Origin of the sequence: Citrobacter meridianamericanus (assembly GCF_041320245.1) — a bacterium.
GTDB classification, from domain to species: Bacteria; Pseudomonadota; Gammaproteobacteria; order Enterobacterales; family Enterobacteriaceae; genus Citrobacter; species Citrobacter meridianamericanus.
Genome location: NZ_CP101036.1, coordinates 345,353 through 806,725, shown reverse-complemented (window position 1 = coordinate 806,725; position 461,373 = coordinate 345,353). Strand labels below are relative to the sequence as shown.

Annotated in this window: 426 protein-coding genes, 4 tRNA genes, 4 rRNA genes, 1 other RNA gene and 22 pseudogenes (2 of these 457 only partly in view); 186 read left to right on the top strand and 271 right to left on the bottom strand. The window is 51.5% G+C overall.

Translation table 11 applies throughout. From position 1 onward, the window contains the following. From NMD08_RS03885 to NMD08_RS03865, 5 genes are all read right to left on the bottom strand, one after another. Window positions 1-2,749, bottom strand: the 5' portion of a protein-coding gene (locus NMD08_RS03885; protein WP_049015608.1) for an AIDA repeat-containing protein. It extends 404 nt beyond the left edge of the window; only the first 2,749 of its 3,153 coding nucleotides appear in the window; it begins with the start codon at window positions 2,747-2,749; the stop codon falls past the left edge of the window. A gap of 70 nt (window positions 2,750-2,819) precedes the next feature. Further along, the gene (locus NMD08_RS03880; protein ID WP_045888219.1) at window positions 2,820-3,503 is read right to left on the bottom strand and encodes a YafY family protein; all 684 of its coding nucleotides are present in this window, start codon (window positions 3,501-3,503) and stop codon (window positions 2,820-2,822) included. A gap of 226 nt (window positions 3,504-3,729) precedes the next feature. Further along, complete coding sequence (locus NMD08_RS03875) at window positions 3,730-4,557, bottom strand: DUF932 domain-containing protein (protein WP_370619566.1); 828 nt, start codon at window positions 4,555-4,557, stop codon at window positions 3,730-3,732. A gap of 91 nt (window positions 4,558-4,648) precedes the next feature. Then, window positions 4,649-5,512, bottom strand: coding sequence for a GTPase family protein (locus NMD08_RS03870; RefSeq protein WP_115799763.1), 864 nt, complete (start codon window positions 5,510-5,512; stop codon window positions 4,649-4,651). 121 nt (window positions 5,513-5,633) lie between these two features. Continuing rightward, entirely contained in the window at window positions 5,634-6,395 is a 762-nt protein-coding gene (locus tag NMD08_RS03865) for a hypothetical protein (protein WP_127790460.1), read from the bottom strand. A gap of 287 nt (window positions 6,396-6,682) precedes the next feature. Here NMD08_RS03865 and NMD08_RS03860 point away from each other — a divergent pair, with 287 nt between their 5' ends. The 14 genes and pseudogenes from NMD08_RS03860 (at window position 6,683) to NMD08_RS03795 (ending at window position 19,299) form a co-directional block, all read left to right on the top strand. Next, the gene (locus tag NMD08_RS03860) at window positions 6,683-7,261 is read left to right on the top strand and encodes an inovirus-type Gp2 protein (RefSeq protein WP_115799762.1); all 579 of its coding nucleotides are present in this window, start codon (window positions 6,683-6,685) and stop codon (window positions 7,259-7,261) included. Window positions 7,262-7,382: 121 nt separating this feature from the next. Then, window positions 7,383-7,589 (top strand): AlpA family transcriptional regulator, encoded by a 207-nt coding sequence (locus NMD08_RS03855; protein WP_053266270.1) that lies wholly within the window; start codon window positions 7,383-7,385, stop codon window positions 7,587-7,589. A gap of 222 nt (window positions 7,590-7,811) precedes the next feature. Then, window positions 7,812-8,780 (top strand): IS5-like element IS903B family transposase, encoded by a 969-nt coding sequence (locus tag NMD08_RS03850; protein ID WP_232582347.1) that lies wholly within the window; start codon window positions 7,812-7,814, stop codon window positions 8,778-8,780. Window positions 8,781-8,917: 137 nt separating this feature from the next. Further along, window positions 8,918-9,084: pseudogene (locus NMD08_RS03845) on the top strand (transposase domain-containing protein); the annotation flags it as partial. Window positions 9,085-9,456: 372 nt separating this feature from the next. Continuing rightward, window positions 9,457-10,467 carry a substrate-binding domain-containing protein gene (locus tag NMD08_RS03840; RefSeq protein WP_000053329.1) on the top strand — a complete coding sequence of 337 codons (1,011 nt, stop codon included), beginning with the start codon at window positions 9,457-9,459 and terminating at the stop codon, window positions 10,465-10,467. A gap of 93 nt (window positions 10,468-10,560) precedes the next feature. Beyond that, window positions 10,561-12,686: pseudogene (locus NMD08_RS03835) on the top strand (alpha-galactosidase). Between the two features lie 54 nt (window positions 12,687-12,740). Further along, window positions 12,741-14,016, top strand: a pseudogene (locus NMD08_RS03830) (MFS transporter). Then, window positions 14,013-15,443: a glycoside hydrolase family 32 protein gene (locus NMD08_RS03825; RefSeq protein WP_000813683.1), complete on the top strand. Its 1,431-nt coding sequence runs from the start codon at window positions 14,013-14,015 to the stop codon at window positions 15,441-15,443. Before NMD08_RS03830 ends, NMD08_RS03825 begins: the two are co-directional and overlap by 4 nt. Before the next feature lie 63 nt (window positions 15,444-15,506). Then, window positions 15,507-16,022: a PTS glucose transporter subunit IIA gene (gene crr / locus NMD08_RS03820; RefSeq protein WP_115799780.1), complete on the top strand. Its 516-nt coding sequence runs from the start codon at window positions 15,507-15,509 to the stop codon at window positions 16,020-16,022. A gap of 54 nt (window positions 16,023-16,076) precedes the next feature. Then, window positions 16,077-16,487 (top strand): annotated as a pseudogene (locus NMD08_RS03815) (group II intron maturase-specific domain-containing protein); the annotation flags it as partial. An 80-nt stretch (window positions 16,488-16,567) separates the two neighbouring features. Then, a pseudogene (locus NMD08_RS03810) lies at window positions 16,568-16,755 on the top strand (DDE-type integrase/transposase/recombinase); the annotation flags it as partial. A 229-nt stretch (window positions 16,756-16,984) separates the two neighbouring features. Beyond that, complete coding sequence (locus NMD08_RS03805; protein WP_370620199.1) at window positions 16,985-17,317, top strand: IS66 family insertion sequence element accessory protein TnpB; 333 nt, start codon at window positions 16,985-16,987, stop codon at window positions 17,315-17,317. Beyond that, window positions 17,304-17,684 (top strand): IS66 family insertion sequence element accessory protein TnpB, encoded by a 381-nt coding sequence (gene tnpB / locus NMD08_RS03800; protein WP_370619524.1) that lies wholly within the window; start codon window positions 17,304-17,306, stop codon window positions 17,682-17,684. Before NMD08_RS03805 ends, tnpB (NMD08_RS03800) begins: the two co-directional genes overlap by 14 nt. Before the next feature lie 6 nt (window positions 17,685-17,690). Beyond that, window positions 17,691-19,299: pseudogene (locus NMD08_RS03795) on the top strand (IS66 family transposase). 247 nt (window positions 19,300-19,546) lie between these two features. On the opposite strand, the gene NMD08_RS03790 reads toward NMD08_RS03795, so the two are convergent. The 6 genes and pseudogenes from NMD08_RS03790 to NMD08_RS03765 all read right to left on the bottom strand — a co-directional run bounded on the left by NMD08_RS03790 (window position 19,547) and on the right by NMD08_RS03765 (window position 26,464). Continuing rightward, the gene (locus NMD08_RS03790; protein ID WP_003029591.1) at window positions 19,547-20,551 is read right to left on the bottom strand and encodes a LacI family DNA-binding transcriptional regulator; all 1,005 of its coding nucleotides are present in this window, start codon (window positions 20,549-20,551) and stop codon (window positions 19,547-19,549) included. A 29-nt stretch (window positions 20,552-20,580) separates the two neighbouring features. After that, a complete protein-coding gene (locus NMD08_RS03785; protein WP_032180917.1) occupies window positions 20,581-21,981 on the bottom strand; it encodes a sucrose-6-phosphate hydrolase in 1,401 nt (466 codons plus the stop codon). Further along, window positions 21,981-23,351, bottom strand: coding sequence for a sucrose-specific PTS transporter subunit IIBC (locus NMD08_RS03780; RefSeq protein ID WP_000345204.1), 1,371 nt, complete (start codon window positions 23,349-23,351; stop codon window positions 21,981-21,983). Before NMD08_RS03780 ends, NMD08_RS03785 begins: the two co-directional genes overlap by 1 nt. A 137-nt stretch (window positions 23,352-23,488) precedes the next feature. Then, window positions 23,489-25,004: pseudogene (locus NMD08_RS03775) on the bottom strand (carbohydrate porin). 165 nt (window positions 25,005-25,169) lie between these two features. After that, on the bottom strand, window positions 25,170-26,093 hold the full coding sequence (locus NMD08_RS03770; RefSeq protein WP_003029584.1) for an aminoimidazole riboside kinase: 924 nt from the start codon (window positions 26,091-26,093) through the stop codon (window positions 25,170-25,172). Window positions 26,094-26,320: 227 nt separating this feature from the next. Continuing rightward, complete coding sequence (locus NMD08_RS03765) at window positions 26,321-26,464, bottom strand: helix-turn-helix transcriptional regulator (RefSeq protein WP_223870241.1); 144 nt, start codon at window positions 26,462-26,464, stop codon at window positions 26,321-26,323. 413 nt (window positions 26,465-26,877) lie between these two features. Between NMD08_RS03765 and NMD08_RS03760 the strand changes: the two genes are divergently transcribed. The 4 genes and pseudogenes from NMD08_RS03760 to NMD08_RS03745 all read left to right on the top strand — a co-directional run. Next, a complete protein-coding gene (locus NMD08_RS03760; RefSeq protein WP_370619562.1) occupies window positions 26,878-27,291 on the top strand; it encodes a maltose acetyltransferase domain-containing protein in 414 nt (137 codons plus the stop codon). Window positions 27,292-27,336: 45 nt separating this feature from the next. Continuing rightward, on the top strand, window positions 27,337-27,993 hold the full coding sequence (locus NMD08_RS03755; protein WP_101701271.1) for an ATP-binding protein: 657 nt from the start codon (window positions 27,337-27,339) through the stop codon (window positions 27,991-27,993). Window positions 27,994-28,064: 71 nt separating this feature from the next. Next, window positions 28,065-28,762 (top strand): IS1-like element IS1A family transposase gene (locus NMD08_RS03750; protein ID WP_319161863.1). Its coding sequence is split into 2 segments (ribosomal slippage): window positions 28,065-28,314 and window positions 28,314-28,762, totalling 699 coding nucleotides; the frame shifts between segments, so codons are not numbered across the junction. 16 nt (window positions 28,763-28,778) lie between these two features. After that, a pseudogene (locus NMD08_RS03745) lies at window positions 28,779-28,967 on the top strand (IS630 family transposase); the annotation flags it as partial. Window positions 28,968-29,317: 350 nt separating this feature from the next. Here the strand turns inward: NMD08_RS03745 and NMD08_RS03740 are convergent. The 4 genes from NMD08_RS03740 to NMD08_RS03725 all read right to left on the bottom strand — a co-directional run bounded on the left by NMD08_RS03740 (window position 29,318) and on the right by NMD08_RS03725 (window position 32,947). Then, on the bottom strand, window positions 29,318-29,938 hold the full coding sequence (locus NMD08_RS03740) for an inovirus Gp2 family protein (RefSeq protein WP_025798974.1): 621 nt from the start codon (window positions 29,936-29,938) through the stop codon (window positions 29,318-29,320). A gap of 151 nt (window positions 29,939-30,089) precedes the next feature. Next, a complete protein-coding gene (locus tag NMD08_RS03735; RefSeq protein ID WP_370619519.1) occupies window positions 30,090-31,535 on the bottom strand; it encodes a YfjI family protein in 1,446 nt (481 codons plus the stop codon). Window positions 31,536-31,659: 124 nt separating this feature from the next. Then, window positions 31,660-31,896 carry an AlpA family transcriptional regulator gene (locus NMD08_RS03730; protein WP_106105423.1) on the bottom strand — a complete coding sequence of 79 codons (237 nt, stop codon included), beginning with the start codon at window positions 31,894-31,896 and terminating at the stop codon, window positions 31,660-31,662. A 106-nt stretch (window positions 31,897-32,002) separates the two neighbouring features. Continuing rightward, on the bottom strand, window positions 32,003-32,947 hold the full coding sequence (locus NMD08_RS03725) for a hypothetical protein (RefSeq protein ID WP_370619560.1): 945 nt from the start codon (window positions 32,945-32,947) through the stop codon (window positions 32,003-32,005). 315 nt (window positions 32,948-33,262) lie between these two features. Here NMD08_RS03725 and NMD08_RS03720 point away from each other — a divergent pair. Continuing rightward, window positions 33,263-33,447 (top strand): annotated as a pseudogene (locus NMD08_RS03720) (hypothetical protein). On the opposite strand, the gene NMD08_RS03715 reads toward NMD08_RS03720, so the two are convergent. Together NMD08_RS03715 and NMD08_RS03710 are read right to left on the bottom strand one after the other, a co-directional pair. Further along, the gene (locus tag NMD08_RS03715; RefSeq protein ID WP_181544015.1) at window positions 33,444-34,058 is read right to left on the bottom strand and encodes a Fic family protein; all 615 of its coding nucleotides are present in this window, start codon (window positions 34,056-34,058) and stop codon (window positions 33,444-33,446) included. The pseudogene NMD08_RS03720 and the gene NMD08_RS03715 sit on opposite strands and share 4 nt — an antisense overlap. A 4-nt stretch (window positions 34,059-34,062) precedes the next feature. After that, on the bottom strand, window positions 34,063-35,379 hold the full coding sequence (locus NMD08_RS03710) for a site-specific integrase (protein WP_106105420.1): 1,317 nt from the start codon (window positions 35,377-35,379) through the stop codon (window positions 34,063-34,065). 1,156 nt (window positions 35,380-36,535) lie between these two features. On the opposite strand from NMD08_RS03710, the gene NMD08_RS03705 reads away from it, so the two are divergent. The 5 genes from NMD08_RS03705 (at window position 36,536) to NMD08_RS03685 (ending at window position 40,432) form a co-directional block, all read left to right on the top strand. Continuing rightward, the gene (locus NMD08_RS03705) at window positions 36,536-37,189 is read left to right on the top strand and encodes a hypothetical protein (protein WP_370619540.1); all 654 of its coding nucleotides are present in this window, start codon (window positions 36,536-36,538) and stop codon (window positions 37,187-37,189) included. Window positions 37,190-37,429: 240 nt separating this feature from the next. Then, window positions 37,430-37,609: a PapB/FocB family fimbrial expression transcriptional regulator gene (locus NMD08_RS03700; RefSeq protein ID WP_370619558.1), complete on the top strand. Its 180-nt coding sequence runs from the start codon at window positions 37,430-37,432 to the stop codon at window positions 37,607-37,609. Window positions 37,610-38,252: 643 nt separating this feature from the next. Next, window positions 38,253-38,843: a hypothetical protein gene (locus tag NMD08_RS03695; protein ID WP_370619556.1), complete on the top strand. Its 591-nt coding sequence runs from the start codon at window positions 38,253-38,255 to the stop codon at window positions 38,841-38,843. Between the two features lie 419 nt (window positions 38,844-39,262). After that, a complete protein-coding gene (locus NMD08_RS03690; RefSeq protein WP_370619554.1) occupies window positions 39,263-39,706 on the top strand; it encodes a hypothetical protein in 444 nt (147 codons plus the stop codon). Between the two features lie 33 nt (window positions 39,707-39,739). Next, window positions 39,740-40,432, top strand: coding sequence for a CZB domain-containing protein (locus NMD08_RS03685; RefSeq protein WP_370619552.1), 693 nt, complete (start codon window positions 39,740-39,742; stop codon window positions 40,430-40,432). Window positions 40,433-40,866: 434 nt separating this feature from the next. On the opposite strand, the gene NMD08_RS03680 is transcribed toward NMD08_RS03685, so the two are convergent. Then, window positions 40,867-41,148, bottom strand: a complete 282-nt coding sequence (locus NMD08_RS03680; protein ID WP_370619550.1) for a PapB/FocB family fimbrial expression transcriptional regulator — start codon at window positions 41,146-41,148, stop codon at window positions 40,867-40,869. Between the two features lie 12 nt (window positions 41,149-41,160). Further along, window positions 41,161-42,012, bottom strand: a complete 852-nt coding sequence (locus NMD08_RS03675; protein WP_370619548.1) for a helix-turn-helix domain-containing protein — start codon at window positions 42,010-42,012, stop codon at window positions 41,161-41,163. A gap of 573 nt (window positions 42,013-42,585) precedes the next feature. On the opposite strand from NMD08_RS03675, the gene NMD08_RS03670 reads away from it, so the two are divergent. Continuing rightward, complete coding sequence (locus tag NMD08_RS03670; protein WP_370619546.1) at window positions 42,586-43,596, top strand: hypothetical protein; 1,011 nt, start codon at window positions 42,586-42,588, stop codon at window positions 43,594-43,596. Window positions 43,597-44,260: 664 nt separating this feature from the next. Here NMD08_RS03670 and NMD08_RS03665 read toward each other — a convergent pair. The 20 genes and pseudogenes from NMD08_RS03665 to NMD08_RS03570 form a co-directional block, all read right to left on the bottom strand. Further along, window positions 44,261-45,046, bottom strand: coding sequence for a thioredoxin domain-containing protein (locus NMD08_RS03665; RefSeq protein WP_370619544.1), 786 nt, complete (start codon window positions 45,044-45,046; stop codon window positions 44,261-44,263). 736 nt (window positions 45,047-45,782) lie between these two features. Then, window positions 45,783-50,138, bottom strand: coding sequence for an inverse autotransporter beta domain-containing protein (locus NMD08_RS03660; RefSeq protein ID WP_370619542.1), 4,356 nt, complete (start codon window positions 50,136-50,138; stop codon window positions 45,783-45,785). Window positions 50,139-50,496: 358 nt separating this feature from the next. After that, on the bottom strand, window positions 50,497-50,844 hold the full coding sequence (locus tag NMD08_RS03655) for a PapB/FocB family fimbrial expression transcriptional regulator (protein ID WP_370612030.1): 348 nt from the start codon (window positions 50,842-50,844) through the stop codon (window positions 50,497-50,499). Window positions 50,845-50,917: 73 nt separating this feature from the next. Next, window positions 50,918-51,571: a hypothetical protein gene (locus NMD08_RS03650; RefSeq protein WP_370619540.1), complete on the bottom strand. Its 654-nt coding sequence runs from the start codon at window positions 51,569-51,571 to the stop codon at window positions 50,918-50,920. 1,001 nt (window positions 51,572-52,572) lie between these two features. Next, the gene (locus NMD08_RS03645; RefSeq protein ID WP_370619538.1) at window positions 52,573-53,406 is read right to left on the bottom strand and encodes an A24 family peptidase; all 834 of its coding nucleotides are present in this window, start codon (window positions 53,404-53,406) and stop codon (window positions 52,573-52,575) included. 14 nt (window positions 53,407-53,420) lie between these two features. Next, window positions 53,421-54,167, bottom strand: coding sequence for a hypothetical protein (locus NMD08_RS03640; protein ID WP_370619536.1), 747 nt, complete (start codon window positions 54,165-54,167; stop codon window positions 53,421-53,423). Between the two features lie 12 nt (window positions 54,168-54,179). After that, window positions 54,180-55,208 carry a type II secretion system F family protein gene (locus tag NMD08_RS03635; protein WP_370612025.1) on the bottom strand — a complete coding sequence of 343 codons (1,029 nt, stop codon included), beginning with the start codon at window positions 55,206-55,208 and terminating at the stop codon, window positions 54,180-54,182. Continuing rightward, window positions 55,192-56,538: an ATPase, T2SS/T4P/T4SS family gene (locus NMD08_RS03630; protein WP_370612326.1), complete on the bottom strand. Its 1,347-nt coding sequence runs from the start codon at window positions 56,536-56,538 to the stop codon at window positions 55,192-55,194. The genes NMD08_RS03635 and NMD08_RS03630 overlap by 17 nt, the downstream gene beginning before the upstream one ends. A gap of 191 nt (window positions 56,539-56,729) precedes the next feature. After that, window positions 56,730-57,230, bottom strand: coding sequence for a hypothetical protein (locus tag NMD08_RS03625; protein WP_370612024.1), 501 nt, complete (start codon window positions 57,228-57,230; stop codon window positions 56,730-56,732). Next, on the bottom strand, window positions 57,218-57,940 hold the full coding sequence (locus NMD08_RS03620; protein ID WP_370612023.1) for a hypothetical protein: 723 nt from the start codon (window positions 57,938-57,940) through the stop codon (window positions 57,218-57,220). The genes NMD08_RS03625 and NMD08_RS03620 overlap by 13 nt, the downstream gene beginning before the upstream one ends. A 121-nt stretch (window positions 57,941-58,061) precedes the next feature. Then, on the bottom strand, window positions 58,062-58,625 hold the full coding sequence (locus NMD08_RS03615) for a hypothetical protein (RefSeq protein WP_370612022.1): 564 nt from the start codon (window positions 58,623-58,625) through the stop codon (window positions 58,062-58,064). Between the two features lie 3 nt (window positions 58,626-58,628). Further along, the gene (locus NMD08_RS03610; protein WP_370612021.1) at window positions 58,629-60,086 is read right to left on the bottom strand and encodes a type II and III secretion system protein; all 1,458 of its coding nucleotides are present in this window, start codon (window positions 60,084-60,086) and stop codon (window positions 58,629-58,631) included. A 12-nt stretch (window positions 60,087-60,098) separates the two neighbouring features. Next, window positions 60,099-60,542 (bottom strand): TcpQ domain-containing protein, encoded by a 444-nt coding sequence (locus NMD08_RS03605; RefSeq protein ID WP_370619534.1) that lies wholly within the window; start codon window positions 60,540-60,542, stop codon window positions 60,099-60,101. An 86-nt stretch (window positions 60,543-60,628) separates the two neighbouring features. Beyond that, complete coding sequence (locus NMD08_RS03600) at window positions 60,629-62,239, bottom strand: Tfp pilus assembly protein FimT/FimU (RefSeq protein WP_370619532.1); 1,611 nt, start codon at window positions 62,237-62,239, stop codon at window positions 60,629-60,631. A gap of 60 nt (window positions 62,240-62,299) precedes the next feature. Then, a complete protein-coding gene (locus NMD08_RS03595) occupies window positions 62,300-63,031 on the bottom strand; it encodes a type IV pilus major pilin (protein ID WP_370619530.1) in 732 nt (243 codons plus the stop codon). A gap of 121 nt (window positions 63,032-63,152) precedes the next feature. Next, complete coding sequence (locus NMD08_RS03590; RefSeq protein WP_370612017.1) at window positions 63,153-63,644, bottom strand: transglycosylase SLT domain-containing protein; 492 nt, start codon at window positions 63,642-63,644, stop codon at window positions 63,153-63,155. 215 nt (window positions 63,645-63,859) lie between these two features. Next, window positions 63,860-64,162, bottom strand: coding sequence for a PapB/FocB family fimbrial expression transcriptional regulator (locus tag NMD08_RS03585; RefSeq protein WP_370619528.1), 303 nt, complete (start codon window positions 64,160-64,162; stop codon window positions 63,860-63,862). Between the two features lie 258 nt (window positions 64,163-64,420). Continuing rightward, the gene (locus tag NMD08_RS03580) at window positions 64,421-64,618 is read right to left on the bottom strand and encodes a hypothetical protein (RefSeq protein ID WP_370619526.1); all 198 of its coding nucleotides are present in this window, start codon (window positions 64,616-64,618) and stop codon (window positions 64,421-64,423) included. Continuing rightward, window positions 64,600-65,580, bottom strand: coding sequence for an IS5-like element ISKpn26 family transposase (locus NMD08_RS03575; RefSeq protein ID WP_000019450.1), 981 nt, complete (start codon window positions 65,578-65,580; stop codon window positions 64,600-64,602). Before NMD08_RS03575 ends, NMD08_RS03580 begins: the two co-directional genes overlap by 19 nt. Before the next feature lie 503 nt (window positions 65,581-66,083). Continuing rightward, window positions 66,084-66,203, bottom strand: a pseudogene (locus NMD08_RS03570) (ISNCY family transposase); the annotation flags it as partial. Window positions 66,204-66,798: 595 nt separating this feature from the next. Here NMD08_RS03570 and NMD08_RS03565 point away from each other — a divergent pair. The 14 genes and pseudogenes from NMD08_RS03565 (at window position 66,799) to NMD08_RS03500 (ending at window position 78,969) form a co-directional block, all read left to right on the top strand. Further along, complete coding sequence (locus NMD08_RS03565; protein ID WP_370612016.1) at window positions 66,799-67,197, top strand: hypothetical protein; 399 nt, start codon at window positions 66,799-66,801, stop codon at window positions 67,195-67,197. Beyond that, a complete protein-coding gene (locus NMD08_RS03560; RefSeq protein WP_370612015.1) occupies window positions 67,194-67,460 on the top strand; it encodes a hypothetical protein in 267 nt (88 codons plus the stop codon). Before NMD08_RS03565 ends, NMD08_RS03560 begins: the two co-directional genes overlap by 4 nt. A gap of 21 nt (window positions 67,461-67,481) precedes the next feature. Beyond that, window positions 67,482-68,450 (top strand): IS5-like element IS903B family transposase, encoded by a 969-nt coding sequence (locus NMD08_RS03555; protein ID WP_201506682.1) that lies wholly within the window; start codon window positions 67,482-67,484, stop codon window positions 68,448-68,450. Between the two features lie 137 nt (window positions 68,451-68,587). Then, window positions 68,588-68,754, top strand: a pseudogene (locus NMD08_RS03550) (transposase domain-containing protein); the annotation flags it as partial. Between the two features lie 372 nt (window positions 68,755-69,126). Beyond that, complete coding sequence (locus NMD08_RS03545) at window positions 69,127-70,137, top strand: substrate-binding domain-containing protein (RefSeq protein WP_000053329.1); 1,011 nt, start codon at window positions 69,127-69,129, stop codon at window positions 70,135-70,137. 93 nt (window positions 70,138-70,230) lie between these two features. After that, a pseudogene (locus tag NMD08_RS03540) lies at window positions 70,231-72,356 on the top strand (alpha-galactosidase). A 54-nt stretch (window positions 72,357-72,410) separates the two neighbouring features. Then, a pseudogene (locus tag NMD08_RS03535) lies at window positions 72,411-73,686 on the top strand (MFS transporter). After that, complete coding sequence (locus NMD08_RS03530; RefSeq protein WP_000813683.1) at window positions 73,683-75,113, top strand: glycoside hydrolase family 32 protein; 1,431 nt, start codon at window positions 73,683-73,685, stop codon at window positions 75,111-75,113. The pseudogene NMD08_RS03535 and the gene NMD08_RS03530 overlap by 4 nt, the downstream one beginning before the upstream one ends. A 63-nt stretch (window positions 75,114-75,176) precedes the next feature. Further along, entirely contained in the window at window positions 75,177-75,692 is a 516-nt protein-coding gene (crr, locus tag NMD08_RS03525; RefSeq protein ID WP_115799780.1) for a PTS glucose transporter subunit IIA, read from the top strand. Between the two features lie 54 nt (window positions 75,693-75,746). Next, window positions 75,747-76,157 (top strand): annotated as a pseudogene (locus tag NMD08_RS03520) (group II intron maturase-specific domain-containing protein); the annotation flags it as partial. 80 nt (window positions 76,158-76,237) lie between these two features. Beyond that, window positions 76,238-76,425 (top strand): annotated as a pseudogene (locus NMD08_RS03515) (DDE-type integrase/transposase/recombinase); the annotation flags it as partial. Window positions 76,426-76,654: 229 nt separating this feature from the next. Next, window positions 76,655-76,987: an IS66 family insertion sequence element accessory protein TnpB gene (locus tag NMD08_RS03510; protein ID WP_370620199.1), complete on the top strand. Its 333-nt coding sequence runs from the start codon at window positions 76,655-76,657 to the stop codon at window positions 76,985-76,987. Next, the gene (gene tnpB / locus NMD08_RS03505) at window positions 76,974-77,354 is read left to right on the top strand and encodes an IS66 family insertion sequence element accessory protein TnpB (RefSeq protein WP_370619524.1); all 381 of its coding nucleotides are present in this window, start codon (window positions 76,974-76,976) and stop codon (window positions 77,352-77,354) included. The genes NMD08_RS03510 and tnpB (NMD08_RS03505) overlap by 14 nt, the downstream gene beginning before the upstream one ends. Before the next feature lie 6 nt (window positions 77,355-77,360). Further along, window positions 77,361-78,969 (top strand): annotated as a pseudogene (locus tag NMD08_RS03500) (IS66 family transposase). Between the two features lie 247 nt (window positions 78,970-79,216). On the opposite strand, the gene NMD08_RS03495 reads toward NMD08_RS03500, so the two are convergent. From NMD08_RS03495 to NMD08_RS03470, 6 genes and pseudogenes are all read right to left on the bottom strand, one after another. Then, window positions 79,217-80,221, bottom strand: a complete 1,005-nt coding sequence (locus NMD08_RS03495; protein ID WP_003029591.1) for a LacI family DNA-binding transcriptional regulator — start codon at window positions 80,219-80,221, stop codon at window positions 79,217-79,219. 29 nt (window positions 80,222-80,250) lie between these two features. Continuing rightward, complete coding sequence (locus NMD08_RS03490) at window positions 80,251-81,651, bottom strand: sucrose-6-phosphate hydrolase (RefSeq protein ID WP_032180917.1); 1,401 nt, start codon at window positions 81,649-81,651, stop codon at window positions 80,251-80,253. Next, a complete protein-coding gene (locus tag NMD08_RS03485) occupies window positions 81,651-83,021 on the bottom strand; it encodes a sucrose-specific PTS transporter subunit IIBC (RefSeq protein WP_000345204.1) in 1,371 nt (456 codons plus the stop codon). The genes NMD08_RS03490 and NMD08_RS03485 overlap by 1 nt, the downstream gene beginning before the upstream one ends. 137 nt (window positions 83,022-83,158) lie before the next feature. Next, window positions 83,159-84,674: pseudogene (locus NMD08_RS03480) on the bottom strand (carbohydrate porin). A 165-nt stretch (window positions 84,675-84,839) separates the two neighbouring features. Next, on the bottom strand, window positions 84,840-85,763 hold the full coding sequence (locus NMD08_RS03475) for an aminoimidazole riboside kinase (protein WP_003029584.1): 924 nt from the start codon (window positions 85,761-85,763) through the stop codon (window positions 84,840-84,842). Between the two features lie 228 nt (window positions 85,764-85,991). After that, window positions 85,992-86,135 (bottom strand): helix-turn-helix transcriptional regulator, encoded by a 144-nt coding sequence (locus NMD08_RS03470; RefSeq protein WP_223870241.1) that lies wholly within the window; start codon window positions 86,133-86,135, stop codon window positions 85,992-85,994. 536 nt (window positions 86,136-86,671) lie between these two features. On the opposite strand from NMD08_RS03470, the gene NMD08_RS03465 reads away from it, so the two are divergent. The 4 genes and pseudogenes from NMD08_RS03465 to NMD08_RS03450 form a co-directional block, all read left to right on the top strand. Next, window positions 86,672-86,980 (top strand): maltose acetyltransferase domain-containing protein, encoded by a 309-nt coding sequence (locus tag NMD08_RS03465; RefSeq protein WP_003029582.1) that lies wholly within the window; start codon window positions 86,672-86,674, stop codon window positions 86,978-86,980. A gap of 28 nt (window positions 86,981-87,008) precedes the next feature. Continuing rightward, entirely contained in the window at window positions 87,009-87,665 is a 657-nt protein-coding gene (locus tag NMD08_RS03460; protein ID WP_101701271.1) for an ATP-binding protein, read from the top strand. A 71-nt stretch (window positions 87,666-87,736) separates the two neighbouring features. Then, a protein-coding gene (locus NMD08_RS03455; RefSeq protein ID WP_370619521.1) for an IS1-like element IS1A family transposase occupies window positions 87,737-88,433 on the top strand; the annotation gives its coding sequence in 2 pieces (ribosomal slippage) (window positions 87,737-87,990 and window positions 87,989-88,433; 699 coding nt in all). A gap of 16 nt (window positions 88,434-88,449) precedes the next feature. Further along, a pseudogene (locus NMD08_RS03450) lies at window positions 88,450-88,638 on the top strand (IS630 family transposase); the annotation flags it as partial. 350 nt (window positions 88,639-88,988) lie between these two features. On the opposite strand, the gene NMD08_RS03445 reads toward NMD08_RS03450, so the two are convergent. From NMD08_RS03445 to NMD08_RS03425, 5 genes are all read right to left on the bottom strand, one after another. Beyond that, entirely contained in the window at window positions 88,989-89,609 is a 621-nt protein-coding gene (locus tag NMD08_RS03445; protein WP_025798974.1) for an inovirus Gp2 family protein, read from the bottom strand. Between the two features lie 151 nt (window positions 89,610-89,760). Then, complete coding sequence (locus NMD08_RS03440; RefSeq protein ID WP_370619519.1) at window positions 89,761-91,206, bottom strand: YfjI family protein; 1,446 nt, start codon at window positions 91,204-91,206, stop codon at window positions 89,761-89,763. A 124-nt stretch (window positions 91,207-91,330) separates the two neighbouring features. Continuing rightward, window positions 91,331-91,567 (bottom strand): AlpA family transcriptional regulator, encoded by a 237-nt coding sequence (locus NMD08_RS03435; protein ID WP_106105423.1) that lies wholly within the window; start codon window positions 91,565-91,567, stop codon window positions 91,331-91,333. Window positions 91,568-91,673: 106 nt separating this feature from the next. Further along, the gene (locus tag NMD08_RS03430) at window positions 91,674-92,234 is read right to left on the bottom strand and encodes a hypothetical protein (protein WP_370619517.1); all 561 of its coding nucleotides are present in this window, start codon (window positions 92,232-92,234) and stop codon (window positions 91,674-91,676) included. Then, entirely contained in the window at window positions 92,234-92,617 is a 384-nt protein-coding gene (locus NMD08_RS03425; protein WP_370619515.1) for a hypothetical protein, read from the bottom strand. Before NMD08_RS03425 ends, NMD08_RS03430 begins: the two co-directional genes overlap by 1 nt. Before the next feature lie 343 nt (window positions 92,618-92,960). Between NMD08_RS03425 and NMD08_RS03420 the strand changes: the two genes are divergently transcribed. Further along, window positions 92,961-93,119, top strand: a complete 159-nt coding sequence (locus NMD08_RS03420) for a hypothetical protein (protein ID WP_106105421.1) — start codon at window positions 92,961-92,963, stop codon at window positions 93,117-93,119. Here NMD08_RS03420 and NMD08_RS03415 read toward each other — a convergent pair. The 3 genes and pseudogenes from NMD08_RS03415 to NMD08_RS03405 all read right to left on the bottom strand — a co-directional run. Beyond that, window positions 93,116-93,730 carry a Fic family protein gene (locus tag NMD08_RS03415; RefSeq protein ID WP_181544015.1) on the bottom strand — a complete coding sequence of 205 codons (615 nt, stop codon included), beginning with the start codon at window positions 93,728-93,730 and terminating at the stop codon, window positions 93,116-93,118. The two genes, NMD08_RS03420 and NMD08_RS03415, sit on opposite strands and share 4 nt — an antisense overlap. A 4-nt stretch (window positions 93,731-93,734) precedes the next feature. Next, entirely contained in the window at window positions 93,735-95,051 is a 1,317-nt protein-coding gene (locus tag NMD08_RS03410; RefSeq protein WP_106105420.1) for a site-specific integrase, read from the bottom strand. A 359-nt stretch (window positions 95,052-95,410) separates the two neighbouring features. Further along, a pseudogene (locus NMD08_RS03405) lies at window positions 95,411-95,617 on the bottom strand (TA system toxin CbtA family protein); the annotation flags it as partial. A gap of 759 nt (window positions 95,618-96,376) precedes the next feature. On the opposite strand from NMD08_RS03405, the gene NMD08_RS03400 reads away from it, so the two are divergent. Then, on the top strand, window positions 96,377-97,828 hold the full coding sequence (locus NMD08_RS03400; RefSeq protein ID WP_151217782.1) for an amidohydrolase family protein: 1,452 nt from the start codon (window positions 96,377-96,379) through the stop codon (window positions 97,826-97,828). A 322-nt stretch (window positions 97,829-98,150) separates the two neighbouring features. Here NMD08_RS03400 and NMD08_RS03395 read toward each other — a convergent pair whose 3' ends face one another. The 8 genes from NMD08_RS03395 to evgA form a co-directional block, all read right to left on the bottom strand. Beyond that, entirely contained in the window at window positions 98,151-99,671 is a 1,521-nt protein-coding gene (locus tag NMD08_RS03395; RefSeq protein ID WP_370619512.1) for an EAL domain-containing protein, read from the bottom strand. A gap of 204 nt (window positions 99,672-99,875) precedes the next feature. Further along, window positions 99,876-100,889 carry a fimbrial protein gene (locus NMD08_RS03390; RefSeq protein ID WP_151217784.1) on the bottom strand — a complete coding sequence of 338 codons (1,014 nt, stop codon included), beginning with the start codon at window positions 100,887-100,889 and terminating at the stop codon, window positions 99,876-99,878. A gap of 17 nt (window positions 100,890-100,906) precedes the next feature. Then, entirely contained in the window at window positions 100,907-103,408 is a 2,502-nt protein-coding gene (locus tag NMD08_RS03385; RefSeq protein WP_187259043.1) for a fimbria/pilus outer membrane usher protein, read from the bottom strand. Between the two features lie 11 nt (window positions 103,409-103,419). Next, window positions 103,420-104,097 (bottom strand): molecular chaperone, encoded by a 678-nt coding sequence (locus tag NMD08_RS03380; RefSeq protein ID WP_151224376.1) that lies wholly within the window; start codon window positions 104,095-104,097, stop codon window positions 103,420-103,422. Window positions 104,098-104,142: 45 nt separating this feature from the next. Then, on the bottom strand, window positions 104,143-104,661 hold the full coding sequence (locus NMD08_RS03375; protein ID WP_151217786.1) for a fimbrial protein: 519 nt from the start codon (window positions 104,659-104,661) through the stop codon (window positions 104,143-104,145). A gap of 104 nt (window positions 104,662-104,765) precedes the next feature. Then, window positions 104,766-105,284: a helix-turn-helix transcriptional regulator gene (locus tag NMD08_RS03370; RefSeq protein WP_151217787.1), complete on the bottom strand. Its 519-nt coding sequence runs from the start codon at window positions 105,282-105,284 to the stop codon at window positions 104,766-104,768. A gap of 457 nt (window positions 105,285-105,741) precedes the next feature. Next, window positions 105,742-108,924, bottom strand: coding sequence for a response regulator (locus NMD08_RS03365; protein WP_370619510.1), 3,183 nt, complete (start codon window positions 108,922-108,924; stop codon window positions 105,742-105,744). A gap of 2 nt (window positions 108,925-108,926) precedes the next feature. Next, window positions 108,927-109,556 carry an acid-sensing system DNA-binding response regulator EvgA gene (evgA, locus tag NMD08_RS03360; protein ID WP_151217788.1) on the bottom strand — a complete coding sequence of 210 codons (630 nt, stop codon included), beginning with the start codon at window positions 109,554-109,556 and terminating at the stop codon, window positions 108,927-108,929. 389 nt (window positions 109,557-109,945) lie between these two features. On the opposite strand from evgA, the pseudogene NMD08_RS03355 reads away from it, so the two are divergent. Then, a pseudogene (locus tag NMD08_RS03355) lies at window positions 109,946-110,090 on the top strand (IS3 family transposase); the annotation flags it as partial. 2 nt (window positions 110,091-110,092) lie between these two features. Here NMD08_RS03355 and NMD08_RS03350 read toward each other — a convergent pair. From NMD08_RS03350 to NMD08_RS03325, 6 genes and pseudogenes are all read right to left on the bottom strand, one after another. Continuing rightward, window positions 110,093-110,423: pseudogene (locus tag NMD08_RS03350) on the bottom strand (phage tail sheath subtilisin-like domain-containing protein); the annotation flags it as partial. 109 nt (window positions 110,424-110,532) lie between these two features. Further along, window positions 110,533-110,856, bottom strand: coding sequence for a DUF1889 family protein (locus NMD08_RS03345; protein ID WP_001573898.1), 324 nt, complete (start codon window positions 110,854-110,856; stop codon window positions 110,533-110,535). A 112-nt stretch (window positions 110,857-110,968) separates the two neighbouring features. Then, window positions 110,969-112,780, bottom strand: coding sequence for a diol dehydratase reactivase subunit alpha (locus tag NMD08_RS03340; RefSeq protein WP_370619508.1), 1,812 nt, complete (start codon window positions 112,778-112,780; stop codon window positions 110,969-110,971). Between the two features lie 10 nt (window positions 112,781-112,790). Then, window positions 112,791-113,219: a diol dehydratase small subunit gene (locus NMD08_RS03335; protein ID WP_151217790.1), complete on the bottom strand. Its 429-nt coding sequence runs from the start codon at window positions 113,217-113,219 to the stop codon at window positions 112,791-112,793. Window positions 113,220-113,221: 2 nt separating this feature from the next. Then, window positions 113,222-113,806 (bottom strand): propanediol/glycerol family dehydratase medium subunit, encoded by a 585-nt coding sequence (locus tag NMD08_RS03330; protein WP_151217791.1) that lies wholly within the window; start codon window positions 113,804-113,806, stop codon window positions 113,222-113,224. Between the two features lie 11 nt (window positions 113,807-113,817). Beyond that, a complete protein-coding gene (locus tag NMD08_RS03325) occupies window positions 113,818-115,485 on the bottom strand; it encodes a propanediol/glycerol family dehydratase large subunit (RefSeq protein ID WP_151217792.1) in 1,668 nt (555 codons plus the stop codon). Between the two features lie 392 nt (window positions 115,486-115,877). Between NMD08_RS03325 and NMD08_RS03320 the strand changes: the two genes are divergently transcribed. Genes NMD08_RS03320 through NMD08_RS03305 form a run of 4 tightly spaced genes read left to right on the top strand, consistent with a single transcriptional unit; the run spans window position 115,878 to window position 118,393 of the window. Then, window positions 115,878-116,306 (top strand): heme-binding protein, encoded by a 429-nt coding sequence (locus NMD08_RS03320; protein WP_151217793.1) that lies wholly within the window; start codon window positions 115,878-115,880, stop codon window positions 116,304-116,306. A 22-nt stretch (window positions 116,307-116,328) separates the two neighbouring features. Further along, complete coding sequence (gene dhaT / locus NMD08_RS03315) at window positions 116,329-117,492, top strand: 1,3-propanediol dehydrogenase (protein WP_151217794.1); 1,164 nt, start codon at window positions 116,329-116,331, stop codon at window positions 117,490-117,492. Window positions 117,493-117,508: 16 nt separating this feature from the next. Then, window positions 117,509-117,862 carry a glycerol dehydratase reactivase beta/small subunit family protein gene (locus NMD08_RS03310; RefSeq protein ID WP_151217795.1) on the top strand — a complete coding sequence of 118 codons (354 nt, stop codon included), beginning with the start codon at window positions 117,509-117,511 and terminating at the stop codon, window positions 117,860-117,862. Continuing rightward, window positions 117,863-118,393: a cob(I)yrinic acid a,c-diamide adenosyltransferase gene (locus NMD08_RS03305; RefSeq protein ID WP_151217796.1), complete on the top strand. Its 531-nt coding sequence runs from the start codon at window positions 117,863-117,865 to the stop codon at window positions 118,391-118,393. Here the strand turns inward: NMD08_RS03305 and dhaR are convergent. Both dhaR and NMD08_RS03295 read right to left on the bottom strand, forming a co-directional pair. Next, window positions 118,371-120,296 carry a dihydroxyacetone kinase operon transcriptional regulator DhaR gene (dhaR, locus tag NMD08_RS03300; protein WP_210905412.1) on the bottom strand — a complete coding sequence of 642 codons (1,926 nt, stop codon included), beginning with the start codon at window positions 120,294-120,296 and terminating at the stop codon, window positions 118,371-118,373. The two genes, NMD08_RS03305 and dhaR, sit on opposite strands and share 23 nt — an antisense overlap. Window positions 120,297-120,387: 91 nt before the next feature. Further along, complete coding sequence (locus NMD08_RS03295) at window positions 120,388-121,485, bottom strand: glycerol dehydrogenase (RefSeq protein WP_032940746.1); 1,098 nt, start codon at window positions 121,483-121,485, stop codon at window positions 120,388-120,390. 562 nt (window positions 121,486-122,047) lie between these two features. On the opposite strand from NMD08_RS03295, the gene NMD08_RS03290 reads away from it, so the two are divergent. Further along, window positions 122,048-123,706 carry a glycerone kinase gene (locus tag NMD08_RS03290; RefSeq protein ID WP_151217799.1) on the top strand — a complete coding sequence of 553 codons (1,659 nt, stop codon included), beginning with the start codon at window positions 122,048-122,050 and terminating at the stop codon, window positions 123,704-123,706. Window positions 123,707-123,750: 44 nt separating this feature from the next. Here NMD08_RS03290 and cfa read toward each other — a convergent pair whose 3' ends face one another. Continuing rightward, the gene (gene cfa, locus NMD08_RS03285; protein WP_187259049.1) at window positions 123,751-124,905 is read right to left on the bottom strand and encodes a cyclopropane fatty acyl phospholipid synthase; all 1,155 of its coding nucleotides are present in this window, start codon (window positions 124,903-124,905) and stop codon (window positions 123,751-123,753) included. Between the two features lie 67 nt (window positions 124,906-124,972). Between cfa and NMD08_RS03280 the strand changes: the two genes are divergently transcribed. Beyond that, on the top strand, window positions 124,973-125,821 hold the full coding sequence (locus NMD08_RS03280) for an AraC family transcriptional regulator (protein WP_187253288.1): 849 nt from the start codon (window positions 124,973-124,975) through the stop codon (window positions 125,819-125,821). Here NMD08_RS03280 and NMD08_RS03275 read toward each other — a convergent pair. Then, a complete protein-coding gene (locus NMD08_RS03275) occupies window positions 125,818-126,600 on the bottom strand; it encodes a siderophore-interacting protein (protein WP_370619506.1) in 783 nt (260 codons plus the stop codon). The genes NMD08_RS03280 and NMD08_RS03275 overlap by 4 nt on opposite strands. 236 nt (window positions 126,601-126,836) lie before the next feature. Between NMD08_RS03275 and NMD08_RS03270 the strand changes: the two genes are divergently transcribed. Continuing rightward, entirely contained in the window at window positions 126,837-127,601 is a 765-nt protein-coding gene (locus tag NMD08_RS03270) for a PadR family transcriptional regulator (RefSeq protein WP_370619504.1), read from the top strand. 52 nt (window positions 127,602-127,653) lie between these two features. On the opposite strand, the gene NMD08_RS03265 is transcribed toward NMD08_RS03270, so the two are convergent. Then, window positions 127,654-129,174, bottom strand: coding sequence for a methyl-accepting chemotaxis protein (locus NMD08_RS03265; RefSeq protein WP_370619502.1), 1,521 nt, complete (start codon window positions 129,172-129,174; stop codon window positions 127,654-127,656). Between the two features lie 430 nt (window positions 129,175-129,604). Between NMD08_RS03265 and ygjG the strand changes: the two genes are divergently transcribed. Beyond that, complete coding sequence (gene ygjG, locus NMD08_RS03260) at window positions 129,605-130,984, top strand: putrescine aminotransferase (protein WP_187253292.1); 1,380 nt, start codon at window positions 129,605-129,607, stop codon at window positions 130,982-130,984. A 54-nt stretch (window positions 130,985-131,038) separates the two neighbouring features. Here ygjG and NMD08_RS03255 read toward each other — a convergent pair whose 3' ends face one another. Then, window positions 131,039-131,371: a tRNA-binding protein gene (locus tag NMD08_RS03255; protein WP_016157522.1), complete on the bottom strand. Its 333-nt coding sequence runs from the start codon at window positions 131,369-131,371 to the stop codon at window positions 131,039-131,041. 209 nt (window positions 131,372-131,580) lie between these two features. Here NMD08_RS03255 and ebgR point away from each other — a divergent pair, with 209 nt between their 5' ends. From ebgR to NMD08_RS03220, 7 genes are all read left to right on the top strand, one after another. Then, a complete protein-coding gene (gene ebgR, locus NMD08_RS03250; protein WP_151217803.1) occupies window positions 131,581-132,564 on the top strand; it encodes a transcriptional regulator EbgR in 984 nt (327 codons plus the stop codon). Window positions 132,565-132,771: 207 nt separating this feature from the next. Beyond that, entirely contained in the window at window positions 132,772-135,864 is a 3,093-nt protein-coding gene (gene ebgA, locus NMD08_RS03245) for a beta-galactosidase subunit alpha (RefSeq protein WP_370619500.1), read from the top strand. After that, window positions 135,861-136,310 carry a beta-galactosidase subunit beta gene (locus NMD08_RS03240; RefSeq protein ID WP_151217805.1) on the top strand — a complete coding sequence of 150 codons (450 nt, stop codon included), beginning with the start codon at window positions 135,861-135,863 and terminating at the stop codon, window positions 136,308-136,310. The genes ebgA and NMD08_RS03240 overlap by 4 nt, the downstream gene beginning before the upstream one ends. A gap of 66 nt (window positions 136,311-136,376) precedes the next feature. Further along, window positions 136,377-137,810, top strand: coding sequence for an amino acid permease (locus NMD08_RS03235; RefSeq protein WP_187253295.1), 1,434 nt, complete (start codon window positions 136,377-136,379; stop codon window positions 137,808-137,810). An 82-nt stretch (window positions 137,811-137,892) separates the two neighbouring features. Next, window positions 137,893-138,954, top strand: a complete 1,062-nt coding sequence (ygjJ, locus tag NMD08_RS03230) for a protein YgjJ (protein WP_210905421.1) — start codon at window positions 137,893-137,895, stop codon at window positions 138,952-138,954. A 15-nt stretch (window positions 138,955-138,969) separates the two neighbouring features. Further along, complete coding sequence (gene ygjK / locus NMD08_RS03225) at window positions 138,970-141,321, top strand: alpha-glucosidase (protein ID WP_286543355.1); 2,352 nt, start codon at window positions 138,970-138,972, stop codon at window positions 141,319-141,321. A 144-nt stretch (window positions 141,322-141,465) separates the two neighbouring features. Beyond that, the gene (locus NMD08_RS03220) at window positions 141,466-143,484 is read left to right on the top strand and encodes an FAD-dependent oxidoreductase (RefSeq protein WP_151217807.1); all 2,019 of its coding nucleotides are present in this window, start codon (window positions 141,466-141,468) and stop codon (window positions 143,482-143,484) included. A gap of 54 nt (window positions 143,485-143,538) precedes the next feature. On the opposite strand, the gene rlmG is transcribed toward NMD08_RS03220, so the two are convergent. Further along, window positions 143,539-144,675, bottom strand: a complete 1,137-nt coding sequence (gene rlmG, locus NMD08_RS03215; protein WP_151217808.1) for a 23S rRNA (guanine(1835)-N(2))-methyltransferase RlmG — start codon at window positions 144,673-144,675, stop codon at window positions 143,539-143,541. 201 nt (window positions 144,676-144,876) lie between these two features. Here rlmG and NMD08_RS03210 point away from each other — a divergent pair, with 201 nt between their 5' ends. The 4 genes from NMD08_RS03210 to sstT all read left to right on the top strand — a co-directional run bounded on the left by NMD08_RS03210 (window position 144,877) and on the right by sstT (window position 149,175). Further along, window positions 144,877-145,380 (top strand): M48 family metallopeptidase, encoded by a 504-nt coding sequence (locus NMD08_RS03210; protein WP_370619497.1) that lies wholly within the window; start codon window positions 144,877-144,879, stop codon window positions 145,378-145,380. Window positions 145,381-145,449: 69 nt separating this feature from the next. After that, window positions 145,450-146,448, top strand: a complete 999-nt coding sequence (locus NMD08_RS03205; protein WP_151217810.1) for a Gfo/Idh/MocA family protein — start codon at window positions 145,450-145,452, stop codon at window positions 146,446-146,448. Window positions 146,449-146,719: 271 nt separating this feature from the next. Next, on the top strand, window positions 146,720-147,688 hold the full coding sequence (locus NMD08_RS03200) for a TerC family protein (protein WP_151217811.1): 969 nt from the start codon (window positions 146,720-146,722) through the stop codon (window positions 147,686-147,688). 242 nt (window positions 147,689-147,930) lie between these two features. Beyond that, window positions 147,931-149,175, top strand: coding sequence for a serine/threonine transporter SstT (sstT, locus tag NMD08_RS03195; protein ID WP_151217812.1), 1,245 nt, complete (start codon window positions 147,931-147,933; stop codon window positions 149,173-149,175). Between the two features lie 16 nt (window positions 149,176-149,191). Here the strand turns inward: sstT and NMD08_RS03190 are convergent, their stop codons facing one another. The 3 genes from NMD08_RS03190 to uxaC all read right to left on the bottom strand — a co-directional run bounded on the left by NMD08_RS03190 (window position 149,192) and on the right by uxaC (window position 152,868). Then, entirely contained in the window at window positions 149,192-149,746 is a 555-nt protein-coding gene (locus tag NMD08_RS03190) for a YgjV family protein (RefSeq protein WP_210905423.1), read from the bottom strand. A gap of 206 nt (window positions 149,747-149,952) precedes the next feature. Beyond that, window positions 149,953-151,440, bottom strand: coding sequence for a UxaA family hydrolase (locus tag NMD08_RS03185; RefSeq protein WP_370619495.1), 1,488 nt, complete (start codon window positions 151,438-151,440; stop codon window positions 149,953-149,955). Between the two features lie 15 nt (window positions 151,441-151,455). Continuing rightward, window positions 151,456-152,868 carry a glucuronate isomerase gene (gene uxaC, locus NMD08_RS03180; protein ID WP_151224388.1) on the bottom strand — a complete coding sequence of 471 codons (1,413 nt, stop codon included), beginning with the start codon at window positions 152,866-152,868 and terminating at the stop codon, window positions 151,456-151,458. Between the two features lie 473 nt (window positions 152,869-153,341). On the opposite strand from uxaC, the gene NMD08_RS03175 reads away from it, so the two are divergent. From NMD08_RS03175 to NMD08_RS03125, 11 genes are all read left to right on the top strand, one after another. Next, complete coding sequence (locus NMD08_RS03175; protein ID WP_151217815.1) at window positions 153,342-154,643, top strand: MFS transporter; 1,302 nt, start codon at window positions 153,342-153,344, stop codon at window positions 154,641-154,643. A 134-nt stretch (window positions 154,644-154,777) separates the two neighbouring features. Further along, window positions 154,778-155,554: a transcriptional regulator ExuR gene (exuR, locus tag NMD08_RS03170; protein WP_003024817.1), complete on the top strand. Its 777-nt coding sequence runs from the start codon at window positions 154,778-154,780 to the stop codon at window positions 155,552-155,554. Window positions 155,555-155,902: 348 nt separating this feature from the next. Then, the gene (gene yqjA / locus NMD08_RS03165) at window positions 155,903-156,565 is read left to right on the top strand and encodes a DedA family general envelope maintenance protein YqjA (protein WP_151217816.1); all 663 of its coding nucleotides are present in this window, start codon (window positions 155,903-155,905) and stop codon (window positions 156,563-156,565) included. A gap of 18 nt (window positions 156,566-156,583) precedes the next feature. Beyond that, complete coding sequence (gene mzrA / locus NMD08_RS03160) at window positions 156,584-156,952, top strand: EnvZ/OmpR regulon moderator MzrA (RefSeq protein WP_370620198.1); 369 nt, start codon at window positions 156,584-156,586, stop codon at window positions 156,950-156,952. A 148-nt stretch (window positions 156,953-157,100) separates the two neighbouring features. Continuing rightward, entirely contained in the window at window positions 157,101-157,469 is a 369-nt protein-coding gene (locus NMD08_RS03155) for a DUF1090 domain-containing protein (RefSeq protein ID WP_370619492.1), read from the top strand. 33 nt (window positions 157,470-157,502) lie between these two features. Then, window positions 157,503-157,808 carry a YqjD family protein gene (locus tag NMD08_RS03150; protein WP_151217818.1) on the top strand — a complete coding sequence of 102 codons (306 nt, stop codon included), beginning with the start codon at window positions 157,503-157,505 and terminating at the stop codon, window positions 157,806-157,808. 2 nt (window positions 157,809-157,810) lie between these two features. Further along, window positions 157,811-158,206, top strand: coding sequence for a phage holin family protein (locus NMD08_RS03145; RefSeq protein ID WP_151217819.1), 396 nt, complete (start codon window positions 157,811-157,813; stop codon window positions 158,204-158,206). Then, a complete protein-coding gene (locus NMD08_RS03140) occupies window positions 158,206-158,505 on the top strand; it encodes a YqjK-like family protein (protein ID WP_151217820.1) in 300 nt (99 codons plus the stop codon). The genes NMD08_RS03145 and NMD08_RS03140 overlap by 1 nt, the downstream gene beginning before the upstream one ends. Window positions 158,506-158,680: 175 nt before the next feature. After that, window positions 158,681-159,073 carry a DoxX family protein gene (locus tag NMD08_RS03135; protein WP_005131473.1) on the top strand — a complete coding sequence of 131 codons (393 nt, stop codon included), beginning with the start codon at window positions 158,681-158,683 and terminating at the stop codon, window positions 159,071-159,073. A 72-nt stretch (window positions 159,074-159,145) separates the two neighbouring features. After that, window positions 159,146-160,132, top strand: coding sequence for a glutathione S-transferase family protein (gene yqjG / locus NMD08_RS03130; RefSeq protein ID WP_210905424.1), 987 nt, complete (start codon window positions 159,146-159,148; stop codon window positions 160,130-160,132). 124 nt (window positions 160,133-160,256) lie between these two features. Next, window positions 160,257-160,622, top strand: coding sequence for a DUF805 domain-containing protein (locus tag NMD08_RS03125; protein ID WP_003024853.1), 366 nt, complete (start codon window positions 160,257-160,259; stop codon window positions 160,620-160,622). A 37-nt stretch (window positions 160,623-160,659) separates the two neighbouring features. On the opposite strand, the gene yhaJ is transcribed toward NMD08_RS03125, so the two are convergent. Beyond that, on the bottom strand, window positions 160,660-161,556 hold the full coding sequence (gene yhaJ, locus NMD08_RS03120) for a DNA-binding transcriptional regulator YhaJ (RefSeq protein WP_003024855.1): 897 nt from the start codon (window positions 161,554-161,556) through the stop codon (window positions 160,660-160,662). A gap of 104 nt (window positions 161,557-161,660) precedes the next feature. Between yhaJ and NMD08_RS03115 the strand changes: the two genes are divergently transcribed. Together NMD08_RS03115 and NMD08_RS03110 are read left to right on the top strand one after the other, a co-directional pair. Next, window positions 161,661-162,362: a pirin family protein gene (locus tag NMD08_RS03115; protein ID WP_151224390.1), complete on the top strand. Its 702-nt coding sequence runs from the start codon at window positions 161,661-161,663 to the stop codon at window positions 162,360-162,362. Window positions 162,363-162,388: 26 nt separating this feature from the next. Next, window positions 162,389-162,538 (top strand): hypothetical protein, encoded by a 150-nt coding sequence (locus NMD08_RS03110; RefSeq protein WP_151217824.1) that lies wholly within the window; start codon window positions 162,389-162,391, stop codon window positions 162,536-162,538. A gap of 54 nt (window positions 162,539-162,592) precedes the next feature. On the opposite strand, the gene NMD08_RS03105 is transcribed toward NMD08_RS03110, so the two are convergent. The 14 genes from NMD08_RS03105 to garP form a co-directional block, all read right to left on the bottom strand. Next, the gene (locus tag NMD08_RS03105; RefSeq protein WP_151224391.1) at window positions 162,593-163,903 is read right to left on the bottom strand and encodes a serine dehydratase subunit alpha family protein; all 1,311 of its coding nucleotides are present in this window, start codon (window positions 163,901-163,903) and stop codon (window positions 162,593-162,595) included. A 24-nt stretch (window positions 163,904-163,927) separates the two neighbouring features. Next, window positions 163,928-165,259: a hypothetical protein gene (locus tag NMD08_RS03100; protein ID WP_370619489.1), complete on the bottom strand. Its 1,332-nt coding sequence runs from the start codon at window positions 165,257-165,259 to the stop codon at window positions 163,928-163,930. Window positions 165,260-165,542: 283 nt separating this feature from the next. Next, window positions 165,543-166,907 carry an L-serine ammonia-lyase gene (gene tdcG / locus NMD08_RS03095; protein ID WP_151217827.1) on the bottom strand — a complete coding sequence of 455 codons (1,365 nt, stop codon included), beginning with the start codon at window positions 166,905-166,907 and terminating at the stop codon, window positions 165,543-165,545. Between the two features lie 87 nt (window positions 166,908-166,994). Beyond that, the gene (locus NMD08_RS03090) at window positions 166,995-167,390 is read right to left on the bottom strand and encodes an enamine/imine deaminase (protein ID WP_003828585.1); all 396 of its coding nucleotides are present in this window, start codon (window positions 167,388-167,390) and stop codon (window positions 166,995-166,997) included. A 13-nt stretch (window positions 167,391-167,403) separates the two neighbouring features. Next, on the bottom strand, window positions 167,404-169,698 hold the full coding sequence (gene pflB / locus NMD08_RS03085; RefSeq protein ID WP_286538654.1) for a formate C-acetyltransferase: 2,295 nt from the start codon (window positions 169,696-169,698) through the stop codon (window positions 167,404-167,406). Between the two features lie 28 nt (window positions 169,699-169,726). Beyond that, a complete protein-coding gene (gene tdcD, locus NMD08_RS03080) occupies window positions 169,727-170,935 on the bottom strand; it encodes a propionate kinase (protein ID WP_187253308.1) in 1,209 nt (402 codons plus the stop codon). A 31-nt stretch (window positions 170,936-170,966) separates the two neighbouring features. Further along, entirely contained in the window at window positions 170,967-172,298 is a 1,332-nt protein-coding gene (gene tdcC, locus NMD08_RS03075; RefSeq protein ID WP_005131699.1) for a threonine/serine transporter TdcC, read from the bottom strand. A 22-nt stretch (window positions 172,299-172,320) separates the two neighbouring features. Then, window positions 172,321-173,310, bottom strand: coding sequence for a bifunctional threonine ammonia-lyase/L-serine ammonia-lyase TdcB (gene tdcB / locus NMD08_RS03070; RefSeq protein ID WP_187253309.1), 990 nt, complete (start codon window positions 173,308-173,310; stop codon window positions 172,321-172,323). Between the two features lie 98 nt (window positions 173,311-173,408). After that, window positions 173,409-174,347 (bottom strand): transcriptional regulator TdcA, encoded by a 939-nt coding sequence (tdcA, locus tag NMD08_RS03065; RefSeq protein WP_151224393.1) that lies wholly within the window; start codon window positions 174,345-174,347, stop codon window positions 173,409-173,411. Between the two features lie 847 nt (window positions 174,348-175,194). Continuing rightward, window positions 175,195-175,571, bottom strand: an RNA gene (gene rnpB / locus NMD08_RS03060) — RNase P RNA component class A. A gap of 32 nt (window positions 175,572-175,603) precedes the next feature. Continuing rightward, a complete protein-coding gene (garK, locus tag NMD08_RS03055; RefSeq protein ID WP_210905428.1) occupies window positions 175,604-176,749 on the bottom strand; it encodes a glycerate 2-kinase in 1,146 nt (381 codons plus the stop codon). A 65-nt stretch (window positions 176,750-176,814) separates the two neighbouring features. Next, complete coding sequence (gene garR / locus NMD08_RS03050; protein ID WP_003024889.1) at window positions 176,815-177,705, bottom strand: 2-hydroxy-3-oxopropionate reductase; 891 nt, start codon at window positions 177,703-177,705, stop codon at window positions 176,815-176,817. Window positions 177,706-177,735: 30 nt separating this feature from the next. Continuing rightward, window positions 177,736-178,506 (bottom strand): 2-dehydro-3-deoxyglucarate aldolase, encoded by a 771-nt coding sequence (gene garL / locus NMD08_RS03045; RefSeq protein ID WP_370619486.1) that lies wholly within the window; start codon window positions 178,504-178,506, stop codon window positions 177,736-177,738. 15 nt (window positions 178,507-178,521) lie between these two features. Further along, the gene (garP, locus tag NMD08_RS03040; protein ID WP_003024898.1) at window positions 178,522-179,856 is read right to left on the bottom strand and encodes a galactarate/glucarate/glycerate transporter GarP; all 1,335 of its coding nucleotides are present in this window, start codon (window positions 179,854-179,856) and stop codon (window positions 178,522-178,524) included. A 402-nt stretch (window positions 179,857-180,258) separates the two neighbouring features. On the opposite strand from garP, the gene garD reads away from it, so the two are divergent. Beyond that, window positions 180,259-181,830 carry a galactarate dehydratase gene (gene garD, locus NMD08_RS03035; protein ID WP_370619484.1) on the top strand — a complete coding sequence of 524 codons (1,572 nt, stop codon included), beginning with the start codon at window positions 180,259-180,261 and terminating at the stop codon, window positions 181,828-181,830. 48 nt (window positions 181,831-181,878) lie between these two features. On the opposite strand, the gene NMD08_RS03030 is transcribed toward garD, so the two are convergent. Both NMD08_RS03030 and NMD08_RS03025 read right to left on the bottom strand, forming a co-directional pair. Next, window positions 181,879-182,817 carry a sugar kinase gene (locus NMD08_RS03030; protein ID WP_048232847.1) on the bottom strand — a complete coding sequence of 313 codons (939 nt, stop codon included), beginning with the start codon at window positions 182,815-182,817 and terminating at the stop codon, window positions 181,879-181,881. Between the two features lie 10 nt (window positions 182,818-182,827). Next, a complete protein-coding gene (locus tag NMD08_RS03025) occupies window positions 182,828-183,661 on the bottom strand; it encodes a DeoR/GlpR family DNA-binding transcription regulator (RefSeq protein WP_044714486.1) in 834 nt (277 codons plus the stop codon). 339 nt (window positions 183,662-184,000) lie between these two features. Between NMD08_RS03025 and NMD08_RS03020 the strand changes: the two genes are divergently transcribed. The 11 genes from NMD08_RS03020 to NMD08_RS02970 all read left to right on the top strand — a co-directional run bounded on the left by NMD08_RS03020 (window position 184,001) and on the right by NMD08_RS02970 (window position 194,629). Beyond that, on the top strand, window positions 184,001-184,855 hold the full coding sequence (locus tag NMD08_RS03020; RefSeq protein ID WP_044714487.1) for a tagatose bisphosphate family class II aldolase: 855 nt from the start codon (window positions 184,001-184,003) through the stop codon (window positions 184,853-184,855). Between the two features lie 10 nt (window positions 184,856-184,865). Further along, window positions 184,866-185,780 (top strand): 1-phosphofructokinase, encoded by a 915-nt coding sequence (gene pfkB, locus NMD08_RS03015; protein ID WP_370619481.1) that lies wholly within the window; start codon window positions 184,866-184,868, stop codon window positions 185,778-185,780. 25 nt (window positions 185,781-185,805) lie between these two features. After that, window positions 185,806-187,236: a PTS fructose transporter subunit IIC gene (locus tag NMD08_RS03010; protein WP_151224400.1), complete on the top strand. Its 1,431-nt coding sequence runs from the start codon at window positions 185,806-185,808 to the stop codon at window positions 187,234-187,236. Continuing rightward, on the top strand, window positions 187,223-188,029 hold the full coding sequence (locus NMD08_RS03005; RefSeq protein WP_210905431.1) for an HPr family phosphocarrier protein: 807 nt from the start codon (window positions 187,223-187,225) through the stop codon (window positions 188,027-188,029). Before NMD08_RS03010 ends, NMD08_RS03005 begins: the two co-directional genes overlap by 14 nt. A gap of 197 nt (window positions 188,030-188,226) precedes the next feature. Next, entirely contained in the window at window positions 188,227-189,081 is an 855-nt protein-coding gene (locus tag NMD08_RS03000) for a tagatose bisphosphate family class II aldolase (protein ID WP_142712485.1), read from the top strand. 132 nt (window positions 189,082-189,213) lie between these two features. Further along, complete coding sequence (gene gatZ, locus NMD08_RS02995; protein ID WP_210905432.1) at window positions 189,214-190,485, top strand: tagatose-bisphosphate aldolase subunit GatZ; 1,272 nt, start codon at window positions 189,214-189,216, stop codon at window positions 190,483-190,485. Between the two features lie 14 nt (window positions 190,486-190,499). Next, a complete protein-coding gene (gatA, locus tag NMD08_RS02990) occupies window positions 190,500-190,964 on the top strand; it encodes a PTS galactitol transporter subunit IIA (protein ID WP_151224401.1) in 465 nt (154 codons plus the stop codon). Window positions 190,965-190,993: 29 nt separating this feature from the next. Then, the gene (gatB, locus tag NMD08_RS02985; RefSeq protein ID WP_003828616.1) at window positions 190,994-191,278 is read left to right on the top strand and encodes a PTS galactitol transporter subunit IIB; all 285 of its coding nucleotides are present in this window, start codon (window positions 190,994-190,996) and stop codon (window positions 191,276-191,278) included. A gap of 4 nt (window positions 191,279-191,282) precedes the next feature. After that, window positions 191,283-192,656: a galactitol-specific PTS transporter subunit IIC gene (locus NMD08_RS02980; RefSeq protein WP_210905433.1), complete on the top strand. Its 1,374-nt coding sequence runs from the start codon at window positions 191,283-191,285 to the stop codon at window positions 192,654-192,656. Between the two features lie 44 nt (window positions 192,657-192,700). Further along, complete coding sequence (gene gatD / locus NMD08_RS02975; RefSeq protein WP_210905434.1) at window positions 192,701-193,744, top strand: galactitol-1-phosphate 5-dehydrogenase; 1,044 nt, start codon at window positions 192,701-192,703, stop codon at window positions 193,742-193,744. A gap of 111 nt (window positions 193,745-193,855) precedes the next feature. Continuing rightward, on the top strand, window positions 193,856-194,629 hold the full coding sequence (locus NMD08_RS02970; protein WP_003828620.1) for a DeoR/GlpR family DNA-binding transcription regulator: 774 nt from the start codon (window positions 193,856-193,858) through the stop codon (window positions 194,627-194,629). A gap of 121 nt (window positions 194,630-194,750) precedes the next feature. On the opposite strand, the gene rsmI is transcribed toward NMD08_RS02970, so the two are convergent. Then, entirely contained in the window at window positions 194,751-195,614 is an 864-nt protein-coding gene (gene rsmI, locus NMD08_RS02965; RefSeq protein WP_151217843.1) for a 16S rRNA (cytidine(1402)-2'-O)-methyltransferase, read from the bottom strand. 63 nt (window positions 195,615-195,677) lie between these two features. Between rsmI and NMD08_RS02960 the strand changes: the two genes are divergently transcribed. The 4 genes from NMD08_RS02960 to dolP are packed head-to-tail and all read left to right on the top strand — an operon-like array spanning window position 195,678 to window position 199,292. Next, window positions 195,678-197,729: a penicillin-binding protein activator gene (locus NMD08_RS02960; protein ID WP_370619476.1), complete on the top strand. Its 2,052-nt coding sequence runs from the start codon at window positions 195,678-195,680 to the stop codon at window positions 197,727-197,729. Continuing rightward, on the top strand, window positions 197,687-198,082 hold the full coding sequence (locus tag NMD08_RS02955; RefSeq protein ID WP_016157561.1) for a YraN family protein: 396 nt from the start codon (window positions 197,687-197,689) through the stop codon (window positions 198,080-198,082). Before NMD08_RS02960 ends, NMD08_RS02955 begins: the two co-directional genes overlap by 43 nt. 34 nt (window positions 198,083-198,116) lie before the next feature. Then, window positions 198,117-198,707: a DnaA initiator-associating protein DiaA gene (gene diaA / locus NMD08_RS02950; protein ID WP_003024948.1), complete on the top strand. Its 591-nt coding sequence runs from the start codon at window positions 198,117-198,119 to the stop codon at window positions 198,705-198,707. Between the two features lie 9 nt (window positions 198,708-198,716). After that, entirely contained in the window at window positions 198,717-199,292 is a 576-nt protein-coding gene (dolP, locus tag NMD08_RS02945) for a division/outer membrane stress-associated lipid-binding lipoprotein (protein ID WP_151224405.1), read from the top strand. Window positions 199,293-199,341: 49 nt separating this feature from the next. On the opposite strand, the gene NMD08_RS02940 is transcribed toward dolP, so the two are convergent. Both NMD08_RS02940 and NMD08_RS02935 read right to left on the bottom strand, forming a co-directional pair. Further along, window positions 199,342-199,977, bottom strand: a complete 636-nt coding sequence (locus NMD08_RS02940) for an NAD(P)H-binding protein (RefSeq protein ID WP_370619474.1) — start codon at window positions 199,975-199,977, stop codon at window positions 199,342-199,344. Window positions 199,978-200,014: 37 nt separating this feature from the next. After that, entirely contained in the window at window positions 200,015-200,443 is a 429-nt protein-coding gene (locus tag NMD08_RS02935) for a YhbP family protein (RefSeq protein ID WP_151224406.1), read from the bottom strand. 43 nt (window positions 200,444-200,486) lie between these two features. Here NMD08_RS02935 and NMD08_RS02930 point away from each other — a divergent pair, with 43 nt between their 5' ends. Further along, window positions 200,487-200,795 (top strand): GIY-YIG nuclease family protein, encoded by a 309-nt coding sequence (locus NMD08_RS02930; protein ID WP_276577183.1) that lies wholly within the window; start codon window positions 200,487-200,489, stop codon window positions 200,793-200,795. Here NMD08_RS02930 and NMD08_RS02925 read toward each other — a convergent pair. Both NMD08_RS02925 and NMD08_RS02920 read right to left on the bottom strand, forming a co-directional pair. Further along, entirely contained in the window at window positions 200,782-201,285 is a 504-nt protein-coding gene (locus tag NMD08_RS02925; protein ID WP_151224407.1) for a GNAT family N-acetyltransferase, read from the bottom strand. The two genes, NMD08_RS02930 and NMD08_RS02925, sit on opposite strands and share 14 nt — an antisense overlap. Further along, a complete protein-coding gene (locus NMD08_RS02920; RefSeq protein ID WP_151224408.1) occupies window positions 201,279-201,803 on the bottom strand; it encodes an SCP2 domain-containing protein in 525 nt (174 codons plus the stop codon). Before NMD08_RS02920 ends, NMD08_RS02925 begins: the two co-directional genes overlap by 7 nt. A gap of 220 nt (window positions 201,804-202,023) precedes the next feature. On the opposite strand from NMD08_RS02920, the gene NMD08_RS02915 reads away from it, so the two are divergent. From NMD08_RS02915 to NMD08_RS02905, 3 genes are all read left to right on the top strand, one after another. Next, window positions 202,024-203,019 (top strand): peptidase U32 family protein, encoded by a 996-nt coding sequence (locus NMD08_RS02915; protein WP_370619472.1) that lies wholly within the window; start codon window positions 202,024-202,026, stop codon window positions 203,017-203,019. Beyond that, the gene (locus tag NMD08_RS02910; protein WP_252838717.1) at window positions 203,010-203,906 is read left to right on the top strand and encodes a U32 family peptidase; all 897 of its coding nucleotides are present in this window, start codon (window positions 203,010-203,012) and stop codon (window positions 203,904-203,906) included. Before NMD08_RS02915 ends, NMD08_RS02910 begins: the two co-directional genes overlap by 10 nt. Before the next feature lie 78 nt (window positions 203,907-203,984). After that, window positions 203,985-204,992: a luciferase-like monooxygenase gene (locus tag NMD08_RS02905; protein ID WP_210905438.1), complete on the top strand. Its 1,008-nt coding sequence runs from the start codon at window positions 203,985-203,987 to the stop codon at window positions 204,990-204,992. 42 nt (window positions 204,993-205,034) lie between these two features. Here the strand turns inward: NMD08_RS02905 and mtr are convergent, their stop codons facing one another. The 12 genes from mtr to NMD08_RS02845 all read right to left on the bottom strand — a co-directional run bounded on the left by mtr (window position 205,035) and on the right by NMD08_RS02845 (window position 218,900). After that, the gene (gene mtr, locus NMD08_RS02900; RefSeq protein ID WP_151217852.1) at window positions 205,035-206,279 is read right to left on the bottom strand and encodes a tryptophan permease; all 1,245 of its coding nucleotides are present in this window, start codon (window positions 206,277-206,279) and stop codon (window positions 205,035-205,037) included. 137 nt (window positions 206,280-206,416) lie between these two features. Then, entirely contained in the window at window positions 206,417-208,339 is a 1,923-nt protein-coding gene (gene deaD, locus NMD08_RS02895; protein ID WP_061068683.1) for an ATP-dependent RNA helicase DeaD, read from the bottom strand. After that, window positions 208,332-208,412 carry a protein YrbN gene (gene yrbN, locus NMD08_RS02890; RefSeq protein WP_010723222.1) on the bottom strand — a complete coding sequence of 27 codons (81 nt, stop codon included), beginning with the start codon at window positions 208,410-208,412 and terminating at the stop codon, window positions 208,332-208,334. Before yrbN ends, deaD begins: the two co-directional genes overlap by 8 nt. Window positions 208,413-208,518: 106 nt before the next feature. Then, entirely contained in the window at window positions 208,519-209,403 is an 885-nt protein-coding gene (gene nlpI, locus NMD08_RS02885; RefSeq protein ID WP_003024982.1) for a lipoprotein NlpI, read from the bottom strand. Between the two features lie 109 nt (window positions 209,404-209,512). Then, the gene (gene pnp, locus NMD08_RS02880; RefSeq protein WP_005131812.1) at window positions 209,513-211,648 is read right to left on the bottom strand and encodes a polyribonucleotide nucleotidyltransferase; all 2,136 of its coding nucleotides are present in this window, start codon (window positions 211,646-211,648) and stop codon (window positions 209,513-209,515) included. 246 nt (window positions 211,649-211,894) lie between these two features. After that, on the bottom strand, window positions 211,895-212,164 hold the full coding sequence (gene rpsO, locus NMD08_RS02875) for a 30S ribosomal protein S15 (protein ID WP_000059465.1): 270 nt from the start codon (window positions 212,162-212,164) through the stop codon (window positions 211,895-211,897). Window positions 212,165-212,437: 273 nt separating this feature from the next. Continuing rightward, window positions 212,438-213,382 carry a tRNA pseudouridine(55) synthase TruB gene (gene truB, locus NMD08_RS02870; protein ID WP_151217853.1) on the bottom strand — a complete coding sequence of 315 codons (945 nt, stop codon included), beginning with the start codon at window positions 213,380-213,382 and terminating at the stop codon, window positions 212,438-212,440. Continuing rightward, a complete protein-coding gene (gene rbfA / locus NMD08_RS02865; protein ID WP_003024988.1) occupies window positions 213,382-213,786 on the bottom strand; it encodes a 30S ribosome-binding factor RbfA in 405 nt (134 codons plus the stop codon). The genes truB and rbfA overlap by 1 nt, the downstream gene beginning before the upstream one ends. Window positions 213,787-213,932: 146 nt before the next feature. Further along, complete coding sequence (gene infB, locus NMD08_RS02860; protein ID WP_151217854.1) at window positions 213,933-216,623, bottom strand: translation initiation factor IF-2; 2,691 nt, start codon at window positions 216,621-216,623, stop codon at window positions 213,933-213,935. Window positions 216,624-216,647: 24 nt separating this feature from the next. Further along, window positions 216,648-218,135, bottom strand: coding sequence for a transcription termination factor NusA (gene nusA / locus NMD08_RS02855; RefSeq protein ID WP_043017784.1), 1,488 nt, complete (start codon window positions 218,133-218,135; stop codon window positions 216,648-216,650). 28 nt (window positions 218,136-218,163) lie between these two features. Next, window positions 218,164-218,616, bottom strand: coding sequence for a ribosome maturation factor RimP (rimP, locus tag NMD08_RS02850; RefSeq protein ID WP_061068860.1), 453 nt, complete (start codon window positions 218,614-218,616; stop codon window positions 218,164-218,166). 207 nt (window positions 218,617-218,823) lie between these two features. Then, window positions 218,824-218,900 (bottom strand) — tRNA-Met (locus tag NMD08_RS02845). A 334-nt stretch (window positions 218,901-219,234) separates the two neighbouring features. Between NMD08_RS02845 and argG the strand changes: the two genes are divergently transcribed. After that, entirely contained in the window at window positions 219,235-220,578 is a 1,344-nt protein-coding gene (argG, locus tag NMD08_RS02840) for an argininosuccinate synthase (RefSeq protein ID WP_005131837.1), read from the top strand. A 169-nt stretch (window positions 220,579-220,747) separates the two neighbouring features. On the opposite strand, the gene NMD08_RS02835 is transcribed toward argG, so the two are convergent. The 3 genes from NMD08_RS02835 to NMD08_RS02825 all read right to left on the bottom strand — a co-directional run bounded on the left by NMD08_RS02835 (window position 220,748) and on the right by NMD08_RS02825 (window position 222,237). Beyond that, a tRNA-Leu gene (locus NMD08_RS02835) sits at window positions 220,748-220,834 on the bottom strand. A gap of 9 nt (window positions 220,835-220,843) precedes the next feature. Further along, window positions 220,844-221,176 carry a preprotein translocase subunit SecG gene (gene secG, locus NMD08_RS02830; protein WP_151217855.1) on the bottom strand — a complete coding sequence of 111 codons (333 nt, stop codon included), beginning with the start codon at window positions 221,174-221,176 and terminating at the stop codon, window positions 220,844-220,846. Between the two features lie 167 nt (window positions 221,177-221,343). Continuing rightward, a complete protein-coding gene (locus NMD08_RS02825; RefSeq protein ID WP_151217856.1) occupies window positions 221,344-222,237 on the bottom strand; it encodes a LysR family transcriptional regulator in 894 nt (297 codons plus the stop codon). A 148-nt stretch (window positions 222,238-222,385) separates the two neighbouring features. Between NMD08_RS02825 and iadA the strand changes: the two genes are divergently transcribed. Both iadA and dcuC (NMD08_RS02815) read left to right on the top strand, forming a co-directional pair. Beyond that, complete coding sequence (gene iadA / locus NMD08_RS02820; protein ID WP_151217857.1) at window positions 222,386-223,519, top strand: beta-aspartyl-peptidase; 1,134 nt, start codon at window positions 222,386-222,388, stop codon at window positions 223,517-223,519. A 10-nt stretch (window positions 223,520-223,529) separates the two neighbouring features. Then, window positions 223,530-224,996: a C4-dicarboxylate transporter DcuC gene (gene dcuC / locus NMD08_RS02815; RefSeq protein WP_151217858.1), complete on the top strand. Its 1,467-nt coding sequence runs from the start codon at window positions 223,530-223,532 to the stop codon at window positions 224,994-224,996. 45 nt (window positions 224,997-225,041) lie between these two features. Here dcuC (NMD08_RS02815) and glmM read toward each other — a convergent pair whose 3' ends face one another. The 4 genes from glmM to rlmE all read right to left on the bottom strand — a co-directional run bounded on the left by glmM (window position 225,042) and on the right by rlmE (window position 229,982). Continuing rightward, the gene (gene glmM, locus NMD08_RS02810) at window positions 225,042-226,379 is read right to left on the bottom strand and encodes a phosphoglucosamine mutase (protein WP_370619469.1); all 1,338 of its coding nucleotides are present in this window, start codon (window positions 226,377-226,379) and stop codon (window positions 225,042-225,044) included. Next, window positions 226,372-227,220 (bottom strand): dihydropteroate synthase, encoded by an 849-nt coding sequence (gene folP, locus NMD08_RS02805; protein ID WP_187260107.1) that lies wholly within the window; start codon window positions 227,218-227,220, stop codon window positions 226,372-226,374. The genes glmM and folP overlap by 8 nt, the downstream gene beginning before the upstream one ends. 98 nt (window positions 227,221-227,318) lie before the next feature. Then, window positions 227,319-229,253 carry an ATP-dependent zinc metalloprotease FtsH gene (gene ftsH / locus NMD08_RS02800; RefSeq protein WP_043017790.1) on the bottom strand — a complete coding sequence of 645 codons (1,935 nt, stop codon included), beginning with the start codon at window positions 229,251-229,253 and terminating at the stop codon, window positions 227,319-227,321. A 99-nt stretch (window positions 229,254-229,352) separates the two neighbouring features. Then, on the bottom strand, window positions 229,353-229,982 hold the full coding sequence (gene rlmE / locus NMD08_RS02795; RefSeq protein WP_003025015.1) for a 23S rRNA (uridine(2552)-2'-O)-methyltransferase RlmE: 630 nt from the start codon (window positions 229,980-229,982) through the stop codon (window positions 229,353-229,355). A gap of 125 nt (window positions 229,983-230,107) precedes the next feature. On the opposite strand from rlmE, the gene yhbY reads away from it, so the two are divergent. Continuing rightward, on the top strand, window positions 230,108-230,401 hold the full coding sequence (gene yhbY / locus NMD08_RS02790; protein WP_003025016.1) for a ribosome assembly RNA-binding protein YhbY: 294 nt from the start codon (window positions 230,108-230,110) through the stop codon (window positions 230,399-230,401). Between the two features lie 155 nt (window positions 230,402-230,556). Here the strand turns inward: yhbY and greA are convergent, their stop codons facing one another. Further along, a complete protein-coding gene (gene greA, locus NMD08_RS02785; protein WP_016154674.1) occupies window positions 230,557-231,033 on the bottom strand; it encodes a transcription elongation factor GreA in 477 nt (158 codons plus the stop codon). Window positions 231,034-231,279: 246 nt separating this feature from the next. Between greA and dacB the strand changes: the two genes are divergently transcribed. Further along, window positions 231,280-232,713 carry a serine-type D-Ala-D-Ala carboxypeptidase gene (gene dacB / locus NMD08_RS02780; RefSeq protein ID WP_370619467.1) on the top strand — a complete coding sequence of 478 codons (1,434 nt, stop codon included), beginning with the start codon at window positions 231,280-231,282 and terminating at the stop codon, window positions 232,711-232,713. Window positions 232,714-232,805: 92 nt separating this feature from the next. On the opposite strand, the gene cgtA is transcribed toward dacB, so the two are convergent. The 4 genes from cgtA to rplU form a co-directional block, all read right to left on the bottom strand. Next, window positions 232,806-233,978 carry an Obg family GTPase CgtA gene (cgtA, locus tag NMD08_RS02775; RefSeq protein WP_151217862.1) on the bottom strand — a complete coding sequence of 391 codons (1,173 nt, stop codon included), beginning with the start codon at window positions 233,976-233,978 and terminating at the stop codon, window positions 232,806-232,808. Between the two features lie 15 nt (window positions 233,979-233,993). Beyond that, window positions 233,994-234,959 (bottom strand): DMT family transporter, encoded by a 966-nt coding sequence (locus NMD08_RS02770; protein ID WP_003025028.1) that lies wholly within the window; start codon window positions 234,957-234,959, stop codon window positions 233,994-233,996. Window positions 234,960-235,086: 127 nt separating this feature from the next. Beyond that, window positions 235,087-235,344 carry a 50S ribosomal protein L27 gene (gene rpmA / locus NMD08_RS02765; RefSeq protein WP_003025030.1) on the bottom strand — a complete coding sequence of 86 codons (258 nt, stop codon included), beginning with the start codon at window positions 235,342-235,344 and terminating at the stop codon, window positions 235,087-235,089. Between the two features lie 19 nt (window positions 235,345-235,363). Continuing rightward, complete coding sequence (gene rplU / locus NMD08_RS02760) at window positions 235,364-235,675, bottom strand: 50S ribosomal protein L21 (RefSeq protein ID WP_003025032.1); 312 nt, start codon at window positions 235,673-235,675, stop codon at window positions 235,364-235,366. A 258-nt stretch (window positions 235,676-235,933) separates the two neighbouring features. Between rplU and ispB the strand changes: the two genes are divergently transcribed. Both ispB and sfsB read left to right on the top strand, forming a co-directional pair. Beyond that, window positions 235,934-236,905 carry an octaprenyl diphosphate synthase gene (ispB, locus tag NMD08_RS02755; RefSeq protein WP_003025033.1) on the top strand — a complete coding sequence of 324 codons (972 nt, stop codon included), beginning with the start codon at window positions 235,934-235,936 and terminating at the stop codon, window positions 236,903-236,905. Window positions 236,906-237,128: 223 nt separating this feature from the next. Continuing rightward, window positions 237,129-237,413, top strand: a complete 285-nt coding sequence (gene sfsB / locus NMD08_RS02750; protein WP_151217863.1) for a DNA-binding transcriptional regulator SfsB — start codon at window positions 237,129-237,131, stop codon at window positions 237,411-237,413. Window positions 237,414-237,469: 56 nt separating this feature from the next. On the opposite strand, the gene murA is transcribed toward sfsB, so the two are convergent. From murA to mlaF, 7 genes are all read right to left on the bottom strand, one after another. Further along, complete coding sequence (gene murA / locus NMD08_RS02745; RefSeq protein WP_003839949.1) at window positions 237,470-238,729, bottom strand: UDP-N-acetylglucosamine 1-carboxyvinyltransferase; 1,260 nt, start codon at window positions 238,727-238,729, stop codon at window positions 237,470-237,472. Window positions 238,730-238,782: 53 nt separating this feature from the next. Next, window positions 238,783-239,037: a BolA family iron metabolism protein IbaG gene (gene ibaG, locus NMD08_RS02740; protein WP_151217864.1), complete on the bottom strand. Its 255-nt coding sequence runs from the start codon at window positions 239,035-239,037 to the stop codon at window positions 238,783-238,785. A gap of 169 nt (window positions 239,038-239,206) precedes the next feature. Then, window positions 239,207-239,500, bottom strand: a complete 294-nt coding sequence (gene mlaB / locus NMD08_RS02735; protein ID WP_005121315.1) for a lipid asymmetry maintenance protein MlaB — start codon at window positions 239,498-239,500, stop codon at window positions 239,207-239,209. Beyond that, on the bottom strand, window positions 239,500-240,135 hold the full coding sequence (mlaC, locus tag NMD08_RS02730) for a phospholipid-binding protein MlaC (RefSeq protein WP_043017796.1): 636 nt from the start codon (window positions 240,133-240,135) through the stop codon (window positions 239,500-239,502). Before mlaC ends, mlaB begins: the two co-directional genes overlap by 1 nt. 18 nt (window positions 240,136-240,153) lie before the next feature. After that, the gene (mlaD, locus tag NMD08_RS02725; RefSeq protein ID WP_151217865.1) at window positions 240,154-240,711 is read right to left on the bottom strand and encodes an outer membrane lipid asymmetry maintenance protein MlaD; all 558 of its coding nucleotides are present in this window, start codon (window positions 240,709-240,711) and stop codon (window positions 240,154-240,156) included. 4 nt (window positions 240,712-240,715) lie between these two features. Then, complete coding sequence (gene mlaE / locus NMD08_RS02720) at window positions 240,716-241,498, bottom strand: lipid asymmetry maintenance ABC transporter permease subunit MlaE (RefSeq protein ID WP_003025053.1); 783 nt, start codon at window positions 241,496-241,498, stop codon at window positions 240,716-240,718. Between the two features lie 19 nt (window positions 241,499-241,517). Then, on the bottom strand, window positions 241,518-242,318 hold the full coding sequence (gene mlaF, locus NMD08_RS02715) for a phospholipid ABC transporter ATP-binding protein MlaF (RefSeq protein ID WP_187253327.1): 801 nt from the start codon (window positions 242,316-242,318) through the stop codon (window positions 241,518-241,520). A 214-nt stretch (window positions 242,319-242,532) separates the two neighbouring features. Here mlaF and NMD08_RS02710 point away from each other — a divergent pair, with 214 nt between their 5' ends. From NMD08_RS02710 to npr, 11 genes are all read left to right on the top strand, one after another. After that, complete coding sequence (locus NMD08_RS02710; protein ID WP_370619465.1) at window positions 242,533-243,510, top strand: calcium/sodium antiporter; 978 nt, start codon at window positions 242,533-242,535, stop codon at window positions 243,508-243,510. Between the two features lie 13 nt (window positions 243,511-243,523). Then, window positions 243,524-244,510 (top strand): arabinose-5-phosphate isomerase KdsD, encoded by a 987-nt coding sequence (gene kdsD / locus NMD08_RS02705; RefSeq protein ID WP_151217866.1) that lies wholly within the window; start codon window positions 243,524-243,526, stop codon window positions 244,508-244,510. A 20-nt stretch (window positions 244,511-244,530) separates the two neighbouring features. Continuing rightward, complete coding sequence (gene kdsC / locus NMD08_RS02700) at window positions 244,531-245,097, top strand: 3-deoxy-manno-octulosonate-8-phosphatase KdsC (RefSeq protein WP_151217867.1); 567 nt, start codon at window positions 244,531-244,533, stop codon at window positions 245,095-245,097. Continuing rightward, window positions 245,094-245,669, top strand: coding sequence for an LPS export ABC transporter periplasmic protein LptC (lptC, locus tag NMD08_RS02695; protein WP_151217868.1), 576 nt, complete (start codon window positions 245,094-245,096; stop codon window positions 245,667-245,669). The genes kdsC and lptC overlap by 4 nt, the downstream gene beginning before the upstream one ends. Next, window positions 245,638-246,192, top strand: coding sequence for a lipopolysaccharide ABC transporter substrate-binding protein LptA (lptA, locus tag NMD08_RS02690; protein ID WP_151217869.1), 555 nt, complete (start codon window positions 245,638-245,640; stop codon window positions 246,190-246,192). Before lptC ends, lptA begins: the two co-directional genes overlap by 32 nt. Before the next feature lie 6 nt (window positions 246,193-246,198). Further along, the gene (lptB, locus tag NMD08_RS02685) at window positions 246,199-246,924 is read left to right on the top strand and encodes an LPS export ABC transporter ATP-binding protein (RefSeq protein ID WP_003025073.1); all 726 of its coding nucleotides are present in this window, start codon (window positions 246,199-246,201) and stop codon (window positions 246,922-246,924) included. A gap of 46 nt (window positions 246,925-246,970) precedes the next feature. Then, entirely contained in the window at window positions 246,971-248,404 is a 1,434-nt protein-coding gene (gene rpoN, locus NMD08_RS02680; protein WP_151217870.1) for an RNA polymerase factor sigma-54, read from the top strand. A 22-nt stretch (window positions 248,405-248,426) separates the two neighbouring features. Then, window positions 248,427-248,714, top strand: coding sequence for a ribosome hibernation promoting factor (hpf, locus tag NMD08_RS02675; protein ID WP_003025078.1), 288 nt, complete (start codon window positions 248,427-248,429; stop codon window positions 248,712-248,714). Between the two features lie 83 nt (window positions 248,715-248,797). Beyond that, entirely contained in the window at window positions 248,798-249,289 is a 492-nt protein-coding gene (gene ptsN, locus NMD08_RS02670) for a PTS IIA-like nitrogen regulatory protein PtsN (RefSeq protein WP_151217871.1), read from the top strand. A gap of 45 nt (window positions 249,290-249,334) precedes the next feature. Then, a complete protein-coding gene (gene rapZ / locus NMD08_RS02665; protein ID WP_003025085.1) occupies window positions 249,335-250,189 on the top strand; it encodes an RNase adapter RapZ in 855 nt (284 codons plus the stop codon). Then, on the top strand, window positions 250,186-250,458 hold the full coding sequence (gene npr, locus NMD08_RS02660) for a PTS phosphocarrier protein NPr (RefSeq protein WP_003828770.1): 273 nt from the start codon (window positions 250,186-250,188) through the stop codon (window positions 250,456-250,458). Before rapZ ends, npr begins: the two co-directional genes overlap by 4 nt. Before the next feature lie 129 nt (window positions 250,459-250,587). On the opposite strand, the gene NMD08_RS02655 is transcribed toward npr, so the two are convergent. The 6 genes from NMD08_RS02655 to NMD08_RS02630 all read right to left on the bottom strand — a co-directional run bounded on the left by NMD08_RS02655 (window position 250,588) and on the right by NMD08_RS02630 (window position 259,010). Beyond that, window positions 250,588-251,355: a hypothetical protein gene (locus tag NMD08_RS02655; protein ID WP_016151056.1), complete on the bottom strand. Its 768-nt coding sequence runs from the start codon at window positions 251,353-251,355 to the stop codon at window positions 250,588-250,590. 15 nt (window positions 251,356-251,370) lie between these two features. Next, the gene (locus tag NMD08_RS02650) at window positions 251,371-253,788 is read right to left on the bottom strand and encodes a PAAR-like domain-containing protein (protein WP_151224429.1); all 2,418 of its coding nucleotides are present in this window, start codon (window positions 253,786-253,788) and stop codon (window positions 251,371-251,373) included. A gap of 262 nt (window positions 253,789-254,050) precedes the next feature. Continuing rightward, the gene (mtgA, locus tag NMD08_RS02645) at window positions 254,051-254,770 is read right to left on the bottom strand and encodes a monofunctional biosynthetic peptidoglycan transglycosylase (protein ID WP_151217872.1); all 720 of its coding nucleotides are present in this window, start codon (window positions 254,768-254,770) and stop codon (window positions 254,051-254,053) included. Next, window positions 254,767-255,420 carry an isoprenoid biosynthesis glyoxalase ElbB gene (gene elbB, locus NMD08_RS02640; RefSeq protein ID WP_151217873.1) on the bottom strand — a complete coding sequence of 218 codons (654 nt, stop codon included), beginning with the start codon at window positions 255,418-255,420 and terminating at the stop codon, window positions 254,767-254,769. Before elbB ends, mtgA begins: the two co-directional genes overlap by 4 nt. A 229-nt stretch (window positions 255,421-255,649) precedes the next feature. After that, the gene (gene arcB, locus NMD08_RS02635) at window positions 255,650-257,986 is read right to left on the bottom strand and encodes an aerobic respiration two-component sensor histidine kinase ArcB (RefSeq protein WP_187253330.1); all 2,337 of its coding nucleotides are present in this window, start codon (window positions 257,984-257,986) and stop codon (window positions 255,650-255,652) included. Between the two features lie 94 nt (window positions 257,987-258,080). After that, the gene (locus NMD08_RS02630) at window positions 258,081-259,010 is read right to left on the bottom strand and encodes a TIGR01212 family radical SAM protein (RefSeq protein WP_370620197.1); all 930 of its coding nucleotides are present in this window, start codon (window positions 259,008-259,010) and stop codon (window positions 258,081-258,083) included. A 684-nt stretch (window positions 259,011-259,694) separates the two neighbouring features. Here NMD08_RS02630 and gltB point away from each other — a divergent pair. From gltB to NMD08_RS02610, 4 genes are all read left to right on the top strand, one after another. Continuing rightward, window positions 259,695-264,155 (top strand): glutamate synthase large subunit, encoded by a 4,461-nt coding sequence (gene gltB / locus NMD08_RS02625; protein ID WP_252838710.1) that lies wholly within the window; start codon window positions 259,695-259,697, stop codon window positions 264,153-264,155. Between the two features lie 12 nt (window positions 264,156-264,167). After that, window positions 264,168-265,586 carry a glutamate synthase small subunit gene (locus tag NMD08_RS02620; protein ID WP_003025096.1) on the top strand — a complete coding sequence of 473 codons (1,419 nt, stop codon included), beginning with the start codon at window positions 264,168-264,170 and terminating at the stop codon, window positions 265,584-265,586. Between the two features lie 352 nt (window positions 265,587-265,938). Next, window positions 265,939-267,189, top strand: a complete 1,251-nt coding sequence (codB, locus tag NMD08_RS02615) for a cytosine permease (protein WP_187253332.1) — start codon at window positions 265,939-265,941, stop codon at window positions 267,187-267,189. Beyond that, a complete protein-coding gene (locus NMD08_RS02610; RefSeq protein ID WP_151217876.1) occupies window positions 267,179-268,459 on the top strand; it encodes a cytosine deaminase in 1,281 nt (426 codons plus the stop codon). Before codB ends, NMD08_RS02610 begins: the two co-directional genes overlap by 11 nt. A 52-nt stretch (window positions 268,460-268,511) precedes the next feature. On the opposite strand, the gene nanQ is transcribed toward NMD08_RS02610, so the two are convergent. The 5 genes from nanQ to nanR all read right to left on the bottom strand — a co-directional run bounded on the left by nanQ (window position 268,512) and on the right by nanR (window position 273,501). Next, the gene (nanQ, locus tag NMD08_RS02605) at window positions 268,512-268,979 is read right to left on the bottom strand and encodes an N-acetylneuraminate anomerase (RefSeq protein WP_151217877.1); all 468 of its coding nucleotides are present in this window, start codon (window positions 268,977-268,979) and stop codon (window positions 268,512-268,514) included. A gap of 2 nt (window positions 268,980-268,981) precedes the next feature. Next, window positions 268,982-269,851 (bottom strand): N-acetylmannosamine kinase, encoded by an 870-nt coding sequence (gene nanK, locus NMD08_RS02600; protein ID WP_252838709.1) that lies wholly within the window; start codon window positions 269,849-269,851, stop codon window positions 268,982-268,984. A gap of 106 nt (window positions 269,852-269,957) precedes the next feature. Continuing rightward, entirely contained in the window at window positions 269,958-271,448 is a 1,491-nt protein-coding gene (gene nanT / locus NMD08_RS02595; protein ID WP_187253333.1) for a sialic acid transporter NanT, read from the bottom strand. 108 nt (window positions 271,449-271,556) lie between these two features. After that, a complete protein-coding gene (gene nanA, locus NMD08_RS02590; RefSeq protein ID WP_121585117.1) occupies window positions 271,557-272,450 on the bottom strand; it encodes an N-acetylneuraminate lyase in 894 nt (297 codons plus the stop codon). Window positions 272,451-272,709: 259 nt separating this feature from the next. After that, a complete protein-coding gene (nanR, locus tag NMD08_RS02585) occupies window positions 272,710-273,501 on the bottom strand; it encodes a transcriptional regulator NanR (protein WP_151217881.1) in 792 nt (263 codons plus the stop codon). 359 nt (window positions 273,502-273,860) lie between these two features. On the opposite strand from nanR, the gene dcuC (NMD08_RS02580) reads away from it, so the two are divergent. Then, a complete protein-coding gene (gene dcuC, locus NMD08_RS02580) occupies window positions 273,861-275,228 on the top strand; it encodes an anaerobic C4-dicarboxylate transporter DcuC (RefSeq protein WP_370619461.1) in 1,368 nt (455 codons plus the stop codon). A 55-nt stretch (window positions 275,229-275,283) separates the two neighbouring features. On the opposite strand, the gene sspB is transcribed toward dcuC (NMD08_RS02580), so the two are convergent. The 5 genes from sspB to zapE all read right to left on the bottom strand — a co-directional run bounded on the left by sspB (window position 275,284) and on the right by zapE (window position 278,929). Continuing rightward, window positions 275,284-275,787 (bottom strand): ClpXP protease specificity-enhancing factor, encoded by a 504-nt coding sequence (gene sspB, locus NMD08_RS02575; RefSeq protein WP_151217882.1) that lies wholly within the window; start codon window positions 275,785-275,787, stop codon window positions 275,284-275,286. A gap of 5 nt (window positions 275,788-275,792) precedes the next feature. Beyond that, the gene (sspA, locus tag NMD08_RS02570) at window positions 275,793-276,431 is read right to left on the bottom strand and encodes a stringent starvation protein SspA (RefSeq protein ID WP_003025132.1); all 639 of its coding nucleotides are present in this window, start codon (window positions 276,429-276,431) and stop codon (window positions 275,793-275,795) included. A 315-nt stretch (window positions 276,432-276,746) separates the two neighbouring features. Next, window positions 276,747-277,139: a 30S ribosomal protein S9 gene (rpsI, locus tag NMD08_RS02565; RefSeq protein ID WP_003025138.1), complete on the bottom strand. Its 393-nt coding sequence runs from the start codon at window positions 277,137-277,139 to the stop codon at window positions 276,747-276,749. Window positions 277,140-277,154: 15 nt separating this feature from the next. Beyond that, on the bottom strand, window positions 277,155-277,583 hold the full coding sequence (rplM, locus tag NMD08_RS02560; RefSeq protein WP_003025141.1) for a 50S ribosomal protein L13: 429 nt from the start codon (window positions 277,581-277,583) through the stop codon (window positions 277,155-277,157). Between the two features lie 218 nt (window positions 277,584-277,801). Continuing rightward, complete coding sequence (gene zapE / locus NMD08_RS02555) at window positions 277,802-278,929, bottom strand: cell division protein ZapE (RefSeq protein WP_151217883.1); 1,128 nt, start codon at window positions 278,927-278,929, stop codon at window positions 277,802-277,804. 192 nt (window positions 278,930-279,121) lie between these two features. Here zapE and zapG point away from each other — a divergent pair, with 192 nt between their 5' ends. The 3 genes from zapG to degS all read left to right on the top strand — a co-directional run bounded on the left by zapG (window position 279,122) and on the right by degS (window position 282,213). After that, the gene (zapG, locus tag NMD08_RS02550) at window positions 279,122-279,520 is read left to right on the top strand and encodes a Z-ring associated protein ZapG (protein WP_151217884.1); all 399 of its coding nucleotides are present in this window, start codon (window positions 279,122-279,124) and stop codon (window positions 279,518-279,520) included. Window positions 279,521-279,688: 168 nt separating this feature from the next. After that, the gene (gene degQ, locus NMD08_RS02545; protein ID WP_278238587.1) at window positions 279,689-281,056 is read left to right on the top strand and encodes a serine endoprotease DegQ; all 1,368 of its coding nucleotides are present in this window, start codon (window positions 279,689-279,691) and stop codon (window positions 281,054-281,056) included. Window positions 281,057-281,145: 89 nt separating this feature from the next. Beyond that, a complete protein-coding gene (degS, locus tag NMD08_RS02540; protein ID WP_151217885.1) occupies window positions 281,146-282,213 on the top strand; it encodes an outer membrane-stress sensor serine endopeptidase DegS in 1,068 nt (355 codons plus the stop codon). A gap of 56 nt (window positions 282,214-282,269) precedes the next feature. On the opposite strand, the gene mdh is transcribed toward degS, so the two are convergent. Next, window positions 282,270-283,205: a malate dehydrogenase gene (mdh, locus tag NMD08_RS02535; protein ID WP_003025158.1), complete on the bottom strand. Its 936-nt coding sequence runs from the start codon at window positions 283,203-283,205 to the stop codon at window positions 282,270-282,272. Window positions 283,206-283,641: 436 nt separating this feature from the next. On the opposite strand from mdh, the gene argR reads away from it, so the two are divergent. Then, a complete protein-coding gene (argR, locus tag NMD08_RS02530) occupies window positions 283,642-284,112 on the top strand; it encodes a transcriptional regulator ArgR (RefSeq protein WP_003025162.1) in 471 nt (156 codons plus the stop codon). 375 nt (window positions 284,113-284,487) lie between these two features. Further along, on the top strand, window positions 284,488-284,754 hold the full coding sequence (gene yhcN / locus NMD08_RS02525; RefSeq protein WP_003025165.1) for a peroxide/acid stress response protein YhcN: 267 nt from the start codon (window positions 284,488-284,490) through the stop codon (window positions 284,752-284,754). A 57-nt stretch (window positions 284,755-284,811) separates the two neighbouring features. On the opposite strand, the gene NMD08_RS02520 is transcribed toward yhcN, so the two are convergent. From NMD08_RS02520 to aaeX, 4 genes are all read right to left on the bottom strand, one after another. Beyond that, window positions 284,812-285,090 (bottom strand): hypothetical protein, encoded by a 279-nt coding sequence (locus NMD08_RS02520; RefSeq protein ID WP_151217886.1) that lies wholly within the window; start codon window positions 285,088-285,090, stop codon window positions 284,812-284,814. A gap of 125 nt (window positions 285,091-285,215) precedes the next feature. After that, window positions 285,216-287,183, bottom strand: coding sequence for a p-hydroxybenzoic acid efflux pump subunit AaeB (aaeB, locus tag NMD08_RS02515; RefSeq protein WP_151217887.1), 1,968 nt, complete (start codon window positions 287,181-287,183; stop codon window positions 285,216-285,218). A 5-nt stretch (window positions 287,184-287,188) separates the two neighbouring features. After that, window positions 287,189-288,121, bottom strand: coding sequence for a p-hydroxybenzoic acid efflux pump subunit AaeA (gene aaeA, locus NMD08_RS02510; protein WP_003025174.1), 933 nt, complete (start codon window positions 288,119-288,121; stop codon window positions 287,189-287,191). Between the two features lie 7 nt (window positions 288,122-288,128). Next, the gene (gene aaeX, locus NMD08_RS02505) at window positions 288,129-288,332 is read right to left on the bottom strand and encodes a p-hydroxybenzoic acid efflux pump operon protein AaeX (protein ID WP_151217888.1); all 204 of its coding nucleotides are present in this window, start codon (window positions 288,330-288,332) and stop codon (window positions 288,129-288,131) included. A gap of 184 nt (window positions 288,333-288,516) precedes the next feature. Between aaeX and aaeR the strand changes: the two genes are divergently transcribed. After that, entirely contained in the window at window positions 288,517-289,446 is a 930-nt protein-coding gene (gene aaeR, locus NMD08_RS02500; protein ID WP_151217889.1) for an HTH-type transcriptional activator AaeR, read from the top strand. Between the two features lie 86 nt (window positions 289,447-289,532). On the opposite strand, the gene tldD is transcribed toward aaeR, so the two are convergent. The 7 genes from tldD to mreB form a co-directional block, all read right to left on the bottom strand. Then, window positions 289,533-290,978, bottom strand: coding sequence for a metalloprotease TldD (tldD, locus tag NMD08_RS02495; protein WP_151217912.1), 1,446 nt, complete (start codon window positions 290,976-290,978; stop codon window positions 289,533-289,535). Window positions 290,979-291,053: 75 nt separating this feature from the next. Further along, window positions 291,054-294,854, bottom strand: a complete 3,801-nt coding sequence (yhdP, locus tag NMD08_RS02490) for an AsmA2 domain-containing protein YhdP (RefSeq protein ID WP_151217890.1) — start codon at window positions 294,852-294,854, stop codon at window positions 291,054-291,056. 114 nt (window positions 294,855-294,968) lie between these two features. Beyond that, complete coding sequence (gene rng / locus NMD08_RS02485) at window positions 294,969-296,438, bottom strand: ribonuclease G (RefSeq protein WP_187253338.1); 1,470 nt, start codon at window positions 296,436-296,438, stop codon at window positions 294,969-294,971. Further along, window positions 296,428-297,021 carry a nucleoside triphosphate pyrophosphatase gene (locus NMD08_RS02480; RefSeq protein WP_151217891.1) on the bottom strand — a complete coding sequence of 198 codons (594 nt, stop codon included), beginning with the start codon at window positions 297,019-297,021 and terminating at the stop codon, window positions 296,428-296,430. The genes rng and NMD08_RS02480 overlap by 11 nt, the downstream gene beginning before the upstream one ends. Window positions 297,022-297,029: 8 nt before the next feature. Then, on the bottom strand, window positions 297,030-297,518 hold the full coding sequence (gene mreD / locus NMD08_RS02475) for a rod shape-determining protein MreD (protein WP_151217892.1): 489 nt from the start codon (window positions 297,516-297,518) through the stop codon (window positions 297,030-297,032). Beyond that, entirely contained in the window at window positions 297,519-298,541 is a 1,023-nt protein-coding gene (gene mreC, locus NMD08_RS02470) for a rod shape-determining protein MreC (RefSeq protein ID WP_151217893.1), read from the bottom strand. It lies immediately after the preceding gene. Between the two features lie 64 nt (window positions 298,542-298,605). Beyond that, the gene (mreB, locus tag NMD08_RS02465) at window positions 298,606-299,649 is read right to left on the bottom strand and encodes a rod shape-determining protein MreB (protein WP_000913396.1); all 1,044 of its coding nucleotides are present in this window, start codon (window positions 299,647-299,649) and stop codon (window positions 298,606-298,608) included. Here mreB and NMD08_RS02460 point away from each other — a divergent pair. Further along, a complete protein-coding gene (locus NMD08_RS02460) occupies window positions 299,618-299,947 on the top strand; it encodes a hypothetical protein (RefSeq protein ID WP_162906143.1) in 330 nt (109 codons plus the stop codon). The genes mreB and NMD08_RS02460 overlap by 32 nt on opposite strands. Window positions 299,948-299,955: 8 nt before the next feature. On the opposite strand, the gene csrD is transcribed toward NMD08_RS02460, so the two are convergent. Continuing rightward, window positions 299,956-301,896, bottom strand: coding sequence for an RNase E specificity factor CsrD (gene csrD / locus NMD08_RS02455; protein ID WP_252838706.1), 1,941 nt, complete (start codon window positions 301,894-301,896; stop codon window positions 299,956-299,958). A 225-nt stretch (window positions 301,897-302,121) separates the two neighbouring features. Here csrD and NMD08_RS02450 point away from each other — a divergent pair, with 225 nt between their 5' ends. From NMD08_RS02450 to NMD08_RS02390, 13 genes are all read left to right on the top strand, one after another. Next, window positions 302,122-303,096, top strand: coding sequence for an MDR family oxidoreductase (locus NMD08_RS02450; protein WP_151217894.1), 975 nt, complete (start codon window positions 302,122-302,124; stop codon window positions 303,094-303,096). Between the two features lie 119 nt (window positions 303,097-303,215). Further along, the gene (msrP, locus tag NMD08_RS02445) at window positions 303,216-304,220 is read left to right on the top strand and encodes a protein-methionine-sulfoxide reductase catalytic subunit MsrP (protein ID WP_210905446.1); all 1,005 of its coding nucleotides are present in this window, start codon (window positions 303,216-303,218) and stop codon (window positions 304,218-304,220) included. After that, complete coding sequence (gene msrQ, locus NMD08_RS02440) at window positions 304,221-304,820, top strand: protein-methionine-sulfoxide reductase heme-binding subunit MsrQ (protein ID WP_151224439.1); 600 nt, start codon at window positions 304,221-304,223, stop codon at window positions 304,818-304,820. A 392-nt stretch (window positions 304,821-305,212) separates the two neighbouring features. Continuing rightward, a complete protein-coding gene (gene accB / locus NMD08_RS02435) occupies window positions 305,213-305,683 on the top strand; it encodes an acetyl-CoA carboxylase biotin carboxyl carrier protein (protein ID WP_003025210.1) in 471 nt (156 codons plus the stop codon). A 10-nt stretch (window positions 305,684-305,693) separates the two neighbouring features. Beyond that, entirely contained in the window at window positions 305,694-307,043 is a 1,350-nt protein-coding gene (gene accC / locus NMD08_RS02430; RefSeq protein ID WP_003025213.1) for an acetyl-CoA carboxylase biotin carboxylase subunit, read from the top strand. Window positions 307,044-307,150: 107 nt separating this feature from the next. Then, window positions 307,151-307,393 (top strand): YhdT family protein, encoded by a 243-nt coding sequence (locus tag NMD08_RS02425; protein ID WP_192466094.1) that lies wholly within the window; start codon window positions 307,151-307,153, stop codon window positions 307,391-307,393. After that, a complete protein-coding gene (gene panF, locus NMD08_RS02420) occupies window positions 307,383-308,834 on the top strand; it encodes a sodium/pantothenate symporter (protein WP_151217897.1) in 1,452 nt (483 codons plus the stop codon). The genes NMD08_RS02425 and panF overlap by 11 nt, the downstream gene beginning before the upstream one ends. A gap of 11 nt (window positions 308,835-308,845) precedes the next feature. After that, complete coding sequence (gene prmA, locus NMD08_RS02415; protein ID WP_151217898.1) at window positions 308,846-309,727, top strand: 50S ribosomal protein L11 methyltransferase; 882 nt, start codon at window positions 308,846-308,848, stop codon at window positions 309,725-309,727. Between the two features lie 127 nt (window positions 309,728-309,854). Next, window positions 309,855-310,631 (top strand): carbonic anhydrase, encoded by a 777-nt coding sequence (locus tag NMD08_RS02410; RefSeq protein WP_252838704.1) that lies wholly within the window; start codon window positions 309,855-309,857, stop codon window positions 310,629-310,631. A 298-nt stretch (window positions 310,632-310,929) separates the two neighbouring features. Continuing rightward, the gene (gene dusB, locus NMD08_RS02405) at window positions 310,930-311,895 is read left to right on the top strand and encodes a tRNA dihydrouridine synthase DusB (protein ID WP_003025224.1); all 966 of its coding nucleotides are present in this window, start codon (window positions 310,930-310,932) and stop codon (window positions 311,893-311,895) included. A 25-nt stretch (window positions 311,896-311,920) separates the two neighbouring features. Further along, on the top strand, window positions 311,921-312,217 hold the full coding sequence (gene fis / locus NMD08_RS02400; RefSeq protein ID WP_000462905.1) for a DNA-binding transcriptional regulator Fis: 297 nt from the start codon (window positions 311,921-311,923) through the stop codon (window positions 312,215-312,217). 88 nt (window positions 312,218-312,305) lie between these two features. Beyond that, the gene (yhdJ, locus tag NMD08_RS02395) at window positions 312,306-313,190 is read left to right on the top strand and encodes an adenine-specific DNA-methyltransferase (protein ID WP_151217900.1); all 885 of its coding nucleotides are present in this window, start codon (window positions 312,306-312,308) and stop codon (window positions 313,188-313,190) included. An 82-nt stretch (window positions 313,191-313,272) separates the two neighbouring features. Next, window positions 313,273-313,437 carry a DUF2556 family protein gene (locus tag NMD08_RS02390; RefSeq protein WP_151217901.1) on the top strand — a complete coding sequence of 55 codons (165 nt, stop codon included), beginning with the start codon at window positions 313,273-313,275 and terminating at the stop codon, window positions 313,435-313,437. Between the two features lie 45 nt (window positions 313,438-313,482). Here NMD08_RS02390 and envR read toward each other — a convergent pair whose 3' ends face one another. Further along, a complete protein-coding gene (gene envR, locus NMD08_RS02385; protein WP_151217902.1) occupies window positions 313,483-314,139 on the bottom strand; it encodes an acrEF/envCD operon transcriptional regulator in 657 nt (218 codons plus the stop codon). 412 nt (window positions 314,140-314,551) lie between these two features. Between envR and NMD08_RS02380 the strand changes: the two genes are divergently transcribed. From NMD08_RS02380 to NMD08_RS02350, 7 genes are all read left to right on the top strand, one after another. Beyond that, the gene (locus NMD08_RS02380; protein ID WP_210905448.1) at window positions 314,552-315,712 is read left to right on the top strand and encodes an efflux RND transporter periplasmic adaptor subunit; all 1,161 of its coding nucleotides are present in this window, start codon (window positions 314,552-314,554) and stop codon (window positions 315,710-315,712) included. A gap of 10 nt (window positions 315,713-315,722) precedes the next feature. Beyond that, on the top strand, window positions 315,723-318,836 hold the full coding sequence (locus tag NMD08_RS02375) for an efflux RND transporter permease subunit (protein WP_151217904.1): 3,114 nt from the start codon (window positions 315,723-315,725) through the stop codon (window positions 318,834-318,836). A gap of 270 nt (window positions 318,837-319,106) precedes the next feature. After that, entirely contained in the window at window positions 319,107-319,328 is a 222-nt protein-coding gene (locus NMD08_RS02370) for a lipoprotein (RefSeq protein WP_003025292.1), read from the top strand. A 458-nt stretch (window positions 319,329-319,786) separates the two neighbouring features. Continuing rightward, on the top strand, window positions 319,787-320,812 hold the full coding sequence (locus NMD08_RS02365; RefSeq protein ID WP_003025295.1) for an amino acid ABC transporter substrate-binding protein: 1,026 nt from the start codon (window positions 319,787-319,789) through the stop codon (window positions 320,810-320,812). A gap of 69 nt (window positions 320,813-320,881) precedes the next feature. Next, window positions 320,882-322,063 (top strand): amino acid ABC transporter permease, encoded by a 1,182-nt coding sequence (locus NMD08_RS02360; RefSeq protein ID WP_151217905.1) that lies wholly within the window; start codon window positions 320,882-320,884, stop codon window positions 322,061-322,063. 9 nt (window positions 322,064-322,072) lie between these two features. Then, entirely contained in the window at window positions 322,073-323,176 is a 1,104-nt protein-coding gene (locus NMD08_RS02355) for an amino acid ABC transporter permease (protein ID WP_286538774.1), read from the top strand. A gap of 7 nt (window positions 323,177-323,183) precedes the next feature. Next, window positions 323,184-323,942: an amino acid ABC transporter ATP-binding protein gene (locus NMD08_RS02350; protein WP_151217906.1), complete on the top strand. Its 759-nt coding sequence runs from the start codon at window positions 323,184-323,186 to the stop codon at window positions 323,940-323,942. A gap of 86 nt (window positions 323,943-324,028) precedes the next feature. Here NMD08_RS02350 and rrf (NMD08_RS02345) read toward each other — a convergent pair. The 6 genes from rrf (NMD08_RS02345) to NMD08_RS02320 all read right to left on the bottom strand — a co-directional run bounded on the left by rrf (NMD08_RS02345) (window position 324,029) and on the right by NMD08_RS02320 (window position 329,303). Then, a 5S ribosomal RNA gene (rrf, locus tag NMD08_RS02345) occupies window positions 324,029-324,144 on the bottom strand. Between the two features lie 38 nt (window positions 324,145-324,182). Then, a tRNA-Thr gene (locus NMD08_RS02340) sits at window positions 324,183-324,258 on the bottom strand. Window positions 324,259-324,272: 14 nt separating this feature from the next. Next, window positions 324,273-324,388: ribosomal RNA gene (gene rrf, locus NMD08_RS02335) — 5S ribosomal RNA — on the bottom strand. 92 nt (window positions 324,389-324,480) lie between these two features. Continuing rightward, a 23S ribosomal RNA gene (locus NMD08_RS02330) occupies window positions 324,481-327,383 on the bottom strand. Between the two features lie 219 nt (window positions 327,384-327,602). Next, a tRNA-Glu gene (locus NMD08_RS02325) sits at window positions 327,603-327,678 on the bottom strand. Between the two features lie 85 nt (window positions 327,679-327,763). Next, window positions 327,764-329,303 (bottom strand): 16S ribosomal RNA (locus NMD08_RS02320). The 16S, 23S and 5S rRNA genes sit together here with 2 tRNA genes alongside, the layout of an rRNA operon. 471 nt (window positions 329,304-329,774) lie before the next feature. Between NMD08_RS02320 and NMD08_RS02315 the strand changes: the two genes are divergently transcribed. Continuing rightward, the gene (locus NMD08_RS02315) at window positions 329,775-330,329 is read left to right on the top strand and encodes a gamma carbonic anhydrase family protein (protein WP_370619456.1); all 555 of its coding nucleotides are present in this window, start codon (window positions 329,775-329,777) and stop codon (window positions 330,327-330,329) included. On the opposite strand, the gene NMD08_RS02310 is transcribed toward NMD08_RS02315, so the two are convergent. Genes NMD08_RS02310 through dprA form a run of 6 tightly spaced genes read right to left on the bottom strand, consistent with a single transcriptional unit; the run spans window position 330,305 to window position 334,097 of the window. Continuing rightward, entirely contained in the window at window positions 330,305-330,562 is a 258-nt protein-coding gene (locus NMD08_RS02310) for a DUF1488 domain-containing protein (RefSeq protein ID WP_151224108.1), read from the bottom strand. The genes NMD08_RS02315 and NMD08_RS02310 overlap by 25 nt on opposite strands. Next, a complete protein-coding gene (aroE, locus tag NMD08_RS02305) occupies window positions 330,559-331,380 on the bottom strand; it encodes a shikimate dehydrogenase (protein WP_370619454.1) in 822 nt (273 codons plus the stop codon). The genes NMD08_RS02310 and aroE overlap by 4 nt, the downstream gene beginning before the upstream one ends. A 1-nt stretch (window position 331,381) precedes the next feature. Next, window positions 331,382-331,954, bottom strand: a complete 573-nt coding sequence (gene tsaC / locus NMD08_RS02300; protein WP_151219976.1) for an L-threonylcarbamoyladenylate synthase type 1 TsaC — start codon at window positions 331,952-331,954, stop codon at window positions 331,382-331,384. Between the two features lie 4 nt (window positions 331,955-331,958). Beyond that, entirely contained in the window at window positions 331,959-332,501 is a 543-nt protein-coding gene (locus NMD08_RS02295; RefSeq protein ID WP_151219977.1) for a type I DNA topoisomerase, read from the bottom strand. Between the two features lie 26 nt (window positions 332,502-332,527). Then, window positions 332,528-333,001 (bottom strand): DUF494 family protein Smg, encoded by a 474-nt coding sequence (gene smg, locus NMD08_RS02290; protein ID WP_005134083.1) that lies wholly within the window; start codon window positions 332,999-333,001, stop codon window positions 332,528-332,530. Beyond that, on the bottom strand, window positions 332,973-334,097 hold the full coding sequence (gene dprA / locus NMD08_RS02285) for a DNA-protecting protein DprA (protein WP_370619452.1): 1,125 nt from the start codon (window positions 334,095-334,097) through the stop codon (window positions 332,973-332,975). Before dprA ends, smg begins: the two co-directional genes overlap by 29 nt. 131 nt (window positions 334,098-334,228) lie before the next feature. Here dprA and def point away from each other — a divergent pair, with 131 nt between their 5' ends. The 5 genes from def to mscL all read left to right on the top strand — a co-directional run bounded on the left by def (window position 334,229) and on the right by mscL (window position 338,994). Further along, window positions 334,229-334,738, top strand: coding sequence for a peptide deformylase (gene def, locus NMD08_RS02280; protein WP_003031159.1), 510 nt, complete (start codon window positions 334,229-334,231; stop codon window positions 334,736-334,738). 14 nt (window positions 334,739-334,752) lie between these two features. After that, the gene (gene fmt, locus NMD08_RS02275; RefSeq protein ID WP_151219979.1) at window positions 334,753-335,700 is read left to right on the top strand and encodes a methionyl-tRNA formyltransferase; all 948 of its coding nucleotides are present in this window, start codon (window positions 334,753-334,755) and stop codon (window positions 335,698-335,700) included. Between the two features lie 51 nt (window positions 335,701-335,751). Next, window positions 335,752-337,041 (top strand): 16S rRNA (cytosine(967)-C(5))-methyltransferase RsmB, encoded by a 1,290-nt coding sequence (rsmB, locus tag NMD08_RS02270; RefSeq protein WP_286537842.1) that lies wholly within the window; start codon window positions 335,752-335,754, stop codon window positions 337,039-337,041. A 21-nt stretch (window positions 337,042-337,062) separates the two neighbouring features. Further along, window positions 337,063-338,439 (top strand): Trk system potassium transporter TrkA, encoded by a 1,377-nt coding sequence (gene trkA / locus NMD08_RS02265; protein WP_096890501.1) that lies wholly within the window; start codon window positions 337,063-337,065, stop codon window positions 338,437-338,439. A 141-nt stretch (window positions 338,440-338,580) separates the two neighbouring features. After that, window positions 338,581-338,994: a large-conductance mechanosensitive channel protein MscL gene (gene mscL / locus NMD08_RS02260; RefSeq protein ID WP_003031152.1), complete on the top strand. Its 414-nt coding sequence runs from the start codon at window positions 338,581-338,583 to the stop codon at window positions 338,992-338,994. Here mscL and arfA read toward each other — a convergent pair. From arfA to rpsJ, 31 genes are all read right to left on the bottom strand, one after another. Beyond that, on the bottom strand, window positions 338,991-339,209 hold the full coding sequence (gene arfA / locus NMD08_RS02255) for an alternative ribosome-rescue factor ArfA (protein ID WP_151219980.1): 219 nt from the start codon (window positions 339,207-339,209) through the stop codon (window positions 338,991-338,993). The two genes, mscL and arfA, sit on opposite strands and share 4 nt — an antisense overlap. Window positions 339,210-339,266: 57 nt before the next feature. Further along, window positions 339,267-339,692: a Zn(2+)-responsive transcriptional regulator gene (zntR, locus tag NMD08_RS02250; protein WP_151219981.1), complete on the bottom strand. Its 426-nt coding sequence runs from the start codon at window positions 339,690-339,692 to the stop codon at window positions 339,267-339,269. Between the two features lie 10 nt (window positions 339,693-339,702). Then, window positions 339,703-340,071 carry a DUF1992 domain-containing protein gene (locus tag NMD08_RS02245; protein WP_151219982.1) on the bottom strand — a complete coding sequence of 123 codons (369 nt, stop codon included), beginning with the start codon at window positions 340,069-340,071 and terminating at the stop codon, window positions 339,703-339,705. Between the two features lie 107 nt (window positions 340,072-340,178). Further along, window positions 340,179-340,562 carry a 50S ribosomal protein L17 gene (gene rplQ, locus NMD08_RS02240; RefSeq protein WP_001216370.1) on the bottom strand — a complete coding sequence of 128 codons (384 nt, stop codon included), beginning with the start codon at window positions 340,560-340,562 and terminating at the stop codon, window positions 340,179-340,181. Between the two features lie 40 nt (window positions 340,563-340,602). Next, window positions 340,603-341,592 (bottom strand): DNA-directed RNA polymerase subunit alpha, encoded by a 990-nt coding sequence (gene rpoA, locus NMD08_RS02235; RefSeq protein WP_003031139.1) that lies wholly within the window; start codon window positions 341,590-341,592, stop codon window positions 340,603-340,605. 25 nt (window positions 341,593-341,617) lie between these two features. Continuing rightward, window positions 341,618-342,238, bottom strand: a complete 621-nt coding sequence (gene rpsD / locus NMD08_RS02230) for a 30S ribosomal protein S4 (protein ID WP_003031138.1) — start codon at window positions 342,236-342,238, stop codon at window positions 341,618-341,620. A 33-nt stretch (window positions 342,239-342,271) separates the two neighbouring features. Beyond that, entirely contained in the window at window positions 342,272-342,661 is a 390-nt protein-coding gene (rpsK, locus tag NMD08_RS02225) for a 30S ribosomal protein S11 (protein WP_003031137.1), read from the bottom strand. A 16-nt stretch (window positions 342,662-342,677) separates the two neighbouring features. After that, a complete protein-coding gene (gene rpsM, locus NMD08_RS02220) occupies window positions 342,678-343,034 on the bottom strand; it encodes a 30S ribosomal protein S13 (RefSeq protein ID WP_003031135.1) in 357 nt (118 codons plus the stop codon). Window positions 343,035-343,180: 146 nt separating this feature from the next. Beyond that, complete coding sequence (rpmJ, locus tag NMD08_RS02215; RefSeq protein WP_000868187.1) at window positions 343,181-343,297, bottom strand: 50S ribosomal protein L36; 117 nt, start codon at window positions 343,295-343,297, stop codon at window positions 343,181-343,183. A gap of 30 nt (window positions 343,298-343,327) precedes the next feature. Then, a complete protein-coding gene (gene secY / locus NMD08_RS02210) occupies window positions 343,328-344,659 on the bottom strand; it encodes a preprotein translocase subunit SecY (RefSeq protein ID WP_001118864.1) in 1,332 nt (443 codons plus the stop codon). A gap of 7 nt (window positions 344,660-344,666) precedes the next feature. Continuing rightward, window positions 344,667-345,101: a 50S ribosomal protein L15 gene (rplO, locus tag NMD08_RS02205; RefSeq protein WP_003031132.1), complete on the bottom strand. Its 435-nt coding sequence runs from the start codon at window positions 345,099-345,101 to the stop codon at window positions 344,667-344,669. 3 nt (window positions 345,102-345,104) lie between these two features. After that, window positions 345,105-345,284 (bottom strand): 50S ribosomal protein L30, encoded by a 180-nt coding sequence (gene rpmD / locus NMD08_RS02200; RefSeq protein ID WP_001140434.1) that lies wholly within the window; start codon window positions 345,282-345,284, stop codon window positions 345,105-345,107. Window positions 345,285-345,287: 3 nt separating this feature from the next. Next, window positions 345,288-345,791, bottom strand: a complete 504-nt coding sequence (gene rpsE / locus NMD08_RS02195) for a 30S ribosomal protein S5 (protein ID WP_003031131.1) — start codon at window positions 345,789-345,791, stop codon at window positions 345,288-345,290. A 14-nt stretch (window positions 345,792-345,805) separates the two neighbouring features. Beyond that, window positions 345,806-346,159, bottom strand: coding sequence for a 50S ribosomal protein L18 (rplR, locus tag NMD08_RS02190; RefSeq protein ID WP_000358960.1), 354 nt, complete (start codon window positions 346,157-346,159; stop codon window positions 345,806-345,808). 9 nt (window positions 346,160-346,168) lie between these two features. Beyond that, window positions 346,169-346,702, bottom strand: coding sequence for a 50S ribosomal protein L6 (gene rplF, locus NMD08_RS02185; RefSeq protein ID WP_003031129.1), 534 nt, complete (start codon window positions 346,700-346,702; stop codon window positions 346,169-346,171). A 12-nt stretch (window positions 346,703-346,714) separates the two neighbouring features. Continuing rightward, window positions 346,715-347,107, bottom strand: coding sequence for a 30S ribosomal protein S8 (gene rpsH, locus NMD08_RS02180; protein ID WP_003031127.1), 393 nt, complete (start codon window positions 347,105-347,107; stop codon window positions 346,715-346,717). 30 nt (window positions 347,108-347,137) lie between these two features. Continuing rightward, window positions 347,138-347,443 (bottom strand): 30S ribosomal protein S14, encoded by a 306-nt coding sequence (gene rpsN, locus NMD08_RS02175; protein ID WP_003031125.1) that lies wholly within the window; start codon window positions 347,441-347,443, stop codon window positions 347,138-347,140. A 14-nt stretch (window positions 347,444-347,457) separates the two neighbouring features. Then, window positions 347,458-347,997, bottom strand: a complete 540-nt coding sequence (rplE, locus tag NMD08_RS02170; RefSeq protein ID WP_003031123.1) for a 50S ribosomal protein L5 — start codon at window positions 347,995-347,997, stop codon at window positions 347,458-347,460. A gap of 14 nt (window positions 347,998-348,011) precedes the next feature. Continuing rightward, window positions 348,012-348,326 (bottom strand): 50S ribosomal protein L24, encoded by a 315-nt coding sequence (gene rplX / locus NMD08_RS02165; RefSeq protein ID WP_003031122.1) that lies wholly within the window; start codon window positions 348,324-348,326, stop codon window positions 348,012-348,014. Between the two features lie 10 nt (window positions 348,327-348,336). Further along, window positions 348,337-348,708, bottom strand: coding sequence for a 50S ribosomal protein L14 (gene rplN, locus NMD08_RS02160; protein WP_000613954.1), 372 nt, complete (start codon window positions 348,706-348,708; stop codon window positions 348,337-348,339). 163 nt (window positions 348,709-348,871) lie between these two features. Beyond that, complete coding sequence (gene rpsQ / locus NMD08_RS02155) at window positions 348,872-349,126, bottom strand: 30S ribosomal protein S17 (RefSeq protein ID WP_003031120.1); 255 nt, start codon at window positions 349,124-349,126, stop codon at window positions 348,872-348,874. Further along, entirely contained in the window at window positions 349,126-349,317 is a 192-nt protein-coding gene (rpmC, locus tag NMD08_RS02150; RefSeq protein WP_000644742.1) for a 50S ribosomal protein L29, read from the bottom strand. The genes rpsQ and rpmC overlap by 1 nt, the downstream gene beginning before the upstream one ends. Further along, complete coding sequence (gene rplP / locus NMD08_RS02145) at window positions 349,317-349,727, bottom strand: 50S ribosomal protein L16 (RefSeq protein WP_000941208.1); 411 nt, start codon at window positions 349,725-349,727, stop codon at window positions 349,317-349,319. The genes rpmC and rplP overlap by 1 nt, the downstream gene beginning before the upstream one ends. Before the next feature lie 12 nt (window positions 349,728-349,739). After that, the gene (gene rpsC, locus NMD08_RS02140; protein ID WP_000529945.1) at window positions 349,740-350,441 is read right to left on the bottom strand and encodes a 30S ribosomal protein S3; all 702 of its coding nucleotides are present in this window, start codon (window positions 350,439-350,441) and stop codon (window positions 349,740-349,742) included. Between the two features lie 17 nt (window positions 350,442-350,458). Then, window positions 350,459-350,791: a 50S ribosomal protein L22 gene (gene rplV / locus NMD08_RS02135; protein WP_000448832.1), complete on the bottom strand. Its 333-nt coding sequence runs from the start codon at window positions 350,789-350,791 to the stop codon at window positions 350,459-350,461. Between the two features lie 14 nt (window positions 350,792-350,805). Further along, window positions 350,806-351,084, bottom strand: coding sequence for a 30S ribosomal protein S19 (gene rpsS, locus NMD08_RS02130; protein ID WP_001138115.1), 279 nt, complete (start codon window positions 351,082-351,084; stop codon window positions 350,806-350,808). A 16-nt stretch (window positions 351,085-351,100) separates the two neighbouring features. Continuing rightward, complete coding sequence (gene rplB, locus NMD08_RS02125) at window positions 351,101-351,922, bottom strand: 50S ribosomal protein L2 (RefSeq protein WP_000301869.1); 822 nt, start codon at window positions 351,920-351,922, stop codon at window positions 351,101-351,103. A gap of 17 nt (window positions 351,923-351,939) precedes the next feature. Then, entirely contained in the window at window positions 351,940-352,242 is a 303-nt protein-coding gene (gene rplW / locus NMD08_RS02120; protein ID WP_000617546.1) for a 50S ribosomal protein L23, read from the bottom strand. Further along, window positions 352,239-352,844 (bottom strand): 50S ribosomal protein L4, encoded by a 606-nt coding sequence (rplD, locus tag NMD08_RS02115; protein WP_003031119.1) that lies wholly within the window; start codon window positions 352,842-352,844, stop codon window positions 352,239-352,241. Before rplD ends, rplW begins: the two co-directional genes overlap by 4 nt. A 10-nt stretch (window positions 352,845-352,854) precedes the next feature. Further along, the gene (gene rplC, locus NMD08_RS02110; protein WP_003031117.1) at window positions 352,855-353,484 is read right to left on the bottom strand and encodes a 50S ribosomal protein L3; all 630 of its coding nucleotides are present in this window, start codon (window positions 353,482-353,484) and stop codon (window positions 352,855-352,857) included. Window positions 353,485-353,516: 32 nt separating this feature from the next. Further along, window positions 353,517-353,828 carry a 30S ribosomal protein S10 gene (rpsJ, locus tag NMD08_RS02105; protein WP_001181005.1) on the bottom strand — a complete coding sequence of 104 codons (312 nt, stop codon included), beginning with the start codon at window positions 353,826-353,828 and terminating at the stop codon, window positions 353,517-353,519. A 375-nt stretch (window positions 353,829-354,203) separates the two neighbouring features. Between rpsJ and NMD08_RS02100 the strand changes: the two genes are divergently transcribed. After that, complete coding sequence (locus NMD08_RS02100) at window positions 354,204-354,671, top strand: A24 family peptidase (RefSeq protein WP_151224112.1); 468 nt, start codon at window positions 354,204-354,206, stop codon at window positions 354,669-354,671. Here NMD08_RS02100 and bfr read toward each other — a convergent pair. The 11 genes from bfr to fkpA form a co-directional block, all read right to left on the bottom strand. Next, a complete protein-coding gene (gene bfr, locus NMD08_RS02095; RefSeq protein WP_003031113.1) occupies window positions 354,668-355,144 on the bottom strand; it encodes a bacterioferritin in 477 nt (158 codons plus the stop codon). The two genes, NMD08_RS02100 and bfr, sit on opposite strands and share 4 nt — an antisense overlap. Window positions 355,145-355,215: 71 nt before the next feature. Next, on the bottom strand, window positions 355,216-355,410 hold the full coding sequence (bfd, locus tag NMD08_RS02090) for a bacterioferritin-associated ferredoxin (RefSeq protein WP_003031111.1): 195 nt from the start codon (window positions 355,408-355,410) through the stop codon (window positions 355,216-355,218). 185 nt (window positions 355,411-355,595) lie between these two features. Further along, window positions 355,596-356,780, bottom strand: a complete 1,185-nt coding sequence (gene tuf, locus NMD08_RS02085; RefSeq protein WP_003031109.1) for an elongation factor Tu — start codon at window positions 356,778-356,780, stop codon at window positions 355,596-355,598. Between the two features lie 69 nt (window positions 356,781-356,849). Continuing rightward, a complete protein-coding gene (gene fusA / locus NMD08_RS02080) occupies window positions 356,850-358,964 on the bottom strand; it encodes an elongation factor G (RefSeq protein WP_151224114.1) in 2,115 nt (704 codons plus the stop codon). A 96-nt stretch (window positions 358,965-359,060) separates the two neighbouring features. Further along, complete coding sequence (gene rpsG, locus NMD08_RS02075) at window positions 359,061-359,531, bottom strand: 30S ribosomal protein S7 (RefSeq protein ID WP_016154763.1); 471 nt, start codon at window positions 359,529-359,531, stop codon at window positions 359,061-359,063. A gap of 95 nt (window positions 359,532-359,626) precedes the next feature. Further along, window positions 359,627-360,001 (bottom strand): 30S ribosomal protein S12, encoded by a 375-nt coding sequence (rpsL, locus tag NMD08_RS02070; protein ID WP_003023654.1) that lies wholly within the window; start codon window positions 359,999-360,001, stop codon window positions 359,627-359,629. Between the two features lie 125 nt (window positions 360,002-360,126). After that, a complete protein-coding gene (gene tusB / locus NMD08_RS02065; RefSeq protein ID WP_151216816.1) occupies window positions 360,127-360,414 on the bottom strand; it encodes a sulfurtransferase complex subunit TusB in 288 nt (95 codons plus the stop codon). A gap of 7 nt (window positions 360,415-360,421) precedes the next feature. Further along, window positions 360,422-360,781 carry a sulfurtransferase complex subunit TusC gene (gene tusC, locus NMD08_RS02060; protein WP_043018545.1) on the bottom strand — a complete coding sequence of 120 codons (360 nt, stop codon included), beginning with the start codon at window positions 360,779-360,781 and terminating at the stop codon, window positions 360,422-360,424. Continuing rightward, entirely contained in the window at window positions 360,781-361,167 is a 387-nt protein-coding gene (tusD, locus tag NMD08_RS02055; RefSeq protein ID WP_151216818.1) for a sulfurtransferase complex subunit TusD, read from the bottom strand. Before tusD ends, tusC begins: the two co-directional genes overlap by 1 nt. Beyond that, window positions 361,167-361,889: a transcriptional regulator gene (locus NMD08_RS02050; protein ID WP_000091462.1), complete on the bottom strand. Its 723-nt coding sequence runs from the start codon at window positions 361,887-361,889 to the stop codon at window positions 361,167-361,169. The genes tusD and NMD08_RS02050 overlap by 1 nt, the downstream gene beginning before the upstream one ends. Before the next feature lie 167 nt (window positions 361,890-362,056). Then, on the bottom strand, window positions 362,057-362,899 hold the full coding sequence (gene fkpA / locus NMD08_RS02045) for an FKBP-type peptidyl-prolyl cis-trans isomerase (RefSeq protein WP_151216819.1): 843 nt from the start codon (window positions 362,897-362,899) through the stop codon (window positions 362,057-362,059). Window positions 362,900-363,130: 231 nt separating this feature from the next. Between fkpA and NMD08_RS02040 the strand changes: the two genes are divergently transcribed. Then, window positions 363,131-363,349: a protein SlyX gene (locus NMD08_RS02040; protein WP_038634770.1), complete on the top strand. Its 219-nt coding sequence runs from the start codon at window positions 363,131-363,133 to the stop codon at window positions 363,347-363,349. 128 nt (window positions 363,350-363,477) lie between these two features. On the opposite strand, the gene slyD is transcribed toward NMD08_RS02040, so the two are convergent. The 4 genes from slyD to kefG form a co-directional block, all read right to left on the bottom strand. Beyond that, window positions 363,478-364,083, bottom strand: a complete 606-nt coding sequence (slyD, locus tag NMD08_RS02035; protein WP_003023634.1) for a peptidylprolyl isomerase — start codon at window positions 364,081-364,083, stop codon at window positions 363,478-363,480. Window positions 364,084-364,177: 94 nt separating this feature from the next. Continuing rightward, the gene (locus tag NMD08_RS02030) at window positions 364,178-364,378 is read right to left on the bottom strand and encodes a YheV family putative zinc ribbon protein (RefSeq protein ID WP_005121675.1); all 201 of its coding nucleotides are present in this window, start codon (window positions 364,376-364,378) and stop codon (window positions 364,178-364,180) included. An 8-nt stretch (window positions 364,379-364,386) separates the two neighbouring features. Beyond that, window positions 364,387-366,192, bottom strand: a complete 1,806-nt coding sequence (gene kefB / locus NMD08_RS02025; RefSeq protein WP_151216820.1) for a glutathione-regulated potassium-efflux system protein KefB — start codon at window positions 366,190-366,192, stop codon at window positions 364,387-364,389. After that, window positions 366,192-366,743, bottom strand: coding sequence for a glutathione-regulated potassium-efflux system ancillary protein KefG (gene kefG / locus NMD08_RS02020; RefSeq protein ID WP_003023629.1), 552 nt, complete (start codon window positions 366,741-366,743; stop codon window positions 366,192-366,194). Before kefG ends, kefB begins: the two co-directional genes overlap by 1 nt. 132 nt (window positions 366,744-366,875) lie before the next feature. On the opposite strand from kefG, the gene NMD08_RS02015 reads away from it, so the two are divergent. Together NMD08_RS02015 and NMD08_RS02010 are read left to right on the top strand one after the other, a co-directional pair. Then, complete coding sequence (locus NMD08_RS02015) at window positions 366,876-368,777, top strand: ABC transporter ATP-binding protein (RefSeq protein WP_252838519.1); 1,902 nt, start codon at window positions 366,876-366,878, stop codon at window positions 368,775-368,777. 16 nt (window positions 368,778-368,793) lie between these two features. Further along, a complete protein-coding gene (locus tag NMD08_RS02010) occupies window positions 368,794-369,726 on the top strand; it encodes a LysR family transcriptional regulator (RefSeq protein WP_151217205.1) in 933 nt (310 codons plus the stop codon). 89 nt (window positions 369,727-369,815) lie between these two features. Here NMD08_RS02010 and mdcH read toward each other — a convergent pair whose 3' ends face one another. From mdcH to prs, 10 genes are all read right to left on the bottom strand, one after another. Further along, on the bottom strand, window positions 369,816-370,712 hold the full coding sequence (mdcH, locus tag NMD08_RS02005) for a malonate decarboxylase subunit epsilon (protein WP_210904215.1): 897 nt from the start codon (window positions 370,710-370,712) through the stop codon (window positions 369,816-369,818). Next, window positions 370,712-371,329, bottom strand: a complete 618-nt coding sequence (locus NMD08_RS02000) for a malonate decarboxylase holo-ACP synthase (RefSeq protein ID WP_210904214.1) — start codon at window positions 371,327-371,329, stop codon at window positions 370,712-370,714. Before NMD08_RS02000 ends, mdcH begins: the two co-directional genes overlap by 1 nt. A gap of 3 nt (window positions 371,330-371,332) precedes the next feature. After that, window positions 371,333-372,292, bottom strand: coding sequence for an AEC family transporter (locus tag NMD08_RS01995; RefSeq protein ID WP_079225899.1), 960 nt, complete (start codon window positions 372,290-372,292; stop codon window positions 371,333-371,335). 124 nt (window positions 372,293-372,416) lie between these two features. After that, window positions 372,417-373,217, bottom strand: a complete 801-nt coding sequence (gene mdcE, locus NMD08_RS01990) for a biotin-independent malonate decarboxylase subunit gamma (protein WP_151217207.1) — start codon at window positions 373,215-373,217, stop codon at window positions 372,417-372,419. Then, window positions 373,217-374,050, bottom strand: coding sequence for a biotin-independent malonate decarboxylase subunit beta (locus NMD08_RS01985; protein ID WP_123650847.1), 834 nt, complete (start codon window positions 374,048-374,050; stop codon window positions 373,217-373,219). Before NMD08_RS01985 ends, mdcE begins: the two co-directional genes overlap by 1 nt. Continuing rightward, window positions 374,043-374,342 (bottom strand): malonate decarboxylase acyl carrier protein, encoded by a 300-nt coding sequence (mdcC, locus tag NMD08_RS01980; RefSeq protein WP_035894381.1) that lies wholly within the window; start codon window positions 374,340-374,342, stop codon window positions 374,043-374,045. The genes NMD08_RS01985 and mdcC overlap by 8 nt, the downstream gene beginning before the upstream one ends. A 9-nt stretch (window positions 374,343-374,351) precedes the next feature. Next, window positions 374,352-375,209, bottom strand: a complete 858-nt coding sequence (locus NMD08_RS01975) for a triphosphoribosyl-dephospho-CoA synthase (protein ID WP_210904213.1) — start codon at window positions 375,207-375,209, stop codon at window positions 374,352-374,354. Next, the gene (mdcA, locus tag NMD08_RS01970) at window positions 375,209-376,864 is read right to left on the bottom strand and encodes a malonate decarboxylase subunit alpha (RefSeq protein WP_035894383.1); all 1,656 of its coding nucleotides are present in this window, start codon (window positions 376,862-376,864) and stop codon (window positions 375,209-375,211) included. The genes NMD08_RS01975 and mdcA overlap by 1 nt, the downstream gene beginning before the upstream one ends. Window positions 376,865-377,061: 197 nt before the next feature. Then, a complete protein-coding gene (locus NMD08_RS01965; RefSeq protein ID WP_370619448.1) occupies window positions 377,062-378,552 on the bottom strand; it encodes a nicotinate phosphoribosyltransferase in 1,491 nt (496 codons plus the stop codon). Between the two features lie 14 nt (window positions 378,553-378,566). Next, entirely contained in the window at window positions 378,567-379,427 is an 861-nt protein-coding gene (gene prs, locus NMD08_RS01960; RefSeq protein WP_151216825.1) for a ribose-phosphate diphosphokinase, read from the bottom strand. A gap of 191 nt (window positions 379,428-379,618) precedes the next feature. Between prs and NMD08_RS01955 the strand changes: the two genes are divergently transcribed. The 4 genes and pseudogenes from NMD08_RS01955 (at window position 379,619) to NMD08_RS01940 (ending at window position 382,579) form a co-directional block, all read left to right on the top strand. Continuing rightward, window positions 379,619-380,338, top strand: coding sequence for an NUDIX domain-containing protein (locus tag NMD08_RS01955; protein WP_151216826.1), 720 nt, complete (start codon window positions 379,619-379,621; stop codon window positions 380,336-380,338). 44 nt (window positions 380,339-380,382) lie between these two features. Further along, window positions 380,383-381,442: pseudogene (locus tag NMD08_RS01950) on the top strand (hydrolase). After that, complete coding sequence (locus NMD08_RS01945; RefSeq protein WP_187253777.1) at window positions 381,439-381,657, top strand: YheU family protein; 219 nt, start codon at window positions 381,439-381,441, stop codon at window positions 381,655-381,657. The pseudogene NMD08_RS01950 and the gene NMD08_RS01945 overlap by 4 nt, the downstream one beginning before the upstream one ends. A gap of 52 nt (window positions 381,658-381,709) precedes the next feature. Next, window positions 381,710-382,579, top strand: a complete 870-nt coding sequence (locus NMD08_RS01940) for a phosphoribulokinase (RefSeq protein ID WP_003827751.1) — start codon at window positions 381,710-381,712, stop codon at window positions 382,577-382,579. A 93-nt stretch (window positions 382,580-382,672) separates the two neighbouring features. Here the strand turns inward: NMD08_RS01940 and NMD08_RS01935 are convergent, their stop codons facing one another. Then, on the bottom strand, window positions 382,673-383,080 hold the full coding sequence (locus tag NMD08_RS01935) for an OsmC family protein (RefSeq protein WP_151216828.1): 408 nt from the start codon (window positions 383,078-383,080) through the stop codon (window positions 382,673-382,675). A 306-nt stretch (window positions 383,081-383,386) separates the two neighbouring features. Here NMD08_RS01935 and crp point away from each other — a divergent pair, with 306 nt between their 5' ends. Together crp and NMD08_RS01925 are read left to right on the top strand one after the other, a co-directional pair. Further along, window positions 383,387-384,019, top strand: a complete 633-nt coding sequence (gene crp / locus NMD08_RS01930; RefSeq protein WP_000242758.1) for a cAMP-activated global transcriptional regulator CRP — start codon at window positions 383,387-383,389, stop codon at window positions 384,017-384,019. 51 nt (window positions 384,020-384,070) lie between these two features. Next, the gene (locus NMD08_RS01925) at window positions 384,071-386,158 is read left to right on the top strand and encodes a YccS/YhfK family putative transporter (RefSeq protein WP_151217209.1); all 2,088 of its coding nucleotides are present in this window, start codon (window positions 384,071-384,073) and stop codon (window positions 386,156-386,158) included. A 42-nt stretch (window positions 386,159-386,200) separates the two neighbouring features. Here NMD08_RS01925 and NMD08_RS01920 read toward each other — a convergent pair whose 3' ends face one another. From NMD08_RS01920 to ppiA, 5 genes are all read right to left on the bottom strand, one after another. Continuing rightward, window positions 386,201-387,418 carry an aspartate aminotransferase family protein gene (locus NMD08_RS01920; RefSeq protein WP_187253778.1) on the bottom strand — a complete coding sequence of 406 codons (1,218 nt, stop codon included), beginning with the start codon at window positions 387,416-387,418 and terminating at the stop codon, window positions 386,201-386,203. A gap of 85 nt (window positions 387,419-387,503) precedes the next feature. Further along, window positions 387,504-388,067: an aminodeoxychorismate synthase component 2 gene (gene pabA, locus NMD08_RS01915; protein ID WP_151216830.1), complete on the bottom strand. Its 564-nt coding sequence runs from the start codon at window positions 388,065-388,067 to the stop codon at window positions 387,504-387,506. Window positions 388,068-388,098: 31 nt separating this feature from the next. Further along, a complete protein-coding gene (locus tag NMD08_RS01910) occupies window positions 388,099-388,701 on the bottom strand; it encodes a putative adenosine monophosphate-protein transferase Fic (protein ID WP_286542775.1) in 603 nt (200 codons plus the stop codon). Further along, complete coding sequence (locus tag NMD08_RS01905) at window positions 388,691-388,858, bottom strand: YhfG family protein (protein WP_151216832.1); 168 nt, start codon at window positions 388,856-388,858, stop codon at window positions 388,691-388,693. Before NMD08_RS01905 ends, NMD08_RS01910 begins: the two co-directional genes overlap by 11 nt. A 106-nt stretch (window positions 388,859-388,964) precedes the next feature. Then, window positions 388,965-389,537 carry a peptidylprolyl isomerase A gene (gene ppiA, locus NMD08_RS01900; RefSeq protein WP_003023595.1) on the bottom strand — a complete coding sequence of 191 codons (573 nt, stop codon included), beginning with the start codon at window positions 389,535-389,537 and terminating at the stop codon, window positions 388,965-388,967. A gap of 263 nt (window positions 389,538-389,800) precedes the next feature. Between ppiA and tsgA the strand changes: the two genes are divergently transcribed. From tsgA to NMD08_RS01870, 6 genes are all read left to right on the top strand, one after another. Continuing rightward, window positions 389,801-390,982 (top strand): MFS transporter TsgA, encoded by a 1,182-nt coding sequence (gene tsgA / locus NMD08_RS01895; RefSeq protein WP_151216833.1) that lies wholly within the window; start codon window positions 389,801-389,803, stop codon window positions 390,980-390,982. A gap of 271 nt (window positions 390,983-391,253) precedes the next feature. Beyond that, complete coding sequence (nirB, locus tag NMD08_RS01890; protein ID WP_252838524.1) at window positions 391,254-393,797, top strand: NADPH-nitrite reductase large subunit; 2,544 nt, start codon at window positions 391,254-391,256, stop codon at window positions 393,795-393,797. Beyond that, window positions 393,794-394,120: a nitrite reductase small subunit NirD gene (gene nirD / locus NMD08_RS01885; protein WP_151216835.1), complete on the top strand. Its 327-nt coding sequence runs from the start codon at window positions 393,794-393,796 to the stop codon at window positions 394,118-394,120. The genes nirB and nirD overlap by 4 nt, the downstream gene beginning before the upstream one ends. Window positions 394,121-394,315: 195 nt before the next feature. Then, complete coding sequence (gene nirC, locus NMD08_RS01880; protein WP_187253782.1) at window positions 394,316-395,125, top strand: nitrite transporter NirC; 810 nt, start codon at window positions 394,316-394,318, stop codon at window positions 395,123-395,125. Window positions 395,126-395,140: 15 nt separating this feature from the next. Continuing rightward, window positions 395,141-396,514: a siroheme synthase CysG gene (gene cysG, locus NMD08_RS01875; protein WP_151216837.1), complete on the top strand. Its 1,374-nt coding sequence runs from the start codon at window positions 395,141-395,143 to the stop codon at window positions 396,512-396,514. A 272-nt stretch (window positions 396,515-396,786) separates the two neighbouring features. Next, a complete protein-coding gene (locus NMD08_RS01870; RefSeq protein WP_187253783.1) occupies window positions 396,787-396,957 on the top strand; it encodes a YhfL family protein in 171 nt (56 codons plus the stop codon). Between the two features lie 67 nt (window positions 396,958-397,024). Here NMD08_RS01870 and NMD08_RS01865 read toward each other — a convergent pair whose 3' ends face one another. The 20 genes from NMD08_RS01865 to NMD08_RS01770 all read right to left on the bottom strand — a co-directional run bounded on the left by NMD08_RS01865 (window position 397,025) and on the right by NMD08_RS01770 (window position 414,775). After that, window positions 397,025-398,119: an aminotransferase class I/II-fold pyridoxal phosphate-dependent enzyme gene (locus tag NMD08_RS01865; RefSeq protein ID WP_151224121.1), complete on the bottom strand. Its 1,095-nt coding sequence runs from the start codon at window positions 398,117-398,119 to the stop codon at window positions 397,025-397,027. 13 nt (window positions 398,120-398,132) lie between these two features. Beyond that, on the bottom strand, window positions 398,133-399,437 hold the full coding sequence (locus NMD08_RS01860) for a YhfT family protein (RefSeq protein WP_151216839.1): 1,305 nt from the start codon (window positions 399,435-399,437) through the stop codon (window positions 398,133-398,135). An 11-nt stretch (window positions 399,438-399,448) separates the two neighbouring features. Then, on the bottom strand, window positions 399,449-399,802 hold the full coding sequence (locus tag NMD08_RS01855) for a DUF2620 domain-containing protein (RefSeq protein ID WP_187253785.1): 354 nt from the start codon (window positions 399,800-399,802) through the stop codon (window positions 399,449-399,451). 10 nt (window positions 399,803-399,812) lie between these two features. After that, window positions 399,813-400,691: a phosphotriesterase-related protein gene (locus NMD08_RS01850; protein ID WP_151224122.1), complete on the bottom strand. Its 879-nt coding sequence runs from the start codon at window positions 400,689-400,691 to the stop codon at window positions 399,813-399,815. Further along, window positions 400,688-401,914, bottom strand: a complete 1,227-nt coding sequence (locus tag NMD08_RS01845; protein ID WP_370619445.1) for a phosphopentomutase — start codon at window positions 401,912-401,914, stop codon at window positions 400,688-400,690. Before NMD08_RS01845 ends, NMD08_RS01850 begins: the two co-directional genes overlap by 4 nt. Beyond that, window positions 401,914-403,077: a YhfX family PLP-dependent enzyme gene (locus NMD08_RS01840; RefSeq protein WP_151216842.1), complete on the bottom strand. Its 1,164-nt coding sequence runs from the start codon at window positions 403,075-403,077 to the stop codon at window positions 401,914-401,916. Before NMD08_RS01840 ends, NMD08_RS01845 begins: the two co-directional genes overlap by 1 nt. Before the next feature lie 83 nt (window positions 403,078-403,160). Then, the gene (locus NMD08_RS01835; protein ID WP_151216843.1) at window positions 403,161-403,523 is read right to left on the bottom strand and encodes a PRD domain-containing protein; all 363 of its coding nucleotides are present in this window, start codon (window positions 403,521-403,523) and stop codon (window positions 403,161-403,163) included. A 15-nt stretch (window positions 403,524-403,538) separates the two neighbouring features. Further along, window positions 403,539-404,444 (bottom strand): GntR family transcriptional regulator YhfZ, encoded by a 906-nt coding sequence (gene yhfZ, locus NMD08_RS01830; protein ID WP_151216844.1) that lies wholly within the window; start codon window positions 404,442-404,444, stop codon window positions 403,539-403,541. Between the two features lie 165 nt (window positions 404,445-404,609). Further along, on the bottom strand, window positions 404,610-405,614 hold the full coding sequence (gene trpS / locus NMD08_RS01825; RefSeq protein WP_151216845.1) for a tryptophan--tRNA ligase: 1,005 nt from the start codon (window positions 405,612-405,614) through the stop codon (window positions 404,610-404,612). Continuing rightward, complete coding sequence (gene gph, locus NMD08_RS01820; RefSeq protein WP_003837920.1) at window positions 405,607-406,365, bottom strand: phosphoglycolate phosphatase; 759 nt, start codon at window positions 406,363-406,365, stop codon at window positions 405,607-405,609. The genes trpS and gph overlap by 8 nt, the downstream gene beginning before the upstream one ends. After that, window positions 406,358-407,035 (bottom strand): ribulose-phosphate 3-epimerase, encoded by a 678-nt coding sequence (rpe, locus tag NMD08_RS01815; protein ID WP_003023561.1) that lies wholly within the window; start codon window positions 407,033-407,035, stop codon window positions 406,358-406,360. The genes gph and rpe overlap by 8 nt, the downstream gene beginning before the upstream one ends. Window positions 407,036-407,052: 17 nt before the next feature. After that, a complete protein-coding gene (gene dam / locus NMD08_RS01810; RefSeq protein ID WP_151216847.1) occupies window positions 407,053-407,889 on the bottom strand; it encodes an adenine-specific DNA-methyltransferase in 837 nt (278 codons plus the stop codon). A gap of 117 nt (window positions 407,890-408,006) precedes the next feature. Then, window positions 408,007-409,296, bottom strand: a complete 1,290-nt coding sequence (damX, locus tag NMD08_RS01805; RefSeq protein ID WP_370619443.1) for a cell division protein DamX — start codon at window positions 409,294-409,296, stop codon at window positions 408,007-408,009. A 96-nt stretch (window positions 409,297-409,392) separates the two neighbouring features. After that, window positions 409,393-410,481, bottom strand: coding sequence for a 3-dehydroquinate synthase (gene aroB / locus NMD08_RS01800; protein WP_370619441.1), 1,089 nt, complete (start codon window positions 410,479-410,481; stop codon window positions 409,393-409,395). A 57-nt stretch (window positions 410,482-410,538) separates the two neighbouring features. After that, the gene (gene aroK / locus NMD08_RS01795; RefSeq protein WP_003023552.1) at window positions 410,539-411,060 is read right to left on the bottom strand and encodes a shikimate kinase AroK; all 522 of its coding nucleotides are present in this window, start codon (window positions 411,058-411,060) and stop codon (window positions 410,539-410,541) included. A 404-nt stretch (window positions 411,061-411,464) separates the two neighbouring features. Then, the gene (hofQ, locus tag NMD08_RS01790) at window positions 411,465-412,712 is read right to left on the bottom strand and encodes a DNA uptake porin HofQ (RefSeq protein ID WP_151216850.1); all 1,248 of its coding nucleotides are present in this window, start codon (window positions 412,710-412,712) and stop codon (window positions 411,465-411,467) included. Further along, on the bottom strand, window positions 412,615-413,028 hold the full coding sequence (locus NMD08_RS01785) for a HofP DNA utilization family protein (RefSeq protein ID WP_187253790.1): 414 nt from the start codon (window positions 413,026-413,028) through the stop codon (window positions 412,615-412,617). Before NMD08_RS01785 ends, hofQ begins: the two co-directional genes overlap by 98 nt. After that, window positions 413,018-413,473 (bottom strand): hypothetical protein, encoded by a 456-nt coding sequence (locus tag NMD08_RS01780; protein WP_370619439.1) that lies wholly within the window; start codon window positions 413,471-413,473, stop codon window positions 413,018-413,020. The genes NMD08_RS01785 and NMD08_RS01780 overlap by 11 nt, the downstream gene beginning before the upstream one ends. After that, window positions 413,457-413,996 (bottom strand): PilN domain-containing protein, encoded by a 540-nt coding sequence (locus NMD08_RS01775; protein WP_151216853.1) that lies wholly within the window; start codon window positions 413,994-413,996, stop codon window positions 413,457-413,459. Before NMD08_RS01775 ends, NMD08_RS01780 begins: the two co-directional genes overlap by 17 nt. Next, window positions 413,996-414,775 (bottom strand): DNA utilization protein HofM, encoded by a 780-nt coding sequence (locus NMD08_RS01770; protein WP_151216854.1) that lies wholly within the window; start codon window positions 414,773-414,775, stop codon window positions 413,996-413,998. The genes NMD08_RS01775 and NMD08_RS01770 overlap by 1 nt, the downstream gene beginning before the upstream one ends. 120 nt (window positions 414,776-414,895) lie before the next feature. Between NMD08_RS01770 and mrcA the strand changes: the two genes are divergently transcribed. Continuing rightward, entirely contained in the window at window positions 414,896-417,448 is a 2,553-nt protein-coding gene (gene mrcA, locus NMD08_RS01765; RefSeq protein ID WP_187253794.1) for a peptidoglycan glycosyltransferase/peptidoglycan DD-transpeptidase MrcA, read from the top strand. 87 nt (window positions 417,449-417,535) lie between these two features. On the opposite strand, the gene nudE is transcribed toward mrcA, so the two are convergent. After that, complete coding sequence (gene nudE, locus NMD08_RS01760) at window positions 417,536-418,096, bottom strand: ADP compounds hydrolase NudE (RefSeq protein ID WP_016154795.1); 561 nt, start codon at window positions 418,094-418,096, stop codon at window positions 417,536-417,538. Between the two features lie 322 nt (window positions 418,097-418,418). Here nudE and igaA point away from each other — a divergent pair, with 322 nt between their 5' ends. The 4 genes from igaA to hslO all read left to right on the top strand — a co-directional run bounded on the left by igaA (window position 418,419) and on the right by hslO (window position 422,600). Continuing rightward, window positions 418,419-420,554: an intracellular growth attenuator protein IgaA gene (gene igaA, locus NMD08_RS01755; RefSeq protein ID WP_370619437.1), complete on the top strand. Its 2,136-nt coding sequence runs from the start codon at window positions 418,419-418,421 to the stop codon at window positions 420,552-420,554. A 62-nt stretch (window positions 420,555-420,616) separates the two neighbouring features. Next, window positions 420,617-421,285, top strand: a complete 669-nt coding sequence (yrfG, locus tag NMD08_RS01750; RefSeq protein WP_151216856.1) for a GMP/IMP nucleotidase — start codon at window positions 420,617-420,619, stop codon at window positions 421,283-421,285. A gap of 10 nt (window positions 421,286-421,295) precedes the next feature. Next, window positions 421,296-421,697 (top strand): ribosome-associated heat shock protein Hsp15, encoded by a 402-nt coding sequence (gene hslR, locus NMD08_RS01745; protein WP_151216857.1) that lies wholly within the window; start codon window positions 421,296-421,298, stop codon window positions 421,695-421,697. 24 nt (window positions 421,698-421,721) lie between these two features. Beyond that, window positions 421,722-422,600 carry an Hsp33 family molecular chaperone HslO gene (gene hslO, locus NMD08_RS01740; protein WP_151216858.1) on the top strand — a complete coding sequence of 293 codons (879 nt, stop codon included), beginning with the start codon at window positions 421,722-421,724 and terminating at the stop codon, window positions 422,598-422,600. 87 nt (window positions 422,601-422,687) lie between these two features. Here hslO and NMD08_RS01735 read toward each other — a convergent pair whose 3' ends face one another. Then, window positions 422,688-424,406, bottom strand: coding sequence for a DUF4153 domain-containing protein (locus NMD08_RS01735; protein WP_370619435.1), 1,719 nt, complete (start codon window positions 424,404-424,406; stop codon window positions 422,688-422,690). A 378-nt stretch (window positions 424,407-424,784) separates the two neighbouring features. On the opposite strand from NMD08_RS01735, the gene pckA reads away from it, so the two are divergent. Next, window positions 424,785-426,407, top strand: a complete 1,623-nt coding sequence (gene pckA / locus NMD08_RS01730; protein WP_151216860.1) for a phosphoenolpyruvate carboxykinase (ATP) — start codon at window positions 424,785-424,787, stop codon at window positions 426,405-426,407. Between the two features lie 87 nt (window positions 426,408-426,494). On the opposite strand, the gene envZ is transcribed toward pckA, so the two are convergent. Together envZ and ompR are read right to left on the bottom strand one after the other, a co-directional pair. Then, entirely contained in the window at window positions 426,495-427,847 is a 1,353-nt protein-coding gene (envZ, locus tag NMD08_RS01725) for a two-component system sensor histidine kinase EnvZ (RefSeq protein ID WP_151216861.1), read from the bottom strand. Then, entirely contained in the window at window positions 427,844-428,563 is a 720-nt protein-coding gene (ompR, locus tag NMD08_RS01720) for a two-component system response regulator OmpR (protein WP_001157751.1), read from the bottom strand. Before ompR ends, envZ begins: the two co-directional genes overlap by 4 nt. A gap of 225 nt (window positions 428,564-428,788) precedes the next feature. Between ompR and greB the strand changes: the two genes are divergently transcribed. The 5 genes from greB (at window position 428,789) to feoC (ending at window position 434,880) form a co-directional block, all read left to right on the top strand. Beyond that, the gene (greB, locus tag NMD08_RS01715; protein ID WP_003023524.1) at window positions 428,789-429,262 is read left to right on the top strand and encodes a transcription elongation factor GreB; all 474 of its coding nucleotides are present in this window, start codon (window positions 428,789-428,791) and stop codon (window positions 429,260-429,262) included. 98 nt (window positions 429,263-429,360) lie between these two features. After that, a complete protein-coding gene (locus tag NMD08_RS01710) occupies window positions 429,361-431,694 on the top strand; it encodes a Tex family protein (protein ID WP_151224128.1) in 2,334 nt (777 codons plus the stop codon). 373 nt (window positions 431,695-432,067) lie between these two features. Continuing rightward, window positions 432,068-432,295 (top strand): ferrous iron transporter A, encoded by a 228-nt coding sequence (gene feoA / locus NMD08_RS01705; protein ID WP_003023519.1) that lies wholly within the window; start codon window positions 432,068-432,070, stop codon window positions 432,293-432,295. Between the two features lie 18 nt (window positions 432,296-432,313). Continuing rightward, a complete protein-coding gene (gene feoB / locus NMD08_RS01700; RefSeq protein ID WP_151216862.1) occupies window positions 432,314-434,632 on the top strand; it encodes a Fe(2+) transporter permease subunit FeoB in 2,319 nt (772 codons plus the stop codon). A gap of 11 nt (window positions 434,633-434,643) precedes the next feature. Then, window positions 434,644-434,880: a [Fe-S]-dependent transcriptional repressor FeoC gene (gene feoC / locus NMD08_RS01695; protein ID WP_003023516.1), complete on the top strand. Its 237-nt coding sequence runs from the start codon at window positions 434,644-434,646 to the stop codon at window positions 434,878-434,880. 96 nt (window positions 434,881-434,976) lie between these two features. Here feoC and bioH read toward each other — a convergent pair whose 3' ends face one another. After that, a complete protein-coding gene (bioH, locus tag NMD08_RS01690; RefSeq protein WP_151216863.1) occupies window positions 434,977-435,756 on the bottom strand; it encodes a pimeloyl-ACP methyl ester esterase BioH in 780 nt (259 codons plus the stop codon). 37 nt (window positions 435,757-435,793) lie between these two features. Here bioH and gntX point away from each other — a divergent pair, with 37 nt between their 5' ends. The 3 genes from gntX to gntT all read left to right on the top strand — a co-directional run bounded on the left by gntX (window position 435,794) and on the right by gntT (window position 438,743). Continuing rightward, window positions 435,794-436,477 carry a DNA utilization protein GntX gene (gene gntX, locus NMD08_RS01685; RefSeq protein ID WP_151216864.1) on the top strand — a complete coding sequence of 228 codons (684 nt, stop codon included), beginning with the start codon at window positions 435,794-435,796 and terminating at the stop codon, window positions 436,475-436,477. Window positions 436,478-436,535: 58 nt separating this feature from the next. Next, complete coding sequence (nfuA, locus tag NMD08_RS01680) at window positions 436,536-437,111, top strand: Fe-S biogenesis protein NfuA (RefSeq protein ID WP_003023509.1); 576 nt, start codon at window positions 436,536-436,538, stop codon at window positions 437,109-437,111. Window positions 437,112-437,426: 315 nt separating this feature from the next. Continuing rightward, the gene (gntT, locus tag NMD08_RS01675; protein WP_003023507.1) at window positions 437,427-438,743 is read left to right on the top strand and encodes a gluconate transporter; all 1,317 of its coding nucleotides are present in this window, start codon (window positions 437,427-437,429) and stop codon (window positions 438,741-438,743) included. Window positions 438,744-438,788: 45 nt separating this feature from the next. Here gntT and malQ read toward each other — a convergent pair whose 3' ends face one another. After that, window positions 438,789-440,876 (bottom strand): 4-alpha-glucanotransferase, encoded by a 2,088-nt coding sequence (gene malQ, locus NMD08_RS01670; RefSeq protein WP_278238695.1) that lies wholly within the window; start codon window positions 440,874-440,876, stop codon window positions 438,789-438,791. A 9-nt stretch (window positions 440,877-440,885) separates the two neighbouring features. Then, window positions 440,886-443,279, bottom strand: coding sequence for a maltodextrin phosphorylase (malP, locus tag NMD08_RS01665; protein WP_187259968.1), 2,394 nt, complete (start codon window positions 443,277-443,279; stop codon window positions 440,886-440,888). 595 nt (window positions 443,280-443,874) lie between these two features. Here malP and malT point away from each other — a divergent pair. Beyond that, entirely contained in the window at window positions 443,875-446,580 is a 2,706-nt protein-coding gene (gene malT, locus NMD08_RS01660) for an HTH-type transcriptional regulator MalT (RefSeq protein ID WP_151216867.1), read from the top strand. Between the two features lie 41 nt (window positions 446,581-446,621). Here malT and NMD08_RS01655 read toward each other — a convergent pair whose 3' ends face one another. The 3 genes from NMD08_RS01655 to glpE form a co-directional block, all read right to left on the bottom strand. After that, entirely contained in the window at window positions 446,622-447,380 is a 759-nt protein-coding gene (locus NMD08_RS01655) for a DeoR/GlpR family transcriptional regulator (protein WP_151216868.1), read from the bottom strand. Between the two features lie 161 nt (window positions 447,381-447,541). After that, entirely contained in the window at window positions 447,542-448,372 is an 831-nt protein-coding gene (gene glpG, locus NMD08_RS01650) for a rhomboid family intramembrane serine protease GlpG (protein ID WP_278238696.1), read from the bottom strand. Between the two features lie 75 nt (window positions 448,373-448,447). Then, entirely contained in the window at window positions 448,448-448,774 is a 327-nt protein-coding gene (gene glpE, locus NMD08_RS01645; RefSeq protein ID WP_151216870.1) for a thiosulfate sulfurtransferase GlpE, read from the bottom strand. Between the two features lie 198 nt (window positions 448,775-448,972). On the opposite strand from glpE, the gene glpD reads away from it, so the two are divergent. After that, complete coding sequence (gene glpD / locus NMD08_RS01640; protein ID WP_151216871.1) at window positions 448,973-450,481, top strand: glycerol-3-phosphate dehydrogenase; 1,509 nt, start codon at window positions 448,973-448,975, stop codon at window positions 450,479-450,481. Between the two features lie 180 nt (window positions 450,482-450,661). Here glpD and NMD08_RS01635 read toward each other — a convergent pair whose 3' ends face one another. From NMD08_RS01635 to asd, 7 genes are all read right to left on the bottom strand, one after another. Next, entirely contained in the window at window positions 450,662-451,432 is a 771-nt protein-coding gene (locus NMD08_RS01635; RefSeq protein ID WP_151216872.1) for a hypothetical protein, read from the bottom strand. A 42-nt stretch (window positions 451,433-451,474) separates the two neighbouring features. Beyond that, window positions 451,475-453,922 (bottom strand): glycogen phosphorylase, encoded by a 2,448-nt coding sequence (glgP, locus tag NMD08_RS01630; protein WP_151216873.1) that lies wholly within the window; start codon window positions 453,920-453,922, stop codon window positions 451,475-451,477. A gap of 19 nt (window positions 453,923-453,941) precedes the next feature. Continuing rightward, window positions 453,942-455,375 carry a glycogen synthase GlgA gene (gene glgA / locus NMD08_RS01625; RefSeq protein WP_370619432.1) on the bottom strand — a complete coding sequence of 478 codons (1,434 nt, stop codon included), beginning with the start codon at window positions 455,373-455,375 and terminating at the stop codon, window positions 453,942-453,944. Next, complete coding sequence (gene glgC, locus NMD08_RS01620; RefSeq protein ID WP_151216875.1) at window positions 455,375-456,670, bottom strand: glucose-1-phosphate adenylyltransferase; 1,296 nt, start codon at window positions 456,668-456,670, stop codon at window positions 455,375-455,377. The genes glgA and glgC overlap by 1 nt, the downstream gene beginning before the upstream one ends. Window positions 456,671-456,683: 13 nt before the next feature. Further along, window positions 456,684-458,660: a glycogen debranching protein GlgX gene (gene glgX, locus NMD08_RS01615; RefSeq protein ID WP_187253806.1), complete on the bottom strand. Its 1,977-nt coding sequence runs from the start codon at window positions 458,658-458,660 to the stop codon at window positions 456,684-456,686. Then, window positions 458,660-460,843 (bottom strand): 1,4-alpha-glucan branching enzyme, encoded by a 2,184-nt coding sequence (glgB, locus tag NMD08_RS01610; protein WP_370619430.1) that lies wholly within the window; start codon window positions 460,841-460,843, stop codon window positions 458,660-458,662. The genes glgX and glgB overlap by 1 nt, the downstream gene beginning before the upstream one ends. 273 nt (window positions 460,844-461,116) lie before the next feature. After that, window positions 461,117-461,373 carry the 3' portion of an aspartate-semialdehyde dehydrogenase gene (asd, locus tag NMD08_RS01605; RefSeq protein ID WP_286539406.1) on the bottom strand. Its footprint extends 850 nt past the window's final position, so 257 of the gene's 1,107 nt are visible here — the last part of the coding sequence; its start codon lies beyond the right edge, outside the window — the gene reads right to left on this strand; it ends in the stop codon at window positions 461,117-461,119.

The window sequence follows — 461,373 nt, the reverse complement described above, 5'->3', positions numbered from 1 at the left end:
CGCCGTTGTCATGCCCGTTATCCAGAGACAGGCCCTGCCAGACGTACTGCAGCTGTGGCTCCAGCACCAGTCCCTGACTGATGTTAAACGGCAGACCGGTTTCCACAGAGGCCAGCCAGCCGGTGCCGTCAGTTTCAAAACGGTTATCCGCTGAGCTTGCCTTCAGGCTGTGACGGGAGCCCTGTGCCACCACATCGGCCCACAGCCCGCTGGCATCCTGAACGGCTGTCAGATACCCGCCGAGGCTGTACACCGTGTCACGCACGGAGCCTGCCGCAGAGCGGTCATCGTTTTTCACATCCACCGACGACTGGCCTGCCGCGCCATAGAGTCCACTGGTCAGCGAAAGCGTACCGGTGTCGTGTTTGAACAGGTCTCCGCCGAGCTGAATAAAGCCATAGCTGCCACTGCTTTCCGGGGTGTCGCCCTGGGCAATGCCGCCGTTACCGTCATGCCCGGTATGCCCGCCCTGAATACGCCCCCAGAATCCCTGGTCATTCACCGCACTGCTGCGCTGGCTGTATGTCCCGGCCAGCGCACGGTCATAATCCATGCTCTGGGCAAACAAAGATGAGTACAGTGCCACTTCGGCACGGTAGCCGGCTTCGCTGGAGAGATACCAGTTTTCATCGGCACTACCGTGGCTCAGGGTGTAGTTGTACGCCCCGGCCTGCAGTTTGCGGCCCAGCGCAAAGGCTCCGGCTTCGGTGGTGGCCCCGTTAATCGCATCCACCACTTTGATACCGTTGCCAGTTGTCGCCAGGCCCAGCCCTGCATCACCGGTATTGGTGAAGTTCAGCCAGGTTTTACCGGTTGCCTGCCCGCCGTCAATGACCAGCATATCGGTCGGGAAGGTCGGGTCATCAAGACGAATGGACAGATTCATGGTGCCGCTACGGCCCGTGAGATTCGTCACCGTCAGGGTTTCAGGGACAAACGGACTGTTTGCCTGTGCGGGTGCAAAACTGATGGTTCCGGCATTGTCCAGGTTGTCGAGCACCGATTTCACCGCTGCACCACGCTGAATATTCCAGCTGGCACCGCTGTCGAGGGTGACGTCAGTCGGGTCAATCGCCCCGTTCAGCACCGAGTTGCCGGTCAGGCGGACCTGCGTACCGGACTGCGCAATGATGTCGCTGTTGATGATGGCATTGTTCAGCGCCAGCGTACCCTGATTCAGGTTTACCTGTGACTGGGACAGCGTGCCGTTGCTGACCGTCAGGGTGCCGTCACCGTCCTTGAGTAGCTGCCCCTCACCGCTTACCGAACCGCTGATGGCCGCACCCTGTCCGTTACCCGTGCTGAAATGCAGTTGTCCGCTGTTGGTGGCGCTCCCCGTCAGCGATGCACCGTCGCCAAATGAGGTGGTGCCGGTGAGCGTTCCACCCTGTGCCACGTTCAGCGTACTGCCAGCCCCGACGGTGGTGTTATCCGCACTGCCATTACCCAGTACAGTGAACTGACTGCCGTTATCAAGACGCAGGTTACTGGCCTTACCGGTTGCACCGTCAATGCCGAATGCGCCGGAGGTGTTCGTTCCACTGACCGTTGCGCCGGTATCGGCAATTAGCACACCGCCGTCATGCATCACGATGTTCTGCGCCTTACCACCGGTCGCTACAGCCAGAATACCGCCCTGATTGACCGTAGTGGTATCGGCGCTGCCGTTGCCCAGTACATCAAGACGCCCGCCATTTTCCAGTAGCACATTAGTGGCACTGGCATTCGCGGCATCAACACTGAAGTTACCCAGACTGTTGGTCCCGGAGACGGTGGCACTGGTGTTCGTCACCAGCGCGCCCCCGGCATTCTGGGTAACGTTCGTGGCGTTGCCTCCGGCACCCACCTGCAGTTTACCGTCCGCATTAACTGTGGTGTTGTCGGCTGTCGCACCGCTTTTCACCACCTGCCAGCCGCCCGCATTGATTACCGTGTCACTTGCAGATGCACCGGCATGCACGTACTGATAACCGCCATCCAGGCGGGTCGTATTTGCCGAACCGTGCACACTCTGGTCGCCGCCCGCTTTAATCACTGTGCCGGTGGCAAGGCCTCCTGTCGCAATAGTCTGCCGACCATCGTTATTAATGGTGGTATCAGTTGCGGTACCGGCAACCCACTGCCCGTCGTTGTTCTCTGCATCGGGACCACCCTGTGCTCCGGTATTCACCACACTACCGGTAGCCTGCGCTCCAGCTTTTACCAGCTGAGCCCCGTCTTTATTAATGATCGTGCCGGAGGTAATACCGCCGCTGTGTACCCACTGTGTACCACCGTCAAGCGTGGTATCTGAAGCTTGACCATGCACGCTCTGACCACCACCGCTGTTGACTGTGGTGTCTGTGGCGCTGCCGCCAGCCAGTACACCCTGCAGCCCGCTATTATTAATGGTGGTCTGGTTTGCCACGCCCCCCGTCTGTACCCACTGACCACCGCTGTTGTCATCATTATCAGCACCGAACTCCAGGCCTGTGTTGATGACTGTGTTGTTTGTCTTACCGAAAACGATCTGTGAGTCGTGATTGCCGATCACCGCACCATTGACTACCTCACCGGCCGCTACCGTACGGGTGTTTCCCGGCGCATCGTCAGCCAGTGCGGCAGGACTTGCCACCAGTCCGGCAACCGCCAGCGCCAGAACGGCAGTACTGCGCTTTCCTTTGGCTTTTGCCAGCTCTGAGACAACAACAAATGCTCCCAGAACCTCGTTCCATACCAGCCGGTAGCTGGTGTTCAGGTTTCGCTTCATCATTAGTACCTTGTTGTGTGTAAATAATAAAAAGGCCCGCACCCGCCAGACGGATGCAGACCAGTAAAACTCAGGGTGAAGACAGGCTGTTAAGCGACTGCAGGACAACACCAAAATGCGGCAGTGCCCGGATAAAACTTAAATCTTCCGTCAGACGGTAAAGGCGCTCGTTACGTCTGAAACTCTCGGTAAGGGGCTGCACAAGGTGAATATCACCGAGCGCAAATACCGCCGGATGGTCGTTGTGCTCCGCAATCAGGTACCAGTGGCCCTGCTGCGCAATCAGCCGATAAGGGGACAATCTTTCGCATCGTTTTCCGTCAGCCAGCAGCGTGACACGCTGGCAAGTGGTAATGGCCTGTACCAGCCGGTAAAAGGACAGCGGGGTCGCGGGCGAGCCCGCAGAAACAGCATCTCCGGTCAGGCAGGGAGCACCCTCGCAGTTTAACAGCAAGTTCACCAGCCGACGGTCCAGCCCCGGAAAGAGACCGGCGATGCCGGTACGGTGGGCAAAAGTCAGGACATCCAGCTCGCCCTGCGGCCCGGCCCCTGACCGCAGGCGATAGCAGCCCTGATGACATTCGAGGTCCAGATAAATCAGCCGCTCACGAAAATCCCTGTAAAGGGTGCGGACTGACACATCAAACTCGGTCGCGAGCTTTTGCATGTTCAGCGTTTCACCCGCCACGAGGCGGCTGATAATCAGCGACAGCCTGACCGCCAGTCTGTCGTAGCGGCGCTCTGCCAGTGGCATGATGTATTCTCCGTGAAGGTTAACCGGTTGAAAGGCATGCGATTTTAAAGGATGGGGTTGACAGGATATGTCTGCGGGAGCGGCTATTTTGAGGAAGGCCTGAAGCCTGTATCTGTCAGGCCTGCGCCATTTTCCGGTGAATTAACCAGCAAAAATCCCCGCCAGAAATGACAGGAAGTGTCATTTATTAACATTGCTGTAATGTTATTTGATGCAAAGTGTGAACTCACGCAGGCTGAAAACCACTGAGCAGGGCTTCCGCCATCACCCATAGTGCCCGGTTAAGTTTCACGTCCCCGTCAATACCACGAACGGCACGGGTATGTGACCGTCCTCCTTTGGCGTTACGCCCACTGAGACCGCCCTTAATCAGGTTCTCCTGAATACGCTGGTACGTGGTCCACAGGTCATTGCTCTCATCCTGCCAGCGACGTGGGGAGAGGATCTGCGATTCAGTCACCGGCTGGTGGTCTTCACCGAACCGGTACGTGAGGGCGGCTTTTGCCAGTGCCTGCTGTGCCGGGGGTGGCAACAGCAACGACTGCATGGCATCCAGCTTCTCCTCCACCCGGTCAAAAATGCCCAGCACTTCATAGGCCCCCTCAATCACCTGACTCACTACATCGCCTTTGTGCGGCACACGCACCTCGCCAAATGACTCACCGCAGACGAGCCCGTTCTGACAAACCGCACGAAATAAACCCGGCAACATCTGGTACGAACTGGTGCCATCATGGGAGTTGAGCAGGATAATTTCTGGTACCTGTTTACCGGTAATCTGCCCCTCCCGACGAAGGCGTAGCATGTGTTTTGTGTGCTCGCGTCGACCCGGGTCGCGTACCCGGGTCTGACAGGCAAAGAACGGCTGGAAGCCTTCTCGCTGTAGGCTGTCGAGCAGGGAGATGGTGGGTATATAGGTGTAGCGTTCACTACGGGATTCATGTTTGTCCTCACTGAATACACTGGGCACCACGCGAAACAGCTCTTCGCGGGTTAACGGGCGGTCGCGACGGATAAGATTTGCTGCGCCAAAGCGCGAAGCCAGACGGGTCATAAGCAGACTCCTCATAACGGGAAAACAAATAAAAGGGATCCCCGTCGCATCTGCGACAGGGGCAGGGAAGTAACAGGGATGGGTTAAATACTCAGAAGAAGAAATCCCAGACGGCGCGGGCCACTGACACCACCGTGGTGCGCACGGCCTGAATGACAGCCCGTACCGGGGCGGGTATCAGGGGAAAGGCACTGATGCTATCGAGTACGGCCCCGATGGTTTCACCAAAATCGCTACGAGCCTGTTCCCGGACTACCGTCGTGCGAAAGGAAGACTGGAGTTGCGACACCACCGGGCTGGTGGCCTCACGTGGCAGGCACTTAATCATTCGCTCGGCCATCACCCGCAGTCCCCACTGAAGACGGACCGACACGGCACACACCGGATGTACGGGCTGGAACAGCTCATGCAGCAGACAGATTTTACGGCTGATATTCTGCTTCTGCGCCGTGGACAACGGTCCCCCACCGCTGGTGGGTTCGGCCTTATCCGACTGGCTGATAACAAACAGCACCTTATGCCGGTATACCTCTCCAATCACCTGATGATAAAAATGTTCATCCACCGCCAGCGCCCGGTCATCGGCCTTAATCAGCCACAGAACCAGGTCGAGCCGGGGAAGCTGTTCACGGTACAGCCCCGCATACTCAGTATCGCGTGCACCACTCTCCCCCACGCCGGGCAGATCCACCAACGTCATATAGCGCTCGCCAACCTGCAGGCGAAATCGCAAAGGTTCACGGGTACAGGCCGCCACATCGCTGACCGGCGACACCTCACCGGCAAACAGAGCATTGCAAAGGCTACTCTTTCCCGCCCCAGTTTTACCCATAATGCCAATCACTGGTTCGTAGTGGGTTAACTGATTTATCTGCTGCAATATACGTTCAGACACCCACTGCGGCAGGCCGGAAAGCGAATGGTTTAATGGCTGCAAACCTTGCTGATTAATCATGACAACTCCTGCAATAAATAAAACTAAAAACGGCAGTACCGCGAAGTTCTGCCGTTATGCTGGTATGTTCATGAAAATGATATATATCTGAATATAGTTTGAATGATGATTTTCTATTGAATCATCCTAAATACTTCCAGTACTCGTAAGGAAGGTTAATGGTGGCTTTAGGAGGGTATAGCTGATTAGGTAAGGCTTTATCGATGTGCAAAGCAGCGATAAAAATAAACCCTTCCTGAAAGGGAAGCACTGGAATCCATGAAAGATAAGCGGAATTAAGATGTCTTTTTTTTCTGCGCATATATTCATCAATTCCTGCATTGCAAAAATCAACAGTTCGAACATGGCAAAGTGACTGAATGTCAAATAAGTAAGACTCAACAACAAATAATGGAATTTCTATTTGAATCAGGTCATAGCCAAACTTCTCACCAGATTTTTTATTTACGCACAAATAAACATAGCGTGATATACAATCACCCTCGGGCATATAGGATTTAATTTTATTCTCAATTCTCTCCATAAACCCACTATTGCAAGAGTCCCATTCAGATATTGCCGGAAGGAAAAAGCTTTCAACAGGATTTGGGTGAACATTGAATATAAGCTTTTCAGACAGAGAGTGAAGATATTTAAAAGTAGAGTCATCTTTATGCTGCTGCGTTTCGAAGTGACGAACCTCATGATAAAACATGCTAAAAAGCCTGCTTTCAACCTCCTGAGTAATTCTATTTTGATATGTCACAAAATCAAGAATAGGTGCAGTGGACCGTAATAACTCACATATTACCTTAGAACGTGACATGCCATTGGATTCGGCATACCTGTCGATTGAATTAATCGTTAAATCATCATCGGTGTTAAATGTAATTCTCTTTACCATAACTGTTATGCACTTTGTTGATTGTGCATAACAACCTATCACAGAGGCCAGTAAAGCGCCAGATCGCACTGCAATACTTCAGATTTCGCGTACACATTTCTTCCTGTGTAAGGCCACCATGTGAACCTACGATAGAATCCTTGAAACCATCAGTTCTTACTGAATTAAGGTTAATTAGTATTATCACCCGGAGTTAACCGTTCCCCTCCTGTAATCAATACTCATCCCTGTATAAAAAATACATCACACATCTATCTATTGAACCCCGTTTAGTTTGAGGATAGATCATGAAAGAACCCTACAATGCCAACCCTAATTACCCTATGCATCGTTTTCTTCTCGAAGATATAAACCACCACCTGGATGAAATGTTTGAGCGTTATTCCCGCTTACTGGCTTTTCGTATGGATTTTGGCTGGAAACAAGGGAGTGAACGCTCGCAGCGTAATCTCATGGATGAGATGGAGGGCGAGATACAGCACCTGATGGACGTGGCAATTGGCCGAAAGATGGTTATTGGGTACTACTGGGTAATTGAATACAGACAGCGTAAGGGGTTGCATGTGCATGCCATGCTTTATCTTGATGGGCAGAAGCATCGGAAATTCTATCCAACTTCGCGTGCGATAGGGGAAGAATGGCGCAGATTGACTGACGATGAAGGTCTCTTTCATCTGTGTTCCAAGAAAAAGCATTTCGTTGCGAGTTCCGGAACGATAGTGGATCACCGCAATAGGCAAGCAGTTGATGAACTACGTTACGTAATTAGTTATTTAGCCAAATCTGAGCAGAAGTCACGAGGGGTTATTGCAGGTATGAATGCTATACCACCACGAAGCCGTAGAGGCAGGCCCAGGAAGGAGTAGCGACAGGTAAACGTTAAGCTGAAGTTTTTTTACAACAGAAGCCATTGATGTGGAGGAGCTGACGGTAATGATTGGTTTACTAGCAGCTCCGGTTATTCATCTTTAACCGGAACACATCAACATGTATACAAAACCTGCACTACTTGAAGATCAATTCATTGATATGAAATTCATTACCCAGCTTACTGGCCTGAGCGATAAATGGTTCTATAAGCTGATACAGGATGGGGCATTCCCTAAACCGATTAAATTGGGCAGAGCTTCCCGTTGGTTAAAAAGCGATCTGGAAGAATGGTTATATTACCGTATCTACGAATCCCGTAATTAATTACTTTGGAACGATATTTGTCTTGGCCAAGATAATGCCCCCTTCAACGTATTTACAACAGATGCTTCGTGTATTTTAAAACGTAGCGACAAGCGTTGCAGCATAGTAGCAATATCAGCGGGAGGGAGCATGCAGTAAAGCACGCTCTGTAATTACCTCTAACGGATTTCACCTGATTTATGCATTGTTCGGCTTTGTTGAATAAATCGAACTTTTGCTGAGTTGAAGGATCAGATCACGTATCTTCCCGACAACGCAGACCGTTCCGTGGCAAAGCAAAAGTTCAAAATCACCAACTGGCCCACCTACAATAAAGCCCTCATCAACCGTGGCTCCATAACTTTCTGGCTGGATGATGAAGCTATTCAGGCCTGGTATGAGTCAGCAACACCTTCTTCACGAGGCAGACCTCAGCGCTATTCTGACCTTGCCATCACGACTGTGCTGGTCATTAAACGCGTATTCAGGCTGACCCTGCGCGCTGCGCAGGGCTTTATTGATTCCATTTTTTCTCTGATGAACGTTCCGCTACGCTGCCCGGATTACAGCTGTGTCAGCAGGCGGGCAAAGTCGGTTAATGTCAGTTTCAAAACGCCCACCCGGGGTGAAATCGCACACCTGGTAATTGATTCCACCGGGCTGAAGGTCTTCGGTGAAGGCGAGTGGAAAGTCAAAAAGCATGGCCAGGAACGCCGCCGTATCTGGCGTAAGCTGCATCTCGCCGTTGACAGTAAAACATATGAAATCATCTGCGCTGACCTGTCGCTGAACAACGTTACGGACTCAGAGGCCTTCCCCGGGTTAATCCGGCAAACCCACCGGAAAATCAGGTCAGCCGCCGCCGATGGCGCTTACGATACCCGGCTCTGTCACGATGAACTGCGGCGTAAGAAAATCAGCGCGCTTATCCCGCCCCGAAAAGGTGCGGGTTACTGGCCCGGTGAATATGCAGACCGTAACCGTGCAGTGGCTAATCAGCGAATGACCGGGAGTAATGCGCGGTGGAAATGGACAACAGATTACAACCGTCGCTCGATAGCGGAAACGGCGATGTACCGGGTAAAAGAGCTGTTCGGGGGTTCACTGACGCTGCGTGACTACGATGGTCAGGTTGCGGAGGCTATGGCCCTGGTACGAGCGCTGAACAAAATGACGAAAGCAGGTATGCCTGAAAGCGTGCGTATTGCCTGAAAACACAACCCGCTACGGGGAGACTTACCAGAAATCTGATTTATTCAACAAAGCCAGGCCCTGTTTACACAATTAAATAAATCGAGCCCGACCAACAATTTTGATGTTAACAGCAGGATTATTGAGGGGCAATCAATGTGTTCTTCGGTAGCGATTACGGTAGTGAACGGCGCTCTACTGTACGGGCTGAGCGGGACCTGCTGTCTGAATGGTATCTGCGCCATATACTGAGAGTTTTGCCGGAATGGCCTTCCAACCTGTTGATGAACTCTTGCCATGGAACGTAGCACTTACCAATAAATAACCGTAAATACGGCGTTCGGGTAATGCTAACGATAATAGTATATCAATTAATCATTAGTTTAAAAGCTTGTTCAACTGCATACATCATTAGCGTTTAAGCCAGTGAACAGGAAGTTTACTGGCTTAATTACAGTAATATAGTGTATCGCTATGCTCACTGAGTCTTAGATCTCCACCGTCGGTCTAATATTCGCACTCCTGCTAACAACCGGTAATCAAATCGTCCTCCGGTATTGAAAGTTAATACACAAATCAGGATGATGGAGGCTCATACTGGTACAGCGCGACCACTTATGCAGGCGTCTCTGTCAGGTTTGTTGCCCGGATCACCCGCATCAGGGACAGGGCTGTTCAGTTATCCGCAGGAGAAAATATGTCACTCAAGGCTATCGCCGCCGAACTCGGGATCTCTGTCACCACAGTCAGCCGGGCGCTTGGCGGATTTTCGGACGTTTCCGCTTCGACCCGTGCACGTGTAGAAGCGGAAGCTCGGCGTCGTGGTTATCGCCCGAATACCCTGGCAAGACGTCTCAAAACCGGTAAAACCGATGCGGTCGGCCTGGTCTTCCCTGAACATGCTGTACTGTTCAGCAGTAGTGTGTTTGTGGATATGGTCAGTTGTATCAGCCGGGAACTGGCCCGCCATGATATTGACTTACTGCTGATAGCCGATGATGAACGGGCTGACAGCCACAGCTATATGCGTCTGGTCGAAAGCCGCCGGGTTGATGCCCTTATCGTGGCGCACACGATGGATAATGACCCGCGTCTTACACACCTGCAGGAGGCCGGTATTCCGTTTCTGGCACTCGGTCAGGTGCCGTCCGGTCTTCCCTGTGCCTGGTTTGACTTTGATAACCATGCAGGAACCTGGCAGGCCACACAGCACCTGATTGCCCTGGGCCATCAGCGAATTGCCCTGCTGAGTGAGGACAACTCCCGTGCCTATGTCACTGCACGACGTCAGGGATGGCGCGATGCCCTGAGTGAACATGGTCTGCCTGAGACCTGGCTACGCCGGGTCTCTCCCACCCGACGCTCAGGTTTCCAGGCAGTGACTGAGTTAATGTCACTTCCGCTTCCCCCGACGGCCATTATTACCGACAGTGACCTGATCGGTGATGGCGCGGCCATGTCGCTGCAGTTATCCGGTCATCTGTCCGGAGAGGATGCCGTCTCTCTTGTGGTTTATGATGGTCTGCCGCAGGACAGTATTATTGAACAGGATGTGGCTGCAGTTCTTCAGTCAACACGACATCGCGTCGGTCGTCAGATTGCCGACATGATACGCCAGCTGGTCACGAATGTTTCACCTGAAATGCTACAAGTACTCTGGCAGCCGGAATTTCATCCTGGCAAGACAACGCTTGCTCCCTCCGCCTGATTTTTAATCCCGCTCACAAATCCGAATCGTTTCGGTTGCTATCCGAAACGATTCGGATCAACAGTAAGGCATACACGAAAACGGAGATGTCTTATGGAACCGATGTACCGCAGGCTGACCAGTCCCCACTCAGACCTGATTATTAAAACCCACCCGTATGCAGAGATTGTCTGGTGGGGATCCACCCTGAAACACTTTTCACCGGATGATTGTATCAGCCTGGAAAGGCCGGTTGCGAATGGTCGTCTGGATACCGACACCCCACTGACGCTGATGGCCGAAAACGGCGCGGGACTTTTTGGCTCGCCGGGGCTGGAGGGACACCGCAACGGGCTGGATGCGTCCCCTGTGTTCCGTACCATCAGCGTGGTACAGGCCGGAGAATCACTCACCCTGACCAGTGAGGATGCAGTGGCGGGTCTGCGCATGGTCAGTGAACTGGTGCTGACATCGTCCGGTGTGCTGAAGATGCGTCATGCCCTGACGAACCTCCGTGAAGGGGACTGGCAGGTGAACCGCTTCGCCATCACGCTCCCTGTGGCTGAAAGGGCAGAGGAAGTCATGGCCTTCCACGGACGCTGGACTCGTGAGTTTCAGCCGCACAGGGTCCGTCTCACACATGACGGTTTTGTGCTGGAGAACCGCCGGGGCCGCACGTCCCATGAGCATTTTCCGGCACTGATTGCCGGTGCCCCCGGTTTCTCAGAACAGCAGGGCGAGGTGTGGGCCGTACATCTGGGCTGGAGTGGCAACCATCGCATGAAATGTGAGGTCAAAACTGACGGACGGCGTTACCTCCAGGCGGAAGCACTGTGGATGCCCGGAGAAAAAGCCCTGAAGAAGGATGAGACCGTGTACACGCCGTGGCTGTACGCCAGCTATTCCCCGGAGGGGCTCAATGGTATGAGTCAGCAGTACCACCGTTTTCTGCGCGATGAAATCATCCGTTTTCCTGAGCAGAAACCCCGTCCGGTGCACCTCAATACCTGGGAAGGTATTTATTTTGACCACGACCCGAACTACATCATGCAGATGGCCGGACGTGCGGCAGCGCTTGGCGTTGAACGTTTCATTATCGACGACGGCTGGTTTAAGGGGCGCAATGATGACCATGCGGCTCTGGGCGACTGGTATCTGGATGAACAGAAGTATCCGGACGGACTGATGCCGGTGATTAACCATGTGAAATCACTCGGCATGGAGTTCGGTATCTGGGTGGAACCGGAAATGATTAACCCGGACTCTGACCTCTTTCGCCGCCATCCTGACTGGATACTGTCAATGCCGGGGTACACACAACCAACCGGGAGACATCAGTATGTTCTCAACCTGAACATTCCTGAGGCCTTTGCTTACATTTATGAACGCTGTTTATGGCTGCTGGGCGAACACCCAGTTGACTATGTGAAATGGGACATGAACCGCGAGCTGGTCCAGGCCGGGCATGAAGGTCGGGCGGCGGCGGACGCGCAGACCCGTCAGTTTTACCGGCTGCTGGATCTCCTGCGCGAACGTTTTCCCCGTGTTGAGTTTGAGTCCTGCGCTTCCGGCGGTGGACGTATCGACTTTGAGGTTCTGACCCGCACGCACCGCTTCTGGGCTTCTGACAACAATGACGCCCTGGAGCGCTGCACCATACAGCGTGGCATGAGTTACTTTTTCCCGCCGGAGGTTATGGGGGCACACATCGGTCATCATCGCTGCCATGCCACCTTCCGGCAGCACAGCATTGCCTTTCGCGGTCTGACGGCCCTGTTCGGTCATATGGGACTGGAGCTGGATCCGGTAACGGCCGGAGAAGAGGAATCCGCCGGTTACCGCCGCTATGCCTCGCTCTACAAAGAATGGCGGCAGCTTATCCACACGGGCACCCTATGGCGGGTGGATATGCCGGATGCGGCGACACAGGTGCAGGGGTGGTCAGCCCGGATCAGTCGCAGGCGCTCTTCCTGGTGAGCCAGCTTGCCATGCCGGATCACACCCTGCCGGGTGCTCTACGTTTTCCGGGGCTGGCACCACAGGCCCGTTACCGGCTTCGTGTTGTTGACCATCCGGATATTCAGCTGGTCGGTGAAGGCGGGCATACCATGCGCAGGCTGCCCGGCTGGATGAACCAGACCTCCGACATCAGTGGGGAATGGCTGGCGCAGGCCGGTATTCAGCTTCCCGTACTGGATCCGGAAAGCGCCATGCTGATTGCCCTTGAACGTTTGGCATAAAAGGACCGGAGCCGGTCACGGCTCCCTGCACTCAGTCCCGTGAGGATAACAATAATGAATACTGTCAGTACTCATAAAAACCCCGATTTCTGGATATTTGGTCTGTTCTTTTTCTCTACTTTTTCATCATGGCAACCTGTTTCCCGTTTCTGCCCGTCTGGCTGTCAGACATTGTGGGGCTGAGTAAAACGGATACCGGGATTGTTTTTTCATGCCTCTCCCTGTTTGCCATCAGCTTCCAGCCGCTGCTGGGGGTCATCTCAGACCGTCTTGGCCTGAAAAAACACCTGATGTGGATCATCAGCCTGCTGCTGGTCCTGTTTGCACCGTTCTTTCTGTACGTTTTTGCGCCGCTGCTGCGGTTCAACATCTGGGCCGGAGCACTGAGCGGCGGGATTTTTATCGGCTTCGTTTTTTCTGCGGGAGCCGGTGCCATCGAAGCCTATATTGAACGTGTCAGCCGCAGCAGCGGATTTGAATACGGTAAGGCCCGGATGTTCGGCTGTCTGGGCTGGGCGCTGTGTGCCACCACGGCAGGGCTGCTTTTCAACGTGGATCCGTCCCTGGTATTCTGGATGGGGTCCGGCTGCGCATTGCTGCTGGTCCTTCTGGTGGCGCTGGCGCGTCCCGGAACCAGTCAGACAGCGATGGTCATGAATGCGCTGGGTGCCAACTCGCCCGTGATTTCCGCCGGAATGGTGTTCAGTCTGTTTCGTATGCGTCAGATGTGGATGTTCGTGCTTTACATGATTGGGGTGGCCTGCGTCTATGACGTGTTTGACCAGCAGTTTGCCACGTTCTTCCGTGCATTTTTTGACACGCCGCAGGCGGGGATCCGGGCATTTGGTTTTGCCACCACGGCTGGCGAGATTTGCAATGCCATCATCATGTTCTGCTCCCCTGGATAATCAACCGCATTGGTGCCAAAAACACACTGCTTGTCGCGGGTCTGATTATGACCATCCGCATCACAGGGTCGGCCTTTGCCACCACGGCTACTGAAGTGGTGAGCCTGAAAATGCTGCATGCCCTTGAAGTCCCATTCCTGCTGGTTGGTGCGTTCAAGTATATCACCGGCGTGTTTGATACCCGGCTGTCGGCCACCATTTATCTGATTGGCTTTCAGTTCTCCAAACAACTGGCGGCGATATTCCTCTCAACCTTTGCAGGTCACCTGTATGACCGCATGGGGTTCCAGAACACCTATCTGGTTCTGGGCGGTATTGTCCTTGCGGTCACCGTGTTATCGGCTTTCACCCTGAGCAGTACCCGTAAAACGGCTGCCCCGTCAGCAGAAACCGCTACAGCACAGACGGAGGTTCGCTTATGAAACAGCGTCTTGCCTCTGCACAGGTTGCACTTGATACACTCCGCGCCCGTCGTGGTGATACCTGGTACCCGGTTTTTCATCTGGCTCCACCTGCCGGATGGATGAATGATCCGAACGGGCTTATTTATTTCAGCGGTCGCTATCACGCATTCTTTCAGCACCATCCGGCAAGTGAACATCAGGGGCCGATGCACTGGGGACATGCCACCAGTCCGGACATGCTGCACTGGCAGCATGAGCCGGTTGCGCTGGCACCCGGTGATGAATATGACCGGGATGGCTGTTTTTCCGGCAGCGCAGTGGACGACAACGGCGTGCTGTCGCTTATCTACACCGGTCATCTCTGTCTGGAGGATCGGGGGGATGACAGCATCATCCGCGAAGTCCAGTGTCTGGCAACCAGCCGTGACGGCATTCACTTTGAGAAGCAGGGCTGCGTGCTGACGCCACCGGAAGGCATCATGCATTTCCGTGACCCGAAGGTCTGGCGGGAAGGGGGATACTGGTGGATGGTTATCGGCGCGCGGGATACCTCTGACACCGGTCAGGTGCTGCTGTATCGCGGCACATCCCTGCGGGACTGGCGCCAGGAACGGGTTCTAGCGCAGTCGGCAGCCGGAGAAAGCTATATGTGGGAATGTCCGGACTTTTTCCGCTGTGGCGACCATCACTGGCTGATGTTCTCCCCGCAGGGGATGACGCCCGGCGGATACCGGTTCCGCAACCGCTTTCAGAGCGGAGTTTTACCGGGTCACTGGCAGCCGGGGGCCGCCTTTGCCCTGAGCGGGGCATTTGAAGAACTGGATCACGGTCATGATTTTTATGCCCCGCAGTCCCTGGTCGCGGAGGACGGACGGCGCATCATCATGGCCTGGATGAATATGTGGGACTCCCCGATGCCTACAAAGCGTGAGGCCTGGGCCGGATGTCTGACCCTGCCGAGGGAACTTTTTGAACGCCATGGTCGTCTGTGTCAGCGTCCGGTTCGCGAAGCCGAATCCCTTCGCGGGACGTGCCAGCCGTTACACCCTGTAAGGCTCAGTGGCACGCAGTTGCTGGCTGAGGACGCACAGGCCGTGGAACTGGTGCTGACGTGGCATACCCTCGACAGTCAGGCAGAGCATTACGGCATCCACCTGGGAGACGGGCTCCGGCTGTATGTGGATAACCAGGCAGGACGGCTGGTGCTTTGGCGTCACTACCCGGATGAGGGGCTGGACGGTTACCGCAGTATCGCGCTGCCTGGCGCAGAATATCTGACGCTACGGGTTTTCCTGGACCGTTCATCGGTGGAAGTGTTCGTTAACGATGGCGATGCCACCCTGTCCAGCCGTATTTACCCGCAGCCCGGAACCCGCCGGTTGTCGCTATATGCAGCTCACGGCGAGGCTGTGCTGACGGACGGCTCACTGTGGACGCTGGCCTGAAATAATTCCACTGCCGTCGGTGACGGCAGTACTTTCGGTTCACCCGTAATGAAGGAAAGCACAATGGGATTACTGGGCAGGATTAAACAACTGATAAGTGAAAATGAGAAACCGGCGGAAGTCACCAGCGTGATGGCACCGCTGTCCGGTGAAATTGTCCCTCTGGACACGGTTCCGGATGCTGTGTTTGCCGGGAAAATAGTGGGGGATGGTATTGCTATCCGTCCTTCCGGCGGCGATACCTTGATGGCTCCTGTCAGCGGCACTATCGGTAAAATACTGGAGACAAACCACGCGTTTTCCATCCGCACCGACAGTGGCACTGAACTGTTCGTGCACTTCGGTATTAACACAGTTGACCTCAGGGGAGAGGGTTTCCGGCGTATTGCCCAGGAAGGCCAGCTGATCAGCACCGGTGACCCCGTCATCGGGTTTGACCTTGCGTTACTTCAGCAGAAAGCACAGTCCACGCTGACACCGGTGATTGTGGCGGACTCTGACCGTGTCCAGGAGATAACCCTGTTCTCCGGCCCGGTCATCGCCGGAGAAACACCGGTTTTTGATATCAGCAGCCAGTAAGCGCCATGAGTGACAATATCGCCAGCGGGCAGCTGGTATCAGGGAAAGCCGCACAACTACAGTGAAAGCAAAGTCGATATGGCTGAACAACTCAACCGAAAACTGAAAGGCTGGGCCATGTTCTATCAGTTCGTTGATTTTAAGGCCAAAGTCTTCAGTTATATCGACCGTGTCGTGTTCTGGAAGCTGGCTCACTGGCTGGCCCGCAAATACCGTACAGGTATCGCTTCCCTGATGAGGTGGTGGTGTAAATCACCGAAACCGGGTCAGAGCAAAACGTGGGTTTTATTTGGTAAAACCAATCACGGCAAGCTCAGCGGCGAAATACTGTACCGGTTGGTGGGGCAAGGCAAGAAGCTGTTCCGCTGGCGGCTACCCGAAGGTAATCCCTATCTGAGGACGGAGACCAGAAACACGTATACATCGCGCTTTACAGAAGTGGCAATGGCGTTCGCCAGCATTTAAATGGAGAGCCGGATGCGCTGAAAGGTGCACGTCCGGTTCGGGGAGGAGAGGCAGGGAAATAGTCCGACTACGCCCTGCCTCTTACTCTACTCTGGACAGGCAAGCGTTGGGCTTACCTTGCTGTTGTTCTCGATCTGTTCGCAAGGAAACCTGAGGGTTGGGCAATGTCATTCTCACCGGACAGCAAGCTGACATCAAAGCGCTGGAAATTGCGTGGGAAGCTTGCGGTAAACCCGCCGGAGTGATGTTCCACAGTGACAGTAATAATGCCGGTGTCAGTCTTTACCACCACTCAGTTTGCCGTTTAACCCGATTGGTGTGATTACTGATGCAGTGAAGACCTTTCCGCATCACATCACTACAAATATTGATTTTTAATTGTTGGATTCGCACCAGATTTCACCTCTGTAGGGTAGTAAGCATCCGGTGAACTCATATTTTCTTAATTATTTCAGCAGGTAATATCAGCGTCATCTTCCACTGATGAAGGATATTTGCTGATGAGACAGCGATGGTTCATTGAACAGAAAAAGCAACATGTCGCCAGTTGGCGGGCCAGTGGGCTTACCCGCCAGCAGTACTGCGAACTTAACGACATTCCCTTTACTTCCTTTCGTGAATGGCCGCAGGATGTCGCAAAGGCCGAACGACGCGCCAGCGAACCCGCTGTGCTGCCCGTACATATCACTGAAGCTACCCCGCCTGCTGAACCCTCTTTACCTGAGGTAAATGAGCCCGTAACCCTCTTTCTCCCCGGAGGAATACGCATGTGCTGCCATCCTTCACAACTGACTGATGTCTTCAGGGCCCTCAAATATGCTGACACCTGAAAACGTCTTCCTCGCCGTTCAACCCGTTGATATGCGGCGTGGCATCGACACGCTGACGCAGTACGTCCAGGATGAACTCAAATCGTCCTGGCATGAGGGGGCTGCCTTTGTCTTCACCAATAAAGCCCGTTCGCGCATCAAAGTGCTACGCTGGGATAAACATGGTGTCTGGCTGTGTGTTCGTCGCCTGCACAAAGGCCACTTCCGCTGGCCCCGGGCAAATGATGCCGCCTGGCGCCTGACACCCGATGAGTTCAGCTGGCTTATCAGCGGCGTTGACTGGCAACAGGTAAAAGGCCACGACCTCGCAAAGTGGGTCTTCCGGAACTCATCTGAATCTGTATCAAAACCCGCCATAACCTTATGAACAATAATGATTATCCATGCCGGGTACGGTATAATAGCCCGCATGGATATCTCCGTTCTCTCTACCACAAACGACATCGAACAGCTTCGCACTCTGGCACTTGCCATGGTGCAAAATGCCGTGTCTGAGAACGCTGAAAAACAAGAAAAACTCCAGCAGCAGAATATCTCTCTTCAGCAACGCATCCTTCTGCTGGAAGAAGCGCTGAAACTGGCACGCCAGCAACGGTTCGGTAAAAAGGGCGAAACACTGGCCGGCATGCAACGCTCCCTGTTCGAAGAGGATATGGATGCGGATATCGCTGCTGTTGAAGCGCAACTGGACACACTGCTCCCGGCCGAAGAAAAAGAAGCCCTGGAGCGCCCGGCGCGAAAACCTCTCCCGGCTCATCTTCCGCGTGTCACAAAGACCATCGAACCGGCCTCAACCGAAAGCTGCCCTGACTGTCAGGGCGCACTGCGCCACATCCGTGATGAAGTGAGCGAAAAGCTGGAATATATCCCGGCCCGCGTCGTGGTTAACCGGTACGTTCGTCCGCAGTATGGCTGCACCTGTTGCCAGCGGGTGGTCAGCGGTGATATGCCTGCACACATTATCCCAAAAGGTGTCGCAGAGCCGTCACTCATCGCCCAGGTAGTGATCAGCAAGCACTGCGACCATATGCCTCTGTACCGCCAGCAGCCGGTTCTGGCACGTTCAGATATCCATCTTCCCGTCAGCACGATGGCCGATATGGTCGGCCGTGCGGGGGTAGCGCTGATGCCACTGGCAGAATCACTGCACCGGATACTGCTGACACGCGATGTGCTGCATGCTGATGAAACGCCTCTGCAAATCCTGGACACAAGAAAGGGCGGCAAAGCCCGCGCCGGCTATCTGTGGGCTTATGTCAGCGGTGAAAAAGTGGCCCAGCTATCGTCTGCTTCGACAGTCAGCCTGGCCGGAGCAGCAGATACGTGGCGGAATACCTGAAAGACTGGGCCGGAAACCTGGTGGTTGACGGATATCCGGCGTATGAAACGCTGGCCGGGCAGAACAAAGGGGTCGTGCTGACGGGGTGCTGGGCACATGCCCGCAGAAACTTCGCCGACCTTTATAAAGCGAGTAAAGATCCCCGGGCCGAAATGGCCGTCAGGCAGATCGCCGGGCTGTACCGGCTGGAAAGAAGATCCGCCACAGGCCAGTGGAAAAGATCCGGCAGTGGCGGCAGCGCTATGCACGCCCGGTGCTGGAAAAGTTGTGGCAATGGCTGGAGCAGCAGAAAAATGCATGCCCGGAGAACTCAGCGCTGGGAAAAGCGATCGCGTATGCGCTGAAACGACGGGTTGCCCTCAGCTGCTTCCTGGAGGATGGCGCGTTGCCACTGGACAACAATCGCTGCGAGAGAACCATCAGGCCGGTGGTGATGGGGCGTTCAAACTGGCTCTTCGCTGGTTCGGCTGTGGCGGGCGAGCGCGCAGCCAGAATAATGAGTCTGCTGGAAACGGCGAAAATGAATGGCCTTGATCCACATGCCTGGCTGACGGATGTTCTGCAACGGTTACCGGGCTGGCCGGAAGAAGAGCTGGACGCGTTACTGCCTCTGCCAGGGTTCAGCTTCGGGGACAACGTCTGACAGAAAGCTCCCGATGTCCGCACTAAGGACATGCGTACCTGACAACGTAAATAGCGACACCCCGCATAGCACATGGCTTCAGAGCGACCACACACCTGACTCAGTTCCTGCGCTACAGGCGCGAAAAACCTTACTCAGTACTTCACCACCTGACGAACGCCTCCCCGAAAACCTGATACAGGTCTCAGCGACCTGTCAATGTGAGTTCACCGGAAGCACACGTAGGGTATTCAAAAATGCTCAGTTATTACTGATGCCTAAACTGCAGCGTTGCGGGCAGGTAGCGTTGTAGCGTTTCGGGCGTATCGCCCTCGATCAATTGGCTTATCAGATCATAGCAGTGCCAGGCCAACTGGCGGTTATCCTGCTGTACGGTATCGATACGCAGCGACAGCGAATCATAAAGATAGTGATCGTCAAAGCTCGTCAGATGGATATCTGAGTCGAGTAAATGGTGCTGGCTCATATAGCGCAGTACCCCTTCGAGCAGTCCACAGGCGGCAGTGAACAGCGCCTTAGGCGGCCGCCCAAGTCGCGCGCAGAGTGCGGCGAACATCTCATAGCCTGAGCTCGGGTGGTAGTTACCGTTAATCACCCATTCCGGGCGCAGTGCAATACCCGCCTGAGCCAAACCCTGCGTGAAGCCGGTCAGACGATCGCGTGAAGGCGACAGACGCGACTGACCGCCTAAAAACCAGAACTCATCGCTATGCTTAGGTGCAATGCGGGAAATCAGTTCCGCCGTTGGGGTAATCGAATCAGTCATCACCAGCGGCAGCAGGCTTTCATTAGGACAACGGTCAAACAGCACTACTGGCAGTTGTTGGCTGAGCTTAAGATAGTCGGCATCGTTGTGCATACATGAAGCGACGATCAGACCGTCAACCTGGCGGGAAATCATGTTATTGACCACCACGCTCTCCTGACCGGGGTTTTCATCAGTACAAGAGATCAATAGCTGGACGCCTGCTTCGCGGCACAGCATTTCCAGCTCATGTGAAAAGACCGCAAAGCCGTGGTTGGTGATCTCCGGCACCACCAGTCCGATGGTGTGGCTGCGGTTGTCGCGCAGCGAGCGGGCGTGAATGCTTGGCTGATAGTGCTGCTCACGGGCAATCGCCAGTACTCGCTCACGCGTTTCCTGCGCCACACGCAGCTCCTTACCACGACCGTTCAGTACTAGGCTGGCGGTCGCTTTTGAGACGCCAGCCTGTTCGGCGATATCTTTAATGGTTACGCGTTTAGTTTTCATTACGACGCCATGAGCTTGAGGCAAAACGCTTATTCTACCATGCAAGTTCGCAGCGGCCAGTAGCAGAATGCGTCCGGTGTGATGCCAGAGAACATTAGCTGCCCTGAACAGGCCGGGAAGTAGCGGCAGCTCATCACTCCTTCGCCGCCGTTGATGAAAATCTCCACGCTAGACTGGTCGATGAAAATATGCAGCGAGCGGACGTCTCCGCGCCAGTAACGATAATGCTTCTCGTCGCTGGCCAGACTGGGTCGGGCCAGGCGGATCCCGCTGGCATCGCGTTCAAGGATTAATGCGCCGTCAAAATCGAGGCTCAAAATATCGTCCCCAGTGGTTTGTAGAACGATTTCCATCGGTGCCAGCGGCAGGGAGTTCCCTGCCCAGCCGTGCGCTTCGCCGCGCAGGGCGCTCAGCTCTCGTAGAGGACGTTGGTATAGCTGACCATCGATAAACTCCAGCTCACGCAGGCAGGTCATCTGATGGATCCAGCCGTTGGTGAGGGTCGGTTGAAGCATCTCTTCGCCCTCCGGCACGCCCATCCAGCCGACCAGCAGACGGCGGCCATCACTGGTAAGCATGGTTTGCGGGGCGTAGAACTCAAACCCTGCGTCCAATTCGTGCAGTTCGCCATGCCCGAAGGCCGCGCGGTGGTAGTCGAAATCGCCGCTCATCCACACTGCCGGGTAGGTGTTGAGATAGCGCTCTTTCTCACGAGGCACGCCCTGCGGGCAGCAAATCAGGACATGCTGGTCGCCGAGGGCAAACAGGTCCGGGCATTCCCACATATAGCCCGCGTCGTCCAGGCCATTGATGCCATAACCGGCGATTTCGCCCTGACTCGTCCACTCATGAAGGTCCGCTGAGCTGAATAACAACACCTTGCCACGCTTTTGCAAATCCTGTGCGCCCAGCACCATGTACCAGCGACCTTCGTGCTGCCAGACTTTCGGGTCACGCACGTGGCCGGTATAGCCCTCCGGCAGCGGTAATACCGGGCCGAGTTTGGTAAACGTGCCGTCGGCATTTTCCGTCGCCAGGCACTGCCACGCGGTTCGGCTGCCGTCGTCAAATTTTACGTTGCCGGTATAGCACAGGGTGAGCGTGCCCTGACTATCCACGGCGCTTCCGGAGTAGCAGCCGTTGCGGTCATACTCTTCATCCGGCATGAGCGCGATCGGCTCATGTTGCCAGTGCAGCAGGTCGGCAGAGCTCCAGTGCCCCCAGCACTTGAACTTATGATCGCAGGCGAGCGGGTTCCACTGATAAAACAGGTGATAACGTCCGGCAAATTCAATAAAGCCGTTGGGATCGTTCATCAGCCCGGTCACCGGCGCATGGTGCCAGCGGGGATAGTGGCTGTCGGCCAGCGCGCGCGGCTGGCCCTGCATAACAGCCTGCAAAATCGCAGGCAGGCGTGATGGATGTGACATTATTCAGCGTCCGTTTTGTATTTCAGTACCAGGGAGACGACAAAGGCGACGCCAAAGGCGATAACCATCCCGATAATGTAGTTCAGCAGCGAGCTGGCCTGCACGATAGCCATGCCAGGGATAGCCGTCAGGCCCACCGCGGTCATGTAAACATGCATGGATACCACCCACGCGCCGCCCACCGCGCCGCCAATCAGGGCTGCGATAAACGGTTTTACAAAGCGTAAGTTAATACCAAAAATCGCCGCTTCGGTGATGCCGAGCATGGCAGAAAACGCCGAGGGCAGGGTAATGGCTTTGATTTTGGCATCTTTCGTTTTGAACCACACCGCCAGACAAGCACCGCCCTGAGCGACGTTGGCCATCGCCCAAATCGGCAGCAGGAAGTTGACGCCGATGGATGGGTTGCCCAGCAGTCCCGCTTCGATGGCGTGGAAGCTGTGGTGAATACCGGTAATGACGATAACCGAATAGAGACCGCCAAACAGCAGTCCGGCCAGCCAACCGGCGTGGGTAATCAGGGTGCTAAGGACAAACGAAATACCGTCGCCAAGCGCGCGACCAGCCGGGCCGATAATCAGCAGGGCGATAAAACCGGAAATGATCACCGTCAGGAACGGCGTCAGGATCAGATCCAGTGCATCGGGGATCACGCGACGCAGCTGTTTCTCAACGATGCTCATAAACCACACCGCCAGCAGCACCGGGAACACCGTGCCCTGATAGCCGATCATGGCAATCTCAAGGCCGAAGAAGTTCATGGTGTGGAAACCGGCGGCCACACCCCAGGCGTTGGTGAGCGCCGGGTGAGTCAGGATGCCGCCAAGCGTCGCGCCAAGATAAGGATTACCACCGAACTCGCGGGCGGCGGTGAAGCCAATCAGGATCGGCAGAATAATAAACGCCGCTGAGCTGCACATATCCAGCATGATGTAGATGGCGTTACCCGGGTCGACCCAGCCGTACGTTTTAACCATCCCCAGAAGGCCCATCAACAGGCCGGAGGCGACGATAGCCGGGATGATCGGCACAAAGATGTTCGACAACAGGCGGGCAATGCGCTGGAAAGGATTCAGTTTTTTCGCCGCAATGTCGGCAGCTTCCGATTTGCTGGATTCGCCAATCCCTGCCGCCTGGATAAAGGCGGCGTAGACTTTGTTCACCACCCCGGTGCCGAAGATAATCTGCATCTGTCCGGCGTTACGGAAACAGCCCTTCACCCCATCAATTTTGCCGATGGCCTGCTGATCGGCCAGTGAGTCATCGACCAGCACCAGGCGCAGGCGTGTGGCACAGTGCGCGGCGCTGGCGATATTTTCCTTGCCTCCCAGAAGCGGAAGTAGCGAGCGGGAAATCTGTTCAAAATCCATAGTACCCTCTGAATGCGTATTGATTTTCGAGTTGTCGTCCCGTGGTAGCCGGAGCGCATTCTCTTCGTTGTTATTGTGTCCGGGGCGACGAAACGTATTTTGTCGCCCCGGCGGTTACTGTCGCCAGGTGTTAACCATCAAAACCAGGTTTCCATCTGCATCCCGAACGACCATTCGCCGCCCGATTTAAAACCACTGCTGCCCAGCGCGTCATCGCTGGCGTAATTATTGAGTTTTTGCTCCAGTCCATCCACGAGGTGTAAAGACGGATTTCAGGACGGCTGAAGAAATCGCCGATGTCGCCAACCTTAAAGGTCGGGGCGAAGGTGAGCTTGTAGAAGCTGCCGTTTACCGCATGGCGATCGTTATAACCTTCAGGTTTGAGATCCATATACTGGTAACTGCCTTCATAAGCGAGGGCGAAGTTTTGATTGATCTCCTGGATCAGACGCATGTTGAGGGTTGCCCACTGGTAGCTGTCGCCATCGACATAACGGTCTTTACTGGTTTGTGCCAGTATCGCTGGGGCGATAAACCAGTTCTTGCTCAGTGGCGTGGTGCCGTAGCTGGCGAAGCGCCAGGTGTTAGCCCCCGAGCGTAACGCGCCGTCAGAGCCGACACCTTTAACTTCGGCACCCAGTCCGTGACCGTAGAGCAGGGCGGTTTTGCTGGCACCTTCACGCAGGCCGTAAAAACTGTCGTTGTGCAACCCGAGCAGCGCATGTACACCGGTATTTGCCGCATCGCCTTTGACCGGATTACCGTTGGTATCCTGGCGTTCGTCGTTGTCTTTTGCCCGCATCCCGCTGACCATCATCTGCACCGGCCCGATGAAATTGTTCATGCTGACGATGTAGTTCTGCACACTGTTGCTGGTATCAGCAATATCGCCGAAGTTACGCCCGTAAAGAGAGAAGTTGCTGCGAACGCTGTCGTTCCACCTGACATCGTAAATACCGCCGCCGGTACCGGCGAGGAACACGACATCCGAGTCGATCCAGTGAATGTCAAAGTTATCCCGGTCAAAGCGTTTCCCGGCCCACAGGGTGGAGCCTTTAAACGGCCCGTCGAAGGTGGGCAAGTTGCCCAGTTCAACAAAGGCCTGACGCACGTTCAAATCACTGGTGCTCGCCGTCCAGTCGTTATAAGTGGTTTGACCGTCGGCGACCATGACTTTGAAGCGGGTCGTTGCCCCGTTATCCAGGGTCTGCTTATGTTCAAGATTCATTTCAACATAGGTATCGGCCTGGTTTCCCAGGCGGCCAATAGCCCCACCGGTTTCCCCTGCTGGCGTCATGTAGGCTCCGGATTTGGTGCTGGCGCCGGAGTCATTCATTATCACGCCGGAGCGGGCGTAGCCGTGGAACTCAAACCCGCTTTTCTCATCGGCTTTTTCTCCAGTTTGGCGGTACGCTGAGCCACTTCCTGAGTGCTGTCCTGGGTTTTTTGTTGCTGTGTCGTGAGCTGCTGTACTTTCTTCTCTGCCGACTCTGCGCGGGTTTCTGCCGTTTGCGCTCTGTTTTCGGCATCCTGTAAGCGTTTTTCCAGCGCAATTAAACGGGCTTCGATACTGCTGAGATCCGTTTGTGCATGGGCTGAGGCGGCGCCGGTTAGCAAAGCGATAAGAACCGCGAGTGTGCTTTTTCTGAACATATTGATTGCATCCCAAAAGGAAAATAAAAAATTGTGTGTTTTTGCTAAACCGGTTTAGTTGCAATGTTAAGCACGACATTTAACATTTTGAAATTGATTTTGCTAAACCGGTTTAATAAGTGTGATGGATGCAACAAAGTGGACCGCGTACGACGGTATTTAGGATCAAATCTGGCGGTGTAGATCGCGCTGGTATGGCAGGGCAGTCATCGCGCCTTTCGCCAGGGTTGCCAGGGCACCGCAGGTTTGCGCCAGAGCGAGCGTTGGCTCCAGGGCATTGATATCCGCCGGCATCCCGTTGGCAGCAAGGCTGGCAAGCAGTCCGGCGACAAACGCATCGCCCGCACCGGTGGTATCCACGCTGACAACCGGTTTAGCGCTGAAATGGATAAACTGCTGCTGGAATGCGGCGATGACGCCCGCTTTACCCTGAGTCACCAGCAGTAATTCAGGCTGATAACGCTCAGTGATGCTGGCGATCCCCTGCGCGATATCATTACTCCCGCTGATGAGTATCAGCTCTTCTTCGGACAGTTTCACCACGTTCGCCAGACGCAGGGCGCGGTCGAGACAGGCGTGCAACAGGTTCTGATCTTGCCAGAGATCCAGGCGGATATTAGGGTCAAAGCTCACCCGGCCACCGGCACGTTTGATGTTCTCCATAGCCGCGAAGGTAGCACTGCGGCTGGGCTCGGCGCTGAGCGCGATGGAGCAGATGTGCAACCACTGTCCGGCGGCAAACTGTGGCAGGTCTTCTTCAGCCAGGAACAGGTCAGCGCTGGGGCGTACCATAAAGGTAAAGGTGCGTTCACCTTGGTCATCAAGGTCGACCACCACAGTGGACGTGCGGTGATGATCGTCAAGATACATATGGCTGACGTCGACCTGCTCCTGTTGCAGGGTATGACGCATGTAGCGGCCAAACGGGTCACCGCCGACGCGGCCGATAAATCCGCTGTTGCCGCCAAGGCGGGCAACCCCTACCGCCACGTTAGCCGGCGCGCCTCCAGGGCACTGTAGCAAGCGCCCTTCACTCTCCGGTAGCAGGTCCACCACTGCGTCGCCCAGAACCCAAACTTTTGCTTTCATGCTAAAACCCTCCAAGGCTAAACTTAACTAAACCGGTTTAGCATATTAAATCACAGTGAATGAGTGGGGGAAAGTTCCAGCCGGAAAAGCACTGCTCAGGGCATAAAAACGTGAGCCGCCTTACGAAATAGAATTGATCGACAGCTGTGAAGACTTACGTCCTGGACACAAATGGATCCTGGATAAATTACCATGCAACTTGATGAAATTATCATGTTTTATCTTATTTACAGATAAATCAAAGGGCTTTTAACACCACACTTCTTGGCATAATGGTTAAGTGTAGTAATGCTCGCTCTGGATGGGTTTGCTTCTATGCTGCGCAGGTATTTGTAAGAAATACCCATTCTACTGGCGAGTTGTTGTCGCATCAGGCCAGCGAAACTGCGCAATTTCATCAGCGTTTCTGGAGGGTTTCCTTTAAAACTTCATCGACAAAACCGCTTTTTACCGTAGATACAGTAAGTGCCTCTTCTCTGCCATTATCCCAGCATCCAAGGTTACCGGGTTCTGATGTAGTCTGCCGATATGCAAGAAATGCAACGGCATCATGCTGGTTATGATGCTGTTTAATCTTCATTGTCACATGGACTATTCAGGGAGCGACAAGCGCTCCCACATGAAAACAGAACCACTCGTTTCATTTACGTGCTTCCTCAAAAGTAATCTCATACCCAATACTTCTGATTTAGTAGGGTTCTGATCATATCATGCAGCTCGATTGCGCTCAATTTGACGGTTTTCATCTTTACACAATGCTCGGTTATGATACTTTGTGATAGGCATGACAAGATCTGGCCGTAATTTTTTAGAAGTGAGTTTGCCCGCCACTTCACGGGACAGCATACATCCGGATAAAACCGGTAACAGGAAAGGCTCCACGCTGCATACGGAGGAAACAGAATTAATGAATGATAAATTGCCGCCCTGCGCTGATACCAGGGTGGAACGTGTCCGTCTTAAAGATGGGGATTACTTTTTCCCTGCTGAACCCGCCATAAAAGCGGATTCTTTGCGGACAAAATCGCTCCTTCATCGTTTTAACCACACCGATCCTGCTCATATTGATTCCCGCCTGCTACTGATGAAAGAGTTGCTGCCTGAATGTGGGGAAGGGGTATCTGTCACCACGTCTTTCCACTGCAGCAGGGGTATAACATTCGTAAGCGTCGTCTCAGCACCGTCTGGCAGATCCTGAAATTCCTGAGAGGATAGTGGACACCAAATATGGTGGACACTATCCATGAAATCATTAACCACAGTGCGTAAAAAAAGCCCTAATTATCCCGTTGAGTTCAAAATCAAAATGGTTGAACTCTCGCATCGACCAGATATCCGAGTCTTTGCGTTTGCCAGCGAGGATAAGGAGTACCAACCGTTACTCGATGATATTCTGGATGGTCCAATGGTTGGGCGTTTTGATACTGAGGAAGCCGGAAAGGCTTTGATCGATGGTGGATTGATTGAGCGTTTGATGTCAACTATCATGCCCTTTATCACTTCAGAGGCCCCTCTACCCGATACGCATCTACGTCGGGAAACAACCTGGTATTATCCACTGGAAGCTATTCGCGAAACTGTTGTAAATGCACTGGCTCATCGTGACTGGACACGCTTTGTTGAGATAGAGATTGGCTTGTATAGCAATCGATTTGAAGTTATTAGCCCAGGGGCGCTGAATAATTCGATGTCGATTGAAAAGATGGTTACAGGTCAGCGATCACCACGCAATACGATTATTATGGAAGTCTTACGTGATTATGGTTACGTTGATTTCAGGGGGATGGGAGTCAGGACAAAGATTATTCCACTAATACAGGCCATGAGTGGCCAACTCCCTGAGTTTACTGCAACAGATGATTACTTGAAAACAATACTTTATCGCTCACCATCTTCTTGATATATAAGGTCTGGCCGGTGATGCTGCCAACTTACTGATTTAGTGTATGATGGTGTTTTTGAGGTGCTCCAGTGGCTTCTGTTTCTATCAGCTGTCACTCCTGTTCAGCTACTGACGGGGTGGTGCGTAACGGCAAAAGCACTGCCGGACATCAGCGCTATCTCTGCTCTCACTGCCGTAAAACATGGCAACTGCAGTTCACTTACACCGCTTCTCAACCCGGTACGCACCAGAAAATCATTGATATGGCCATGAATGGCGTTGGATGCCGGGCAACCGCCCGCATTATGGGCGTTGGCCTCAACACGATTTTACGTCACTTAAAAAACTCAGGCCGCAGTCGGTAACCTCGCGCATACAGCCGGGCAGTGACGTCATCGTCTGCGCGGAAATGGACGAACAGTGGGGATACGTCGGGGCTAAATCGCGCCAGCGCTGGCTGTTTTACGCGTATGACAGGCTCCGGAAGACGGTTGTTGCGCACGTATTCGGTGAACGCACTATGGCGACGCTGGGGCGTCTTATGAGCCTGCTGTCACCCTTTGACGTGGTGATATGGATGACGGATGGCTGGCCGCTGTATGAATCCCGCCTGAAGGGAAAGCTGCACGTAATCAGCAAGCGATATACGCAGCGAATTGAGCGGCATAACCTGAATCTGAGGCAGCACCTGGCACGGCTGGGACGGAAGTCGCTGTCGTTCTCAAAATCGGTGGAGCTGCATGACAAAGTCATCGGGCATTATCTGAACATAAAACACTATCAATAAGTTGGAGTCATTACCCAGGGTAATTTACCAGCCGGTTTACTCGCCGTGGGTGAATCATGTGGAACGGCTATGGCAGGCACTTCATGACACGATAACCCGTAATCATCAGTGCCGCTCAATGTGGCAGTTACTGAAAAAGGTCCGCCATTTTATGGAAACCGCCAGCCCATTCCCCGGAGGAAAACATGGTCAGGCAAAAGTGTAGCGGTATTAGGCGCAGCTATTTAGTTATGCGAGTAATGTTCAACAATCCTACCGTGAGCAACTGCAGACACTAGGGCTATTGGAACAAGGGAAAGGTAACTATTTCCTACCTGTCACGATTAAACCTAATTTACTCACTGAGTGCTGGAAAGAGCATGGTGAGTTTCCAGTGGAACATGAAGTATTTTTTCCATTGCAAACAGCTCTTGACAAGCTACTACAATCTACAAAAATTTTGGATGCTATATTTTTGTCCGAAGCGCAGATTGCAGTAAGTGAATAAGTTAAATAATTAACGTTATCTGGTTTGATTTGGCCTTTCTCGCATAAGAAAGGCCATTGCAGTAAAAATTATCCCCGACTACACCCGAAACTTCTATCTCCCTCACCAAATACCTTCGTATCAAGCTTGGTCAAGTAATCCAGTCGTTCAAGCAACTCATTGTATATGATGTCAAAATCAGGATCGTTTACGTTGAGCACATACCTGCAATTGTCCGGAAAATGTACAATTTCACGACAATCTTCAAGTTCCAAGCCGAGAGCGCTATACCACGCCCTGACTATCAGATTGCTAAGTGTACCACTATGTTTGAGATGCCCCAGATGGTAGTAAGCATCTTTGTTAAAGAACAAGCAAATGTGGAAATGGCATTTGCCATTCTTTGAGTATTCTCTTGCCCAGACATTACGTACAACGTTCTTATTGACTCTGATCCCAGCAAACTTTCTGCGATGTTCATGTGCTTCCAAAATCGCTTTCATCGAATCCAGAAATCGTGATATTGCACCGGGTTCAAGGTTAGGAAAACAGCATACCGTATCACCATTATCTAAAATAGGTGGGTAATGAAGATCCGCTCTTAATGCCATAGTACGTGGAAACTGATTGATAGCATTACTGACTGTCAGAGCAATTTTATCTCTGTAAGCGAGAATATGATCGCCATGAGTACCTTGGTAAAGTTTCATCATACATCTCTGATTTTAATATCCCTGCTATTCACAGGGATATGTTGTGAGTGATTTATCAAATAAATATATATTACCTTTCCAACATTTAAATTTAGGCAAAAGCTATCACCTGCCTGCGGTGGCAGTTCCAAAATAACTCTGCAATTAGTTAGAACAAGCAAGTATATCGATGGTATTTTTTTACTTCATTAAACCCCCAGGTATCCATCGCCTGTATAAAGATAGTTTTTCCTTTTTTAGCAGCCTTTATCTTCCCTTGAGAATAAAGAGTGCTTAATAATTCATTTACTTTACCGCGGTCCCTGAACCGGTTAGGCCCATATTGCAGTATGGTATTCTTCCTCATATATGGTAAAAGATTTTGATTGCAATATTCTTTTATCCACCAATAAAGCTCATCTGCATCTGTATTGACCATATCTAGCTCCTGTTGTTTGGAAAATAATTTTATATACTCATCTACGTACCATGCACTTATTTCTATAGCAGCTTCAACAGCGGTAAGTGATACATCCCCTTCATCACCATTAAAATAGTGTAATAATGCAGCAATCCTTGCCATATTTTCAGCGATTTTAGATGCATAATCTTTAAAGTCTGAAAGAAACCCGAGTAACCGCATTTCTGTTTCAACTTGATTATAAAATGCAATCCATCTCTGTCTTGCTTCTGGCGAGAAATGAAGGCAAATACGTTCATCTTTGTTTTCGATACTCTCATTGACGATCTCCATTAATCGCTCATGGAACACAGGCAAATGTTCACTTGAGACAACAGGATTAGTTATTTGTCTATATCCTTGTGTTGAAAAGGGACGACAAATAAGTGTACGAGCAAAAAATCCTATCCCTTTTGCTATATCCCCTTTTCTTTCAATATATCTATTGATAACTACAGACTGAACCTGTAGGGATAATGTCAATCTGGCATTTTTTATTAACCTCTCAGGTGCGTTTTTCCTTTCGACTGAATAGGTTGCGCCATCCCACATTTTGTTTACAAACGGCAATTCATTTAATGCATAACCATTAAATATGGTCCCAGCCTCATCTGATAAAATGCCAACTGATCGCCAGTCACCACAGAGATACTCTTTTATCGCCGCTGGTGTGGTATCATTAAACGTCAACTTATATCTGACAGGCTCTACAGGATAACTATCTTGCAGCATACTCAGACTTTCACGTGTTATGGTTGGATCTTTGCCACCACGGATCTCTGACTTCAGTTTTGACATCAAAGCTTTCTCTTCCGCCTTGAAAATCTTTACGTTATACCGCCACTTAATTATTTCTTGTTTATATAGGTCAAATAGCCGTTCCTCTAGTTGGTAAATGGGCTTCATTAACAACTTACTTACCGTGCTCTTCCGTTCCCCAGATTCCGCGATTGTCACAATAAACAGCGATGTAGGGCTACGCAGATTATTCAATCTACAAACATCAATTCTGTTCTGACAAGCAAGAGATATAACGCCAAGCATCTCTGCTGCAACCATGGGAAGCGGTGCATGAGTATGTTGTACTATCTCATAAATTGCATTTCCCACCCTCGCGGGGAACACATGTATGGGGAACTCTTGATCTCCCGACATAAATCCTCATCATCATTTAATGTAAAAAGTACCTCCGGTTGAGTTGCTATTCCGCTATTAATAGTGGAAATAGCAAGATGCATTCCCAACCATTAGATGAAAAATACTAAAAAAACCATGGTTCTTAGCGTTCATTAATCCAGTAGAGTAGATCGCTAAGCAACCACCCGCACGACTTAGCTCCAAGTGATTTGCGTTGAGGAAACCTCCCAGCCTTTTCGAGCTTCCAGGCTGTCGAGCGAGAAATCGAAGTGATATACTGTCGCTCTTTTTCACGCACCAGACGGTCACCTTTCTCACCGTAGACATGCAGAATTTGCAGTCGTTGTTCAGGGGTTGGAATGATAGATTTTGTATTCATATTGCCTCCTTTGTTTTGGTGGAAGCAGTTTGTACGATTCAGATAAAAATATAAAGAAGATAGGTGCTCACTTCATTATCACGCAATGAACACCTTATTGAGCACCTTATTGAGCAGAAAGTAACTTGATATCTTTTAGATAGTGTTTTAATTGTGACCCAGTAATTTCCCCAGGGAAATTTAATTTTTCAACTTCATCTAACAATGAGCTGACTAGCAATTCCAGAATCACATCAGGATTTTCATCCCAACAGTGCTCCTTAGCAACCAGATATATAACTTCGTCTTTTTCAGAAGACCACCGTCCATTTTTCATTTTAACAGATAAAGTACCATCATCATTTGTAAACTCATTAAACCATCGAGAGATGCTTGAGCGGCTTATTTTTTTAATTTCTTTGCAATGTTTTTCCCTGTAAAAATTCAATATATCCGCTGCGGTTAAAAACAAAAGCTTGTCATTATTTGATTTACAATATTTATTAATTAGAAGAATGACAATAACATTTTGAATGTAACTTCTCTCCATTGCAACAAACTCATTGCTTTGAGGTGCAGTTAATTTAAGAAGTTTTTTATAGCTGGCGCTATCAATCTGCAAGTCAGAGTGAGAAATTAAATCATCCTTATTAAAAATTAGATGATCATTGTCATCACGTCCATACACTATAACCTCACTAGGAATACTCCCCCAAACATCATTCGCATTCCTAAGGTTATAATTATCTCTTACCAAGTGGGTCATTTTGGTAGGTTTGATTTTCCAAAAGCCGCAGGCATACCCATCATAGGCATATTTAAAAAATGAACTACCGCTAAAAACTGGATACTCATTTATTTCAGACTGGTCACAAGGTATAAATGTTCTTACTGTAAACTGAGAGCTGCTCTCATGTTGATAAAAGTCCCCTCCAGCTCTGATATCAAATGTATCATAACGATGTTCTTTTTTATTCGCATAACGAATTATTCGGCAGTATTCTGAACGAAGATTAACATAAAGACTTATTTTATCATCCAGCCATATAGATATAATATCTTCCAGGCTCACATTAAATTTTTCGAGAACTCGCCAGCACGACAAAAAATATCAGGGATATCGAATTGTTCAGATATATTAAACAGATCAGAAGCATCAAAAAAATCAGAGTTACTTGTCATTTATCGCCACCAATGAATTGACCCTATCAATTACAACGGATTGTATCAAGGTAACGCAATGAGTTTAAAAGCTATTTAATGACAAGTCAGTTTTTTCATCATCTCAAATCGAGTTATGTACAGCGCTACTCTGTGAACGATGCAGGCATTTACCGTGCTATCTCACTTGATACCAGCCTTGCGGGCAGTCCCTATCCACACTAGAATCAGAGCAACAAAACGAGGCTTTCACCATGACAAAAAAACAGCATATAGTCAGATCACCAAGACTCAAATCTACCGCGCCGTTGCCAGCTCAACCGCGATCGAAACGGGTGCTTCTGTGCAAAAAATTGAGCAGCAACTCAAAAAAACCAGGCACAGGCGAAAGCCGTTGGCCTCGCCCGTTAATCTGGCAAGATGTCGCTCACAAGTTGCTTCATAGGGCTGTAGTTCCCTGATACACCTGCCTGTATTGCCTTGAAGTAAAACGCCTTGTGCTCATCCCACAGGCTGTAATCCAGTAAGCCCTTCCCCGCCATAACCGACAGTGCATCGCAAAGTAGCCGCGACAGACGCCCGTTACCTTCTCTGAATGGGTGGATCAAAATAAACTCCACGTGGCATTCAGCCAGATAACTAACCAGCTCCGGGCGAGCTAGGGATTTCAGTTCACCAGACCGAGAAAGAAATTGCTTCTCGAAACCATCAAGAAGAAGCGGAATCCTGTCGGCAGCAGCAAACTGGAAACCGTCCTTAGTTAAATTGGCATTACGCAATCTCCCCGCCCAGTCGTACACGTTCCCCAGCCATTGACGATGCCAGCCACTGATATGGTCAAAAGCCAGCGCCGTTGGCGGCTGACCTTCGATAAATAGCAGTTCATAAAGCATCAGCAACAGGCCAGATTCCAGAGCCTCCATTTCCTCTTCATCAGTGATCCCTAACTTATTAGCCAGCACCAGGTCTCCAGAGCCCGGCTGATACCGCTCTTCTGCTGAATTAAGCTCATATTTTGCCAAGCTCTTACCTCCGTCCAAACAAGTTCACAACGTTGTTTTCCTGCTGTCGCTGATAGTTGTTGACCCTATCTTCCCAAATCTCAAGCGCCCTGCGCTTTTCAGGCAAGTAATCATAACGGTCATAGTGTTTCGAGCTGACGTCATTCAGAGCGTGATTCTGGATACGATCGCGGATCTCTTTGCTGATCCCCGCCTCCCCCATCAGCGTTTTACAAGTGCGGCGTAAATCTCGTGCTGTAAAAACTTTAAACTCGGGATTAAAGGCCCGAAAATACATAATGGAACGCGCCAGACTATCGGTACGCACCGGTCGTTCGCCGTTGGTCGAGAGCGGGAAGATATAGGGGCTGTTACTTTCCTTAGTCAGTTCTTTCACTGAGGCTAATTCACTTAATGCCGATTCAGTCAGCGGGATCAGGTGCTCCCGTTTGTTTTTCGATACATCGGCAATTACCAGGAGCGTCTTTTGCTGCCAGTCAATCGCGCTCCACTGGCTGGCAATCATTTCAAACGGACGCTGCCCGCCAGCATAAACACAGAAGCGGATTAGGTGCTGCATCAGTGGCCCAACGTTAGTTGCCTGAGCGAACTGCTCCATGACAAAACGTAGCTCTTCCAGCGTTAACCATGTATCACCCACTTTTTCCGCCGAAGACTGTTTCGGTATGGCCGATACCGGATTTACTTCAAGACCGAACGTAATACCCACACTGGTATTCATCGGATCGTTATCGGCTTTTAAGCCGTAGTTAAATGCTGCCATCAGATACGAGCGAATCCGGTTAGCATGCACCACCGCATCACGCTGGATAATGCCTGAGAGGATGGTTTTGATCTGCAGAGGTGTTACATCTTTCGCTTTGGTTTCTCGAGGGATAACCGTGTAGCACTCTTTTTCAAGACGCTTCAGGACATCAGCCCAGGTCCGCTTATTGTCGAGCTTCATCTTGTTAACGTAGCCATGCACCAGCTCATCAAACGATCCTTGAGAGCGATGGATCTGCATAAGGTGCTCTTCGGCCAGGCGTTGTTGCTCAAGCTCTTGTTGGGGCTCTTTTCCTTCAACAAGCCAGGCTCCATACTTTTTCGCCAACTCATTGGCCGTCACCAGCTTCATCTCAGGCCAGATGCCCAACTGGATGAACTTCTCTTTCTTCCCTTTCTCAACGTAATAACGGAAATAAAAAACTTTGCTGCCTGAAGGCTGAACCTTAACGCCAAGCCTGCCGGTGCCACGTTGAGCACTGTTGCTCCACACGTAGTACGACGTACTTTTTGTCTTCAATCCACGTATAGCAGTCTCGGTAAGATTAGCGGCCATGAGGTTACCTTTCTGAGGATAAGCGTTACCTGACCCAATGCCCATTTTGGGTCAGGTAATGGGTCAGGTAAGGATAGTACAATGGGGAAATGAGAGAACCAATCAGAAACAAAAATAACTTCATAACTGATTGATTATAGATAATTAAAAATACAAATAGAGACAATGACGAACAATTAAAAACATACCAATTTTATGACTCATAATCGCTTGGTCGCTGGTTCAAGTCCAGCAGGGGCCACCAAATATCAAGGACTTGCGAGGAATCGCAAGTCCTTTTTGCTTTTTCTGGGGATATGCCGGGGATATTCCAGAAAGATAGGCATAGTGTTTCACAGTGAACAAAGCACCATGTTAATCAAACCGTTTTAAGTGCCCTTATGTGACAATGAAGAGACTTTCCGCATAACATAAGTGGTGAAAAAATTGAAAAACGTGAACAATGCTTTGATGAGGCCGTCAACTTTTCTGTCAACACAACCTGGGCATATTAGAGCAGATTGAAAACCAATCTGCATCCCATGCTGAAGCGCTGGGCTATCAGAAGCTGAGTTTATCAAGGAGGAAATAAACAAAGCTTTTAGTCACTTTATTAACAGTCCAGGCGAAAACCCCACTGCAAAATGAGATTCAGGCATCATCGCCGGTCACCAGCAGAGCTTCAGCAATGTCACTATAACTTATCTGCACCCGATGATTTTATGATGCTGTTTCTGTCTTTTTTCCTGGACATCGTCTGAATTTTTAACCATCTCTGAACGTAAACAGTAATAGCTTTCCTCATCGGGGATAAATATTTTTTATCATTGCGCCCTCTTTATCGATTTTTTATCTGTTGTTTATGCGATATCCAGCCCCTATATAAGTGGATGTTATCAAATGAAATTGAGATTAAATCACAATTTCTTTTTAAGTCACTCCGCATAACTAACCTTATGCCTGCATGGCATATTGTGTTTTAATCACAAATTAATCCACTTCGTTTGTTATTTCTTGTGAAATTACGTTGTATATCTAATCTGTTTTTCATCGATGAAAAAAACATATCCTTTCGAACGACATAGTTAATTTTACTGCAAATTCTGATAAAACTAAGATTATCTCCATACCCACAGGGTGTGGTTTGTGCAGAGAATTATTTTCAGGGATAAATACCATGGCTGGTAAAATCGTGTCGTCAGTACTTGTTTATTCTCCTTCCTGGCCTGTGTCTCAGGCATTATATAGTTTTTGTCAGCATGAAGACGATAACAAAAATACTGCTGCAAATGCAGATGTTAATGTGGTTATTCATGCGGAGGACATACTGCATAAAATAAATGAGATGAAACCGGATGTTCTGGTTCTGGATATCTCATTACGGGTGAATTGCGGTCTGATGAGTACTCTGCGGCAAAATTATCCGTCGCTTCCTGTCGTGATTGTACAGCGCCGTTTTCTGTTCTCAGACCGCGTGGCGGCAGAGTATTTTGGCCACATCTGGCTGAAGGAATATGATGCGCTGCTGGCGGGGTACCCGGCAGTGCTGCTACAGGAGCATTTGTCTCACCCGGGTCTTGCAGGGACGGAGTGTGGCGGAAACAGTGGCTACCTTCAGTTTGTCCGGCGTGAGCAGGATTCAGACGATGTACAGCGGGAGATGGTTTTCCGGTTGCGTCTGCGATTATTTGACCTGCTGAAATCCCCCGGTTATGTGAAGTGGTCATTAACTGGCTGGGCACCGAGGCTTCCCCTGCTGAAGTGGGGGCATCGCTCTCCCGCAGCGCAAAACTGGTTTATCACTACCGCAGAGAGGCCATGCGGGCGCTGAAGATTAGTCGTTATGCCCGGGATTTTATCCCTTCGATAACCGTGAAGATAAAACAGGAAGAGAGGCGCTGGTGATGACGGTTTATTTCAGACCTTACAGTGACAGGACGTCATCAGGGGCGATCCCCGGTCAACTGACTCCGGGAAGGGTGGACCCGGTGTACTTCAGATTGCTGATGAGCATAACGTCCCAGCGCAGTGTGCCCCTGGTTCAGGCGCTGGAGGGGTGCTGGTCAGGGGAATGTCCCGCAAGGAAGTCTGCGCGCAGTACGGCGTTAATGCCGGAAATCTGTCCGTCAAACTTTCCCGTCTGCAGGTGATAAGCCAGACGATAGCCCGGATGTATCCGTGCCAGTATGACCGCATGGACTGTCCGGTAAGCAAGCATTCTCTGGCCAGTGATTTGGACAGGTTACCGTGATGGCACGCCTGGTCAGGAGTATTTCTGTTTAAAGAGTTTTTTAGGGCCGTCGGGAGCGGGACATTATTAAAATGAATCCCCATGACATTCATATTCTGAATGGGGTGGTAAGTATTGTTTAAATAACAGTTCAGATTTTGCAGGATGCAAAATTTGTGCGGTAACTATGGCCTGTTAATAAACAGAAAAACCAGTTCTAAATTTATTCAGTAGCATTTAACTGCGTAAATTTACTATACAAGTGTACTTTACTGAGATCTGGTATTGCAGATCGTCCATGTTTTTTAAATGTTTGCTTTGGCTTGTTGAGTAAAGCAGAAGGTTTTAATTTTTGGTGAGAAATTATCTGCGGGATTGATTAAGTTCTGGAACTGACCCGGCAGATGGTTTTTTGCATCCAAAGGGAACTGAATGGATGAGATGTATTCAGGGAGCGTAAAGGAATACAGAAAGATGTAAAAGCCATCACAAATAAATAATGCTGTTACAGCGATCTCAACCCTGCCCGGTATCAAATATGCTGCGGGGACAATTAAGGATTATAATACCTCCCCCCACAACGAACATTGCTTCTTATTTTAATTTTGCCAGTTGTGGCTTTGGCAATTGCATGACAATAACAACGAAAGGGAATACTGATTACATGCACTACACTCAGTCAAGAAAATTAGTATTCAACTCAGATTACAATTCACCGGAATACTCAAAGAGGCTACACTTTTCGCCCAAAAATGAGTATCAAAAACATATCATAAAATTTCGAGACAATGTTAAGCAAGTTCCAATAATAATGAAACAAAAAGGATTTTCAAATTGGATTTTAGCACCAGAATCGTATCGTCCTCCTGGTGGTCTGAACTCAAATACAATTACATGTGAGAGTGTGCCAACTCCTCTGACGCTGACCTTAGGAGAAAGCCTTATTGATTTTAATACACTGTTACCAGGAGGTCCTTCAGTTATTCGTGCACTGAACTGGAGTGCATCAGGAAGCGGAAAAGCCAGTGTCTGGACAATGACTTTTGACACTACTGCAGATAAAAAAACAGGGGATAATATCCTGTTGGGAACCGCAAAGGTAAAGGTTCTGGATGCTTCCGGTACACAGATCCCTCTCGGGACGCCAGTAAATATCAGCGGGTTGACGGGGGTATACACCTTTGAACTTGATCCCACAGGGGCAACCCTGGGTACTTCCAGTGCTGATGTTAATGTTACTCTGACCGCAAATTGAGAGCTAATAAACAGCCCCTCGTACCTCCAGCTATTTTTATGAGATTCAACAAGGGCAAAACATTAATGATTTTGTGGTTATATATTTCATCACGAAGCCGATGATAAGTATTGCTCTGGTGCTGAGTGGATAATCACTTTCCAGACAGTAGTTTATATGCCAGTGACAACTGAAAGTTTGTTATCACATATAACCAGACAAACCTGCTTTAATCTTCAAACCCGATAAAAATATTAAAGATGACCTCAATTTGAAACTGATATCAAAGAGGAAATACTGATGAAACCGTCAGGCACTATGTTGTTTTATATCGTACTCTGGCTCCTTCTTACTGTGATGACCGGCGGAATTATGCTTATTATGAGTGAGACTGACAACCAATGGAATTAACAGATTCTCTCCCAGAAAAAATAGCGTGCATGCTTCCATCAGGAGTGGAGGATCTGAGCGGTTATCCTCTTCATCTGATAGTGGCAGCCTGGGGACTGCGTCATGGTTATGTGCTGACCACGGTTATAGTGAGCAGAGCCTTTTTAATCAGTCAGGCTCAGGCCCGGGTTGTACTGCGTTATATTCGGCATGAGGAACAGAAACACATCAGCAGTGAACAGGTTCCCCTGAAGAGTGGCGGACATGCCTGCAGTAAGGGGCTACGTGTGCTATCGGTCAACCTTGCAGATATTACTCTGCAAAAAAGGGAGGAGGGTTTGCAAAAAGTGACGGTCAGAAAGCCTCCTCAGACCCGACTATCCCCAGGTGGGGATGGTCGGGAATCAGAGCGTCAGTTGCGTCAATGGATGGTCTCCCGTCGGCCTGGAGAGGTTGTACCTGATGCGTTATTCAGCACTGATGCCCCATACTGATAGATCGTTGGTTTTATATCCTGAGGAGCTATTATGATACCGCCTGAACTTCATAAGGTTTTTCTGACGCATCTTCGTTCCAGTACCGTGAATAAAGCATCGCATGTTCAGTATACAGCGCAGAAATGTTTTCGTTTGCGTGAGCGGATGTTGGTGTCATCCTTCGAATGCCGGGAGGAGGCACAGTCACTATCCCTGGTTCTTAACCGCCAGTATCGTCTGGTGAAAAAACTGTCCAAAAGTAACGGGGAAACGGATAGTAGTACGGAACATCAACAACTACTGAAACTTACCCGGGAGCAGTATGAACGGACCGGGTATATACAGACGCAATTGTCTGATATCGCCTCCGGACTGGCACTGTCCGCCGACAATCTTCTTTTTACTCTTCTCAAGGCCCAACACTATCAATGGCGTGACCGTTTATATATTGCCATTCTGACAGAGAAGATAGATTCCCTACTGGAGAATGAGAGGGAATGTCTGCTGGGCAGGTGGATACATGGGGAAGGAATGAGACGCTTTCGGGCATTTCCTGGATTCCAGGAACTGGATTTCGCGCATCACCGAATGCATGTTGTGAGTCAAGTATTATTCGAAAGAGACCTGAGCCACTTCAAACCGGAAGACCTAAGAAAAGCGTTGCAGACTATAGAAGATGCAAGCCAGCACCTGCTCTCTTCGTTAGATGCTTTGGATGAGCGCGTGGGGTTGTTATATCCATGAGGAGATAAGACTTAACCTTTTGTCGGGACAGCCCGTCAGCTTATGGATGAAAAAATACAAAGTGCTGCCGACAATTGTCTTAGCGTGGTTTTTTATCTGGCAATTAAATATTCTTAGGGAAATGGAGTATGCTGGTCTGGCACTAATTACCGACAATGCGTTCTTCTTATTATCTAATTCAGTGGCCGTCAGAGCGGCCACATTTCGCAGGTATATTATCACATAGAATTACTTACAATTTTATTTCATGTTTAATAAAACCTTTTCAGTTATCAAAGTTGAATTTTTGCAAAAGTAACTTTTAAACAATGCAAGTAAAATTTAATTCAATAATTTTTCATAAGGCATATTATTGAGCTTTCGCTGGTTGTATTTTTGAATATGAGTAATGATTTGTTATTCATAAGGTGACATCACAACCAGATTCTCATTTATTATTCTGATACATCAGACAGCTTAATATAAATATCATATAAATCATTTACTTTTTCATGTAACGACTTTATTTCTCTTATCTTTATTGAGAGATAACCCGGGCAAACGGAGTGCTCATTGCTGACATGAGTTCTTGATAGCCCCTCAACAAAATGTTCGTACAGCGCTTTAATAACTTTTTGACTTCTTATTGAGGAGATGTCTGCCAACCCTCTGAAATATTGTTCCGGCACTCTTCCAGGGTATAACTTAATTAGCGGGGTTGCGGGTATTTTGTCCACGTATATAATCCTTTATCTTTCCTGCTCTGATAATGTGCTAACCGGGATGTATAAACTGCAATGCAAATGATTATCGAATGAGTATATCTCCATAAAATTAAAGCCCCCAATACAAAGAAAATATTTTTCTGCCAAAGACTTCAGATAAACAGTTCGTGAAAATATAGAGAATTCATCCCAGGCACCATTGAACTCGTACTGAATATATCTGCCAGAAGGAATAATGCCGTCTGCTTTTTCATCTGGCAGAGATAGTCTACCGACGATAGTCTCGACCATAACAACACCTTTCCTGTGGGCATATGTATTTCCAATGTCTGTACTTCGACAAAGCACCAGCAGTTGCTGTGAACCATTCGTTGTCTGACTTCTCATCTGATTACGTAACATGGTGAGATAGTTGTTATCGTTCATCGAATCATAGCGAGACTCCATACATTTTCGGCTGCCCCAAATTCCCAGTGGAAATTCGAGATTAACTATTTTTGAGTGAGAAATTATTTCTTCACAGAGTAATGGATGCTGTAATATCCGTGTATCCCACACTTCTTTCTTCCTATAGGTTGTTGGTGTACTACCGGAAAAGCGTCGGAATGCACGAGAAAAATTCTGCCCACTGTGATAATGAAAAAAGGATGCAATATCACTAATTTGTAGAGATGTCACTCTTAGCATCACAGCGGCTCTGGTCATTCTGCGTCGAAACAGGTACTCCCCAGGAGAAATACCATAATTTGCCTGAAATTCCTGTTCAATAGTCCGGCGACTATACCCTATAGAACGTACAAGTGAATTAACGGTTTCTCCAGTGCACAGATTTTCTTCGACCCATTTCAAAACACAGTTAAATTCATCTTTATTCATAATCACTGTTTCACGGCAATGTAATTATTTTATTGCTTCAATATGGTTCATTTTACGCAAGTTTGTAAGTATTTTTAATGTATCCCCACAACGCATTTGGGCATTCCTGTCATTGGGCGCCCACAGATGCCTTCTGCTGGCTTCAGCAGCGTGCTGCTGTTAGATGCCTGTGAGGGGTTCAACGAATGGTATCGAGAAGGCCATATCAAATAAGTGGTCTGTTGGGCTCATGTATGTCACACGCCATCAGACATCCGATACCATAATGAATCTGAAGTGGTAACCGTTGATAATAGCGGCGCCAGTCACATTCAATGCCGGTAAACCCAGTGGGGAAGCCGCAGAATCAACACCTGAACAATCGGAGTTAGCAGGATCACTAGAATATCAAACACTGAATAAATCTGTTGATGGGATTCAAATCGTGCCACCGGCGCATCGCTCTCCTGTAGCGCAAAACTGGTTTATCACTACCGCAGAGAGGCCATACGGCGCTGAACATTAACCGGTATGTCCTGGATTTTATCCCTTCGATAACCGTGAAGATAAAGCAGGAATTAAGGAACATAAATTATGGCGACTGATATCAAAAAGTATTTGAAGGATTTACCTTCTGAATTTCAACAGAGAAGTAATGAACTGTTACCGCGGGTTTTTAGCGTTGTTTCAGCATGGCGAAGCAGGATGGAGGGCCAAACGGACGAGGAACTGGCAGGTATTGATGAACTGGTTTTTACGTCATCAGGACAACATCCCGAATACTGCGATATGGATGCAATTTTCTCAATTGCATTTGATCAGTTAGTGCTCCACCAACGCCCCCAAACATGCGAGATTCCGCTTATTTTCATTGGCTACCACTCAATGAATCGTTTTACCGGAAAACGTCAGAGTTTAGGGTTTCTGCTCACTAACCAGATGCTTTATATACAGGATCAGAGCAGCATGTTTTTTGAATACCCCCAACCCCGTATTGAGATATTACCTTTAGACAAGCTCGTAGCACGACATGTATTGGCAAGACATTTCTCTTATTTTGAATGGGAGGAGAGCATGATCAGACCAAAACAACGCGAGGAACTCTTGCAACTGCTCACTGAAGTCTTTAATTCACTTATTGACTATAATTGCTTACATGGCATTCAGATAGAGGCCGTAAAGGAAAAACCATCGATTGATCACTTAGTGCAATCTCTGGCACTGCAGGATCAGATAAAGAACAGGCATCAGCTTGAAAAAACAAAGCTTCTGGCCAGGGTTTCGAACAACTTCCAGATCCCAGCCGAAGAAAATATTCTCTTCGCGGTGATCGACAAGCCATTATTTGGTGGGCCATATGGTTTCACCATCACTTGTAATAATCTTTATTCTCGAGACTTTCTGGAAGCGCCTCAGGCGATCCCATTTTCCGAAATATGTGCTGATGGCGGGCTACGACTGACAGATGACAAGAAGAATCTTATTACATCTGAAAAACAGGTTATTTTTCTTCCTTCACATCTGAAGACTTCCGATGTGAGGCAAGTCAGATCACTGATCTATGGAGCAATCGAATTGATTCAGGCCGGAACAATAACTGATTAGCGGTTCGCAAAAAGTGCCGCTACTGTATCCCGTTTAACCATCAGCAGGAATTTGCAGTAAAATTAGCTATACCGTTAGAAAAGATATAATTTTTCCATCGGTAATAAACAGATTAGATATACAACGTAATTTCAGAAGAGATAACAAACGGAGTGGATTAATTTGTGATTAAAGCACAATATATCATGCGGGCATAGAGTCAGTTATGCGGAGTAACTTAAATGGAATTGTGATTTAACCTCAATTCCATTTGATAACATCCACTTATATCATGGCTGGATATCGTATAAAAATCGATAAGGATAGCGAAATGATAAAAATATTTACCCTCGATGAGAAAATCTATTACACTTTACATTCAGATACGTTTAAAAATTCAGACGATATCCAGGTAAAAAGACAGAAACAGCATCATAAAATTATCAAGTGCAGATAAATTATAGGGACTTATCGCATTACAATGAAAACCATCCGCACAGTACGCTGGTATTTAACCTTTCAGGAGAATACTGGCGACAGGGCATCGTTAAATTATAGTATGGCTCAATGAGATGGCAGTAATAAAGTCCGGCATTGACATTTAATCGACAAATTCCTGACGAACCCTGTTTCGTGCGGCATCGTCGATTGAATTCAGTAGTAGCTCATAGCAGATTCAATAGTTTCATTGTTTTACTTCCACCTGGGGTGCGGAAGACCCACTATTTTTCGTTGTGGAGGCTTTATCAATTGCTTTCTGCAAGTCTGTCGCCTGTGTGAATCCCAGAATGACCGAGATATTTTCAGCACTGGCATCAATTGACGGGAATACCACCAGAACAGGCGGGCCACTGAATCCCAATTGCTGGCTCAGTTCATGAATATTGTCCAGTGTACGTTGTACATCAGTAGCTGTCTTTGTATTGAATTTCACTGCTTTCGCTGCCGTAATGACATCTTCCTTAGTCAGTTTGTCCCCGGTGTGTCCGGTGGCATAAATCGCGTTGTGATATTCCAGATACGCATCAGCCCCTTTCTGCTGCCAGATCTGAAGTCCGGTTTTCGCCGCCAGTTTGCTATCATCCCAGTGCCGACCATCTTCCCAGTATCGGCCAAAGGTGGGCCACTCCTTGAATACAAACCGTACCTGCGGATTGGCCGTCATAACATTTTTTATTTCAGGAGCCAAAAGCGCGCAGTCAATGCATCTGTAATCAAAAAACTCTACCACAATAACTTTCGCGTCGTCCGGTCCGTACGACGGCGTCCCCTCTCCGTACATTAACTCTGCCAGATTTTGTAGTACAACCCCACTCAGGCCCTGCCATTGCTGTTCCTGCTGCTGATTCAGCAGTTTCTGACTGACCTCTGCCAGAACTTCCGGATGTGCCAAAAGATATTCCTTCACCACCTCACCAATCCGGGTTTCCTGTTCCGGTGTGAACGCCGTAGTTGCTTTGTTTGTAGCCATCGTCACGCCAGACACCAACAAGCCTGTCATCATCAGAACGTTCAGAAGGGGGAACAAGTTCATAGTGTTGTGAATCTCCGCTTAATCTAATTTCATTCCATTCTCAGAACTGATATCAGCTACACTTTTTTCTGGTTCAGTCGGCAGGTTCCGGTCAGCCAGGCCAGGATATCATCCTTATTTTGGGGCGCAGTTTTCTTCTTTCACCAGTCCGGACTCTGAAATTTGACACTGATATGTTATCAAAGATACGTATTCCGCTCTGATCGAGCATATTTTTGCGTGGAACACTTATTTAACTAATACCAACTGTCTGGAGTTTCAGAGACCATCCTACAACCTCTATTTGAGATAGTCTGATTTAGCTCTGATATACAATTTAACAGTAACACCGTATATTAATTATTTTTAGGGACGCCTAAGCAAGAGAAGCTAAAGATGAAGAGGTAACTAAAATGATAGTTCATGAAAAAGATTAACCATTTGTCTTCGGTGGAAGTCATGGTTCACTCTTTGAATTATTTTCATATCAAAATATTTTTTCATACATTCAATACTTAGCTTATCGAAAACGGAAACGATCTATATTTCTGAATATGATGATTAGAATTTAACAGCTCGTTAATTCGCATACCTGTGAGCAACCAGACATCTATGGCCCCTCATACTCTGCAAGATTCTACGGAGTGTGAGGGGATAATTTTAGTTTACCTTAGAGAATTAATCGAATGCAGCTTTACTTGTAATGTACCACTGACATCCGCCAGCCATTCAGATTTAATACTCCTTCAATGTATGTAAATCCAAGTGTCGGTCGGATATATACTTCATAGGATATCTCACCATTGTTAGATGAATATACGTTAACACTCTCCACCTGTCCGTTGGTAACCGATAATGAATTTGTTAACCACGAATAATCATCATATTTGAATACTGGAAACCCTTGCGCATTTTTTAATTTAATGGCGACTCTTATCCGATCGTCAGGGTATACAACATCAACTACCATCGATGATTTTTCTTTTACTGCGCTGTCTGGAGAGGCAGCCATGCTATAGAAGAAACCTCTTGCCTGAGGCCACCCATCCAGTTGCACTTTACCTGCCAGTAATTTTGCAGGCGTTGTTGATACTTGATACCTGGCCGAATAAGTCCCGTCGCTTCCTTCTGTCCAGTCAGACTCTCGTGTGGCATTCTGCACATTCACCGAATTACCCTGCAACAGAGCAGTCGCTCCCGTTACGCTCTGACCTGAATCGTCAATTAATTTCACTGTTAATGTCATGATATTCCGCTCTGGCGTGAAAATAGTTGCCCATCCCGACCACGTATTTAAAGCCCCATCCGGATTAGATAGGTGTATTTGCGATTTCATATAACTTGGTACTCGCAGAGTGATGTCATAGTTCACAGAAACCCCGGAATCCCAGTTCGCCATCTTCAGAACCGCCTGTAATCCGGTACCAGCAGCCCCGGCCACATAGGTCCGGGTGTAGACGCCGGTATTGCCGGTTTCGGTCCAGACACTGCCAGTTTTTGCCGTGGCATTCGGCACCGTCACCACGTCATCCGTCAGTTGGCCTGCCTCACCCGTCAGCGGATTATTGCTTGCGTCCCGGAGAGTGACGCTCACCGTCATATCACTGCCGGACGCATAGGTGGTGGCATCCATGCCTATCGCAGAGGTGGCCGGTGCCACCGTACCTGCGGTGATGGCATAAGCCAATGAAGAGACCGTGCCGCCGTTCAGGGTCAGGGTTGACATCAGACCTGCGCCCGTGGTCCCGGCCACATAGGTCCGGGTGTAGACGCCGGGATTGCCGGTTTCGGTCCAGACACTGCCGGTTTTTGCCGTGGCGTTCGGCACCGTCACCACGTCATCCGTCAGCTGGCCTGCCTCACCCGTCAGCGGATTATTGCTTGCGTCCCGGAGAGTGACGCTCACCGTCATATCACTGCCGGACGCATAGGTGGTGGCATCCATGCCTATCGCAGAGGTGGCCGGTGCCACCGTACCTGCGGTGATGGCATAAGCCAATGAAGAGACCGTGCCGCCGTTCAGGGTCAGGGTTGACATCAGACCTGCGCCCGTGGTCCCGGCCACATAGGTCCGGGTGTAGACGCCGGGATTGCCGGTTTCGGTCCAGACACTGCCGGTTTTTGCCGTGGCGTTCGGCACCGTCACCACGTCATCCGTCAGCTGGCCTGCCTCACCCGTCAGCGGATTATTGCTTGCGTCCCGGAGAGTGACGCTCACCGTCATATCACTGCCGGACGCATAGGTGGTGGCATCCATGCCTATCGCGGAGGTGGCCGGTGACACCGTGCCTGCGGTGATGGCATAAGCCGATGAAGAGACCGTGCCGCCGTTCAGGGTCAGGGTTGACATCAGACCTGCGCCCGTGGTCCCGGCCACATAGGTCCGGGTGTAGACGCCGGGATTGCCGGTTTCGGTCCAGACACTGCCGGTTTTTGCCGTGGCATTCGGCACCGTCACCACGTCATCCGTCAGCTGGCCTGCCTCACCCGTCAGCGGATTATTGCTTGCGTCCCGGAGAGTGACGCTCACCGTCATATCACTGCCGGACGCATAGGTGGTGGCATCCATGCCTATCGCAGAGGTGGCCGGTGCCACCGTACCTGCGGTGATGGCATAAGCCAATGAAGAGACCGTGCCGCCGTTCAGGGTCAGGGTTGACATCAGACCTGCGCCCGTGGTCCCGGCCACATAGGTCCGGGTGTAGACGCCGGGATTGCCGGTTTCGGTCCAGACACTGCCGGTTTTTGCCGTGGCGTTCGGCACCGTCACCACGTCATCCGTCAGCTGGCCTGCCTCACCCGTCAGCGGATTATTGCTTGCGTCCCGGAGAGTGACGCTCACCGTCATATCACTGCCGGACGCATAGGTGGTGGCATCCATGCCTATCGCGGAGGTGGCCGGTGCCACCGTACCTGCGGTGATATCATAGGTTACAGAAACCCCGGAATTCCAGTTCGCCATCTTCAGAACCGCCTGTAATCCGGTACCAGCAGCCCCGGCCACATAGGTCCGGGTGTAGACGCCGGTATTGCCGGTTTCGGTCCAGACACTGCCAGTTTTTGCCGTGGCATTCGGCACCGTCACCACGTCATCCGTCAGTTGACTCGCGGCATTCCTCACTGGGTTATTATTCGCATCTTTTAAACCAACAGTGATATTTATGTCTGCGCCAGACCTGTAAATACGCTGATCGGCTTCCACAACAGATCCACTCTGCACCGGAACATTTGCACCAATAGCAACGCTGGCCTCCGAAAATTTCAGGCCATTGACTTCTGGGGTGACCGTCACTGTCTCAACGTCTGTCCCCGCTTTCACCGTAATTTCATATACCCCAGTGTCCCTTTTCACCACAGGCGAAACCGTGGCACTCCTCAGCGTCCCTGTGGCATATCTGATATCTGATACCATCACATCCTGTGGAACACCCTTATTGTTTTTAAGACTCAGTGTGAGCACCTGTTCGCTCACTCCGTCTGCCGGTAAAATACTCTCTGTCGGCGTGAATGCGCTCTGCTGTATACTCAACTCTGGCGTACTGACTGTTACCAGCGTTTCACTTTGCAGTGAACGGTTTCCCTTAATATCAACCGCCACACCGTGAACGCTGTACGTGTTAACGCCATTTTCTCCTGATTGCCATGTGGGCAGGACAACGCTATATCCACCATGGGGTTCCTGAACTAATCTGCCTCCCCCCGAAATCAGCGCCGGTGCGGACCATTCAATGTGAGATAAGCCGTGTTTACTATTGACAGTAACCCCTAACGATTTTGTTTCTCCAGGGTTGCCTGTTACCCGCTTTGTTGCAAACAGCTGGATTACGTCTTTTTTACGGTATTCCAGTACGATGTTATTATTACGTTCCACCAGATCATAGCGGCTACCAGCGAGACTACGCATCACGGCGACAGAGCCCGGATCAATCTGATGCTGCCAGGGAACACCCAACTGATAATTTAATTCAATCCCAAATCGGGTATCATTTTCACCGGATTTCCCCTGACGCTGCTCGGCACTAAATGTCAGCAACGGAACAGGCGTGTAATTCAAACCTGCAGATATTGCATGTGGGTTACGCTGGCGGTTATCCCTCCCAAATAGGGCTACCTCGTCACCATAATACTGCTCATATGTCAGATTACCGCCGATTTGTGGAAACGAGGGCAACCAGGCCTGGGCGCGAATATCCCAGCCATTAGCCGGACGTTCTTCATAATCGGCCAAATCCTGCGCTCCCTTCCAGTTTGTCAGGCGCAGATAACTGTTAGCACTAAACTTCATATAATCTCGCCAGTACTCAACACCAGTACCGGCTCGCGCATGATCTCTCGACAGATCATAATCAAGAAATGTATTCGCCCCCAGCATGTAATCATCACCGAAGTATCGATACCCTATACCCAGATTAGTCTGATTCCTGTTATCAGTGCGGTGTAATCCCCCCTGAGTAAAGAAAAGACTGTTTTGGCTGTCGAACAGAGGAAGCAGAAGCTCGAATTGTGAGTTTTTTAGTGAAAAATTTTCATCAGTATCCAGTTTTACTCGTGCAGTACCAAACTGATTAAGCCACTGCTGAATTTCCCTGCTTGCCTCGCCGGTGGCGATTCCACGCGCCAAAGAAGTGACATCATTGCTGTCCGGATTATTAGCCAGAATACGACCAGATTGTGAGGTAAATTCAGCTACCTGACGCGTTCGAACTTCGCTATCGGCGTTGTTACCTGCTATTTCCGGCGATTTATCATCGTGCCACTTAAGTGTTGCCAGAGGTGCCAGTGGGACATCCAGCTCATCTCCGGGTCCAATATTTTCAAATCCCCGGGAAAACGTTCGTAACTGATTTAACTTTTGTAATGAATCTGGCGTCATGTTGAATTTACTGGCAACAGAATGCATCGTTTCACCCGAAGAGAGTGTGTAAACCTGTATACCATGTACAGAGGGATCTCTGCTCTGCTGTGTAAGATGGTCATTGCTACGCGTTCCGGCAATAGCTGGCGTAAAGGTTACCGCCACTGGAAATATTAACTGAACACTAATATTCATCCAAATAAAAGCTTTCTTTTTTAACGAAATTATTCGTATGTCTTTTTTACTCACAGATAAACTCCTAATTAAGATATTCACATACATGTGATAAGAAAAAAACGAAGATAACGTTACAGGTTTTCTTCGCGTGAGGTTACCGCCATTTAACCGGACAGTGAAACGAGTAAAATAACCAATAAGATGAAAGCGTTAATTGTATTTTTAATTCCCAGGTATAACGTTACTCAGAAATAAAATGCCGAAAAAGAGTATTCAGATTCGAATGAAACGAATATTAAAAGATATGTCACCCATCAATTAACTACATGTCAAAAATCAAATAATCTAATTGGTTCAAAACAAAACAGGCGTACCATCACGGTAACCTGTCCAAATCACTGGCCAGAGAATGCTTGCTTACCGGACAGTCCATGCGGTCATACTGGCACGGATACATCCGGGCTATCGTCTGGCTTATCACCTGCAGACGGGAAAGTTTGACGGACAGATTTCCGGCATTAACGCCGTACTGCGCGCAGACTTCCTTGCGGGACATTCCCCTGACCAGCACCCCCTCCAGCGCCTGAACCAGGGGCACACTGCGCTGGGACGTTATGCTCATCAGCAATCTGAAGTACACCGGGTCCACCCTTCCCGGAGTCAGTTGACCGGGGATCGCCCCTGATGACGTCCTGTCACTGTAAGGTCTGAAATAAACCGTCATCACCAGCGCCTCTCTTCCTGTTTTATCTTCACGGTTATCGAAGGGATAAAATCCCGGGCATAACGACTAATCTTCAGCGCCCGCATGGCCTCTCTGCGGTAGTGATAAACCAGTTTTGCGCTGCGGGAGAGCGATGCCCCCACTTCAGCAGGGGAAGCCTCGGTGCCCAGCCAGTTAATGACCACTTCACATAACCGGGGGATTTCAGCAGGTCAAATAATCGCAGACGCAACCGGAAAACCATCTCCCGCTGTACATCGTCTGAATCCTGCTCACGCCGGACAAACTGAAGGTAGCCACTGTTTCCGCCACACTCCGTCCCTGCAAGACCCGGGTGAGACAAATGCTCCTGTAGCAGCACTGCCGGGTACCCCGCCAGCAGCGCATCATATTCCTTCAGCCAGATGTGGCCAAAATACTCTGCCGCCACGCGGTCTGAGAACAGAAAACGGCGCTGTACAATCACGACAGGAAGCGACGGATAATTTTGCCGCAGAGTACTCATCAGACCGCAATTCACCCGTAATGAGATATCCAGAACCAGAACATCCGGTTTCATCTCATTTATTTTATGCAGTATGTCCTCCGCATGAATAACCACATTAACATCTGCATTTGCAGCAGTATTTTTGTTATCGTCTTCATGCTGACAAAAACTATATAATGCCTGAGACACAGGCCAGGAAGGAGAATAAACAAGTACTGACGACACGATTTTACCAGCCATGGTATTTATCCCTGAAAATAATTCTCTGCACAAACCACACCCTGTGGGTATGGAGATAATCTTAGTTTTATCAGAATTTGCAGTAAAATTAACTATGTCGTTCGAAAGGATATGTTTTTTTCATCGATGAAAAACAGATTAGATATACAACGTAATTTCACAAGAAATAACAAACGAAGTGGATTAATTTGTGATTAAAACACAATATGCCATGCAGGCATAAGGTTAGTTATGCGGAGTGACTTAAAAAGAAATTGTGATTTAATCTCAATTTCATTTGATAACATCCACTTATATAGGGGCTGGATATCGCATAAACAACAGATAAAAAATCGATAAAGAGGGCGCAATGATAAAAAATATTTATCCCCGATGAGGAAAGCTATTACTGTTTACGTTCAGAGATGGTTAAAAATTCAGACGATGTCCAGGAAAAAGACAGAAACATCATCATAAAATCATCGGGTGCAGATAAGTCATAGTGACATTGCTGAAGCTCTGCTGGTGACCGGCGATGATGTCCTGCTACCCAATAAAACCTCACTATCAATGAATATTGAACAGCACAGGAAGGTCTGAGGCCGGAGGAGCCCTCAATTGCATCACCGTTGGCAAAAAAGCTGAGTGCCGCCCAGTTTCACCATCGCCAGAGATAGTTGCTCACAATTTTGTCGTAACGTGTGGCAAAGCGGCATCGCCATGTCACTGCAAAAGATAGATGAGATCAATGATATACAGCACCACTTCATCAAAGATAACTCTTTTAAATATATATAAATATATCGGGAATGATATACCCAATAAAAACCCCAAACCAAAATAACCCGGTAGAAAAAATTGAAGCATTTTATTATACATCAGGTCTTTCACTTATATTATAATTTCATTACATAAACACCGCTAAAAATTGATGGCAATTGGCAAAATCCCCCTCAGCCAGGGTTATATCGTGATCCTGGTTTCCCTCCTTTAATTCAAAATTACAAACTGATTATAAATGGTCAACCCAAGCAATGTCTTAAAAATATATAAAGCACAGAGAAAGAGATTGCTGGCCCGAAGGGGATATATTCGCAATTTGTATTTTCAATATTTTTTTGATGATTAAAATCAATCTTGATTAAATATTTATATAACACTATGATGGCAAGACCAGTGCAGGACGATAAGAGTAAAAGAACATGAATGTTCTCAATACCCACCCATGGCATGACGGCGGCAAAGAGTTTCACATCTCCCCCGCCCAGTCCATCCACTTTCCGTATCCGCTCGTAGGCAAACATTAGCGCATGCGTCACTAGCCAGATAACACAAACGCCCATTACTGCCGACAAGGGAGATACCGCCGTGATACCCGTCACTGAAAAGACCATGCCAGACCAGAGCAGAAAGTAGTTCAGTGGGTCGGGAATAATATAGTGCCGGATATCAATTATAGTTATTGCGTATAAAGTACAAAAAAGTACCAGAACGGGAAGCAGGCTGAGCAGATTATTCCCGGTAAAGAGAAAGATGAACCCCAAAAAAAACCACAGTCCGTGGATAAGCTCTGTCATCGGGTATATCAGCGGAATGGGTGCCTGACAAAACCGGCAACGCCCTTTCAGCATAATCCAGCTGAACAGCGGGACATTGTCCCGATTTAATATCATCGCATTGCATTGCGGACAATGCGATGGCGGCCAGGAGAGACTTATTATACCGACGTCATCATCCGCCTGCTGATGCAGTGTCTTCAGTGGCAGTCGATAAATAACCACGTTGATAAAACTTCCGACAGATAATCCGACCAGTAAAAAACAGGTCAGATAAAAATAATACAAGAAATTATCCATTCACAGCACTCTTATCACTGGCAGGCCGCTTTATACTGGGCCGCATTATAAGGCCCTCTGTCCTGGAAATTCACGGGTACAGCCTCGAAACCCCAGCGAGGAGTAATACCAACACCTCCCATTGTCTGAACAAAAGCTACACTCAGGTGGTCGACACTTAAAAGATTGAAAGTAACAGGCCCAATTTGAGTGGCAGTTCCAGTAATTGCACCACCACTCATAAAGTTACCGCCTTGTCTACGAAAATTATAAATACCCCCCTGCTTATTTGAGTAACTCCAGGCGTACAGTTGTATAAATTCTATATTTCTTGTCGGAAGTGTAGCTTGAATCCACTGCCCGCCTTGTTGGTTACTGGCATTTAACCTAAAACCATAAATACCATTTGATTCAGTAAGAGGTTTGACAAAACCACTCCCGGTTCCATTTTGATTTGTAACAGGAAAATAACTTGCAAACTGATTGGTTAACTTATCATTATCAGCTGAAAATATATCTGTCTTATATTTTTTATCTTCTTTAATTTGGTATCTTATTTCGAAACGCCATCCCTGATCACCTGCAACAAAGTCCGTGTTGGTATGAAGTTTAATAACTAAGGGTTCTTCCAGGCGGTGGCAGGAGCCATAGATATTACGGATCGCATCCTCCTGAGAAAGTGAAAAACCTTTTACCTCCATGGCAGAAAATGCACTGAAGGAACATACTATTAAAGATGCTGGCAATATGCCTTTTGAAAAAATTGAATTTAATGTCCTCATTTTTTGCTCCTGTTAATAAGATGTCATTTTTGACAACGCATCTGATAGAGAAAATAATGCGATAAAGACCCAAATGACGCTACCTCCCAAAACTAATGTTGAAAGCGATTTCAACAACCCCGCTAATTTTTGTATATTATTATTTATATCAATCTTAGCCTTTTCCGATACGGACTGGAGAACATCGAAAAATGATGGCAGGCTCGAATACAAGCTGATATTCAACAATTCATCACGTCCAAGTAACCCCGTATTAAGCGCAGATCCATAAGGCATACCTATCGTCATATTTGACTGCATTTTCTTAATGTGCGATTTTAACCAACGATTAGAGTTAAGACTGATAATATCCAGCGATTCATTAATCGGAATATTATTACGTAGCATCGAAGATAAGTTACTCAATACTAAAGAACTGTTTAATTTTTTATAAACTGAAAAAGGTATAACTCTGTCAAGAAACCGATCACGAAATGCACCACTAAAATTAGCCATTAAAAATCTGAAGGCAATCACCACAATAATCACGCCAATAAGAATGGTAATCCACAAGCCATTATAAAGAGCAGATCCAAAACCATACAGCATTTGGGTTACCATAGGCCAGCGAGAAACGGCAATAACACGTTCGAAAGCTGGGAATACTTTCACGGCATAACCAGCAATTACGATCAGTGAAAGCACAAGCATTATAATGGGGAATGTCACTGCATTAATTAATCTAGACGTCAACATACTTTGATATTTAATGTTATCAACCAAACTGGTAAATCCATCTGCCAGACTACCACTTTTTTCTGATGAATAAATAATACTCAGTTCTGACTGAGGAATTAATCCTTCAAATACAATGGATATTGATTCACTGGAAGTCATTTTTTTAAGCAGTTGCTGTAATTTTTTACAAAATCCGGTGCCTAAAAGTTTCCCACCTTCAGCCTCAAGTTTGACTATAGAGTTATAAAGAGGCAGATCGGCCTTAATCATATCCGCACAGAAACCATAAAGATATAACCGCTGATTTTTAGTGAATTTTCTCAATTAAAACCTCCATATCTTCTGACTCCAGGCCACCGAACTCCATCATAAACCAGGAAAAACATGACTGACCTTTAAGCACATGCATCATCGTTTTTTCTTTTAACGAAAAACCTTCAGATAATCCCTCATTGGTTAATCTTTTTTGCCGCCAATGGGTATAAACGTTAAGCCAGTCCTGACGTGAAATAGCCTCTAACTCTTTAAGCGTTGGACGCATGTATTCAATAACAAGCTGTCTTGACTTGATCCCTGTATTACCACAATAGGGACAACCATCCTTACTCTTAACAAACAGGTCAAATTCTCGATTCTGAATCACAACATGATGAGGTATTCGGCAATGAAGACAAAGCAAGGGAATGAGTTTTTGACACTGCAACCCGGCAATGAAACCCGGTGTTGAGAGCTTATCACTGGCAATTCCTAGTGCCGTGAGTCGCTGGAGCAAGGTGACAATATTGCCGGCATGTACTGTCGTAAAACAGTAGTGACCACTTTCTACCGCCCCTGCAAGTGCATTTGATGATACCGGATCGCGAATCTCGCCTACCATTAATACATCAGGATCACGACGCAAAGCAGATTTAATAGCACTGTGAAATCCACCGCCATCAACATCAAGTACGGAACTTTGCTTGGCTCCATAAATTTGATATTCAACGGGATCCTCAATTGTCAAAAAGCACCCCCGATCATCGAAGCGGTTTATTTGCAACCACTCCATCATATTTTTTAACGTTGTTGATTTACCTGATCCCGTCGTACCTGCAATAATATAAGCACCATAAGGATTACTTAATATTTTCTTAATATCATCAACTTCTGGTTTAGAAACACCAATTTTTTCCAAATCTGGAATAACACTTTTATTCAAACCGGAAGAAATAATACGTAACACGCTATGATAACACTCGTCCGTTTCTCCAAATAATGGGAAATGTGCATAACGGAAGCGATAATTTTTCCCGTTAAGGGTGTACAGAATATTGGCACTCTGCGGGATACTCCGGTTCCAGGTGGTCTCCTTGGTCGATGCCTGGACGTTGTAAAGCACAAAAATTAACTCATCACAGCGTTTGGCAATAATCTGTTGCATCGGGCACAGAATCCCGTTAATCCTGAACTCCACTTTCGCCAGAAAATCGCCCCGCGTAATGTGCAGGTCACTGGCTCCGGCATTTACAGCAGAAATAAGCAGTTTTTCCAGCTCATGTTGCACATCACTGTCACGCTTAAGGTTTTTGTTGAATTCAAATTCATGAATAGCCTTTTCAATGTGACTGTAGTAATTATCCTGTGTAAGCAGCACTACACCGCAAATATTCAACATATGTTCAGCACGGATATATGCAATGTCGGCATGATATAAACCCAAATTGCTGAGGCTGAAATCACAGATACAGAGATACTTTTTGTCGCTGTTTTCCGCGATAAGAAAATCTTTCTCCGGTGATGTGAACTGCCACCGGGACAGGGCTATTTTATCTTCCTCTCCCGGGAGGTGAATAAATTCGAGCGGACTCACGGTGCAACAACCCCAACAACCAGCTGTTTCTTACTGTTGTTCAGCAGGTGGTATTTTTTACCGCCAATGTCAAACACTTCATGCCGGTCAACCAGGATAACCCTGCTGCCCGTTCCGACTGCGATTTTGGAAATTCCCCCCACCTGAGAGGTCGCCAGCACCTGCGGCACAGCATCCCTGACGGACTGCGCTGGCGCAGATGCAGCCTCCGGCGCGGCAGACATCACGATGGCGGGCCCACCTTCGCTACGCACTTTCTTGAGCTCAGCACGCAGTTTCTCAAGCGCAACCTCATTGCTCAGCTGACGTTTTTCACGCTCAAAGGTCATATCGGATTCCATAAGCTGAACTATCTGCTTCTGATTCGCTGACTTTTCTTCTGTATTCTGTGCCTGAGGTGCAGCAGGCTCACCGGCCTCTGTCGGTGTCGACATTTCAGCGAATGCATATGAGACAGAGAACACCATCGCGAATAGCAGTAATGTTATTTTTTGCATATGAAAACTCCTTTTACATTAATAGAATGGGTGGCAGATTTATTATTTTTTTCAACAGACTTGATAATGACCGAGTCGAGAAAAGCCTGGCGCTTCCAGAATACGATGATATCAATGTAATTATCCGGTATGGCTACGCTCCAGGACGTAAATAACAGCTGATAGCTTTCAGGTAAATTAGGCAATGCCGCCTCATCTGCTGTCACCGTCGAAGCTGGAAGGGTATCGATAAAAAACTTCCTGTCCTTCGGTACCAGAGAATTATAACTGTACACATAGTTCAGTATTTCATTGCAGTCAGCCGCCTTTATTGGCTCCAGCTTATTAAACTTATCCAACGCCGGATTCACATTCAAGTGCGATGGGATATCAGGGTAGTCCAGTTTGTTTTCTGAAAACGATGGTTGATATTCTTCCTCCCAGAACACTTTATTCTGCGTGTTAAAGGTCGTATCAGCATTCAACTCGTATGAAAAGTTGCATTTTTCACTATCGCAGAGATAGCTGGTTTCCGTAAAACCGAGCAATTCGACAGGCTGGCGACTGGCATAAACCTCCCGCATAAATGTAATAAACTGTTCAGGACTGGCACCTGCCAGCGACGTTCCGTAAAAGGTTCTGATATTCTGCGTCTGCCGCTGGATCATCGCCAGTTTCTGCGCTTTCTCCTCTTCCAGTTTCTTGTTCTCCTGATGCTGAAAATAAAACACGCCTCCGGCGGTACCCACCCCGGCAAGCACCAGAAGGCTGACAAAGATCAGAAGTTTGTTTTTTGTTTTATCTGTGCCAATGTATTTATTACGCCAGTCATAGAGAATGCCACGCATAGGTTCACCTTGAAATTATCGCACTGGTAAGGAAGTAAAGAATGACGGCAAAAATAAACAGGCCGGTACCAAAAAAGAGATGTTGCATATTTCTTCTGCGCTGCAATATCTGAATATTCTTTTTATAACGGGCAGAAATCTCGTTAAAGTGCTCGATACCGAGTTTCGTGCGTACCAGGTCAGAATACTCAGACTTCTCTCTCTCTTCATCCAGCTTTTGAAAAAATGCAATGTCATAAACTGAATCCGTTCCGGAGATTATTATATCGTCCTTAATAATCAGAACATAAACCCCGTTAGTGACACCGTCTTCCTCCAGCGGGCAATAGTAAAATCCGTCGCCATAAATCTCTTTCACATATACCGCAAAGGATTCATTGGACTGTAGATTATTCTGGATAAATCCTTTATGTCTTATCCCGTTACTATCGATATACTCAATACTCCGGTAACGACGCTGCACACCTGCTAACCATTTTGTATAGTGAGGCGTACTGAAGGCACCAACATCAGAAGTCCACATCACATTTATCTGCATTTTATTTTTTTTAAATTCAGGAATAAGCATTTTTTATTGCCCGATAAAAGGGGCCCGGTAATAATCAATCCCCACAATCATGACAATGGTGGAATCCTTATCATCGCGGTTCAGACTCCCCCCCAGCAGCATCGCTGACTGGTTGTCAGATTCATCATTAGAGTTGTACTTGCCGACCAGCAGCAGCCCACCCGGCGTCACGATCGACGTGTTGAACATTTCTGTGGTGGTGACATTCGGCAATTGCACTTTCTCAAACGTATCAATGGAGTTCAGGAATCGCTTCGTAAAACCGCTGGCCACCTCAATTCTTCCGTCAGAGAGCACCCGCGGCGTTACGATGAAGCTGGTACCGGTAATAATCTGTGAGGTTTCAATTTCGGTATCCACCACCGAGGTCAGCGAATTCGTCGTCTGCGTGCGTCCGGAGACAAAATACTGGGAACGCGTCAGGTTCAGCGGGACGGGTACGTTATTGCGGGTAACAAAGGTTCCACTCTGCAGGACCTTGCTACCGGTCAGGTTATACACGGCATCCAGTTGTGCGCTGATATTCAGTTTGGGATCCGTCCCTGAGTAGAAATCACGCCCGACCGATAGGCCACCGGTCAGCGTGTCCATCAGGCTGGTATTAATGCCAAAAGAAGTACCGCCATTCTTATAGGACGCATTTACCCCTGCCCCCAGATTCTTTATCTTGCTCTTATCCAGAGTAAAGATTTTATACGTCACCACAAACTGGCGACTGTTTGAACTCTGGTATTCTTTTAAGACGCGGGACAACACCTCATTTTCTGAAGGGCGGCCACTGTAAGTAAGAATAGAGGCATCCTTGAAGATGTTATACACCTTGCTCGAGACATATTTCTCGGCCATGTCCTTCACATCATCCCAGAAGGTGGATTTAAACTTGATCTCCGATTTCCCCTTGACGCCGCCTGAAGCGGTGGCTTCGTTCCCGGAAAGATCCATACTGGCTTCGAAGGTATTATCGCTGCCATAGAAATCCAGCTTTATGGCATAGGTATTGTAGGCTTTAACATCAATAATATGGTCATCGACAACCTGGATACTCACATCATAGAGGGCAGATATATACCTCAGGAACTCATCAAACCGCCCGGTAAAGCTAACGGTATGCGGCTCGATAATCGCCATTTCGGTATTACTGCCAGGAATGCTGCGATCAATACGATAGCTCGTTCCCGACTGTGCGTTGATAATATCAAACACGGTCTCCAGTTCGGTTGGTGCAAAGGTATTGATTGATATTGATTTAGCCAGCAGTGCCTGTTTCTTCTCACTGTAGTCAACGGCCTTGCCCAGAAAAGCCGTTTTATACTTCATAAACGGGCTCTGTTTAAGCTCATCGCCACTCTGTACCCCGGAGTCAGAATTGACCAAGGTCTGAGGGTTATATTTTTCATTAAATTCTTGCGTACAGCCCTGTAAAAGCAATACCAGTGTTAAAAGAGTCAGTTTAGTATTCATTTTATATTCTCTTTATTGCGCATCGATAACAAGGACATTATTTTTTTCATACAGTTTTATTACCAACCCATAGTGTTCAGATGAAAATATCTGTCCTAACTGGGTCAGTGTGTCATCGATGGTTTTCCCTGAAATACTGATGGTGTTGTAAATCATATAATCACGATTACTGTTCCACAGCGGCTTCAGTCCATTACTGACTGCCCATTTCTGGATTTCCTGGCTGAGCAGCATATTCTGATTTAATGTCAGATAAACTGGCGATGGTGTGTAGGTCCCAGGCGTGGTTTTCATTACCAGTGAAGAAACGGCTCCCGTATTCACAGGCGCAGCTTTCATTGCCGGAGGGGCAATCGTGCCAGTATTCCCGGGTTTCGCGATATTGTCGACCTGAAAAGGACTACGTCCCTGTTTTATTCCGTTTGTCGGCTCAGCTGCCTGAGCGTGAAATGACAACAGAGCGCTCCCAAAAATAAGCGCAAGAACTGAAAACTTATGATTCATAATATTAAGAACCTCACCCGACATCCATGAAAAGTTGTTTATAGCTGTTCTACTGAACTGCACCACATAAAGGCGACAATCGACAGCGATTTAGGACTGATATAAACTTTTGCACGACCATTGTTACCGTCGTAATTCCCCGTTGTGGCCGTCACAACCCAGCCGGCCTGACCCGCCTGTATGACACCCGCCGCAACCTGGTCTACCTGTAACGCAACTCCGCCGAATTTCCCGACATTGTCTATTCCCCGTGCCCGGTTAGTTGATTCCCTGGTTAAATCCGTTTGCAAATTATTATTGTTATCCATCGTTTCAGGTACCACCGATGAGATGGCCACTGAGAGACGGGGAAACAATCGACTTCTGTTTTGCGTATCTTCCGGGTTCAATGGACAGGTTTGCAAAGGGACGAAGATAAGCCCGTTTCTTTCAATGGCGCTGGTAATATTGCCACTGTAGCCAGCCCCCTGGACAATATCGGGGCCATTTCCTTTGAAACTCAGATAGCTCACTTTCGGAATGGTCGTCAGTTCGCCATTTTGATCTTTAACTACCACGTTAGCCATCAGCGTGGCGGTCTCGCCTGGCGCGCCCGGCGTTGTGGTTTCATCCCGGATTTGTAGCCCGGTGTTGTTTGCATTAGGTGAAATACATATCCGACTGGTGCCAGTTTTCTGATCCCAACATAAGGACGCTGCGGTATTTGTATTTGCTGTCGCTGTAGACAGCAATAATTGATTGTCATTATCAGGGGTGCTGTGCAGACAAGGCCCTGACATTTTTGTCTGCGCGTTCCAGCACAACTTGTCAGCACCTACGCTACCGTCTGATTTTAGATATTGTCCATCCCCCACGATAAAGCTGAAACGGATGCCATAATCCGTGGCGTTGTTATTTCTGAACTTATCCAGGCTGTTGGCCATCTGCCCTAAACTGATCCTCTCCACAGGCGTCGTGGTATTTGATCTCATCAGGCTCCATTTCGTCTTGTCCGGCTCCGATTTTCTTCGCTCTATCAGCAATGCTTTGGAATAAGTCAGCTTTTTATTTTTGAATGAAGTCTCAATTTCATTAATGTATGTTTCCAGAAACAAATTATCCGTTGACACACCCGGATAATAAGCAACAAAAAAATCAATACGTTCTATACTACGCGTCGTGGCATTACCCACCAGATCCACACGCTCCAGACGAAATTCCTGCGAGTGTAATACGCTGTCAACCTTGCACGGGATATACTCACTGACGAAGCGAAAGGCTGATGCCGTTGCGCCGTCACCGGCACAGCGGGCATCACGAAAATATCCTCGCTCTGAATTCGTTACATCCCACTTATAAAAACCTGATGTCGCCACGTCATCGGTGATTTGGGTATTCCCGGTTCTTGCTGAATAGGTTGCAATACTGGCGATATCGTACAACGGGTTTTTAATCGGTGCAGTTTGTGCATCGAGATAAATTTCATCTTCATGCACAAATTTAACCATGCCAGCAATTTCAGTCGCTAACGCATCCGTTGTACTCTGCCGGGCGACAGTTTCCACCTGTTTTTTCATATAGCCGGCAATCCCCATCATAATGCCGCCGATAATGGCTAAAACGATGATGACTTCAAGAAGACTGTATCCCTGAATATTGTTGTTATTCACAATAAACCCCGACAGAAAACAGGCTCCATGCCTTTACAGGTAAAAGCATGGAGCATTTTATTAACGGCTACCTAAAATAACAGCGTTGGACGTATTATCGGTACATACCTGAGTAATAGCATTAGGGGAAATACTCACGTTACCATTAGCATTCAGACTACGTAATATATTAGTTGTGGGAGCCGTAGACATATCAACAGGTTTTGCCGTGACGGCATAAGTACCTGCCGGTGCTGAAGTCGCGGACACTTCAACATAATCCCACTGGTTACCCACCTGTGAAACGATACTACGGCACTGATCGCGGCTTAAGCCGTTAAGTTCGATAAAGAAGCCTTTACTGATCGTCTGGCTGGCATCAGTTAACGCACCACCAATGTTCAGATAATCATTGGAAATACCGTTGCGGGCTTCATCAAGTGACAACTTACCGAGCTGTACCAGGCTGGCAACGATCGGCTGATCCGCTGCATGAGTACGAATGGTGGTCGGGTTCAGTGCAAGCGTTGCTGCACCATTCGGAACCGGATAACCAGTAGCAGAACGCTGATAAGCATCTTTCACCGCAATACGCACGGTGTTGGTGTTACTGACGATTTCTGAAACAGTACGGCTGTCAAATGCACGTTGTGCCAGAATAACCACACCCGCTGCGATGGTGCCGATAATACCCAGAACAATGATGATTTCGAGTAATGTCATACCTCGCTGTTTTTTCAGTTCATCAATCTGCTTCATTTTCTTGATAGCTTTCGCTTTCATTTTTTGTGTCGTTTTATAAACAATAAGCATTTTACACTCCGTGTTTCGGTTATATGCACGCAGGCATGAAAAGTTAACTGTTCCAGTAACGAAACAGATAAACTGGTTTACGCTGCGTAATTTACTCATAGCGGTATTAATAGTCAGCAAACTACCTGCCACGATGAATTGCTGTTAACTTTATTTCTTTATATGATAATTTTATTCTCCTGATATAATCTCTCCTTCTTTTTTCCTGCGCTGGACTTTTCGAAAACCCTGCATTATAGGCTCCCACCGCTTCCCAGGAGTCGCCCAGTCGGTTAAACGCTATCGCAAGAAAATAGGCTCCCGCATAGATGTTAAGACAGATATCAGCACTTAAATTTTTACTGTCGAGACCATACTGAGACAGAAATCCCAGATGCTGAGAGTCAATTTGCATTAGTCCGATACCAAAACCCGGTGAAAACCCTGCAAGAGCATTATCACCAATCGCTTTGGTATTGAGTCTCGATTCGTGCCAGGCAATAGCTCTGAGTAAATCGGGTTCTATTCTGGCATCCTGTCCTGCCAGTTCAAAACAGTCTGACTCGGCAGCATTTACCTCAGAGGTAACACTCACCACAGAGCAAAAAAGTAAAAGAAATAACATATTCTTCATACCAACAATCCCTGCTTTAAATTGAGGAAATGGTTCCTCATAGTGTGAGGCATTAACGTATCGCACTCTGATTAAAACCATAGCTACCGCACGAAAGATAAAAAACCATCTTTCGTAAAATAAAGATTCAAAATATGGACACCTACCAGGCCCACTTACTGCCTAATAATTGAAAAAAATATAGCAATTGCATCAGCGTCTATTTTCAAGACGTGCTATATATTTTCCCGCTGTACTTCCAGGGCTATATATGGATACATTCTCACTATATTCTGGCTTACCATCTGCAGATGTCTGAATTTCAAAGAGAACTGACTCTGTGACACACAGTATCGTTCGCAAGCCTCTTTGCGACTGACGCCCCTGACCAGTACCTCCTCCAGCGCATGCAGCATGTTTTCTTTCCTGATCATGCTCACTGAGATAAGAAGGCGGAAGTGCGAAGCATCTGTATAACCCGGTTTTAGTGTCCCGGGTATGTAATGGCTTTCTATCCCATCAGCATATTTCGACGCCATAGCGTAATCTCCAGGTTGACCCGATGTATCCGACTCTGCTCTGCTGGTTTTTTTTGTCCATACTTACAGTAGGAAGAGCAAAACCAACGAATCGAATCGAGGACAAGCCCTCTGAATTTCAATCCTTATTAAATGTACGCGCTTAATTTTCTTCTGGATTTAATCCTAATATTTAAAGAGCAATGACCATAATTAAAATTTTTTATCATCACAACAAATGATTTTTATATATAAAATTCACTAATATTAAGTAAATATTTAAATTGAAAGCTCTCCAAACAAAACACTAAGGAAGGTGCGAATAAGCAGGTCATTTCTTCCCAAGCTGACTCGCTGATTAAAATTTCGCGGATCTGGGCCGATTTTTTTCCCGCAAACACATCGAATCAGCCTATTTAGGCTATTTTTTCCACCATTTCTGGCGTTATTTCCGGTTTTTACTGAGATCTCTCCCACTGACGTATCATTTGGTCCACCCGAAACAGGTTGGCCAGGGTGAATAACATCGCCAGTTGGTTATCGTTTTTCAGCAGCCCCTTGTATCTGGCTTTCACGAAGCCGAACTGCCGCTTGATGATGCGAAACGGGTGCTCCACCCTGGCACGGATGCTGGCTTTCATGTATTCGATGTTGATGGCCGTTTTGTTCTTGCGCGGATGCTGCTTCAAGGTTTTTACCCTGCCGGGACGCTCGGCGATCAGCCAGTCCACATCCACCTCGGCCAGCTCCTCGCGCTGTGGCGCTCCTTGGTAGCCGGCATCGGCTGAGACAAATTGCTCCTCTCCATGAAGCAGATTACCCAGCTGATTGAGGTCATGCTCGTTGGCCGCGGTGGTGACCAGGCTGTGGGTCAGGCCACTCTTGGCATCGACACCAATGTGGGCCTTCATGCCAAAGTGCCACTGATTGCCTTTCTTGGTCTGATGCATCTCCGGATCGCGTTGCTGCTCTTTGTTCTTGGTAGAGCTGGGTGCCTCAATGATGGTGGCATCCACCAAAGTGCCTTGGGTCATCATGACGCCTGCTTCGGCCAGCCAGCGATTGATGGTCTTGAACAATTGACGGGCCAGTTGATGCTGCTCGAGCAGGTGGCGGAAATTCATGATGGTGGTGCGATCCGGCAGGGCGCTATCCAGGGATAATCGGGCAAACAGGCGCATGGAGGCGATTTCGTACAGGGCATCTTCCATGGCACCGTCGCTCAGGTTGTACCAATGCTGCATGCAGTGAATACGCAGCATGGTCTCCAGCGGATAGGGCCGTCGGCCATTGCCCGCCTTGGGATAAAACGGCTCGATGACAGCGGTCATATTCTGCCATGGCAGAATCTGCTCCATGCGGGAGAGGAAAATCTCTTTTCGGGTCTGACGGCGCTTAGTGCTGAATTCACTATCGGCGAAGGTGAGTTGATGGCTCATGATGTCCCTCTGGGATGCGCTCCGGATGAATATGATGATCTCATATCAGGAACTTGTTCGCACCTTCCCTAAGTAAATCAGTTGCATAAATCTCAAAATTTAATAAATCTTAAAATTGTGAAATTAATTTTTAATGTCTTTTATTACATGAGATTAAAATTTTTTTTGTATAATAAGCAAAACTCAACCATGAAAGTTTGTAGAAGCTATTCGTTAAGAGTTTCTAATGATTATTAATGGTTATGGATATTTATTCTATACAAATTAGGAATAAGTAAATATGGCAATGTACCTGCTTTGACTTTTAATCGAAGGGTATAACCAGTGGTCGAATCATGTCTCTGTGTCAGATCCAACCGTCGGTGTCGGTAAACTGTATATGTCTGCTGAAAAGCGTGCTGGATATTGGTGAGTGGTGAGTGGTGACTATCTGCGCTGATTGACCTGACTGGCAAGATATTAAAAATATGGGGAACGAGGTGCACGAAGACAACCCGACAATGTCAGTGGGTGATGCGTTGCAGATCTTCTTCAGTCAGACCGCTCATAGTCATCACCGTGTTGCGGTCGATGCCGTTTTGCAGCATTGTGCGGGTAATTTTCAGAGTCGCTTTGCGCTTACCTTTCCCGATGCCTCTCTGTTCGCCCCGTTATTCACCACGCTGGATACCTTCCTCGCCCCTTCTTCACGGATATTCTGTTCCAGTCGTTGTGCAAATCTCTTCATGTTGTGGTGACCAACGAGCCAGTTCCAGCAGAAATGCTTCAAAGACAGAGAAAAGATATGTGATGTGGGCTGATGTCCGGGGAGCAACACCCGGCCATTGCCTGCAGACAATATGTCAGGGGGAGCGCTCTGCTGCGCCTCTATTTCAGAAAATCTGATTTTAGTGCGGCTGTCTATGAAGTTTAGTGCCGACGCGGTAATTTGAATACCTACAGAAATCGTATCTCAGAATAATTGAAAAGCATGGTTTACGGGAGGGATTATGCTGATCAATTTTTTATCCGTCAGCCGGATTTTAGCCGAAGTCTGTTTTGTTAACATCATAATCAGTCCGTTGTCAGTAGCAGGAATGGTTGCCACAGGCCAACACAAAAAAGCATACCAGTATGTAAAAAATTATATAAACATATAAACAGAGAATGAAGTCATCCATTTGACGGTTAACGTTAATGAAGGGACTTCCAAGAACATAAAAAATGCGGAGTCATGGTATGGAAAATAATGAAGACGAATCCATCGAAGAATTACAACGCAAAGTGAATTATTACAATCAAAAATTATACCGCCTTATAATAATTGGTTGCTTATCACAATTAATAGGATTTTATTTATATTCATATTATAATAGTTATCCATTTATTTTAATTGCAATCCCTTCATTTATGATTGCTATGATTTCACTGGTTCGCTTTTACTTTTTAAGTAATGAAGCCCTACCAGTAAAAATAAAACACAACAATATTATTAGTAAATATAATCACATCAGCGAAAACGATCAAAAAATAATAAAGATACAAAATTGGGAATGTATTGCCATCGTCGGGGTGATTATTTTATATAATTCAACTGCAATATTTAATATTATTTCTTCAAGAGGGGAGCTGCAATGAGTAACCCATTGAAAAGAGAGCCTAATAACGAGAATAATTTCACTGAGGAATGGAATTCCTTGATAAATAAAGTTCAAACTTTCAACTCTCTTGTATTGAAGAAAGTTTTCCCGCTTTACAGTGATTTTTCAAATATTGTAAGTGGTAAATTTGGTGCGCCTGCCTCTTTTGCCAATCTGATGACAAAATATAAGACTGGTGAGGATACAGTCAATGACTGGCTGGGTGCAAGTGCTGATATTGCGCTGTTAAGGCTTTGTTGAATAAATCGAACTTTTGCTGAGTTGAAGGATCAGATCACGTATCTTCCCGACAACGCAGACCGTTCCGTGGCAAAGCAAAAGTTCAAAATCACCAACTGGCCCACCTACAATAAAGCCCTCATCAACCGTGGCTCCATAACTTTCTGGCTGGATGATGAAGCTATTCAGGCCTGGTATGAGTCAGCAACACCTTCTTCACGAGGCAGACCTCAGCGCTATTCTGACCTTGCCATCACTACTGTGCTGGTCATTAAACGCGTATTCAGGCTGACCCTGCGGGCTGCGCAGGGCTTTATTGATTCCATTTTTTCTCTGATGAACGTTCCGCTACGCTGCCCGGATTACAGCTGTGTCAGCAGGCGGGCAAAGTCGGTTAATGTCAGTTTCAAAACGCCCACCCGGGGTGAAATCGCACACCTGGTAATTGATTCCACCGGGCTGAAGGTCTTCGGTGAAGGCGAGTGGAAAGTCAAAAAGCATGGCCAGGAACGCCGCCGTATCTGGCGTAAGCTGCATCTCGCCGTTGACAGTAAAACACATGAAATCATCTGCGCTGACCTGTCGCTGAACAACGTTACGGACTCAGAGGCCTTCCCCGGGTTAATCCGGCAAACCCACCGGAAAATCAGGTCAGCCGCCGCCGATGGCGCTTACGATACCCGGCTATGTCACGATGAACTGCGGCGTAAGAAAATCAGCGCGCTTATCCCGCCCCGAAAAGGTGCGGGTTACTGGCCCGGTGAATATGCAGACCGTAACCGTGCAGTGGCTAATCAGCGAATGACCGGGAGTAATGCGCGGTGGAAATGGACAACAGATTACAACCGTCGCTCGATAGCGGAAACGGCGATGTACCGGGTAAAAGAGCTGTTCGGGGGTTCACTGACGCTGCGTGACTACGATGGTCAGGTTGCGGAGGCTATGGCCCTGGTACGAGCGCTGAACAAAATGACGAAAGCAGGTATGCCTGAAAGCGTGCGTATTGCCTGAAAACACAACCCGCTACGGGGAGACTTACCAGAAATCTGATTTATTCAACAAAGCCAGGCCCTGTTTACACAATTAAATAAATCGAGCCCGACCAACAATTTTGATGTTAACAGCAGGATTATTGAGGGGCAATCAATGTGTTCTTCGGTAGCGATTACGGTAGTGAACGGCGCTCTACTGTACGGGCTGAGCGGGACCTGCTGTCTGAATGGTATCTGCGCCATATACTGAGAGTTTTGCCGGAATGGCCTTCCAACCTGTTGATGAACTCTTGCCATGGAACGTAGCACTTACCAATAAATAACCGTAAATACGGCGTTCGGGTAATGCTAACGATAATAGTATATCAATTAATCATTAGTTTAAAAGCTTGTTCAACTGCATACATCATTAGCGTTTAAGCCAGTGAACAGGAAGTTTACTGGCTTAATTACAGTAATATAGTGTATCGCTATGCTCACTGAGTCTTAGATCTCCACCGTCGGTCTAATATTCGCACTCCTGCTAACAACCGGTAATCAAATCGTCCTCCGGTATTGAAAGTTAATACACAAATCAGGATGATGGAGGCTCATACTGGTACAGCGCGACCACTTATGCAGGCGTCTCTGTCAGGTTTGTTGCCCGGATCACCCGCATCAGGGACAGGGCTGTTCAGTTATCCGCAGGAGAAAATATGTCACTCAAGGCTATCGCCGCCGAACTCGGGATCTCTGTCACCACAGTCAGCCGGGCGCTTGGCGGATTTTCGGACGTTTCCGCTTCGACCCGTGCACGTGTAGAAGCGGAAGCTCGGCGTCGTGGTTATCGCCCGAATACCCTGGCAAGACGTCTCAAAACCGGTAAAACCGATGCGGTCGGCCTGGTCTTCCCTGAACATGCTGTACTGTTCAGCAGTAGTGTGTTTGTGGATATGGTCAGTTGTATCAGCCGGGAACTGGCCCGCCATGATATTGACTTACTGCTGATAGCCGATGATGAACGGGCTGACAGCCACAGCTATATGCGTCTGGTCGAAAGCCGCCGGGTTGATGCCCTTATCGTGGCGCACACGATGGATAATGACCCGCGTCTTACACACCTGCAGGAGGCCGGTATTCCGTTTCTGGCACTCGGTCAGGTGCCGTCCGGTCTTCCCTGTGCCTGGTTTGACTTTGATAACCATGCAGGAACCTGGCAGGCCACACAGCACCTGATTGCCCTGGGCCATCAGCGAATTGCCCTGCTGAGTGAGGACAACTCCCGTGCCTATGTCACTGCACGACGTCAGGGATGGCGCGATGCCCTGAGTGAACATGGTCTGCCTGAGACCTGGCTACGCCGGGTCTCTCCCACCCGACGCTCAGGTTTCCAGGCAGTGACTGAGTTAATGTCACTTCCGCTTCCCCCGACGGCCATTATTACCGACAGTGACCTGATCGGTGATGGCGCGGCCATGTCGCTGCAGTTATCCGGTCATCTGTCCGGAGAGGATGCCGTCTCTCTTGTGGTTTATGATGGTCTGCCGCAGGACAGTATTATTGAACAGGATGTGGCTGCAGTTCTTCAGTCAACACGACATCGCGTCGGTCGTCAGATTGCCGACATGATACGCCAGCTGGTCACGAATGTTTCACCTGAAATGCTACAAGTACTCTGGCAGCCGGAATTTCATCCTGGCAAGACAACGCTTGCTCCCTCCGCCTGATTTTTAATCCCGCTCACAAATCCGAATCGTTTCGGTTGCTATCCGAAACGATTCGGATCAACAGTAAGGCATACACGAAAACGGAGATGTCTTATGGAACCGATGTACCGCAGGCTGACCAGTCCCCACTCAGACCTGATTATTAAAACCCACCCGTATGCAGAGATTGTCTGGTGGGGATCCACCCTGAAACACTTTTCACCGGATGATTGTATCAGCCTGGAAAGGCCGGTTGCGAATGGTCGTCTGGATACCGACACCCCACTGACGCTGATGGCCGAAAACGGCGCGGGACTTTTTGGCTCGCCGGGGCTGGAGGGACACCGCAACGGGCTGGATGCGTCCCCTGTGTTCCGTACCATCAGCGTGGTACAGGCCGGAGAATCACTCACCCTGACCAGTGAGGATGCAGTGGCGGGTCTGCGCATGGTCAGTGAACTGGTGCTGACATCGTCCGGTGTGCTGAAGATGCGTCATGCCCTGACGAACCTCCGTGAAGGGGACTGGCAGGTGAACCGCTTCGCCATCACGCTCCCTGTGGCTGAAAGGGCAGAGGAAGTCATGGCCTTCCACGGACGCTGGACTCGTGAGTTTCAGCCGCACAGGGTCCGTCTCACACATGACGGTTTTGTGCTGGAGAACCGCCGGGGCCGCACGTCCCATGAGCATTTTCCGGCACTGATTGCCGGTGCCCCCGGTTTCTCAGAACAGCAGGGCGAGGTGTGGGCCGTACATCTGGGCTGGAGTGGCAACCATCGCATGAAATGTGAGGTCAAAACTGACGGACGGCGTTACCTCCAGGCGGAAGCACTGTGGATGCCCGGAGAAAAAGCCCTGAAGAAGGATGAGACCGTGTACACGCCGTGGCTGTACGCCAGCTATTCCCCGGAGGGGCTCAATGGTATGAGTCAGCAGTACCACCGTTTTCTGCGCGATGAAATCATCCGTTTTCCTGAGCAGAAACCCCGTCCGGTGCACCTCAATACCTGGGAAGGTATTTATTTTGACCACGACCCGAACTACATCATGCAGATGGCCGGACGTGCGGCAGCGCTTGGCGTTGAACGTTTCATTATCGACGACGGCTGGTTTAAGGGGCGCAATGATGACCATGCGGCTCTGGGCGACTGGTATCTGGATGAACAGAAGTATCCGGACGGACTGATGCCGGTGATTAACCATGTGAAATCACTCGGCATGGAGTTCGGTATCTGGGTGGAACCGGAAATGATTAACCCGGACTCTGACCTCTTTCGCCGCCATCCTGACTGGATACTGTCAATGCCGGGGTACACACAACCAACCGGGAGACATCAGTATGTTCTCAACCTGAACATTCCTGAGGCCTTTGCTTACATTTATGAACGCTGTTTATGGCTGCTGGGCGAACACCCAGTTGACTATGTGAAATGGGACATGAACCGCGAGCTGGTCCAGGCCGGGCATGAAGGTCGGGCGGCGGCGGACGCGCAGACCCGTCAGTTTTACCGGCTGCTGGATCTCCTGCGCGAACGTTTTCCCCGTGTTGAGTTTGAGTCCTGCGCTTCCGGCGGTGGACGTATCGACTTTGAGGTTCTGACCCGCACGCACCGCTTCTGGGCTTCTGACAACAATGACGCCCTGGAGCGCTGCACCATACAGCGTGGCATGAGTTACTTTTTCCCGCCGGAGGTTATGGGGGCACACATCGGTCATCATCGCTGCCATGCCACCTTCCGGCAGCACAGCATTGCCTTTCGCGGTCTGACGGCCCTGTTCGGTCATATGGGACTGGAGCTGGATCCGGTAACGGCCGGAGAAGAGGAATCCGCCGGTTACCGCCGCTATGCCTCGCTCTACAAAGAATGGCGGCAGCTTATCCACACGGGCACCCTATGGCGGGTGGATATGCCGGATGCGGCGACACAGGTGCAGGGGTGGTCAGCCCGGATCAGTCGCAGGCGCTCTTCCTGGTGAGCCAGCTTGCCATGCCGGATCACACCCTGCCGGGTGCTCTACGTTTTCCGGGGCTGGCACCACAGGCCCGTTACCGGCTTCGTGTTGTTGACCATCCGGATATTCAGCTGGTCGGTGAAGGCGGGCATACCATGCGCAGGCTGCCCGGCTGGATGAACCAGACCTCCGACATCAGTGGGGAATGGCTGGCGCAGGCCGGTATTCAGCTTCCCGTACTGGATCCGGAAAGCGCCATGCTGATTGCCCTTGAACGTTTGGCATAAAAGGACCGGAGCCGGTCACGGCTCCCTGCACTCAGTCCCGTGAGGATAACAATAATGAATACTGTCAGTACTCATAAAAACCCCGATTTCTGGATATTTGGTCTGTTCTTTTTCTCTACTTTTTCATCATGGCAACCTGTTTCCCGTTTCTGCCCGTCTGGCTGTCAGACATTGTGGGGCTGAGTAAAACGGATACCGGGATTGTTTTTTCATGCCTCTCCCTGTTTGCCATCAGCTTCCAGCCGCTGCTGGGGGTCATCTCAGACCGTCTTGGCCTGAAAAAACACCTGATGTGGATCATCAGCCTGCTGCTGGTCCTGTTTGCACCGTTCTTTCTGTACGTTTTTGCGCCGCTGCTGCGGTTCAACATCTGGGCCGGAGCACTGAGCGGCGGGATTTTTATCGGCTTCGTTTTTTCTGCGGGAGCCGGTGCCATCGAAGCCTATATTGAACGTGTCAGCCGCAGCAGCGGATTTGAATACGGTAAGGCCCGGATGTTCGGCTGTCTGGGCTGGGCGCTGTGTGCCACCACGGCAGGGCTGCTTTTCAACGTGGATCCGTCCCTGGTATTCTGGATGGGGTCCGGCTGCGCATTGCTGCTGGTCCTTCTGGTGGCGCTGGCGCGTCCCGGAACCAGTCAGACAGCGATGGTCATGAATGCGCTGGGTGCCAACTCGCCCGTGATTTCCGCCGGAATGGTGTTCAGTCTGTTTCGTATGCGTCAGATGTGGATGTTCGTGCTTTACATGATTGGGGTGGCCTGCGTCTATGACGTGTTTGACCAGCAGTTTGCCACGTTCTTCCGTGCATTTTTTGACACGCCGCAGGCGGGGATCCGGGCATTTGGTTTTGCCACCACGGCTGGCGAGATTTGCAATGCCATCATCATGTTCTGCTCCCCTGGATAATCAACCGCATTGGTGCCAAAAACACACTGCTTGTCGCGGGTCTGATTATGACCATCCGCATCACAGGGTCGGCCTTTGCCACCACGGCTACTGAAGTGGTGAGCCTGAAAATGCTGCATGCCCTTGAAGTCCCATTCCTGCTGGTTGGTGCGTTCAAGTATATCACCGGCGTGTTTGATACCCGGCTGTCGGCCACCATTTATCTGATTGGCTTTCAGTTCTCCAAACAACTGGCGGCGATATTCCTCTCAACCTTTGCAGGTCACCTGTATGACCGCATGGGGTTCCAGAACACCTATCTGGTTCTGGGCGGTATTGTCCTTGCGGTCACCGTGTTATCGGCTTTCACCCTGAGCAGTACCCGTAAAACGGCTGCCCCGTCAGCAGAAACCGCTACAGCACAGACGGAGGTTCGCTTATGAAACAGCGTCTTGCCTCTGCACAGGTTGCACTTGATACACTCCGCGCCCGTCGTGGTGATACCTGGTACCCGGTTTTTCATCTGGCTCCACCTGCCGGATGGATGAATGATCCGAACGGGCTTATTTATTTCAGCGGTCGCTATCACGCATTCTTTCAGCACCATCCGGCAAGTGAACATCAGGGGCCGATGCACTGGGGACATGCCACCAGTCCGGACATGCTGCACTGGCAGCATGAGCCGGTTGCGCTGGCACCCGGTGATGAATATGACCGGGATGGCTGTTTTTCCGGCAGCGCAGTGGACGACAACGGCGTGCTGTCGCTTATCTACACCGGTCATCTCTGTCTGGAGGATCGGGGGGATGACAGCATCATCCGCGAAGTCCAGTGTCTGGCAACCAGCCGTGACGGCATTCACTTTGAGAAGCAGGGCTGCGTGCTGACGCCACCGGAAGGCATCATGCATTTCCGTGACCCGAAGGTCTGGCGGGAAGGGGGATACTGGTGGATGGTTATCGGCGCGCGGGATACCTCTGACACCGGTCAGGTGCTGCTGTATCGCGGCACATCCCTGCGGGACTGGCGCCAGGAACGGGTTCTAGCGCAGTCGGCAGCCGGAGAAAGCTATATGTGGGAATGTCCGGACTTTTTCCGCTGTGGCGACCATCACTGGCTGATGTTCTCCCCGCAGGGGATGACGCCCGGCGGATACCGGTTCCGCAACCGCTTTCAGAGCGGAGTTTTACCGGGTCACTGGCAGCCGGGGGCCGCCTTTGCCCTGAGCGGGGCATTTGAAGAACTGGATCACGGTCATGATTTTTATGCCCCGCAGTCCCTGGTCGCGGAGGACGGACGGCGCATCATCATGGCCTGGATGAATATGTGGGACTCCCCGATGCCTACAAAGCGTGAGGCCTGGGCCGGATGTCTGACCCTGCCGAGGGAACTTTTTGAACGCCATGGTCGTCTGTGTCAGCGTCCGGTTCGCGAAGCCGAATCCCTTCGCGGGACGTGCCAGCCGTTACACCCTGTAAGGCTCAGTGGCACGCAGTTGCTGGCTGAGGACGCACAGGCCGTGGAACTGGTGCTGACGTGGCATACCCTCGACAGTCAGGCAGAGCATTACGGCATCCACCTGGGAGACGGGCTCCGGCTGTATGTGGATAACCAGGCAGGACGGCTGGTGCTTTGGCGTCACTACCCGGATGAGGGGCTGGACGGTTACCGCAGTATCGCGCTGCCTGGCGCAGAATATCTGACGCTACGGGTTTTCCTGGACCGTTCATCGGTGGAAGTGTTCGTTAACGATGGCGATGCCACCCTGTCCAGCCGTATTTACCCGCAGCCCGGAACCCGCCGGTTGTCGCTATATGCAGCTCACGGCGAGGCTGTGCTGACGGACGGCTCACTGTGGACGCTGGCCTGAAATAATTCCACTGCCGTCGGTGACGGCAGTACTTTCGGTTCACCCGTAATGAAGGAAAGCACAATGGGATTACTGGGCAGGATTAAACAACTGATAAGTGAAAATGAGAAACCGGCGGAAGTCACCAGCGTGATGGCACCGCTGTCCGGTGAAATTGTCCCTCTGGACACGGTTCCGGATGCTGTGTTTGCCGGGAAAATAGTGGGGGATGGTATTGCTATCCGTCCTTCCGGCGGCGATACCTTGATGGCTCCTGTCAGCGGCACTATCGGTAAAATACTGGAGACAAACCACGCGTTTTCCATCCGCACCGACAGTGGCACTGAACTGTTCGTGCACTTCGGTATTAACACAGTTGACCTCAGGGGAGAGGGTTTCCGGCGTATTGCCCAGGAAGGCCAGCTGATCAGCACCGGTGACCCCGTCATCGGGTTTGACCTTGCGTTACTTCAGCAGAAAGCACAGTCCACGCTGACACCGGTGATTGTGGCGGACTCTGACCGTGTCCAGGAGATAACCCTGTTCTCCGGCCCGGTCATCGCCGGAGAAACACCGGTTTTTGATATCAGCAGCCAGTAAGCGCCATGAGTGACAATATCGCCAGCGGGCAGCTGGTATCAGGGAAAGCCGCACAACTACAGTGAAAGCAAAGTCGATATGGCTGAACAACTCAACCGAAAACTGAAAGGCTGGGCCATGTTCTATCAGTTCGTTGATTTTAAGGCCAAAGTCTTCAGTTATATCGACCGTGTCGTGTTCTGGAAGCTGGCTCACTGGCTGGCCCGCAAATACCGTACAGGTATCGCTTCCCTGATGAGGTGGTGGTGTAAATCACCGAAACCGGGTCAGAGCAAAACGTGGGTTTTATTTGGTAAAACCAATCACGGCAAGCTCAGCGGCGAAATACTGTACCGGTTGGTGGGGCAAGGCAAGAAGCTGTTCCGCTGGCGGCTACCCGAAGGTAATCCCTATCTGAGGACGGAGACCAGAAACACGTATACATCGCGCTTTACAGAAGTGGCAATGGCGTTCGCCAGCATTTAAATGGAGAGCCGGATGCGCTGAAAGGTGCACGTCCGGTTCGGGGAGGAGAGGCAGGGAAATAGTCCGACTACGCCCTGCCTCTTACTCTACTCTGGACAGGCAAGCGTTGGGCTTACCTTGCTGTTGTTCTCGATCTGTTCGCAAGGAAACCTGAGGGTTGGGCAATGTCATTCTCACCGGACAGCAAGCTGACATCAAAGCGCTGGAAATTGCGTGGGAAGCTTGCGGTAAACCCGCCGGAGTGATGTTCCACAGTGACAGTAATAATGCCGGTGTCAGTCTTTACCACCACTCAGTTTGCCGTTTAACCCGATTGGTGTGATTACTGATGCAGTGAAGACCTTTCCGCATCACATCACTACAAATATTGATTTTTAATTGTTGGATTCGCACCAGATTTCACCTCTGTAGGGTAGTAAGCATCCGGTGAACTCATATTTTCTTAATTATTTCAGCAGGTAATATCAGCGTCATCTTCCACTGATGAAGGATATTTGCTGATGAGACAGCGATGGTTCATTGAACAGAAAAAGCAACATGTCGCCAGTTGGCGGGCCAGTGGGCTTACCCGCCAGCAGTACTGCGAACTTAACGACATTCCCTTTACTTCCTTTCGTGAATGGCCGCAGGATGTCGCAAAGGCCGAACGACGCGCCAGCGAACCCGCTGTGCTGCCCGTACATATCACTGAAGCTACCCCGCCTGCTGAACCCTCTTTACCTGAGGTAAATGAGCCCGTAACCCTCTTTCTCCCCGGAGGAATACGCATGTGCTGCCATCCTTCACAACTGACTGATGTCTTCAGGGCCCTCAAATATGCTGACACCTGAAAACGTCTTCCTCGCCGTTCAACCCGTTGATATGCGGCGTGGCATCGACACGCTGACGCAGTACGTCCAGGATGAACTCAAATCGTCCTGGCATGAGGGGGCTGCCTTTGTCTTCACCAATAAAGCCCGTTCGCGCATCAAAGTGCTACGCTGGGATAAACATGGTGTCTGGCTGTGTGTTCGTCGCCTGCACAAAGGCCACTTCCGCTGGCCCCGGGCAAATGATGCCGCCTGGCGCCTGACACCCGATGAGTTCAGCTGGCTTATCAGCGGCGTTGACTGGCAACAGGTAAAAGGCCACGACCTCGCAAAGTGGGTCTTCCGGAACTCATCTGAATCTGTATCAAAACCCGCCATAACCTTATGAACAATAATGATTATCCATGCCGGGTACGGTATAATAGCCCGCATGGATATCTCCGTTCTCTCTACCACAAACGACATCGAACAGCTTCGCACTCTGGCACTTGCCATGGTGCAAAATGCCGTGTCTGAGAACGCTGAAAAACAAGAAAAACTCCAGCAGCAGAATATCTCTCTTCAGCAACGCATCCTTCTGCTGGAAGAAGCGCTGAAACTGGCACGCCAGCAACGGTTCGGTAAAAAGGGCGAAACACTGGCCGGCATGCAACGCTCCCTGTTCGAAGAGGATATGGATGCGGATATCGCTGCTGTTGAAGCGCAACTGGACACACTGCTCCCGGCCGAAGAAAAAGAAGCCCTGGAGCGCCCGGCGCGAAAACCTCTCCCGGCTCATCTTCCGCGTGTCACAAAGACCATCGAACCGGCCTCAACCGAAAGCTGCCCTGACTGTCAGGGCGCACTGCGCCACATCCGTGATGAAGTGAGCGAAAAGCTGGAATATATCCCGGCCCGCGTCGTGGTTAACCGGTACGTTCGTCCGCAGTATGGCTGCACCTGTTGCCAGCGGGTGGTCAGCGGTGATATGCCTGCACACATTATCCCAAAAGGTGTCGCAGAGCCGTCACTCATCGCCCAGGTAGTGATCAGCAAGCACTGCGACCATATGCCTCTGTACCGCCAGCAGCCGGTTCTGGCACGTTCAGATATCCATCTTCCCGTCAGCACGATGGCCGATATGGTCGGCCGTGCGGGGGTAGCGCTGATGCCACTGGCAGAATCACTGCACCGGATACTGCTGACACGCGATGTGCTGCATGCTGATGAAACGCCTCTGCAAATCCTGGACACAAGAAAGGGCGGCAAAGCCCGCGCCGGCTATCTGTGGGCTTATGTCAGCGGTGAAAAAGTGGCCCAGCTATCGTCTGCTTCGACAGTCAGCCTGGCCGGAGCAGCAGATACGTGGCGGAATACCTGAAAGACTGGGCCGGAAACCTGGTGGTTGACGGATATCCGGCGTATGAAACGCTGGCCGGGCAGAACAAAGGGGTCGTGCTGACGGGGTGCTGGGCACATGCCCGCAGAAACTTCGCCGACCTTTATAAAGCGAGTAAAGATCCCCGGGCCGAAATGGCCGTCAGGCAGATCGCCGGGCTGTACCGGCTGGAAAGAAGATCCGCCACAGGCCAGTGGAAAAGATCCGGCAGTGGCGGCAGCGCTATGCACGCCCGGTGCTGGAAAAGTTGTGGCAATGGCTGGAGCAGCAGAAAAATGCATGCCCGGAGAACTCAGCGCTGGGAAAAGCGATCGCGTATGCGCTGAAACGACGGGTTGCCCTCAGCTGCTTCCTGGAGGATGGCGCGTTGCCACTGGACAACAATCGCTGCGAGAGAACCATCAGGCCGGTGGTGATGGGGCGTTCAAACTGGCTCTTCGCTGGTTCGGCTGTGGCGGGCGAGCGCGCAGCCAGAATAATGAGTCTGCTGGAAACGGCGAAAATGAATGGCCTTGATCCACATGCCTGGCTGACGGATGTTCTGCAACGGTTACCGGGCTGGCCGGAAGAAGAGCTGGACGCGTTACTGCCTCTGCCAGGGTTCAGCTTCGGGGACAACGTCTGACAGAAAGCTCCCGATGTCCGCACTAAGGACATGCGTACCTGACAACGTAAATAGCGACACCCCGCATAGCACATGGCTTCAGAGCGACCACACACCTGACTCAGTTCCTGCGCTACAGGCGCGAAAAACCTTACTCAGTACTTCACCACCTGACGAACGCCTCCCCGAAAACCTGATACAGGTCTCAGCGACCTGTCAATGTGAGTTCACCGGAAGCACACGTAGGGTATTCAAAAATGCTCAGTTATTACTGATGCCTAAACTGCAGCGTTGCGGGCAGGTAGCGTTGTAGCGTTTCGGGCGTATCGCCCTCGATCAATTGGCTTATCAGATCATAGCAGTGCCAGGCCAACTGGCGGTTATCCTGCTGTACGGTATCGATACGCAGCGACAGCGAATCATAAAGATAGTGATCGTCAAAGCTCGTCAGATGGATATCTGAGTCGAGTAAATGGTGCTGGCTCATATAGCGCAGTACCCCTTCGAGCAGTCCACAGGCGGCAGTGAACAGCGCCTTAGGCGGCCGCCCAAGTCGCGCGCAGAGTGCGGCGAACATCTCATAGCCTGAGCTCGGGTGGTAGTTACCGTTAATCACCCATTCCGGGCGCAGTGCAATACCCGCCTGAGCCAAACCCTGCGTGAAGCCGGTCAGACGATCGCGTGAAGGCGACAGACGCGACTGACCGCCTAAAAACCAGAACTCATCGCTATGCTTAGGTGCAATGCGGGAAATCAGTTCCGCCGTTGGGGTAATCGAATCAGTCATCACCAGCGGCAGCAGGCTTTCATTAGGACAACGGTCAAACAGCACTACTGGCAGTTGTTGGCTGAGCTTAAGATAGTCGGCATCGTTGTGCATACATGAAGCGACGATCAGACCGTCAACCTGGCGGGAAATCATGTTATTGACCACCACGCTCTCCTGACCGGGGTTTTCATCAGTACAAGAGATCAATAGCTGGACGCCTGCTTCGCGGCACAGCATTTCCAGCTCATGTGAAAAGACCGCAAAGCCGTGGTTGGTGATCTCCGGCACCACCAGTCCGATGGTGTGGCTGCGGTTGTCGCGCAGCGAGCGGGCGTGAATGCTTGGCTGATAGTGCTGCTCACGGGCAATCGCCAGTACTCGCTCACGCGTTTCCTGCGCCACACGCAGCTCCTTACCACGACCGTTCAGTACTAGGCTGGCGGTCGCTTTTGAGACGCCAGCCTGTTCGGCGATATCTTTAATGGTTACGCGTTTAGTTTTCATTACGACGCCATGAGCTTGAGGCAAAACGCTTATTCTACCATGCAAGTTCGCAGCGGCCAGTAGCAGAATGCGTCCGGTGTGATGCCAGAGAACATTAGCTGCCCTGAACAGGCCGGGAAGTAGCGGCAGCTCATCACTCCTTCGCCGCCGTTGATGAAAATCTCCACGCTAGACTGGTCGATGAAAATATGCAGCGAGCGGACGTCTCCGCGCCAGTAACGATAATGCTTCTCGTCGCTGGCCAGACTGGGTCGGGCCAGGCGGATCCCGCTGGCATCGCGTTCAAGGATTAATGCGCCGTCAAAATCGAGGCTCAAAATATCGTCCCCAGTGGTTTGTAGAACGATTTCCATCGGTGCCAGCGGCAGGGAGTTCCCTGCCCAGCCGTGCGCTTCGCCGCGCAGGGCGCTCAGCTCTCGTAGAGGACGTTGGTATAGCTGACCATCGATAAACTCCAGCTCACGCAGGCAGGTCATCTGATGGATCCAGCCGTTGGTGAGGGTCGGTTGAAGCATCTCTTCGCCCTCCGGCACGCCCATCCAGCCGACCAGCAGACGGCGGCCATCACTGGTAAGCATGGTTTGCGGGGCGTAGAACTCAAACCCTGCGTCCAATTCGTGCAGTTCGCCATGCCCGAAGGCCGCGCGGTGGTAGTCGAAATCGCCGCTCATCCACACTGCCGGGTAGGTGTTGAGATAGCGCTCTTTCTCACGAGGCACGCCCTGCGGGCAGCAAATCAGGACATGCTGGTCGCCGAGGGCAAACAGGTCCGGGCATTCCCACATATAGCCCGCGTCGTCCAGGCCATTGATGCCATAACCGGCGATTTCGCCCTGACTCGTCCACTCATGAAGGTCCGCTGAGCTGAATAACAACACCTTGCCACGCTTTTGCAAATCCTGTGCGCCCAGCACCATGTACCAGCGACCTTCGTGCTGCCAGACTTTCGGGTCACGCACGTGGCCGGTATAGCCCTCCGGCAGCGGTAATACCGGGCCGAGTTTGGTAAACGTGCCGTCGGCATTTTCCGTCGCCAGGCACTGCCACGCGGTTCGGCTGCCGTCGTCAAATTTTACGTTGCCGGTATAGCACAGGGTGAGCGTGCCCTGACTATCCACGGCGCTTCCGGAGTAGCAGCCGTTGCGGTCATACTCTTCATCCGGCATGAGCGCGATCGGCTCATGTTGCCAGTGCAGCAGGTCGGCAGAGCTCCAGTGCCCCCAGCACTTGAACTTATGATCGCAGGCGAGCGGGTTCCACTGATAAAACAGGTGATAACGTCCGGCAAATTCAATAAAGCCGTTGGGATCGTTCATCAGCCCGGTCACCGGCGCATGGTGCCAGCGGGGATAGTGGCTGTCGGCCAGCGCGCGCGGCTGGCCCTGCATAACAGCCTGCAAAATCGCAGGCAGGCGTGATGGATGTGACATTATTCAGCGTCCGTTTTGTATTTCAGTACCAGGGAGACGACAAAGGCGACGCCAAAGGCGATAACCATCCCGATAATGTAGTTCAGCAGCGAGCTGGCCTGCACGATAGCCATGCCAGGGATAGCCGTCAGGCCCACCGCGGTCATGTAAACATGCATGGATACCACCCACGCGCCGCCCACCGCGCCGCCAATCAGGGCTGCGATAAACGGTTTTACAAAGCGTAAGTTAATACCAAAAATCGCCGCTTCGGTGATGCCGAGCATGGCAGAAAACGCCGAGGGCAGGGTAATGGCTTTGATTTTGGCATCTTTCGTTTTGAACCACACCGCCAGACAAGCACCGCCCTGAGCGACGTTGGCCATCGCCCAAATCGGCAGCAGGAAGTTGACGCCGATGGATGGGTTGCCCAGCAGTCCCGCTTCGATGGCGTGGAAGCTGTGGTGAATACCGGTAATGACGATAACCGAATAGAGACCGCCAAACAGCAGTCCGGCCAGCCAACCGGCGTGGGTAATCAGGGTGCTAAGGACAAACGAAATACCGTCGCCAAGCGCGCGACCAGCCGGGCCGATAATCAGCAGGGCGATAAAACCGGAAATGATCACCGTCAGGAACGGCGTCAGGATCAGATCCAGTGCATCGGGGATCACGCGACGCAGCTGTTTCTCAACGATGCTCATAAACCACACCGCCAGCAGCACCGGGAACACCGTGCCCTGATAGCCGATCATGGCAATCTCAAGGCCGAAGAAGTTCATGGTGTGGAAACCGGCGGCCACACCCCAGGCGTTGGTGAGCGCCGGGTGAGTCAGGATGCCGCCAAGCGTCGCGCCAAGATAAGGATTACCACCGAACTCGCGGGCGGCGGTGAAGCCAATCAGGATCGGCAGAATAATAAACGCCGCTGAGCTGCACATATCCAGCATGATGTAGATGGCGTTACCCGGGTCGACCCAGCCGTACGTTTTAACCATCCCCAGAAGGCCCATCAACAGGCCGGAGGCGACGATAGCCGGGATGATCGGCACAAAGATGTTCGACAACAGGCGGGCAATGCGCTGGAAAGGATTCAGTTTTTTCGCCGCAATGTCGGCAGCTTCCGATTTGCTGGATTCGCCAATCCCTGCCGCCTGGATAAAGGCGGCGTAGACTTTGTTCACCACCCCGGTGCCGAAGATAATCTGCATCTGTCCGGCGTTACGGAAACAGCCCTTCACCCCATCAATTTTGCCGATGGCCTGCTGATCGGCCAGTGAGTCATCGACCAGCACCAGGCGCAGGCGTGTGGCACAGTGCGCGGCGCTGGCGATATTTTCCTTGCCTCCCAGAAGCGGAAGTAGCGAGCGGGAAATCTGTTCAAAATCCATAGTACCCTCTGAATGCGTATTGATTTTCGAGTTGTCGTCCCGTGGTAGCCGGAGCGCATTCTCTTCGTTGTTATTGTGTCCGGGGCGACGAAACGTATTTTGTCGCCCCGGCGGTTACTGTCGCCAGGTGTTAACCATCAAAACCAGGTTTCCATCTGCATCCCGAACGACCATTCGCCGCCCGATTTAAAACCACTGCTGCCCAGCGCGTCATCGCTGGCGTAATTATTGAGTTTTTGCTCCAGTCCATCCACGAGGTGTAAAGACGGATTTCAGGACGGCTGAAGAAATCGCCGATGTCGCCAACCTTAAAGGTCGGGGCGAAGGTGAGCTTGTAGAAGCTGCCGTTTACCGCATGGCGATCGTTATAACCTTCAGGTTTGAGATCCATATACTGGTAACTGCCTTCATAAGCGAGGGCGAAGTTTTGATTGATCTCCTGGATCAGACGCATGTTGAGGGTTGCCCACTGGTAGCTGTCGCCATCGACATAACGGTCTTTACTGGTTTGTGCCAGTATCGCTGGGGCGATAAACCAGTTCTTGCTCAGTGGCGTGGTGCCGTAGCTGGCGAAGCGCCAGGTGTTAGCCCCCGAGCGTAACGCGCCGTCAGAGCCGACACCTTTAACTTCGGCACCCAGTCCGTGACCGTAGAGCAGGGCGGTTTTGCTGGCACCTTCACGCAGGCCGTAAAAACTGTCGTTGTGCAACCCGAGCAGCGCATGTACACCGGTATTTGCCGCATCGCCTTTGACCGGATTACCGTTGGTATCCTGGCGTTCGTCGTTGTCTTTTGCCCGCATCCCGCTGACCATCATCTGCACCGGCCCGATGAAATTGTTCATGCTGACGATGTAGTTCTGCACACTGTTGCTGGTATCAGCAATATCGCCGAAGTTACGCCCGTAAAGAGAGAAGTTGCTGCGAACGCTGTCGTTCCACCTGACATCGTAAATACCGCCGCCGGTACCGGCGAGGAACACGACATCCGAGTCGATCCAGTGAATGTCAAAGTTATCCCGGTCAAAGCGTTTCCCGGCCCACAGGGTGGAGCCTTTAAACGGCCCGTCGAAGGTGGGCAAGTTGCCCAGTTCAACAAAGGCCTGACGCACGTTCAAATCACTGGTGCTCGCCGTCCAGTCGTTATAAGTGGTTTGACCGTCGGCGACCATGACTTTGAAGCGGGTCGTTGCCCCGTTATCCAGGGTCTGCTTATGTTCAAGATTCATTTCAACATAGGTATCGGCCTGGTTTCCCAGGCGGCCAATAGCCCCACCGGTTTCCCCTGCTGGCGTCATGTAGGCTCCGGATTTGGTGCTGGCGCCGGAGTCATTCATTATCACGCCGGAGCGGGCGTAGCCGTGGAACTCAAACCCGCTTTTCTCATCGGCTTTTTCTCCAGTTTGGCGGTACGCTGAGCCACTTCCTGAGTGCTGTCCTGGGTTTTTTGTTGCTGTGTCGTGAGCTGCTGTACTTTCTTCTCTGCCGACTCTGCGCGGGTTTCTGCCGTTTGCGCTCTGTTTTCGGCATCCTGTAAGCGTTTTTCCAGCGCAATTAAACGGGCTTCGATACTGCTGAGATCCGTTTGTGCATGGGCTGAGGCGGCGCCGGTTAGCAAAGCGATAAGAACCGCGAGTGTGCTTTTTCTGAACATATTGATTGCATCCCAAAAGGAAAATAAAAAATTGTGTGTTTTTGCTAAACCGGTTTAGTTGCAATGTTAAGCACGACATTTAACATTTTGAAATTGATTTTGCTAAACCGGTTTAATAAGTGTGATGGATGCAACAAAGTGGACCGCGTACGACGGTATTTAGGATCAAATCTGGCGGTGTAGATCGCGCTGGTATGGCAGGGCAGTCATCGCGCCTTTCGCCAGGGTTGCCAGGGCACCGCAGGTTTGCGCCAGAGCGAGCGTTGGCTCCAGGGCATTGATATCCGCCGGCATCCCGTTGGCAGCAAGGCTGGCAAGCAGTCCGGCGACAAACGCATCGCCCGCACCGGTGGTATCCACGCTGACAACCGGTTTAGCGCTGAAATGGATAAACTGCTGCTGGAATGCGGCGATGACGCCCGCTTTACCCTGAGTCACCAGCAGTAATTCAGGCTGATAACGCTCAGTGATGCTGGCGATCCCCTGCGCGATATCATTACTCCCGCTGATGAGTATCAGCTCTTCTTCGGACAGTTTCACCACGTTCGCCAGACGCAGGGCGCGGTCGAGACAGGCGTGCAACAGGTTCTGATCTTGCCAGAGATCCAGGCGGATATTAGGGTCAAAGCTCACCCGGCCACCGGCACGTTTGATGTTCTCCATAGCCGCGAAGGTAGCACTGCGGCTGGGCTCGGCGCTGAGCGCGATGGAGCAGATGTGCAACCACTGTCCGGCGGCAAACTGTGGCAGGTCTTCTTCAGCCAGGAACAGGTCAGCGCTGGGGCGTACCATAAAGGTAAAGGTGCGTTCACCTTGGTCATCAAGGTCGACCACCACAGTGGACGTGCGGTGATGATCGTCAAGATACATATGGCTGACGTCGACCTGCTCCTGTTGCAGGGTATGACGCATGTAGCGGCCAAACGGGTCACCGCCGACGCGGCCGATAAATCCGCTGTTGCCGCCAAGGCGGGCAACCCCTACCGCCACGTTAGCCGGCGCGCCTCCAGGGCACTGTAGCAAGCGCCCTTCACTCTCCGGTAGCAGGTCCACCACTGCGTCGCCCAGAACCCAAACTTTTGCTTTCATGCTAAAACCCTCCAAGGCTAAACTTAACTAAACCGGTTTAGCATATTAAATCACAGTGAATGAGTGGGGGAAAGTTCCAGCCGGAAAAGCACTGCTCAGGGCATAAAAACGTGAGCCGCCTTACGAAATAGAATTGATTCGACAGCTGTGAAGACTTACGTCCTGGACACAAATGGATCCTGGATAAATTACCATGCAACTTGATGAAATTATCATGTTTTATCTTATTTACAGATAAATCAAAGGGCTTTTAACACCACACTTCTTGGCATAATGGTTAAGTGTAGTAATGCTCGCTCTGGATGGGTTTGCTTCTATGCTGCGCAGGTATTTGTAAGAAATACCCATTCTACTGGCGAGTTGTTGTCGCATCAGGCCAGCGAAACTGCGCAATTTCATCAGCGTTTCTGGAGGGTTTCCTTTAAAACTTCATCGACAAAACCGCTTTTTACCGTAGATACAGTAAGTGCCTCTTCTCTGCCATTATCCCAGCATCCAAGGTTACCGGGTTCTGATGTAGTCTGCCGATATGCAAGAAATGCAACGGCATCATGCTGGTTATGATGCTGTTTAATCTTCATTGTCACATGGACTATTCAGGGAGCGACAAGCGCTCCCACATGAAAACAGAACCACTCGTTTCATTTACGTGCTTCCTCAAAAGTAATCTCATACCCAATACTTCTGATTTAGTAGGGTTCTGATCATATCATGCAGCTCGATTGCGCTCAATTTGACGGTTTTCATCTTTACACAATGCTCGGTTATGATACTTTGTGATAGGCATGACAAGATCTGGCCGTAATTTTTTAGAAGTGAGTTTGCCCGCCACTTCACGGGACAGCATACATCCGGATAAAACCGGTAACAGGAAAGGCTCCACGCTGCATACGGAGGAAACAGAATTAATGAATGATAAATTGCCGCCCTGCGCTGATACCAGGGTGGAACGTGTCCGTCTTAAAGATGGGGATTACTTTTTCCCTGCTGAACCCGCCATAAAAGCGGATTCTTTGCGGACAAAATCGCTCCTTCATCGTTTTAACCACACCGATCCTGCTCATATTGATTCCCGCCTGCTACTGATGAAAGAGTTGCTGCCTGAATGTGGGGAAGGGGTATCTGTCACCACGTCTTTCCACTGCAGCAGGGGGTATAACATTCGTAAGCGTCGTCTCAGCACCGTCTGGCAGATCCTGAAATTCCTGAGAGGATAGTGGACACCAAATATGGTGGACACTATCCATGAAATCATTAACCACAGTGCGTAAAAAAAGCCCTAATTATCCCGTTGAGTTCAAAATCAAAATGGTTGAACTCTCGCATCGACCAGATATCCGAGTCTTTGCGTTTGCCAGCGAGGATAAGGAGTACCAACCGTTACTCGATGATATTCTGGATGGTCCAATGGTTGGGCGTTTTGATACTGAGGAAGCCGGAAAGGCTTTGATCGATGGTGGATTGATTGAGCGTTTGATGTCAACTATCATGCCCTTTATCACTTCAGAGGCCCCTCTACCCGATACGCATCTACGTCGGGAAACAACCTGGTATTATCCACTGGAAGCTATTCGCGAAACTGTTGTAAATGCACTGGCTCATCGTGACTGGACACGCTTTGTTGAGATAGAGATTGGCTTGTATAGCAATCGATTTGAAGTTATTAGCCCAGGGGCGCTGAATAATTCGATGTCGATTGAAAAGATGGTTACAGGTCAGCGATCACCACGCAATACGATTATTATGGAAGTCTTACGTGATTATGGTTACGTTGATTTCAGGGGGATGGGAGTCAGGACAAAGATTATTCCACTAATACAGGCCATGAGTGGCCAACTCCCTGAGTTTACTGCAACAGATGATTACTTGAAAACAATACTTTATCGCTCACCATCTTCTTGATATATAAGGTCTGGCCGGTGATGCTGCCAACTTACTGATTTAGTGTATGATGGTGTTTTTGAGGTGCTCCAGTGGCTTCTGTTTCTATCAGCTGTCACTCCTGTTCAGCTACTGACGGGGTGGTGCGTAACGGCAAAAGCACTGCCGGACATCAGCGCTATCTCTGCTCTCACTGCCGTAAAACATGGCAACTGCAGTTCACTTACACCGCTTCTCAACCCGGTACGCACCAGAAAATCATTGATATGGCCATGAATGGCGTTGGATGCCGGGCAACCGCCCGCATTATGGGCGTTGGCCTCAACACGATTTTACGTCACTTAAAAACTCAGGCCGCAGTCGGTAACCTCGCGCATACAGCCGGGCAGTGACGTCATCGTCTGCGCGGAAATGGACGAACAGTGGGGATACGTCGGGGCTAAATCGCGCCAGCGCTGGCTGTTTTACGCGTATGACAGGCTCCGGAAGACGGTTGTTGCGCACGTATTCGGTGAACGCACTATGGCGACGCTGGGGCGTCTTATGAGCCTGCTGTCACCCTTTGACGTGGTGATATGGATGACGGATGGCTGGCCGCTGTATGAATCCCGCCTGAAGGGAAAGCTGCACGTAATCAGCAAGCGATATACGCAGCGAATTGAGCGGCATAACCTGAATCTGAGGCAGCACCTGGCACGGCTGGGACGGAAGTCGCTGTCGTTCTCAAAATCGGTGGAGCTGCATGACAAAGTCATCGGGCATTATCTGAACATAAAACACTATCAATAAGTTGGAGTCATTACCCAGGGTAATTTACCAGCCGGTTTACTCGCCGTGGGTGAATCATGTGGAACGGCTATGGCAGGCACTTCATGACACGATAACCCGTAATCATCAGTGCCGCTCAATGTGGCAGTTACTGAAAAAGGTCCGCCATTTTATGGAAACCGCCAGCCCATTCCCCGGAGGAAAACATGGTCAGGCAAAAGTGTAGCGGTATTAGGCGCAGCTATTTAGTTATGCGAGTAATGTTCAACAATCCTACCGTGAGCAACTGCAGACACTAGGGCTATTGGAACAAGGGAAAGGTAACTATTTCCTACCTGTCACGATTAAACCTAATTTACTCACTGAGTGCTGGAAAGAGCATGGTGAGTTTCCAGTGGAACATGAAGTATTTTTTCCATTGCAAACAGCTCTTGACAAGCTACTACAATCTACAAAAATTTTGGATGCTATATTTTTGTCCGAAGCGCAGATTGCAGTAAGTGAATAAGTTAAATAATTAACGTTATCTGGTTTGATTTGGCCTTTCTCGCATAAGAAAGGCCATTGCAGTAAAAATTATCCCCGACTACACCCGAAACTTCTATCTCCCTCACCAAATACCTTCGTATCAAGCTTGGTCAAGTAATCCAGTCGTTCAAGCAACTCATTGTATATGATGTCAAAATCAGGATCGTTTACGTTGAGCACATACCTGCAATTGTCCGGAAAATGTACAATTTCACGACAATCTTCAAGTTCCAAGCCGAGAGCGCTATACCACGCCCTGACTATCAGATTGCTAAGTGTACCACTATGTTTGAGATGCCCCAGATGGTAGTAAGCATCTTTGTTAAAGAACAAGCAAATGTGGAAATGGCATTTGCCATTCTTTGAGTATTCTCTTGCCCAGACATTACGTACAACGTTCTTATTGACTCTGATCCCAGCAAACTTTCTGCGATGTTCATGTGCTTCCAAAATCGCTTTCATCGAATCCAGAAATCGTGATATTGCACCGGGTTCAAGGTTAGGAAAACAGCATACCGTATCACCATTATCTAAAATAGGTGGGTAATGAAGATCCGCTCTTAATGCCATAGTACGTGGAAACTGATTGATAGCATTACTGACTGTCAGAGCAATTTTATCTCTGTAAGCGAGAATATGATCGCCATGAGTACCTTGGTAAAGTTTCATCATACATCTCTGATTTTAATATCCCTGCTATTCACAGGGATATGTTGTGAGTGATTTATCAAATAAATATATATTACCTTTCCAACATTTAAATTTAGGCAAAAGCTATCACCTGCCTGCGGTGGCAGTTCCAAAATAACTCTGCAATTAGTTAGAACAAGCAAGTATATCGATGGTATTTTTTTACTTCATTAAACCCCCAGGTATCCATCGCCTGTATAAAGATAGTTTTTCCTTTTTTAGCAGCCTTTATCTTCCCTTGAGAATAAAGAGTGCTTAATAATTCATTTACTTTACCGCGGTCCCTGAACCGGTTAGGCCCATATTGCAGTATGGTATTCTTCCTCATATATGGTAAAAGATTTTGATTGCAATATTCTTTTATCCACCAATAAAGCTCATCTGCATCTGTATTGACCATATCTAGCTCCTGTTGTTTGGAAAATAATTTTATATACTCATCTACGTACCATGCACTTATTTCTATAGCAGCTTCAACAGCGGTAAGTGATACATCCCCTTCATCACCATTAAAATAGTGTAATAATGCAGCAATCCTTGCCATATTTTCAGCGATTTTAGATGCATAATCTTTAAAGTCTGAAAGAAACCCGAGTAACCGCATTTCTGTTTCAACTTGATTATAAAATGCAATCCATCTCTGTCTTGCTTCTGGCGAGAAATGAAGGCAAATACGTTCATCTTTGTTTTCGATACTCTCATTGACGATCTCCATTAATCGCTCATGGAACACAGGCAAATGTTCACTTGAGACAACAGGATTAGTTATTTGTCTATATCCTTGTGTTGAAAAGGGACGACAAATAAGTGTACGAGCAAAAAATCCTATCCCTTTTGCTATATCCCCTTTTCTTTCAATATATCTATTGATAACTACAGACTGAACCTGTAGGGATAATGTCAATCTGGCATTTTTTATTAACCTCTCAGGTGCGTTTTTCCTTTCGACTGAATAGGTTGCGCCATCCCACATTTTGTTTACAAACGGCAATTCATTTAATGCATAACCATTAAATATGGTCCCAGCCTCATCTGATAAAATGCCAACTGATCGCCAGTCACCACAGAGATACTCTTTTATCGCCGCTGGTGTGGTATCATTAAACGTCAACTTATATCTGACAGGCTCTACAGGATAACTATCTTGCAGCATACTCAGACTTTCACGTGTTATGGTTGGATCTTTGCCACCACGGATCTCTGACTTCAGTTTTGACATCAAAGCTTTCTCTTCCGCCTTGAAAATCTTTACGTTATACCGCCACTTAATTATTTCTTGTTTATATAGGTCAAATAGCCGTTCCTCTAGTTGGTAAATGGGCTTCATTAACAACTTACTTACCGTGCTCTTCCGTTCCCCAGATTCCGCGATTGTCACAATAAACAGCGATGTAGGGCTACGCAGATTATTCAATCTACAAACATCAATTCTGTTCTGACAAGCAAGAGATATAACGCCAAGCATCTCTGCTGCAACCATGGGAAGCGGTGCATGAGTATGTTGTACTATCTCATAAATTGCATTTCCCACCCTCGCGGGGAACACATGTATGGGGAACTCTTGATCTCCCGACATAAATCCTCATCATCATTTAATGTAAAAAGTACCTCCGGTTGAGTTGCTATTCCGCTATTAATAGTGGAAATAGCAAGATGCATTCCCAACCATTAGATGAAAAATACTAAAAAAACCATGGTTCTTAGCGTTCATTAATCCAGTAGAGTAGATCGCTAAGCAACCACCCGCACGACTTAGCTCCAAGTGATTTGCGTTGAGGAAACCTCCCAGCCTTTTCGAGCTTCCAGGCTGTCGAGCGAGAAATCGAAGTGATATACTGTCGCTCTTTTTCACGCACCAGACGGTCACCTTTCTCACCGTAGACATGCAGAATTTGCAGTCGTTGTTCAGGGGTTGGAATGATAGATTTTGTATTCATATTGCCTCCTTTGTTTTGGTGGAAGCAGTTTGTACGATTCAGATAAAAATATAAAGAAGATAGGTGCTCACTTCATTATCACGCAATGAACACCTTATTGAGCACCTTATTGAGCAGAAAGTAACTTGATATCTTTTAGATAGTGTTTTAATTGTGACCCAGTAATTTCCCCAGGGAAATTTAATTTTTCAACTTCATCTAACAATGAGCTGACTAGCAATTCCAGAATCACATCAGGATTTTCATCCCAACAGTGCTCCTTAGCAACCAGATATATAACTTCGTCTTTTTCAGAAGACCACCGTCCATTTTTCATTTTAACAGATAAAGTACCATCATCATTTGTAAACTCATTAAACCATCGAGAGATGCTTGAGCGGCTTATTTTTTTAATTTCTTTGCAATGTTTTTCCCTGTAAAAATTCAATATATCCGCTGCGGTTAAAAACAAAAGCTTGTCATTATTTGATTTACAATATTTATTAATTAGAAGAATGACAATAACATTTTGAATGTAACTTCTCTCCATTGCAACAAACTCATTGCTTTGAGGTGCAGTTAATTTAAGAAGTTTTTTATAGCTGGCGCTATCAATCTGCAAGTCAGAGTGAGAAATTAAATCATCCTTATTAAAAATTAGATGATCATTGTCATCACGTCCATACACTATAACCTCACTAGGAATACTCCCCAAACATCATTCGCATTCCTAAGGTTATAATTATCTCTTACCAAGTGGGTCATTTTGGTAGGTTTGATTTTCCAAAAGCCGCAGGCATACCCATCATAGGCATATTTAAAAAATGAACTACCGCTAAAAACTGGATACTCATTTATTTCAGACTGGTCACAAGGTATAAATGTTCTTACTGTAAACTGAGAGCTGCTCTCATGTTGATAAAAGTCCCCTCCAGCTCTGATATCAAATGTATCATAACGATGTTCTTTTTTATTCGCATAACGAATTATTCGGCAGTATTCTGAACGAAGATTAACATAAAGACTTATTTTATCATCCAGCCATATAGATATAATATCTTCCAGGCTCACATTAAATTTTTCGAGAACTCGCCAGCACGACAAAAAATATCAGGGATATCGAATTGTTCAGATATATTAAACAGATCAGAAGCATCAAAAAAATCAGAGTTACTTGTCATTTATCGCCACCAATGAATTGACCCTATCAATTACAACGGATTGTATCAAGGTAACGCAATGAGTTTAAAAGCTATTTAATGACAAGTCAGTTTTTTCATCATCTCAAATCGAGTTATGTACAGCGCTACTCTGTGAACGATGCAGGCATTTACCGTGCTATCTCACTTGATACCAGCCTTGCGGGCAGTCCCTATCCACACTAGAATCAGAGCAACAAAACGAGGCTTTCACCATGACAAAAAAAACAGCATATAGTCAGATCACCAAGACTCAAATCTACCGCGCCGTTGCCAGCTCAACCGCGATCGAAACGGGTGCTTCTGTGCAAAAAATTGAGCAGCAACTCAAAAAAAACCAGGCACAGGCGAAAGCCGTTGGCCTCGCCCGTTAATCTGGCAAGATGTCGCTCACAAGTTGCTTCATAGGGCTGTAGTTCCCTGATACACCTGCCTGTATTGCCTTGAAGTAAAACGCCTTGTGCTCATCCCACAGGCTGTAATCCAGTAAGCCCTTCCCCGCCATAACCGACAGTGCATCGCAAAGTAGCCGCGACAGACGCCCGTTACCTTCTCTGAATGGGTGGATCAAAATAAACTCCACGTGGCATTCAGCCAGATAACTAACCAGCTCCGGGCGAGCTAGGGATTTCAGTTCACCAGACCGAGAAAGAAATTGCTTCTCGAAACCATCAAGAAGAAGCGGAATCCTGTCGGCAGCAGCAAACTGGAAACCGTCCTTAGTTAAATTGGCATTACGCAATCTCCCCGCCCAGTCGTACACGTTCCCCAGCCATTGACGATGCCAGCCACTGATATGGTCAAAAGCCAGCGCCGTTGGCGGCTGACCTTCGATAAATAGCAGTTCATAAAGCATCAGCAACAGGCCAGATTCCAGAGCCTCCATTTCCTCTTCATCAGTGATCCCTAACTTATTAGCCAGCACCAGGTCTCCAGAGCCCGGCTGATACCGCTCTTCTGCTGAATTAAGCTCATATTTTGCCAAGCTCTTACCTCCGTCCAAACAAGTTCACAACGTTGTTTTCCTGCTGTCGCTGATAGTTGTTGACCCTATCTTCCCAAATCTCAAGCGCCCTGCGCTTTTCAGGCAAGTAATCATAACGGTCATAGTGTTTCGAGCTGACGTCATTCAGAGCGTGATTCTGGATACGATCGCGGATCTCTTTGCTGATCCCCGCCTCCCCCATCAGCGTTTTACAAGTGCGGCGTAAATCTCGTGCTGTAAAAACTTTAAACTCGGGATTAAAGGCCCGAAAATACATAATGGAACGCGCCAGACTATCGGTACGCACCGGTCGTTCGCCGTTGGTCGAGAGCGGGAAGATATAGGGGCTGTTACTTTCCTTAGTCAGTTCTTTCACTGAGGCTAATTCACTTAATGCCGATTCAGTCAGCGGGATCAGGTGCTCCCGTTTGTTTTTCGATACATCGGCAATTACCAGGAGCGTCTTTTGCTGCCAGTCAATCGCGCTCCACTGGCTGGCAATCATTTCAAACGGACGCTGCCCGCCAGCATAAACACAGAAGCGGATTAGGTGCTGCATCAGTGGCCCAACGTTAGTTGCCTGAGCGAACTGCTCCATGACAAAACGTAGCTCTTCCAGCGTTAACCATGTATCACCCACTTTTTCCGCCGAAGACTGTTTCGGTATGGCCGATACCGGATTTACTTCAAGACCGAACGTAATACCCACACTGGTATTCATCGGATCGTTATCGGCTTTTAAGCCGTAGTTAAATGCTGCCATCAGATACGAGCGAATCCGGTTAGCATGCACCACCGCATCACGCTGGATAATGCCTGAGAGGATGGTTTTGATCTGCAGAGGTGTTACATCTTTCGCTTTGGTTTCTCGAGGGATAACCGTGTAGCACTCTTTTTCAAGACGCTTCAGGACATCAGCCCAGGTCCGCTTATTGTCGAGCTTCATCTTGTTAACGTAGCCATGCACCAGCTCATCAAACGATCCTTGAGAGCGATGGATCTGCATAAGGTGCTCTTCGGCCAGGCGTTGTTGCTCAAGCTCTTGTTGGGGCTCTTTTCCTTCAACAAGCCAGGCTCCATACTTTTTCGCCAACTCATTGGCCGTCACCAGCTTCATCTCAGGCCAGATGCCCAACTGGATGAACTTCTCTTTCTTCCCTTTCTCAACGTAATAACGGAAATAAAAAACTTTGCTGCCTGAAGGCTGAACCTTAACGCCAAGCCTGCCGGTGCCACGTTGAGCACTGTTGCTCCACACGTAGTACGACGTACTTTTTGTCTTCAATCCACGTATAGCAGTCTCGGTAAGATTAGCGGCCATGAGGTTACCTTTCTGAGGATAAGCGTTACCTGACCCAATGCCCATTTTGGGTCAGGTAATGGGTCAGGTAAGGATAGTACAATGGGGAAATGAGAGAACCAATCAGAAACAAAAATAACTTCATAACTGATTGATTATAGATAATTAAAAATACAAATAGAGACAATGACGAACAATTAAAAACATACCAATTTTATGACTCATAATCGCTTGGTCGCTGGTTCAAGTCCAGCAGGGGCCACCAAATATCAAGGACTTAGATAAGTGATTATCTAAGTCCTTTTTCTTTGGGTCGAATTTTGGTCAGGTAATGAATTAGCGTCCCTGCCGTCTTCATCTCTCTGCAACATCCCCAGATATTAATGTAAACCATTAATTCCGGTCGCAATATTACAATACAGCGTATCGCGACTTCGTCGCAGCAAGCCCGTTGCTTGTCGTGCCCACAGGATATCGACCGTGCGAAGATAAGGTGATTGCTCCTGCCAACCAGACCCTCTGTGAGCGAAACGAACCAGTTAGTACTTATCGGCCAGGGTAATCCCGGCATCAATATGTGAACTAACTCCGTCCCGCCAGGCGATTCTGGCCATTCGCCACGTCAACAAATGCATGCAGATTAGCATTAACCTCTGTCACAACAGTATGATATACAAAAACGATGATCTCGTTTATTGCTCTCACCTGCGACAGGTGTACAGAAATACCCAACAACAGGGAACGTATTCTTTTCAACGATGCAGCAAAAAAGACCGACGCATAAATATCATCATTTTCACTACTCCCATCAGACGGAACTTTACTGGATATAACCCCTGTCATAAATGGTAATATATTTCCCCCATAGCGAAAAAAACATAATTATCAACAATAATATCTAATCTCAAAAAATAACAATACAGATATCACAATCATCCACTGAAAAATGTATGGGCATACAAGAAATGTGTCTCCACTTTTAACAATCACCACAAAACCAGGAATAAAGATGCAATTAAAACGCCAGTAATAAAGCACTCATCGACATCTCGCTTTCTTAATACAACAATCATTCTCCCTCATAAGAATTGTCAATGTCATCTTTTAATAACATAGACGCAGCTCAAATAAATCGCATAAAAATTCCATTCAGAATATCCAGCCTGCCGATTAATTAGCAATTAAACCATTTTAATTGTAAAAGCATTAATTTTTTAAATTTTAAAAGCAAATAAAACACCTTCGTTAGATTTTTATATTGTATTCAATTACACCTACTTGACTGTTTTTTTTAACACGAAGATTATAAAACCATATTCCCCTACCTTTACCGAGAGATTCAGTTCATGGCACTCAAACGCTTGCTTAAGACAGAGCCTATGCATGATGAAGCCTGTCTGTGTCACAGCCCGGCATTCATCCGAATAAATACCATCCTGACACGTGAGGCTCGCCAGGCCCCACCGGTTTCAGCGCAGACAGTTAAAGAAGCACTTTCTATAAACGATGGTTACCTTCATGATGCGGAACCCACCTCACCCGGAGTTGTCGCGTTTACGAACATACGCCTGTTTGATGGTATTTCTGATTCACTGCGTACCGGGCTTAATATCATCGTTGAAGGAAATAAAATCAAAGCGGTCGTCCCGGCAAGATTACCTCTCCCTCCAGGCATAGAAACCATCAACGGAAATAATGGCGTGTTAATGCCAGGCCTTATTGATGCACACTGGCACGCTATTATGGCTCGCCCTTCAATGATGACTGCCATGACGGCAGATTTTAACTATATCCAGGCCCTGGCTATCGCTGAAGCAAAAGCCACGCTGCTACGCGGGTTTACCACAGTGCGCGACATGGGCGGCCCGGTATTTGGACTCAAACGAGCAATTGACGAACAGATTGCAATTGGGCCCCGTATTTATCCTTCTGGGGCATTTATTAGCCAGAGTGGTGGGCATGGTGATTTTCGAATGTTGAGCGATATTCCTCGAGCACCAAATGAAGCATTAAGTTACAGCGAGCGCGTCGGGATTACTGCTATTGCTGATGGTCAGGATCAGGTCCTGCTACGTGCCAGAGAGCAGCTTATGCGCGGCGCCTCGCAGGTAAAATTAATGGCGGGTGGTGGGGTTGCATCACAGTACGATGGTATTGATGTGACTGAAGGGTCTGTCCCGGAAATAGCGGCTGCCGTTACCGCTGCAGAAAACTGGGGTACCTACGTAACCGTTCATGCTTATACGTCCCGGGCAGTCACAATGGCGATAAGTGGTGGAGTGAAATGTATTGAACACGGGCAAATGGTTGATGAAGATACGGTAAAACTGATGGCAGAGAAGCACATCTGGTGGTGTCTGCAACCCTTTCTTGATGATGAAGATGCGGTCACTATGGCGACGCCCTCGTCGCGAGCTAAACAACTGGTTATGTGTGCAGGTACCGACACAGCCTATCAACTGGCAAAGCAATATAAGATAAAAACCGCATGGGGAACTGATACTCTCTTTGATGCTCATCTGGCTACACGTCAGGGGGCGCAACTCGCCAAACTTACACGCTGGTATAAACCCGTTGAAATCCTGAAGATGGCCACCAGTACCAATGCCGAACTGTGCGCAATGTCGGGACCAAGAAATCCATACCCACACAAACTAGGTGTAATTGAAGAAGATGCGCTGGCGGACCTGATCCTTGTTGATGGTGACCCGCTGACCGATATTCAGCTAATTGCCAACCCAGGGGAGGCTTTCAGACTTATTATGAAGGATGGCGTTATTTACAAGAACACCTTGTAAAAAGGTACAAACTACAAAAGATGGCTCTTTTAGTGTTGTCGGCGTTCCCTTCAGGTTGTGTTTCTGCTTGTACGCCGACATTCTTTAATATTGCAACGCGAAATTTTTACGAATCATCTGAATGTGGTTGAGCATTAACTCAAAAAGCAAAGTGGTTTACTATTATCAATATAACTACCATGGTGAAGTGGCATTTCGACTCCAATATCATTTATTGTATCGTTAAGTTCACTTTCATCTATATTTTGATGAATACAGGACATATCATGAAAATGTACAGATAACAATTATTGCGAGCACGTATATTCACACGGAATCTTATTTATTCAACAAAAGCGCTGGAATGCTGCAACATCTCAAAGAAAACTGCAGCTTCAATAGGCCTCGAAAAGAAGTAACCTTGTAAAAAGCTGACCCCCATCGCGACCAATTTCTCACGCTGCGAGGCGCTTTCCACACCTTCCGCAATGGTCAGGCACCCCCTGTCTTTAGCAATAGCGATAATATTACGGACGATGGCTTCTTTGCCCTCGTCAGTTTCAATTTCTTGGGTAAAATGTTTATCGATTTTGATGTAGCGCGGACGAAGTTGCATTAACAGCTTATAATTGCAGTGGCCAGTACCAAAATCATCTGCTGAGAGTGTCACCCCCAGCATATCAAGTTGCTGACAAACCTCTCTGACAAACGCGGAATCCTCAACGGCGACTCTTTCGGTAATCTCCAAACCAATATGTAATGCCGTGTTCGCCGTTTTATCCCTGAACGACTGACAGGCATTTAACAAGCTATTGTCCCCAAAATCCGCAGCCGAGACGTTGAAAAATAGCGTCGTTAATGGAAGCGATTTCAAATCCAACAATTCAAAGCTTCGGATTACCGATTGGATGCCCAATTCGGTGATGCGGCTTACCAAACCATTTTTCTCAGCCAGAGGAATAAACCGATCCGGCGAAATATTGCCCCATTTCGGGTGCTGCCACCTCATCAAAATCTCACCTGCAACAATATTGCCGCTACGAGCCTCTACAATCGGTTGGATGAAAGGCTCTAGCTGGTTATTATCGATCGCTTCTCGTAACATAAAGAACATCGATTGACGATGAATAAGGTATTTTAAAAATAATATCGAGAGCCCCCCGGAAATTATAAAAATAAGTAAAATCCTGTCATGTTCACTCTGCCAGAAAGTTAGTAAACTAAGCGGTGCCAAAGGTAACGCACTGACACTATATTTAAATTGCGTCGAGGAATACGTGTCCTGTCCATCAGACAACTGATTTTTGAAAATATTTCCAGTGGCATCAAGCGAAATACCATCCACCGTCATGATGTAAGAATAACTCCCGTGAAATTTTTTTAATTCATTTTGAATGTAATAATTATCTACGCCTACCATAACACTATTTTCTCCACGAGACACATGATAGACCAGCAGTGATTTAGAAGGATTGACGGAGCTATCGCTCATTAAAAATAATGATTTAGCGGGGAAGAAATGTGCATCTGATGTAAAACTCACACTGCCAAAAACTGAAGAACAATAAAGGTTTTTCCCCTGTAGTAAATTGATGGTTGTTACATCTGGCAGTGTAGCCACCAGCTTACGTATTTCAGTCTGTACTTTATTGCCACATTGACCATTAAGCAGATCTGTCGCACGATGACCCGCAATGCTTGCATTGCTTATAATACTGTCCAGTTTACTAATAATAGCCTGGAGATAGTTCTGGGTCAGTTTTTTTTGATTTGTTATTAATTGGTGAAAAAGAAAACTTGTGCCTCCGGCACAGAGGAGAAAAAAAAGAGTTATACTAATAATAATGCTATTGCGGTAACGCATATGGCTCCAGATGATTTCATTCAAAATGGAAGTCGTAAATAAATTTATTTAATAAGTAATGAACAACATCCAGCTATCTGTAATTGTCATAGGACAATTAAATCTGTAGGCAAAGACGTAAGTAATAATAAGCCACTGCTTATCTTATGCGAATTTTCGACAGGGTTAGCTTGAGGTACCAACTTTCCTCTGGCGTTAATATCGCTATTGATACGTCATGGTAAATGACAGCACGCCGTTAGCGGTGCCTGTAGTGATCGTATCCCCGGTCTGATAATAGCGCGCCTTGAGCGGCACGCTGAAACTACCGCCAGTTGAGGAAGTTCCAACGGAGATATCGGAACCCAACGCCATCGGCAAATTGTTATAAAGCAGCTGAATCCCCACGCCAGTCGCTGCGTTATTGCCACCGGCAGTATTGATTACTCCTCTGCTAGCATCAAAAATACTCCCTTCCATTTTCACGCTAACTTTTGTTCCGGCATTGCAGGTCATCGGCAGGATGAACGATTGTGTGTAGGTATCGCCGGGCGTGGATCCTTTGCCGCTAAATGCCTTTTTATCTACCTCTTTCATATCAACAGGTATTGATGTCGTGGTTAAATTACAGGCAGGGGTAGTCACCGTGAACGCATTGATACTGACATTCGCTTGAGGTGATTGCCACAGCAACGCGTTATTCAGCAAAACCAGTGCACCTACCGTTCTTGCGGTTATCGTTCCGGACCCCGTTTCCGTTGCCGTTTTATAAAACGTTACTGTCACGGTGCCACTCAATGTCGGGTTGACCATTCCACTGGTGTTCTCACAGAGCTTAGCGGTATTGACATCGCCCCGAATAGTATTACTTCCGGTGACTGAAGCGCTGCCGCCAGCACATATTGTCGTGGAACCCGAGATGGAATAACCAATACCGTCGACATTGGTTTTATACACTCGCCGGCCGTTCACCATCGAATCAAATGTGCCGTTCGCCATGACGCCGAAAACCTGACTAGAGATCAAACCCTGATCCGAATTGAAACAACTAAACGAGTTGATCGTCGGTGTCACAAGCTGTGTCCCGATAACCGCACCTACGGGAAGATTGCGCGAAATCGTAATATTCTGTGGTGAGACAGTAGTTGACGGTGTTGTTGTTGTGCAATCCCAAGCAAGGACCGTACGAGAAAACATCCCCAGCGCAGCGCAAATCAGGATATTTAATATAAGTTTCATTTTTCTTTCACTCCGGTTCAATGACATAGCGCAGTAACGTTGTGCGTTTTGTCAGAGAGCTGTGTTATCTGATAAGTCGCACGGCAGCTTTCGCCAGCCCAGCGAACCTCAACGGTACCTTTTTCTGGTGCGCCGTTTAGCCAGACCCGTTTATGATCGTCCACAATGCCGTTCGCCACGTTATTGCGATTTTTAATAATGGCCGTCGCCCCGAACGGGATTTCACTTCCAGTCAATTGCAGCAAAACTTTGTAACCCGTTACAGTAGGATAATCTGCCAGGGCCAAAGCACCTTTTGTTGGTACTACCGTTCGCGTATCATTGAGCACATCGGTATTGTTATTCAGCGTGGCGGTATCAAGCGACAGGCTGTTCTGTCGATATGGTGTAACGTACGGCACCACCGCAAAACCTTTACTGTCGGTGTAAATACCACTATTGTTTGCCACTTTCACTCCGGCAGCGTTATCTGCTTTCACCAGTGCCAGGGTCTCGCCAAGAGGCTGAGTCGCGGCGATGCCGTATGGATGAGCCACTAGCCCGCCCATCGCGCCAACGGAAAACTGGCGGTTATCACGGGAATAGCTGTAGCCCAGCTGATATTCCCCGTGGTTGCCTTTATAATTGGCGGAAGCGCTACCCATCGTGTCGGAACCTTTACTGTTATAGCCTTGCTGCACGTTCCAGCTCAGTTTGTTATCTTCCAGCGCAGTACCGGATAATCCCATCTGTGAAACGCTATCGCCTTTTTTATTGCCGTTAGCAGTAACGGTCATCCAGCTGTTTGGCAAAAAACGTGATAGTGGGATCTGCATCGTAAAAGCGATGATATGATCATTGTCGTTGCGCCATGGCCCCTTTGAGTAGCTGTAGTTCAGGCCGTAATTAATATTGTTAACGCTGGTGTTGTATCCCACGTTAACGCTACGCTCGCTATCGCCTCCCCAGTAATCCTGCTGCCAGGCTGAGAGATTCAGGTTGCCCCAGTCGCTAAGCCGTTGATTCAGTGTTATCTGGGCCTTACTGCGTTTATTTCGCTGATAGCGCCAATTGTCATCAAGCTGCATCTCATCGCTTGTAATACGAAACGGATTCACATCGCCGTTTGCTTCCTGAAAATCGCGAAAGCCCGATGAAGAATAACGATATCCGGTCAAATTCAAAGACGTTCCCGTCGTGGCGAAATCTTTGGCATACTGCGCGCGTAACGACACACCATTTTGTGTCTTTTCAGGTAGCTGCGAACGAGAAAATGTGGTGTCAAAAGAGAACGAACCAATATCCCCAAACCCCTTACCTATACCTAATGCGCCGGACCAGTAATCTTCAGAAACGATCATCCCGCCATACACCGTTGTATCCCAAGGCAAGCCATAGCCTAAGGTGCTTTGCAGGAATATCGGTTCCTTATCCTGGTAGCTTGCCGCGCGATATTTCCCCGCTGCCAGCGCATACTTGAATTGACCTTCGCGCTGCATCACCGGTACCGCAGAAAATGGCTGGATAAACTGATGCACTGAGCCGTCCGCTTCACGAATCGAGACGTCGAGGTCGCCGCTGGCGGCGGTGGGATAAAGATCGTCGATCATAAAAGGTCCCGGGGGAACATATGACTGCCAGATAATATTCCCGCCCTGACGTATGGTCACCTGAGCGTTGCTCTGCGCGATACCGCGAACCACAGGTGCAAAACCGCGGACGCTTTCCGGCAGCATAGAGTCATCTGAATAAAGCTGCACACCACGGAAATTCACGCTGTCGAAGACCCCTGCCTGGGTATAACCATCGCCAGCGCTAAATTGGCTTTTCAGCACCTTAATATCCCGCTCAAGCGAGGTGCTAATTGTGTTCCAGCGGCTTATTCCATTGCTGTTGTTATAAGTTGAATAATTTCGCAGCCGCCAGGGACCTGCATTGATACCGCTACGCAGATTTAAATAACTGTCGTTGTGCGATTCGGCATCGCCACGGTTATTCGCAGCTGAAAAGTTGTAATTTACAAACAGCATATTCAACCCGTCATCCCATTGCTCCGGCGATACGGAACCCTGAGGATCTCGCCGCAGATATTCCTGCGGAACCGAGATTTCAAGCCGCATGCCATCGAACTGAAAATGGATTAGACTCCCCGGCAGGAGCTCGCTGATATTGTTGATCGTCGCCAGTTCATCCATATCCATCCAGCCGGGCTGTGCGTTGGGTTTAACCCCCCAGCGCGAAAAATCCTCCCGTTTCAGAGTCGGTGATAAGGCACTTTCATTCCAGATGAATGAGATATCGCGTGTTTCCACATAGCTACCATTAAGATAAATTTCTACATGGTAGACTCCGGGAACCTGCCCGTTGGTTTTGCTAAAACGGGAGATATCAATGTCTCGTGGGATATTCCCGTGAGTTTCAATAAAGTCTGGTGAAAAATAATCCTCAGCCAACCCTGTTTGAACGCGTAAACATAAAAAAACAAGTAAAGATAACTTGGTTAATTTCGCAAAACCTGACACCACATTGACCTGAGACATGGATGATAAACCTAAAAATTAAATGTATGCTCAGCCGTGATGCCTCCGAAATCATTGATCGCACGCCATGATATTTCACCACCAGTTAACGCCGACTGAGATAGCGATAAGGTTTGAAATGGTAAAACCATTGGAGGTTTAGATAATTCTTTTCCATTCACTTTTACATCATAAAGCGACACACTATAAGGTGACGGATTATGCACATTCAGTTTCCCATCAGCGACTGAAAAAATTAGCTGTTGATATGCCAGTGAAGGATCTCCTTTTAGGCCCGCAGGGCGATAAAAAACCTTCATTTTGCTTTTTACTGCTATCAGCAACTCGTTTTTAGCATCCGCCGATGATGACGGTATTGATTTAATATTTAGCCAATATATGCTTTCCCGATCCTGAGGCACAGAATTACCAATTAACATGACGCGAACCGAATTCTGGGTATTGGGATTTAGTTTAAATAAAGGCGGCGTGGTAATAAATGGACTGTCACCATCGTCACTATTTTCATTGTTACTTACCCATGACTGAATTAGATATGGTGTATTGTCCGGGTTTCTCACGCTGATTGCTGATTGACTATCGCCACTATTATAAACAAGTCGCGTGCCACCTATTTCCACACCACTAATTGCCGCCGTAGAGATAAGTAATAAACTCACGGCGATTTTTTTAAAAATTTCCTGTAACATGAAGAAATCCTGAGAGAATAACAAGGGCCACAAATGGCCCTACTTTTACTGGTAAGTCACGGTAAATGATGTCGAAGAGTTTGCGGTTCCAGCACCAACAACTCCCGTTGCCATATATTTAGCAAAGTAAGTCAGTGTGTTATTAACATCTTCCAACAGATTCACCCTTGCTGAGGGAGAACCAACCGGAATCAGCGTCGTACTGTCCTGTTCATAGATGGCTACCCCAACGTTAGTTGCAGTTTGCCCGTTGGTCAGCGCCAGAATGGAAGGATTAGCGGTGTTGGTCGTGCCATCAAAGCGAATGCTGGCGCTCGAAATACTGGCCGGGCAGGATTTCAGCACAATGTTAAAACGTTTCGCCGCTGCCGTAGTGCTATTACCTCCGGCAAAGGCTGCGGTTGAAATTGTGCCGAGCTCAACTGGTTGAGCGATAGATGTTGCATCAACCACGCATGCCGTACCCGTGATATTACCGGTAAAGTTAATTACCCCATCAGCAGCATTTGCAACCTGAGAAATGGATAGAGACACAAGAGCAGAAATCAGTGCAATCTTTTTCATATATAAATTCCATATGGTTAGTTAAATTGAAAAAATAAATGTGAAGCTTTAAAAATTAATGTGAACCTTACATTCATAAAACAACAGTTAATAAAATATACTAGTCACTCATATTCATGAGTATTCTGCGTATAGAGCTCAGTGCGCGCGATATTCTGATACAGCACAACACGATTACCTTGCTGTAGTTTAAAAATCAGACTGCGGCGATGTGCATAAAATGTTTTTCTTGTCATTCCTAGTCGCTGGCTAATCTCTTTAACATCCAGCCCTTTTTGCATACAATAGAGCACTTCTTCCTCACGCTGAGAAAGTGAGTATTTCATTCTGTAATTATATTGTGAACTCTTTACTAACAAACAGGAGAGAATTTCATTCAGCCGGCACTTTTTATCAATAAAAACAAAGTCTGACATATGCTTTAAAGCATAGTAGTCAAGAACGTTACTGATAAAAATAATAACTTTTTTCCCCGGAGTTATGTTCTTACGCACCTCTGATATGCATATTGTTTCAATGTCTATGATACAATAATTTTCATCAATTAACTCTGGAGTTAACAATTCACTCATGCCGACAATAAAAAAATAATCATCAGAAAAAATGGAACCTGACAAATCCATAAATTTACCTTCCAGGCATAATCCTCTTTATTATTTAGCGTCAGTAATCCCTCTCATGTTTCATTGTGAGATTTACAGAAATTATATGTTTATAGCAGCACAAAAGTAATGGATTTCGAGCTGGGAATAAAAAACGATCGTTTCTACTATTTTTTCACCTTTCAAAGATAATTAATCCATTAGAAACCATAGATTACAAATAAAAACACCAGTTAAAAATTAAGTTATAGCATTTAAAACTACCATGAAACATAGGCGCAACTTAATGATCTATAGTTGTTTGATAGCCAGAACTTGTAATAACCATCGAATTGGATTTTTCTTAGGGAATATTCTATTGTCACTTAACAAAAGATACTTCACCGGAACAGGGCTAATTTTACCTGGTTAACAGTGGAGCAACATTGGCGAGAGCTTATTATTCTGTCAGCAAGCGCCTACATACGTAGGAAAAGGGCTATTGTTGAAATTTTTCTATGGATTGGTCCAGATTATTGAGCGAGCTTTCGATTCGGTTCAAAGAGTCGAACAGTTCCGCCGCAGTAATAGCATCAGGCAATCGTTCTTCCAGCATTTGAGCAACAGTGATGACTTCATTAATGCCCAGCAATTGGGCAGTACCATTAAGGCGATGAATATGATATTTCACCGATGGATAGTCCTCGTCAAATGCGGCTGTTCTGGCTGCTTCTAAATCGTGTCGATTTTCCCGTTGCGCATCATGCAGCGCAGCGAGCATAAGCACCCGATTGTTTTGTGCTAGTACCGCCAACCGCTTCTCATCGAACATTAACTCGTTCGTCTGGCTTACTCCGGCTAACAGACGAGTGAGCTGCGCGAGGGTAATTGGCTTAAATAGACAATCGGTCATTCCTGCCGCAAGACAGCGTTCACGCTCATGCTGCTGCGCTGTAGCGGTCAGACCCCAGATAGGAAGATCACTATCAAATCGTCTCACCTCGCGAGTAAGTGCAATACCATCCATCACGGGCATGTTAAGGTCGGTAATCAATAAATCGTAACGATCCTGCTGAAGATAACGTAATGCCTCTTCGCCGTTTTCCGCTTCATCCGCAGCAATTTCCAGGGAGGCTAGCTGACGTTTTAACAGTAGACGACTGGAAGGGTGATCGTCGGCAATTAATACCCGCAGTGTCTTGCCAATAACAGGAGGTGGTGGTGACTCGGTTTCAACGACGTCAGTGAGTGCATCATACGAAATTTGTACTGGCAAATTCAGCGTCACTCTGGTCCCCTGATTAACTTCACTTTGCAAATCTATCGTGCCCCCCATCTGGTTCATCAATGCCTTTGCAATAGCCAATCCTAGCCCTGACCCGTGATGAAGCTCCCCCATTTTCCCCTGACTGAACGGCATAAAAAGCGACTTTTGTTCTTCGCTACTGATACCGGGCCCCGTGTCATTCACGGAAATTACCAGCGCGTGATTCAGTCTCTTCGCTGAGACCTGAACTTCTCCATGACGTGTAAATTTCACCGCATTGCCGATAAGATTCATCAGCACCTGTTCCAACATCTGTGGATCTAGCTGCATGGCTTCTTTTGGCTCCAGATGCGAGTCATAGCCCAGCGCTATCCCTTTCTGCGCGGCAAGCGCGGTAAAAAGTAATACTTTTTCTTTGATCATCGCATCAACATGCACCCACTTCGGCATCACCTCCTGCAAACCGGATTCTATCTTCTCCAGATCGAGGATCTCACCAATCAGTTTCAACAGCGATCGCGAAGCTGTAACTGCATGATCGATAGAAGTTTTATCTTCATGACTGAAGTTTGTCGTTGAGTTTTGTAACAGTTCCAGAAATCCCACAATGGCACTTACTGGGGTGCGAATCTCATGGCTCATATGAGAGAGGAAGGCTCGTTTCTCTTCATTAGCTTTCTGTGCTTTGGTCTTTTCCTTCTCCAGTAAACGCTGCGACTCTTTTCTTCTACGCACCTGCCGTGCCAGGTAGAGCACCCAGAGGAAGGTACTCACGACAAGAAGGGTCGCGAGAGTTGCTACCAGATAGAAGGGTCGGTTATACAACTCCCAGGTATCTATTTGGACGTCCGGCAGACGTACCCATTTACCGACAATCTGTAAAATTTCCTTCTGGGGGATATCATCCAAGGCCTTATCAAGGATCTGCCTTAATTCAGGTTCTGAGCGCGGTACAGCAAAACTGATTGCTGCCGGTTGCACCTCTGGCAACGGGAGCCATGTCAGCCGATCGGGATAATAATGTTCAGTGAGATAACGAGCGGTCAGCTGATTAGAAATCGCCGCGTCAACTTTTCCCGTTGCAACAAGATTTAATGCCACACTGGAGTTTTCTACTTCTTGCCAATAGATATCCGGATGACGGGCTTTCATCTGCATCAGTAACGGATGATCGATGCTTATCGCCACGTGCGCTCCTGCCTTTAGCGCTATCGCCTGGGCATCCTCTTTTCTGACAACGGTAACAAACTGGGTGGTAATAAAGGGATGAGTGAAAGAGAGGGTATTTTGGAGGCTCAAATCAAAGGTGGCTGCCTGTACAATATGCCAGTTGCCCTTTTTCATCTCTGAAAGCATATCTTCACGCGAGTTTACGACAACCGTTTCGTACTGCAGGCCAGTTTGCAGACTAATCAGATTAAGAATATCCCCTACAATCCCCCGAACTTCCTGATTATTGTCGGCCATGGTGTAAGGCGCAAACCACGGATTAATAATTACCCGTAGCGTTTTGTTTGTTTTTAGCCACTGTTTTTCACGAGGCGTCAGATTGAGTGGTTGAAGTAAAAAAGAGAGGTTACCTTTGTCGATCATCGACTGCGCTATTTGTCCATGCTGATTTTCATCGATTGCATTGATGGTGCTATTAATGATGCTCAGTAAACGCTCTTGTCCCGGTAAGAATAAAAAATGGCTCATTTTTTGTGGTGAAGGCCAATATTTAACCGCGCTCAAAGCCAGGCTGAACTCTTGGGAAAGCCAAGTGCTAGTAGTTAGCGAATCCCCCATAAACCATCGATTCTGCCCGGTAATAATGGAGTTCAGCGCCTCCTGATAGCTGGCGTAATTGGCTATTTCGGCATTCGGAAATACCTCATGAATGAAATCAGCGCCAGGATAGCCCTCAACAACCGCAATACGAGCACTCTGCGGACTATGCAAGGGACCCATAACGTTAGAGAGCGAAGTCACCAGCACGGGCCAGGAATGTACTAGTGTCTCCGAGAGCTGAATGCCCTCCTCAGCGAAAGGAAACGTATCAAGACCAGTCAATACCGTATCAATCTCGCCCGCACGTAGCGCGCGAATTGCATCAGCGCGATTTTTATAGCTCAGTACAGCGATACGGACATTTAGCGAATTATGGATTAGCGTCAGATAGTCAGCGTTCATTCCCCTGTAGCGCCCACTGAGCGTGGTTTGCACCAACGGAGCCTGCTCAGGTTGATAAACTCCAATGCGTAGCGCTCTTTTTTGCAACAGCCAGCGCTTGTTATCCTCACTCAAGTACACAGGCACCGGAGTAATGTAACTATATCCCGACAGCTCTAGCTCAGTGGGGGAGACATCCTGAGCATAAGCAGCACATCCGCTGAAAACCCAGAGGAGCAGGAGAAGTACAAGACGCAGTTCCATCTTCAGGTCAGCTTATTCTGATGAGCAAAAGAGAGTAGTTCGACTAGTGATTTACAGCCTAATTTTTCCATTAATCTAGTTTTATAGGTACTTACCGTTTTGCTGCTTATATACATCGCTTCGCCAATCTGCGTATTATCAAGGCCGCTTAGCATATAGCTCATTACTTTCATCTCCTGCGCGGAGAGAGATTCAAGACGCTGATTATCCGTTAGTTCTACCGACGGTTCCTCCATGAAAAAGGGAAAGTAGATATAACCATTTTTCGCCGCATTAATCGCTGCGAGAATATTTTCCATATCTTGCTTTTTACTAATAAAAGCATTCGCGCCAGCCTGCGCGCAGCGTTTACTGTAATAGCGATCATTTTTTGCTGATACTACGATTAACACACCAGTAAAACATTGTGCCCTGAGTTTCTCCACCAGCTCAACGCCATTTATGCCAGGAATTTCGACATCCACAACGACGATATCGACAGCTGTTTTCGTCAACTCCTTTAGGGCTTCCGCTCCGTTCTCAAATTCTTTGATAATGGTAATGTGCTGTTTTTCCAACATGCCGCGTATGGCCATGCGAGCCAAGGGATGGTCATCCACAATAACGGCGGTAGGGGACCGAGACTCATTCATAGGCTACCTGAAAGCTGTAATTCGTGGAAGGAAACATACTCAGGATGATAACCTAACAATACTTCAGACTGATTTAAAAATTAAAAGTTTTTTTGTACCAGCTCACATTATAGCGATCAACTAAAACACGTTATTGTTCGAGCATTTTTCCCGTTTTGATTTCTGATTTATTTAGTTGTATCCGACCATTATCATCGTGCGACCTGAGTTTTACGATTTGCCAGAAGATAGTTCTTTATGGCAACCTTTAATCAGGTTTCTGTACCAGTTTAGAGGTATGAATAGCTTCGGATTTAACAAAGATCTTAGCGTCATTTCTGAGGACTTAAAGAGGGTTACCCAGCGGTAAGGGGTATCCCGAAGAGTGTAAAGTTGAAACAGCCAAACAGATTGTTTAGCGTGGCGATTCCGTTTTTAGCGTGAGCAAAACGTCTCAATATTGCCACACAGTCTGTACGCGAGGATAAAGGAGTACGGCCGGACTCATCCACCAATAAAGAACTGTCAGATGCTCAGGCCGAGATCCGCCGACTCTAGAAGAAGTTGAAGCCATCCTTGCTCACCAGTGTCGTGACCCCGACCAGGTAGATCAGGTCGGCATCAGTGCCGGATGCCTGCAAGTCCCGAAAGACTGAGACATTGATGCCGGTGACGCCCTGTACACCGACGTTAGATTGGTTTTGTGCCAACTGGCAGTCTGGTCGATGTAAGCACGCAGCCCTGGTGCAAACGCGGTAGCGTGGCCGTCGAAATAGCGTTCACAGTGGTATCCAATGAAAGTAAATCAGGTCAGATGACCATCTGCTCACACTGACTGAAATTCTCGCGATAAGCCATCGCTTCGGAAATGATCTTACAGCCCCATGCGGGGAATAAGGTTATATCATACGCTGCGCCAGCCTATATCGCTGGCACGCCATTAGGACGCTGCCATCAGAGATGGAAACGTCCGTTAGAGTTTGATCCTATAGTCAGCTCACACCAGTTCTTTGAGCTGCTCCTGCATATAGGTTGAAAAATACTCTGGGTTCTTGATAAGGATGCGGTTACCGGAGGCGACTTTTTCTGCCCATCCGGCTACTTTTTTCGTGAACTCGGGATTCCATCCCTCCTGCTCACCCCGTGCCATCACTACTTCCGGACTCGCTGGCACACCTAAGTCATGCAAATACTTTAAGATTCCCTTAGCGGTACTTTCATCCATTGAATGGGGTACTGACGCCGAAGTGTTCATACCACCAATAAAATCCAATGCTTTCTCAATTGCTGTTGGCATGCTCTTATCCTTAAAATTAACCACGTGAGAGACACATTCATACTATGTACCCAACTCCGCCGGGATATCAAAGAGAACATCACCTTTATTTGATTTACCCCGCAGCTAAACGCTTGCGCGACTGTTTTCTGCGCGATTAATTCGCCATTCCAGCCAAAACCAGCCCGGTCGCCACCGCATTACGCGGCCCTTCAGTACCACGGATGTTGCCCTGTCCGGCGACAACCCCGTAATGCGCCAGCGCGTCGGTTATCATCTGTGGGATTTCGAAATCCAACGAGGAACCGCCTACCAGCACCACGAAAGAGATATCGCGAATGGTTCCACCGGGAGATACCTGGCGTAACGCACGCAGGCAGTTGGTCACAAAAACCTTCTCTTTAGCCTGTCGGCGCACCAGCCGAATTTTTTCCAGCGAGATTTGGTTATCTACCGGGATCAGCTCCCCGTCTTTCAGATACACCACTTTGGCAAACACCGACGGGCTGAGCGGTTCACGAAAAAACTCCACCGCGCCGTTCTCATGGCGAATGCTGAACAGACTCTCCACTTTTGCCAGCGGGTATTTTTTAATTTCCTCTGCCAAAAACGGATCGCTTAAGCCCAACTCTGTTTGAATCAACAGGCTAACCATATTTCCCGCACCGGCCAGATGAACCGCTTTCACTGCACCGTCGCTATTGATAATGGCGGCATCGGTAGATCCTGCGCCCAGATCGAGGATCGCCAGCGGTGCAGCACAACCGGGCGTGGTTAACGCTCCGGCTATGGCCATGTTGGCCTCTACGCCACCGACTTCAACCGGGGTATTTAGCCGGGCGCTGAGCTCACTGGCGATGGCCTGCATCTGTAAGCGATCGGATTTCACCATCGCCGCAATGCCAACGGCGTTCTCCATTGAACACTCCCCGGCAATACCGCCCTGAACCTTGCGCGGAATGAATGTATCTACCGCCAACAGATCCTGAATGTGCACCGTGTTCATGTCATGACCGGTCAGTGAGGCCATCACCTTACGCACCCGCTCCAGCATGCCACCTGCGTGCGTACCAGCTTCACCGCGAATATCACACACGGGCGCACAGGCGCTTACCACCTGCATAATGGCCCGCGCGCCATGCGCAACGTCGGCTTCACCGCCGCGCTTTTCGCCACGGATAACGATCTTGCCCGCCGGGATCACTCTTGAACACACATCGCCCTGCGGCGTTTTCAGCACCACGGCAGAACGGTTGCCAATCAGCGCTCTGGCGATGGGGACGATAGCTTGCGTTTCCTCGGGCGTCAGGGCAAAGAAGGTCGCAATGCCGTAAGGGTTCGACAGCACCCGCACCACCTGCCCCGGGGCCGCCACTTCCACCGCCGCCAACACGCCTTCCGGCACCTTCTCAATCAGGGTAACTTCATCTACCACTGGCATGGTCCGGCGCAGACGATTGTTCACCAGTACACCATCATCTTTTTTCAGGATTGCCGCCACCACATTGACACCGCGATCCAGTGCCTCATTGATAAGCCAAACCGCCTCGAGAAAATCCATCTCCTCGCCTACCAGCGGGATCCAGCCTTGAGCAAAATGATCTTCACTAACCGCCGCCAGCTTCTCCACTGTGATGGTGGTTCCTATTCCCACACCAATACCGCCGGGCGTTTGCGGGTTATGCCCAATCATCGTTGATTCGGTAATAATGGTTTCAGTGATGGTTTCCATCGCCACATCGCCGATTACCGGTGCCGCCTCGTTGATACAGATTTTCGCCACGTCCTGAAGCGACCACGGCGTGTTATTCAGCGTCTGCTGCAGGGAGGCCACCACCCCTGCAATATTATCCCGCGTCCCTTTCATGCCGGTAGTCGCGACAATCCCGCTGGCGATAAACCGGCCATGCTGCGCCAGCGCCACTTCAGTGGTGGCGTTGCCGATATCAATCCCTGCAATTAGTGGCATACACCCTCCGTCATTGGCTGCCTTTACGCAGCTTATTTCTCTGCTGATACACCTCTGCCGACTCGCGAACAAACCCGGCGTTCACCGTGGCATGCCAGGTATATTCCAGTTCATCGGCAATGGCCTGCAGCTCAGCAAACGAAGAACGAAACGGGCGCAGCGCGTTGTAGATCTCCAGAATGCGGGCATCTGGGATGGTAATCAGCTCTGCCGCACGACGGAAATTACGCGCCACGGCGTGACGCTGCATCTGTTCGGCAATCTGTGCCTGGTACTCCAGCGTTTGCTGAGAAATACGCACATCCTGCGGTCCTACGCGGCCCGCCAGCACATTCTCAAGGGTAATCTCGGTTAGCGGTTTCCCGGTGGGGGTCTGAATTTTCTCCGGGCAGCGGGTCGCTAATGGGTAATCCTGCGCGGTCATGATGTTGTCGTTCATGGTCATTCCCTTACCAGTGCAATATGCAGCGTGACGGGCGCAGCATCCTGCACCACGTGTTTGGTTTCTTTGATATGAAACAGTGCGGCCTTAGCCATAAATTTAGGGCGCACCATCTGGTCATTCACCACCGGCACCGGCGAGGGCGACTCTTTACGTGCATAGCGCGCGGCGTTTTTACCAATCTGGCGATACGTTTCCAGCGTCAGTAGCGGAGCCTGAGAGAACAGCTCCAGGTTGCTCAACGGCAGCAGATCGCGCTGATGAATCACCGTGGTTCCTTTCGACTGGATACCAATCCCGATACCAGAACCACTAAGATTTGCCGCATCCCACGCCATAAAAGAAACATCCGAGGTGCGCAGGATCCTCACTACCCGCGCATGTAACCCCTCTTCTTCGATGCCAGCAACCAGCTCTTTCAAAATCGCTTTGTGCGGCATCTCAATAAGGGTTTTATGCTGATACTTATCAAAGGCCGGGCCGACGCCAATCACTACTTCATCCACGCGTTCGTCCGCTTTAGCCGCCTCGCCTTCGCTCACCTGCAAGGTAAAAACCGGCTTACGCTCAGTTGTGCATTCCACTGTCTACCGCCTTATTCGATCGCGCTGGGCTGAACCACACCCGCTATATTTTTAATTTCCGCCCAGCGTTCGGCAGAAATACGATAGCCGGTGCCGGGTCCCTGATAATCATTGATGTCATTGACGGCACTGACGACGTCGAACTGGCGATCCAGAATGGCCGACGTTTGCAGGTAATCACCGGTGACGCGCTGCCTCAGCATGTTGAGGATATTGCTGGCGATGTCTTCGAAACCGCTACAACTTAACGCGCTGACGATATCCAGTCCGGTGATATTGCGCTTCATCATCTGTTCCACAGCAGCCAGATCCTCCACCACATTGCGTGCGGGCATATCTTTGCTGCCGTGAGCGTAAGTGGCTGCCTCCACCTCTTCATCACTAATTAGCGGCAGGCCCAGTTCGCGGAACACCGCCTGAATGGCACGGGCGGCCTTATTGCGAATAGCGATGGTTTCCTCTTCCGTGACCGGTCGCAGGCCCCCGTCAACCATCAGATCGCGTTGCAGAATGTTGTAATCATCGAAGTCTTCAGCGTCGAAGTTCGATCCGGCAAACATGTTGTCGTAGTTGGGTACCGCGCTATAACCGGAGAAGATAAAGTCGGTGCCCGGCAGCATCTGCATCAGGGTACGGGCAGTACGGCGAATATCGGAATGGGAAAAGGTCTGGTCATTGGCGGAGGCCACTTCAAGGTCGAGCATTGAGGCTATCAGGTTTTCCGCCAGCACCGCGCGGATCCCTGACGGTACTGCACCAGTCATGCCGATACAGCTGACCGCGCCGTTTTGCAGCCCCTGTACGCCTGCGCCTTTGGTGATAAAAATGCAGCGCGACTCCAGGTACAGCATCGATTTACTTTCGGAATAGCCCATCAGCGCTTCCGAACCGGTGCCGGAGGTGTAGCGCATCTTCAGGCCACGCGATGCATACGCTGAGGCGAGAAACGCTTTTGACCACGGCGTGTCATCACCATCGGTAAATACCGACTCCGTACCATAGACCGACACCGTTTCGGCGTAGCTGGTCAGCCCGCGCATTCCCAGCTCCAGCTCCGTGGCCTCTTCAACGGAACATTGCGTCAGCACGCCGGGGCGACCGCACTGAGACCCCACCAGCAGCGCCAGGGCGTTAAACGGCGCATAACGGGCGATCCCGACCGTCGTTTCCTGCTCGGAAAAACCACGGATCCCCGCTTCGGCGGCGTCGGCGGCAATCTGTACCGGGTTATCTTTCAGGTTGGTCACGTGACACTGATTGGAGGGGGTGCGTCTGGCGCGCATTTTTTGCAGCGCCATCATCATCTCCACCACGTTCATTTGCGCCATCACTTCCACCGCTTTCGCCGGGGTGATGGCGGTGGTAATGGCAATAATCTCTTCCCGACTGACGTGGATATCCACCAGCATTCTGGCGATCTCCAGCGCGTCGAGCTGCATGGCGCGCTCGGCCTCAGCCACGTTAATGGCGTAGTCGGCAATGAAACGGTCGATCATGTCGAACTCGGCGCGGCTCTTACCGTCCAGCTCAACAATACGACCACATTCTACCTTCACCGATGAAGCGGGATCGTAGGGGCTTTCCATGGCGATCAGCCCCTCTTCAGGCCATTCGCCAATCAGCCCATCCTGATTTACAGGCCGCTTCGCAAGTACTTCGAATCGTTTTGATCTTCTCATGATTTATTGACTCAAAAGATAAAAAATAGGGACGCCGGGCCGCATTGCCGGGGACACAACACCCGTCATTCGCCTTTCATCAGCAATGGTCGAACTCTAAATGAGCAGAACAATAAAAAAATAAAATTAATTTCGTTCCAATTTGGCACCTAATAAAAACGCATCGTTTCATATTGAAACGCAATTCAGGAATATCCATCGTGAATTGTGACGAGGTTAAATGATCATTATCAATAAACGCAAAACCGGGAAGGTGAATTTAATATCTCTGAAATTTTCGCCCTATTGACTTAATAACGCACGGCGAGAAAATAAGGTAAAGCCAATGATAAAAATAGCTGCTACGCGATATTTTTCGTGACCTCAGCCCTACAACATTTTCAGGAGAGACTGTGAATAAGAGCCAACAAATCGCCACCATTACGCTGGCGGCGGCAAAAAAAATGGCGCAGGCCGTCGAGGCTAAAGCGCTTGAAATTAACGTTCCGGTGGTTTTTTCCGTGGTTGATCGTGGCGGAAACACACTGCTGATGCAACGCATGGACGATGCGTTTGTCACCAGCTGTGATATCTCTCTTAATAAAGCGTATACCGCCTGCTGCCTGCGACAGGGTACCCATGAAATTACCGACGCAGTACAACCGGGGGCTTCTCTGTATGGTTTGCAGCTTACTAATCAACAGCGCATTGTTATTTTCGGCGGCGGCTTACCCGTCATATTAAACGGTAAATTAATCGGTGCCGTAGGCGTAAGCGGTGGTACCGTCGAACAAGACAGATTATTAGCAGAAACCGCACTGAATTGTTTCTCTGAATTATAATTTAAATCTAAGAAGGTATATTATGAGCTATCGTATGTTTGATTACCTGGTGCCAAATGTGAACTTCTTTGGCCCGAATGCTATTTCCGTTGTCGGCGAGCGCTGCAAATTGTTGGGTGGTAAAAAAGCGCTGCTGGTTACTGATAAAGGTCTGCGAGCGATTAAAGACGGCGCGGTAGATAAAACTCTCGCCCATCTGCGTGAAGCCGGTATTGAGGTGGTGGTTTTTGACGGCGTTGAACCTAACCCCAAAGATACCAACGTGCGCGACGGTCTGGAAGTCTTTCGCAAAGAGCATTGCGATATCATCGTTACCGTCGGCGGCGGTAGCCCACATGACTGCGGTAAAGGTATCGGTATCGCGGCGACCCACGAAGGCGATCTCTACAGCTATGCCGGGATTGAAACCCTGACCAATCCACTGCCGCCGATTGTCGCGGTGAATACCACTGCCGGTACCGCCAGCGAAGTTACCCGCCACTGCGTGCTGACCAATACCAAAACCAAAGTGAAGTTTGTGATTGTCAGCTGGCGCAACCTGCCGTCAGTCTCCATTAACGATCCGTTGCTGATGCTCGGCAAACCCGCACCACTGACCGCGGCGACCGGGATGGACGCCCTGACCCACGCCGTGGAAGCCTATATTTCCAAAGATGCCAACCCGGTCACCGACGCCGCCGCTATCCAGGCGATCCGCCTGATCGCCCGTAATTTACGGCAGGCCGTGGCGCTGGGCAGCAATCTGAAAGCACGTGAGAATATGGCCTACGCTTCGCTGCTGGCGGGCATGGCCTTCAACAACGCCAACCTCGGCTACGTTCATGCGATGGCGCATCAACTTGGCGGTCTGTACGACATGCCGCACGGCGTAGCGAATGCCGTACTGCTGCCGCACGTGGCACGCTATAACCTGATCGCTAACCCGGAAAAATTTGCCGACATCGCAGAGTTTATGGGCGAAAACACTAACGGACTCTCAACCATGGATGCGGCCGAACTGGCGATTCACGCCATCGCTCGCCTCTCTGCTGACATCGGCATTCCGCAGCATCTGCGCGATCTGGGCGTCAAAGAAGCCGATTTCCCCTATATGGCGGAAATGGCGCTGAAGGACGGCAATGCCTTCTCCAACCCACGCAAAGGGAACGAGAAAGAAATTGCCGGGATCTTCCGTCAGGCATTCTGATAACGCAGGGGACGCCATGTCACTTTCATCACCGGCCGTACATCTGTTTTATCACTCACGCTGGCAGGATACTCACGTGCTTGATGAGCTGTGTTGGGGACTGGAAGAGCAAGGCGTTCCTTACCGGGCAATCTGTTGCGACGATCATGACTGCGCGCTGGCGCTGGGCCAACTGGCGGCCAAAAGTTCGACGCTACGCGTGGGGCTCGGCCTCAATAACGCGGGTGATATTGCCTTAACCCATGCCCAGTTGCCCGAGGATCGGGCGCTGGTCTGCGGGCATATCTGCGCCGGGGCTGTCCGGATCCGCGTGCTCGGCGCCAATGCCGGTCAACTGGTTAAAGTGCTTCCTTTCAGCGAGATAACATAAATGTACCGCATCTACACCCGAACCGGCGATAAAGGCACCACTGCGCTATATGGCGGCAGCCGCATCGACAAAGACGACATCCGCGTTGACGCCTACGGCACCGTGGATGAACTGATTTCCCAGCTTGGCGTCTGCTATGCCAGCACGCGCCAGGCCGAGCTACGCCAGGAACTGCACGCCATACAGAAGATGCTGTTTGTACTTGGAGCAGAGCTCGCCAGTGATGAGCAAGGACTTACCCGCTTAAAGCAGCGTATTGGTGAAGAGGATACTCAGGCGCTGGAGCAGCTTATTGACCGTAATATGGCGCAAAGCGGCCCGCTCAAAGCGTTTGTTATTCCGGGGAAAAACCTGGCCTCGGCACAGCTACACGTTGCGCGAACCCTGGTGCGTCGGCTGGAGCGGATCCTGATCGCGATGGACAGAACCCTGACGTTACGCGATGAGGCCAAACGTTACATCAACCGACTGTCGGATGTGTTGTTTTCGATGGCCAGAATCGAAGAAACTACTCCAGATGTTTGCGCTTAAACTGACTGGCATCGATGTCGTACTGCTTCATCTTGCGCCACAGGGTGGTGCGACCAATATTCAGCAGCTGCGACATCTCCTGCACGCGCCCGCTAGTGACGCGGGCGGCGTGGATAATCGCCTCTTTTTCGATGGCGGTAAATGTCAGGCTGGCTGGCAGCAGTGAAGATGCCGTCTCCAGACCAGGGCGTTCGGCAAACAGATAATCCGGTAGATTGCTCAGCCGAATATGACCGTTTTCACTGCTGATGGCGATATTTTCGATAATACTGTTCAGCTCAAAGTCATTGCCCGGCCACGAATAGGCCACCAGTTGCGCCAGCGCGTCGTCGTCAATCTTCAGGCTGGTTGAAAAGCGTTTTTTCAGGCTATTCAGCCGCGTAAAAATCAGCGAGGGAATACTACTGCGCCGCGCCCGCAGCGGTGGGATGACTATCTCAAAAGAGTGCAGCGCATAATACAGCTGACGGCTAAAGCGGTTTTGTTCCACCAGATTAGCGAGATCGACCGTGGTGGTGGCAATCACTTTCACATCCACCGGAATCAGCCGCCGGGCATCCAGGCGGGTTAAAACCCCCTGCTTAATCACCTGTAGCAGCGCGGATTGCAGCTCCGGCGCTAAATACTCAATTTTTTCCAGAAACAGGGTGCCGCCATTGGCCAGTTCAAGACGACTCAACCGACCGTTCTCATCATCGGTAGGCGCGCTGCCCATAAAATCCTGACCCAGCACGCTGTTGGCATACAGCTGGCAGTTCACGGCGATATACGGCCCGCTGGCGCGTTCGCTTTCATTGTGAATAGCCTGGCTCAACAACTCTTTACCGACCCCCTCTTCCCCACACAGCAGAATCGGGAAGCTCCCCCGCGCTGCCTGACGACCGAAATGGATCAAGCGCCGGGTTTCCGGATCGTCTGTCGACATCTGCTCAAAGGTATGGCTCACCTTGCCGAGCTGGCTGGTCATCAGTTGACGCATTTGTTCAACCGGATGCAGCAACAGAATAAAGCTGTTGCCCTGCTCTTCAACAATCGGCTTCAGGGTAATGACGGCATCAACAAACTGATGCTGACTTTCAAAGGTGACTTCGACGTGATTCAGGCCGCGGGCATGTTTGATCGCCCGACGCAGCAGCATGGGCAGATTGAGCAGGTCGTTAATATTTTTCCCCTGACTGGCCTGCGCGTCGAGATGCAAAAGCAGCGCCGCTCGCGCATTGAGGAACTGCAATACGCCCTGTTCGTTCCAGGCCATCACGCCATCATCCATGCTTTCCAGCAGTCCGTACATTTGGTTCAGATGACGATTGGATTCAGCCAGCAGACTGTCGGTCAGTAAAGAGTTACCGACTTCTCTGGCAATCGCCAGCGTCAGGGATAAATCAGAAACGCACTCATGCTCTACCAGACAGCACAGCGAGATAGAGCCAAACAGTCGACCATGGTTATCGAATACCGGCGTCGAGCAGAACGACCACGGATGCAACGCCTGCTTAAAGTGCTGATCGCCAGAGGTTTTTGTCGGCTGCCCCGGCATCGTCGCCAGCGACAGCGCACAGCTGCCAATAATGCTTTCCGCACAGTAACTGCCGTCGCGAAACCCGAGCTCCGCCAGTTGTTCCACCGTCTGCGGATCGCCGCAACGGCTGAGAATACAGGCCGACTCATCCAGAATCAGCAGCGCGCACGGACGGCCGTCCATAAATTCCCAGGCATCTTCCAGCGCGGCCTGGGCAATCGTCAGCAGCGCCGTCTTGCGACGACAAATCGACTCAAAGGTCAGCCCCTGCGCCTGATGCGGTGCCTGCCAGGTTTCCCGCTGCATAAACTTGCTGCAACGATGCCATGACTGGGCAAGAACCGAAGAGACTTCCTTCCCGATGCTATGCGTGTGCGCCGTCATATCCCTTTCCGCTGTTTTACCATAGACAACCCCTCCGGCAGAGACTGTCAGAGGGGGAGAAGATGTCGGATAAAAACTTACCGACGACTGATTAACGCGCCAGCCACTGCTGTCCCAGCAGGTCTGCCGTCAGAATAGCGGCATGAACGCTTTCAGGCGTCACCGGGAACGGCATATTGTGTATGGTTTCACCTTCTGCGCAGGTCGCTTTGGCCACGGCCATAATCTTGCCGTCGATGTCATCTTTCACGCCCATTTCCGCTAACGTTACCGGCAGACCGACTTTCTGACAGAAATTCAGTACGGTTTCGATCTCTTCCATCGGGCTGTTTTGCAGCACCAACTGCGCCAGCGTACCAAAGGCGACTTTCTCACCGTGATACAAATGGTGGCACTCTTCCAGAATTGTAAATCCGTTATGAATAGCATGCGCTCCCGCAAGACCGCTGCTTTCAAAGCCGATGCCGCTGAGGTAAGTGTTCGCTTCGACAATACGTTCCAGCGCGTCGGTCACCACGCCAGCCTGCGCGGCAAAGCGTGCCTTTTCGCCTTCCGCCAGCAGGGTATCATAGCACAGGCGCGCCAGGCTCAGCGCCGCCACAGTGGACTGTCCGCCCGCCATGCTGGTCGCTCTGGCGTCATAACAGGCTTTCGCTTCAAACCAGGTCGACAGCGCATCACCCATCCCGGCCACCAGCAGACGGACCGGCGCTTTGGCAATGATTGCGGTATCCATCACCACCATATCCGGATTTTTCGGGTAGATCAGATACTCTTCAAACTCACCAGCTTCGGTGTAGATAACGGACAGCGCGCTGGTTGGCGCATCGGTAGACGCAATAGTCGGGATCACCACCACCGGCAGCTTCTGGTAGTAACCAATCGCTTTAGCGGTATCCAGCGTTTTTCCACCGCCAATCCCAACCACGCCACGGCAACCGTGCTGTTTCAGAATGGCAATCAGGCGATTAATTTCGACATGGCTGCATTCCCCGTTGAAGCGTTCCGCATGACAGCTAATATCGTGGCTGTGCAGACCGTTGAGTACTTTCTCTCCCGCCAGCTTCATCACGAAGTCATCCGCAATCACGAAAAAGCTGTCCGCCAGATTTTTAGCATATTGACCAAATAAGGTGGAAGCGTCAGGACCCTGGAGATATTTGGCTGGAGATTGAATAACTTTTAGCATTCCTTTCATCCTCAAATAAGTACATGTTTTTACATGGTGAGCCCTGGCGTTAACCTGTTAGGCCGAATGCTGACGGCGAAAACGGGAGGTACCGGAGCGATGCAATAACTGTATGGCGAGGCGTACACAAAAAAATCTTTCGTCTTTTTGTTCTGATATGAAACAGATAAAAACCACGAACGTTCCAGATTGGAACGCTTATCCACAAAAATGATAAGGTTTGCGATCCCGATCCGTTCATTTCCCGCCAAATCTCCGGCAATCACCAATCCCACTTTCCCTTTTACTCACTTCGCTGCATTTAAAACCGACAAAAAAAGGCCGACTACACCGTATGACCTGTACTTTTGGCAGGAAAAAAAAGTCGAGCAAGCTCGCATTGCGATGATTCCCTAACTTTTTAAGTTTCATTTCGAAACAAAAAATAACGATGACGTTCCGTAATGAAACTCATTTTAGCGTTGTTTTTTTCCACGCTGAGTTCGCCAGAATCTCTCCATCGCCTCCGCACCATGGTTACACATTCGGGGGTTTGTCTTTCACTCAACCTCGAGGAGTCGTTATGTCTCAATTCTTTTTTAACCACCGTACCCATCTCGTAAGCGACGTCATCGACGGCACGATTATCGCCAGCCCGTGGAATAACCTTGCGCGTCTGGAAAGCGATCCAGCCATCCGCATCGTGATCCGTCGTGACCTCAACAAAAATAATGTGGCGGTCATTTCTGGCGGCGGTTCAGGACACGAACCCGCGCACGTTGGTTTTATCGGTAAAGGGATGCTCACCGCTGCGGTCTGCGGAGATGTGTTCGCCTCTCCGAGCGTAGATGCGGTACTGACCGCTATTCAGGCGGTGACCGGTGAGGCTGGCTGTCTGTTGATCGTGAAAAACTACACCGGTGACCGCCTTAATTTCGGTCTCGCCGCCGAGAAAGCACGTCGCCTTGGCTATAACGTTGAAATGCTGATTGTCGGCGACGACATCTCTCTGCCGGATAACAAACACCCGCGTGGCATTGCGGGAACCATCCTGGTGCATAAAATCGCAGGCTATTTCGCCGAACGCGGCTACAACCTCGCCACCGTCCTGCGTGAAGCGCAGTACGCAGCCAACAACACTTTCAGCCTGGGCGTCGCCCTTTCCAGCTGCCATCTGCCGCAAGAAACAGACGCCGCACCGCGTCATCATCCTGGTCATGCGGAGCTGGGGATGGGCATTCACGGCGAACCGGGTGCTTCGGTTATCGACACGCAAAACAGTGCGCAAGTGGTGAATTTGATGGTGGATAAACTGCTGGCGGTCCTGCCTGAAACCGGTCGTCTGGCAGTGATGATTAACAATCTTGGCGGCGTGTCCGTGGCCGAAATGGCCATCATTACCCGCGAACTGATCAGCAGCCCACTGCATCCGCGTATCGACTGGTTGATTGGCCCAGCTTCGCTGGTCACCGCGCTGGATATGAAAGGTTTTTCACTTACGGCCATCGTGCTCGAAGAAAGCATCGAAAAAGCGCTACTCACAGAGGTGGAAACCAGTAACTGGCCAACCCCGATCCCACCACGAGAAATCAGTTGCGTACCGTCATCTCAGCGCAGTGCGCGCGTGGAGTTTCAGCCTTCGGAAAACACCCTGGTAGCCGGGATTGTGGAACTTGTCACCGCAACTCTTTCCGGTCTGGAGACACATCTGAATGCGCTGGATGCCAAAGTTGGCGATGGCGATACCGGTTCGACCTTTGCCGCCGGCGCGCGTGAGATTGCCAGCCTGTTGCATCGCCAGCAGCTACCGCTGGATAACCTTGCCACGTTGTTCGCGCTGATTGGCGAACGCCTGACCGTGGTGATGGGCGGTTCCAGCGGTGTGCTGATGTCGATCTTCTTTACCGCCGCCGGACAGAAACTCGAACAGGGCGCTAACGTTGCCGAGGCGCTGAATACGGGTCTGGCGCAGATGAAGTTCTACGGCGGCGCTGATGAAGGCGATCGCACCATGATTGATGCACTGCAGCCGGCCCTGACGTCGCTGCTCGCACAGCCACAAAATATGCAGGCCGCATTCGACGCTGCGCAAGCGGGTGCCGAACGAACCTGTCTGTCGAGTAAAGCCAATGCGGGGCGCGCATCTTATCTGAACAGCGAAAGCCTGCTCGGCAATATGGACCCCGGCGCGCACGCCGTAGCGATGGTGTTTAAAGCCCTGGCGGAGGAGATGGTGAGCTAAGTTTTAATCAATGCCTGATGACACAAGCGTCATCAGGCAAAACGTTAACGGTAAACGCGAATCCCACCTTCCACGCCGCGGCTAAACAGCACCTGCCAAAGTTCGATATCTCTGGCGCGAAAAGCACCGGCGCAGGCGCATAAATAGTAATTAAACATTCTTCTGAAGGTGGCGGAATAACGTGCTGACAGCTCCGGCCATGCCTGATTAAAACGCTCGTGCCATGCCATCAGCGTTTTATCATAATCGCTGCCAAAATTATGCCAGTCTTCCATCACAAACCGTGATTCGCTGGCCTCAGCAATATGGGAGATCGCCGGTAAGCAGCCGTTCGGGAAAATGTATTTATTGATCCACGGATCGACGCTCATCCCCTTTTTATTGCTACCAATGGTATGTAACAGGAACAGCCCATCCGGTTTTAAACAACGGTCGGCGATGCTGAAATAGGTGTCGTAGTTTTTCGGCCCTACATGTTCAAACATCCCCACGGAAACAATGCGATCGTAGTGTTTATCGAGGTCGCGATAGTCCTGCAGCAGAATATTAACGTCCAGCCCTTCACAGCGCTGCTGGGCCATTTTCTGCTGCTCTTTGGAGATAGTAACGCCTTCTACCACCACACCGTAATGACGCGCCGCATATTCCGCCAGCCCGCCCCAGCCACAACCGATGTCGAGTAAACGCATACCCGGTTTAAGTTGCAACTTCTCACAGATCATTTTTAATTTGGCATTTTGCGCATCGTCTAATGTGGTCGCGTCTTTCCAGTAACCGCAGGAATATTGCATATGCGGATCAAGCATCAACGCAAAGAGATCGTTACCAATATCGTAGTGCTCTTTGCCGACAATCCACGCGCGGCTGCGCGACTGCAAATTAAACAGGCGCGCACTGGCAATACGTAAAATATCTTTCAGATTACCCGGCATCTGCTGGTCAAGTTTTGCTTTGAGGATTTTGCAGAACAGAATATCGAGCCGCTCGCAGTCCCACCAGCCTTCCATATAGCTTTCACCAAGCCCTAACGAGCCTTGCTGCAATACTCGTTTAAAAAAACCAGCATGATGAAGTTGAATGTCCCAGGGACGGGAGCCATTAATCCTGATATCTGCTTGCGAAAGCAGCTCTTTTCCCATTCGGGTCCAGTTATCATTTGTTTCATTGACGATGACAGCATCTGAACAAAGCGAGTTCATGGTATTTACCAAAAGTGGGCTAAAAATTCTTACGCAAGATTATTATGGAAAACAGGGTGTATGTATTATGATCTGCGGACAAGATCTATCGAGCAGCGGCCACACCACCGGGAGCATTGACGATTTATTTATGGAAACTCTCGCGCAAAAACAGTGGAACTTCTTCCCGGATAACTCCATGGCGGAACTGCCGCAGGACGTGTATTTTCGCTCCTATGTATTAGAAGCCAACCACCATGTTCCGCCGCATTCACACTCTTTTATGCAGTTCCATTTCGCCCGCAAAGGCAGTATGCGTATTGATGTTGCCGGCAAGTGCTGGATAATCCCGGCGCACTATGGCATCTGGATCCCCAATAATACGGAGCATGCAGTTTGGGCTCTGGATGATGTGTATTTAGAGAACCTGGATATTAAACCGGGCTTTCTTGAAGCGCGCATTAATGAATGTAAAGTGGTCGCTATCAGTGATTTCGCCAGAGAGTTTATTCATTACGCCACGAATTTAGTTTCGGGGCATTATGATAGCCACTCCAAAGAGGGCAGACTGGTGAGCGTGCTGGTCGACATTATTCTGCAACTCCCGGAAGTCGCTTTTGTATTACCCTGGCCGCAGGATCGCGAATTAACCAAAATATGCCGAACCATACAAGAATCCCCCGCTCTGGAGCATTCGGTTGAATACTGGGCACATCATCTGGGTATGTCTGCCCGAACCTTTTCACGCCATTTCAAAAAAGAAACTGGATTGCCTTTCAGCGTCTGGAAACAAAAAATGCGTATTCTGGAATCCGTATTAATGCTGAAAAAAAATAAAAGCGTGACCGCCGTGGCGCTCGACGTAGGGTATTCAAGCACCGCGGCATTTAGTTATGCCTTCCGCCAGGCATTTGGCGTCCCGCCGTCTAGTTATTAATCTGCCGCTTTACGCTGATGCCAGTAGGCTGCCGCACGCACCCGTTGAGGGTCAAACGCCTCGGTTTCAAAGCGAGCACTCAGGTTTTTTACCACCTTGCCTTCACCAGTGATCCAGATGTAATAATCATCTGTGGACACGGCTAGTCGCGATAAGCGTTCATTCACTACCTGCGCGTCATGGCCGATAAACCACTCAATAGTAAATCCGTCGAGATGGGCAAGATAATCCTGGTACGCTGCATCCTGCACGCTGACCAGCGCCGTGACGTTTGGACGTACCGCTAAGCGGCTGAGTGACTCCAGCCGTCGGCGCAGCGCGGGCATTCCTGATTCATCACACACGTAAACCTGATACGCATAATCCTCTGGCACCACCAACGAACCGCGCGGTCCGCCGATCGTCAGCTTGTCACCCACGCGGGCATTCATCGCCCATGTGCTCGCCACTCCACCGTCATGCATATAAAAATCCAGTGCCAGCTCATGGCGCGCTTCGTCATACAACGGCGTGTAGTCACGGGAGAGCGGACGCACCCCGTCGGCCCAGACGATGCCCTCATCAGTGACTACTGGCGGCACGAAATGGCAGCCCGGTTCCGGGAAAAAGACCTTGGTGTGGTCATCAAAGCCGTGCGAGCTAAAACCGTCCAGAGCGTCACCGCCCAGTACGATGCGCTGAAAGCCCGCGCTAACACGTTCAACGCGCAGGACGGTAAGTTCACGGAAGCGCAATTCATTGCGAACGCGCTGCGGGTAGCGTGAGGTGTTTTTTGTCATTTTCTCGCCTTTAAAAAGATAATACGATATATCTAAATTTATTTTTAAATGATAATGATTGCTAATCACAAGGATTGCAAGCACTTTTTTGATATAGCCACACTCTGATTAATCACCTTCAAAGACCAAATAAAAATACCTGAAAATCAATAAATTAAAAAAAACCAAACTAATGATATTGCAAGAGCATTATTTTTAGATATAAATTAGATATATCTAAATAACATCAGGAGACGATGATGAAAAACCATCATGAAGGTTGCTGCAAACATACAGAGCACCAACACGAAGGCTGCTGCAAACATACAGAGCACCAACACGAAGGCTGCTGCAAAGGTGAAGGACATCACCATGAAGGCCGCCACAACGAGCACCACGCAGGCTGCTGCAAAGGTGAAGAACATCGCCATGAAGGCCGCCACAACGAGCACCACGCAGGCTGCTGCAAAGGTGAAGAACATCGCCATGAAGGTTGTAATAAAGCACACCACCCTGAACAGGGTTGCGGACACCGCCACGGTCGCGGCGGCGGTCGTCGCCAGCGCTTCTTCGGTCACGGAGAATTACGCCTGGTGATTCTGGATATCCTGACCCGCGACGCCAGCCACGGCTATGAGCTGATAAAAGCGATTGAAACCCTGACTCAGGGTAACTACACCCCGAGCCCGGGCGTTATTTATCCGACGCTGGACTTCTTGCAGGATCAGGAGCTGATCACTATCAGCGATGAGGAAGGTGGGCGTAAACAGATTGCGATCACCGCCCTGGGCCAGCAGTGGCTGGATGAAAACCGTGAGCATCTGGACCATATCCACGAACGGATCAAAGCCCGCTGCGTGGGTTTTGAATTGCGCAAGAACCCGCAGATGAAACGCGCGCTGGAGAACTTCAAAGCCGTGCTGGACCTACGGGTCAATCATGGTGATACCAGCGATGCGCAAATCAAAAAAATCATCGGTATTATCGATCGCGCTGCGCTGGATATTACCCAACTGGATTAATCTGCTCAGCAGGCGAAACCCATTCCCCTGGATTTCGCCTGCATTGTGATTCTTAGTGCAGAACCGTGACTGCGTCTTCCAGACGCCCCGCGCGATGTTTCACCATCGCAGAAATTTGGGCGCTCTCTTCAACCAGTTCGGCGTTTTTCTGCGTAATGTTGCTCAGTTCATTCACCGCGCGGGTCAGGCTGGAAAGACCATCCGACTGTTCCAGCGTTGAGTGGCTGATTTGGGCGATCAGTTGAGTCACGTTTTGCACCTGCGCCACAATATCGTCCATCGTGCGCCCTGCGGCGTGAACCTGGTCGGATCCGGACTGCACCTTATCGGCGCTGGCATCAATCAGCTTGCGGATATCATTGGCTGCACTGGCGCTGCGGCTGGCAAGATGACGAACTTCTCCCGCCACCACGGCGAATCCTTTCCCCTGCTCACCCGCCCGTGCGGCTTCAACGGCGGCGTTCAAAGCCAGAATGTTGGTCTGGAAGGCAATATCGTTAATCAGCGTGGTAATGGTACCAATCCGCTGGGTGCTGTTGGCGATGTCGTCCATGGTTTTGATGACGGTATCCATCGCCTCACCACCGTGTGTCGCCGCGCTGCTGGCGGCGATGGAGAGCTTATCTGCCGCGGCGGCGGTCTGTGAGTTTTGTTTCACCGATGCCGCCATCTGGTTCATGGTCGCCACCGTTTCCTGCACGTTCTCAACGGTCTGCTGCGTATGTTTGTTTAAATCATCGCTACCTTTCGCCAGCGTTTCGCTGTCGCTGCGCACACAACTCACCTGGCTGGAGACATCATGGATGAGCCAGCGGCACATTAGCCCCAGTTGCCCGACCGCTCTAAGCATCAGACCCAGTTCATCACTGCGGTTAAGATGCGACACGCTGTTTCGCTCACCGGTCGCCACTTTCAACGCCTGACGAGCGACATTCTCAATAGGGCACACAATCTGCCATTCGAAAATCGCCGTTCCCAGCATCATTACCAGCGCACTCATCAGCAGTAACGACCATTCCGCGCCCATTTGTTGCAACGCAGCCGCCAGTACAATAAACATGAACGCCATTACACTGCGCACCCGCCAGCGAATCGGCAGTGCCGGGAGCTTCCCCAGCCAGCCTTTACGTACCACCAGTCCTTTATGGATACGTCGGTTGCAACGCCCTTCATTCAGCGCCTTATATAAAGGCTCTACCGTCGCAATTTCCTCGTCAGTTGCCCGGGTACGAATCGACATATACCCGGTTACATGTCCTTCCCTCACCATCGGCACCGCATTGGCTCTCACCCAGTAGTGATCGCCATTCTTACGCCGGTTTTTCACAATCCCGCTCCATGGCTCGCCCTGTTTCAGGGTGTACCACATATCCGCAAACGCCGCTTTTGGCATGTCCGGATGACGAACCAGATTGTGCGGCTTATTGAGCAACTCATTCAGTTGATAGCCGCTGACCTGAACGAAAGTGTCGTTCGCATGGGTAATATAGCTTTGTAAATCGGTGGTCGACATGAGGGTGATATCATCATCCAGCGGTGTATTTTGCTGACTAACGTAGGGATGAGAAGACATGATTGCGTCCTGTGCAGGTTATCTGGTTGTTAACTCTTTCGGCTTATGTTATTTCGGCGATAATTTTTTTATCTTTAGTTGTTAAATTTGATTTAGATCGCAATTTGCGATTAAACCTCAAAATCTATACGCATTCTAATCCATTGATTTAAAATACTTTCAATCAGAAACTATTCCATTGCACTTCTACCAATGCACCGTCACAGTGCGAAACTTGCTCATTTTTAGCGCAGAAAAGGGAGTTTCCGATCTGTTTTCGCAGTCTGAACTTGGGCAAAATGCCAGCAAATGTTAAAATATGGCATTAAATGTTGCACAAATAAGATGTTTCCTGGTGTTTATCCCGATTTTTGCTAAGCGCGCCGGAATGGCGCAATCCCTGCAATACTTAATTCAGTATCATGTGATACGCCAGCTCCGGGAGCATATTTTGAACAGGTTACCTTCCAGCGCATCGGCCCTGGCCTGCAGCGCACACGCACTGAATCTCATCGAAAAGCGCACGCTTGATCATGAGGAAATGAAATCATTAAACCGAGAGGTGATTGAATACTTCAAGGAGCATGTCAATCCGGGGTTCTTAGAGTATCGAAAATCTGTAACTGCAGGCGGGGATTACGGAGCCGTAGAGTGGCAAGCGGGAAGCCTGAATACGCTTGTCGACACCCAGGGACAGGAGTTCGTTGATTGCCTGGGTGGTTTTGGAATTTTCAACGTGGGGCACCGTAATCCAGTCGTGGTTTCCGCCGTACAGAATCAACTCGCGAAACAACCTCTGCATAGCCAGGAGTTACTTGACCCTCTGCGGGCCATGCTGGCAAAGACCCTTGCCGCACTGGCACCCGGTAAACTGAAATACAGTTTTTTCTGTAACAGCGGGACCGAGTCGGTTGAAGCCGCTCTGAAGCTGGCGAAAGCGTATCAATCGCCGCGCGGTAAATTTACGTTTATTGCCACCAGCGGCGCATTTCACGGCAAATCTCTGGGCGCGCTCTCTGCCACAGCGAAATCAACTTTCCGCAAACCCTTTATGCCGCTGCTGCCAGGTTTCCGTCATGTGCCGTTTGGCGATGTTAACGCGCTGCGCACTATGCTCAGTGAGTGTAAAAAAACCGGTGATGACGTTGCAGCTGTGATCCTTGAACCTATCCAGGGTGAAGGAGGCGTGATCCTGCCGCCGCAAGGGTATTTGACCACCGTTCGTAAACTTTGCGATGAGTATGGCGCGCTAATGATCCTTGACGAAGTACAAACCGGCATGGGTCGTACTGGCAAAATGTTCGCCTGCGAGCACGAAAACGTGCAGCCCGACATTATGTGCCTGGCTAAAGCGCTGGGCGGGGGCGTGATGCCGATTGGCGCAACCATTGCCACCGAAGAGGTGTTCTCGGTTCTGTTCGACAATCCTTTCTTGCATACCACCACCTTTGGCGGCAATCCGCTCGCGTGTGCGGCTGCGCTGGCCACCATTAACGTCCTGCTGGAGCAAAATTTACCGGCCCAGGCGGAGCAGAAAGGCGATATGTTGCTGGATGGTTTCCGCCAGCTTGCGCGGGAATATCCGGACCTGGTGCATGATGTACGCGGCAAGGGCATGCTGATGGCAATCGAGTTTGTCGATAATGAAATCGGCTACAACTTTGCCAGTGAGATGTTCCGCCAGCGGGTGCTGGTTGCCGGCACGCTGAATAATGCCAAGACGATCCGCATCGAACCGCCGTTAACGTTAACGATCGAACAATGCGATCTGGTATTACGATCGACGCGCAAAGCCCTGGCAGCATTACGGGTGAGCGTGGAGCAGGTGTAAAAGATGTCTGTCCGGCCTGCGTTTACAAACGTAGGCCGGATAAGGCAGCACAATTTAAACAATCCGTACGCCTGCAGGCATGAGGCGTTCTGGCGTTAACAGCACGCTTTCGCTGCCATCGTCCGTCTCAGCGCACAGCAGCATACACTCTGATGTCTCACCGCGCATTTTGGCCTTTTGCAGATTACACAGTACCACCACCGTTTTCCCCATCAGCTCCTCTTCGCTGTAATAAGGTACCAGGCTGGTCACGGTTTGCAGCGTACGTTCTCCCACATCAACCTGCACGATATACAGCTTATCGGCATTGTCATGGCGCTTTACCTGTGCGATTTTTCCAACACGTATTTCCATGCGGGCAAAATCAGCAAATGCGACGGTATCCATTGTTTTCTCCTTTGGTAAAATTTTACTAAATACTAGCAAACTATTTTCCGGGCATTGTTCTTAAAAGCGGGAAAATGACGCACTCATCACACTCTGCAAGCCCAGTTTTACCCCGAGCATGTCAATTAAACGTGCTTTTTTTACTGAAAACAGATGAATAGATAAGCGCTTCATTTACAATGCGCAGGTAACTCAGGGAAAAGGCAAACATGGCAACACTTAAAGACATCGCAATCGAAGCTGGCGTGTCCCTGGCGACAGTGTCCCGGGTTTTAAACGATGACCCCACGCTGAATGTAAAAGAAGAGACCAAGCATCGCATTCTGGAGATCGCGGAAAAGCTGGAGTACAAAACCAGCAGCGCCCGTAAGAACCAGACCAGCGCGCTCGGCCTCCAGCATATTCTGGCGCTCTACAGCTATCAGCAGGATTTGGAAATCAACGATCCTTACTATCTCGCGATCCGCCATGGGATTGAAACCCAGTGCGAGAAGCTGGGGATTGAACTGACCAACTGCTATGAGCACAGTGGGCTGCCGGAGAACAAAAACATTACCGGCATTCTTATTGTTGGCAAGCCTTCTCCTGCGCTGCGCGAGGCGGCAACAGCGCTTACCGACAACATCTGCTTTATCGATTTTCATGAACCCGGCAGCGAATATGACGCTGTCGATATCGATCTGGCCCGCATCAGTAAAGAGAGCATCGACTACTTCATCGCCCAGGGCGTCACCCGCATTGGCTTCATCGGTGGCGAAGATCAGCCTGGCAAGGCTGATATCCGCGAAGCCGCGTTTGTCGAATACGGTCGCCTGCAGCAGGTCGTTTCTGAACAGGATATCTATCGCGGCGGCTTCTCCAGTTCATCAGGCTATGAGCTGGCCAAAAAAATGCTAGCGAAAGCCGACTATCCCAGCGCCCTGTTTGTGGCTTCTGACTCGATTGCTATTGGCGTTCTCCGCGCCATTCACGAGCGTGGTCTGAACATTCCGCAGGACATTTCGCTGATTAGCGTTAATGATATCCCGACGGCGCGCTTCACCTTTCCTCCGCTTTCCACCGTGCGCATCCATTCAGAAATGATGGGCAGTCAGGGCGTCAACCTGCTGTTTGAGAAAGCCCGCGATGGACGTGCGCTTCCTCTGCTGGTTTTTGTTCCCAGCAAGCTGAAACTGCGCGGTACTACCCGCTAAAATCCCCCATTTATCCGCCCGGTTTCAACTGAAGCCGGGCGCGCATTGTCATGCATTCTTTTCTGCGCCCGAATTATTTTCGTGATCCAGTTAAAGTAAATCATCTCACCCGCTATATTTTAGTAAAACTTTTACTAAAATCATCATCAATTATCCTTACTCACCATTACAATGAATGGTTTCGATTTTTCTCCACCGGGAGGCCTTATGAATCGCTGGGAAAACATTCAGCTCACCCACGAAAATCGATTGGCGCCACGCGCATATTTTTTCTCTTACGACTCCGTTGCGCAGGCCCGCTCGTTTGCCCGCGAAACCAGCAGCCTCTTTCAGTTGCTGAGCGGTCAGTGGAATTTCCAGTTCTTTGAGCATCCGCTGCAGGTGCCGGAAGCCTTTACGTCGCAGTTTATGAGCGACTGGGGCAGCATCACCGTCCCCGGCATGTGGCAGATGGAAGGACACGGCAAGCTGCAGTATACCGACGAAGGTTTTCCTTTCCCGATTGATGTCCCCTACGTGCCGACCAATAACCCTACCGGCGCCTACCAGCGTATTTTCTCCCTCAGTGAAGGCTGGCAGGGCAAACAAACGCTGATTAAATTTGATGGCGTAGAAACCTACTTCGAAGTTTACGTGAATGGTCAGTACGTTGGCTTCAGCAAAGGCAGTCGCCTGACGGCCGAGTTTGATATCAGCGCAGTGGTGAAGACCGGTGACAACCTGCTGTGCGTTCGCGTTATGCAATGGGCTGATTCCACTTACATTGAAGACCAGGATATGTGGTGGTCGGCGGGAATTTTCCGCGACGTCTATCTGGTCGGTAAACAGGCGACCCATATCCAGGATTTTACCGTTCGTACCGATTTCGATGATGACTATCGCGATGCCACCCTCTCCTGCGACATCGTGCTGGAAAATATCGCCTCCACGCCAACGATGGCATCGCTCGAATACACTTTGTTTGACGGTGAGCAGACGCTGCATAACGGCGTGATTAACGCTCTGACGGTGGATAAGCTCACCCGCACCGCGTTCAATTTCAAGGTCAGCAAGCCGCACCAGTGGTCTGCGGAATCACCGTATCTCTATCATCTGGTAATGACCCTGAAAGATGCCAGCGGCAACATCCTTGAGGTTGTGCCGCAGCGCATCGGATTCCGTGATATCAACGTTCGCGACGGTCTGTTTTACATCAATAACCGCTATGTCATGCTGCATGGTGTCAACCGTCATGACAACGATCATCTTAAGGGCCGCGCGGTTGGTATGGATCGCGTGGAAAAAGATCTGTTGTTAATGAAGCAGCACAACATCAACTCCGTACGCACCGCCCATTACCCGAACGATCCACGTTTCTATGAATTGTGCGATATCTACGGTTTGTTCGTCATGGCCGAAACCGACGTTGAATCTCACGGCTTCGCTAATATCGGCGATATCAGCCGGATCACCGACGATCCGCTGTGGGAAAATGTCTATGTTGAGCGCATCGTACGCCACGTCCACGCGCAGAAAAACCACCCGTCGATCGTCATCTGGTCGCTCGGCAATGAATCCGGCTACGGCTGTAATATTCGCGCCATGTACCACGCGGCAAAAGCGCTGGATGACACGCGTCTGATCCATTACGAAGAAGATCGTGACGCCGAAGTGGTGGATATCATTTCCACCATGTACACCCGCGTACCGCTGATGAATGAGTTTGGTGAATACCCACATCCTAAACCGCGCATCATCTGCGAATATGCTCACGCAATGGGCAACGGCCCCGGCGGGCTAACGGAATATCAGAACGTCTTCTATCAGCATGATTGCATTCAGGGACACTATGTCTGGGAGTGGTGTGATCACGGGATTCAGGCCAAAGATGACGACGGTAACCTCTGGTACAACTATGGCGGTGACTACGGCGACTACCCGAACAACTACAACTTCTGCCTTGATGGCCTGATTTATTCCGATCAAACCCCAGGCCCGGGTCTGCAAGAGTACAAGCAGGTCATTGCGCCAGTAAAAGTGCGCGCGCAGGATCTGGCTCGCGGCGAGCTGCGGGTAGAAAACAAACTGTGGTTTACCACGCTTGACGACTACACCCTGCATATTGAGGTCCGCGCTGAAGGCGACACGCTTTCCAGCCAACAAATGAAACTGCGCGAGGTCGCACCCAACAGCGATACGCTGCTGCAATGCACACTGCCTGAGCTGGATGCGCGCGAGACGTTCCTCAACGTCACCGTGACGAAAGATTCCCGCACGTTATACAGCGAAGCCGGGCATCACATCGCGACTTATCAGTTCCCGCTGAAGGCCAGAACGGCGACTGCCGTACCGTTCAGTCTGCAAAACGCCACCCCTTTGACGCTGGAAGAGAACCGCCAGAGCTGCACCGTTCGCGGTTATAACTTCCATCTGATCTTCTCAAAGCTGACCGGTAAACCCATTAGCTGGAACGTCAATGGTGAAGAGCTGATTACCCGCGAGCCGAGGATTAATTTCTTCAAACCAACCATAGATAACCACAAGCAAGAGTTCGAAGGCCTCTGGCAGCCAAATCATATACAGATAATGCAGGAGCATTTGCGCGACTTTACTTTTGAGCAAACCGAAGATGCGCTGCTGATAACCAGCCAGACGATTATCGCCCCGCCGGTATTTGATTTCGGTATGCGCTGCACCTACCGCTGGCGGATTGCCGCAGACGGTCAGCTGAACGTGGAGCTTTCCGGCCAGCCTTACGGCGAATACCGGGACATTATTCCGTGCATTGGCTTCACGATGGGCATCAGCGGTGATTTGGGACAGGTGGCCTGGTACGGACGTGGTCCTGGTGAAAACTATGGCGACAGTCAACAAGCCAACATCATCGATATCTGGCGCAGCAGTGTGGATGAGATGTTCGAGAATTATCCGTTCCCGCAAAACAACGGCAATCGTCAGGACGTGCGTTGGGCAACGCTAACCGATCGTCACGGCAACGGTCTGTTGGTGATTCCGCAGTGCCCTGTCAACCTGAGCGCCTGGCGCTATACGCCAGAAAATATCTTTGCTGCACAGCACTGCAATGAGCTGCAGCGCAGCGATGACATCACCCTCAATCTGGACCATCAGCTACTGGGCTTAGGGTCTAACTCGTGGGGAAGTGAGGTACTTGATTCCTGGCGAGTCTGGTTTACGTCATTCAGCTACGGCTTCACGTTGTTGCCGGTTTCCGGCAGTGAGTCTGGCGCTCAAGCCACCGCCAACTGCGCCTTTGGCACCGGGTTCTTTTCCACGAATTTGCACAGCGAGAATACAAAATGAGGATCATCGACAACTTAGAGCAGTTCCAGCAACGCTTTGCTTCGGGTCGGAAATGGCAACGTTGCGTTGAGGCCATTGAAAATATTGACAATATTCAACCTGGTGTCGCTCACTCTATCGGTGATTCTCTGAGCTACCGCGTAGAGACAGACTCTGCAACTGATGCGCTGTTTACCGGTCATCGTCGTTATTTTGAGATCCATTACTACCTGCAAGGACAGCAAAAAATAGAGTATGCCGCCAAAGAAGATCTCCAGGTGGTTGAATATTATCGCGATGAAACCGATCGCGAATATCTGAAAGGCTGCGGAAAAACCGTAGAAGTGCACGAAGGACAAATGGTTATTTGTGACAACCATGAAGCCTATCGTTTTATCTGTAATAGCGTAGTGAAGAAAGTCGTACTCAAAGTCACCATCGAAGATGGTTATTTTCATAATAAATAAAAAACACAGGCGGCGCCGACGTTGCGCCGCCAGTACCCTATAATAATCAGGAATCGGAGATGTGCTATGTCTGATACCAAACGTAATACCATCGGCAAGTTCGGCTTACTTTCACTCACCTTTGCCGCGGTTTATAGTTTTAATAACGTTATCAACAATAATATTGAGCTTGGTCTGGCATCCGCACCGATGTTTTTCCTCGCGACAATTTTCTACTTTATTCCATTCTGCTTAATCATCGCCGAATTTGTTTCGCTGAATAAAAACTCCGAAGCCGGTGTCTACGCATGGGTGAAAAGCTCGCTGGGCGGGCGCTGGGCCTTTATTACCGCCTACACCTACTGGTTCGTTAACCTGTTCTTTTTCACCTCGCTTTTGCCCCGCGTTATCGCCTATGCCTCCTACGCATTTTTAGGCTACGAATACATTCTGACACCGTTCGCCACCACCGTGTTAAGTATGGTGCTGTTTGCCTTCTCGACCTGGGTTTCGACCAACGGCGCAAAAATGCTGGGGCCGATTACCTCCGTCACCTCCACGCTGATGCTGCTGCTGACGCTGTCCTACATTTTACTGGCGGGTACTGCGTTGGTGGGCGGCGTGCAGCCTGCTGACCCCATCACCGTTGATGCAATGATCCCGAATTTTAACTGGGCGTTCCTCGGTATTACCACCTGGATATTCATGGCGGCAGGCGGCGCGGAGTCCGTGGCGGTGTATGTCAACGACGTTAAGGGCGGGTCAAAATCGTTCGTGAAGGTCATTATCATTGCCGGGATTTTTATCGGCGTGCTTTATTCCATCTCCTCGGTGCTGATCAACGTCTTCGTCAGCAGCAAAGAACTGAAGTTCACTGGTGGATCGGTGCAGGTATTCCACGGTCTGGCGGCATACTTTGGCCTGCCGGAACTCATCGTTAACCGCTTTGTCGGCCTGGTCTCCTTTACCGCGATGTTCGGCTCTCTGCTGATGTGGACCGCTACGCCGGTGAAGATCTTCTTCTCTGAAATTCCGGCGGGTATTTTCGGTAAAAAAACCGTCGAACTGAATGAAAACGGCGTACCGGCCCGCGCAGCGTGGATCCAGTTTCTGATCGTTATCCCACTGATGATTATACCAACGCTCGGCTCTAATACCGTGCAGGACCTGATGAACACCATCATCAACATGACCGCCGCCGCATCGATGCTGCCGCCGCTGTTTATTATGCTGGCCTACCTGAATCTACGCGCAAAACTGGACCACTTGCCGCGCGACTTCCGTATGGGTTCGCAAAAAACCGGCATTATTGTGGTATCAATGCTGATCGTCCTGTTCACCATCGGCTTTATTGCCTCTACCTTCCCGACCGGCGGGAATATCATAACCATTATTTTTTATAACGTCGGTGGAATTGTTATTTTCCTCGGTTTTGCCTGGTGGAAATACAGTAAATACATTAAAGGGTTAACCAAAGAAGAAAAAGCTATTGAGGCTGCTCCCGCTTCAAATATCAATTAATGATTAAAGCATAATAACAATAAACAATATTCGCTAAGGCTATAACAATAAAAATTATATTTTATTTGCTTAGGATCGGAGCATGAATAACATTAGCCAATATTGCAGGGCAATTATTGCCCTGCCCTTTTTCTGCGTCTCCTCTCTGGGTGCAGAAGAAGTTCGCCCTGCTGAACACGATGATACGAAAACACCTGCCATAACCTCCCCCTCATTTCGTTTTTATGGTGAATTGGGCATGGGGGGATATATGGATTTAGAAGGAAAAGATAAGCATAAATACAGCGACGGTACCTACATTGAAGGTGGTCTGGAGATAAAACACGGTTCATGGTTTGGTCTGATCTACGGCGAGGGCTGGACCGTGCAGGCCGACCATCAAGGCAATGCCTGGGTTCCTGACCATAGCTGGGGCGGATTCGAAGGCGGGATCAACCGCTTTTACGGTGGTTACCGTACCGATGCTGGAACAGAGATGATGCTCAGTCTGCGCCAGGACTCCTCGCTGGATGACCTGCAATGGTGGGGAGATTTCACGCCAGACCTGGGCTACGTTATTCCGAATACCCGAGACATTATGACCGCCATTAAGGTGCAAAACCTGACCGGCCCTTTGCGCTATAGCGTGACCGCCACCCCCGCCGGACACCACGATGAAAGCAAAGCCTGGCTGCACTTTGGTAAATACGATCGCTACGACGATAAATATACCTATCCGGCCATGATGAACGGTTACATCCAGTACGACCTGACTGAAGGCGTAACCTGGATGAACGGTCTGGAGATAACGGACGGTACCGGACAGCTGTTCCTGACCGGTATCCTCACCCCCAACTTCGCCGCCCGCGCGTGGCACCACACGGGTCGCGCCGACGGGCTGGATGTATCCGGCACCGAGACCGGCTATATGATCAGCGCGATGTATGAAGCGCTAAAAGGCGTTTATCTCTCCACCGCATATAGCTACGCCAAACACCGACCGGATCGCGCCGAGGAAGAAACTACGTCCTTTATGCAGTTCGGTATCTGGTATGAATACGGCGGCGGACGTTTCGCTACCGCCTTCGACAGCCGGTTCTATATGCAGAATGCCTCTGGTGACCCGAGCGACCAAATCTTCCTGATGCAATATTTCTATTGGTAACAAGGATCGGAACCCATGAACATCAAACTTCTTCTTACGCCGCTGGCCTGTCTCCTGCTGATGAGCGTCTCTGAGCATGCCGCCAGCGCTAACGAGTTTAAAAACATCATTAATCGCACCGGTGCACCGGACTACATGCATGACTACGATCACGACGACCACCAGCGCTTTAATCCCTTTTTCGACCTCGGCTCATGGCACGGGCATCTGTTGCCAGATGGCCCGGATACCATGGGCGGCTTTCCTGGCGTCGCACTGCTGACCGAAGAGTACATCAACTTCATGGCCAATAATTTTGACCGGCTGACAGTGTACCAGCAGGGTAAAAAGGTCAATTTCACCCTCGAGGCTTACAGCATTCCAGGGGCGCTGGTACAGAAATTGTCATCAAAAGATGTACAGATAGAGATGACGCTACGCTTCGCCAGTCCGCGCACCTCGCTGCTGGAAACCAAAATCATCAGCAACTCGCCGCTGGATCTGGTGTGGGATGGCGAGCTTCTGGAAAAAGTGGAGGCAAAAGACGGGCAGCCGACATCAACCAAAACCGTCGATGAAGAGTATCCTGATTATCAGCGCAAAATCACCGCCACCCACGACGGTCTGAAAGTCACGTTCGGCAAAGTGCGTTCAACCTGGGATTTGCTCACCTCCGGCGAATCAGAATATCAGGTGCATAAGTCGCTGCCGATGAAAACAGCCGTCGACGGTCTTCGCTTCACCAGCAAAGCGCATATCAACAGCTCTACCACGTTCTACACCACCTATTCACACTTATTGACCGCGCGGGAAGTCAGCAAAGAGCAGCCGCAGATCCGCGATATTCTGGCGCGTCCCTCTTCCTACATGCTCGCTTCGCAGCAGCGCTGGGACGACTATCTCAAGAAAGGCTTAAATAACCCGGATGCCACGCCAGAACAAACCCGAGTGGCGGTGAAGGCGATCGAGACGCTGAATGGTAACTGGCGCTCGCCGGGCGGCGCGGTAAAACACAATACTGTGACGCCGTCCGTTACCGCTCGCTGGTTCTCCGGCAACCAGACCTGGCCGTGGGACACCTGGAAACAAGCCTTCGCCATGGCGCACTTTAACCCGGAGATCGCTAAAGAGAACATTCGTGCCGTCTTTTCATGGCAGATAAAACCCGGCGATCCCGTTCGCGCGCAGGACGCCGGATTCATTCCCGACCTGATTGCCTGGAACCTCAGCCCCGAGCGCGGCGGCGACGGCGGCAACTGGAACGAACGCAACACCAAGCCAAGCCTGGCGGCCTGGTCGGTGATGGAGGTCTACAACGTCACCAAGGACAAGGCCTGGCTCGAAGAGATGTATCCGAAGCTGGTTGCATATCACGACTGGTGGCTACGAAACCGCGATCATAACGGCAACGGCGTACCTGAATATGGCGCAACGCGCGATAAAGCTCACAATACCGACAGCGGTGAAATGCTGTTCACGGTGAAAAAAGGCGACAAAGAAGAGACCCTTTCCGGGCTGAAAAACTACGCCAATATCATCAGTAAAGGCCAGTATGACAGCCTCGAGATCCCAGCACAGGTTGCCGCCTCCTGGGAATCCGGGCGTGACGATGCGGCAGTCTTCGGTTTTATCGACAAAGAGCAACTGGATAAATACGTCGCTAAGGGTGGGAAACGCAGCGACTGGGTGGTGAAATTTGCCGATAATCGCAGTAACGACGGGAGGTTACTGGGTTACTCGCTGCTGCAGGAATCGGTCGATCAGGCCAGCTACATGTATAGCGATAATCACTATCTGGCAGAAATGGCGACAATTCTCGGCAAAGCCGACGATGCCAAACGCTACCAGGCGCTGGCGAAAAAACTCGCCGATTACATCAATACCTGTATGTTCGACCCGGTAACACACTTCTATTACGACATTCGTATTGAAGATAAACCGCTGGCTAATGGCTGTGCGGGCAAACCAATCGTCGAACGCGGCAAAGGGCCGGAAGGCTGGTCGCCGCTGTTTAACGGGGCGGCAACGCAGCCCCATGCGGACGCGGTGGTTAAGGTGATGCTCGATCCCAAAGAGTTCAACACCTTTGTCCCGCTTGGTACGGCAGCGCTGACCAACCCGGCCTTCGGTGCAGACATTTACTGGCGTGGGCGTGTGTGGGTGGATCAGTTCTGGTTCGGGCTAAAAGGGATGGAGCGTTATGGCTATCGCGATGAAGCGTTAAAACTGGCAGATACCTTCTTCAGCCACGCCAAAGGCCTTACCGCAGACGGTCCGATTCAGGAGAACTATAACCCGCTAACCGGTGCGCAACAGGGCGCGCCGAACTTCTCCTGGAGCGCAGCGCATCTTTATATGCTGTATAACGATTTTCTAAAACAGCAGTAACGTCAATTGGCTCTCCTGTAAAGGAGAGCCTCTTTTTTGAATCCCATCACAATCACGGCATTCCCCTTTTCCCTTTTACGCCACGACGGCTAAATTAGAACTCATCCGACCACATAACAATAATTTTACATACTGGACACCTTTATGAGCTATCCGTCGCTGTTCGCCCCGCTCGATTTAGGCTTCACTACGCTTAAAAACCGCGTGCTGATGGGGTCAATGCATACCGGGTTGGAAGAGTACCCTGATGGCGCTGAACGGCTGGCCGCGTTCTACGCCGAACGTGCCCGTCACGGAGTCGCGTTAATTGTGAGCGGAGGTATTGCGCCTGCGCTTTCCGGCGTGGGGATGGAAGGCGGCGCGATGTTGAACGACAGCAGCCAGCTCGCACACCATCGCGTCATTACCGATGCCGTGCATGACGAAGGCGGCAAAATCGCCCTGCAAATCCTGCATACCGGGCGTTACAGCTATCAGCCGCATCTGGTGGCGCCTTCCGCTATTCAGGCGCCAATCAACCGTTTTACGCCACATGAACTGACGCATGATGAAGTGCTGCAACTGATTGAAGATTTTGCCCATTGCGCCCAACTGGCGCGGGAAGCAGGCTACGATGGCGTTGAAGTGATGGGATCCGAAGGGTATCTCATCAATGAATTCCTGACTCTGCGCACCAATCAGCGCAATGATCAATGGGGCGGCGAGTATGCCAACCGCATGCGTTTTGCCGTTGAGGTGGTACGGGCAGTACGCCAGCGTGCGGGCCATGACTTCATAATCATCTTCCGTCTGTCGATGCTCGATCTGGTGGAAAACGGTGGAACCTTCGACGAAACCGTCCAGCTGGCACAAGCGATAGAAGCCGCAGGCGCCACCATTATTAACACCGGTATTGGCTGGCATGAGGCACGTATTCCCACTATTGCGACCCCGGTACCGCGCGGCGCGTTTAGTTGGGTGACGCGTAAGCTGAAAGGCCATGTGACAATCCCACTGGTCACCACCAACCGTATTAACGATCCCCAGGTCGCCGATGACATTCTGGCCCGTGGCGATGCCGATATGGTGTCGATGGCCCGTCCGTTCCTCGCCGATGCCGAACTGCTGTCAAAAGCGCAAACCGGACGAGCGGATGAGATCAACACCTGTATCGGCTGTAACCAGGCCTGCCTGGATCAGATCTTCGTCGGCAAAGTTACCTCTTGCCTGGTGAATCCTCGCGCCTGCCATGAAACCAAAATGCCGATCGTTGCGGCCACTCAGCCGAAAAATCTGGCGGTGGTTGGCGCGGGCCCTGCGGGCCTCGCCTTCGCCATTAATGCCGCTGCGCGCGGGCATCACGTGACGCTGTTTGACGCGCATGGTGAGATTGGCGGGCAGTTTAATATCGCCAAACAGATCCCCGGCAAAGAAGAATTCTATGAAACCCTGCGCTACTACCGCCGGATGATCGACGTGACTGGCGTGACGCTGAAGCTGAATCATTTTGTCAGCGCACGCGATCTGCACATCTTCGACGAAGTGATCCTTGCCAGCGGGATCGAGCCTCGCATGCCACCGATCGAGGGGATCGACCACCCTAAAGTACTGAGCTATCTTGACGTCCTGCGCGATAAAACGCCGGTGGGCAAACGCGTGGCGATCGTTGGCTGCGGCGGGATAGGATTCGATACTGCCATGTACCTGAGCCAATCAGGCGATCCCACCAGCCAGAACATTGCGGAGTTCTGCGTGGAATGGGGAATCGACACCAGCCTGCAACAGCCTGGCGGCTTACGCCCGGAAGGTCCGCATTTATCCCGCAGCCCACGCCAGATAGTGATGCTGCAACGCAAAGCCAGCAAACCGGGGCAAGGTTTAGGTAAAACGACAGGCTGGATCCATCGCGCCACCTTACTCTCACGCGGTGTGAAAATGATCCCGGCGGTCAGTTATCAGAAAATTGATGATGATGGCTTACACGTTGTGCTGAACGGCGAACCGGTGATCTTTAACGTGGATCACGTGGTGATTTGCGCCGGACAAGAGCCGCGCCGTGAGCTGGTCGATCCGCTCCACGCAGCGGGTAAAACGGTGCATCTGATCGGCGGCTGCGACGTGGCGATGGAACTGGATGCCCGACGCGCTATTGCGCAAGGGACGAGGCTGGCGCTGGAGATTTAACAAATTGTATCCCGGTGGCCGGATAAGGCGTTAGCCGCTATCCGGCACAAGGGCTTAACGACGACGACCGGTTTTGACCGCTTTCAGCACCACGAATTTATTATTGGTGGCGATGGTCACGCAGTTGCCAAAAATCTTCTTCAGCTTGTGGAAGTAGTCGAGATGACGGTTAGCCACAATGTACAGCTCGCCGTTGATTTTCAGACAGCGGCGGGCGTGGTGGAACATCTCCCAGGCGATATTATCGGTCAGCGCGTGCTTCTGGTGGAACGGCGGATTACACAATACGGCGTTAAAGCGGAACGGTTCGACACCAGACAGCGCGTTGTTGATCATAAACTCACAGCGATCCATCGCTTCCGGCATGTTACTTTCCACGTTCAAACGGCTAGAAGCCACCGCCATGGGCGATTCATCAACAAATACCACGCTGGCTTCTGGGTTCTTCGCCAGCAGTGTCATACCGATGACGCCGTTACCACAGCCGAGGTCAACAATCTCCCCTTCGAGGTTTTCCGGCAAATGCTCGATAAAAAAGCGCGCGCCGATATCCAGTCCGGTACGGGAGAAAACATTGGCGTGGTTATGGATAGTCCAGTCAGTGCCTTCCAGCTTCCAGCTCAGCGTTTGCGAGGCAGTGGCCAGCTCAGGTTTGCTGAATGTGCAGTTGATCAGACGGGCTTTTTTCCACGCCAGCGTCGTGGTGGTTGGCCCCAACACTTTTTCGAACAGCTCCAGCGTCGAGGTATGCACATCGCGCGCCTTCGCGCCCGCGATGATGCGCGTTTGCGGCGTCACCACTTCACGCAGCGCGCGCAGCTGCTGTTCGAGCAGCGCCATGGTTTTTGGCAGCTTAATCAGCACCACGCCCGGTGCCTGCGGATATTCAGCGGTACTGTCGAGGAATTTGACGCTCGACTCGGCAATATCGTTGTGACGCAGGTTCTCGCGGGTGGCAAGCTCACTTAAGTAGGAATCGCCGATGCTGTACGGCGTATGTTCCGCCAGCGCACAGCCCAGCGCACCAAAGGTATCATTCAGGATCAGCACCGGGCCGCTAATCTCGGTATCGTCCAGCTGTTGCAGCAGATATTCATCTGCTGCTTCCCACGCCAGCAGCGGGTTAACGTCATCCGTTTCCGGGAAACGTTTAAGTGACAGCGAACGGAAACCGTTGTCTATGTGGCTCATCGGCCCTCCTGAATGGTAAAATTTCGGCGTATCCCTGAAAAGGGTGCGTGAGTATACAACATTTTGAATACACAAAATCATTCAAGTTGCGTCAAGGCGGCAAGTGAGTGAATCCCCAGTCACGTACATAAGTACGTGACTGGAGTGCGCGAACGCAGCCAACACAGAGGCAGCTTGAAGGATGAAGTGGATGGGACATGAATGAACCAACTAACTTACCTCCAGGGCTACCCGGAACATTTGCTTTCTCAGGTGAGAACGCTGATTGCTGAACAGCGTCTGGGCGCAGTGCTGGAGAAGCGCTATCCGGGTACGCATGATTTCGCGACCGACAAAGCGCTCTGGCAATATACTCAGGATCTGAAAAATCAGTTTCTGCGTAACGCCCCACCACTGAATAAAGTCATGTATGACAGTCAGATCCACGTTCTGAAAAATGCGCTGGGCCTGCATACCGCCGTCTCTCGTGTGCAGGGTGGTAAGCTAAAGGCTAAAGCAGAAATCCGCGTCGCCACCGTGTTTCGCAATGCCCCTGAACCCTTTTTACGCATGATCGTCGTGCATGAGCTGGCGCATCTGAAAGAAAAAGAGCACGACAAAGCGTTTTACCAGCTGTGCTGCCATATGGAGCCTCAGTATCATCAACTGGAGTTCGATACCCGCCTGTGGTTAACGCAACATTCGTTAAAGCAAACTGCGCCGTAGCGCACTGGCTTTGTCTTCAGGGCATGCTAAATTGACGAAAGAATCCCTTTCCACAGCCTGAAGGCCTTTATGATACGTTTCGCAGTAATTGGCACAAACTGGATCACCCGCCAGTTTGTCGATGCCGCCCATGAAACCGGCAAATATAAGTTAACCGCAGTCTATTCCCGTAGCCTTGAGCAGGCGCAGACCTTCGCCAACGATTACCCCGTTGAGCATCTGTTTACCTCACTGGAAGCGATGGCGCAAAGCGAGGCGATTGACGCCGTCTACATCGCCAGTCCAAACTCTCTGCATTTCCCGCAGACAGAGCTGTTTTTGCGGCACAAAAAGCATGTTATTTGCGAAAAACCGCTGGCCTCAAACCTGGCGCAAGCCGAAGCCGCTATCGCCTGCGCGCGCGAAAACCAGGTGGTACTGTTTGAAGCATTTAAGACCGCCAGCCTGCCTAACTTCCTGTTGTTGCAGCAATCGCTACCCAAAGTTGGAAGAATCAGAAAAGCATTTATCAATTACTGCCAGTACTCCTCACGTTACCAGCGCTATCTGGACGGTGAAAATCCAAATACGTTTAATCCAGCGTTCTCAAATGGCTCGATTATGGATATTGGTTTTTACTGCCTGGCCTCAGCGGTTGCGCTATGGGGTGAGCCGCAGAGCGTTCAGGCCAGCGCCAGCCTGCTGGAGAGCGGCGTGGACGCCCACGGCGTGGTGGTGCTGAATTACGGTGACTTTAGCGTCACGCTTCAGCACTCAAAAGTCAGCGACTCGGTATTAGCCAGTGAAATTCAGGGCGAGTCAGGATCGCTGGTGATCGAGCACATCTCCGAATGTCAAAAAGTGTGCTTCGTTCCGCGCGGGGGGAAAACACAGGATCTGACGACGCCTCAGCACATCAATACTATGCTGTATGAGGCAGAGGCGTTTGCTCATTTGGTTGAATCCGGCGAAGTGGATCACCCGGCACTGGCCGTCAGCCGTATCACCGCTAAACTGCAAACGGAGATTCGCCGCCAGACCGGCGTGGTTTTCCCGGCAGACGAAACGGTAACCTCGCTGACTGCGTAAAAGTGTGTAAATGGAATGTTGCAGGCCATTGACTGAAAGCATGGCCTGTAATATTTTGTAACCCGCAAAGGGGAGTAACTTCGTTGTCGGTTGATCGTCATTACGATGTGTGAAAAACCACATCCGGTCACCGGGCGATAACAAAGGAATACGCCATCGTATTCCTTTGTTGTTGTAAGTGAGACCTTGCCGAATGGCAAGGTCTATGCATAAAAAGCAGCGGCTAACGTCATTCGGCGTTGGCCGTTTTTTTTATGCATGGGGAAATACAATGAATACTGTTGGCACACCGTTGTTATGGGGTGGCTTCGCTGTCGTGGTGGTAATTATGCTGGCCATCGACCTGCTGTTGCAGGGGCGTCGTGGTGCGCATACGATGTCGATGAAGCAGGCTGCGGCCTGGTCCATCGTCTGGGTAACGTTGTCGTTACTGTTTAACGCCGCCTTCTGGTGGTATCTGGCGCAAACCCAGGGCCGAGCCGTTGCTGACCCGCAGGCACTGGCGTTCCTTACCGGCTATTTAATTGAAAAATCGCTGGCTGTAGATAACGTCTTCGTCTGGTTGATGCTGTTCAGTTACTTCTCCGTACCACCTGCATTGCAGCGTCGGGTGCTGGTGTATGGTGTGCTGGGAGCCATTGTTCTGCGTACGATCATGATCTTCGCTGGCACCTGGCTTATCACCCAGTTTGAATGGCTGCTGTACGTGTTCGGCGCGTTCCTGCTGTTTACCGGGGTGAAAATGGCGCTGGCAAAAGAGGATGAATCAGGCATTGGCGACAAACCGCTGGTACGCTGGCTACGTAGCCATTTGCGCATGACCGATACCATCGAAAACGAGCACTTCTTCGTGCGTAAGAACGGGCTGCTGTTTGTCACGCCGCTGATGCTGGTATTGATTCTGGTTGAGTTGAGCGACGTGATTTTTGCCGTCGACAGTATTCCGGCAATCTTCGCCGTCACTACCGACCCGTTCATCGTGTTGACCTCGAACCTGTTTGCTATTTTGGGTCTGCGCGCGATGTACTTCCTGCTGGCGGGCGTGGCGGAGCGTTTCTCCATGCTGAAGTACGGTCTGGCGGTCATTCTGGTGTTTATCGGTATTAAGATGCTGATCGTCGATTTCTACCATATCCCGATCGCTATCTCGCTAGGCGTGGTATTTGGCATCCTGTTTGTGACATTGATTGTCAACGCGTGGGTCAACCACCAGCACGATAAAAAGCAGCAAATACAGTAACTTTATCTGCTAGCTGAAAAGCCCGACGGCACACTGCGTGCGTTGGGCTTTTTGTTTATCATGTCAAAATAATGTTAACTCAAAGTTATAAAATATGATCTCAACGTGGAATCCAGCATATTTCTCTTCCCGAAGCTTTATCTTTCCTTATACTCAACCAGGCAAACACTTTGTTACATCCAGAAAGATGCGTCCTGAGAACGCACGATGGATGAGCAACAACACAATGAAAGGATCACGACATGACTACGCAACGTTCATCGGGGCTACTCTCGCGTTTGGCGCAAGGGAGCCTGGTTAAACAAATTTTGATCGGCTTGGTACTGGGGATTTTACTTGCACTGGTGTCAAAACCTGCGGCAGAAGCCGTTGGTCTGCTGGGTACGCTATTCGTCGGCGCATTAAAAGCCGTCGCGCCAATTCTGGTTCTGATGCTGGTAATGGCCTCTATCGCCAACCACCAGCACGGGCAAAAAACCAACATCCGCCCGATTCTGTTCCTCTACCTGCTCGGAACGTTTTCAGCCGCGTTAGCGGCCGTCGTCTTCAGCTTCGCCTTCCCGTCTACACTGCATCTTTCCAGCAGCGCCAGCGATATCGTGCCGCCATCCGGTATTGTTGAAGTGATGCGTGGACTGCTGATGAGCATGGTTTCCAACCCAATTGATGCCCTGCTTAACGCCAACTATATCGGTATTCTGGTATGGGCCGTTGGTCTGGGCTTTGCGCTGCGCCATGGTAATGAAACGACCAAAAACCTGGTCAATGATATGTCCAACGCCGTCACATTTATGGTGAAGCTGGTGATCCGTTTTGCCCCGATCGGTATCTTCGGCCTGGTCTCTTCTACCCTGGCAACCACCGGTTTTGCCACGCTGTGGGGCTATGCTCATCTGCTGACCGTGCTGGTAGGCTGTATGCTGCTAGTGGCGCTGGTGGTCAACCCGCTGCTGGTATTCTGGAAAATTCGTCGTAACCCATATCCGCTGGTGCTGGCCTGTCTGCGCGAAAGCGGCGTATACGCTTTCTTTACCCGCAGCTCTGCCGCCAACATTCCGGTGAATATGGCACTGTGTGAGAAGCTGAATCTGGACCGTGATACCTACTCGGTGTCTATCCCGCTTGGCGCCACCATCAATATGGCGGGCGCGGCGATCACCATTACCGTACTGACGCTGGCGGCGGTGAATACACTGGGAATTCCGGTCGATTTACCGACGGCGCTGTTACTGAGCGTGGTGGCGTCGCTGTGCGCCTGTGGCGCATCGGGCGTGGCAGGTGGCTCCCTGCTGCTGATCCCGCTGGCATGCAATATGTTTGGTATCCCAAATGACATCGCCATGCAGGTGGTAGCCGTTGGCTTCATCATCGGCGTACTGCAGGATTCCTGTGAAACGGCGCTGAACTCTTCTACTGACGTTCTGTTTACCGCGGCAGCCTGCCAGGCTGAAGACGAACGTCTGGCAAATAACGCTCTGCGCGGCTAATCCCTGCGCCCCTCCGTTATCGGGCGGAGGGGCTCTTTTCTTGTACGCTTTTTTCAATTTTGAACGGATCAATTCCGCGTTTTTGCATCCGCCGGAAGCGAATAATGTTCAGGCCATTCATCACCAGAAAGCTGCCTTCGATCATCGTCCCGCCAATCGATCCCAACCAGAAATTATGAATAACCCAGCAGGCGGTTGCGCACCACATCACGCAGCGCACGGTTAACCCCTGGCAGCGAAACAGCGCCCAGGTGCTGGCCAGCGTGCCGATTATCGGCAACAGCTCCATCGCATGCTGTAACTTTGCCAGCCCGAGAACCAGGGTGAGAAGAATAAAAACGGCCATTACCCACAGTTTGCGGGTATGCATTGAGACGAGCGTGCGGATGGTGTTGAGCTCGGCGCTCATTCCCGCAGGCCAGGCGCCCATCAAAAAAAAATGCACGCCAATGGTGGCGCTGTAAACGGCCAGTTGCAGCCGGAACCGGCGCTCATCACGATTGAAAAAGGTGGTAATGCCGATCAGAAAGGCGATGACACCTACGCCCTGGGCCAGCCAATACGCGGTCATGAATGATCCTTATCAGGTAATGCAAAAACAAACGGCGTTCCAAATGATGAAACGCCGTTTTTTAAATCCACTCCATTTCGATTACCCAATCGATTTCGTGCCACAGCAAGGCGGCAAGTTCGCTCATCCCCGGGAGCTTACTGAAGTAAGTGACCGGGGTGAATGAACGCAGTCAACGCAGCTGCCGCGCGAAAGATGAAGGGTAATTACAACGTTACGCCGCTTTTAAATATTGCCAGTTCCCGGAAATCGTTGCGCTCATTGCAGGTCTGCTTGCCGTTGGCGAACTCAACGATGGTATCAACAAACTCACTCAGAAGTTGCGGCATCGCTTTACCGTGGATCAGCTGTCCGGCGTCAAAATCGATCCAGTGTTTTTTCTTCGCCGCCAGCTCGCTATTGGTGGCGATTTTCACTGTCGGCACAAAACCACCGTACGGTGTTCCACGTCCGGTACTAAATAGCACCATGTGGCAGCCCGCGCCCGCCAGCGCGCTGGTGGCGACCGCGTCGTTACCCGGCGCGCTCAGCAGGTTCAGGCCGTGCGTCTTCAGGCGTTCGCCGTAGCGCAGAACGTCAACCACTTTGCTGGACCCCGCTTTCTGGGTGCAGCCGAGCGATTTATCTTCCAGGGTGGTAATACCGCCCGCTTTGTTACCCGGCGATGGGTTCTCGTAGATCGGCTGGTCATGGGCAATGAAGTACTGCTTGAAGTCATTGACCATCGTAACCAGCTTGCCAAAAGTTTCTTCGTCACGACAGTGGTCCATCAACAACTGCTCGGCGCCGAACATTTCCGGCACTTCGGTCAGCACCGTGGTGCCGCCGTTCGCAATCACGTAGTCAGAGAAACGCCCCAGCATCGGGTTGGCGGTAATACCGGACAAGCCGTCAGAGCCGCCGCATTCCAGACCAAACTTCAGCTCGCCCAGTTTACCCGGCTCACGCTTATCATTACGCATCGCGTTGTATAACTGATGGAGATGTTCAATCCCCGCTTCCACTTCGTCTTCCTGATGCTGGCAGACCATAAAGTGAACGCGCTCAGGATCGAACTCACCTAAAGTTTCGCGGAAGGCATCCACCTGGTTGTTTTCACAGCCCAGACCAACGACCAACACCGCCCCCGCATTCGGATGGCGCACCATGTTTTGCAGCATGGTGCGGGTGTTAATGTGGTCGTCACCCAGCTGTGAACAGCCGTAGGTGTGGCTGAAGAGATGCACGCCGTCGATACCTTCGGCGTCGTTGGTCTCTTTCAAAAAGCGGTTCTGCATCTGACGCGCCATCGCGTTAACGCAGCCTACCGTTGGCAGGATCCACAGTTCGTTACGCACCCCAACGTCACCGTTCGCGCGGCGATAAATCTGCACATCGCGATCGGCAGGCTGCGTGACTTCGGCCTGGAAATCCGGTTGGTAGCGATACGTGTCCAGGTCGCTCAGATTGGTGCGGGTGTTATGGGCATGTATATGCTCACCCACCGCAACGTCCACCAGCGTGTGGCCGATTGGCAAACCGTATTTGATGACGTTTTCGCCCTTCGCAATATCGCGTAAAGCGAATTTATGACCACGAGAGACTGCCTGACGCAGGATTACCACCTGATCGTCGACGATGACTTCGGTTCCTTCAGCCAAATCAGCAAGCGCAACTGCGACGTTATCCAGCGCATGGATCTTGATGTATTGCATACCGTCACCCAGACCTTAGTTCAGTTCAATGGCGAAGTAATCACGCGCATTGTTGAAGCAAATATTTCTCACCATTTCACCCAGCAGCTGGATGTCGGCAGGCGCTTCACCTGCGGCAACCCAACGACCAATCATCTGACACAGGATGCGACGGAAGTATTCATGGCGGGTGTAAGACAGGAAGCTACGGCTATCAGTCAGCATGCCGACGAAACGGCTCAGCAGGCCGAGCTGCGCCAGCTGCGTCATCTGACGTTCCATCCCGTCTTTCTGGTCGTTGAACCACCAGCCGGAACCGAACTGCATTTTCCCCGGCATGCCTTCGCCCTGGAAGTTACCGATCATCGTCCCCAGCACTTCGTTATCACGCGGGTTCAGGCAGTACAGAATGGTTTTCGGCAGCAGGTTTTGTTCATTCTGCTTGCTCAGCAGTTTGGACAGTTCTTCCGCCATCGGACGGTCATTGATGGAGTCAAAGCCAACATCCGCGCCCAGCAGCTTGAACTGGCGCAGGTTGTTATTACGCAGCGCACCGATGTGGTACTGCTGCACCCATTCGCGACGCGCGTATTCTGCGCCGAGGAACACCAGAACGGCGGTTTTGAACTGCGCCACTTCATGCTCGCTCAGGGTTTCACCAGCCAGGCGACGGGCCAGAATGCTGTCCAGCTCCGATTCGTTAGATTCGGCAAACAGCACCACGTCCAGCGCATGGTCAGAGACTTTGCAGCCGTGCGCCGCGAAGTGATCCAGACGTTTGGTCAGTGCAACCTGCAGGTCGCTGAAGCGACGGATATCGGTATCTGACACTTCACCGAGTTTCGCCATATAGTCATTAAAGGTCGCCAGCTCAATGTTAAAGGCTTTATCCGGACGCCAGCTCGGCAACACTTTCACATCAAAGCTTCCGTCTTTAGCAACGGCCGCATGGTGCTCCAGAGAGTCAATCGGGTCATCGGTGGTACCGACCATTTTCACATTCATCTGCTGCATGATGCCGCGCGCGGAGAATTTATCCTGCGCCAGCAGTTCGTTGCACTGGTTCCAGATTTCGTCAGCCGTTGCCGGAGACAGCAACTTACCTGTAATACCAAACGGGCGACGTAATTCGAGATGGGTCCAGTGGTACAGCGGGTTACCGATAGTGTGCGGAACTGTGGCGGCCCACGCGTCAAACTTTTCACGATCGGACGCATCGCCAGTACAAAGGCGTTCAGCAACGCCGTTGGTACGCATCGCACGCCACTTATAGTGGTCGCCCTTCAGCCAGATGTCATACAGGTTATTGAAACGGTAGTTTTCCGCAATTTGTTGCGGTGGTAAATGGCAGTGGTAATCGAAGATCGGCTGGTCTTTAGCGTAATCATGATACAGACGGCGGGCAAATTCGGTATCCAGCAGGAAATCTTCAGTCATAAACGGGGTCATTATCGTCTTCCTCTCAGCGAGTGCGTCAGATTGCTTATGTTGCGATGCTGACAAAGTTATCACACCAATTTCCATGCACTGAAGATATTTTCGTGAGCTAGATCAACAAACGATGACAAAAAAATTACTCTCAAAGAGGTAAATCACACGTTAAACCGCGCCAGTACTGGCTTTGCTGAATCGAAATAATGACCACACGAAGATTCACACTTTTGTGATGGCACTCACCTTTTAAAGCTGTATGACAAGTTATCTTTTGGCCGTCGCGATACATAAGCCGACGGAATGCAAATTACCGATGTATCACCATCGGATTGACCGGTACGGAAACCGAATTAGCACAAATATTGACATGGCAATGTTCGGGGAGTACCGGCTTTTTTTTTCGGTTACCCCCTCGTAAAAAACATCCTCCGCTCTGGACTGGAAGATGACCGCTCGTTCGCGGACATAACAAAACGATGAGGTTTTACATGCGTAAAATTAAAGGGTTACGTTGGTATATGATTGCACTGGTGACGCTTGGCACCGTGCTGGGTTACCTGACGCGTAACACTGTGGCGGCAGCTGCGCCAACTCTGATGGAAGAGTTACACATCTCCACTCAACAGTATTCCTATATCATCGCAGCCTATTCTGCTGCATACACCGTAATGCAACCCGTTGCCGGTTACGTACTCGATGTGCTCGGCACAAAAGTAGGTTACGCGATGTTCGCCGTTCTTTGGGCTGTTTTCTGTGGTGCGACCGCGCTGGCTGGAAGTTGGGGCGGGTTGGCACTGGCGCGAGGTGCTGTAGGTGCTGCCGAAGCCGCGATGATCCCTGCGGGCCTGAAAGCCAGTTCTGAATGGTTCCCGGCAAAAGAACGTTCAATTGCCGTAGGTTACTTTAACGTTGGTTCTTCTATCGGCGCGATGATCGCTCCACCGCTGGTCGTCTGGGCTATCGTCATGCACAGCTGGCAGATGGCATTTATTATTTCAGGTGCCCTGAGCTTCATCTGGGCCATGTGCTGGTTGGTATTTTACAAACACCCACGCGACCAGAAAAAACTGTCTGATGAAGAACGTGATTACATTCTGAATGGTCAGGAATCTCAGCATAAAAACAGCACCGCGAAGAAAATGTCGCTCGGTCAGATCCTGCGTAACCGCCAGTTCTGGGGAATTGCGCTGCCGCGTTTCCTGGCAGAACCGGCGTGGGGAACGTTCAACGCCTGGATTCCGCTGTTCATGTTCAAAGTTTACGGCTTTAACCTGAAAGAGATTGCGATGTTTGCCTGGATGCCTATGCTGTTTGCTGACCTGGGCTGTATCGTTGGGGGTTACTTACCGCCGCTGTTCCAGCGCTGGTTCGGTGTTAACCTGATCGTTTCGCGTAAAATGGTCGTGACGATGGGCGCATTACTGATGATTGGCCCGGGGATGATTGGTCTGTTCACCAGCCCATACATTGCTATTGCCCTGCTGTGCGTCGGTGGTTTTGCTCACCAGGCGCTGTCCGGTGCGCTGATTACACTCTCTTCTGACGTGTTTGGCCGTAATGAAGTGGCAACTGCGAACGGCCTGACCGGTATGTCCGCCTGGCTCGCAAGTACGCTGTTTGCGCTGGTCGTCGGTGCACTGGCTGACACCATCGGCTTTAGCCCGCTGTTTGCCGTACTGGCGGTATTCGACCTGCTCGGCGCGTTAGTCATCTGGACGGTATTGCAGAACAAATCGGCCAGCGAGGTAGAGTCAGCGTCGCAAACTGGCGATCCCGCCGCGCAAAGTTAACCAGACAAGATTTAATAAGGTTATGTAATGCTAAGCCGCCAGTTATCTGGCGGCTTTTTTAACAGCGCGAGTGGAGCCGTAATCGCAAAAGTGGTATAACAAATAGAGTCTGCCGTATCATGCCTGGAGCGCATATGGAAATCACTGAACCACGACGTTTGTACCAACAACTTGCCGCTGATCTGAAAGAACGCATTGAGCAGGGCGTCTATCTGGTGGGTGAAAAGCTCCCCGCCGAGCGCTTTATCGCCGATGAAAAAAATGTCAGCCGTACCGTGGTTCGTGAAGCGATTATCATGCTCGAAGTTGAGGGCTATGTAGAAGTGCGCAAAGGTTCCGGCATTCATGTCATTTCAAATCAGGCGCGTCACCAGCAGGCCACCGACGAATCACTTGAATTCGCCAATTATGGTCCTTTCGAGCTGCTTCAGGCTCGTCAGTTGATTGAAAGCAATATCGCTGAATTTGCTGCTACACAGGTTACCAAGCAAGACATCATGAAACTGATGGACATTCAGGAACATGCGCGGAATGAAAAATGCTTTCGCGATTCCGAGTGGGATCTGCAGTTTCATATTCAGGTCGCGCTAGCCACGCAGAACTCTGCGCTGGCCGCCATCGTAGAAAAAATGTGGACCCAGCGTAGCCACAACCCGTACTGGAAAAAACTGCACGAGCATATCGACGCACGTACCGTCGATAACTGGTGCGATGATCATGACCAAATTCTCAAAGCGCTGATCCGTAAAGATCCGAACGCGGCAAAACTGGCCATGTGGCAACACCTGGAGAATACCAAAATCATGTTGTTCAACGAGACCAGCGATGACTTTGAGTTCAACGCTGACCGTTATCTTTTTGCGGAAAATCCTGTCGTTCACCTTGATACTGCAGTTAACAGCGCTAAATAAGCAATCTTTTCGATCCAGGCGCAACAAAGCGCCTGTTTCTCATGCTTGGTAAGCATTAGGTATAAAGTGTCAGCCTGTGTAAATCCTCTCGCCTCCCTCCATTGCGATAAGCAAAATCACAGTTCAACAACCGTAATTTCTATAACGGACAACGTTGACCTTTGTTACAATTAGTTGTTATTTGAATTTTTGTGTTTGAGAGCTTGCTTACTTCACAACTTTACAGGGAATAGTTCAGGCCGTGAATTTGTGTCAGACCGCGATCCATGTAAAAAACACCAATAAAATTGCGGCGTTACAAACTCCAGAAAACCGGCATGACGACAACCGATTCTCCAGGAATATTGAATGGAACTACTGACTCAATTACTGAATGCTTTATGGGCTCAGGATTTTGAAACGCTGGCCAATCCTTCCATGATTGGCTTGCTCTATTTCGTACTATTTACCATTTTGTTTCTGGAAAACGGACTGCTGCCAGCGGCCTTTTTACCTGGCGACAGTCTACTGGTGCTGGTCGGCGTACTTATCGCCAAAGGCGCGATGGGTTTCCCGCAAACGATATTGCTACTTACCACCGCGGCCAGCCTGGGTTGTTGGCTCAGCTATATCCAGGGGCGATGGCTGGGGAATACCCGCACCGTACAAAACTGGCTATCTCATCTGCCTGCGCATTACCATCAGCGCGCGCATCATCTGTTCCATAAGCATGGCTTGTCTGCGCTGCTGGTCGGTCGCTTCATTGCGTTTGTCAGAACATTACTACCGACCATCGCAGGATTGTCCGGCCTGAACAATGCGCGCTTTCAGTTCTTTAACTGGATGAGCGGACTGCTTTGGGTTCTGATTCTTACAACGCTTGGCTATTTGCTGGGCAAAACACCGGTATTTCTCAAGTATGAAGATCAGCTGATGTCTTGCCTGATGCTGCTTCCCGTTGTGCTACTGGTGTTTGGTCTGGCAGGTTCACTGGTTGTTCTTTGGAAGAAGAAATACGGGAACCGAGGGTAAATTATGCTGAAATCACGCATAACGCTCCGACGACTTGCCTGGTCCACCACCTTTATGCTGTTTATCGGCGCGCTGCTCCTGACCTTGTCGGTCATCCGCCAGCAGGAGTCAACGCTTGCCATTCGTGCTGTAAACCAGGGAGCCACCATGCCTGATGGCTTCTCTATCTGGCATCACCTGGACGCCAACGGCATTCGCTTTAAAAGTATAACTCCGCAAAATGACGCGCTGCTGATCACCTTTGATTCCAGCGCGCAGAGCGCAGCAGCAAAAGTCGTGCTGGACCGAACGTTACCGCACGGTTTCGTTATTGCTCAGCAGGATGATGATAATCAGGCGGTGCAGTGGTTATCTCGCTTACGTGATACCCCACACCGCTTTGGTTAATCTCCAGGAATCTGAATTAGATCACTCACTTTGGTGATTTCATCGTTTAGCGCCTATGATTAATAAACTGGGTTAATGACTCAACGCTTTATTATTCTGGAGCACCGACCATAAGCCACAAGGTCGAATCACAATGGAAGGTTCAAGAATGAAATACCGCATCGCTTTAGCAATTAGCCTTTTCGCTCTCAGTGCCGGCAGTTACGCATCCACCCTCTGTCAGGAAAAAGAACAGGATATCCAGCGGGAGATTAGCTATGCCGAAAAGCACAATAATCAGAGCCGCATCAATGGGCTGAACAAAGCGCTGAGCGAAGTTAGGGCCAACTGTACTGACAGTAAACTGCGCGCCGACCATCAGAAAAAAATCGCAGAACAGAAAAATGAGATAACCGAGCGTCAACGTGATTTGGCCGAGGCGAAGCAAAAAGGCGATGCGGATAAAATCGTAAAGCGCGAGCATAAGCTTGCTGAAGCTCAGAAAGAGCTGAAAGAACTCGAGACCCGCGATTACTAAGTACGGTAACTAGCCACTCAACTGGAGAAAACTATGTCGAAAGATAATGCTACGGAAAACCTGCGCGCTGAGCTGAAATCTCTTGCGGATACGCTTGAAGAAGTACTTAGCTCCTCTGGCGATAAGTCGAAGGAAGAGATAAGTAAAATTCGCAGCAAAGCCGAACACGCGCTGCGCGAGAGTCGCCATCGCCTGAGCGAAACCAGCGATGTGATTGCCAAACAGACCCGTGAGGCTGCGGCAAAAGCCGATAACTATGTGCGCGAAAACCCATGGACAGGCGTCGGCATTGGCGCTGCAGTCGGTGTGGTCCTTGGTGTACTGCTGTCGCGCCGCTAACAATGGCAGACTCTCAACACGCACAAGGTCCAGGCAAAGGCGTACTGGGTATTGGACAGCGGATCCTGACGATTCTCGTTGAGATCGTAGAGACGCGGCTGCGGCTGGCCGTCGTTGAGCTGGAAGAGGAAAAAGCCAATCTCATCCAGATCCTGCTGATGCTTGGGCTGACCATGCTGTTCGCGGCGTTTGGCCTGATGAGTCTGATGGTGCTTATCATCTGGGCCATCGATCCTCAATATCGCCTGAACGCCATGATTGCCACTACCGTTGTGCTGTTGCTTTTAGCGTTTATCGGCGGGCTATGGACGTTGCGAAAAGCGCGTAAAACAACGCTGCTACGCCATACGCGTAATGAACTCGCTAACGACAGGAAGGCCCTGGAGGATGAGGCATAATGAGCAGTAAAGTCGAACGTCTACAACGTAAGGCGCAACTGCTTGGACAGATCCAGCAGCAACGGCTGGATCTGTCTGCCGCTCGTCGCGACTGGCTGGAGGCAACCGAAGTCTACGATCGCGGCTGGAAAACGCTGTTGAACCTGCGCGGATGGGTGATAGTCGGGAGCAGTATTATGGCGGTTCGCACCATCCGTAATCCTAACCTGCTGGTACGCTGGGCTAAACGCGGCTTTAGCGTCTGGAGCATCTGGCGTCTGGTGAAATCGACCATCAGACAGCAGCAGTTGCGCGGCTGACCCTCTCTTCTCCCACCTAACCTCAAATTTTTTGAAGATTTCTGACAGTTTTCCTTGCTAACAATTGTCATTAGCCGCGTTTATGATTCTCTCCATCGACAGCAACGACGCACTCTGCGGCGTCGTTGCACAAAAAAACACAATAAGCCGCTTGAGTGGTTTCCTGGAGAGTATGATGAAGAAATTAGAAGATGTTGGTGTACTGGTAGCGCGCATTCTGATGCCTATCCTGTTTATTACCGCAGGTTGGGGAAAAATCACCGGATATGCGGGTACCCAACAGTACATGGAAGCCATGGGCGTCCCAGGATTTATGCTGCCGCTGGTTATTCTGCTTGAGTTTGGCGGCGGTCTGGCAATTCTGTTCGGTTTCCTGACTCGTACTACCGCGCTGTTCACCGCAGGCTTCACGCTGCTAACGGCGTTCCTTTTCCACAGCAACTTTGCTGAAGGTATGAACTCTCTGATGTTTATGAAAAACCTGACCATCGCAGGCGGCTTCCTGCTGCTGGCTATCACCGGTCCGGGCGCATTCAGTATTGACCGTGTACTGAATAAAAAGTGGTAAGCGAGCTATACTGAACACATCAAAAAGCGAGGAGATATCTCCTCGCTTTTGCTATCTGAGGAGACGAAAATCATGGGACAACTGATTGACGGCGTCTGGCACGACACCTGGTATGACACCAAATCAACTGGGGGGAAATTTCAACGCTCTGCATCGGCTTTCCGTAACTGGCTCACCGCGGATGGCGCTCCGGGTCCAACCGGTGAAGGTGGCTTCGCCGCCGAAAAAGACCGCTATCATCTGTACGTTTCTTTGGCCTGCCCGTGGGCGCATCGCACGCTGATTTTGCGTAAACTTAAAGGGCTGGAACCGTTTATTTCCGTTTCCGTTGTGCATCCGTTAATGCTGGAAAACGGCTGGACCTTTGACGACAACTTCCCGGCGGCAACTGGCGATACCCTGTATCAGCACGAATTTCTTTATCAGCTGTATTTACACGCCGATCCACACTACAGCGGTCGGGTGACCGTTCCGGTATTGTGGGACAAAAAGAACCACACCATTGTCAGTAACGAATCCGCAGAAATCATCCGCATGTTTAACACTGCGTTTGATGCGCAGGGTGCGAAAGCCGGGGATTACTATCCACCAACTCTGCAAAGTAAAATCGACGAGCTGAACGGCTGGATCTATGACAACGTCAATAACGGTGTATATAAAGCCGGATTTGCCACCAGCCAGGAAGCCTACGACGATGCCGTGGAAAAAGTCTTTCAATCGCTTGCACGACTGGAGCAGATCCTGGGTCAGCATCGCTACCTGACCGGCGACCAGTTAACTGAGGCCGATATTCGCCTGTGGACCACGCTGGTACGCTTTGATCCGGTCTATGTGACCCACTTCAAGTGCGACAAACACCGTATCAGTGACTACCTGAATCTGTACGGTTTTCTGCGCGATATCTACCAGATGCCGGGTATTGCAGATACCGTCAACTTTGACCACATCCGTCATCACTACTTCCGTAGCCACAAAACAATCAACCCGACCGGTATTATTTCAATCGGCCCGTGGCAGGACCTCGACGAACCTCATGGGCGTGACGAGCGTTTCGCCTGATTTACACTGGCCTCCGTTTGGGGCCAAATAATTAATACTACAAACATTTACCAGCATTCCATTCGCAGCTATTCTTAATTTGATTGCTTTAAAAACAAGTAATTGAACGCAGAACGAGGCAAAAATGGATTGGTATTTAAACGTATTAAAGAACTACTTTGGGTTTGGTGGCCGCGCGCGTCGTAAAGAATACTGGATGTTTGTGCTGGTCAACATCATCTTCACGTTCGTGCTGGGCATTCTGGACAGAATGCTTGGCTGGGAACGCGCCGGAGGAGAAGGCATATTAACAACGATTTATGGGGTTCTGGTCTTTATTCCGTGGTGGGCGGTACAGTTCCGGCGTTTACATGACACCGATCGTTCAGCCTGGTGGCTACTGGTGCTATTGATCCCGATCGTCGGCTGGTTGGTCATCATTATTTTCAACTGTCAAAACGGCACTCCGGGGAGCAACCGCTTCGGCGCTGACCCCAAACAGCTGTCCTGAATTCAAATACGCCCCTTCCGTTGAAGGGGTGTATTTCTTATTTACCCGCGAATAGTTTCGGGATTTCCCGCAGACACCAGGATTTCGCCTCGCCCATGCTGTCCCGGCGCCAGGCCATAATAATATCAATTTCACTTGTCGATTCCGGGCTTACTACCCGCAGCCGACCTGCCGCAATGTCCTCTTCTACCAGCGGATACGGCATTGTCGCCACGCCAAGGCCGGCCAATAACGCCTGGCGTTTATCTTCTATCGTACTCACCGTCAGACGCGGCTGTTTATCCAGCAATTGGACCGTGAGTACCGGACGTTCACGGGCGGTGTCCGCCACCGCGATCCCGCGGTACTTCACACGGGTGACTTCCGATAACGGTTCTGGCTCCTGATGGATGGGATGATCCGGAGCCGCCACATAGACGTTCATCAGCGAGTATAGCTTGCGCGAATTGATTTCTGAGGATGAGCGAAAATGCATATCCGGCGCAATCACGATATCCGCCCGTCCCTGCTCCAAACGCTCCCATGCTCCGGCCAAGACTTCGGTAATAACGGAAAGCTGGGTATTGGCCTTCCCGGCAAGTCGGTCAATCAGCGGGAAAAACGCCGCTGTCGGCACCAGCGCTTCGGTAACGATGGTCAGATGCGTTTCCCAACCGCGAGCCAGTGCTTCGGCATCGGTGGTCAGTTTATCCGCGGCTTCCAGCAGTACGCGTCCACGCTCCAGCAGCATACGCCCGACGTTAGTGAACTTTGTGCGATGGCCTGAACGGTCAAACAGCACCACGTCCAGCTCTTCCTCCAGTTTCTGCATGGTATAGCTGAGCGCGGAAGGCACGCGCCCTAGTTCGTCTGCCGCTGCGGCAAAGCTGCCGCGCCTGTCTATTGCGTCCATGACGCGTAACGCTTCAAGCGTTAAAGCCCTTTCTTTGGCCATCTCGTTCTCATTCAGGAAATTTGAACATACCGGGCAGAATATCTGGCTAACAATGCAGCGTCTAGCCATTTAACATAAAAGGAAGTAAAGAGAGGTCAATAACTATGATTACTACCCGTACAGCCAAACAATGCGGGCAAGCAGACTACGGCTGGCTGCAGGCTCGTTATACCTTCTCCTTTGGACACTATTTTGATCCTAAACTGCTGGGTTATGCCTCGCTGCGTGTTCTGAACCAGGAAGTTCTGGCACCGGGGGCCTCTTTCCAGCCACGTACCTATCCGAAGGTGGATATCGTCAATCTGATTCTCGAAGGGGAAGCGGAGTATCGCGATAGCGAAGGCAACCATATCCAGGCCAAAGCGGGAGAGGTTTTACTTCTCGCTACACAGCCGGGGATCAGCTACAGCGAACACAATATCAGCAAGGATAAATCGTTAACCCGAATGCAGCTGTGGCTGGACGCCTGCCCGCAGCGCGAAAATGCCTGCGTACAGAAAGCCACGCTGAGTGCCGGTAAGCATCAATTGCTGGCCTCGCCGGACGGTGAACAAGGCAGCCTGCACCTGCGCCAACAGGTATGGGTACACCACGTTGAACTGCAACAAGGTGAATCGCTGAGTTTTCAGTTACATGGGCCACGGGCTTACTTACAGTCGATCCACGGCAGATTCCATGCGGTGACCGCTGGCGCAGAAAAGGAAGCACTTACCTGCGGCGATGGCGCATTTATTCGTGACGAAACTAACATAACGTTAGTCGCCGATACCTCGCTGCGCGCTTTGCTGATAGATTTGCCCGTATAGTCAGAGAAAACAACGGAGTACGACTGTTGAGTAAGAAAACATCAAAAAAACGCCAGCCGCAGGTTGCGCCGGAAAAACGAGAAACAGTTCCCTTCGGCTATGAAGAAATGCTGACAGAGCTGGAAGCAATTGTGGCCGATGCTGAGCTACGGCTGGAAGACGAAGAAGCCGCCTGAAAAGGCGGCTTTGACTTATGCCGGATGACGACTCCACGTTACCCGGCCTGGAGATTAATGTGCCTTACTGGCCATGATCTCAATGATCTGTTTGTCGGTTTCCTGCATCGAACGACATGCCAGCGCACACAAGTTAGTGATAGATTGCTCGACGTTATGCGCCACAATCCCCTCGTTGCCGGTTACTGCAGTATCATCCAACGCCATCAGCACCGCTTTCCACGCCGCAGATGCGCTGGTTGAAACTTTCATCGCGCAGCTGTTTGAAGCGCCATCGCAAATCATGCCGCTCACGTCACCAATCATGCTGCTGATCGCCATCGCGATGGTGTTGTAGCGGCCATCCACGATCCATGCCATCCCTGCCGCAGCGCCCATCGCCGCCGTGGTTGCCGCGCACAGCGCAGACAAACGCGGAAGCTGATGATGGATGTAAATAGCGCTCAGGTGAGACAGCATCAGCGCACGCGCCAGTTTCTCCTCATCCGCGCCAAAGTGTTCAGCTACCACCATCACCGGGACGGTGGCGGTAATCCCCTGATTACCGGAACCGGAGTTGCTCATGGCTGGCAGCGTCGCCCCGCCCATTCGCGCATCCGATGCCGCACTGGTGCGGATCAGAATAGAGGTAGAAAGATCGTTCGCCAACAGGCCACGCGCGCACTGCTTCTCAAGCGTGGTTCCGATGTGCAAGCCCCAGTTACCGCGCAGCCCTTCCTGAGACAGCGCACCATTCAGTTTTGCCGCATCAAGAATAAAGCGGATTGACTCAAACGGTACCGCATTTACGAACGCCAGAATCTCTTCCAGCGAGGTGTGAGAAAGTACCGCCAGCGGTGACTCCTGCTCTTCTTCCTGCGCGTTCTGTTCTGTGGTGAACACCACGCCTTTATTGGTCTCGATATGCACAATGTTGGTATGCCCACCAACAATCGTCACGCACGCCCATCCTTCAGCGCTGTAAACCTTCGCGCGGGAAAAGAGGATATCCTCGCAAGGCTCCTGCAGCATCACCGCAACCTTGCCATCGCTCAACATCGCTTTCGCATCAGCGATCGCTTGTGGCGACGCATCTTTCAGTACCTCTAAACCGGCACGGGCATTTCCCCCCAGCGCACCCAGCGCCGCCGCGACAGGTAACCCGACCATTCCGGTACCCGGCACGGTAACGCCCATGCCATTTTTCATCAGGTTCGGTGAGACCCACGCATCAATACGTTCAACCGCACCGTCCAGCTCAGAAGATGCGACCGCTGCCGCCAGCGCCAGAGAGATAGGTTCCGTACAACCCAGCGCAGGCTTAACCTCCTCCTGTACCGCGCGGATAAAACTATCCCATAATGGATTCAATGTAGTCTCAAACATAACAACAACCTTTGCTCAGATAACTCAGGAAAATGCCAGGAACGGAGAAACGCACAGCAGCAGGCCCGTGATAATAATCAGATACAGGGAAGCGCCTTTGTATTTGTGCAGTGAAGGAACTTTGTAGACCAGCCAGGCCGGGATCAGACAACCCACCATGCCGAAGATAGGACTACAAATAGAGGTGAAGCTCAGCACCGGCGCATTGAGCACAATTGCGCTCCAGGCCAGCAGGATGGCGAAAACCATAATGCCGCGCTGAACCAGGGTTTCGTTGATTTTCTCGGCTGGCATTTTGCGGCGCAGCACGTTCATTACGATCCCCTGAGTCGCTTCACGGAAACCTAAGTAGACGCCGAAGAAAGCGGTCATAACGGCAAAGATGTTCAGAACAACGCTGACGATTTTCACCCAACCAGCACCCGCACCGCTGATAAACTGCGCGGCAATCGCCAGAGCGGAAATATTCTGCTCATAAGCTTTAACCGCTTCGTCATGGCCCATCGCCAACGTGAAGGAAACGGCGTAGAAAAAGACGGTCACGAACAGAATGCCGAACGCGATATTCATGGCACGCAGGGCTTTATGGCGCGCCACTTCAATGGATTTATTGCGCGAACGATACGAGATAACCATCGGGCTTAAGGTCTGAATAAACAGAATCGAGGTCAGCGTAAACGGCAGCGTGATGATCGCGTTTTTGATCAGTAGCGCCATCGGCGGCAGTGAACCTGCGTTATGCAGATGCCACATCCCTACCATTGACACGCCAAGCGCTGCCACTACCAGCAGCTTGGTCAGCACCATGCCGGTAGAGATTTTAAACAGCATTTGTTCACCACGTGACGAGAGAGCCACCAGGATGCAAATCAGCACCAGGCCATAGAACGGGCTGTCGGACAGTAAACCTTCAGTAACGCCAAAAGTATGCAGGTAAGAGGCGCTATCGTTGGTGATGGCGGTGGAGTAGACGAACATCCAGATTACCAGCATCACAAAGTACAACGCACCTAACAGGATGCCCCAGTTTTTACCCAAGTAACCGCTGATCACGCTTGGGTAATCTTTACATTCCGGGGACTCAGCCAGCGTATTGATAAACAACCGCTGGAACAGATACATGGCTGGATAGCCAATAACAGAGGAGAGCAAAAACACCCACAGCCCCATCAGCCCGACCTGGACAGGAAGAAAAACAATCCCCGCACCAATCGCCATACCGATACTCATAATGACCCAGCCGGTGTCCATGCTGTCGAATTTAATGGCTTCACGCCATTCGCTTTCGGTCATTCCCGCCCGACGCGCCGGGGCAGATGCGTCGAGTATTACGCTGTTATTCGTTGCCGTTTCCATAAAAATCTCGCTCAAAATGTAGGGTAAGGTTTTATTATTTTTCCGTTCTGCATCAATGCGATACGCGGAACGAGTCGTGCAGGCGAGTTCGTTAGAATGGAGAAATCATACGCCGAGGGTCAGAGAAAAACTTCACAAACATACCCCTTTATTTCACAATGTTTAATAAAATTTTTCTTATTTATATTTATAAAATGGAACTATTTTCTCTTTTTGAGGCGGATCACAACAAAAAAAAGGGCGCACTCAAGTGCGCCCAAAGGAGAAATAAACACAAATTCAGTTAACTGCAAACCACCTTGATCGCCAGCCCACCGCGTGAAGTTTCACGGTATTTGTCATTCATATCTTTGCCCGTTTCATACATCGTCTCGATCACTTTATCGAGCGAAACGCGTGGTTCTGATGTCCGACGTAGCGCCATACGCGCGGCGTTGACGGCTTTAACCGCATTGATCGCATTACGTTCAATGCATGGGATCTGCACCTGCCCAGCCACCGGATCGCAGGTCAGCCCCAGGTTATGCTCCATAGCAATTTCCGCCGCAATACACACCTGGGACGGGCTACCGCCAAGCAACTCTGTCAGCCCGGCAGCCGCCATTGAACAAGCGACACCAATCTCACCCTGGCAACCGACTTCTGCACCCGAAATCGAGGCGTTCATCTTATACAGCGCACCTATCGCCCCCGCGGCCAGCAAGTAGCGGGCAATGGAATTTGCATTTACCGGACGGCGGAATTTGTCGTAATAGGCCAATACGGCGGGAATAATTCCACATGCACCGTTGGTCGGCGCCGTCACAACCCGGCACCCGGCGGCGTTTTCTTCGCTCACGGCCAGCGCGAACATGTTGATCCAGTCAATGACGTTCATCGGGTCGCTGGACAGGTTGTCGCTGGAAACCAGCAACCGACGTAATGCCACGGCGCGGCGCGGTACATTAAGCGGGCCCGGCAGAACGCCTTCGGTATTCATGCCGCGCTCAATCCCCGCATGCATGACGTCCCAAATGGCAGCAAAGCCAGCATCGATTTCTTCTTTGCTGCGCATCGCCAGTTCGTTTTGCATCATCAGGCCGGAAACAGACAGCCCGTTGCGCTCACACAGTTTCAGCAGTTCGCTGGCGGAATGAAAATTGTAGGGCACGTGTGCTTCAACATCATGCGCCTGACCAAATTGCTCCTCTTCAACGATAAAACCACCGCCGACGGAGTAATAGGTTTTCCTTAACAACGTCTCGGTGCCGTTCCACGCGGTGAGACGCATACCATTTTCATGGCGCGGCAGCGTTTCGGCATGAAAGAGAATATTTTCATCTGGAGAGAAATCGACAACATGCGCGCCCTCTGCCACCGGTAACCGTCCGGTACGGGCCACTTCCTGAGTAAAACCAGCGATTGAATCTATATTCACATTTTGCGGACTGTTACCGGCCAGCCCCATCATGATGGCGATATCTGTCGCATGACCTTTTCCGGTCAGAGAGAGTGATCCGTAAAGATCGACCACAATATGCGTAGCCTTAGGGAGTTCCCCGCTGCTGACCAACAGATCGATAAAACTTTTACCTGCATTCATTGGCCCCACGGTATGGGAGCTGGAAGGTCCAATGCCAATCTTGAAAATATCGAATGCGCTAATCATATCCACACCCTCGGATTGCCGTTCAGTGAAGACCAGGTTTCACACTCATTAAGGATCGGGGCGATCCTGAGATCGCCCCGCAAGGGATTACAGCGTGTCGCCACGTACAGCGATAGCTTCAATCTCCAGCTTCACATCCTTCGGTAAGCGAGCGACCTGCACGCAGCTGCGCGTGGGATAGATAGCCTTGTGCTCATCAAAGAACTGCTGGTACACCTGGTTAATGGTGGCGAAGTCATTCAGGTCGGAAACGAAAACGGTCGTCTTCACGATATCGCTCACTTTCAACCCTGCAGACTCGACGATCGCTTTCACGTTTTCCAGGCTTTGACGGGCCTGATCGGCCACGTTTTCTGCCACTTCACCGGTCTGGGGACACACCGGAATTTGACCTGACGTCAACACCATGCTGCCCAGATCCACACCCTGTACGTAAGGCCCGATGGCCCCTGGCGCACATTCGGTTGCAATAACTTTTCTCATAGTCCCTCCGGCGTCAAAGCGCCTGGGTGAAAGTACGTGAAATAACATCCTGCTGCTGTTCACGGGTCAGCGCGTTGAAGCGTACCGCATAGCCAGACACGCGGATCGTCAGGTTTGGATAGTTTTCCGGGTGCTCGATGGCATCCATCAACATTTCACGGTTCATGACGTTCACGTTCAGATGCTGTCCGCCTTCCACATGCGCTTCATGGTGGAAGTAACCGTCCAGCAGACCGACCAGGTTGGTTTTACGCACCCCGTCCTCTTTGCCCAGCGCGGCCGGCACAATCGAGAAGGTGTACGAGATACCGTCTTTGGCATAGGTAAACGGCAGTTTGGCAACAGACGTTAACGACGCAACCGCTCCTTTACGATCGCGGCCATGCATCGGGTTCGCCCCTGGCGCAAACGGCGTACCTGCGCGACGTCCGTCCGGCGTGTTACCGGTTTTCTGGCCGTACACCACGTTGGAGGTGATGGTCAGAATGGACTGCGTCGGCACCGCGTTACGGTAGGTTGGCAACACCTTAATTTTCTTCATAAAGCGCTCAACCAGGTCGCAGGCAATGCTGTCCACGCGCTCGTCGTTGTTACCGTATTGCGGATAGTCGCCTTCGATTTCAAAATCGATCGCCAGACCGTTTTCATCACGAATCGGTTTCACGCGGGCGTATTTGATAGCCGACAGCGAATCCGCCGCCACGGAAAGCCCCGCCATACCGCAGGCCATCGTGCGATAGACATCACGATCGTGCAGCGCCATCAGCGATGCTTCGTAGCTGTACTTGTCGTGCATGTAGTGGATGATGTTCAGCGCACTGATGTACTGCACGGCCAGCCAGTCCATAAAGTGGTCCAGACTCTCCATCACCGTGTCGTAGTCCAGCACGTCATCCATCAGCGGTGCCGTTTTCGGCCCGACCTGGATTTTCAGTTTCTCATCCACACCGCCGTTGATTGCGTACAGCAACGTTTTGGCGAGGTTGGCACGCGCCCCGAAGAACTGCATTTGCTTGCCGATAACCATCGGGCTGACGCAGCAGGCAATGGCATAGTCATCGCTGTCAAAGTCGGCACGCATCAAATCGTCGTTTTCGTACTGTAAAGACGAGGTGATGATAGACACCTGGGCGGCGTATTTTTTGAAGGCGATCGGCAGCGCTTCGGACCACAACACCGTCAGGTTCGGCTCAGGTGCCGGGCCCATGGTGTGCAGCGTATGCAGATAGCGGAACGAGTTTTTCGTCACCAGCGTGCGGCCATCCAGCCCCATACCGCCGATAACTTCGGTCGCCCAGATAGGGTCGCCTGAGAACAGGGTGTCGAATTCCGGCGTACGCAGGAAGCGCACCATACGGATCTTCATAATGAAGTGGTCGATCAGCTCCTGCGCCTGCTGCTCGTTTAAAATTCCCGCTTTGAAATCGCGCTCAATGTAGATGTCGAGGAACGATGCGGTACGACCCAGCGACATCGCGCCGCCGTTCTGAGATTTCACCGCAGCCAGATAAGCGAAGTACACCCACTGCACCGCTTCCTGCGCATTCCGCGCCGGGCGGGAGATATCGCAGCCATACTTCGCCGCCATTTCCTGCATTTGCAGCAGGGCGCGACGGTGTTCAGACAGCTCTTCACGCAGGCGAATCGTGGCTTCAAGATTCTGGCCCCACTCCAGGTTCGACTGAAGATCGGCAAACTGCAGTTCACGCTCGCGCACCAGGTAGCGGATACCGTACAGCGCCACGCGGCGATAGTCACCGATGATACGACCACGGCCATAGCCGTCCGGCAGACCTGTCAGCACGCCGGATTTACGACAACGCAGCATATCCGGAGAGTAGGCGTCGAATACGCCCTGATTATGGGTTTTACGCAGTTCAGTAAACTGGTATTCAAAATCAGCATCCATCTCACGGCCATAAGCATCAAAAGAGCTTTTGATCATGTTGATGCCGCCAAACGGATGCAGAGCACGCTTGAGCGGCTTATCCGTTTGCAAACCGACGATTTTTTCCAGTTCCTGTTCAATATAACCCGCATCATGTGCGGTAATCGTGGTGGCAATATTGGTATCGAAATCTACCGGCGCATGCGTCGAGTTTTCAATACGGATGCCCGCCATAACTTTTTCCCACAATGCCGTGGTTGCAGGCGTGGCTTCGGCGAGGAAAGATTCATCCCCTTCATAAGGTGTGTAGTTGTGCTGAATAAAATCACGGACATTAATTTCTTCTTTCCAGTCCGTACCTTTAAAGCCATTCCAGGCTTCGGCATACAGCATATCGCTGGTATCGATATTTACCTTCATGAAAAATAATCTCTCTGCTGAAAATTAATTATGCAAATGCTACTGAGGTATTAATTTTGCCTAACGCAATGGCATCACGTGCAATCATTTTCTCTTCATTTGTGGGAATAACCGCACAAATAACACGAGCATCTTTATTTGAGATAATTCTTTCGCCATGTGAATTTGGCAAACTATTCATTTCGCTGTCGATATTCACACCTAAAACAGCAAGGTGTTCAATAACCAAGCGACGAATTAATACCGAGTTTTCACCTATTCCACCGGTAAAAATAATCCCATCAAGACGATGCAGCGATGCGGCATGTCCGGCGATATGACGTGCGATACGATGCACAAACGTTTTAATTGCCAATTGCGCACGCTCATGTCCCTCGTGCCAGGCTTTTTCTAACGTACGTAAGTCAGAAGACAAACCAGAAATACCCAGTAAACCGGACTCTTTATTCACTACGCGCTCAAGGTCGCTCAGCGTCTGGTTGGTTTCGCTTGCAATCCACGCCATCGCGCCGAAATCGACGTCGCCGCTGCGTGTCCCCATCATCAGCCCTTCCAGCGGCGTCATGCCCATTGAGGTATCAACGCTCTGCCCATTACGCACCGCACAGATTGACGCACCGTTCCCCAGGTGAGCCACAACCAGCCCCGAGTCATCACTCTGCAGGTCGAGAAGGTCATGCGCTTGCTGAGAAACATAGCGATGCGACGTGCCGTGGAAGCCGTAACGACGAACGCCCAACTCTTCGAAATATTTCCACGGTAAACCGTACAAATAGGCCTCAGGAGCCATCGTCTGGTGGAAGCTGGTATCAAATACCGCAACCTGCTGCCGGCCAGGGAAAAGATGCTGAGCAGATTCAATCCCGCTCAGGTTCGCATAATTATGTAAAGGAGCTAAAGGCGATACCCGGCGGATATTTTCGATAACTTCATCAGTAATAATGGCTGATTCGGTAAAGATATTTCCGCCGTGGGCAATGCGGTGGCCAATTAAGGCCACGCTGTCCATTAAATTACGTTTCTCAAGTTCAACAGCAATGGCTTTTAATGCGTCTTCGTAGCTGTGGTGAGCCAGCTTAGCTGGCTCTCCTCCATTAATTGCTATGAACGCATTTTCAGAGTTAATACCGTCTGCAATTCCCGCCAGTAAAACTTCACAGTTTGCTGCATCCAGCACTGAGAATTTAATGGAGGATGAACCACAGTTAATAACCAGTACTACCGGAAACTCATTCATTTCACTACTCCGCTCATCCTGAGCTTATGGATTAAAACAGTTTGTAGACAATGTTCAGGATGGTCAGCAGACCAATCGCGGTAACAAACACGTTATCCAGACGGCCACGGTATTTCGCCAGTGACGGCGCTTTACGGATGGCATACATCGGCAGCAGGCAGAGCAGTGAGGCGATAATCGGCGCGCCCATTGCTTCAATCAGGTCCAGGATGTTCGGGTTGGCGTAAGCCACAACCCAGGTGGAGCCCATGATGAAGATCATGCTGATGGTGTTCAGTTTGCCGACGGAAACTTTCGTTTTATCGCCTTTATAACCAAACTTCAGTACCAGACCATTCAGACCTTCCAGCGTACCCAGGTAGTGCCCGAAGAACGATTTGAAGATAGCAACCAGGGCGATGATAGAAGCACCGTACTCCAGAACGGTCGCGAAGGTGGACTTCGTACCGGACAGTGACGCGAAGTGGTTCGCCAGGTAAGACAGTACCGGAATGTTCTGTGCTTTCGCATCCGCCATATTCGCCGGAGACAGCGTAAACAGGCAGCTAAAGGCGAAGAACATAACTACGGCAACCATCAGCATACTGGCGCGGGAGATGATTTTGGAACATTTCTGCTCGGTGAATTCACGACCGAAATCTTTCTCATACTCTTCACGTTTAGACACCACGAAGGAAGAAACGATAGGTGAGAAGTTGAAAGAGAACACCATGATGGAAATACCCAGCCACACGGTAACCAGAATGCCGTCGTGCCCGGTCAGTGCGATATTGCTGAGGTCAACCTGATCGATAACCGCAGAGTTCCAGTAAGGAATCAGTGACAGAGAGATAAGCACCAGGCTGGCGATAAACGGCCATACCAGGTAGCTCATCACTTTAACCATCAGATCCTTACCAAACCAGATGACGAATGCCATCAACAACAGCAGGAACAGAGCTACAAAGCCACGGTTTAACGCTGGCATCTGCAACTGGTTTTCCCAGAAGGTCATAAAGGTGTTGGTAATGGTGACGCCATAAATCCACAGCAGCGGACAAATCGCAAAGAAGTAGAGGAACGTGATAACCACCCCGCCCGTTTTACCAAAGTGCTCTTCAACCGTTTCTGTGATGTTGCCGGAAGGGTTAGAACCGGAAAGACACAGGCGCGCCAGCGCACGGTGGCAATAGAAGGCGATGGGGTATGCCAGCACCAGCATGATCAAAATGGGGATCAGTCCGCCAAAACCTGCGCGGATAGGGAAGAACAGCACCCCGGCGCCGATGGCTGTACCAAATAAACCCAGTGTCCAGGTGGTGTCCGATTTGCGCCAGGACGACTGTTTTGTCTGGCTGGATACAATGCTATCAGTAGTACTCATATCCTATCCTCAACGAAGTATATTAAGCGTCAACTAAACCAGTAATTTGAGATACACGAGAAAGGTCGATATTACCGCCAGAAATAATGCTGACTGTTTTTCTGTTCTGGATATAGCTATCTAATTTCCCGCTTAATAATGCTGCGCATGCCAGCGCGCCGGCACCTTCAGTCACAACTTTATTTCGCTGAATTAATGCCACCATGCTGTTGCGAATTTCATCTTCGCTGACCAGGACAATGTCATCCACCAACTCACGAACTATTTCATACGTTAAAGTACCCGGGCGGGAAACATCACAACCATCCGCCAGGGTGCCGGTCGTTCGGTGCGTGGTTATTTCTCCAGCGTGGAAGGAAGCCGCCATGCCGTGAACGTTTTCAGCCTGTACACCTATAATTTTAATGGTCGGGTTAATTGACTTAATTGCCACTGCAATACCCGCAATCAGTCCGCCGCCGCCAATTGGCACAATTACGTTATCGACATCGTACAAATCTTCCAGAATTTCCAGACCAATAGTGCCCTGACCGGCAATCACTTTCGGGTCATCATAGGGTGGAATAAAAATACGGCCTTCCGTTTCCACAATCTCGCTAACCTTCGCGATGGTGTCGTTGAAGTTGTCGCCATGCAGTACCACTTCTGCGGAATAATCGCAGGTTGCCGCCACTTTAGACTTCGGCGCGCCTTTTGGCATCACCACTTTGCCATCGATACCGAGCATAGCGCAGGAGAGAGAAACCCCTTGCGCATGGTTACCTGCAGAGCAAGCCACCACGCCCTTCATTCTTTCTGCTTCTGTTAATGAACTGAGCTTGTTAAAAGCGCCACGGATTTTAAATGAACCGGTACGCTGCATGTTTTCAAACTTGAGGAATATTTCCCCTTTGCAACGTTCACTAAAATAGTTAGAGCGAGGCATTCCCGTTTTATATATTTTCCCCGCCAGTCTTTTTTTCGCTTCGAGGATATCTTCAATTGCAACTGGGAGATCGTATGTAATGTGCATTAGAACCTCTTACTAGGGTATTAAAGTAAATAGATAGCCGTGACCATTGTCAGATATAGACAGATGGCGATTATTTCGTGTTAAAACAAATTCAATCTTTAATCAACTTCAATTAATTGCCTTCGTCTTCGACAATTATATGATGAATATTCTTTGGCTAATTCCACCAAAATAGATGCTGCTTTTTTAATTCGATAATTTTTCGACCACACGGCGGCATAACGCGCGACGGGTAACGTCTCTTCTACCGGGATAGTAATAAACTGGTTTGAGCCAAATGGTGTGGTCATATCACAGGGAATTACTGTTAAGAAATCAGCATTGAGAACAAGATTATAAATGGTGACGACGGAGTCGGTATTAACGATGTTTTCACTGCTGATGCCATTATTTTGTAACGTAGTTAGAAGTTCGCTGTAGTACCCCATATTCGTTTGTGGCAACACCCACTGTTCGTTTTTCAACGCGCTCAGCGAGGTGATGCCGGTGCATGTTCGGGACTTGCTGGCGACCAGGATGAAGTCTGACTCAAAGAGCGGCTCAACATGTAGATCGTGCAGTTTCATCTCATCACTTAGCGTACCGATGGCGAAGTCCAGACGCCCGTCACGAATCGCAGGTAAAAACGAGGAGAGCTGAGCTTCATACATGGAAACCTGCGCTTTCGGGAACACCTCTTTGAATTTTTTAATCATGCCGGACATGATGGTGAACGCAATCAGTGACGGAAAGCCAAACGACACATCAACGACTGCATTGCTCGTCATGCTGTTCATCTCATCAACCATGTTTTTCATTTCACGGGTAATGGATTCAGACCACGAGAGCATTACCTGACCAGCCTGAGTTAATGTCACGCCTGTATTTTTACGTACGACCAGCTCAATACCGAAATAAGCCTCTACATCATTTATGATTTTGCTGACAGCCGGTTGAGTTAAACCTAATTCTTTTGCAGCCGAGCCGATAGAACCGCTTCTGATGACTTCCTGAAAGACCACTAAGTGCTGTGTTTTAGGGAGCGTAATAGTATTCATATCGACCTGTGCTAATTACTTTGTTGACGGCAGGGAGTGTAGCAAATTAAGCATTCGAGGATATGTGCGACCACTCACAAATCCCCTTGACTTACATTTTGTAAGACTATTATAAAAAATGAAACCACTTATAAATCATATGGATATGAAATATCGATCTCACTTTATTCTGACTTTAATCAAAAAAAGATGGGGGGATAACGATTTTTTATGGCTATAACATCGCCATTTTATCCGTTATTTATACAAACCAGGAAAGGCTATATTTCAATCAATTACAGAGTATTTATCGGGCAAAATGGCGCTTAAATTTAATAAGTAATTTATCAAATATAATTATATTTTATCGTTTGTGGTGATAAAATAACGCCATGCATCACATTTTCCAGCCTTATTTGTTTGCAAAGAAACATTGTGTTTATTAATTAGCAATCAAAAACACACAATAAAACATCATATGCAACATTGTGTTAACAGTGGTTTTGTGCAATTTATTAGCAAGTAATTTTGTGATGGCGATCGATTGCGTTCGATTATTCTCGATAAAAACGTATCGCACAGCGTTTTGTGCTAATCATCACAAAAAATGAATTATCCCACGAAGCATTCCATAAAATAAAAGAAGCCCGCCGAATAAATAAAGGTCAAATAAAAGATTAGATGAAGGAGAAATAAACGCCTGAACCATGGTGAACCAATCGCAACGCAAAAACCCCGCCGAAGCGGGGTTTTATAAAGAGTGAAGCTGACCGATAAGCCGCGTTCTTTTGAGCATTGCGTCGTGGACAGTCATTCATCTATTCTACCCCCAGAAAGCAAAAACCCCGCCGAAGCGGGGTTTTATAAAGAGTGAAGCTGACCGATAAGCCGGGTTCTGTCGTGGACAGTCATTCATCTAGGCCAGCAATCGCTCACTGGCTCAAGCAGCCTACCCGGGTTCAGTACGGGCCGTACCTTGTGAACCCCTATTTGGCCTTGCTCCGGGTGGAGTTTACCGTGCCACGGACTGTTACCAGCCGCGCGGTGCGCTCTTACCGCACCCTTTCACCCTTACCTGATCCCACTTACGTGGGCCATCGGCGGTTTGCTCTCTGTTGCACTGGTCGTGGGTTTCCCCCCCAGGCGTTACCTGGCACCCTGCCCTATGGAGCCCGGACTTTCCTCCCCTCCGCCCGTCTCCCCCGAAGAGGACGACGACGAAGCGGCGACTGTCTGGTCAGCTTCGGCGCGCAGTATAGAGGGTTTGCGGGTCAATGTCACCCCGCACTGCGCATTCCTATCGCCAACGTGGCGGCGATGTTCCTTGAAGCGCGATAAATATTATCAAATGCCCCGCGGAAGGCCTCTTCCAGCGTGCTGATGCTGGTCAAGACGCTAAATACCGCATCGATACCATATTGATGCACTACCTCTACATCACGCGTCAGGCTGCCGCCAATACCAATTACCGGTTTGTGGTACTTCTTCGCGACGTTCGCCACACCTACCGGCACTTTGCCGTGAATACTCTGGCTGTCGATACGCCCCTCTCCGGTCACCACCAACGTACAGTCGTGAATATGCTCTTCCAGGTTGAGCGCCTGGGTCACAATCTCAATACCACTGCGCAGGTCCGCGCCTAAAAAAGCCATTAACGCGGCACCCATTCCACCAGCTGCACCGGCTCCGGGAACATCCTTCACATCGACCCGCAGCGATCTTTTAATGATGTCAGCATAGTGGGATAAATTACGGTCCAGTTCGAGAATGCGTTCTTCCGTCGCCCCTTTCTGCGGGCCGAAGATTCGCGAAGCGCCAGTATCACCGATGAGTGGATTGGTCACATCGCAGGCCACGCGAATGGAGCAGGTTTTTAATCGCGGATCCAGACCGGAAATGTCGATGCGGTTGAGGCTCATCAGACTGCCGCCCCCGTAGCCAATCTCTGTCCCATTGGCGTCGCAGAGCTTCGCGCCCAGCGCCTGCACCATACCCGCGCCGCCGTCGTTGGTCGCACTACCGCCAATGCCGATAATAATGCTCTGCGCCCCGCTATCCAGCGCCTGCAAAATCAGTTCCCCGGTACCGCGTGACGTGGTGACTAACGGATTGCGCTTCTCAGGAGGAACCAACGCCAGACCGCTGGCAGCCGCCATTTCGATAAACGCAGTTTTCCCATCTCCGGAGATACCCCAGCAGGCATTCACTTTTTCACCCAGCGGCCCCGTCACCCACGCGGAATATTCACTCCCTTGCGTGGCGGCGATCATGGCTTCGACCGTTCCTTCGCCGCCGTCGGCCACCGGAACTGAAACATATTGCGCATCGGGGAAAATTTCCCGAAATCCTTTTTCTATTGCCTGAGCTACCTCGGTGGCAGAAAGGCTTTCTTTATAAGAGTCTGGGGCAATTACGATTTTCATAGTTATGTAGCCTGACTGTGCCGCGCAAGGCAAGAAATACAGGGCGCGCATCCGCGCCCTTCTTGTTAGCGAGTGACTTCCACTTTCGCCAGTTTTTCGTAGTAGCATGCGAGCGCACTGTGATCGGCAGTGCCCAGCCCATCTGCGCGGAGCGCCTGCATCATCTCCATGACGGCAGCAGTCAGTGGCAACTGCGCACCGACCCCATGCGAGGTATCCAGCGCATTCGCCAGATCCTTAATATGCAGGTCAATACGGAAACCCGGCTTAAAGTTACGATCCATAACCATTGGTGCTTTCGCATCCAGTACGGTGCTTCCAGCCAGTCCGCCTCGAATCGCCTGATACACCAGATCCGGGTTCACACCCGCTTTGGTCGCCAGCGTCAGCGCTTCAGACATCGCCGCAATGTTCAGCGCCACAATCACCTGGTTCGCCAGCTTAGTAACGTTACCCGCGCCAATGTCACCGGTATGTACCACCGAACCAGCCATCGCTTTTAGCAGATCGTAATACTTGTCAAAAATCGCTTTATCACCGCCAACCATCACCGACAACGTGCCATCAATCGCTTTTGGTTCACCACCGCTGACCGGCGCATCCAGCATATCCACGCCTTTCGCTTTCAGCGCTTCGCTGATTTCGCGGCTGGCTAACGGCGCGATGGAACTCATGTCGATCAACACAGTGCCCGGCTTCGCCCCTTCAATAATACCGCCTTCCCCCAGCGCCACCTCTTTCACGTGCGGAGAGTTCGGCAGCATAGTGATGATCACATCGCACTGCTCGGCAATATCTTTCGCCGTGGCGGCGGTTTCTGCACCTGCGGCAATCACTTCCGCAATGGATTCCGGGTTACGGTCAGCAACCACCAGCGAGTAACCTGCCTTGAGGAGGTTTTTACTCATTGGTTTACCCATGATACCGAGGCCAATAAAACCAACTTTCATTGTCATGTTTTTATCTCTCTCTACTGTCGATGGTGGTTATTTCTTAAAAGAATCAGCCAGTTTCTGCGTGGCTGAACGGAACACGCCAAGGTCGCTGCCAACGGCAACAAACGTCGCGCCCCACTCCAGATAACGACGCGCATCTGCCTCTACCGGGGCCAGAATGCCGCTTGGTTTGCCATGTGCTTTCGCGCGGGCAAAAATGTGCTGAATAGCTTTCTGCACATCAGGATGTGATGCATTGCCGAGATGGCCTAACGCCGCAGCCAGATCGCTTGGACCGACGAAGACACCGTCAACGCCTTCGGTCGCCGCGATGGCGTCAACGTTATCGACGCCCTGTTGACTTTCAATCTGCACGATGATGGTGATGTTCTTATTCGACTGCGCAAAGTAGTCAGGTACGGTGCCAAACATATTGGCGCGATGGGAGACGGACACGCCGCGAATACCTTCCGGCGGATAGCGGGTCGACGCCACGGCTTTCACTGCCTCTTCTTCCGTCTCAACGAACGGGATCAGGAAGTTGTAAAACCCAATATCCAGCAAGCGCTTGATAATCACCGGCTCGTTGGTCGGTACGCGCACGACCGGCGCGCTGACGCTGCCTTTCAGCGCCATCAATTGCGGGATAAACGTCGAGATATCGTTCGGCGCGTGTTCGCCGTCCAGCACCAGCCAGTCAAAACCCGCCAGGCCTAAAACTTCGGTACTAATTGGGCTGGCTAATGCAGACCAGCAGCCAATCTGAATCTGTTGCGCCGCGAGGGCCGCTTTAAACTTATTCGGGAAAATCGTGTTATTCATCGCCTATACCTTTGTTTATTTCTGCAATTCCATACGTTTAATGTCACCGACAATAAACAGGTAGCAAACCATTGCCATCAGCGCCGAACACCCTACAAACATCAGCGCAGCATTAAATGAGTGCAGCTCGCTCACCAGATAACCAATCACCAGCGGGGTGACGATAGAGGCTACGTTGCCAAATACGTTAAATACCCCACCGCACAGACCGACGATTTCTTTCGGCGCGGTATCGGAAATCACCGGCCAACCCAGCGCGCCGAAGCCTTTGCCGAAGAACGCAAGCGCCATCAGCGCAACCACCAGAGTGGTGTTATCGGTGTAGTTACACAGAATAATGGTCGACGCGAGCAACATTCCGAGCACAATCGGCAGCTTACGTGCCAGAGTGATGCTGAAGCCACGTTTAATCAGATAATCAGAGAACACACCGCCGAGCACGCCCCCGGCAAATCCGCACAGCGCAGGAATCGACGCCACCAGCCCCACTTTCAGGATCGACATGCCTTTTTCCTGTACCAGGTAAATCGGGAACCAGGTGAGGAAAAACCAGGTAATGGTGTTAATAAAATACTGACCAAAGAACACGCCAAGCATCATACGATTTGTCAGCAACTGCTTGATATAATGCAGTTTAGGGCCACCTGATTTCACATCACCGGGCTTTTTATGGTCCATATCCACTACCGCACCGTTTTCAGAGATAAACTTCAGCTCTTCTTGCGACATACGCGGGTGATCGGTTGGGTTATGGATAAACTTTACCCACAGGCCAGTGAGCACAAAACCGATAACGCCCATCACGGTAAAGACGTGCTCCCAGCCCCAGGCAAAGGTCAGCCAGCCCAGCAGCGGCGAAAACAGCGCCAGGGAGAAATATTGTGCGGAGTTAAAAATCGCGGATGCCGTACCGCGCTCTTTCGTCGGGAACCAGGCCGCCACAATACGGGCGTTCGCCGGGAAGGACGGCGCTTCCGAGAAGCCCAGCATAAAGCGCATGATGAACATTGAAATACCCGCCCAGGCCAGCGGGAACATGTCTACAAAACCCTGCAGAAAGGTAAACAGCGACCAGAAGAACAGACTGTAGGTGTAGACTTTCTTCGAACCGAACTTATCCAGCAGCCAACCGCCAGGGATTTGCATCAACAGGTAAGCCCAACCGAAGGCGGAGAAAATGTAACCCATTGAGATGGCACTGAGCTGCAACTCTTTCGCCACTTCCGTGCCGGCAATAGACAGCGTCGCACGGTCCGCATAGTTAACGGCGGTAACAATAAATATGATTAGTAATATTAAGTAACGGGTGTGCGTACCTTTCTTTTTCTCGACAACTGTATCCAGTATCATTCTAATTACCTCGGGTACATAAAGTTTTTATTATTATTTGGCAAATATCCCTGATGATAAATTACCGATAATAAAAACGTATAATTATTTATCAGACGCTATAAAACCGTGATTTAGTATAATCAGCAGCCCAACGTTAATCATTGTGCAAGCGCTCATTAAACACGAGTTATTAAAATAATGTTTTGGGCATATGCACACATGCATGGGCGCTAATCCACACATTTACGTATTGCTACCCCTGGTGGGACGGCCTTGCTGAGTTTAAGTGATCATTGTCACATTCTTCGCGATAAACTCCTGGCATTCTTATTTCACGATACCGAATCTTTATTACTGATAATGAGATTCAAAATATAAATATCTACACTATTATCACCACTTGTTGGAGAATACTGGACAATGGCCGACATCGAAATTAGACAAGAATCGCCAACGGCGTTTTATATTAAAGTTCACGACACAGATAATGTGGCGATTATTGTCAATGACAATGGTCTGAAAGCCGGGACACGTTTTCCGGACGGACTGGAGCTAATTGAACATATTCCCCAGGGTCATAAAGTGGCGCTCGTGGATATTCCAGTTCACGGCGAAATCGTGCGTTATGGCGAAGTGATAGGCTATGCCGTTCGCGATATCCCCCGTGGCAGCTGGATTGATGAATCAATGGTTGAGCTGCCCAAGGCCCCGCCGCTGAAGACGCTGCCGCTGGCAACCAAAGTGCCTGAGCCTCTGCCGCCTCTCGAGGGTTATACCTTCGAAGGCTACCGCAATGCTGACGGTAACGTTGGCACCAAGAATCTGCTCGGCATCTCCACCAGCGTGCACTGCGTAGCGGGCGTGGTGGACTATGTAGTGAAAATCATTGAGCGCGACCTGCTGCCCAAATATCCGAATGTCGACGGCGTAGTCGGGCTCAATCATCTGTACGGCTGCGGCGTGGCGATTAACGCTCCAGCCGCCATCGTGCCCATTCGAACTATTCACAATATTGCGCTAAACCCGAACTTTGGCGGTGAGGTAATGGTCATTGGCCTCGGCTGTGAAAAACTGCAGCCAGAGCGCCTGCTGGAAGGCACGCACGATGTAAAAAGCATTCCGGTCGACAGCGCCAGCATCGTCAGCCTGCAGGATGAAAAACACGTCGGCTTTCAATCGATGGTTGCCGATATTTTGCAGGTGGCCGAACGCCATCTGGCAAAGCTCAATCAGCGCCAGCGTGAAACCTGCCCGGCATCAGAACTGGTGGTCGGCATGCAGTGCGGCGGCAGCGATGCGTTTTCCGGCGTAACGGCCAACCCGGCTGTAGGCTATGCCTCCGACCTGTTAGTACGCTGTGGCGCCACCGTGATGTTCTCTGAAGTTACCGAAGTACGCGATGCCATCCACCTTCTGACTCCACGTGCGATTAACGAAGATGTGGGTAAACGCCTGCTCGAGGAGATGGCCTGGTACGACAACTACCTGGACATGGGCAAAACGGACCGCAGCGCTAACCCTTCCCCAGGTAACAAGAAAGGTGGTCTGGCAAACGTGGTGGAAAAAGCGCTGGGTTCTATTGCGAAGTCGGGCAAGAGCGCGATTGTCGAAGTCTTGTCGCCGGGCCAGCGTCCAACCAAACGTGGCCTGATTTACGCTGCCACCCCCGCCAGCGATTTTGTCTGCGGTACGCAACAGGTTGCTTCCGGGATCACAGTACAAGTCTTTACCACCGGTCGCGGTACACCGTATGGCCTGATGGCCGTGCCGGTGATAAAAATGGCGACGCGTACCGAGTTGGCCAATCGTTGGTTTGACCTGATGGATATCAACGCAGGCACCATCGCCACCGGAGAAGAAACGATTGAAGATGTGGGTCTGAAACTGTTCGAGTTTATTCTCGACGTCGCCAGCGGACGTAAGAAAACATTCTCAGATCAGTGGGGACTGCATAACCAGCTGGCGGTGTTTAACCCGGCGCCAGTGACCTGATTATTCCAATCAGTGAAATACCAGACGATGTCAGCGTCATCTGGTATTTCACCCCATCAGCGCCTTGATCTGCGCTAACGTTGACGTACCTTCCATTGGCCCACGCGTCGATATCGCCAATGAGCCTGCCGCATTGGCATGAGCCAGCGCATCCGGAATCGAGTATCCTGCAAGAAACAGGCTGACAAATGTTGCGCCAAAGCAATCACCAGCACCAGTGGGATCGACAACGTCAACCGGATAGCCGGTGACGTGATGCTGCTCCTGCGTAGAATAATAGCTGGCACCGCGAGGACCGCGTTTAATCACAATATGTTTAATTCCCCGAGCAAGCAGGTTTTCGACAATCTGCAGCTCATCGCGTGATTTGCTCAAACCAAAGTAGTCCAGTTCACCATCACTTGGCAGGAAGAAATCGGCGTAATCCAGGATGTATTCAAAAGCCTGTGACATCTCGCGAATATTCAGCATCTCTTTGCGAATGTTCGGATCGAACGAAATGGTTCCTCCGTTCTCTTTAACAATGCTGATGGCTTTACGCACGGCATCAATCAGTCGAAAAGAAAATAATGAAGATCCCATTATGTGGAAGTGGTTACATTGCCCAAGCAATTTTCCATCAAGATGTTCAGCGCTCAGCAACCCACAGGCGCTGTTAGGTAAATTGAAGATAAAATCACGCTGTGCCTGTGAACGATAGCTAACGAACGCACTGCCTGTGGTGGCATGAGGAAGAACGGAAATGCCCTTAACGTTCACACCGTCTCGTCTCAGGCGGGCGATATTCATCTCCCCAAAGGCATCATTGCCAACGCAACTAAATAGCAAAGACTGAAAGCCCAGCTTAGCGACCTGATCGGCAAAGATAGCTGGCGCCCCGCTGGGATACGGTCCCCAAAATTCGCCAGGAGACGAAAAACCCTGATTCTCTTTTTTCGCCAAAAATTCGACGAGTAATTCACCAAGTGTCGCAATAGTCATTTTCATGCGTTGTCCTTCACCTTGCCGGATGCAGGGCGGGATTTATCCAGGTCAGACATTCATTGTTGGTATAGCTGTTGGTCAACCCAACGGCGATAAATCGCGAGTGGTACTCGGCAGCAACAATCTGCGGGGTCACCACCGCACTAAGTGCGCTCAACTTACCTACAGAATATCTTGCTTCACCATAATCTGGACGCTGCGCAATGACCGCCACGCATCGCAGGCTGAGCCTGAGTGATTCCGCCAGTATTACCGCAGCGCTTTCGCTGGCTACACTCAGAGTGCCATCTTCGCTGACGTGCTCAATCATCACTACGCTACAGGTTGGCTGAAAACGCTGGATCGATTGAATAGCAATTTCGCCTTCCAGTCTCTGTCCGCTACGGTCCAGAGTCCCCCCCAGCAACACAATCTCGCCGTCAATATAATCACGCGCAGTAGACACATGGCCGAGATCGTTGAACGCCAGACGCAGCTCACGAGATTCGCCAAGAAAAGGGAGCGCTTTACGTGGAACGACTCCGGCCCCGAGAAAAAGCGAATCTTCATCAGCAACCAGGCGAGCCACCTGCTTCGCCAACTCAAGCTCTGCGCTACGGTCCCACTCCTGCACCAGACTCATATCCTGAGTGACAGATGCTCTAACCGGCTGTGCAGTATAAATCGCCCCGCCAAAAGATCTTTTCAGGTAACCCTGCTGCTCCAGGTAATTGAGATCATTACGGATTGTCACTCCTGAAACAGCTAACATTTCTGCCAGGTCGTCCACTTTGATTTCACCGTTCTTACGAACGATTTCGGCAATGTCCAGACGCCTCTTCAGCAGGCTGGTAGATGGTTTTGCCACAACGTACCCTTTTTATATGACATGTCGGAAGTCTCTTCCGCGCTTTAACTTTCATTTTTAAATTTCCTCTGAGTGATGTCAATTACGCGTCGTTCACGAAGATGCAAAAAACTCAAAACATTTCAGTAATATCAATAAATTAGCAGCATCCTGTTTTTTCTCATTAACTTACAAAAGAAAACCAATAGTCAATAAATAACTTTCACTTTATAAATTTTAATACGATTTTGTGTAGATGATCACAATAAGATACATGAATGATCGTTAGATTACTTTCAAAATGAAGGCGCAACATCAGCATCTACTTTAACTTTGAAAGCAAACTATAGAGAGAAAATCATGTTCATCATTTCCAGCAAAAATATGCTTCAGAAAGCGCAACGCGATGGCTACGCGGTACCAGCTTTTAATATCCATAACCTGGAAACCCTGCAGGTCGTTGTCGAAACCGCAGCAGAAATGCGCTCGCCATTGATCGTGGCAGGTACGCCAGGAACGTTTAGCTATGCCGGGACAGGAAATATCGTTGCGATCGCAGGCGATCTGGCTCGCGAGCACAATCTCCCTCTGGCAATTCACCTCGATCATCATGAATCAACGGTTGATATTGAAAGCAAAGTGCTGGCTGGCATCCGTTCAGTGATGATCGACGGCTCTCACTTCCCATTCGAAGAAAACGTGACGCTGGTGAAAAAAGTGGTCGATTTTTGCCATCGCTACGATACGAGTGTAGAAGCAGAGCTGGGACGTCTGGGCGGCGTGGAAGACGATCTGATCGTCGACAGCAAAGATGCGCTGTACACCAACCCACAACAGGCGCGTGAATTCGTTGCGCGGACCGGTATTGACTCTCTGGCCGTCGCTATTGGCACCGCACATGGACTGTACGCCGCAGAACCCAAGCTCGACTTTAACCGCCTGGCAGAGATCCGCGCACAGGTCGATATCCCGCTTGTTCTGCACGGTGCCTCCGGCCTGCCAGAAAACGATATCCGCAAAGCTATTAGCCTGGGCGTGTGCAAAGTTAATGTCGCGACAGAGTTAAAAATCGCGTTTTCTGATGCGCTAAAACAGTACTTTGCACAAAACCCGAAAGCCAACGATCCGCGCCACTACATGCGGCCAGCAAAACAGGCGATGAAAGCAGTCGTACGCAAAGTGATCCATGTCTGCGGTTGTGAAGGACAGTTGTGAGGGAATGCCAGTGATCTACACGTTAACGCTCAACACCGCGATTGATATGAATATCTTTAGCGATCCTTTACAGCCTGACATTGTAAACCGTACGCGCCATACAGAATATTGCCCAAATGGAAAAGGCGTCAACGTCGCTCTGGTATTAAAACATTTTCAACGACCTGCACATATACTTGGCATTTTTGGGGGGTTTACTGGTCGTTATATTGTAGAAGAGTTACGCAAGAAAAAAATTAGCGTATCTCCTGCGTGGGTCAATGAACCAACAAGAATTAATATTTTTATTAATGATGGTCAACAGGAGTACAAACTGGTCAATCCTGGTTCATATATTCCTGATGACTGTAAGCAGCAAGTATTGAATGAAATATCACGACTATCTGATGCAGAGTATTTAGTTATCAGTGGCAGTTTGCCCCAGGGAATCGAAAGTAACTTTTATGCTGAAATTATGCAGATTTGTCGGCATAAAGAAATTGCGATTGTACTGGATATTAGTCATCCATCGTTGCGTCAATTACTGGAGTTTAATCCATTATTAATCAAGCCAAACGACGAAGAGGTAAACGCCATTTTTGGGTTAACCGTAACCAATGATGTTCAGGCAAGAAATGCCTTTGCAGAATTGCACTCTCTCGGCGCGCAGAATGTTTTACTGACGCTCGGAGCCAAAGGAATGTACTTCTCGAATGGCATTGATCGCTGGTTCTGCTCCGCACCGACTATTGAACTGGTGAGTTCAGCCTGCGCAGGCGATGCTGCGCTTGCTGCATTCTTAAGCCATTGGTTAACCACAGGTGAAGTCGAATATGCTCTGGCGCTTGCCAGCGCAACGGGTGCTGATGTAGCAAGTTCGGCCGGGCTGGGCCAACTTGCAGCGATTGATACATTACTTCCTCAAACCCATGTCCGAAAGCTGTAAACAAAAACAAATTAAAGGTCTGCTTATGAAAAAGATCATTGCAGTTACCGGCTGCCCTACCGGTATCGCGCATACTTTTATGGCTGAAGAAGCTTTAAAACATGCAGCGAAGAAAATGTCTGTCGAAATAAAAGTGGAAACGAATGGTGCTAGCGGCGTTGAGAATGTTATTACGCCCACTGACCTTATTGATATCGTGGGGGTGATTATTGCGGCTGATAAAGATGTTTCTCCCGATCGTTTTAATGGCTTACCCGTTATTGAAGTCCCGGTAAAAGAAGCCATTCACCATCCTGTCGAACTGATTAACAAGATTCTCAATGGCGAAGCCTCCATTCGTAAAGGAGCCCAAACTATTTCGCAGAATAACAAAGAAAAAGAGTCTTTAGGTCGTCAGATTTATAAACACCTGATGAGTGGTGTTTCGAACATGCTGCCATTCGTGGTCGCCGGCGGTATATTGATTGCTATTTCTTTTTTATGGGGAATTTATTCCGCCGACCCTAAGTCACCGGAATATAATGCCATTGCAGCCATGTTAATGAAGATTGGGCAGCAGGCTTTTTCAATCATGGTTCCCGTCTTTACTGCGTATATCGCTTACTCTATATCCGGAAGGCCTGGAATGGTGGCTGGCTTCGTTGGCGGCTTACTGGCTAACGCAACGGGTGCAGGGTTTCTCGGCGGCATCATTGCCGGGTTTGCAGCTGGTTATCTGATGCTGTGGGTAAAAAATCGGCTCGACGGTTTGCCTCGTCAGTACGAAGGGCTGAAGTCCATTTTCATCATGCCGCTGATTGGCGTGCTGGCTATTGGTGTGCTGATGTCGCTACTCGGACAACCCGTTGCCGCCATCAACAACGGTATGATGAACTGGCTTGCATCATTACAGGAAGCCAATCCTATTCTGCTTGGAATTGTCGTCGGTGCCATGTGCTCGTTCGACTTTGGTGGCCCGGTCAACAAAGCAGCCTACGTTACCGGCACGCTGCTGCTCGGCCAGGGAAACTATTTCTTTATGGCGGGGGTTTCCGCTGCCTGTATTACTCCTCCGCTGGTGATCGCTCTGGCAACCACCTTCTTCCCAAGAGGTTTTAGCGAAGAAGAACGCGCTGCCGGGATGGTGAACTACATTCTTGGCTGTACGCACATCACTGAAGGCGCGATCCCGTTTGCTGCAAAAGATCCTCTACGTGTAATCCCAATGATGATGATCGCGTCAAGTATCTCCGCCGTTCTCAGCTACAGCCTGCATATCCAGGTACCCGCCCCGCATGGCGGTTTCCTGATCCTGCCATTAGTCAGCAAACCCATTGCCTGGGTGCTGTGTATTCTTGCAGGCTCCGCATGCGGCGCCATTATGCTGGGATCGTGGAGATTGTGGCTAAATCGCAAACTGCCTGTCGGTTCTGACAACACCACTATTCAGACAGGAGGTCAGAATGCAACTTTGTGAGCAGGACATTTTCATCAGTGACGAGCAAATCGATAAAGCCACTGCACTCCAACGGGTCTCAGAGAAGTTGGTTGCAGCCGGGAATACGACACCTGAATATCTGCAAGGTATGCTGGATCGTGAAGCTCAAATCTCCACTTACCTCGGTAACGGTATTGCCATCCCTCACGGCACGCCTGAGACTCGCCACGCCGTACTGAATACTGGCGTGAAGGTCATCATTTTCCGTCAGGGTGTGGCATGGGGGGATGATAACATTGCACATATGGTCACTGGTATTGCAGCGCGTTCAAATGAACATCTTGAGATTCTGCGTCAATTGACCCGCGTATTAAGTGATGACAACGTCCCTCAAGCGTTACAAAAGGCGAAAACACCCTGCGAAGTTTTAACCATTTTAACTGGCACTGATACGGACAATAACCCACCAGAAGAAAGAATTGCAGGTGAACAGGCCACCTTCGTTATTCATAACCCGCATGGCCTGCATGCCAGACCGAGTGCTGTACTGGTCAAATTTATTAAGCAATTTGATTGCGCCGTCACGATTGAAAACCTTGATAACAACACAGGTCCTGTAGATGGTAAAAAGCTGATGAAAGTTGTCTCGTTAGGCGCAAAAAATGGTCATCGTATGCGATTCACTGCGCAAGGTGCGGATGCCCAACGGGCTCTACATGAGATTGGGCAACGTATTGGACAGGGATTAGGAGAGATGGTCTCAGTGCCCGTCACCCCACCCCCTGAAGCAGCACGCCAGAAACGAAGTTGGCTATCTCGTTTATTTAATTAATGTCTGACTAACCTTATCCGCGCCTGGTTTCTTCAGGCGCGGATTGATGCCTAATGCTAAATCGCCTTTCAAACCACCTTTCATAACCCTCCCATTCCTTTCGATATTTTCATTTTTCAGATCGAAATCACATAAAAACATTACGAAACCCTATATTTTATTTCGAAGAAAGAAAATCGAAAGATTTCGGAGGAAGTATGTTTATCATTTCAAGCAAAATGATGCTGAATAAGGCACAACAAGAAGGCTACGCCGTACCGGCGTTTAACATCCACAACCTGGAGACCCTACAGGTTGTCGTGGAAACAGCAGCCGAACTGCGTTCTCCGTTGATCGTCGCCGGCACACCTGGCACTTTTAGTTATGCCGGAGTCGGAAACATCGTTGCAATCGCCAGTGAACTGGCAAAATGCTGGAACCATCCCCTCGCCATCCACCTCGATCACCATGAAAGCGCCACTGATATTGAAGCGAAAGTCGCTACGGGTATTCGCTCCGTCATGATCGATGGTTCCCATCTGCCGTTTGCCGAGAACATTACGTTAGTTAAACGCGTGACGGACCACTGCCACCGCTATGACGTTAGCGTTGAAGCGGAGCTGGGACGGCTGGGTGGACAAGAAGATGACCTGATTGTGGATGGAAAAGATGCGCTTTATACCCACCCAGAACAGGCTCGGGAGTTCGTGGAAAAAACCGGTATCGACTCACTGGCGGTCGCGATTGGCACGGCGCATGGCCTGTACAACGCTGAACCAAAACTGGATTTCGAACGACTGGCAGAAATTCGCCAGTGCGTTGAAATCCCTTTGGTTTTACATGGCGCATCCGGCCTTCCTACACACGATATTAAGCGCGCTATCTCTTTAGGGATCTGCAAAGTGAACGTCGCGACCGAACTCAAAATCGCCTTTGCTGGCGCACTCAAAACTTATCTGAGTACACATGCCAATGCGAATGACCCACGGCATTACATGATGCCTGCCAAAGCCGCCATGAAAGAGGTGGTGCGTAAAGTCATTGCCGATTGCGGCTGTGAAGGGAAATTGTAACTTATTGATTTAATTTACTTGTCCGGATTCTGACAAAGGTCTGTTTTAAAGCTGGATCACGAAAGTCGCTTTTACCCTTTGCCTTCAATCCAAAAATATTATGAAGATAAACAAAAGATATCGGAGATAGAAGTGAAAGAAATAATATCTCGTCATAAAGCAGGTGAACATTTAGGTATTTGTTCTGTTTGTTCAGCACATCCGCTGGTCATTGAATCCGCATTACGTTTTGATCTCAATACAGACAGTAAAGTTCTGATCGAAGCGACATCTAATCAGGTTAATCAGTTTGGTGGTTATACAGGGATGAAACCCGCTGATTTCCGTGACTTTGTCTATGGCATCGCACAAGAGATTGGTTTTCCTCGCGAAAGACTGATCCTCGGGGGCGATCACCTCGGCCCTAACTGCTGGCAAAATGAAACTGCGGCAGAAGCGATGGAGAAATCGGTTGAGTTAATTAAAGCCTACGTCGCTGCAGGATTCAGCAAAATTCACCTGGATGCTTCAATGTCCTGCGCTGACGACCCTACACCGCTGGACCCAATGGTTGTTGCCCAGCGAGCTGCCGTGCTTTGCCAGGCTGCGGAAGCAATAGCCACGGAAGAACAAAAACGCCAACTGACTTACGTGATTGGTACAGAAGTCCCGGTACCAGGTGGAGAAGCCAGCACCATTGGTACTGTACACGTTACGCGCGAAGAAGATGCCGCCAGGACACTGGAAACCCACCAGGTTGCCTTCCGTGCGTTAGGACTTGAAGAGGCGTTAACTCGCGTTATAGCCATTGTGGTTCAGCCTGGCGTCGAGTTCGACCACACTCAAATCATTCACTATCAACCACAAGCTGCAAAAGCGCTTTCTGCCTGGATCAAAGAAACCCCAATGGTCTACGAAGCGCATTCAACAGATTATCAAACCCGTCAGGCATACCGTGCGCTGGTACGCGATCACTATGCAATTTTGAAAGTGGGTCCGGCACTCACCTTTGCCCTGCGTGAAGCCATTTTTGCCCTGGCGCAAATGGAAAATGAGCTGGTATCTCCGGAGCAGCGAAGCCGGGTTCTGGACGTGATTGACGAAGTGATGCTGAATGAACCGGATTACTGGAAAAAATACTATCGCCCAACCTGGAGTCAGGCGATGGTTGATATTCACTTCAGTCTCTCCGACCGTATTCGTTACTACTGGCCGCATCCCCGCATTCGCCAAAGCGTAGAGAAATTAATAACCAACCTTAATGACGTCGCGTTACCTCTGGGACTCATTAGCCAATTTATGCCGGTGCAATTTGAGCGTCTGTCTGAAGGCACATTAACCGCGACACCACACAATTTGATTATCGACAAAATCCAGGATGTTCTGCGCGCCTATCGCTTTGGTTGCGCACCAGTAATCGCCTGAAATCTGGAGAATATATGAGTCAACTCTTTGTCCGAACAGGAATTAACTTTAGCTCGTGTCAGCATGCGCTGACCCATATTGGGGAGGAGATGCTAGCTAAAGGGGTCGTGCATGAAAGCTACCCGCAGGCCCTGATTGAGCGTGAAGTAACTTTTCCAACTGGAATCGCGCTGGAACGTCATGCCGTTGCGATTCCGCATTGTGAAGCTGTTCACGCGAAATCTCCGGCTATCTATCTGATTCGCCCAGATACACCGGTTAACTTTCAACAAGCGGATGATGATGAAGAGATAGCCGTCTCTTTAATTATCGCCTTAATTGTTGAAAACCCGACGGCGCAACTGAAGCTCTTGCGTCGTCTGTTTAGTGAGCTACAAAACCCGAGCACCATTGAAGCATTGCTGAATGCACCCGATGCAGAACTGGCAATGCTCTTTCGGGAAAAAATCCTTGAGTCTGAGCCCTGCGCCCAGGATTGATAAGAAACTGATAATAAAAGGAATACCCTATGAAACGTAAAGTAATTGTGGCCTGCGGCGGTGCTGTAGCAACTTCAACAATGGCTGCGGAAGAAATCAAAGAGCTCTGCGAAGCCAACAATATCCAACTCGACCTGGTTCAGTGCCGGGTAACGGAAATCGAAACTTATATGGATGGCGCGGACCTTATTTGTACTACTGCTCGCGTTGACCGTACATTTGGCGATATCCCGGTTGTTCACGGCATGCCTTTTGTCTCAGGCGTGGGTATCGAAGCATTACAGCAAAAAATACTGACTATCCTCGTGGGGTAACGCCATGTTTAGCGAAATAATGCGTTATATCCTCGATTTAGGTCCAACGGTTATGCTGCCGTTAGTGATCATCATCTTCTCAAAATTACTGGGAATGAAGCTCGGGGATTGTTTTAAATCTGGTCTGCATATCGGGATCGGCTTCGTCGGCATTGGTCTGGTGATCGGCCTGATGCTGGACTCTATTGGACCAGCCGCAAAAGCGATGGCGGAACAGTTTCAAATCAACCTGCACGTTATTGACGTCGGCTGGCCGGGTTCATCACCAATGACCTGGGCTTCGCAAATTGCGTTAATTGCGATTCCTGTCGCCATTGGTGTGAATATCCTGATGCTGGTTACCCGCATGACCCGCGTGGTGAACGTCGACATCTGGAATATCTGGCATATGACGTTTACCGGCGCCATGTTGCATCTGGCGACCGGTTCATACTGGCTGGGCATTCTCGGCGTGGTTGTTCATGCCGCCTTCGTCTACAAACTGGGTGACTGGTTTGCTAAAGACACGCGCGACTTTTTTGGCCTGGAAGGGATTGCTATCCCCCACGGTTCCTCGGCCTACCTGGGCCCAATAGCGGTCCTGGTTGATACGATCATTGAAAAAATCCCGGGCCTTAATCGTATTCACTTCAGTGCAGACGATGTACAGAAACGCTTCGGTCCTTTTGGCGAGCCTGTTACCGTCGGCTTCGTTATGGGTCTGGTCATCGGTATGCTGGCAGGATATGACGTGAAAAGCGTCCTACAATTGGCTGTGAAAACGGCTGCCGTGATGCTGCTGATGCCACGCGTAATTAAACCGATTATGGATGGCTTAACACCTATCGCGAAGCATGCCCGCAAACGCCTGCAGGCAAAATTTGGCGGTCAGGAGTTCTTAATTGGTCTGGACCCTGCGTTGCTTCTCGGTCATACGTCGGTGGTTTCTGCCAGTCTAATCTTTATCCCGCTGACCATCCTGATTGCCGTGCTGGTACCAGGGAACCAGGTTCTGCCCTTCGGCGATCTCGCGACAATTGGTTTCTTTGTTGCCATGGCGGTAGCCGTGCATCAAGGGAACCTGTTCCGCACACTGATCTCCGGCGTCATCATCATGGGTATCACCCTATGGATAGCAACTCAGACTATTGGTTTACATACCCAACTTGCCGCCAATGCAGGCGCATTAAAAGCCGGTGGCATGGTGGCCTCAATGGACCAGGGCGGCTCCCCAGTCACCTGGCTGCTGATCCAGCTTTTTACTTGGCAGAACGTGGTAGGTTTCATCGTTATCGCGGCTATTTACCTGTTGGGTGTACTGCTGACCTGGCGTCGGGCACGTAATTTCGTGGCAGCTGAAAAAGCAGCAGCTATAACGGAAAGCCAGACCGCATCATAATTTCTGGGGAGCATTTGCTCCCCTTCACATTTCTGGAGACTTTTATGAAATCAGTGGTTATTCACGCTGAGGGTGACGTACGCGTTGAAGAACGTCTCATACCACATCTGCAAACGGATGAGGATGTACTGGTTAAAGTAGTCAGTTCAGGGCTTTGCGGCTCGGACATTCCCCGAATCTTCAATCGTGGCGCTCACTATTATCCAATCACGCTTGGGCACGAGTTCAGTGGCTATGTTGAATCCTACGGCGCAGGCGTTACCAACCTACAACCCGGCGATGCCGTTGCCTGCGTACCGCTACTTCCCTGCTTCCACTGCCCTCAGTGCGTGCGTGGCTACTTCTCGTTGTGTAAGCAGTATCAGTTTGTCGGTTCACGTAGCGAAGGCGGCAACGCAGAATATGTTGTGGTGAAACGCGCGAATCTGTTCCGCCTACCTTCAGATATGCCGATTGAAGATGGCGCATTCATTGAACCCATCACCGTCGGCCTGCATGCGTTTCATTTGGCTCAGGGTTGTGAAGGCAAAAATGTGATTATTGTGGGAGCTGGTACTATCGGTTTACTGGCGCTGCAATGCGCCCGTGAACTCGGCGCTAAAAGCATCACGGCGATTGATATCAACCAGCAAAAGCTGGCGTTAGCAAAAGAATTGGGGGCAACCTATGTATTTAACAGTCGGGAGATGAGTGCGACTGAGATTCACTCTGGTCTGGAGAATGTTCTGTTTGACCAACTCATACTGGAAACCGCGGGAACCCCACAAACTGTGACGCTGTCGATCGAAATTGCTGGCCCTCGCGCTCAACTGGCGTTAGTGGGTACGCTGCATAATGATCTAGCGCTGTCTTCAGGTGTCTTTGGACAAATATTACGTAAAGAGTTAACCATTCTTGGTAGTTGGATGAACTATTCCAGTCCATGGCCTGGAGAAGAGTGGGAAACCGCAGCGCGTTTACTGACGGAAAAACGCTTACAGCTTGAGCCATTAATCGCCCACAGTGGTGATGCCGAGAGCTTTGCCTGCGCCGTCAAGTCACTCAAGGGCGCGCCGATGCAGGGTAAAATTCTGCTCAAACTCTCCTGACCCCACGAGCCAGCAACCTGCGCTGGCTCACATTTACTTTCGAAATTTAGCGTTCACCTTTCGCAATCCTTCGATTAAACTAGTGACAGTCAAATTATCAGGCAAATCAATATGAACTCATTTGAGAGAAGGAATAAAATTGTCGACCTGATTAATACGCAAGGTAGCGTACTGGTAATGGACCTTTCGAATACCTTTGGTATTTCTGAAGTCACCATTCGCGCCGACCTGCGGTTATTAGAAGAGAAGGGTCTGGTCACCCGTTTTCATGGCGGTGCGGCAAAACCTGGAAGCCATCTGGCTGAAGGTGACAATCAGGAAGTATTGTTAGAAGATCGGTATCAGCTTGCCAGCGATCCTAAAAAGCGGATCGCTCAGGCGGCAACGGCAATGGTCGAAGAAGGAATGACCGTAATCTTGGATAGCGGAAGCACGACCTTACTGATCGCTGAGGCGCTAAACCGAAAAAGTAATATCACTGTTATTACCAATAGCCTGCCTGCTGCGTTTACGTTATCGGAAAACAAAGATATTACGCTGGTCGTCTGCGGTGGCACGGTGCGTCACAAAACGCATTCAATGCATGGCACTATCGCTGAACGTTCCCTACAAGGGATAAGCGCTGACCTGATGTTTGTGGGTGCTGACGGGATCGATGCAACTAATGGTATTACGACATTCAACGAAGGCTATTCGATTAGTAGCGTAATGGCGGCGGCGGCACATAAAGTCATTGCCGTACTGGATGCGACAAAATTTAACCGACGTGGATTTAATCAAGTACTTCCCATGGAGAAGATTAACTGCGTAATAACCGACGACAGCATCAGCAAACAGGATAAATCAGCACTGGCTAAAACAGGCGTTGAACTGCTGGTCGTTTAAATTACCCGCCACATCCCTGTTTCGTCGCGCCAACGCGTTGCAGTTTGCCTTTTAGCTGCAACGCTTTCAGCGCGTTCTTCCGACATTTCTTCCAACAAACTGGCGATCAATCCAGACGCTCTTACTCTACCTGCTGTTCCAGCGCGTGCTTATACAGCGCATTCTTTTTCACGCCGTGGATTTCAGCGGCCAGCGCGGCGGCCTTTTTCAGCGGCAGTTCGGCCTGCAGCAACGCCAGAGTTCGCAGCGCATCAGCAGGTAGATCGTCTTCTTGCGCTTTATGCCCTTCAACAATTAGCACCATTTCACCTTTGCGACGGTTTTCATCTTCCTTGACCCACGCCAGCAGCTCGCCGACCGGCGCACCGTGAATGGTTTCCCAGGTTTTCGTCAGTTCGCGCGCCAGCACCACGTAGCGGGATTCGCCCCAGACGGCGACCATATCTTCCAGGCTATCCAGTAAACGGTGAGTGGATTCATAAAAAATAAGCGTACGTGGTTCAGCCTCAATGGCTTTCATCGCATCACGACGCCCTTTCGATTTGGCAGGCAGAAAACCTTCATAGCAAAAGCGGTCTGAAGGCAGACCGGCAGCGCTCAGTGCCGCAATCGCTGCGCAAGGGCCCGGCAGAGGTACTACGCGGATCCCCGCTTCGCGACAGGTGCGCACCAGATGGTAACCAGGATCGTTAATCAGCGGCGTTCCGGCATCGGAAACCAGCGCAATGTTTTGCCCTTCTTTGAGTTTCGCCACCAGCGTTTCCGCTTTTTGTTGCTCATTGTGATCGTGTAATGCAAACAAACGAGCGTTAATCGCGAAGTGTTGTAACAATAACCCTGTATGACGGGTATCTTCAGCGGCAATCAAATCAACGGCTTGTAAAACTTCGAGCGCTCGTTGGGTAATATCAGCCAAATTTCCTATAGGAGTAGGTACAATAAAGAGTTGGCCTTGAGAATTATCCGCCGATTCGTGTTGTTTCATTGTGTCGTCCGTATTGCCGATTTAATATTGAGCATTGAGTAAAAAAATATCACTGGATACAGTATGGTACCCTCAACATTTTCTCGTTTGAAAGCCGCACGCGCGCTACCAGTCATTCTGGCAGCACTGATTTTCGCAGGCTGTGGCACCCAGGCGCCAGACCAGAGTGCAGCCCATATGCAGGGCACTGCGCAGGCTGATTCCGGCTTTTATCTGCAACAAATGCAGCAAAGCTCAGATGATAGCAAGACCAACTGGCAATTACTCGCCATTCGTGCACTGCTGAAAGAAGGCAAGAGCCAGCAGGCTATCGAGCTGTTCAACCAGCTACCGCAGAAACTCAGCGATACTCAGCGTCGTGAGCAGTCTCTGCTGGCCGTCGAAATCAAGCTCGCACAGAAAGATATCGCTGGCGCTCAGGCCCTGCTGGATAAACTTACTCCTGCCGATTTCGATCAAAACCAGCAGGCCAGATACTGGCAGGCGCAAATCGACGTCAACCAGGGTCGCCCATCGTTGACGCTATTGCGCGCCCTCATCGCCCAGGAACCGCTGCTGGCCGCGAATGCTAAGCAGAAAAACATCGACGCCACCTGGCAGGCGCTGTCATCCATGACCCAGGAGCAAGCGCAGGCGCTGGTTATCAATGCGGATGAAAACGTGCTGCAAGGCTGGCTGGATCTCCAGCGCGTCTGGTTCGATAACCGTAACGATCCGGACATGATGAAAGCCGGTATTGCTGACTGGCAGAAACGCTATCCGCAAAACCCTGGCGCAAAAATGCTGCCAACGCAGTTGGTTAACGTGCAGAGCTTTAAGCCCGCCTCCACCAGCAAAATTGCACTGCTGCTGCCGCTGAACGGTCAGGCCGCTGTATTTGGCCGGACTATTCAGCAAGGCTTTGAAGCGGCGAAAAATATGGGTACTCAACCCGTAGCGAGCCCTGCTGTAGCTGCGCCTGCTGAGGATACAACAGCTGCGACAACTGTGGAGCAGCCGCAAACGACTGACGGTGTTGCCAGCCCTTCTCAGGCGTCTGTCAGCGACCTGACTAATGAGACGCCAGCACAGCCAGAAACACCTGCTGCGCAGCCCACAGCGCCTGCACAGCCAACGACCGCCAGCGCGCCGGCGAATCCATCTGCAGAGCTGAAAATCTACGACACCTCATCACAGCCTCTGAACCAGATCCTGACTCAGGTTCAACAGGATGGCGCCAGCATCGTGGTTGGTCCGCTGTTGAAAAACAATGTTGAAGAGCTGATGAAAAGCAACACGCCATTAAACGTGCTGGCGCTTAATCAGCCGGAGTCGGTGAAAAACCTGCCGAACGTCTGCTACTTCGCTTTGTCGCCAGAAGATGAAGCGCGCGACGCCGCGCGTCACATCCACGACCAGGGCAAACAAACGCCGCTGCTGTTGATCCCACGCAGTTCGTTAGGCGATCGCGTTGCCAATGCCTTTGCTCAGGAATGGCAAAAACTGGGCGGCGGCGTGGTATTGCAACAGAAGTTCGGCTCCACCGCCGAGCTGAAAATGGGCGTCAACGGCGGCTCGGGGATTTCCCTGACGGGCAGCCCGGTGGCTTCCTCTGTGCCTGCGCAACCTGGCGTGACGATTGGCGGCCTGACGATTCCGGCTGCGCCAACCGATGCACAGATCACCGGCGGCAGCGGTCGTGTTGATGCCGTGTATATTCTGGCGACGCCAGAAGAAATTGCCTTTATTAAGCCGATGATCGCTATGCGCAACGGCAGCCAGAGCGGAGCAACGCTGTACGCCAGCTCCCGTAGCGCGCAGGGAACTGCCGGCCCGGATTTCCGCCTGGAGATGGAAGGCTTGCAGTACAGCGAAATACCGATGCTGGCAGGGGCTAACGCGCCTCTCATGCAGCAAGCGCTTGGCGCAGTGCGTAATGACTACTCATTGGCGCGTATGTACGCGATGGGCGTCGATGCCTGGTCACTTGCCAACCACTTCTCGCAAATGCGTCAGGTACAGGGTTTCGAAATTAACGGCAACACCGGGGCCTTAACCGCAACGCAGGATTGTGTGATTAACAGGAAGTTATCATGGCTCAAATACCAGCAAGGACAAGTCGTCCCCGCCAGTTAACGAGTAAACAGACCGGTGACGCGTGGGAATCCACCGCGCGTGACTGGCTGCAGAGCAAGGGACTGCATTTTATCGCCGCTAACGTGCGTGAACGTGGCGGCGAAATCGACCTGATAATGCGTGAAGGCAATACCACCGTCTTTGTTGAAGTCCGCTATCGGCGCTCGGCCCAGTTTGGCGGCGCAGCGGCGAGTGTGACCCGGAGCAAACAACACAAATTATTACAGACCGCCCGCTTGTGGCTTGCACGCCACAATGGGAGTTTTGATACTGTGGATTGCCGGTTCGATGTGTTAGCCTTCACCGGAAATGATGTTGAGTGGTTTAAGGACGCGTTCAACGACCGCTCATAGTTGAAGATTCAGAGCCTGGTTCTTAAGGATTAGCGTGTTAGATAGAATTAAAGTCTGCTTTACTGAAAGCATTCAAACTCAGATAGCTGCGGCTGAAGCACTTCCGGATGCGATCTCCCGTGCAGCCATGACGCTGGTTCAGTCCCTGCTCAATGGCAACAAAATTCTCTGTTGTGGTAATGGGACGTCCGCTGCCAACGCACAGCATTTTGCTGCCAGCATGATCAATCGTTTTGAAACAGAGCGCCCAAGTTTACCTGCGATTGCACTAAATACTGATAATGTGGTCTTAACTGCGATTGCCAACGATCGCCTGCACGATGAAGTTTATGCAAAACAAGTCCGTGCGCTGGGACATGCAGGTGATGTTCTGCTGGCAATCTCTACGCGTGGTAATAGCCGCGATATCGTAAAAGCCGTTGAAGCCGCCGTGACACGCGACATGACAATTGTCGCGCTGACCGGGTATGACGGAGGGGAGCTGGCCGGGTTACTGGGGCCGCAGGATGTTGAAATCCGTATCCCCTCACACCATAGCGCCCGCGTTCAGGAAATGCACATGCTGACGGTCAACTGCCTTTGCGATCTCATCGACAACACGCTTTTCCCTCACCAGGATGATTAAGGAGTACACATGAAGGCATTTTCGCCGCTTGCTGTGATTATCGCTGCACTGCTGCTGCAAGGCTGTGTCGCTGCTGCCGTTGTCGGAACTGCTGCTGTCGGCACCAAAGCCGCGACGGACCCTCGTAGTGTCGGCACCCAGGTAGATGATGGAACCCTGGAGTTACGCGTCAATACGGCGTTGTCGAAAGATGCCCAGATCAAGAAAGAAACGCGAATTAACGTGAGCGCGTATCAGGGTAAAGTGCTACTGGTCGGTCAGTCGCCAAATAGCGAACTGTCTGCGCGGGCAAAACAGATTGCGATGGGCGTAGAGGGTACGACAGAGGTCTTTAATGAGATCCGTCAAGGCCAGCCAATCGGCCTGGGCGATGCGTCCAACGATACCTGGATCACTACCAAAGTACGTTCACAATTGCTGACCAGCGATCAGGTGAAATCCACTAACGTGAAAGTCACGACCGAAAATGGGGAAGTCTTCCTGCTGGGTCTGGTGACCGAGCGCGAAGCGAAGGCGGCGGCGGACATCGCCAGCCGGGTAAGCGGCGTGAAACGCGTCACGACGGCCTTCACCTTTATTAAGTAAGATGATGACAGATGCCGGATGACGACGTCAGAGCACGTTATCCGGCATTTTATTTAGCCCGTTCGCGCAGCCCGGAAGAGGTCAGTATAGTAACACCTTCCGGTCCTGGTGCCAGCGCCTCTGCCAGCATAGCCCGCGCCACATCACGCGCTTCAATCGACTTCCAGTTACCCGGCAGCAACCGAAATAATGGCGCTAAAAACATTTCATTCGCCCGCTGTTTATCCCGATCCCCCAGAAGCATAGAAGGCCGGGCAATCGTCAGTCGCGGCCAATTCTGCGCAATCAGCGCCTGCTCCATTTCACCTTTCACCCGGTTATAAAAAAAGGGCGAATTGGCATTAGCGCCCATCGAACTCACCACCAACATGTGCTGGGCCCCCAGCCGACGCCCCGTCAGGGCCGTATCCACTACCAGCGTATAGTCAGCGTGGATAAATGCCTCTTTGCTGCCCGCTTCACGTCGGGTCGTTCCCAGACAACAAAAGACGATATCGACCGGATCGGTAACCTGCGCCAGAGCATCGGTTAGCTGCGGATCGTGGGGATTATAGATGCCAGCCGTATCAGCCAGCGGTCGACGCGTCGGCGCCGTAATGGCATTGACCCGAGGTTCATTCAGCAACATACGCAATAAATGTCCACCCACCAGACCCGTTGCACCGGTTATTAACACCTGGCTCATCGTTTATTTTCCCCTGACGCTTCAATCACTCTTTTAACTATAGATCACGTAGCCAGTGCATCTTTTTACCGAAGCCCAGTGTGTTGTCCGTGAATTTGACTTCATCCAGTCGAATCTCCCACACGGGCGCTGGCAACATTCTGGCGACGGGGAAACGGCGGTTGTAGGCGTTACGCGCGGTGTCACTCTCCTGCCCTTCAAGACGGCGAATCTCCCCCTTAAACTGCACGCCACGAATCAGGGCGACCGTTTTGGGCTGACCATTTACCGTGCCGGCAATCGGCGCGCGCGGCCCGGACATTTGCGCATGGCGCGTTTTATCTTCGGTCAGCACATAGAATGCCATCTTCTGCGCATCAAACAGGTAAAACGCATTGGCGCACCACAATTCACCTTCATGATGAACGCACCAGGTCACGACATGCTGCTTTGCCAGCCAGCGGGTCACCGCAGTCAGTGTTTCCATTTCTGTTCTCTTTTATACTGTAGGCCTGAAAATTATCACGTCGATGGTGACAATGACACCCTGGTATCTGTACCTGATCCGTACTGCAGACAACGCCTTATACACCGGTATAACCACCGATGTGCAGCGCCGCTATAAGCAGCATCAAAGTGGGAAAGGTGCTAAGGCACTACGCGGAAAGGGGGAACTCACGTTGGCATTTGCGGCGCAGATCGGCGACCGTTCGCTGGCTCTGCGCATAGAGTATCGCGTCAAACAGCTCACCAAGCGGCAGAAAGAGCGCCTTGTAGACGGCGAAGGGCTTGAGGCGCTACTGAGCAGCCTGCAAACCCCGGAGCTTAAAAACGATTGAAGTGGTCGTGGTATTCCACAAGGCCCGTCACGCCTTCCAGCGCGTCATCCGCCAGGCGATGAACCTGGAATGCGCTTTCAGTGCCCGGCCAACGGCAATGCAGATCGTGATGCGCAGCCAGCTCAAAGCCAAAGCGGCTGTACAGCGCCGGATCGCCCAGCGTAACCACCGCGGCGTAGCCAAACTCGTTCAGGGAATCAAGCCCTTCATAGACCAGCTGACGCGCCAGACCCTGCCCACGGTAGTTTTCATCCACGGCCAGCGGCGCCATGCCGACCCATTGCAGATCTTCGCCCTGGACATCGACAGGGCTGAACGCGACGTAACCCACGACCTGACCTTCTTCATCGGTAGCAACCAGACCCAGCGTTAAGAACCCGTCTTCACGCAGGTCGTGTACTAGTTTCGCTTCCGCATCGCTCTCAAACGAACGGCGCAGCAACGCATCAATACCAGGGGCATCAATGGGAATTTCAACTCGAATCAGCATGGCTCACCTACCGAAGTCTGTTTGGTTTCTGGCGTTGTTTTCATTCCCGCCTCAACAAAATCCGCCAACTGCATCAGCATGATGCGCAGCGCCTTAGGCATCTGCTCCAGTTCGATGGCGTCCATCAGATTTTTTACATACAGCCCTAATTCTGTATCACCTTCAATCACCAGGCGACGCTGGAAGAACAGCGTATCCGGATCCTGCTTACGTGCCGCGATCATCAGAAGATCGCTGGCATCCGCGCTAAAACTGACATCCGCATCTGCATTCTGGCTGACGATCAGTTTATCGTTTTGAACAGAGGTATACCATTTAAGGCCGATGTCACGCACATGAATGCTCAGCCAGCGACCGTCGAGAAACTCCAGCTCCCCATCGGCAAGCGCCTGACTAAACTGCCAGCTCAGGACCTGTTCCAGAACCTGGCGCTTCAGCGCAAAGGGCGTCAGTTTAACCGGTACACTCATCAAAGAAGGACCAAAATGTACTAAGCGTGAACGCAGTTTATCCAACACGAGCTTTACTCCCTGTTTCAATAGTCCTGCTATTTTGCCATATCAAATAAACGACATAGCGGCATAAATCAACAATTCGCTACGAAATTGTTACCTCTTTATTGGTGTCACCAATACGACTTTAACTGCCTTAAATCAAAAATTGTCTCATCAAGGTTAACTAAAATCCCTCTTCGTTAACATTTCTGCGCCCTACATGGCGCAACGTTCAGGATAAATTATGGAGCTGCTCTGCCCTGCCGGAAACCTCCCGGCGCTTAAGGCGGCCATCGAGAACGGCGCTGATGCTGTCTATATCGGGCTGAAAGATGATACCAATGCCCGTCATTTCGCCGGCCTTAATTTTACCGAGAAAAAATTGCAGGAAGCGGTGAATTTTGTCCATCAGCACCGCCGTAAGCTGCACATCGCGATTAACACCTTTGCGCATCCGGATGGTTACGCGCGCTGGCAACGTGCCGTGGATATGGCGGCGCAACTGGGTGCAGATGCGCTGATCCTCGCCGACCTCGCTATGCTTGAGTATGCCGCAGAGCGCTACCCGCATATTGAGCGCCATGTCTCTGTTCAGGCATCTGCAACCAATGAAGAGGCGATTAATTTCTACCATCGCAACTTTGACGTTGCCCGCGTGGTGCTGCCGCGCGTGCTGTCTATTCATCAGGTGAAGCAGCTCGCTCGCGTCACACCAGTTCCCCTGGAAGTGTTCGCCTTTGGCAGCCTGTGCATTATGGCGGAAGGCCGTTGCTATCTTTCCTCCTATCTGACAGGCGAATCTCCAAACACGGTTGGTGCCTGCTCTCCTGCTCGTTTTGTTCGCTGGCAGCAGACCCAACAAGGGCTGGAATCCCGCCTCAATGAAGTGCTGATCGATCGCTATCAGGACGGAGAAAACGCCGGTTATCCGACGCTGTGTAAAGGCCGCTATCTGGTTGATGGCGAGCGCTACCATGCGCTGGAAGAGCCCACCAGCCTGAATACGCTGGAACTGCTGCCGGAACTGCTGGCGGCCAATATTGCTTCGGTAAAAATCGAAGGGCGTCAGCGTAGCCCAGCCTATGTCAGCCAGGTAGCGAAAGTGTGGCGTCAGGCAATCGACCGCTGTATGGCCGACCCGCAAAACTACGCCCCGCAGAACGCGTGGATGGAAACGCTCGGTTCAATGTCCGAAGGCACGCAAACCACGCTTGGCGCCTATCACCGTAAATGGCAGTGAGAGAAGCAATGAAATATTCCTTAGGGCCAGTGCTATGGTACTGGCCGAAAGAAACGCTGGAAGACTTTTATCAGCAGGCCGCCGTAAGCCAGGCCGACATTATCTACCTTGGCGAAGCGGTATGCAGTAAACGCCGCGCCACCAAAGTGGGCGACTGGCTGGATATGGCGAAATCACTCGCTGGCAGCGGTAAACAGGTGGTGCTGTCGACGCTGGCGCTGGTGCAAGCCTCCTCTGAGCTGGGAGAGCTGAAGCGCTATGTTGAAAACGGCGACTTCCTGCTGGAAGCCAGCGATCTCGGCGTAGTAAACATGTGCGCCGAGCGTAAGCTGCCGTTTGTCGCTGGGCATGCGCTCAACTGTTATAACGCGGTAACCCTGCGTTTGCTGCTCAATCAGGGCATGGTGCGCTGGTGTATGCCGGTAGAGTTATCCCGTGACTGGCTGGTGAACCTGCTCAGCCAGTGTGATGAGCTGGGCATTCGCAATCAATTTGAAGTCGAGGTACTGAGCTACGGGCATCTGCCACTGGCGTACTCCGCCCGCTGCTTTACCGCACGCTCTGAAGATCGTCCAAAAGACGAATGTGAAACCTGCTGCATCAAATACCCGAACGGACGCGATGTGCTGTCGCAGGAGAATCAGCAGGTCTTTGTGCTCAACGGGATCCAGACCATGAGCGGTTATGTTTACAACCTCGGCAACGAGCTGACATCAATGCAGGGTCTGGTTGATATTGTGCGTCTGTCGCCCTCAGGCAGCGAAACGTTCGCCATGCTTGATGCGTTCCGCGCCAATGAAAATGGCGCTGCCCCATTACCGCTTGCCGCCCACAGTGACTGCAACGGCTACTGGAAGCGACTGGCGGGTCTGGAGCTGCAGGCGTAAAAAAGCTCACTTTGTTAACAACGGTAATCAAATTTTAATGCAGTATTAAAAGATTAACCGGTAACAAAGTGAGCCGTTATGACTGACAAAACTATTCCGTTCTCGGTGTTGGATCTGGCGCCGATCCCTGAAGGTTCTTCGGCGAAAGAGGCCTTCACGCACTCGCTTGATCTCGCCCGATTGGCCGAAAAGCGCGGCTACCACCGCTACTGGCTGGCAGAGCATCACAACATGACCGGCATCGCCAGCGCCGCAACTTCAGTGCTGATTGGCTATCTGGCAGCCAATACCACCACGCTGCATCTTGGTTCCGGCGGTGTTATGCTGCCTAATCATTCGCCGCTGGTGATCGCCGAGCAGTTCGGTACCTTGAATACGCTGTATCCGGGACGCATCGATCTTGGGCTTGGCCGCGCGCCGGGGAGCGATCAGCCAACGATGCGCGCACTGCGCCGCCATATGAGTGGTGATATCGATAACTTCCCACGCGACGTAGCTGAACTGTTGGACTGGTTCGACGCCCGCGCTCCTAACCCTCATGTGCGTCCGGTTCCCGGCTACGGCGAGCAGATCCCGGTCTGGTTATTAGGCTCCAGCCTGTACAGCGCACAGTTGGCAGCCCAGCTCGGCCTGCCGTTTGCCTTCGCCTCGCACTTTGCTCCGGATATGCTGCATCAGGCGCTGCATCTGTACCGCACCCAATTCAAACCCTCAGCGCGGCTGGCAAAACCGTACGCGATGGTGTGCATCAACATCATTGCCGCCGACAGCAATCGCGATGCCGAATTTCTTTTCACCTCAATGCAGCAAGCGTTTGTGAAACTACGTCGTGGCGAAACTGGCCAGCTACCGCCGCCGGTAGAGAATATGCATCAGCTGTGGTCCGCTTCTGAGCAATATGGCGTACAACAGGCGCTGAGCATGTCGCTCGTCGGCGATAAGGCGAAAGTCCGTCACGGCCTCGATGCCATTTTACGCGAAACCCAGGCTGATGAAATTATGGTTAACGGCCAGATTTTCGATCATCAGGCACGGCTACATTCGTTTGATTTGGCGATGCAGGTGAAAGAAGAATTGGCTGGGTAAGTTGTTGCCCTCTCCCGGTAGGGAGAGGGTGAAAAAAAGAGATTACTGATAGACCGGTAACAGATCCACGCTCGACAGAATATGGATAATCGCGTTGCCGATACCAAATACCAGGATTAGCGCAATCATCGGCTTGCCGCCCCAGACGCGGAATTTCGGGCTACCGAAACGCTCACGGGATTTACGTGCCAGCAGCGCCGGTACAATGGCGGCCCAGATGGTTGCCGCGAGTCCTGCATACCCAATGGCGTACAGGAAACCGTTCGGCCACAGCAAGCCACCCACAATTGGCGGGACAAACGTCAGCAATGCCGTTTTAAAACGCCCCATCGCCGAGTCATCAAAGCCAAACAGATCCGCCAGGTAGTCAAACAGACCGAGCGTAACGCCAAGGAATGAACTCGCCACTGCAAAGTTAGAGAACACCACTAACAGTAGATCAAGGCTGCGGCTGTTCAGTACGCCGCTCAGCGCCTGTACCAACACATCAATGTTACCGCCCTGCTGCGCAATACCGATAAACTCCGGACGTGGAATATTACCCATCGTTCCCAGCAACCATACAGTATACAGCACCAGCGCCAGCAGCGTGCCATACACCAGACATTTCACAATGGTCTTCGGATCTTTGCCGTAGTACTTCATCAGGCTAGGGACGTTACCGTGATAACCAAATGAGGCCAGGCAAAACGGCAGCGTCATCAGCAGGTACGGTGTATACGAAGCATTGCTTTGTGCCACATTAAACAGCGTAGTGGGCGTAACATGCCCCAGCAGACTACCAAAGGTCAGGAAAAAGGTAATCACCTTCGCGCCCAGCACAATCGCCGTCATGCGGCTAACCGCTTTGGTGCTTAACCACACCACAAATGCCACCAGCAGTGCAAAGCCAAGACCCGCCGCGCGCGCCGGAACATTCAGCGACATCTCGGAGAAAGTGTGATGCAGAATCGAGCCGCTCGCCGAAATATAGGCGTAGGTCAGGATATAGAGAACGAAGGCGATCGAGATGCCGTTCACCACGTTCCAACCTTTGCCCAGCAGATCTTTCGTGATGGTGTCAAAGCTGGAACCAATGCGGTAATTAAGGTTCGCTTCGAGGATCATCAGTCCGGAATGCAGCATACAGAACCAGGTGAAGATCAGCGCTGCCATTGACCAGAAAAACCACGCCCCGGACATGACCACTGGCAGAGAAAACATCCCCGCGCCAATAATGGTGCCGCCGATAATCACCACGCCGCCGAGCAGCGAAGGTGACGTTTGGGTGGTGGTTAGTGTTGCCATTTAGCCATCTCTCCAGTCATTTATATTGTGACTACATCTCAATGTGCTGCACTGTACCAGTACACGAGTACAAATGAAATAAAAAAAGCCCCGATTGTTGAGATCGGGGCTGTATATATTACTTTACGCAGTGAAACTTATGCGTCACCGCCGAAACGACGACGACCAGCGGAGTCATCACGACGCGGAGCAGAAGAATCGTCACGACGCGGACCACGGTTGCCTTCACGGCGTTCGCCGCTGAAACGACGACCATCGCCACGACCGCCTTCACGACGCTCACCGCTGAAATTACGACCTTCGCCACGACCACCTTCACGACGCTCGCCGCTGAATCGGCCACCGCCACGACGCTCACCACCGGTGTGCGGAACTGCATCGCCAACCAGCTGCATGTTCATCGGTTTGTTCAGGATGCGAGTACGGGTAAAGTGCTGCAGCACGTCGCCCGGCATACCTTTCGGCAGCTCGATGGTGGAGTGGGAAGCAAACAGCTTGATGTTACCGATGTAACGGCTGCTGATATCGCCTTCGTTAGCAATCGCGCCAACGATATGACGAACTTCAACACCGTCATCACGGCCCACTTCAATGCGGTACAGCTGCATATCGCCAACGTCACGACGTTCACGACGCGGACGATCTTCACCACCACGGTCATTACGCGGGCCACGATCGTTGCGGTCACGCGGACCACGATCGTCACGGTCGCGGAATTCGCGTTTCGGACGCATCGGTGCATCTGGCGGCAGGATCAGCGGACGTTCGCCCTGAGCCATTTTCAGCAGTGCGGCTGCCAGCGTTTCGATATCCAGCTCTTCTTCCGGCTGCATTTTCGCCAGCAGAGCACGGTACTGATCCAGATCGCTGCTTTCCAGCTGCTGCTGTACTTTAGCGGCGAATTTTTCCAGACGGCGTTTACCCAGCAGTTCTGCATTCGGCAGTTCTACTTCCGGAATCGTCAGCTTCATGGTGCGTTCGATGTTACGCAGCAGACGACGCTCACGGTTCTCAACGAACAGCAGCGCACGGCCAGCACGACCCGCACGACCAGTACGGCCGATACGGTGAACGTAAGACTCGGAATCCATCGGGATGTCGTAGTTAACAACCAGGCTGATACGCTCAACGTCCAGGCCACGGGCCGCAACGTCGGTTGCAATCAGAATGTCCAGACGGCCATCTTTCAGACGTTCCAGAGTCTGCTCACGCAGGGACTGGTTCATGTCGCCGTTCAGTGCAGCGCTGCTATAACCGCTACGCTCCAGCGCTTCTGCCACTTCCAGGGTCGCATTTTTGGTACGAACGAAGATAATCGCCGCATCAAAATCTTCTGCTTCCAGGAAACGCACCAGCGCTTCATTTTTACGCATGCCCCAGACAGTCCAGTAGCTCTGGCTGATGTCAGGACGTGTGGTAACGCTGGACTGAATGCGTACTTCCTGCGGCTCTTTCATAAAGCGGCGGGTAATACGACGAATCGCTTCCGGCATAGTCGCGGAGAACAGAGCGGTCTGATGACCTTCCGGGATCTGCGCCATGATGGTTTCAACGTCTTCGATGAAGCCCATACGCAGCATTTCGTCTGCTTCGTCCAGTACCAGACCGCTCAGTTTAGAGAGGTCCAGAGTCCCGCGCTTCAGGTGATCCAGCAGACGGCCCGGCGTACCGACGACGATCTGTGGTCCCTGACGCAGGGCACGTAATTGCACGTCATAACGCTGGCCGCCGTACAGGGCAACCACGTTCACGCCGCGCATGTGTTTAGAGAAATCCGTCATGGCTTCTGCAACCTGAACCGCCAGTTCGCGGGTCGGTGCCAGCACCAGAATCTGAGGTGCCTTCAGCTCAGGATCAAGATTGTTGAGCAGCGGTAAAGAGAACGCTGCAGTTTTGCCGCTACCCGTCTGGGCCATACCCAGAACATCGCGACCGCCCAGCAGATGCGGAATGCACTCTGCCTGGATTGGAGATGGTTTTTCGTAACCCAGATCGTTAAGGGCTTCAAGGATAGGAGCCTTCAGGCCCAGATCTGCAAAAGTGGTTTCGAATTCAGCCATGTAGTACGTGTGCCTCAAAATTAATGGCGGCCAGTCTACATAACTCATCATGAAATTGATCTGCAATTTTCATTGAAAAGTGTGAACCGGCTCAAAGTAGGTGTATTAACGAACAACAACGCCCTCACCCGTGAAGGTGATGGCAATCAAAAAAGATTACGGGCTGATGTGTACGTCAGCTATTGCTGGTCCGATTCTGCCAGGTCATCTTGGTCCTGGCCCAGGAGCGATAATTCCAACAATGCGTATCGGTGCTCAACAAAGTTATGCACGTTGTTAGCCACCGCCAGTTTGAACAATGCCGTAGCGTTGTCCAAATCCCCCAGACTTAGGTAGTACTTACCTAAATAGAAGTTGGTTTCACTGAGATGCTCAGCGAGCGAGGTGTTATCCGTTGCGTCCGCCTTCAGGCGTTCCATCAGCGTTGCTTCGCTAATGTTGCCCAGGTAGAACTCGACAATGTTCCATCCCCATTGCTCTTTATCCGATTTTTCAAAGCGTTGCTTTAACGCTTCTTTAGCCTGCTTCTCATCGAGCTTCTGCTCGGCGAGATAAAGCCACAGACTACGGAAAGGATCATTGGGATCGTCTTGATAAAACGCTAGCAGATCATCTTGCGCTAACTTGTCGCGACCGCCGTAATACAATGCGATACCGCGATTTAAGTGCGCGTAGTTGTAAGTTGGATCAAGCTCAAGTACAGAATCAAACGCTTCATAGGCAGCATCAAAATTGCCTGCCTGCGTTAAATATATACCTAAGTAATTGAATACTTCAGGCATATCTGGTCGGATTGCCAGCGCTTGTGAAAAATCATTCCGCGCTAGTGCCCTCAGACCGAGACTATCATACAACACTCCGCGCTCATATAAAAGCTGTGCGCGTTCGTCATCGGTTAAAGCCCGACTGGCAAGAATTTGTTCCATACGTGCCAGAATCACTTCCTGCTGCAAAGTCGGTTGCAATGGTACTGCGAGGACTTCACTCTTACGCCAGGCGGAATTACTGCATCCAGCCAGCGTGAGTGCTGTCGCAACGAAACACCAGCGCAAAAAAGGCTTCATTTCCCACTCCCGAAGACAACGATTGAATGAACGTCCAGGTTCCCCGGTTGCTAACAAGGCGTCCTGCCGGGTTAAAGGCCCTCCGCTTTCACGGAGGGCAATGGCAACCTTACTCGCCCTGTTGGCTTACCGGAGCTTCCGGTTCGCCTGCAGGTTGAGACTGCTCAGTTGCTTCTTTAATGCTCAGACGTACGCGGCCCTGGCGATCAACTTCCAGAACTTTGACCGGTACTTCCTGGCCCATCTGCAGGTAATCGGTCACTTTCTCAACGCGCTTATCAGCGATCTGAGAGATGTGCACCAGACCTTCTTTACCGCCACCGATGGCAACGAACGCGCCAAAGTCAACGATACGGGTCACTTTACCATTGTAGATACGGCCTACTTCGATCTCTGCGGTGATCTCTTCGATACGACGGATAGCATATTTCGCTTTTTCGCCGTCAGTCGCAGCAATCTTCACGGTACCATCATCTTCGATTTCAATGGTGGTGCCGGTTTCTTCGGTCAGGGCACGGATAACAGAACCGCCTTTACCGATAACGTCTTTGATCTTGTCCGGGCTGATCTTGATGGTGTGGATACGCGGAGCAAATTCAGAGATATCGCCACGCGGTGCGTTGATCGCTTGTTCCATCACACCCAGGATGTGCAGACGCGCACCTTTAGCCTGGTTCAGAGCAACCTGCATGATCTCTTTGGTGATACCTTCAATTTTGATATCCATCTGCAGTGCAGAGATACCGTCGCGGGAACCCGCCACTTTGAAGTCCATATCGCCCAGGTGGTCTTCGTCGCCCAGGATGTCAGACAGCACAACATAGTTGTCGCCTTCTTTCACCAGCCCCATCGCGATACCCGCAACGGCCGCTTTGATTGGCACGCCTGCGTCCATCAGCGCCAGGGAAGCGCCACATACGGAAGCCATGGAAGAAGAACCGTTAGATTCGGTGATTTCAGAAACCACACGCACGGTGTACGGGAATTTATCCAGTTCCGGCATTACTGCCAGCACGCCACGCTTCGCCAGACGACCGTGACCAATCTCACGACGCTTCGGAGAACCGACCATGCCGGTTTCACCTACGCAGTACGGAGGGAAGTTGTAGTGGAACAGGAAGTTGTCAGTACGCTCGCCCATCAGTTCGTCGAGGTTCTGCGCATCACGGGTGGTGCCCAGGGTCGCAGTAACCAGCGCCTGAGTTTCACCACGGGTGAACAGTGCGGAACCGTGGGTACGCGGCAGAACGCCAGTACGCACGTCCAGACCACGGATCATGTCTTTTTCACGGCCGTCGATACGCGGCTCGCCTGCCAGTACGCGGCTACGAACAACGTTTTTCTCGATAGCGTGCAGGATTTCACCCAGTTCGTTAGCGTCCAGGGTTTCGTCTTCAGCCACCAGAGTCGCGATGGTTTCAGATTTGATCACGTCAACCTGAGCGTAACGCTCTTGTTTGTCGGTGATGCGGTAAGCATCGCTCAGGCGAGCTTCTGCCAGTGCGGCAACGCGCGCGTTCAGCGCTTCGTTTACGGCTTCTGGCTGCCAGTCCCAACGCGGTTTGCCAGCTTCTTTCGCCAGCTCGTTGATCGCCTGAATAACAACCTGCTGCTGTTCGTGACCGAATACCACAGCGCCCAGCATCTGGTCTTCGCTCAGCAGTTCAGCTTCAGATTCAACCATCAGTACGGCAGCTTCTGTACCAGCAACCACCAGGTCCAGCTTGCTTTCTTTCAGTTCGTCCTGGGTCGGGTTCAGTACGTACTGGTCATTGATGTAACCAACACGTGCAGCACCGATCGGGCCGTTGAATGGGATGCCAGACAGAGTCAGTGCAGCAGATGCACCAATCATCGCCACGATGTCCGGGTTAACCTGCGGGTTAACAGAAACAACAGTCGCGATAACCTGAACTTCGTTAACGAAGCCTTCCGGGAACAGTGGACGAACCGGGCGGTCAATCAGACGCGCGATCAGGGTTTCGCCTTCACTCGGACGGCCCTCACGACGGAAGAAGCTACCCGGGATACGGCCAGCAGCGTAGGTACGCTCCTGATAGTTAACGGTCAGCGGGAAGAAATCCTGGCCTGGTTTCGCTTTTTTCTGGCCAACAACGGTAACGAATACCGCAGTGTCATCCATGCTAACCATAACAGCGGCAGTCGCCTGACGCGCCATCATGCCGGTTTCCAGCGTAACGGTATGCTGACCGTACTGGAATTTACGAACGATCGGATTAAGCAAAATAATATCCTTTCTCTATTTTTTGACGGCACATTTTTGCGCCATCGTTAATACCCGATCTTCTGCGCATCCTCGCGACTAATGACAACCCTAACCCATAAGCATGAGTAAAGCCTCTCATTAGCCGCGCGAACCTCTGCAACGGAAGATCATTCATAGCAACAATACATTAGTTTCCAGCGAATTGCTGCCATCTGCTGGAAAAAAGGGGCCATGAAGGCCCCCTCTTTCTGAAACTCGAAAGAATTAGCGACGCAGACCCAGACGCTCGATCAGCGCGGTGTAACGTGCAACATCTTTACGTTTCAGGTAGTCGAGCAGTTTACGACGCTGAGAAACCATGCGCAGCAGACCACGACGGCTGTGGTGATCTTTTTTGTGCTCTGCAAAGTGGCCCTGCAGGTGGTTAATCTGTGCAGTCAACAGAGCAACCTGAACATCGGTAGAACCGGTGTCGTTTGCATCACGACCAAACTCAGAAACGATTTTAGCGGTAGCTTCAGTACTTAGAGACATTTTAAAACTCCAAAGTGTTAAGAATGAAAGGATGCCGATCTCTAATTCAGCTATCCCAGTGTATACACTTTATCCTTCAAACTGACTCTGCGTTGGCTGCGTCCGCTCACCTCAGTCACTTACCTAAGTAAGCTCCTAAGGATTCTCAGACTTGCCGCCTTGATGCAGCTCAAATGATTTTGTGTATACGCCACGCACATTGTTAAACAATTTACGCGACGTTAAGCGGCAGTATTCTACTCGCAGCGCCCTTTTATCGCAAGACAGAGAGCGTTATGCCGGATATTCAACCACCAGGCGACGGGGGGCGACGCGACCTTCATCGTCGATCTCCCCCATGCCAATAAATTTACCGTCATCGCCTTCCGTCACACGCACCAGGCCTTCCAGCGGGGCACCTGTCGTACGTACCGGGTTACCATTTTTAAAGTAAACCGACGATGTTAAAGGCAAATTAACCACCGGATAGTCCGATGCCGGACTGTCCATTGGCATCAGCAAAGGATCAAGCAACTGCGCCGCCGGAATATTTTGCTGTTCGGCCTGTTCAGCCAGTTCACGCAAATGCTCCAGCGTGACCATACGATCCACCGGATACTTGCTGACCGTCAGACGACGCAGATACGTTACGTGTGCGCCGCAGCCCAGCTTCTCACCGAGATCGTCAACGATGGTGCGAATATAGGTGCCTTTGGAGCAGTGAACTTCCAGTTCCAGCTCGTTACCTTCGTGGCGAATAAACAACAGCTCATAGACGGTAATCGGTCGCGCTTCACGCGGAACTTCAATACCCTGACGCGCATATTCGTACAGCTTCTTACCCTGATACTTCAGCGCCGAATACATTGAGGGAATCTGCTCGATATCGCCGCGGAAAGTCTCCAGCGCACTTGCAAGCTGCTCAGCGGTGAAAGTTACCGGACGTTCCTGCACGATTTGCCCATCGGCATCAGAGGTATCAGTACGCTGACCCAGACGGGCAACCACACGATAGCGTTTATCAGAATCCAGCAAATACTGTGAAAATTTCGTCGCTTCACCGAGGCAGATAGGCAGCATGCCTGTCGCCAGCGGATCCAGCGCGCCGGTATGTCCCGCGCGGTTGGCATTATAGATGCGCTTTACTTTTTGCAGTACGTCATTGCTGGACATGCCTTGCGGTTTGTCCAGCAGCAGAACACCGTGAATGTCGCGACCACGACGACGAGGACGACTCATCAGTCCTCCTTGCTGTCGTCCGCTGGGTTCACACGACGCTCATCGTCATGTTTCACCACGCTGGTCACCAGGTTGGACATGCGCATCCCTTCTACCAGCGAGTTGTCGTAGAAGAAGGTCAACTCAGGCACGATTCGCAGACGCATGGCTTTACCCAGCAGAGAGCGGATAAAACCAGAGGCTTCCTGCAGTGCCTTAATGCCGTTTTTCACGGCCGCTTCGTCCTGGTCGTTAAGGAAGGTCACGAACACTTTGGCATAGGCCAGATCACGGGACATCTCAACACCAGACACGGTAGTCATCATGCCCACGCGTGGGTCTTTGATTTCGCGTTGCAGGATGAGTGCGATTTCTTTCTGCATCTCCTGCGCGACACGCTGTGGGCGACCAAATTCTTTCGCCATAATAAATTCTCCAGAATAAAGACAAAAAAGGGGCAATAAGCCCCTTTTTAAATTTCTTGCCGGGTGGCGCTTCGCTTACCCGGCCTACGCTTATTCATCTTCTCAGGATTTTGGGCTGCAAGTTGCGGCCCAAAAGACGACGAAGATTATGCGATGGTACGTTTGATCTCGATGATCTCGAACACTTCGATCATATCGCCAACGCGAACATCGTTGTAGTTCTTAACGCCGATACCACATTCCATGCCGTTACGGACTTCGTTGACGTCATCTTTGAAGCGGCGCAGGGATTCCAGCTCGCCTTCATAGATAACCACGTTATCGCGCAGTACGCGGATTGGGTTGTGACGTTTAATCGTACCTTCGGTAACCATACAGCCTGCGATAGCGCCGAATTTCGGTGATTTGAACACATCACGAACTTCAGCCAGACCGATGATCTGCTGTTTCAGCTCCGGAGACAGCATGCCGCTCATCGCCGCTTTCACTTCGTCGATCAGATGATAGATGACGGAGTAGTAACGCAGATCCAGGCTTTCAGATTCGATAACTTTGCGTGCAGAGGCATCAGCACGGACGTTGAAGCCAACCAGAATCGCGTTGGATGCCGCAGCCAGGGTCGCGTCGGTTTCGGTGATACCACCCACGCCGGAACCGATGATCTTCACTTTTACTTCGTCGGTAGACAGTTTCAGTAAAGAGTCGGAAATCGCTTCGACAGAACCCTGCACGTCGGCTTTCAGGACGATGTTCACTTCGTGAACTTCACCATCAGTCATGTTAGCGAACATGTTTTCAAGTTTAGATTTCTGCTGACGAGCCAGTTTAACTTCACGGAATTTGCCCTGACGATACAGTGCAACTTCACGGGCTTTCTTCTCGTCACGAACCACGGTGACTTCGTCACCAGCCGCCGGAACACCGGACAGACCGAGGATTTCCACCGGAATGGACGGACCCGCTTCCAGGACTTCCTGACCCAATTCGTTACGCATCGCACGAACGCGACCGTATTCAAAACCACAGAGTACGATGTCGCCTTTGTGCAGCGTACCTTCACGCACCAGTACGGTAGCAACCGGACCACGACCTTTATCCAGGAAGGATTCGATAACCGCACCGCTCGCCATACCCTTACGGACAGCCTTCAGTTCCAGAACTTCAGCCTGCAGCAGAATAGCATCCAGCAGCTCATCGATACCGGTACCCGCTTTCGCAGAAACGTGGACGAACTGGCTCTCGCCGCCCCACTCTTCCGGCATGATGCCGTACTGGGACAGTTCGTTTTTAACGCGATCAGGATCCGCTTCTGGTTTATCGATCTTGTTGACTGCAACCACTACCGGCACACCTGCCGCTTTCGCGTGCTGGATTGCTTCGATAGTCTGCGGCATCACGCCGTCGTCTGCTGCAACAACCAGAACAACGATATCCGTTGCCTGAGCACCACGAGCACGCATGGAGGTAAACGCGGCGTGACCCGGAGTATCCAGGAAGGTGATCATACCGTTGTCAGTTTCAACGTGGTACGCACCGATGTGCTGAGTGATGCCGCCTGCTTCGCCAGAGGCCACTTTCGTAGAACGAATGTAGTCCAGCAGAGACGTTTTACCGTGGTCAACGTGACCCATGATGGTGACTACCGGTGCGCGCGGTTCAGCCGCTGCGCCGGTGTCACGGTCGCTCATTACTGCTTCTTCCAGCTCGTTTTCACGACGCAGGATAACTTTATGGCCCATCTCTTCGGCAACCAGCTGTGCGGTTTCCTGGTCGATGACCTGGTTGATGGTCGCCATTGCACCCAGTTTCATCATCGCTTTGATGACCTGAGAGCCTTTAACTGCCATCTTGTTCGCCAGATCGCCAACGGTGATGGTTTCGCCGATCACAACGTCACGGTTAACGGCCTGAGCCGGCTTCTGGAAGCCCTGCTGCAGAGCGGAACCTTTACGCTGCTTACCGCCTTTACCACCGCGAACCGCTGCACGCGCTTCTTCACGGTCAGCTTTAGATTCAGCGTGTTTGTTGCCTTTTTTCGCCGGACGCGCGGCTTTCGCGCTGCGAGTACGACCACGACCGCCTTCAACTTCACGATCGTTCTCGTCTTCAGCCTGGCGAGCATGCTGGGAAGTGGTGACGTGATAATCGCTGGTATCTTCAACAGGTTCAGCGTTATTCACACCATTTTTCTCGTTTTCTTCCGCCATACGGCGAGCTTCTTCCGCTACGCGGCGCGCTTCTTCTTCAAGCTTGCGACGTGCTTCTTCTTCCGCTTTACGCTTCAGTTCAGCGGCTTCATTTTCACGGCGGGCTTTTTCGGCCTGGGCGGTTTTAGTCATATCGTCGGTCTGTTGATTGCTCACTTTGTCTTTTTCCGCAGCTTCACGTTTCGCTTTATCAGCGGCTTCACGCTTAGCTTGTTCTGCGGCCTCACGTTCGGCTTTTTGTTGCGCCTCGCGTTTGGCAGCTTCTTCTGCCTCACGACGGGCTTGCTCTTCCGCTTCACGCTGCGCCTGCTCTTCCGCGGCCAGGCGTTCAGCCTCTTGCGGATCGCGTTTCACAAAGGTGCGTGTCTTGCGGACTTCTATTTGTACCGATTTGCTTTTCCCACCGGTACCTGGAATATTGAGAGTACTGCGCGTTTTACGCTGCAATGTCAACTTATCCGGCGCTGAGCCGTTTTCACGGTTCAGGTGCGCCAGTAAGGTTTGTTTCTCTTGTGCGGATACAGAGTCGTCAGCAGACTTCGGGATACCTGCATCAGCAAATTGCTGTACCAGGCGATCCACGGAGGTCTGTATCTCTGCAGCCAGCGTTTTTACGGTTACATCTGTCATACTGTTCCTTCCTGCTACAGTTTATTACGCTTCGTCGCCGAACCAGCAAATATTACGGGCAGCCATAATCAGCTCACCGGCTTTTTCGTCGGTCAACCCTTCGATATCAGCCAGATCATCAATGCCCTGTTCAGCGAGATCTTCCAGCGTACAAACACCACGGGCAGCCAGTTTGAAGGCCATCTCACGATCCAATCCTTCCAGATTCAGCAGATCGTCAGCCGGTTTGTTATCACCGAGGCTTTCTTCCTGGGCCAGTGCCAGAGTGGTCAGTGCGTTTTTAGCACGCTCGCGCAGCGCTTCAACGGTCTGTTCATCCAGGCCGTCAATTTCCAGCAGCTCTTTCATTGGCACGTAGGCCAGTTCTTCCAGCGTCGCAAAACCTTCTTCCACCAGAACTGTCGCGAAATCTTCATCGATATCGAGATATTTGGTGAAGGTGTCAATGGCTGCATGTGCTTCAGCCTGATGCTTCGCCTGCAGGTCATCAACGGTCATCACGTTGAGTTCCCAACCGCTCAGTTGTGAAGCCAGGCGGACGTTCTGACCATTACGTCCAATCGCCTGCGCCAGGTTACCGGCTTCAACCGCGATATCCATGGTGTGTTTGTCTTCATCCACCACGATAGAAGCGACGTCTGCTGGTGCCATTGCGTTAATCACGAACTGCGCCGGGTTATCATCCCACAGGACGATATCAATACGCTCGCCACCCAGTTCGGTAGAAACCGCCTGAACGCGCGCACCGCGCATACCCACACACGCACCGACCGGATCAATACGCTTGTCGTTGGTCTTAACGGCGATTTTCGCACGCGATCCAGGATCGCGGGCTGCCGCTTTAATTTCGATCACTTCTTCGCCAATTTCCGGCACTTCGATGCGGAACAGTTCAACCAGCATTTCCGGTTTGGAACGGGTTACGAACAGTTGCGCACCGCGCGCTTCCGGGCGTACAGAGTACAGAACGCCACGAATACGGTCACCTGGACGGAAGTTTTCACGCGGCAGCATGTCTTCACGCAGGATCACGGCTTCAGCATTGCTGCCCAGATCCAGAGAAATGTTGTCGCGGTTTACTTTCTTCACCACGCCAGTAACAATTTCGCCTTCGTGCTCGCGGAATTGATCAACAACCATTGCACGTTCAGCTTCACGTACTTTCTGTACGATAACCTGTTTCGCGGTCTGGGTGGTGATACGGTCAAAGGTGACAGACTCAATCTGATCTTCAACATATTCGCCCACGTTCAGACTTTCGTCTTCGAAACGTGCTGCTTCCAGCGTAATTTCTTTGGTCGGCTGAGTAACTTCTTCTACGATTACCCAACGACGGAAGGTATCGAAATCACCGCTTTTACGATCGATTTCTACGCGAACGTCGATCTCTTGCTCATATTTTTTCTTTGTTGCTGTAGCCAGCGCACTTTCCAGCGCTTCAAAAATTTTCTCGCGTGGCAGCGCTTTTTCGTTGGATACGGCTTCAACAACAGCCAAAATTTCTTTGTTCATCGCGGGCTTTTCACCTCAATCCAGACTGTTAAAAGTGGGGAACCAGGTTCGCCTTCTGGATATTACTCAGCGCGAACACTTCATCTTTACCGTCGACTGTGACCGTGATCATCTCACCGTCCACCGCTTTGATAACGCCCTGCCATTTACGGCGGTTTTGTACAGCCATACGAAGAACCAGCGTGACTTCTTCACCCAGGAAACGCACGTAGTGTTCAGCGGTGAACAAAGGACGGTCGAGACCCGGAGAGGAGACTTCCAGGTTATAGGCAACGGTGATCGGGTCTTCGACATCCATCACGGCGCTTACCTGATGGCTCACATCAGCACAATCATCAACATTGATGCCATCTTCACTATCAATATAGATGCGCAGTGTGGATGTGCGACCGCGAATAAATTCGATGCCGACTAGTTCGTAGCCCAGAGCTTCAACTGGCGCTGTAATCATCTCTGTTAATTTTTGCTCTAATGTGGACAAGCCCACCCCCAAGACATAAAAAAAGGGCCTAAAGCCCAGTTATTCTGTAGTCAGATAACAAAAAACCCCGATAAATCGGGGCTTTAGATAACTGAACCCTATAACCGCACCTGCGGTTCGGAGAACCTTCCGAAAGAATTTTTTTCAAATCCAGCTACGAAGGCCTAAGTCTTCACAGTATATTTGAAAAAGAACTCTAAGGGAAAGTGGTTGCGGGGGCCGGATTTGAACCGACGACCTTCGGGTTATGAGCCCGACGAGCTACCAGGCTGCTCCACCCCGCGCCTGAAACGTGGCAAATTTTACGCGTTTTGGGTAAAAAATGCAAATACTGCTGGGATTTGGTACCGAGGACGGGACGTAAAATCTGCGCACAGTATATTGATTCACTATGCGGTATGTCAACCTTGTTACGACTATGCAAATCAATGAATGCTGGCCCGCGGATGTTCAGCAAGATAAATATGCTATCCACGCCGTTATTTAACGAAATTATCACTAAACTCTTCCTGTCACCCAGAAAAGATGATTAAATGAAAACTCATTTATTTTGCATAAAAATGCAATCAGTATAATAAGCCGACCTCTTCACCAGTCTATCAAGCAGGGTTTTATTTTATGACGACGATTCTCAAGCATCTCCCGGTAGGTCAACGTATTGGTATCGCTTTTTCCGGCGGCCTGGACACCAGTGCAGCACTGCTGTGGATGCGACAAAAAGGGGCTGTCCCATATGCATATACTGCGAATTTGGGCCAGCCAGATGAGGATGACTATGACGCCATCCCTCGCCGTGCAATGGAATATGGTGCTGAGAATGCTCGCCTGGTAGATTGCCGTAAGCAGCTGGTTGCCGAAGGGATCGCAGCCATTCAGTGCGGTGCATTCCACAATACCACCGGCGGACTAACCTATTTCAATACCACTCCGCTGGGCCGTGCAGTCACTGGCACCATGCTGGTTGCTGCCATGAAAGAAGATGGCGTAAATATCTGGGGTGACGGCAGCACCTATAAAGGGAACGATATTGAACGTTTCTATCGTTACGGTCTGCTGACCAACGCCGAACTGCAGATTTACAAACCATGGCTGGATACCGACTTCATCGACGAACTCGGTGGTCGCCATGAGATGTCTGAATTTATGATTGCCTGTGGTTTCGACTACAAAATGTCCGTTGAGAAAGCGTATTCCACAGACTCCAATATGCTCGGCGCGACCCACGAAGCTAAAGATCTCGAGTTCCTGAACTCCAGCGTCAAAATCGTCAATCCGATTATGGGCGTGAAATTCTGGGATGAGAGCGTGAAGATCCCAGCAGAAGAAGTTACCGTACGTTTTGAGCAGGGTCATCCGGTTGCACTGAACGGTAAAACCTTCAGCGACGACGTTGAGATGATGCTGGAAGCCAACCGTATCGGTGGCCGTCACGGTCTGGGTATGAGCGATCAGATTGAAAACCGTATTATTGAAGCGAAGAGCCGCGGCATTTACGAAGCCCCGGGGATGGCGTTGCTGCATATCGCCTACGAGCGTCTGCTGACCGGTATTCACAACGAAGACACCATCGAGCAGTATCACGCGCACGGTCGCCAGTTGGGTCGTCTGTTGTATCAGGGCCGCTGGTTCGACTCTCAGGCGCTGATGCTACGTGATGGTCTACAGCGTTGGGTTGCCAGCCAGATTACGGGTGAAGTTACGCTGGAACTGCGTCGCGGTAATGACTACTCAATCCTCAACACCGTGTCAGACAATCTGACTTACAAACCAGAACGTCTGACCATGGAAAAAGGCGATTCGGTATTCTCTCCGGACGATCGTATCGGTCAGTTGACCATGCGTAATCTGGATATCACCGATACCCGCGAGAAGCTGTTTGGCTACGCGCAGTCTGGCCTGCTCACCGCCTCTTCCGCAACCGGCCTGCCGCAGGTTGAGAATCTGGAAAACAAAGCGAAATAAACATTCATCATCTTAAGGCCGCGAAAGCGGCCTTTTTTATGCGCGGAATATGAGAGATATGGCTTGTAATAATGTCGGATGGCGGCGTAAACGCCTTATCAGGCCTACAGCACAGCTACAAATGACAGACGAAAAAAAAGACGCTTTTCAGCGTCTTTTTTCCGGAATTTGGTACCGAGGATGGGACTCGAACCCACAAGCCCGTTAGGGCACTACCACCTCAAGGTAGCGTGTCTACCAATTCCACCACCTCGGTACAGAATACTTAGCGTGGGATGTCGCTGGTCGGCTGAGCCGGAGCAGCTGGCTGAGTTTGCTCGGTTTTCACCGGTGCGCTCAGATTTTCCCACTCACTTCCTTTATTGGTCTTGTTGCTGTTCATGTTACCCAGCACCAGACTGATAATGAAGAACAAGGTTCCTAATACAGCTGTCATACGGGTCATGAAGTTACCAGAACCACTTGAACCAAACAGAGTACCAGAAGCGCCTGCGCCAAAAGAGGCTCCCATATCAGCGCCTTTGCCTTGCTGCAGCATGATCAAGCCTACCAGGCCAATTGCCACAATAAGGAAAACTACTAAAAGAGCTTCGTGCATAATCAACCTGTTCCTTGCGGAGTTGCCGCGTACAATGCTTCGACCATTAAAGCGGGAATATTTACTGTTTCCCACTGAAGCGGGTGTGAATACTAACCAAAGCGAATAACCTTCGCAAGGGCAATTTGTTAGCATTGTATCAACTGCGGAAAAAATCGCCACATCAATCAAAAACGCAGCAACTTCTCCCAGCATCTCTGCATGACGGCACGTTGATCGTCAAGATTCGCCCATACCACAACGGGGATTTCACAAATCAGATCTGCGTTTTCCGGCCAGCAATGAATAATTTGCTGATTCACCAGCTCCTCCGCCACCATCGACTCGGGTAACCATGCCATCCCCATATGGCGTAGAACCATTTCTCGTATTGTTTCGCTTAAACCACTCTCAAACACTTTTTTCAGACGTGGGCGAACACGCTGTTCAGCTGGCTCAATAATGCGTCTGACAAAGGTGTAATCGCTGTAGCAAAGCCACGGGATCGGTGCATGCAGATCGTTAAGCACATTAGCAAGTTGCGCAGAAATAACCGGTATAAATCGCTCATATCGCCATAGCGAACGCTTTAATCCTCCGGCGATCTCCAGCCCCGGCTGCGCAGACGGCAAATCATATGTCACCAGCAGATCGATTTGCCGGTCTATCAGGGCGTTAAAGTGGTTGTCTATCCCCTGAATGCTGGCATTTACCGTGAAATTTAACTGCGGTTCACTTTGTCGCAGATAGTTGATCATATCCGGCAAGATATTCACCGACAGCGTATGCAGGCTAACCATTACCAGCGTATTGTCCGTTGCTGGCATCATCGCCGCCAGCTCGTGGCGCGCCTCTGTTAACGTGCTGAGGACGTGCCGGGCATACGGTTCAAAGCGCTCACCATAATGCGTCAGCGTAACGGGAGTCGTGGTCCGGTCAAACAATGGCACCCCCAACACCTCTTCCAGCGCCTTTATACGGCGACTGAGCGCTGGTTGAGTAATATGCCGCTGCGCTGCGGCCTGAGAGTAGTTTCCATGCTGACTCAATGCCAGAAAATCTTCCAGCCACTTACAATCCACGTTGAACTCTCCACCATGCCATAACCGCATCCTCCAATAACAAATCGGTAATAGTCATAGTTATAGTAATGGCTTTATGGTGGGCATCATAACAACAATATTCCGTTTCACCTGCCGACTCTCACCCTCGACGTTTGACAGGACCGATATGTTTACTTTATTGACCAATGCCCGTATTTTTTCTCCGGAGGATTTAGGCCTCTGCTCCCTGCTCATTCATGCCGACCGCATTGTTGCGGTGGAAAAAGATATTTCTCTGTTTGATAGTGTCGACGAGGTCATTGATTGTCGGGGGAAATGGGTTATCCCTGGCATCATCGATCAGCATGTCCATCTTACCGGTGGCGGTGGCGAAGCCGGATTTGCCAGTCGCACACCAGCCGTTAAGCTGCGAGACCTGATTCAGGCAGGTATTACCACGGTTGTCGGCGTGTTGGGTACCGATGCCATTTCTCGTTCCCCCAAAGATCTCTACGCTAAAATGCAATCGCTCAACCTTGAGGGATTACGCGCGTTTATGCATACGGGAGCCTACGCGGTACCCAGCCCAACCATTACGCGATCCATCCGCGATGATATGACGTTCATTCCGGCGATTCTTGGCGTAAAAATCGCCCTCGCCGATCACCGTGGTTCTTACCCCTCTTTCCAGGAATTACTGAGGATAGTCAGTGATATCCGCGTAGCTTCCCTGCTGGCAGGGAAAAAAGGGTTGCTGCATGTTCACCTGGGGAATCTGCCAGAAGGGATGTCACAGCTTATTGAACTGTGTGATGCAGGCATTCCGATTCACCACATTTCACCAACCCATGTTGCGAGAACAGAGCCCTTGTTTGAACAGGCAATTGCTTTCGCCCATCGCGGCGGCCATATTGACGTGACATCCGGTGGTAGTCGCTTCATGCCTCAGGAACAGGCGATCCTCCATGCTCTGGAAGCCCAGGTCCCGGCCGATCGCATCACGATCAGCTCTGATGGTAATGGTAGCGTTCCGCGGTTTAACGCTCAGGGGATCGTGGAAGGTTTAAGCGCAGCACCGGTCGCAGGTAACCTTAATCTACTTCCTCGCCTGATTGATGTGGGGATTCCGGTGCCACAGGCGATTGCGATGTTGACGGCAAACGTGGCGCGCTCGCTGGGTATTTCCGGTGGTGTACTCTGCGCCGGGGAACGTGCCGATATTTGTGTACTCAACGATGACCTCTCGCTGGCCCATCTGTTTGCTGCGGGTAAGCCGTTGCTACGGAATGGCGAGTGCCAGGTTACCGGCAACTTCGAGTAAGGGGGCGAGAATGTCATTATTATTGGCGCTACTCGCCATCATTTTTGCCGGACGTCTGATCCTCAAAAAATATCACCCCCAGTCGGTGCTGCTCCTGACCGGGATTGTGCTGCTGCTCATCGCGCATTTTAGCGGGATGACCACGCTCAGCAGCCTGGTGAAAAAGAGCACCGGATTTGGTCCCTTTGACGCCTTTGAGTTTATCCGCGATACCCTGAGCGTGCGTCTCGGCGGCCTCGGGCTGCAAATTATGCTGATCGGTGGGTTCGCCACCTATATGTCAGCCATTGGCGCAAGCCAGGTGCTGGTTCGGGTAACGTCTCGTCCTTTGCAGCGTCTGAACTCACCGTACCTGCTGTTGGGCCTGGCGTTACTACTGGGCCAATTCCTGTCGCTGTTTATCAGCAGCGCCACCGGACTTGGCCTGCTGTTGATGGCGACGCTTTACCCGTTACTGACCCGTCTTGGCTGTAGTCGCGCCGCCGTTGCCGCCGTTATCGCCAGCACCTGTGCGGTTGAATTTGGTCCGGGTTCCGGCAACTCAGTTCTCGCCGCTAAAACCGCCGGCATTGAGGTGGTGAATTATTTCGTGCAGGATCAGTTGCCAATCGTTGTCCCCGTTATTCTGTTCATCGCCCTGCTGCATATTGTTGTACAACGCTTTTTCGACCGTCGTGAAATTGGTGACAATGTGGCTCAGCAAATGCAAACACTAACGTCTTCCGATGAAGCCGATGCACCGATCGCCTGGCTGTTTCTGCCCATGCTCCCACTGGTGTTGATGCTGGTGTGCAGCGATTTAGTATTCAGCTCGCTCAAAATTACGCTCGATACCGCCGTACTGATAAGTCTTGCCATTACCCTGATCTTTGAGTACTGCCGCCACCGTAAGGCACGCGACGTGATGGCCGGCGTACAAAAAGTTTTCGACAGCATGGGCAGCGTATTTGCCACCGTGGTGACGCTGATTATCGCCGGTGAAGTTTTTTCTGCCGGACTGAAAGCCATTGGCGCCGTCGACGCACTACTGTCGCTTTCTGGTGAATTTGGCCTCAGCGCCGCCTCGATTATCCTGCTAATGACGCTGATCACCTTTGCGATTTCCGCCCTGATGGGCTCCGGGAATGCGGCATTTTTCTCATTCGCCCCAATGGTACCGGACATCAGCCGTCATATCGGTAGCGACATCGCAGTCATGATGTTGCCTATCCAGATCTCGGCGGGCATTGGTCGTACGTTATCCCCCATTGCCGGCGTCATCATTGCTATCGCGGGAATCGCTGGCGTTTCGCCAGTCGATATTGTTAAGCGCACCGCAATTCCGATGCTGGGCGGTTGGTTACTGATGATTGCGTTGACTTTTGCCCGGTCAGGGCATTTGCTGGCAATACTGCCGTGGCTGGCAGTCCTTGTACTGCTGATGGTCGCCGGTTACTTCTGGCAGCGCAGACGTAAACAGCCGCTTGCCGTACAGTAAAAAAAAAGCCGGAGTCTCTGACTCCGGCTTTCGCTGTTTAAGTGATTACACTGCTTTCACGGCATCTGCAATACGGTGTGCTAATTCAGTCACCTGCGCTTCGTCTTCACCTTCAACCATCACGCGAATCAACGGTTCAGTACCTGATTTACGCAGCAGGACACGTCCACGATTGCCCAGCGCCGTTTCAACTTCGGTCATCACCGCTTTTACGTTTTCATGCTCCAGCGGATCGCCGCCACCTGCGGTGTAACGTACGTTAACCAGCAGTTGTGGGAACATTTTCATGCCGCTGCACAGGTCGTGCAAACTCATATGGTTGCGCACCATCGCCGCCAGGACCTGCAAACCCGCCACGATGCCGTCACCAGTGGTGGTTTTGTCCAGCAGGATCACATGGCCTGAGTTTTCGGCACCGATACGCCAGCCTTTTTCCTGCATTTTTTCCAGTACGTAGCGGTCGCCGACTTTCGCGCGGGCAAACGGAATACCCAGCTGTTTCAACGCCAGCTCGAGGCCCATGTTGCTCATCAGTGTGCCTACCGCGCCACCGCGCAACTGCCCCTGACGCAGGGCTTCACGAGCGATGATGTACATGATCTGATCGCCATCGACCTTATTACCTTCGTGGTCAACCATAATGACACGGTCGCCATCGCCGTCCATCGCTATCCCCAGATCGGCTTTTTCCGCAATCACGCGCGCCTGCAGGGCACGGACGTCGGTGGCGCCAACTTCTTCATTGATGTTCACGCCGTTTGGCTCACAGCCAATAGCAATCACGTTCGCACCCAGCTCGCGCAGTACATTTGGCGCAATGTGGTACGTCGCACCGTTGGCGCAATCCACCACGATTTTAAGCTCACTCAGGCTTAGCTCATTCGGGAAGGTGCCTTTGCAAAACTCGATATAGCGACCAGCAGCATCAACGATACGGGTAGCTTTACCCAGCTCAGCCGAATCTACACAGGTGATCGCTTTTTCCATTTCGGCTTCGATAGCTTCTTCAACGGCATCCGGCAGTTTAGTCCCGTCGATGGAGAAGAATTTAATCCCGTTGTCATAGTACGGGTTGTGCGAAGCAGAGATAACAATCCCGGCCTCAGCACGGAAAGCGCGAGTCAGATAAGCAACAGCAGGAGTTGGCATTGGGCCCGTGAAAGAGGCAGAAAGACCGGCAGCAGCCAGACCCGCTTCCAGCGCAGACTCCAGCATATAGCCAGAGATACGCGTATCTTTACCGATAATAATTTTACGTGACCCATGACGTGCCAGCACTTTACCTGCAGCCCACCCCAGTTTAAGGACAAAGTCAGGAGTAATAGGGGCGTCGCCTACGCGTCCGCGAATTCCATCAGTGCCAAAATATTTACGATTACTCATAGCGTTTTTTTTCCTTTGCAGACAATGTGGCTTCCACCACACGCATCGCTTCTACGGTTTCTTTGACGTCATGGACACGAACAATCTGCGCCCCCTGCATTGCGGCAATGACCGCGCACGCCAGACTGCCGCTCAGGCGTTCGGATGGCCCCACATTCAGCAGTTGGCCAATCATTGATTTTCGTGACATTCCAACCAGCAGCGGCAGATTAAAATGATGAAACTCCGCCAGACGTGCCAGTAATGTGTAGTTGTGGGTGAGATTTTTACCGAATCCGAACCCGGGGTCGAGCAACAATTTATCTTTTGTGATTCCAGCCCGTTCACAACGCGCTATTTGCTCAACAAAATAACGATTTACATCAGCAAAAACATCCTCGTATTTTGGTGCTTCCTGCATGGTTTTCGGCTGCCCCTGCATATGCATCAGGCAAACTGGCAATCCGGATTCCGCTGCAGCTTCCAGCGCTCCGGGTTCCGAGAGTGAGCGAATGTCATTAATGATATGTGCGCCGGCTCTGGCGCTTTCGCGAATCACTTCCGGTTTTGAGGTATCGACAGAAATCCACACTTCAAAACGCTGAGCAATCGCCTCCACTACCGGGATCACTCGCTGCAACTCTTCTTCGACGCTCACATCGGCAGCACCTGGACGCGTGGATTCACCACCCACATCAATGATAGTCGCCCCGGCGTTAATCATCAGGTTGGCGTGTTTCACCGCCTCAACCAGAGAATTGTGCGCCCCGCCATCGGAAAAAGAATCTGGGGTGACATTCAAAATCCCCATGACATGTGGATGGCTGAGATCCAGTGAAGAACCCTGAGCAAAGAGTTTCATAGCTTTATCCCTGAAAAAATCTTGAATATGCAGATAAGAAAAACCCCGGAGCAAGCCCCAGGGTTTTCAATTAAAACACGGTCATCATCAACGATAACTTATTTGTCGCCCAGTTGCTCTGACATGGTGCCAGAGTCCGGCGCACGCGGTTCATCAACCGGACGCGGTGCGCTAGGCTTACCGGTGCTGCCAGAGTTGTTGTTAGAAGAACCCGGTTCTTCCCAACCCGCTGGCGGACGCACGTCGCGGCGAGCCATCAAATCGTCAATCTGCGGTGCATCGATGGTCTCATATTTCATGAGCGCATCTTTCATCGAGTGCAGAATATCCATGTTTTCATTCAACAGACGACGCGCACGGTCATAGTTACGTTCAATCAGCAGTTTAACTTCCTGATCGATAATGCGAGCCGTTTCATCGGACATATGTTTAGCTTTCGCCACAGAACGTCCCAGGAACACTTCGCCTTCTTCTTCAGCATACAGCAACGGTCCGAGTTTCTCGGAGAAGCCCCACTGAGTAACCATGTTACGCGCCAGATTGGTCGCGACCTTAATGTCGTTCGACGCACCGGTAGAAACGTGCTCAACACCGTAGATGATCTCTTCCGCCAGACGACCGCCGTACAGCGTGGAGATCTGGCTTTCCAGTTTCTGACGGCTGGCGCTAATTGCGTCGCCTTCAGGCAGGAAGAAGGTCACACCCAGTGCACGACCGCGCGGGATAATCGTCACTTTGTGCACCGGATCGTGTTCCGGTACCAGGCGACCGATAATCGCGTGGCCTGCTTCGTGGTACGCGGTAGATTCTTTCTGCGCTTCCGTCATCACCATGGAGCGACGTTCCGCACCCATCATGATTTTGTCTTTCGCTTTCTCGAACTCAACCATCGACACGACGCGCTTGTTGCCGCGAGCAGCAAACAGCGCCGCTTCGTTCACCAGGTTCGCGAGGTCCGCACCAGAGAAGCCTGGCGTACCACGTGCAATGATTGCCGCATCGATATCCGGAGACAGCGGTACGCGACGCATATGCACTTTCAGGATCTGTTCACGACCGCGAACGTCCGGCAGACCAACCACAACCTGACGGTCGAAACGGCCTGGACGCAACAGCGCAGGGTCAAGTACGTCCGGACGGTTAGTTGCCGCGATAACGATAATACCTTCGTTACCTTCGAAGCCGTCCATCTCAACCAGCATCTGGTTCAGCGTCTGCTCACGTTCATCGTGACCACCGCCCAGACCTGCGCCACGCTGGCGACCTACGGCGTCGATTTCATCGATAAAGATGATGCACGGTGCCGCTTTCTTGGCTTGTTCGAACATGTCACGCACACGAGATGCACCAACACCGACGAACATTTCCACGAAATCAGAACCGGAAATTGTGAAGAAAGGAACCTTCGCCTCACCTGCGATAGCTTTTGCCAGCAGAGTTTTACCTGTACCCGGAGGACCGACCATCAGGACGCCTTTCGGGATTTTACCGCCCAGCTTCTGGAAACGGCTCGGTTCGCGCAGATACTCAACCAGTTCAGCAACTTCTTCTTTTGCTTCGTCACAACCAGCAACGTCAGCAAAAGTAGTTTTGATCTGATCTTCCGTTAGCATGCGCGCTTTGCTCTTACCGAACGACATGGCACCTTTGCCACCACCGCCCTGCATTTGACGCATGAAGAAGATCCAGACACCAATCAGCAGCAGCATTGGGAACCAGGAAATGAAGATAGAAGCCAGCAGGCTCGGCTCTTCAGGCGGTTCGCCAACAACTTTGACGTTTTTGGTCAGCAGGTTATCAAGCAGCTTCGGATCGTTAACCGGAATGTAGGTCGTGTAACGGTTACTATCTTTCTTGGTAACGTTAATCTCACGTCCGTTGATCTTCGCTTCACGAACCTGGTCCTGATTGACCTCTTGCAGGAAGGTAGAGTAATCAACCTTACGGCCATTAGACTCGCTGGGCCCAAAGCTCTGGAATACTGACATCAGCACAACGGCAATGACCAGCCAGAGAATTAGGTTTTTCGCCATGTCACTCAAGGGATTAACCTCATATTACAACTGTGTTAAAAACAGCGTCAGGATACTCTATATCCAGTTTCTTTCAAACTTTCGTTTGAAATCTACCGGTTATGGTTTACGCCCGGTCGCTACAATATACACTTCACGCGAACGGGCGCGAGAAGAGTCCGGCTTACGAACTTTGACCTTCGTAAACAGGGAGCGAATCTCTCTTAGATACTCATCGAAGCCTTCGCCCTGGAACACCTTCACTACAAAACTACCACCTGGCGCTAATACATCACGAGCCATTCCAAGCGCCAGCTCTACCAGATACATGGCCCGGGGAATGTCCACCGCCGGTGTTCCACACATATTTGGCGCCATATCAGACATGACAACTTGTACTTTACTGTCACCTACGCGCTCAAGTAACGCTTTCAGGACTAATTCATCACGAAAGTCGCCCTGAAGGAAGTCCACACCAACGATTGGATCCATAGGTAAAAGATCGCAAGCGATAATGCGGCCAGTGTTGCCGATCTGCGTAACCGCATATTGCGACCAACCACCGGGTGCAGCACCGAGATCAACAATCGTCATCCCCGGTTTAAAAATTTTGTCACTTTGCTGTATTTCATCAAGTTTAAACCAGGCACGGGAACGTAACCCCTTTTTCTGCGCCTGTTGAACATATTTATCGCTAAAGTGTTCCTGAAGCCAGCGACTCGAGCTGGCAGAACGCTTTTTACCTGTCATTTCACATTCCCAAAGGGCAGTTCATCGTAACCAATGGTGTAAATTTCTACACAGCTATTTGGCGATATATGGGAGATGGCGGTAGAATGACCCGTTTTCAATCCCAACGTAAGCAAAAATATACGATGAATCTGAGTACTAAACAAAAACAGCACCTGAAAGGTCTGGCACATCCGCTCAAGCCTGTAGTTATGCTTGGCAACAATGGTTTGACCGAAGGGGTACTGGCCGAGATTGAACAAGCGTTAGAGCACCATGAACTTATCAAGGTGAAAATCGCCTCGGAAGATCGCGATACCAAAACCTTGATCGTGGAAGCTATCGTACGCGAAACCGGCGCCTGTAACGTACAGGTCATCGGCAAAACGCTGGTACTGTATCGCCCGACTAAAGAACGTAAAATCTCGCTGCCACGCTAAGAATATCCCAAAGTTGCACACGAAGTTTGTGTAAAACGCGGGATTTTCCGCTAGCAGGAGAGCAAAATGCCACGCTCTCTTCGTTGATAAAAGGCCGCTATGCGGCCTTTTTCCTTTCTTTACAATACATCAACATCTTGAGTATTGGGAAATTCTTACAGGTATTCGACCTTCGTCACTTCATATTCAACTTCACCGCCCGGCGTTTTGATAACCACCACGTCATCCTGCTCTTTGCCAATCAGGCCACGAGCGATAGGCGAGTTCACCGAAATCAGGTTCTGTTTAAAATCGGCTTCATCATCGCCGACAATACGCCAGGTCTGCTCTTCATCGTTATCGAGATTCAGCACGGTAACCGTCGCACCGAAAACGACGCGGCCATTGTTCGGCATTTTAGTGACGTCGATAACCTGCGCGTTGGACAGTTTAGCTTCGATATCTTTGATGCGCCCTTCGCAGAACCCCTGTTGTTCACGCGCCGCGTGGTACTCCGCATTTTCTTTCAGGTCGCCATGCTCACGCGCATCTGCAATAGCGGCAATGATTTCAGGACGGCGCACAGATTTCAGAAAATCCAGCTCTTCGCGCAGTTTTTCAGCACCACGTAAGGTCATCGGGATAGCTTGCATTTGTTATACCTCTTGAACATTCCTGTAGGGGGCGGTTGCTCTCACCCCGGCTGCTAAGCACACTCTGGCATACGCCATGCCAGAGTCAGAAGCAAAAATACCGACCCGGGGCTCAGGGTCCCAGGTCAGCTACAATTCTCTATTTGATGATCATTTTACCCTGGAGTTCCCGATGGGTCATCGTTTACTTTTTGGGGCGTTGCGCCGTAGTATGACGGCCTGTTTCCAGGTTGTTAGCGCGAGATTATGCGATTTTCCAGATTTACCATTGGATTGACTGCCAGTATAGCGTTCAGCGTTCAGGCCGCGAACGTCGACGAGTATATCAATCAGCTCCCTGCCGGAGCCAACCTCGCCCTCATGGTACAGAAGGTTGGCGCACCTGCTCCTGCTATTGATTTTCATAGCCAGCAGATGGCACTCCCCGCCAGTACCCAGAAAGTGATCACCGCGCTGGCGGCATTGATTCAGCTCGGGCCTGACTTTCGTTTTACCACCACGCTTGAGATAAAAGGCAACGTGGAAGGCGGGGTATTAAAAGGTGACTTAGTGGCGCGATTTGGTGCCGATCCGACGCTAAAACGTCAGGATATCCGCAATATGGTGGCAACCCTGAAAAAATCAGGCGTGACGCAAATTGCCGGAAATGTCCTGATCGATACCTCTATTTTCGCCAGTCATGATAAAGCTCCTGGCTGGCCCTGGAACGACATGACGCAGTGTTTTAGCGCACCGCCCGCAGCAGCCATTGTCGATCGTAACTGTTTCTCTGTTTCACTCTACAGCGCGCAAAAACCTAACGATCTCGCGTTTATCCGCGTGGCATCTTATTACCCGGTCACCATGTTCAGCCAGGTGCGAACTCTCGCTCGAGGCTCTGCCGAAGCGCAATATTGTGAACTGGACGTGGTGCCTGGCGATCTCAACCGCTTTACGTTGACCGGATGTCTGCCACAACGTGCCGATCCGCTGCCGCTGGCGTTCGCCATTCAGGACGGCGCCAGTTATGCCGGGGCGATTCTCAAAGATGAGCTAAAACAAGCAGGGATCACTTACAGCGGTACTCTGCTGCGCCAGACGCAGGTCAACACACCGGGAACCGTGGTCGCCAGTAAGCAGTCAGCGCCGCTGCATGACCTGCTTAAGATTATGCTGAAAAAATCGGACAACATGATTGCCGATACCGTTTTCCGCATGATTGGTCATGCGCGATTTAACGTGCCGGGCACCTGGCGAGCAGGTTCTGATGCCGTACGCCAGATTTTGCGTCAGCAAGCGGGCGTTGATATCGGCAACACGATTATTGCCGATGGTTCTGGACTCTCCCGCCATAACCTGATTGCTCCTGCGACCATGATGCAGGTACTGCAATATATTGCTCAGCACGATAACGAGTTGAACTTTATCACCATGTTGCCGCTGGCGGGCCATGATGGCTCTTTGCAATATCGTGCGGGTCTGCATCAGGCTGGTGTGGATGGCAAAGTATCGGCGAAGACAGGCTCTTTGCAGGGGGTCTATAACCTTGCGGGCTTTATCACTACGGCAAGCGGTCAACGTATGGCATTTGTGCAGTATTTGTCTGGTTATGCGGTAGAGCCGGCTGACCAACGTAATCGCCGAATTCCGCTAGTACGCTTCGAGAGCCGGTTGTACAAGGACATTTATCAGAATAACTAGATTTTGAAGATGGCGGATGGCGCTTGCGCTTATCCGGCCTACGCAAACTGGAAACAAAAACCCCGGCAGCATGGCCGGGGTTTTTAATGCGATTAACGCTTGTAGATGAACTCAACGCCTTCTTCGTCGTCTTCGTCCCAATCGTCATCCCAGTCATCTTCCGCTTCGTCTTCGACTTCAGCGAGCTGCTGGCGATGGTAATCATCCCACATGAACTCAACTTTCTCTGGCTGTTTCGCTTCTTCAGCCTGAACAATCGGGTTCTCGATGATAAAGGTCATCACATCCCAGCAAAGATCCTTCACGCCCAGCTGGCTGGCGGCAGAGATCAGATAATATTTACCTTCCCAGCCCAACGCTTCGGCGATCGCTTTCGCTTTCTCTTCCGCTGCAGACTTGTCCATCAAATCAATTTTGTTGAACACTAACCAGCGCGGTTTAGACGCCAGATCCTGACTGTATTTTTCCAGTTCGCCAATAATGATACGGGCGTTTTCTACCGGATCGGAACCGTCAATCGGATCGATATCGATGAGGTGCAGCAACACGCGGCAACGCTCCAGATGTTTCAGGAAGCGGATACCCAGACCAGCGCCTTCAGCCGCACCTTCAATCAGCCCCGGGATATCGGCAACCACGAAGCTCTTTTCATTGTCCATACGCACTACACCCAGGCTTGGTACCAGGGTGGTAAACGGATAATCAGCGACTTTCGGCTTCGCCGCAGATACTGCACGGATAAACGTCGATTTACCGGCGTTTGGCATACCCAGCATACCCACGTCTGCCAGCAGCATCAGCTCGAGCATCAGATCGCGCTTATCGCCCGGCGTCCCCATTGTTTTCTGACGCGGAGTACGGTTGACCGAGGATTTGAAACGGGTGTTACCCAGACCGTGCCAGCCGCCTTTAGCGACCATCAGACGCTGACCATGTTTAGTCATGTCGCCCATGGTTTCGCCCGTGCCCTGGTCGATAACACGTGTACCGACAGGCACTTTAATCGTGACATCTTTACCACGCTTACCGGTGCAATCACGACTCGCGCCATTCTGACCACGTTCCGCACGGAATGATTTTTCAAAACGGTAATCAATCAGCGTGTTCAGGTTCTCGTCGGCTTCCAGCCAAACGTCACCGCCATCACCGCCGTCACCACCGTCCGGACCGCCTTTTGGGATGTATTTTTCGCGGCGGAAGCTGACGCAACCATTACCGCCATCACCTGCAACGACCAGAATCGATGCTTCATCAACAAACTTCATTTTACTCTCCGTAAATCATTCGCCTGAGCGGGGTTGCGAAACCACCGTTTCATGCTTACGTAAACCGCCCCAAATTCGATGACCAATGGCGGAATACATCGCGCCCGCAACCACGATAAACGCACCGAGATAACCTAATAGGTTTAGCATCGGTCTGGCGAAGAAATCGGGCCAGGCCAGTGATAATAAATCTGAAAATAACAACGTAAACAGCGGTGTGAGCGTAATAATGGCACTCACCTGCGCCGCCTGCCAACGCGCCATCGCTTCCGCGAGAGCACCGTATCCTACCAGCGTATTCAGGCCGCAGAATACAAGGCATGCCAGCTGCCAGTCGCTGAGCTGCGTGATGACACCGGGTTTAGCCAGCGGCAATAACGCAATCGTACATAAAGTGTACAGCAAAAACAGGATCTGCGGTGATGCCAGCCGACGCAATAACACCTTTTGCGCGACCCCATAGCTCACCCAAACCATTGCCGCACCGACACCAAAGATAACGCCCCAGGTGTAATCGGTGAGCCGGGTAAAAATTTCGATCAGACTAGTATTAAAAAACAGGACCAGTCCGCTCAGAAGCATAATGGCGCCAATCACCTGCGTGCCGCGCATCTTTTCTTTCAGGATAAAGACGCTGGCGATCATCATACCAACCGGTGACAGTTGACCGATAACCTGCGAAGCCGTTGGGCTCAAATATTGCAAGGATGAACTAAACAGAATGAAGTTACCGAACAGCCCACCGGTAGCGATAGCCAGCAGTACCAGCCAACGCGCTTTGCGAAAAATACGCAATGGAGGGAGCTTTTTTTTAACCGCAAGAATAGCGCCAAGGCCAATACTTGCCATTAAAAAACGGTAAAACACCACGGTAGGAGGCTCCATCACCTCCAGCACTTGCTTCATTGCTATTGGCAAAGCCCCCCAACATACTGCCGTTGTGAGTGCTAACAGAATACCAATGCCTGCCTGCTGCTTCATACCGTATTCCCTGCAAGGGCTCGTTTCCGGGTTGTCACGGCGCGACGAGCGTATTTACCGGCCGTCGAATGTAAAAAGCCCCGCAACGTGTTGCGGGGCTTTTATCCGTTACCGGGACGCGAAAAACTTATTCAGCAACGATGCTGATGAATTTACGGTTTTTCGGGCCTTTCACTTCAAATTTCACTTTACCGTCTGCTTTAGCAAACAGAGTGTGGTCTTTGCCGCAACCAACGTTGGAGCCAGCGTGGAATTTAGTACCACGTTGACGAACGATGATGCTACCAGCCAGAACTGTTTCACCGCCGAAGCGTTTTACGCCCAGACGTTTAGCTTCTGAATCGCGACCGTTACGAGTCGAGCCGCCAGCCTTTTTATGTGCCATTTAATCTGCTCCCCTTAACTTAAGCGCTGATGCCAGTGATTTTCACATCAGTGAACCACTGACGATGGCCCTGCTGCTTACGGTAGTGTTTACGACGACGAAACTTAACAATTTTAACTTTCTCGCCACGACCGTGAGCAACAACTTCAGCTTTGATAACGCCGCCATCAACGAAAGGAACGCCGATTTTGACTTCTTCACCGTTTGCGATCATCAGAACTTCAGCGAATTCAACAGATTCGCCAGTTGCGATGTCCAGCTTTTCCAGGCGAACGGTCTGACCTTCGCTTACTCGGTGTTGTTTACCACCACTTTGGAAAACCGCGTACATAAAAAACTCCGCTTCCGCGCACACCTTTTTGATGATTCAGAGTGCGCTATAAATATTCACAATAGGGCGCGAATATTACGCAAAACGCGAGCCTTTGACAAGTGCTACCGTCAATACATGAAGAAAAAAAACACAACACGTACGGTAACGTTTATCTACGGCGTTTTTTCAGTACAATCAGCATATATTTATAACCCTAAACCCGACGTTACCTTTTCATACAGTAAGGTAATCGGGGCGAGAAGCCCGGCTTTTGCGATGAATTTAGAAAAAATCAATGAGTTAACCGCGCAAGATATGGCGGGGGTCAATGCGACAATCCTTGAACAGCTCAATTCCGACGTCCAGTTGATCAATCAACTGGGGTACTACATCGTTAGCGGCGGCGGAAAACGCATTCGCCCAATGATCGCCGTACTCGCCGCGCGTGCCGTTGGCTACCAGGAAAATGCACACGTTACGATTGCGGCCCTGATCGAGTTTATCCACACCGCGACCCTGTTACACGACGATGTTGTGGATGAATCTGACATGCGTCGCGGGAAAGCCACGGCGAATGCGGCCTTTGGTAATGCGGCCAGCGTGCTGGTCGGCGATTTTATCTATACCCGTGCTTTTCAGATGATGACCAGCCTCGGTTCGCTGAAAGTGCTGGAAGTCATGTCGAAAGCGGTCAACGTCATCGCCGAAGGTGAAGTCTTACAGTTGATGAACGTCAACGACCCGGACATCACTGAAGAAAACTATATGCGCGTCATCTACAGTAAGACCGCGCGTTTGTTTGAGGCGGCGGCCCAATGCTCTGGCATTCTGGCTGGTTGCAGCGAAGAACAAGAGAAAGGATTGCAGGATTACGGCCGTTATCTCGGTACAGCTTTCCAGTTAATTGACGATTTGCTGGATTACAGCGCAGATGGCGAGCAACTGGGTAAAAACGTTGGTGATGACCTCAACGAAGGCAAACCTACGCTGCCGCTGCTGCATGCCATGCGCCACGGTACGCCAGAACAAGCGCAAATGATCCGCCAGGCCATTGAGCAAGGTAATGGCCGTCACCTTCTGGAGCCGGTTCTGGAAGCGATGAACGCCTGTGGTTCTCTGGAGTGGACTCGCCAACGTGCAGAAGAAGAGGCTGATAAAGCCATCGCTGCGTTACAGGTGCTACCAGATACGCCGTGGAGAGAAGCGCTGATTGGTCTGGCGCATATCGCCGTACAGCGCGACCGTTAATTCCTTCCAGCCCCCTCCTTTATCATCCCGTGCCTTGCACGGGATGTTCTTATAAACTCCAATAACAAATATAACCTTCCTAAAAACAACAAATAACCTTGATATATTCTGAATGTACACGCTCTTTAAGTGAACATTTTAGAACATTCATTCTCCGGGAGTTATAGTGTTGCCACAACCGATCGTGGAACCGTAAGTCGTTAACCAAAGGAGAGATGAATTTATGGAAAGCAAGCTGATTGACTGGCATCCGGCCGACATCATCGCCGGACTGCGCAAGAAAGGAACCTCAATGGCCGCTGAATCACGTAAGAATGGGTTGAGCTCATCAACGCTGGCCAATGCGTTAACCAGGCCATGGCCAAAAGGTGAGTTGATTATCGCCCGGGCACTGGGAACTGATCCCTGGGTGATTTGGCCGTCACGCTATCACGATGCCAAAACGCATGAGTTCATTGACAGAACGCGGATGATGAGGAGTCGCAGAGAGAAACAGAATCCGGAATGAACATTGAGCAGTAACCCCCGGCCAACTGAACTGGGGGTTACAAGAGACGTAGACGATTACTCGCCTTTCACGCGCTCAATGTTTGCGCCCAGCGCGCGCAGCTTATCTTCGATACGCTCATAGCCGCGATCGATATGATAAATACGGTCGACTACCGTCGTCCCTTCAGCAATACATCCTGCGAGGACCAGGCTTGCGGATGCACGCAGATCGGTCGCCATAACCTGTGCGCCAGAGAGCGTTTCCACGCCGTGGCAAATCACAGTATTGCTTTCGATTTCTGCATGAGCGCCCATACGGCTCAGCTCAGGCACATGCATAAAGCGATTCTCAAACACGGTTTCCGTGATGAAGCCCGTCCCTTCTGCCACCAGGTTCAGCAGCGTGAACTGAGCCTGCATATCGGTTGGGAACGCCGGATGCGGCGCAGTGCGCACATTGACCGCTTTCGGACGTTTACCGTGCATATCGAGGCTTATCCAGTCGTCGCCGACTTCGATATCCGCCCCCGCATCACGCAGCTTCGCCAGAACGGCATCCAGCGTGTCTGGCTGTGCATTACGGCAGATGATTTTGCCACGAGAAATTGCCGCTGCGACCAGGAAGGTACCGGTTTCGATACGGTCTGGCAGAACGCGGTAAACGCCGCCACCAAGACGTTCTACGCCTTCGATAGTAATGCGATCGGTACCCTGACCGGTGATCTTCGCACCCAGCGCAATCAGGAAATTCGCGGTATCGACAATTTCCGGCTCACGTGCGGCGTTTTCGATGATGGTCGTGCCTTCGGCAAGCGTTGCTGCGCACATGATAGTAACAGTCGCACCGACGCTTACTTTGTCCATGACGATGTGCGCGCCTTTCAGGCGGCCATCAACGGACGCTTTCACATAGCCTTCTTCGAGCTTGATTGTCGCGCCTAACTGCTCCAGACCGGTAATGTGCAGGTCAACCGGACGCGCACCGATGGTGCAGCCGCCCGGCAGTGAAACCTGGCCCTGGCCAAAGCGAGCAACCAGCGGCCCGAGCGCCCAGATGGACGCACGCATGGTTTTCACCAGATCGTACGGCGCACAGAAAACGTTCACGTCGCGCGCATCAATGTGCACCGAACCATTACGTTCAACTTTCGCACCCAGCTGGCTCAGCAGCTTCATTGAGGTGTCAACGTCCTTAAGTTTCGGGACGTTTTGGATCTCTACAGGTTCTTCAGCCAGCAGCGCCGCAAACAGGATCGGCAGTGCAGCATTTTTTGCGCCTGAAATTGTGACTTCGCCCTGGAGCTTGGTTGGCCCCTGAACACGAAATTTATCCATTATTCTGTTCTCTGTTAAGAATTTATCTTCGCTACCGGCACATCACCCGTAGCTCAAAAACCGTTAAGTTTGCGATCGCGCGCCCATTCTGCTGGGGTAAAGGCCTTAATCGACACGGCATGAATGCGGTTGTCCGCAATGTACTCCATCAACGGGCCATAGACTGTTTGCTGCTTCTTGACCCGGCTCATGCCTTCAAACATCTCACCCACGGCAATAACCTGAAAGTGACTGCCGTCGCCAGAAACGTGGACTTCCTGGAGGGAGAGTGCATTCATCAGCACGCTCTGAATTTCATTATTTTCCATGGGCTCTTCATTCGTCAGATAGTGAAAACAGCCCAACATCTTAGAGCAAAGTGGCGCTGTCATAAATAAGCAAAAAGCCTCGCTGATAAATCAGACAAGGCTTTAGAGGCAGATCCCTCGCAGAGGGGTTACCGGATGACGGCACAAGCCCTTATCCGGCCTGAAAAAATTAACGCGGAAGAACGTCGTCAGGCAAATTGTAAAGCTGCGCCAGCGTGTACACTTTATCGTTAACGCCAGCGAGCGAAACACTGTTCCCCTGCTGCTTGCCCTGATTAATCAAGTGCAGCAGTAATGCCAGACCACCGGTATCGACCCGGGAAACCTGGTTCAGGTCGATGCAGGATACTCCCTTCATCGCCTCAACTCGTGCATCCCATAATGGATTTAATACGTCCTGATCCAGCTCGCCCACCAGCACCAGCTTGTCGCCTTCACGCGTCCAGGTGAGTGATTGCGTCATTATTTTTTCTCTTCCAGAGTAATTTTCTGCTGAGAAATTGATTTCAACTGAGCAGTCAGGCCATCAATACCTTTCGTACGCAGCAGGTCGCTCCACTCATTTTGTTTGGTGGTGATCATACTTACGCCTTCAGCAATCATGTCATACGCCTGCCAGTTACCGGTCTGAGAATTTTTACGCCACTGGAAATCCAGACGCACCGGAGGACGACCGTTTGGATCGATGATAGTTACGCGGATAGGAACGATAGTCGCATCGCCCAGCGGCTGCTCTGGGGCAATCTGATAGGTCTGGCCATGGTACATCGCCAGCGCCTGACCGTAAGCCTGCTTCAGATATTCACGGAATGCGGCGAAATAGGCGTCACGCTGAGCGGGAGTGGCATCTTTGTAGTAACGGCCCAGTACCAGCGCGCCAGCATATTTAACCTGCACATAAGGCAACAGTTCCTGATCGACAACCTGACGCAGGTAATCCGGGTTGGAACGAATTTTAGGTTGTTCGTTCTTCAGACGGTCAAACGTCTTCTGCGCGGCCTCATTCATCAGTTTATACGGATTCGTCTGGTCCGCTGCGGTTGCCGCGCTAAGTGGGGCAATGACAAGCATAGCCACCATCATCAATCGTTTAAACATACGTCGATTCTCCTGAGATTATTTCGTTGCGCCCGCAGGCGTAGTGGCTTCATTATTGCCTTCAGTTGCGGCTGGCGCATCGCCAGAATTCTTATTGTCGTCACCTTTACTGTTGCTGTTGTAAAGGAACTGACCAATCATATCCTCCAGTACCATCGCAGATTTCGTGTCCTGAATCGTACTGCCATCTTTGAGGATAGACGTTCCCAACTCAGGATCTTCAAAACCCACGTTCAGTGCCAGATACTGCTCGCCCAGCAGACCGGAAGTACGGATGCTCAGAGAACTGGTGTCAGGAATATGGTTAAAACGCGATTCGATTTCCAGCGTCACGCGCGGCAGGTACGTTTTCGGATCTAACGAGATGTCCGCTACGCGTCCAACGACGACCCCGCCAATCCGCACCGGAGAACGCTCTCTCAGGCCGCCGATGTTATCAAAAGTCGCATAAATCGTATAAGTCGGTTCAGTACGCATGGAGGTAACGTTCGCCGCCTTCAGGCAGACAAACAGCGCAGCCAACAGCGCCACCAGCAGGAATAACCCGACCCAAATTTCATTTTTTTTCGTTTGCATGAACTCAATTCCCAAACATCAGTGCGGTCAGCACAAAATCCAGCCCCAAAACGGCAAGAGAGGCGTGCACAACGGTGCGTGTCGTTGCCCGGCTAATCCCGGCAGAGGTCGGGATCGCATCATAACCATTGAACAATGCAATCCATGTGACCGTAATGGCGAACACCACGCTCTTAATCAGACAGTTGACCAGGTCCAGACGCCAGTCGACGGCATTTTGCATAGCCGACCAGAAAAAGCCGGCATCAATACCTTTCCAGCTTACGCCAACCAGTGAACCACCCCAGATCCCCACGGCGACAAATATAATCGTCAGCAGCGGCAATGAAATGACACCGGCCCAAAAACGTGGAGAGATCACCCGGCGCAGTGGATCGACGGCCATCATTTCCAGACTGGAAAGCTGCTCGGTCGCTCGCATCAGACCAATCTCTGCAGTTAAGGCCGAACCGGCCCGCCCAGCGAACAACAGTGCCGCAACCACCGGCCCCAGCTCACGTAGCAATGACAGCGCCACCAGCATACCGAGGCTGGTTTCCGCGCTGTAGGTCGTCAGCACCAGGTATCCCTGCAATCCCAGCACCATACCGATGAACACGCCTGAAACAATAATGATCAGCATCGATAAGACGCCGACATTATAGAGCTGGCGTATCAGCAGCGGCGCATGTTTGCGAAACTCCGGTTTGCCGACAACCGCATTGAACAACATTAATCCGGCTCGCCCGAACGTCCTGAGGGTTTTTATTCCCCGATGTCCGAGTGATGCCAGCGCATTTAACAACATGGGTGGCTTAACTCCCTGTTTAGAGTAAATCGATATGGTAGTCACCCGCCGGGTAACGGAACGGAACCGGTCCATCGGCAATGCCGTCGAGGAACTGACGCACTCGCGGATCGGCATTTTCTTGCAGCGCCTGAGCACTACCGTAGGCCACAATTTTTTTGTCCGCCATTATATAGGCGTAATCCGCAATACTCAGCACCTCTGGCACATCATGAGAAACCACCACACAGGTGACGCCCAGTGCGCTGTTCAGTTCTGAAATCAGCTTCACCAGCACGCCCATGGTAATGGGATCCTGGCCAACGAACGGCTCATCAAACATAATGAGGTCAGGCTCCAGCGCGATAGCACGCGCTAACGCAGCGCGACGCGCCATCCCACCGGATAATTCAGAAGGCATTAATTTTGCCGCGCCCCGCAGCCCGACGGCCTCGAGTTTCATCATTACCGTGCTTTTCAACAGCGGCGCAGGTAGCGTTGTATGTTCGCGCAACGGATATGCGACGTTGTCAAACACGTTCATGTCGGTAAACAGCGCACCAGACTGAAACAGCATGCTCATACGCTTACGCACGGTAAATAAACGCGAACGGGACATGGCTGGGACGTTTTCGCCGTCAAACAGGATCTCGCCCTTATTCGGGGAGATTTGTCCGCCAATCAGACGCAGCAGCGTCGTTTTGCCGATGCCTGATGGCCCCATGATCGCCGTCACCTTACCGCGCGGCACCGTCAGGGAAATATTATCAAAGATGCAGCGGTCACCTCGGGAAAAGCTGACATCGCGCATATCGACTAGATTCGCCACAGACTGACCCATTGATTCATCCTTTACTATTGCCTCGTTGATCGAAGAGTTTGGCGCTCAATTTAGCCCTGAACCCAACATATTTACAGATTATTGCCTGTCCTGGTTAGCGAAAGCTGGCATTTGTTTTACTTTTTAGCCGCATAAAGTCAAAATTAAGACTTCGTTACGGCTTCCAGAAACCCTTCAAGTGGACCGGCGAGTATACCTGAAGAAAGGACTTTAGATGCTTTTAGCGACGGCGCTGTTAATAATTGGTTTACTTCTGGTGGTCTACGGCGCCGACCGTCTGGTGTTTGCCGCATCCATTTTATGTCGAAACTTCGGTATTCCCCCCATCATTATCGGGATGACCGTGGTCAGCATTGGTACATCGTTACCCGAGATCATCGTCTCCGTTGCCGCGTCAATGAACGGGCAACTCGATTTAGCCGTCGGTACCGCCATTGGCTCTAACATCACCAACATCTTGCTTATTCTTGGCTTGTCGGCGCTGATTCATCCTTTTACCGTGCATTCTGATGTTCTGCGTCGCGAATTACCGCTAATGTTGCTGGTAAGTATTTTAGCCGCATCAGTTCTGTATGACGGGCAGTTGAGCCGCAGTGACGGTTTCTTTCTTCTGCTTCTGGCCGTGCTATGGCTGCTATTCATTGTTAAAATCGCCCGTCTGGCCGAACGACAAGGCAATGACAGCCTGACCCGCGAGCAGGTAGCTGAGCTTCCCCGCGAAGGCGGGCTACCCGTCGCATTTTTGTGGTTGGGTATTGCGCTGATTATTATGCCAATGGCCACGCGTATGGTAGTGGATAACGCTACTGTACTGGCGAACTACTTCGCCATGAGCGAACTCACCATTGGGCTGACGGTAGTCGCCATTGGTACCAGCCTGCCGGAACTGGCAACGGCGATTGCGGGTCTGCGTAAAGGTGAAAACGATATTGCCGTCGGCAACATTATCGGCGCGAACATTTTTAATATTGTTATCGTGCTCGGGCTGCCCGCCTTGATTACACCGGGCGAGGTCAATCCGATGGCCTTCGTCCGTGACTACAGCGTTATGCTGCTGGTGAGCGTTATATTTGCATTACTCTGCTGGCGACGTTCGCGCAAGATTGGTCGCGGTGCGGGTGCGCTGCTGACCGGCGGTTTTATCATATGGCTGGCGATGCTGTATTGGTTATCGCCAATTCTCGTTGGATAACTGGAAACGCATTATGTCGCACTTAGAGTTGCAACCGGGTTTTGACTTTCAGCAAGCAGGCAAGGAAGTCCTGGCAATTGAACGTGAAGGCCTGGCGGAGCTTGATCAGTACATCAACCAAAATTTTACCCTCGCCTGTGAGAAAATATTCAGTTGCTCGGGTAAGGTTGTGGTGATGGGGATGGGGAAATCCGGTCATATCGGGCGGAAAATGGCGGCCACGTTTGCCAGCACCGGCACGCCCTCTTTTTTCGTACACCCCGGCGAAGCCGCACATGGCGATCTGGGCATGGTCTCGCCGCAGGATGTGGTCATCGCCATCTCTAATTCCGGTGAATCCAATGAGATAGCGGCGTTGATCCCTGTGTTAAAACGTCTTCACGTACCGCTTATCTGCATGACCGGTCGTCCGGAAAGCAGCATGGCGCGTGCGGCAGATGTGCATCTGTGTGTTAAAGTGCCTAAAGAAGCCTGCCCGTTAGGTCTGGCACCGACCAGCAGCACGACCGCAACGCTGGTGATGGGCGATGCGCTTGCCGTGGCATTATTAAAAGCGCGTGGCTTTACTGCAGAAGATTTTGCGTTATCTCATCCCGGCGGCGCTCTGGGCCGTAAGCTTTTGCTGCGCGTTAACGATATTATGCATACGGGTGATGAGATCCCGCATGTAAATAAAAGCGCTAGCCTGCGTGACGCTCTGGTTGAGATCACGCGTAAAAATCTCGGCATGACCGTCATTTGCGATGATGCCATGAAGATTGACGGTATTTTTACCGATGGCGATTTACGTCGCGTCTTCGATATGGGCGTTGATGTCCGCCAGTTAGGCATTGCCGATGTGATGACCCCAGGAGGCATTCGCGTGCGTCCGGGCATTCTTGCCGTCGATGCCCTGAACTTAATGCAGTCCCGCCATATCACCTCGGTAATGGTTGCTGATGGCGACCAGTTACTCGGTGTGTTACATATGCATGATCTGCTGCGTGCAGGTGTAGTGTAAGAAACTCAAGGATAAACAAAATGAGTAAAGCAGGTGCGTCGCTTGCGACCTGTTATGGACCCGTCAGCGCAGACGTTATCACCCGGGCAGAAAACATCCGTTTGCTGATCCTGGATGTGGATGGCGTGCTGTCTGATGGTCTGATTTATATGGGTAATAACGGTGAAGAGCTGAAGGCATTTAACGTCCGCGATGGTTACGGCATTCGCTGTGCGCTCACTTCCGGTATTGAGGTTGCCATTATTACCGGACGAAAGGCTAAACTTGTAGAAGATCGCTGTACCACATTGGGGATCACGCACCTGTATCAGGGACAGTCAGATAAACTGGTCGCCTTTAGCGATCTACTGAACAAACTGGCGGTCGCGCCCGAAAATGTCGCCTACGTTGGCGACGATCTGATCGACTGGCCGGTGATGGCACAAGTGGGATTAAGCGTGGCGGTGGCGGATGCTCACCCTTTGCTGATCCCGCGGGCAGATTATGTCACCCGTATTGACGGGGGACGCGGCGCTGTGCGTGAAGTCTGCGATTTATTACTGCTGGCACAGGGCAAACTGGACGAGGCCAAAGGGCAATCGATATGAGCAAAACCAGACGTTGGGTTATCATTCTACTGTCGCTGGCTGTCCTTGTGATGATTGGTATTAATCTGGCAGACAAAGACGACACCACTCAGGCTGTCGTCAATAACAATGAGCCAACCTATAAGAGCGAACATACTGATACCCTCGTGTATAGCCCGGAAGGCGCGCTGAGCTATAACTTGATCGCGCAACACGTTGAATATTATTCAGAACAAGCGGTTTCCTGGTTTACTCAACCGGTATTAACCACGTTTGATAAGGATAAAGTACCGACCTGGTCGATCAAGGCAGATAAAGCCAAATTGACCAACGATCGCATGCTGTATCTGTACGGCCATGTTGAAGTCAACGCTCTGGTGCCTGACTCTCAACTACGCAGAATTACCACCGATAACGCGCAGATTAACCTGGTGACACAAGACGTCACTTCCGATGATCTTGTCACGTTATATGGCACAACATTTAACTCCAGCGGACTGAAGATGCGCGGTAACTTACGCAGCAAGAACGCCGAGCTGATTGAAAAGGTTAGAACCTCATATGAAATTCAAAACAAACAAACTCAGCCTTAACCTTATGCTTGCCAGCACACTTCTGGCCGCCAGCATTCCGGCATTTGCCGTCACCGGCGATACCGAGCAGCCGATCCATATTGAGTCTGACACGCAGTCGCTCGATATGCAGGGCAATGTTGTCACCTTTACTGGCAACGTGGTGATGACTCAGGGCACCATCAAAATTAACGCCGATAAAGTCGTTGTGACCCGCCCTGGTGGCGAACAGGGCAAAGAGATTATTGATGGCTACGGTAATCCCGCAACCTTCTACCAGATGCAGGACAACGGTAAACCGGTTAAAGGTCGCGCCTCACACATGCACTATGAACTGGCGAAGGATCTCGTCATCCTGACCGGTAACGCCTACCTGGAACAACTCGATAGCAACATTACCGGCGATAAGATCACCTATCTGGTAAAAGAGCAGAAAATGCAGGCCTTCAGCGAGAAAGGCAAGCGCGTCACCACCGTTCTGGTTCCGTCGCAGTTGCAGGACAAAAACAAGGCCAAGGCTCCGGCAGAGAAAAAAGGTAACTGATTCGTTATGGCAACATTAACTGCAAAGAACCTTGCAAAAGCCTATAAAGGCCGCCGCGTGGTGGAAGATGTCAGTCTGACCGTCAACTCCGGGGAGATAGTCGGTCTGCTCGGTCCTAACGGCGCGGGCAAGACGACGACCTTTTACATGGTGGTCGGCATTGTCCCGCGCGATGCGGGCAACATTATCATTGATGACGAAGATATCAGCCTGCTGCCTTTGCATGCGCGCGCACGTCGCGGCATTGGCTACTTACCGCAGGAAGCGTCAATTTTTCGCCGCTTGAGCGTGTTTGATAACCTGATGGCGGTGCTGCAGATTCGTGACGATCTGACCAGCGAGCAGCGGGAAGATCGCGCCAACGAACTGATGGAAGAATTCCACATCGAACACCTGCGTGACAGCATGGGACAGTCGCTATCCGGTGGCGAACGACGCCGCGTGGAGATCGCCCGCGCGTTGGCCGCTAATCCGAAATTTATCCTGCTGGATGAACCGTTTGCCGGTGTTGACCCGATTTCGGTTATTGATATCAAACGGATCATCGAACACCTGCGCGACAGCGGGCTTGGCGTGCTGATTACCGACCACAACGTCCGCGAAACGCTGGCAGTGTGTGAGCGCGCCTACATCGTGAGTCAGGGCCACCTGATCGCGCACGGTACGCCAACAGAAATACTGCAGGATGAGCACGTGAAGCGCGTATACCTTGGGGAAGACTTCAGACTCTGATAGGGTAGAAGACTTCACGTCACCGCAGGAGAGAAAAACTCTGAACATGAAGCAAGGTTTGCAACTCAGGCTTAGCCAACAACTGGCGATGACGCCTCAGCTACAACAGGCTATCCGTCTGTTGCAGCTGTCCACGCTGGAACTTCAGCAAGAACTTCAGCAAGCGCTGGAAAGTAACCCACTGCTCGAGCAAACCGATCTTCACGACGAAATTGATACCCAGGAAAAACAGGACAGCGAATCACTCGACACTGCAGATGCTCTTGAACAAAAAGAGATGCCAGAAGAGCTGCCGCTTGACGCCAGCTGGGATGAAATTTACACCGCCGGTACGCCTTCGGGTACCAGCGGGGATTACATCGACGACGAACTGCCTGTGTATCAGGGTGAGACCACGCAATCGCTGCAGGATTACCTGATGTGGCAAGTGGAGCTGACCCCGTTCTCAGATACCGATCGCGCTATTGCGACATCCATTGTTGATGCGGTAGACGAAACCGGTTATCTCACCGTAACTCTGGACGATATTCTCGAAAGCATGGGCGATGACGACATCGGTATGGATGAAATCGAAGCCGTGCTTAAACGCGTTCAGCGTTTTGATCCCGTGGGCGTAGCGGCCAAAGATCTCCGCGACTGCTTACTGATCCAACTTTCACAGTTTGATAAAGCCACGCCGTGGCTGGAAGAAGCGTCCCTGATCATCAGCGATCACCTCGATCTGCTAGCCAACCATGACTTCCGCACGCTAATGCGCGTGACCCGACTGAAAGAAGAGGTGCTGAAAGAGGCCGTTAACCTTATTCAGTCTCTGGACCCAAGACCCGGGCAGTCTATCCAGACCGGTGAGCCAGAGTACGTCATTCCAGATGTACTGGTGCGTAAGCATAACGATCGCTGGGTGGTCGAACTCAACGGTGACAGCATTCCACGGCTGCAGATTAACCAGCACTACGCCGCCATGTGCAACAGCGCGCGCAACGATGCCGACAGCCAGTTTATTCGTAGTAATCTGCAGGATGCGAAGTGGCTGATTAAAAGCCTGGAAAGCCGCAATGATACGCTGCTGCGCGTCAGCCGCTGCATCGTTGAACAGCAGCAAGCCTTCTTTGAGCAAGGCGAAGAGTTTATGAAACCGATGGTGCTGGCGGATATCGCCCAGGCCGTCGAGATGCACGAATCGACCATTTCCCGAGTGACCACGCAAAAGTATCTGCACAGTCCGCGCGGCATTTTTGAATTGAAGTATTTCTTTTCCAGTCACGTTAACACTGAAGGCGGAGGCGAAGCCTCATCCACGGCGATCCGTGCGCTGGTGAAGAAATTAATTGCTGCGGAAAACCCCGCGAAACCGCTGAGCGACAGCAAGTTAACCTCTATGTTGTCAGAACAGGGTATCATGGTGGCACGCCGCACCGTTGCGAAGTACCGAGAGTCTTTATCCATTCCGCCGTCTAACCAGCGCAAACAGCTGGTCTGACCCAACCGATAAGGAAGACACTATGCAGCTCAACATCACTGGAAACAACGTCGAAATCACGGAAGCCCTGCGCGATTTTGTTAATACAAAATTCGCCAAGCTCGAACAATATTTCGACCGGATTAATCAGGTCTATATTGTGTTGAAAGTGGAGAAGGTTACACATATCTCGGACGCAACACTGCATGTGAACGGTGGCGAAATTCATGCCAGTGCGGAAGGTCAGGATATGTACGCCGCCATTGACGGTTTAATTGATAAACTGGCTCGGCAATTAACAAAACATAAAGATAAACTGAAACAGCACTAACTTGTCCGGGCAGTTAGCGGGTGCAGGACGGCCTGTTGTGTAGCACAACAGGCCATTTGTACAGTTAGCGCTTAGGTGAAATTATGACAAATAACGATACGACTCTACAACTGAGCAATGTTCTTAACCAGGAATGTACACGCGCGGCAGTTCACTGCCAAAGCAAGAAACGCGCACTGGAAATCATCAGTGAACTGGCGGCAAAGCAGCTCAGCTTGCCTTCTCAGTTGGTATTTGAAGCTATTTTAACGCGTGAAAAAATGGGTAGTACCGGCATCGGGAATGGTATTGCTATCCCGCACGGAAAGCTGGAAGAAGACACGATGCGCGCAGTAGGCGTGTTTGTGCAACTTGAAACGCCTATCGCTTTTGACGCCATCGATAATCAACCCGTCGATCTGCTTTTTGCTCTGCTGGTACCGGCGGACCAAACCAAGACGCATTTGCATACGTTGTCACTGGTCGCCAAACGTCTGGCAGATAAAACAATCTGCCGTCGCCTGCGCGCCGCACAGAGTGACCAGGAGTTGTATCAAATCATCACGGACACCGAAGGTGGACAGGATGAAGCATAACAACCCAATGGCATCCTTTTTTGTCGTTGTGAGGAGAAACAGTACATGGTACTGATGATCGTCAGCGGTCGTTCGGGGTCAGGCAAATCTGTCGCCTTGCGTGCGCTGGAAGATATGGGTTTTTACTGCGTGGATAACCTTCCCGTAGTGCTGTTGCCCGATCTGGCTCGTACTCTGGCCGATCGCCAGATTTCTGCAGCCGTCAGCATTGATGTGCGCAACATGCCTGAGTCCCCGGAGATTTTCGAGCAGGCAATGAACAATCTGCCTGAAGGCTTCTCACCACAGCTGCTGTTCCTTGACGCCGATCGGAACACCCTGATTCGTCGCTACAGCGACACGCGTCGCCTGCACCCACTCTCCAGCAAGAACTTATCTCTGGAAAGCGCTATCGATAAGGAAAGCGACCTGCTGGAGCCCTTGCGCTCTCGCGCTGACCTGATCGTTGATACCTCCGAAATGTCCGTGCACGAACTGGCGGAAATGTTGCGTACCCGACTGCTGGGCAAACGCGAACGCGAATTGACGATGGTATTCGAATCCTTTGGTTTCAAACACGGCATTCCCATTGACGCGGATTACGTGTTTGACGTGCGTTTCCTGCCTAACCCACACTGGGATCCGAAGCTGCGCCCGATGACCGGTCTTGACCGACCCGTCGCCGCCTTCCTCGACAGGCACACAGAAGTACACAATTTTATCTACCAGACGCGCAGCTATCTTGAGCTATGGTTACCCATGCTGGAAACCAACAACCGCAGCTACCTCACCGTAGCCATCGGCTGTACCGGCGGGAAACACCGTTCGGTGTATATTGCAGAGCAGCTGGCAGACTATTTCCGCTCACGCGGTAAAAACGTGCAGTCACGCCATCGTACGCTGGAAAAACGTAAATCATGACCGTGAAGCAAACTGTTGAAATCACGAACAAGCTGGGCATGCATGCCCGCCCAGCAATGAAACTGTTTGAACTGATGCAGGGCTTTGAAGCAGAAGTTTTGCTGCGTAATGATGAAGGAACGGAAGCCGAGGCAAACAGCGTTATCGCTCTGCTGATGCTGGATTCCGCTAAAGGGCGTCAGATTGAAGTCGAAGCCACGGGTCCACAGGAAGTTGAAGCCCTGGCAGCGGTGATCGCCCTGTTTAATTCAGGGTTCGATGAAGATTAGTCCTTTTTCTTTTCATCCTGCAAGGATACTCAGACAATGCAACCTGAGCATCAAATAGCTGTAGGCTGTGACCTGAAAAATTGAGGATAAAGAGGCCCCGCTATGGGTAAAAGCTCGAATGCAGTGCACTTATTTCCCACGCTCTGATGCGGGCAATCCCAAATCAGGGTCGCAGCGCATATGATCCCAGCCGGTGTAGTTTTTGACTTCCGGGACTTTATTGGGGATGCCCTGCCAGTTTGTTTCCTCTGAAAAAGTTAACCAGCCATTCGGTCTACTTACTGATGCCCATGAAGTATAATTTTTTCCCCAGTAGCTGTTATCGTTTGTACCATTGTCCCTCGGGCGGAGGTGGTGCTTTACTCCGTCATAAACATAATTGATACCTTCGCCACCCGGCTGAAGGCGGGGATCGTCAAAAGGTTTTGAGCTTATATACAGATCGCCCTGTCTGGTCAGCAGAAAACCCTGGTCGTTGACTACCGTGAAGGAGTCAACATTTTCACGGATGGGATGCCAACTACCATAACGTTTAGCTCCCCCTCCGGGAGAGAATCGTGCCGTTCCCCAGGTCTGACCGTAATTGCGGGAAATTAAAATGCCTGATATATCATCCCAGGGAATGGCAATATATCTTTCCGACGGATGGATATATTTGAACGTTGAAACCCTGAAAATGGGTGTATCGCGCGCCACTACTTCCGCACGGATCCCCCTATGTGTATCGTTGTACCAGAGCGCGCCTTCGCAATAAAAACCTTCCAGTTCCAGATAACGGTGATCGTCAAACCGGTAAACCACCTGAGTGGGTGGTTTCCGTGATTTGCGGTTATCCGCGTGGCATGCCGTCAGCAGGCTGATACCCAGCATGACTGCGGTAAAGTGAGTTATTTTCATTTCTGATTTTCCTGTTCAGACCTGTGGCTCCGGCATATCCCACTGAAGGTTATCCACCACCTGGTTTCCTGTATTCCGTTTGTCGCCGGGTTTTACTTTCTGGCGAGGGCCATAATCATTCACCACACCATTTTTCCCTGTTGGCATTGGCTTTTCACCTGTTTCAGGCTTGTTCATCATTGGCTTGATGGCTCTGGGCAAGATTCCTTTGGCGTAATATTCCTTTGTATCTCCATCAGGATTTCCCGGCCTGCGCCAGTCCGCTTGTAATAACAACCCCTTCCAGAAAGCCTCATCTGAAAACGCCTCGTTACTCCCGATCGCCAGGTCATACGGCACCGCCTGCACCTGTACATCCGGGCTGCACACCACTGACGAGTGCTGGCTGTAAGTCGCCTTATAATTTGCCACCACATCCAGTTCGTCGTCATTCGCATAACGCTTTACTCTCAGTTGCTGCGACGGGCCGTAATCGCCTTCCACCCGACCGCTGACAACATCCATCCGGTGACGTGCGCTCAGTTCGGCAAGCTGCGCTGCATTCAGTGGCTTATCGTTGTGCAGGTAGCGGAACGCCGCCGTATCCGGTACTTCCAGCATCTCTTCCGGGAAGTCTTCCGCTTTCCTTGCCGCCCTGGCGATGTCCGGGTCGTTACCTGTCAGCTTCGCTTTGTAGCCCTCTTTTTGCCCCTGAAGCTCAAATACGAAGGGTTCCGGCAGCACTGCGCCGCTTATGGTGACATCCTGGTACGTATATTTCACATCCTGGGCAGGAATTTCGGGGTCATCCTGTTTAGCTTGCGGCATCACAAAGTGATAACCGGTCTTATCACCGACACTGACATCCTTGCAGAAGGCCCGCTGGCGTAAATTCCCCCCTGTCTGCATACTGATGTTATCCGGGATGCCGCGCCAGCCCATCCCCTGAACCGGCAGCATCGACACCACCTGGTCGTTGGGGCAGAAATAGTTGTGGACCAGTCCGAAGTTATTACGGTTGTAGGTTGCCGCAACCCATTTTGCCTTCCCGCTGTCTGACAGGCACCCCAGGCTGAACAACTGTTCGGTCTCGTCTGCACTGTGGGACTGACCGCCGTTATACCGGGCGTTATCGCCCATAACCTGGCAGAAGTGCGCCAGCGTCTGCTGGCGTGCCTTATCCGTCTGCTGGTTGCCTGGCTGGGCGTTTTCCAGAGTGCGGCTTTCCAGTGAATAAGGGGAATTATTGAGGATTACGCAGTCCACAGGGGCTTCGCCTTCCACTTTCACCCACAGGTTTGCCAGCATGGTGACAATGGTGCCCTGACTGTGGGCAACAATATTGATCGTATCTTTTTCTGTTGGCTTATTTCGCCGGATTGCCAGAATCAAATCCGCCAGCCGTCGTGCGGCATACGCCTGGTAGATACGGTGTGGGTTGGCATAAATTGGGTGGCTCCAGTCGCCGTCATTCATCTTCGAGCGGGATATCGCCCCGACTACATCCAGCGCCGCGCCGTTAGCCCCCGGCCCGAACATATCGGGAATACTGGTAGTCGCGTTGGCGAAAGTACCGCCGCCTTTGGCACAAGCTTTTTTATCCAGCCAGTTGTTCAGATTATCGATGTTTTCGCCGTTATGGGCATGGCGGATTTTTTCATTGTCCTGCTGATACGTATCGTAGGGCAGATCCGTCTTATCCCGTTTTTCGCGCAATTCAGCACGATAACGCTGCTGATCGGCTTCCCAGGTGGCTTTGTCCACCGGTTTATATCCCCAGTAGAAAGGGATAACCGGTGAATGGGCAACTTTACCCTCCACATCCGTAATCATGAACTCATCAGGATCCCACAGGTGCGGATGCAGATCGGTGCGTCCCAGCCGCTCATTCAGCCCGGCGCATATTCCCGTATCCTGGTTCTGGTAGGCTTCACCCACATCATTCACACCATGTACCAGAATCACGATACAGGGCATGGCCGATTTTTCATCTTCGTTTTCATTGTTCCACGGTGGTATATATGACTCATCTTCCAGCTCCGGCAACGGTGGAAGATATTCCTGCATCAGGCCCGCCATATTGGCCGTATTGCCGTGGTTCATGAACAGCTTATCCGTCAGGCGGCATGCAGGCTTTCCCTCAAAGAACACATCGAATGAATGCGATATCCACTCCGTCTCCGCTTTATTGGTCCCGGAATTCACGCCGCCCATGCTGCCCGCTTCGTCGAATACGCTGCGGGCAAACTGCGACCCCATGTTGGCTATCATGTTGCCGCCATCTGCAAATACGCTGACCGTACCTTTCACCAGGTCTGCCGAATATGCTTCATTTTCATACGAAATCGGTACGCCAACGGGAGGTGTTTTACAGACATCGGGCAGCGTGTTGTGGCTGACGCCGCCGCTGCCTTTGTGGCACAGCGTTAATCCATTGATGTTGATGGTCACCATACTGATACCGGTTCCTTTATTGCTAGCATTAGCTATTTCGCTTGTAGGGCACAATAACGCGGACGGTACAGTGAAGAAGTGAGATCCAGGTGATATGACTTAAATTCGGAAAACATTTAGTAAACAGAGGATTTTTAAAAATTAACTACATAGCTTCGCAGAAAAGCTGAATTATATTACCTATTCATTTTATTAAATTTTAAACATAGAAGCCTGATATCCTGCACTTATCAGTGCTTACAAAAAACAGCGGCAGCATCGACTAATACAGCTTATTTTCCCGCATGAACGACTCACCGCCTAACTGGCGCATTTGGCGCATAATCCACGCCTGACGGCTACGCACATAACCAGAAGGCGCATTCGCCTTAAAACGCAAAGGATTGGGCAATACCGCCGCCAGCAAGGCCGCTTCAGACAGACTCAACCGACTGGCTGGCTTATGGAAATAGCGCTGCGCCGCCGCCTCCACGCCGAAAACCCCATCGCCAAACTCAGCAATGTTCAGGTAAACGGTCAGAATACGTTTCTTGCTCCAGACGGTTTCCATACCCAGCGTAAGCCCGGCTTCGAGGCCTTTACGCACCCAGCTACGCCCATCCCACAGAAAGAGGTTTTTTGCCGTCTGTTGCGATAAGGTCGACGCCCCGCGGATACGGTTTTCATTACGTTCGTTGTGCGCCAGCGCTTTCTCTATGGCGGAGACATCGAATCCCCAGTGCTCGGGAAACTTCTGGTCCTCTGCGGCAATGACAGCCAGTCCCATCCACACAGAGATCTCATCCATGCTCACCCAGTCCGAGTGCGCCACATAACCAAAATCACCGGACAGCCATGCGCCCAGTTGCCGTTCAACCATTACCGCAGAGAAAGGTACAGGCATCACGCTGAAAAGTGCGATGCCCCCGCCCCAGAATACGGCGAGGACAATGACCGCCCGCAGAAAGATACGTCGCAGAAAGGCGGTAACTCCTTTTTTCATTCAGCCAGCACCAGAACACGCGAGACCAGTTTCTCGATACCGCTCGCGGCTTGAGCGATGTCCTGTGCCAGCATATAGGCGGGCGTGGTGACAATTTTGTTGTCTTCATCGACGACAATGTCATCAACCGGACACGGAACATGTTCAGCGCCCATTTCTTCCAGCACCTCTGCCGTATCGATATCAGTACCGATGGTCAGACGCAGCGGGAAGTCAAAAATTTTAGGTAACATGGCGGGCGCAATACACATAAAACCCAGCGGCTTACCCGCCTGATGCATGGCCACCGCCAGCGCGGCTAAGTCGCTATCAACCCGGCAGTCGCTGCCCTGGCTGGCAAAATTGCTCAGATTTTTGGCCGCGCCAAACCCACCTGGCACTATCAACGCGTCCAGTTCCGTTGAGACTGCCTGAGCGAGAGGGCGGATATCACCACGTGTTATACGTGCGGCTTCAATCAGCACATTTCGCGTTTCCTGCATCGGCTCGCCGGTCAGATGATTAATCACATCCGCTTGTTGTTTATCCGGAGCAAAGCAGACGGCTTGTGCGCCGTTGCGGGCAATGGCCAGAAGCGTGAGAACAGTTTCATGGATCTCTGCACCGTCGTACACGCCGCATCCGCTGAGGACTACACCCACTTTTTTCATCGTGATACTCCTTTCTCAACTGGCTGAAACATATTAGTTATTATGATTTAAATGCTACGCTTCACACATTTAACTGATTCATGTAACAAATTATTTAAGATTTGCTATCTTAACTGCGTGCGGCCTGAGAATTAGGGCTGCGCCCTTGTAAACAATGATAATAATTTACGGCGCAGCCACGATTTCCCTGGTGTTGGCGCAGTATTCGCGCACCCCGGTCAAGCCGGGGTCATTTTTTTTCCACGCTCGCCACCCAGGCTTTTAATACTGCCACGTCGTGCTGCCACTCCTGCTTCATCTCTTCAATCCATTCAGCAACGTTATCTTCCCAAGCAGGGAGATCCGGCGACTGGATTTGCTGAGCTAACTGTTGCAAGTGGCGCAGTCCCACTGAACCTGCCGCACCTTTAATTTTATGGCCTTCCTCAACCACGCCTTTTTTGTCACGTGCGGTCAGATTGGATTCCAGCACGCTCAAATATCCCGGCATCATCTTCTCAAACACCGCCAGCCCGTCGGTAATTAACTTCGGTCCCACCAGCTCGAGGTATTGTTCCAACATAGGAATATCTAACAGCGCTTGCGATTTACTGCTCTCTTCAGATGTCACAGTGCTCTCCTCTTTGTTTCGGGTATCCCAGTATTTTTTGATCATGGCGGTTAACGCCGGAACCGACAGCGGCTTACTCAGCACGTCGTCCATTCCCGCGTCCAGATACTCTTTTTTATCTTTCAGGACGTTGGCGGTGAGCGCAACCAGCGGCGGCAGATCCTCACGTGGGTATTTTTGCGTCAGCTCGCGCGAGATATCCAGGCCGGTCATATCCGGTAGCTGAATATCCAGCAACACCAGGTCATATTCGCCCGGCGTGAACATTTCCAGCGCGGCTTTCCCGGTCATGGCGACATCGACACTGTTGCCCAGTTTTTCCAGCACAGAACGCGCGACAATAACGTTCAGTTCAATGTCTTCCACCAGCAGCACATTCAGGGCTGGCAGCGGCATGTCATCGTCTTCAAAGGCGTCTTCTATCTCTTCCGCTACCGCAGGCGCATGCACGGTCAGCGTAAAGATCGAGCCTTTGCCAGCCTGGCTGGAGACCGTAATATCACCGCCCATATTTTTCGCCAGACGCTTCGATACGGCCAGTCCAATCCCGGTTCCCGTTGCCGGTTTGCCACCGTTGCTGTCCTTCACCTGATAATACATGGCGAAGATTTTATCCTGCTCATCCTGCGGAATGCCGATCCCAGAATCTTCAACCTCGAAATGCAGCATATCGCCCTGGTCATAGCGCGCCCTTACGGTCACCTGCCCCTGCTGTGTAAACTTCACGGCGTTGCTTATCAGATTCCACAGAATCTGGCGCAAACGCGTGCCGTCGGTAATGACCTTATGCGGTAGCGGTAACGTTGGCTCAAGTACAAAACGCAGCCCTTTTTGCTGCGCCTGCAGGCCAGAGAGGTTTTCCAGATCCGCCATAAAACTGGTGAAGTCAACAGGTTGGTTATCGAGCTGGACTTTACGTCGTTCCATCTTGTCCATGTCAATGATATCGTTGAAAATATTTCCAAGCGTCACGGCAGAGACATGAATGGTTTTCAGGTATTTTTCCTGCTCAGCAGTCAGGTCCGTATCCAACAGGATCCGGCTTAAGCCGACAATACCGTTAAGCGGAGTGCGCAGCTCGTGGCTGATGGTGGAAATGAAGGTGGTCTTATCACGGCTGGCACGTTCAAGTGCGTCCTGATAACGCTTACGCTCGGTAATATCTCGCCCAAAGCCCATCAGGCCATGTCGCTTACCTACGCGGTCATAGTACGGCACTTTACGAATTTCAAAGCAGGCTTTGCGCCCGTCCGGGTAGTCCAGCCATTGTTCGTAGGTGAGCGAGACGTTATGACGGAATACCTTCTCGTCGGTTTCAATTACCTTTTCAGCCGCCTCAGGGGAGTAAACATCAGCCGGTTTTAAATGCACCAGTTGCTTTTCGCTCTTGCCGGTCAGCAGTTCCATGGCACGGTTACAGCCGGAAAATTCTTTATCTTCATTACGATAAAAAACCAGATCCGGCGAGGCATCAAGGAAAGAGCGTAGAAAGGAAGACTGTTGCTCGAGCTGGATCTGCGCTTCTTCGCGCTCTTTGATTTCAACCTTCAGTTGCTCGAACGTATCCTGGCGCTCCGCTTCGGCTTTTTCGCGCTCAACAATTTCCTGATTGAGCTGGGCAATATTATCTTTCAACTGCACATTGAGCTTGAGATCGCGCTCGCGCATCTCTTCCAGCTTTTGGACCAGTCGTGACAAGCGTTGTCGGGACTCTTCGAGTTGCTCCACCACCACTGACAGGAAGTAGACAGCCCAAGGGGTAATTAACAGACCAAAAAAGATAGAACGGATAACATCAATACTTTCTACCTGACCATGCAGCACCATGGTGACAGCCATCTGCACCACAATTGCCAACACGACCAGAGCCAGCGCTAATAGCAGCGAAAAGCGCACCAGACCCAACTTCATCATCAGGTCGACGTAATATTGCGCCAGCATACGGATTTGCTTCATAGAGGGTTCCTTCACGACAACTTGGCACAATAATACTCAATTCTTGGCGTGACGTTTGAGAATGTGCAAGAAATGCGGGGTTTCCCTCATCACGCTACGCTGTTGGCGGGCTCCAGGGTCGTCCGAGAGCAGATCCCTGGACGCCATGTACATTGAGATAACGATCCAGTTCAACCATCCCGGTCCAGCGATTTTCACACCACAGAGGTGCCAATAGTGTTGGGCGACGCGCGCTGGCGGAAATGCGATGATAAATCACCTCTGGCGGCGTATGGCGGATCATCTCCCCGGCGGTAACCGTATAGTCGTCCAGTTCAATGCCGCTCAGCCGTCCCGCTTCCCAGGCTTTCGCCATCGTACTGCCTTTCACGATATGCAGCGGATGCAGCTTAATACCGTCGACTCCCGTCTCCACCACACGCTCCATGGTTTGCAGACATTCTGCCAGCCCTTCTCCCGGCAGACCCACAATCAGGTGCGAGCACACCTTCAGTCCGCGCTCGCGTGCCAGCCGCGTGGTGTTCTGGTAGCAGGCAAAATCATGGCCGCGGTTAATACGGTGCAGAGTTTTATCATGCGCGGTTTGCAGACCGAGCTCCAGCCATACCTCATAGCCCAGGTCTTTATACTCACAAAGCAGATCGAGTACCGCATCCGGTACACAGTCGGGGCGCGTGCCAACACATAATCCGACGATGCTGGCCTGGCTGACGGCCTGTTGGTACATCGAACGCAGCACCTGTACTTCAGCAAAGGTGCTGGTATAGGCCTGGAAATAGGCCAGATAGAGTCTGGCGCGATTGACCAACTGCGCCTGATGCTCAAGCTGCTCGGCAATGGAATGATGCTGTTGAGCTTCATCAGCAAACGAGGCGACATTACAGAAAGTACATCCGCCACGTCCGATGGTGCCATCACGATTTGGACAGCTAAAGCCGCCGTGCAGCGTGAGTTTATGAACCTTTTGTCCATAACGGCGAGAAAGATCCCCACCAAACATATTGACTAATTTCTGTAACTGCATAATCTGGTAGACCGCGCCTTGAAAAGAGGCCAAAGCCTGCCATTTTTTGCCCCAGTCGGCGATGACCTGGATCAATCGCCCTGGCGAGCCTTTATTTATTGCATAACAAATCAAAATAATTGAAATTCCATTCACTAAAAATCTAATTACTTTTCCTTATATTCAGCGGTTTTTTTTATCTTCTTATACTCTCAGCGTAAAAACAGTATCTTTAAGACGCCGAAACTTTATAAACCAGCATAAAATGCCAGACATCTCGATAAATAAAGGGAGGACGAGGGATATCAGGCCTTTCTGACAGTGAGACAGATCACACTTCCAAGAGTATTCCCCTCGGGTTAAATCAATGTAAAAAATCCTTTTATTTCAACATTTTCATAAAGTTAATTGCCCTATAGCACATTTTTGCATAAATAAGATTGCCATTTGACCTGTGTGTGGATTCCCGATAACTTGGAAATCCGCTGGAAGCTTTCTGGATGAGCAGCCTGCTCATCATATTTATGCAGTTATTGAGATTCCCTCTGAAGCAAGTCCTCAAACTTGTTTGACCTGTGCGAAAAGGATAAAGAGGGCGAATGCGAGGTAAGCGTATGACACGCAAACCCCGTCGCCATGCTCTTGGTGTGCCCGTGCGCAACGGTCCAGATGGGGATCCCGCAGAGCCTGGGGAGGTTCACTGATATGTTGTACGATAAATCCCTTGAGAGGGATAACTGTGGTTTCGGCCTGATCGCCCACATAGAAGGCGAACCTAGCCACAAGGTAGTGCGTACCGCCATACACGCACTGGCCCGTATGCAGCACCGTGGCGCAATTCTTGCCGATGGAAAAACCGGCGATGGTTGCGGCCTGCTGTTACAAAAACCTGACCGCTTTTTCCGCATCGTGGCGCAAGAGCGCGGCTGGCGTTTAGCCAAAAACTACGCCGTCGGCATGATCTTTTTAAATAAAGACCCTGAGCTGGCTGCGGCTTCTCGTCGCATTGTTGAAGAAGAATTACAGCAGGAAACCCTGTCGATTGTCGGCTGGCGCGACGTGCCGACCAACGAAGGTGTTCTCGGTGAAATTGCGCTCTCCTCCCTGCCTCGTATCGAGCAAATTTTTGTTAACGCCCCTGCGGGCTGGCGTCCACGTGATATGGAGCGTCGCCTGTTCATTGCGCGTCGTCGTATCGAAAAACGCCTCCTGCAAGACAAAGACTTCTACGTCTGTAGCTTGTCGAATCTGGTCAATATCTATAAAGGTCTGTGTATGCCGGCGGATCTGCCGCGCTTCTACCTGGACCTCGCAGACCTGCGTCTGGAATCGGCCATCTGCCTGTTCCATCAGCGCTTCTCCACCAACACCGTACCGCGCTGGCCGCTGGCGCAGCCGTTCCGCTATCTGGCGCACAACGGTGAAATCAACACCATCACCGGCAACCGCCAGTGGGCTCGCGCGCGTACCTATAAGTTCCAGACCCCGTTGATCCCGGATTTGCACGACGCCGCGCCGTTTGTTAACGAAACCGGCTCAGACTCCAGTTCGATGGATAACATGCTGGAACTGCTGCTGGCAGGCGGGATGGACATCATCCGTGCCATGCGCTTACTGGTTCCACCGGCATGGCAGAATAATCCGGATATGGACCCGGAGCTGCGTGCGTTCTTTGACTTTAACTCCATGCACATGGAACCGTGGGATGGCCCGGCGGGCATCGTGATGTCCGACGGTCGCTTTGCCGCCTGTAACCTCGACCGTAACGGCCTGCGTCCGGCACGCTACGTCATCACCAAAGACAAGCTGATCACCTGTGCCTCTGAAGTCGGGATCTGGGATTATCAGCCGGATGAAGTGGTAGAGAAAGGCCGCGTCGGCCCCGGCGAGCTAATGGTTATCGATACCCGCAGCGGGCGCATTCTGCACTCCGCCGAAACCGATGACGATCTGAAAAGCCGACATCCGTACAAAGAGTGGATGGAGAAAAACGTCCGCCGCCTGGTACCGTTCGAAGACCTGGCTGACGATCAGGTCGGCAGCCGTGAACTCGACGATGATACGCTTGCCAGCTATCAGAAACAGTTTAACTACAGCGCTGAAGAGCTGGATTCCGTTATCCGCGTGCTCGGCGAAAATGGCCAGGAAGCGGTCGGTTCAATGGGTGACGATACCCCGTTTGCCGTGCTCTCCAGCCAGCCACGCATCATTTATGACTACTTCCGCCAGCAGTTCGCGCAGGTCACCAACCCGCCGATCGACCCGCTGCGTGAAGCGCACGTCATGTCGCTGGCCACCAGCATTGGTCGTGAGATGAACGTCTTCTGCGAAGCTGAAGGTCAGGCACACCGCCTGAGCTTTAAATCGCCGATCCTGCTGTACTCTGATTTCACCCAGCTCACCACCATGAAAGAGGAGCATTATCGCGCTGACCGCCTGGATATCACCTTCGACGTGACCGAAACTACGCTCGAAGAGACCGTCAAAGCATTGTGTGATAAGGCGGAACAGATGGTGCGCAACGGCACGGTACTGCTGGTACTCTCTGACCGCAACATCGCCAAAAACCGCCTGCCGGTTCCGGCGCCAATGGCCGTGGGCGCAGTGCAAACACGTCTGGTAGAACAAAACCTGCGCTGTGACGCTAACATCATCGTGGAAACCGCCAGTGCCCGTGACCCGCACCATTTTGCCGTCCTGCTCGGCTTTGGCGCGACGGCAATCTATCCGTACCTCGCGTATGAAACATTGGGACGTCTGATCGACACTCAGGCGATTGCCAAAGATTACCGGACCGTGATGCTGAACTACCGTAACGGCATCAATAAAGGTCTGTACAAAATCATGTCCAAAATGGGCATCTCGACCATTGCCTCTTATCGCTGCTCGAAGCTGTTTGAAGCCGTTGGTCTGCACGATGATGTGGTTGCGTTGTGCTTCCAGGGCGTGGTTAGCCGCATCAGCGGCGCAGGATTTACCGACTTCCAGCAGGATCTGCTGAACCTCTCCAAACATGCCTGGCTGGCGCGTAAGCCCATCAGCCAGGGAGGATTGCTGAAGTACGTCCACGGCGGCGAATACCACGCCTACAACCCGGACGTGGTGCGCACGCTACAACAGGCGGTGCAAAGCGGCGAGTACAGCGACTATCAGGAGTATGCAAAGCTGGTCAACGAGCGCCCAGCGGCCACGCTGCGCGATTTGCTGGCGATTACACCTGGCGATGAAGCCGTAAGTATTAACGACGTCGAACCTGCGACCGAACTGTTTAAGCGCTTTGATACCGCCGCCATGTCTATCGGCGCATTAAGCCCGGAAGCACACGAAGCGCTGGCCGAAGCGATGAACAGCATCGGCGGTAATTCCAACTCCGGCGAAGGCGGTGAAGACCCGGCGCGCTACGGCACCAACAAAGTGTCGCGGATTAAGCAGGTGGCTTCTGGTCGCTTTGGCGTAACCCCGGCGTACCTGGTCAACGCAGATGTCATTCAGATTAAAGTCGCTCAGGGCGCAAAGCCCGGCGAAGGCGGCCAGTTACCGGGCGACAAAGTCACTCCGTACATCGCCAAACTGCGTTATTCGGTACCGGGCGTGACGCTGATCTCCCCGCCGCCGCACCACGATATCTACTCTATCGAGGACTTAGCGCAGCTGATTTTCGACCTGAAACAGGTCAACCCGAAGGCGATGATCTCGGTGAAGCTGGTTTCCGAACCGGGCGTGGGCACTATTGCCACCGGCGTAGCGAAAGCCTATGCGGATCTGATCACCATCGCCGGCTACGATGGCGGTACCGGCGCAAGCCCGCTGTCATCGGTGAAATACGCCGGTTGCCCGTGGGAACTCGGTCTGGTGGAAACCCAGCAGGCGTTGGTGGCTAACGGTCTGCGTCACAAGATTCGTCTGCAGGTCGATGGCGGTTTGAAAACCGGCGTCGATATCATTAAAGCGGCGATTCTGGGTGCAGAGAGCTTCGGTTTCGGTACCGGCCCAATGGTCGCGCTGGGCTGTAAATATCTGCGTATTTGCCATCTGAACAACTGTGCAACCGGCGTGGCAACTCAGGACGACAAACTGCGTAAGAATCACTATCACGGCCTGCCGTTCAAAGTGACCAACTACTTTGAATTCATCGCCCGTGAAGTGCGTGAGCTGATGGCTGAACTGGGCGTAATCCGTCTCGTCGACCTGATTGGCCGCACTGATCTGCTCAAAGAGCTGGATGGATTTACCGCCAAACAGCAAAAGCTGGAGCTGTCTCGTCTGCTGGAAACCGCCGAGCCGCATCCGGGTAAAGCGTTGCATTGCACCGAGAACAACCCGCCGTTTGATAACGGCGTGCTGAACGCCCAGCTGTTGCAGCAGGCGAAGCCGTTCGTCGACGAGCGCCAGAGCAAAACCTTCTGGTTCGATATCCGCAACACCGACCGTTCCGTCGGCGCATCGCTGTCGGGCTATATCGCTCAGACGCATGGCGATCAGGGGCTGGCTTCTGATCCGATCAAAGCGCACTTCAGCGGTACTGCAGGCCAGAGCTTTGGCGTGTGGAACGCGGGCGGCGTGGAGCTGTATCTGACCGGCGATGCCAACGACTATGTCGGTAAAGGCATGGCGGGCGGCCTGCTGGCGGTGCGCCCTCCGGTTGGCTCTGCTTTCCGTAGCCATGAGGCGAGTATCATCGGTAACACCTGTCTGTATGGCGCCACCGGTGGTCGCCTGTTTGCTGCGGGTCGTGCGGGTGAGCGCTTTGCAGTGCGTAACTCCGGTGCAATCACCGTGGTTGAAGGTATTGGCGACAACGGCTGTGAATACATGACCGGCGGCATCGTCTGTATTCTCGGCAAAACCGGCGTTAACTTTGGCGCGGGCATGACCGGCGGATTCGCCTACGTGCTCGACGAAGACGGTGAATTCCGCAAACGCGTAAACCCGGAACTGGTCGAAGTGCTGAGCGTGGACTCGCTGGCGATCCACGAAGAGCACCTGCGCGGCCTGATTACCGAGCACGTACAGCATACCGGCTCTTCTCACGGCGAAGAGATCCTGGCGAACTGGCCAGCATTCTCGGCGAAATTCGCGCTGGTAAAACCAAAATCCAGTGATGTGAAAGCACTGTTGGGTCACCGTAGTCGTAGCGCAGCAGAGCTGCGTGTGCAGGCGCAGTAAGGGGTAGCAGCAATGAGTCAGAACGTATACCAATTTATCGACCTGCAGCGTGTTGATCCGCCGAAGAAGCCGCTGAAGATCCGTAAGATCGAATTTATCGAGATCTACGAGCCGTTTTCCGAAGGCCAGGCCAAAGCGCAGGCAGATCGCTGCCTGTCCTGCGGTAACCCGTACTGCGAGTGGAAGTGCCCGGTGCATAACTACATCCCGAACTGGCTGAAGTTGGCGAATGAGGGACGTATTTTTGAAGCGGCAGAATTGTCGCACCAGACCAACACCTTGCCGGAAGTCTGTGGCCGTGTATGCCCGCAGGATCGACTGTGTGAAGGATCCTGTACGCTGAACGATGAGTTTGGCGCAGTAACTATCGGCAATATCGAGCGCTATATCAATGATAAAGCCTTCGAGATGGGCTGGCGTCCGGATATGACCGGCGTTCGCCAGACGGACAAGCGCGTGGCAATTATCGGTGCGGGTCCGGCGGGCCTGGCCTGTGCTGATGTGCTAACCCGCAACGGCGTGAAGGCAGTGGTATTTGACCGTCACCCGGAAATCGGCGGCCTGCTGACCTTTGGTATCCCGGCCTTCAAGCTGGAAAAAGAGGTCATGACCCGGCGCCGTGAAATCTTCACCGGTATGGGCATTGAGTTCAAACTGAACGTGGAAGTGGGCCGCGACGTTCAGCTCAACGACTTGCTGAAGGATTACGACGCCGTGTTCCTTGGTGTCGGTACCTATCAGTCGATGCGCGGCGGGCTGGAAAACGAAGACGCTGATGGCGTGTTTGATGCCCTGCCGTTCCTGATTGCCAATACCAAACAGTTGATGGGCTTTGGCGAAAGCAGCAACGAGCCATACATCAGCATGGAAGGCAAACGTGTCGTCGTGCTCGGCGGTGGCGATACCGCGATGGACTGCGTGCGCACCTCCGTACGTCAGGAAGCATCGCACGTTATCTGCGCCTATCGTCGCGACGAAGAGAACATGCCGGGTTCCAAACGCGAAGTAAAAAATGCGCGTGAAGAAGGCGTCGAGTTCCAGTTCAACGTCCAGCCTTTAGGTGTGGAAGTGAATGCCAACGGGAAAGTGTGCGGCGTGAAAATGGCGCGCACTGAAATGGGCGAACCGGATGCGAAGGGGCGCCGCCGTGCGGAGATCGTCGCTGGATCCGAGCACGTTGTTCCGGCTGATGCGGTGGTCCTGGCGTTTGGTTTCCGCCCACACAGCATGGAGTGGCTGAAAGAGCACAGCGTCGAGCTGGATTCACAGGGCCGCATTATTGCCCCGGAACGTAGCGATAACGCTTTCCAGACCAGCAACCCGAAAATCTTCGCCGGTGGCGACATCGTGCGCGGTTCGGATCTGGTAGTCACCGCGATAGCCGAAGGTCGTAAAGCGGCAGACGGGATTCTGAACTACCTGGAAGTGTAATACTTTTGGCTCCCCTGAAGCTGATAGCTGGGGAGCCAATATTCCTCCACTAAATACATGCGGTATCATTTTTCGAAAACCGCTCACAAATACAGCTGTATATTCAGTACATTGAAATTCCGCAGACAGTGTCTGCAGAATCTTACCATTTGGCGTAACTGACTTAATCTTTTCCACTACCCTGGTCGGCGTTTGTCCGCTTCTTATTGGTTAAAAATGTCGAGCCCAAAAATCAACGCAATCATCAACCTCATGAATAAAAACCATGTAAAGATTATACGTAATCGTTTGCTTTATTCTAAGAACTGTATATTATGCGGCGGATTTTTTGGGCAAAATTCATGGAGGCGTTGTGTCGCAGGACAACAATTATAGCCAGGGCCCCGTCCCTCTGGCGGCGCGGAAAGGCGTGGTTCCACTAACATTTGTCATGTTGGGTCTCACATTTTTTTCCGCCAGTATGTGGACCGGTGGCACACTCGGTACCGGTCTTTCTTATAATGATTTCTTCCTGGCAGTTCTCTTCGGTAATCTTCTCCTCGGTATTTACACTGCATTTCTCGGTTTTATCGGCGCAAAAACAGGGCTCTCAACCCACCTTCTGGCGCGTTACTCATTTGGTGTGAAAGGTTCATGGCTTCCCTCACTGCTGTTAGGCGGTACGCAGGTAGGCTGGTTTGGCGTGGGTGTGGCCATGTTTGCTATCCCGGTGGGCAAAGCGACGGGAATTGACGTCAATATCCTGATTGCAGTTTCCGGTCTGTTGATGACTATGACCATCTTTTTTGGCATCTCGGCGCTGACCGTTTTATCTATTATCGCCGTCCCCGCCATCGTCGTTCTTGGCAGCTACTCCGTCTGGCTGGCGGTGAGTGATGTCGGCGGTTTAGACCATTTAAAAGCGATAGTGCCGCAGACACCGCTGAATTTCTCCACCGCCCTGGCGCTGGTGGTCGGCTCGTTTGTCAGCGCAGGAACATTAACCGCCGACTTCGTTCGCTTTGGTCGCAACGCCAAAGGCGCGGTGCTGATTGCCATGGTGGCGTTTTTCCTTGGTAACTCTCTGATGTTTATCTTCGGCGCGGCGGGTGCCGCCGCTGTTGGACAGGCGGATATCTCCGACGTGATGATTGCCCAGGGACTGCTGCTGCCCGCGATTGTAGTGCTCGGCCTGAATATCTGGACTACCAACGACAATGCGCTGTACGCCTCAGGCCTGGGTTTTGCCAATATTACCGGCCTTTCCAGCCGTTCGCTGTCGGTGGCTAACGGTATTATCGGCACATTGTGCGCGCTATGGCTTTACAATAACTTTGTCGGCTGGCTGACCTTTCTGTCGGCAGCAATTCCTCCCATTGGCGGAGTGATCATCGCCGACTATCTGCTAAACCATCGCCGTTATGCAGACTTCAGCAAAGCGCAATTTATTTCCGTAAACTGGATAGCTATCCTGTCCGTTGCATTGGGCATTGCCGCAGGCCACTATATTCCCGGTATTGTGCCCGTCAACGCCGTACTTGGCGGCGTATTCAGTTATATCCTGCTGAATCCACTTTTTAATCGCAGCCTTGCTAAATCACCAGAGGTCAGCCATGCAGAATAATAACATCACCCTTTGTCAGGCACGTTTACAGGGACGCGAAGGATTGTGGCAGCTCACGATTGAAAACGGGCGCTTCAGCCGGATTGAGCCACAGGACACCGCCACATTGCCGCAGGGAGAAGTACTTGATGCCGAAGGCGGCTTAGCCATTCCACCGTTCGTTGAGCCACATATCCATCTGGACACCACGCAAACCGCAGGCGAGCCGAGCTGGAACCAGTCTGGTACGTTATTTGAAGGCATTGAACGCTGGGCCGAACGTAAGGCAATGCTCACGCACGAAGACGTCAAAGCGCGCGCCATGCAGACCCTGAAGTGGCAGATGGCCAACGGCATCCAGCATGTCCGCACGCACGTTGACGTTTCCGATCCGACGCTGACGGCGCTGAAAGCCATGCTGGAGGTGAAGCAAGAAGTCGCACCGTGGATAGAGCTGCAAATTGTCGCCTTCCCGCAAGAGGGCATTCTTTCTTACCCCAACGGTGAAGCGCTATTAGAGGAGGCCGTGCGTTTGGGTGCCGACGTCATTGGCGCGATCCCCCACTTTGAATTTACGCGTGAATATGGCGTTGAGTCGCTGCACAAAATTTTCGCTCTGGCGCAGAAATATGACCGACTTATCGATGTGCACTGCGACGAAATTGACGATGAGCAGTCACGCTTTGTTGAAACCGTTGCGGCACTGGCCCATCGCGACAATATGGGCGACCGCGTGACCGCCAGCCATACCACGGCAATGCATTCCTATAACGGCGCCTATGCTTCCCGACTCTTTCGCCTGTTGAAAATGTCCGGCATCAACTTTGTCGCGAATCCACTGGTAAATATTCACCTGCAAGGGCGCTTTGATACGTATCCTAAACGTCGCGGTGTAACGCGCGTCAAAGAGATGCTGGAAGCGGAGATCAACGTCTGCTTCGGCCATGATGACGTCTTCGATCCGTGGTATCCGCTGGGCACCGCGAATATGCTGCAGGTACTGCATATGGGATTACACGTGTGTCAGCTGATGGGGTACGGACAGATCAACGATGGTCTGAACCTGGTCACTACCCACAGTGCGAAAACCCTGCACCTGCAGGATTACGGTCTGAACGTGGGGAACTCCGGAAATCTGGTGATTTTAGCGGCAGAAAATGGGTTTGACGCGGTTCGTCGCCAGACGCCTGCACGTTATTCCATTCGTCACGGGCGAGTCATTGCTGAAACGGTGCCAAGCCAGACTACGCTGCATCTGACACAGCCGGAAGCGGTAACGTTTAAGCGCTAGGTTGTTCTATCCAGTGTCGGATGGCGCAAGCCTTGCCATCCGACACGGTCTGTCAGGCTTGTAATAAGCTGGCGTGTACCTTAATCACTACCTTTTTGATTTCCCCCGGCTCCCCCACCATACAGCCTGGTTTATGCGGTTCGCCCGGCATAAAAATCGCAAATCTTCCCGGCTTCAGTACGAGCGCCTGCTCATCGGCAATCTCGCTGCACAGCTGATAGTCATCCTCAACATGCATCTCATCGCACTGGCGAGCAGAATCGGTCATCCCGAACAGAATGCGTTCTTCACCGGACAATAGCACCTGAATATCAATGTACTGCTGATGCAGTTCCGCTTTCTTTTGTTCTGGGCTCTGCGTCGCAAACTGCATGACATTCATAAAAATAGTATCGCCCTGCAAGGCGTAGCGCCCTGGGGTCTTCTCCTGAGGATTCGCCGCAATGGCAAGCGTTAATGCCTGCTGCAAGACCGGATGTAATCCGGCAGAAGGCAGTGAACGCAACTCATCTGACATCATAATCAATCTCCCTGGGCCAACAGCGCGGCCCCCAGTAAACCAGCGTCATGACGGTAATGCGCTGCCAGTAATTCCACGTGATAGACCAAAGGCTCTTGTGCCAGATAATGTTCAACCAGCGCCAGATATCCTTCAGCCAGCCCAACGCTGCCACCAATCACCACAATCTGGCAATCGGTCGTAGCCTTCACATCGGCGACAAGCCTTGCCAAAGTACGCGCTGAACGATGGATCAAGTGTCTTGCCTGCTCATCTCCTTGCCCAGCGCGGCTAAAAATGGTTTTGGCATCGCATCCAGCAAGCGTACCTTCGGCTGCAGCCGCGATCCCTCGACCGGAAGCGATCGCCTCGACACAGCCCACGCGCCCGCAGCCGCATACTGGCCCATGCGGGTCAGCCAGCGTATGTCCGAGATGTCCTGCCAAACCGTTGATTCCGGTCAGCAGTTTTCCCTCGCTCACCACCCCGCCGCCCACGCCGGTGGAGACGGTAATAAACACCATATCGCCGTACTCGCCTCCAAGCGCATGATGTTCAGCCCAGGCCGCCGCTTGCGCATCATTAACCGCCATGGTCGGCAAACCGGTCAGCTCTTTTAAGGTTTGTACCAGCGGGAAGTGCATAAGCCCGCCAAGATTGAGCGGGTTTATCGCCAGTAGTGTGCCCTCGCGGATAATACCGGTGGAGGCAATCGCGACGTGGACAGCCTGCCCCTGTAGCGGCGCAACGAGTGCTTGCAGTGCAGCGCGCAGCGCCTCCGGCGTTTTGCTGGCGGGCGTCGGCAATTCACGCCGCTCGCGAATTTGCAGATTACTGTCTACCAGCGCGGCTGCCAGTTTGGTACCGCCGATATCAATCGCCAACGTAGTCATGACACCGCCTTCTGCATCGCGGTGATACGCTTTTTATCCCGTTGCTCAAATAACGACATACTTCTTCCTTTACGTTAATTGCCCGGTTCAACACCGGGCAATCGGATTAACTTTTGGATTTCATCATGGTGCTTTTGTCACCGCCGAACGGCACAGCCCCGCTAAACGGTCGACCATCAATGGCATCATGCGTACGTATCGCTTCAGGACGTAGCCAGCGCTGTACGCGGGACGGCATATCGAGACCAATCAGCAGGATAACCACAAATGTCAGGCCGAAAGAGAGCGATCCCAGCGCAGTGCCCAGATCCAGACGCTGCGCAATCAGCGCCCCGATGATCGGCGCCAAAGCCCCGCCCAGCGCACCCACGTTGTAGGTGAAGCCCAGACCAGCCGCACGCTGGTCGGTATCGAAATAGCCGCCAATCAGTTTTGGTAAGATCCCGGAGATCCCTTGACCAAGCATTTGCTGGAAAAACAGCAGCAAACCCAGCACCCAGACGTTTGAGCCGCCAATCGCAAATACCGGAATAATCAGCAACTGTGAAGCCAGCAGACTGCAAACGTAGGCCTTGCGCGTGCCCAGCCAGTCACCAAGAAAACCACCGACGCAACAACCGACCGCCGCGCCAAATCCGCTAAAGAACAGGACATTGGCAACCGTGTGCGGATCATAAGCCAGTTCGGTTTTCAGATAGGTTGGCAACAACGCCTGAATAGGCCATGAATAGAGGAAGGCGAACAGCACGACCACCATTAGCATGACGCCTGTCGGCCAGCGCTTCCCGCTGCTTTGCACCATAAAGCTAATGAAAATAAAAGCACATATCAGGCCAAGGACCGCTACGATAGCTGCATTTTGCAGGTTGCCTGCAAAGCAAAACCACAGCGCGGTAGCGGCGGCGAGGGTCATCAGAATATTGATAACCCGATGTTCGCCCCGGTAGAGTATGTCCACCATCGTGCGCACCGGCGCTTTGCCTTCGTGTTTCTCTTTCCAGTCTTCCGCTTCCGGGATATTTTTACGCAGCCAGAGGGCGAAGATAATTGGCAGAATGCCGATGAAGAACAGCGCGCGCCATCCCCAGACCGGAACCACCAGGCTGTAAACCTGCGCGGCGATCACCGCGCCAACGGAGAAACCGGAAATCAGGAAGCCACTGGCTTTATTTCGCAGATGCTTAGGCCAGCTTTCAATAACATAAGTCGCGCTGGAACCGTACTCGCCGGCCATTCCCATACCGATAACCAGGCGGGCGATAAACATAGTGGTGTAGCCCGGTGCGAAGCCGCAGGCCAGCGTCCCCACTGAGAACAGAATGATGCTGGTGACCATCGCCAGGCGACGTCCGTAACGGTCACCCATCGCCCCCAGCATTAATCCGCCAAACCAGCGGGAGATAAAGGCGGCGGAGATCAGACTGGCCGCCTGCACCGTCGTCAGTCCGAATTCGCCTTGTACTTCTGTCAGTACAAGGGCGATTAATACAAAATCAAAACCATCAAGCAAATATCCCAGCCAGGCGGCGGAAAATGCCCGCCATTGTGCCCGATTGAGATGTCGATACCACGGGATGCTCTGGGTAGAAGTACTCATTTTACTCTCCCGACGATCTTTGTTGTTGAGCCGGATGGCGGCTTTGCCTTATCCGGCCACGGCCGAAATATCCAGGCCGGGCAAGCGAAGCGCCCCGGCGACCCGCGATTACGCCTTTTCCGCCAACAGTTGGTTTGCCAGCGCTTTCAGTTCCGGCAAATATTGTTCATCTACCGGGGCAAATGGTTTACGGCACAGCGGAACAGAAACCACGTCCATATAGTGCAGTACCGTTTTCAGGCCGCGGAACACGCCAACTTTAATGAGCAGATCGATAACCTTATTGCACTCGGTTTGCAGCTTTTGTGCCGTCCGGATGTCGCCTTCTTTGAGCGCTTTCACAATTCCCTGGTAACGCCATCCCATGATGTTGTAGGTACTACCGATACCTCCATCTGCACCCGCCAACAGACCAGAAGCGAAGATCTCATCATAGCCGTTGTAAAGCACCAGATCGGGGTGAGCGCGGCGGATCTGTTCCATCTGATAGAGATCGCCTGAGGTTTGCTTCAGCGCACCAACGCCCGGCAACGTCACCAGCGTGTTGATCTGATCCAGCGTCAGTTTTACGCCGCTCAGTGCCGGGATGTTATAGACCACCATCGGTAAGCCATCGGCGGAATCAATAATTGCGCGGTAGTGATCGCAGTGCTCTTCAAAGCTGAACGGATAGTAAAATGGCGTGACAGCCGAAACCGCATCAAACCCGTAGCGATGCGCAGCGCTCGCCAGCTGCTGGCTCTCTTCGGTACTCACTGTGCCGACATGGGCGATCAGCGTCACCTTGCCTTTTGCTTCTTCGGCAACAATTTCCAGTACCTGCTCTCTTTCAGCGCGGTTTTGGACAAAGGCCTCACCCGTTGAGCCACCGACATACAGCCCATCTATTCCCTGCCCAATATTGAAACGCACCAGACGGCGCAAGCTCTCGATGTCCAGTTTCTGTTGGTTATCGAATGGAGTTAACAACGCTGGCATTACGCCTTTTAAATTTCTTGCCATAACGACCTCTGAGGATGATTAGTGTTATCTGACTACATACCTTTATACCTGTTATACCAGATCAAATAAGCAGCAATACAATACAGAACGCTTATATTGCGATCTACCTCACTAAACACTTCATCCTTCGAGCCGCCTCTGCGTTGGCTGCGTTCGATCACCCCTGTCACATAGTTATCTATGCTCCAGGGTGCTCGCTCTCTTGCCGCATTGATGCAACTTGAATGATTTTGTGTTTAAACGATCGTCGGGATCGCGATCACTTACGCAATTTTTTGTTTTTACTGAGGGCGTGCCAGGTGGCAGAAACGCTGTTGAGATGTTCTTGTAATGCGCGGTCGGCTTCATCAGGATCATGCTGACGAATAGCCTCAACAATAGAAATATGTTGTTGATAACTCACACTATTATGCTCGTACAATTCCCGATCAGGGACGGTCGGACGTGCGGCAATCAGCCAATCCAGCAGCGCGACGTGGATCGCCATAAAGATGGGATTGCCCGGGATCTCCGCCAGTACGCGGTGAAAATCAACGTCCGAGCGAATGAACAACGCATTGTCATCGAGCGACTGACTGTTGATCTCCAGCGCCTTCGCCAGTTTGTCGATTTGCTCGTCCGTCGCATGTTCGGCGGCATATCGTACCAGGCTGGATTCAAAGAACAATCGCAGCTGTTCGAAGTGGGCAATGCCGCCGGGATGCGCGAGGAAATCTTTCGCCATACCAGAGAGCTCGCTGATAATAGTATCAGCAGAAGGACGCGAAACGCGGGCGCGCTCACCGTTGTTGATTTGTACCAGACCTTTGCGCTTTAACGCCGCCAGCGCTTCTCGTACAGAAGGACGGCCCACGTTAAAGAAGGTCATCAGCTCTCGCTCAGACGGCAACTGTTCGCCCTCGCCAAATTCCCGACGACGAATCATCTGCTCCAGTTCTTCTTCAACCATTTCAGACAGTTTTTTACGCGCCAGCGGGCGATTGCGTAAGCTACGGCCAATGGCGGATGGAGAGTCTTCAGCTTGCGAATCAAATGCGTTCATAGGGCCCATTCAGCTAAGTCGTGGTAACAAACAACAGCGGGTTTATCCTATCACAGGATCGAAAGCAGGGTGAAATGATGGTCATTCGGGCTGAACAGCTTATTGGTCATATCTGCAATAAATATATTTTATTCAGTTTAATCATTCTGCATATATTTAATTTAACGGCACTCTATTCACTTTTTGAAATTTATGAATATGAACATGACAAATTATCATAACCATCTATTTTATAACGATAAATAATTTAAAGATCGAATTAAAAACAAGATATCCACTCCATAAAAAACGCTCAAAAAAATATAACATCCGTTTACATAACAGCGTTATTACCGGATTTATCTTCTTCTCTGGCATGGAGTGAAACAATGTTCGGCATCATTATTTCTGTTATCGTTTTATTAACGATGGGTTACCTGATCCTCAAAAACTACAAACCGCAGGTCGTGCTGGCGGCCGCGGGGATATTCCTGATGATCTGCGGTGTCTGGCTGGGCTACGGCGCGCTGGTCGCTGACGACAAGAGCAGCGGCTATCTGCTGATCGATATTTACAACGAAATTCTGCGTATGCTCTCCAATCGGGCGGCCGGACTGGGGTTATCCATCATGGCAGTGGGCGGTTATGCCCGTTATATGGACAGGATGGGAGCCAGCAGAGCGATGGTTAGCCTGTTAAGCCGTCCGCTTAAGCTAATCCGCTCACCCTATGTTGTTCTTGCCGCCACTTATGTGATTGGTCAGATCATGGCGCAGTTCATTACCAGTGCATCCGGGTTAGGTATGCTGCTGATGGTGACGCTGTTCCCAACGCTGGTCAGCCTTGGCGTGAGCCGTTTGTCTGCGGTGGCCGTCATTGCTACCTCAATGTCCATTGAATGGGGCATTCTGGAAACCAACTCGATTTTTGCCGCGCAGGTCGCAGGTATGAAAATCGCCACCTATTTCTTTCATTATCAGTTACCCGTCGCATCGTGCGTCATCATCGCCGTCGCCATTGCGCATTTTTTCGTTCAGCGGCAATTTGATAAAGAAACAGTACCGGACTACAACGGATTCACTGAACAAAAAGCACTGGAAAACGTACCTCCACTCTATTACGCCATTTTACCCGTCATGCCGCTGATCCTGATGCTGGGCTCGCTTGCCCTGGCACAGATGGGGCTAATGAAAGCAGAGCTGAATCTGGTGGTGGTAATGCTGATGAGCATGACGCTCACGATGTTTGTTCAATTCCTGCATAAACATGATCTGCGCGAAACGATGGATGATGTGCAGGCTTTTTTTGACGGTATGGGGACGCAGTTCGCCAACGTTGTCACGCTGGTGGTTGCCGGGGAGATCTTTGCGAAAGGGTTAACGACAATCGGCACTGTCGACGCCGTGATAAAAGGTGCAGAGCATTCCGGCCTTGGCGGCATCGGCGTGATGATCATCATGGCCGTGGTCATCGCCACCTGCGCGATCGTCATGGGATCAGGCAACGCGCCATTCATGTCTTTTGCCAGCCTGATTCCGGATATTGCCGCCGGGCTGCATATTCCTGCGGTAGTGATGATTATGCCGATGCATTTTGCTACTACGCTCGCCAGAGCGGTGTCACCCATTACCGCGGTCATTGTGGTGACGTCGGGTATTGCCGGCGTGTCGCCCTTTGAGGTGGTAAAACGTACAGCCATCCCAATGGCGGTGGGATTTGTGGTGAATATGATAGTCACCATCGCGCTGTTTTACTGATCCCGAAACCAGAAAACAGAACAGGCCCCAAGGGCCTGTTTTTTTATTTCACTATTTATTTCACTACGCGCAGCGCTGGACGCCCACCGCGAGGTGGCGGCGGTGTGTCATCTGGTTCGTTGTCGTCGCCATTGTCAGGCTTATCGCCATCAATGACCGACATGACCGTTTCACTCTCAAAACCAGACGCGTCGTTGTCGTCATCATTTAAGCTGGCGACATCTTCGTCGTAGGCGGCTTCCGGCTCGAACATCGTACCGGCGCCATTTTCACGAGCATAAATTGCCAGGACGGCAGCCAGCGGCACTGAAACCTGACGCGGCACACCACCAAAGCGCGCGTTAAAGCGCACTTCGTCGTTAGCCAGTTCCAGATTGCCCACCGCACGCGGTGCAATGTTCAGAACAATTTGCCCGTCACGTGCATATTCCATCGGAACCTGCACGTCCTGGAGCGTCACATCCACCACCAGATGCGGCGTGAGCTGGTTGTCTAACAACCACTCATAGAATGCGCGCAGCAGATACGGACGGCGTGGTGTTAGCTGTGGCAAATCCATACAGGTTAACCCCGGCCCAGACGCATTTCACGTTCAGGCTCAGTCAGAGAAGCCAGGAAAGAGTCACGTTCAAAGACGCGAGTCATGTACCCTTTCAGTTCTTTCGAACCTGCACCGTTGAATTCAATACCCAGCTGCGGTAAACGCCACAGCAGCGGCGCCAGATAGCAATCTACCAGGCTGAACTCATCGCTCAGGAAGTAAGGTTTCTGGCCAAATACCGGCGCAATTGCCAGCAGTTCTTCGCGCAGACGCTTACGCGCGACTTCGGCTTCAGAAGCAGACCCGTTCACGATGACGTTCATCAGCGTGTACCAGTCTTTTTCAATACGCTGCATGTACAGGCGGCTTTCACCACGCGCAACCGGGTAAACCGGCATCAGCGGTGGATGCGGGAAACGCTCATCCAGATATTCCATAATGATGCGAGATTCCCACAGGGTCAGCTCACGATCCACCAGTGTCGGTACGCTCTGATTCGGGTTGAGGTCGATCAGATCCTGAGGTGGATTGTCCTTCTCCACATGCTCAATCTCGAAACTAACACCTTTTTCAGCCAGCACAATGCGGACCTGATGGCTATAGATGTCAGTAGGACCAGAAAACAGCGTCATTACCGAACGTTTGTTGGCAGCGACAGCCATGAAAACCTCCAGGTATATTCAGAATTTTTACTGCTACCAGCCACTCAGTGGCCAGCCAGAAGTGATGTCACCCAGGCTCGGAAAGTCATTGCTGTTCAAAATACAAACAAAAAATGAGCGATACCGGACATTTGGGCAGAAAATTGGATGATAGTTTACCAGATTTTGTGACCGTTGTGGTGAGTCGATTCTTGAAATGGGGAAAAAGAGGTGGCAATTAGCGGATTGCCGTGGTTCTACGGCGAGAAATAACGATAAAAAAACCCGCCGAAGCGGGTTTTTTCGCAAATTGTCGTCTGCCGAAGCAGAATACAATTAACGTTTGGAGAACTGAGGACGACGACGTGCTTTACGCAGACCGACTTTCTTACGTTCAACCTGACGAGCATCACGGGTAACGAAGCCAGCTTTACGCAGTTCGCCACGCAGGGACTCGTCGTACTCCATCAGAGCGCGGGTGATACCGTGACGGATCGCACCAGCCTGACCAGAGATACCACCACCTTTAACAGTGATGTACAGATCCAGTTTCTCAACCATGTCGACCAGTTCCAGCGGCTGACGAACTACCATGCGGGCAGTTTCACGACCGAAGTACTGTTCCAGAGAACGTTGGTTGATTACGATTTTACCACTGCCCGGTTTGATGAAAACGCGAGCTGCGGAACTTTTGCGGCGACCAGTGCCGTAGTATTGATTTTCAGCCATTGCCTATAATCCCGATTAGATGTCAAGAACTTGCGGTTGCTGTGCCGCGTGGTTGTGCTCGTTGCCAGCGTAAACTTTCAGTTTACGGAACATAGCACGACCCAGCGGGCCTTTTGGCAGCATGCCTTTAACCGCGATTTCAAGCACACGCTCAGGACGGCGAGCAATCATCTCTTCAAAGGTCGCTTGTTTGATACCACCGATGTGGCCGGTGTGGTGATAGTACACTTTGTCAGTACGCTTGTTGCCGGTTACAGCAACTTTGTCAGCGTTCAGAACGATGATGTAATCACCGGTATCTACGTGCGGAGTGTATTCCGCTTTGTGCTTACCGCGCAGGCGCAGAGCCAGTTCGGAAGCCAGACGGCCCAGAGTTTTACCGGTCGCGTCAACAACATACCAGTCGCGTTTTACGGTTTCTGGTTTAGCTGTAAAAGTTTTCATTAAAAGCTTACCCAAATAAATAAGTTACACGTTGGTGAACACCCAAACGTTTTGTCAGTTGAGGTTCACACGACATTGTCCAGCAAACCTACCCCTTCGAATAGCCTATGCCGGCGCATAGAAAGTTTTGGGAAAAAAACTCTCTCGTAACGTGGGGTCGCAAGATTATAGAGAAGTCAGGGTCAAAGATCGACCCCTTTATGTGATTTGCGGCAGGTTTAACCGGCTAAATGTTCCCGCTTCAGATACTCTTCGCTTTGCATCTCCTGCAAGCGCGACAAACAGCGCTGAAATTCAAACTTCAGACGCTCGCCCTGATAAATTTCATAGAGTGGCGACGCCGCGCTGACCACCAGCTTGACGTGACGCTCATAGAACTCATCCACCAGCGCGATAAAACGCCGCGCCTCACTCTCCATCAGCGTCGTCATGACCGGTACATCAAACAACAGCACCGTATGAAACAGACGCGACAGCGCAATGTAGTCATGTTGGCTACGCGCATCGACACAGAGCGTAGTGAACGACACCGCCAGCGTTTGGTTTTCGACGGCCAGCGTCTGCATAGGGCGATGATTGATTTCCAGCGTCGGCGCATGCTCGCCTTTCGTTCCCGCCAATGCCAGCCAGAGCTTATCCATCTGCTGGCGGGTTTCCTCATTCAGTGGTGACAACCACAAATGCGCCTGGGTTAAGGTGCGCAGACGATAATCGACGCCAGCATCAACATTCATAATGTCACAATGCTGTTTGATAGCATCAATAGCAGGAAGAAAACGCGTGCGTTGCAAACCGTTGCGATACAGTTCATCTGGCGGAATATTGGAGGTCGCGACCAGCGTAATACCGCGGGCAAATAGTGCCTTCATCAGGCCGCCGAGCAGCATGGCATCGGTGATGTCAGAAACAAAAAATTCGTCAAAGCACAGCACGTCCGTTTCGGCCTTAAAACGGTCGGCAATGATTTCCAGCGGATCGCTCTGCCCCTGCAGGGCGGTAAGCTCCTCATGGACGCGCAACATAAAACGGTGAAAGTGCAAACGCTGTTTACGCCTGCCCGGCAGGCTATGGTAGAACAGATCCATCAGCCAGGTTTTTCCGCGCCCGACGCCGCCCCACATATACAGCCCACGCACCGGCGGGTTAGTCGGCGACTCGCGCTTACCCAGCAATTTGCCAAAACGCGCCATCAGTCCACTCTCCTGTGGCACAGGACGCGCCGGCGTCGAAAGCGCCTGGAAAATGGTTTCCAATCGATTCACGGCTTCTTGTTGTACGTTGTCGGGCTGATGACTGCCATCTTTGAGGGCTTGCTGGTAACGCGATGTCGGAGAAAGGCTTTGCATGATGTTATTGTTATTCCTTGAGAATCGATGTGCCGTCGCTCACGGTTGACGAAAAAAAGGCCGTTCTACATTACGTGATATAAACACGGGATTCCACTTCTACGGAATTAGCGGTTATAGTGGCATAATCAGGCGCAGGCATGGAGCCTAAAGCCAACACCCTACGGAAACACAAGACAACGGGAGATGTTCATGACCTGGGAATATGCGCTAATTGGGTTAGTCGTCGGTATCATTATTGGTGCTGTAGCCATGCGTTTTGGTAATCGTAAATTACGCCAACAGCAGGCATTGCAGTACGAACTGGAAAAAAATAAAGCTGAGCTGGAAGAGTACCGCGAAGAGCTGGTGAGCCACTTTGCCCGCAGCGCTGAATTGCTGGATAACATGGCGGACGATTATCGTCAGATCTACCAGCATATGGCGAAAAGCTCCAGCAACCTGCTGCCGGGTATGTCACCGGAAAACAACCCGTTCCGTAATCGTCTGGCAGAGTCCGAAGCTGGCAACGATCAGGCTCCGGTTCAAATGCCGCGTGACTATTCTGAAGGGGCTTCTGGCCTGCTGCGTAGCGGCGTAAAGCGCGACTAACCGCACATCGTTAAGAAATTTATTGGGCGCAGCAATTGCGCCCTCCGCTTCTCTTCCCGTCCCAGCTATTATTTAGTCGTTAGCCTCATTGTGACCAAACCGAAAATTCAATAACATCAAACTGTTTTGAATCATCTTCCGTTTACTCAAGGTACGAGAGCAGGATCCATGAAAAAACAAACCCAGCTGTTGAGTGCATTAGCGTTAAGTGTCGGGTTAACTCTCTCGGCGCCATTCCCGGCCGTTGCGTCGATTCCCGGCCAGGTTCCCGGTCAGGCTGCGCTCCCCAGTCTCGCCCCGATGCTGGAGAAAGTGTTACCTGCCGTGGTGAGCGTAAGGGTCGAAGGCACCGCCACTCAGGAGCAGAAAGTCCCGGAAGAGTTCAAAAAGTTTTTTGGTGATGAACTTCCCGACCAACCTTCCCAACCTTTTGAAGGGCTGGGTTCCGGGGTTATTATTGATGCCGCCAAAGGCTACGTCCTGACCAATAACCACGTTATTAATCAGGCGCAAAAAATCAGCGTTCAGCTTAATGATGGTCGTGAGTTCGACGCAAAGCTTATTGGCAGCGACGATCAGAGCGATATCGCTCTGCTACAAATTCAGCATCCCAGCAACCTGACGCAAATAGCCATTGCCGATTCCGACAAACTCCGCGTGGGTGATTTCGCGGTAGCCGTGGGTAACCCGTTTGGTTTGGGGCAAACTGCCACCTCAGGCATTGTATCGGCTTTGGGTCGTAGCGGGTTGAACCTCGAAGGTCTGGAAAACTTTATTCAGACGGACGCTTCCATCAACCGGGGTAACTCCGGCGGTGCATTGCTTAACCTCAACGGTGAGCTGATTGGCATTAACACCGCTATTCTGGCTCCCGGTGGCGGTAGCATCGGTATTGGCTTTGCAATTCCGAGCAACATGGCGCGTACGCTGGCGCAGCAGTTGATGCAGTTTGGTGAAATCAAACGTGGCCTGCTGGGGATTAAAGGCACCGAAATGACCGCCGATATCGCCAAAGCGTTCAAACTGGACGTGCAGCGCGGCGCGTTTGTCAGCGAGGTTCTGCCTAACTCCGGTTCCGCAAAAGCGGGAGTGAAGTCTGGCGACGTCATTACCAGCCTCAACGGCAAACCGCTCAACAGCTTCGCCGAACTGCGTTCACGCATTGCGACAACCGAACCTGGCACCAAGGTCAAACTGGGTCTGCTGCGTAACGGTAAACCGCTGGAGGTTGAGGTCACCCTGGACACCAGTACATCATCGTCCGCCAGCGCGGAGATGATTGCGCCTGCGTTGCAAGGTGCTACGCTCAGCGACGGACAGTTAAAAGACGGCACCAAAGGCATTAAAATTGATAACGTCGAAAAAAGCAGCCCAGCCGCGCAGGCCGGCCTGCATAAAGATGACGTTATCATTGGCGTTAACCGCGATCGCGTAAACTCAATCGCTGAAATGCGCAAAGTGCTGGAAGCGAAACCGTCGATTATTGCTCTGCAGGTGGTTCGCGGTAACGAAAGTATTTACCTGCTCCTGCGTTAACGCCTGTAACCGGACATCAGCCCCCCGTGTGATGTCCGGTAAACTCGTGATATGCTGCTGCCGTTCCCTTTATTAATGACGCCGCCATCATGTTTGTGAAGCTTTTACGTTCGGTCGCGATTGGTTTAATCGTCGGCGCTATTCTGCTGGCCGCGATGCCCTCGTTGCGCAAAATTAATACGCTTACCGCACCGCAGTTCGACAGTGCAGATGAAACACCCGCCAGTTATAACCCGGCTGTTCGCCGCGCAGCGCCTGCCGTCGTTAACGTTTATAACCGCAGTATGAACAGCACAGCGCATAACCAGCTTGAGATCCGCACGCTCGGCTCAGGCGTTATCATGGATCAGCGCGGCTATATCATTACCAACAAGCACGTCATTAATGATGCTGACCAAATCATCGTCGCATTGCAGGATGGCCGTGTATTTGAAGCGCTACTTGTGGGTTCTGATACGTTAACCGACCTTGCGGTGCTGAAAATCAACGCGACTGGCGGACTGCCGACAATTCCGATTAATAACAAACGCGTACCGCACATCGGCGATGTGGTTCTCGCCATTGGTAACCCTTACAACCTCGGGCAAACCATCACTCAGGGGATTATCAGCGCCACCGGTCGTATTGGCCTGAACCCGACGGGGCGGCAAAACTTCCTGCAAACCGATGCCTCCATCAACCACGGCAACTCCGGTGGTGCGCTGGTTAACTCGTTGGGTGAGTTGATGGGTATTAACACCCTGTCATTTGATAAAAGCAACGATGGCGAAACCCCGGAAGGGATCGGTTTTGCTATTCCTTTTCAACTGGCAACCAAAATCATGGATAAGCTGATTCGTGACGGACGCGTGATTCGCGGCTACATCGGCATCAGCGGTCGCGAAATAGCGCCACTGCACGCCCAGGGCGGCGGCATGGATCAAATTCAGGGAATTGTGGTTAACGAAGTGTCCCCGGATGGTCCGGCAGCGCGGGCTGGCATACAGGTTAACGATCTGATTATTTCGGTCAATAATAAGCCAGCGGTGTCAGCGCTGGAAACAATGGATCAGGTGGCAGAGATTCGCCCAGGCTCGGTTATCTCCGTGGTCGTGATGCGCGATGATAAGCAGTTGACGCTGCAGGTCACGATTCAGGAATATCCGGCAACCAACTAACGCGGATATAAAAAAACCGGAGCCAGTGCTCCGGTTTTTTACTTTCTGGCAGTTCGTTATTTAACGAACTCTTCGCCCAGAGTGATATCTTTCTTCAGCGTATCCAGCATACCTTCCAGCGCAGCTTGCTCAAACGCGCTCAGCTTGCCGATAGACTGACGTTCTTCTACGCCGTTTTTGCCCAGCAGCAGCGGCTGAGAGAAGAAGCGAGCATACTGGCCGTCGCCTTCAACGTAAGCACATTCAACCACACCTTTTTCGCCGCTCAGTGCGCGAACCAGTGACAGGCCAAAACGTGCTGCAGCCTGACCCATAGACAGGGTTGCAGATCCGCCACCAGCTTTAGCTTCCACAACTTCAGTACCCGCATTCTGGATACGTTTGGTCAGGTCAGCCGCTTCTTGCTCGGTGAAGCTTACGCCAGGAATTTGTGACAGCAGCGGCAGAATGGTCACGCCAGAGTGGCCGCCAATAACCGGGACTTCAACGTCGCCTGGCTGCTTGCCTTTCAGTTCCGCCACAAAGGTGTTGGAGCGGATAATGTCCAGCGTGGTCACGCCAAACAGTTTGTTCTTATCGTATACGCCTGCTTTTTTCAGTACTTCTGCAGCGATAGCAACCGTCGTGTTAACCGGGTTGGTGATGATACCGATACACGCTTTCGGACAGGTTTTAGCAACCTGCTGCACCAGGTTCTTCACAATACCGGCGTTAACGTTGAACAGGTCGGAACGATCCATACCCGGTTTACGTGCGACGCCAGCGGAGATCAGCACCACATCAGCACCTTCCAGTGCAGGGGTAGCGTCTTCGCCGCTAAAGCCTTTGATTTTCACAGCAGTAGGGATATGGCTCAAATCAACGGCCACACCAGGCGTTACTGGAGCGATGTCGTACAGGGAGAGTTCTGAACCTGAAGGCAGTTGGGTTTTTAACAGTAATGCTAGCGCCTGACCGATACCACCAGCAGCGCCGAGGACTGCAACTTTCATCCTAAACTCCTTATTATATTGATAAGCAAAGTGTCTATTGCTCCGCGGCGGCGACCTTAATTCACAAATCCAACGAATACAACAACCACGCGTCAAGAATGCGTAGTCACGCAAATTTGGCTTTTATGCATTTAACTTACGTAAAATAAAACCTAAGTTACGTAATTCAAAACCACCCGCACAGTAGAGCAACTTTCCAACAGGTGCTGACAATATACCCTACCCGCCTCTCAAAACAACATCAATTTGATAACATTTAATTTACTTTTAACCTTATTTGCGAGCCGTGACACAGGCATGTTTCTTGATAACGAAATTTGATAAAATTCCGCTCTTTCATAACATTATTTCAGCCTTGAACAAGGCAGACCGTTTGCATAAAAATTCATCTGTATGCACAATAATGTTGTTTCTACTGCCATATTACGGGTGACTTATGCGAAGCTCGGCAAAACAAGAAGAATTAGTCAAGGCGTTTAAAGCGCTGCTTAAAGAAGAAAAGTTCAGCTCTCAGGGCGAAATTGTCCTGGCGTTGCAGGATCAGGGCTTTGATAATATCAATCAGTCCAAGGTTTCTCGCATGCTGACCAAGTTCGGCGCCGTGCGTACACGCAATGCGAAAATGGAAATGGTTTACTGCCTGCCAGCAGAGTTAGGGGTACCGACAACCTCCAGCCCGCTAAAAAATCTGGTACTGGATATAGACTACAACGATGCGGTCGTGGTTATTCATACCAGCCCCGGCGCTGCTCAGTTGATTGCACGTCTGCTGGACTCATTGGGGAAAGCGGAAGGTATTCTGGGTACGATTGCCGGTGACGATACTATCTTCACCACCCCAGCGAAGGGATTTACGGTAAAAGATTTGTACGAAGCCATTCTGGAACTGTTCGAACAAGAACTATAGTGCCTCCTCCCCGTCGCCTCGCGACGGGGAAAAAACTCTGTTTTCTCCCTCTTCCCTCTATTTTCCACTACAACTCGTTTAACAAATGGTGCGTTTAACCATCAAAAACCATTCACGTAGTGAATACGAATACTTTAAAACGCACATTTTGCAAAAATTCATATCATTATGATTTGATTGAATTTATTTATTTAAAGATGTCAAAAACACTCTTTTTAATTCCATTTGGTTATAAAAAAACCATTTCTTAACACCAAATACCAGCAGAAACAATTAGCGTGGTATTAATTTATCAGGTTATTAGTGTATACTTGATTTTGTGATGAGGGTCACGAAACGCAGACCCCTATAAAAGAATTCGACGAGGTAAAAATCATGAAAATCAAAACGACTATTGCAACCTTAAGCCTTCTTTCTGTTCTCTCTTTCGGTGCAAGCGCCGCGGTTACTCAGGTGAACTCACAAGAAGCACAGAACCTGCAATCCATGGGTAGCATCTCCGTATCTCAGATCGGTAGCTCACCAATGGATATGCGTCAGGCCATCGCTGCTAAAGCTGAAAAAGCGGGTGCCAGCAGCTATCGCGTTACCGAGCTCCGTGAAGGCGCTCACTGGCATGCTACTGCAGAACTCTACAAATAAACCCTCGTCGTCTCAGTCCGACGACTTGCCCCCGCCTGCCGGGGGCTTTTTTATGCCTTATATTGAATGCCGAACATTAAAGCGCAACTGCCCTTCCAGCTCTTCTTCCGCTTCATCGAACAGTAAAATCAGCGCACCATATCGTCTGCGTAGCTTGTCCGGCAAATGAACAAATTCAATCTCCAGCGGCAACGGTAAGACTTCCCCGATAACCACCTCCCACAAAGAATCTAAATCAACCACCTTTTCCCTGGCGAGACCGAACGTGCGCGTAAACTCGCGATAGAAATCACCCTGGTCTTCTATCTCGTCAAAATCAAATGTATAGATGTTCATCTATAGCCACCATCCCGACGCCAGTCACTGTCACTCTACGAACCAATAATATGCAGAGACTTCCTGCATTTTCAGGTAAGTATAGCCATAAAAAAACCGACGTTTTTATCGTCGGTTTCTCACATTCAATTGCTGGTCAGCGCATGTTGATACTTATGTAGCATCCCACTGAGTCGTTTTACCGGCTCGGTAACCTGCGGTGGTGCTTGCCAGATGATTAATTTCTCCTGGTAGATCTCAAGCTCTTCCAGCAACTGACTAAAGTAACGTCGCCGCTTGTCGTCGTTTCCTGCAGAAATCACGTGATCGGCAGTGCGGCGAAGCTGGCGATGGAATGCGGAGAGATCCTCGTTTACCGGTACCGGCGCATCGCGCAGGCGCTGATGCGCGATGATCATGGTCAGCGCCAGGCGAAACTTCGCCAGGTCGCCGGGAAATTTGTTCATTAGCAAAAACAGCTGCTGATAAAGCGCCGGAAGATGGTTTTCTTTTCGACGAACCACGTTGGTGGTCATCGCAGAAACCGCCGCCGAGACAAACTGGTTGAGCAACACGCGGCCCGTTCTGTCACGAGAGTTATCACGCACCAACATAATGACGATAAATGCCAGTACACAGCCAACAATCTGCCCCAGCGCACTGTCAAGAAACTGGCTAAAGTGGAACGTCATCGGGTTATCCAGCACGATGATATTAATCGTGCTGGCCAGCGCCCCCATCGATCCCAATCGCCTTTTCTGTACCTCGATCCCCAGAAAGAAACCCAGCACCGCCAGGCTCAGACACAGCAACAACATACTTTGCTGGGTATTAGGGATAATCACCAGGAAATAGAGTGCCCCGAGCGGTAACGCCGCCAATGTGCCGTATATAAAGTCTATCGCCACCATACGCGGGTTAGGCAAACGCATTGCCAGAGAGGTAACAACCGCAATCATCACCATTGCACCGCTGCCGGATGTCCAACCGGTCCACAGCCAGAATAAGGTTCCCAGCACACATGAAAGTGTGGTGCGCCAGAAATTAACCATCGCATGGTGGCGCTCGGCAGATTCCACTTTTACCACCGGTTCACCTTGCAGGATCTCTTCTTCGATAGCGCTAATTTTGGTGTTGCTGACAACTCCACGTTTAAGTAACAAATAGCGTGTTGCCGCCCCAGCCCAGGTGTAAATTGTGACAGGTGTGTCACGTTCTCCGGTCCAGGCAATCACCCTACGCATCCGCTTCAACTGTTTATGGACATCCTGTACCGTTTCAACCGGCGTATCGAACAACTCACGGAAGGTATCGGTGATCAATTCTGGTCGGGTGTTCTGAATTAGATAGGTTTCGCAGGACTGCGTGATGAGCGTGAGCGACAACGTATTCAATGCCTTGAGTCTGCGGTTAGCCCGCACCCAGCGCGAGGACTCCATATTCAGGTTACTACGCATCCCTTCCAGCGCCGCCGTTCGCCTGACTAAATCTCCCCAGGCCTTGTCCACTTCCTCACTGTCGCCATGCTTAATGCACAGCTGCATAAGCTGATATTGCGCTACCAGCAGGCTATCCAGTTCGACATCAATTTCCTGTTTCACCGAACGGGGCGAAAAGAGCAGGTCAGCAACAATGGCACAGACAATGCCCATCACAATTTCACTACAGCGTTCGAGCGCAAATTGCGGCGTCAGCAGCGGTTCAGCCTGAATAGTAATGACGATGATCAGCGCCGTATAGCCTGAAAGCCCCCAGGCATAGGAGTTTTCGATCTTCACTAACGATGAGATCCAGGTACAAAAACCGGCCCAAACACAACACACCAGGATCATCAATAGCGGGGCGCGGATCATGCTGATGATAATGATCAGTGCGGCAATACAGCCGATAAATGTCCCGACAATACGCAGCATGCCGCGATAGCGGATAGCACCTGAATAAGGTTCTCCACCAGCGGCAAAGGCCGGACCTGCCGCCACAATGGCCGCGGTCAGCACCGCCCAGCGCGGGGTCTCAAGCTGGAAATGAAAGCCAACGAACAGCGCCAGTACAATCGCGCAGGCCAGTTTTACCGCAAAGCGGATATGCTGATTGGCAATGGAGAAAATACCCATCGCGATTAACCAAATTCGCGCAGGCGGTGCGCCATTTTACGGAAGAAAGATTCCTGACTGGCATCGCGATCCTGCTTGCCGGTAATGACGACGGTCGCGGTCGTCCCGGCAGGCCACAAGGTTCCCTGCTGCTCATCAAGGCGAATTCGTACCGGCACACGCTGCGCCAGACGCACCCATTCAAGATTGGAATCAATGGTCGCCATACCCTTGGCGTCCCGCGTGCTGCTGGCATTCGTTACGCCAGCCGCCACACTATCAACAGTCCCCTTCAGCACATTATTACTGCCAAGCGGGGTGATTTCAGCGCGATACCCAGGACGAACGCCTTCCAGTTTGGTTTCTTCCATATACGCCAGCACATAGAAAGAATGCTGTTTGACTAACGCCACCGCCGTGGACCCGCGCGTAATAAATTCGCCGCTATAGACGTTCAGGTTAGTCACCCAGCCATCTGCTGGCGCGCGGATAACGGTACGCTCCAGATCTAATTTCGCCAGGTCGCGGGTCGCTTGTGCCTTCGCAAGCTGGTGTAATACGGTTTGCAGGACGTTGTTTGACTGATCGATCTCTTCACGAGACATGGCCTGCACGCCAAGTCGGTTACGACGACCGGCCTCCTGGCGTTTTTCCTGCGCCAGAACTTGATAATAAGCGACATCAGCTTCAGCCTGTTCAAGGGCTTTCTTATAGCGTGGCTGATCGATGGTGAACAGGATCTGATCCTTTTTCACCAGTTGGTTATCATGGATGTTAACGTTGGTAATAAGGCCCGCAACATCCGGCGCAATGGCGACAACATCGGCGCTGAAACGGGCATCACGCGTCCACGGCGACTCGGTGTAGAACACCCATGCGCGGAAAATGGCGATGAAGGCCAGAATGACCAGTATCACGGTAATGGCCGTGCGGGAGAGTTTTCTTGTTAGTGTTTTCACTTCAACCTCAAACGAACAGGCGCGTTGTTAAGTAGAACAGACAGCAATACAGCGCGGTGTTAAACAGAGCCGGATGCCAGACAAAATCATAGATACCAGTCGGAACCAGCACCCGACGCACCAGCCAGAAAATCGCCAGTGACAAAAGTAATTCGAAAAAAATCGGTGGGAAGGACAAACCAAACACCACGATAACGGGAAACAGACTCATGTTGACCTTGGTAACGTAAGAGAGTGCAGATGATAGTTTTTCTAGCGTATGTCACCGCAGAGAAGGGCGAGGATGAGCCAGGCGAGAGCGACATAGCCGTTATTTGAATAATAATATATTAACGTAACTGTTATGCTGTTATCTATATTATGTGATCTAAATCACTTTTAAGTCAGAGTGAACAATGGAACGATTAAAACGTATGTCGGTGTTCGCCAAAGTTGTCGAACTGGGCTCCTTCACCGCCGCCGCAAGACAGCTACAAATGAGCGTTTCATCAATAAGCCAGACGGTCTCCAAACTGGAAGATGAGTTACAGGTCAAGCTGCTAAACCGCAGTACGCGCAGCATTGGGCTAACTGAAGCCGGTAAAATTTATTATCAGGGCTGCCGCCGGATGCTGCACGAAGCACAGGATGTTCACGAGCAACTTTATGCCTTTAACAACACGCCTATCGGTACCCTGCGCATTGGCTGCTCTTCAACTATGGCACAAAATGTCCTCGCCGGGTTGACCGCCACGATGCTGAAAGAGTATCCGGGATTGACGGTAAATCTGGTAACCGGCATTCCGGCCCCGGATTTAATCGCGGATGGTCTGGACGTAGTTATCCGCGTCGGCGCGTTGCAGGACTCCAGCCTGTTTTCACGCCGTTTGGGAGCTATGCCGATGGTGGTCTGCGCCGCGAAAAGCTATCTCGCGCAGTTTGGCGCCCCGGAGAAACCCGCCGATCTCAGCAACCACTCGTGGCTGGAATACAGCGTGCGCCCGGATAATGAATTCGAGCTTATCGCTCCGGAGGGCATCTCCACCCGCCTGATCCCAGAGGGGCGCTTTGTGACTAACGATCCGATGACGCTGGTACGCTGGCTGGCCGCAGGCACGGGCATTGCCTATGTACCGCTGATGTGGGTGATCAATGAGATCAATCGTGGCGAAGTGGAGATCCTGCTTCCCCGCTACCAGTCGGATCCGCGTCCGGTCTACGCGCTGTATACCGAAAAAGACAAATTGCCACTCAAGGTGCAGGTAGTGATTAACTATCTGACAGACTATTTTGTCGATGTGGCGAAGCTATTCCAGGGAATGTACGGTCGGGGAAAAGAGAAATAAAAAAAGTGTAGGCCGGATAAGGCATTGACGCCGCATCCGGAAAGGTGCCCGATCGCACTGGTGCTTATCGGGCATACATCATGATGTTATGCGGTGCCACCCACGGTCAGGTTATCCACCTTCAGCGTGGGCTGGCCCACGCCCACCGGCAGGCTCTGCCCTTCTTTACCGCACACGCCAACCCCGTTATCCAGTTTCAGGTCGTTACCCACCATCGAAATCTGCTGCATCGCTTCGATACCGGAGCCAATTAACGTTGCGCCTTTCACCGGTTTGGTCACTTTACCGTTCTCAATCAGATACGCTTCGGACGTCGAGAATACAAATTTCCCGGAGGTGATATCCACCTGGCCGCCGCCGAAGTTAGGTGCATAAATACCGTATTCAACGGATTCGATGATTTCCTGCGGCGTGGATTTCCCCGGCAGCATATAGGTGTTAGTCATACGCGGCATCGGCAGGTGCGCGTAAGATTCACGGCGACCGTTACCCGTTGGCGCGACTCCCATCAGGCGCGCATTGAGTTTGTCCTGCATATAGCCTTTCAGAATGCCATTTTCGATCAGCACGTTGTACTGACCCGGCGTACCTTCGTCATCGATAGCCACGGAACCACGACGGTCCGCCATTGTGCCGTCATCCACCACGGTACACAATTCTGATGCCACCAGTTCACCCATGTGACCGCTGAATACCGACGTGCCACGGCGGTTAAAGTCACCTTCCAGACCATGACCGACCGCTTCATGCAGCAGAACGCCAGGCCAGCCAGCGCCGAGCACCACCGGCAACGTACCGGCAGGCGCGGCCACCGCAGAGAGGTTAACCAACGCCATGCGTACGGCCTCTTTCGCCCATGCGTCAGCACGGACTTCGCCATCGAGATTGGCAAGGAAATAGTCATAGCCAAAACGCCCGCCGCCACCGCTGGCGCCGCGTTCACGCTTGCCATCCTCTTCAACCTGTACGCTTACCGACAAACGCACCAACGGACGGACGTCAGCGGCCAGCGTACCGTCGGTCGCCGCCACCAGAATCAGTTCATAAACACCGGTCAGACTGGCGGTCACTTCCTGAACGCGCTTGTCTGCGGCACGCGCCACGTTGTCTACGCGGCGCAGAATATCCAGCTTCTCTTCACGACTCATGCTCTGCAGGGGATCAACTGAGGTATAAAGCGCCTGGTGCTCCACCGCCCCCAGCGTTTTTACTTTGCCATCACCGTTGTCACGCACGATGGTACGAGCGGCATGAGCACTTTGTTCCAGCGCCAGCAGGCTAATCTGGTCTGCATAGGCAAACCCTGTTTTTTCGCCGCTGATGGCTCGCACGCCAACGCCCTGATCGATATTGTAAGAACCATCTTTAATGATGCGGTCTTCTAAAACCCAGGATTCGTGATAGCTCGACTGAAAATAGAGATCGCCGTAATCAAGGCGGCGTTCGGCCAGTTGGCCCAGGATGGCAAACAGATCCTGATGTTTCAGGCCATTCGCCGCTAGCAATTGTTCACTTACCAGGTTCAGACTCATCGTTTTGCTACTCATTAGTTACTGCGGTAGAAGATCTATGTAGTGAGATTGGGGCAATTACTCGCCCCCGTCAAATCATTGCTGGCTTTCTTTGCGCGGCTGACGCAGAACTTCGTTGATCTGTGGCTTATCGATCGGACCAGTGATGCGATAGCGCAGAATCGACACTTTGCTCCACAGCGGTCCCAATACCTTACTGGCAGCAAACACCGCCGCACCAACAATCGGGTTGACGGCAAACGCAGCGGCAACCCCTACGGTGGCAGAAATCTCTGGCGCGACCACCGCTTCCATATTCAACTCCCGGCGTACCAGGTTCACCGAGCCTTTCATCGCAATATCGGCTTCCAGACCGTCCACCAGCGTATCATCAGTATGCATCACGCCATCTTTGATCCACGCCGTGCTGCGAATCGAGTCGAAATAGAAGCCTTCGCTGAAGGTATCGCTGAAATCAAAGCGCAGTTTACGCAGCAACGCATCAAAGCTTAACAGGCGTAACAGTTGTCCCGCATGACCGGTACTGAGTTCTGTAAGCTCACCTTTGCCCAGGCGGGTACGCAAAATGCCATTCAGCGAAGCTAAATCTGGATCCCACGGCGGGTTACGCCAGTGCAGATCGTACTCAACGTTGAACGAAGAGTTGCGAATCGGGGTCGATACGCCAAAGAAGTTGGCCGCGGAGTCAATTTTATTGCCACTCAGTTTACCCTTCAGCGACGTCCGCTCCTTGCCCGGCGCATTCACCCACACGCCGTCGGTGGTCAGTCTGGCAAAACCGGTATCCAACAGGCCGTTACTCAAGGTGAGCGTGTCGCCTTTAATCGCGACATCGGCGTCAATACGACCGTATTTCTGTCCCCACATCCAGCACTCGGCACAGCGTAGTTGAAGATCCGGCCAGCCACGGAAGCTGACGTTGTCGATGGTGGAAAACGGCGAAGCGGGCGTACTATTCGGTGACGGTTTTGCCGCACTTGGGTTGTAATAAAGATACTTAATATTGGCCAGCCACGGCGCGTTATTGCGCATCGCCAGCGTGGCGTTAATTTCGCGGCCCTGCGCCTGCACGGTGGAGCCATTGATTGACGGCTCAGACACAATACTTAAATTATTCCACTGCTGGCCACCCAGGGATAACGCTGGCGTACGTACCGTGATGCGCTGAGGGAAGTTGGCGTTGGTCCCAACGTTATCCGCAGCACCTTTCTGGAACAAAGCCAGCCATTGCGCCCCATCCATAGGGGGAAGATTAAGCTCAATGCCTTGTTGATCGGGTAACGCGGGCACGGTACGGCTTTCCGACGTCCAGATTGCGCGGTCAAGCGTCAGTTTCTGATTCAGCAACCAGCGGCTGTTAAAGTGATTCTTACTGCCCGCGTTGCCGGTCAGATCAAAACTGCGCAGATTGCCGTTGGCCTTAACGTTAACCGGCAACGCCTCACCGGCAGCCTTATTCAGGGGAGAAGGTAAGTGACTACTTACATTCTTCAGGTCGCCTTTTATCTCTATGTCGTAAGTCGGCCCCGCATGATACGGGAGATCGATACCTACCTTGCCATTCCACGCCATGCTGCCGCTTAACGCATCGTTGACCTGCGCCGGTAAAATCCCCATACGGGTTGGCTGCCAGTCACCTTGCAGATTCACGGCTACCTGATAGGCTTTCGCCCCTTCGGTCGTGGAAAAGTCGACGTTCAGCGGCTGATTAAACCAGTTCGCCGTCATCGGCTCGCTCTTTAAATCGCCATTGATAAAGCTGAATTTACCGTTCAAATTCTTCAGCGTGCTGTCGAGCGGTTTAATAAACAGGCTGTTATTACGCAGGTTGACATCACCTTTCGCGGTAACCAGCGAGCCGTCTAGCGGAATATCCAGATGTAAGCGAGCATTCACATCGCCGTCAATCTGCAACTGCTCTAGCGTGGCGCCGAGGGAATCCTTCAGCGGCGTCTCATCAAAATAAGGTCCGACCGCCTTGCCTGGTCCGTTAATATCGGCATCAATCAGCAGTTTTTCTTTGGCATAGTCGGGGATATTGGCCGTCAGATTACTGGCCTTCACGCCGCCCAGATTAACGCTATCCGTCTTCATCCACAGACCGTCGTTAATGAAATTCAGTTCAATATTGAGGTCAGTAAGCGCAGGCCAGTCGGGCTGGAAAGCAAATTTCGCGTTGCGTAGCGGCACCAGGACCTGAAATTGCCCCTCATTATGCAGATACGGGAACAGATGCGGGTTACCGCCATACACCAGCGTGGCGTTATCCGCTTCGCCGCCCTGAATAGCGCCACTGAGGTAGTCAACCAGGTCTTTGCCCATCAGATTTTCCGGGAAGTAGCGCCAGGCTTGGGAGCCGTCGTCGGTGCTGATGCCAGCCAGAATACCTAACCACGGTTCATCTCCAGTGGGTTGCAGATAGCGAAAACCACCGCGCGCACGTACCGCTTTCGCTTTCACATCAATGTTGCGCCCGTCTAACTGAAAGCCTTTCTCATTCTTCAGCCAGCTTAGCGTCGCCACGCCGTTCTCTATTTCCAGCGGTGCGCGGAAAACGGTTTCGTACGGCATTTTAGCTTGCTTCATCGAAGCGGTGAGTGCACCATTTTCAACGCTGCCCGCAAGCGTACCGGAGAAATGCTCAGCCCCTGGTAGCAGCTTCCACTGTTTCCAGGCCAGATTGCTCCACGAGGACTGGAAGCGAGTTTTTTCTGTCGCCTGCAGTGGGATATCCAACGCCAGCACATCTATCTTTCCGCTCGGCTGCGTGGCCCGCCAGATATCACCCAGTGCAGGCGATATCCTGGCCGCCATCGGGCGCAGCCCCTCCAACCCAGCCAATTCCAGGTTACTGGCACGAATGCGTAACTCATCGCTGCGTTTATGATTCTCACCACCGACTTCCTGCTCAGGGACCCAGGCCAGCGTTAATGCCCCGCTCGGCCAGGGTTTATCGTCCATGGTGATACGGGTGTCAGGGATCGAGAATTGCCAGCCCGGTCCTTCATGGGTAATGTGCGCCGTCAGGTTATCGACAGAGAGCGTGTGAGTATGCTCATCACCCAGCCAACTTGCCCCGCCTTTTTTCAGCCAGACATCACCGCCGGAAACGACCCCTTTGCTAATCGTCATCCAGGCTTCCAGGCTGAAACGCGCAGTTTGCAGCGCAACATTATCCTGCATCCATTTACTCAGCCACGGTTTGACGTCGATGTCATCGGCTTGCAGCCAGACCCGACCGTTATTCAACAGCCCGTCATCGTCACGCAAATCCATACGCACCTGCATAACACCGTGCTGCCCGGTCAGACTGGAGAGACTGACCAGGCCCTCTGCACGATGGCGGTTTTTACCGTTCAGCCACGTAAGCTGGGGGATCGCCAGTTCTGCACGCTGGCCAGAGAGGGTTAAGAAACTAATCTGGCTGTCGCGCAGATCGAAATGATCAAACTGACGCAGAAAGAGATCACTGAGGTGGCCGGCTTCAATTCCGTCACCGCTTTCACTGTGCTGGATGGGGGTATTGATGCGCAGTTGCAATTGCCAAAAGGTGAGGTCGCGGAACTGCCAGCGCATGTGCAGTAAGCTTTGCCAGACATCCAACGCTAACGTGACGCGCTTTACCGAAAATTCGCCACCGTCTTTTAGCTGCGCATGGATATCGCGCGCTTCAAGCGTAGGACCGAAATTTTGCCAACTTGCGGAAAGCTCACTGGCGGAAACCGGCAGACCGGTGGCGGATTCAATCTTGCCAAGGATGACAGGCCGCCAACTGTCAAGATGAGGTAGCGCCAGGCGCAGCCCACTGACCAGCAGCGCTGCGATGACAACGAATGCGGCTCCAGTGAGCAGTAATATCCCCGGCAATCGCCTCACGCGCCTCTCCTTGTCTACCAAAAAATGTGACTCACAAAACCGTGTTGCCGGATGGCGGCGTGAACGCCTGCTCCGACCTGCAAGGTATCGCCATCAGGCGTTTACCAGGCCAGATTACATCATGACGACGTCGAACTGCTCCTGGTTATACAGCGGTTCAATTTGAACTTTGACCTGCTTGCCGACAAAGATTTCAACTTCCGCCAACGCATGAGACTCCTCCCCCTTCAGGGCTTCAGCCACCGCCGGAGAGGCATATACCAGGAAACGATCGGATTCATATGCATGGTGAACGCGCACAATTTCACGCATGATTTCATAGCACACGGTTTCCACCGTTTTCACCGTGCCGCGCCCATGGCAGGTCGGACACTCGTTGCACAACACATGTTCCACGCTTTCGCGCGTGCGTTTGCGCGTCATCTCTACCAGACCCAGCTGTGAAAAACCGTTGATGCTGGTTTTTACGCGATCCTTGCTCAGAGCCTGCTCCAGAGAGTGCAGCACCCGGCGACGGTGGTCTTCATTATTCATGTCGATAAAATCGATAATAATAATGCCGCCGAGGTTACGCAGACGCAGCTGACGGGCAATAGCCTGCGTTGCTTCAATATTAGTATTAAAGATAGTGTCGTCGAGATTACGATGCCCAACAAACGCGCCGGTATTAATATCGACGGTGGTCATCGCTTCAGTCTGGTCGATAACCAGATAACCACCTGACTTGAGTTCAACTTTACGCTCCAGCGCACGTTGGATTTCATTCTCAACGTCAAACAGATCAAAGATAGGCTGGCGACCGCTGTAATGCTCAAGCTTACTGGTCATTTCAGGCATATATTCAGCCGTGAATTCCATTAACGCTTCGTACGTCAGGCGAGAGTCGACGCGGATCCGATCAAGCTGGGCGTCAGCAAAATCGCGCAACACGCGCTGCGCGAGCGCCAGCTCACCGTACATTTGATAGCGCGTTTGCGGGCGTTTCTTACGTTCCATGACTTTCGTCCAGACACGCTTCAGGTAGGCAGCATCCGAAGCCAGATCTTCTTCGCAGACGCCTTCTGCCGCCGTACGAATAATGAATCCGCCCTGCTCATCGCAGTAATCCGCCACCACTTTTTTCAGGCGTTCGCGTTCAATTTCGCTTTCGATACGTTGGGAAACGCCAACGTGCGACGCCCCCGGCATAAAGACGAGATAACGGGAAGGCAGCGTGATATCCGTGGTAAGACGGGCGCCTTTAGTACCCAACGGATCTTTTACTACCTGCACCATCAGGTCCTGACCCTGGCGCACCAGTTCAGAGATGTCGCGCACGGTGAACTGTTTTTGTTCTTCACCCGCCACGCATTCGGTGTGCGGCATGATGTCCGAAGCGTGAAGAAATGCGGCTTTATCAAGCCCAATATCTACAAAAGCCGCCTGCATACCCGGAAGTACACGACTTACACGACCTTTGTAGATATTGCCTACGATTCCGCGTCGCGCCTCACGTTCAATATGAATTTCCTGCAGAATACCACCATCAATGTAAGCCACCCGTGTTTCCGATGGCGTTACGTTTACCAACAATTCAGCCGTCATGTTTATCCCTTTTATCACGCAGTGCGTTAAAATTGGTCAGCAACTCATACGTTTCTACCAGCGGTAAGCCGACTACGGCGTGATAGCTGCCATTGATCTTCCTGACAAAACAGCCACCCAACCCTTGAATACCGTATGCACCTGCTTTATCCATTGGTTCACCGCTGGCAACATAACCCGCGATGTCCTCATCGGTTAGTGCTCTGAACGTCACTTCCGTCATCACCAGACAGTCCAGACTGTGCTGGCGGTCGGCCAATGCTACGGCGGTCATGACCTGATGCGTTTTGCCCGACAGTTTACGCAGCATTGCAGCGGCATGGTCGGCGTCATGTGGTTTTTCCAGCACCTCGCCATTAAGGATAACAATGGTATCCGCCCCCAATACCGGCAAATCGCGCGCGGCCAGCGCCACGCCAGCCTGCGCTTTTTCGCGCGCCAGACGCGAAACATACTGCTGCGCACTTTCCTGCGGGTGGCGCTGTTCTTCAATTCCAGGAACCAGCCGTTCAAACGTAACACCAAGCTGAGCAAGCAACTCCTGACGACGTGGAGAACCTGAAGCAAGATACAGAGTATTCATATCAACCTTTATTGCACCGCAAACTGCTGACGGACCTTACGCATCAGTAAGAATAGCCATGGCCAAAGCACACCATTCACTACACTACTCCAGAACACTTCGGGTCTGAAAGAGACATTGATCACTAAAAACTCGGCCCAGAAAACAATAATATCCACGACCAGTGATAACAACATGACTACCAGCGCCTGTTGCCAGAGTGCGAGGTTGCGGAATAGCTGGAATTTCAGCGCGACCAGATAAGCAATGATACTCATCGACAGTGCACGCACGCCAAGGGTGGAACCGCTGATGAGATCCAGTATGGCACCCATCACAAATCCTGTGCCTACATTTACGCGATGCGGCAGCGCAAGGATCCAGTACAACAAGATAAGCAGCACCCAGTTCGGCCGGAAAACCAGAATGTCGTCCGGCCAGGGCATGACTTGCAGCAACAGTGCAATAAGGAACGAGAGCCAAATCACCCAACGTCCCTGGCTACGATAGCTTGCCACTTACTGTCCTCCCGGCTTACGCGGAGCAGGCTGTGGCGATGTGGTATCCGCAGGCGCAGGAGTCACGCCTGTTGCAGGAGCTGGCATGGGCGCAGGCGGTCCCATTGCTTCAGGTGCAGGCAGAACTTGCGGCATCATTTGCATCAGACGTTCATTGGCAACACGGTGCACTTCTTCTGGCGTCATCGGATTTGCGCCATTGCGATCGGCGCCCCACAACAGCAGCAGATAGCGCAGACGCTGCAGACCGGCAGTCGGGCGCGCCTGAATCACGGTATATGCGCGCTGCGTGTCCAGCTTAACCGATGAAACGACACCGACCGGATAACCTTCAGGGAAACGTCCGCCCAGGCCCGAGGTAACCAGCACATCGCCAACGCGAATGTCGGTATTGGCCGGCAGATGTTCGAGCTGAAGATCGTCGGTGCAGCCGTTACCCGCAGCGATCACGCGAATATCATTACGCAGGACCTGGATCGGTAGTGCATGCGTCGCGTCGCAAATCAGCAGCACGCGGCTGGTCAGTTTAGCCACAGCAACGACCTGACCCACAACGCCTTTGTCGCTAATAACCGGCTGACCTTCATAGACGCCGTTAACGCTCCCTTTGTCGATCACGACCTGATCGCTGTAAGGGTCATTAACCGTTGAGATGACCTGCGTCACCATCTTTTGTTCGTCCTGACGTAGCGGCGATCCCAGCAGCTCGCGCAATCGCGCGTTCTCCTGTTTATATTGCCCCAACATCAGCAGCTCGCTGTTTTTCAGCAGCAGTTCCTGACGCAACGCCCGGTTTTCAAGTTCGAGTTGATCGCGCGAAGCCAGCGTTTGTGAAACGCCGTCGAGTAATTCACGGGGAGCATTTGAGATAAAGTAGAAAGGACTGACGGCGGTATCCATGTACGTTCGGATTTGACTAAACGTACCCAGGCGGCTGTCGGCAATAATAACGCCGAGCGCCACCAGCACCGCCAGAATAAGGCGAATCTGTAGCGACGGGCCACGGCTAAAAATTGGCTTCATAGTCTATGCGTATTCTCGTATCAGAGCGGAAGGGCAACCCGCGGGCTACCCAGCCTGCATCCGATTACTCTTCGCTGAACAGGTCGCCGCCGTGCATATCGATCATTTCCAGCGCCTTGCCACCACCGCGCGCCACGCAGGTCAGCGGATCTTCAGCAACAACAACTGGAATACCGGTTTCTTCCATTAACAGACGGTCAAGGTTACGCAGCAGCGCGCCACCACCGGTCAGCACCATGCCGCGTTCAGAGATATCAGACGCCAGCTCTGGCGGGCACTGTTCCAGTGCAACCATTACCGCGCTTACGATACCGGTCAGAGGTTCCTGCAGGGCTTCCAGAATCTCGTTGGAGTTCAGGGTAAAGCCGCGTGGAACACCTTCTGCCAGGTTACGACCGCGAACTTCGATCTCGCGGACTTCGTCGCCCGGATAGGCGGAACCGATTTCGTGTTTAATACGTTCTGCGGTGGCTTCACCGATCAAAGAACCGTAGTTACGACGAACATAATTAATGATGGCTTCATCAAAGCGGTCACCACCAATACGAACAGAAGAGGAGTAAACCACGCCGTTCAGGGAGATAACGGCAACTTCAGTCGTACCACCACCGATATCCACAACCATAGAACCGGTTGCTTCAGAAACTGGCAGACCGGCACCGATCGCAGCCGCCATCGGCTCTTCGATCAGAAAGACTTCACGGGCACCAGCGCCCTGTGCGGATTCACGGATCGCACGGCGTTCAACCTGCGTTGCTCCAACCGGTACACACACCAGTACGCGCGGGCTTGGGCGCATGAAGCTATTGCTGTGCACTTGTTTGATAAAGTGCTGGAGCATTTTTTCAGTCACGAAGAAGTCAGCGATAACGCCGTCTTTCATTGGGCGAATTGCAGCAATATTGCCCGGCGTACGACCCAGCATCTGCTTCGCATCATGACCTACTGCAGCCACGCTTTTCGGCGAACCGGCACGATCCTGACGAATGGCCACAACAGAAGGCTCATTCAATACGATGCCTTGTCCTTTTACATAAATAAGGGTATTCGCGGTACCCAGGTCAATGGACAGGTCATTGGAAAACATGCCACGAAATTTTTTCAACATACTAAGGGATAATCCTGAAAGCTGGGGCGGAAAACAAAATCCGCTTACTTTACCAACCACACGCAGCAGCGACAAGGCGCAAAAATCATCTGCTACGGTGAAAATTAGTGCAGTTCGTTTCCTTTGTTACAAAACCGGCCTGAGTCCATCAGGGCTGAATAAATCAGCAGCACTCCTCGCTTTTGTTTGCAACCTGTCAAAGGTCATTCACCTGCATGTTTGCTGTTACAACCTGGCGAGCAGACAAGCACACCCCCAGAAGGCACAGCGCGCGTTATTCTACGTGAAAACAAATTAAACGGCAGGTTAAACCGAGTATCTTTGCGAATATTTTTTCACGTTAGTGTCAAGTGGCTGTGATGCGGCAAAAAAATCCCCTTGCCCACCAGAAACTCCACGTTCCGTCAGCGTGTGCCACTCACTACGCGAACGAACGCCCGTGGCGTAAACCTGCGTTGGTGTTCCTGAACAGGCCTCTACCAGGCTTTGAACCAGCAGCTGGTTTTCCGTTCGTTTATCAATATTCCTCACCAGGCTTGGATGTAGCTTCAATAACTCAACGTTAAGCTCCTTGATCCAACTGGTACTCACCAGCGTTAAGCCCGCCTGCGTCACAGCGATTCGCACACCCAGCGCCCCCATCAATCTGATGACGGGTTGTAACCGGCTGATATGTTGACAGACATCTGCCTCCGCAAGTTCAATAATTATGCGTTTGCGTAATGATTTTTCGCACTGCATCAGCGTATCACGTAGCCAGCGCTGAAAACGCGGGCGAATGAGTGATTCAACCGTTGTCTGCATCGCCAGACTTTCCTGCGGCCAGTACCCCAACAGCAGGATCAAACGGCTGATTTGCAGACGGTCATACTCTTCAGCTAGGCCAAACTGCAGCACCATCGGCATATATTCCGCCGAAATAACCTCTTCGCTGCCATCAAAAATACGGCACATCAGTTCCCGATGATGTACTCGTCCTTCACGCGTTACCGCAGGCTTTTGATAAATTCTCGGCCCGCCCCGACTGAGCATCTGTTCGATTAGCGTTCGCCAGCGTACGTTGCCCCGACCTTTTTCCGGCAGTGAATCATCATAGACCGACCAGCTGTTCCCACCCTGTAATACCGAATTCCGCGTGGCGGCTTCGGCATGATCCATCACTTGTTCTGTCGACTGCCCGCTGCGACAAACACAAATGCCGATATGAATCATATCGGCACGATCGATCATTTTATTAGCCGGAAGCGCGTCCACCGCTTTTAATAATTGCCCCGCGATGCTTTCCGCCTCTTTCAACGTGCGGTGCGGCAGCAGGATGGCAAAATCGCTACGGTGGTAGCGCGCCAGCAACGCGCCTGGATAGCGCGTCATAAAAGTCGACAATAAATTGATGAGCATTGAAATTTGTTCTTCCGCGAGGGTAATTCCCCAGCTATCGCGCAGCAGCGTAAAGTCTGGAAGGCGCACCATCATCACGACGCCATGCGATCCCACTTTTTCCTGATCTTCCAGTAGCGTTGCCAGTTGGTTATCAAAGAACAAGCGGTTACTCAGCCCGGTTTTTGTATCCTGCGCCACATAGGAACGAATCAGTGTATCGAGGCGACTGCGTTGTTCGCGAGCATTTTGAATCTCGGCCAGGAGCATATCGAGCGCGCTACTGGTACGTGCTGGCCATTCATAGACCGTTCCCCGCACGTTCGGTCCACGTTCACCATTCAGAATGCGCGTTGAACGAATCTCCAGCAGCTCTTGCCCTGAAAGCTGACGCTGAAGCCAGCGCACCGACAAAAAGAGCATAAGTATAATGAAAGCAATCGCCAGCGTGAGCGGTGCGGTGGTCAGCAGCGAATGGAAATAGTTACCCATCGGATCCTGATAAACCAGACGCAGCGACATACCCGGGTTCTTGATCAACGGGACGGTGATATCGCGATAGAGATTATTTGTCCCCGCCGGGCGATAGCTGCTGGTGCGAGAGTGCTCATACACCACGTGCTCGCCCTGCATCAGTTGTATACGCACGATATCAACCGAAACCATCAGTTCATCGATTTGCGGGGTTAACGCAACGACATCGCGGGAGACAAGTTGAGTATCAATCGCCGTCGCCACCCCCTGAACACGGGTGGTGAACTTATATTGAACTGCGTTGTAGAAACTCAGCGAGCAGCCGATGAGAGTTACGAAAATCGTTAACCCAGTAAGCAGCGTGACAAAAGCTGAAAATTTCGTCGTTAATCGCATCCTTGTGTTAACTCCGACAGTTATGAAACAGGTATGAAAGTGATAAAGCGACGCGCAAATGCAAAGCTGAACGCAAAATCCGTCCATTTATACAAACAGTGTGGGCATACTACCAAATCAGGTATATCTGGCAATTTATTGCGCAGAATCGGCATCATGTTTTGATTAGCGAGTATAGTCTTCATAATTAATTTTCCAATCCACCAGACGAATTGAGGACAGGTTATGCAGGCTTTGATCTTAGAACAGCAGGACGGAAAAACCCTCGCATCCGTTCAACCCCTCGACGAAAATCAGCTACCGGAAGGCGATGTGACGGTGGATATCCACTGGTCAAGCCTGAACTACAAAGACGCCCTGGCTATCACTGGCAAGGGTAAAATCATTCGTAATTTTCCGATGATTCCTGGTATCGATTTCGCCGGTACCGTTCGCGCAAGCGAAGATCCCCGTTTTCATGCAGGTCAGGAAGTTTTGCTGACCGGCTGGGGCGTGGGTGAAAATCATTGGGGTGGACTGGCAGAACGCGCACGCGTGAAAGGCGACTGGCTGGTTGCGCTGCCAAAAGGGCTGGACGGACGTAAAGCCATGGTCATCGGTACCGCCGGTTTTACCGCCATGCTGTGCGTCATGGCGCTGGAAGATGCCGGCATCCGCCCGCAAGACGGTGAGATTGTTGTCACCGGCGCCAGTGGCGGCGTGGGCAGCACGGCCATTGCGTTACTGCATAAGCTGGGTTATCAGGTTGCGGCGGTTTCGGGTCGCGAAAGCACCCACGACTACCTGAAAAGCCTGGGCGCTAGCCGTATTCTTGGTCGCGATGAGTTTGCAGAATCACGCCCGCTGGAAAAACAACTGTGGGCTGGTGCAGTTGATACGGTTGGTGACAAAGTCCTGGCGAAAGTACTGGCACAGATGAACTACGGCGGCTGCGTTGCCGCCTGTGGCCTGGCAGGCGGTTTTACTCTGCCGACTACGGTGATGCCGTTCATTCTGCGTAACGTTCGTTTGCAAGGGGTAGACTCAGTGATGACTCCGCCGGAACGGCGTGCACAAGCCTGGGCGCGACTGGTGAAGGATTTGCCGGAATCGTTCTATGCTCAGGCCGCCACGGAAATTACGCTGGCAGATGCACCGAAGTTCGCCGATGCCATCATCAATAACCAGGTGCAAGGCCGTACGCTGGTGAAAGTGAAGTAATAGACCGTGGCGCAGAAATTTACACTTAATTAACCAAATTTCACGGCATATCTTCAGACTCCCTGCCATATTAACTACGCGTCCCCTGTCAGTTATGACGCGTAAGCCGGGAGTCTGTTATGAAGAAATTACGTCCATTTACAGAAGCCGACGTCACTGACGAGTCGGCTTTTTTTATGCAGCGCCGCCAGGTTCTGAAAGCATTAGGGATCAGCGCTGCCGCGTTGTCTTTGCCCCTCTCTGCGCAGGCCGATCTTCTTAGCTGGTTTAAGGGCAACGATCGCCCTCCAGCACCCGCAGGTAAGCCGCTTGATTACAGTAAGCCCGCCGTCTGGCAAAATTCGCTTCCTTTAACGCCTGCGGATAAGGTTTCTGGCTACAACAACTTCTACGAGTTCGGTCTCGATAAGGCGGATCCGGCAGCCAATGCTGGCAGCCTGAAAACCGATCCGTGGACGTTGCAAATCAGTGGCGAGGTGGCAAAACCACTCACCCTCGATCACGATGCACTAACCGCCCGTTTCCCGCTGGAAGAACGGATTTATCGGATGCGCTGCGTGGAAGCCTGGTCAATGGTCGTGCCGTGGATTGGGTTTCCGTTACATAAACTGCTGGCACAGGTTGAACCGACCGGCAACGCAAAGTATGTTGCGTTCGAAACGCGCTACGCGCCGGATGAAATGCCAGGACAAAAGGATCGCTTTATTGGCGGCGGGCTGAAGTATCCCTATGTTGAAGGGCTGCGTCTGGATGAAGCGATGCATCCACTCACACTGCTCACCGTAGGGGTTTATGGTAAGGCCCTTCCCCCACAAAATGGCGCGCCCATCCGCCTGATTGTGCCGTGGAAATACGGATTTAAAGGCATTAAGTCGATCGTGAGTATTAAACTCACCCGCGAACGTCCCCCGACCACCTGGAACCTGGCTGCCCCCAACGAATACGGGTTTTATGCCAACGTTAATCCGCATGTCGATCATCCCCGCTGGTCCCAGGCCACAGAGCGTTTTATTGGCGCAGGCGGTATTCTGGACGTTCAGCGCCAGCCCACGCTGCTGTTTAACGGTTACGCCGACGAAGTCGCTTCGCTGTATCGAGGACTTAATCTGCAGGAGAATTTTTAAGTGCGCCTGACTGCAAAGCACATTACCGGGCTGAAAGTTTGCCTGCATCTTGCAGGCTTTTTACCGTTTGTCTGGCTATTTTGGGCGGTAAACCACGGTGGACTGAGCGCCGACCCGGTCAAAGATATCCAGCACTTTACCGGTAGGACAGCTCTGAAATTCTTGTTGGCGACCTTGCTGGTCTCTCCACTCGCGCGCTACGCTAAACAGCCATTATTGATACGCACGCGTCGCCTGTTAGGGCTATGGTGTTTCGCCTGGGCGACATTGCATTTAACCAGCTATGCGCTCCTGGAGTTGGGTATTAATAATCTGACGTTGTTAGGGCGGGAGTTAATCACGCGACCTTACTTGATGCTGGGCATTGTCAGTTGGGTGATCTTATTCACCCTCACCTTAACGTCCACGCAGGCGGCACAGCGAAAGCTGGGGAAAAAATGGCAGTATCTGCACAACTTCGTCTATCTTGTGGCGATTCTGGCACCCATACATTATCTGTGGTCGGTAAAAATTATCTCCCCTCAACCGATTATTTATGCCGCACTCGCGGCGGTGCTGTTAGCCTGCCGCTACAAGAAGTTTCGCCAGTGGTGGCGGTAGTTTCACGATATGTGCAGTACGTTGCAAAATGCGGACGATCCGATTTTCTTTACATGTTAACGGTTGATTATCTTCCCTGATAAGACCAGTATTTAGCTGCCAATTGCTACGAAATAGTTATAATGTGCGACTTTGCTATCCCCGGTAGCGTTTTTACGGCGTGGAAAGGGTGACATTCGCATATTGAAGGTATATTTTGTCTTTTACCCGAAAATGGCAGAAGATAGCCGCACAATGACTAACAAGTCTGGCAATCTCATATAATGGCCGCAGCACCCAGTGCAACGCCTGAGATGCGTGGCATCTTGTCACTCACTGTTATAAAAATGCTATACAGACGGCGGTAAAACGCTTGTCACAATCTCACTAAACAAAGAGTACGGAACCCACTCATGGATATTCGTAAGATTAAAAAACTGATCGAGCTGGTTGAAGAATCAGGCATCTCCGAACTGGAAATTTCTGAAGGCGAAGAGTCTGTACGCATCAGCCGTGCAGCGCCAGCTGCAAGTTTTCCAATGATGCAACAAGCTTATGCTGCACCAGTGATGCAGCAGCCAGCTCTGTCTAACGCTGTCGCACAAACTGCCTCTCCAAGTATGGAAGCTCCGGCAGCAGCGGAAATCAGTGGTCACATCGTACGCTCCCCAATGGTTGGTACGTTCTACCGCACCCCGAGCCCGGATGCTAAAGCGTTCATCGAGATCGGCCAGAAAGTGAATGCGGGCGATACCCTGTGCATCGTTGAAGCCATGAAAATGATGAACCAGATCGAAGCCGACAAATCCGGCGTAGTTAAAGCGATTCTGGTAGAAAGCGGTCAACCGGTAGAATTTGACGAGCCGCTGGTCGTCATCGAATAACGAGGCGAACATGTTGGATAAAATTGTTATCGCCAACCGCGGCGAGATTGCCTTGCGTATTCTTCGTGCCTGTAAAGAACTGGGCATCAAGACTGTCGCGGTGCATTCAAGCGCGGATCGCGATTTAAAACACGTATTGCTGGCGGATGAGACGGTCTGTATTGGCCCGGCTGCGTCCGTAAAAAGCTATCTGAACATTCCGGCTATCATTAGCGCTGCTGAAATCACTGGCGCGGTGGCAATTCACCCGGGTTATGGCTTCCTCTCTGAGAACGCCAACTTTGCTGAGCAGGTAGAACGTTCCGGCTTTATCTTCATCGGTCCGAAAGCCGACACAATCCGCCTGATGGGCGACAAAGTGTCTGCGATCACCGCCATGAAGAAAGCTGGCGTACCGACAGTACCAGGCTCTGATGGCCCGCTGGGCGATGACATGGACGCTAACCGCGCTCATGCTAAACGCATCGGTTATCCGGTTATCATCAAAGCCTCCGGCGGCGGCGGCGGTCGCGGTATGCGCGTCGTACGTAGCGATGCCGAACTGGCACAATCCATCTCCATGACCAAAGCGGAAGCGAAAGCGGCTTTCAACAACGATATGGTTTACATGGAGAAGTACCTGGAAAACCCACGCCATATCGAAATCCAGGTGCTGGCAGACGGTCAGGGTAACGCGATTTATCTGGCTGAGCGTGACTGTTCCATGCAGCGTCGTCACCAGAAAGTCGTCGAAGAAGCACCAGCACCGGGCATTACCCCGGAACTGCGTCGCTACATCGGTGAGCGTTGCGCCAAAGCGTGTGTTGATATCGGCTATCGTGGCGCGGGTACTTTCGAGTTTCTGTTCGAAAACGGTGAGTTCTACTTCATTGAGATGAACACCCGTATTCAGGTTGAACACCCGGTTACCGAAATGATCACCGGCGTTGACCTGATCAAAGAGCAGCTGCGTATCGCTGCGGGACAACCGCTGTCCATCAAGCAGGATGAAGTTGTGGTTAAAGGCCATGCGGTTGAATGCCGTATCAACGCCGAAGACCCGAACACCTTCCTGCCAAGCCCGGGTAAAATCACGCGTTTCCACGCGCCGGGCGGATTTGGTGTGCGCTGGGAGTCTCATATTTACGCAGGCTACACAGTACCTCCGTACTATGACTCAATGATCGGGAAGCTCATTTGCTACGGTGAAAACCGCGACGTAGCAATCGCCCGTATGAAAAACGCATTGCAGGAACTGATCATCGACGGTATCAAAACCAACGTTGATCTGCAGATCCGCATCATGAATGACGAGCACTTCCAGCATGGTGGAACCAATATCCACTATCTGGAGAAAAAACTCGGACTCCAGGAAAAGTAAGCATGCGTTAACCGAAAAGGCCGGAAATTCCGGCCTTTTGTTTTTCTCCCCTCCCGTACGCGCCATAAGGTACAATCCCCGCTTTCTTTATCTACAAGGGACAAAAAATGGACGCTCGTTTTGTTCAGGCCCATAAAGAGGCGCGCTGGGCGCTGTGGCTGACCCTTTTATATCTTGCCACATGGTTAGTGGCCGCTTACTTACCAGATTCCACGCTCGGCTTTACCGGCTTACCGCACTGGTTCGAAATGGCCTGCCTGCTAACGCCGCTGGTTTTCATCGTACTGTGCTGGGCGATGGTGAAGTTTATCTATCGCGACATTTCGTTGGAGGATGACGATGCAGCTTGAAGTTATTTTGCCGCTGGTCGCCTATCTGTTGGTGGTCTTCGGTCTCTCTGTTTACGCCATGCGTAAGAGAGCGACCGGTACTTTCCTGAACGAATATTTCCTCGGCAGCCGCTCGATGGGTGGGGTCGTGTTAGCCATGACGCTAACGGCAACCTACATTAGCGCCAGTTCGTTTATTGGCGGCCCTGGCGCGGCTTACAAATACGGATTGGGATGGGTGCTGTTGGCAATGATCCAGTTGCCTGCCGTGTGGCTCTCTTTGGGGATTCTCGGGAAGAAATTCGCCATTCTGGCGCGCCGCTATAATGCCGTTACCCTTAACGACATGCTGTTTGCCCGCTACCAGAGTCGTCTACTGGTGTGGCTGGCAAGCCTGAGCCTGCTGGTCGCGTTTGTTGGAGCAATGACCGTACAGTTTATTGGCGGCGCACGATTGCTGGAAACCGCAGCGGGCATTCCTTACGAAACCGGTCTGCTGATCTTTGGCGTCAGTATCGCATTGTATACTGCGTTCGGCGGATTTCGTGCCAGCGTACTGAACGATACCATGCAAGGCATGGTAATGCTGATTGGTACTATCGTGCTGCTGATCGGCGTCGTTCATGCCGCCGGTGGCCTTAGCAATGCAGTGGTAACCCTACAGACCATCGACCCGAAACTGGTCTCACCGCAGGGTGCGGATGACATTCTGTCACCCACGTTTATGACCTCATTTTGGGTATTGGTGTGTTTTGGCGTAATTGGCCTGCCGCATACGGCAGTACGCTGTATCTCCTATAAAGACAGCAAAGCGGTCCACCGCGGAATTATCATCGGCACCATCGTAGTGGCGATCCTGATGTTTGGTATGCATCTGGCAGGTGCATTAGGACGGGCGGTAATCCCTGATCTGACGGTACCGGATCTGGTTATCCCGACCCTGATGGTAAAAGTGTTGCCACCGGTAGCTGCCGGGATCTTCCTTGCGGCTCCCATGGCCGCGATCATGTCGACGATCAATGCCCAATTGCTGCAAAGTTCCGCTACGATCATTAAGGATCTGTACCTGAACCTTCGTCCGGAACAGCTTAAAAATGAAACCCGGCTGAAGCGCATGTCGGCCGTGATTACCCTGCTGCTCGGTGCGTTACTGCTGCTGGCTGCCTGGAAACCGCCAGAGATGATTATCTGGCTTAACCTACTGGCGTTTGGCGGGTTGGAAGCCGTCTTCCTGTGGCCGCTGGTGCTGGGCCTGTACTGGGAACGAGCAAATGCTGCTGGCGCATTGAGTGCGATGATTGTCGGCGGCGTGCTTTATGCCGTACTCGCGACCTTTAACGTTCAGTACCTGGGATTTCATCCGATTGTGCCTTCGTTACTGATAAGCTTGCTGGCTTTCCTGATCGGTAACCGTTTCGGTTCCACCGTCCCGCAAGCTGCCATATTGACTACTGATAAATAAAGAGTTTTGCCATGCCATGGATCCAACTAAAACTGAACACGACCGGTGCCAACGCTGAAGAGTTAAGCGATGCGCTGATGGAAGCGGGCTCCGTTTCCATTACTTTCCAGGATACGCATGATACGCCGGTATTTGAGCCTCTGCCGGGCGAAACTCGCCTGTGGGGTGATACCGATGTTATCGGCTTGTTCGACGCAGAAACCGACATGAAAGAAGTCGTTGCCATCCTGGAACAGCATCCGCTGCTGGGTGAAGGTTTCGCGCATAAAATAGAACAGCTTGAAGATAAAGACTGGGAACGCGAATGGATGGATAACTTCCACCCGATGCGTTTTGGTGAACGCTTGTGGATTTGCCCGAGCTGGCGCGATGTCCCGGATGAGAATGCCGTCAACGTAATGCTGGACCCGGGTCTGGCGTTTGGTACAGGTACTCATCCAACCACTTCGCTGTGCCTGCAATGGCTGGACGGTCTCGATCTAAACGGCAAAACGGTTATCGACTTTGGTTGCGGCTCAGGCATTCTAGCGATTGCGGCCCTGAAGCTGGGCGCAGCGAAAGCCATCGGTGTCGATATCGATCCGCAAGCAATTCAGGCCAGCCGTGATAACGCTCAACGGAATGGTGTTTCTGAGCGTCTTGAGCTTTATCTACCGAAAGACCAGCCAGAAGCGATGAAAGCCGACGTGGTGGTCGCTAACATCCTCGCGGGTCCATTACGTGAACTGGCGCCGTTAATCAGCGTACTGCCCGTTGAGGGCGGTTTACTGGGGCTTTCTGGCATTCTTGCCAGTCAGGCGGAAAGCGTCTGTGAGGCCTATGCCGATCTCTTTACGCTCGATCCGGTTATCGAGAAAGAAGAATGGTGCCGCATTACCGGTAAGAAAAAATAATCCCTTCCGGCGTGGTTATCTGACCACGCCATTTTCAGACAATTGACCAGCACAGCGATACCTCTCCTCGATATACAATATTTAATTGATTTTGTTAATTTTTATATTGTTTTCGTTGAGTGTACGTATGCATTTCTATCGTTTTACAACAACTTTACTAACAGCATGCTTGATGCCCCTGACAACGCTTGCCGCATCATGGGGATATATCGGAGAGACCGGCCCTGCACGGTGGGGAGAAATTAGCAGTGAGTATGCAACGTGCCAAACTGGAATAAATCAATCACCCATTGATATCCAGACCGCCACAACCAATAAACTCAGCCTTCCTGCGCTCAACATACAATACGTCGATGGCCCGACAAGATTTCGTAGCATCAACCATACGCTGCAGGGAACAATGAGTCCCTATACTTCAAACTCTATTAATGTTGATGAAAAAATTTATTATCTGAAACAATTAGATTTTCACGCACCGAGCGAACATACCCTCAACGGAAAAAACTATCCTCTGGAGCTGCAGTTAGTCCACAAAAACCAACACGGAGACATCGCCATCGTAGCGGTCATGTTTGATGTCGATGAACCTAACCAGGCGATTCAAAATCTGTGGGAATCCTTTCCAACCATGAAGGACAATAGCATGCCCATTTTTTCGCCAGTCAATATCAACCACCTTTTACCCGATGATAAATCCTACTGGCGTTATAGCGGTTCGCTAACTACTCCTCCCTGCACTGAAGGCGTGACCTGGACTGTACTGAAAACGCCAGTTACCCTTTCCGCCGACCAGTTGGATAAATTTCACTACATTGTTGGGTCTGCGAATAATCGCCCGCTGCAGCCGCTGAATGAACGCAAAATTGAGGAAAGCAATTCCGGGGATACCGAGATCCTGTACTAAAATGAGGTAGCGATCACACAATGGTGAGGTTATTTGCTGATTAATTCAGCAGAATATCTTGTCAGTACCTTCTGCCGCTGAAGAAAAAATGAGAAGTTACGCAAAATTATATGTGTATATAAAATCGGCACTTTTTTATAACACTATGATTTACATGATCAAATATTTTAATGCGCTCATATTTACGGCAATTCATTGATCCACCTCAGTGGATTGGTCAAAGTTTGGCCTTTCATCTCGTGCGAAAAATGCGTAATATACGCCGCCTTGCAGTCACAGTATGGTCATTTCTTAACTCATGCGCATCGGACAATACCAGCTCAGAAATCGCCTGATCGCAGCACCTATGGCTGGCATCACTGACAGACCATTCAGGACGCTGTGCTATGAGATGGGAGCCGGGTTGACGGTATCCGAGATGATGTCATCTAACCCGCAGGTTTGGGAAAGTGACAAGTCTCGTTTACGGATGGTGCACGTTGATGAGCCAGGAATTCGCACGGTGCAAATTGCCGGTAGCGACCCTGTTGAGATGGCCGATGCCGCACGAATTAACGTGGAAAGCGGCGCCCAGATTATTGATATCAATATGGGGTGTCCGGCTAAAAAAGTGAATCGTAAGCTCGCAGGTTCAGCCCTTTTGCAGTACCCGGATCTAGTGAAATCAATACTAACCGAGGTCGTCAATGCAGTGGACGTTCCTGTCACGCTCAAGATTCGCACCGGCTGGGCTCCGGAACACCGTAACTGCGTAGAGATTGCCCAACTGGCTGAAGACTGTGGCATTCAGGCTCTGACCATTCATGGACGCACCCGCGCCTGTTTGTTCAATGGAGATGCTGAGTACGACAGTATTCGGGCAGTTAAGCAGAAAGTTTCCATTCCGATTATCGCGAATGGCGACATTACTGACCCGCATAAAGCCAGAGCTGTACTCGACTATACAGGGGCGGATGCCCTTATGATAGGACGTGCAGCTCAGGGAAGACCCTGGATCTTTCGGGAAATCCAGCATTATCTGGACACTGGGGAGCTGCTGCCCCCGCTGCCTCTGGCAGAGGTTAAGCGCTTGCTTTGTGCGCACGTTCGGGAACTGCACGACTTTTATGGTCAGGCAAAAGGGTACCGAATTGCGCGTAAACACGTATCCTGGTATCTCCAGGAACACGCTCCGGATGACCAGTTTCGGCGCACATTCAACGCCATTGAAGATTCCAGCGAACAGCTGGCGGCGTTGGAGGCATACTTCGAAAATTTTGCGTAAACAGAAATAAAGAGCTGACAGAACTATGTTCGAACAACGCGTAAATTCTGACGTACTGACCGTTTCTACCGTTAACTCTCAGGACCAGGTAACTCAAAAACCCCTGCGTGACTCGGTTAAACAGGCACTGAAGAACTATTTTGCTCAATTGAATGGTCAGGATGTTAACGATCTCTATGAGCTGGTACTGGCTGAAGTAGAACAGCCCCTGTTGGACATGGTGATGCAATACACCCGCGGCAACCAGACCCGTGCTGCCCTGATGATGGGCATCAACCGTGGTACGCTGCGTAAAAAACTGAAAAAATACGGCATGAACTGATACTAATCAGTTAAATGTTTGTTTTAAAAGGCGCTACTCGGCATGGGGAAGCGCCTTTTTTATTGACGTCATACGGGAGGCTTTGGCGATGAACGCGAGATGTGAACCTGTCTATTTTGGCGATGAATCTAAAAAGATAATCCTGGGTGATGCGCTGACCGAACTGAAAAAGCTGCCGTCTGAAAGCGTCGAGCTCATTTTTGCCGACCCACCTTATAATATCGGTAAAAACTTTGACGGAATGGTGGAATCCTGGGACGAACAGAGCTTTTTGACATGGCTGTTTGAATGCATTGACGAATGCCATCGTATTCTCAAACCGCATGGCACCATGTACATCATGAACAGTACGGAGAACATGCCATACATCGACCTCAAATGCCGCCAGCTTTTTACCATCAAGAGCCGCATCGTGTGGTCATATGATAGCTCTGGGGTGCAGGCCAAAAAGTACTTTGGTTCGATGTATGAACCGATCCTGATGATGGTAAAAGATCAGAAAAACTATACGTTTAATCGCGATGATATTCTGGTGGAAGCCAAAACGGGCGCTAAACGCGCGCTGATAGATTACAGAAAGAATCCACCCCAGCCATATAATCAGAAAAAAGTGCCTGGCAATGTCTGGGCGTTTCCCCGCGTTCGCTATCTGATGGACGAATACGAAAATCACCCCACGCAGAAACCCAAAGCTCTACTGGAGCGCATCATTCTGGCTTCCTCCAACCCAGATGACAAAGTGCTGGATCCGTTTGCCGGTAGCTTCACGACCGGCGCCACCGCCGTGGAGTTAGGTCGCAAGTTTGTCGGGATTGAAATCAATACTGAATACGTGAAAATGGGGCTCAGAAGACTGAGTATTGGTTCTCATTTTTCAGAAATTGAACTTGCAAAGGTGAAAAAGCGTAAGACAAAAAACATGTCTAAAAAGAGCCATTTGACGGCAAAGTGTGGCGATCGTTCAGCAAAGTAAAGGCATTGTAAGTCCGCTTTTCAGCGTGCAGATTTCGTGTATATTCCCTGCACGCTTGGGCATGAATACACAGGGTTTGGTAATGATACGCAAGTATTGGTGGCTGGTTATTTTTGCGGTCTTCGTTTTTCTTTTTGATGCGCTGCTTATTCAGTGGATAGAGCTGATGACGACAGAGCACGACAAGTGTCGGAACATGAACTCGGTGAATCCCCTTAAGCTGGTCAACTGCGTCGATCTCGAATAGTGCCGCCCACCCCACTTCAGCAGCCGTCAGGCCTGGCGGCTAAAACTACCCTACCTGACTCTCACTCTGCGTTAATTGCCTTACGATACCATCTGGGCTTAACATTTTTAATACATTATCAACTAATACTGGCGCTTGTTTATAAAGATCATAACTCATTGGATTAATGAGCCAGTTTTTAACGATGCCACTAAAACTGCCATGAAGAATAATTATTATAACGTCTAAATCAAGGCCGGTTGCGACAAGCCCTTCGTCCATACATTGTTGCAAGGCAATGCGCATATCCAGATGATTGATACCAATTTTTTCACGAATAGCCTGTTCCGATATCATATCATTATGGAATTCACATTTATGATATAAAATCTGCATTAATGCCTGCTGTCGAGGATTCTCAGCAATATATTGCAAACCCACGACTAATCTTTCTTGTAACCGCTGTAATGGGTTATCTCCCCAACGCCCAACGAGCTGCTCCTGAATAAGATCACGCAAGGGTGGTTGCTGTAACCAAAGCTCATTAAAAAGCTGCGTTTTATTTTCGAAATGCCAATAGAGTGCCCCTCGCGTAACGTTGGCCGCATCCGCAATGTCGTTGAGCGTCGTATTACTCACGCCACGCGCGGCGAACTGCACAATCGCTGTTTCAATCAGGTGCTGTCGCGTTTTGAGGGCATCAGCTTTTGTTCTTCTGGCCATGATCCCGACTGTCCGGAGTAGAGTGGAGAATGATTAACTTTCTTATCTAATATTTGCTGAACGGAATAAATGTATCACTTAGCGTATATTTAGACGAGGCCTAAAAGCGTTAATTGCTGACATTGCACACGAATAAATAAAACATATAAAAAACTTAAATATATTCACCAATCAAATGCTTATTTCGACATGTATTTATGCGCATCATAGTATTGCTATTAACACCATAATGAAACATCAGAAGATTAATCCTTTTTTGTTTTTATGTGCCGTGTGTCGCGTCCATAAATAAGTATTACTTACATCGCAGGCTAATAATTTGTAGGATAGCCAACTATTATTTTTCTTGTGCGCGTTATCGCCTCTGCGTTACCCGGTTAATAACGAGCGTTCGGTTTTTTAAGGAATAGAAATGACGAAAAATGCCAGGTTTTCACTCCTGCCCTCATTCATCATCATCTCCGCTGCATTACTCGCCGGTTGTAACGATCAGGGAGAAACACAAGCTCATCCCGCAGAGCCGCAGGTGACTGTCCATGTCGTCGAAAAGGCCCCCTTAGCCGTGACGACCGAATTACCCGGGCGCACAACGGCATTTCGTATTGCAGAAGTCCGTCCTCAGGTTAGCGGGATTGTACTTAAACGGAATTTCACTGAGGGAAGCGATGTTGAAGCCGGTCAGTCGCTTTATCAGATCGACCCCGCGACTTACCAGGCTGACTATGACAGCGCCAAAGGCGAACTGGCAAAGAGTGAAGCGGCGGCAGCTATCGCGCATTTAACGGTAAAACGTTATGTTCCGCTGGTTGGCACTAAGTACATCAGCCAGCAAGAGTACGATCAGGCCATTGCTGATGCCCGCCAGGCCGATGCATCCGTAATCGCAGCAAAAGCCGCGGTCGAAAGCGCACGTATTAACCTGGCCTACACCAAAGTGACATCGCCCATTAGCGGACGTATCGGTAAATCTAACGTCACCGAAGGCGCATTAGTCACGAATGGCCAGGCGACTGAGCTTGCTACCGTTCAACAGCTTGATCCTATTTACGTCGACGTAACGCAGTCCAGCAATGACTTTATGCGCCTCAAACAATCTATTGAGCAAGGGAGCCTGCATAAAGACGATGCCAGCAGTACTGTAGAACTGGTAATGGAAAATGGTCAGTCGTACCCGCTGAAAGGCACTTTGCAATTTTCTGACGTGACGGTTGATGAAAGTACCGGATCCATCACCCTCAGGGCCGTCTTCCCTAACCCGCAGCACACATTGCTGCCGGGCATGTTTGTGCGCGCGCGCGTTGATGAAGGTGTTCAGCCAAATGCGATTCTCGTTCCGCAGCAAGGGGTAACGCGTACGCCTCGCGGCGATGCCACCGTGATGGTCGTTAACGACAAGAGCCAGGTTGAGTCTCGCACAGTTGTTGCCGCACAAGCCATTGGCGACAAGTGGCTCATCAGTGAAGGTCTGCAACCGGGTGACAAAGTTATCGTGAGCGGCTTACAGAAAGCACGCCCAGGCGTCCAGGTTAAAGCAACTGCCGACACCGAAACCTCTGCCACGAAAGCCCAATAAGGTACCGGATATGGCTAACTTCTTTATCAGGCGTCCTATTTTTGCCTGGGTACTGGCCATCATTCTGATGATGGCGGGAGCTCTGGCAATCATGCAGCTTCCCGTAGCGCAGTACCCGACCATTGCACCTCCTGCGGTCGCAATCACCGCAACCTATCCAGGCGCGGATGCACAGACGGTGCAAGATACTGTTACGCAGGTTATCGAACAGAATATGAACGGTATCGATAACCTGATGTATATGTCCTCCACCAGCGATTCCGCCGGGAGTGTGACCATCACACTGACTTTCCAGTCCGGTACCGACCCCGATATCGCCCAGGTTCAGGTGCAAAATAAATTGCAGCTCGCCACACCGTTACTGCCGCAGGAAGTCCAGCAGCAGGGGATCGGCGTTGAGAAATCCAGCAGCAGCTTTTTAATGGTCGCGGGGTTTGTTTCTGATAACCCGCAAACCACGCAGGATGATATTTCCGACTACGTCGCCTCAAACGTTAAAGACTCAATCAGTCGTCTGAATGGCGTAGGCGACGTACAACTGTTTGGCGCGCAGTACGCTATGCGTATTTGGCTGGATGCGAACTTGTTGAACAAGTACCAGCTTACGCCGGTTGATGTGATCAATCAGTTAAAGGTCCAGAACGATCAAATTGCCGCGGGTCAGTTAGGGGGGACGCCTGCATTACCTAACCAGCAGCTTAACGCTTCTATCATTGCGCAAACGCGACTGAAAGACCCTGAAGAGTTCGGCAAAGTCACTTTACGCGTGAACAGCGATGGTTCGGTAGTTCATCTGAAAGACGTCGCGCGGATCGAACTGGGTGGTGAGAACTACAACGTCGTTGCGCGTATTAACGGTAAGCCTGCATCCGGTCTCGGTATTAAATTGGCTACCGGGGCAAACGCGCTGGATACCGCTAACGCAATCAAAGCCAAACTGGCTGAGTTACAACCGTTCTTCCCGCAGGGAATGAAGGTGGTCTATCCGTACGACACCACGCCATTTGTGACTATCTCCATCCACGAAGTGGTAAAAACGCTGTTTGAGGCGATCGTGCTGGTGTTCCTGGTCATGTATTTGTTCCTGCAGAACATCCGGGCAACGCTCATTCCAACCATCGCTGTCCCCGTCGTATTATTAGGCACATTCGCCGTACTTGCCGCGTTTGGCTACTCGATAAACACCCTGACGATGTTCGGGATGGTGCTCGCCATCGGTCTATTGGTCGATGATGCAATAGTGGTGGTGGAAAACGTCGAACGTGTGATGATGGAAGATAATCTGCCGCCTAAAGAGGCGACGGAAAAATCTATGTCACAAATTCAGGGAGCACTGGTCGGTATCGCCATGGTGCTGTCTGCGGTTTTTATCCCAATGGCCTTTTTTGGTGGGTCGACAGGTGCTATCTACCGGCAGTTCTCCATCACCATTGTTTCCGCCATGGCGCTTTCTGTATTGGTCGCGCTGATCCTGACTCCCGCGCTTTGCGCAACGCTGCTGAAGCCGGTATTGGCTGAACACCACGAGAAAAAAAGTGGTTTCTTTGGCTGGTTTAATGCCAAATTCGATAACAGCGTCAACCACTACACCAATAGCGTCAGCGGTATTGTGCGTAAAACCGGGCGTTACCTGGTTGTCTACCTGATCATCGTGATCGGAATGGCAGTGCTGTTTATGCGTCTACCGACTTCCTTCCTGCCGGAAGAAGATCAGGGCGTATTTATGACCATGATTCAGCTCCCGGCGGGCGCAACACAAGAGCGCACCCAGAAAGTGCTGGATCAGGTTACTCAGTATTATCTGAACAATGAGAAAGCTAACGTCGAAAGCGTCTTCACGGTTAACGGCTTTAGCTTCAGCGGCCAGGGGCAAAACTCCGGTCTGGCGTTCGTCAGCCTCAAGCCCTGGGATGAGCGTAGTGGAGAAGAAAACAGCGCTGAAGCTGTCATTGCACGCGCCACTTACGCCTTCAGCCGGATTCGCGATGGCCTGGTCTTCCCCTTCAACATGCCAGCGATAGTTGAATTGGGTACCGCAACCGGCTTCGATTTCGAGCTGATCGATCAAGGCGGTTTGGGACATACGGCGTTAACGCAAGCACGTAACCAACTGCTGGGTATGGTGGCTAAACACCCAGATTTGTTAGTCCGCGTACGCCCGAACGGCCTGGAAGATACCCCTCAATTCAAACTGGATGTCGATCAGGAGAAAGCACAAGCACTGGGCGTTTCGCTGTCGGACATTAACGAGACGATCTCTGCATCGTTGGGCGGCTATTACGTCAATGACTTTATTGACCGCGGTCGTGTGAAAAAAGTTTACGTTCAGGCGGATGCTAAATACCGCATGCTGCCAACGGACATCAGTAATCTGTATATCCGCAGTGCCAATGGCGAAATGGTTCCGTTCTCTGCGTTCAGCGCATCGCATTGGGTTTACGGCTCACCGCGCCTGGAGCGTTACAACGGTATGCCATCGATGGAAATACTGGGGGAAGCCGCGCCTGGTCGAAGTACGGGTGAAGCAATGGCATTAATGGAAAGCCTCGCAGAAAAGCTGCCAAACGGTATTGGTCATGACTGGACAGGTATGTCTTATCAGGAACGACTGTCGGGTAACCAGGCGCCTGCACTTTATGCCATCTCGCTAATCGTCGTCTTCCTTTGCCTGGCCGCATTGTATGAGAGCTGGTCAATTCCCTTCTCCGTCATGCTGGTTGTACCACTCGGCGTGGTAGGCGCATTGTTAGCTGCATCGCTGCGTGGGATGAATAACGACGTCTACTTCCAGGTCGGTCTGCTAACCACTATTGGCCTCTCGGCTAAAAACGCCATCCTGATCGTCGAATTTGCCAAAGACCTGATGGATAAAGAGGGTAAAGGGTTGATAGAAGCCACTCTGGAGGCGTCGCGCATGCGTCTTCGTCCAATCCTGATGACATCTCTGGCGTTTATTCTGGGGGTTATGCCTCTGGTTATCAGCCACGGAGCGGGTAGCGGCGCGCAGAATGCGGTCGGTACGGGCGTAATGGGGGGAATGTTGACCGCGACGTTGTTGGCAATCTTCTTCGTCCCTGTCTTCTTTGTTGTCGTCAGACGGCGTTTTAGTCGACACAACGACTAATTTGTAAAAAAAGGCGTCTTCGGACGCCTTTTTCACCGATAGTGTCCCTCTTTATTTATTAATAAGATAGCCATTAATTTCTTTTTAATCTTTCCTGAAAATTCGCCCGTCGCCTTTCTTTTTATTCATTATTTTTACAATCCACATGAATTGAGATTATTCCTCATGTCAGTATTTTTTTAAGAAGTGGTAAAATAGCCTCCAGGTTCGCAGATGGCTTAGCGTTTGTCTTTGCCCGATTAGCGAAACGCTTATTTTTGAGGTAACACCATGAAAAGATTAATCTCCGTTGCATTGCTAACCGCATTTTTGGCCGGCTGTGCACACGATTCTCCTTGCGTACCTGTATACGACGATCAGGGACGCCTGGTTCATACCAATACATGTATGAAAGGCACCACGCAGGATAACTGGGAAACCGCCGGAGCCATCGCCGGTGGTGCCGCAGCCGTTGCCGGACTGACGTTAGGGATCGTTGCCTTAACCAAATAATTCCTCTTAAAAGCGCGGTTGTTACCGCGCTTTTAGTTATAAAAATAAAATATATATAAGACAAAGCGTTGGTATAAAGCACCTAACGTATAATAAAATTATTATAGATTTCTCTCACATCTCCACGATTTGAAATTAGCATTTTTCCTTTTCTTAGTAACACCACGTTTTCTTTCCATTATTCTCACGTGATCAATATTAACGCACGAAATCGTTATCACGCGTCCAGTCTGATTTTTGAATTTTTTGCGCCGAAATGTGGCTTACGTTTCAATTTTGCACCACTTCAGGGCGCTGCATTTATTTTTTCCTGTCTACACTCTGCATATTGCGTCGAATAATCGTGCGCAAAAACCTGGCACTACCTTTGCTTAAAAGAGTATGGCCAAAGCCACAGACAGGTAAAAGACGTTTTCAGAACGTTTCCATAACAATAATTCCTCCACACAGGATGCTCTATGAAAAAGATGATAATAGCCAGCCTGGCTGCGGCCGGCGTGCTGCTTGCGGTTGCAAATCAGGCACATGCCGGCGCAACACTGGATGCAGTAAAGAAAAAAGGTTTTGTGCAGTGTGGGATCAGTGACGGGTTGCCTGGCTTTTCTTACGCCGATGCAAGCGGTAAGTTTTCAGGTATTGATGTCGACGTATGTCGTGGCGTTGCCTCCGCCGTATTTGGCGATGATAGCAAAGTAAAATATACCCCGCTTACCGCCAAGGAACGTTTCACCGCGCTACAATCGGGTGAAGTTGACATGCTTTCTCGTAATACTACCTGGACCTCCTCTCGCGATGCAGGAATGGGAATGTCTTTCACTGGCGTAACGTATTACGACGGCATTGGTTTTCTTACCCACAATAAAGCAGGTCTGAAGAGTGCTAAAGAGCTGGATGGCGCAACGGTTTGTATCCAGGCAGGAACTGATACCGAACTGAACGTGGCCGACTATTTTAAAGCCAACAATATGAAGTACACCCCCGTCACTTTCGACCGCTCGGATGAATCCGCTAAAGCTCTCGAATCTGGGCGCTGCGATACGCTAGCTTCCGACCAGTCTCAGCTGTACGCCCTGCGAATCAAGCTGAGTAATCCTGCGGAGTGGATTGTCCTGCCAGAAGTTATTTCTAAAGAACCGCTGGGACCTGTCGTACGTCGTGGCGACGATGAGTGGTTCTCCATTGTTCGCTGGACGCTGTTCGCCATGCTGAATGCGGAAGAAATGGGGGTTAACTCGAAAAACGTCGATGAAAAAGCGGCTAATCCTGCCACGCCGGATATGGCGCACCTGTTAGGCAAGGAAGGGGATTATGGTAAGGACCTGAAGCTTGATAACAAGTGGGCTTACAACATAATCAAGCAGGTAGGTAACTACTCGGAGATCTTTGAGCGTAACGTTGGATCGGAAAGTCCACTGAAGATCAAACGTGGACAGAACAATCTCTGGAATAACGGCGGCATTCAATATGCACCACCGGTGCGCTAATGCGTAGTGATGTAACGGGCGCCGCGACTGCGGCGCTCAGTCCAGGGTCATCGTTACCGAGGTTTTCTTATGTTCCATCGCCGCTCAACCGTAAAAGGATCGTTATCCTTTTCTAACCCTGCGGTCCGCGCCTGGTTATTTCAAATACTTACCGTCATTGCAGTCATCAGCATTGCGGTCTATCTCATTCATAACACAATAAATAACCTGAACAATAGCGGTATTACCTCGGGATTCTCTTTTCTCGATCGCAGCGCCGGATTTGGTATTGTCCAGCATCTTATTGATTACGAGCAAGGCGATACGTATGGCCGTGTCTTTGTAGTCGGTCTGCTCAATACGCTATTAGTCTCTGCGTTGTGTATTGTTTTCGCTTCTGTTCTCGGTTTCTTTCTCGGCCTGGCACGCCTTTCAGATAACTGGTTATTGCGAAAGCTCTCAACGATCTACATCGAAACGTTCCGCAATATACCGCCGCTGCTGCAGATCTTTTTCTGGTATTTCGCCGTATTACGTAACCTGCCCGGTCCACGTCAGGCCATTAACGCGTTGGATTTACTGTTTCTGAGTAACCGGGGATTGTATATTCCGGCACCGCAAATGGGAGAAGGTTTTTTTGCGTTATGTATCGCTGTCATTATCGCTATCGCCGTCGCCATCGGGCTATTTCGCTACAACAGAATGCACCAGACTAAAACAGGTCAGTTACGCCGGACCTGGCCAACGGCTTTGGCGCTGATCGTGCTTTTACCGGTGATTTCACAGTGGCTGTTTGGCGCGGCGCTTCACTGGGACATCCCCGCGCTTCGCGGTTTTAACTTCCGTGGAGGTATGGTGCTTATTCCCGAACTGGCTGCCCTGACCCTGGCGCTTTCCGTGTATACCTCGGCGTTTATTGCAGAAATTATTCGGGCGGGAATTCAGGCTGTTCCTTATGGCCAACATGAAGCCGCACGCTCACTGGGCCTACCAAATCCAGTAACGCTGCGCCAGGTAATCATCCCACAGGCGCTGCGCGTCATCATTCCCCCATTGACCAGCCAGTATCTGAACATCGTCAAAAACTCCTCCCTTGCGGCCGCCATTGGCTACCCGGATATGGTTTCACTGTTTGCCGGTACGGTGCTCAACCAAACAGGGCAAGCCATTGAAACTATCGCCATCACCATGTCGGTGTACCTAATCATCAGCCTGAGCATTTCTCTGCTGATGAATATTTATAACCGCCGTATCGCACTGATTGAGCGCTAAGGAGCCATGATGACAAAAGCACTGCTGTCTCCCCCCTCGCGCCAGAGCAGTAACCCGGCTGGCCGCAGTCTACTCTGGGTGCGTAAAAACCTGTTCTCCAGCTGGTCAAATAGCCTGCTCACGCTGCTATGCGTATGGCTGATTTGGTCATTTCTTCCACCACTGCTGAACTGGGTATTCTTTCAGGCCAACTGGGTCGGTTCGACCCGAGCAGACTGTACCAAAGCCGGAGCCTGCTGGGTGTTCATTCATGAACGCTTTGGGCAATTCATGTATGGACTTTATCCCCACGATCAGCGCTGGCGCGTAAATCTGGCCTTGATAATTGGCCTGGTTTCTATCATCCCCATGTTCTGGAAATTTATTCCCCATCGTGGCCGCTATATTACCGTCTGGGCCATTGTGTATCCGGTGGTGGTCTGGTGGTTGATGTACGGTGGTTTTTTCGGACTTGAGCGCGTAGAAACCCGACAGTGGGGAGGATTAACACTGACACTTATCATCGCATCCGTAGGGATTGCGGGCGCGCTTCCGTGGGGTATTTTATTGGCACTGGGGCGTCGTTCCCATATGCCAATAGTGCGGATTTTATCTGTCATTTTCATTGAGTTCTGGCGCGGTGTGCCGTTGATAACCGTCCTGTTTATGTCCTCAGTTATGCTCCCTCTGTTTATGTCCGAAGGAGCCAGTATCGACAAACTTATCCGGGCGCTGGTCGGCGTTATTCTTTTCCAGTCGGCTTATGTCGCAGAAGTGGTTCGCGGAGGACTACAAGCCCTGCCAAAAGGTCAGTATGAAGCCGCTGAATCACTGGCTCTAGGGTACTGGAAAACACAAGGGCTGGTCATTCTTCCGCAAGCCCTTAAGCTGGTTATTCCCGGTCTGGTTAACACAATTATCGCTCTGTTCAAGGATACCAGCCTGGTCATCATTATCGGTCTGTTTGATCTCTTCAGCAGCGTGCAGCAGGCAACTGTGGACCCCGCGTGGTTGGGTATGTCGACGGAAGGATATGTTTTTGCCGCTCTGATTTACTGGATCTTCTGTTTCAGCATGTCACGTTACAGCCAACATCTGGAAAAACGTTTTAACACCGGGCGTACACCGCACTGAGGAATTTATGAGCCAATTATTAATGCCGTCTACCGACGCGATGATTACGCTGGAAAACGTCAACAAATGGTACGGACAATTTCACGTCCTGAAAAACATCAACCTGAAGGTAAAGCAGGGAGAACGTATCGTATTGTGCGGGCCTTCCGGCTCAGGTAAATCGACAACCATCCGCTGTATTAACCACCTGGAAGAGCATCAGCAAGGACGTATTGTGGTGGATGGAATTGAACTCAATGAGGACATCCGAAATATTGAGCGCGTCAGGCAAGAAGTCGGCATGGTCTTTCAGCACTTTAATCTCTTTCCCCATTTAACGGTTCTGCAGAACTGCACGCTGGCACCTGTATGGGTGCAAAAGATGCCGAAAAAAGAGGCGGAAACTCTGGCAATGCACTACCTTGAGCGAGTTCGCATTGCTGAACATGCGCATAAATATCCCGGACAAATCTCTGGTGGGCAGCAACAGCGCGTGGCCATTGCACGCTCGCTGTGCATGAAACCCAAAATCATGTTGTTTGATGAACCCACATCAGCATTGGATCCTGAAATGGTAAAAGAAGTGCTGGATACCATGATAGGTCTGGCGCAATCGGGCATGACCATGTTATGTGTTACCCATGAAATGGGCTTTGCCCGCACAGTGGCCGACCGGGTGATCTTTATGGATCTTGGTGAGATTGTTGAACAGGCACCACCGGACGAGTTTTTTGCTCATCCAAAATCTGAACGCACACGCGCCTTTTTGTCGCAGGTTATTCATTAAATAGATATGGCGGATACCGTTCTGGATTTTTTCGCTTATAAACGCAAAAAGGCCATCCTGACGGATGGCCTTTTTGCTTATTTGATGTCTGGCAGTTCCCTACTCTCGCATGGGGAGACCCCACACTACCATCGGCGCTACGGCGTTTCACTTCTGAGTTCGGCATGGGGTCAGGTGGGACCACCGCGCTACAGCCGCCAGACAAATTCTTTTCTAAGTGCCGAACTTAAACCGAAAAACTGGTGCTGATACCCAGAGTCGAACTGGGGACCTCACCCTTACCAAGGGTGCGCTCTACCAACTGAGCCATATCAGCACACTAAATTTGATGCCTGGCAGTTCCCTACTCTCGCATGGGGAGACCCCACACTACCATCGGCGCTACGGCGTTTCACTTCTGAGTTCGGCATGGGGTCAGGTGGGACCACCGCGCTACAGCCGCCAGGCAAATTCTGTCTATCAACACACTTTTAGTCTGTCGATGTCATCTGTATCAGGCTGAAAATCTGTCTCTTCGCCAAAACACCTTCGGCGTTGTAAGGTTAAGCCTCACGGTTCATTAGTATCGGTTAGCTCAATATATCGCTACACTTACACACCCGACCTATCAACGTCATCGTCTTTAACGTTCCTTCAGGAGACTTAAAGTCTCAGGGAGAACTCATCTCGGGGCAAGTTTCGTGCTTAGATGCTTTCAGCACTTATCTCTTCCGCATTTAGCTACCGGGCAGTGCCATTGGCATGACAACCCGAACACCAGTGATGCGTCCACTCCGGTCCTCTCGTACTAGGAGCAGCCCCCTCAATTCTCCAGCGCCCACGGCAGATAGGGACCGAACTGTCTCACGACGTTCTAAACCCAGCTCGCGTACCACTTTAAATGGCGAACAGCCATACCCTTGGGACCTACTTCAGCCCCAGGATGTGATGAGCCGACATCGAGGTGCCAAACACCGCCGTCGATATGAACTCTTGGGCGGTATCAGCCTGTTATCCCCGGAGTACCTTTTATCCGTTGAGCGATGGCCCTTCCATTCAGAACCACCGGATCACTAAGACCTGCTTTCGCACCTGCTCGAGCCGTCACTCTCGCAGTCAAGCTAGCTTATGCCTTTGCACTAACCTCCTGATGTCCGACCAGGATTAGCTAACCTTCGTGCTCCTCCGTTACTCTTTAGGAGGAGACCGCCCCAGTCAAACTACCCACCAGACACTGTCCGCAACCCGGATTACGGGTCCACGTTAGAACACCAGCCATTAAAGGGTGGTATTTCAAGGTTGGCTCCACGCAGACTGGCGTCCACGCTTCAAAGCCTCCCACCTATCCTACACATCAAGGACCAGTGTTCAGTGTCAAGCTATAGTAAAGGTTCACGGGGTCTTTCCGTCTTGCCGCGGGTACACTGCATCTTCACAGCGAGTTCAATTTCACTGAGTCTCGGGTGGAGACAGCCTGGCCATCATTACGCCATTCGTGCAGGTCGGAACTTACCCGACAAGGAATTTCGCTACCTTAGGACCGTTATAGTTACGGCCGCCGTTTACCGGGGCTTCGATCAAGAGCTTCTCCTTACGGATAACCCCATCAATTAACCTTCCGGCACCGGGCAGGCGTCACACCGTATACGTCCACTTTCGTGTTTGCACAGTGCTGTGTTTTTAATAAACAGTTGCAGCCAGCTGGTATCTTCGACTGATTTCAGCTCCATGAGTAAATCACTTCACCTACATATCAGCGTGCCTTCTCCCGAAGTTACGGCACCATTTTGCCTAGTTCCTTCACCCGAGTTCTCTCAAGCGCCTTGGTATTCTCTACCTGACCACCTGTGTCGGTTTGGGGTACGATTTCGTGTTACCTGATGCTTAGAGGCTTTTCCTGGAAGCAGGGCATTTGTCACTTCAGCACCGTAGTGCCTCGTCATCACACCTCAGCGTTAAAAGGTACCGGATTTACCTGGAACCTCCGCCTACATGCTTAAACCGGGACAACCGTCGCCCGGCCGACATAGCCTTCTCCGTCCCCCTTCGCAGTAACACCAAGTACAGGAATATTAACCTGTTTCCCATCGACTACGCCTTTCGGCCTCGCCTTAGGGGTCGACTCACCCTGCCCCGATTAACGTTGGACAGGAACCCTTGGTCTTCCGGCGTGCGGGTTTTTCACCCGCATTATCGTTACTTATGTCAGCATTCGCACTTCTGATACCTCCAGCATGCCTCACGACACACCTTCAACGGCTTACAGAACGCTCCCCTACCCAACAACACATAGTGTCGCTGCCGCAGCTTCGGTGCATGGTTTAGCCCCGTTACATCTTCCGCGCAGGCCGACTCGACCAGTGAGCTATTACGCTTTCTTTAAATGATGGCTGCTTCTAAGCCAACATCCTGGCTGTCTGTGCCTTCCCACATCGTTTCCCACTTAACCATGACTTTGGGACCTTAGCTGGCGGTCTGGGTTGTTTCCCTCTTCACGACGGACGTTAGCACCCGCCGTGTGTCTCCCGTGATAACATTCTTCGGTATTCGCAGTTTGCATCGGGTTGGTAAGTCGGGATGACCCCTAGCCGAAACAGTGCTCTACCCCGAAGATGAATTCACGAGGCGCTACCTAAATAGCTTTCGGGGAGAACCAGCTATCTCCCGGTTTGATTGGCCTTTCACCCCCAGCCACAAGTCATCCGCTAATTTTTCAACATTAGTCGGTTCGGTCCTCCAGTTAGTGTTACCCAACCTTCAACCTGCCCATGGCTAGATCACCGGGTTTCGGGTCTATACCCTGCAACTTAACGCCCAGTTAAGACTCGGTTTCCCTTCGGCTCCCCTATACGGTTAACCTTGCTACAGAATATAAGTCGCTGACCCATTATACAAAAGGTACGCAGTCACACCCCGAAGGATGCTCCCACTGCTTGTACGTACACGGTTTCAGGTTCTTTTTCACTCCCCTCGCCGGGGTTCTTTTCGCCTTTCCCTCACGGTACTGGTTCACTATCGGTCAGTCAGGAGTATTTAGCCTTGGAGGATGGTCCCCCCATATTCAGACAGGATACCACGTGTCCCGCCCTACTCTTCGAGTTCACAACCTGTGCATTTTGGTGTACGGGACTATCACCCTGTACCGTCGGACTTTCCAGACCGTTCCACTAACACACAAGCTGATTCAGACTCTGGGCTGCTCCCCGTTCGCTCGCCGCTACTGGGGGAATCTCGGTTGATTTCTTTTCCTCGGGGTACTTAGATGTTTCAGTTCCCCCGGTTCGCTTCATTACGCTATGTATTCACGCAATGATAGTGTGACGAATCACACTGGGTTTCCCCATTCGGAAATCGCCGGTTATAACGGTTCATATCACCTTACCGACGCTTATCGCAGATTAGCACGTCCTTCATCGCCTCTGACTGCCAGGGCATCCACCGTGTACGCTTAGTCGCTTAACCTCACAACCCGAAGATGTTTCGTAAAACACCATCGTGTTGCGAAAATTTGAGAGACTCGAACACACTCTTTTTCATTTCTTATTACGGAGAAATGAAACAGTGTGTCGTTTCAATTTTCAGCTTGATCCAGATTTTTAAAGAGCAAATATCTCAAACGTCACCCGAAGGTAAGTTTTGAGATACTGAGGTCGGCGACTTTCACTCACACATACCAGCAAGTGGCGTCCCCTAGGGGATTCGAACCCCTGTTACCGCCGTGAAAGGGCGGTGTCCTGGGCCTCTAGACGAAGGGGACGTGTAAGTCTCAATCGCAAGACGCCTTGCTATTTACTTTTCATCAGACAATCTGTGTGAGCACTACAAAGAACGTTTCTTTAAGGTAAGGAGGTGATCCAACCGCAGGTTCCCCTACGGTTACCTTGTTACGACTTCACCCCAGTCATGAATCACAAAGTGGTAAGCGCCCTCCCGAAGGTTAAGCTACCTACTTCTTTTGCAACCCACTCCCATGGTGTGACGGGCGGTGTGTACAAGGCCCGGGAACGTATTCACCGTGGCATTCTGATCCACGATTACTAGCGATTCCGACTTCATGGAGTCGAGTTGCAGACTCCAATCCGGACTACGACATACTTTATGAGGTCCGCTTGCTCTCGCGAGGTCGCTTCTCTTTGTATATGCCATTGTAGCACGTGTGTAGCCCTACTCGTAAGGGCCATGATGACTTGACGTCATCCCCACCTTCCTCCAGTTTATCACTGGCAGTCTCCTTTGAGTTCCCGGCCTAACCGCTGGCAACAAAGGATAAGGGTTGCGCTCGTTGCGGGACTTAACCCAACATTTCACAACACGAGCTGACGACAGCCATGCAGCACCTGTCTCAGAGTTCCCGAAGGCACCAAGGCATCTCTGCCAAGTTCTCTGGATGTCAAGAGTAGGTAAGGTTCTTCGCGTTGCATCGAATTAAACCACATGCTCCACCGCTTGTGCGGGCCCCCGTCAATTCATTTGAGTTTTAACCTTGCGGCCGTACTCCCCAGGCGGTCGACTTAACGCGTTAGCTCCGGAAGCCACGCCTCAAGGGCACAACCTCCAAGTCGACATCGTTTACGGCGTGGACTACCAGGGTATCTAATCCTGTTTGCTCCCCACGCTTTCGCACCTGAGCGTCAGTCTTTGTCCAGGGGGCCGCCTTCGCCACCGGTATTCCTCCAGATCTCTACGCATTTCACCGCTACACCTGGAATTCTACCCCCTCTACAAGACTCTAGCCTGCCAGTTTCGGATGCAGTTCCCAGGTTGAGCCCGGGGATTTCACATCCGACTTGACAGACCGCCTGCGTGCGCTTTACGCCCAGTAATTCCGATTAACGCTTGCACCCTCCGTATTACCGCGGCTGCTGGCACGGAGTTAGCCGGTGCTTCTTCTGCGAGTAACGTCAATCGTTGCGGTTATTAACCACAACGCCTTCCTCCTCGCTGAAAGTACTTTACAACCCGAAGGCCTTCTTCATACACGCGGCATGGCTGCATCAGGCTTGCGCCCATTGTGCAATATTCCCCACTGCTGCCTCCCGTAGGAGTCTGGACCGTGTCTCAGTTCCAGTGTGGCTGGTCATCCTCTCAGACCAGCTAGGGATCGTCGCCTAGGTGAGCCGTTACCCCACCTACTAGCTAATCCCATCTGGGCACATCCGATGGCAAGAGGCCCGAAGGTCCCCCTCTTTGGTCTTGCGACATTATGCGGTATTAGCTACCGTTTCCAGTAGTTATCCCCTCCATCGGGCAGTTTCCCAGACATTACTCACCCGTCCGCCACTCGTCACCCAAGGAGCAAGCTCCTCTGTGCTACCGTTCGACTTGCATGTGTTAGGCCTGCCGCCAGCGTTCAATCTGAGCCATGATCAAACTCTTCAATTTAAGTTTGATGCTCGTGAATTAAACTTCGTAATGAATTACGTATGTTCACTCAGAGACTTGGTATTCATTTTTCGTCTTGCGACGTTAAGAATCCGTATCTTCGAGTGCCCACACAGATTGTCTGATAAATTGTTAAAGAGCAGTTGCGACGCGCTTTAGCGCTCTGTCGCGAGGTGGCGTATATTACGCTTTCCTCTTTCAGAGTCAACCCTCATTTTCAGGTTTTTCTCTTCAACCGGACCGGCTGTTTGTGTGAAGTGATTCACATCCGCCGTGTCGATGGAGGCGCATTATAGGGATCCCATTTTTTAGCACAAGTGTTTTTTGGATCTTTTTTGCTGAATGCTTGTTTTTCACCCCTTTCGCTACATTCCTGCGCAATTTGGCTGATTTTTGATAGCTAAATCACTTGCGTAGTCTCGGTAATCCAACCAAAGTCTTCTTTACTGCTCTATTTTCGTTGAGGTGAACATGTCTGATGTATTACGTCCTTATAAGGATCTTTTCCCACAGATCGGAAAACGCGTGATGATCGACGCCAGCAGTGTTGTGATTGGTGATACGCATTTAGCTGATGACGTCGGAATTTGGCCGCTGGTTGCGATTCGTGGCGATGTAAACTTTGTGCAAATTGGCGCCCGTACGAACATTCAGGATGGCAGCGTTTTGCATGTCACGCATAAATCCACATCAAATCCGCAGGGTAATCCATTGATCGTGGGTGAAGATGTGACGGTCGGTCATAAAGTCATGTTGCACGGCTGCATCATTGGCAACCGCGTATTAGTCGGTATGGGATCGATTTTACTGGACGGTGTGGTGGTAGAAGACGACGTTATGATTGGGGCTGGAAGCCTGGTTCCGCAAAATAAACGCCTGGAGAGTGGGTATCTGTATCTGGGAAGCCCGGTTAAACAGATCCGTCCATTAAGCGATGAAGAGAAGGCAGGCTTACAATACTCTGCTAATAACTATGTTAAATGGAAAGATGAGTATTTAAATCACAGTAACCAAACCCAACCCTGAGAGTCTTCCTGCTGGTCCTGGATCAATGCTTCGGCCTCTTCTTCCAGGTCCCAGCGATGCTGTTGAAATATTTCCAACCACTGCTCAGGCGTAGAGCCACCAAAGCGGGACGCCAACTTCTCTCCTGATATGGCACATGTTAACTGCATACCATGGACCATCGCCGGAAAAACAACAGCACTAATATCTACCTGCCATTTCTCTCGATCGGGAAACTGGATCGCCTGATTCATGCCGACAATTCCTGTTGCAGGCTTTTTATGACAGGCTCAACCTGTGGCAAAACGCCATGCCAGAGTAAAACTGCATGCGCAGCCTGCCCCACCAGCATCCCCAAACCATCGGCATAATGTTTCGCCCCATGCGAAGCACACCAGTAAAGAAACGGTGTGTTCCCTTTCTGATAAAACATGTCATAACAATAGACAGAAGGGTGGATAAGAGATGTTGGAATGGCCGGTATCTCACCGCTTATTCCGCTGGATGTGGCGTTGATGATCAAATCAAAACTGCAATTATCAAGGTCGTTCATTCCCACCGCCTGCACGCTGCCGGTGTGGGAGAATATTTGTGCCAGTTCTTCAGCACGGGAAGGTGTACGGTTAACGATGGTCACCGCACAATCCATAGAAAGAAGAGGTAGTAATACACCACGGGATGCGCCGCCTGCACCAATCAACAGAACTCGCGAACCGGGACGAATAAAAGATAAACGCTCGAGATCGCTTAATAAGCCGATACCATCCGTGTTATCTCCCAGTAAACGTCCATCCTCCAACCGCTTAAGAGTATTGACCGCTCCTGCAAGCGATGCCCGCTCCGTGAGCTCATCGGCACATGCAAACGCTTCTTCTTTAAAAGGCACGGTGACATTTGCCCCCTTCCCACCCCCAGCAAAAAAAGCGTTCAGCGTATTCACAAAATCATTGATGGGTGCCAGTACACGCCCATAGGAATGATCAATCTTCAACTGCTTTGCAAATTGCTGATGAATAAAGGGCGATCTACTGTGCGCTATCGGATTACCAAAAACAGCATAGGCTTCTTTCATATTACCCCTGTCGAAACTGTTCACCCGTCAGAGCATCACGGATCTCCGAAGGATTCAAACGACCTCCAGTCCCCCCCTCAACCACAGGAAAGTCTGTACCAAACTGCGCGCGAACTTCTTCAACTGTTCTGCAAGGCGGCAGGCCACTCAAATTAGCACTGGTAGAGACTAATGGTTTGCCATAGGCCTGGCAGAGTGCAACCACCAGCGGATGATCAGTGACACGCACGGCCAGCGAGTCAAAACGACCAGTCAACCAACGAGGCGTAGTCGCGGGCGCCGGGAAAACGAAAGTAACAGGTCCAGGCCAGCGGGCGAAAACAGCCTCACGTTGGGCCTCGGTTAGCATACTATCGTCGATATAGGGTTTAAGCTGGTCAAAGTTTGCTGCAATCAAAATTAAGCCTTTATCGACTGGGCGTTGTTTTAACTCCAACAGACGGGTGACAGCCGTTTCGCTGTCAGGATCGCAGCCGACACCAAATACAGCTTCTGTTGGATAGGCGATGACTCTTTCTTGTTTCAGAACTTCTATCGCATCAGCGATAAGTTCTGCGGGCAGGTTATTATTCACTTTTTTAATCCGCCGAAATCGGCTTTCCACATTGTTTACTGGCACAGAAATGCTTCACACCCTGCGCGGTTTTCTTTTCGATGAGCAGTGGATAATGACACTCGGGACACTCTCCAGCTAACGGTTTGAAGTTGATGACAAACTGGCACTCCGGATAGCGCTCGCAGGAATAAAAGGTTTTGCCATAACGGGAACGCCGCTGAACAAGATGGCCAGTCTGGCATTGAGGACAGGTTATTGCTGTTTCATCAGGCTTGTCGATAAGTTCAGTATGTTCACACGCAGGATAATCACTGCATCCAATGAACATTCCGAATCTTCCCTGTCTCAGCACCAGTTCTGCGCCACATGCAGGGCAAAGCTTACCCTCCAGAACTTTGACAATATGTCCGTCCGCAGAAGATTTCAGCGGACGGATGTAATCGCATTCTGGATAGTGTGAACAACCGAGAAACGGACCGTGTTTCCCGGAACGAATAACCAGTTCAGCCCCGCATTGTGGGCAGGGCTCATTTTTACGCACCGTGAACAGTGCTGATTTAGCCATAACAACTCATACTGAATGAAGATTGATTAATGCAGCATACCTTCATTCACTTCAAAGAGTAATTCTTCCATTTGCTGATAGGCATTTTCACAACCTGGAATGTTGAATAGCACCATCAGGATCACCCACTTCAGGTCTTCCAGATCGAACTCTGCCGTATCCAGTGCGAGGACGCGTTCAATTACCATCTCTCGCGTTTCGAGGTTTAGCACCTGAATCTGCTCCAGGAATAGCAGGAACCCTCGACAGCTTGCATCTAGTCGATCGCACTCTTCTGCCGTGTAAATACGTACAGAAAGAGGATCGGATGCCAGCTGCATAGGCTCAGCAAGACCATCCTGATAATCAGCAAGCTTTTCCAGCCAAAGTAACGCGTTGTAAATGTCTTCACGATCAAAACCAGCGTCGGTAAGATCCCGTTCCAGTTTGTCCTGATCCACACGCAGCTCAGCTTCGTTATGGATATATGTCTCAAACAAATACATTAGTACGTCGAACATGGCATGCCCTCCTCAATCGGACATAGCCGCCGGGTACAGCTGCGATCCATCCTGCTAACTCCAGTTCGAGCAGTTGAGCTACTACCTCTGGCACAGGTTGGCCGGCACGTTCAGCGACGACGTCAACAGGTGTTACCTCATCTCCTACGTTAGCCAGGAGCTCAGGAAATGGCAATGCCACCTCTTCGTGATCTGGCGAATAAATTGATTTTTCAGGTTCATCTGGCAACCATGGCAGCCCATATTGCAAATTTTCCAGAATTTCTTCTGGGGCCGTCACAAGCGTAGCTCCCTGCTGAATAAGCCAATGTGGACCTTCACTTCCCGGGCTCCCAATCGCTCCCGGCAGAGCAAAAACCTCCCGCCCTTGTTCCAGCGCGCAACGCGCAGTGACCAGTGACCCGCTACGCTGCGCAGCTTCAACAACCAGGACTCCCTTACTTAGACCGCTGATAATACGATTTCGTCTGGGAAAATTGCGCGGCAAAGGGAGCGCATCCAGTGGAAACTCAGACACCAGTGCGCCTCCAGACTCAATCAGTCGCTCAGCAAGATGGACATGCTGTCGTGGATGAATGGTCTCAAGCCCATTTCCCAACACCGCAATACTTGTGCCCTGGCGGTTTATCGCAGCCTTGTGCGCCACACCATCAATCCCCCGGGCCAGACCACTGGTGATCGTCACACCACATGCTGCAAGCTTTTCACAAAAAAATCGCCCCCATCGTTCGCCATACCAGGAGTGTTGTCGGCTACCGACAACGGCAACCTGAAATGAGGGGAGGCACGCGGGATTTCCTGCGACAAAAAGCATCCCAGGATAATCCACAATCGCACGGAGCTGTGGGGGATAATGCTCACTGTCGGCAACCACAAAATGATGGTTGGGCTGCTCAAGCCAGCGCAACGTTTTTTCCAGCGTCTGCTGTGAAAAAGTTAAAAACCGTCTGACCTGGCGGGGAGAGAATCCAGCATGATGAAGTACCGTATTATTAATACACGGTTGAGTATTGAGCCAATGCGCAATGCGCACCATCTCATCACCATATAGTTCATTCACTTGCGCTAAACGTAGCCAAATTTCGATTTGGGTCATCCCTGCTCCCCCCTGCCACAAGCAGTCCTGGCAATCTTTGCGATTGGTCACTGATGCTGTCAATCAGAGGGGGTTTTGTCTAGAATAGAGGTAATAATCTTTTCAACTCCTGAACACAACTCTGGATAACTATGTCAGTTTTGCAAGTGTTACATATTCCGGACGAGCGCCTTCGCAAAGTCGCAAAACCGGTTGAAGAAGTGAATGCAGAAATTCAGCGTATCGTTGATGATATGTTCGAAACGATGTACGCCGAAGAAGGTATCGGCCTGGCAGCAACGCAAGTCGATATTCATCAGCGCATCATCGTTATTGATGTCTCTGAAAACCGCGACGAGCAGTTGGTACTCATTAACCCAGAGCTGCTGGAAAAAGACGGCGAAACCGGCATTGAAGAGGGTTGCCTGTCGATTCCTGAACAGCGTGCGTTAGTACCGCGTGCTGAGAAAGTAAAAATTCGCGCGCTCGATCGCAACGGTAAATCTTTTGAACTGGAAGCCGATGGCCTGCTGGCTATCTGTATTCAACATGAAATGGATCACCTGGTCGGTAAACTGTTTATCGATTATCTGTCTCCGTTGAAGCAACAACGCATTCGTCAGAAAGTTGAAAAACTCGACCGCCTGAACGCCCGAGCTTAAGGACAAGAATCAACGTGTCAGACTCACTACGTATTATTTTTGCGGGTACACCTGACTTTGCAGCGCGTCATCTCGACGCGCTGTTGTCTTCTGGACACAACGTCGTTGGCGTGTTTACCCAACCGGACCGCCCGGCGGGACGCGGTAAAAAGCTGATGCCCAGCCCGGTAAAAGTGCTGGCGGAAGAAAAAGGGATACCGGTTTTCCAACCCGTCTCTCTTCGCCCTCAGGAAAACCAGCAGCTGGTTGCTGATTTATGCGCAGACGTGATGGTGGTGGTGGCATATGGCCTGATTCTGCCAAAAGCCGTACTGGAAATGCCACGTCTGGGTTGTATCAACGTTCACGGTTCCCTACTTCCACGCTGGCGTGGCGCAGCACCAATTCAACGCTCACTATGGGCAGGTGACGCAGAAACCGGTGTGACCATCATGCAGATGGATGTTGGCCTCGACACCGGAGATATGCTGCTTAAGCTTTCCTGCCCAATTACGGCGGAAGATACCAGCGGTTCGCTATACAATAAGCTGGCAGATTTAGGGCCGCAGGGGTTGATTGAAACGTTAAAACAGCTGGCAGCTGGTACGATAAAACCGGTTGTACAAGATGAATCTCTGGTTACACATGCAGAAAAACTCAGCAAAGAAGAAGCCCGTATCGACTGGTCGCTTTCAGCCGCTCAGTTGGAGCGCTGCATTCGTGCCTTTAACCCGTGGCCAATGAGTTGGCTAGAAATCGACGGTCAGCCGGTGAAAGTCTGGCAAGCTTCGGTCATTGCTGTAAACACCCAGGCTGCGCCAGGTACCATTCTGGAGGCAACAAAGCAGGGTATCCAGATCGCAACGGGCGACGGCATCCTGAACCTCCTCTCTTTGCAGCCTGCCGGTAAAAAAGCCATGAGTGCGCAGGATCTGCTTAATTCACGCCGGGAATGGTTTGTACCCGGTAATCGTCTGTTCTGACGGTTCATCTCTTTAAGCCCGGTGTTTCCGGGCATTTTTATTTTTGCGCTTATGAAAAAACATCTTAATTTACGCAGTATGGCGGCCCAGGCCGTCGAACAGGTTGTCGAAAAAGGACAGTCATTAAGCAACGTACTGCCTGCCATGCAGCAAAAAGTTGCTGATAAAGACAAAGCGTTGTTGCAGGAACTTTGCTTCGGCGTATTGCGCACTCTCTCCCAACTGGAGTGGATGATCCAGCAGTTGATGGAACGTCCAATGACGGGCAAACAGCGCACCGTTCACTATCTGATCATGGTGGGCTTCTACCAACTGCTGCATACCCGTATTCCACCGCATGCTGCACTGGCAGAGACCGTAGAAGGCGCGGTCGTTATTAAGCGCCCGCAGTTAAAAGGGCTGATCAACGGCGTGTTGCGCCAGTTTCAACGCCGCCAGGATGAACTGTTGGCCGAGTTCGCACAAAGCGATTTACGTTTCTTACACCCCTCCTGGCTGGTGAAACGTATTAAGGCCGCTTATCCGCAGCAGTGGGAAGCCATTCTTGAAGCTAATAACCAACGGCCGCCAATGTGGCTGCGTGTCAATCGTAACCACCATACGCGCGATGCCTGGCTGGACCTGCTTAGCGAAGCGAGATTAACCGGCTTCCCGCATCCGGCGTATCCGGATGCAGTGCGTCTGGAAACGCCGGCTCCTGTGCACGCCCTGCCTGGTTTTGACGAAGGCTGGGTAACCGTTCAGGATGCTTCCGCTCAAGGATGCATGACCTATCTGTTGCCGGAAGACGGTGAACAGATCCTCGACCTGTGCTGCGCGCCGGGCGGGAAAACCACTCACATTCTGGAAGTTGCTCCTCACGCTAACGTAATGGCCGTCGATGTCGATGAAAAACGTTTATCACGCGTTTACGACAATCTGAAACGTCTGGGCATGAAGGCAACCGTAAAGCAGGGTGATGGCCGCTATCCACAGCAGTGGTGCGGTGAACAACAGTTTGATCGTATTTTGCTGGATGCTCCGTGTTCTGCCACAGGCGTTATTCGTCGCCATCCGGATATCAAGTGGCTCCGCCGCGACCGGGATATTGTCGAACTTGCGCAGTTGCAGGCCGAGATCCTGAATGCCACCTGGTTACATCTTAAACCCGGCGGCACGCTGGTTTATGCAACGTGCTCTATCCTGCCGGAAGAAAACCAGCAGCAAATTGCCGCCTTCCTTGCTCGTAATCCGGATGCGGTATTAAGCGAAACCGGTACGCCGGAAAAACCTGGACGTCAGAATTTACCAGGTGCGGAAGATGGCGATGGCTTCTTTTACGCTAAGCTAATCAAAAAGTGATGAGATAACGGGTCGCGACTGATGAAAATTATCATTCTGGGCGCAGGGCAAGTTGGCGGTACGCTGGCTGAAAACCTGGTCGGAGAGAACAACGATATCACGGTAGTCGATACCAATGGTGAACGCCTGCGCAGCTTGCAGGACAAGTTTGATCTCCGCGTCGTACAAGGGCACGGTTCACATCCTCGCGTTCTGCGTGAAGCCGGCGCCGACGATGCCGATATGCTGGTTGCCGTAACCAGCTCAGATGAAACAAATATGGTTGCCTGTCAGGTAGCTTATTCACTGTTTAATACGCCTAATCGCATCGCCCGTATTCGTTCACCGGATTACGTTCGTGATGCGGACAAGCTATTCCAATCCGATGCCGTGCCTATCGACCACCTGATTGCGCCTGAGCAACTGGTTATCGATAGCATTTATCGACTGATTGAATATCCGGGTGCATTACAGGTAGTGAATTTTGCCGAAGGGAAAGTCAGCCTTGCGGTCGTGAAAGCCTATTACGGCGGGCCGCTAATCGGCAATGCGCTATCAACAATGCGTGAACATATGCCACACATTGATACCCGCGTGGCGGCGATTTTCCGTCATGATCGGCCGATCCGTCCGCAAGGTTCTACCATTGTTGAAGCAGGTGATGAAGTCTTCTTTATTGCAGCATCACAGCATATTCGCGCCGTAATGAGCGAATTGCAGCGACTGGAAAAGCCTTACAAACGCATTATGTTAGTGGGTGGTGGTAATATCGGTGCTGGTCTGGCACATCGTCTGGAAAAAGATTACAGCGTCAAACTGATCGAACGTAATCAACAGCGAGCATCCGAGCTTGCGGAGAAACTGCAAAATACGATCGTCTTCTTTGGAGATGCTTCGGATCAAGAGCTGCTGGCGGAAGAACATATCGATCAGGTTGATCTGTTCATCGCGGTCACCAACGACGATGAAGCTAACATCATGTCAGCGATGCTTGCCAAACGGATGGGGGCCAAGAAAGTGATGGTGTTGATCCAACGCAGAGCGTACGTCGATCTGGTGCAGGGCAGCGTGATCGATATTGCGATTTCGCCGCAGCAGGCAACTATCTCTGCGCTGCTCAGTCACGTGCGTAAAGCTGATATAGTTGGTGTTTCTTCACTACGCCGCGGTGTCGCGGAAGCTATTGAAGCTGTCGCACACGGTGATGAAACAACATCGCGGGTTGTAGGTCGCTCAATTGATGAGATAAAACTTCCACCCGGAACCATTATTGGCGCCGTCGTGCGTGGCAACGATGTGATGATTGCCAACGATAACCTGCGTATTGAACAGGGCGATCACGTAATTATGTTCCTGACAGATAAAAAGTTTATTACCGACGTCGAGCGGTTATTCCAGCCAAGTCCTTTCTTCTTGTAATAATTTGGGCGCGAATACCGCGCCCTTTTTATTTCCCTTTATTTATCAGGGTCTAATAAATTTTCCTTTGAGCAATACATAAATGGAAATTGCCTAAACATTTGTTAAACTTATAAACGTCAGCTGCATAGGGAGAATAAAATGAGCATTATTAAAGAATTTCGCGAATTCGCGATGCGCGGGAATGTTGTCGATTTGGCAGTGGGTGTCATTATTGGTGCGGCATTTGGTAAGATCGTTTCATCACTGGTTGCTGATATCATCATGCCGCCGCTTGGGTTGTTAATTGGTGGCATCGATTTTAAACAGTTTGCTTTAACGCTACGTGATGCACAGGGAGATATCCCAGCGGTTGTCATGCATTACGGTGTATTTATTCAGAACGTCTTTGATTTCATTATTGTTGCGTTTGCTATTTTTATGGCAATCAAGCTAATCAACAAACTGAACCGTAAAAAAGCGGAAGAGCCGGCAGCACCGCCTGCTCCATCGAAAGAAGAAGTATTGCTGAGTGAAATTCGTGACCTGCTGAAAGAACAAAATAATCGTTCTTAAGCACTCACTGAAACCAGAAGGCCAGTGGTAAAAAAGTGATTCACTTTCTTGCCACTGGCCTCCCAGTTACCCCGATTACCATGTTTACCTTTACGCAGATAACTTCCTTTCCCTTTCTTATTTTTCTCAATGCGCTGTCTGAACAGTGGGTCATGCAGAAGCGCCTCAATGGCGTTGTCCTTTATCTGCCCTTTGGTGTGCTGATAACGACTCATATTATCTCCAGTTTGTAATAGTTTACGCCGCGAGTGTAGACCTGGTCGTTCAATAAATCAACAACCTGATGTAGTTCCGCTGGCGCCTTGCTCAAGAGCTTCAAGGATAGAGCAGTAAACGCTGCTGTGCGCCTTGCCACAACATGCATCATTCAATCGCTGAAGCGATCGTTGCATCGCCTGAAGCTCCGCTATTCGCGCTTCAACCTCCTGCAATCTTTCTTGGACGATCCCTTTTGATTCCTGACAGGTATGGTGTTCAGGATCGATTCGGATCGAAAGTAGCTCGCGGATCGATTCCAGAGTGAAACCAAGCTGACGGGCATAACGAATAAACTTCAGACGCTGAAGATCGCTTTCCGTATAGAGGCGAAACCCACCTTCTGTACGTATTTCATGTTCCATCATCTGCTGCTTTTCATAGTAGCGGATGGTATCAGGCGTTACGTCAGCCAGTTTCGCTAATTCACCAATACGGTACATGCTCTCTCCGCTATTCGTCGTTGACCTTATGTAGCAGCTTATCTGCGTATTCACCGTGTAAAAACTCAGTGCTAAGTCCAGCCTGTTGAAGTTTAAGTTCCAGTAGTGACAGTCTTCGGCTCACCTCCTGATAACCAGGATCATCTTTGCGGATCCCTGTGAGTAATTCAAGCAGCTGTATTGCCTCTCTGCGCTGCTCAAGCTCAGGAGGAAGACAGCCTGCATTTTTTAATAAACGGAATCCAGCTCGCAGTTCCAGTGGAACATGGGAATCGTCATCAAGAACCAACGGCTTACCTGTACCAGGTAAACGGTCAAACTCACCTTTAGACTGTGCATCAATAATATGCCGCTCTGCCCACTGGTCCAGTAACCACATACAACACTCCAGGGGATGAACAAAAAGAGTACTGATATTGTAGATAAGCGGGGATATGACGGATATAAAAAAACCCGCCGAAGCGGGTTTTTTTACGTTACTACAGATTACTCTGCAGCAGCTTCTGTTTTCTCTGAACGATCAACCAGCTCGATGTATGCCATCGGCGCGTTGTCGCCTGCACGGAAACCACACTTCAGAATGCGAGTGTAACCACCGGCGCGGCTCGCGAAACGCGGGCCCAGTTCGTTAAACAGTTTTGCCACGATCTCGTTATCACGAGTACGGGCGAATGCCAGACGACGATTAGCTACGCTATCAGTCTTGGCAAGAGTAATCAGCGGCTCAACTACGCGACGCAGCTCTTTCGCTTTCGGCAGAGTCGTCTTGATGATTTCATGACGAACCAGTGAACCTGCCATATTGCGGAACATAGCCTGGCGATGGCTGCTGTTGCGGTTCAGTTGACGACCACTCTTACGATGGCGCATGACCTTATCCTTCTCAGTAAAACCTTAACCTGTGATCCGGTTACTCGTCAGCGATGCTTGCCGGTGGCCAGTTTTCCAGGCGCATGCCCAGAGACAGTCCACGGGAAGCCAGCACGTCTTTAATCTCAGTAAGAGATTTTTTACCAAGGTTAGGCGTCTTAAGAAGCTCAACCTCAGTACGCTGTACCAGATCACCGATATAGTGGATAGCTTCTGCTTTGAGGCAGTTAGCAGAGCGGACAGTCAATTCCAGATCGTCAACAGGGCGCAGCAGGATCGGATCGAATTCTGGTTTCTCTTCTTTAACTTCCGGCTGACGTACATCACGTAAGTCAACGAAAGCTTCAAGTTGTTCAGCCAGAATGGTTGCCGCACGACGAATCGCCTCTTCAGGATCGATTGTGCCGTTGGTTTCCATTTCGATGACCAGCTTGTCCAGGTCGGTACGCTGTTCTACACGCGCTGCTTCAACATTGTAGGCAATACGCTCTACAGGGCTGTAGCATGCGTCGACCAGCAGACGGCCGATTGGGCGCTCATCTTCTTCCGAATGAATTCGGGTAGAAGCCGGCACATAACCACGACCGCGCTGAACTTTGATGCGCATGCTAATAGATGCGTTCTCATCGGTCAGGTGGCAGATCACGTGCTGTGGCTTGACGATTTCGACATCACCATCATGGGTAATGTCGGCTGCAGTCACAGGGCCAATGCCAGATTTATTCAAGGTAAGAATAACGTCATCTTTACCCTGAACTCTCACCGCCAGCCCTTTCAGGTTGAGCAGGATTTCCAGGATATCTTCCTGAACGCCTTCTTTGGTGCTGTACTCATGTAGTACACCATCAATCTCAACCTCGGTCACCGCGCAACCCGGCATCGATGAGAGCAGAATACGGCGCAGTGCGTTACCCAAAGTATGGCCAAAGCCACGCTCTAAAGGCTCAAGGGTCACCTTGGCGTGCGTCGAACTCACTTGCTCGATATCTACCAGGCGCGGTTTTAGAAACTCTGTCACAGAACCCTGCATTGTGTCCTCTCTTTGGTACTAAGCTTTACTTGGAGTAAAGCTCGACGATCAGGTGTTCGTTAATGTCCGCAGACAGATCAGAACGCTCCGGCTTACGCTTGAACGTACCTTCCATCTTGCCAGCATCAACTTCCAGCCAGGTTGGCTTTTCACGCTGCTCAGCCAGCTCCAGAGCGGCTTTCACGCGAGACTGCTTCTTCGCTTTCTCACGAATGCTAACAACGTCATTCGGACTAACCTGATAAGAAGCGATGTTAACAACACGACCGTTTACCATAATTGCTTTATGGCTGACCAGCTGACGTGCTTCTGCACGAGTGGCACCGAAGCCCATACGGTATACAACGTTGTCCAGACGACCTTCCAGCAGACCCAACAGGTTTTCACCGGTGTTGCCTTTCAGACGTGCTGCTTCTTTGTAGTAGTTACGGAACTGACGCTCCAGCACACCGTAGATACGGCGAACTTTTTGCTTTTCACGCAACTGCACACCATAGTCAGACAGACGCGGTTTACGCGCACCGTGCTGGCCAGGAGCTTGTTCAATTTTACACTTGGTATCGATCGCGCGAACGCCAGACTTAAGGAATAAGTCAGTGCCCTCACGACGGCTCAGCTTGAGCTTAGGACCCAAATATCTTGCCATTTTCTTTCTCCAACAATCCTAGAAACGACAGCGTTATACGCGACGTTTTTTCGGCGGACGACAACCGTTATGAGGGATCGGAGTCACATCAGTAATATTAGTGATGCGGAAACCAGCGGCGTTCAGAGCACGAACAGTAGATTCGCGACCTGGACCCGGTCCTTTGACCATAACTTCCAGATTCTTGATACCGTATTCTTTTACGGCTTCAGCGCAACGCTCTGCTGCAACCTGAGCTGCAAACGGAGTGGATTTGCGAGAACCACGGAAACCGGAACCACCGGCTGTTGCCCAACCCAGTGCGTTACCCTGACGATCAGTGATGGTAACGATGGTGTTGTTAAAAGAAGCATGGATATGAGCCACGCCGTCAGAGACTTGTTTTCTTACACGTTTACGTGCACGAATTGGTGCCTTTGCCATTATTCAATCACCCCGATTATTTCTTGATCGGTTTGCGCGGACCCTTACGGGTACGTGCGTTGGTCTTGGTACGCTGACCGCGAACCGGGAGACCACGACGATGACGCAAACCGCGATAGCAACCAAGGTCCATAAGGCGCTTGATGCTCATGCTAACTTCACGGCGCAGATCACCTTCAACGACAAATTTGGCAACTTCGTCACGCAGCGTGTCGATTTGTTCTTCAGACAGCTCACTGATCTTAACATCTTCAGCGATACCCGCGGCAGCCAGAATGGCTTTAGAACGGGTCTTGCCGACGCCGTAGATCGAAGTTAATGCGATCACAGCATGTTTCTGATCAGGAATGTTAATGCCTGCTATACGGGCCACTATGCACTCCTACTATTTAATATGTACGCACCATGCTGAAAAGCCCGTTTTCAGGATACTCAAATGGAAACGCACAGACATACAAAAGATTGGCTGGCTAATCTAGCCAGCTCAACCCAACTTTGCAAGAAAAATATGCGAATAAATCAGCCTTGGCGCTGTTTATGCTTCGGCTCGGCACTGCAAATCACACGGATGACACCATCACGCTTAACGATTTTGCAGTTACGGCATAATTTCTTGACGGAAGCACGAACTTTCATTTTTACTCTCCGTAACTTCTCGGGCGACTGTTAACGGCCGTAGCCTTTCAGATTCGCCTTCTTCAATGCAGACTCGTACTGACTTGACATCATCAGAGTTTGCACTTGAGCCATAAAGTCCATAATCACGACAACAACGATAAGCAGTGAGGTCCCACCGAAGTAGAACGGTACTTTCATTGCATCACGCATGAACTCCGGGATCAGGCAGATAAAGGTAATGTAGAGCGCACCAACCAAAGTCAGGCGGGTCATTACTTTATCGATATACTTCGCCGTTTGCTCTCCCGGACGAATTCCTGGTACAAATGCACCGGACTTCTTCAGGTTATCTGCTGTTTCACGCGGGTTGAAAACCAACGCCGTGTAGAAGAAACAGAAGAATATGATTGCAGACGCATAGAGTAACACATAAAGCGGTTGCCCAGGCTGCAAATACAGCGAAATTGTTGTCAGCCAGTTCCAACCCGTCCCGCCCCCGAACCATGACGCGATGGTCGCCGGGAACAGAATAATACTGGAAGCGAAGATTGCTGGGATTACCCCCGCCATATTCACTTTCAGCGGTAAATGTGTGCTCTGTGCAGCATAGACACGACGACCTTGCTGACGTTTCGCGTAGTTTACCACAATGCGGCGTTGACCACGCTCAACAAATACAACAAAGAACGTCACTGCGAATACTAATACTGCAACCAACAGCAACACGAGGAAGTGCAGGTCGCCTTGACGCGCTTGCTCGATAGTATGGGCAATGGCTGGCGGGAGTCCCGCGACAATACCGGCGAAGATAATGATTGAGATACCGTTGCCGATACCACGTTCAGTAATCTGTTCACCCAACCACATCAGGAACATCGTCCCTGTAACCAGACTTACAACAGCGGTGAAATAGAATGCAAAGCCTGGGTTCATCACCAGGCCCTGCATACCAGGCATATTCGGCAGACCGGTAGCAATACCGATCGACTGGAATATCGCCAGCACCAGAGTACCGTAGCGGGTGTACTGGCTGATCTTACGACGACCAGACTCCCCTTCTTTCTTAATTTCTGCCAGCGTTGGATGAACCACCGTCAGCAGCTGGATAATGATCGACGCCGAAATATACGGCATGATCCCCAGAGCAAAGATAGAAGCACGGCTGAGAGCACCACCAGAGAACATGTTAAACATTTCAATGATGGTGCCTCGCTGTTGCTCAAGCAGTTTGGCAAGTACAGCGGCATCAATACCAGGGATCGGAATGAAAGAGCCAATACGGAACACAATCAGCGCGCCGATTACAAACAGCAGTCTGCGTTTCAGCTCGCCTAAGCCACCTTTGGCACTTTGAAAATCTAATCCCGGTTGTTTAGCCATCTGCTACTTATTCCTCGATTTTACCGCCAGCAGCTTCGATAGCAGCACGAGCGCCTTTAGTAACACGCAGGCCACGAACAGTTACCGGAGTAGTGACTTCACCAGCCAGGATCACTTTCGCGAACTCGATCTGGATACCGATAATGTTAGCTGCTTTCAGCGTGTTCAGGTCTACAACACCGCCTTCAACTTTAGCCAGGTCAGACAGACGAACTTCGGCTGTAATCGCTGCTTTACGTGAAGTGAAGCCGAATTTCGGCAGACGACGGTACAGAGGCATCTGGCCACCCTCGAAACCGCGACGTACGCCACCGCCAGAACGAGACTTCTGACCTTTGTGACCACGACCACCGGTTTTACCGAGGCCAGAACCGATACCACGACCCAGGCGGCGAGCCGCTTTTTTAGAGCCTTCGGCCGGAGACAGAGTATTTAAACGCATCTCTTACTCCTCAACTTTAACCATGAAGGAAACCGCGTTGACCATACCACGAACAGCAGGAGTATCCTCGCGCTCTACGGTGTGACCAATACGACGCAGACCCAGGCCAAGCAGCGTTGCCTTGTGTTTCGGCAGACGACCGATTGCACTGCGGGTTTGAGTAATTTTAATAGTCTTTGCCATGGTTTATTTCCCCAGAATTTCTTCAACGGATTTACCACGCTTGGCAGCGACCATTTCCGGAGATTTCATATTTTCCAGACCATCGATAGTTGCACGAACCACGTTAATCGGGTTAGTGGAACCATACGCTTTAGCCAGAACGTTACGAACTCCAGCGACTTCCAGAACGGCGCGCATTGCACCACCGGCGATGATACCGGTACCTTCGGAAGCCGGCTGCATGAATACACGAGAACCCGTGTGAGTACCCTTAACCGGGTGCTGCAGGGTGCCGTGGTTCAGCGCGACGTTAATCATATTGCGACGGGCTTTTTCCATCGCTTTCTGGATCGCTGCTGGAACTTCACGCGCTTTACCGTAACCAAAACCAACGCGACCGTTACCATCACCAACTACAGTCAGAGCTGTGAAGGAGAAAATACGACCACCTTTAACGGTTTTAGATACGCGGTTAACCGCGATCAGCTTTTCCTGCAGTTCGCCAGCTTGTTTTTCGATGTGAGCCATCTTACACCTCTACCTTAGAACTGAAGGCCAGCTTCACGGGCAGCATCTGCCAGTGCCTGGACACGACCATGATATTGGAACCCGGAACGGTCAAAAGAAACATCTTTGATGCCTTTTTCCAGAGCGCGTTCAGCAACAGCTTTACCTACAGCTGCAGCAGCGTCTTTGTTACCGGTGTACTTCAATTGTTCAGCGATAGCTTTTTCTACAGTAGAAGCAGCTACCAGAACTTCAGAACCGTTCGGTGCAATTACCTGTGCGTAAATATGACGCGGGGTACGATGTACCACCAGGCGAGTTGCACCCAGCTCCTGGAGCTTGCGGCGTGCGCGGGTCGCACGACGGATACGAGCAGATTTCTTATCCATAGTGTTACCTTACTTCTTCTTAGCCTCTTTGGTACGCACGACTTCGTCGGCGTAACGAACACCCTTGCCTTTATAAGGCTCAGGACGACGGTAGGCGCGCAGATCTGCTGCAACCTGACCGATCAGCTGTTTATCAGCGCCTTTCAGCACGATTTCAGTCTGAGACGGACATTCTGCAGTGATACCCGCAGGCAGCTGATGGTCAACTGGGTGAGAGAAACCTAAAGCCAGGTTTACTACATTCCCTTTAACCGCTGCACGATAACCTACACCAACCAGCTGAAGCTTCTTAGTGAAGCCTTCGGTAACACCGACAACCATTGCATTCAGCAGGGCACGCGCGGTACCAGCCTGAGCCCATCCATCTGCGTAACCATCACGCGGACCGAAGGTCAGTGCATTATCTGCATGATTTACTGCAACAGCATCGTTGAGAGTACGAGTCAGCTCGCCGTTTTTACCTTTGATCGTAATAACCTGACCGTTGATTTTTACATCAACGCCGGCAGGAATAACGACCGGTGCTTTAGCAACACGAGACATTTTTTCCTCCGATTAGGCTACGTAGCAGATAATTTCGCCACCAAGACCAGCCTGGCGCGCTGCACGATCAGTCATAACACCTTTAGAGGTAGAAACAACTGCGATACCCATGCCAGCCATAACTTTCGGCAGCTCGTCTTTACGCTTATAAATGCGCAGACCTGGGCGACTGACACGCTGAATGCTTTCTACAACAGCTTTACCCTGGAAATACTTGAGAGTAAGTTCCAGTTCCGGCTTGGTGTCGCCTTCAACTTTAAAATCTTCAATAAAACCTTCTTCCTTCAGCACGTTGGCAATTGCCACTTTCAGCTTGGAGGAAGGCATGGTGACCGCAGCTTTATTCGCGGCCTGACCGTTACGGATACGGGTCAGCATATCCGCGATCGGATCTTGCATGCTCATCTGTCTTTACTCCCGTGATTCAATTGGTAATTACCAGCTAGCCTTTTTCAAGCCTGGTACTTCACCGCGCATGGCGGCTTCACGCAGTTTGATACGGCTCAACCCGAACTTGCCCACATAGCCATGCGGACGACCTGTTTGACGGCAGCGGTTACGCTGACGGGACGGGCTGGAATCACGCGGCAGAGACTGCAGCTTGAGAACTGCGTTCCAACGATCTTCGTCGGTCGCGTTCACATCAGAGATAATAGCTTTCAGTTCAGCGCGTTTTGCGAAGTACTTATCAGCTAAAGCTACGCGCTTTACTTCGCGTGCTTTCATTGATTGCTTAGCCATTCAGTAACCCTACCTTACTTGCGGAACGGGAAGTCAAAGGCAGCCAGCAGAGCACGGCCTTCTTCATCAGATTTCGCAGTAGTGGTAATGGTAATATCCAAACCACGCACGCGGTCGACTTTATCGTAGTCGATTTCTGGGAAGATGATCTGCTCACGGACACCCATGCTGTAGTTACCACGACCGTCGAAAGACTTAGCGGACAAGCCACGGAAGTCACGGATACGTGGAACAGCAATAGTGATCAGGCGCTCAAAGAACTCCCACATGCGTTCGCCACGCAGAGTTACTTTACAGCCGATCGGATAGCCCTGACGGATTTTGAAGCCTGCAACTGATTTGCGTGCTTTGGTGATCAGCGGTTTTTGACCGGAGATTGCTGTCAGGTCAGCTGCTGCGTTATCCAGCAGTTTTTTGTCAGCGATCGCTTCACCAACACCCATGTTCAGGGTGATCTTCTCGACCCGAGGGACTTGCATGACAGAATTGTAGTTAAACTCAGTCATGAGTTTAGCGACTACTTCGTCTTTGTAGTAATCATGCAGTTTCGCCATCGTACTACTCCAAATTACTTGATAGTTTCGCTGTTAGATTTGAAGAAACGGACTTTTTTACCGTCTTCGAATCTAAAGCCTACACGGTCAGCCTTGCCGGTTGCCGCGTTGAAGATAGCAAGGTTAGAGATCTGAATAGCTGCTTCTTTCTCTACGATGCCGCCTGGCTGGTTCAGGGCCGGAACCGGCTTCTGATGTTTCTTAACCAGGTTAATACCTTCAACAATGACCTTGCCGGAAGACAGGACATTCTTAACTTTACCGCGTTTACCTTTATCTTTACCGGTTAACACGATAACTTCGTCATCACGACGGATCTTCGCTGCCATGATTCGCTCCTTAGAGTACTTCTGGTGCCAGAGAGATAATTTTCATGAACTTCTCGTTACGAAGTTCACGAGTTACCGGCCCAAAAATACGCGTACCGATAGGTTGCTCGCTGTTATTGTTTAAAATAACGCATGCATTACCATCGAAGCGAATGACAGAACCGTCCGGGCGACGAACACCCTTCTTGGTGCGCACCACTACCGCCTTCAGCACATCACCTTTTTTGACCTTACCACGCGGAATTGCTTCCTTGATGGTGATCTTGATGATATCGCCGACGCCTGCGTAGCGACGGTGCGAGCCACCCAGAACCTTGATACACATTACGCGACGTGCACCGGAGTTGTCGGCGACGTTCAGCATAGTCTGTTCTTGGATCATTTTAGTGCTCCGCTAATGTCAACTACTACTGAGACCCGAAAATCAGGTCGTTAAAAAAGCCCCATATCGGGGGCGCGGCATTATAACACCGCTTCAACGATATGGGTAGAAAAAATAAACGGCTCATCGCTGAGCCGTTTATTCGTTGAGAATGCCTACTGTATTACAGAACGGCTTTCTCTACAACGCGAACCAGCGTCCAGGACTTAGTCTTGGACAGCGGACGGCATTCGCGGATTTCAACCACGTCACCAGTACCGCATTCGTTGTTCTCGTCATGTACGTGCAGTTTGGTCGTACGCTTAATGAATTTACCGTAGATCGGGTGTTTCACAAAACGTTCGATAGCAACAACGATGGATTTCTCCATTTTATCGCTAACAACGCGACCTTGCAGAGTACGGATTTTATCGGTCATTACGCACCCGCCTTCTCAGTCAGTAAAGTCTTAACGCGTGCGACATCACGACGCACTTGCTTCAACAGGTGAGACTGTTGCAGCTGGCCACTTGCAGCCTGCATACGCAGGTTGAACTGCTCACGCAGCAGATTCAGCAGCTCGGTGTTCAGCTCTTCAACACTCTTCTCACGCAGCTCTTTTGCTTTCATTACATCACCGTCTTAGTTACAAAGGTGGTTTTAATCGGCAGTTTCGCTGCTGCCAGCTTGAATGCTTCACGGGCCAGCTCTTCCGGTACGCCGTCCATTTCATACAGGACTTTACCCGGCTGAATCAAGGCAACCCAATACTCTACGTTACCTTTACCTTTACCCATACGCACTGCCAGCGGCTTTTCAGTGATCGGTTTGTCCGGGAATACACGGATCCAGATCTTACCTTGACGCTTAACTGCACGGGTCATAGCACGACGTGCTGCTTCGATCTGACGGGCAGTCAGACGACCACGGCCAACAGCTTTCAGACCGAAGCTGCCGAAGCTAACATCCGCGCCAGCAGCCAGACCGCGGTTACGGCCTTTGTGCATTTTACGGAATTTTGTACGCTTTGGTTGTAACATCAGCGACGCTCCTTATTTACGGCCTTTACGCTGCTGCTTTTTAGGTTGCGCAGCCGGTTTTTCCGGTTGTTCAACAGCAGCCATACCACCCAGGATCTCGCCTTTGAAGATCCATACCTTAACGCCGATTACACCGTAAGTGGTGTGCGCTTCAGAGGTGTTGTAGTCGATGTCAGCACGCAGAGTGTGCAGCGGTACGCGACCTTCACGGTACCATTCGGTACGTGCGATTTCCGCGCCGCCCAGACGGCCGCTAACTTCAACTTTGATACCTTTAGCGCCCAGACGCATTGCGTTCTGTACAGCACGCTTCATAGCACGACGGAACATAACGCGACGTTCCAGCTGAGAAGTGATGCTGTCAGCAACCAATTTTGCGTCCAGTTCAGGCTTACGCACTTCGGCGATATTGATCTGAGCAGGAACGCCAGCAATATCCGCTACGACTTTGCGCAGTTTTTCTACGTCTTCGCCTTTCTTACCGATAACGATACCCGGGCGAGCGGTGTGAATGGTCACACGGATGCTCTTAGCCGGACGCTCGATAACGATACGAGATACAGACGCTTTAGCCAGTTCCTTAGTCAGGTACTGACGTACTTTAAAATCGCTGTCCAGGTTGTCAGCGAATTCTTTGGTGTTCGCAAACCAGGTTGAGTTCCATGGTTTTACAATACCCAGGCGAATACCATTAGGATGTACTTTCTGACCCATTGCTAGTCTCCAGAGTCTCAGCGATCGGACACAACCACAGTAATGTGGCTGGTGCGCTTCAGGATGCGATCTGCACGACCTTTTGCACGCGGCATAATGCGCTTCATGCTCGGGCCTTCGTCTACGAAAATTTTCGTAACTTTCAGATCGTCAATGTCAGCGCCATCGTTGTGTTCAGCGTTAGCAATGGCAGATTCCAGGACTTTCTTAACCAGTACAGCCGCTTTCTTATTGGTGTAGGTCAGAATATCCAGAGCCTGCGACACTTTCTTACCGCGAATCAGGTCTGCAACAAGGCGAACCTTCTGAGCAGAAGAACGAGCATGGCGATGTTGAGCTAAAGTTTCCATCTCTTCCTCCTACCTTATTTCTTCTTCGCTTTTTTATCAGCAGCGTGGCCGCGATAAGTACGAGTCGGTGCGAATTCACCCAGTTTGTGACCGACCATTTCGTCGGAAACAAATACCGGAACGTGCTGACGACCATTATGGACAGCGATGGTCAAACCGATCATGTTAGGAAAGATCGTTGAACGACGGGACCAAGTGCGCAGGGGCTTCTTGTCTCCGCTTTCCACCGCTTTCTCTACCTTCTTCAGCAAGTGCAGGTCAATAAAAGGACCTTTCTTGAGAGAACGTGGCATGGCTTATCCTCTAAAATTATTTGCTACGGCGACGTACGATGAATTTATCAGTACGCTTGTTGCTGCGGGTCTTCTTACCTTTGGTCTGAACGCCCCACGGAGTTACCGGGTGCTTACCAAAGTTACGACCTTCACCACCACCATGTGGGTGATCGACTGGGTTCATCGCAGTACCGCGAACGGTAGGACGAACACCACGCCAGCGTGCAGCACCTGCTTTACCCAGAACGCGCAGCATATGCTCAGCATTGCCAACTTCGCCCAGAGTCGCACGGCAATCTGCTTCGACTTTACGCATTTCACCAGAACGCAGACGCAGGGTGACATAAGCACCATCACGAGCAACGATCTGAACGTAAGTACCAGCGGAACGTGCCAGCTGACCGCCTTTACCTGGTTTCATTTCTACGTTATGAACGGTAGAACCAACCGGGATATTGCGCATCGGCAGGGTGTTACCTGCTTTGATTGCAGCATCAACGCCAGATTGAATCTGGTCGCCAGCTTTCAGGCCTTTAGGGGCCAGGATGTAACGGCGTTCACCGTCTTTGTACAGAACCAGCGCGATGTTCGCGGAGCGGTTCGGATCGTACTCAAGACGTTCAACAACTGCCGGGATACCGTCTTTGTTGCGTTTGAAGTCAACAATACGATAAGCCTGCTTGTGACCACCACCGATGTGACGAGTGGTGATGCGGCCATTGTTGTTACGACCACCGGATTTGCTGTTTTTTTCAACCAGCGGAGCAAAAGGTTTGCCCTTGTGCAGCTCTGGGTTGACCACTTTAACAACGTGGCGACGACCCGGAGATGTCGGTTTACATTTAACAACTGCCATTGTATTACTCCTCCGACTTACTCAGCGCCGCCGACGAAGTCCAGATTCTGGCCTTCCTTCAGGGTGACGTAAGCTTTTTTCCAGTCGCTACGACGACCGATACGCTGTCCGTGACGTTTAACTTTCCCTTTAACTACCAGGGTGTTAACGACTTCGACTTCGACTTCAAACAGTTTCTGCACAGCAGCTTTGATTTCTGCTTTGGTCGCGTCTTTAGCAACTTTGAGAACGATGGTGTTAGTTTTTTCCATCGCAGTAGACGCTTTTTCAGAAACGTGCGGTGCGCGCAGCACTTTCAGCAGACGTTCTTCACGAATCATGCCAGCATCTCCTCAACTTGCTTAACAGCATCAGCAGTCATTACGACTTTGTCGAAGGCGATCAGGCTAACCGGGTCGATACCAGTTGCATCGCGTACGTCAACCTTGTGCAGGTTGCGCGCAGCCAGGAACAGGTTTTCGTCCAGCTCACCGGTGATGATCAGCACATCTTCCAGAGCCATGTCTTTCAGTTTCTGTGCCAGCAGCTTAGTTTTAGGCGCTTCAACAGAGAATGATTCGACAACGATCAGACGATCCTGACGTACCAGTTCGGACAGAATGCTTTTCAGCGCGCCGCGGTACATCTTTTTGTTAACTTTTTGACTGTGGTCCTGTGGACGTGCAGCGAAGGTCACGCCACCTGAACGCCAGATCGGGCTCTTGATAGAACCTGAACGCGCACGGCCGGTACCTTTCTGGCGCCACGGCTTTTTGCCTGAACCAGTTACTTCAGCACGAGTCTTCTGAGCACGAGTACCCTGACGAGCACCAGCTGCATAAGCAACAACAACCTGGTGAACCAGCGCTTCGTTGAAATCACGACCGAAGGTAGTTTCGGAAACAGTCAGCGCGCTCTGCGCGTCTTTCAATACTAATTCCATTGCTATCCCCTTACGCCTTCACAGCTGGTTTAACGATCAGGTCGCAACCGGTCGCACCCGGAACACCACCTTTAACCAGCAGCAGGTTGCGCTCAGCGTCAACACGTACTACGTCCAGGCTCTGAACGGTTACACGTTCGTTGCCCAGCTGACCTGCCATTTTCTTGCCTTTGAACACTTTGCCCGGAGTCTGGTTCTGACCGATAGAACCCGGAACGCGGTGAGACAAGGAGTTACCGTGAGTAGCGTCCTGGGTACGGAAGTTCCAGCGCTTAACGGTACCAGCGAAACCTTTACCTTTAGAGGTACCGGTTACGTCAACTTTTTTAACGTCAGCAAACAGTTCAACGCTAATGTTCTGACCAACGGTGTATTCTTCACCATCTGCCAGACGGAACTCCCACAGGCCGCGGCCAGCTTCTACGCCAGCTTTAGCAAAGTGACCAGCTTCCGGCTTAGTTACACGGTTAGCTTTTTTAGCACCAGTGGTAACCTGAACAGCGCGATAGCCATCGTTAGCCAGATCTTTAACCTGAGTAACGCGGTTTGCTTCAACTTCGATAACGGTTACTGGGATAGATACGCCATCTTCAGTGAAGATGCGGGTCATACCCACTTTTTTACCGACTAAACCAATCATTGTATCAACCTCTCAATCGCTCGATGACCTGATTAACCCAGGCTGATCTGCACGTCTACACCGGCAGCCAGGTCCAGACGCATCAGAGCATCAACGGTTTTTTCAGTTGGCTCAACGATGTCAACCAGACGCTTGTGAGTACGAATCTCGTACTGATCACGCGCGTCTTTGTTAACGTGCGGGGAGATCAGAACGGTGAAACGCTCTTTGCGGGTCGGCAGCGGGATCGGACCACGAACCTGCGCACCAGTGCGCTTGGCAGTCTCGACGATTTCCGCGGTTGATTGATCGATCAGACGATGATCAAACGCTTTCAAACGGATACGGATTCTTTGGTTCTGCATGAGACCAGAGCTCCAATTATTTTATAGACGAAATAGTTACTCCTCAAACCCATTACGATTGATGGGAGAGTGTAACCGTTCTTACAGAGTTCCCCGATTGGGAACATTGTCTGGTATTGCTTTCGCAGTACCGGTGGCTCATATCGAACCGCTGTCAATATTAGACAAGCCCGCGCATTATACGTAAATCTCAGTCTTAAGCAAGTGCCGCGTAGAAATTAATCACTCGCAAATGCGAACCCCCTTCCACTCCGACTGTATGCGCTATGGCGTCGCGTGTTTTCCGTGGAAGGGAATTTACATAACTAACATCCCAGACTTGTATGGCCGCCGGTTTTACCCGAGGGTAACCTTTTTGCCGCACGAGGCTTGCCTATGTACATCGACCTCCCCTTTCTGCTGATTTATGTTTCGCTATCAGCGCTGCTCTTAGTTCAGGATTTACGTACCGGATTGTTGCCCGACAAATTTACCTGCCCGCTTTTGTGGAGCGGTCTTATTTATCATCAGTGTTGCAGACCGGCACAGTTATCCGAAGCGCTTTGGGGGGCCGTAGCAGGTTATGGTGCATTTTCACTGTTCTACTGGGGGTATCGTCTGCTATTTCGACAGGAAGGATTAGGTTTTGGTGATGTCAAATTTCTTGCCGCGCTAGGCGCATGGCATCGCTGGGAATCATTACCCCTGCTGGTTTTACTTGCCGCCGGCATGGCCTGTTGCCTCACTGGAATCACCTGCGTCTGGTGCGGGAGACAGGCGTTAAAAAACCCGCTGCCATTTGGGCCATATCTGGCGGCTGCGGGTTATGTTATTGGCGGGATAAATCTGCTACAGGGCGTTTAGTCACTGACTTTAATTTGCGACTGCAGATAATTTTGCAAGCCCAGTTTTGCAATCAGGTCCAGCTCTGTTTCGAGCCAGTCAATATGACCTTCTTCTTCAGTCAGGATCTCGATCATCATGTCCCGGCTGACATAGTCATGAACGCTATCAGCATAGGCAATGGCTTCGCGTAAATCTTTAGCACCATCGAGTTCGAGTCGAAGATCGGATTGCAGCATCTCTTCAACGTCTTCACCTATACCCAACTTACCAAGATCCTGTAAGTTTGGGAGCCCTTCCAGAAATAAAATACGCTCAATATACTTATCAGCGTGTTTCATCTCATCGATAGATTCATGGTACTCAACATCATTGAGGCGAGTCAGTCCCCAGTTTTTAAACATACGAGCATGGAGAAAATACTGGTTGATTGCGACAAGCTCATTTCCCAATAGTTTATTGAGATAATTTATGATTTTAACATCACCTTTCATTTTATAGTCCCTCCGCTTCCACTCTTAGAGCGTAGATGGGGCTACAGGGATGTCAAAAAAAAGAGTGTGACTTAGGCGATTTCTTTAAATTCTGGCATTTGTGTCAATTCATCCTGCATGACTTCGCGAGCAGCACGAATGCATTTACCACATTGATTTCCAACAGGAATAAATTTACGTAACTGCTGAAAAGACTGAGGGTGAAACTGGCGAACAGCCTGACGTATTTTTTTATCACTTATCGCATTACACAAACAAACGTACATGATCGCTCCCGTTCAATTTCTGTGCAAATTGTAAATGAGAATAGTTATGATTACAATAGCACAACGCTATTTACGCGGTGTGAGAATGAATAAAAAATGCGAATAAATATGACAATCACTAAATAGCAGGCAGCAAAAAGGGCGCCGAAGCGCCCTTTTTAAGCTCAAAGCTAATTAATCAATAATTAGCTCATTACTTTAGCAACAACGCCCGCACCAACAGTACGGCCGCCTTCACGGATTGCGAAACGCAGACCGTCGTCCATCGCGATTGGGTGGATCAGGGTAACAACCATTTTGATGTTGTCGCCCGGCATTACCATCTCAACGCCTTCCGGCAGTTCGATGGTACCAGTCACGTCAGTAGTACGGAAGTAGAACTGCGGACGGTAGCCTTTGAAGAACGGAGTATGACGGCCGCCTTCGTCTTTGGACAGAATGTACACTTCAGATTCGAACTTGGTGTGCGGCTTGATAGAGCCCGGCTTAGCCAGTACCTGACCACGTTCGATTTCTTCACGTTTGATACCACGCAGCAGAACACCAACGTTCTCACCAGCACGGCCTTCGTCCAGCAGTTTGCGGAACATTTCAACGCCAGTACAGGTAGACTTGGCAGTCTCTTTGATACCAACGATTTCAACTTCTTCACCAACTTTGATGATACCGCGCTCTACACGACCGGTAACAACGGTACCACGACCGGAGATGGAGAATACGTCTTCGATTGGCAGCAGGAACGGCTTATCGATAGCACGTTCTGGTTCTGGGATGTAAGAATCCAGGAAGCCAGCCAGTTCGATGATTTTCGCTTCCCACTCTGCTTCGCCTTCCAGCGCTTTCAGAGCAGAACCACGAACGATCGGCGTGTCGTCGCCCGGGAAATCGTACTGAGACAGAAGTTCACGAACTTCCATTTCTACCAGTTCCAGCAGCTCTTCGTCATCAACCATGTCGCATTTGTTCAGGAACACGATGATGTACGGAACGCCTACCTGACGACCCAGCAGGATGTGCTCACGAGTCTGCGGCATCGGGCCGTCAGTCGCAGCAACAACCAGGATCGCGCCGTCCATCTGCGCAGCACCGGTGATCATGTTTTTAACATAGTCGGCGTGGCCCGGGCAGTCTACGTGTGCGTAGTGGCGAGTCGGGGTGTCATATTCAACGTGAGAAGTGTTGATGGTGATACCACGAGCTTTTTCTTCCGGCGCGTTATCGATCTGGTCGAATGCACGAGCAGCACCGCCGTAGGTTTTAGCCAGTACGGTAGTGATTGCAGCGGTCAGGGTAGTTTTACCGTGGTCAACGTGGCCGATGGTGCCGACGTTAACGTGCGGTTTTGTACGTTCAAATTTTTCTTTAGACACGGCTATATTCCTTACTATAGTGCTCTCCCCTATGGAGAGAGCACGGGACTTAGGTTTTAATCCTGTGGCTTATTTACCACGGGCTTCAATAACGGCCTGAGCAACGTTGTTCGGCGCATCGTCGTACTTCAGGAACTCCATGGAGTAAGAAGCACGGCCTTTGGTCAGAGAACGCAGCTGGGTTGCATATCCGAACATTTCAGACAGCGGAACTTCAGCATGGATAACAACGCCAGTGACGTTGGATTCCTGACCACGAAGCATACCACGACGGCGGCTCAAGTCACCGATTACGTCACCGGTGTTCTCTTCCGGAGTCTCTACTTCAACCTTCATGATAGGTTCAAGCAGAACTGGTTTCGCTTTCTTAAAGCCATCTTTGAAGGCGATAGAAGCGGCCAGTTTAAACGCCAGCTCAGAGGAGTCAACGTCATGGTAAGAACCGAAGTGCAGACGCACGCCCAGATCAACAACCGGGTAACCAGCCAGCGGGCCAGATTTCAGCTGTTCCTGGATGCCTTTATCAACGGCCGGGATGTATTCGCCAGGAATTACACCACCTTTGATATCGTTGATGAACTCGTAGCCTTTCGGGTTTGAACCCGGCTCCAGCGGGTACATGTCGATAACAACATGACCGTACTGACCGCGACCACCAGACTGCTTAGCGTGCTTACCTTCGATATCGGTAACTTTCGCGCGAATCGCTTCACGGTAAGCAACCTGAGGTTTACCGACGTTCGCTTCAACGTTGAATTCACGCTTCATGCGGTCAACGATGATATCGAGGTGCAGCTCACCCATACCAGCGATAATGGTCTGGTTAGATTCTTCGTCAGTCCAAACGCGGAATGACGGGTCTTCTTTAGCCAGACGGCCCAGAGCCAGACCCATTTTTTCCTGGTCAGCTTTGGTTTTCGGTTCTACCGCGATGGAAATTACCGGCTCAGGGAATTCCATACGTTCCAGAATGATCGGGTGATCCGGGTCACACAGAGTGTCACCAGTGGTCACGTCTTTCAGACCGATAGCAGCAGCGATATCGCCCGCGCGAACTTCTTTGATCTCTTCACGTTTGTTAGCGTGCATCTGTACGATACGGCCAAAACGTTCGCGTGCAGTTTTCACTGAGTTCAGGATGGTGTCACCGGAGTTAACCACACCAGAGTACACGCGGAAGAAGGTCAGGTTACCCACGAACGGGTCAGTAGCGATTTTGAATGCCAGTGCAGCAAACGGTTCGTCATCGCTAGCATGACGCTCAGCCGGAGTATCTTTACCGTCGTCCAGAATACCGTTGATCGCAGGTACGTCGATTGGGGATGGCAGGTAATCAATTACCGCATCCAGCATCGCCTGAACACCTTTGTTCTTGAACGCAGAACCACAGGTTACCAGGATGATTTCGTTGTTCAGAACGCGCTGACGCAGAGCTTTTTTGATCTCTTCTTCAGTCAGTTCTTCGCCACCCAGGTATTTCTCCATCAGCTCTTCTGAAGCTTCTGCAGCGGACTCGATCAGGTTCTGGTGCCATTCTTCAGCCAGTTCCTGCATGTCAGCCGGGATATCTTCATAAGTGAAGGTTACGCCTGCGTCTTCTTCGTTCCAGTTGATGGCTTTCATTTTCACCAAGTCAACAACACCGGTGAACGCTTCTTCAGCGCCAATTGCCAGCTGCAGCGGAACAGGGTTCGCGCCCAGACGGGTTTTGATCTGACCAACAACTTTCAGGAAGTTCGCACCCATACGGTCCATTTTGTTAACGAACGCAATGCGTGGAACTTTATATTTGTTTGCCTGACGCCATACGGTTTCAGACTGAGGCTGAACACCACCAACTGCGCAGTAAACCATTACTGCACCATCAAGCACACGCATGGAACGTTCTACTTCGATAGTGAAGTCAACGTGCCCCGGGGTGTCGATGATGTTTACGCGATGCGGTTCATACTGCTTAGCCATACCAGACCAGAATGCAGTAGTCGCTGCGGAGGTGATAGTAATACCACGCTCCTGCTCCTGTTCCATCCAGTCCATGGTGGCTGCGCCGTCATGAACTTCACCGATTTTATGGTTTACACCGGTGTAGAACAGAATACGTTCGGTAGTAGTGGTTTTACCGGCGTCGATGTGCGCACTGATACCGATGTTACGGTAGCGCGCGATGGGTGTTGTACGAGCCATTTGATTCCTCGTTTATCTTTTAGGCGTTCAATTTAAGTAGCCCAAAGCGGGCTGCTTACTAGAAGCGCCCGCCTGGTGACTAAAACTCCGAAGGGATTACCAACGGTAGTGTGCGAACGCCTTGTTGGCTTCTGCCATACGGTGAACGTCTTCACGTTTCTTAACTGCAGTACCTTTGTTTTCTGCAGCATCAGAAAGTTCGTTCGCCAGGCGCAGAGCCATGGATTTATCACCGCGTTTACGAGCAGCTTCAACGATCCAACGCATTGCCAGGGCATTACGACGAACCGGACGGACTTCAACTGGAACCTGATAAGTAGAACCACCAACGCGGCGAGACTTAACTTCGACAGTCGGACGCACGTTTTCAAGGGCTACTTCAAAAGCTTCCAGGCCATCTTTACCAGAACGCTGAGCCAGGGTCTCCAGCGCGCTGTATACGATGGTTTCTGCAGTAGATTTTTTACCATCTACCATCAGGATATTTACAAATTTAGCCAGCAGCTCTGATCCGAACTTAGGATCCGGCAGAATTTTACGCTGACCAATGACGCGACGACGTGGCATGGGAATACTCCGTTGTTAATTCAGGATTGTCCAAAACTCTACGAGTTTAGTTTGACATTAATATAAAACGTTTGGCCTTACTTAACGGAGAACCATTAAGCCTTAGGACGTTTCACGCCATACTTGGAGCGTGATTGCTTACGGTCTTTAACGCCGGAGCAGTCAAGCGCACCGCGAACGGTGTGGTAACGAACACCCGGGAGGTCTTTTACACGACCGCCACGGATCAGGATCACGGAGTGTTCCTGCAGGTTGTGACCTTCACCACCGATGTAGGAAGTCACTTCAAAACCGTTGGTCAAACGCACACGGCATACTTTACGCAGTGCGGAGTTTGGTTTTTTAGGAGTGGTAGTATATACACGAGTACATACGCCACGTTTCTGCGGGCATGCTTCCAGTGCAGGCACGTTGCTCTTTGCAACTTTGCGTGCGCGTGGTTTGCGTACCAGCTGGTTAACTGTTGCCATTAAATAGCTCCTGGTTGTAGCTTTCGCTTCGTAAACACGTAATAAAACGACCTCATACAATATGAGGACGCAGAATTTTAGGTCGGTGTCGAAAAGGTGTCAAGAAATATACAACGATCCCACAATTACCAGGACATCTGGCTGGGATGCTTCACCGTAAGTCTGACGAAGTCAGTATAGCTAACCCTGACGACACTGTCTGAAATTTGACCATCTAAGCCGCGAGCCTTAATGTCTTCTTCCAATACATAGACCTTAATGGTGGCATTTTGCAGACTTTCAAGGAAACGACTTCCTTCTATTGCCGCAGTCACGCCATCCTGAAGCAATAAAAGTTCATCGTCTTTATCAATCAAACGAAGAAGAGAGGAGAAATCGGTAAGCCACGCGGAGCGATGTAATGTGTGCAGCATGAGTATCTCAAAACCTTAAAATGACGTCATAGTTGCCTAGTTCACGGCGCAAATCTTCCGGTTCTAACGCTGTCGCATCGACCACAAAATTAACCCCCTGCTGTAGGCCCCGCTCGCGTAATGAGGCGGCACAAAGCCAACATTGCTCGATATCGTACAACCCTAACAACTTGAAGGTTGCGATATAGTCACGTGCCAGCACAACGTCCGGCTGCTGACCCTGTAGGATTTGAAAAACGCCATCGCCGATGAAAAATACGCCGAGGTCTTCCGTTAAGGCCGATGTCGCCAGTAAGGCATCTAACCCTTCGCGACCAGAGGCACTGCCGTGTGGCACGGTAGAAAAGACAAAAGCAACACGTTTCATTAAAACTGCACCACGCGATCGCAGGTCAGGGATGCCTCAGCCAGCGAACCCAGCCCGCTGAGGTTAAAACCTGATTGTAAATTAGACCCTGCCAGTCCCAGCCGCTTCGCTTCGGTTTCATCAACAACGCCGCGACGCAATGCTGCCGCCACGCAGATATTCAGCGTTACACCATGCTGCTGGTTTAGCTGTTGCCATGCTCGCACCAGATCATATTCATCACTGGCGGGCGATGTCAGGAAGTTGGCGTTATACACACCTTCACGATAGAAAAAGACACTGCATAGCTCATGCCCTTCTTCGAGTAGCGCATGAGCAAATTGCAATGCACTGCTCGCCTGCTGCGTGCCATAAGCCGGCCCCGTCACCATGATGGTAAAGCGCATTACTTGTCTTGCCCCTGGAAATCGCCGCTTTTGAACTGACGAATATAGAGGTAGACCGTGTGCTTGGAGATGTTCAGCCGATCGGCAACCTGGTTGATGGCATCTTTAATATCGAAGATACCTTTCTCATATAGATTCAGGACGATTTGGCGATTCTTGGCATTGTTGGAAACATTGCGATCGGCATTCACTTCTTCGATTGTGAATTCCAGTGTTTGGGTAACCAGGTCTTCTACCGAAGAAGCGAAGTTGACGGCAGAACCTACTTCCGGCGTTTCCGGTGGGATAAAGGTATTCATTATCTGCGAGAATGGAACATCAAGGTTCATGTTGATGCACAGCAGACCAATCACGCGATGCTCACGGTTGCGAATGGCAATCGTCAGCGATTTCATCAAGACACCGCTTTTCGCACGAGTGAAGTAACACTTCGACACGCTGCTATCCGCACCCGTCATATCATGCAGCATGCGCAACGCAAGATCGGTAATTGGCGAGCCAATTTTGCGGCCCGTGTGTTCACCGTTAGCAATGCGGATGGCCGAGCATTTCAAATCCTGCAAAGAGTGCAATACGATTTCACAATGGGAACCAATGAGCATCGCCAACCCGTCCACTACCGCTTCGTAGGATTTAAGGATATCGAAGTCGGTTTGATCGAAAGGACGTTGATCCAGTAAATCTAGCTCACTGGTTTCGTTGGTTAAAAGCGACCTGGACATGAAAAAAAGCACTCCTTTTCAGGAGCCTGTCGTTATGTTGTCAGGGCAGGCTCATCACTATTATAGGGGCATCTAAAGTAATACAGCGCACAAGGCGCTTTCCAGTATTAATTATATCCTGTCGATAATAAAAAACCGCCGCCCTGTGGGCGGCGGTTTCTGTTCTCTTATTTTTTGCTGCTATCTGCAGCTTTATCAGCCGGTGCAGCTTCTGGCTGCGCATCGGCTTTCGGTGCCGGTTTGATGTCTAACAGTTCAACATCAAAGACCAGCGTAGAGTTGGCCGGAATCCCCGGAACACCGGTTTTACCGTAAGCCAGATCCGGTGGAATAACCAACTGGATTTTACCGCCTTTCTTGATGTTTTTCAGGCCTTCGGTCCAGCCCGGGATAACGCCGTCAAGACGGAAAGAGAGCGGCTCACCGCGGGTATAAGAGTTATCAAACTCTTTACCATCAATCAGCGTACCTTTGTAGTTTACGACTACAGTATCGCTGTCTTTCGGGGCAGCACCGGTACCTTCTTTCTCTACTTTGTAGACCAGGCCAGTAGCAGAGGTTTTAACACCTTTCTCTTTAGCAAATTTCTCGCGGTAAACTTTACCTTTGGCTTCGTTGTCAGCCGCGTCTTTTTCCATTTTCGCCTGAGCGGAACTCTTCACGCGCGCTTCAAACGTCTGCAGAGTTTGTTCGATTTCCTGGTCAGACAGTTTGCTCTTGTCTGCAAATGCATCCTGAACGCCAGCGATCAGCTGGTCTTTGTCCAGTTTAATGCCCAGTTTTTCCTGCTCTTTCAGAGAGTTTTCCATATAACGACCCAGGGACGCACCCAGCGCGTAAGCGGCTTTTTGATCGTCATTCTTGAATGCGGCTTTGCTGTCAGCAGTAGCGGCTGGCTTGGCTGCATCAGTAGCAGCTGGTTTTGCTGCATCGGCAGCGAAAGTAAGCGGGGCATGCAGAGCAACAGCCATTGTGGTCGCCAGCAGCGTGACTTTAAACAGTGATTTCATCCATCTCTCCAGGGCCGGGGCATCTCACCCCAGGGTTAACTAACATAAAAATGTACTATAAAGCGTTGCTGAACAAATCAACATACAGGCACGCCCTATTATCACCACTTTTCAGACTCTTTTTGTTTAAATTAGTTTCGTGACCGAAGATTGTGTGCTGTGCAAACAGGCAAAGTTAAGTAGAATTCGCCGCAGTCCGCGATCTGCCGGCAATAACAAAAGAGGTGAATCATGCAGGATACAACGCTGGAAACCCGCCTGGCTGAGCTAGAGAGTCGCCTGGCATTTCAGGAGATAACCATTGAAGAGCTCAACGTCACGGTGACCGCGCATGAACTGGAGATGGCCAAACTGCGCGATCATCTGCGTCTATTGACGGAGAAGCTCAAAGCAACGCAGCCGTCCCACATAGCGTCACAGTCTGAAGAGACCCCGCCACCACATTATTGAGACGTAAAAAAAGCGGGATATTCCCGCTTTTTTTGTGCCCGATGGCGCTAACGCTTATCGAGCCTCATATATACCCAAAGGATTTCAAATCACAGCTAACGTCTCTGTGGGTTGAAAAACGCTGGATATTAGTGGCAACCGCAGCCGCCGCCGTTACCTTTACCGCCACCGCCGCAGCAGCCTTCGCCGCCGTGCTCGTGACCATGGTCGTGACCGTGACCACCGCAGCAACCGTCATGACCGTGGTCATGATCGTGGTCGTGGCCGTGCGCACCGTGAACGTGACCATGGGCCAGTTCTTCTTCGGTCGCTTCGCGGATCGCGACAACTTCGACGTTGAATTTCAGGTTCTGGCCAGCCAGCATGTGGTTACCGTCAACCACAACGTGGTCGTCTTCCACTTCGGTAATTTCTACCGGTACCGGGCCCTGGTCAGTTTCAGCCAGGAAACGCATGCCAACCTGCAGTTCGTCAACGCCCATGAAGACGTCTTTAGGAACGCGCTGCACCAGGTTTTCGTCGTACTGACCGTATGCGTCGTTTGCGCCAACAGCAACATCGAATTTGTCGCCAACTTCGTGACCATCCAGCGCTGTTTCCAGGCCAGAGATCAGGGAACCGTGACCATGCAGGTAGTCCAGCGGTGCACTCACCGGAGACTCATCAACCAACACACCGTCTTCTGTACGTACCTGATAGGCCAGGCTGACCACCAGGTCCTTTGCTACTTTCATGATATCTCCTGAGCATGGAAAGAATAGTGGCGCAGATTGTAGCGGAATTCTGCACCCGTGTACCCTCTAGCTTAAAAAAAGCTGCGCCATATCGCTAGTCCGGATGAAAAATCCCGATCACTTGCTCTTCTTTGCGAACGTGCTCGCGCGCCTCTTTATCAGCTTCCCGCATCTGATGACCACACTTAACACACTCAACAATATCGATATTATTTTCACGCCACATCGCCAGTGAATCTTGTGCCTGGCAGGACGGACATTTTGCGCCTGCAATAAAACGTTTACGAATTGCCATGGTTACCTCTACTCAAATTCATCCCAGCCATCCAGCTGACGTCGCTCTTGCTGCATCTCGCGTTGAAAAATCTCCTCCAGCTCGCGCCGGGCTTCCCTGGCCCGAGAGATTTGTACCGTATCCGTGTGCATGGGGATCAGTTCCCGCAGCATGCGCATATCCAGCCGCCGAAAATGCAACTGGGCGCGCTGAGCCTGATGCGGATGCATCCCCAGAGTAACCAGCGTTTTACGCCCCAACTCCAGCGCGCTGGAGAACGTTTCGCGGGAAAACTGCGTCACACCTGCCTGTAATAACTCATGCGCTTCGACACGTCCGCGCGCGCGCGCAAGAATATGCAAATGCGGAAAATACTGTTGGCACAATTCCACCAACTTCATCGTATCTTCCGGTTCGTTACAGGTAATGACAATCGATTGGGCTGCTTCTGCACCAGCTGAGCGTAAAAGCTCCACCTGCGTGGCATCACCGTAATAGACCTTATAGCCATATTTGCGCATCAGATTTACAGCGCTAATATCCCGTTCCAGAACGGTAATACGCATCTTATTGGCCATCAACAGGCGTCCAATGACCTGACCAAAGCGCCCAAACCCCACCACAATCACCTGCGGCTTATCGTCTTCTACCCAAGGTTTTTCATCTTCTTCATCCGGGCCGTTAAACTGGCGGGAGAGCCATTTATCAATCAGCTTCATCACCAAAGGCGTCGTCATCATCGACAGTGTGACGGTCACCAGCAACAATGCCATTTGGTCGCTCTGAAACAGCCGTTGCGAGGATGCCGTTGAAAACAGGACGAAGGCGAACTCCCCGCCCTGACTTAACACTCCGGCAAATTGCATCCGTTCTGAGCTTCTCACGCCATTAAGGCGCGCCAGCACATACAGCACCAGCATTTTTACGACCACCAGCACGATCACGCTCGCCGCCACCCACAAAATATGGGTATAGAGCACGCCAAGGTTAAGCGACATGCCTACGGAGATGAAAAACAGACCGAGCAACAGTCCCTTGAACGGATCGATTGCCGTTTCCAGTTCATGTCGGTATTCGCTTTCTGCCAGCAGCACGCCAGCAATAAACGTTCCCAGCGCCATCGACAGCCCCAGCGCATCCATAAATAAAGCAGAACCCAGCACCAACAGCAGCGTGGCAGCGGTGAACACTTCCCGCACGCCGGAATCCGCAATAAAGCGAAAAACCGGACGCAACAAATAGCGCCCGCCAATCAGCATGCCGGCAAAGGCCAGCACCTTCATTCCCACTTTGATCCAGTCAAAATGTTCGTCAGCAGACCCCGCCAGCAGCGGGACCAGTGCCAACGCGGGGATCACCGCCAGATCCTGAAACAGCAGCACCGAAAAACCCAACTGCCCAGACTCACTGCGGTTCATGCCTTTCTCACGCATCAACTGTAGCGCCATCGCGGTCGATGACATCGCCAGACCAATGCCGCCAACCACTGCCGCCTGCCAGGAGAATGTGGTGAGCATCAGTAACCCCGCCAGCACCACCGCGCTCAGCATCACCTGCGCGGCGCCGACGCCAAAAATAGAGCGCCGCAGTTGCCAAAGCTTCGCCGGGTTCAGTTCCAGCCCAATGATGAACATCAGAAAAACCACGCCCAGTTCGGAAAAGTGCAGGATTTCATCCACATCGCTGATGAACCCTAATCCCCACGGGCCGATAGCAATACCCGCCAGCAAGTACCCTAACACTGGCCCGATACCCAACCTGGACGCCAACGGTACTGCCGCCACCGCCGCGAAAAGAAACAACACACCCGCTGTCAATAAATCAGAACCTTCCATCAGCGGCCTCCCACAGGTATCGGATTCGCCAGCCAGTCACCGTACGCTTTCGCATGGCTGTCCAGCTCCTGTTTCGTTTGCCGTCTGGCCCAGTAGACAATAATAGGGCTCATCCAGTGCATGCGGCACATACCGGCTGTTAGCTCAAAAGGGCGCAGCACATCGCTCATTGGATAACGGTTTAACGCGTCATAGCGGTAGGCGCTTTCCGGTTCCCCGGTAGTGATAACGCTCCGCCAGTACTTTCCCGCCAGTTGATTCCCTCCGGGACCGCTGGCAAATCCGCGGCTCAGTACGCGATCAAGCCATTCTTTTAACAGCGCCGGACAGCTATAGGTGTAAAGCGGATGCTGAAAAACAATGACATCATGCTCACGCAGCAGCGCCTGCTCATGCGGAATGTCGATAAAAAAGTCAGGATAGTGCGCGTAAAGGTCGTGCACGGTAACATTGCTGAGCTGCATGGCCGGTTTAAGCAGAACCCGGTTCGCGACCGAGTCCTGAGATTCCGGATGGGCATACAGCAGCAAGACTTTCGCTGGCTGGAACATCATCCCCCTCCCGGTTTTGTCTTTTGTCTATTTTCGACGTTTTGGGCTACCATTGCGCCTCGGTGCGGCAAATGCCCCGCACATTACATTATCATAATGATAAATTAACATAGTCTGAACATACGGCGCCTTATGATTGTTTTCTCATCGTTACAAATTCGTCGCGGCGTGCGCGTCTTGCTGGACAATGCCACGGCCACCATTAATCCAGGGCAGAAAGTTGGCCTGGTCGGTAAAAATGGCTGCGGTAAATCTACCTTACTGGCATTGCTGAAAAATGAACTCAGCGCCGACGCCGGAGGATTTACCTATCCGGGAAACTGGCAGCTCGCGTGGGTGAATCAGGAAACGCCTGCGTTGCCACAGCCCGCGCTGGAGTACGTAATCGACGGCGACCGCGAATATCGTCAACTGGAAGCGCAGTTGAACGATGCCAACGAACGTAACGATGGACACGCCATTGCCACCGTCCATGGAAAACTGGATGCCATTGACGCCTGGACCGTGCGTTCACGCGCCGCCAGTCTGCTGCATGGCCTCGGCTTCTCCAACGAACAGCTTGAACGTCCAGTCAGCGACTTCTCCGGTGGCTGGCGTATGCGTCTCAACCTGGCACAGGCGCTGATTTGCCGTTCGGACCTGCTGCTGCTCGATGAACCGACCAACCACCTCGATCTCGACGCGGTCATTTGGCTGGAAAGATGGCTGAAAAGCTATCAGGGTACGCTGATTTTGATCTCCCACGACCGCGACTTCCTCGATCCGGTGGTGGATAAAATTATCCATATCGAACAACAAACCATGTTCGAGTACACCGGCAACTACAGCGCGTTTGAAATCCAGCGTGCGACCCGCCTCGCGCAGCAACAGGCAATGTACGAAAGCCAGCAGGAGCGTGTAGCGCATCTGCAAAGCTATATCGATCGTTTCCGAGCTAAAGCCACCAAAGCAAAGCAGGCGCAGAGCCGTATCAAAATGCTGGAACGCATGGAGCTGATTGCCCCTGCGCACGTGGACAATCCGTTCCACTTTAGCTTCCGTGAGCCGGAAAGCCTGCCAAACCCGCTGTTGAAGATGGAAAAAGTCAGCGCTGGCTACGGCGAACGCGTCATTCTCGATTCGATCAAACTGAATCTGGTGCCGGGATCCCGCATCGGCCTGCTCGGTCGTAACGGTGCGGGTAAATCTACGCTGATTAAGCTGCTGGCCGGCGAACTGACCCCAATCAGCGGCGAGATTGGCCTGGCGAAAGGCATCAAGCTGGGCTACTTCGCGCAGCACCAGCTGGAGTTTTTACGCGCCGATGAATCGCCTATCCAGCACCTGGCTCGCATGGCACCACAGGAGCTGGAGCAGAAACTTCGAGACTACCTCGGCGGATTCGGCTTCCAGGGCGATAAGGTCAGCGAAGAGACCCGTCGTTTCTCCGGTGGTGAAAAAGCACGCCTGGTACTGGCGTTGATCGTCTGGCAGCGCCCGAATCTGCTGCTGCTCGATGAACCGACCAACCACCTGGATTTGGATATGCGCCAGGCGCTGACCGAAGCGCTGATTGATTTCGAAGGCGCGCTGGTCGTGGTCTCGCACGACCGTCACCTGATTCGCTCTACCACCGACGACCTGTATCTGGTGCATGACAAGAAAGTCGAGCCGTTTGACGGTGATCTGGAGGATTATCAGCAGTGGCTGAGCGATGTGCAAAAACAGGAAAGCCAGGGCGACGAACCGGCGAAAGAGAGCGTTAACAGCGCCCAGGCGCGTAAAGACCAGAAGCGTCGCGAGGCTGAACTACGCACTCTGACGCAGCCGTTGCGTAAAGAGATTACCCGTCTGGAAAAAGAGATGGAGAAGCTGCACGCACAGCTGGCGCAGGCAGAAGAGAAACTCGGCGACAGCGAACTGTACGACCAAAGCCGCAAGGCTGAACTCACGGCATGCTTGCAGCAACAAGCCAGCGCGAAATCCGGGCTCGAAGAGTGCGAAATGGCCTGGCTGGATGCGCAGGAACAACTCGAACAGATGCTGGCCGACTAACTTTGGGAAGACGATGATGAATCAGCTGACGACCAACGACATAACCTTCCGCAAGCTGAGCATCTTCATGACCTTTATGGAGAAGGGCAACATCGCCCGTACCGCCGAGGCGCTGAACATCAGCGGCGTTAGCGTGCATCGGGCGCTGCACACCCTGGAAGAGAACGTCCGCTGCCCGCTGTTCGTCCACAAAGGTCGTAATCTGATTGCCCAACCGGCGGCGTGGACGCTGCTGGAGTACTGCCAGGAAGTCACCCAACTGATGGAACGCGGGCTGGAAGAGACGCGCAAAACGGCGGGCGTCGGCCAGGGCCGTTTACGCGTTGGCACGCTCTACTCACTGACGCTGGAGACGGTGCCGCACCTGATTATGGGCATGAAACTGCGTCGCCCGGACCTGGAACTGGATCTCACCATGGGTTCCAACGAAGCGCTGCTGAAGATGCTGGAAGACGGCGTGCTGGACGCGATCCTCATCTCCATTTCTGAAAGTGAAATCGACCGCAACAGCCTCGAAGTACTCCCCCTGTTCCACGACGATATCTACCTCGCCGCACCGATGACCGCTACGCTTGACGCCACCCTTAAGGCGGATCTACGCCACTATCGCAATGAGAAATTTGTGTCGCTGGCGGAAGGGTTTGCGACCTACGCGGGTTTCCAGGAAGCGTTTCATATTGCGGGGTTCGAGCCTGAAATCGTCACCCGCGTAAACGACATTTTCTCGATGCTCAGTCTGGTACAGGCTGGGGTTGGCTTCTGTTTGATGCCCGGACGAATGAAGAAGATGTATGAGAATACCGTGAAGCTGCAAAAGCTCGCTGAACCCTATCAGATGCAGCAGCTTATCGCGATTGTGTTTGCCCGTAACCGCGAGCGCGACCCAAGCCTGCTGGCACTGGCCGCCGAAGGGCGCATGTATGCCAGGACGCTGAACCAGAACGCCTGATTGCCGGATGGCGACGCTACGCGTCTTATCCGGCCTACATCAGGTGCGAGTTGTAGGCCTGATAAGCGCAGCACCATCGGGCAATCACATCACGCACGAAGCCGTTTTGCCAGATGCACGGCAACATCCACGCCGCTGCGCTCCAGAGAAACAGACTCCCCTTCCCACGCCGCCTGACGCGTTAAGCAGGTCAGCACGCCACCGGGCGGCATTTCAATCGCCAGCCGTGCTTCACGTTCGTTAGCGGAGATAACCGCCTCCTGCCAGCGCACCGTGCGCGCCATGTTCATCGCCAGATCGTCGGCAATACGTTCCGGCTGCCACAGCACGCGGCCGGTACTACCGCTCAGGTAGGCGTAGCGCGGGCGGGAAAGCGTCACATGGCTGAACGCCTCAACCAGCTTTTGCGCGGGCTCGGCCAACAGTTCACAATGCGACGGCACGCTCACCGCCAGCCGAGGCGCCTTACTGGCCCCTTTCTCCAGCGCGCGTTTCGCCACTTCAGCCATCGCTTCATCAGGACCGGCAATCACAATCTGCGTTTCGGCATTCAGGTTAGCGATATAGGTGCCGCTGCCTTCTACCAGGCTTTCCACCTGACTCAGCGTTAGCCCCATGATTGCCGTCAGGCCGTAGCCGTGCGGATAGGCCTGCTCCATTAAGTCACCGCGCAGCGCGACCAGCGTCAGCGCGTCGACGAAGTCGAGCGCACCGGCAATCACCGCCGCCGGGTACGCGCCAATGGAGAGTCCACTGACGATATCAGGCGCTACGCTACGACGTTCTAACTCGCGCGCCCATGCAACGCCAGCAATCAGCAGAGACAGTTGAACCGCTCGGGTATGCTTGAGCGCCTCAGGGGTATCCAGCGTATCAACCTCAGCGCCAAGCACCCCACGCGCCTGGGCCAGTTCCGTCCCCGGAAGGTTTTGCAGCATTCCTGCGTGCTGCGTTCCCTGCCCCGGAAAGGTAAACAGAATTTTCATTATTCCTCCCTGCTCCACGGGTCGCTCACCAGACGCGGCCCCTGTGAGGTTTTTAACAGTGCTTTACCGTCACGCAGCCATTCGTTGAGGGCAAAACCGCCGCGCGGCGTATCCACCTGGGTATCCGCCCGGCAAAGTCCGGCGGTGAGCTGCTGCTGCCACGTTCCCAGCGCTTCACGGGAGAGCGGCTGCGGCGCGCGGATCAGCAGATCCAGATCGCTTGCCGCGTGGATAACCGGGATCCCGGTCGCCAGCGCATAGCCGGTACTGCCGGTAATGCCCCACGTCCACGGCCACGCCTGCTGCGCCAATAACAAAGCCACCTGAACGGGTGGCTGAGAGATAAAGGGCGAGCGCAGCAGCGCCAGCGGGTCCACCAGTGATTCCGGCGAGCAGACGCGGACGACCGCCCCCGCTTTTACCCAACCGGCGGCGCGCTGGTCGCGCTTCATCCCGCGCACGCCCACCGGAATGCGCCCCTGCGCATCAACATCACGTCGCACCACTACCGGCAGGCCACTATGCCAGACGGTATCCACCCAGGATTCCGTGACATCTTCAAGTGCGTCGCGCGCATTCAGCCAGATAAGGTCGTGTGGACGTAATGTTGTGCTCATGATTTAGATTCCTGAAGTCAGCGAGATAAACAGCGGCAGAGACAGGATACACAGGACCGAGCTCAACAGCAGCACGGCTTCTGCATCCGGCGACTGCACGCCAAAGCGGTTACCAAACACCACGCCGAAGAAACCCGCGGACAGCGCAATCATCAGGATAGCGGTAATCGCCACGGAACCATGCAGGCCGAAAATCAGCACGATACCCCAGGCAATGGCCGGTTGAATCAGCAGTTTGGCGATAGTGGAGGTGATCACCACGGTGTTGATCTGCAGTTTACGCGCAGAGAGGATCACACCGGTCAGGAACAGCGCCGCCGCAGTCGCGGACAGACCCAGCGGTTTGATCGCCGCCAGCACCAGTTCTGGCATTTTAATACCAATGGCGGAGAGGATAACCCCCAGCAGCGGGCCCATGACGATCGGTTTTTTAATGGAACGCCACATTAGTACCGGCAGCATAGACAGCGTAGAACCGGAGTTACCGCCTTCCGCTCGCGCTTTCTCACGTTCGAGGATCAGCAGGCAGAACGGCGTCATCAACACGGAACCGCAGGCGATGGAAACGGCAACGGAAAGCGAGGTGGAAGAAGTTTCACCCAGTACGCTACCCAGAATCGGCAGACCCAGCGCGGCGTAGTTCGGCAGCGCGACGGTCAGCGTCAGCACGGCGGCATCCTGCGGCGATTTCTTGAACACTTTGGTCGCCATAAAATAGATGGCGGCATAGGTAATCCACATCGCCAGCGTCAGTACCACAATCAGCGGTGACTGCGCGACGATACCCGCCCACGGCGTCTGTACGGTTGCGCTAAACAGCGCTGCAGGCAATGCAAAGTCCATGACGAAGATATTGAGCAGGGAGACATTTTTGTTGTCCACCATTTTGGCCTTCCCGGCCCAGAATCCCAGCAGCATGATGACGAAAATCGGAGCAAGAGCATGAACAATTACGTAAGTCATATTTCACCTGTAATGAAAAAAGTTAGCACTGGCGCGATGATTATTATTTTTTCAGATGCAGTGACCCACGCGGGCGCAGCGTATGCGCCCACGGAGCCGTACATCCGGCAGGTCTCTTTTTTACTTACCAGCTAGCCCGCATGCGTTCGCGTACGAGGGCAGAGCTGCGGCGGTTGTCAGCGCCCAGACGGCTTTTCAGCGTCGGGTCCTGACGAGCGTCATTGATGGCCTGTTGCAGCGTGGTTTTCACCAGCGCCAGATCGGAAGCAGAAGGCGCGTCCGGATTGCTGATATCCAGCAGATTCTCCAGCAGCCCCAGGGTGGCGTAGTTGCTGATGTCATACGCCATTGGTGGAATAGTCGCCGCCAGTTTTTCCAGCGCGTCAACGGTACGCAGGGTGATACGCGCCGCCGACTCTTTACCCATGGCGTGAATCAGCACGCCTTTGTCGTTGAAGGCGATCAGGCGATTCGCCTGGTAGCCGTGCGCCAGAAACGCACCGGACATCGCTTTACCGACAATCAGGCCAATCACCGGGTGGCCCGCCAGACGCGCGTTGGCATACGCCGCTGCGGCACCGGCCAGCGCCTGGTGAATACCGAAACCTTCTTCACGGCGACCGTAGGCCTGGCTTGGTACATCAATCACCGCCACAATCGGACGTTTCACCGCTTTATCAGCGTCTGCGGCAATGGTTTCACTGACCACTTTTGCCAGCGTCCAGCCTTCCAGCAGACCGACTTCCCCTTTCGCTGCGCGCGGGAAGTGGTTATTGGCATCCGGCACCACGGCAACAAAACGTACCGTTTCACCGTTAAGCTCACCGTCAGCGGCCTGCACAGACGGGCACAGCCCTTCGATTCGTTTGGCGTTCGGAACCAGCGTTTCCAGCCATAATTCGCCACGGCTAATTGCGTTACTCATCATTTCACCTCCCGGGCGAAGAGCGCATGAATCTGTTCGGTATCCGCCTGTTTGCGGGTATCGAAATTCGTCAGACGGTCGAGATACCAGGCATAGTTGTCGGTGCGATGTTTCGCCGGAACGCCTTTCGCCAGCGCATCGTTCATGGCGGCTTTCACCGCGTTAACGCCGTCACCGACCAGCGCTTCAACCAGACCGCTTTCGTAGCGAATTTCGCCGCCGGTCATACTCCAGATAAACGGACGGTCGCGGGAGTCATACTCTTCAATACCGGCTTCCTGTTCGATGACCTGCGGACCGTTCAGGCCAAGACGCGCTTCGCGGGTCACAATCAGATAGCTACACAGCGCCGCTGCGATAGACATCCCACCGAAGCAGCCCACGGTACCGGCCACAATGCCGACCACCGGGGTGTAACGACGCAGGTCAACAATCGCCGCGTGGATGTCGGCAATCGCCGCCAGGCCCAGGTTCGCTTCTTGTAAACGTACGCCGCCGGTTTCCAGGCTCAGAACGGCCTGAGTTGGGATGCCGTTACGGTTATCTTCCGCCGCCAACTCTAGCGCCGCCGCCATTTTGGCGCCGGACACTTCGCCCATGCTGCCGCCCTGGAATGCGCCTTCAATCGCCACTACAACGGCCGGTTTGCCATTGATGGTGCCTTTTGCCACAACCATGCCGTCATCGGCCTGTGGGACAATGCCCTGCGCGCCCAGCCACGGCGACATCACGCCTTCAAACGGGTCGAGCAGTTCACGGTAGCTGCCTTCATCCAGCAGCGCATGCGCACGCTGACGTGCTTTTAATTCGATAAAACTGCGATCATCACGCATAGCTCACCTCTTCAAAAACCTGTTCGATACGGATGCGCGCCACGCCCGGCGTCGCGCCGAAGTCGTGGATGGTCAGTTTGCCGGCAGGCAGGCTACTGACCGTTTGCAGACGGTTAATCAGTGCTTCCCAGCGGCTGCGGCTGTTATCGACAGAAGTGGTGATATCAATGGTTAACGTCTGGCCCTGGTCGGCGGTGAATAACACCTCCATATCCCCGGAGCCCACAACGCCTGCCAGCGCTTTGCCGCTTAAGGTGCGGCTGGCCGGTACGGTTAACGTAATGTGTTCCATAACATCCTCTTAATGCTTGAAATAAGGCGATTCGATGCGATCGAGAAACAGGGTGGCGGCAAGCAAATCAGCGGCACCGCCCGGCGAAGCGTTGAGCGCCAGCATGTGGCTATCAAGCGCGGCCAATGCCGCCTGACCTGCCGGATGGGCGCTGCCGCCCGCGTTCAGCACTGCGCGAGCGCCGTCTTGCATGGCGTCCAACCCTTCCAGCCCGGCGCGAGACAGCACGCAGGTGTCGGTCAGCGAGGTCATGATCGCCATCAGCGCATCGAGCCTCGCATGGGCTTCGCTGCTACCGTTAAGTCGGCTGAGCCGCAGCTGCGGCAACGCACGCTGCATCACATGCGGAAACGCCTGCTGCGCCTCTTCACGCGCGCCCGGCACCTGATAACGGTGGGTGGCGCGCAGCCCTTTGCTAAACACTTTTGGTGCCGCGGCATCTGGCAGCTTCGCCAGTTCGGCGGCGGTCGCGGCAACCTGTTTCGCGTTGCCCGCTCCGCCATGCATTGCCACGGCGCTCACCAGCAAGCCCAGTGCCCAAATCGCGCCACGGTGAGTATTGACCCCGCCGGTGGCTGCCATCATCTGCTGCTCGCCTTCGCGGCCGAGTCGCCCTATGGTTTGTCTAAGCGCAATATCCGCCGGACGTTGCCAGCTTTGTTGCGCCAGCGCCTGAAATGTAGGGGCCAGGCTGTGCGCGGAGCGCTCCATTAGCGCAAGCGATAAATCGTGGTGCGCACCGTTCCCCCGACTGTCCACCAGACCGGGTTTCGGGCTTAATCGTGCTTCGTCAATCAGACACTGCGTGGCGGTTCGCGCCAGCCATTCGGCACCGCCTTCAACCTGAATCTGGGGCAGAAGTTTCATTACCAGCTCCGGAATTTCGCAGGTGGGTTGTAAAGACCGCCGGACCATTCCACCAGGTCAGCGACGCTACCGGCCGCCAGCAGCGAACGGGTGGCATCGGTACGACGAATGCCCATATCTTCCGGATAGACAACCTTGCCGCTCTGACGCAGCTCGGCTACGCGTTTCGCGTCAACGCCCAGACCAATATCGGTGATACCCGCGACCGCAGCCACCATCGCACGGCGCTCTTCAAGATCTTTGGCGCGATAGAGGTAAGCTATACCTTCTTCGGTCAGCACGTGGGTCACGTCGTCGCCGTAGATCATCACCGGTGCCAGCGGCATGCCCGAGGCTTTCGCCACATCAACCGCGTCCAGTTTTTCAACGAAGGTTGGCTTCACGCCGGCCTGGAATGTTTCGACCATCTGCACAACCAGTTTTTTACCGCGCTGCATTGGATCCGGCTCGGTGATCATGTTCAGCCAGGCAGGCGTTGCATGACGACGACCGTGTGGGTCATGACCCATGTTTGGCGCGCCGCCGAAGCCAGAAAGACGACCGCGGGTCACGGTAGAGGAGTTGGCGTAGCCATCAACCTGTAGGGTAGAACCGATGAACATATCCACCGCGTACTGACCTGCCAGCTGGCAGAAGGCGCGGTTAGAACGCATCGAGCCGTCGGAACCGGTAAAGAAGATGTCAGGACGGGCGCGGATGTACTCTTCCATCCCCAGCTCGCCGCCGAAGCAGTGCACGCTTTCAACCCAGCCGCTCTCAATCGCCGGAATCAGCGTTGGATGCGGGTTCAGCGTCCAGTGTTTACAGATTTTGCCTTTCAGGCCGAGCTGTTCGCCGTAGGTTGGCAGCAGCAGTTCGATAGCCGCGGTGTTAAAGCCGATGCCGTGGTTCAGTGACTGGACCTGGTGTTCCGCGTAGATGCCTTTAATCGCCATCATCGCCATCAGGATGTGTTCCTGTTTGATGAGACGCGGATCACGGGTGAACAGCGGTTCGATAAAGAACGGTTTGTCGGCCACAACCACGAAATCAACCCAGGAGCCAGGGATATCCACGCGCGGCAGGTCACATTCATCGTCCACCAGCTCGTTCACCTGTGCGATGACGATACCGTCGTGGAACGCGGCGGCTTCAACCAGCGCTGGGGTATCTTCGGTGCTCGCCCCGGTGTAGAGGTTACCTTTGCGGTCGGCTTTGAAGCCGGCAATCAGCGCCACGTTCGGCGACAGGTCAACGTACAGACGGGAATAGAGTTCGATGTAGGTGTGGATGGCGCCGATTTCCAACTGACCATCTTCCAGCAGCTGCGAAATACGCAGGCTCTGAGTACCGGAGAAGGAAAAGTCCAGCTTGCGGGCGATCCCTTTTTCGAAGATGTCCAGATGCTCGCTGCGGCCGACGCTCGGCATGATCATGTGCAGGTCGTGCACAATCTGCGGGTTAACCTCGGCCAGCATGCGGGATAAGAAATCTGCCTGCTTTTGGTTATTCCCTTCTAATACCACGCGGTCACCCGGCGCGATCAGTTTTTCCAGCATTGCGGTCAGGTCTGCGGTTGGCAGAACCTTGCCCTGCACCGGGACGGAAGCCAGACGCCGCTGTTTTTCGGTGCGGCGTGTGTTCCAGACGCGTGCTGGTGTTTGCCCAGATAACATTATTAACCTCCTGATTCAGCTAATCATTTTGATTGCTTAACACAGCTAAGAGTGTGCGCTCTGGTGAGAAAGTCATCAATTAAGCGTAGGAAAGAATCATTAGCTTGAGAGTAATAATTGAAGTAACCATTTGTGACGATGATCAATTTACGCCGGGAGGGAGGAGAAAGCGGGCAACGCTACCCGCTGGCGGGAAATTACCGTTGCGTCGCCAGACGCTGGCGGATCTGTTCGAAGTGCTCACGGTTAAACAGCTTACCGTTGAGAAAACGGGTTTTCAGCTCCCCTCCCTGCTCTTGCTCCCAGGTCTGTTCATCATGCAGGCATAAATCACCCGCTTCATCCCTCGTCACGCGCAGCAGACCACGAGCGGAACGCTTCAGACCGTTATCCGTTTTTGGCTCTTTAAAAATTGTCCGCCCTTTGCCATCAACTTCTCCCCACGTCGCTTTCATCGCAAAACCGAAGGTGTCACGCGTGTTGTACTGATAGGTAAAGGAACCGACGCCAAACACGACGTTTGAACTGGCAAATCCTTTCGCTTCCAGACGACGCAGGATTTCATTCGCCCGCTCAAGGGTAATGGAATCGCCATAAATCAGTCCCACATGTGGGTCGAGCACCTTGTAGCCTTTAGCGTTAACCGTGCCGCCAAAAATCTCCCACAGCACTTCCACAGACCCTTTTTCCTGCGCGCTGCGTTCGCTTGTTGTATCGTCATCTGCGCCAGTACCACACAGGATCTCCACCGGGTTACCGCTGTCTGGGCGAAATACCACCCGCCCTTCACGGGCCAGAATGATGTTCTTCAGCTCGCGGGTATATTCCGTCAGCACCTGCCAGTAGTCCCAGGTATCAGAGACTATCGACACAAATCCCTGCGGGTAGAGATCGACAATCAGGCGGCGGAAGGTCTCGATCTCGTGTTCACGTTCGCCCATACACATCACACTGTGCTCAGTTGCCGGAATGCTGGCGCCGATAAAATAGGCCTCGCCGTCGGTGTAGTAATCGCGGGTATACAGCAGGGATGGAATACTGTCGGTCCCTTTAAAACTCAACAAATGCCCGCAGCCCGCCTGCATGGTGTCCTGCAATCCGGCCATACCGCGAAATGAAAAGTCATGGCACTGGAAGTCGAGATGCGTCAGATCGCTACAGGTTTTCTGTGCCCAGCGTGCGCAGATTTTTCGGTAGTGATGAGCAATCGTGGCGTTTGTTGACGCCTTCCATAACTCGGCCGACAGTATGGTCTCCAGGTAATTCACCAGCCAGAAAAACTCAGGTTTAGTGTTGATAATGGTTAAAACCGGCACCGTCATTGGGACTTTGCTGCCTTCATCCAGCGCCTTAATATGCAGCGGCAGATAGCCCAACTGATGCAATGCACGAATATGGTCCACCGCCACCATATCTTTGCCGAGATAGCTGTCCATGAGCTGTTTGTATTCGTTCACCACCTCATCTTCCGGGCGGGCAAAAAACGCTTCATTAAACAGGTCAACTAAAAACCACTGCAAGAAACCCTGCAGACCAAAGAAAACCAGTTTGCCATCTGGCAGCGGCGACGAGAAAAAGCGATCGCTGCGCGGAGTAAAGTTGGAATAGACCCGGCTGGTGCCCAGTGGATACTGCACGCGGTGAGACACTTTGTAGCCATCGATAGCTAAAATTGGATTCATTTTCATAACAGGTGTCTCCCTCAGGCGCAGTAAATCGCGTCAATATCGATAAGTTCAAGCTGCGGATGTTTCAGCGTCGGGACAGCGAAAGAAGTGGTGGTGTAGATGGCGTCAATACCGTTATCAAACAGGTGTTCAACGCCCTTAGAAAAGATTCCGTGGGTGACATACAGGCTAACGCTGCGGGCACCGGCATCACGTAGCACCTGCGCGGAGCCTATGAAGGTGCCGCCAGCATCACACAGGTCGTCCACAATCAGCAAATCACGCCCACTGACATCCCCGGTCAGTAATGCAAATCCCGTCAACTTGCCGCTTGCTACATCACGTTTCTTGCTCAGGATGGCGTACTCCGCCACGCCGGCTGCTCTCGCCACGGTATCAATCTTCTTCAGTGCGCCAGCATCCGGGGCAACCAACATCAGCGCATGTTGCTGAAACAGCCGCGATAATGACGCGCTTTGCAACAGGCAGCACTCTTGCCCAATGGCGACCAGGTTGTCGATGGCCGCAGCCGCCGCGTCACTGTGCGGGTCGAGCACGTTGACCTTATCGAATTTCAACGTATTGAGGTGACTGGCGAAGACTTTCAGCGCAAAGCTGTCACCTGCCACCATATGTCTGTCCTGACGCGCCCACGGCAACCAGGGAAGTTCGAGATGGCTGACCAGCACATCAGTTTGGTGGCGAACCGCCTCCACCAGTTGCGCCAGCAGCATAAAGTCATTCATATCACGCATTGCTGCAGCGCGGATGCGCATCAGGCGAGCAAAGGATGGTAGTGCATCGATGACTTTTAACCAGACGGCGCCATCAGGAAAAACACCGCTGGCAACTGCATAGGTTTGGTCGTCCAAAGTTAGTGTCAGTTTTAAGCTCATCACTCGACTCCTATTAATTGTGTCCCTTCGACACAATTAATAATGTCCCTAAGACACATATTAAGCAAGCATAAAATTCATCATTTTTTATCGTGTGGTAATACACTGATAAATAATACTAAAAAACGAACCTTGCTCCCCGACATCGGACTGGTACACTTGTCCGCGTGACAAATCATCGTGAGTGTTTTATGACCACCGAAGCCGACTACCTGAAGCAATACGACGCCAGCCGCTTCCCCTCTCCTTTGGTGACGGTAGATAGCGTGTTGTTTACCCTGCATCAGCAGACGCTGTGCGTATTATTGGTCGAGCGGGCAACCCAACCGCAAAAAGGGTATTGGGGATTACCTGGCGGCTTTATTGATATTGAAAACGATGATTCAACCCGCGCCACAGCGCTGCGCAAACTCACTGAAAAAACGGGCGTTTCGCCTTCGTGGCTGGAACAGCTGGATACCTTTTCCGGGCCCGAACGAGACCCGCGAGGCTGGAGCCTGACAGTAACCTGGTTTGCGCTAATCGCCTGGGTAGACTGTGCGCCGCACATCGCCAGCGTCAGCAACGCCCGCTGGGTGCCAGTTGATGAGCTGAAAAACTATTCACTCGCGTTCGATCACGAAAAAATCATTACGGCGGCGCTGCATCGCTTGCGGCAAAAAACAATGTACTCGCTCCTGCCCGTATATTGTTTGCCGGAGACATTTACCCATGGGCAACTGCTGGAAGCTACTGAGGTTATCCTCGGTCAGTCGATCCAGCGTAAAAGTCTGATTCGCCGCTTTGAAGCTTCAGGAATGTTTGAAGATACCGGAGAAAGCGTAGCAACAGGGACGCGTAAAGCTCGCCTGTGGCGACGTAAACCGGGCGTGGAAATTCATCTTTTTTCACGTAACCTGCTGGCAGAATAAGCGCAAAATCACATATTGGCTAACCCGCATGCGCTGCGCGCGGTATAGTTATTCTTTCCGAATATTAATTGCTCTGGTGTTATGGTTGAAATCACGTCCACAGAAATGACTCCACCTACCGAAGATTCGCGAGATTTCCGTCCAATGCGCGGTATCAGTAACCGCCATCTGCAGACGATGCTGCCGCGTTTAATTCGCCGCAAGGTGAAGTTCGATGCCCACTGGCAGCGTCTGGAATTGCCAGACGGTGATTTTGTCGATCTGGCGTGGAGTGAAGATCCGCAGCAGGCGAAACACAAACCGCGCCTGGTGGTTTTTCACGGCCTGGAAGGCAGCCTGAACAGCCCCTACGCACATGGCCTGATTGAAGCAGCACAAAAGCGCGGCTGGCTGGGTGTGGTGATGCATTTTCGCGGCTGCAGCGGCGAACCAAATCGTCTGAACCGCATTTATCACTCCGGTGAAACAGAAGACGGCACCTGGTTTTTACACTGGCTGGAGCGTGAGTTCGGTCGTGTGCCGACCGCAGCGGTAGGCTATTCGCTTGGTGGAAACATGCTGGCATGCCTGCTGGCAAAAGAAGGCACCGAGATTCCAATTGATGCTGCTGTTATCGTCTCTGCCCCTTTCGTGCTGGAAGCCTGTAGTTACCACATGGACAAGGGATTCTCCCGGGTCTATCAGCGCTACCTGCTTAATCTGTTGAAAGCCAATGCCTCGCGTAAGCTTGAGGCTTATCCTGGCTCACTGCCGGTGAGCCTGGCCCAGTTGAAATCTCTACGTCGCATTCGCGATTTTGACGATCTGATCACCGCCAAAATTCACGGTTTCGCCGATGCGATAGACTATTACCGTCAGTGTAGCGCCATGCCGTTGCTCAATCAGATCGCCAAACCCACGCTGATTATTCATGCCAAGGATGATCCGTTTATGGATCATCATGTGATCCCTGAGCCGGAAAACCTGCCCTCGCAGGTGGAGTATCAGCTTACTGAACACGGCGGCCATGTCGGATTCATTGGCGGTACGATACGCCATCCGGAGATGTGGCTGGAATCCAGAATCCCGGACTGGCTGACAACGTATCTGGAGACTTCATCATGATTATTCCCTGGCAAGACATCTCCCCGGACGCGCTGGACAATCTGCTTGAAAGCTTTGTCTTGCGCGAAGGCACCGATTATGGTGAACATGAACGCTCGCTCGAACAAAAAGTCGCCGACGTCAAACGCCAACTACAATCAGGTGAAGCCGTGCTGGTGTGGTCCGAATTGCATGAAACGGTCAACATTATGCCGAGGAAGCAGATTCGCGAGTAATCCGTAGCCGCCGGCGACTTTACTATAATTACAACCATTTCATGGAGTTGTTATGTCTGCCAAACATCCGGTGATTGCGGTAACAGGATCCAGCGGCGCGGGGACCACCACCACCAGCCTCGCGTTTCGTAAAATATTCGCGCAGTTAAATCTGCGCGCCGCCGAGGTGGAAGGCGACAGTTTTCATCGCTATACCCGCCCGGAAATGGACATGGCGATTCGCAAAGCGCGCGATGCCGGGCGGCATATCAGCTATTTCGGCCCCGAAGCTAACGACTTCGGTCTGCTGGAGCAAACCTTCATTGAATACGGTCAGACGGGCAAAGGTCAGTCGCGTAAATATCTGCACACCTACGATGAGGCCGTACCGTGGAATCAGGTTCCGGGGACATTTACGCCCTGGCAGCCGCTGCCTGAACCGACGGATGTCCTGTTCTATGAGGGACTTCACGGCGGCGTTGTCACCCCGCAGCAAAATGTGGCCCGGCATGTCGATCTGTTGGTTGGTGTGGTGCCGATCGTGAACCTGGAGTGGATCCAGAAGCTGACCCGCGATACCAGCGAGCGTGGACACTCGCGTGAAGCGGTGATGGACTCGGTGGTGCGTTCAATGGACGATTATATCAATTACATCACGCCGCAGTTTTCCCGTACGCACATTAACTTTCAGCGCGTACCCACCGTCGATACCTCTAACCCCTTTGCCGCCAAGAGTATTCCGTCACTCGATGAAAGCTTTGTCGTGATTCATTTTCGTAATCTGGAAGGGATCGATTTCCCATGGCTACTGGCCATGCTGCAGGGCTCATTCATTTCTCATATCAATACATTGGTTGTTCCGGGCGGGAAAATGGGTCTGGCGATGGAATTGATTATGCTGCCGCTAGTCCAGCGACTGATGGAAGGTAAAAAGATAGAGTAAGGTGTTTTTTTGCCGGATGGCGGCTAATGCTTTATCCGGCCTACGCGTTTAAATCCTGTAGGCCTGATAAGTGTAACGCCATCAGGCATAACATCACGAAGCGGCAACCACTTCATAGGAGTGGGTAATGTTCACCGCCTTTTCCAGCATCAGCGCCACGGAGCAATATTTTTCCGCCGAAAGATCGACCGCGCGAGCGACGGACGCATCTTTCAGATCGTTACCCGTTACAACGAAATGCAGGTTGATGTGGGTAAACAGGCGTGGCGCTTCATCACGACGCTCGGAGGTCAGCTTCACTTCGCAGTTGGTCACATCCTGACGACCCTTTTGCAGGATCGACACCACATCAATTGCGCTGCAACCGCCCGCAGCCATTAAGACCATTTCCATCGGGCTCGGCGCTTTATCACCGGAGTTACCGTCCATCAAAATCTGGTGGCCAGAGGCGGACTCACCGAGGAAGGTTAACCCTTCAACCCACTTAACACGTGCTTGCATATTTTATTACTCCGATGCATCAATTTTCCTGACAGATTACGCGCACACAACAAATCTCGCAACGGAAGGCGACCTGCGTCATGCTGAAGCGAGACACCAGGAGACACACGGCGAAAGCTATGCTAAAACAGTCAGGATGCTACAGTAATACATTGACGTACTGCATGTATGCAGAGGACATCACATTACAGGCCGTCGCACGTATTGACAGCCCCCTTCCCAGGTAGCGGGAAGCACATTTTTGCAAACCCAGAGGCAGGTAGTATTTTGGCTCTGGAGACAGCTTATAACAGAGGATAACCGCGCATGGTGCTTGGCAAACCGCAAACAGACCCGACTCTCGAATGGTTCTTGTCTCATTGCCATATTCATAAGTACCCATCGAAGAGCACGCTGATTCACCAGGGTGAAAAAGCGGAAACGTTGTACTACATCGTTAAAGGCTCAGTGGCAGTGCTGATCAAAGATGAAGAAGGGAAAGAAATGATCCTTTCTTATCTGAATCAGGGCGATTTTATTGGTGAATTAGGCCTCTTCGAAGAAGGTCAGGAACGCAGCGCCTGGGTCCGTGCTAAAACTGCATGTGAAGTCGCTGAAATTTCGTACAAAAAATTTCGCCAATTAATCCAGGTCAATCCAGATATTCTGATGCGCCTGTCCTCTCAGATGGCTCGCCGTCTGCAGGTCACGTCTGAAAAAGTTGGCAACCTTGCCTTCCTCGACGTTACCGGTCGTATCGCGCAGACTCTGCTGAATCTGGCGAAACAGCCTGACGCGATGACCCACCCGGACGGCATGCAGATTAAAATCACCCGCCAGGAAATCGGCCAGATCGTTGGCTGTTCCCGTGAGACCGTTGGTCGTATTCTGAAGATGCTGGAAGATCAGAATCTGATCTCCGCACACGGTAAGACCATCGTCGTCTACGGCACACGTTAACCCCATCGAAGTGGCGCGTTACCCCGTAATGCGCCACTTTTGTTTGCACCGATGTGGCGAAGACTGATATATCACCCTGAGATCAACTACGCACTACGACAGACGCTGGTGCTATGTTTACCTGTGGCCGTCGGTCTGATCATCGGGCAGCTTCATCTGGGGCTCCTCTTCTCCCTCGTCCCTGCCTGCTGCAATATTGCCGGTCTTGATACCCCGCATAAGCGCTTTTTCAAACGCTTAGTGATTGGTGCGTCTTTGTTTGCCGGATGCAGTCTGATCATGCAGATACTGCTGGCACAGACTATACCGCTGCCGCTGATCCTCACTGGCCTGACGCTGATTCTTGGTGTAACCGCTGAATTAGGCCCTCTGCATGCACGACTACTACCTGCCTCGCTTATCGCGGCAATTTTCACGCTCAGCCTGGCCGGGAACATGCCCGTCTGGGAGCCACTGCTGATCTACGCGTTGGGTACATTGTGGTACGGCCTGTTCAACTGGTTCTGGTTCTGGATGTGGCGTGAGCAGCCGCTGCGTGAGTCGCTCAGCTTGTTGTATCGTGAATTAGCCGATTACTGTGAGGCCAAATACAGCCTCCTGACTCAGCATGCCGATCCGGAAAAAGCGCTACCCCCCCTGCTTGTGCGCCAACAAAAAGCGGTAGATTTGATTACCCAGTGCTATCAGCAAATGCATATGCTGTCGGCACATCGCAACAACGATTATAAGCGCCTGCTACGTGCCTTTCAGGAGGCGCTCGATTTACAGGAACATATTTCCGTCAGCCTCCACCAGCCGGAAGAGGTGCAAAAGCTGGTAGAACGTAGCCACGCCGAACAGGTGATCCGCTGGAACGCGCGCACCGTCGCCGAACGCCTTCGCGTTCTGGCCGATGACATTTTGTATCACCGCTTGCCAACACGTTTTTCAATGGATAAACAAATTGGCACGCTGGAGAAAATTGCCAACCAACATCCGGACAATCCGGTAGGACAATTTTGTTACTGGCACTTCAGCCGTATTGCCCGAGTGCTACGCACCCAGCGCCCACTGTATGCCCGGGATTTAATGGCTGACAAGCAGCGTCGGTTGCCGCTTATCCCCGCACTGAAAAGCTATATGTCGTTGAAATCCCCAGCGCTGCGTAATGCCGGACGCATCAGCGTAATGTTGAGCATTGCCAGCCTGATGGGCAGCGCTTTACATCTGCCAAAACCCTACTGGATTTTGATGACAATCCTGTTCGTCACGCAAAATGGCTACGGGGCGACCCGGGTACGTATTTTACACCGTTCAGTAGGGACGCTCGTTGGCCTGGTGATCGCTGGCGTCACACTGCACTTTCATATTCAGGAGAGTTACACGCTGGCAGGCATGCTGCTGATAACCCTGGTGAGTTATCTGACCATCCGTAAAAACTACGGCTGGGCTACCGTCGGCTTTACGGTCACCGCGGTATACACCCTGCAGTTGCTGACACTGAACGGGGAACAGTTTATCGTGCCGCGGTTTATCGATACGGTCACTGGTTGCCTAATCGCCTTTGGCGGGATGCTCTGGCTATGGCCGCAGTGGCAGAGCGGCCTGCTGCGTAAAAACGCCCACGATGCGTTAGAAGCCGATCAGGAAGCCATCCGCCTGATCCTTAGCAACGATCCGCAGGCCACACCGCTGGCGTATCAACGCATGCGGGTCAACCAGGCGCATAACACGTTGTTCAACTCACTTAACCAGGCGATGCAGGAGCCAGGATTCAACTCGCACTATCTGGCGGACATGAAACTGTGGGTTACGCATAGCCAGTTCATCGTCGAACACATCAACGCGATGACCACGCTGGCAAGGGAACATACGATGCTGACGCCGGATTTGGCGCAGCGGTATCTGGAGTCCTGTGAAATTGCGATCCAGCGCTGTCAGCAACGGCTGGAATATGACGGCCCTGGAAGCTCCGGCGATGTAAATATTCTCGAGGCGCCAGAGATGCTGTCCCACGGGCCTTTAAGTACCCTTGAGCAGCATCTACAGCGGATATTAGGGCATCTGAACACCATGCATACCATTTCGTCGGTAGCATGGCGTCAGCGACCGCATCACGGGATCTGGCTGAGCCGCCGGTTGCGAGATATGAAGGGTTAAGCTCTACTGCCAGATGCGCTACGATTATCCGGCCTAAGATCGTCAAGCCACCACTTTCGCAACGGCCTGCGCGAAGCGCTGCATCCCTTCATCAATATCGGCCTGCTCCACCACCAGCGACGGCGCGAAACGCATCACGTCCGGTCCGGCGTTCAGTACCATCACGCCTTCATTCGCCGCGGCGTACAAGAAATCACGCGCCCGGCCTTTAAACTGCGGCTTCAGTTCGGCGCCGATCAGCAATCCCATCCCGCGAATGTCGCTAAAAATGTCGAACTGTTGGTCAATCTTCTGCAAATGTTGAACAAATGCCTGGCGTTTGGCCTGAATACCTTCCAGCACTTCCGGCGTGTTGATGATATCAAACGCAGCTCCCGCAACCGCACAGGCCAGCGGATTACCGCCGTAAGTGGAACCATGCGAGCCCACGTGGAACGCCGAGGCAATCTCCTGGGTAGTCAGTACCGCACTCACCGGGAAGCCGCCGCCGAGCGCCTTGGCACTGGTCAGGATATCCGGCGTCACGCCGTAGTGCATATAGGCAAACAGTGACCCGGTACGCCCCATCCCGCTCTGTACTTCATCAAATACCAACAGCGCCTGATGCTGATCACAGAGTTCACGCAAGCCTTGCAGGAATGCCGGCGTTGCCGCAGTCACGCCCCCCTCACCCTGAATAGGCTCGATCACCACCGCGCAGGTGTGATCATCCATTACCGCTTTGACTGCATGGAGATCGTTAAACGGTACATGGATAATATCCGCCGGTTTGGGTCCAAAGCCGTCGGAATATTTCGGTTGCCCGCCGACGGATACGGTAAACAGCGAACGACCGTGAAACGCGTTGTGGAAGGCAATAATCTTGGTTTTGAACGGGCTATGGCGCACGCAGGCATAGTGGCGCGCCAGCTTAAAGGCGGTTTCGTTAGCTTCGGTACCGGAGTTCATGAACAGTACGCGCTCGGCGAAGGTCGCATCAATGAGTTTACGACCTAAGCGTAACGCCGGTTCGTTGGTGAAAACATTGCTGGTATGCCACAGGGTTTCGCCCTGGGTGGTTAACGCCTCAACCAGCGCCGGATGGCAATGCCCTAACGCGGTAACTGCAATACCACCTGCGAAATCAACATACTCTTTACCCTGTTGATCCCACACTCGACTCCCTTTCCCTTTTACCGGGATAAACTCAGCCGGTGCATAAATCGGCAGAATCACTTCATCGAATGTCGCGCGTGTAATTGCAGTTTGTTCAGTTGCCATGTCATTACCACCCTGTTAAGCAGAAATGCTAGTGAAATTATAATCACAAAATATGAATAAAAAATCACTGAATAGCAACCACAAATCACCGGTTGAGAAAATTAGCCAGCAGCTGATGCCCCTGTTCGCTGAGAATGCTCTCCGGGTGAAACTGCACCCCCTCCATATCCCACTCCCGGTGACGAATACCCATGATCTCCTGCGTTTCACTCCAGGCGGTCACCTCAAAGCAGTCAGGAAGGGTTTCGGGAGCGACCACCAGAGAATGGTAGCGCGTTACCGTTAATGGATTGGCGAGTCCCTGAAAAACACCCTGCTCGTTATGCGAAATAGGCGACGTTTTACCGTGCATCACTTTAGCCGCCCGCACCACGGTCGCGCCAAAGGCCTGCGCCATCGCCTGGTGCCCCAGACAAACCCCCAGCAGAGGGATCTTCCCCGCGAAATAGCGAATAACATCCAGCGAAATACCGGCGTCATCCGGCGTGCAAGGTCCCGGGGAAATGACAATTTTTTGCGGATTCAGCACATCGATTTGCGACAGCGTCAGCTCGTCGTTGCGCCTGACAAGGACATCAGCCCCCAGTTCACAGAAGTATTGATACAGGTTCCAGGTAAATGAATCATAGTTATCGATAAGCAGAATCATGGCGGCTCCGGTACATAAGAACCGCGCTATTCTACTCAGTTTCCGGGACTACGCTTACCACTTTACGAAATATCACCCGCAGCGCAGACAGGTCGCCCATCGCCCCGTTCTGATTAGCCCGGTTCCATTCTTCAACCTGGATGCCATCCCAGCTCAACATATACCCGGCATGAATCGCTAACTGTTCGAAGAAAATACGCTGCGCCAGACCGCTGCCAATACGAAACGGATGCAGTACGTTGATTTCACAATAATAGTGCGCAAGTCGGTCGACAAATTTATCCTCCGATAACCCCACCAGCCAGGACTCGTCTTCCAGGTCCTGCATCAGCGCATTGCCCTCTTTCTCGATATAAGCGAAATGGCAAAAGCGGGTATCACCCTGGTAAATATCGACTTCTCGCAGATGTCCCGCCCAGTCAAAAATATCCTGATAGAGTTGGCGATGAATAGCGCACAGATGCGGCAAACCCCGTTTAAGCGGGCCCAATTCGATAGTGGCTGCGCGCAGCGCCGTCAACTCATAAGCGGCCTGCGCCAGACGCTGCGCCTGGTGAATACCCAGGCGGTTACGCATGACATTCAGGCCCGGATACAAGTAGGGGTCACGTCCATCACCGAATTTATCGCTCATAGTGCCTCCTCAACGCTTCAAGACGCGCCAGCGCGTCTTCAGCGCTCAGGGTAACCTGTGGAATATCCACGCCTTCCAGCCGCCGACTGGCCTGGAAATTGGCGTTTCGCCGTTGTTCCCAGACCCTGGACTTTTGTTTATCGGTGAGTTTTTTCACGTGACCTCCCTGAATGAGCCGACACTTGCCACAAGTATAAGCAGCAATTTCGGGTTACGCAGAGAAGCGAGAGAACGCGGGCAAGCATTGCCCGCGCAAAATACGATTACGGCAGGACTTTGGCAGACAGGATAACAATCGGTTTTGACGGAACATTCTGGTAAGGACCCACATCATGGGTCTGAACCTGAGAGATCTTATCCGCGACATCCATCCCTTTCACAACTTTACCGAAAACAGCGTAGCCAAAGTCGCGCTGGCCGTGATCGAGGAAAGCGTTGTCTGCAATGTTGATAAAGAACTGGCTGGTCGCGCTGTCTTTATCCGCAGTACGCGCCATGGCAATCGTGCCACGGGTGTTACGCAGTCCGTTATCGGCTTCATTCTTGATTGGCGGGTTAGGTTTCTTCTGCTGCATCTGCTCGGTAAAACCACCGCCCTGCACCATAAAACCAGGGATCACACGGTGGAACGTGGTGTTGTTATAGAAACCACTGTTGACATAATCGACAAAGTTTTGCACTGAAACCGGGGCTTTCTGACTGTTCAGCTCCAGCTCAATGTTACCGGCAGAAGTTGTCAGCAGGACATGCGGGTCCCCTTTTGCTGCCAGTGCTGCGGGAGAGAGAGCAGAAAGGGCGAGAACAGCTGCAACAGCCGCCAGAGTCGATTTGAGCATGAGAATTCCTTAACAAGAGCAGAAATGAAGCAAGTGAATTGATTCTAAAGAGCCTTCAAGGACAAGGCCATCCCTTTACCTAATTTTACGTACCTGAAACAAATGTAACCTTACTGCTGCATCACTCAATGTGATTTAGATCACATACAAAATGTAATAAATAAAGTCATTACCAATAAATATTTAAATACGTCACAAAAGCGCCTAAAATCTGCCCGCTCACGGCGCAGTCAATGCGCCTTACACTTCTATACAGGCCAGTCATGACTAACAGCAATCGCATCAAGCTCACATGGATTAGCTTTCTCTCCTACGCCCTGACAGGTGCGTTGGTAATTGTCACCGGGATGGTGATGGGAAACATCGCAGACTATTTCCATTTGCCCGTTTCCAGTATGAGTAATACCTTCACCTTCCTGAATGCAGGCATTCTGATCTCTATCTTTCTGAATGCATGGTTGATGGAAATTGTGCCACTGAAAACTCAGTTGCGCTTTGGTTTTATCCTGATGGTCCTGGCTGTCGCCGGACTGATGCTCAGCCATAGCCTGGCTTTGTTCTCTGCTGCCATGTTTGTACTGGGTGTGGTGAGTGGTATCACCATGTCGATTGGTACATTCCTGGTGACCCAGATGTACGAAGGTCGCCAGCGCGGTTCCCGCCTGCTGTTTACTGACTCATTCTTCAGCATGGCGGGGATGATTTTCCCGATGGTAGCAGCGTATCTGTTAGCACGCAGTATTGAATGGTATTGGGTCTATGCCTGCATCGGCCTGGTCTACGTCGCCATTTTCCTGCTGACCTTTGGCTGCGAATTCCCGGCGCTGGGTAAACACGCGCAACAACCGGACGCCCCGGTAGTGAAAGAAAAATGGGGTATTGGCGTGCTGTTCCTGGCGATCGCCGCGCTATGTTACATCCTCGGTCAGTTGGGCTTTATCTCCTGGGTACCGGAATACGCCAAAAGTCTGGGAATGAGCCTGAACGATGCGGGTAAACTGGTCAGCGATTTCTGGATGTCTTACATGGTTGGTATGTGGGCATTTAGCTTTATCCTGCGATTCTTCGATCTGCAGCGCATCCTGACTGTACTGGCAGGTCTGGCCACCGTTCTGATGTATCTGTTCATCACCGGTACGCCGGAACATATGCCGTGGTTCATCCTGACGCTGGGCTTCTTCTCCAGCGCGATTTATACCACCATTATTACCCTCGGCTCACAGCAGACGAAGGTCGCCTCACCAAAACTGGTTAACTTCGTTCTGACCTGTGGCACCATCGGTACAATGCTCACCTTCGTGGTCACCGGTCCTATTGTGGCGCACAGCGGCCCGCTGGCGGCATTGCAGACGGCTAACGGTTTGTATGCTGTTGTATTCGTGATGTGCTTTATTCTTGGGTTCGTCACGCGTCATCGCCAGCATAACGCGCCAGTCACGCATTAATCTCACCGCCGGATAGTATCTGCGCTGTCCGGCACATTCTCGCCCCCTCTTCCTTTCGCTGGTCATGTAGGCCAACTCTTACAAAAGCCCTTTAATTTGTATGCTTTTTATACAAACACGAAAAGCCAGTTAATTCCGTAACTTATAAAAATGCAGTTAAATCAGCCATATAACTCTTAAGGAGTATATAAAGGTGAATTTGATTTGCATCAATAAGCGGGGTTGCTGAATCGTTAAGGTAGGCGGTAATAGAAAAGAAATCGAGGCAAAAATGAGCAAAGTCAGACTCGCTATTATCGGTAATGGTATGGTCGGCCATCGCTTTATTGAGGATCTTCTTGATAAATCCGACGCTGCCAATTTTGATATTACCGTCTTCTGTGAAGAACCCCGCAAAGCGTACGACCGTGTACACCTGTCTTCCTACTTCTCCCACCACACCGCCGAAGAGCTTTCTCTGGTGCGTGAAGGATTCTACGAGAAGCACGGCGTTAAGGTGTTAGTGGGCGAGCGCGCAATTACTATCAACCGCCAGGAGAAGGTGATCCACTCCAGCGCAGGTCGTACGGTCTATTACGATAAACTGATCATGGCAACGGGCTCTTACCCGTGGATCCCACCGATTAAAGGTTCGGAAACCCAGGACTGTTTCGTTTACCGGACCATTGAAGACCTCAACGCTATTGAGTCTTGCGCGCGTCGTAGTAAGCGCGGCGCCGTCGTCGGTGGTGGCCTGCTGGGTCTGGAAGCCGCTGGCGCTCTGAAAAACCTCGGCGTTGAAACTCACGTCATTGAATTCGCACCGATGCTGATGGCTGAACAGCTGGATCATATGGGTGGCGAGCAGTTACGTCGCAAAATTGAAAGCATGGGCGTGCGTGTGCACACCAGCAAAAATACCAAAGAGATCGTTCAGGAAGGCACCGAAGCACGCAAAACCATGCGTTTTGCCGACGGTAGCGAACTGGAAGTTGATTTCATCGTCTTCTCCACCGGTATTCGCCCACGCGACAAACTGGCGACTCAGTGCGGCCTGGACGTCGCGCCGCGCGGCGGGATCGTGATTAACGATTCTTGCCAGACCTCTGACCCGGATATCTACGCCATCGGCGAATGCGCCAGCTGGAACAACCGCGTGTATGGTCTGGTGGCCCCAGGCTACAAAATGGCGCAGGTTGCCGTTGACCATATTCTCGAAACCGAAAACGCCTTTGAAGGCGCGGATCTGAGCGCCAAACTGAAGCTCCTCGGCGTAGATGTTGGCGGGATTGGCGATGCGCATGCGCGCACGCCGGGCGCCCGTAGCTACGTCTATCTCGACGAAAGCAAAGAAGTCTACAAACGCCTCATCGTTAGCGAAGATAACAAAACCCTGCTCGGCGCGGTTCTGGTGGGCGACACCAGCGATTACGGCAATTTGCTGCAACTGGTGCTGAACGCCATCGAACTGCCAGAAAATCCGGATTCACTGATTCTGCCAGCACACGCAGGCAGTGGTAAGCCGTCTATCGGCGTGGATAAACTGCCGGACAGCGCGCAGATTTGCTCCTGCTTTGATGTCACTAAAGGCATGCTGGTTGCCGCTATCAACAAAGGCTGCCACACCGTGGCGGCGCTTAAAGCAGAAACCAAAGCCGGTACCGGCTGCGGCGGGTGTATCCCGCTGGTAACGCAGGTTCTGAACGCCGAACTGGCGAAACAGGGGATCGAAGTTAACAACAATCTGTGTGAGCATTTCCCGTACTCACGTCAGGAACTGTTCCATCTGATCCGTGTAGAAGGTATTAAAACCTTCGAAGAACTGCTGGCAAAACACGGGAAAGGCTACGGCTGTGAAGTGTGCAAACCGACCGTAGGTTCCCTGCTGGCGTCCTGCTGGAATGAGTACATCCTCAAACCACAGCACACACCGCTGCAGGACACCAACGACAACTTCCTGGCAAACATCCAGAAAGACGGTACCTACTCCGTGATCCCGCGCTCTGCGGGCGGTGAAATTACGCCGGAAGGCCTGGTTGCCGTGGGTCGTATCGCGCGTAAATTTAACCTGTACACCAAAATCACCGGTTCTCAGCGTATCGGCCTGTTCGGCGCGCAGAAAGATGACCTGCCGGAAATCTGGCGCCAGCTGATTGAAGCGGGCTTTGAAACCGGCCATGCGTACGCCAAAGCACTGCGTATGGCGAAAACCTGCGTCGGTAGCACCTGGTGTCGTTATGGCGTCGGCGATAGCGTCGGCTTCGGCGTGGAACTGGAAAATCGCTACAAAGGTATTCGTACCCCGCACAAAATGAAATTCGGCGTCTCCGGCTGTACCCGCGAATGTGCGGAAGCTCAGGGCAAAGACGTGGGTATTATCGCCACTGAGAAAGGCTGGAATCTGTACGTTTGCGGTAACGGTGGGATGAAACCTCGCCATGCGGATCTGCTGGCAGCGGATATCGATCGCGAAACGCTGCTCAAGTACCTTGACCGTTTCATGATGTTCTATATCCGTACCGCCGATAAACTGACCCGTACCGCGCCATGGTTAGACAATCTGGAAGGCGGTATCGAGTATCTGAAATCAGTCATCATCGACGACAAACTGGGTCTGAACCAGCACCTGGAAGAAGAGATGGCCCGTCTGCGTGAGGCGGTGGTCTGCGAGTGGACGGAGACTGTTAACACCCCATCCGCACAGGTTCGCTTCAAACACTTTATCAACAGCGATCAACGCGATCCGAATGTCCAGGTTGTGCCTGAACGTGAACAACATCGTCCGGCCACGCCATACGAGCGTATCCCGGTCACTCTGGTGGAGGAAAACGCATGAGCCAGTGGAAAAACATCTGCAAAATCGATGACATTCTGCCTGCAACAGGCGTCTGCGCCCTGTTAGGTAGCGAGCAGGTTGCGATTTTCCGCCCATATCACAGCGACCAGGTGTATGCGATCAGCAACATTGACCCGTTTTTTGAGTCGAGCGTGTTGTCTCGTGGGCTGATTGCGGAGCATCAGGGCGAATTGTGGGTCGCCAGCCCGCTGAAAAAACAGCGCTTTCGTTTAAGCGACGGACTGTGCATGGAAGACGAACAGTTCTCCGTGAAACATTACGAAGCCCGCGTGAAAGACGGCACGGTACAACTGCGCGGTTAATTAATTTTTGGGAGGCGCAACGCCTCCCCTTTTTTGTATTTTTTTCATTGTAATTGTTATCACCAAATCATTTGTGCTGCATCGCGGCGGCAACTGAGCAATCCCCCAGGAGCATAGTTCACTATGTGACTGGGGTGAGCGAGGGCAGCCAACAAAGAGGCAGTGCAAAGGATGAAGTGAGAAAAGGATAATCAAATGTTTACTGACACTATCAATAAGTGTGCGGCCAATGCTGCGCGCATCGCACGCCTGTCGGCTAATAACCCACTCGGATTCTGGGTCAGCTCCGCCATGGCAGGAGCCTATGTTGGCCTTGGCATCATCCTTATTTTTACGCTCGGTAATCTGCTTGACCCGTCTGTGCGTCCGCTGGTGATGGGTGCAACCTTTGGTATTGCATTGACGTTGGTGATTATTGCCGGTTCCGAACTGTTCACAGGCCATACAATGTTCCTGACACTTGGCGTAAAAGCGGGCACCATCAGCCACGGTCAGATGTGGGCCATTTTGCCGCAAACCTGGCTGGGAAATCTGGTGGGTTCCGTGTTTGTCGCCCTGCTGTACAGTTGGGGTGGCGGTAGCCTGCTGCCGGTCGATACCAGCATTGTACATACGGTTGCACTGGCAAAAGCCACCGCGCCTGCAACGGTACTTTTCTTTAAAGGCGCACTGTGTAACTGGTTGGTTTGTCTGGCTATCTGGATGGCAATCCGTACCGAAGGTACAGCAAAGTTCCTCGCAATCTGGTGGTGTTTGCTGGCATTTATCGCTTCCGGCTATGAGCACTCGGTTGCCAACATGACACTGTTTGCCCTCTCCTGGTTCGGTCATCACAGCGAGGCGTATACCTTGTCAGGAATTGGTCATAACTTGCTGTGGGTGACACTCGGTAATACTTTGTCCGGTGTCGTATTCATGGGATTGGGTTATTGGTATGCTACGCCAAAATCGGAGCGTCCGGCTCCGGCAAAAATCAACCAGCCAGAGGCGGCTGCTAATAATTAATTAAGGGGTAATGTCGTGGACCATTTGCCTATATTTTGTCAACTACGTGACCGCGACTGCCTGATCGTCGGCGGTGGTGATGTCGCAGAACGCAAAGCGCGGTTACTGCTGGAAGCGGGCGCCCGTTTAACGGTTAATGCGCTGGCGTTTATTCCGCAGTTTACCGTATGGGCAGATGAAGGCATGCTGACGCTGGTTGAGGGACCGTTCGATGAGTCCCTGCTCGACACCTGCTGGCTGGCTATTGCCGCCACCGATGACGACGCCGTCAACCAAAGCGTCAGTACTGCTGCGGAGTCACGCCGCATCTTCTGTAACGTGGTCGATGCGCCAAAAGCAGCCAGTTTTATCATGCCCTCCATTATCGATCGCTCGCCGCTGATGGTGGCGGTTTCCTCCGGCGGTACATCGCCGGTGCTTGCCCGTCTGCTGCGTGAAAGACTCGAATCCTTACTGCCTCAGCATCTGGGTCAGGTCGCGCAGTATGCAGGCAAGTTGCGTTCCCGGGTGAAAAAACAATTTGCCAGTATGGGTGAACGTCGCCGCTTCTGGGAAAAATTGTTCGTTAATGACCGACTGGCACAGTCGCTGGCGAACAGCGATCAGAAGGCCGTCGAGGAAACCACCGAGCAGTTGCTCAGCGAACCGCTGGACCATCGTGGTGAAGTGGTGCTGGTTGGCGCCGGTCCTGGCGATGCCGGGCTATTGACACTGAAAGGGTTACAGCAGATCCAGCAAGCGGATGTCGTGGTTTATGACCGTCTGGTTTCCGACGACATCATGAATCTCGTACGCCGCGATGCTGACCGGGTGTTTGTCGGTAAACGCGCGGGCTACCACTGCGTCCCGCAGGACGAGATTAACCAGATCCTGCTGCGTGAGGCGCAACAGGGCAAACGCGTCGTGCGACTGAAAGGTGGCGACCCGTTCATCTTTGGCCGCGGCGGTGAAGAGCTGGAAACCTTGTGCCACGCCGGTATTCCATTCTCCGTTGTGCCAGGGATTACCGCAGCATCCGGTTGTTCTGCCTATTCCGGCATTCCGCTGACCCATCGTGATTACGCCCAGAGTGTACGTCTGGTCACCGGACACCTGAAAACCGGCGGAGAACTGGACTGGGAAAACCTGGCGGCCGAGAAACAGACGCTGGTGTTCTATATGGGACTGAACCAGGCCGCAACCATCCAGGAAAAATTGATCGAGTTTGGCATGCAGCCTGATATGACCGTCGCGCTGGTAGAAAACGGGACTTCCGTGAAGCAACGCGTCGTCAACGGGGTACTGACGCAGCTCGGTGAGCTGGCACAACAGGTTGAAAGTCCGGCGCTGATTATTGTCGGTCGCGTGGTTGGACTGCGTGATAAACTCAACTGGTTCTCAAACCATTAATTGAACGTTAAATAGATGCCCTTAATATCAGGGCATCTATTTATGATTCATAAGAATCAATATTTAACCTACACAATATATCATTCATAGCATTCATCATTTCATTAATTACAGATACATTTCATAGTATTTTAATCCATTAAAAATATATTCCACACAAACATTACTATGTCCTTATTCGGACTATTTAAAATTTTCCTTAGTTGATATCTTAATCGACGAGAAATGGATTTCATCCATTTAAAAAACAGATATCTTACAAGGATTTTATCATGTTTAAATTTGCAAAAATCACCATCGTGGCAGGTGTACTGGCTACGCTGACTGCATGTACTGGTCATATCGAAAACAAAAAAAATAACTGTAGCTACGATTACTTACTGCATCCGGCTATTTCAATTTCTAAAATTATTGGTGGTTGCGGCCCGGCTGCAGATCAGTAATAGAAGCGATTGCGCAGATACAAAAAAACCGGGAACTCCCCGGTTTTTCCATTTATAGATTAGATACTCATTCACACATCATCGCATTCACGCTCTCGCGCAAAATACGTAGTACGGTCTCTTCTCCACTGCGATTTGGATTAATGCGAATCGCATAATCACCCAACGACGGATTTGCTTCACGAAATGTCCCGGAAAGGCGATAGAACAGCGGCGGGATCTCATACTTCGACTCCGCTCCCACCGGGTACGGTAGCGCGCCTCTTTCTTGCGCCACCTTCAGCACGCGGGCGGCAATCGGCTGGTGAAACTCCACGATCAGTACCTTCGACTGGGCATTGGCAATAACAGCCTGTTTCACCTCGGGTAGCACTCCGCTATTGAGCATCGTTAGCAGCCGTTCAGTTACCCCAGCCTGTACCGCATGCATTACAGGGGCGAAAACCAGGCCACGCAGCACTTCCAGTGCTTGCCCCCCCTGGATCTGGCTGCCACCGGAATAGAGGCTGGTACGGATTTTAGCGATAACCTCCGCCTTGCCGACAACCGCCCCTACGCCTTCCGGACCGAAGAGCTTAAAGCAGGAAAAGGTGGACAGCGTCGCCCCTCGTTCACAACCAATTCCGTCTACTTTCATCACCGCGTAGTTATCATCGGTTAACGTCGGTACGCCGCATTGCGTTATTTCCGCCAACACATCCGCTAAAACGTAACGGTCCTGCGGTTGCTGCCGCGTATGCTGTACCAGCGCGGCGTCAGGGCGATACTGCGTAATAGCCCGCATGATTGCCGAGGGGCAGTTGAAATCAGCCCTGACCAGGGTGATGCCCATCTGCTCGATGATCACCTGTGTTGTCGGATACACAGGCGCGTCGTGAACCAGCAGTCGCTGCCCAGGTTTGAGGAGTGCAGCCAGCCCGGCGCGAATAGCCCCGGTGCCTGCGCCCTGGACCAGGGCAGCGGCCTCAGCATGAAAAGCCTCGGCCAACACCTTTTCCACACGCTGCGTGACCCGGGGCTGATTCAGCCCCGGAGCCAGTCCCAAATCTCCGCCGGACAGAAAATCAGCACCCGGAAAGTGACGGCAGATCACATCCACCAACGCAAACTGCTTCTGCTGTGCCTGCGCAATCGTCAGGCTTTGCAGAGGGAACGTCTTCATGTTTTACACCTCCTCAGGCCGGAACAAACAGACCAAACCAGTAGAGAATATTCAGCACAATACCGGTGATCATTACTGCCACGACCGGGGCTGCCATCTTCTGAACCGGACGCCCTATCGATTCGTTGAGGAAGTAGATCGCCACCGCAATCGAGAAACCGGTGTAGCCAGCCATCTTGATGGCGGCAAAAATCGAGCCTACCAACAGCGCCATTTCCATCAGCATATTCATCGCATTACGAATATTGTCCGACGCGTTACGCACTGATGGATAACGCCCCAGCCATTTGCCAATTGAGCGTAGCAGCAGCACTTCTGCGGAAATCACGATAGCGCCAAGGATTGCCGCTATCCACGGGTTCGGAGCCAGATAGCCAACGGAATAAACAAAGGTGAAGCCCGCTACCGCGTATACACCGGTTGCCAGCGCGGTGGTGGCAATCAACGGCACAAAACCCAACCCACGCATAAATTCTGCCAGCGCCGCCTGGTTAACCAGCGTCTGCGATTGCTCCGGCGTAATCCCCGCCGAATAGGCTTTTTCCAGCGTAAAAATTGAAACTTCGCTACCAGCGAAAATCTTCATACTGGCGACGGCGGCAATCAGTGCACCGACAATCGCGATGTACGGCAGGTTTTTAATAATCCGCGAGGTTCGTTCTTCAAAGACCGATAGCCCGCTGCCATCCATCTCTTCATCGCCACGGTGGCGAATATCATGCGTAATGGCAATCACCAGCAGCATCATCATCCCCACAAAAATCTCAATCGATTCCGGGTTCAGATGCGGGAAGTAACGCACCACCACGACGCGGGTCATCAGCACCACCACCGCCGCGATAATGCTGTGTTTCCAGCCAAACTGGTAGAAAATCGCGACCAGCGGGAAAAGTGCGAATGCGGAAACGACCGGAGAACTCAGCTCGCCAAGGCTACCCAGTACATCAACCGGCAACGCTGTGAGCAGATGGTTCACCGGCAGCAGGCAGGTCAGAATCAGTACGCCCCAGATAGCACCCAGACCGAACGCCAACAGGCTGTTCATTGCCAGCACGCCGAGAATATCCGTCGGCAGGAACAGCAGCCAGGCGTTAAGTAAACCGGTTTTCAGAGTAAAGGAGATCCCAACCGATGCGACAAAGCCAATACTCAGACCAAACGCGATACTTCCCGCCTCGCGGCGATTCATGTACCCCTCGATCAGCTGCGGCAGAATCGGACGGATGCCGTCATGAAAGACAGCCGCCGAACGATGCGCCAGAAGTGACGTCATGCCGGTCAGGCAGGCCACCACCACAATCTGAATATACAGATCCATAGTCATGCCTTTTATTTCAGATGGTTAACCAGCATCGGAATCGCATGTTCAACATGTTCGACGGAGAGACCAAATGCCACTTTCCCTTCCGCGACCATTTTTGCGATCTGTTCGTCTTTCGCCTTAATACCCGGCTTGGCGATAGTGCAGCTTTTGTTGTAGCCAATCACCGCGATGGCAATCGACAGCGCAGCCCCCGCGCCGGTGTTACACGCACCGATGTAGTAATCCAACTGTCCGGATTTCACCTTCATTGCCGCCTCCATATCGTTATGAATGGAGACTTCAAAACAGCCCGGAGCGGCAGTTTCGATAGTTTTTTTAATCTGCTCACGCTGTAAGCCAGCAACGCCAATCTTTTTCATGATTCTGTCCTTATTGGAAAAATTTTGAAGGGTTATCATGTAACATCGTGTCCACATCGGCCTGACTGAATCCTGACTGGCGCAGCTGTGGGATAAAGGTGGTTAACAGGTAGTCGTAGCCATTACCGCCATTGGCTTTTAAATGCGAGCGGCGGGTAATGTCCATAGAGAGCATGACGTGGCTAAGCAGTCCGCGATCGCGTATCGCATGCAGCATGGCGATGCGTTTCTCATCCGGGTAATAGTTGTTTTTACCGATGGTATCGAACTGCACATACGCGCCGAGATCAATCATGCGATAGATGTTGTCGAGGTTATCTTTCAAATCACAATGACCCACGGTCACACGGGAAAGGTCAACGCCGTGCGCCTTCAGCAGAGCCAGCTGTTCCAACCCCATCGTGCTAAAAGAGGTATGGGTCGAGATAGGGCGTCCGGTTTCGCGATGTGCCCGCGCTGCAGCGATAAACACCTTCTCTTCAAGCGGCGTAATTACCCCTTCGCTGGAGCCGATTTCCGCGATAATTCCGGCTTTCAATTCAGTGCCATCAATACCGACGACAATCTCATCGACCATCTCCTGCGCGAGCTGTTCTACGCTGCAGGTTGCGACATGTTCAGGGAAAAACGCATCCTGGTAATAGCCTGTACAGGCCATAACGTTAATTCCGGTATCACGCATCAGTGAGAGCATGAATTGCGGATTACGTCCCATATAGCGGTTGGTCATCTCAATAATGTTGCTGACGCCTGACGTCCGGAGATCCTTCATCTCCTGACAGATGAGATCGTACTGATCTAACCGGCAGTCGAGGTTATTCTTGAACCCAGAGAGATCGATATGCAGATGCTCGTGGACCCAGGTGTAGCCCGTCGGATCAAAATTCATAAGGTGTCTCCTGAAAGCCGTAAAGCCGAAAGAAAAGAGCTGCCGTTTTGCGGTCGCTGCGCGCCAAAAAACTCGCACACCGTCGCGCCAACATCGGATAACGTCGCCCGGATGCCTAATTGCGCAGGCTCCAGGCCCTGTTGATACACCAGAACTGGCACAACTTCCCGGGTATGATGGCTGTGCCCAATGGTCGGATCGTTGCCGTGATCGGCCATGACCACCAGACAGTCATTGGGATCCATGGCAGCCAGAAGGCGCGAAAGATTAAGATCGACAAGCTGTAATCGTTCGGCATACCGCGCGACGTCTTCAGCGTGCCCGGCAAGATCGGTTTCCTGAATGTTGGTACAGATAAATACCGTCGACTCAGCGTTAAATTCGTTAAGGGTGATATCCATGATCTGCTGGCTATCCACCAGGTTTTGCCAGTTGTGCCCGTGCGGATTGCCAACGATATCCGCCACTTTACCGACCAGCACGGTAGGGATCCCGGAGTCATGCAGTTTTTGCGGTACCTGCACCTGCTCATCTACGCCAAAGCCCATATGCCTGACCTGAAAGCCGTTTTCATACGCGCCAGAACGTGGGGCATTAATGCCAACAAAGCGCCCTTCCATCGTTTCGGCGGCATCCAGAATGCGCTGGCTGTTCGCAAGCTGGCCGCCAAAGGTTATGACGCGCCCGACCTGAACCTGTTCACGCACTATGCGGCCAATCTTTAGCACTTCATCAAACGCAATGGCGGACAGGTTGGCAGTGACGTTGTAGACCTGACCTAAATCAGCCTCGAGGTTATCGCCCACCGCAACCGCATCGTTGACCCACAGAAACGCCAGCTCGCTACCACGGCGTTCCACCTGCCAGCCCGCCAATTTTAGCGCTTGCTCAACGCCATCGATGACGTCGTTAAATGGCATCCGCAGCGGCGCCTGAGGCCGTGTGCCTAAAATTTCCTGATGCCCCATAAAGGTATCGCCACCTTCATGCTGCAACTGTGCAACGCCCCAGACTGCCGATTCCGAAGGATTCATCACGCCTGGCGTATAACCCAACGCGTTAATCAATCCCAACTTTTCCAGCGTAGGTAGCCGTAACTGCGGGAATTCACTCAGGATATGTCCACAGGTATTCGCCCCGGCATCCTGAGGTCTAACCCGCGCAACGTCTTTCATTGCGCCGACGCCAAAACTGTCGATTACCAACACCACGAATCGGGCCATTAGTCCTCCAGAATATTGCCGAGACTGTCATAACGCGCGACGATTTCAGCCACGCCACGCTGGATACCCGACACCAACACCACGTCGCTGCGCGTCACGAAGATCTGGGTGCGAAAACAGAAGATCACTGCGCTGCTCACCGGAAACTCACCGGCTACGGGCAGGTAGTAATCGATACTGCTGTCGTCAACGGGTTTTAGCTTCGCGGCTATGGGGGCGTCATTTTCCGGCGTAAAGACCAGTGCGTTTTGCGCATGACCGCGACGGTAATAGCCCCCGCCGTAGCAATAACTGTCCCCGCGAAACGTGTGCGAGACCTCGCTCAGCCACAGCATCGCAATACGTTCAGGCTGGTCGCCCTTTTGATTGGCAGGGATGGTGCCTGTCAGCGCATGACCCGGCTCGGCGTGGGTGACGCCATATTCCGCCAGTAGGGGTAATGATGTGCAGCTACTGGCTGACGGCGCATTAAGCTGATCAATAGTAATTCCGGCTTGGGCCAACTGACGCCGGGCACTCACCAGCGTGTGCAGATTAGGCGTCGGCATCGTCTGCGCGGAGTTTTCATCCCATAACAGGCACGGGAAATGGGTGAGGCCGCTCAGGCGCAGGCCCGGCAGTCTGCGGATTTCATTGACCACATCCGTCAGATATATCAGCGGAAAGCCGCTTTCTTGCCCCGGATAGAGAAAATCATCCTTGTCATACACCTTCAGCATCACGTTTTGCTGGCAACCGGCCTTCACCGCCGCCGCCGAAACTTCGCGCGCTTTCTCCAGCGAAAACAACGTAATGACCTCGGTTCCTTGTGCGACAGCCTGATTGACCTGTCGCGAAGGGATCTGCACCAGATGTCCCTGATGCGCCACCGGCAACCCGGCACGGCGCATGACGCGACTCTCCTTGTAATCGACAACCACGATGCCTTCATAGCCAAGCTGCAATAGTTTCTCCGCCAGCCATGGATTGCGTCCAACCTGTTTGGTCATCAGGTACAGCGAGATGCCATACTGCCTGGCGACGTCCAGCAGGCGTTTGCCATTATCAATAACCTGGTCAACATCAATAACCCAACTGTCAGGCGCGATCTTTCCCTGCTGCCACAGCGCGACAGCGGCGGAGATTAGCGCGGGGTTCTGGCGTTTCAATGCGTCTATAAACATTTCTCTGCCTCGTTTCTAATCCTTCAGCTAAATATTCATTTTTTTGAATATTTAGGATGCAATACGCTATTTCCCCATTGATTTCAGACGTCTTCGTGTGCCGCCATCCACAATCCATACAAGTTCGCCAGCATGTAGCCTTCTTCATTCACATGTAGCGTCACCGTGAATTCTTTCAGCAATGCCTGATGGACCAGTAAAATAGTCGGCCAGAGATGAGATTGCGCCAGTTCCTCCAGCAGCTCACCATCCAGCGCTTCAATCACCTCGCCCTGGCGACTGCGCATGAGCGCACTCGCCATATGCGTCATCGCCATGGTTCCTTGCTCGCTGTGAATCGGCAAACGCCATTCTTCGTCCAGCCGCCTGACGACCTGCAGCATGCCGCTGCAAATATCCTTGTCGATAACACCTGCTTCACACAGCAGGTTCAACCTGTTTTCCATGTCGTTCGCCTTCACTTAATAACTGGGTTCCTGTTCACCGTTCGCCACACGTTGTTGGTGGGCGAGCAGTGCCTCTTTATTAACAACCGCCCGCAGTAACTGTTGCATCGGATAATCCTCTGCCCGGGTCAGCACCACCGCCTCCGTGGCCTGTAGAAATCGCGGATCGTTGGTGAGCGGCGTGGCTTCTAATCCCAGTACCGCCAATTCGGCCTCTGCTACCACGTTCCAGATCACCGCATCGACATCTCCTTTCGCGATGCGCTGCAAACTCTCGTGGTAAGGCATATCGATCAGTTCAACGTCACGATCGCCAAAACAGGCCTCGGTCATGATTTTCTGATCCGCCGAGCGATTATCGAGCCCGACCCGTTTTACCGCGGCACATTCGCCTTTGCGACAAATCAGTTGATGTTCGCCGACGTAGGTATGCGGCCCCAGCGCCAACGTGATGCGCAGCCCGTCCTGGGCAAGATAACTTTCCGCAGCCAGGCGAGAAACCACCGCCATGTCGTAAACGCCGTTTAGCAGGCATTCCACGCGAATATCGGCCCCACGCATGTGTGCGTAATAAAACGGGATCCCATCAAACTGTGCCTTAAGCCCACTCGCCAGCCCTTCATATAAACGGGTGTAGGGTAGCGGCATCGCACAGACCACAGTATTGATATCCACATGCGTCAACAGCGTGCGGTTATCCATCTCTACCAGGTAACTACCATTACGCCCACGACGCTCAATACGGATCGCGCCTGATGATTCCAGTGTTTTTAGCGCGGCCTGCGTTAATCCCACCGACGAGCGGCATTCGCTCGCCAGTTCATCAATGGTTTTCAAACGGTTACCACACTTTTCACCGAGCAGGTAACGGGCCAGGGTTGTCAGTACAACCCCTTCCTTCTTAATAAATGTCCGACTCATTATATATTTTCAGTAAATTGAATATTTATATCTTCATTAAAATGAAAATATAGCGCAACAAGGAAATATGCAAACGGCGAGGTGCTTCACAGTTTTTGCTATTCACAAACAAACAGGCGAAAAAAAACCGGGTATACCCCGGTTTCTTCAGAACTGCAGCGCGTATTACGGCTTGGCGACAAAACCAATGGCTTCATAAACGGCTTTCAGCGTAACAGACGCACGGGCGCTGGCTTTTTCAGCACCGTCTTTCATCACTTTCTGCAGGAAAGCTTCATCGTTACGGAAACGGTGATAACGCTCCTGAAGCTCAGTTAGCATGCCGGAAACAGCCTCAGCAACTTCGCCTTTCAGATGGCCATACATTTTGCCTTCGAAGTGTTTTTCCAGCTCCGGAATGCTCTGGCCAGTGACGGCAGAGAGGATATCCAGCAGGTTGGAAACGCCCGCTTTTTCTTTCACATCGTAACGAACAACTGGCGGCTCTTCCGAGTCGGTCATCGCACGTTTGATTTTTTTGACGACAGATTTCGGGTCTTCCAGCAGGCCGATAACGTTGTTGCGGTTGTCATCAGATTTTGACATCTTCTTCGTCGGCTCCAGCAGCGACATCACACGCGCGCCGGATTTAGGAATGAACGGCTCCGGCACTTTGAAGATGTCGCCATACAGGGCGTTGAAGCGCTGGGCGATGTCGCGGCTCAGCTCCAGATGCTGTTTCTGATCTTCGCCAACCGGGACCTGGTTGGTCTGATACAGCAGGATGTCTGCCGCCATCAGTACCGGATAATCAAACAGCCCGGCGTTAATGTTCTCCGCATAACGTGCGGATTTATCTTTGAACTGGGTCATACGGCTCAGCTCACCGAAATAGGTGTAGCAGTTCAGTGCCCAACCTAACTGTGCGTGTTCCGGCACATGAGACTGGACGAAAATAGTGCTTTTTTCAGGATCGATACCGCATGCCAGGTATAGCGCCAGCGTATCCAGCGTTGCTTTACGCAACTGCTGAGCGTCCTGACGAACGGTGATAGCATGTTGGTCAACGATGCAGTAGATGCAATGGTAGTCATCCTGCATGCTCACCCACTGACGCAGCGCACCCATATAGTTGCCAATGGTCAATTCACCTGAGGGCTGTGCGCCACTAAAAACGATGGGCTTAGTCATTTTTTGATTCCTGATTTTCGCTATGCGGAAGCCCGAGAGCGGGCAGTAGTTCATTAATACGGTCGTAAATAACGTCGGGCTGGCTCAGCGCGATCGACTCGCCGTAGTTGTAGCCATAGGTCAGGCCAACGGACGGACAACCAGCAGCTTTTGCCGCCTGAATATCATTGCGTGAATCCCCTACGAAGAGCATTTGCTCAGGCTTGATGCCAAGCTTACTTGCCACCAGCAGCAGCGGATCCGGATGGGGTTTTTTATTCTGCACGTCGTCGCCACCGATGACCACGCTAAAGTATTTGGCGATATCTAACGCCTCAAGCAATGGCGCGACAAACGGGGTCGGTTTGTTAGTCACCAGACCCAGCGGCAATCCTTTCGCATGCAGCGCGCCCAACGTATCGGCTACATCAGGGAACAGGAATGTCCCCTCTTCTGCGACATCGCCGTAGTATCTGTCGAACAGCTTGCGCAAAATCCGCACCTGTTCCTCGGCGGGAATATCATCATCAACGGGTGGTTTACCCATTGTTTTACGTAATGTCGCGCGCTCCTGACGAGACCACGCCAGCGCGCGCTCCATCAGTACATCTGCACCGTTACCAATCCAGGTGATAACACGTTCTTCACCGGCCACCGGCAGTTCCAGCGCATACAGCGCCATATCCACCGCTGCGGCTAATCCCGGCGCGCTGTCGACCAGCGTGCCGTCGAGGTCAAATGCAGCGCCCCGAATATCCTGAAACTTATCCATGACTTACCTTCGCCAGTTCATTGCGCATTTCATCAATGACTTTTTTGTAGTCTGGTTGGTCGAAAATAGCAGAGCCTGCGACAAACATATCTGCACCCGCCGCCGCGATCTCACCGATGTTGTTCACCTTGACGCCGCCGTCCACTTCCAGACGGATATCGTAGCCAGACTCATCAATACGGCGACGTACTTCACGCAGCTTATCCAGCGTTTGTGGGATGAAAGACTGCCCGCCAAAACCTGGGTTAACGGACATCAGCAGGATCACGTCGAGCTTATCCATGACGTAGTCCAGATAGCTCAGCGGCGTTGCCGGGTTGAATACCAGGCCCGCTTTACAGCCATGTTCTTTGATCAGCTGTAAAGTGCGATCGACATGCTCGGAGGCTTCCGGGTGAAAAGTAATGATGCTGGCGCCGGCTGCGGCGAAGTCCGGGACAATACGATCGACCGGTTTCACCATCAGGTGAACATCAATCGGGGCGGTAATGCCATATTTACGCAACGATTTCAGCACCATCGGGCCGATGGTCAGGTTCGGTACGTAATGATTGTCCATGACATCGAAGTGCACGACGTCGGCTCCGGCAGTCAGCGCTCTCGCGGTGTCCTCACCCAGGCGGGCAAAATCAGCCGACAGAATTGAGGGGGCGATCAAATACTGTTTCATCCGCTTCTCCTTGAGAATTATTTCTTCGCAGGCGTTACAACTCCTGGTTTATACAGTGCCAGCAGTTCATTCACCTTTTTACGCGTGCCGCCATTGCTGCTAATGCTGCGCCGCACTTTGACCTGAAAATGTTTCGCCGCGCTGTACCATTCACGGGTATCGGGCGTGTCATGATTCGAAATTAACACCGGGATCTGCTTACTGACCAGCTTTTCTGCCATCTGGGCCAGATGCGCCTGCTCTTTCGGGCTAAAGCTATTGGTATGATACGCGGTGAAATTTGCCGTCGCCGAAAGTGGTGCATAAGGCGGGTCACAATAGACCACAGAGTTACTGTCTGCTCGATCCATACACTCTTCATAAGAGAGGCAATGGAACTCCGCATTCTGCGCTTTTTCAGCAAAATGGTACAACTCGGCTTCCGGGAAGTAAGGTTTTTTATAACGACCAAACGGTACGTTAAACTCGCCGCGCAGGTTGTAACGGCATAATCCGTTGTAACCAAAGCGGTTCAGATACAAGAACAGCACTGCACGGCGGAACGGATCCTGGCTGGCATTAAATTCTTCTCTGAACCGATAGTACACCTCAGCCTGATTGGTTTCAGGCATAAACAGCTCGCGTGAAGCCTGCACATACTCATCGGTACGCGTCTTCACGATGTTATAGAGACTGATGAGGTCGCTGTTGATATCGGCAAGAATATAACGAGAAAAGTCGGTGTTGAGAAACACCGACCCGGCACCCACGAAGGGTTCAATCAGGCACTCACCCTGAGGTAAATGCCGTTTGATATCATCAAGCAGGGGATATTTCCCCCCTGCCCATTTCAAAAAAGCGCGATTTTTTTTCATGCTGACTAACTAATTACACCTTCTCCGGCTGTGGAGAAAGCTCCGACAGCATCCTGCGCTTTAGTCTTTGTCCCGCAATTGGGCGAAACAGCAAACCATTGCAGAACATATCCTATCTTACTTCAAATCGGCCTGAACCTGGTGCAGCGGTTTTGCCCACGGGTTTTTCGCCTGAATATCGGCGGGTAACGTAGACACTGCACGTTTCGCATCTTCTTTAGAGGCATAAACGCCCGTCACCAGAACATACCACGGTTGACCGTTACGCGTCGTCTGGTACACCACGTAGTTCTTCAGGTTTTCTTTCTTCGCCCAACCGTTCAGGTTGTCGTAGTTAGAAGAACTGCTGAGCTGCAGCGTGTAATGGCTGGACGGCGCAGCTTTTAACGCGCCGACATTTCCAGCACTTTTCGCTCCGCCAGCAACAGGTGTTGACGTTGTTGCCGTCGCGGTTGGCGCAGGCGTTGCAGTCTGGGCTGGCGTCGTCGCCGCGGTTGCTTTCGGCGTAGCGGTTACCACTGGCGCTTTAGTTGTGGTCGTCGGTGCAGTTGCGGTTGGTTTTGCCTGAACAACAGGTTTCGGCTCTGCCGGCGTTGTTTTCACCGTGGTTTGCGGCTTGCTCTTCGGCTCAATAACAGCCTGTTTACGTTCCTGGCGCGTAGCAGCAGGACGTTCAGTCGTTTCCGTTTTCGCAGTCTGGCGCGCAGCATTACCATTACGAACGGGAGCTACGGTCGCAGGTTCGGTCGGCAGCGTAGAGTTAACTACAACATTATTAACCTGCTCCTGACCCTGCGGTTGCGTCAAAGCGTTGTTCAGATCGCCCTGCACTTCAACACGCTGTTGGCCTTCGGTTGCCGCAGGTGTCTGACCTTGAGTCGGCGTGGAGGAAATCGGTGGCAGGGAAACATCCTGCTGGGTATTGCCCGCAGTTTGCTCAGCGCCCGCTGCATGCGTAGTCGTACTCGCCTGATCCGTTGCATTGCTGCCAGAAAGGTCGATGCTCTTCTCACCAGATGCTGCCTGCTCATTGGAAGAAGATGATGAGGGGGCTTTCAGCGCAGAACCGATACCGATAATCAGCAGCAGGAGCACCAGAACACCGACCCCCATCATCATATACTGACGTGAGGCAGGCTTACTGGCGGCTTTCTTACGCTTGCGCGGACGGCGTTCTACACGCTCTTCATCCACGTTATCGTCTTCAGATTCATACTCTTCTTCAATGTCCCGCTCTTCTTCACGCTCTTTACGTGCGCGCGCAGGACGGCGATCGTCAGCATCCAGATCAACATCATCAAAATTGATTTGCGGCTCATTATCGCGTTCAGACGATTGACGAGAACGACCAGTACGACGATCGCTGGGATCGGGTTTCAGCTCGTCTTCTGGTTTGAATTCATCCATTTAACACCCCACTCAAAGGTTAATGCTTACGACTTTGCACATAACCTGAAGCTAAAAGACCTACGTTTCGCAACGTAAGCCAGACCTTTCTTGTTGTTACGCCAGCTGGCAATCAGCAATAGCGTTAAGAACCACCTCGTGCGACACTCCGCCGCGCACTTCACTCTTCCCTATAGCCTGCGGAAGCACTAAACGAATCTCTCCCGCTAACACTTTTTTATCTCGTAGCATGTGCGGCAGATAAGCCTCGGTAGACATCTCACGCGGCCCATTAACCGGTAAGCCTGCTCGCTGTAACAGCGTAATGATGCGCTGCGTATCAGCACAGGTAAACTGACCCAGGCGTTCAGACGTACGGGCAGCCATTACCATACCTGCTGCAACTGCTTCACCATGTAACCAATTGCCATAACCCATTTCAGCTTCGATCGCATGGCCAAACGTGTGCCCCAGATTCAGTAAAGCACGTAAGCCCATTTCGCGCTCGTCTGCTGCGACAACTTCTGCTTTCAGCTCACAACAACGACGAATACAGTACGCCATCGCCGGACCGTCCAGACGCAACAACGCATCCAGATTGTCTTCCAGCCAGCTGAAAAACTTACCGTCAAGAATTATGCCGTATTTGATCACTTCCGCCAGGCCCGATGCCAGCTCACGCGCAGGAAGCGTTTTCAGACAATCGAGATCCACCACCACAGAGGCCGGTTGGTAAAACGCGCCAATCATGTTTTTACCGAGGGGATGGTTTACGGCGGTTTTGCCGCCAACGGAAGAGTCGACCTGCGACAACAGGGTTGTTGGGACTTGAATAAAACGAACACCGCGCTGATAGCTGGCTGCCGCAAAACCGGTCAGATCGCCAATCACGCCGCCGCCAAGTGCGACTAACGTGGTATCACGACCATGTGGTTTTTGCAGTAACGCAGTGAAAACCGTATCCAGAACCGTCAGGCTTTTATACTGCTCGCCATCGGGGAGGATAACGCTATCAACGTTAACACCCGCCTGTTCAAGTACGCCGCGAACCTTATCGAGATAAAGGGGAGCCAGGGTTTCGTTGGTCACCAACATAACCTGATCGCCCGATTTCAGCGGTAAGAATGAAGCTGGCTCATTAAACAAACCAGCCGCGATGGTGATAGGGTAACTACGTTCCCCGAGAGTGACTGTGATCCTCTCCATTACGCGACATCCACCTTAGTTACTTGTACCCGCAGACGAGTGTGTATTCAGCCAGAATTAGTTGCTTTCCAACATATGAATAATCTGGTTTGCTACGACTTTTGCGCTCTGATCGTCGGTGCGAATGGTCACGTCAGCAATCTCTTCATACAAAGGATTACGTTCGTCAGCCAACGCTTCCAGAACTTCACGAGGCGGTGATTCTACCTGCAGCAGCGGGCGTTTCTTGTCACGTTGAGTACGCGCAAGTTGTTTTTCAATTGTCGTTTCAAGATAGACCACGACGCCACGCGCGGAGAGACGGTTACGTGTTTCACGTGATTTTACAGAGCCACCGCCAGTTGCCAGCACAATACCCTGTTTTTCCGTCAACTCGTTGATGACTTTTTCTTCGCGATCACGGAAGCCGTCTTCACCTTCTACATCGAAGACCCAGCCCACATCAGCTCCGGTTCGTTTCTCAATCTCTTGATCAGAATCGTAAAATTCCATATTGAGTTGTTGAGCTAACTGGCGCCCAATAGTGCTTTTTCCGGCACCCATAGGCCCAACCAGAAAGATATTGCGTTTCTCTGCCATTTTTTCGGTACTACTAAGACTATTCGTTAATGGTAAACCCGCTTCGCAGACACCCAGCGCAGCAGGACATGAACTGAAACCTCATAAGATATTGCGAGAGTCAGACTGAAAATTATCTCAATACTCAAGCGGGTTTGGCAACTGAATAAATCACCAAACCTTACGCATTTCTGGTCGTGGCAGGCATGCTACCCTGCAAACATCAGACCTGGCGACGTATCGCGCAGCCAAATGACACGAAATAAGCCTATGACACACCACCGGAAAGGCAAAGCGTATTCATTGCCGCATAAGTAAAGAAAAGTACCGACGCTCAAATCGGTACTCCTTGTATGCTAAATACTCCCGCACGTCAAATCCCTGAAACGTGTTCAGTGCAAAAACAACGGCTTTTCATGCATAAGTTATTCCGTTAAAACCAGTCTGGGCGTAATAAACACCACTAATTCGCGCCGTTCGTCTTCTTTTCCATCATGGCGAAAGAGAGAGCCAAGCCAGGGAATATCGCCTAACAGCGGCACGCTGTCGGCAGCGGATTTATTTTTGTGTGAAAAAATCCCGCCCAGGGCAATCGTTTCGCCGCTTTTTACCTCGACCTGCGTTTCAATTTCCTGCTTATCTATAGCCAGAACTTCGCCATCCGCCTGTTGTAACACCTGCCCGGGAACATTCTGGCTGATATGCAGTTTCAGCCTGATTCGTCCTTTCTGCAACACGGTAGGCGTTACCTCCATCCCCAATACAGCTTCTTTAAACTCGACGGATGTCGCGCCGCTTTCACCGCTGGAGACCTGATATGGGATTTCGCTACCCTGCTTAATACTGGCAGGTTGCAGGTGAGAAGCCAGTAAACGTGGACTGGCGATGATATCCAACTGCTGTTTTTGCTCCAGCGCAGACAGTTCCAGTTCGAGTAAACGACCGTTAATGCGGCCAATGTTAAATCCTACACGGGTTGTAGCGGTGGCGACAGAGAGATCGCTGGCAAGCGTTGTAACATTACCCACCGTACCGAGTTGCTGTGCGTCAGCCAGCGACCACTTAACCCCCAGCTCACGTAAACTTTTTTCATTAATTGTGACGATATGCGCCGCCAGCTCAACCTGTGCAACCGGCAGATCCATTTGCGCCACCCACTTTTCCAGTGCGTTAAGCGCAACGCGATTATCACGCAGCAGTAAACGGTTGGTTCGTTTATCCACCGTCATGCTGCCTTTGGCGCTAAGCAGCTTTTCTCCGGCCTTGGCCAGCTCGGATGCATCGGCATAGTGCAAAATGATGCTGCGATGTTCCAGTGGTAAACTGGCCTGAGTCCGTGCCTGCTCATTTTCCTGGCGGGCCGCATTTTCACTCTGCCATTGAACAGAATGCACATGCAGAATATTGCCCTCCTGGCGTAATACCAGCCCGGCGCTTTTCACTACCGTTTGCAATGCCTGCTTCCAGGGCACATTCGTCAGATGCAGTGACAGCACACCGCTAACATCCGGTGAAACCACTAGGTTTTTCTGTTCTTGTTCAGCTAATGCCTGCAATACCTGCACAACCGGCACTTCATCGACCACCAGCGTCACGTTTTGTGATTTCCCCGCCAGCACGCTGGGAATCACGACCATTACCATTATCACTATCCACGCCATCCTTCGCTTCATTTACCGCTCCTTGTCGTTGCCACTGCCACTGTGGTGGCTCGCAGTTTTTCCCTATGTCGAGGGTTATGCTCTGAGCTGTTATCTGTGCCACTTTCCAACCGTTTTTCAGGACCTCATTTCGCTCCACTCGCCGCCATTTGTGTTGGTTATCCTGCACGATGCCGATGGGTCGTGTGTCCTGGCTCACCATTCCCTGAAAACGCCATGCTGACAGTTCAGCAATTTGGCAGTGGTCTTCCGGCGGCAGGAAGGGATTACGCATACCGGTGAGCACCAGTACGCTTACGCATGCCAACAACCAGCGTTTAACCGTCATTCAGGCGCTCCAGTTGTAGCGTTAGCAGCAATTCAGCTCCTTCCTGGCTGAGAGAAAATTGGCTAACGTTCATTCCCTGCTCCGCCAGTTGGACAAACATCAGCGGGATGGCATCCCAGGCTGGCTTGAGCGTCATCTCTCCACCCTGAGCGGAGGGCTGCCAGTGGAGAAGACGTGTGTGCAGAGTCTGAAACAGCAGCGGAGAGAACGGAATCAGCGGCTCTTCAGGAGCTTCTGATGATGTCGCCAGCAAATATAGATTTCGCCATTGTGTCTGCATGGCCGCACGTTGCTGGTTGAGCGCCTCTTGATGCATCACCCGTTTCTGCGCGACGGGATGAAGACAGAGCAAGACGGCGATAAGCAGTCCCAGCAGCCAGCCACACCAGCAAATGAGCCGAAAGCGCGGCGACTGTGCTAACCAGCTATCACAGAGCGTTATCATGCGCACCGCTCCGCGTTAGTCGATAGTGGAATTGCCAGCGTCCCTGCGCATCCTGCTGCGTTTCCCCTGGGCTGTTCAACTGAAACCGCGACGGCTGGCGTAATTGCGCTTCCAGCGTCTTTAGCGCCGCAAAATTCAGCGTGTTTCCCGTCAGCTCCAGCGTCTCCTGCTGCCAGGTGATTTTTGTAAACCACGCCTGCTCTGGCAGTAATTCCGCTAGCCCTTGCAAAACCAGCTGCCAGCTTCGGGTCTGCTCACGCTGCCTGTTTCGTTCTTTTACCTGCAGCCATCGTTGCTGGCGATGCTTCATGCGCGGCTTTAGCGCCATTAAGGCCTCGCCTCGCGTCTTTTCGGCATCAGCCAGCAACAATTCAATCCGGGTTTCTATGTAAAAAACGCTGCAATAGCGCAACAACACGCCAATGCTAAGCACTAGCGAAGCGCTAAATAAAACGCCCCAGAAACGCAGGCAGGCGCGTCGTCGCGTCTGGCGCCAGGGGAGGAGGTTGATGGTCGCTATCATTAGCACACGCCTCCCATAGCGAGTCCCAAAGCAATGGCGAAACGATGGCTTTGCGTGGGAATGGGCGGCTGGCGCACGGATACCACGCTTAACGGATCGAAGCCGTCGGGGTCACATAGCGCAATGGCTGTCGTGGGAAGAGACAATGTCGCGGCAAGCTCGTCGATACTGCCAATATCACCCGTTGATTTACGTCCCCATGCCGAATGGGTAGCCCACAGCCACTGGGCGTCATCACGCCATACCAAACACTGTTGATGTTCTGGCAAATAGGGAATAAATCGCTGTAACGCACTGGCATCCGGGGTAATCGCCGTAACCTGCACTTTCAGCGTTTGAATAAGCGTCAGCAGTGTTGAAATCTCTTTGCTTTGCGCGGCAGTGACGTTAAACACCGGGCTCAATGCGTCTTCGCTATAATCGAAATGCAGCGCATCTGGTGCCATATCCAATTCACGCGCCATCGAACCGGATAACCATGCGGTTTGCTCCGGCTCGCGTAATGTCATATCCGGACGAGGGTACTTTTTTTGTAAAGTCCTGTTGGCGGGAAAGGAAAGATGAATATGGTGTCGGCGAGGAAGCTCACGGCTCCACGGCAGTAGCGCAGCGACAAGCTGTTCAGGCTCGCGAATGTGGCCATCGACGATAACCTGAGGCGTCAGCGGTATGCGCCACCAGCGTTGTAGAAACCAACCGGATGCGTCGCGAACAGCGGCGACTGCCAGCGCTTCATGTTGCTGAATATGCAGACCAATTTTCCAGATATTGAAAGCCATTGCTGATGATCTCCGTATCACCCGTTGCTTTAACGGGTATATCAATGCGTCTGGCTTGCCTTTATACTACCGCGCGTTTGTTTATAAACTGCCCAAATGCCACTAAATGGGAAATCTCCAGTGAAGTTCGTAAAGTATTTATTAATCCTTGCAGTATGTTGCATCCTGCTGGGAGCAGGCTCGATTTATGGCCTTTATCGCTATATTGAGCCGCAATTACCTGACGTCGCGACGCTCAAAGACGTGCGTTTACAGATCCCGATGCAGGTTTACAGCGCTGACGGCGAGCTGATCGCGCAATATGGCGAGAAACGTCGAATCCCGGTCACGCTGGATCAGATGCCGCCAGTAATGGTTAAAGCCTTTATCGCCACAGAAGACAGCCGTTTTTATGATCACCATGGGGTAGACCCGGTGGGGATCTTCCGTGCGGCCAGTGTCGCGTTGTTCTCTGGGCACGCGTCGCAAGGGGCGAGCACCATTACCCAACAGTTGGCGAGAAACTTCTTCCTCAGCCCAGAACGTACGCTGATGCGTAAGATCAAAGAGGTGTTCCTGGCGATCCGCATTGAACAACTGCTGAGTAAAGATGAGATCCTCGAGCTGTATCTGAACAAGATTTACCTGGGGTATCGCGCCTATGGCGTGGGTGCTGCCGCGCAGGTCTATTTCGGTAAGACCGTTGATCAGCTTAGCTTAAGTGAAATTGCAGTGATTGCCGGTCTGCCAAAAGCGCCGTCAACCTTCAACCCACTCTATTCGATGGACCGGGCAACCGCGCGACGTAACGTCGTGCTGTCGCGCATGTTGAGCGAAAACTACATCACGCAGGCCCAGTACGACCAGGCGCGTAATGAAGCGATTGACGCCAACTATCACGCGCCGGAAATCGCTTTCTCTGCACCGTATCTGTCTGAGATGGTGCGCCAGGAGATGTATAACCGTTATGGCGAGAAAGCCTATGAAGACGGGTATCGCATTACCACCACCATTACGCGTAAAGTACAGCAGGCAGCTCAGCAGGCAGTACGTAACAACGTGATGGATTACGACATGCGTCACGGCTACCGCGGCCCGTCGAACGTGCTGTGGAAAGTGGGCGAAAGCAGTTGGGACAGTAAAAAAATCACCGATACGCTGAAAGCGTTGCCGACTTATGGACCGCTATTACCGGCGGTTGTTACCAGCGCCAATCCGCAGGAAGCCATTGCCGCGCTAGCGGATGGTACGTCAGTGTCATTACGGATGGATGGCATGCGTTGGGCGCGTCCTTACCGCTCGGATACCCAGCAAGGCCCAACGCCGCGTAAAGTGACCGATGTGGTACAAACCGGGCAGCAAATCTGGGTACGCCAGGTTGGCAATGCCTGGTGGCTGGCGCAAGTGCCGGATGTCAACTCCGCACTGGTCTCCATCAATCCGCAAAACGGCGCGGTGCTGGCACTGGTTGGTGGTTTTGACTTCAACCAAAGCAAGTTTAACCGTGCCACCCAGGCGTTACGCCAGGTAGGTTCTAACATCAAACCTTTCCTGTATACCGCCGCGATGGATAAAGGTCTGACGCTGGCGAGCATGCTCAATGACGTGCCGATCTCCCGCTGGGATGCTGGTGCCGGTTCTGACTGGCAGCCGAAGAACTCACCGCCGCAGTATGCTGGTCCTATCCGCTTACGTCAGGGTCTGGGCCAGTCGAAAAACGTGGTGATGGTACGCGCCATGCGCGCAATGGGCGTGGATTACGCGGCAGAGTATCTGCAACGTTTCGGCTTCCCGGCGCAGAACATTGTGCACACTGAGTCGCTCGCGCTGGGTTCTGCCTCGTTCACGCCATTACAGGTGGCGCGCGGTTACGCGGTGATGTCTAACGGCGGCTTCCTGGTCGATCCGTATTTCATCAGCAAGATCGAAAGCGATATGGGCGGCGTGATCTTCGAGGCGAAGCCAAAAATTGCCTGCCCGGAATGTGATATTCCAGTGATTTATGGTGACACCCAGAAATCTAACGTTTTGGAAAACAATAACGTAGAAGATGTCGCCGTCTCGCAGGAACAGCAGAATGCCGCCGTGCCAATGCCGCAGCTTGAGCAAGCTAACCAGGCGCTGGTTGCGCAAAGCGGAACGCAGGAGTACGCGCCTCACGTGATCAACACGCCGCTGGCCTTCCTGATTAAAAGCGCGCTGAACACCAATATCTTTGGTGAGCCAGGCTGGATGGGAACCGGTTGGCGTGCAGGTCGCGATCTACAGCGCCATGATATCGGCGGGAAAACCGGGACCACCAACAGCTCTAAAGATGCGTGGTTCTCCGGCTACGGGCCGGGGGTGGTGACATCGGTCTGGATCGGATTTGACGACCATCGCCGCAACCTTGGTCACACAACGGCCTCCGGGGCGATCAAAGACCAAATCTCCGGTTACGAAGGCGGCGCGAAGAGTGCGCAGCCTGCATGGGATGCCTACATGAAGTCCGTGCTGGAAGGTGTGCCTGAGCAGCCGCTGACGCCGCCTCCGGGCATCGTGACGGTCAATATCGATCGCAGCACCGGTCAACTGGCAAGCGGTGGTAACAGCCGCGCAGAGTATTTCATTGAAGGCACTCAGCCGACGCAGCAGGCAGTGCATGAGGTGGGGACGACCATTATCGATAATGGTGAGACGCACGAACTGTTCTGATCAAAAAAGGCGCTTAGGCGCCTTTTTTATTATTCACTTACTCGCTGTAGGCCGGAGCAGGCGTTAGCCGAGTTCCGGCAATCGCAATTAAAGCCGCCCCTGCCCTTTCAGCCATTCGCGCACGAGGAACAGCGCACTCACATTACGCGCTTCGTGAAAATCAGGATCTTCCAGCAGATCCATCAAATGCGCCAGCGGCCAGCGCACTTGCGGTAATGGCTCAGGCTCATCGCCCTCCAGTGATTCAGGATATAAGTCCTCTGCCACCACAATGTTCATCTTGCTGGAGAAATAGGACGGCGCCATGCTGAGTTTCTTCAAAAACGTCAGATCTTTTGCGCCAAACCCTACTTCTTCTTTTAGTTCCCGATTTGCCGCTTCATAGACGCTTTCGCCAGGGTCAATTAACCCCTTAGAAAAACCCAGTTCATAAGATTCGGTGCCAACCGCGTATTCACGGATGAGGATCAGGTGATCGTCCACAATCGGCACAATCATTACCGCTTCACGCGTGGAAGGGCGCATACGTTCATAAACGCGGCGGACGCCATTGCTGAACTCAAGGTCCACGCTTTCGACTTTAAACAGCCGGGATTGGGCGACGGTTTCCACTTTTAAAATCGTGGGTTTCTGTAATGATTTGCTCATTGTGAGGATCTTTGCTGTGAAATCTGGGGTTATTGTGCGACATGCCGCAAGGTTTCGGCAATGTGAATTGCCGTTTATTTACATTTATGTAACGTACTAAAAGTTAATCCTTATTTCAAATTAAAAGTCAATAGGTTGAAATAACTCCAGGAATTTGCTGATATTCCATTTTTAGTGATTTTGCTATGATTCGCATTTACTGGGCTGTACTTAAAGATGCTCAAGTTCGACTCCACACTTGCCGATAGCCAACCACAGAATCACGAATATTGAACAGGGTGCGACTGACCACGCCTGACAGACTAAGTAAGATGGGGAAAGCATGAGCACCATTCTGATTTTTTTAACTGCTTTGCTGGCCTGCTCATTGCTTGCAGGATGGCTACTCAGAACAAAAACCAGGCGGAAAAATTTTCCTTTGAGCAACGTCTTCTCAGACGCCTCAGAACGTAAACTTACGCCAGAAGAGCGCAGTGCAGTCGAAAATTATCTCGAAAGCCTTAGTCAAATTCAGCAGGTACCCGGCCCAACGGGTGCCAGCTCCGCGCCAGTATCGCTAACGCTGAATGCCCAAAGTAATAGCGTCATCGTGCTTACGCACGCGATTACACGTTACGGCATTACCACCGACGATCCTAACAAATGGCGTTACTATCTTGATTCCGTTGAGGTACATCTTCCCCCCTTCTGGGAACAATACATCAATGACGAAAACAGCGTTGAGCTAATCCACACCAATACGATACCGCTGGTTATCTCTCTGAACGGCCATACGCTGCAGGAATATATGCAGGAAGCGCGTGGCTATGCGCTACAGCACACCGCCTCTACCCAAGCGTCCATTCGTGGTGAAGAAAGCGAGCAGATTGAACTGCTGAATATTCGCCAGGAAACTCATGAAGAATATGCGCTCAGTCGTCCGTCTGGACTGCGCGAAGCGTTGTTAATTGCCGCATCATTCCTGTTGTTCTTCTTCTGTTTGATAATCCCGGATACGTTTGTTCCGTGGACGGTCGGTGGCGCCGTGCTGCTGCTGGCTGCGGGTCTGTGGGGGCTTTTCGCCCCGCCGTCGAAAACCGCCCTGCGGGAAATTCATTGTCTGCGCGGGACTCCGCGTCGCTGGGGGCTGTTTGGCGAAAACGATCAGGAGCAAATTAATAATATCTCGTTGGGCATTATTGATCTGATTTATCCACGTCACTGGCAGCCTTACATTGCGCAGGATCTCGGCCAGCAAACAGATATCGATATTTATCTCGATCGCCACGTTGTCCGCCAGGGACGCTTTTTATCCCTGCATGACGAAGTCAAAAACTTCCCGTTACAGCACTGGTTACGCAATGCCGTCATCGCAGGCGGCTCGTTGCTGGTACTGCTGATGCTGCTTGTTTGGATCCCGCTGGATATGCCGATAAAGCTTACGCTTTCCTGGATGAAGGGGGCGCAAACTATCGAAGCCACCAGCGTTAAACAACTTGAAAACGCAGGCGTTCGTGTGGGTGACACGCTGCAACTGAGCGGGACGGGTATGTGTAACATTCATACCCAGGGGAGCTGGAATGCTCAGCCTTCCACACCGTTTATGCCTTTCGATTGCACGCAAATTATCTGGAATGACGCGCGCGCATTGCCGCTGCCCGAATCCGAGCTGGTGAATAAAGCCATCGCGCTGACACAGGCCGTGAACCGACAACTGCATCCCAAAGCGGATGATGACTCTCGTGTTAGCGCATCGTTACGCTCTGCAATCCAAAAATCCGGCATGGTGTTACTGGACGACTTTGGCGAGATAGTCCTGAAAACGGCCGATCTTTGCGCGGCCAAAGATGAATGTGTACGATTAAAAAATGCGCTGGTGAACCTGGGTAATAGTAAAGACTGGGCGGCGCTGGTGAAACGGGCGAACGCAGGTAAACTGGATGGCGTGAACGTGCTGCTGCGTCCGGTAAGCGCGGAGTCGTTGGATAATCTGGTGAATACCTCTACGGCACCGTTTATTTCTCGCGAGACAGCGCGAGCGGCCCAGGCGCTGAATAGCCCTGCGCCCGGCGGTTTCCTGATTATCAGCGACGAAGGCAGCGATCTGGTCGATCAACCGTGGCCGACGACTTCGCTATATGACTATCCCCCACAGGAACAGTGGAACGCCTTCCAGCGACTGGCGCAGATGCTGATGCAGACGCCGTTTCGTGCGGAGGGGATCGTCACCAATATTTCGACCGACGCCAATGGAACCCAGCACATTGGCCTTCACCGTATCCCGGACCGTTCAGGATTATGGCGCTACCTTGGCACAACGCTGCTGATGTTCTCGATGCTCGGATGCGCTATCTACAACAGCATACAGGCATTCAGACGCTACCAGCGTCATCGCACCCGCATCGCGGAAATTCAGAGCTACTACGAAAGCTGCCTGAATCCTACGCTGATTGACGACACGGAAAGCCTGATTAGATAACACGCTCGCGCGACAGGATATGCTACTCTGTCGCGCATCATGTTTTCTTCTGGGGAGTTTCCATGCAGATCAATATTGCCTGGCAGGATGTCGACACCGTGTTGTTAGATATGGACGGCACGTTGCTCGACCTGGCATTCGATAACTATTTCTGGCAAAAACTGGTGCCTGAAACCTATGGCGCGAAGCAGGGTATCTCTCCCCAGGAAGCCCAGGCCTATATTCGTCAGCAGTATCACGCCGTGCAGCATACGCTGAACTGGTATTGCCTGGATTACTGGAGCGAATGCCTGGATCTGGATATTTGCGCGATGACAACGGAACAGGGACCACGCGCCGTTTTACGTGAAGATACCGTACCGTTTCTTGATGCCTTAAAAGCCAGCGGCAAGCGTCGTATTTTGCTCACCAATGCGCATCCGCATAACCTGGCGGTGAAGCTGGAGCACACCGGTCTGGCCTCACACCTTGATTTATTACTTTCCACCCACACATTTGGTTATCCCAAAGAGGATCAGCGGTTATGGCACGCTGTGGCTGAAGAAACGGGAATGAGTGCAGAGAAGACGCTGTTTATTGACGACAGCGAACCCATTCTCGATGCCGCTGCTCTGTACGGTATTCGTTACTGCCTCGGCGTAACCAATCCCGATTCTGGCATTGCGGAAAAACAGTATGCACGCCACCCGTCACTGAATGACTACCGCCGACTGATCCCCTCACTGATGTGAAGGAGACGCCATGAAAGAAAAGCCCCCTGTTGAAGTCAGGCTGGATAAATGGCTGTGGGCTGCTCGCTTTTACAAAACGCGTGCGCTAGCCCGCGAAATGGTTGAAGGCGGTAAGGTGCATTACAACGGCCAACGCAGCAAGCCGAGCAAGATTGTCGAGCTGAACGCCACCCTCACCCTGCGCCAGGGAAATGACGAACGAACGGTCATTATCAAGGCTATTACCGAGCAGCGTCGCCCGGCCACGGAAGCCGTTACGCTGTATGAAGAAACCGCGGAAAGCGTGGAAAAACGCGAAAAAGTGGCACTGGCGCGTAAACTTAACGCGTTAACCATGCCGCACCCGGACAGGCGACCGGACAAGAAAGAGCGCCGCGACCTGTTACGATTTAAACATGGCGACAGCGAGTGACTGTCACCTGCAAGAGAGATGATTATGCCGCAACATGACCAATTACATCGTTATCTGTTTGAAAACTTTGCCGTGCGCGGCGAGCTGGTGACCGTTTCGGAAACCCTGCAACAGATCCTCGAAAACCATACTTATCCGCAGCCAGTCAAAAACGTGCTGGCCGAGCTGCTGGTCGCCACCAGCCTGCTTACCGCCACGCTGAAGTTTGCTGGTGATATCACTGTACAGCTGCAGGGCGACGGTCCGCTGAGCCTGGCCGTCATTAACGGCAACAACAACCAACAAATGCGCGGCGTGGCCCGCATGCAGGGCGATATCCCTGAAGACGCAGATCTGAAAACGCTGGTGGGTAATGGCTACCTGGTGATCACCATAACCCCGGAAGAAGGCGAGCGCTATCAGGGCGTGGTCGGTCTGGAAGGTGACACGCTGGCTGCCTGCCTGGAAGACTACTTCATGCGTTCTGAACAGCTGCCAACGCGTCTGTTTATCCGCACTGGCGACGTCGATGGCAAACCCGCGGCTGGCGGAATGCTGCTGCAGGTCATGCCGGCGCAAAACGCACAGACCGATGATTTCGATCACCTGACCGCCCTGACCGAAACCATCAAAACTGAAGAGCTGTTGACACTGCCGGCCAACGAAGTGCTGTGGCGCTTGTACCACGAAGAAGAGGTTACCCTCTACGATCCGCAGGACGTTGAGTTCAAATGCACCTGCTCACGCGAACGCTGCGCTGGCGCACTGAAAACGCTACCGGACGAAGAAGTAGACAGCATTCTGGCGGAAGAAGGCGAGATTGATATGCACTGCGATTACTGCGGTAGCCACTATCTGTTTAACGCCATGGACATTGCTGAGATCCGCAGCAACGCCTCCCCGGCAGACCCGCAGGTACATTAATCTTCTTATCCGGCCTACAGGTAAACGGTTGTAGGCCGGATAAGACGTACGCCTCGCCACCCGGCAAAAAACCTATCCGCAACAAGCTCACTCGTTGTAATAATTCATCGGTAACCGGGTGCCATCAATAGTGATATCCCGCCAGACTCTGGGAGCTGAATCCAGTTGATGATTCGCCACCGCCTTGAGCAATTTATCTTTATTGAACCCTTCTGGTAGCTGAGCGGACGCGATGAGAACCCATTTATCCTCCTTCCTGCCGAAGACCAGTGTTTCGCCATCGCCAAAGGCATACAGCACCTGCTCAGGTTGACCATCCGCATTGAGGTCCTGATCGACCAGCACGCATGCGTCCTGTTCAACGCAGGAAGTAATACGATAGCGTTGTCCTTTGATAAACGTCCAGAAGGTATCATCGGGTTTCTTGCTCCCCGGTGCGATCATGACTTTCGGCGCTAACTGAGTGGTAGTCAGGTTCTGAACAGGATCGCGATCCTCCTGAAGAATGGCGTTTAAGTCACGTTTACGCTTGCTATCCTTATTGAATGCCTCATCTTTTTGTAACGCTTCCAGCGCCGCACGCCCCGGCTTCCCGCTGCGATTCAACATATACAGGCTAACCTGATCTGCTTTGATTTTCCCGCTGTAGTAGCGCTCCATATGGCTGTTGACGCTAATGCGCCAGGCATCAATCACTGGCGACGTGAGCAGAACCAGTAACCCTAATGCCAGTAACGAAACGCCGAGAATGACCTTTCCCTGAATCTCAAGTGGGTTGCGTCCCCGGCGTAAAATGCTCACCAGATAGCCAAACGACCAGACCAACAGTACGCAGACCACCAATACGCCATGCAGACGCTCAGGGGTCCAACCGTACTGCTGAATTCGCACCCACAGTGACCAGCCGGCAATCAGCGTATAGATAGGTGCGACAGCCAGAGCACATTTGATGAGATAGCGTAACGCGCCAGGATAAGGTAGAGCTTCCTTTTGTGGCTCGCGCACCATGGCCATGAGCAGCAGCAGGCTAAACGTCAGCGTTGACATCAGCCCCGCCGCTGAAACCCGCTGCGAAATAGCCTCCAGCCCGGTGAAAGGCAAAGTCAGCATAAACATCAGCGCGAGTAGCGCTATCAGAGGTAGCAAACCCGTGGCGATTAACGTCAGCAGCTTTTGTACCGCCGCAACCAGACGCGACTGCGTACGCGCCAGTACGACCGCCAACGCGGTAATCAGGCCTAATACGATGTAGGCAAACCAGTCGGTATCAAAAAAAAGCGTTTCAAAAAAGGTAATGCCGACGAGTTTAAACATCTCGCTCCACAGCAGGAGCACCATCCAGAACAACCCGTTGGAAATGAACACAATCAGCAGCGTCAACGCGTTAAGCCACAATTGCGTATAAAATTGCGCATAGCGCGTCTGCTGGCGGGACGCGCGAAGCGAGTACTGAATCCACGGCAACGCCAGCATTGCCATCAACAACAAGCGCCAGCCGTAGAGAAAAAAGGTTTCCTGCTGCCGCCACTTATCTCCACCCTCAACTTGCCACTTCAGCCAGACGCTCATCGCCAGCACCGCCACAAAAATCAACGCCATCCAGTACCACAGCGCACGTTGTTTGAACGAGACAACGGTGAGTAAAAGCGCCGAGGAGAAAGCAATCGTCGCGGGCATGCCACAAAACAACCAGCCGTCGTTATGCGGCGCCAGAAAGGTTATCAGCAGGTAGCACAACATTCCCTGTAACAGGCCAATTGATATCATGCCCCAGCGAGTGGTACGTGAAAGTTCAACACTATCCATGTCGTCATCCAGAATGAAGAGAAAAGGTAATTATCGCATCAACTTCACAATTTTGAGCATTGGCAGGCTAATTTCAGACTAAAACGACGGGAAGTGAATCGATATTGTTTATGTATGAGTTACGTTATTTTCTTACGTGAATGCGATTACACTCACAAGATTCCCGCCAAAAACACTCTTCATTAACGTTTTAAGAACATTTTCCACAACAAAAAAGGGTTTCCTGCCATAATATCCGCCTCTTTGTGACAGGAGTCGCAGCGTATTCGGTTACCCGTGATTTTCCCGGATGCGTAAATCTATGAGCCTTGTCGCGGTTAGCAATCCCTAAAAAACCTTACTATTCCAGGTAATACATATTGGCTAAGGAGCAGTGAAATGCGTGTGAACAACAGTTTAACCCCGCAAGATCTCAAGGCTTATGGTATCAATGACGTTCAGGATATCGTTTACAATCCAGACTACGACACACTTTTCCAGGAGGAACTCGATCCTTCCCTGCAAGGTTATGAGCGTGGCGTGTTAACGAACCTGGGCGCCGTTGCCGTTGATACCGGTATCTTTACCGGACGTTCGCCAAAGGATAAGTACATTGTCCGTGACGACACTACGCGCGACACGCTCTGGTGGTCCGACAAAGGTAAAGGTAAGAACGACAACAAACCGCTCTCCCCGGAAACCTGGCAGCATCTGAAAGGATTAGTCACCCAGCAGCTTTCCGGCAAGCGCCTGTTTATCATTGATGCATTCTGCGGCGCTAACGCCGATACCCGTCTTTCCGTACGCTTCATTACCGAAGTGGCCTGGCAGGCGCATTTTGTCAAAAACATGTTCATCCGCCCAAGCGACGAAGAGCTGGTTGATTTCAAACCGGATTTCATCGTGATGAACGGCGCTAAGTGCACCAACCCACAATGGAAAGAGCAGGGTCTGAACTCTGAAAACTTCGTGGCTTTCAACCTGACTGAGCGTATTCAGCTGATTGGCGGCACCTGGTACGGCGGCGAAATGAAGAAAGGGATGTTCTCCGTAATGAACTACCTGCTGCCGCTGCAAGGCATTGCCTCCATGCACTGCTCGGCAAACGTCGGGGAAAAAGGTGATGTGGCGGTCTTCTTTGGCCTGTCCGGCACCGGTAAAACCACACTGTCCACCGACCCGAAACGCCGCCTGATTGGCGATGACGAACACGGCTGGGATGACGACGGCGTGTTTAACTTTGAAGGCGGTTGCTACGCGAAGACCATCAAGCTGTCTAAAGACGCCGAGCCGGAAATTTACAACGCGATCCGTCGTGACGCACTACTGGAAAACGTCACCGTGCGAGAAGATGGTTCCATCGACTTCGACGACGGTTCCAAGACCGAAAACACCCGTGTGTCCTACCCGATTTATCACATCGATAATATCGTTAAGCCGGTCTCAAAAGCGGGTCATGCCACTAAAGTAATCTTTCTGACCGCCGATGCGTTTGGCGTACTGCCACCGGTTTCTCGCCTGACGGCGGACCAAACCCAGTACCACTTCCTGTCTGGCTTCACCGCCAAACTGGCCGGTACCGAACGTGGCGTCACCGAACCCACCCCAACCTTCTCCGCCTGCTTTGGCGCAGCTTTCCTGTCGCTGCACCCAACACAGTACGCAGAAGTACTGGTAAAACGCATGCAAGCGGCAGGTGCGCAGGCATATCTGGTTAACACTGGCTGGAACGGTACTGGTAAGCGTATCTCTATCAAAGATACTCGCGCGATTATCGATGCCATTCTGAACGGCTCGCTGGATGATGCGGAAACGTTCCGTCTGCCGATGTTTGACCTCGCTATCCCGACCGAGCTGCCTGGCGTGGATACGCGCATTCTCGATCCGCGTAATACCTACGCGTCTCCGGAACAATGGCAAGAAAAAGCCAACGCGCTGGCGAAACTGTTTATCGAAAACTTCGAGAAATACACCGACACCCCTGCGGGTGAAGCACTGGTTAGCGCCGGACCGAAGCTGTAACAAGAAGCTGTAACAAAAAGTGTCGGATGGTGGTTGCCACATATCCGGCCTACCGCAACAAAAAGGGAGGCATTTCGCCTCCCTTTCTTATACGTCTTTCGAGATACCCTGCGCGCGAGTGAAAGGAACCGGAAGCCAGGCGCGAATTGACAACCCGCCCCGTTCACTGGTGCCAATCTCCAGCATGCCATTATGGTTATCGACAATACGTTGCACAATCGCCAGACCCAGCCCCGTGCCGCTGGTACTACGCGCACTGTCGCCACGGACAAATGGCTGGAACAGATGTTTACGCTGCTCCGGCTTGATGCCCGGGCCATCATCTTCCACCTGGAACCAGGCGCGATGCGTCTCCGTACCGCTACTGACCTTAATCCAGCCGTTGCCGTAGCGGGCGGCGTTAACCACCATATTAGCAACCGCACGCTTGATCGACAGCGGGTGCATTTTCACCTGAATGCTGCCCGGCTGCAGCGCCGTTTCGATTTCACGTTCATAACCGCTTTCCGCCGCGACCACTTCGCCTAACACCGAGTTCAGATCCGCCATCTCCATCGGCATCTCCTGACCGGTGCGCAGGTAATCGATAAACTGCTCGATAATGGCGTTACACTCTTCAATGTCCTTATTGATGGACTCCGCGAGATAACCGTCCTCTTCGCCCATCATCTCCGTCGCCAGACGAATACGCGTCAGCGGAGTACGTAAATCGTGGCTCACACCCGCCATTAACAGCGTACGGTCATCGGCCAGTTGCTTCACACCTGCGGCCATATGGTTAAAGGCTCGGGTTACGGAGCGCACCTCTGAGGCGCCATACTCGCGCAACGGCGGTGGAATGATACCTTTCCCCACTTGCAGTGCCGCATGTTCAAGATCCACCAACGGTCGGTTCTGAATACGAATGAACAGCCACGCCCCGCCAATAGCCAGCAGCATAATCGCCAGCGTATAGCGGAATAGCGGTGAGAAATCACCCTGATGGATTTCCGTAAGCGGTACGCGAACCCAGATATTGGGCGACAGCCAGGTTTTCAGCCACACGACAGGCGAGCTTTTGTTTACTTCAACGCGCACTTCCGTCGGGCCACCCAATTGCTGCGCCATCTGATGGCTTAAGAATTCATAGTGTTGCGCCCAACGCAGCCCGGCTTCTTCAGCGGCCTCGTTGGAATAGAGGGAAATACCCAGCTCACGATAAATTTCCCGGCGGAATGCGGGCGGCACCACCAGTTGCGTACCGTCCTCCAGCTGTAGTTTATCGGTCATCAGCATACGAACTTCGTAGGCCAGGACCTTATTAAACTGCTGAAGGCTCGGCAGAATCGCGAAGTTCAGCACTACCAGGTAGGTCGTCACCAGGCTGGCAAACAGCAAGGTGACGATAAGCAATAACGTGCGGGCAAATGAACTTCGTGGCGAGAAGCGCATTCGCCTCATGCTTTAGAACCGTCCGGAACAAAGACGTAGCCCAGACCCCATACGGTCTGAATATAGCGCGGATGCGCCGGATCTTCTTCCACCATACGACGCAGACGAGAAATCTGGACGTCGATGGAACGCTCCATCGCCGAGTATTCACGACCTCGGGCCAGGTTCATTAACTTGTCGCGGGACAGCGGCTCACGCGGATGGCTGACCAGTGCTTTCAGCACCGCAAACTCACCGCTGGTGAGCGGCATAGGCTCATCTTCACGGAACATTTCACGCGTACCGAGGTTCAGTTTGAACTTACCAAACGCAATAACCGCTTCTTCCTGGGAAGGCGCTCCCGGCAGTTCGTTCGCCTGACGACGCAGTACAGCGCGAATACGCGCCAACAGTTCACGCGGGTTAAACGGTTTCGGAATGTAATCGTCAGCGCCGATTTCCAGTCCTACAATACGGTCCACTTCTTCGCCCTTCGCCGTAACCATAATGATCGGCATCGGGTTGCTTTGGCTGCGCAGGCGACGGCAAATAGACAGGCCATCTTCTCCCGGCAGCATTAAATCCAGCACCATCAGGTGGAAAGACTCACGGGTCAGCAGACGATCCATCTGCTCAGCGTTTGCGACGCTTCGAACCTGGAAGCCCTGCTCGGTCAGATAACGCTCCAGAAGCGCACGTAAGCGCATGTCGTCATCGACCACCAGAATCTTATAGTTCTCTTGCATTGTTATTACTCCCAAAGGTTCGCAACAATTAAGTGTATATTCTTAAGAAAGCTCACGTGAGTCACCAGCGAATTCTGGTATTAATTCCAGGCTAAATTGTTACAAAGCATATTAAACAGCAGCTTAAGTATACAATGTTTCTCGCAATACATTATTTATTCTGTTGATATGCTCACGTAATACTAATTGTGCGCATCATCACAGAGTCGAAGGTAAAACAATAAGATGAAAACGCCCCTGATAACCCGTGAAGGGTATGAAAAACTCAAACAAGAGCTGAATTATCTCTGGCGTGAAGAGCGCCCGGAAGTCACCAAAAAGGTTACCTGGGCTGCAAGTCTGGGTGACCGCAGCGAAAATGCCGACTACCAGTATAATAAAAAGCGCCTGCGTGAGATCGATCGCCGCGTCCGATATTTGACGAAGTGCATGGAGAATCTGAAAATCGTCGATTACTCCCCACAGCAGGAGGGTAAAGTCTTCTTTGGCGCATGGGTTGAGATTGAAAATGACGATGGCGACATCCGCAAATTCCGCATTGTCGGTTACGACGAGATCTTCGGCCGGAAAGATTACATCTCTATCGACTCGCCAATGGCGCGGGCGCTGCTGAAAAAAGAGGTCGGCGATCTTGCTGTGGTAAACACTCCAGGCGGAGAAGCCAGCTGGTACGTGAACGAGATTGAATACGTTAAGTGAGACCGGAACAATCCGAAGCCCCGGTAGATGACTGGCATTTTTGCCAGTCAATCCGTATAACTATCCCCTGATTTTTTATCCTATAGACGAAGCTATCCATGATGAATGATTCTTTCTGCCGCATTATCGCAGGTGAAATTCAGGCTCGTGCTGAACAGGTAGAAGCTGCCGTTCGCCTGCTTGACGAAGGGAACACCGTGCCGTTTATCGCACGTTATCGTAAGGAAATCACCGGCGGTCTGGATGATACGCAACTGCGTAATCTGGAAACCCGTCTGGGATATCTGCGTGAACTGGAAGACCGCCGTCAGGCAATCCTGAAATCTATCGGCGAGCAAGGCAAACTGACCGACGATCTGGCGAAAGCGATCAACGGCACGTTAAGTAAGACCGAACTCGAAGATCTCTATCTGCCGTACAAACCTAAGCGTCGCACCCGTGGGCAAATCGCCATTGAAGCAGGCCTTGAGCCGCTGGCTGACCTGCTGTGGAACGAACCGTCCCACGACCCGGAAACCGAAGCCGCAAAGTATCTCAACGCCGAAAACGGCGTGGCGGATACCAAAGCCGCCCTCGACGGCGCACGCTATATTCTGATGGAACGCTTTGCTGAAGACGCTGCACTGCTGGCGAAAGTACGTGATTACTTGTGGAAAAACGCCCATCTGGTCTCCACTGTGGTAAGCGGAAAAGAAGAGGAAGGCGCGAAGTTCCGCGACTACTTCGATCATCACGAACCGATCTCTACCGTGCCATCCCACCGTGCGCTGGCCATGTTCCGTGGCCGTAACGAAGGTGTGCTACAGCTTTCGCTGAATGCCGATCCGCAATTCGATGAGCCGCCAAAAGAAAGCCACGGCGAACAGATTATCCAGGACCACCTGGGATTACGCCTGAACAACGCACCTGCCGACAGCTGGCGTAAAGGCGTGGTCAGTTGGACCTGGCGTATTAAGGTGCTGATGCACCTCGAAACCGAGCTGATGGGCACCGTGCGTGAGCGCGCCGAAGACGAAGCTATTAACGTCTTCGCCCGTAATCTGCACGATCTGCTGATGGCCGCGCCTGCGGGTCTGCGTGCCACCATGGGACTCGATCCCGGCCTGCGTACCGGTGTGAAGGTGGCAGTTGTTGACGGCACCGGCAAGCTGGTCGCGACCGACACCATTTATCCACACACCGGTCAGGCCGCCAAAGCTGCCGTTGCGGTGGCGACGCTGTGCGAAAAATACCACGTTGAGCTGGTAGCGATTGGTAACGGCACGGCGTCACGCGAAACCGAGCGTTTCTTCCTCGACATGCAGAAACAGTTCCCGAAAGTCACCGCGCAGAAAGTGATCGTCAGCGAAGCCGGGGCATCGGTTTACTCAGCTTCCGAGCTGGCGGCGCAGGAGTTCCCGGATCTCGACGTTTCATTGCGTGGCGCGGTGTCCATCGCCCGTCGTCTGCAGGATCCACTTGCAGAGTTGGTGAAAATCGATCCTAAATCGATCGGCGTGGGCCAATATCAGCACGACGTTAGCCAGACGCAGCTGGCACGTAAGCTGGATGCGGTGGTGGAAGACTGCGTGAACGCCGTCGGCGTCGATCTCAATACCGCCTCCGTACCGTTGTTAACCCGCGTTGCCGGTCTGACGCGCATGATGGCGCAAAACATCGTCGCCTGGCGCGATGAGAACGGTCAGTTCCAGAACCGTCAGCAGTTGCTGAAAGTCAGCCGTCTGGGGCCTAAAGCCTTTGAACAATGCGCGGGCTTCCTGCGTATCAATCATGGCGATAACCCACTGGATGCCTCCACCGTTCACCCGGAAGCCTACCCGATTGTGGAACGCATTCTGGCCGCCACCGAGCAATCGTTGCGTGACCTGATGGGTAATAGCAACGAACTGCGCAATCTGAAAGCTGCCGATTTTACCGATGAACGTTTCGGGGTGCCGACCGTCACCGACATCATTAAAGAGCTGGAAAAACCGGGCCGCGACCCGCGTCCTGAATTTAAAACCGCACAGTTTGCTGATGGCGTAGAAACCATGAATGACCTGCTGCCGGGGATGATTCTGGAAGGGGCAGTCACCAACGTCACCAACTTCGGCGCGTTTGTTGATATTGGTGTTCATCAGGACGGTCTGGTGCATATCTCTTCATTGTCGAATAAGTTCGTCGACGATCCGCACACCGTGGTGAAAGCGGGCGATATTGTGAAGGTGAAAGTGCTGGAAGTTGACCTGCAACGCAAGCGTATCGCGCTGACCATGCGTTTGGACGAGCAACCGGGTGAAACCAATGCGCGTCGCGGCGGTGGGAACAACGATCGCGCTCAGGCTAATCGCTCGGCCCCCAAAGCCGCGAAACCTCGCGGTCGTGACGCACAGCCTGCGGGCAACAGCGCCATGATGGATGCGCTGGCGGCGGCAATGGGTAAAAAACGCTAAGTTTGGATCGTGTGCCGGATGGCGGTGTAAACCTCTGTCCGGCATATTTAATATATTATTTTCTCTTCCCTCCTTATATTTATCATTTCGTTAACAAATAAAACCTTAATTACACATTAAGAAAGTCAATAATGACACTGCAGAAACATTCATTCCAAAGCGGAATAAATGTTGAGAAATATCAAAATTGGCTCAAATTATTGTTCAATTCTACATTCCGTCACATTTATTCTATTGATGATAGAAACCATTCTCATTATCATTGTTCTGTTGATTATTTACTCTTTCCTTACGTTGGCTAATCATCTGGTCTCATGCCGCCCTGTCGCCCCATGAGGTAATCATCCAGTTAGCGAGATATAAGTAGGTCCCTATGCAATTCACTCCTGACAGTGCGTGGAAAATTACCGGTTTTGCCCGTGAAATCAGCCCGGCTTATCGTCAGAAACTGTTGTCACTTGGCATGCTGCCCGGCTCCTCCTTCAACGTGGTACGCGTCGCCCCGCTCGGCGATCCTATCCATATCGAAACGCGTCGTGTAAGTCTGGTATTGCGTAAGAAAGATCTGGCGTTATTAGAAGTGGAAGCGGTTTCCTGTTAATACAGTGAGTCTATAAAAATGAAAAAACTAACCATTGGTTTAATTGGTAATCCTAATTCCGGCAAGACAACCTTATTCAACCAGCTCACCGGCGCGCGCCAGCGTGTAGGTAACTGGGCTGGCGTTACCGTTGAGCGTAAAGAAGGTCATTTCGCCACAACGGACCATCAGGTCACGCTGGTGGATTTACCCGGCACCTATTCTCTGACGACAATCTCATCTCAGACTTCTCTCGATGAGCAGATTGCCTGTCACTATATTTTGAGCGGCGACGCAGATCTGTTGATCAACGTGGTCGATGCGTCAAACCTTGAACGCAATCTCTACCTGACGTTGCAACTGCTTGAGCTGGGCATCCCCTGCATCGTCGCGTTGAATATGCTGGATATCGCTGAAAAGCAGCAAATCCGTATCGATATAGACGCCCTCTCAGCGCGTCTTGGCTGCCCGGTGGTTCCGCTGGTTTCCACCCGCGCCCGCGGCATAGAAGCGCTGAAGCTGGCGATCGACCGCTACAAAGAAAACGACACCGTCGAGCTGGTCCATTATGCCCAGCCGCTGCTGCAGGAAGCGGACTCTCTCGCCGACGCGATGGCCAAAGATATGCCGCTACAACAGCGCCGCTGGCTGGGCCTGCAGATGCTGGAAGGCGATATCTACAGCCGCGCCTACGCGGGTGATGCCGCGCAAAATCTCGATGCCTCCATCGCACGCCTGAGCGAAACAATGGACGATCCGGCGCTGCATATCGCCGATGCGCGCTATCAGTGCATTGCCGCTATCTGCGATACCGTCAGCAATACCTTGACGGCAGAGCCAAGCCGATTCACCACCGCGGTAGATAAAATCGTTCTCAACCGCTTCCTCGGGCTGCCGATTTTCCTGTTCGTGATGTACCTGATGTTCCTGCTCGCCATTAACATTGGCGGCGCGCTGCAACCGTTGTTTGACGTCGGCTCCGTAGCGCTCTTTATCCATGGTATTCAGTGGATTGGCTACACGCTGCACTTCCCGGACTGGCTCACTATCTTCCTGGCCCAGGGGCTTGGCGGCGGGATTAACACCGTGCTGCCGCTGGTACCGCAAATCGGCATGATGTACCTGTTCCTCTCCTTCCTTGAAGACTCCGGTTACATGGCGCGCGCCGCGTTTGTGATGGACCGTCTGATGCAGGCGCTGGGACTGCCGGGCAAGTCGTTCGTCCCGCTGATCGTCGGCTTTGGCTGTAACGTACCGTCAGTGATGGGCGCACGTACGCTGGACGCCCCGCGTGAGCGTCTGATGACCATCATGATGGCGCCGTTTATGTCCTGCGGCGCACGTCTGGCGATTTTCGCCGTCTTTGCCGCGGCGTTCTTTGGTCAGAACGGCGCACTGGCGGTCTTCTCGCTGTACGTACTGGGTATCGTGATGGCGGTGTTGACGGGCCTGATGCTCAAACACACCATTATGCGTGGTGAAGCAACGCCGTTCGTGATGGAGCTGCCGGTATACCACGTGCCGCACATCAAGAGTCTGATCATTCAGACCTGGCAACGCCTGAAAGGCTTCGTTCTGCGTGCGGGTAAAGTCATCATCATCGTCAGCATTTTCCTCAGCGCGTTTAACAGTTTCTCACTGAGCGGGAAAATCGTCGATAACATCAACGACTCTGCTCTGGCCTCCGTTAGCCGTGTTATTACTCCCGTGTTTAAACCGATTGGCGTTCACGAAGATAACTGGCAGGCAACCGTAGGTTTGTTCACCGGCGCGATGGCAAAAGAAGTGGTCGTTGGTACGCTGAACACGCTCTATACCGCAGAAAACATTCAGGAAGAAGAGTTCAATCCGGCAGATTTCCACCTCGGTGACGAGCTGCTCGGCGCAGTGGATGAAACCTGGCAAAGCCTGAAAGACACCTTCAGCCTGAGCGTACTGGCTAACCCTATCGAAGCCAGCAAGGGCGACGGTGAAATGGCTACCGGCGCAATGGGCGTGATGGGCGAGAAATTTGGCAGCGCCGCCGCCGCGTACAGCTACCTGATCTTTGTTTTGCTGTATGTGCCGTGCATTTCAGTGATGGGCGCTATCGCACGTGAATCCAGCCGTGGCTGGATGGGCTTCTCGATTCTGTGGGGCCTGAATATTGCCTACTCTCTGTCGACGCTGTTTTATCAGACGGTCAGCTACAAAGAGCACCCGACCTACAGTCTGGTGTGCATTTTAGCGGTCATCCTGTTTAACATCGTGTTACTGGGCCTGCTGCGTCGAGCTCGTAGCCGCGTGGACCTCGCCCTGCTGGCAACCAACAGAACGGCGAGTTCCTGCTGTTCCAGCACAACTGGCGATTGCCACTAAGGTTATCGACAATGGCATCACTAATTCAGGTTCGTGATTTATTGGCTTTGCGGGGGCGCATGGAGGCAACACAAATTAGCCACACGCTACATACCCCACAGCCTATGATTGACGCCATGCTGAATCAGTTAGAAAAAATGGGCAAAGCGGTGCGGATTCAGGAGGATGCCGACGGGTGTCTTTCCGGAAGCTGCAAAAGTTGCCCGGAAGGTAAAGCCTGCCTGCGCGAATGGTGGGCCTTGCGTTAATTTGCCGCTCCTGCCGGATGGCGCTACGCTAATCCGGCCTACAAAAAACTGCAAATGTTCAGGCCGGATAACTCGTTTATGCAGATATCCGTTACTTTAGAAACAATTCAGTTTCTGTTTTAACGCCACCAGCGCTGCGCAAAACTCGGCAGGATGCGAGATAAACGGTGCATGCGCCGCTTTGGCAAACACCAACGACTCGCTCTGTGGCCACAGGGCATCGAGCATCGGGACGACTTTGCGCGGAACCAGTCCATCGAGATAGCCGTACAACCGCAGGAAAGGCATTTCCACCGAGCACAATGGCTCACGCAAATCGACCGTTTTCAGGATCTCCAGCCCGCCATTAAGTACCTCAACATCCGGCATGGGTAAAGCCAGTACCGTTTTCTTCAGCGCTCGCGCATCCTGACGGGCGGTTTCCGTGCCCATCGTTTGCAACGCCAAAAAACGCTCCACCGTACGCTGGAAATCTTCACTCAGTTGCTGCTGGAAACCGGCCAGCACTTCTGGCTTGATGCCCGGCCACTCCTCACGCGCGCTAAAGCAAGGGGATGACGCCACGGTCACCAACGCCTGAACACGCTCAGAATGAGTTAACGCCACCTGGCTTGCAACCAACCCCCCCAGACTCCAGCCGAGCCAGATAGCGTTCTCCGGCGCCTGTTTTAATACCCGCTCAGCCATCTCTTCCAGCGACATCGCGCCGAAACCCTGGCTGCGGCCAAATCCCGGTAAGTCGACAAGATGCAGCGTGAAATGCGAGCTCAGTTCCTCGCTTATGCAATGCCACACTTGCGCATTCAGTCCCCATCCGTGCAGCAGCACAAGATGGCAATTTCCCGAACCCTGGGTCTGCCACCAGATGTCATTCATCAGTTATTGTTCTCTTTTAGCCTAACAGGATGTTTCTATGCTAACAGTACCGGGATTGTGCTGGCTATGCCGAATGCCCCTGACGTTAGGGCATTGGGGGATCTGTTCAGTCTGCGCACGGGCAACGCGTCAGCACGTCAGCCTTTGCCCTCAATGCGGACTCCCTGCCGCCCACGCCGTCGTTCCCTGCGGACGTTGCTTGCAAAAACCCCCACCGTGGCAGCGCCTGGTCACCATCAGCGACTATCTTCCGCCGTTGAGCGGACTTATCCACCAGTTCAAGTTTTCGCGACGCAGTGAAATGGCCTCCGCCCTTTCACGTTTGCTGTTGCTGGAGGTATTACAGGCCCGGCGCGTCAGCGGTCTTCCCCTGCCAGACAGGCTCGTCAGCGTCCCGCTCTGGCAACGACGGCACTGGCGCAGGGGGTTTAATCAGAGCGAATTGCTGTGTCGCCCACTGGCGCACTGGCTGGGTTGCGACTGGGACAGCCGGACCATCTCGCGGGTTCGGGCAACCGCCACGCAGCACCATCTCAGCGCCCGATTGCGTAAACGTAACCTGAAAAACGCCTTTCGCCTTGAATTGCCGGTGCAGGGACTCCATATGGTTATTGTGGATGATGTCGTCACTACCGGAAGTACCGTCGCGGAAATCGCGCAGCTGCTTTTACGCAACGGCGCCGCGACTGTCCAGGTATGGTGCCTGTGTCGAACCTTGTAGAGCCTCGATGATGGGCGTATTATAACCAAGTAAAATAGTCAACTATTAGGCCATTACTATGATCCATATTTCCGATGCTGCACAAGCGCACTTTGCCAAACTGCTGGCAAATCAGGAAGAAGGGACACAAATCCGCGTATTTGTGATTAATCCCGGCACGCCTAACGCTGAATGCGGCGTTTCTTATTGTCCGCCGGACGCCGTGGAAGCAACCGACACCGCCATTAAATTTGACCTGCTGACCGCATATGTTGATGAACTGAGCGCACCGTATCTGGAAGATGCAGAAATCGATTTCGTTACCGACCAGTTAGGTTCCCAGCTGACGCTGAAGGCACCAAACGCCAAAATGCGTAAAGTGGCCGATGATGCACCGCTGATGGAACGCGTGGAGTACATGCTGCAATCACAGATCAATCCACAGCTGGCAGGCCATGGCGGTCGCGTCTCACTGATGGAAATCACCGATGAAGGCTACGCCATTCTGCAGTTTGGCGGCGGCTGTAACGGCTGTTCAATGGTCGATGTGACGCTGAAAGAAGGTATAGAGAAGCAGCTGCTGGCTGAATTCCCTGAACTGAAAGGCGTTCGCGATTTAACCGAACACCAGCGTGGCGAACACTCTTACTACTAAGCCCGTCTGTATTTGCCCGGTAGCCTAATCCCTGCCGGGTCGAAAATTCTTCGCATATCTCCTGCAACAATCTTCCTCATAATTTGACCAGCCTCTCATAATTTAAATTTTGCCTGCCCAGGTGATTTTCAAGCGCCATATGTTACCCGTATCATTCGTATCAGCACCTAACACACACATAATAGTCCGCTAAACTGATTAGTTTTGCAGGCAACCAGCATTGGTGCTGAGAATACTCTGTTCCCGGTCGGGACAATCGGAATTTGTCATCTAAACACTGACGTTACCCATAACAAAGTTAAGGCCAGGTAAATCATGCCATTAGTCATCGTTGCTATCGGTGTAATCTTGTTACTCCTCCTGATGATCCGTTTCAAAATGAACGGTTTCATCGCTCTCGTCCTGGTGGCGCTTGCTGTCGGATTGATGCAAGGGATGCCACTGGATAAAGTCATCGGTTCGATTAAAGCCGGCGTCGGCGGAACCCTTGGCAGCCTCGCCCTGATTATGGGTTTTGGCGCCATGCTGGGCAAAATGCTGGCGGACTGCGGCGGCGCACAGCGCATCGCAACCACCCTGATTGCTAAATTCGGCAAAAAACATATTCAGTGGGCGGTGGTATTAACCGGCTTCACCGTTGGTTTTGCCTTGTTCTACGAAGTTGGTTTCGTACTGATGCTGCCGCTGGTGTTCACCATTGCCGCAGCTGCCAACATCCCGCTGTTGTACGTTGGCGTGCCGATGGCTGCGGCGCTGTCCGTAACGCACGGCTTCCTGCCACCGCACCCGGGTCCGACGGCTATCGCCACTATTTTCCATGCAGATATGGGCAAAACCCTGCTGTTTGGTACGATTCTGGCAATCCCGACCGTTATTCTCGCCGGTCCGGTATACGCACGTTTCCTGAAAGGTATCGACAAGCCGATCCCGGAAGGTCTGTACAGCGCAAAAACCTTCACTGAAGAAGAGATGCCTGGCTTTGGCGTCAGCGTCTGGACCTCTCTGGTACCGGTGATCCTGATGGCGATGCGTGCCGTGGCGGAGATGATTCTGCCGAAAGGTCATGCTTTCCTGACGGTTGCAGAATTCCTCGGTGACCCGGTTATGGCAACGCTTATCGCGGTGCTGATTGCGATGTTCACGTTTGGTCTGAACCGTGGACGTTCGATGGATCAGATTAACGACACGCTGGTGTCCTCAATCAAAATCATTGCGATGATGCTGTTGATCATCGGCGGCGGCGGTGCCTTCAAACAGGTCCTGGTTGATAGCGGCGTGGACAAATACATTGCATCAATGATGCACGGCTCTAACGTGTCTCCACTTCTGATGGCATGGTCTATCGCGGCGGTCCTGCGTATCGCACTGGGTTCTGCAACTGTTGCAGCAATCACCGCAGGCGGGATTGTGGCACCACTGATTGCAACGACCGGCGTAAGCCCTGAGCTAATGGTTATTGCGGTGGGTTCCGGTTCGGTCATCTTCTCCCACGTGAACGATCCAGGCTTCTGGCTGTTCAAGGAGTACTTCAACCTGACTATCGGTGAAACCATCAAGTCATGGTCAATGCTGGAAACCATTATCTCCGTCTGCGGCCTGGTAGGGTGTCTGCTGCTGGGTATGGTAGTTTAACAACACACGTTTCAGACAAAAAAAGCCGGGGAATCCCCGGCTTTTTTACTTCTTCTTCGCGGCCGCTTTTCGCCGCTTATCCAAATCCTTAATCAGCTTGTTCACTCTCTCATCGGCAAACATCTGCTCCAGCGTGGCGGTGAGCTTACGCCGCCAGTTTTTGTACTGGTCGCTGGTCCCCGGAATGTTGACCGGTTCAGCCATATCCAACCAGTCTTCCGGTTGTAGGCCCAGCAGCGCACTGTTGCTGTCAGCGATGTAGCGTTGCATGCCGCGATTAAGAATCGGCGTCATCGACATCAGTGACGCCTTGTGACCAGCACGTTTTGGCAAACAGCCGTACTTGTGCAACGCGTCCAGCAGCCCCTGCTTCGCCAGTTCTCGGTCCTGATACAACCCACGCAGCACAACCTCATCCGGGTACAGGCCCAGCGCCTTACCCAGCGTCAGATCGCCGCTATCCCAATAACCTTTAAGCGTAGGAAGGTCATGCGTCGCCGCGACTGCCATTGATTGTTCCGGGTACGCTTTCGGCGCACGGAAGTTTTTCTCATGGTCATTCTCAAAATAAAGCACTTTATAGGAGTACACGCCGCTGTCGCGCAGCTTGCTGACGATTTCTACCGGCACGGTACCCAGATCCTCACCAATTACCATGCAATGATGACGTTTACTTTCCAGCGCCAGAATTGAAAGCAGGTCATCGACCGGATAGTGCACGTAAGCGCCGTGATCGGCAGTTTCACCGTAGGGGATCCACCACAGACGCAGCATCGACATAACATGGTCGATACGCAGCGCGCCGCAGTTCTGCATATTGGCGCGCAGCAGTTCGATAAACGGTTCGTAGGCGCGTGCCGTGATGATGTGCGGATCCATCGGCGGCAGCCCCCAGTTTTGCCCGAGCGGACCGAGAATATCCGGCGGAGCGCCAACCGAGGCTTTCAGGCAATACAGCTCGCGGTCGCACCAGGTTTCCGCCCCGCCTTCGGCCACACCAACCGCCAGATCGCGATACAGTCCAATCGGCATCGCAAAACTTTGGCTGGTTTTCCAGCAGTCAGCAAACTGGGTATACGCCAACCACTGTAACCACAGATAGAAATCCACATCGTCACGATGTGCTTCGCAGAAGCGTTTTACTTCCGGTGAGTCCACCGACTGGAGTGCCTGCGGCCACACCGGCCAGCCCCAGCGCAATGCATCCTCTTGCACCTGATGCGCATGCAGCGCGTCAAAGGCTGCCTGCCAGTACAGGCTATATCCCTCCCGAGTGACAAACTGGCGAAATGCCGCCATCTGCTCATCGTCACGTGCAGAGAAATTTTTCCATGCCATACGTAACGCGGTCATCTTCAGGACGGTAACGGTAGAGTAATCAACCCATTCACTATCGCGCGCGCGTTGCAGCGCTTGCTGAGTCGCGGGTTTCTGCCACCAGGCCTGCGCCTCTTTACTCAGGCGGAAATCATCTACTGCGTTAACATCAATATAAATAACGTTCAGCCAGCGACGTGACGACGGGCTGTACGGGCTGGCGCTCTCCGGGTTCGCCGGGTACAGCGCATGAATCGGATTGAGCCCGATAAACGCGCCGCCGCGTTGCGCCACATCCACCAGCATGGCGCGCAAATCGCCAAAGTCGCCAATCCCCCAGTTTTTTTCTGAACGCAAGGTGTAGAGCTGAACGCATGCGCCCCACAGCTTCTGCCCGGCTAACAGCGCCTGCGGTTCATAACAGCGTTTTGGCGCCACGATGACGCGACAATGGCTACGCAGCTCACCCTGGGTCAAGGTCAGCGTGTGATATCCCTCCGGCAGCCTGGCCGGAAGGTTGAAAGATTTACCACCGACGGCATGCCCTTTGTGCTGCACGCCCTCTTCGGTAGTCAGCAGCCAGGTAAACTCTCCGCTTCCCTCAACCGCCAGCGGCATTTTCTTACCGGCGGTATAAACCATGACATTCGGCACTGGGGTCACCGCCACCGGAGTGGCGGCGGTGGTGCGATGCATGGCGTCAAGCAAACGCCGCTTGGTTTCGGTACCAATAGACTGCGGTTTACCGTGGGCATTAATGTAATTGGGGCTGATCCCCGCCGCCAGCGCGGCATTATCCAGACGTTTGCTTTCCATCGCAATTCCTTAACGTTTCGCCTGCCAGATACGCGCCTGATAATCGCGGATGGAGCGATCTGAACTGAACATGCCGCAACGGGCAGTATTCAGAATCGCCGCCCGGGTCCAGGCTTCCTGGTCACGATACAACACGTCAACCTGCTTCTGCGCTTCAACGTAAGCCGCGAAGTCTGCCATCACCAGATACGGGTCACCGCCCTGCTTGCCGATACTGTGCAGCATCTGGTCAAAAGCATGTTTGTCGCCGTCGCTGTATTTCCCGCTTTCCAGCTCTTTCAGGACCGCATCCAGTACTTTGTCTTTCTTACGCCATTTCACCGGATCGTAACCTTTGGCCTTGAGCGCCTTCACCTCTTCCACAGTATGACCAAAGATAAAGATATTCTCGTCGCCCACTTTTTCGGCGATTTCGACGTTTGCACCATCCAGCGTACCGACGGTTAAGGCACCGTTCAGCGCCAGCTTCATGTTGCCGGTGCCGGAAGCCTCTTTCCCTGCTGTTGAGATCTGCTCGGAGATATCCGCCGCCGGGATCAGCATTTCCGCCGCCGAGACACAATAATCCGGCAGGAACACGACTTTCAGCTTGTCACCCACTTGCGGGTCGTTATTGATGGTTTCCGCCACCTTATTGATGGCGAAGATGATATTTTTCGCCAGGTAGTAACCCGGCGCGGCTTTCGCGCCAAACAGGAATACGCGCGGCACGCGATCGGCCTGCGGGTTCTCACGAATTTCTTTGTACAACGCCAGAATATGCAGCAGGTTCAGGTGCTGACGCTTGTACTCATGCAGGCGTTTGATCTGAATATCAAAAATCGCGTTAGTCGTTATTTCAATACCGGTACGCGCTTTAATAAACTTCACCAGACGCGCTTTGTTCGCCAGCTTGATGTCACGATACTGCTGACGGAACTTCGCGTCGTCGGCGTATTTTTCCAGATTAATCAGCTGGTCGAGATCGTTGGCCCACTCTTTTTTCAGCGATTTATCCAACAGCGCGGCAAGCGCCGGGTTGCACTGCTTAATCCAGCGACGTGGGGTAATCCCATTAGTGACGTTGTGGAATTTGTTCGGCCACAGTTGGTGATATTCCGGGAACAGATCTTTCACCACCAGATCGGAGTGCAGTGCCGCCACACCGTTAACCGCAAAGCCGCTGACCACACACATGTTGGCCATGCGCACCTGTTTGTTATGTACCACCGCCAGCTTCGCCCAGACTTCAGCATCACCCGGCCAGGTTTTATCGACCAACATCTTAAAGCGGTCGTTAATCTCTTTGATGATTTGCATATGGCGCGGCAGTAGCGCTTTCACCAGCTTCTCGTCCCAGCACTCCAGCGCCTCTGGCATCAGAGTATGGTTGGTATAAGCAAAGGTTTTGCTGGTGATGGCCCACGCATCGTCCCAGCTCATCTGGTGCTCATCAATCAGTACACGCAACAGCTCGGGAATAGCGATGGTCGGGTGAGTATCGTTGAGCTGGATAACTTCAAAATCAGCCAGCTCATGAAGTTTACGCCCAGCCAGATGATGGCGGCGCAGAATATCGGCTACGGAGCAGGCGCACTGGAAGTACTGCTGCATCAGGCGCAGCTTTTTACCTGCCGTGTGGTTGTCGTTAGGATACAGCACTTTGGTCAGTTTTTCGGCGTCGATACCCTGCTGCTCTGCGCGCAGGAAATCACCGTCGTTGAATTTTGTCAGGTTAAACGGATGCGCGTGGCTGGCCTGCCACAAACGCAGCGGCTGCGCCACGCCATTACGGTAGCCGAGAACCGGTAGATCCCAGGCCTGACCGGTGATGATGAATCCCGGCTCCCAGTGGCCTTGTTTGCTGACCTTGCCGCCAATCCCTACCTGCACATCCAGCGCTTCGTTGTGACGGAACCACGGATAGCTGCCGCGATGCCAGTCGTCCGGGGCTTCCATCTGCTGCCCATCGGCAAAGGACTGACGGAACAGGCCGTATTGATAGTTGAGGCCATAACCCGTCGCCGACTGGCCGACAGTCGCCATCGAATCGAGGAAGCAGGCTGCCAGACGCCCCAACCCACCGTTACCCAACGCCGGATCGATCTCTTCTTCAAGCAGATCGGTCAGGTTGACGTCATGCGCTTTAAGCTCATCGCTCACCCCCTGATACCAGCCGAGGTTGAGTAAGTTGTTGCCGGTCAGACGGCCAATCAAAAACTCCATCGAGATGTAGTTAACATGACGCTGGTTTTTTGCCGGCTTAGCCGCAGGCTGGGCGCTGAGTAACTCAGCCAACGCCCCACTCACTGCCTGCCACCACTGGCGTGACGTCATTTCTTGAGCCGACAGTAAACCGAAGCGCTGCCACTGACGCGTCAGGGCAGCCTGAAATTGATCTTTATTGAAAGTAGGCTGTGACATAGGGGTTCCAGATCCTTAGGTAATAAAACAACGTTATCGCTAGTTTGCCTGGCTCGTTGTTGACATTCCTCATCCTGGCACGGATTAGGCAGGGAGGAGGAGCGGGGATGAGCATAAAAGTGTGATCGACACCGCTTAAAGGGAAGCGTAATCACCCATGGGCCACGGCGTCCCCCTTATTACCGGGCAATTAATCGACAATATCAAATAGAGGGGTGACGATGGGAAACAATGTGTAAACAGAGAAATAGTTTCTAACCTGAAACACCTGTGATGAATAAGATGATTCACATAAAAACTTTAAATCGGCCACAAAATTCGGACATTTTTATTAACCCACCGAATAACCTTGCAAAGAGATGGGGTTTTTACGCATCGTAAAAATCGCGACGGATCCAGTCACCACGCCTGTTGCGACTCTTTAAAGTAATTATTGCAATAGATGTATAGATTTGTGACATAGTGCAAAATCAGACACACAAAAAGGCCGCTTAGCTTGCATAAAACATTAATCTGGCCGACCTTATACCCATTAATTACGAAGCGCAAAAAAAATCATTCTTCCCCCATGTTCACACAGTGAAGTGACAAACATATGTTGATTCCGTCTAAATTAAGTCGTCCGGTTCGACTCGACCATACGGTGGTCCGCGAGCGCCTGTTGGCTAAACTTTCCGGCGTGAATAATTTCAGGCTTGCCCTGATAACAAGTCCCGCTGGCTATGGAAAAACGACGCTGGTCTCACAATGGGCAGCGGGGAAGAACGACTTAGGCTGGTACTCACTGGATGAAGGCGATAATCAACAAGAGCGTTTTGCCAGCTATCTGATCGCCGCTATTCAGCAGGCAACCGGTGGACACTGCACCACCAGCGAAGCGATGGTGCAAAAGCGCCAATACGCCAGTCTGACGTCACTGTTTGCACAGCTATTTATTGAACTGGCCGAGTGGCATCGCCCACTCTACCTGGTGGTGGACGATTATCATCTGATCTCCAACCCAGCTATCCACGAAGCGATGCGTTTCTTCCTGCGTCACCAGCCTGAAAATCTCACGCTGGTCGTGTTGTCGCGCAATCTCCCACAGTTGGGCATTGCCAACCTGCGAGTACGCGATCAGTTGCTGGAGATAGGCAGCCAGCAACTGGCGTTTAACCACCAGGAAGCCAAACAATTTTTCGATCGCCGTTTGTCTTCTCCTATCGAAGCAGCGGAAAGCAGTCGAATGTGCGACGACGTTGCGGGCTGGGCCACGGCGTTACAGCTGATTGCCCTCTCCGCCCGCCAGAACAACCATTCTGCACACCAGTCCGCACGCCGCCTCGCGGGGATAAACGCCAGCCATTTGTCCGATTATCTGGTTGATGAAGTGCTGGACAGCGTTGACCTCGGCACCCGTCACTTCCTGCTGAAAAGCGCCATTCTGCGCTCCATGAACGACGCGCTGATCGTCCGGGTTACCGGGGAAGAAAATGGCCAGATGCGGCTGGAGGAGATCGAGCGCCAGGGATTATTTCTGCAGCGGATGGATGACGTCGGTGAATGGTTCAGCTATCACCCGCTGTTTGGCAGCTTTTTACGTCAACGCTGTCAGTGGGAACTGGCGAGCGAACTGCCCGAAATACACCGCGCGGCTGCTGAAAGCTGGATGGCGCAAGGTTTTCCCAGCGAAGCTATCCACCATGCGCTGGCGGCAGGCGATGCCCATATGCTGCGCGATATCCTGCTTAACCATGCGTGGGGACTGTTTAACCACAGTGAGCTGACGCTACTGGAAGAATCCCTGAAAGCGCTGCCATGGGAAAGCCTGCTGGAAAATCCGCGTCTGGTTCTGCTGCAAGCGTGGCTGATGCAAAGCCAGCACCGCTACAGCGAGGTGAATACCCTGCTGGCACGCGCTGAGCAGGAAATGAAAGGCGACATGGAGCCGACGCTGCATGCCGAATTTAACGCCCTGCGAGCGCAGGTCGCGATTAACGACGGAAATCCTGATGAAGCCGAGCGTCTGGCGAAACTGGCACTGGATGAGCTACCCATCGCCTGGTTCTACAGCCGAATCGTCGCCACCTCGGTGCACGGCGAAGTTCTGCACTGTAAGGGCGACCTCACGCGTTCTCTGGCGTTGATGCAGCAAACCGAACAAATGGCGCGCCATCATGACGTCTGGCATTACGCCCTGTGGAGTCTTATTCAGCAAAGTGAAATCTTGTTTGCCCAGGGCTTTTTGCAGGCCGCCTGGGAAATCCAGGAAAAAGCGTTCCAGTTGATCAAAGAGCAGCATCTCGAACAGCTACCGATGCACGAGTTCCTGGTGCGCATCCGTGCGCAGCTCCTGTGGGCATGGGCGCGCCTGGACGAAGCGGAAGCGTCTGCCCGCTCGGGTATTGAACTGCTTTCCACTTTCCAGCCGCAGCAGCAGCTACAGTGCCTGGCACTGCTGGTTCAGTGTTCGCTGGCGCGGGGCGATCTGGACAACGCGCGTAGCCTGCTCAACCGTCTGGAAAACCTGCTGGGTAATGGCCACTATCACAGCGACTGGATCTCGAACGCTGATAAAGTCCGGGTGATTTACTGGCAAATGGTCGGCGACAAAAATTCAGCCGCCAACTGGCTGCGCCACACGCCGAAACCGGAATTCGCCAATAACCACTTCCTGCAAGGCCAATGGCGCAACATCGCCCGCGCGCAGATCCTGCTGGGCGAATTTGAACCGGCTGAGATTGTGCTGGAAGAGTTGAATGAAAATGCGCGCAATCTGCGCCTGATGAGCGATCTGAACCGCAACCTGCTACTGCTTAATCAGTTGTACTGGCAGGCAGGGCGCAAAAATGACGCACAGCGCGTGTTACTCGACGCGTTACAGCTGGCGAACCGCACCGGGTTTATCAGTCACTTTGTTATCGAAGGTGAGGCTATGGCGCAGCAACTGCGTCAGCTGATTCAGCTCAATACGCTGCCGGAACTCGATCAGCATCGCGCCCAACGCATTTTGCGTGAGATTAACCAGCACCATCGCCATAAATTCGCCCACTTCGATGAAGGGTTCGTTGAGCGTCTGCTTACGCACCCGGAAGTACCGGAGCTTATCCGCACCAGCCCGCTGACCCAGCGCGAATGGCAAGTTTTGGGACTGATTTATTCGGGCTACAGCAACGAGCAGATCGCCGGAGAGCTGGCCGTCGCGGCAACGACTATCAAGACGCACATCCGCAATTTGTACCAAAAGCTCGGCGTCGCACATCGCCAGGATGCAGTGCAACATGCGCAGAAGCTGCTGAAGATGATGGGATATGGGGTGTAGTGAGAGCCTGACGAGCGATGCTAATCAGGCCTGTAATTAACTTAGCACAGCTCTAACTGAATATGATGGTCAGCGATCACCTGCATCACGCCTGCGGGCGGTAGCGTGTCAGTATACACCGCATCCACCATGCTGATACTGCCCATATTCACCATCGCGTTACGACCAAACTTCGAGTGATCCACCACCAGCATCACATGGCGTGAATTCTCAATAATCGCGCGTTTGGTGCGGACTTCGTGATAATCAAATTCCAGCAGGGAACCATCGCTGTCGATGCCGCTGATGCCTAAAATGCCGAAATCCAGACGGAACTGAGAAATAAAGTCGAGGGTCGCTTCGCCCATAATACCGCCGTCACGGCTACGCAGTTCGCCACCCGCCAGAATAATACGGAAATCCTCTTTCGCCATCAGGGTATTCGCCACATTGAGGTTGTTGGTCACAATGCGTAAATTGCTGTGACTGAGCAGCGCGTGGGCCACCGCTTCCGGGGTAGTGCCGATATCAATAAATAGCGTCGAGCCGTTCGGGATCTGCGTGGCGACTTTGCGGGCAATGCGCTCTTTTTCAGCCGTCTGCGTCGCTTTACGGTCATGCCACGGGGTATTGACCGAGCTGGATGGCAGCGCCGCGCCGCCGTGATGTCGCAAAATCATATTCTGATCGGCCAGATCGTTGAGATCGCGGCGAATCGTCTGTGGGCTGACGGAAAAATGCTCCACCAGCTCCTCGGTGCTGACGTATCCTTGTTTCTTTACCAGTTCGATGATCGCGTCATGTCGTTGTGTTTGTTTCATTATAGTTCCCTGAAAATATAGAATTCGTCTATCAGGCGTTATCGTTGCAGGCCGTCTGGGCATGGCCAGCGCGCAGAAACCGCAGCGTACTTACGGTACGTGAGGATTTTGAGCACTGCCCTGGCTCATACAGGCAAATAAGATTACCTACAGGCGAATTTCTACGTTCGTTTTCGCACATGAATAGTATCAGCAAACGCCATTGCCAGACCCACGGCCAGCCCGGCGATATGTGCGCCATTCGCCATCGACATACCGAACACATCAAACCAGCCGGCAACAATCCAGATCAAAGCAAAGATAATCAAACCACGCTGCAGGAAAATACCGCTTTGCGGATCGCGCTCGCCGCGCAACCACACGTAGCCCATCAGCGCATATACCACGCCAGACAACCCACCAAACCACGGGCCGCTAAACTTCTGCTGAACATACCCGCTCAGCAGGGCGCTAATCACGGTAATGACTATCAGTTTTCCGCTACCCAGACGTTTTTCCACCGCGCCGCCGAGATACCACCACCACAGCAGGTTGAACAGAATATGCATCAGCGAGAAGTGCATAAAAGCGTGGGTGAAATAACGCCAGAATTCAAATTTCAGCGAAGGATCAAACGGCCATGCCAGCCAGAGCATTACCGCCTGGTCGCCCAGCGCGTTCATCGCGATAAACACCAGCACGCATGCGGCCATCACTATCCAGGTTACCGGGCCTGCACGTTCGCGCAATGTGGCAAGGAAAGGATAACGCTGATAGCGTAAACCGCTGTCGGTCTGACCCGACTGCCAGCTTGCCGCGAGGTAACGCGGGTCGCCCGGGTTCTCCAGAAATTGCGCCAGTTCGGCGCGTACGCGCTCGGCCTGGGACTCATCCGCCAGCCAGACATCCGTTTGCTGATGTTGTTGAATTGTCAGGATAACGCCCTGTGTCGCCATATAATCAACAAATGCCTGCGCCACGCGGGGGTTAGCAAAAGAGGTAATCATCAACATGGTTGCTGTCGCTTATTCCACACAAAAGAGGACAGTATATAGACCCTGCCTGTTTCAGGCTGCATCTTTGTTAGCTTACGAACCGTATGCCACTTCTGCCGGAAAATGTCGATGCCAGGCGTCGAAGCCGCCGTCAACGCTGTAAACCGCGTCATAGCCTTGCTGAAGAAGATATTGCGCCGCGCCTTTACTGCTGTTGCCGTGATAACACATTACTAACACAGTGGTGTCAAAATCATGCTCACGCATAAATAACCCAAGCGTGTCGTTCGTCAGATGAAACGCCTGCGGGGCGTGCCCCATCGCATAGCTTTGCGGGTCGCGGATATCCACTAGCACCGCAGCGCCCTGATTCAGCTTCTGATGCGCTTCTTCGACATTAATACATTCAAACTGATCCATTGCTCTCTCTTCTTAATATTGCAGGTGACGCTTTTCAGACATGTTACTTCTAAGTGTACGTCCCGACGGCAGTTAAACGCCATAATGTTATATGTATCACTGTAAATTGTTTATCCGATGTTACCAATAGCGCAATTCTTTGCTATTATGCTCGATAACGAACATTAATGAGCTATAACGAAAGTGCGAGAGGCCAGCATGGAAACCAAAGATCTGATTGTGATAGGTGGAGGCATCAACGGTGCCGGTATCGCGGCAGATGCCGCTGGACGCGGTTTATCCGTGCTGATGCTGGAAGCGCAGGATTTAGCCTGTGCCACCTCTTCCGCCAGCTCCAAACTCATCCACGGTGGCCTGCGCTACCTGGAACACTATGAATTTCGACTGGTGAGTGAAGCGCTGGCCGAGCGTGAAGTGCTGTTGAAAATGGCACCGCATATCGCCTTCCCGATGCGCTTTCGACTGCCCCATCGCCCGCACCTGCGTCCGGCGTGGATGATTCGTATTGGTCTGTTTATGTACGATCATCTGGGCAAACGCACCAGTTTACCAGGTTCTACCGGTTTGCGTTTTGGCGCGGATTCTGTAATGAAACCTGAGATTGTGCGCGGTTTCGAATATTCTGACTGCTGGGTAGACGATGCACGACTGGTTTTGGCAAACGCCCAAATGGTCGTACGTAAAGGCGGAGAGGTGTTAACCCGCACGCGTGCCACTTCCGCTCGCCGTGAAAACGGTTTGTGGATTGTGGAAGCTGAAGATATTGATACCGGCAAAAAGCACACCTGGCAGGCGCGTGGTCTGGTCAACGCCACCGGCCCGTGGGTGAAAGAGTTCTTCGACGACGGCATGCATCTGCCATCACCGTACGGTATTCGCCTGATTAAAGGCAGCCACATCGTGGTGCCACGCGTCCATACCCAGAAGCAAGCTTATATTCTGCAAAACGAAGATAAACGTATTGTGTTTGTCATCCCATGGATGGACGAATTCTCAATCATCGGGACGACTGACGTCGAATACAAAGGCGACCCGAAAGCAGTGAAAATTGATGAGAGTGAAATCAATTACCTGCTTAAGGTCTACAACGCACACTTTAAGAAACAACTGGGCCGTGATGATATCGTCTGGACTTACTCGGGCGTGCGTCCGTTGTGCGACGATGAGTCCGACTCACCGCAGGCAATCACCCGTGATTACACGCTGGATATCCACGACGAAAACGGCAAAGCGCCGCTGCTGTCGGTCTTTGGCGGTAAGCTGACGACCTATCGTAAGCTGGCTGAGCACGCGATGGAAAAACTGGCGTCGTACTATCAGGGCATCGGTCCGGCGTGGACCAAAGAGTGCGTTCTCCCAGGCGGAGACATCGGCGGCGATCGCGAAGATTACGCGGCCAAACTGCGCCGTCGCTACCCGTTCCTGACCGAGTCGCTGGCGCGCCATTATTCACGCACCTACGGCAGCAATACCGAATGGATTATCGGCGAAGCCACCTCGCTTGCCGAGTTAGGTGAAGACTTCGGCCACGAGTTCTATGAGGCCGAACTGAAGTATCTGGTTGACCACGAATGGGTTCGTCGTGCAGACGATGCGCTGTGGCGTCGTACGAAAGAAGGGATGTGGCTGAACGCCGAGCAGCAGTCGCGCATGACCCAGTGGCTGGCTGAATACATTGAGAAGCGCCAACTGTCGCTGGCGTCCTGATAAAAATGCCGGGTGGCGGCTGACGCCTTATCCGGCCTACAAAAGTGCATAACTACAAAAGTGCATAAACGTAGGCCGGGCAAGCGAAGCCCCCCCGGGCATTTTGCCGGATGGTGGGTAGCGAAAGGTTTCAACAGCAAAATAACGTTGCAGATATGTCACTATCACGATCACGTAAGGTTATTTGCCACCAATTCTTCCCAAATTAGGAGCAATAATACTGAATGCCAGTAACTGTAGTGGCGCAGTGACAACATCCAGAGCAACTGTAAAAGGGGCCAGAATCCATTTTCCTTGATTTGAAGAGTATTGATATTTTACAAACTCAACGGTAAAAGGATGATAAAACTTCATTATTTTTCTAGGGTCTTGCTCAACATTCTTTTTATGGATCGTACCTTCAAGCCCATTATACGTACGCTGACAATCATTTTTTATACATGAGAATCCTTTCTCAAGGATTTGTTTTTTATCATCCTCATTCTGAGCCTGATAATTAATTTTTAACAAACCAGTGAAATTTTTCTTACTTGTATCAATAGCAAAATTAGCATGTTCATCTACTGATAATTGCTCACGATGAATATTCTTATTATTCAGCAGATTTATAATTTCATCCCCTCCCTTATACAGCAAGTAATCAAAGCTTCTGCCAATAAAGACCCATCCCTTCTCACCATTTGTATTCTCAGCAAGAGATAACCCTCTGATCTCATCAGAGCGCCATTTTTTTGAAGTGGATGATATTCCCTGAGTACTGTCATCAAGCATCATCGTCATACATCCAGATAATAGACCGGTACTAACAATAGCCAACAATACGCCTCTAGCTGCCTGTCTAATCGAGTGTTTTTTCCCTTTGCTCATACTTTCAATCCATCTAAATAAGATTTGCAATATCAAAACTGTTATTGCTAGCACATTAGTAAAAAATAAAGGCAGTAACGACATTCGCTACTGCCTGAACAGATTATATTAGCAGCCGTGTAATAGTTACAACCGCACCGAATCAATATGCCAGATGTTTTCGGCGTACTCTTTGATCGTCCTGTCAGATGAGAAGTAGCCCATGTTGGCGATATTAATCATCGACCTGGTAGTCCACTCTTCCGGGTGACGATACAGTTCATCAACCTTATCCTGACAATCAACGTAACTGCGATAATCCGCCAGCACCTGATAGTGGTCGCCAAAGTTGATCAATGAGTCCACCAGGTCGCGATAGCGTCCCGGCTCCTCTGGGCTGAATACGCCACTGCCGATCTGCGTCAGCACCTGGTGCAGCTCTTCGTCTTTCTCGTAATATTCACGCGGCTTGTAGCCCTGACTACGTAAGGCTTCAACTTCTTCCGCCGTATTACCAAAGATAAAGATATTTTCTGCGCCCACATGTTCCAGCATCTCGACGTTGGCACCATCCAGCGTACCGATGGTCAACGCGCCGTTCAGCGCAAATTTCATGTTACTGGTCCCGGAGGCTTCGGTCCCAGCTAGTGAAATCTGCTCAGACAGGTCGGCAGCAGGAATTATCACCTGTGCCAGGCTGACACTGTAGTTCGGGATAAACACCACTTTCAGTTTGTCGCCAATTTGCGGATCGTTATTGATCACTTTCGCGACATCGTTGATCAGATGAATGATGTGCTTCGCCATGTAATAGGCCGAAGCCGCTTTACCGGCGAAGATATTCACGCGCGGCACCCACTCAGCGTCAGGATCGGCCTTCATGCGATTGTAGCGGGTGATCACATGCAGCACGTTCATCAGCTGGCGTTTGTATTCATGAATACGTTTGATCTGCACATCAAACAGCGATTTCGGATTCACCACCACGTTAAGCTGCTGGGCAATAAGCGTGGCCAGACGCTTTTTGTTCTCCAGCTTCGCTCGGCGTACCGCCTGGTTCACCAACGGGAAATCACAGTGCTGTTCAAGCTCGCTTAGCTGGCTGAGATCGGTACGCCAGGTGCGGCCAATATTCTCATCCAGCACCTCGGAGAGCGGCGGGTTAGCCAGTGCCAGCCAGCGACGCGGCGTCACGCCGTTGGTAACGTTACAGAATCGGGTCGGGAAGATCTTCGCAAAGTCAGCAAACAGCGACTGCACCATCAGGTTGGAGTGCAGCTCGGAAACACCGTTAACCTTGTGGCTTACCACTACCGCCAGCCATGCCATACGCACCCGGCGGCCGTTGGATTCATCGATGATCGACGTCCGCCCCAGTAGAGCGGTGTCGTTCGGATACTGTTCCTGAAGCGTCTTCAGGAAGTAGTCATTGATCTCAAAGATGATTTGCAGATGACGCGGCAGGATTTTGCCCAGCATATCAACAGGCCATGTCTCCAGCGCTTCGCTCATCAAGGTGTGGTTGGTATACGAGAAGACCTGGCAACAGACCTCAAACGCGTCGTCCCAGCTGAATTTGTGCTCATCGATTAGCAAGCGCATCAGCTCAGGGATCGACAGCACCGGATGGGTGTCGTTGAGGTGAATAGCTATTTTATCCGCCAGGTTATCGTAGGTTTTGTGCAGTTGATAATGACGATTCAGAATGTCCTGCACTGTGGAGGAGACCAGGAAATACTCCTGGCGCAAGCGCAGTTCGCGTCCTGAATAGGTGGAGTCATCCGGGTAAAGCACACGGGAGACGTTCTCGGAGTGGTTTTTATCTTCCACCGCCGCAAAATAGTCGCCCTGGTTGAATTTCCCAAGATTGATCTCGCTACTGGCCTGGGCACTCCACAGGCGCAGCGTGTTGGTGGCGTCGGTGTCGTAACCGGGGATAATCTGGTCGTAGGCAACCGCGAGGATCTCTTCGGTTTCTATCCAGCGCGTTTTCTTGCCTTCCTGCTGTATACGCCCGCCAAAGCGTACTTTGTAGCGCGTATTGTGGCGTTTGAACTCCCATGGGTTGCCGTATTCCAGCCAGTAGTCCGGCGACTCTTTCTGTCGGCCATCGACAATGTTCTGCTTGAACATGCCGTAATCATAACGAATACCGTAGCCGCGTCCCGGCAGCCCAAGCGTTGCCAGCGAGTCCAGGAAACAGGCCGCCAGACGCCCGAGACCGCCGTTGCCAAGACCCGGGTCGTTTTCTTCATCGATCAGATCTTCAAGATCCAACCCCATACCTTCCAGCGCATTTTTAACATCGTCATAAATGCCCAAAGATAACAGTGCATTGGAAAGCGTGCGCCCAATCAGAAACTCCATTGACAGGTAATAGACCTGACGAGTTTCCTGGGATAATTGCGCACGGTTAGAACGCAGCCAGCGCTCCACGAGACGATCGCGCACCGCGAACAACGTGGCGTTCAGCCACTCATGTTTATTGGCAATGACCGGGTCTTTACCAATCGTGAACATCAGCTTGTAGGCAATAGAATGCTTAAGTGCCTCTACGCTGAGTGTGGGCGATGCATAAGTAAATGGAGCATTCATATAGGTGATTCCTGGATATCTATTTCAAGCGATAGTAAAGCTCACGGTATGACTTCGCCGCGACTTGCCAGCTAAAATCCATGGTCATGGCCTGACGTTGTACAAACCGCCACAGCGAAGGCCGGGACCACAATACGAAAGCACGCCGGATCGCGCGTAACAGCGACCAGGCATTACTATCTTCAAATACAAACCCACTGGCGATACCGTCCGCCAGGTTTTCCAGCGAACTGTCAGAGACCGTATCAGCCAGCCCGCCGGTGCGCCGCACCAGCGGCAGCGTGCCGTACTTCAGTCCATACAATTGCGTTAAGCCACACGGCTCAAAACGGCTGGGAACCAAAATGACGTCGGCCCCACCCATGATGCGATGCGAGAAGGCTTCGTGATAACCAATCTGTACGCCCACCTGCCCCGGATGTTCCGCCGCTGCGGCGAGGAAACCTTCCTGCAACACCGGATCGCCCGCGCCAAGTAACGCCAGTTGTCCCCCCTGCTCTAACAACCCCGGCAGCGCTTCCAGCACCAGATCCAACCCTTTCTGGCTGGTCAGGCGGCTGACTACGGCAAACAGCGGCACTTTGTCATTAACCTTAAGTCCCATCGCGATCTGTAGCTGACGTTTGTTCTCCGCCTTCTCTTCCAGCGTGTCACGCGTATAGCGCGACGCCAACAGCAGATCGGTTTCCGGGCTCCAGATTTTTTCATCTACGCCGTTCAGAACGCCGGAAAGACGCCCTTCGCGATGGCGCTGCTGCAACAAACCTTCCATGCCGTAGGCGAACTGCGGTTCGGTAATTTCCCGCGCGTAGGTCGGACTGACCGCCGTAATGTGGTCGGCGTAGTACAACCCGGCTTTCAGGAACGAAATCTGCCCGTTAAACTCCAGTCCGTGCACGTTAAAGAACGACCATGGCAATTGGATGTCATCCATATGCTTTGCATAAAACATGCCTTGATACGCAAGGTTGTGTACGGTGAACACCGATTTCGCCGGATGGCCGCGCGCCGCCAGATACGCCGGAGCCAGGCCGGCATGCCAGTCGTGCGCGTGCACCACATCCGGGCGCCAGAATGGGTCAAAGCCGCAGGCCATTTCACAGCCACCCCACCCCAACAGCGCAAAACGCAGCACGTTATCGGTATACGCAAACAGGTTAGTGTCGTGATACGGGCTACCGGGACGGTCATAAAGATGCGGCGCGTCAATCAGGTAAATACCGACACCGTTGTAGTGACCGAATAAAAGCGTGACCCGCCCAGCGAAGGTATCCCGGCGCGTCACGACCTGCGCATCGGGAATGCCGCGACGGATATCAGGAAATGCCGGGAGCAGTACGCGGGCATCTACACCGTCCGCTATTTGCGCTGCGGGTAGCGCCCCAAGAACATCCGCCAGTCCCCCAGTTTTTAACAGGGGGAACATCTCTGAACATACGTGTAAAACCTGCATTATCGCTCCTGTTTGATCTGCAGTTTGCGCAGCATTTCACGCGTGACCAGCACAATACCTTCCTCTGAACGGTAGAAGCGACGTGCATCTTCTTCCGCGTTTTCACCAATTACCATGCCTTCAGGAATAACGCAGGCGCGGTCGATGATGCAGCGACGTAAGCGGCATGAACGTCCCACCCACACTTCAGGTAACAACACTGCCGAATCAATGTTACAGAATGAATTCACCCGCACGCGCGGGAACAGAACGGACTGCACCACCACAGAACCCGAAATAATACAGCCGCCGGAAACCAGCGAGTTCAACGTCATTCCGTGGCTACCCGAACGGTCCTGAACAAATTTCGCTGGTGGCAGCGATTCCATATGCGTACGGATTGGCCAGTCCTGGTCGTACATATCCAGTTCAGGCGTCACTGAAGCCAGATCAAGGTTCGCTTTCCAGTAGGCTTCCAGTGTTCCCACATCGCGCCAGTACGGCTCGGATTCCGGGTCAGACTGCACGCAGGACAATGGGAATGGATGTGCGTACGCCATGCCAGCTTCGGTGATTTTTGGGATGATGTCTTTGCCAAAATCGTGACTGGATTTTTCATCGAGATCATCTTCCGCCAGCAGTTCATACAGATAATCGGCGTTGAAGACGTAGATCCCCATACTGGCAAGCGATTTGGTCGGATCGCCAGGCATCGCCGGCGGGTTGGCTGGTTTTTCAACAAACTCGATAATTTTATCGGTGTCGTCCACATCCATCACACCAAACGCGCTGGCTTCTTCGATCGGCACCGGCATACAGGCCACGGTGCAGCGCGCGCCTTTCTCGACGTGGTCGATCAGCATGCGTGAGTAGTCCTGCTTATAAATATGATCGCCCGCGAGGATCACCACGTATTCCGCTTTATAGCGTCGAATGATGTCCAGGTTTTGGGTCACTGCGTCCGCCGTGCCGCGATACCAATTTTCACCCTGCATTCTCTGCTGGGCAGGCAGCAGATCGACGAACTCGTTCATCTCTTCGCTGAAGAACGACCAGCCGCGCTGAATATGCTGCACCAGCGTGTGGGACTGGTACTGAGTGATCACGCCGATACGGCGGATCCCGGAGTTAATGCAGTTGGATAAAGCAAAATCGATAATGCGGAACTTACCGCCAAAGTGCACGGCAGGCTTGGCACGTTTGTTGGTTAAATCTTTCAGACGGGTTCCGCGGCCACCGGCCAGGATCAGGGCAACAGATTTTAATGGCAGCTGGCGCGCCAACATTACACGATCGTTCTTCTCTAAACTCACCATGACTAACTCCTTTTTATCTTCTCTGGAACACACACAGTCCGTGCGCAGGTCCCTGCCAGACAGCCGTAAGCACCGGATTATCCTCTCCGGCAAATGGGGGAATAGCGTGCCATTCCCCTTCAGGTAAAACGATATCTGTCACCTCAAGCGTGGCGTTTATTGCAATCAGGAAACGGTCTGAAAGCTGGATTTGCATCTGCCTCGGGCCGTTTTGCCACTCATCCGCACTTAAGGGTTGTGCGTACTTATTCAGCCAACGAACATTGCCATCGCCCTCTTCCCACCAGCAATCCCCCGTTAATGCGGGTATTTGCCGGCGCAGATGAATCAGCGCGGCAGTAAATGTGGTTAACCCACTGTTTGCCTGCTGCCAGTCCAGCCACGTTAAGGCGTTATCCTGACAGTAAGCGTTATTGTTGCCGTGCTGGCTATGACCATGCTCATCGCCCGCCAGCAACATCGGCGTCCCCTGGGAAAGCAACAGCGTGGTTAACAGCGCATGAATGCTGTCACGCCGCCGCTCAATCAGGTCCAGCGTGCCGCCTAATCCTTCTTTACCATGATTGTCGCTGTAGTTATTGCTAGTACCGTCGCGATTTTCCTCACCATTCGCTTCATTGTGCTTATTTGTGAAGCAAACACAGTCGCGTAGCGTAAAACCGTCGTGCGCGGTCACCAGATTCACCGTGGCACTGGGTTTGCGGCCCTGGCGTTTAAACACATCGCTGGATGCGGCAAAACGCCCGGCAAACTCGCCCAACGAGAGATTACGCTGGAGCCAAAAGCGTCGCGTCGCATCGCGGAAATGGTCATTCCACTCGGCAAACGGCGGGGGAAAATTCCCCACCTGATACCCGCCTTCACCAATATCCCACGGTTCCGCAATCAGCTTAACGCGTGAGAGCAGCGGACAGTTTTGGATCGCGGTAAACAGCGGCGCATCCTGACGAAACGCAGGCGTACGCCCCATGACGGAAGCCAAATCAAAGCGAAAGCCATCCACATGGCAGGTTTCAACCCAGTAGCGCAGGCATTCACATGCGTATTCCACAACGCCAGGATGGCTCAGATTGAGGGTGTTCCCACAACCGGTCCAGTTGTAGTAATCGCCATCATCCCTGATCCAATAATAGCTACGGTTATCAATTCCGCGCAGTGAGAAGACGGGGCCGTCGAGATCCAGCTCGGCACTGTGGTTCAAAACGATGTCGAGAATGACCTCAATTCCCGCTTTGTGCAGCGCTTTTACCGCATCGCGAAACTCATCGAGTGCGCTCTCCGGCGAACAGGCATAGGCCGGATGTAACGCGAACATTGCCACCGGGTTGTATCCCCAGTAGTTCGACAGACCCAGCCGTTGAAGCCGCGGCTCGCTGGCGAAATGCGCCACCGGTAACAGCTCCAGCGCGGTAATGCCTAGGCGCTTGAAATAGGCGAGCATCACCGGATGACCCAACGCTTTGTAAGTCCCGCGAATCTCTTCCGGCAAGTCAGGATGCAAATACGTCAGCCCTTTGACGTGGGCTTCGTAAATCACGGTATTGCCCCACGGGGTACGCGGTGGGGCATCATCCTCCCAGTCATAATGGTCGGACACCACCACGCCCTTCAGCGCGATGGCTGCGTTATCATGGTGATCCGGTTCATTTAGCCCGCCGTGTAGCAGCGGGTTATCTTTTAACTCGCCCTCTACCCGACGCGCGCAAGGGTCGAGCAGCAGTTTCGCCGGATTAAACCGGTGGCCCTGCTGTGGTTGCCACGGACCATGTACACGATAGCCATAGCGCAGACCGGGACGGGCGTTGGCCAGATAGCCGTGCCAGACATCGCCGCTACGCCCCGGCAGGTCGTAGCGGAGTTCGCAACCGTCCTCGTCAAATACGCATAATTCAACGCGTTCAGCGTGGGCTGAGAAGAGAGTAAAATTGACGCCATGGCCGTCATACGTTGCGCCATGGGGAGTGGCGTTGCCGGTTGCCAGTTGCGTCATTACCCCTCCCGAACCAGCCAGACCGTTGCCAGCGGCGGCAACGTAAGGCTCAGTGAGTGCTGCCGACCATGACTGGCGATCTCATCGCTGCGCACCGTGCCGCCATTTCCAGTATTGCTGCCGTGGTAGTGCATCGAGTCGGTATTGAGAATTTCACGCCATTTGCCCGGCTGGTTAATACCGAAGCGATAGCCGTGGCGCGGCACTGGCGTAAAGTTGCTGATAACGATGATTTCATTACCCACCTTGTCACGACGTACGAAAGCCAGCACCGAACGTTCTTTATCATCCACCACCAGCCATTCGAAGCCATAGCCATCAAAGTCGAGCTCATGCAGCGCTTTGTGATGACGATAGGTGAGGTTCAGATCGCGCACCAGACGCTGTACGCCGTGGTGCCAGTTGTCGCCGCCTTCCAGCAGGTGCCAGTCGAGGCTGACGTCATGGTTCCATTCGCGTCCCTGAGCAAACTCATTGCCCATAAACAGCAATTTCTTGCCGGGGAAGGCCCACATCCAGCCATAGTAGGCACGCAGGTTGGCAAATTTCTGCCACGCATCGCCCGGCATGCGATCGAGGATCGATTTCTTGCCGTGCACCACTTCATCGTGCGACAACGGCAGGACAAAGTTCTCGGTGTAGTTGTACAGCATACCGAAGGTCAGCTTGTCGTGATGGTACTGACGATGAACCGGATCCAGTTTCATGTAATCCAGCGTGTCGTGCATCCAGCCGAGGTTCCACTTATACCAGAACCCTAAACCGCCCATGTCCTGCGGTCTTGAAACACCAGCAAAATCAGTGGACTCTTCCGCCATACTCACCGCACCTGGCACCTGTTCGCCAAGAATACGGTTGGTATTGCGTAAAAACTCAATAGCCTCGAGGTTTTCACGACCGCCAAATTCGTTCGGAACCCATTCCCCTTCTTTACGGCTGTAGTCGCGATAAATCATCGAAGCCACGGCATCCACGCGCAGCGCGTCAATACCAAAGCGTTCAATCCAGTACAGGGCGTTGCCGACCAGGTAGTTGCTGACTTCACGGCGACCATAGTTGTAGATCAGGGTGTTCCAATCCTGGTGATATCCTTCGCGTGGGTCGCTGTGCTCATACAGCCTGGTGCCATCAAACTCTGCCAGACCAAAGTCGTCCGACGGGAAATGGCCCGGCACCCAGTCGAGAATGACGTTCAGCCCCGCCTGATGCGCGGCATTCACAAAATAGCGGAAATCATCACGCGTGCCGAAACGGCGGGTCGGCGCATACATACCGGTCGGCTGGTAGCCCCAGCTACCGTCAAACGGGTGTTCATTAATTGGCAGCAGCTCAAGATGGGTAAAGCCCATCCACTTCACGTAGGGGATCAGTTGATCCGCCAGTTCGCGATAACTCAGCCAGAAGTTATTGTCGGTATGACGACGCCACGAGCCCAGGTGCACTTCATAGATGGAGATTGGCGCATCAAACTGGTTGGCTTTTTTGCGCTCTTCGGTTTGCACCACTTTTTCCGGCAGACCGCAGATAAGCGACGCGGTTTCCGGGCGCATTTGCGCTTCGAAGGCGTAAGGATCCGCTTTAATGCGCAGCTTACCGTTCGCATCGATCATCTCGTATTTATACAGCTGACCATTATGCGCACCGGGGATAAACAGCTCCCAGATACCACTTTCTTTGCGCAGGCGCATCGGGTGGCGACGTCCATCCCAGTAGTTGAACTGCCCTACTACTGACACACGTTGCGCGTTAGGCGCCCATACGGAGAAGCGCGTACCGGTTACGCCATCCATGGTATCCGCATGCGCGCCCAGCGTTTCGTAAGGTCGCAGGTGCGTACCTTCAGATAGCAACCAGGCATCCATATCCTGGATTAGCGGGCCAAAACGATAAGGGTCATCAATCAGATTCTGCTGTCCATGCCAGACAACGGCCAACTGATAGCGAAAGAAATTTTTACGGCGGGGAAGTACAGCACAGAAAAAACCGCGAGAGTCGAGGCAGTCCAGCTTGCCGACTTTGCGTCCGGTTTTGGGTTCGATCACCCACACTTCGGTGGCGTCAGGTAATAGGGCGCGGACTTCAAGTCCAGCGTCAGTTTGGTGCATACCGAGTACGGAAAAAGGATCCGCAAAATGGCCTGCAATTAGCGCATTAATCACGTCTCTATCGATACGAACGGACATGGTTGTCATCCTGTTTTATGGTGTCACCCCTTCCAACTGATCTTCGACATCAGGTTGCGACACTTTTTTTTGACCTGAACGGCGCAGCACAATTGTGCATCCTCTCTGCGTCGTCCCACCTTCAGGCAACAACTTAATACCTCTGGTACTAAGTCACCCTTAAAGAATAGCCAATGCTTTATCTTACTCCTGGTAAAAAATGAAACATCTGCGCTTACTCCTGTATTACGCAAAAAAAGGGTGACTTAGCACCCTTTGATCATTAACAAACCATTACGCCAGTTGACGTAACATGCGGCGCAATGGCTCCGCAGCTCCCCAAAGCAGCTGGTCACCTACGGTAAAGGCTGACAGGAACTCCGGTCCCATATTCAGTTTACGCAGACGACCTACTGGCGTGGTCAACGTGCCGGTAACGGCCGCTGGGGTTAACTCACGCATGGTGATTTCACGATCGTTTGGTACTACTTTCGCCCACGGGTTGTGCGCCGCCAGCAGTTCTTCCACGGTCGGAATAGACACATCTTTTT

Bases quoted from the DNA above. Each gene is read 5' to 3' on its own strand.
- NMD08_RS03880 (WP_045888219.1), bottom strand. From the start codon at position 3,503: ATGCCACTGGCAGAGCGCCGCTACGACAGACTGGCGGTCAGGCTGTCG.
- NMD08_RS03875 (WP_370619566.1), bottom strand. From the start codon at position 4,557: ATGACCCGTCTGGCTTCGCGCTTTGGCGCAGCAAATCTTATCCGTCGC.
- NMD08_RS03870 (WP_115799763.1), bottom strand. From the start codon at position 5,512: ATGATTAATCAGCAAGGTTTGCAGCCATTAAACCATTCGCTTTCCGGC.
- NMD08_RS03865 (WP_127790460.1), bottom strand. From the start codon at position 6,395: ATGGTAAAGAGAATTACATTTAACACCGATGATGATTTAACGATTAAT.
- NMD08_RS03860 (WP_115799762.1), top strand. From the start codon at position 6,683: ATGAAAGAACCCTACAATGCCAACCCTAATTACCCTATGCATCGTTTT.
- NMD08_RS03855 (WP_053266270.1), top strand. From the start codon at position 7,383: ATGTATACAAAACCTGCACTACTTGAAGATCAATTCATTGATATGAAA.
- NMD08_RS03840 (WP_000053329.1), top strand. From the start codon at position 9,457: ATGTCACTCAAGGCTATCGCCGCCGAACTCGGGATCTCTGTCACCACA.
- NMD08_RS03825 (WP_000813683.1), top strand. From the start codon at position 14,013: ATGAAACAGCGTCTTGCCTCTGCACAGGTTGCACTTGATACACTCCGC.
- crr (WP_115799780.1), top strand. From the start codon at position 15,507: ATGGGATTACTGGGCAGGATTAAACAACTGATAAGTGAAAATGAGAAA.
- tnpB (WP_370619524.1), top strand. From the start codon at position 17,304: ATGCTGACACCTGAAAACGTCTTCCTCGCCGTTCAACCCGTTGATATG.
- NMD08_RS03790 (WP_003029591.1), bottom strand. From the start codon at position 20,551: ATGAAAACTAAACGCGTAACCATTAAAGATATCGCCGAACAGGCTGGC.
- NMD08_RS03785 (WP_032180917.1), bottom strand. From the start codon at position 21,981: ATGTCACATCCATCACGCCTGCCTGCGATTTTGCAGGCTGTTATGCAG.
- NMD08_RS03780 (WP_000345204.1), bottom strand. From the start codon at position 23,351: ATGGATTTTGAACAGATTTCCCGCTCGCTACTTCCGCTTCTGGGAGGC.
- NMD08_RS03770 (WP_003029584.1), bottom strand. From the start codon at position 26,093: ATGAAAGCAAAAGTTTGGGTTCTGGGCGACGCAGTGGTGGACCTGCTA.
- NMD08_RS03765 (WP_223870241.1), bottom strand. From the start codon at position 26,464: ATGCGACAACAACTCGCCAGTAGAATGGGTATTTCTTACAAATACCTG.
- NMD08_RS03760 (WP_370619562.1), top strand. From the start codon at position 26,878: ATGACAAGATCTGGCCGTAATTTTTTAGAAGTGAGTTTGCCCGCCACT.
- NMD08_RS03755 (WP_101701271.1), top strand. From the start codon at position 27,337: ATGAAATCATTAACCACAGTGCGTAAAAAAAGCCCTAATTATCCCGTT.
- NMD08_RS03740 (WP_025798974.1), bottom strand. From the start codon at position 29,938: ATGAAACTTTACCAAGGTACTCATGGCGATCATATTCTCGCTTACAGA.
- NMD08_RS03735 (WP_370619519.1), bottom strand. From the start codon at position 31,535: ATGTCGGGAGATCAAGAGTTCCCCATACATGTGTTCCCCGCGAGGGTG.
- NMD08_RS03730 (WP_106105423.1), bottom strand. From the start codon at position 31,896: ATGAATACAAAATCTATCATTCCAACCCCTGAACAACGACTGCAAATT.
- NMD08_RS03710 (WP_106105420.1), bottom strand. From the start codon at position 35,379: ATGGCCGCTAATCTTACCGAGACTGCTATACGTGGATTGAAGACAAAA.
- NMD08_RS03705 (WP_370619540.1), top strand. From the start codon at position 36,536: ATGGCTGGTAAAATCGTGTCGTCAGTACTTGTTTATTCTCCTTCCTGG.
- NMD08_RS03700 (WP_370619558.1), top strand. From the start codon at position 37,430: ATGTCCCGCAAGGAAGTCTGCGCGCAGTACGGCGTTAATGCCGGAAAT.
- NMD08_RS03695 (WP_370619556.1), top strand. From the start codon at position 38,253: ATGCACTACACTCAGTCAAGAAAATTAGTATTCAACTCAGATTACAAT.
- NMD08_RS03690 (WP_370619554.1), top strand. From the start codon at position 39,263: ATGCTTCCATCAGGAGTGGAGGATCTGAGCGGTTATCCTCTTCATCTG.
- NMD08_RS03685 (WP_370619552.1), top strand. From the start codon at position 39,740: ATGATACCGCCTGAACTTCATAAGGTTTTTCTGACGCATCTTCGTTCC.
- NMD08_RS03675 (WP_370619548.1), bottom strand. From the start codon at position 42,012: ATGAATAAAGATGAATTTAACTGTGTTTTGAAATGGGTCGAAGAAAAT.
- NMD08_RS03670 (WP_370619546.1), top strand. From the start codon at position 42,586: ATGGCGACTGATATCAAAAAGTATTTGAAGGATTTACCTTCTGAATTT.
- NMD08_RS03665 (WP_370619544.1), bottom strand. From the start codon at position 45,046: ATGGCTACAAACAAAGCAACTACGGCGTTCACACCGGAACAGGAAACC.
- NMD08_RS03660 (WP_370619542.1), bottom strand. From the start codon at position 50,138: ATGAATATTAGTGTTCAGTTAATATTTCCAGTGGCGGTAACCTTTACG.
- NMD08_RS03655 (WP_370612030.1), bottom strand. From the start codon at position 50,844: ATGACGGTTTATTTCAGACCTTACAGTGACAGGACGTCATCAGGGGCG.
- NMD08_RS03650 (WP_370619540.1), bottom strand. From the start codon at position 51,571: ATGGCTGGTAAAATCGTGTCGTCAGTACTTGTTTATTCTCCTTCCTGG.
- NMD08_RS03645 (WP_370619538.1), bottom strand. From the start codon at position 53,406: ATGGATAATTTCTTGTATTATTTTTATCTGACCTGTTTTTTACTGGTC.
- NMD08_RS03640 (WP_370619536.1), bottom strand. From the start codon at position 54,167: ATGAGGACATTAAATTCAATTTTTTCAAAAGGCATATTGCCAGCATCT.
- NMD08_RS03630 (WP_370612326.1), bottom strand. From the start codon at position 56,538: ATGTTGAATATTTGCGGTGTAGTGCTGCTTACACAGGATAATTACTAC.
- NMD08_RS03625 (WP_370612024.1), bottom strand. From the start codon at position 57,230: ATGCAAAAAATAACATTACTGCTATTCGCGATGGTGTTCTCTGTCTCA.
- NMD08_RS03615 (WP_370612022.1), bottom strand. From the start codon at position 58,625: ATGCTTATTCCTGAATTTAAAAAAAATAAAATGCAGATAAATGTGATG.
- NMD08_RS03610 (WP_370612021.1), bottom strand. From the start codon at position 60,086: ATGAATACTAAACTGACTCTTTTAACACTGGTATTGCTTTTACAGGGC.
- NMD08_RS03595 (WP_370619530.1), bottom strand. From the start codon at position 63,031: ATGCTTATTGTTTATAAAACGACACAAAAAATGAAAGCGAAAGCTATC.
- NMD08_RS03590 (WP_370612017.1), bottom strand. From the start codon at position 63,644: ATGAAGAATATGTTATTTCTTTTACTTTTTTGCTCTGTGGTGAGTGTT.
- NMD08_RS03585 (WP_370619528.1), bottom strand. From the start codon at position 64,162: ATGGCGTCGAAATATGCTGATGGGATAGAAAGCCATTACATACCCGGG.
- NMD08_RS03575 (WP_000019450.1), bottom strand. From the start codon at position 65,580: ATGAGCCATCAACTCACCTTCGCCGATAGTGAATTCAGCACTAAGCGC.
- NMD08_RS03565 (WP_370612016.1), top strand. From the start codon at position 66,799: ATGGAAAATAATGAAGACGAATCCATCGAAGAATTACAACGCAAAGTG.
- NMD08_RS03560 (WP_370612015.1), top strand. From the start codon at position 67,194: ATGAGTAACCCATTGAAAAGAGAGCCTAATAACGAGAATAATTTCACT.
- NMD08_RS03545 (WP_000053329.1), top strand. From the start codon at position 69,127: ATGTCACTCAAGGCTATCGCCGCCGAACTCGGGATCTCTGTCACCACA.
- NMD08_RS03530 (WP_000813683.1), top strand. From the start codon at position 73,683: ATGAAACAGCGTCTTGCCTCTGCACAGGTTGCACTTGATACACTCCGC.
- crr (WP_115799780.1), top strand. From the start codon at position 75,177: ATGGGATTACTGGGCAGGATTAAACAACTGATAAGTGAAAATGAGAAA.
- tnpB (WP_370619524.1), top strand. From the start codon at position 76,974: ATGCTGACACCTGAAAACGTCTTCCTCGCCGTTCAACCCGTTGATATG.
- NMD08_RS03495 (WP_003029591.1), bottom strand. From the start codon at position 80,221: ATGAAAACTAAACGCGTAACCATTAAAGATATCGCCGAACAGGCTGGC.
- NMD08_RS03490 (WP_032180917.1), bottom strand. From the start codon at position 81,651: ATGTCACATCCATCACGCCTGCCTGCGATTTTGCAGGCTGTTATGCAG.
- NMD08_RS03485 (WP_000345204.1), bottom strand. From the start codon at position 83,021: ATGGATTTTGAACAGATTTCCCGCTCGCTACTTCCGCTTCTGGGAGGC.
- NMD08_RS03475 (WP_003029584.1), bottom strand. From the start codon at position 85,763: ATGAAAGCAAAAGTTTGGGTTCTGGGCGACGCAGTGGTGGACCTGCTA.
- NMD08_RS03470 (WP_223870241.1), bottom strand. From the start codon at position 86,135: ATGCGACAACAACTCGCCAGTAGAATGGGTATTTCTTACAAATACCTG.
- NMD08_RS03465 (WP_003029582.1), top strand. From the start codon at position 86,672: ATGAATGATAAATTGCCGCCCTGCGCTGATACCAGGGTGGAACGTGTC.
- NMD08_RS03460 (WP_101701271.1), top strand. From the start codon at position 87,009: ATGAAATCATTAACCACAGTGCGTAAAAAAAGCCCTAATTATCCCGTT.
- NMD08_RS03445 (WP_025798974.1), bottom strand. From the start codon at position 89,609: ATGAAACTTTACCAAGGTACTCATGGCGATCATATTCTCGCTTACAGA.
- NMD08_RS03440 (WP_370619519.1), bottom strand. From the start codon at position 91,206: ATGTCGGGAGATCAAGAGTTCCCCATACATGTGTTCCCCGCGAGGGTG.
- NMD08_RS03435 (WP_106105423.1), bottom strand. From the start codon at position 91,567: ATGAATACAAAATCTATCATTCCAACCCCTGAACAACGACTGCAAATT.
- NMD08_RS03420 (WP_106105421.1), top strand. From the start codon at position 92,961: ATGACAAAAAAAACAGCATATAGTCAGATCACCAAGACTCAAATCTAC.
- NMD08_RS03410 (WP_106105420.1), bottom strand. From the start codon at position 95,051: ATGGCCGCTAATCTTACCGAGACTGCTATACGTGGATTGAAGACAAAA.
- NMD08_RS03400 (WP_151217782.1), top strand. From the start codon at position 96,377: ATGGCACTCAAACGCTTGCTTAAGACAGAGCCTATGCATGATGAAGCC.
- NMD08_RS03395 (WP_370619512.1), bottom strand. From the start codon at position 99,671: ATGCGTTACCGCAATAGCATTATTATTAGTATAACTCTTTTTTTTCTC.
- NMD08_RS03390 (WP_151217784.1), bottom strand. From the start codon at position 100,889: ATGAAACTTATATTAAATATCCTGATTTGCGCTGCGCTGGGGATGTTT.
- NMD08_RS03385 (WP_187259043.1), bottom strand. From the start codon at position 103,408: ATGTCTCAGGTCAATGTGGTGTCAGGTTTTGCGAAATTAACCAAGTTA.
- NMD08_RS03380 (WP_151224376.1), bottom strand. From the start codon at position 104,097: ATGTTACAGGAAATTTTTAAAAAAATCGCCGTGAGTTTATTACTTATC.
- NMD08_RS03375 (WP_151217786.1), bottom strand. From the start codon at position 104,661: ATGAAAAAGATTGCACTGATTTCTGCTCTTGTGTCTCTATCCATTTCT.
- NMD08_RS03370 (WP_151217787.1), bottom strand. From the start codon at position 105,284: ATGGATTTGTCAGGTTCCATTTTTTCTGATGATTATTTTTTTATTGTC.
- NMD08_RS03365 (WP_370619510.1), bottom strand. From the start codon at position 108,924: ATGGAACTGCGTCTTGTACTTCTCCTGCTCCTCTGGGTTTTCAGCGGA.
- evgA (WP_151217788.1), bottom strand. From the start codon at position 109,556: ATGAATGAGTCTCGGTCCCCTACCGCCGTTATTGTGGATGACCATCCC.
- NMD08_RS03340 (WP_370619508.1), bottom strand. From the start codon at position 112,780: ATGCCACTAATTGCAGGGATTGATATCGGCAACGCCACCACTGAAGTG.
- NMD08_RS03335 (WP_151217790.1), bottom strand. From the start codon at position 113,219: ATGAACGACAACATCATGACCGCGCAGGATTACCCATTAGCGACCCGC.
- NMD08_RS03325 (WP_151217792.1), bottom strand. From the start codon at position 115,485: ATGAGAAGATCAAAACGATTCGAAGTACTTGCGAAGCGGCCTGTAAAT.
- dhaT (WP_151217794.1), top strand. From the start codon at position 116,329: ATGAGCTATCGTATGTTTGATTACCTGGTGCCAAATGTGAACTTCTTT.
- NMD08_RS03310 (WP_151217795.1), top strand. From the start codon at position 117,509: ATGTCACTTTCATCACCGGCCGTACATCTGTTTTATCACTCACGCTGG.
- NMD08_RS03305 (WP_151217796.1), top strand. From the start codon at position 117,863: ATGTACCGCATCTACACCCGAACCGGCGATAAAGGCACCACTGCGCTA.
- dhaR (WP_210905412.1), bottom strand. From the start codon at position 120,296: ATGACGGCGCACACGCATAGCATCGGGAAGGAAGTCTCTTCGGTTCTT.
- NMD08_RS03295 (WP_032940746.1), bottom strand. From the start codon at position 121,485: ATGCTAAAAGTTATTCAATCTCCAGCCAAATATCTCCAGGGTCCTGAC.
- NMD08_RS03290 (WP_151217799.1), top strand. From the start codon at position 122,048: ATGTCTCAATTCTTTTTTAACCACCGTACCCATCTCGTAAGCGACGTC.
- cfa (WP_187259049.1), bottom strand. From the start codon at position 124,905: ATGAACTCGCTTTGTTCAGATGCTGTCATCGTCAATGAAACAAATGAT.
- NMD08_RS03280 (WP_187253288.1), top strand. From the start codon at position 124,973: ATGATCTGCGGACAAGATCTATCGAGCAGCGGCCACACCACCGGGAGC.
- NMD08_RS03275 (WP_370619506.1), bottom strand. From the start codon at position 126,600: ATGACAAAAAACACCTCACGCTACCCGCAGCGCGTTCGCAATGAATTG.
- NMD08_RS03270 (WP_370619504.1), top strand. From the start codon at position 126,837: ATGATGAAAAACCATCATGAAGGTTGCTGCAAACATACAGAGCACCAA.
- NMD08_RS03265 (WP_370619502.1), bottom strand. From the start codon at position 129,174: ATGTCTTCTCATCCCTACGTTAGTCAGCAAAATACACCGCTGGATGAT.
- NMD08_RS03255 (WP_016157522.1), bottom strand. From the start codon at position 131,371: ATGGATACCGTCGCATTTGCTGATTTTGCCCGCATGGAAATACGTGTT.
- ebgR (WP_151217803.1), top strand. From the start codon at position 131,581: ATGGCAACACTTAAAGACATCGCAATCGAAGCTGGCGTGTCCCTGGCG.
- ebgA (WP_370619500.1), top strand. From the start codon at position 132,772: ATGAATCGCTGGGAAAACATTCAGCTCACCCACGAAAATCGATTGGCG.
- NMD08_RS03240 (WP_151217805.1), top strand. From the start codon at position 135,861: ATGAGGATCATCGACAACTTAGAGCAGTTCCAGCAACGCTTTGCTTCG.
- NMD08_RS03235 (WP_187253295.1), top strand. From the start codon at position 136,377: ATGTCTGATACCAAACGTAATACCATCGGCAAGTTCGGCTTACTTTCA.
- ygjJ (WP_210905421.1), top strand. From the start codon at position 137,893: ATGAATAACATTAGCCAATATTGCAGGGCAATTATTGCCCTGCCCTTT.
- ygjK (WP_286543355.1), top strand. From the start codon at position 138,970: ATGAACATCAAACTTCTTCTTACGCCGCTGGCCTGTCTCCTGCTGATG.
- NMD08_RS03220 (WP_151217807.1), top strand. From the start codon at position 141,466: ATGAGCTATCCGTCGCTGTTCGCCCCGCTCGATTTAGGCTTCACTACG.
- rlmG (WP_151217808.1), bottom strand. From the start codon at position 144,675: ATGAGCCACATAGACAACGGTTTCCGTTCGCTGTCACTTAAACGTTTC.
- NMD08_RS03210 (WP_370619497.1), top strand. From the start codon at position 144,877: ATGAACCAACTAACTTACCTCCAGGGCTACCCGGAACATTTGCTTTCT.
- NMD08_RS03205 (WP_151217810.1), top strand. From the start codon at position 145,450: ATGATACGTTTCGCAGTAATTGGCACAAACTGGATCACCCGCCAGTTT.
- NMD08_RS03200 (WP_151217811.1), top strand. From the start codon at position 146,720: ATGAATACTGTTGGCACACCGTTGTTATGGGGTGGCTTCGCTGTCGTG.
- sstT (WP_151217812.1), top strand. From the start codon at position 147,931: ATGACTACGCAACGTTCATCGGGGCTACTCTCGCGTTTGGCGCAAGGG.
- NMD08_RS03190 (WP_210905423.1), bottom strand. From the start codon at position 149,746: ATGACCGCGTATTGGCTGGCCCAGGGCGTAGGTGTCATCGCCTTTCTG.
- NMD08_RS03185 (WP_370619495.1), bottom strand. From the start codon at position 151,440: ATGCAATACATCAAGATCCATGCGCTGGATAACGTCGCAGTTGCGCTT.
- uxaC (WP_151224388.1), bottom strand. From the start codon at position 152,868: ATGACCCCGTTTATGACTGAAGATTTCCTGCTGGATACCGAATTTGCC.
- NMD08_RS03175 (WP_151217815.1), top strand. From the start codon at position 153,342: ATGCGTAAAATTAAAGGGTTACGTTGGTATATGATTGCACTGGTGACG.
- exuR (WP_003024817.1), top strand. From the start codon at position 154,778: ATGGAAATCACTGAACCACGACGTTTGTACCAACAACTTGCCGCTGAT.
- yqjA (WP_151217816.1), top strand. From the start codon at position 155,903: ATGGAACTACTGACTCAATTACTGAATGCTTTATGGGCTCAGGATTTT.
- NMD08_RS03155 (WP_370619492.1), top strand. From the start codon at position 157,101: ATGAAATACCGCATCGCTTTAGCAATTAGCCTTTTCGCTCTCAGTGCC.
- NMD08_RS03150 (WP_151217818.1), top strand. From the start codon at position 157,503: ATGTCGAAAGATAATGCTACGGAAAACCTGCGCGCTGAGCTGAAATCT.
- NMD08_RS03145 (WP_151217819.1), top strand. From the start codon at position 157,811: ATGGCAGACTCTCAACACGCACAAGGTCCAGGCAAAGGCGTACTGGGT.
- NMD08_RS03140 (WP_151217820.1), top strand. From the start codon at position 158,206: ATGAGCAGTAAAGTCGAACGTCTACAACGTAAGGCGCAACTGCTTGGA.
- NMD08_RS03135 (WP_005131473.1), top strand. From the start codon at position 158,681: ATGAAGAAATTAGAAGATGTTGGTGTACTGGTAGCGCGCATTCTGATG.
- yqjG (WP_210905424.1), top strand. From the start codon at position 159,146: ATGGGACAACTGATTGACGGCGTCTGGCACGACACCTGGTATGACACC.
- NMD08_RS03125 (WP_003024853.1), top strand. From the start codon at position 160,257: ATGGATTGGTATTTAAACGTATTAAAGAACTACTTTGGGTTTGGTGGC.
- yhaJ (WP_003024855.1), bottom strand. From the start codon at position 161,556: ATGGCCAAAGAAAGGGCTTTAACGCTTGAAGCGTTACGCGTCATGGAC.
- NMD08_RS03115 (WP_151224390.1), top strand. From the start codon at position 161,661: ATGATTACTACCCGTACAGCCAAACAATGCGGGCAAGCAGACTACGGC.
- NMD08_RS03105 (WP_151224391.1), bottom strand. From the start codon at position 163,903: ATGTTTGAGACTACATTGAATCCATTATGGGATAGTTTTATCCGCGCG.
- NMD08_RS03100 (WP_370619489.1), bottom strand. From the start codon at position 165,259: ATGGAAACGGCAACGAATAACAGCGTAATACTCGACGCATCTGCCCCG.
- tdcG (WP_151217827.1), bottom strand. From the start codon at position 166,907: ATGATTAGCGCATTCGATATTTTCAAGATTGGCATTGGACCTTCCAGC.
- NMD08_RS03090 (WP_003828585.1), bottom strand. From the start codon at position 167,390: ATGAGAAAAGTTATTGCAACCGAATGTGCGCCAGGGGCCATCGGGCCT.
- pflB (WP_286538654.1), bottom strand. From the start codon at position 169,698: ATGAAGGTAAATATCGATACCAGCGATATGCTGTATGCCGAAGCCTGG.
- tdcD (WP_187253308.1), bottom strand. From the start codon at position 170,935: ATGAATGAGTTTCCGGTAGTACTGGTTATTAACTGTGGTTCATCCTCC.
- tdcC (WP_005131699.1), bottom strand. From the start codon at position 172,298: ATGAGTACTACTGATAGCATTGTATCCAGCCAGACAAAACAGTCGTCC.
- tdcB (WP_187253309.1), bottom strand. From the start codon at position 173,310: ATGCACATTACATACGATCTCCCAGTTGCAATTGAAGATATCCTCGAA.
- tdcA (WP_151224393.1), bottom strand. From the start codon at position 174,347: ATGAATACTATTACGCTCCCTAAAACACAGCACTTAGTGGTCTTTCAG.
- garK (WP_210905428.1), bottom strand. From the start codon at position 176,749: ATGAAAATCGTAATTGCCCCAGACTCTTATAAAGAAAGCCTTTCTGCC.
- garR (WP_003024889.1), bottom strand. From the start codon at position 177,705: ATGACAATGAAAGTTGGTTTTATTGGCCTCGGTATCATGGGTAAACCA.
- garL (WP_370619486.1), bottom strand. From the start codon at position 178,506: ATGAATAACACGATTTTCCCGAATAAGTTTAAAGCGGCCCTCGCGGCG.
- garP (WP_003024898.1), bottom strand. From the start codon at position 179,856: ATGATACTGGATACAGTTGTCGAGAAAAAGAAAGGTACGCACACCCGT.
- garD (WP_370619484.1), top strand. From the start codon at position 180,259: ATGGCCGACATCGAAATTAGACAAGAATCGCCAACGGCGTTTTATATT.
- NMD08_RS03030 (WP_048232847.1), bottom strand. From the start codon at position 182,817: ATGAAAATGACTATTGCGACACTTGGTGAATTACTCGTCGAATTTTTG.
- NMD08_RS03020 (WP_044714487.1), top strand. From the start codon at position 184,001: ATGTTCATCATTTCCAGCAAAAATATGCTTCAGAAAGCGCAACGCGAT.
- NMD08_RS03010 (WP_151224400.1), top strand. From the start codon at position 185,806: ATGAAAAAGATCATTGCAGTTACCGGCTGCCCTACCGGTATCGCGCAT.
- NMD08_RS03005 (WP_210905431.1), top strand. From the start codon at position 187,223: ATGCAACTTTGTGAGCAGGACATTTTCATCAGTGACGAGCAAATCGAT.
- NMD08_RS03000 (WP_142712485.1), top strand. From the start codon at position 188,227: ATGTTTATCATTTCAAGCAAAATGATGCTGAATAAGGCACAACAAGAA.
- gatA (WP_151224401.1), top strand. From the start codon at position 190,500: ATGAGTCAACTCTTTGTCCGAACAGGAATTAACTTTAGCTCGTGTCAG.
- gatB (WP_003828616.1), top strand. From the start codon at position 190,994: ATGAAACGTAAAGTAATTGTGGCCTGCGGCGGTGCTGTAGCAACTTCA.
- NMD08_RS02980 (WP_210905433.1), top strand. From the start codon at position 191,283: ATGTTTAGCGAAATAATGCGTTATATCCTCGATTTAGGTCCAACGGTT.
- gatD (WP_210905434.1), top strand. From the start codon at position 192,701: ATGAAATCAGTGGTTATTCACGCTGAGGGTGACGTACGCGTTGAAGAA.
- NMD08_RS02970 (WP_003828620.1), top strand. From the start codon at position 193,856: ATGAACTCATTTGAGAGAAGGAATAAAATTGTCGACCTGATTAATACG.
- rsmI (WP_151217843.1), bottom strand. From the start codon at position 195,614: ATGAAACAACACGAATCGGCGGATAATTCTCAAGGCCAACTCTTTATT.
- NMD08_RS02960 (WP_370619476.1), top strand. From the start codon at position 195,678: ATGGTACCCTCAACATTTTCTCGTTTGAAAGCCGCACGCGCGCTACCA.
- NMD08_RS02955 (WP_016157561.1), top strand. From the start codon at position 197,687: ATGGCTCAAATACCAGCAAGGACAAGTCGTCCCCGCCAGTTAACGAGT.
- dolP (WP_151224405.1), top strand. From the start codon at position 198,717: ATGAAGGCATTTTCGCCGCTTGCTGTGATTATCGCTGCACTGCTGCTG.
- NMD08_RS02940 (WP_370619474.1), bottom strand. From the start codon at position 199,977: ATGAGCCAGGTGTTAATAACCGGTGCAACGGGTCTGGTGGGTGGACAT.
- NMD08_RS02935 (WP_151224406.1), bottom strand. From the start codon at position 200,443: ATGGAAACACTGACTGCGGTGACCCGCTGGCTGGCAAAGCAGCATGTC.
- NMD08_RS02930 (WP_276577183.1), top strand. From the start codon at position 200,487: ATGGTGACAATGACACCCTGGTATCTGTACCTGATCCGTACTGCAGAC.
- NMD08_RS02925 (WP_151224407.1), bottom strand. From the start codon at position 201,285: ATGCTGATTCGAGTTGAAATTCCCATTGATGCCCCTGGTATTGATGCG.
- NMD08_RS02915 (WP_370619472.1), top strand. From the start codon at position 202,024: ATGGAGCTGCTCTGCCCTGCCGGAAACCTCCCGGCGCTTAAGGCGGCC.
- NMD08_RS02910 (WP_252838717.1), top strand. From the start codon at position 203,010: ATGGCAGTGAGAGAAGCAATGAAATATTCCTTAGGGCCAGTGCTATGG.
- NMD08_RS02905 (WP_210905438.1), top strand. From the start codon at position 203,985: ATGACTGACAAAACTATTCCGTTCTCGGTGTTGGATCTGGCGCCGATC.
- mtr (WP_151217852.1), bottom strand. From the start codon at position 206,279: ATGGCAACACTAACCACCACCCAAACGTCACCTTCGCTGCTCGGCGGC.
- deaD (WP_061068683.1), bottom strand. From the start codon at position 208,339: ATGGCTGAATTCGAAACCACTTTTGCAGATCTGGGCCTGAAGGCTCCT.
- yrbN (WP_010723222.1), bottom strand. From the start codon at position 208,412: ATGAAAATTGCAGATCAATTTCATGATGAGTTATGTAGACTGGCCGCC.
- nlpI (WP_003024982.1), bottom strand. From the start codon at position 209,403: ATGAAGCCTTTTTTGCGCTGGTGTTTCGTTGCGACAGCACTCACGCTG.
- rpsO (WP_000059465.1), bottom strand. From the start codon at position 212,164: ATGTCTCTAAGTACTGAAGCTACCGCTAAAATCGTTTCTGAGTTTGGT.
- truB (WP_151217853.1), bottom strand. From the start codon at position 213,382: ATGAGTCGTCCTCGTCGTCGTGGTCGCGACATTCACGGTGTTCTGCTG.
- rbfA (WP_003024988.1), bottom strand. From the start codon at position 213,786: ATGGCGAAAGAATTTGGTCGCCCACAGCGTGTCGCGCAGGAGATGCAG.
- infB (WP_151217854.1), bottom strand. From the start codon at position 216,623: ATGACAGATGTAACCGTAAAAACGCTGGCTGCAGAGATACAGACCTCC.
- nusA (WP_043017784.1), bottom strand. From the start codon at position 218,135: ATGAACAAAGAAATTTTGGCTGTTGTTGAAGCCGTATCCAACGAAAAA.
- argG (WP_005131837.1), top strand. From the start codon at position 219,235: ATGACGACGATTCTCAAGCATCTCCCGGTAGGTCAACGTATTGGTATC.
- secG (WP_151217855.1), bottom strand. From the start codon at position 221,176: ATGCACGAAGCTCTTTTAGTAGTTTTCCTTATTGTGGCAATTGGCCTG.
- iadA (WP_151217857.1), top strand. From the start codon at position 222,386: ATGTTTACTTTATTGACCAATGCCCGTATTTTTTCTCCGGAGGATTTA.
- dcuC (WP_151217858.1), top strand. From the start codon at position 223,530: ATGTCATTATTATTGGCGCTACTCGCCATCATTTTTGCCGGACGTCTG.
- glmM (WP_370619469.1), bottom strand. From the start codon at position 226,379: ATGAGTAATCGTAAATATTTTGGCACTGATGGAATTCGCGGACGCGTA.
- folP (WP_187260107.1), bottom strand. From the start codon at position 227,220: ATGAAACTCTTTGCTCAGGGTTCTTCACTGGATCTCAGCCATCCACAT.
- ftsH (WP_043017790.1), bottom strand. From the start codon at position 229,253: ATGGCGAAAAACCTAATTCTCTGGCTGGTCATTGCCGTTGTGCTGATG.
- rlmE (WP_003025015.1), bottom strand. From the start codon at position 229,982: ATGACAGGTAAAAAGCGTTCTGCCAGCTCGAGTCGCTGGCTTCAGGAA.
- yhbY (WP_003025016.1), top strand. From the start codon at position 230,108: ATGAATCTGAGTACTAAACAAAAACAGCACCTGAAAGGTCTGGCACAT.
- greA (WP_016154674.1), bottom strand. From the start codon at position 231,033: ATGCAAGCTATCCCGATGACCTTACGTGGTGCTGAAAAACTGCGCGAA.
- dacB (WP_370619467.1), top strand. From the start codon at position 231,280: ATGCGATTTTCCAGATTTACCATTGGATTGACTGCCAGTATAGCGTTC.
- cgtA (WP_151217862.1), bottom strand. From the start codon at position 233,978: ATGAAGTTTGTTGATGAAGCATCGATTCTGGTCGTTGCAGGTGATGGC.
- NMD08_RS02770 (WP_003025028.1), bottom strand. From the start codon at position 234,959: ATGAAGCAGCAGGCAGGCATTGGTATTCTGTTAGCACTCACAACGGCA.
- rpmA (WP_003025030.1), bottom strand. From the start codon at position 235,344: ATGGCACATAAAAAGGCTGGCGGCTCGACTCGTAACGGTCGCGATTCA.
- rplU (WP_003025032.1), bottom strand. From the start codon at position 235,675: ATGTACGCGGTTTTCCAAAGTGGTGGTAAACAACACCGAGTAAGCGAA.
- ispB (WP_003025033.1), top strand. From the start codon at position 235,934: ATGAATTTAGAAAAAATCAATGAGTTAACCGCGCAAGATATGGCGGGG.
- sfsB (WP_151217863.1), top strand. From the start codon at position 237,129: ATGGAAAGCAAGCTGATTGACTGGCATCCGGCCGACATCATCGCCGGA.
- murA (WP_003839949.1), bottom strand. From the start codon at position 238,729: ATGGATAAATTTCGTGTTCAGGGGCCAACCAAGCTCCAGGGCGAAGTC.
- ibaG (WP_151217864.1), bottom strand. From the start codon at position 239,037: ATGGAAAATAATGAAATTCAGAGCGTGCTGATGAATGCACTCTCCCTC.
- mlaB (WP_005121315.1), bottom strand. From the start codon at position 239,500: ATGACGCAATCACTCACCTGGACGCGTGAAGGCGACAAGCTGGTGCTG.
- mlaC (WP_043017796.1), bottom strand. From the start codon at position 240,135: ATGTTTAAACGATTGATGATGGTGGCTATGCTTGTCATTGCCCCACTT.
- mlaD (WP_151217865.1), bottom strand. From the start codon at position 240,711: ATGCAAACGAAAAAAAATGAAATTTGGGTCGGGTTATTCCTGCTGGTG.
- mlaE (WP_003025053.1), bottom strand. From the start codon at position 241,498: ATGTTGTTAAATGCGCTGGCATCACTCGGACATCGGGGAATAAAAACC.
- mlaF (WP_187253327.1), bottom strand. From the start codon at position 242,318: ATGGGTCAGTCTGTGGCGAATCTAGTCGATATGCGCGATGTCAGCTTT.
- NMD08_RS02710 (WP_370619465.1), top strand. From the start codon at position 242,533: ATGCTTTTAGCGACGGCGCTGTTAATAATTGGTTTACTTCTGGTGGTC.
- kdsD (WP_151217866.1), top strand. From the start codon at position 243,524: ATGTCGCACTTAGAGTTGCAACCGGGTTTTGACTTTCAGCAAGCAGGC.
- kdsC (WP_151217867.1), top strand. From the start codon at position 244,531: ATGAGTAAAGCAGGTGCGTCGCTTGCGACCTGTTATGGACCCGTCAGC.
- lptC (WP_151217868.1), top strand. From the start codon at position 245,094: ATGAGCAAAACCAGACGTTGGGTTATCATTCTACTGTCGCTGGCTGTC.
- lptA (WP_151217869.1), top strand. From the start codon at position 245,638: ATGAAATTCAAAACAAACAAACTCAGCCTTAACCTTATGCTTGCCAGC.
- lptB (WP_003025073.1), top strand. From the start codon at position 246,199: ATGGCAACATTAACTGCAAAGAACCTTGCAAAAGCCTATAAAGGCCGC.
- rpoN (WP_151217870.1), top strand. From the start codon at position 246,971: ATGAAGCAAGGTTTGCAACTCAGGCTTAGCCAACAACTGGCGATGACG.
- hpf (WP_003025078.1), top strand. From the start codon at position 248,427: ATGCAGCTCAACATCACTGGAAACAACGTCGAAATCACGGAAGCCCTG.
- ptsN (WP_151217871.1), top strand. From the start codon at position 248,798: ATGACAAATAACGATACGACTCTACAACTGAGCAATGTTCTTAACCAG.
- rapZ (WP_003025085.1), top strand. From the start codon at position 249,335: ATGGTACTGATGATCGTCAGCGGTCGTTCGGGGTCAGGCAAATCTGTC.
- npr (WP_003828770.1), top strand. From the start codon at position 250,186: ATGACCGTGAAGCAAACTGTTGAAATCACGAACAAGCTGGGCATGCAT.
- NMD08_RS02655 (WP_016151056.1), bottom strand. From the start codon at position 251,355: ATGAAAATAACTCACTTTACCGCAGTCATGCTGGGTATCAGCCTGCTG.
- NMD08_RS02650 (WP_151224429.1), bottom strand. From the start codon at position 253,788: ATGGTGACCATCAACATCAATGGATTAACGCTGTGCCACAAAGGCAGC.
- mtgA (WP_151217872.1), bottom strand. From the start codon at position 254,770: ATGAAAAAAGGAGTTACCGCCTTTCTGCGACGTATCTTTCTGCGGGCG.
- elbB (WP_151217873.1), bottom strand. From the start codon at position 255,420: ATGAAAAAAGTGGGTGTAGTCCTCAGCGGATGCGGCGTGTACGACGGT.
- arcB (WP_187253330.1), bottom strand. From the start codon at position 257,986: ATGAAGCAAATCCGTATGCTGGCGCAATATTACGTCGACCTGATGATG.
- NMD08_RS02630 (WP_370620197.1), bottom strand. From the start codon at position 259,010: ATGCAGTTACAGAAATTAGTCAATATGTTTGGTGGGGATCTTTCTCGC.
- gltB (WP_252838710.1), top strand. From the start codon at position 259,695: ATGTTGTACGATAAATCCCTTGAGAGGGATAACTGTGGTTTCGGCCTG.
- NMD08_RS02620 (WP_003025096.1), top strand. From the start codon at position 264,168: ATGAGTCAGAACGTATACCAATTTATCGACCTGCAGCGTGTTGATCCG.
- NMD08_RS02610 (WP_151217876.1), top strand. From the start codon at position 267,179: ATGCAGAATAATAACATCACCCTTTGTCAGGCACGTTTACAGGGACGC.
- nanQ (WP_151217877.1), bottom strand. From the start codon at position 268,979: ATGATGTCAGATGAGTTGCGTTCACTGCCTTCTGCCGGATTACATCCG.
- nanK (WP_252838709.1), bottom strand. From the start codon at position 269,851: ATGACTACGTTGGCGATTGATATCGGCGGTACCAAACTGGCAGCCGCG.
- nanT (WP_187253333.1), bottom strand. From the start codon at position 271,448: ATGAGTACTTCTACCCAGAGCATCCCGTGGTATCGACATCTCAATCGG.
- nanA (WP_121585117.1), bottom strand. From the start codon at position 272,450: ATGGCAAGAAATTTAAAAGGCGTAATGCCAGCGTTGTTAACTCCATTC.
- nanR (WP_151217881.1), bottom strand. From the start codon at position 273,501: ATGGGCCCTATGAACGCATTTGATTCGCAAGCTGAAGACTCTCCATCC.
- dcuC (WP_370619461.1), top strand. From the start codon at position 273,861: ATGTTCGGCATCATTATTTCTGTTATCGTTTTATTAACGATGGGTTAC.
- sspB (WP_151217882.1), bottom strand. From the start codon at position 275,787: ATGGATTTGCCACAGCTAACACCACGCCGTCCGTATCTGCTGCGCGCA.
- sspA (WP_003025132.1), bottom strand. From the start codon at position 276,431: ATGGCTGTCGCTGCCAACAAACGTTCGGTAATGACGCTGTTTTCTGGT.
- rpsI (WP_003025138.1), bottom strand. From the start codon at position 277,139: ATGGCTGAAAATCAATACTACGGCACTGGTCGCCGCAAAAGTTCCGCA.
- rplM (WP_003025141.1), bottom strand. From the start codon at position 277,583: ATGAAAACTTTTACAGCTAAACCAGAAACCGTAAAACGCGACTGGTAT.
- zapE (WP_151217883.1), bottom strand. From the start codon at position 278,929: ATGCAAAGCCTTTCTCCGACATCGCGTTACCAGCAAGCCCTCAAAGAT.
- zapG (WP_151217884.1), top strand. From the start codon at position 279,122: ATGACCTGGGAATATGCGCTAATTGGGTTAGTCGTCGGTATCATTATT.
- degQ (WP_278238587.1), top strand. From the start codon at position 279,689: ATGAAAAAACAAACCCAGCTGTTGAGTGCATTAGCGTTAAGTGTCGGG.
- degS (WP_151217885.1), top strand. From the start codon at position 281,146: ATGTTTGTGAAGCTTTTACGTTCGGTCGCGATTGGTTTAATCGTCGGC.
- mdh (WP_003025158.1), bottom strand. From the start codon at position 283,205: ATGAAAGTTGCAGTCCTCGGCGCTGCTGGTGGTATCGGTCAGGCGCTA.
- argR (WP_003025162.1), top strand. From the start codon at position 283,642: ATGCGAAGCTCGGCAAAACAAGAAGAATTAGTCAAGGCGTTTAAAGCG.
- yhcN (WP_003025165.1), top strand. From the start codon at position 284,488: ATGAAAATCAAAACGACTATTGCAACCTTAAGCCTTCTTTCTGTTCTC.
- NMD08_RS02520 (WP_151217886.1), bottom strand. From the start codon at position 285,090: ATGAACATCTATACATTTGATTTTGACGAGATAGAAGACCAGGGTGAT.
- aaeB (WP_151217887.1), bottom strand. From the start codon at position 287,183: ATGGGTATTTTCTCCATTGCCAATCAGCATATCCGCTTTGCGGTAAAA.
- aaeX (WP_151217888.1), bottom strand. From the start codon at position 288,332: ATGAGTCTGTTTCCCGTTATCGTGGTGTTTGGTTTGTCCTTCCCACCG.
- aaeR (WP_151217889.1), top strand. From the start codon at position 288,517: ATGGAACGATTAAAACGTATGTCGGTGTTCGCCAAAGTTGTCGAACTG.
- tldD (WP_151217912.1), bottom strand. From the start codon at position 290,978: ATGAGTCTGAACCTGGTAAGTGAACAATTGCTAGCGGCGAATGGCCTG.
- rng (WP_187253338.1), bottom strand. From the start codon at position 296,438: ATGACGGCTGAATTGTTGGTAAACGTAACGCCATCGGAAACACGGGTG.
- NMD08_RS02480 (WP_151217891.1), bottom strand. From the start codon at position 297,021: ATGAATACTCTGTATCTTGCTTCAGGTTCTCCACGTCGTCAGGAGTTG.
- mreC (WP_151217893.1), bottom strand. From the start codon at position 298,541: ATGAAGCCAATTTTTAGCCGTGGCCCGTCGCTACAGATTCGCCTTATT.
- mreB (WP_000913396.1), bottom strand. From the start codon at position 299,649: ATGTTGAAAAAATTTCGTGGCATGTTTTCCAATGACCTGTCCATTGAC.
- csrD (WP_252838706.1), bottom strand. From the start codon at position 301,896: ATGCGATTAACGACGAAATTTTCAGCTTTTGTCACGCTGCTTACTGGG.
- NMD08_RS02450 (WP_151217894.1), top strand. From the start codon at position 302,122: ATGCAGGCTTTGATCTTAGAACAGCAGGACGGAAAAACCCTCGCATCC.
- msrP (WP_210905446.1), top strand. From the start codon at position 303,216: ATGAAGAAATTACGTCCATTTACAGAAGCCGACGTCACTGACGAGTCG.
- accB (WP_003025210.1), top strand. From the start codon at position 305,213: ATGGATATTCGTAAGATTAAAAAACTGATCGAGCTGGTTGAAGAATCA.
- accC (WP_003025213.1), top strand. From the start codon at position 305,694: ATGTTGGATAAAATTGTTATCGCCAACCGCGGCGAGATTGCCTTGCGT.
- NMD08_RS02425 (WP_192466094.1), top strand. From the start codon at position 307,151: ATGGACGCTCGTTTTGTTCAGGCCCATAAAGAGGCGCGCTGGGCGCTG.
- panF (WP_151217897.1), top strand. From the start codon at position 307,383: ATGCAGCTTGAAGTTATTTTGCCGCTGGTCGCCTATCTGTTGGTGGTC.
- prmA (WP_151217898.1), top strand. From the start codon at position 308,846: ATGCCATGGATCCAACTAAAACTGAACACGACCGGTGCCAACGCTGAA.
- NMD08_RS02410 (WP_252838704.1), top strand. From the start codon at position 309,855: ATGCATTTCTATCGTTTTACAACAACTTTACTAACAGCATGCTTGATG.
- dusB (WP_003025224.1), top strand. From the start codon at position 310,930: ATGCGCATCGGACAATACCAGCTCAGAAATCGCCTGATCGCAGCACCT.
- fis (WP_000462905.1), top strand. From the start codon at position 311,921: ATGTTCGAACAACGCGTAAATTCTGACGTACTGACCGTTTCTACCGTT.
- yhdJ (WP_151217900.1), top strand. From the start codon at position 312,306: ATGAACGCGAGATGTGAACCTGTCTATTTTGGCGATGAATCTAAAAAG.
- NMD08_RS02390 (WP_151217901.1), top strand. From the start codon at position 313,273: ATGATACGCAAGTATTGGTGGCTGGTTATTTTTGCGGTCTTCGTTTTT.
- envR (WP_151217902.1), bottom strand. From the start codon at position 314,139: ATGGCCAGAAGAACAAAAGCTGATGCCCTCAAAACGCGACAGCACCTG.
- NMD08_RS02380 (WP_210905448.1), top strand. From the start codon at position 314,552: ATGACGAAAAATGCCAGGTTTTCACTCCTGCCCTCATTCATCATCATC.
- NMD08_RS02375 (WP_151217904.1), top strand. From the start codon at position 315,723: ATGGCTAACTTCTTTATCAGGCGTCCTATTTTTGCCTGGGTACTGGCC.
- NMD08_RS02370 (WP_003025292.1), top strand. From the start codon at position 319,107: ATGAAAAGATTAATCTCCGTTGCATTGCTAACCGCATTTTTGGCCGGC.
- NMD08_RS02365 (WP_003025295.1), top strand. From the start codon at position 319,787: ATGAAAAAGATGATAATAGCCAGCCTGGCTGCGGCCGGCGTGCTGCTT.
- NMD08_RS02360 (WP_151217905.1), top strand. From the start codon at position 320,882: ATGTTCCATCGCCGCTCAACCGTAAAAGGATCGTTATCCTTTTCTAAC.
- NMD08_RS02355 (WP_286538774.1), top strand. From the start codon at position 322,073: ATGACAAAAGCACTGCTGTCTCCCCCCTCGCGCCAGAGCAGTAACCCG.
- NMD08_RS02350 (WP_151217906.1), top strand. From the start codon at position 323,184: ATGAGCCAATTATTAATGCCGTCTACCGACGCGATGATTACGCTGGAA.
- NMD08_RS02315 (WP_370619456.1), top strand. From the start codon at position 329,775: ATGTCTGATGTATTACGTCCTTATAAGGATCTTTTCCCACAGATCGGA.
- NMD08_RS02310 (WP_151224108.1), bottom strand. From the start codon at position 330,562: ATGAATCAGGCGATCCAGTTTCCCGATCGAGAGAAATGGCAGGTAGAT.
- aroE (WP_370619454.1), bottom strand. From the start codon at position 331,380: ATGAAAGAAGCCTATGCTGTTTTTGGTAATCCGATAGCGCACAGTAGA.
- NMD08_RS02295 (WP_151219977.1), bottom strand. From the start codon at position 332,501: ATGGCTAAATCAGCACTGTTCACGGTGCGTAAAAATGAGCCCTGCCCA.
- smg (WP_005134083.1), bottom strand. From the start codon at position 333,001: ATGTTCGACGTACTAATGTATTTGTTTGAGACATATATCCATAACGAA.
- dprA (WP_370619452.1), bottom strand. From the start codon at position 334,097: ATGACCCAAATCGAAATTTGGCTACGTTTAGCGCAAGTGAATGAACTA.
- def (WP_003031159.1), top strand. From the start codon at position 334,229: ATGTCAGTTTTGCAAGTGTTACATATTCCGGACGAGCGCCTTCGCAAA.
- rsmB (WP_286537842.1), top strand. From the start codon at position 335,752: ATGAAAAAACATCTTAATTTACGCAGTATGGCGGCCCAGGCCGTCGAA.
- trkA (WP_096890501.1), top strand. From the start codon at position 337,063: ATGAAAATTATCATTCTGGGCGCAGGGCAAGTTGGCGGTACGCTGGCT.
- mscL (WP_003031152.1), top strand. From the start codon at position 338,581: ATGAGCATTATTAAAGAATTTCGCGAATTCGCGATGCGCGGGAATGTT.
- arfA (WP_151219980.1), bottom strand. From the start codon at position 339,209: ATGAGTCGTTATCAGCACACCAAAGGGCAGATAAAGGACAACGCCATT.
- zntR (WP_151219981.1), bottom strand. From the start codon at position 339,692: ATGTACCGTATTGGTGAATTAGCGAAACTGGCTGACGTAACGCCTGAT.
- NMD08_RS02245 (WP_151219982.1), bottom strand. From the start codon at position 340,071: ATGTGGTTACTGGACCAGTGGGCAGAGCGGCATATTATTGATGCACAG.
- rplQ (WP_001216370.1), bottom strand. From the start codon at position 340,562: ATGCGCCATCGTAAGAGTGGTCGTCAACTGAACCGCAACAGCAGCCAT.
- rpoA (WP_003031139.1), bottom strand. From the start codon at position 341,592: ATGCAGGGTTCTGTGACAGAGTTTCTAAAACCGCGCCTGGTAGATATC.
- rpsD (WP_003031138.1), bottom strand. From the start codon at position 342,238: ATGGCAAGATATTTGGGTCCTAAGCTCAAGCTGAGCCGTCGTGAGGGC.
- rpsK (WP_003031137.1), bottom strand. From the start codon at position 342,661: ATGGCAAAGGCACCAATTCGTGCACGTAAACGTGTAAGAAAACAAGTC.
- rpmJ (WP_000868187.1), bottom strand. From the start codon at position 343,297: ATGAAAGTTCGTGCTTCCGTCAAGAAATTATGCCGTAACTGCAAAATC.
- secY (WP_001118864.1), bottom strand. From the start codon at position 344,659: ATGGCTAAACAACCGGGATTAGATTTTCAAAGTGCCAAAGGTGGCTTA.
- rplO (WP_003031132.1), bottom strand. From the start codon at position 345,101: ATGCGTTTAAATACTCTGTCTCCGGCCGAAGGCTCTAAAAAAGCGGCT.
- rpmD (WP_001140434.1), bottom strand. From the start codon at position 345,284: ATGGCAAAGACTATTAAAATTACTCAAACCCGCAGTGCAATCGGTCGT.
- rpsE (WP_003031131.1), bottom strand. From the start codon at position 345,791: ATGGCTCACATCGAAAAACAAGCTGGCGAACTGCAGGAAAAGCTGATC.
- rplR (WP_000358960.1), bottom strand. From the start codon at position 346,159: ATGGATAAGAAATCTGCTCGTATCCGTCGTGCGACCCGCGCACGCCGC.
- rplF (WP_003031129.1), bottom strand. From the start codon at position 346,702: ATGTCTCGTGTTGCTAAAGCACCGGTCGTTATTCCTGCCGGCGTTGAT.
- rpsH (WP_003031127.1), bottom strand. From the start codon at position 347,107: ATGAGCATGCAAGATCCGATCGCGGATATGCTGACCCGTATCCGTAAC.
- rpsN (WP_003031125.1), bottom strand. From the start codon at position 347,443: ATGGCTAAGCAATCAATGAAAGCACGCGAAGTAAAGCGCGTAGCTTTA.
- rplE (WP_003031123.1), bottom strand. From the start codon at position 347,997: ATGGCGAAACTGCATGATTACTACAAAGACGAAGTAGTCGCTAAACTC.
- rplX (WP_003031122.1), bottom strand. From the start codon at position 348,326: ATGGCAGCGAAGATCCGTCGTGATGACGAAGTTATCGTGTTAACCGGT.
- rplN (WP_000613954.1), bottom strand. From the start codon at position 348,708: ATGATCCAAGAACAGACTATGCTGAACGTCGCCGACAACTCCGGTGCA.
- rpsQ (WP_003031120.1), bottom strand. From the start codon at position 349,126: ATGACCGATAAAATCCGTACTCTGCAAGGTCGCGTTGTTAGCGATAAA.
- rpmC (WP_000644742.1), bottom strand. From the start codon at position 349,317: ATGAAAGCAAAAGAGCTGCGTGAGAAGAGTGTTGAAGAGCTGAACACC.
- rplP (WP_000941208.1), bottom strand. From the start codon at position 349,727: ATGTTACAACCAAAGCGTACAAAATTCCGTAAAATGCACAAAGGCCGT.
- rpsC (WP_000529945.1), bottom strand. From the start codon at position 350,441: ATGGGTCAGAAAGTACATCCTAATGGTATTCGCCTGGGTATTGTAAAA.
- rplV (WP_000448832.1), bottom strand. From the start codon at position 350,791: ATGGAAACTTTAGCTCAACATCGCCATGCTCGTTCTTCTGCTCAGAAG.
- rpsS (WP_001138115.1), bottom strand. From the start codon at position 351,084: ATGCCACGTTCTCTCAAGAAAGGTCCTTTTATTGACCTGCACTTGCTG.
- rplB (WP_000301869.1), bottom strand. From the start codon at position 351,922: ATGGCAGTTGTTAAATGTAAACCGACATCTCCGGGTCGTCGCCACGTT.
- rplW (WP_000617546.1), bottom strand. From the start codon at position 352,242: ATGATTCGTGAAGAACGTCTGCTGAAAGTGCTGCGCGCACCGCACGTT.
- rplD (WP_003031119.1), bottom strand. From the start codon at position 352,844: ATGGAATTAGTATTGAAAGACGCGCAGAGCGCGCTGACTGTTTCCGAA.
- rplC (WP_003031117.1), bottom strand. From the start codon at position 353,484: ATGATTGGTTTAGTCGGTAAAAAAGTGGGTATGACCCGCATCTTCACT.
- rpsJ (WP_001181005.1), bottom strand. From the start codon at position 353,828: ATGCAGAACCAAAGAATCCGTATCCGTTTGAAAGCGTTTGATCATCGT.
- NMD08_RS02100 (WP_151224112.1), top strand. From the start codon at position 354,204: ATGTACATCGACCTCCCCTTTCTGCTGATTTATGTTTCGCTATCAGCG.
- bfr (WP_003031113.1), bottom strand. From the start codon at position 355,144: ATGAAAGGTGATGTTAAAATCATAAATTATCTCAATAAACTATTGGGA.
- bfd (WP_003031111.1), bottom strand. From the start codon at position 355,410: ATGTACGTTTGTTTGTGTAATGCGATAAGTGATAAAAAAATACGTCAG.
- fusA (WP_151224114.1), bottom strand. From the start codon at position 358,964: ATGGCTCGTACAACACCCATCGCGCGCTACCGTAACATCGGTATCAGT.
- rpsG (WP_016154763.1), bottom strand. From the start codon at position 359,531: ATGCCACGTCGTCGCGTCATTGGTCAGCGTAAAATTCTGCCGGATCCT.
- rpsL (WP_003023654.1), bottom strand. From the start codon at position 360,001: ATGGCAACAGTTAACCAGCTGGTACGCAAACCACGCGCACGCAAAGTT.
- tusB (WP_151216816.1), bottom strand. From the start codon at position 360,414: ATGCTGCACACATTACATCGCTCCGCGTGGCTTACCGATTTCTCCTCT.
- tusC (WP_043018545.1), bottom strand. From the start codon at position 360,781: ATGAAACGTGTTGCTTTTGTCTTTTCTACCGTGCCACACGGCAGTGCC.
- tusD (WP_151216818.1), bottom strand. From the start codon at position 361,167: ATGCGCTTTACCATCATGGTGACGGGGCCGGCTTATGGCACGCAGCAG.
- NMD08_RS02050 (WP_000091462.1), bottom strand. From the start codon at position 361,889: ATGTCCAGGTCGCTTTTAACCAACGAAACCAGTGAGCTAGATTTACTG.
- fkpA (WP_151216819.1), bottom strand. From the start codon at position 362,899: ATGAAATCACTGTTTAAAGTCACGCTGCTGGCGACCACAATGGCTGTT.
- NMD08_RS02040 (WP_038634770.1), top strand. From the start codon at position 363,131: ATGCAGGATACAACGCTGGAAACCCGCCTGGCTGAGCTAGAGAGTCGC.
- slyD (WP_003023634.1), bottom strand. From the start codon at position 364,083: ATGAAAGTAGCAAAGGACCTGGTGGTCAGCCTGGCCTATCAGGTACGT.
- NMD08_RS02030 (WP_005121675.1), bottom strand. From the start codon at position 364,378: ATGGCAATTCGTAAACGTTTTATTGCAGGCGCAAAATGTCCGTCCTGC.
- kefB (WP_151216820.1), bottom strand. From the start codon at position 366,192: ATGGAAGGTTCTGATTTATTGACAGCGGGTGTGTTGTTTCTTTTCGCG.
- kefG (WP_003023629.1), bottom strand. From the start codon at position 366,743: ATGTTCCAGCCAGCGAAAGTCTTGCTGCTGTATGCCCATCCGGAATCT.
- NMD08_RS02015 (WP_252838519.1), top strand. From the start codon at position 366,876: ATGATTGTTTTCTCATCGTTACAAATTCGTCGCGGCGTGCGCGTCTTG.
- NMD08_RS02010 (WP_151217205.1), top strand. From the start codon at position 368,794: ATGAATCAGCTGACGACCAACGACATAACCTTCCGCAAGCTGAGCATC.
- mdcH (WP_210904215.1), bottom strand. From the start codon at position 370,712: ATGAAAATTCTGTTTACCTTTCCGGGGCAGGGAACGCAGCACGCAGGA.
- NMD08_RS02000 (WP_210904214.1), bottom strand. From the start codon at position 371,329: ATGAGCACAACATTACGTCCACACGACCTTATCTGGCTGAATGCGCGC.
- NMD08_RS01995 (WP_079225899.1), bottom strand. From the start codon at position 372,292: ATGACTTACGTAATTGTTCATGCTCTTGCTCCGATTTTCGTCATCATG.
- mdcE (WP_151217207.1), bottom strand. From the start codon at position 373,217: ATGAGTAACGCAATTAGCCGTGGCGAATTATGGCTGGAAACGCTGGTT.
- NMD08_RS01985 (WP_123650847.1), bottom strand. From the start codon at position 374,050: ATGCGTGATGATCGCAGTTTTATCGAATTAAAAGCACGTCAGCGTGCG.
- mdcC (WP_035894381.1), bottom strand. From the start codon at position 374,342: ATGGAACACATTACGTTAACCGTACCGGCCAGCCGCACCTTAAGCGGC.
- NMD08_RS01975 (WP_210904213.1), bottom strand. From the start codon at position 375,209: ATGAAACTTCTGCCCCAGATTCAGGTTGAAGGCGGTGCCGAATGGCTG.
- mdcA (WP_035894383.1), bottom strand. From the start codon at position 376,864: ATGTTATCTGGGCAAACACCAGCACGCGTCTGGAACACACGCCGCACC.
- NMD08_RS01965 (WP_370619448.1), bottom strand. From the start codon at position 378,552: ATGAAAATGAATCCAATTTTAGCTATCGATGGCTACAAAGTGTCTCAC.
- prs (WP_151216825.1), bottom strand. From the start codon at position 379,427: ATGAGCTTAAAACTGACACTAACTTTGGACGACCAAACCTATGCAGTT.
- NMD08_RS01955 (WP_151216826.1), top strand. From the start codon at position 379,619: ATGACCACCGAAGCCGACTACCTGAAGCAATACGACGCCAGCCGCTTC.
- NMD08_RS01945 (WP_187253777.1), top strand. From the start codon at position 381,439: ATGATTATTCCCTGGCAAGACATCTCCCCGGACGCGCTGGACAATCTG.
- NMD08_RS01940 (WP_003827751.1), top strand. From the start codon at position 381,710: ATGTCTGCCAAACATCCGGTGATTGCGGTAACAGGATCCAGCGGCGCG.
- NMD08_RS01935 (WP_151216828.1), bottom strand. From the start codon at position 383,080: ATGCAAGCACGTGTTAAGTGGGTTGAAGGGTTAACCTTCCTCGGTGAG.
- crp (WP_000242758.1), top strand. From the start codon at position 383,387: ATGGTGCTTGGCAAACCGCAAACAGACCCGACTCTCGAATGGTTCTTG.
- NMD08_RS01925 (WP_151217209.1), top strand. From the start codon at position 384,071: ATGTGGCGAAGACTGATATATCACCCTGAGATCAACTACGCACTACGA.
- NMD08_RS01920 (WP_187253778.1), bottom strand. From the start codon at position 387,418: ATGGCAACTGAACAAACTGCAATTACACGCGCGACATTCGATGAAGTG.
- pabA (WP_151216830.1), bottom strand. From the start codon at position 388,067: ATGATTCTGCTTATCGATAACTATGATTCATTTACCTGGAACCTGTAT.
- NMD08_RS01910 (WP_286542775.1), bottom strand. From the start codon at position 388,701: ATGAGCGATAAATTCGGTGATGGACGTGACCCCTACTTGTATCCGGGC.
- ppiA (WP_003023595.1), bottom strand. From the start codon at position 389,537: ATGCTCAAATCGACTCTGGCGGCTGTTGCAGCTGTTCTCGCCCTTTCT.
- tsgA (WP_151216833.1), top strand. From the start codon at position 389,801: ATGACTAACAGCAATCGCATCAAGCTCACATGGATTAGCTTTCTCTCC.
- nirB (WP_252838524.1), top strand. From the start codon at position 391,254: ATGAGCAAAGTCAGACTCGCTATTATCGGTAATGGTATGGTCGGCCAT.
- nirD (WP_151216835.1), top strand. From the start codon at position 393,794: ATGAGCCAGTGGAAAAACATCTGCAAAATCGATGACATTCTGCCTGCA.
- nirC (WP_187253782.1), top strand. From the start codon at position 394,316: ATGTTTACTGACACTATCAATAAGTGTGCGGCCAATGCTGCGCGCATC.
- NMD08_RS01870 (WP_187253783.1), top strand. From the start codon at position 396,787: ATGTTTAAATTTGCAAAAATCACCATCGTGGCAGGTGTACTGGCTACG.
- NMD08_RS01865 (WP_151224121.1), bottom strand. From the start codon at position 398,119: ATGAAGACGTTCCCTCTGCAAAGCCTGACGATTGCGCAGGCACAGCAG.
- NMD08_RS01860 (WP_151216839.1), bottom strand. From the start codon at position 399,437: ATGGATCTGTATATTCAGATTGTGGTGGTGGCCTGCCTGACCGGCATG.
- NMD08_RS01855 (WP_187253785.1), bottom strand. From the start codon at position 399,802: ATGAAAAAGATTGGCGTTGCTGGCTTACAGCGTGAGCAGATTAAAAAA.
- NMD08_RS01850 (WP_151224122.1), bottom strand. From the start codon at position 400,691: ATGAATTTTGATCCGACGGGCTACACCTGGGTCCACGAGCATCTGCAT.
- NMD08_RS01845 (WP_370619445.1), bottom strand. From the start codon at position 401,914: ATGGCCCGATTCGTGGTGTTGGTAATCGACAGTTTTGGCGTCGGCGCA.
- NMD08_RS01840 (WP_151216842.1), bottom strand. From the start codon at position 403,077: ATGTTTATAGACGCATTGAAACGCCAGAACCCCGCGCTAATCTCCGCC.
- NMD08_RS01835 (WP_151216843.1), bottom strand. From the start codon at position 403,523: ATGGAAAACAGGTTGAACCTGCTGTGTGAAGCAGGTGTTATCGACAAG.
- yhfZ (WP_151216844.1), bottom strand. From the start codon at position 404,444: ATGAGTCGGACATTTATTAAGAAGGAAGGGGTTGTACTGACAACCCTG.
- trpS (WP_151216845.1), bottom strand. From the start codon at position 405,614: ATGACTAAGCCCATCGTTTTTAGTGGCGCACAGCCCTCAGGTGAATTG.
- gph (WP_003837920.1), bottom strand. From the start codon at position 406,365: ATGGATAAGTTTCAGGATATTCGGGGCGCTGCATTTGACCTCGACGGC.
- rpe (WP_003023561.1), bottom strand. From the start codon at position 407,035: ATGAAACAGTATTTGATCGCCCCCTCAATTCTGTCGGCTGATTTTGCC.
- dam (WP_151216847.1), bottom strand. From the start codon at position 407,889: ATGAAAAAAAATCGCGCTTTTTTGAAATGGGCAGGGGGGAAATATCCC.
- damX (WP_370619443.1), bottom strand. From the start codon at position 409,296: ATGGATGAATTCAAACCAGAAGACGAGCTGAAACCCGATCCCAGCGAT.
- aroB (WP_370619441.1), bottom strand. From the start codon at position 410,481: ATGGAGAGGATCACAGTCACTCTCGGGGAACGTAGTTACCCTATCACC.
- aroK (WP_003023552.1), bottom strand. From the start codon at position 411,060: ATGGCAGAGAAACGCAATATCTTTCTGGTTGGGCCTATGGGTGCCGGA.
- hofQ (WP_151216850.1), bottom strand. From the start codon at position 412,712: ATGAAGCGAAGGATGGCGTGGATAGTGATAATGGTAATGGTCGTGATT.
- NMD08_RS01785 (WP_187253790.1), bottom strand. From the start codon at position 413,028: ATGACGGTTAAACGCTGGTTGTTGGCATGCGTAAGCGTACTGGTGCTC.
- NMD08_RS01780 (WP_370619439.1), bottom strand. From the start codon at position 413,473: ATGATAACGCTCTGTGATAGCTGGTTAGCACAGTCGCCGCGCTTTCGG.
- NMD08_RS01775 (WP_151216853.1), bottom strand. From the start codon at position 413,996: ATGATAGCGACCATCAACCTCCTCCCCTGGCGCCAGACGCGACGACGC.
- NMD08_RS01770 (WP_151216854.1), bottom strand. From the start codon at position 414,775: ATGGCTTTCAATATCTGGAAAATTGGTCTGCATATTCAGCAACATGAA.
- nudE (WP_016154795.1), bottom strand. From the start codon at position 418,096: ATGAGCAAATCATTACAGAAACCCACGATTTTAAAAGTGGAAACCGTC.
- igaA (WP_370619437.1), top strand. From the start codon at position 418,419: ATGAGCACCATTCTGATTTTTTTAACTGCTTTGCTGGCCTGCTCATTG.
- yrfG (WP_151216856.1), top strand. From the start codon at position 420,617: ATGCAGATCAATATTGCCTGGCAGGATGTCGACACCGTGTTGTTAGAT.
- hslR (WP_151216857.1), top strand. From the start codon at position 421,296: ATGAAAGAAAAGCCCCCTGTTGAAGTCAGGCTGGATAAATGGCTGTGG.
- hslO (WP_151216858.1), top strand. From the start codon at position 421,722: ATGCCGCAACATGACCAATTACATCGTTATCTGTTTGAAAACTTTGCC.
- NMD08_RS01735 (WP_370619435.1), bottom strand. From the start codon at position 424,406: ATGGATAGTGTTGAACTTTCACGTACCACTCGCTGGGGCATGATATCA.
- pckA (WP_151216860.1), top strand. From the start codon at position 424,785: ATGCGTGTGAACAACAGTTTAACCCCGCAAGATCTCAAGGCTTATGGT.
- envZ (WP_151216861.1), bottom strand. From the start codon at position 427,847: ATGAGGCGAATGCGCTTCTCGCCACGAAGTTCATTTGCCCGCACGTTA.
- ompR (WP_001157751.1), bottom strand. From the start codon at position 428,563: ATGCAAGAGAACTATAAGATTCTGGTGGTCGATGACGACATGCGCTTA.
- greB (WP_003023524.1), top strand. From the start codon at position 428,789: ATGAAAACGCCCCTGATAACCCGTGAAGGGTATGAAAAACTCAAACAA.
- NMD08_RS01710 (WP_151224128.1), top strand. From the start codon at position 429,361: ATGATGAATGATTCTTTCTGCCGCATTATCGCAGGTGAAATTCAGGCT.
- feoA (WP_003023519.1), top strand. From the start codon at position 432,068: ATGCAATTCACTCCTGACAGTGCGTGGAAAATTACCGGTTTTGCCCGT.
- feoB (WP_151216862.1), top strand. From the start codon at position 432,314: ATGAAAAAACTAACCATTGGTTTAATTGGTAATCCTAATTCCGGCAAG.
- feoC (WP_003023516.1), top strand. From the start codon at position 434,644: ATGGCATCACTAATTCAGGTTCGTGATTTATTGGCTTTGCGGGGGCGC.
- bioH (WP_151216863.1), bottom strand. From the start codon at position 435,756: ATGAATGACATCTGGTGGCAGACCCAGGGTTCGGGAAATTGCCATCTT.
- gntX (WP_151216864.1), top strand. From the start codon at position 435,794: ATGCTAACAGTACCGGGATTGTGCTGGCTATGCCGAATGCCCCTGACG.
- nfuA (WP_003023509.1), top strand. From the start codon at position 436,536: ATGATCCATATTTCCGATGCTGCACAAGCGCACTTTGCCAAACTGCTG.
- gntT (WP_003023507.1), top strand. From the start codon at position 437,427: ATGCCATTAGTCATCGTTGCTATCGGTGTAATCTTGTTACTCCTCCTG.
- malQ (WP_278238695.1), bottom strand. From the start codon at position 440,876: ATGGAAAGCAAACGTCTGGATAATGCCGCGCTGGCGGCGGGGATCAGC.
- malP (WP_187259968.1), bottom strand. From the start codon at position 443,279: ATGTCACAGCCTACTTTCAATAAAGATCAATTTCAGGCTGCCCTGACG.
- malT (WP_151216867.1), top strand. From the start codon at position 443,875: ATGTTGATTCCGTCTAAATTAAGTCGTCCGGTTCGACTCGACCATACG.
- NMD08_RS01655 (WP_151216868.1), bottom strand. From the start codon at position 447,380: ATGAAACAAACACAACGACATGACGCGATCATCGAACTGGTAAAGAAA.
- glpG (WP_278238696.1), bottom strand. From the start codon at position 448,372: ATGTTGATGATTACCTCTTTTGCTAACCCCCGCGTGGCGCAGGCATTT.
- glpE (WP_151216870.1), bottom strand. From the start codon at position 448,774: ATGGATCAGTTTGAATGTATTAATGTCGAAGAAGCGCATCAGAAGCTG.
- glpD (WP_151216871.1), top strand. From the start codon at position 448,973: ATGGAAACCAAAGATCTGATTGTGATAGGTGGAGGCATCAACGGTGCC.
- NMD08_RS01635 (WP_151216872.1), bottom strand. From the start codon at position 451,432: ATGTCGTTACTGCCTTTATTTTTTACTAATGTGCTAGCAATAACAGTT.
- glgP (WP_151216873.1), bottom strand. From the start codon at position 453,922: ATGAATGCTCCATTTACTTATGCATCGCCCACACTCAGCGTAGAGGCA.
- glgA (WP_370619432.1), bottom strand. From the start codon at position 455,375: ATGCAGGTTTTACACGTATGTTCAGAGATGTTCCCCCTGTTAAAAACT.
- glgC (WP_151216875.1), bottom strand. From the start codon at position 456,670: ATGGTGAGTTTAGAGAAGAACGATCGTGTAATGTTGGCGCGCCAGCTG.
- glgX (WP_187253806.1), bottom strand. From the start codon at position 458,660: ATGACGCAACTGGCAACCGGCAACGCCACTCCCCATGGCGCAACGTAT.
- glgB (WP_370619430.1), bottom strand. From the start codon at position 460,843: ATGTCCGTTCGTATCGATAGAGACGTGATTAATGCGCTAATTGCAGGC.